347 protein-coding genes, 3 tRNA genes, 1 rRNA gene, 1 other RNA gene and 2 pseudogenes are annotated in these 388460 nt (G+C 55.2%); 123 read left to right on the forward strand and 231 right to left on the reverse strand.

Annotation, left to right across the window (positions count from 1 at the left end):
* The coding region (locus tag BW956_RS10020; RefSeq protein WP_139327096.1) for a transposase at positions 1-447 on the forward strand (447 nt) is incomplete at its 5' end.
* A gap of 22 nt (positions 448-469) precedes the next feature.
* On the opposite strand, the gene BW956_RS10025 is transcribed toward BW956_RS10020, so the two are convergent.
* From BW956_RS10025 to BW956_RS10045, 5 genes are all read right to left on the reverse strand, one after another.
* Positions 470-772, reverse strand: coding sequence for a hypothetical protein (locus BW956_RS10025; RefSeq protein WP_076462654.1), 303 nt, complete (start codon positions 770-772; stop codon positions 470-472).
* A 479-nt stretch (positions 773-1251) separates the two neighbouring features.
* Positions 1252-2433 carry a thiolase family protein gene (locus BW956_RS10030; RefSeq protein ID WP_010323947.1) on the reverse strand — a complete coding sequence of 394 codons (1182 nt, stop codon included), beginning with the start codon at positions 2431-2433 and terminating at the stop codon, positions 1252-1254.
* A 72-nt stretch (positions 2434-2505) separates the two neighbouring features.
* Complete coding sequence (locus BW956_RS10035) at positions 2506-3657, reverse strand: acyl-CoA dehydrogenase family protein (RefSeq protein WP_076462655.1); 1152 nt, start codon at positions 3655-3657, stop codon at positions 2506-2508.
* Positions 3658-3701: 44 nt separating this feature from the next.
* Positions 3702-4463 (reverse strand): SDR family NAD(P)-dependent oxidoreductase, encoded by a 762-nt coding sequence (locus BW956_RS10040; protein ID WP_010323945.1) that lies wholly within the window; start codon positions 4461-4463, stop codon positions 3702-3704.
* A gap of 133 nt (positions 4464-4596) precedes the next feature.
* On the reverse strand, positions 4597-5352 hold the full coding sequence (locus BW956_RS10045; RefSeq protein ID WP_010323944.1) for a FadR/GntR family transcriptional regulator: 756 nt from the start codon (positions 5350-5352) through the stop codon (positions 4597-4599).
* 169 nt (positions 5353-5521) lie between these two features.
* On the opposite strand from BW956_RS10045, the gene BW956_RS10050 reads away from it, so the two are divergent.
* From BW956_RS10050 to BW956_RS10070, 5 genes are read left to right on the forward strand one after another with little or no spacing between them, the layout of a single operon-like run.
* Entirely contained in the window at positions 5522-6478 is a 957-nt protein-coding gene (locus BW956_RS10050) for a TAXI family TRAP transporter solute-binding subunit (protein WP_010323943.1), read from the forward strand.
* Between the two features lie 45 nt (positions 6479-6523).
* Positions 6524-8584, forward strand: a complete 2061-nt coding sequence (locus BW956_RS10055) for a TRAP transporter permease (protein ID WP_010323942.1) — start codon at positions 6524-6526, stop codon at positions 8582-8584.
* Between the two features lies 1 nt (position 8585).
* Positions 8586-8999 (forward strand): DUF1850 domain-containing protein, encoded by a 414-nt coding sequence (locus BW956_RS10060; RefSeq protein WP_076462656.1) that lies wholly within the window; start codon positions 8586-8588, stop codon positions 8997-8999.
* Positions 9000-9018: 19 nt separating this feature from the next.
* Positions 9019-10206: an acyl-CoA dehydrogenase gene (locus tag BW956_RS10065; RefSeq protein WP_076462657.1), complete on the forward strand. Its 1188-nt coding sequence runs from the start codon at positions 9019-9021 to the stop codon at positions 10204-10206.
* A 43-nt stretch (positions 10207-10249) separates the two neighbouring features.
* Entirely contained in the window at positions 10250-11461 is a 1212-nt protein-coding gene (locus BW956_RS10070) for a CaiB/BaiF CoA transferase family protein (RefSeq protein WP_076462658.1), read from the forward strand.
* On the opposite strand, the gene BW956_RS10075 is transcribed toward BW956_RS10070, so the two are convergent.
* From BW956_RS10075 to BW956_RS10090, 4 genes are all read right to left on the reverse strand, one after another.
* Positions 11451-12101: a class I SAM-dependent methyltransferase gene (locus tag BW956_RS10075; RefSeq protein ID WP_076462659.1), complete on the reverse strand. Its 651-nt coding sequence runs from the start codon at positions 12099-12101 to the stop codon at positions 11451-11453. The two genes, BW956_RS10070 and BW956_RS10075, sit on opposite strands and share 11 nt — an antisense overlap.
* Positions 12098-13018: a bestrophin family protein gene (locus BW956_RS10080; protein ID WP_076462660.1), complete on the reverse strand. Its 921-nt coding sequence runs from the start codon at positions 13016-13018 to the stop codon at positions 12098-12100. The genes BW956_RS10075 and BW956_RS10080 overlap by 4 nt, the downstream gene beginning before the upstream one ends.
* Before the next feature lie 68 nt (positions 13019-13086).
* The gene (locus BW956_RS10085) at positions 13087-13365 is read right to left on the reverse strand and encodes a hypothetical protein (protein ID WP_076462661.1); all 279 of its coding nucleotides are present in this window, start codon (positions 13363-13365) and stop codon (positions 13087-13089) included.
* Positions 13366-13563: 198 nt separating this feature from the next.
* Complete coding sequence (locus BW956_RS10090) at positions 13564-15738, reverse strand: esterase-like activity of phytase family protein (protein ID WP_076462662.1); 2175 nt, start codon at positions 15736-15738, stop codon at positions 13564-13566.
* Between the two features lie 213 nt (positions 15739-15951).
* On the opposite strand from BW956_RS10090, the gene BW956_RS10095 reads away from it, so the two are divergent.
* Positions 15952-16614 carry a YccT family protein gene (locus BW956_RS10095; RefSeq protein ID WP_083703016.1) on the forward strand — a complete coding sequence of 221 codons (663 nt, stop codon included), beginning with the start codon at positions 15952-15954 and terminating at the stop codon, positions 16612-16614.
* A gap of 44 nt (positions 16615-16658) precedes the next feature.
* On the forward strand, positions 16659-17582 hold the full coding sequence (locus BW956_RS10100) for a porin (protein WP_076462663.1): 924 nt from the start codon (positions 16659-16661) through the stop codon (positions 17580-17582).
* A 107-nt stretch (positions 17583-17689) separates the two neighbouring features.
* Here BW956_RS10100 and BW956_RS10105 read toward each other — a convergent pair whose 3' ends face one another.
* Positions 17690-18598, reverse strand: a complete 909-nt coding sequence (locus BW956_RS10105) for a LysR family transcriptional regulator (protein WP_076462664.1) — start codon at positions 18596-18598, stop codon at positions 17690-17692.
* A gap of 95 nt (positions 18599-18693) precedes the next feature.
* On the opposite strand from BW956_RS10105, the gene BW956_RS10110 reads away from it, so the two are divergent.
* Complete coding sequence (locus BW956_RS10110) at positions 18694-18909, forward strand: DUF2798 domain-containing protein (RefSeq protein ID WP_010323930.1); 216 nt, start codon at positions 18694-18696, stop codon at positions 18907-18909.
* A 52-nt stretch (positions 18910-18961) separates the two neighbouring features.
* Positions 18962-19570 carry a glutathione S-transferase family protein gene (locus BW956_RS10115; protein ID WP_076462665.1) on the forward strand — a complete coding sequence of 203 codons (609 nt, stop codon included), beginning with the start codon at positions 18962-18964 and terminating at the stop codon, positions 19568-19570.
* Here the strand turns inward: BW956_RS10115 and phnP are convergent.
* Genes phnP through phnG form a run of 9 tightly spaced genes read right to left on the reverse strand, consistent with a single transcriptional unit; the run spans position 19564 to position 26719 of the window.
* Positions 19564-20316, reverse strand: a complete 753-nt coding sequence (gene phnP, locus BW956_RS10120; RefSeq protein ID WP_076462666.1) for a phosphonate metabolism protein PhnP — start codon at positions 20314-20316, stop codon at positions 19564-19566. The two genes, BW956_RS10115 and phnP, sit on opposite strands and share 7 nt — an antisense overlap.
* Positions 20313-20900: a phosphonate metabolism protein/1,5-bisphosphokinase (PRPP-forming) PhnN gene (gene phnN, locus BW956_RS10125; RefSeq protein ID WP_076462667.1), complete on the reverse strand. Its 588-nt coding sequence runs from the start codon at positions 20898-20900 to the stop codon at positions 20313-20315. Before phnN ends, phnP begins: the two co-directional genes overlap by 4 nt.
* A complete protein-coding gene (locus BW956_RS10130; RefSeq protein ID WP_076462668.1) occupies positions 20900-22051 on the reverse strand; it encodes an alpha-D-ribose 1-methylphosphonate 5-triphosphate diphosphatase in 1152 nt (383 codons plus the stop codon). The genes phnN and BW956_RS10130 overlap by 1 nt, the downstream gene beginning before the upstream one ends.
* 40 nt (positions 22052-22091) lie before the next feature.
* Positions 22092-22787 (reverse strand): phosphonate C-P lyase system protein PhnL, encoded by a 696-nt coding sequence (phnL, locus tag BW956_RS10135; protein WP_217695122.1) that lies wholly within the window; start codon positions 22785-22787, stop codon positions 22092-22094.
* Positions 22788-22796: 9 nt separating this feature from the next.
* The gene (gene phnK, locus BW956_RS10140) at positions 22797-23615 is read right to left on the reverse strand and encodes a phosphonate C-P lyase system protein PhnK (RefSeq protein WP_076462669.1); all 819 of its coding nucleotides are present in this window, start codon (positions 23613-23615) and stop codon (positions 22797-22799) included.
* Complete coding sequence (locus BW956_RS10145; protein WP_076462670.1) at positions 23615-24502, reverse strand: alpha-D-ribose 1-methylphosphonate 5-phosphate C-P-lyase PhnJ; 888 nt, start codon at positions 24500-24502, stop codon at positions 23615-23617. The genes phnK and BW956_RS10145 overlap by 1 nt, the downstream gene beginning before the upstream one ends.
* Positions 24499-25626: a carbon-phosphorus lyase complex subunit gene (locus BW956_RS10150; RefSeq protein WP_076462671.1), complete on the reverse strand. Its 1128-nt coding sequence runs from the start codon at positions 25624-25626 to the stop codon at positions 24499-24501. Before BW956_RS10150 ends, BW956_RS10145 begins: the two co-directional genes overlap by 4 nt.
* Complete coding sequence (phnH, locus tag BW956_RS10155; protein WP_076462672.1) at positions 25626-26249, reverse strand: phosphonate C-P lyase system protein PhnH; 624 nt, start codon at positions 26247-26249, stop codon at positions 25626-25628. Before phnH ends, BW956_RS10150 begins: the two co-directional genes overlap by 1 nt.
* The gene (phnG, locus tag BW956_RS10160) at positions 26249-26719 is read right to left on the reverse strand and encodes a phosphonate C-P lyase system protein PhnG (protein ID WP_076462673.1); all 471 of its coding nucleotides are present in this window, start codon (positions 26717-26719) and stop codon (positions 26249-26251) included. Before phnG ends, phnH begins: the two co-directional genes overlap by 1 nt.
* A 369-nt stretch (positions 26720-27088) precedes the next feature.
* Between phnG and BW956_RS10165 the strand changes: the two genes are divergently transcribed.
* The gene (locus tag BW956_RS10165) at positions 27089-27766 is read left to right on the forward strand and encodes an IclR family transcriptional regulator (protein WP_076462674.1); all 678 of its coding nucleotides are present in this window, start codon (positions 27089-27091) and stop codon (positions 27764-27766) included.
* 53 nt (positions 27767-27819) lie between these two features.
* On the opposite strand, the gene BW956_RS10170 is transcribed toward BW956_RS10165, so the two are convergent.
* Positions 27820-28857 (reverse strand): TRAP transporter substrate-binding protein, encoded by a 1038-nt coding sequence (locus BW956_RS10170; protein ID WP_076462675.1) that lies wholly within the window; start codon positions 28855-28857, stop codon positions 27820-27822.
* Positions 28858-28985: 128 nt separating this feature from the next.
* The gene (locus tag BW956_RS10175) at positions 28986-31349 is read right to left on the reverse strand and encodes a cytochrome P450/oxidoreductase (protein WP_175611998.1); all 2364 of its coding nucleotides are present in this window, start codon (positions 31347-31349) and stop codon (positions 28986-28988) included.
* A gap of 264 nt (positions 31350-31613) precedes the next feature.
* Here BW956_RS10175 and maiA point away from each other — a divergent pair, with 264 nt between their 5' ends.
* Positions 31614-32252 carry a maleylacetoacetate isomerase gene (gene maiA, locus BW956_RS10180; RefSeq protein ID WP_076462676.1) on the forward strand — a complete coding sequence of 213 codons (639 nt, stop codon included), beginning with the start codon at positions 31614-31616 and terminating at the stop codon, positions 32250-32252.
* A gap of 31 nt (positions 32253-32283) precedes the next feature.
* On the opposite strand, the gene BW956_RS10185 is transcribed toward maiA, so the two are convergent.
* Complete coding sequence (locus BW956_RS10185) at positions 32284-33084, reverse strand: IclR family transcriptional regulator (protein WP_076462677.1); 801 nt, start codon at positions 33082-33084, stop codon at positions 32284-32286.
* Positions 33085-33257: 173 nt separating this feature from the next.
* Here BW956_RS10185 and hmgA point away from each other — a divergent pair, with 173 nt between their 5' ends.
* Entirely contained in the window at positions 33258-34556 is a 1299-nt protein-coding gene (hmgA, locus tag BW956_RS10190; protein WP_076462678.1) for a homogentisate 1,2-dioxygenase, read from the forward strand.
* Positions 34557-34560: 4 nt separating this feature from the next.
* Positions 34561-35871: a fumarylacetoacetase gene (gene fahA, locus BW956_RS10195; RefSeq protein WP_076462679.1), complete on the forward strand. Its 1311-nt coding sequence runs from the start codon at positions 34561-34563 to the stop codon at positions 35869-35871.
* Positions 35872-35950: 79 nt separating this feature from the next.
* On the opposite strand, the gene BW956_RS10200 is transcribed toward fahA, so the two are convergent.
* Together BW956_RS10200 and BW956_RS10205 are read right to left on the reverse strand one after the other, a co-directional pair.
* Positions 35951-37678 (reverse strand): IlvD/Edd family dehydratase, encoded by a 1728-nt coding sequence (locus BW956_RS10200; protein WP_076462680.1) that lies wholly within the window; start codon positions 37676-37678, stop codon positions 35951-35953.
* A gap of 94 nt (positions 37679-37772) precedes the next feature.
* Positions 37773-38564 carry an HpcH/HpaI aldolase family protein gene (locus BW956_RS10205; protein WP_076462681.1) on the reverse strand — a complete coding sequence of 264 codons (792 nt, stop codon included), beginning with the start codon at positions 38562-38564 and terminating at the stop codon, positions 37773-37775.
* 168 nt (positions 38565-38732) lie between these two features.
* On the opposite strand from BW956_RS10205, the gene BW956_RS22245 reads away from it, so the two are divergent.
* The 5 genes from BW956_RS22245 (at position 38733) to BW956_RS10230 (ending at position 43851) form a co-directional block, all read left to right on the forward strand.
* The gene (locus BW956_RS22245; RefSeq protein ID WP_076462682.1) at positions 38733-39440 is read left to right on the forward strand and encodes a Crp/Fnr family transcriptional regulator; all 708 of its coding nucleotides are present in this window, start codon (positions 38733-38735) and stop codon (positions 39438-39440) included.
* A 134-nt stretch (positions 39441-39574) separates the two neighbouring features.
* Positions 39575-40489, forward strand: coding sequence for a LysR substrate-binding domain-containing protein (locus tag BW956_RS10215; protein ID WP_076462683.1), 915 nt, complete (start codon positions 39575-39577; stop codon positions 40487-40489).
* A gap of 526 nt (positions 40490-41015) precedes the next feature.
* Positions 41016-41651: a hypothetical protein gene (locus BW956_RS22250; RefSeq protein WP_139327163.1), complete on the forward strand. Its 636-nt coding sequence runs from the start codon at positions 41016-41018 to the stop codon at positions 41649-41651.
* Between the two features lie 525 nt (positions 41652-42176).
* Positions 42177-43226, forward strand: coding sequence for an RNA-dependent RNA polymerase family protein (locus BW956_RS10225; RefSeq protein ID WP_139327164.1), 1050 nt, complete (start codon positions 42177-42179; stop codon positions 43224-43226).
* Between the two features lie 112 nt (positions 43227-43338).
* Positions 43339-43851 (forward strand): hypothetical protein, encoded by a 513-nt coding sequence (locus BW956_RS10230; protein WP_139327165.1) that lies wholly within the window; start codon positions 43339-43341, stop codon positions 43849-43851.
* A gap of 80 nt (positions 43852-43931) precedes the next feature.
* Here BW956_RS10230 and BW956_RS10235 read toward each other — a convergent pair whose 3' ends face one another.
* The 6 genes from BW956_RS10235 to BW956_RS10260 form a co-directional block, all read right to left on the reverse strand.
* Entirely contained in the window at positions 43932-44591 is a 660-nt protein-coding gene (locus BW956_RS10235) for an HAD family hydrolase (protein WP_076462687.1), read from the reverse strand.
* Between the two features lie 88 nt (positions 44592-44679).
* Positions 44680-46740, reverse strand: coding sequence for a dipeptide ABC transporter ATP-binding protein (locus BW956_RS10240; RefSeq protein WP_083703020.1), 2061 nt, complete (start codon positions 46738-46740; stop codon positions 44680-44682).
* Entirely contained in the window at positions 46737-47630 is an 894-nt protein-coding gene (locus BW956_RS10245) for an ABC transporter permease (RefSeq protein ID WP_076462688.1), read from the reverse strand. Before BW956_RS10245 ends, BW956_RS10240 begins: the two co-directional genes overlap by 4 nt.
* 10 nt (positions 47631-47640) lie before the next feature.
* On the reverse strand, positions 47641-48588 hold the full coding sequence (locus BW956_RS10250) for an ABC transporter permease (protein WP_076462689.1): 948 nt from the start codon (positions 48586-48588) through the stop codon (positions 47641-47643).
* Positions 48589-48730: 142 nt separating this feature from the next.
* On the reverse strand, positions 48731-50206 hold the full coding sequence (locus tag BW956_RS10255; RefSeq protein ID WP_076462690.1) for an ABC transporter substrate-binding protein: 1476 nt from the start codon (positions 50204-50206) through the stop codon (positions 48731-48733).
* Positions 50207-50261: 55 nt separating this feature from the next.
* Positions 50262-51518: an alkaline phosphatase family protein gene (locus BW956_RS10260; RefSeq protein ID WP_076462691.1), complete on the reverse strand. Its 1257-nt coding sequence runs from the start codon at positions 51516-51518 to the stop codon at positions 50262-50264.
* A 564-nt stretch (positions 51519-52082) separates the two neighbouring features.
* On the opposite strand from BW956_RS10260, the gene BW956_RS10265 reads away from it, so the two are divergent.
* The 4 genes from BW956_RS10265 (at position 52083) to BW956_RS10280 (ending at position 55079) form a co-directional block, all read left to right on the forward strand.
* The gene (locus tag BW956_RS10265; RefSeq protein ID WP_076462692.1) at positions 52083-52994 is read left to right on the forward strand and encodes a porin; all 912 of its coding nucleotides are present in this window, start codon (positions 52083-52085) and stop codon (positions 52992-52994) included.
* A 105-nt stretch (positions 52995-53099) separates the two neighbouring features.
* Positions 53100-53432 carry a DMT family transporter gene (locus tag BW956_RS10270; protein ID WP_076462903.1) on the forward strand — a complete coding sequence of 111 codons (333 nt, stop codon included), beginning with the start codon at positions 53100-53102 and terminating at the stop codon, positions 53430-53432.
* Between the two features lie 262 nt (positions 53433-53694).
* Positions 53695-54600, forward strand: a complete 906-nt coding sequence (locus tag BW956_RS10275; protein ID WP_076462904.1) for an Ssp4 family T6SS effector — start codon at positions 53695-53697, stop codon at positions 54598-54600.
* Positions 54597-55079, forward strand: a complete 483-nt coding sequence (locus BW956_RS10280; RefSeq protein WP_076462693.1) for a hypothetical protein — start codon at positions 54597-54599, stop codon at positions 55077-55079. The genes BW956_RS10275 and BW956_RS10280 overlap by 4 nt, the downstream gene beginning before the upstream one ends.
* A 709-nt stretch (positions 55080-55788) precedes the next feature.
* On the opposite strand, the gene BW956_RS22255 is transcribed toward BW956_RS10280, so the two are convergent.
* The 13 genes from BW956_RS22255 to BW956_RS10345 form a co-directional block, all read right to left on the reverse strand.
* Positions 55789-56106 carry a hypothetical protein gene (locus tag BW956_RS22255; protein WP_139327166.1) on the reverse strand — a complete coding sequence of 106 codons (318 nt, stop codon included), beginning with the start codon at positions 56104-56106 and terminating at the stop codon, positions 55789-55791.
* 54 nt (positions 56107-56160) lie between these two features.
* A complete protein-coding gene (locus BW956_RS10290) occupies positions 56161-56604 on the reverse strand; it encodes a hypothetical protein (protein WP_076462695.1) in 444 nt (147 codons plus the stop codon).
* A gap of 9 nt (positions 56605-56613) precedes the next feature.
* Positions 56614-57522 carry a hypothetical protein gene (locus tag BW956_RS22065; RefSeq protein WP_083703023.1) on the reverse strand — a complete coding sequence of 303 codons (909 nt, stop codon included), beginning with the start codon at positions 57520-57522 and terminating at the stop codon, positions 56614-56616.
* 15 nt (positions 57523-57537) lie between these two features.
* Positions 57538-58278, reverse strand: a complete 741-nt coding sequence (locus BW956_RS10300; protein ID WP_076462696.1) for a hypothetical protein — start codon at positions 58276-58278, stop codon at positions 57538-57540.
* Positions 58279-58596: 318 nt separating this feature from the next.
* Entirely contained in the window at positions 58597-59481 is an 885-nt protein-coding gene (locus tag BW956_RS10305) for an EamA family transporter (protein WP_076462697.1), read from the reverse strand.
* A complete protein-coding gene (gene phnX, locus BW956_RS10310; protein ID WP_076462698.1) occupies positions 59478-60314 on the reverse strand; it encodes a phosphonoacetaldehyde hydrolase in 837 nt (278 codons plus the stop codon). Before phnX ends, BW956_RS10305 begins: the two co-directional genes overlap by 4 nt.
* 36 nt (positions 60315-60350) lie before the next feature.
* Positions 60351-61493 carry a 2-aminoethylphosphonate--pyruvate transaminase gene (locus tag BW956_RS10315; protein WP_076462699.1) on the reverse strand — a complete coding sequence of 381 codons (1143 nt, stop codon included), beginning with the start codon at positions 61491-61493 and terminating at the stop codon, positions 60351-60353.
* 90 nt (positions 61494-61583) lie between these two features.
* Positions 61584-63278: a putative 2-aminoethylphosphonate ABC transporter permease subunit gene (locus tag BW956_RS10320; RefSeq protein WP_076462700.1), complete on the reverse strand. Its 1695-nt coding sequence runs from the start codon at positions 63276-63278 to the stop codon at positions 61584-61586.
* A complete protein-coding gene (locus BW956_RS10325; protein ID WP_076462701.1) occupies positions 63278-64441 on the reverse strand; it encodes a putative 2-aminoethylphosphonate ABC transporter ATP-binding protein in 1164 nt (387 codons plus the stop codon). The genes BW956_RS10320 and BW956_RS10325 overlap by 1 nt, the downstream gene beginning before the upstream one ends.
* 69 nt (positions 64442-64510) lie before the next feature.
* A complete protein-coding gene (locus BW956_RS10330) occupies positions 64511-65527 on the reverse strand; it encodes a putative 2-aminoethylphosphonate ABC transporter substrate-binding protein (protein WP_076462702.1) in 1017 nt (338 codons plus the stop codon).
* Between the two features lie 114 nt (positions 65528-65641).
* Positions 65642-66874, reverse strand: a complete 1233-nt coding sequence (locus tag BW956_RS10335; protein WP_076462703.1) for an NAD(P)/FAD-dependent oxidoreductase — start codon at positions 66872-66874, stop codon at positions 65642-65644.
* 87 nt (positions 66875-66961) lie between these two features.
* The gene (locus BW956_RS10340; protein WP_040886285.1) at positions 66962-67699 is read right to left on the reverse strand and encodes a UTRA domain-containing protein; all 738 of its coding nucleotides are present in this window, start codon (positions 67697-67699) and stop codon (positions 66962-66964) included.
* 49 nt (positions 67700-67748) lie between these two features.
* A complete protein-coding gene (locus BW956_RS10345) occupies positions 67749-68144 on the reverse strand; it encodes a hypothetical protein (protein ID WP_076462704.1) in 396 nt (131 codons plus the stop codon).
* A gap of 167 nt (positions 68145-68311) precedes the next feature.
* Between BW956_RS10345 and BW956_RS10350 the strand changes: the two genes are divergently transcribed.
* Positions 68312-70567: an arginine/lysine/ornithine decarboxylase gene (locus BW956_RS10350; protein ID WP_076462705.1), complete on the forward strand. Its 2256-nt coding sequence runs from the start codon at positions 68312-68314 to the stop codon at positions 70565-70567.
* A 92-nt stretch (positions 70568-70659) separates the two neighbouring features.
* Here BW956_RS10350 and BW956_RS10355 read toward each other — a convergent pair whose 3' ends face one another.
* On the reverse strand, positions 70660-72651 hold the full coding sequence (locus tag BW956_RS10355; RefSeq protein WP_076462706.1) for a methyl-accepting chemotaxis protein: 1992 nt from the start codon (positions 72649-72651) through the stop codon (positions 70660-70662).
* A 229-nt stretch (positions 72652-72880) separates the two neighbouring features.
* On the opposite strand from BW956_RS10355, the gene BW956_RS10360 reads away from it, so the two are divergent.
* Positions 72881-74860, forward strand: coding sequence for a methyl-accepting chemotaxis protein (locus BW956_RS10360; protein WP_076462707.1), 1980 nt, complete (start codon positions 72881-72883; stop codon positions 74858-74860).
* A gap of 11 nt (positions 74861-74871) precedes the next feature.
* On the opposite strand, the gene BW956_RS10365 is transcribed toward BW956_RS10360, so the two are convergent.
* The 11 genes from BW956_RS10365 to recQ all read right to left on the reverse strand — a co-directional run bounded on the left by BW956_RS10365 (position 74872) and on the right by recQ (position 102916).
* Entirely contained in the window at positions 74872-75699 is an 828-nt protein-coding gene (locus tag BW956_RS10365; protein ID WP_083703024.1) for an efflux RND transporter periplasmic adaptor subunit, read from the reverse strand.
* A gap of 10 nt (positions 75700-75709) precedes the next feature.
* The gene (locus BW956_RS10370; protein WP_076462708.1) at positions 75710-77518 is read right to left on the reverse strand and encodes a hypothetical protein; all 1809 of its coding nucleotides are present in this window, start codon (positions 77516-77518) and stop codon (positions 75710-75712) included.
* 8 nt (positions 77519-77526) lie between these two features.
* A complete protein-coding gene (locus BW956_RS10375) occupies positions 77527-79674 on the reverse strand; it encodes a hypothetical protein (RefSeq protein ID WP_076462709.1) in 2148 nt (715 codons plus the stop codon).
* 17 nt (positions 79675-79691) lie between these two features.
* On the reverse strand, positions 79692-81533 hold the full coding sequence (locus BW956_RS10380; RefSeq protein ID WP_076462710.1) for a GAF domain-containing protein: 1842 nt from the start codon (positions 81531-81533) through the stop codon (positions 79692-79694).
* A 13-nt stretch (positions 81534-81546) separates the two neighbouring features.
* Positions 81547-81897 carry a DUF3467 domain-containing protein gene (locus BW956_RS10385; protein ID WP_076462711.1) on the reverse strand — a complete coding sequence of 117 codons (351 nt, stop codon included), beginning with the start codon at positions 81895-81897 and terminating at the stop codon, positions 81547-81549.
* Positions 81898-82142: 245 nt separating this feature from the next.
* Positions 82143-96479, reverse strand: coding sequence for an LEPR-XLL domain-containing protein (locus tag BW956_RS10390; RefSeq protein ID WP_076462712.1), 14337 nt, complete (start codon positions 96477-96479; stop codon positions 82143-82145).
* A 725-nt stretch (positions 96480-97204) separates the two neighbouring features.
* Entirely contained in the window at positions 97205-97786 is a 582-nt protein-coding gene (locus BW956_RS10395) for a PhnA domain-containing protein (RefSeq protein ID WP_010323884.1), read from the reverse strand.
* Positions 97787-97901: 115 nt separating this feature from the next.
* A complete protein-coding gene (locus tag BW956_RS10400; RefSeq protein WP_010323883.1) occupies positions 97902-99233 on the reverse strand; it encodes a KamA family radical SAM protein in 1332 nt (443 codons plus the stop codon).
* 308 nt (positions 99234-99541) lie between these two features.
* Complete coding sequence (locus tag BW956_RS10405) at positions 99542-100336, reverse strand: hypothetical protein (RefSeq protein ID WP_083703027.1); 795 nt, start codon at positions 100334-100336, stop codon at positions 99542-99544.
* Positions 100337-100358: 22 nt separating this feature from the next.
* Positions 100359-100784, reverse strand: a complete 426-nt coding sequence (locus BW956_RS10410) for a YqaA family protein (RefSeq protein ID WP_076462713.1) — start codon at positions 100782-100784, stop codon at positions 100359-100361.
* Positions 100781-102916, reverse strand: a complete 2136-nt coding sequence (gene recQ, locus BW956_RS10415; RefSeq protein WP_076462908.1) for a DNA helicase RecQ — start codon at positions 102914-102916, stop codon at positions 100781-100783. Before recQ ends, BW956_RS10410 begins: the two co-directional genes overlap by 4 nt.
* A 109-nt stretch (positions 102917-103025) precedes the next feature.
* Between recQ and BW956_RS10420 the strand changes: the two genes are divergently transcribed.
* A complete protein-coding gene (locus BW956_RS10420) occupies positions 103026-103604 on the forward strand; it encodes a YecA/YgfB family protein (protein WP_010323879.1) in 579 nt (192 codons plus the stop codon).
* Between the two features lie 44 nt (positions 103605-103648).
* Here BW956_RS10420 and BW956_RS10425 read toward each other — a convergent pair whose 3' ends face one another.
* The 4 genes from BW956_RS10425 to BW956_RS10440 form a co-directional block, all read right to left on the reverse strand.
* Positions 103649-104107, reverse strand: a complete 459-nt coding sequence (locus tag BW956_RS10425; RefSeq protein WP_244894354.1) for an outer membrane lipoprotein — start codon at positions 104105-104107, stop codon at positions 103649-103651.
* 25 nt (positions 104108-104132) lie between these two features.
* Entirely contained in the window at positions 104133-105248 is a 1116-nt protein-coding gene (locus BW956_RS10430) for a phospholipase D-like domain-containing protein (protein ID WP_076462715.1), read from the reverse strand.
* Between the two features lie 17 nt (positions 105249-105265).
* Positions 105266-107059 carry an ABC transporter ATP-binding protein gene (locus BW956_RS10435; RefSeq protein ID WP_083703028.1) on the reverse strand — a complete coding sequence of 598 codons (1794 nt, stop codon included), beginning with the start codon at positions 107057-107059 and terminating at the stop codon, positions 105266-105268.
* Between the two features lie 203 nt (positions 107060-107262).
* On the reverse strand, positions 107263-107502 hold the full coding sequence (locus BW956_RS10440) for an HP1242/YdcH family protein (RefSeq protein WP_010323875.1): 240 nt from the start codon (positions 107500-107502) through the stop codon (positions 107263-107265).
* Positions 107503-107607: 105 nt separating this feature from the next.
* On the opposite strand from BW956_RS10440, the gene BW956_RS10445 reads away from it, so the two are divergent.
* Together BW956_RS10445 and aroA are read left to right on the forward strand one after the other, a co-directional pair.
* Complete coding sequence (locus BW956_RS10445; protein WP_010323874.1) at positions 107608-108129, forward strand: methylated-DNA--[protein]-cysteine S-methyltransferase; 522 nt, start codon at positions 107608-107610, stop codon at positions 108127-108129.
* Between the two features lie 83 nt (positions 108130-108212).
* On the forward strand, positions 108213-109493 hold the full coding sequence (gene aroA, locus BW956_RS10450; RefSeq protein ID WP_076462717.1) for a 3-phosphoshikimate 1-carboxyvinyltransferase: 1281 nt from the start codon (positions 108213-108215) through the stop codon (positions 109491-109493).
* A 225-nt stretch (positions 109494-109718) separates the two neighbouring features.
* Here the strand turns inward: aroA and BW956_RS10455 are convergent, their stop codons facing one another.
* Positions 109719-110039, reverse strand: a complete 321-nt coding sequence (locus BW956_RS10455) for a BolA family protein (RefSeq protein ID WP_010323872.1) — start codon at positions 110037-110039, stop codon at positions 109719-109721.
* A 13-nt stretch (positions 110040-110052) separates the two neighbouring features.
* Entirely contained in the window at positions 110053-111363 is a 1311-nt protein-coding gene (locus BW956_RS10460) for a DUF3422 family protein (protein ID WP_076462718.1), read from the reverse strand.
* Between the two features lie 118 nt (positions 111364-111481).
* Between BW956_RS10460 and BW956_RS10465 the strand changes: the two genes are divergently transcribed.
* Positions 111482-112141: a hypothetical protein gene (locus BW956_RS10465; RefSeq protein ID WP_010323870.1), complete on the forward strand. Its 660-nt coding sequence runs from the start codon at positions 111482-111484 to the stop codon at positions 112139-112141.
* 161 nt (positions 112142-112302) lie between these two features.
* On the opposite strand, the gene BW956_RS10470 is transcribed toward BW956_RS10465, so the two are convergent.
* The 3 genes from BW956_RS10470 to BW956_RS10480 are packed head-to-tail and all read right to left on the reverse strand — an operon-like array spanning position 112303 to position 118174.
* Positions 112303-115719, reverse strand: a complete 3417-nt coding sequence (locus tag BW956_RS10470; protein ID WP_076462719.1) for an SbcC/MukB-like Walker B domain-containing protein — start codon at positions 115717-115719, stop codon at positions 112303-112305.
* Positions 115716-116855: a DUF4194 domain-containing protein gene (locus BW956_RS22635; protein WP_083703029.1), complete on the reverse strand. Its 1140-nt coding sequence runs from the start codon at positions 116853-116855 to the stop codon at positions 115716-115718. Before BW956_RS22635 ends, BW956_RS10470 begins: the two co-directional genes overlap by 4 nt.
* Entirely contained in the window at positions 116855-118174 is a 1320-nt protein-coding gene (locus BW956_RS10480) for a Wadjet anti-phage system protein JetA family protein (protein WP_237708655.1), read from the reverse strand. The genes BW956_RS22635 and BW956_RS10480 overlap by 1 nt, the downstream gene beginning before the upstream one ends.
* Positions 118175-118542: 368 nt before the next feature.
* Here BW956_RS10480 and BW956_RS10485 point away from each other — a divergent pair.
* From BW956_RS10485 to BW956_RS10495, 3 genes are all read left to right on the forward strand, one after another.
* Positions 118543-118618 (forward strand) — tRNA-Asn (locus BW956_RS10485).
* 29 nt (positions 118619-118647) lie between these two features.
* Positions 118648-118723: transfer RNA gene (locus tag BW956_RS10490), tRNA-Asn, on the forward strand.
* Between the two features lie 9 nt (positions 118724-118732).
* Positions 118733-118809 (forward strand) — tRNA-Pro (locus BW956_RS10495).
* Between the two features lie 84 nt (positions 118810-118893).
* On the opposite strand, the gene BW956_RS10500 is transcribed toward BW956_RS10495, so the two are convergent.
* Entirely contained in the window at positions 118894-119115 is a 222-nt protein-coding gene (locus tag BW956_RS10500; protein WP_083703030.1) for a DUF1127 domain-containing protein, read from the reverse strand.
* 148 nt (positions 119116-119263) lie between these two features.
* On the opposite strand from BW956_RS10500, the gene BW956_RS10505 reads away from it, so the two are divergent.
* Both BW956_RS10505 and BW956_RS10510 read left to right on the forward strand, forming a co-directional pair.
* Positions 119264-120181: a LysR family transcriptional regulator gene (locus tag BW956_RS10505; RefSeq protein WP_010323865.1), complete on the forward strand. Its 918-nt coding sequence runs from the start codon at positions 119264-119266 to the stop codon at positions 120179-120181.
* 207 nt (positions 120182-120388) lie between these two features.
* On the forward strand, positions 120389-120883 hold the full coding sequence (locus BW956_RS10510) for a hypothetical protein (protein ID WP_076462720.1): 495 nt from the start codon (positions 120389-120391) through the stop codon (positions 120881-120883).
* A 134-nt stretch (positions 120884-121017) separates the two neighbouring features.
* On the opposite strand, the gene BW956_RS10515 is transcribed toward BW956_RS10510, so the two are convergent.
* The gene (locus BW956_RS10515) at positions 121018-121227 is read right to left on the reverse strand and encodes a hypothetical protein (protein WP_076462721.1); all 210 of its coding nucleotides are present in this window, start codon (positions 121225-121227) and stop codon (positions 121018-121020) included.
* Positions 121228-121500: 273 nt separating this feature from the next.
* On the opposite strand from BW956_RS10515, the gene BW956_RS10520 reads away from it, so the two are divergent.
* The 3 genes from BW956_RS10520 (at position 121501) to BW956_RS10530 (ending at position 123996) form a co-directional block, all read left to right on the forward strand.
* Positions 121501-122760, forward strand: coding sequence for a glycosyltransferase (locus BW956_RS10520; RefSeq protein WP_076462722.1), 1260 nt, complete (start codon positions 121501-121503; stop codon positions 122758-122760).
* Positions 122753-123526 (forward strand): ABC transporter ATP-binding protein, encoded by a 774-nt coding sequence (locus BW956_RS10525; protein WP_076462723.1) that lies wholly within the window; start codon positions 122753-122755, stop codon positions 123524-123526. The genes BW956_RS10520 and BW956_RS10525 overlap by 8 nt, the downstream gene beginning before the upstream one ends.
* An 89-nt stretch (positions 123527-123615) precedes the next feature.
* A complete protein-coding gene (locus BW956_RS10530) occupies positions 123616-123996 on the forward strand; it encodes a rhodanese-like domain-containing protein (RefSeq protein ID WP_076462724.1) in 381 nt (126 codons plus the stop codon).
* Here the strand turns inward: BW956_RS10530 and BW956_RS10535 are convergent.
* Entirely contained in the window at positions 123968-124930 is a 963-nt protein-coding gene (locus tag BW956_RS10535) for a LysR family transcriptional regulator (protein ID WP_076462725.1), read from the reverse strand. The genes BW956_RS10530 and BW956_RS10535 overlap by 29 nt on opposite strands.
* Before the next feature lie 112 nt (positions 124931-125042).
* On the opposite strand from BW956_RS10535, the gene BW956_RS10540 reads away from it, so the two are divergent.
* The 6 genes from BW956_RS10540 (at position 125043) to BW956_RS22445 (ending at position 131932) form a co-directional block, all read left to right on the forward strand.
* Positions 125043-125984 carry a sodium-dependent bicarbonate transport family permease gene (locus BW956_RS10540; protein WP_010323392.1) on the forward strand — a complete coding sequence of 314 codons (942 nt, stop codon included), beginning with the start codon at positions 125043-125045 and terminating at the stop codon, positions 125982-125984.
* Positions 125985-126099: 115 nt separating this feature from the next.
* Positions 126100-127152 (forward strand): response regulator, encoded by a 1053-nt coding sequence (locus tag BW956_RS10545; protein WP_076462726.1) that lies wholly within the window; start codon positions 126100-126102, stop codon positions 127150-127152.
* Positions 127152-129776, forward strand: coding sequence for an ATP-binding protein (locus tag BW956_RS10550; protein ID WP_076462727.1), 2625 nt, complete (start codon positions 127152-127154; stop codon positions 129774-129776). Before BW956_RS10545 ends, BW956_RS10550 begins: the two co-directional genes overlap by 1 nt.
* A 70-nt stretch (positions 129777-129846) precedes the next feature.
* Positions 129847-131355 (forward strand): FAD-binding domain-containing protein, encoded by a 1509-nt coding sequence (locus BW956_RS10555; protein WP_076462728.1) that lies wholly within the window; start codon positions 129847-129849, stop codon positions 131353-131355.
* 29 nt (positions 131356-131384) lie between these two features.
* Positions 131385-131540: a DUF2256 domain-containing protein gene (locus tag BW956_RS10560; RefSeq protein ID WP_076462910.1), complete on the forward strand. Its 156-nt coding sequence runs from the start codon at positions 131385-131387 to the stop codon at positions 131538-131540.
* Positions 131537-131932, forward strand: a complete 396-nt coding sequence (locus BW956_RS22445; protein ID WP_076462729.1) for a DUF3429 domain-containing protein — start codon at positions 131537-131539, stop codon at positions 131930-131932. Before BW956_RS10560 ends, BW956_RS22445 begins: the two co-directional genes overlap by 4 nt.
* Here BW956_RS22445 and BW956_RS10570 read toward each other — a convergent pair.
* Entirely contained in the window at positions 131923-133227 is a 1305-nt protein-coding gene (locus BW956_RS10570; protein WP_010323386.1) for a M18 family aminopeptidase, read from the reverse strand. The genes BW956_RS22445 and BW956_RS10570 overlap by 10 nt on opposite strands.
* Positions 133227-133751: an FKBP-type peptidyl-prolyl cis-trans isomerase gene (locus tag BW956_RS10575; RefSeq protein WP_076462730.1), complete on the reverse strand. Its 525-nt coding sequence runs from the start codon at positions 133749-133751 to the stop codon at positions 133227-133229. The genes BW956_RS10570 and BW956_RS10575 overlap by 1 nt, the downstream gene beginning before the upstream one ends.
* Positions 133752-133935: 184 nt before the next feature.
* On the opposite strand from BW956_RS10575, the gene BW956_RS10580 reads away from it, so the two are divergent.
* The 3 genes from BW956_RS10580 to rpsA all read left to right on the forward strand — a co-directional run bounded on the left by BW956_RS10580 (position 133936) and on the right by rpsA (position 138693).
* Complete coding sequence (locus BW956_RS10580) at positions 133936-136023, forward strand: carboxy terminal-processing peptidase (RefSeq protein ID WP_076462731.1); 2088 nt, start codon at positions 133936-133938, stop codon at positions 136021-136023.
* A 3-nt stretch (positions 136024-136026) separates the two neighbouring features.
* On the forward strand, positions 136027-136821 hold the full coding sequence (locus BW956_RS10585; protein WP_076462732.1) for a hypothetical protein: 795 nt from the start codon (positions 136027-136029) through the stop codon (positions 136819-136821).
* Between the two features lie 189 nt (positions 136822-137010).
* A complete protein-coding gene (gene rpsA / locus BW956_RS10590) occupies positions 137011-138693 on the forward strand; it encodes a 30S ribosomal protein S1 (RefSeq protein ID WP_010323382.1) in 1683 nt (560 codons plus the stop codon).
* Positions 138694-139762: 1069 nt separating this feature from the next.
* Here rpsA and oadA read toward each other — a convergent pair.
* Together oadA and BW956_RS10600 are read right to left on the reverse strand one after the other, a co-directional pair.
* On the reverse strand, positions 139763-141559 hold the full coding sequence (gene oadA / locus BW956_RS10595; RefSeq protein ID WP_076462733.1) for a sodium-extruding oxaloacetate decarboxylase subunit alpha: 1797 nt from the start codon (positions 141557-141559) through the stop codon (positions 139763-139765).
* A 24-nt stretch (positions 141560-141583) separates the two neighbouring features.
* Positions 141584-142999, reverse strand: coding sequence for an acetyl-CoA carboxylase biotin carboxylase subunit (locus tag BW956_RS10600; RefSeq protein WP_076462734.1), 1416 nt, complete (start codon positions 142997-142999; stop codon positions 141584-141586).
* A 142-nt stretch (positions 143000-143141) separates the two neighbouring features.
* Here BW956_RS10600 and BW956_RS10605 point away from each other — a divergent pair, with 142 nt between their 5' ends.
* Complete coding sequence (locus tag BW956_RS10605) at positions 143142-144092, forward strand: LysR family transcriptional regulator (protein WP_076462735.1); 951 nt, start codon at positions 143142-143144, stop codon at positions 144090-144092.
* A gap of 37 nt (positions 144093-144129) precedes the next feature.
* Here BW956_RS10605 and BW956_RS10610 read toward each other — a convergent pair whose 3' ends face one another.
* Genes BW956_RS10610 through dnaX form a run of 6 tightly spaced genes read right to left on the reverse strand, consistent with a single transcriptional unit; the run spans position 144130 to position 148937 of the window.
* The gene (locus BW956_RS10610) at positions 144130-144573 is read right to left on the reverse strand and encodes a YcgN family cysteine cluster protein (RefSeq protein WP_076462736.1); all 444 of its coding nucleotides are present in this window, start codon (positions 144571-144573) and stop codon (positions 144130-144132) included.
* Between the two features lie 2 nt (positions 144574-144575).
* Positions 144576-144866, reverse strand: a complete 291-nt coding sequence (locus BW956_RS10615; RefSeq protein ID WP_076462737.1) for a YcgL domain-containing protein — start codon at positions 144864-144866, stop codon at positions 144576-144578.
* 3 nt (positions 144867-144869) lie between these two features.
* Positions 144870-146051 (reverse strand): ribonuclease D, encoded by a 1182-nt coding sequence (gene rnd, locus BW956_RS10620; protein ID WP_076462738.1) that lies wholly within the window; start codon positions 146049-146051, stop codon positions 144870-144872.
* Positions 146044-146658 (reverse strand): recombination mediator RecR, encoded by a 615-nt coding sequence (gene recR / locus BW956_RS10625; RefSeq protein ID WP_010323375.1) that lies wholly within the window; start codon positions 146656-146658, stop codon positions 146044-146046. Before recR ends, rnd begins: the two co-directional genes overlap by 8 nt.
* A gap of 2 nt (positions 146659-146660) precedes the next feature.
* Complete coding sequence (locus tag BW956_RS10630) at positions 146661-146987, reverse strand: YbaB/EbfC family nucleoid-associated protein (protein WP_010323374.1); 327 nt, start codon at positions 146985-146987, stop codon at positions 146661-146663.
* Positions 146988-147011: 24 nt separating this feature from the next.
* Positions 147012-148937 carry a DNA polymerase III subunit gamma/tau gene (gene dnaX, locus BW956_RS10635; protein WP_076462739.1) on the reverse strand — a complete coding sequence of 642 codons (1926 nt, stop codon included), beginning with the start codon at positions 148935-148937 and terminating at the stop codon, positions 147012-147014.
* A gap of 196 nt (positions 148938-149133) precedes the next feature.
* On the opposite strand from dnaX, the gene BW956_RS10640 reads away from it, so the two are divergent.
* On the forward strand, positions 149134-149625 hold the full coding sequence (locus BW956_RS10640; protein ID WP_010323372.1) for an Lrp/AsnC ligand binding domain-containing protein: 492 nt from the start codon (positions 149134-149136) through the stop codon (positions 149623-149625).
* 225 nt (positions 149626-149850) lie between these two features.
* Positions 149851-151200: pseudogene (locus BW956_RS10645) on the forward strand (alanine/glycine:cation symporter family protein).
* A gap of 79 nt (positions 151201-151279) precedes the next feature.
* Here BW956_RS10645 and BW956_RS10650 read toward each other — a convergent pair.
* Positions 151280-152080, reverse strand: coding sequence for a M48 family metallopeptidase (locus BW956_RS10650; RefSeq protein WP_175611999.1), 801 nt, complete (start codon positions 152078-152080; stop codon positions 151280-151282).
* 255 nt (positions 152081-152335) lie between these two features.
* Between BW956_RS10650 and BW956_RS10655 the strand changes: the two genes are divergently transcribed.
* Both BW956_RS10655 and BW956_RS10660 read left to right on the forward strand, forming a co-directional pair.
* A complete protein-coding gene (locus BW956_RS10655; protein WP_083703034.1) occupies positions 152336-153778 on the forward strand; it encodes a YcjX family GTP-binding protein in 1443 nt (480 codons plus the stop codon).
* Positions 153775-154800, forward strand: coding sequence for a TIGR01620 family protein (locus BW956_RS10660; RefSeq protein WP_076462740.1), 1026 nt, complete (start codon positions 153775-153777; stop codon positions 154798-154800). Before BW956_RS10655 ends, BW956_RS10660 begins: the two co-directional genes overlap by 4 nt.
* 38 nt (positions 154801-154838) lie before the next feature.
* Here the strand turns inward: BW956_RS10660 and BW956_RS10665 are convergent, their stop codons facing one another.
* The gene (locus BW956_RS10665; RefSeq protein WP_076462741.1) at positions 154839-155441 is read right to left on the reverse strand and encodes a cysteine hydrolase family protein; all 603 of its coding nucleotides are present in this window, start codon (positions 155439-155441) and stop codon (positions 154839-154841) included.
* Between the two features lie 135 nt (positions 155442-155576).
* On the opposite strand from BW956_RS10665, the gene BW956_RS10670 reads away from it, so the two are divergent.
* The gene (locus BW956_RS10670) at positions 155577-156530 is read left to right on the forward strand and encodes a GlxA family transcriptional regulator (RefSeq protein WP_076462742.1); all 954 of its coding nucleotides are present in this window, start codon (positions 155577-155579) and stop codon (positions 156528-156530) included.
* Positions 156531-156583: 53 nt separating this feature from the next.
* Here the strand turns inward: BW956_RS10670 and BW956_RS10675 are convergent, their stop codons facing one another.
* From BW956_RS10675 to BW956_RS10690, 4 genes are all read right to left on the reverse strand, one after another.
* Entirely contained in the window at positions 156584-157468 is an 885-nt protein-coding gene (locus tag BW956_RS10675; protein ID WP_076462743.1) for a leishmanolysin-related zinc metalloendopeptidase, read from the reverse strand.
* 137 nt (positions 157469-157605) lie between these two features.
* Positions 157606-159216, reverse strand: a complete 1611-nt coding sequence (locus BW956_RS10680; RefSeq protein WP_139327174.1) for a GMC family oxidoreductase — start codon at positions 159214-159216, stop codon at positions 157606-157608.
* 273 nt (positions 159217-159489) lie between these two features.
* Positions 159490-159586: signal recognition particle sRNA small type (gene ffs / locus BW956_RS10685), an RNA gene on the reverse strand.
* An 84-nt stretch (positions 159587-159670) separates the two neighbouring features.
* Positions 159671-160282, reverse strand: coding sequence for a LysE family translocator (locus BW956_RS10690; protein WP_076462745.1), 612 nt, complete (start codon positions 160280-160282; stop codon positions 159671-159673).
* A 102-nt stretch (positions 160283-160384) separates the two neighbouring features.
* Between BW956_RS10690 and BW956_RS10695 the strand changes: the two genes are divergently transcribed.
* Together BW956_RS10695 and BW956_RS10700 are read left to right on the forward strand one after the other, a co-directional pair.
* Positions 160385-160927 (forward strand): DUF2058 domain-containing protein, encoded by a 543-nt coding sequence (locus tag BW956_RS10695; RefSeq protein WP_076462746.1) that lies wholly within the window; start codon positions 160385-160387, stop codon positions 160925-160927.
* Between the two features lie 102 nt (positions 160928-161029).
* Entirely contained in the window at positions 161030-161830 is an 801-nt protein-coding gene (locus BW956_RS10700) for a response regulator (RefSeq protein ID WP_076462747.1), read from the forward strand.
* Here BW956_RS10700 and BW956_RS10705 read toward each other — a convergent pair.
* The 3 genes from BW956_RS10705 to BW956_RS10715 form a co-directional block, all read right to left on the reverse strand.
* A complete protein-coding gene (locus tag BW956_RS10705) occupies positions 161827-162216 on the reverse strand; it encodes a RidA family protein (RefSeq protein WP_076462748.1) in 390 nt (129 codons plus the stop codon). The two genes, BW956_RS10700 and BW956_RS10705, sit on opposite strands and share 4 nt — an antisense overlap.
* A 50-nt stretch (positions 162217-162266) precedes the next feature.
* Entirely contained in the window at positions 162267-163553 is a 1287-nt protein-coding gene (locus BW956_RS10710) for a D-amino acid dehydrogenase (RefSeq protein WP_076462749.1), read from the reverse strand.
* A gap of 473 nt (positions 163554-164026) precedes the next feature.
* On the reverse strand, positions 164027-164614 hold the full coding sequence (locus tag BW956_RS10715) for a response regulator (protein ID WP_010323359.1): 588 nt from the start codon (positions 164612-164614) through the stop codon (positions 164027-164029).
* Between the two features lie 139 nt (positions 164615-164753).
* Here BW956_RS10715 and folE2 point away from each other — a divergent pair, with 139 nt between their 5' ends.
* The 3 genes from folE2 (at position 164754) to BW956_RS10730 (ending at position 168133) form a co-directional block, all read left to right on the forward strand.
* Entirely contained in the window at positions 164754-165698 is a 945-nt protein-coding gene (gene folE2 / locus BW956_RS10720; protein ID WP_076462750.1) for a GTP cyclohydrolase FolE2, read from the forward strand.
* 58 nt (positions 165699-165756) lie between these two features.
* Positions 165757-166515, forward strand: coding sequence for a TlyA family RNA methyltransferase (locus BW956_RS10725; RefSeq protein WP_076462751.1), 759 nt, complete (start codon positions 165757-165759; stop codon positions 166513-166515).
* Positions 166516-166603: 88 nt separating this feature from the next.
* Positions 166604-168133, forward strand: coding sequence for a bifunctional GNAT family N-acetyltransferase/carbon-nitrogen hydrolase family protein (locus tag BW956_RS10730; protein ID WP_010323356.1), 1530 nt, complete (start codon positions 166604-166606; stop codon positions 168131-168133).
* 70 nt (positions 168134-168203) lie between these two features.
* Here BW956_RS10730 and ftsZ read toward each other — a convergent pair whose 3' ends face one another.
* Both ftsZ and ftsA read right to left on the reverse strand, forming a co-directional pair.
* The gene (gene ftsZ, locus BW956_RS10735) at positions 168204-169445 is read right to left on the reverse strand and encodes a cell division protein FtsZ (protein ID WP_076462752.1); all 1242 of its coding nucleotides are present in this window, start codon (positions 169443-169445) and stop codon (positions 168204-168206) included.
* A gap of 48 nt (positions 169446-169493) precedes the next feature.
* Positions 169494-170753 (reverse strand): cell division protein FtsA, encoded by a 1260-nt coding sequence (gene ftsA, locus BW956_RS10740; protein ID WP_010323354.1) that lies wholly within the window; start codon positions 170751-170753, stop codon positions 169494-169496.
* A 456-nt stretch (positions 170754-171209) separates the two neighbouring features.
* On the opposite strand from ftsA, the gene BW956_RS10745 reads away from it, so the two are divergent.
* A complete protein-coding gene (locus BW956_RS10745; RefSeq protein WP_076462753.1) occupies positions 171210-172919 on the forward strand; it encodes a phosphoethanolamine transferase in 1710 nt (569 codons plus the stop codon).
* On the opposite strand, the gene BW956_RS10750 is transcribed toward BW956_RS10745, so the two are convergent.
* The 5 genes from BW956_RS10750 to BW956_RS10770 all read right to left on the reverse strand — a co-directional run bounded on the left by BW956_RS10750 (position 172916) and on the right by BW956_RS10770 (position 177973).
* Positions 172916-174136: a histidine kinase dimerization/phospho-acceptor domain-containing protein gene (locus BW956_RS10750; protein ID WP_076462754.1), complete on the reverse strand. Its 1221-nt coding sequence runs from the start codon at positions 174134-174136 to the stop codon at positions 172916-172918. The genes BW956_RS10745 and BW956_RS10750 overlap by 4 nt on opposite strands.
* Complete coding sequence (locus BW956_RS10755) at positions 174133-174822, reverse strand: response regulator transcription factor (protein ID WP_083703037.1); 690 nt, start codon at positions 174820-174822, stop codon at positions 174133-174135. Before BW956_RS10755 ends, BW956_RS10750 begins: the two co-directional genes overlap by 4 nt.
* Before the next feature lie 30 nt (positions 174823-174852).
* Complete coding sequence (locus tag BW956_RS10760) at positions 174853-175566, reverse strand: phosphatase PAP2 family protein (RefSeq protein ID WP_076462755.1); 714 nt, start codon at positions 175564-175566, stop codon at positions 174853-174855.
* A 64-nt stretch (positions 175567-175630) separates the two neighbouring features.
* A complete protein-coding gene (locus BW956_RS10765; RefSeq protein ID WP_076462756.1) occupies positions 175631-177433 on the reverse strand; it encodes a methyl-accepting chemotaxis protein in 1803 nt (600 codons plus the stop codon).
* Between the two features lie 186 nt (positions 177434-177619).
* Complete coding sequence (locus BW956_RS10770; RefSeq protein WP_010323348.1) at positions 177620-177973, reverse strand: hypothetical protein; 354 nt, start codon at positions 177971-177973, stop codon at positions 177620-177622.
* Between the two features lie 122 nt (positions 177974-178095).
* Between BW956_RS10770 and BW956_RS10775 the strand changes: the two genes are divergently transcribed.
* The 10 genes from BW956_RS10775 to gcvP all read left to right on the forward strand — a co-directional run bounded on the left by BW956_RS10775 (position 178096) and on the right by gcvP (position 189211).
* Positions 178096-179151, forward strand: coding sequence for an ion channel (locus BW956_RS10775; RefSeq protein ID WP_076462757.1), 1056 nt, complete (start codon positions 178096-178098; stop codon positions 179149-179151).
* Between the two features lie 39 nt (positions 179152-179190).
* Positions 179191-179832, forward strand: a complete 642-nt coding sequence (locus BW956_RS10780) for an O-methyltransferase (protein ID WP_010323346.1) — start codon at positions 179191-179193, stop codon at positions 179830-179832.
* A gap of 20 nt (positions 179833-179852) precedes the next feature.
* Positions 179853-181913, forward strand: coding sequence for an intermembrane phospholipid transport YdbH family protein (locus tag BW956_RS10785; RefSeq protein ID WP_076462758.1), 2061 nt, complete (start codon positions 179853-179855; stop codon positions 181911-181913).
* An 83-nt stretch (positions 181914-181996) separates the two neighbouring features.
* Complete coding sequence (locus BW956_RS10790) at positions 181997-182191, forward strand: YnbE family lipoprotein (RefSeq protein ID WP_010323344.1); 195 nt, start codon at positions 181997-181999, stop codon at positions 182189-182191.
* Positions 182192-182201: 10 nt separating this feature from the next.
* On the forward strand, positions 182202-182540 hold the full coding sequence (locus tag BW956_RS10795) for a YdbL family probable chaperone protein (RefSeq protein ID WP_010323343.1): 339 nt from the start codon (positions 182202-182204) through the stop codon (positions 182538-182540).
* Entirely contained in the window at positions 182541-183581 is a 1041-nt protein-coding gene (locus tag BW956_RS10800) for a lipid A deacylase LpxR family protein (RefSeq protein ID WP_076462759.1), read from the forward strand.
* 72 nt (positions 183582-183653) lie between these two features.
* On the forward strand, positions 183654-184025 hold the full coding sequence (locus BW956_RS10805; protein ID WP_010323341.1) for a response regulator: 372 nt from the start codon (positions 183654-183656) through the stop codon (positions 184023-184025).
* Complete coding sequence (locus BW956_RS10810; RefSeq protein WP_010323340.1) at positions 184026-184649, forward strand: chemotaxis protein CheX; 624 nt, start codon at positions 184026-184028, stop codon at positions 184647-184649.
* Positions 184633-186111, forward strand: coding sequence for a sensor domain-containing protein (locus BW956_RS10815; protein ID WP_076462760.1), 1479 nt, complete (start codon positions 184633-184635; stop codon positions 186109-186111). The genes BW956_RS10810 and BW956_RS10815 overlap by 17 nt, the downstream gene beginning before the upstream one ends.
* A gap of 124 nt (positions 186112-186235) precedes the next feature.
* Complete coding sequence (gene gcvP, locus BW956_RS10820; protein ID WP_076462761.1) at positions 186236-189211, forward strand: aminomethyl-transferring glycine dehydrogenase; 2976 nt, start codon at positions 186236-186238, stop codon at positions 189209-189211.
* 385 nt (positions 189212-189596) lie between these two features.
* On the opposite strand, the gene BW956_RS10825 is transcribed toward gcvP, so the two are convergent.
* From BW956_RS10825 to BW956_RS10905, 17 genes are all read right to left on the reverse strand, one after another.
* On the reverse strand, positions 189597-190718 hold the full coding sequence (locus tag BW956_RS10825; RefSeq protein WP_076462762.1) for an SPOR domain-containing protein: 1122 nt from the start codon (positions 190716-190718) through the stop codon (positions 189597-189599).
* Positions 190719-190877: 159 nt separating this feature from the next.
* Positions 190878-192839, reverse strand: a complete 1962-nt coding sequence (locus BW956_RS10830) for a polysaccharide biosynthesis protein (protein WP_076462763.1) — start codon at positions 192837-192839, stop codon at positions 190878-190880.
* A gap of 62 nt (positions 192840-192901) precedes the next feature.
* Entirely contained in the window at positions 192902-193540 is a 639-nt protein-coding gene (locus BW956_RS10835; RefSeq protein WP_244894355.1) for an ElyC/SanA/YdcF family protein, read from the reverse strand.
* Between the two features lie 159 nt (positions 193541-193699).
* Complete coding sequence (locus BW956_RS10840; protein ID WP_076462764.1) at positions 193700-194251, reverse strand: sugar transferase; 552 nt, start codon at positions 194249-194251, stop codon at positions 193700-193702.
* Positions 194252-194376: 125 nt separating this feature from the next.
* Positions 194377-195303 carry a UDP-glucose 4-epimerase family protein gene (locus tag BW956_RS10845; protein WP_076462765.1) on the reverse strand — a complete coding sequence of 309 codons (927 nt, stop codon included), beginning with the start codon at positions 195301-195303 and terminating at the stop codon, positions 194377-194379.
* 14 nt (positions 195304-195317) lie between these two features.
* Positions 195318-196547, reverse strand: coding sequence for a glycosyltransferase family 4 protein (locus BW956_RS10850; RefSeq protein ID WP_076462766.1), 1230 nt, complete (start codon positions 196545-196547; stop codon positions 195318-195320).
* Positions 196548-196550: 3 nt separating this feature from the next.
* Positions 196551-197615: a non-hydrolyzing UDP-N-acetylglucosamine 2-epimerase gene (gene wecB / locus BW956_RS10855; protein WP_076462767.1), complete on the reverse strand. Its 1065-nt coding sequence runs from the start codon at positions 197613-197615 to the stop codon at positions 196551-196553.
* Positions 197616-197754: 139 nt separating this feature from the next.
* Positions 197755-199179, reverse strand: a complete 1425-nt coding sequence (locus BW956_RS10860) for an oligosaccharide flippase family protein (RefSeq protein ID WP_076462768.1) — start codon at positions 199177-199179, stop codon at positions 197755-197757.
* A gap of 12 nt (positions 199180-199191) precedes the next feature.
* A complete protein-coding gene (locus BW956_RS10865; protein WP_076462769.1) occupies positions 199192-200499 on the reverse strand; it encodes a glycosyltransferase in 1308 nt (435 codons plus the stop codon).
* Positions 200500-201039 (reverse strand): acyltransferase, encoded by a 540-nt coding sequence (locus BW956_RS10870; protein WP_076462770.1) that lies wholly within the window; start codon positions 201037-201039, stop codon positions 200500-200502. It abuts the gene before it with no gap.
* Between the two features lie 18 nt (positions 201040-201057).
* Positions 201058-202167, reverse strand: coding sequence for a DegT/DnrJ/EryC1/StrS family aminotransferase (locus BW956_RS10875; RefSeq protein ID WP_076462771.1), 1110 nt, complete (start codon positions 202165-202167; stop codon positions 201058-201060).
* Complete coding sequence (locus BW956_RS10880; protein WP_076462772.1) at positions 202167-203159, reverse strand: NAD-dependent epimerase/dehydratase family protein; 993 nt, start codon at positions 203157-203159, stop codon at positions 202167-202169. Before BW956_RS10880 ends, BW956_RS10875 begins: the two co-directional genes overlap by 1 nt.
* 1 nt (position 203160) lies before the next feature.
* Positions 203161-204273 (reverse strand): DegT/DnrJ/EryC1/StrS family aminotransferase, encoded by a 1113-nt coding sequence (locus tag BW956_RS10885; RefSeq protein WP_338066341.1) that lies wholly within the window; start codon positions 204271-204273, stop codon positions 203161-203163.
* 20 nt (positions 204274-204293) lie between these two features.
* Positions 204294-204878 (reverse strand): UDP-2-acetamido-3-amino-2,3-dideoxy-D-glucuronate N-acetyltransferase, encoded by a 585-nt coding sequence (wbpD, locus tag BW956_RS10890; protein WP_076462773.1) that lies wholly within the window; start codon positions 204876-204878, stop codon positions 204294-204296.
* A gap of 34 nt (positions 204879-204912) precedes the next feature.
* Positions 204913-205860 (reverse strand): Gfo/Idh/MocA family oxidoreductase, encoded by a 948-nt coding sequence (locus BW956_RS10895; protein ID WP_076462774.1) that lies wholly within the window; start codon positions 205858-205860, stop codon positions 204913-204915.
* A gap of 18 nt (positions 205861-205878) precedes the next feature.
* A complete protein-coding gene (gene wbpA, locus BW956_RS10900; RefSeq protein ID WP_076462916.1) occupies positions 205879-207189 on the reverse strand; it encodes a UDP-N-acetyl-D-glucosamine 6-dehydrogenase in 1311 nt (436 codons plus the stop codon).
* Between the two features lie 83 nt (positions 207190-207272).
* Complete coding sequence (locus tag BW956_RS10905; protein ID WP_076462775.1) at positions 207273-208898, reverse strand: MBL fold metallo-hydrolase RNA specificity domain-containing protein; 1626 nt, start codon at positions 208896-208898, stop codon at positions 207273-207275.
* Positions 208899-209134: 236 nt separating this feature from the next.
* Between BW956_RS10905 and rfaH the strand changes: the two genes are divergently transcribed.
* Together rfaH and BW956_RS10915 are read left to right on the forward strand one after the other, a co-directional pair.
* Complete coding sequence (gene rfaH / locus BW956_RS10910) at positions 209135-209626, forward strand: transcription/translation regulatory transformer protein RfaH (RefSeq protein WP_076462776.1); 492 nt, start codon at positions 209135-209137, stop codon at positions 209624-209626.
* Between the two features lie 18 nt (positions 209627-209644).
* Entirely contained in the window at positions 209645-210982 is a 1338-nt protein-coding gene (locus BW956_RS10915; protein ID WP_076462777.1) for a magnesium transporter, read from the forward strand.
* A 42-nt stretch (positions 210983-211024) separates the two neighbouring features.
* On the opposite strand, the gene BW956_RS10920 is transcribed toward BW956_RS10915, so the two are convergent.
* Entirely contained in the window at positions 211025-211585 is a 561-nt protein-coding gene (locus BW956_RS10920; protein ID WP_076462778.1) for a DUF1285 domain-containing protein, read from the reverse strand.
* 133 nt (positions 211586-211718) lie between these two features.
* Here BW956_RS10920 and BW956_RS10925 point away from each other — a divergent pair, with 133 nt between their 5' ends.
* Positions 211719-212681, forward strand: a complete 963-nt coding sequence (locus BW956_RS10925; RefSeq protein ID WP_029511117.1) for a methylenetetrahydrofolate reductase — start codon at positions 211719-211721, stop codon at positions 212679-212681.
* 78 nt (positions 212682-212759) lie between these two features.
* Here the strand turns inward: BW956_RS10925 and BW956_RS10930 are convergent, their stop codons facing one another.
* The 13 genes and pseudogenes from BW956_RS10930 to BW956_RS22910 form a co-directional block, all read right to left on the reverse strand.
* A complete protein-coding gene (locus tag BW956_RS10930; protein WP_076462779.1) occupies positions 212760-213518 on the reverse strand; it encodes an aspartyl protease family protein in 759 nt (252 codons plus the stop codon).
* A gap of 46 nt (positions 213519-213564) precedes the next feature.
* Positions 213565-213945: a translation initiation factor Sui1 gene (locus tag BW956_RS10935; RefSeq protein ID WP_076462780.1), complete on the reverse strand. Its 381-nt coding sequence runs from the start codon at positions 213943-213945 to the stop codon at positions 213565-213567.
* Between the two features lie 17 nt (positions 213946-213962).
* Entirely contained in the window at positions 213963-215303 is a 1341-nt protein-coding gene (locus BW956_RS10940; protein ID WP_076462781.1) for a deoxyguanosinetriphosphate triphosphohydrolase, read from the reverse strand.
* Positions 215290-215706 carry a type IV pilin protein gene (locus tag BW956_RS10945; RefSeq protein WP_076462782.1) on the reverse strand — a complete coding sequence of 139 codons (417 nt, stop codon included), beginning with the start codon at positions 215704-215706 and terminating at the stop codon, positions 215290-215292. The genes BW956_RS10940 and BW956_RS10945 overlap by 14 nt, the downstream gene beginning before the upstream one ends.
* Positions 215703-216056, reverse strand: a complete 354-nt coding sequence (locus tag BW956_RS10950) for a hypothetical protein (protein WP_076462783.1) — start codon at positions 216054-216056, stop codon at positions 215703-215705. Before BW956_RS10950 ends, BW956_RS10945 begins: the two co-directional genes overlap by 4 nt.
* A gap of 15 nt (positions 216057-216071) precedes the next feature.
* The gene (locus tag BW956_RS22075; protein ID WP_083703039.1) at positions 216072-219254 is read right to left on the reverse strand and encodes a pilus assembly protein; all 3183 of its coding nucleotides are present in this window, start codon (positions 219252-219254) and stop codon (positions 216072-216074) included.
* 12 nt (positions 219255-219266) lie between these two features.
* A complete protein-coding gene (locus tag BW956_RS10965) occupies positions 219267-219761 on the reverse strand; it encodes a pilus assembly PilX family protein (RefSeq protein WP_076462785.1) in 495 nt (164 codons plus the stop codon).
* Positions 219758-220795 (reverse strand): PilW family protein, encoded by a 1038-nt coding sequence (locus BW956_RS10970; protein ID WP_076462786.1) that lies wholly within the window; start codon positions 220793-220795, stop codon positions 219758-219760. The genes BW956_RS10965 and BW956_RS10970 overlap by 4 nt, the downstream gene beginning before the upstream one ends.
* Before the next feature lie 2 nt (positions 220796-220797).
* Complete coding sequence (gene pilV, locus BW956_RS10975; RefSeq protein ID WP_010323307.1) at positions 220798-221238, reverse strand: type IV pilus modification protein PilV; 441 nt, start codon at positions 221236-221238, stop codon at positions 220798-220800.
* Positions 221235-221726 (reverse strand): GspH/FimT family pseudopilin, encoded by a 492-nt coding sequence (locus BW956_RS10980; protein ID WP_175612000.1) that lies wholly within the window; start codon positions 221724-221726, stop codon positions 221235-221237. The genes pilV and BW956_RS10980 overlap by 4 nt, the downstream gene beginning before the upstream one ends.
* 314 nt (positions 221727-222040) lie before the next feature.
* A complete protein-coding gene (locus tag BW956_RS10985; protein WP_076462788.1) occupies positions 222041-223822 on the reverse strand; it encodes an O-antigen ligase family protein in 1782 nt (593 codons plus the stop codon).
* An 88-nt stretch (positions 223823-223910) separates the two neighbouring features.
* Positions 223911-224288 (reverse strand): pilin, encoded by a 378-nt coding sequence (locus BW956_RS22755; RefSeq protein ID WP_076462789.1) that lies wholly within the window; start codon positions 224286-224288, stop codon positions 223911-223913.
* 332 nt (positions 224289-224620) lie between these two features.
* Positions 224621-224744, reverse strand: a pseudogene (locus BW956_RS22910) (prepilin-type N-terminal cleavage/methylation domain-containing protein); the annotation flags it as partial.
* Positions 224745-225038: 294 nt separating this feature from the next.
* On the opposite strand from BW956_RS22910, the gene pilB reads away from it, so the two are divergent.
* Genes pilB through BW956_RS11020 form a run of 5 tightly spaced genes read left to right on the forward strand, consistent with a single transcriptional unit; the run spans position 225039 to position 229699 of the window.
* Positions 225039-226751: a type IV-A pilus assembly ATPase PilB gene (gene pilB / locus BW956_RS11000; protein WP_244894356.1), complete on the forward strand. Its 1713-nt coding sequence runs from the start codon at positions 225039-225041 to the stop codon at positions 226749-226751.
* A gap of 12 nt (positions 226752-226763) precedes the next feature.
* Entirely contained in the window at positions 226764-228008 is a 1245-nt protein-coding gene (locus tag BW956_RS11005; protein WP_010323301.1) for a type II secretion system F family protein, read from the forward strand.
* Entirely contained in the window at positions 228008-228865 is an 858-nt protein-coding gene (locus BW956_RS11010) for a prepilin peptidase (protein ID WP_076462791.1), read from the forward strand. Before BW956_RS11005 ends, BW956_RS11010 begins: the two co-directional genes overlap by 1 nt.
* The gene (gene coaE, locus BW956_RS11015) at positions 228865-229488 is read left to right on the forward strand and encodes a dephospho-CoA kinase (protein WP_076462792.1); all 624 of its coding nucleotides are present in this window, start codon (positions 228865-228867) and stop codon (positions 229486-229488) included. Before BW956_RS11010 ends, coaE begins: the two co-directional genes overlap by 1 nt.
* A 7-nt stretch (positions 229489-229495) precedes the next feature.
* Positions 229496-229699: a DNA gyrase inhibitor YacG gene (locus BW956_RS11020; RefSeq protein WP_076462918.1), complete on the forward strand. Its 204-nt coding sequence runs from the start codon at positions 229496-229498 to the stop codon at positions 229697-229699.
* Positions 229700-229986: 287 nt separating this feature from the next.
* On the opposite strand, the gene BW956_RS11025 is transcribed toward BW956_RS11020, so the two are convergent.
* Genes BW956_RS11025 through BW956_RS11040 form a run of 4 tightly spaced genes read right to left on the reverse strand, consistent with a single transcriptional unit; the run spans position 229987 to position 233669 of the window.
* A complete protein-coding gene (locus BW956_RS11025) occupies positions 229987-231423 on the reverse strand; it encodes a cryptochrome/photolyase family protein (protein ID WP_076462793.1) in 1437 nt (478 codons plus the stop codon).
* The gene (locus BW956_RS11030; protein WP_010323295.1) at positions 231424-232389 is read right to left on the reverse strand and encodes a YbgA family protein; all 966 of its coding nucleotides are present in this window, start codon (positions 232387-232389) and stop codon (positions 231424-231426) included. It lies immediately after the preceding gene.
* 9 nt (positions 232390-232398) lie between these two features.
* Positions 232399-233052 carry a ChrR family anti-sigma-E factor gene (locus BW956_RS11035; protein ID WP_076462794.1) on the reverse strand — a complete coding sequence of 218 codons (654 nt, stop codon included), beginning with the start codon at positions 233050-233052 and terminating at the stop codon, positions 232399-232401.
* A complete protein-coding gene (locus BW956_RS11040) occupies positions 233049-233669 on the reverse strand; it encodes a sigma-70 family RNA polymerase sigma factor (protein WP_010323293.1) in 621 nt (206 codons plus the stop codon). The genes BW956_RS11035 and BW956_RS11040 overlap by 4 nt, the downstream gene beginning before the upstream one ends.
* Positions 233670-233810: 141 nt before the next feature.
* Here BW956_RS11040 and BW956_RS11045 point away from each other — a divergent pair, with 141 nt between their 5' ends.
* Genes BW956_RS11045 through BW956_RS11065 form a run of 5 tightly spaced genes read left to right on the forward strand, consistent with a single transcriptional unit; the run spans position 233811 to position 239075 of the window.
* Entirely contained in the window at positions 233811-235184 is a 1374-nt protein-coding gene (locus tag BW956_RS11045; protein WP_076462795.1) for an NAD(P)/FAD-dependent oxidoreductase, read from the forward strand.
* Positions 235181-235978 carry a DUF1365 domain-containing protein gene (locus BW956_RS11050; RefSeq protein WP_076462796.1) on the forward strand — a complete coding sequence of 266 codons (798 nt, stop codon included), beginning with the start codon at positions 235181-235183 and terminating at the stop codon, positions 235976-235978. The genes BW956_RS11045 and BW956_RS11050 overlap by 4 nt, the downstream gene beginning before the upstream one ends.
* The gene (locus tag BW956_RS11055) at positions 235965-237215 is read left to right on the forward strand and encodes an SAM-dependent methyltransferase (RefSeq protein WP_076462797.1); all 1251 of its coding nucleotides are present in this window, start codon (positions 235965-235967) and stop codon (positions 237213-237215) included. The genes BW956_RS11050 and BW956_RS11055 overlap by 14 nt, the downstream gene beginning before the upstream one ends.
* Positions 237212-238525, forward strand: coding sequence for an MFS transporter (locus BW956_RS11060; RefSeq protein WP_076462798.1), 1314 nt, complete (start codon positions 237212-237214; stop codon positions 238523-238525). The genes BW956_RS11055 and BW956_RS11060 overlap by 4 nt, the downstream gene beginning before the upstream one ends.
* A 34-nt stretch (positions 238526-238559) precedes the next feature.
* Positions 238560-239075: a DUF3833 domain-containing protein gene (locus BW956_RS11065; RefSeq protein WP_076462919.1), complete on the forward strand. Its 516-nt coding sequence runs from the start codon at positions 238560-238562 to the stop codon at positions 239073-239075.
* A 26-nt stretch (positions 239076-239101) separates the two neighbouring features.
* Here the strand turns inward: BW956_RS11065 and BW956_RS22765 are convergent, their stop codons facing one another.
* From BW956_RS22765 to BW956_RS11105, 8 genes are all read right to left on the reverse strand, one after another.
* Positions 239102-240193 carry a methyl-accepting chemotaxis protein gene (locus BW956_RS22765; protein ID WP_076462799.1) on the reverse strand — a complete coding sequence of 364 codons (1092 nt, stop codon included), beginning with the start codon at positions 240191-240193 and terminating at the stop codon, positions 239102-239104.
* 138 nt (positions 240194-240331) lie between these two features.
* Positions 240332-240763, reverse strand: a complete 432-nt coding sequence (locus BW956_RS11075) for a nuclear transport factor 2 family protein (protein ID WP_076462800.1) — start codon at positions 240761-240763, stop codon at positions 240332-240334.
* Entirely contained in the window at positions 240760-241539 is a 780-nt protein-coding gene (locus BW956_RS11080) for an SDR family NAD(P)-dependent oxidoreductase (protein WP_076462801.1), read from the reverse strand. Before BW956_RS11080 ends, BW956_RS11075 begins: the two co-directional genes overlap by 4 nt.
* Complete coding sequence (locus BW956_RS11085) at positions 241536-242222, reverse strand: DUF6134 family protein (protein WP_076462802.1); 687 nt, start codon at positions 242220-242222, stop codon at positions 241536-241538. The genes BW956_RS11080 and BW956_RS11085 overlap by 4 nt, the downstream gene beginning before the upstream one ends.
* A 75-nt stretch (positions 242223-242297) precedes the next feature.
* On the reverse strand, positions 242298-243980 hold the full coding sequence (locus BW956_RS11090) for a methyl-accepting chemotaxis protein (RefSeq protein ID WP_076462803.1): 1683 nt from the start codon (positions 243978-243980) through the stop codon (positions 242298-242300).
* 216 nt (positions 243981-244196) lie between these two features.
* A complete protein-coding gene (locus BW956_RS11095) occupies positions 244197-245801 on the reverse strand; it encodes a methyl-accepting chemotaxis protein (RefSeq protein ID WP_244894358.1) in 1605 nt (534 codons plus the stop codon).
* 382 nt (positions 245802-246183) lie between these two features.
* The gene (gene phbB / locus BW956_RS11100; RefSeq protein ID WP_076462805.1) at positions 246184-246933 is read right to left on the reverse strand and encodes an acetoacetyl-CoA reductase; all 750 of its coding nucleotides are present in this window, start codon (positions 246931-246933) and stop codon (positions 246184-246186) included.
* A 174-nt stretch (positions 246934-247107) separates the two neighbouring features.
* Positions 247108-248466 carry an MATE family efflux transporter gene (locus BW956_RS11105; protein ID WP_076462806.1) on the reverse strand — a complete coding sequence of 453 codons (1359 nt, stop codon included), beginning with the start codon at positions 248464-248466 and terminating at the stop codon, positions 247108-247110.
* 177 nt (positions 248467-248643) lie between these two features.
* Here BW956_RS11105 and BW956_RS11110 point away from each other — a divergent pair, with 177 nt between their 5' ends.
* Positions 248644-249696, forward strand: coding sequence for an alkene reductase (locus BW956_RS11110; RefSeq protein WP_076462807.1), 1053 nt, complete (start codon positions 248644-248646; stop codon positions 249694-249696).
* Between the two features lie 72 nt (positions 249697-249768).
* On the opposite strand, the gene BW956_RS11115 is transcribed toward BW956_RS11110, so the two are convergent.
* From BW956_RS11115 to BW956_RS11190, 16 genes are all read right to left on the reverse strand, one after another.
* Positions 249769-251067, reverse strand: a complete 1299-nt coding sequence (locus BW956_RS11115; RefSeq protein WP_076462808.1) for an amidase — start codon at positions 251065-251067, stop codon at positions 249769-249771.
* 50 nt (positions 251068-251117) lie between these two features.
* Positions 251118-252452 (reverse strand): TRAP transporter large permease, encoded by a 1335-nt coding sequence (locus BW956_RS11120; RefSeq protein WP_076462809.1) that lies wholly within the window; start codon positions 252450-252452, stop codon positions 251118-251120.
* A gap of 10 nt (positions 252453-252462) precedes the next feature.
* Positions 252463-252972 carry a TRAP transporter small permease subunit gene (locus tag BW956_RS11125; RefSeq protein ID WP_010323276.1) on the reverse strand — a complete coding sequence of 170 codons (510 nt, stop codon included), beginning with the start codon at positions 252970-252972 and terminating at the stop codon, positions 252463-252465.
* A gap of 50 nt (positions 252973-253022) precedes the next feature.
* Positions 253023-254051 (reverse strand): TRAP transporter substrate-binding protein, encoded by a 1029-nt coding sequence (locus tag BW956_RS11130; protein WP_076462810.1) that lies wholly within the window; start codon positions 254049-254051, stop codon positions 253023-253025.
* 24 nt (positions 254052-254075) lie between these two features.
* A complete protein-coding gene (locus BW956_RS11135) occupies positions 254076-254996 on the reverse strand; it encodes a flavin reductase (protein ID WP_076462811.1) in 921 nt (306 codons plus the stop codon).
* A 14-nt stretch (positions 254997-255010) separates the two neighbouring features.
* Positions 255011-255934, reverse strand: a complete 924-nt coding sequence (locus BW956_RS11140; protein WP_010323273.1) for a catechol 2,3-dioxygenase — start codon at positions 255932-255934, stop codon at positions 255011-255013.
* A gap of 59 nt (positions 255935-255993) precedes the next feature.
* Positions 255994-257310 (reverse strand): TRAP transporter large permease, encoded by a 1317-nt coding sequence (locus BW956_RS11145; protein WP_076462812.1) that lies wholly within the window; start codon positions 257308-257310, stop codon positions 255994-255996.
* On the reverse strand, positions 257310-257831 hold the full coding sequence (locus tag BW956_RS11150; RefSeq protein WP_076462813.1) for a TRAP transporter small permease: 522 nt from the start codon (positions 257829-257831) through the stop codon (positions 257310-257312). Before BW956_RS11150 ends, BW956_RS11145 begins: the two co-directional genes overlap by 1 nt.
* Before the next feature lie 9 nt (positions 257832-257840).
* Positions 257841-258869 (reverse strand): TRAP transporter substrate-binding protein, encoded by a 1029-nt coding sequence (locus BW956_RS11155; protein ID WP_076462814.1) that lies wholly within the window; start codon positions 258867-258869, stop codon positions 257841-257843.
* Between the two features lie 87 nt (positions 258870-258956).
* A complete protein-coding gene (locus BW956_RS11160) occupies positions 258957-259919 on the reverse strand; it encodes a PDR/VanB family oxidoreductase (protein WP_076462815.1) in 963 nt (320 codons plus the stop codon).
* A gap of 10 nt (positions 259920-259929) precedes the next feature.
* Positions 259930-260685 (reverse strand): SDR family NAD(P)-dependent oxidoreductase, encoded by a 756-nt coding sequence (locus tag BW956_RS11165; protein ID WP_076462816.1) that lies wholly within the window; start codon positions 260683-260685, stop codon positions 259930-259932.
* An 11-nt stretch (positions 260686-260696) separates the two neighbouring features.
* Positions 260697-261182, reverse strand: coding sequence for an aromatic-ring-hydroxylating dioxygenase subunit beta (locus BW956_RS11170; protein WP_076462817.1), 486 nt, complete (start codon positions 261180-261182; stop codon positions 260697-260699).
* Between the two features lie 2 nt (positions 261183-261184).
* Positions 261185-262522 (reverse strand): aromatic ring-hydroxylating oxygenase subunit alpha, encoded by a 1338-nt coding sequence (locus tag BW956_RS11175; protein WP_244894359.1) that lies wholly within the window; start codon positions 262520-262522, stop codon positions 261185-261187.
* Between the two features lie 5 nt (positions 262523-262527).
* The gene (locus tag BW956_RS11180) at positions 262528-263049 is read right to left on the reverse strand and encodes a nuclear transport factor 2 family protein (RefSeq protein WP_076462818.1); all 522 of its coding nucleotides are present in this window, start codon (positions 263047-263049) and stop codon (positions 262528-262530) included.
* 10 nt (positions 263050-263059) lie between these two features.
* Entirely contained in the window at positions 263060-263422 is a 363-nt protein-coding gene (locus BW956_RS11185) for an IacB protein (protein ID WP_076462819.1), read from the reverse strand.
* Positions 263423-263447: 25 nt separating this feature from the next.
* Positions 263448-264596, reverse strand: a complete 1149-nt coding sequence (locus tag BW956_RS11190) for an acyl-CoA dehydrogenase family protein (protein WP_076462820.1) — start codon at positions 264594-264596, stop codon at positions 263448-263450.
* Between the two features lie 519 nt (positions 264597-265115).
* On the opposite strand from BW956_RS11190, the gene BW956_RS11195 reads away from it, so the two are divergent.
* Positions 265116-265595, forward strand: a complete 480-nt coding sequence (locus BW956_RS11195; RefSeq protein ID WP_010323262.1) for a MarR family winged helix-turn-helix transcriptional regulator — start codon at positions 265116-265118, stop codon at positions 265593-265595.
* Positions 265596-265659: 64 nt separating this feature from the next.
* Here the strand turns inward: BW956_RS11195 and BW956_RS11200 are convergent, their stop codons facing one another.
* The 4 genes from BW956_RS11200 to BW956_RS11215 are packed head-to-tail and all read right to left on the reverse strand — an operon-like array spanning position 265660 to position 272226.
* The gene (locus BW956_RS11200) at positions 265660-266976 is read right to left on the reverse strand and encodes a DUF1329 domain-containing protein (RefSeq protein WP_076462821.1); all 1317 of its coding nucleotides are present in this window, start codon (positions 266974-266976) and stop codon (positions 265660-265662) included.
* Between the two features lie 41 nt (positions 266977-267017).
* The gene (locus tag BW956_RS11205; protein ID WP_076462822.1) at positions 267018-268670 is read right to left on the reverse strand and encodes a DUF1302 family protein; all 1653 of its coding nucleotides are present in this window, start codon (positions 268668-268670) and stop codon (positions 267018-267020) included.
* Positions 268671-268689: 19 nt separating this feature from the next.
* On the reverse strand, positions 268690-271185 hold the full coding sequence (locus BW956_RS11210) for an efflux RND transporter permease subunit (RefSeq protein ID WP_076462823.1): 2496 nt from the start codon (positions 271183-271185) through the stop codon (positions 268690-268692).
* A 21-nt stretch (positions 271186-271206) separates the two neighbouring features.
* Entirely contained in the window at positions 271207-272226 is a 1020-nt protein-coding gene (locus BW956_RS11215; protein ID WP_244894360.1) for a WD40/YVTN/BNR-like repeat-containing protein, read from the reverse strand.
* Between the two features lie 187 nt (positions 272227-272413).
* On the opposite strand from BW956_RS11215, the gene BW956_RS11220 reads away from it, so the two are divergent.
* Positions 272414-273274 carry a hypothetical protein gene (locus BW956_RS11220; RefSeq protein ID WP_139327168.1) on the forward strand — a complete coding sequence of 287 codons (861 nt, stop codon included), beginning with the start codon at positions 272414-272416 and terminating at the stop codon, positions 273272-273274.
* A 559-nt stretch (positions 273275-273833) separates the two neighbouring features.
* Entirely contained in the window at positions 273834-275084 is a 1251-nt protein-coding gene (locus tag BW956_RS11230; RefSeq protein WP_076462826.1) for a YeeE/YedE family protein, read from the forward strand.
* Positions 275085-275292: 208 nt separating this feature from the next.
* Here the strand turns inward: BW956_RS11230 and BW956_RS11235 are convergent, their stop codons facing one another.
* From BW956_RS11235 to BW956_RS11270, 8 genes are all read right to left on the reverse strand, one after another.
* On the reverse strand, positions 275293-276216 hold the full coding sequence (locus BW956_RS11235) for a catechol 2,3-dioxygenase (protein WP_010322210.1): 924 nt from the start codon (positions 276214-276216) through the stop codon (positions 275293-275295).
* A gap of 20 nt (positions 276217-276236) precedes the next feature.
* Entirely contained in the window at positions 276237-276605 is a 369-nt protein-coding gene (locus BW956_RS11240) for a 2Fe-2S iron-sulfur cluster-binding protein (protein ID WP_010322209.1), read from the reverse strand.
* A gap of 168 nt (positions 276606-276773) precedes the next feature.
* Positions 276774-277835: an NADH:ubiquinone reductase (Na(+)-transporting) subunit F gene (locus BW956_RS11245; RefSeq protein WP_076462827.1), complete on the reverse strand. Its 1062-nt coding sequence runs from the start codon at positions 277833-277835 to the stop codon at positions 276774-276776.
* Between the two features lie 21 nt (positions 277836-277856).
* Positions 277857-278219, reverse strand: coding sequence for a phenol hydroxylase subunit P4 (locus BW956_RS11250; RefSeq protein WP_076462828.1), 363 nt, complete (start codon positions 278217-278219; stop codon positions 277857-277859).
* A gap of 85 nt (positions 278220-278304) precedes the next feature.
* Positions 278305-279807: an aromatic/alkene/methane monooxygenase hydroxylase/oxygenase subunit alpha gene (locus BW956_RS11255; RefSeq protein WP_076462829.1), complete on the reverse strand. Its 1503-nt coding sequence runs from the start codon at positions 279805-279807 to the stop codon at positions 278305-278307.
* Between the two features lie 16 nt (positions 279808-279823).
* The gene (locus BW956_RS11260) at positions 279824-280093 is read right to left on the reverse strand and encodes an MmoB/DmpM family protein (protein WP_010322205.1); all 270 of its coding nucleotides are present in this window, start codon (positions 280091-280093) and stop codon (positions 279824-279826) included.
* A gap of 31 nt (positions 280094-280124) precedes the next feature.
* A complete protein-coding gene (locus tag BW956_RS11265; RefSeq protein ID WP_076462830.1) occupies positions 280125-281108 on the reverse strand; it encodes an aromatic/alkene monooxygenase hydroxylase subunit beta in 984 nt (327 codons plus the stop codon).
* Between the two features lie 27 nt (positions 281109-281135).
* The gene (locus tag BW956_RS11270; protein WP_175612001.1) at positions 281136-281447 is read right to left on the reverse strand and encodes a phenol hydroxylase subunit; all 312 of its coding nucleotides are present in this window, start codon (positions 281445-281447) and stop codon (positions 281136-281138) included.
* Positions 281448-281859: 412 nt separating this feature from the next.
* Here BW956_RS11270 and BW956_RS11275 point away from each other — a divergent pair, with 412 nt between their 5' ends.
* A complete protein-coding gene (locus tag BW956_RS11275) occupies positions 281860-283575 on the forward strand; it encodes a sigma-54-dependent Fis family transcriptional regulator (RefSeq protein ID WP_076462831.1) in 1716 nt (571 codons plus the stop codon).
* Positions 283576-283635: 60 nt separating this feature from the next.
* Here BW956_RS11275 and BW956_RS11280 read toward each other — a convergent pair whose 3' ends face one another.
* Genes BW956_RS11280 through BW956_RS11300 form a run of 5 tightly spaced genes read right to left on the reverse strand, consistent with a single transcriptional unit; the run spans position 283636 to position 288469 of the window.
* Positions 283636-284535 carry a SphA family protein gene (locus BW956_RS11280; RefSeq protein ID WP_175612002.1) on the reverse strand — a complete coding sequence of 300 codons (900 nt, stop codon included), beginning with the start codon at positions 284533-284535 and terminating at the stop codon, positions 283636-283638.
* A 56-nt stretch (positions 284536-284591) separates the two neighbouring features.
* The gene (locus tag BW956_RS11285; RefSeq protein WP_083703041.1) at positions 284592-285131 is read right to left on the reverse strand and encodes a flavin reductase family protein; all 540 of its coding nucleotides are present in this window, start codon (positions 285129-285131) and stop codon (positions 284592-284594) included.
* A gap of 1 nt (position 285132) precedes the next feature.
* Positions 285133-286377 carry a styrene monooxygenase/indole monooxygenase family protein gene (locus BW956_RS11290; protein WP_076462832.1) on the reverse strand — a complete coding sequence of 415 codons (1245 nt, stop codon included), beginning with the start codon at positions 286375-286377 and terminating at the stop codon, positions 285133-285135.
* 56 nt (positions 286378-286433) lie between these two features.
* Positions 286434-287222: an SDR family oxidoreductase gene (locus BW956_RS11295; RefSeq protein ID WP_076462833.1), complete on the reverse strand. Its 789-nt coding sequence runs from the start codon at positions 287220-287222 to the stop codon at positions 286434-286436.
* An 11-nt stretch (positions 287223-287233) separates the two neighbouring features.
* Positions 287234-288469, reverse strand: coding sequence for a dienelactone hydrolase family protein (locus BW956_RS11300; protein WP_076462834.1), 1236 nt, complete (start codon positions 288467-288469; stop codon positions 287234-287236).
* 209 nt (positions 288470-288678) lie between these two features.
* On the opposite strand from BW956_RS11300, the gene BW956_RS11305 reads away from it, so the two are divergent.
* On the forward strand, positions 288679-289686 hold the full coding sequence (locus tag BW956_RS11305; protein WP_076462835.1) for an AraC family transcriptional regulator: 1008 nt from the start codon (positions 288679-288681) through the stop codon (positions 289684-289686).
* Between the two features lie 39 nt (positions 289687-289725).
* Here BW956_RS11305 and BW956_RS11310 read toward each other — a convergent pair whose 3' ends face one another.
* The 7 genes from BW956_RS11310 to antA form a co-directional block, all read right to left on the reverse strand.
* Positions 289726-290985 carry a TRAP transporter large permease gene (locus BW956_RS11310; RefSeq protein WP_076462836.1) on the reverse strand — a complete coding sequence of 420 codons (1260 nt, stop codon included), beginning with the start codon at positions 290983-290985 and terminating at the stop codon, positions 289726-289728.
* On the reverse strand, positions 290982-291530 hold the full coding sequence (locus tag BW956_RS11315) for a TRAP transporter small permease (protein ID WP_076462837.1): 549 nt from the start codon (positions 291528-291530) through the stop codon (positions 290982-290984). Before BW956_RS11315 ends, BW956_RS11310 begins: the two co-directional genes overlap by 4 nt.
* A 53-nt stretch (positions 291531-291583) precedes the next feature.
* Positions 291584-292570 carry a TRAP transporter substrate-binding protein gene (locus BW956_RS11320; protein WP_237708621.1) on the reverse strand — a complete coding sequence of 329 codons (987 nt, stop codon included), beginning with the start codon at positions 292568-292570 and terminating at the stop codon, positions 291584-291586.
* Positions 292571-292736: 166 nt separating this feature from the next.
* A complete protein-coding gene (locus BW956_RS11325) occupies positions 292737-293660 on the reverse strand; it encodes a catechol 2,3-dioxygenase (protein WP_010322192.1) in 924 nt (307 codons plus the stop codon).
* A 54-nt stretch (positions 293661-293714) separates the two neighbouring features.
* Entirely contained in the window at positions 293715-294734 is a 1020-nt protein-coding gene (gene antC / locus BW956_RS11330; protein ID WP_076462838.1) for an anthranilate 1,2-dioxygenase electron transfer component AntC, read from the reverse strand.
* A gap of 43 nt (positions 294735-294777) precedes the next feature.
* Positions 294778-295266: an anthranilate 1,2-dioxygenase small subunit gene (gene antB / locus BW956_RS11335; RefSeq protein ID WP_010322190.1), complete on the reverse strand. Its 489-nt coding sequence runs from the start codon at positions 295264-295266 to the stop codon at positions 294778-294780.
* Positions 295267-295269: 3 nt separating this feature from the next.
* Positions 295270-296655, reverse strand: coding sequence for an anthranilate 1,2-dioxygenase large subunit (antA, locus tag BW956_RS11340; RefSeq protein ID WP_076462839.1), 1386 nt, complete (start codon positions 296653-296655; stop codon positions 295270-295272).
* A gap of 255 nt (positions 296656-296910) precedes the next feature.
* Between antA and BW956_RS11345 the strand changes: the two genes are divergently transcribed.
* The gene (locus BW956_RS11345) at positions 296911-297921 is read left to right on the forward strand and encodes an AraC family transcriptional regulator (protein WP_010322188.1); all 1011 of its coding nucleotides are present in this window, start codon (positions 296911-296913) and stop codon (positions 297919-297921) included.
* 116 nt (positions 297922-298037) lie between these two features.
* Here the strand turns inward: BW956_RS11345 and BW956_RS11350 are convergent, their stop codons facing one another.
* The 14 genes from BW956_RS11350 to BW956_RS11415 form a co-directional block, all read right to left on the reverse strand.
* Positions 298038-298247: a 2-hydroxymuconate tautomerase gene (locus tag BW956_RS11350; protein WP_272941693.1), complete on the reverse strand. Its 210-nt coding sequence runs from the start codon at positions 298245-298247 to the stop codon at positions 298038-298040.
* 78 nt (positions 298248-298325) lie between these two features.
* The gene (dmpH, locus tag BW956_RS11355; protein WP_076462840.1) at positions 298326-299132 is read right to left on the reverse strand and encodes a 2-oxo-3-hexenedioate decarboxylase; all 807 of its coding nucleotides are present in this window, start codon (positions 299130-299132) and stop codon (positions 298326-298328) included.
* A complete protein-coding gene (dmpG, locus tag BW956_RS11360) occupies positions 299132-300160 on the reverse strand; it encodes a 4-hydroxy-2-oxovalerate aldolase (protein ID WP_076462841.1) in 1029 nt (342 codons plus the stop codon). The genes dmpH and dmpG overlap by 1 nt, the downstream gene beginning before the upstream one ends.
* Positions 300161-300174: 14 nt before the next feature.
* On the reverse strand, positions 300175-301086 hold the full coding sequence (locus tag BW956_RS11365; protein WP_010322184.1) for an acetaldehyde dehydrogenase (acetylating): 912 nt from the start codon (positions 301084-301086) through the stop codon (positions 300175-300177).
* A 269-nt stretch (positions 301087-301355) separates the two neighbouring features.
* A complete protein-coding gene (dmpE, locus tag BW956_RS11370) occupies positions 301356-302141 on the reverse strand; it encodes a 2-oxopent-4-enoate hydratase (protein ID WP_076462842.1) in 786 nt (261 codons plus the stop codon).
* A gap of 9 nt (positions 302142-302150) precedes the next feature.
* Positions 302151-303611 carry a 2-hydroxymuconic semialdehyde dehydrogenase gene (locus BW956_RS11375; protein ID WP_076462843.1) on the reverse strand — a complete coding sequence of 487 codons (1461 nt, stop codon included), beginning with the start codon at positions 303609-303611 and terminating at the stop codon, positions 302151-302153.
* A gap of 324 nt (positions 303612-303935) precedes the next feature.
* Positions 303936-305003, reverse strand: coding sequence for a hypothetical protein (locus BW956_RS11380; RefSeq protein ID WP_076462844.1), 1068 nt, complete (start codon positions 305001-305003; stop codon positions 303936-303938).
* A gap of 222 nt (positions 305004-305225) precedes the next feature.
* A complete protein-coding gene (locus BW956_RS11385; protein ID WP_076462845.1) occupies positions 305226-306449 on the reverse strand; it encodes a benzoate/H(+) symporter BenE family transporter in 1224 nt (407 codons plus the stop codon).
* Between the two features lie 9 nt (positions 306450-306458).
* Complete coding sequence (locus tag BW956_RS11390) at positions 306459-306851, reverse strand: RidA family protein (RefSeq protein ID WP_076462846.1); 393 nt, start codon at positions 306849-306851, stop codon at positions 306459-306461.
* A gap of 65 nt (positions 306852-306916) precedes the next feature.
* Complete coding sequence (locus BW956_RS11395) at positions 306917-307702, reverse strand: 1,6-dihydroxycyclohexa-2,4-diene-1-carboxylate dehydrogenase (protein ID WP_076462847.1); 786 nt, start codon at positions 307700-307702, stop codon at positions 306917-306919.
* Between the two features lie 9 nt (positions 307703-307711).
* Positions 307712-308725, reverse strand: coding sequence for a benzoate 1,2-dioxygenase electron transfer component BenC (gene benC / locus BW956_RS11400; RefSeq protein WP_076462848.1), 1014 nt, complete (start codon positions 308723-308725; stop codon positions 307712-307714).
* A gap of 74 nt (positions 308726-308799) precedes the next feature.
* Entirely contained in the window at positions 308800-309294 is a 495-nt protein-coding gene (locus tag BW956_RS11405; RefSeq protein ID WP_076462849.1) for an aromatic-ring-hydroxylating dioxygenase subunit beta, read from the reverse strand.
* Between the two features lie 3 nt (positions 309295-309297).
* Positions 309298-310647 (reverse strand): benzoate 1,2-dioxygenase large subunit, encoded by a 1350-nt coding sequence (gene benA / locus BW956_RS11410; protein WP_010322175.1) that lies wholly within the window; start codon positions 310645-310647, stop codon positions 309298-309300.
* Positions 310648-311097: 450 nt separating this feature from the next.
* Entirely contained in the window at positions 311098-312021 is a 924-nt protein-coding gene (locus BW956_RS11415) for a catechol 2,3-dioxygenase (protein ID WP_076462850.1), read from the reverse strand.
* A gap of 233 nt (positions 312022-312254) precedes the next feature.
* On the opposite strand from BW956_RS11415, the gene BW956_RS11420 reads away from it, so the two are divergent.
* From BW956_RS11420 to BW956_RS11445, 6 genes are all read left to right on the forward strand, one after another.
* Complete coding sequence (locus tag BW956_RS11420; protein ID WP_076462851.1) at positions 312255-313427, forward strand: ABC transporter substrate-binding protein; 1173 nt, start codon at positions 312255-312257, stop codon at positions 313425-313427.
* A 58-nt stretch (positions 313428-313485) separates the two neighbouring features.
* Complete coding sequence (locus BW956_RS11425; protein ID WP_010322172.1) at positions 313486-314349, forward strand: branched-chain amino acid ABC transporter permease; 864 nt, start codon at positions 313486-313488, stop codon at positions 314347-314349.
* Positions 314350-314364: 15 nt separating this feature from the next.
* Entirely contained in the window at positions 314365-315327 is a 963-nt protein-coding gene (locus BW956_RS11430) for a branched-chain amino acid ABC transporter permease (RefSeq protein ID WP_076462852.1), read from the forward strand.
* Complete coding sequence (locus BW956_RS11435) at positions 315324-316103, forward strand: ABC transporter ATP-binding protein (RefSeq protein ID WP_076462853.1); 780 nt, start codon at positions 315324-315326, stop codon at positions 316101-316103. The genes BW956_RS11430 and BW956_RS11435 overlap by 4 nt, the downstream gene beginning before the upstream one ends.
* Positions 316104-316105: 2 nt before the next feature.
* Entirely contained in the window at positions 316106-316816 is a 711-nt protein-coding gene (locus BW956_RS11440) for an ABC transporter ATP-binding protein (protein WP_010322169.1), read from the forward strand.
* A 102-nt stretch (positions 316817-316918) separates the two neighbouring features.
* Entirely contained in the window at positions 316919-317746 is an 828-nt protein-coding gene (locus BW956_RS11445; RefSeq protein WP_076462854.1) for an IclR family transcriptional regulator, read from the forward strand.
* 32 nt (positions 317747-317778) lie between these two features.
* Here the strand turns inward: BW956_RS11445 and BW956_RS11450 are convergent, their stop codons facing one another.
* The 6 genes from BW956_RS11450 to kynA all read right to left on the reverse strand — a co-directional run bounded on the left by BW956_RS11450 (position 317779) and on the right by kynA (position 324736).
* Positions 317779-318741 (reverse strand): AraC family transcriptional regulator, encoded by a 963-nt coding sequence (locus BW956_RS11450; RefSeq protein WP_076462855.1) that lies wholly within the window; start codon positions 318739-318741, stop codon positions 317779-317781.
* A 171-nt stretch (positions 318742-318912) separates the two neighbouring features.
* A complete protein-coding gene (locus tag BW956_RS11455) occupies positions 318913-320229 on the reverse strand; it encodes an OprD family outer membrane porin (RefSeq protein WP_076462856.1) in 1317 nt (438 codons plus the stop codon).
* A gap of 217 nt (positions 320230-320446) precedes the next feature.
* Positions 320447-321853 carry a sodium-dependent transporter gene (locus BW956_RS11460; RefSeq protein ID WP_076462857.1) on the reverse strand — a complete coding sequence of 469 codons (1407 nt, stop codon included), beginning with the start codon at positions 321851-321853 and terminating at the stop codon, positions 320447-320449.
* A 141-nt stretch (positions 321854-321994) separates the two neighbouring features.
* Positions 321995-323236: a kynureninase gene (gene kynU / locus BW956_RS11465; protein ID WP_076462858.1), complete on the reverse strand. Its 1242-nt coding sequence runs from the start codon at positions 323234-323236 to the stop codon at positions 321995-321997.
* Positions 323233-323865, reverse strand: coding sequence for an arylformamidase (gene kynB / locus BW956_RS11470; protein ID WP_076462859.1), 633 nt, complete (start codon positions 323863-323865; stop codon positions 323233-323235). Before kynB ends, kynU begins: the two co-directional genes overlap by 4 nt.
* Positions 323866-323875: 10 nt before the next feature.
* Positions 323876-324736 (reverse strand): tryptophan 2,3-dioxygenase, encoded by an 861-nt coding sequence (kynA, locus tag BW956_RS11475; RefSeq protein ID WP_076462860.1) that lies wholly within the window; start codon positions 324734-324736, stop codon positions 323876-323878.
* A gap of 104 nt (positions 324737-324840) precedes the next feature.
* Between kynA and BW956_RS11480 the strand changes: the two genes are divergently transcribed.
* On the forward strand, positions 324841-325740 hold the full coding sequence (locus BW956_RS11480; RefSeq protein WP_244894361.1) for a LysR family transcriptional regulator: 900 nt from the start codon (positions 324841-324843) through the stop codon (positions 325738-325740).
* 27 nt (positions 325741-325767) lie between these two features.
* On the opposite strand, the gene BW956_RS11485 is transcribed toward BW956_RS11480, so the two are convergent.
* Complete coding sequence (locus tag BW956_RS11485; protein WP_076462862.1) at positions 325768-326652, reverse strand: LysR family transcriptional regulator; 885 nt, start codon at positions 326650-326652, stop codon at positions 325768-325770.
* A gap of 159 nt (positions 326653-326811) precedes the next feature.
* Between BW956_RS11485 and BW956_RS11490 the strand changes: the two genes are divergently transcribed.
* The 5 genes from BW956_RS11490 to BW956_RS11510 all read left to right on the forward strand — a co-directional run bounded on the left by BW956_RS11490 (position 326812) and on the right by BW956_RS11510 (position 332151).
* A complete protein-coding gene (locus BW956_RS11490) occupies positions 326812-327402 on the forward strand; it encodes an antibiotic biosynthesis monooxygenase (protein ID WP_244894362.1) in 591 nt (196 codons plus the stop codon).
* 26 nt (positions 327403-327428) lie between these two features.
* Complete coding sequence (locus BW956_RS11495; RefSeq protein WP_076462864.1) at positions 327429-328439, forward strand: LLM class flavin-dependent oxidoreductase; 1011 nt, start codon at positions 327429-327431, stop codon at positions 328437-328439.
* A 30-nt stretch (positions 328440-328469) separates the two neighbouring features.
* Positions 328470-329183 carry a 16S rRNA (uracil(1498)-N(3))-methyltransferase gene (locus BW956_RS11500; protein WP_029510998.1) on the forward strand — a complete coding sequence of 238 codons (714 nt, stop codon included), beginning with the start codon at positions 328470-328472 and terminating at the stop codon, positions 329181-329183.
* 172 nt (positions 329184-329355) lie between these two features.
* Positions 329356-330381 (forward strand): Fe(3+) ABC transporter substrate-binding protein, encoded by a 1026-nt coding sequence (locus BW956_RS11505; RefSeq protein ID WP_076462865.1) that lies wholly within the window; start codon positions 329356-329358, stop codon positions 330379-330381.
* Positions 330382-330459: 78 nt separating this feature from the next.
* Positions 330460-332151 (forward strand): ABC transporter permease, encoded by a 1692-nt coding sequence (locus BW956_RS11510; RefSeq protein ID WP_076462866.1) that lies wholly within the window; start codon positions 330460-330462, stop codon positions 332149-332151.
* A 236-nt stretch (positions 332152-332387) separates the two neighbouring features.
* On the opposite strand, the gene BW956_RS11515 is transcribed toward BW956_RS11510, so the two are convergent.
* The 5 genes from BW956_RS11515 to BW956_RS11535 all read right to left on the reverse strand — a co-directional run bounded on the left by BW956_RS11515 (position 332388) and on the right by BW956_RS11535 (position 336159).
* Positions 332388-332837, reverse strand: coding sequence for a YiiD C-terminal domain-containing protein (locus tag BW956_RS11515; protein ID WP_076462867.1), 450 nt, complete (start codon positions 332835-332837; stop codon positions 332388-332390).
* Positions 332838-333057: 220 nt separating this feature from the next.
* A complete protein-coding gene (locus BW956_RS11520) occupies positions 333058-333615 on the reverse strand; it encodes an NAD(P)H nitroreductase (RefSeq protein WP_076462868.1) in 558 nt (185 codons plus the stop codon).
* A 17-nt stretch (positions 333616-333632) separates the two neighbouring features.
* Complete coding sequence (gene queF, locus BW956_RS11525; protein WP_076462869.1) at positions 333633-334457, reverse strand: NADPH-dependent 7-cyano-7-deazaguanine reductase QueF; 825 nt, start codon at positions 334455-334457, stop codon at positions 333633-333635.
* The gene (locus BW956_RS11530) at positions 334457-335230 is read right to left on the reverse strand and encodes an ABC transporter permease (RefSeq protein WP_010322338.1); all 774 of its coding nucleotides are present in this window, start codon (positions 335228-335230) and stop codon (positions 334457-334459) included. The genes queF and BW956_RS11530 overlap by 1 nt, the downstream gene beginning before the upstream one ends.
* On the reverse strand, positions 335227-336159 hold the full coding sequence (locus tag BW956_RS11535) for an ABC transporter ATP-binding protein (protein ID WP_010322339.1): 933 nt from the start codon (positions 336157-336159) through the stop codon (positions 335227-335229). Before BW956_RS11535 ends, BW956_RS11530 begins: the two co-directional genes overlap by 4 nt.
* Before the next feature lie 64 nt (positions 336160-336223).
* Here BW956_RS11535 and BW956_RS11540 point away from each other — a divergent pair, with 64 nt between their 5' ends.
* Complete coding sequence (locus BW956_RS11540; RefSeq protein ID WP_139327169.1) at positions 336224-336730, forward strand: PA2817 family protein; 507 nt, start codon at positions 336224-336226, stop codon at positions 336728-336730.
* Positions 336731-336782: 52 nt separating this feature from the next.
* Here the strand turns inward: BW956_RS11540 and BW956_RS11545 are convergent, their stop codons facing one another.
* Together BW956_RS11545 and BW956_RS11550 are read right to left on the reverse strand one after the other, a co-directional pair.
* Positions 336783-337556 carry a ParA family protein gene (locus tag BW956_RS11545; protein ID WP_076462870.1) on the reverse strand — a complete coding sequence of 258 codons (774 nt, stop codon included), beginning with the start codon at positions 337554-337556 and terminating at the stop codon, positions 336783-336785.
* A 23-nt stretch (positions 337557-337579) separates the two neighbouring features.
* The gene (locus tag BW956_RS11550) at positions 337580-338605 is read right to left on the reverse strand and encodes a DUF2333 family protein (protein ID WP_010322342.1); all 1026 of its coding nucleotides are present in this window, start codon (positions 338603-338605) and stop codon (positions 337580-337582) included.
* A gap of 276 nt (positions 338606-338881) precedes the next feature.
* Between BW956_RS11550 and aroQ the strand changes: the two genes are divergently transcribed.
* From aroQ to BW956_RS11655, 21 genes are all read left to right on the forward strand, one after another.
* Positions 338882-339331 (forward strand): type II 3-dehydroquinate dehydratase, encoded by a 450-nt coding sequence (gene aroQ, locus BW956_RS11555; RefSeq protein WP_076462871.1) that lies wholly within the window; start codon positions 338882-338884, stop codon positions 339329-339331.
* A gap of 48 nt (positions 339332-339379) precedes the next feature.
* Positions 339380-339838, forward strand: coding sequence for an acetyl-CoA carboxylase biotin carboxyl carrier protein (accB, locus tag BW956_RS11560; RefSeq protein ID WP_010322344.1), 459 nt, complete (start codon positions 339380-339382; stop codon positions 339836-339838).
* 22 nt (positions 339839-339860) lie between these two features.
* The gene (gene accC / locus BW956_RS11565) at positions 339861-341201 is read left to right on the forward strand and encodes an acetyl-CoA carboxylase biotin carboxylase subunit (protein WP_010322345.1); all 1341 of its coding nucleotides are present in this window, start codon (positions 339861-339863) and stop codon (positions 341199-341201) included.
* Between the two features lie 158 nt (positions 341202-341359).
* On the forward strand, positions 341360-342268 hold the full coding sequence (gene prmA / locus BW956_RS11570) for a 50S ribosomal protein L11 methyltransferase (protein ID WP_076462872.1): 909 nt from the start codon (positions 341360-341362) through the stop codon (positions 342266-342268).
* Between the two features lie 4 nt (positions 342269-342272).
* Positions 342273-343223: a DUF3426 domain-containing protein gene (locus tag BW956_RS11575; RefSeq protein WP_076462873.1), complete on the forward strand. Its 951-nt coding sequence runs from the start codon at positions 342273-342275 to the stop codon at positions 343221-343223.
* A gap of 147 nt (positions 343224-343370) precedes the next feature.
* Positions 343371-344348 (forward strand): tRNA dihydrouridine synthase DusB, encoded by a 978-nt coding sequence (gene dusB / locus BW956_RS11580; protein WP_076462874.1) that lies wholly within the window; start codon positions 343371-343373, stop codon positions 344346-344348.
* 25 nt (positions 344349-344373) lie between these two features.
* Positions 344374-344655 carry a DNA-binding transcriptional regulator Fis gene (fis, locus tag BW956_RS11585; protein ID WP_010322349.1) on the forward strand — a complete coding sequence of 94 codons (282 nt, stop codon included), beginning with the start codon at positions 344374-344376 and terminating at the stop codon, positions 344653-344655.
* A gap of 27 nt (positions 344656-344682) precedes the next feature.
* On the forward strand, positions 344683-346266 hold the full coding sequence (gene purH, locus BW956_RS11590) for a bifunctional phosphoribosylaminoimidazolecarboxamide formyltransferase/IMP cyclohydrolase (RefSeq protein ID WP_076462875.1): 1584 nt from the start codon (positions 344683-344685) through the stop codon (positions 346264-346266).
* Positions 346267-346294: 28 nt separating this feature from the next.
* A complete protein-coding gene (purD, locus tag BW956_RS11595; protein ID WP_076462876.1) occupies positions 346295-347581 on the forward strand; it encodes a phosphoribosylamine--glycine ligase in 1287 nt (428 codons plus the stop codon).
* A 62-nt stretch (positions 347582-347643) separates the two neighbouring features.
* On the forward strand, positions 347644-348258 hold the full coding sequence (locus BW956_RS11600) for a LysE family transporter (RefSeq protein WP_076462877.1): 615 nt from the start codon (positions 347644-347646) through the stop codon (positions 348256-348258).
* A 191-nt stretch (positions 348259-348449) separates the two neighbouring features.
* Positions 348450-348863 carry a hypothetical protein gene (locus tag BW956_RS11605; protein WP_076462878.1) on the forward strand — a complete coding sequence of 138 codons (414 nt, stop codon included), beginning with the start codon at positions 348450-348452 and terminating at the stop codon, positions 348861-348863.
* 210 nt (positions 348864-349073) lie between these two features.
* Positions 349074-350135: a Leu/Phe/Val dehydrogenase gene (locus tag BW956_RS11610; RefSeq protein WP_076462879.1), complete on the forward strand. Its 1062-nt coding sequence runs from the start codon at positions 349074-349076 to the stop codon at positions 350133-350135.
* Positions 350128-351228: a pyruvate dehydrogenase (acetyl-transferring) E1 component subunit alpha gene (pdhA, locus tag BW956_RS11615; protein ID WP_010322355.1), complete on the forward strand. Its 1101-nt coding sequence runs from the start codon at positions 350128-350130 to the stop codon at positions 351226-351228. The genes BW956_RS11610 and pdhA overlap by 8 nt, the downstream gene beginning before the upstream one ends.
* Positions 351221-352210 carry an alpha-ketoacid dehydrogenase subunit beta gene (locus BW956_RS11620; RefSeq protein ID WP_076462880.1) on the forward strand — a complete coding sequence of 330 codons (990 nt, stop codon included), beginning with the start codon at positions 351221-351223 and terminating at the stop codon, positions 352208-352210. Before pdhA ends, BW956_RS11620 begins: the two co-directional genes overlap by 8 nt.
* On the forward strand, positions 352207-353319 hold the full coding sequence (locus BW956_RS11625) for a dihydrolipoamide acetyltransferase family protein (RefSeq protein WP_076462881.1): 1113 nt from the start codon (positions 352207-352209) through the stop codon (positions 353317-353319). The genes BW956_RS11620 and BW956_RS11625 overlap by 4 nt, the downstream gene beginning before the upstream one ends.
* Positions 353320-353514: 195 nt before the next feature.
* Entirely contained in the window at positions 353515-355437 is a 1923-nt protein-coding gene (locus tag BW956_RS11630; protein WP_010322358.1) for a PrkA family serine protein kinase, read from the forward strand.
* Positions 355438-355515: 78 nt separating this feature from the next.
* Entirely contained in the window at positions 355516-356814 is a 1299-nt protein-coding gene (locus BW956_RS11635; protein ID WP_076462882.1) for a YeaH/YhbH family protein, read from the forward strand.
* Positions 356801-358330, forward strand: a complete 1530-nt coding sequence (locus tag BW956_RS11640; RefSeq protein ID WP_076462883.1) for a SpoVR family protein — start codon at positions 356801-356803, stop codon at positions 358328-358330. The genes BW956_RS11635 and BW956_RS11640 overlap by 14 nt, the downstream gene beginning before the upstream one ends.
* Before the next feature lie 48 nt (positions 358331-358378).
* Complete coding sequence (locus BW956_RS11645) at positions 358379-358744, forward strand: histidine triad nucleotide-binding protein (RefSeq protein ID WP_010322361.1); 366 nt, start codon at positions 358379-358381, stop codon at positions 358742-358744.
* A 158-nt stretch (positions 358745-358902) separates the two neighbouring features.
* Positions 358903-359877 carry a bifunctional enoyl-CoA hydratase/phosphate acetyltransferase gene (locus tag BW956_RS11650; RefSeq protein ID WP_076462884.1) on the forward strand — a complete coding sequence of 325 codons (975 nt, stop codon included), beginning with the start codon at positions 358903-358905 and terminating at the stop codon, positions 359875-359877.
* Positions 359877-361058, forward strand: a complete 1182-nt coding sequence (locus tag BW956_RS11655; RefSeq protein ID WP_076462885.1) for an acetate/propionate family kinase — start codon at positions 359877-359879, stop codon at positions 361056-361058. Before BW956_RS11650 ends, BW956_RS11655 begins: the two co-directional genes overlap by 1 nt.
* A gap of 50 nt (positions 361059-361108) precedes the next feature.
* Here BW956_RS11655 and rlmB read toward each other — a convergent pair whose 3' ends face one another.
* The 24 genes from rlmB to rpoE form a co-directional block, all read right to left on the reverse strand.
* Positions 361109-361864: a 23S rRNA (guanosine(2251)-2'-O)-methyltransferase RlmB gene (gene rlmB, locus BW956_RS11660; protein WP_076462886.1), complete on the reverse strand. Its 756-nt coding sequence runs from the start codon at positions 361862-361864 to the stop codon at positions 361109-361111.
* A 172-nt stretch (positions 361865-362036) separates the two neighbouring features.
* Complete coding sequence (gene cyoE, locus BW956_RS11665) at positions 362037-362924, reverse strand: heme o synthase (protein WP_076462887.1); 888 nt, start codon at positions 362922-362924, stop codon at positions 362037-362039.
* 15 nt (positions 362925-362939) lie between these two features.
* Complete coding sequence (gene cyoD / locus BW956_RS11670; RefSeq protein WP_076462888.1) at positions 362940-363260, reverse strand: cytochrome o ubiquinol oxidase subunit IV; 321 nt, start codon at positions 363258-363260, stop codon at positions 362940-362942.
* Entirely contained in the window at positions 363260-363910 is a 651-nt protein-coding gene (gene cyoC, locus BW956_RS11675; protein ID WP_076462889.1) for a cytochrome o ubiquinol oxidase subunit III, read from the reverse strand. Before cyoC ends, cyoD begins: the two co-directional genes overlap by 1 nt.
* A 2-nt stretch (positions 363911-363912) precedes the next feature.
* Positions 363913-365901, reverse strand: a complete 1989-nt coding sequence (gene cyoB, locus BW956_RS11680) for a cytochrome o ubiquinol oxidase subunit I (RefSeq protein WP_076462890.1) — start codon at positions 365899-365901, stop codon at positions 363913-363915.
* 3 nt (positions 365902-365904) lie between these two features.
* Positions 365905-366852: a ubiquinol oxidase subunit II gene (gene cyoA / locus BW956_RS11685; RefSeq protein ID WP_010322369.1), complete on the reverse strand. Its 948-nt coding sequence runs from the start codon at positions 366850-366852 to the stop codon at positions 365905-365907.
* Between the two features lie 213 nt (positions 366853-367065).
* Positions 367066-367314, reverse strand: coding sequence for a hypothetical protein (locus BW956_RS11690; RefSeq protein WP_139327170.1), 249 nt, complete (start codon positions 367312-367314; stop codon positions 367066-367068).
* Between the two features lie 374 nt (positions 367315-367688).
* Positions 367689-368345 (reverse strand): adenylate kinase, encoded by a 657-nt coding sequence (gene adk, locus BW956_RS11695; protein WP_010322371.1) that lies wholly within the window; start codon positions 368343-368345, stop codon positions 367689-367691.
* 374 nt (positions 368346-368719) lie between these two features.
* Positions 368720-371320: a phosphoenolpyruvate carboxylase gene (gene ppc, locus BW956_RS11700; RefSeq protein ID WP_010322372.1), complete on the reverse strand. Its 2601-nt coding sequence runs from the start codon at positions 371318-371320 to the stop codon at positions 368720-368722.
* 138 nt (positions 371321-371458) lie between these two features.
* Positions 371459-372259 carry a nucleoside triphosphate pyrophosphohydrolase gene (mazG, locus tag BW956_RS11705; protein ID WP_076462892.1) on the reverse strand — a complete coding sequence of 267 codons (801 nt, stop codon included), beginning with the start codon at positions 372257-372259 and terminating at the stop codon, positions 371459-371461.
* The gene (gene relA, locus BW956_RS11710; RefSeq protein WP_010322374.1) at positions 372259-374535 is read right to left on the reverse strand and encodes a GTP diphosphokinase; all 2277 of its coding nucleotides are present in this window, start codon (positions 374533-374535) and stop codon (positions 372259-372261) included. The genes mazG and relA overlap by 1 nt, the downstream gene beginning before the upstream one ends.
* A gap of 154 nt (positions 374536-374689) precedes the next feature.
* A complete protein-coding gene (gene cysM / locus BW956_RS11715; RefSeq protein WP_076462893.1) occupies positions 374690-375586 on the reverse strand; it encodes a cysteine synthase CysM in 897 nt (298 codons plus the stop codon).
* 96 nt (positions 375587-375682) lie between these two features.
* On the reverse strand, positions 375683-376060 hold the full coding sequence (locus BW956_RS11720) for a holo-ACP synthase (protein WP_076462894.1): 378 nt from the start codon (positions 376058-376060) through the stop codon (positions 375683-375685).
* Positions 376057-376830 carry a pyridoxine 5'-phosphate synthase gene (gene pdxJ, locus BW956_RS11725; protein WP_010322377.1) on the reverse strand — a complete coding sequence of 258 codons (774 nt, stop codon included), beginning with the start codon at positions 376828-376830 and terminating at the stop codon, positions 376057-376059. Before pdxJ ends, BW956_RS11720 begins: the two co-directional genes overlap by 4 nt.
* A complete protein-coding gene (recO, locus tag BW956_RS11730; RefSeq protein ID WP_076462895.1) occupies positions 376823-377518 on the reverse strand; it encodes a DNA repair protein RecO in 696 nt (231 codons plus the stop codon). Before recO ends, pdxJ begins: the two co-directional genes overlap by 8 nt.
* Positions 377518-378420 (reverse strand): GTPase Era, encoded by a 903-nt coding sequence (gene era / locus BW956_RS11735; protein ID WP_010322379.1) that lies wholly within the window; start codon positions 378418-378420, stop codon positions 377518-377520. The genes recO and era overlap by 1 nt, the downstream gene beginning before the upstream one ends.
* Positions 378417-379103 carry a ribonuclease III gene (rnc, locus tag BW956_RS11740; protein ID WP_010322380.1) on the reverse strand — a complete coding sequence of 229 codons (687 nt, stop codon included), beginning with the start codon at positions 379101-379103 and terminating at the stop codon, positions 378417-378419. The genes era and rnc overlap by 4 nt, the downstream gene beginning before the upstream one ends.
* Positions 379100-379480 carry a DUF4845 domain-containing protein gene (locus BW956_RS11745; protein ID WP_010322381.1) on the reverse strand — a complete coding sequence of 127 codons (381 nt, stop codon included), beginning with the start codon at positions 379478-379480 and terminating at the stop codon, positions 379100-379102. The genes rnc and BW956_RS11745 overlap by 4 nt, the downstream gene beginning before the upstream one ends.
* Positions 379481-379492: 12 nt before the next feature.
* Entirely contained in the window at positions 379493-380305 is an 813-nt protein-coding gene (gene lepB / locus BW956_RS11750) for a signal peptidase I (RefSeq protein ID WP_076462896.1), read from the reverse strand.
* A gap of 9 nt (positions 380306-380314) precedes the next feature.
* Entirely contained in the window at positions 380315-382117 is a 1803-nt protein-coding gene (gene lepA, locus BW956_RS11755) for a translation elongation factor 4 (RefSeq protein ID WP_076462897.1), read from the reverse strand.
* A 133-nt stretch (positions 382118-382250) separates the two neighbouring features.
* Positions 382251-383654: a DegQ family serine endoprotease gene (locus BW956_RS11760; protein ID WP_029511002.1), complete on the reverse strand. Its 1404-nt coding sequence runs from the start codon at positions 383652-383654 to the stop codon at positions 382251-382253.
* A gap of 12 nt (positions 383655-383666) precedes the next feature.
* Complete coding sequence (locus BW956_RS11765) at positions 383667-384107, reverse strand: SoxR reducing system RseC family protein (protein WP_076462898.1); 441 nt, start codon at positions 384105-384107, stop codon at positions 383667-383669.
* Positions 384104-384940 carry a MucB/RseB C-terminal domain-containing protein gene (locus tag BW956_RS11770; RefSeq protein ID WP_010322386.1) on the reverse strand — a complete coding sequence of 279 codons (837 nt, stop codon included), beginning with the start codon at positions 384938-384940 and terminating at the stop codon, positions 384104-384106. The genes BW956_RS11765 and BW956_RS11770 overlap by 4 nt, the downstream gene beginning before the upstream one ends.
* Before the next feature lie 36 nt (positions 384941-384976).
* Complete coding sequence (rpoE, locus tag BW956_RS11775; RefSeq protein ID WP_175612003.1) at positions 384977-385564, reverse strand: RNA polymerase sigma factor RpoE; 588 nt, start codon at positions 385562-385564, stop codon at positions 384977-384979.
* 221 nt (positions 385565-385785) lie between these two features.
* On the opposite strand from rpoE, the gene nadB reads away from it, so the two are divergent.
* Positions 385786-387420, forward strand: coding sequence for an L-aspartate oxidase (nadB, locus tag BW956_RS11780; RefSeq protein WP_010322388.1), 1635 nt, complete (start codon positions 385786-385788; stop codon positions 387418-387420).
* On the opposite strand, the gene BW956_RS22265 is transcribed toward nadB, so the two are convergent.
* The 3 genes from BW956_RS22265 to rrf all read right to left on the reverse strand — a co-directional run.
* Positions 387365-387841: a hypothetical protein gene (locus BW956_RS22265; RefSeq protein ID WP_139327171.1), complete on the reverse strand. Its 477-nt coding sequence runs from the start codon at positions 387839-387841 to the stop codon at positions 387365-387367. The genes nadB and BW956_RS22265 overlap by 56 nt on opposite strands.
* On the reverse strand, positions 387819-388073 hold the full coding sequence (locus tag BW956_RS11785) for an FAD assembly factor SdhE (protein WP_010322390.1): 255 nt from the start codon (positions 388071-388073) through the stop codon (positions 387819-387821). Before BW956_RS11785 ends, BW956_RS22265 begins: the two co-directional genes overlap by 23 nt.
* 293 nt (positions 388074-388366) lie before the next feature.
* Positions 388367-388460 (reverse strand): 5S ribosomal RNA (gene rrf / locus BW956_RS11790); the annotation flags it as partial.

The raw sequence follows: 388460 nt of genomic DNA on the forward strand, positions 1-388460 counted from the left end.
GAAACTCAGATAAAGACTATCACCAAACAGATCGATGAAGCCGTTATACAGGTCAAGCATTGGCGTACCAAAACCGAGATCCTGACCAGCGTGCCAGGTGTCGGTAAAGTCCTCGCGTACACCTTACTCAGCGAGCTGCCAGAACTTGGCAATCTCAACCGTAAAGAGATCGCCGCGCTTGTCGGTGTCGCACCCATGAACCGAGAAAGCGGCACCTGGAATGGTAAACGGCGTATCCGCGGAGGCCGTCACCGTATCCGTACGGTCATGTTCATGGCGATGCTGTCATCCATCCAATGTAACCCTATCTTCAAACGCTTCTACGAGCACCTGAAAGCCCAAGGTAAACTGCCCAAAGTGGCCATCATTGCCTGCATGCGCAAGCTCATTGTGGTGCTGAATACCATGCTCAAAAACGAAGAGCTTTGGCGTCATAGAACAGCCTGATTATTTATGCTGGACACCACAGTCACTTGTTAGGCCTTTCCTCGTTTGCCAGGAGCTTGTCCCGGCTCTCATAAATATGAAAAAGCTCATCTAATGTGTTGGACCAACTCAGAAGAGCCTGTGCAAGCTCTCTAACGAGTTCCTTTGGCGCCTCTAACTCGTGCAGCCAGACTCCAATCGTCTTCTCTTTCGCGGGAAGATCTTCGCAGGGAATGCTGAATCGGTTTTGGTCCTTCGACATCACCAAGTCGTGGGTATACATATGAACATTCCTATTCAGATGTATATTCCAGCCGTTGACTACCCCGACAACCTTGCGGTCCATGCGATGTTTTCCCTCTGCCTAACAGTCCGTTTATGAGGTCTTCGACCTCATAATAATTATTATCGGGTATACCTTTTAACCCTTAAATCAAAACATAACCTATTGATTCCCATAGAAGTTCAAAAGGCAAAAAGGTATATCCGCGCAACGCTCCCGACTCAGCGGGTATCGCCCAATACAACGCATGACAAAGAACAAGCCCAAAACGGCTCGAAAAGAAGAAGAGAAACAACAGAACTACAACTAACCATCCCTGCCATCGACCCATCCCCTTTTCCCTGTCATTGCGGACACCGACTTCCTGCTGGTGTACTTCAAACTTAGCGAAGCTGTACCTAAAGAGCAACGCCCAAAAAGACTAATGCTGCACTAGTACAGTGCGCCTTCAGTTTCGCTATCTGGGCGCTTCCCAAGCTCTACACGAAAAAAAGGCCACCAATCGGTGGCCTCAAAGGCAGAGATGTGCAAGTTAAGGCGTATCAGAGCAGCTCGACTGCGACGGCTGTCGCTTCACCACCACCGATACAGAGGGATGCAACCCCTTTCTTCAGGCCGCGCTGCTTCAGGGCATTAAGCAGCGTGACGAGAATACGTGAGCCGGAGGAGCCGATCGGGTGTCCCAGGGCGCAGGCGCCGCCGTAGACGTTGACCTTGTCGGCATCCAGGCCCAGTTCGTTGATCGCCAGCAGGGAGACCACGGCGAAGGCTTCGTTGATCTCGTACAGATCCACGTCGTCCTTGCTCCAGCCCGCCTTGTCCAGCACCTTCTGGATGGCGCCGATCGGGGCGATGGTGAATTCAGCCGGCAGCTGGGCATGGGTGGAGTGCGCCACAATGCGGGCAACCGGTTTAACACCGCGCTTGTCGGCTTCGGCCTGAGTGGCCAGTACCAGTGCAGAACCACCATCGCTGATGGAGCTGGAGTTGGCGGCGGTTACGGTGCCGTCTTTCTTGAATGCCGGTTTCAGCTGCGGGATCTTGTCCGGACGGGCGTTGCCCGGCTGTTCGTCGGTATCAACAACGGTGTCGCCCTTGCGGCCCTTGATGGTGACCGGTGCAATCTCGTCCTTAAACCAGCCGTTTTCGATGGCCGCCAGGGATTTGTTCAGGGAGCCGATGGCGAAATTGTCCATCGCTTCACGAGTGATGTTGAAATCATCAGCGGAGCGCTGGGCGAATACACCCATCAGGCCGCCTTCGTAGGCGTCTTCCAGGCCGTCGAAGAACATGGAGTCGATCACCTGGCCGTGGCCCATTCGCATGCCGGCACGGGCTTTGGGCAGCATGTAAGGCGCCTGGCTCATGTTTTCCATGCCGCCGGCGATCATGATGTCAGCGCTGCCGGCCTTGATCTGGTCGTGCGCCTGCATCACGGCTTTCATGCCGGAGCCACACATCTTGTTGATGGTGGTCGCGCCAGCCGCATCGGGGATGCCTGCTTTGCGAGAGGCCTGACGCGCCGGGGCCTGGCCCAGTGCGCCGGGCAGTACGCAGCCCATGATCACTTCGTCGATATCGTTCGGCTGCAGGCCGGCACGCTCGATGGCCGCTTCAATGGCCACGGCACCCAGGTCCGGTGAGCGCACGTCGCTCAGGGAGCCCATCATGCCGCCCATGGGAGTACGGGCCGCGCCCAGAATCACAATGCTGTTGTCTGACATCCTGTTGCTCCTGTTAAGTCTTTTTCTTGTAAAGCGTTATTCGTTTCAATCCGACTGTTTAGCGTCGCCCGGTTAGCGTCCGAGTACTGAACGCGCGATCACTTCCTTCATCACCTCAGAGGTGCCGCCGTAGATGCGCTGTACACGGGCGTCGATAAAGGCACGGGAGATCGGGTATTCGGTGGTGTAACCGTAGCCGCCGAACAGCTGCAGGCAACCATCGGCTACACGGCACTGCATTTCGGTGGCGGTATACTTGGCCATGGACGCACTCGCTGCATCCAGCTCGCCACGGGAGTACTCAGCGATGCACTGGTCGATAAAGGCCTTGTTGATGCGATAGTCGGTTTCCATCTCGGCGATACGGAAGCGGGTGTTCTGCAACTCCTTCAGCTTCTGGCCGAACAGGGTGCGTTCGTCGGCATACTGGATGGTCATATCCAGCGAGCCGCGGGCCGCGCCGACACCGATAGCACCAATCACCAGACGTTCGCGGGGCAGTTCTTTCATCAGGTACATGAAGCCCTTGCCCTCTTCGCCCAGCAGGGCCGACTTGGGCACGCGCATGTTCTCGAAGAACAGCTCGGAGGTATCGCCGGAGTGCTGGCCGATCTTCTCCAGGTTACGGCCCTTGCTGTAACCCGGCAGCGTGGTGTCGACCAGGAACAGGCTGACGCCCTTGGCACCGGCCGCCGGATCGGTCTTGGCGGCGACGATCACCATGTCGGCGTGCTGGCCGTTGGTGATGAAGGTCTTGGAGCCGTTGATTACGTACTCATCGCCATCCAGTACAGCGGTGGTACGCAGCGCTGCCAGGTCACTGCCGGCACCCGGCTCGGTCATGGCGATGGCGCCAACCACGTCACCGGACACCATGCCCGGCAGCCAGCGGTATTTCTGTTCGTCGTTGCCGATATGGGCGATATAGGGCGCCACGATATCGGAGTGCACCATTACGTTGGTGGCCAGGGCACCGTAGCCCAGACGCGCCATCTCGGTGACCAGCATCACGGAGTATTCAAAAGGCACACCGCAGCCGCCGTGGGCTTCAGGGGCGTCGACGCAAAGCAGGCCGGCTTCGCCCAGGGTGCGCCAGAGTTCACGCGGGGTGATCTCGTCCTTTTCCCACTGTTCGTAGTGAGGTTCCACTTCGCGCTCCAGTGCGCGCAGCACCATTTCGCGAAAGAGTTCCAGTTCTTCCTGGTCGATTACAGCTGCATTCATCTCGCTCACCTTCTTATACTCGTGCGTCTTGCTCGTCCGTCGGCTTACTTCGGTGCCATGCGCAGGGCACAGTCCAGACGGATAGTCTCGCCGTTGAGCAGCGGGTTCTTCACGATCTGTTCAACCAGCATGCCGTACTCGTCCGGATGACCCAGACGCTGCGGGAACGGCAGAGTGGCAGCCAGGCTGTCCTGCACTTCCTGCGGGAAGCCGGACATCATCGGGGTCAGGAAAAGGCCCGGTGCAATGGTGTTCACACGTACACCCTGACGCGCCAGTTCACGTGCGGCCTGCAGCGTCATGGACACCACGCCACCCTTGGACGCGCTGTAGGCGACCTGACCGATCTGACCTTCGTAGGCCGCGATGGAGGCAGTGGAAATCACTACACCACGCTCGCCATCGGCGTTCGGTTCGCGAGTTGCCATATCGGCAGCGGCCAGACGCAGAATATTGAAGCTGCCTACCAGATTGACCTGAATAACCTTGTCAAAGTTCTCCAGCGGCATGGGGCCTTCCTTGCCGACGATCTTGCCCGCCGGAGCGATACCGGCGCAGTTCACCGCAATACCGCAGGCACCATGCACTTCACGTGCAGTGGCAAATGCCGCTTCAGCACTCTCGGCAGAGGACACATCGCAACGTACGAAGATACCGCCCAGCTCTTCAGCGATCTCGCGGCCACGCTCTTCATTCAGATCGAAGATGGCAACCTTGGCACCGGCTGCCGCCAGCGCACGGGCAGCGCCCTCGCCCAGACCAGAAGCACCACCGGTTACGATTGCAGGTACGTTTTTGAAATCCATGACTCACACCTTTGTTATTCGTTTGGCTGCCGTTTACACGACAGCGCTTATAAGGGAATAACCTTAGTGTGAATCAGGACCGAGACTGCTGCCATGACAATATTCGGCAGCAAATTTGGCAAAAATCGACAGCTCAGGCGAGGAAGTGCTTTTGCAGCTGCCCTTCCAGTTCGCGGTTGAAATGTTCAGCAGACTGCATGTGCTCTCTCATCAATTCACGTGCGAGATCAGCATCGCGCTTGCGAAAAGCATCCATCAGCTGCTTGTGATAGTTCAGGTTGGCGCAGGAAAACTCCTGCTGCTCTGGTAGCTGTGCTTTTTTGAATATCACCAGGTCGCGAATCATGTCGTTCAGGAAACGGCCAATGAACGCAAGCATGGCATTGTCGCAGCACCCTGCCAGCACAACGTGAAATTCCAGTTCAGCTATACGCTGTTGCATTCGCTCATCAAAGTTGCTTGCAGGCGTCTCGCAACAGGCAACCAGTGACTCCAGTCGAGCAAAATCCTCATCCTGCAGTCGCGGCGTCGCCAAAGCCGCTATCTCCGGCTCTACCAGAGTTCGCAAGGCGTAAATTTCAGGCCCTGTCGGTTGGTCGAAGTGCAAAAAATTTCGCAACAACTGACTGGCTTTTTCATAGGGAACTCGCTCCAACACTGCTCCGCCGTTGGGTCCTGTCTTGATTCTGACCAACCCTTGCACTTCCAGCGACTTGAGAGCCTCGCGCACGGTTCCTTTGGAGCATTCAAACTGCTCCATCAACTCGCGCTCATTGGGTAAACGGTCACCGGGCTGCTTGCCGTTAACAACAACCCACTGCTTGACGGATTCAACTATCTGATCAGCGCGCTTGATACGTTGCGGGGCTTCAAAGTCTTGTTTTTGCATGTTTTCGAGTGCCTTTGGAGGGATGTCCATCCTGCCACAAACTTGATGATTTTTCGATCTTGGTTGTTTAATTATATTTATTAGTATAAATAGTATAGTTAAGACTTGGCCTGACAGCCGAGCTGCATGCTGGATCTGATATAAAAACAAACCAACAGAGACAACGACTATGCAAACCAAAGGATTGATACGAACTCTGGGCGCCGCAACTCTGACGGCAGCTCTTTCCATGTCTGCACAGGCATCCGACTACATCAACGTGCTTACCGGTGGTACGTCTGGCGTGTACTACCCAATGGGCGTTGCACTATCCAAGATCTACAACGATGAAATAGAGGGGGCAAAGGCCTCCGTACAGTCCACCAAAGCCAGCGTGGAAAACCTCAACCTTATTCAAATTGGCCGAGGCGAACTGGGATTTGCGCTGGGGGACTCTGTGAATTCAGCCTGGAATGGCGACAAGGAAGCCGGTTTTCCCAATAAACTGGATAAGCTGCGTGGCTTGACCGCCATATACCCCAACTACATTCAAATCGTGGCGAGCAAAGCCTCAGGGATTAAATCTCTGGCGGATTTGAAAGGTAAGCGCGTTTCGGTTGGCGCGCCCCGCTCTGGTACAGAACTGAATGCCCGCCGGGTATTTGGTGCAGCCGGCCTGAGCTACGACGACTTCAGCCGAGTGGAATACCTCCCCTTCGGCCAATCAGTGGAGTTGATCAAGAACCGTCAGATCGATGCAACGCTGCAGTCGGCTGGGCTTGGGGTAGCATCTATTCGCGACCTGAGTACTGCGCTGGATATCACGATCGTTCCGGTTGGCGCTGATGTTGCGAAAGCGCTCAACAACCCGGCCTATATTTCTACCACTATCCCTGCCGGAACCTACGATGGCCAGGACACCGATGTCTCCACCGTGGCGGTGGTTAACTTCCTGGTTACTTCCACAAATGTTGCAGATGACACTGCCTACAAGATGGCTCGCGAGCTGTTTGATAACCGCGATCGCCTTGAAGCCGCTCATGCAGCGGGACGCCAGATCAAGCTGGAAAATGCACTGAACGGCATGCCCATTCCTCTGCACCCCGGTGCCGAGCGGTATTACCGTGAAGTTGGTTTGATCAAGTAATAATGCCAGGGGCCTCTCGGGGCCCCATGATCTGCGGATATTAATATGACGGATGCAAGCACTCATCCGGTGCCGGATACGGCGCCGGAGGTCGAGACACGCGCAGCCATGCTCATTCGACCGCTTTACTGTATCGCCATTGCCTTCTCCCTGTTCCAGCTGTACACCGCCGTGTTCACACCGCTGTCGAGTCTGGTGGTGCGCTCTGTTCACGTAGGTTTCCTGATATTGCTGGCTCTAACGCTCTACCGGGCAAACGGGTCAGGTCAGAACAAGGTTCCCTGGTATGACTGGGCTCTGGGTTTAACCGGGTTTGCGCTCGGTTTCTATCACTGGATTTTTGAAGCGGACATCATGCTGCGCTTCTTGCCGGAAACCCAGGACCTGATCGTGGGCACGCTGATGGTTGCACTGGTGTTCGAGGGTGCTCGACGTTGTATGGGCATTGGTCTGGCTGTGGTCTGCGGTCTATTCCTGCTCTGGGGATTGTTCGGCCAGTACCTGCCCGAACCATTGGGGCATCGAGGTTATGCGCCTGACCAGGTATTGCAGCAACTTTTCCTTGGCACCGAGGGAATTTTCGGCATTCCCACCTTCGTGTCATCGACCTATCTGTTTCTGTTTATTCTGTTCGGCAGTTTTCTGCAGCAGGCCGGCATGGTTGGCCTGTTTAATGATTTGTCGTTAGGCACTGTCGGCCACACCAAAGGCGGCCCGGCCAAGGTTGCAGTGGTTTCCTCCGGCATCATGGGCACCATTTCCGGCTCAGGCATCGCCAATGTAGTAACGACCGGGTTGTTTACTATTCCGCTCATGAAGCGTTTTGGCTATCGTCCCGCGTTTGCCGGTGCTGTTGAAGCAACCGCTTCCATGGGGGGGCAGATCATGCCACCGGTGATGGGTGCCGTTGCCTTCATCATGGCAGAAACCATTGGCGCCCCCTATGTAGATGTGGTCAAGGCTGCCGCCATTCCAGCTGTGCTCTACTTTGCGACCGTCCTCTGGATGGTCCACCTGGAAGCCGGCCGCTGTAACCTGAAGGGCTTACCCAAAGCGGAATGTCCCCGGCCTTTGCTGGCACTGAAAGAGCGCTGGTATCTGCTACTGCCACTGATGACGCTGGTCTGGTTGCTGTTTGGCGGCTATACCCCTCTGTTTGCCGGTACTATTGGCCTGCTGCTTACGGTTGTGCTGATCCTCGGCAGTGCCTTATCCGGTCCATTGCGCCAAACCTATATGAAGGTAGCCTTCTGGATTATGGTCGGTCTGGCATGCTCGGCATTCTTTAAGTACGGCGCCGGCGCCATCTTCGCCCTGATTGGGGTGCTTATCCTGCCGCAACTTATTCTCAAGGGAGGCCGCGACACTCTTAAGCTCTGTCTCGACAGCCTTGCCCAAGGCGCCGTCAGTGCAACCGGTGTCGGTATTGCCTGTGCCGTGGTCGGTGTAATCATCGCGATTCTGACCCTGACAGGCCTGCCCATTACGATCGGCTCGGCTATCGTCGACATTGGTCAATCAAGCCTGTTTCTGAGCCTGGTGCTAACAATGCTGACCTGCATTGTATTGGGCATGGGTATTCCGTCGATTCCCAATTACATCATTACCAGCTCTATTGCCGGGCCGGTGCTGGTTCAGCTCGGTGTGCCGGTGATCGTCGCTCATATGTTCGTGTTCTATTTCGGCATCATGGCCAACCTTACACCGCCGGTTGCACTCGCCGCCTTTGCCGCTGCGCCCATCGCCAATGCCCCAGCCATGCGCATTTCGATGATCTGTCTGCGCATTGCCATTGCCGGTTTCCTGTTGCCATTCATGGCGGTATACGCCCCGGCGCTAATGCTCCAGGGCGACAGCCTCTTGATGAGCGCCTGGGTAACGTTCAAAGCAGTCTTTGCAATCGCACTCTGGGGCGCGGCAGCCATCGGTTATCTGTATGCGCCTCTAAACTGGCCGGAAAGACTCTGGGCCACTGCTGCAGCAGGTTGCATGGTTGTCGCCATGCCGATTACGGACGAGATCGGACTTGCACTTGGGGCAGCCTTCCTGGCCTGGCACTGGTTCCAGGTTCGACGCGGCAACAGCCTCTCTACGGAGCCCGTTTGATATGAACCTGCTGTGTATCGGATTACTAACCGCAGCAATGGAAGTTCGATGTATTGAGACCGATAGTTTCACCCTGCGGTGGCAGCACTCCGTAGAACATAGCGGTTGGTATGAACAATACCGCCTCAGGGGCAAGCAATTTTTGCTGGTGGAATCAGCAGTGCAGCAAAGTGGTGCGGGCATGGAGCCCGCACCTGATGCCCGCCTGGTCGATGGCTGGTGGATCAGCCGCCCTGCTGCCTCCTTAGGTATACCTGAGCTGATCCTGCCGGACTCAGCATTCACAAGCCCCATGCAACTTTGCCTGCAGAGCGACTGCCAGCCTCTGCGCAGCTGGTTAACGGGCAATAAAGACTCAACAACTCCGGTGCGGCTGTTCGCCGGAACACAAACACCAGTAGATAACGAGCATTAAATAAATCGGGAGTACACAGATGTCCAACTTTGCAAGCTTCAATTGGGACGACCCCTTGCTGCTGGAGCAGCAATTAACTGAAGAAGAGCGCCAGATCCGTGATGCGGCCCATGCTTACTGCCAGCAGTCGCTGCAGCCCCGAGTTCTCAGTGCTTACCGCGAGGAACGTTTTGACCGGGAGATCATGAGGGAGATGGGCGAAATGGGCCTTCTCGGACCAACCGTCGCTGAAGAATACGGCGGCGCCGGTATTGGCCATGTCGCTTATGGACTCATCGCCCGTGAGGTTGAGCGTGTCGACTCTGGTTATCGTTCAGCCATGAGCGTTCAGTCATCGCTGGTTATGTATCCCATAGAAACCTATGGTTCCGAAGAGCAGAAACGCAAATACCTGCCCAAGCTCGCCAGTGGCGAATGGGTCGGTTGTTTCGGCCTGACCGAGCCAGACCACGGTTCTGACCCGGGCTCCATGATCACGCGCGCCAAAAAAGTAGATGGCGGCTACCGCCTAACCGGCCAGAAAATGTGGATTACCAACAGTCCCATCGCAGACCTGGCCGTTGTGTGGGCCAAATCGGAAGCCCATGACGGCAAGATCAAAGGCTTCATCGTCGAGCGCGGCACCGAAGGATTCTCGACACCCAAAATTGAAGGCAAGCTAAGCCTGCGTGCCAGTATTACCGGTGAAATTGTGCTGGATGAAGCCTTCGTACCCGAAGAAAACCTTCTTCCCAATGCAAGCGGTCTGGCAGGCCCCTTTGGCTGCCTCAACAAGGCCCGCTTCGGTATTGCCTGGGGCGCCATGGGCGCCGCCGAGTTCTGCTGGCACGCAGCACGCCAGTACACACTTGACCGCAAGCAGTTCAACCGACCGCTGGCCGCTAACCAGCTGGTCCAGTTGAAACTGGCCAACATGCAGACCGAAATTTCACTGGGCTTGCAGGGTGCACTGCAGATCGGGCGTTTAATGGATAGTGGCAATTGGGCACCCGAGATGGTCTCGCTGATCAAACGCAACAACTGCGGTAAGGCACTTGATGTGGCACGTATGTCTCGTGACATGCACGGAGGCAACGGGATTTCCGACGAATTCGGCGTTATGCGCCATATGGTCAACCTGGAAACCGTCAACACCTACGAAGGTACCCACGATGTGCATGCACTGATTCTGGGTCGAGCCCAAACAGGTATTCAAGCATTCTTCTAACGCCTGGCGGCGGCTTCCGAGCCGCCTGCTTTGGAGGTGTATTATGGATAAACCCCTGGCAGGTGTCAGAGTGCTGGACTTGTCCCGTATTCTGGCAGGCCCCTGGTGCAGCCAACACTTGGCTGATCTGGGTGCTGAAGTGATCAAGGTGGAACACCCTAAGCGTGGCGACGATACCCGCAGCTGGGGTCCACCCTATTTGAAAAATACCCGAGAAGCGGCCTACTTTCTGAGTGCCAATCGTGGCAAGGAATCGGTTGCCATCGACATTGCTCACCCCGAGGGCCAACAACTGATCCGGGAACTGGCCTCTCAGGTAGACGTGGTTCTTGAAAACTTCAAAGTAGGAGGACTTGCCCGCTACGGGCTTGATTACGAGAGTCTTAAAGCCGTCAAACCCGACCTTATTTACTGCTCTATTACAGGGTTTGGCCAGGATGGCCCCTATGCAGAGCGAGCAGGCTATGACTTCCTGCTTCAAGGCATGGGTGGTTTGATGAGTTTGACCGGACAACCCGAAAGCGTCCCCGGCAGCGAACCGGTCAAGGTCGGCGTAGCCATTACCGATCTGTTTACAGGCATGTACGCGGCTACAGCCATACTGTCCGCGCTGCTGCAGCGTGACAGAACCGGCGACGGAGTCTGGATTGATCTATCGTTACTGGATGTACAGGTCGGCGTTCTTGCCAACCAGGCGATGAACTACCTGACAACCGGAAATTCCCCGGAGCGGATGGGAAATGCACACCCCAATATTGTGCCCTACCAGGTGTTTCCCAGCGCCGATGGACACATCATTCTGGCCGTGGGAAATGACACGCAATTCCAGCGTTTCTGTGAGGTTGCCGGCATACCCGAGCTGGCTGGTGATTCTGACTACGCTACCAATAATAGCCGTGTTGAAAACCGCGAGCAGCTCATTCCACAGCTGAGTGCCTGCATCGCAAAACACCCTTCTGCCTTCTGGCTGGATGAGCTGGAAAAAGTTGGCGTACCCTGCGGCCCTATCAACAACCTGGCTCAGGTGTTCGCAGACCCTCAAATATGTCACAGAGGCATGCGCATTGAGCGCCAACACCCTGAAGCAGGGTCAGTGCCATTGGTCAGTAACCCTATCCGTTTCAATGGACATGCTCTAAATGCCGAAACAGCCCCCCCGGCATTGGGCGAGCACACATTAGAGGTTCTGCAACGACTGCTGCCGAATCAAAACTCCAGGCTCGATCAGCTTAAAATTGAAGGTGTCATTCGCTAGGCGCTTTGACGAAGCAAACCACATCATTATGCGGATACTCGGGCACACAGCCCCAGCGCTCGCCCAGCCAGCTGAAACTCTCTTCGGCAAAGAAGGTGATGTGGGTGGGATCATTGCGGTAGTGCCAGCTGCGAAAGCGCTCATCGTCCAGCACCCGTTTGGTTTGCAGTACCAGCACGCCCTCAGGTGCGAGCAATGACCAAAGCTGGTCCAGTACGGGAAGCGGCTCGGCCAGGTGCTCCACCACCTCGGTGCTGGTAATGAAGTCATACGGCCCGGTCAGCACCGAGGTGTCGGGATGGAAGTACTTGTCGTACTGCGCCATGTCATAGCCGGCCTCCCGCGCCATGGCCACCAGTGCCGGGCCGGGGCCGCAGCCGAAATCCAGCCCTTTGGCCGGGACCGGTTTACGCGCCAGCACCTCATCAAAGGCACGAGACAGAAAACGGCGATAGCCCGGGTCATCGATGGCATTTTCATGGTCATCGTATACGGCTTTTTCATCCGCATCCGATAAGCGCTGTGACGGTTCCAGATGGACCATTTTGCAGGCTTCGCAGCGATGGTAGGTCTTCGCTTTGCAGGTAATGGCATAGAGCGTAGTCGAACTGCACAGCGGGCAGGAAAGGTCTGTGCTCATTGCAGTTGAAACTCCACCGGTTGCAGCAACTCTGGTGCCGGGTCACCCAGGGCTTCGGCGACGCTGATTTCATGAATGCGGCAGATCGCATCCAGCGGCAGGTCATTGGTGTGGCGTCCGAAGGGAAACTCCAGCTGCTCAGACAGGCGGTCCAGGCCAAAGAAGGTGTAGGCAACGATGCCGGTAAAGACAGGCGTAAACCAGCCAGCAGCTCCCACCAGCCCAAAGGGCAGCAGGTAGCAATAAAAGTAGGCTGTTCGATGCGCCAGCAGTGTATAGGCAAAGGGCAAAGGCGTTTGTGCAATGCGCTCGGAGGCGGCCTGGACACCGGCCAGACTGTGCAGGTGCTTATCCAGCGCAGCAGCGGCAACGCTATCGATCTCCCCTGCTTTGTACGCATTTGCTACCAAATCCCCGGCACACTGCAGCATCTGCGCAGCGGGGTTACGAGCGCTTAATATGGCGTCCAGTTCGTCCTGTGGCAGCACCTGATTCAAGCCCTCCGGCAGGTCCGCACGCACATCTTCTTCACGTAACTGGCCACGCAGCAGATGTGTATGGGCCAGTGCCAGCACTAACAGGCTGCGGCGACGCTCAGGATTCAGGTAGATGCCACTGGTGCGGGCCAGACTGCGCATCTCGACTACCATCTGGCCCCACTGCTTGCGCGCTTCCCACCAGCGGTCATAGGTCGCGGTGTTGCGCACACTGAGCAGGATCGACAGCGCAATCCCCATCAGGGTAAAGGGCAAGAGTGTGTATTCAACGATGCCATCAAGGTAGTGATGTCGGGTTACCCAGGTCACCACAATGGCGAAGAGTCCGGACAACAGAATATGGGGCAGAATATGCGGGAATACCGAGCCCTTCCAGGCCAGCATCAAACCGAGCGCACCGGGACGGTTGCGTACGATCATGTAGAATTCTCCAGGCGACCTTAGGGGCCATGGATGGTGTCACAGGCCGCCTGAAGAGGGAAGCCTTCTCACACGCTGGAGAAGAATCTAACTCGAGATAGAATGATCCGCCGACGACTCAACTGTGAAAGCCTGTACATCGATGCCAGATCGATAATACCGGCCCACATCAGCAATTCCATTGTGCTGCCGCGAGTTGAAAAAGCGGAATGGAGGTCTGTGCCTTGGCCTGTCATGAGAACAAAAAAAGCCAACACGACAATAGCAGAAGCAATCAGGGAAATGATTTTGTATTTGATCAGGCGCCGCCCAAGGATGGCAACTTGATCCGGTTCTTTGGTTTTCATGGCCTACCTCAACCTGTTCACTTTTTGAACAAATCAGCGGCTGAATTTTAAGTCTGAACACCTGAACCCACTAGTGTCTCAAAAACAAACACTAATTATATTTTAGCTGAAACAGCTGTTTATTTTCCGACCAGAACACATAAAAAAGGAGGTTTTTTCAAACCTCCTTTTGGAACAAAGCTAGCAAAGTGTAGCTTTTCAGCGAATTTGCCCCATTTTGACCCACAAAGTTTCGCCAGAACTGTCGTCAACTCCGTCATTGTCGGTGACAAAAAATCCATTTCCGTTCTGATCTATGGCAAAACCTTCCACTTTATCGGTCACATAGCCGTTCAGAGACGCCAGTTCGGGAATCAAATCACGTACCAGCGTCTTCTGCACCAGCGGCAGTGTTGAGCCCAGCTCAGCGGTTTGCAGGCCATTCAGCTCGACCGAGTAGAGGCGCTTGATGGCGGCATTGGCACCGATCTGGTTGTCGCGCTCCAGAATGTAGGCCTTGCCATTGTGGATTTCGATCTCGGACAGACCAACCCAGCCTTTTTCAGTTGCATCCAGCGGGTAATGCGCAGCCGTCCACTCCCCTGTCTTCAGATTATGCTTGAGCAGTTTTACCTGCTGTTCGCCATCGTCCTTCCAGGGACGCTGCATCACAATCCAGAGGTTGTCGCCATCCAGTGCAATGCCCTCGGCACCAAAGCGAATCTGGTGCTCCAGCAGCTCAGCCGGGAATGCCAGGGTCTCGTCGATTTCACCGGCAGCATTTACATGGTAAATGGCGTGAGGCACTTCCTTCTTGGCATTGCCTTCAGATGCCAGCCAGAAACCGCCTTTGCCATCAGCTGCCACACCTTCCAGATCCAGCTTCTTGGCTGGCTGGCCATCACGGGTGATGTTCAGGGCAGCCGTAATACGTGCCGGGTGAGCGCTGGCATCGATGGTGAAAATGCGGGGCTGGTTCTTATAGAAGCTGTCATTAACCGCGTAAAGCACATTCGGCTTGCTCGGATCAGCCGTCAGACCGGACAGCGCGCCCCAGCCAATGGGTGCGCCAGTGGCCGCTTCATTGCCGGAAACCAGCTGCGGATAAGCCGGTGCGTCCTTGGTAAGGCTGAACAGCATCACATGGGCACGCACGCCGCCATCTTCGATCAGGTCCTTCTCGTTGGCGCTGACCAGCAGGTTGCGCGACGGAATGGCAACAGCGGATTCCGGTGCAATACCGGACGGCAGCAGCTGCATGAACTCGGGGGCAGCACCGGTATCACGGTACACACCGATCACAGAGCCACGCTCGGACATGACGAAGATATAGGTGTCGTCACCGAAACGGCCAACTTCCAGACCTTCCGGCTCGGCACCTTTCTTGCCGGAACGCTTGTCCGGGTAATGGCCGGCACGTACGACTTCGTGCTCAAAGGCGGCACCGGATTCAAACAGCAGCTTGCCGTTTTTATGGAAGATGCTGAAGCCGCGTGAACCACCGTTATAGTCACCTTCGTTGGCGATGACAAAGCGGTTGTTATCCAGCCACTTAACAGCGTCCGGCTCGCGCAGCACGTTGTTCAGTTCGCCGGTGAAGTGCAAGGCACCGTCTTTCTTTACATCAATCTGCTTGAGATCGACCGTACCGGCGGAGAAGTGATTGCTCACCTTGCCGGTTTTGGCATCGACGATCACCAGGTGGTTGTTTTCCTGAAGCGTGACAACGACTTCACCCTTCTGGTTGAAATCGACAAATTCCGGCTCTGGGTCGGACGGTGCAATTTCGGCCAAACCGGTCAGATCCACACGCTTGAGGCCCGAGCAAACCAGTTGGCCCTGTTTCAGCGGCACCAGCACCAGATCACCGGCGGGCAGCTGCGGAATGACACCGTCGTTCAGGTCTTCATCGCGCTCGTTTTCAATTGCGACTGCAACCATATCGCCCTGCTTGGAAACAGCAACCGAGTCCGGCTGGCCGCCCAGGTCACACTGGCTCACCACTTTCTTCTGCGCTGAATTGACCAGCGCCAGGAAGCCTGAAGGCGCCGTGTAGCTCTCGGAGGTATTCACACCGACAACGGCATTCTCGCCAACCGCACTGACAGAGGTCGGCTCACCCTTGAGCGGCATAAAACCGGCGGGCTTGGGCTGCTGGGCATCACGGATATCGATAAAGCCGATACCCTCACGCGGGCTGTCACTGTAGATCAGGGTATTACCGCTGGCAGTAGCGGTAATGATCTCGGCAGAGGTTTCCTGCTCCATATTGGATGCAAGCAGGTTGTCTGCAGTCGAGAAGCTTTGAATACGGTTAAAGCTGTTGGCGTGAGCCGAAGTCGCAGCGGCGACCGCCATGGCCAGGCAGGATGCGCGCAGCAGGCGAGAATCCATACGGGTATACCTCCAGATGTATTTAGGTGAAGACAAAACTCTAGAGGCGTTTTATGACAGTCTGGTTATAAAACAACCCGCTAACAAACAGATGTTTAATTTATATTACCGGAAGAATACCAAACCTTAATATAACTTAAACCTCCATGTAACATTTGAAAAATAACATGCACCGGAATTTAAAAAACACAGACAAATTTCGGTACAAAAAACATGCAATCATTCTCCAAAAAAATAGCACTACTGACCTGTTTTATCCCTTCAGTGGTGTTTGGGGATGTAACCATCAAGCTGAACCAGGGCACCGATATTCTCGCGGTAAATGGCAAGGCAGTGGAACGTAGCAGCCTGTTTGACAGCACCGGTAGCCTGCGTCTGGAAAACGGAAAAAACCAGATCGTTGTTGAGTATACCGCTGAAATTGAAGAGTCTTCCGACGATTCAATCCTGGAAACAAGCGAATCCTATGTGCTTCTTTTTGAAGCAAAAGATACCGAAATCAAGCTTCAGACACCCAAGATCACCAACCATTATGATCTTAAGCAATTCAACCAATCACCGCAGTGGATGCTGGTTGATTCGCAAGGACGCACCCTTCCTTACCAGTCGGGCATTCTGAAAAAAGAAGGCTTTCAACTGGCCCGCGATTATACCGCGGAGCTGATGAAATTTAACCAGTCCGGAGCGGCAGCTGCCATGCCCGCACTGAGGGTTGAACGCCATCAGTTTAATGAACAGCCTGTGGTTAAAAAATCAGCAGAACCTGCAAGCAATGCTGATCAGAAAATGATCGGAGAAATGTTGCAGTACTGGTATCAGCAGGCTGATGAACCTACTCGTAATAAATTTAAGAGCTGGATTAAAACCAGCCTTTAAATAATCAATCACTGAAAAGACATTTGAATAACGGAGTCTCGCTCATGAAAAAGCTTCTTCTGGCTGTTGCAGTATCTGTAGCTGCTGGCTCTGCCAGTGCCGCCACTATCTATGAAGGCAATGGTTTCACTTACAAGCTGAACGGCGACCTGCAGGTTCAGCTGCGTCAGGACGTTGGCAATGACCAGAACGCTGAGATCGAATTCGACGATCTGGAGCTGAAAAACTACGTCAGCTACGACCTGGGCAACGACATGAAAGCGTTCGGTCGTGTCGATTTCGGTTTCAAGGATGCTGCTGAAGACAAGCAGGACGGCAGCAAGCTGGAAGAAGCGTACGTTGGTATGGCTTTCGGCAACACGTCCGTATCTTTCGGTAAGCAGAACTTCGCATCTGACGAATTCGGTGTTGAGAAAGCTTACGAGCTGGTCAGCGACGAAGACCGTTTCGACGCTATGGGCACTTCCGGCGACGACACTATCCGTGTTGACGTTGAAATGGACAGCGCTACTTTCATCGCTTCCTACGAAATGGACGCTGAAGGCGAAGCAAGCGAAAACGGCGAGTACTTCGACGTATTCGCATCTTTCGACATCGCTGCTCTGAACATCGGCGCTGCTTACCAGAACGCTACTCCGAGCATCGGTGCTGATGACATCGATACCTGGGGTCTGAGCGCTGAGTTCGACGCTGGTTTCGCTGAATTCGCAGCTGACTGGAGCTCCACCGACGACATCGCTGATCAGTACAACCTGGCTGCTGCTTTCAAAGCTGGCCAGACTACCAAGATCGCTGTTGGCGTTGTGAACACTGATCCGGAATCCGGTGACGACGTAACAGAATGGTACGCAAACGTAACCTACAAGTTCGCTACTCAGAAAAACGTTAGCCTGTTTGCTGAAATCGCAGACACTGACGAAGACGATTCTGACATGGGTTACCTGGCAGGTATGCGCGTCAAGTTCTAAGGGATTAGCTGGGGCCGTTCAGGCTTTACCCCCTTCAGTCTGAACGGTTGCAGAGTTTTCCAGCCGGCCCCTCGGGGTCGGCTTTTTTATGTCCGCTCTAACTGCGCTCAGCAGCGGCCCTGAAGCACCGGCTGACGGCCGATGTAGTCCTGCATGAAATCCCGCAAGCGGCGCGCTCGCACGTTGAGCAAACGCCCATCCGGCCAGACCGCGTAGATATCACGCTCTGGACCCGACCATTCCGGCAGCACAATTTTGAGCCGCCCTTCCTGCACCGGCCGCTGTATCTCGTTGGCAGGCAGTAGCGAGATCCCCAGGCCATCACAGACAAACTGCTTTACCAGTGTCAGATCATCGACGGTGGATGTCGCCGAGGGGTGCAACGTGACTTGCCGGCCACTGGACTGGTGCTGAAGACGCCAGCGACCCAGCTGCTTGAACACGGCCAGGCGATGCTGCTGTAACTGTTCCAGCTCCACCGGTTCCCCAGCCTCGGCCAGATACTCCGGCGACGCCACCAGGCGGGTGCGCACCCAGCCCAGTTTCTTTTGATACAGGCCAGAGTTGGTTTGCGGCCCTATACGCAGGGCGATATCGATCCGTTGCTGCAACATGTCTTCGGTGCGGTTGCTCAGCATCAGCTCCAGCCTGACTTCCGGGTGGGCCTTCATGAAGTCGGTCCACATGGGGCTTAACAGGCCGGTGGCCAGATTCGTGGGGGCCGAGACTCGCAGCGGCCCGCTCATCTCCTGCGCATCACGGCTTAACTGCGCCGACACCTGCTCCAGCTCGTCGAACAGGGCCGCATAGCTGGCGTAATACACCTCCCCTTCTCCGGTGAGGCTGAAGTGCCGGGCAGAACGGCGGACCAGCTGAAAACCGAGACTGGCCTCAAGGCGCTTCAGCCGGCGCGTCACGGTGGCAGCGGGCAGCCCAAGGTAGTCCGCTGCTGCTTGCAGGCTGCGGAGCCGTACAATCTGTACGAACAGGGCTAGATCATCGTAGCTTGATTTCATTTTTGAAATTATAGATTGAGAATTACATATCTATTTGACGTTTAGACAATTATATACACTTAGGCACATTCGATTCACTCAAGGAGAACACGGCCATGAAGCAACGCCTCTGGTTTACCGCACTGATGTCATTCGTTCTGGCGTTTCTGATGACCGGGTATGTCACCTGGCTTAACCTGGGCTTTAATGAGCAGTACCTGGCCCAGTGGATGCGTGCTTTCAGCCTGGCCTGGCCCGTTGCCGCCGTGATCTCCTTCCTGTTCGGACCGACGGTGCACAAGTTGTCACTTCGTTTGTCGGGCCAGTCGTAATACCCTGAAGACCGGCTTTTCTCACTCAATAACAACAAGCATGAGGCCCAACATGAAATTACTGGAAAATTCCGCAACTCCCAGCGCGCGACGCGTTGCCATTTTTCTCAACGAACTTGGCATCGAAGTGGAGCGTGAAGACGTGGACATTCGCGGCGCTGAAAACCGCAGCGAAGCCTTTCTGGACAAGGCCCCCAACGGCCTGATTCCGGTGCTGCAACTGGATGATGGCACTCACATCTGTGAGAGCGTGGCGATCTGCCGTTATTTTGATGCCAGCACACCCAACGACAAGGCGCTGTTTGGCGCGACCCCGCTGGAGCAGGCACAGGTTGAAATGTGGCAGCGTATCGTTGAGTTGCAGGGCGTAGTGCCGGCGTTTCAGGCCTTCCGTAACCTGTCCGGCTTTTTCAGTGACCGTGAAAACTGTGTCAAAGCCTGGGGTGAGGAGTCTCGCGAGCGCCTGGCGCAGTTCCTGCCGGTGGTCGACAAGCAGCTGGGTAAAACCGATTGGGTCGCCGGCGACCGCTTCAGCATCGTCGACATTACCCTTTGGGTGCTGTGCGGTTTTCTCGACCGCCTGGAGCTGGAAGTCAATGACAGCCTGCCCAACCTCAAACGCTGGCATGAGCAGATGAGCCAACGCCCTTCCGTTCAGTAAAGCATCAGCTCAAGATTATCCCGCGCAACACAGACTGCATCCGGCAAGCTGTGTTGCTGCAGCCAGACGTCCATCTCATGGCCCAGATGGGTCAACCAGGTGCGTCTGGGCTGCAGTCGCTGATGAATCCCCAGTACCAGGCTCAGGTCGTTGTGGTTACGCGGAGGCTCCGCACACGGGGGCTGGCTACAGTCGATCACCACTTCCAGATCTTCGTACTGTTTCAGAAACGCCTCGGTTTCAGGCGGCAAGCCCACCGTATCGGTCAGATAGGCAAGACGCCGTCCATGGCGTTCAAACAGATAGCCAAACGTGGGTTTGGAGTGGCGCAGTGGTAAGGGAGTGATCTGAACATCGCCCATAATCAGCGCCACAAAGGGCACCAGCGGTGCGCGAAAGTCCAGAATACCGGGGTGTTTGAGCAGGTCGGCACAGCCATCCCGATCATCCGGGCCGTACACCGGAATACTGTCATTCAGCCCCCAGCGCAGATGAAACAGTCCCTGCACATGATCGACGTGGTAGTGGGTCAGCAGAATGGCATTGAGATCACCCGGCGCAAAACGCTCGGCCAGATCGGTTAACCCGCCATCGATCAATACGCGTTTGTCATCCGACTCCAGCAAGGCACTGCAGGGACGACGGCGCAGGCGATCATCCTCACGCGCTGCATCACAAGCGCCACAGTGACAGCCGTAGACTGGCACCTGGCGTACATCACCGGTGCCAAGAAAGGTTAGTTTCATACCACATCCATGGATACATCAACGGATTGCAGGCTGTTCTGCCTGACCACATCGAGCAGTGCCGCCACGCCCTCCTCCAGCTTGCCATCATTGCTGACATGCAGGGTGCAGCCGGGCATGTGCGCCACCATCTCAGCATGGCGTGCCAGACGGCATTCGATCTCCTCTGCGGTTTCCCGCCCTCGCTTGATCAAGCGCTGCCGCAGCTTGTCCGGGTTCACATCGACCAGCACCGGCACCAGCTCGTCATACATGGCCATGGCATGGGGCAGGTATTCACGGGAGCCGTTGACCAACACATTCACGCCGGAATCCAGCCAGGTATCGATCTCATTGCCAATGGCGTAATGATAACCGTGTGAATACCAGTTCATGGCAAAGAGCCCCAGCTCCTCGCGCAGATGAAACTCCGCTTCGCTCAGATGAATATGGTTTTCACCGCCCACATCCGCTGCACGGGTGATATAACGGTGTGCCACACAGCAGCGCAGCTGCGCCGGCAATTGCCGGCGACAGCCTTCCAGCAATGAATCCTTGCCGGAGCCCGAGGCTCCGACAAGATAAAAAAGTGTGCCTCTGATCATCAGAACACCCGCTTGCCCTTACACCAGACCCGCTCCACCAAAGGCATCACCGAGTGGCTGTTCACCTGAACCAGGTCGGCTCGCAGGCCCACTTTCAGCTCACCACGATCATGCAGGTTGGCCGCCTGTGCCGGATTGGCTGTCACCAACCCGATGGCACGCGCCAGGTCGTATTCGTTGTCTTCCATGTTAGCCACCATAAAGGCTGCCTGCACCAGTGCCGAGGGATAATAGTCGGAACTGAGGATATCCAGTACACCGGCACTGGCCAGATCCTTGGCGGCTATGTTGCCGGAATGAGAACCACCACGGACGATATTGGGTGCGCCCATCAACACCTTCAGGCCCAGCTCATGGGAGGCCCTGGCCGCTTCCAGCGTGGTCGGGAACTCCGCCACCTGCATGCCCAGATGAGCCGACTCCTGCGCATGGGCCAGGGTGGCATCATCATGACTGGCGATGGCGATGCCTCGGTCATGGCACACCTCACAGATGCGGCGGCGGAAAGGATCAGCATACTGGGCACTGTTGGCCTGCTGCAGCTTGATGAAATCATCCATCTGATCATCGCTGAGGCCGTACTTGATCATGTAGTACTCGCGGTACTTGGGAATGTTCTCCGGCGGGAATTGGCGCTGGCCGGGCGCGTGGTCCATGACCGAGACCAGCTTGACCAGATCTTCGCCGATGTAACGCTCGAACAGCTCCATCAGGCCCGGATAGCTGACTTCACAGCGCAGGTGCAGCAGGTGGTTGGCGCGGTTGAGGCCGACGCGCTCGGACTCGATGATCGCCTTGATCATCGCATCCAGTTTCTCGACGCGGGTGCTCTCGCCGATGATATCGCCCAGCGCCACCGAATCGAAGGAGGTGGTGATACCGGCGGCGATCAGCTGGGCATCATGGGTCGCCATCGCCATGTGCGCCGGCCAATCCACCTTCGGGCGCGGGGTGAAGTACTTTTCCTGGTTGTCGGTGTGCAGCTCCACCAGGCCGGGCATCAGGTATTCACCATCCAGGTTATCGGCCTGGGGCAGCTGGCTGATCTCCTGATTGATTTCGGCGATCTCGCCGTCGCGAACAACCAGGGTGCCGGTGACCACTTCGTCACGCAGGATCAGGCGGGCGTTGGTCAGAATCTGTTCTTTCATCTTTATCTATCCAGTCTGTGTATCAGATCGCGCTAACTGTTCAAATCGCTTTGATGTCGACGAGGCGATCAGCGACCGCTTCACGTACGTCTTCGTCGTGGAAGATGCCAACGATGGCAGCCCCCCGATCCTTGGCTTCACGGATCAGCTCCACCACCACCTTGCGGTTGGCGGCATCCAGCGAGGCGGTAGGCTCGTCCAGCAGCAGGATCGGATAATCGACGATAAAGCCGCGGGCAATATTGACGCGCTGTTGTTCACCGCCGGAGAAGGTGCCCGGTGCCAGCGACCATAGCCGCTCCGGCACATTCAGGCGCTGCAGCAGGTGTTTCGCCTTTGCTTCACAGAGGGCGGCATCCACGCCCAGATCCAGCAGCGGCTGCATCACCACCTCAAGCGTGGAAACACGGGGAATCACGCGCAGAAACTGGGATACATAACCCAATGCCTGGCGACGCAGAGCGATAATACGGCGCGGCAACGCCGAGGTGATCTCCACCATCTGCTCACCGTCGCGCAGGCGAATCTCGCCGCCGTCCACGGAGTAGTTGGCGTACAGCGCCTTCAGAAAGGTACTTTTACCGGCACCGGACTGACCGTGCAGCACCACACATTCTCCGGCCTGCACCTGCAGACTGGCATTATCGAGCACGCCAAAACTGGCGCCGCCCTGATTGTGCAGGGTGAAGGCTTTTTCCACTCCTGACACATCGATCATCAGTTGGTTTGCAGTCATGACAGGCTCCTAGTTCTGCAGAATGGATGACACCAGCAACTGGGTGTACGGGTGCTGGGGATCGTCCAGAACCTGATCGGTCAGACCGGTTTCCACGACTTCACCGCGACGCATCACCATCAGCCGGTGCGCCAGCAAACGCGCCACCGCCAGGTCGTGGGTGACGATGATTACTGACAGCCCCAGACGCGACACCAGGTTGCGCAGCAGATCGAGCAACTTGGCCTGCACGGACACATCCAGCCCGCCGGTGGGCTCATCCATGAAGACCAGCTTGGGGTGGGTGACCAGATTGCGGGCGATCTGCAGACGCTGCTGCATGCCGCCGGAGAACTGGCTGGGGCGATCATCGATACGGCCGGTATCGATCTCCACTGCGGTCAGCCATTCTTCAGCCTTGGCGCGGATGTCGCCATAGTGACGCTCGCCCACTGCCATCAGCCGTTCGCCGATGTTGGCGCCGGCGCTGACGTTCATGCGCAGGCCATCGCGGGCGTGCTGGTGCACGATGCCCCACTCGGAGCGCATCAGTACCCGGCGCATCGACTCCTCACAGGCGTACAGGTCCATTTCGCCGAACTGTTCGCTGTTGTAGATAACGTTGCCGGAATCCGGCGTCAGGCGTGCCGACAGGCAGCTGAGCAGGGTCGACTTGCCGGAGCCGGACTCGCCGACGATGCCCAGCACTTCACCCGGATAGAGGTCGAAGTTGATGTCGCCACAGCCTTTACCCGGGGCGTAGAACTTGTTCAGTTCGCGCACGCTAAGCAGCGGCGCGATATCCTGCCATTCGCTGGCTGAAGTCAGCAGGTCTACTACGGTATTCATTAATTGGTCCCCACTTCAGCAATGGGCAAGTCAGCGGCCGTGCCAACAAATCCCTGCTCAACGCGCTCGCGGCAATAATCGGTATCGGAGCAGACAAACATCTTGCTGCCGTTGTCGTCGGTAATAACTTCATCGAGGAAGCTATGGTCAGAACCACAGATGGCGCAGGCTTCGTCCCAGCTCTGCACCTCGAACGGATGGTCATCGAAGTCCAGGCTTTCTACCTGGGTAAACGGCGGCACGGCGTAGATACGCTTCTCGAAACCGGCGCCGAACAGCTGCAGCGCCGGCATCATACTCATCTTCGGGTTGTCGAATTTCGGGATCGGTGACGGGTCCATCATGTAGCGGTTGTTCACCATCACCGGGTAGTCGTAGCTGGTGGCGATATGGCCGAAACGGGCCACGTCTTCGTACAGTTTCACCTGCATGGCGCCGTACTCGCTGAGCGCGTGCATCTTGCGCGTCTCACTCTCGCGCGGCTCGATAAAGCGCAGCGGCTCGGGAATCGGCACCTGATAGATCAGGATCTGATCCGCCTGCAGCGGGCGTTCCGGGATACGGTGACGGGTCTGGATCAGCGTCGCTTCGGCAGTCTGCTCGGTGGTCTCCACGCCTGCGGTGTGGGCGAAAAAACGGCGGATGCTGACCGCGTTGGTGGTGTCGTCGGCGCCCTGGTCGATCACCTTCAGCTTGTCGGCTTCGCCGATCACGCTGGCGGTGACCTGCATGCCGCCGGTACCCCAACCGTGGGGCAGCGGCATTTCACGGCCACCAAAAGGCACCTGATAGCCGGGAATCGCCACGCCCTTGAGGATGGCGCGTCGGATCATGCGCTTGGACTGTTCGTCCAGATAGGCAAAGTTGTAGCCGGTGGCAGTGCTCATGCGTCGGCCTCCTCTTTTGTAGTGCTTTCGGTACGCTGCACCTGCTCCTTGCGGAGACGGCGGATCATCTCCAGTTCGGACTGGAAGTCGACGTAGTGCGGCAGTTTCAGGTGTGAGACAAAACCGTTGGCGGAAACACAGTCGGTATGCGACAGCACAAACTCCTGATCCTGGGTCGGATAGAGCACCTCTTCACCCAGCTCTTCGGCCCGCAGGGCGCGCTCTACCAGCGCCACCGACATCGCCTTGCGTTCGGCCCGGCCAAAGGCGATGCCGTAGCCTCGGGTGAACTGCGGCGGCAGTTCCTTGGAGCCGTGGAACTGGTTGACCATCTCGCTCTCGGTCAGCAGCACTTCGCCCACCTCGATCGGGAAGCCCAGCTCTTCCGGCACCAGCTCCACACTGACGCGACCGGTGCGCATTTCGCCGGAAAACGGGTGGCTGTCGCCATAGCCGCGCATGGAGGCGTAGCTCAGTGACAGCAGGAAGCCCTCGTCGCCGCGGATCAGGTTCTGCAGGCGCACGGCGCGTTCGGCCGGGTAATTGACTGGTTCGCGGGTCAAGTCACGGGGAACCTCATCAGGCGTCCCGGCTTCCCGGCTCTGTTCGATCAGGCCTTCCTTGTTTAACAGTTCCAGCACGCGCGGGCAGCTGTTGCCGGCAGCCAGCGCTTCAGACAGGGCATTGGCTTCTTCCGGTGCCACTTCCGCCTCGCCGGCCGCCAGCAGGCTGAAGTCCAGCAGACGGTGGGTGTAGTCGTAGGTGGAGCCCAGAATCTGGCCGCCCGGCATGTCCTTGAAGGTGCCGGAGATGCGGCGTTCGATCTGCATCTGTTCGGTATCCAGCGGCTCGCTGTAACCGAAACGCGGCAGCGTGGTGCGGTAGGCGCGCAGCAGAAAGATCGCTTCTACCGCATCGCCGCTGGCCTGTTTCAGCGCCAACGCCGCCAGCTCAGGGTCGTAGACCGAGCCTTCATTCATCACCCGGTCCACCGCCAGCGGCAGCTGCTGACGGATCTGGTCAACACTCAGTTCGGCAATGGCGCTGTCGCCACGGCGCTGGGTGCGCATGAGGGCATGGGCGTTGTCGATCGCCTTTTCCCCGCCCTTTACGGCTACGTACATCAGCAGGCCTCCTGTGCTGTGTTAAGTGGCTCTATTGCCGTGGTGCGCGGCAGAGCAGTCAGCTGATTGCCGCAGCACCAGAAGGTGTCGATGCCCAGCGGGAAACGCTGGCGGCTTTTGATCAGCTCGGCGCGGAAGGCATCCGGCAGTCCGGCAATACGCAAAGAACGCGTGTGTTCGATACCGGGCCCGCTCAGGGTCCAGAACGGCTCAGCGCTTAAGGCTGGCACCTGCACCATCAGCGTGGTGGAACGGTCCGGATATTCCGCCGAGCCCCAGTTCAGCTCGGCCAGCAGCGGCAGTTCGCTGTGCAGGGCGATGGCAAAATCCGCCTCGCCGTGGTTCTCCACCAGCGGGCACTGGCAGTGGAAACGCAGGTTGCTGATCACGGCGTCATTGGCCGCCAATGTCGGGCTGAGCCAGACACGGGTATCGGGATCAAGCAGGCTCAGCGTCAATTGCCAGGTGGACTGGTCCAGCCCCTTGGGTGCTTCTTCCACGTAATCAACGTCGACCAGTGTGCCCGGCTCGCTCATCACCTTGAGTGCAGCGCGGAACACCTGCTGAGACGCCTGTACCGGATCAGTAAAACCGGCGATCAATTCATGACTGGAAACGGCCATCAGTCCTCTCCTCGTACCAGGGTGAAGAAATCAACGCGGGTGCTGTTGGCCTGGGCTGCACGCTGCTGACGCTCTGCCTCCAGATCGGCCTGCAGTGGCTCGATCAGCTCACGCTGCAGCAGGCTTTGAGTACTGCGCTCCTGCAACAAGGCATCAGCAAGTGCGGCGGTAATGGCATGCTGGCAATTGCGACCGGATACATAACTGACGCCAAGGGTGCCGCTGGCCAGACGTACAGCACAGCGCGTCAGCGTCATTTCGCCCATATTGAAGGGCTGGCCGCTGCCGCCGACACGGCCACGCAGCATGGTCAGACCGGTTTCCGGCTTGCGGATAAATTGATATTCAGGCTCCAGCGAAAGTGCCTGCCAGCGCTGCTGTAGCGCCTCGACACTGGACTTGGCCAGTACACCCATCCAGTGCTGGCGAGAACGGGTTCCCGGGGTTTCCTGCTGTTGTTCAACAGACATGTTGGCGATCCATTCAAATAGGTTTGGATGACTTGGATGGCGCTATTCTGCGGAGGGAGCTGGCGGATAAAAATGGAGGGTTTCTGTGCGAATGACCGAGAAATTCTAATGCATGGCTTAGACGCCTGATCAGGTGTGGCCTGGGGCTCTAAGGCAGGTGTTGGGAGCGCTCAAAAGTTTTTTTGCGGCGAATACTGACACATTTCTGCCATAACGATTTGCTACTGCATTGCACACTTGGAAATGCTCACTTGCGCCCCCGAATACTCATCCGCGAATAGCACATACTCAGCAGTGATTCATTGCATTACAACTCCGTACATCCGAGCTGTTATCATCCTTGCTACATTTTCCGAAAGACATCACACAATGAAGAACACACTCCAAACTCTGGACAGAGGCATCAATGCACTCGAGCTGATTTCCAAAGCCGAGCACGGGATAACAGTGGCTAAGCTCGCAGAGGAGTTGGAGATTAACCGGGCAATTGCATACCGCATCATTGCCACTCTGGAAGATCATGGCCTGGTTGTCAGATCAGAATCAGGACAAATCCATCTGGGTGCAGCAGCCCTGATGTATTCACACCGTTTTCTCCCGCAACTCAGATCCCGAGCCCAGCCGCTACTGGAAGTTCTGGCACGTAAAGCCGGCGCTACTGCTTTTGTCTGTGTAGCCCAGGGGAATAAAGGCTGTGTGATCATGGTAGAAGAGAGTGATGCGGGGATTCTACGAGTGGGGTATCGCGTGGGTAGCCAACACCCGCTCAGCCAGGGTGCTGCCGGAATCGCGATCCTTTCCAGTCGCGAGCCCAGTGCTGATGAGCCGGAAATGGTTACTCAGGCACGCAAGGATGGCTACAGTCTGACGCGGGGGCACTTGCAGGCAGGTGCTGTAGGCGTTGCCAGCCCGATTAAAACCCGCAACAGCGAATCCTTGCTGGAGTGCTCTATTGGTGTCGTGGCAATGGACAACCTTGATACAAAAAACGCAATTGAAGCCGTTCAACACACGGCCAGGCAGCTCGCCGAACAGCTAGGCATTTGAGGGTGCTGAACAGGCGGGAGGGACAACCTGCCCCTCCCCCTGCCAAGTTGGACTTAGGAGTTGTGCGCTTCGTAGTACTCTTTTGCGATAGCGCGCAATTCATCCAATGCCGCCCGGGCATCCACTCCCGAGTCTTTAACTGACTCAATCCACTCCTCATCCAGGCCTTTCACCTTGTCAGCAAAGTCTGTGGTAATGGCATCCGTTTTATTGAGCAGCGTTATATTGCCACCCTGTGCCTGAGCATATGCCAGCGCATCCGTGTCCGCCGCATCCCAGGCCTTACCGGCCATAGCGGACAGTTTTTCACCGGACACACTCATGATGGCTTCACGGTCCTGCTGGCTCAGCCCTTCCAGGAAGTCAGGGTTCATGAACATGACAAAGCTCCCCATATACATGCCGCCAGGAAGCACTGTGACGTTAGGGGCCACTTCAGCCAGACGCTGAGCTTTCTGCTCACTCAACGGCATGAATACACCATCAGTTACGCCCTGCTGGAGTAGTTCATACACCTTATTACCGGGCGCCGACACGGGAGTAATATCAAGACGCTCACCAATGTCTGACTGCACGCCGCCGCCAATACGGATCTTTTTACCTTCAAGATCCGCGAGAGAATTCACAGGGAAGTTTGTTTGAATGACACCCGGCCCATGAGAGAAGAAGGCTATGGGCACCAGGCCCTCATGTTCACCCGCCTGTTTCAGATACTTTTCATACACGCGCCAGTGTGCCACTGAAGCCGCTTCGGCATTTACCCCCAAACCCGGCAGTTCCACGATCTGCTGTAAGGGGAAGCGCCCTGGAACAAAGCCGTGAAACGTAAAGGCAGCATCCGCGACACCATCTTCAACCAGCTGAAACAACTGACCCGGATTATTCGACGTGCGCTCAATATTGACTTTCACACGCCCTTCAGTCGCGTCTTCAACCCATTTGGCCCATGTTGGCCAGACGACGGCATTTTGTGCATGTGTCGGCGGCAGCCAAGTAAACACATTCATTACCGTTTCTGCTGATGCAGCGGCGGACATGGCAAGGCCAAGACCCATTGCCGCGATATTTTTAGCCAGTTTCATTTTTATCATTATTATTGCTCCTGTTTTTCACACAAAATCTACAGCATAGGATGCTTACTGATCAGATACTGTTTAGCAGTCACACATCGAGTGCCTATTCAAAAACGATCCTTTTTATAAAAACCTCCTGAATAAACTCATAGTGCAATCTTTATTGATCGTGATTTAGCCCGTGAACAGCATGTCACCATGCGTTTGTTTTCAGCTTTTTCAGATCGGGCCAAAACGTTATCTCGATGATCAATTTCACCTTCAAGCACTTCAACTTCACAGTTGCCGCACAGCCCTTCTTCACAATCACTTTCAACATCCACTCCCGCAGCTTTGAGAGCACCAAGCGCGGTCTGACCGGGCTCAACCGTCACAACCATCCTGGAGTTGGCCAGCACAAGCTCAAAAGCCTTGTCATTGCTGGTATCGAAGGTTTCATGCTTGGCAGTAAAGTGCTCGAAGTGAAGAATGTTGTCGGGCAGCGGCTCACACAGCTGCTCCAACTCTTCTATCATGCGGTCCGGGCCACAGACATAAATTCGGGTGTTCGCATCAGCCGTTGCTACCAGAGACTGCAGATCAGCTCGCCTGGCTTCCGCTTTTGGATAGAGTTCAAACCGCCCCGCATGATCCTGTTCGATCCGGTTCAGAAATGCCATGGAGGCTCGGGCAGCACCCGCGTAGTGCAGGCAATAGTCCTTACCCAGTTCAGCCAACCGGTCTGCCATGGTTAAAACAGGCGTAATCCCTATACCGCCGGCAATCAGAATATAACGCTCGGCTTTCTCATCCAGCCTGAAATTGCTTTTCGGCCCTTTTATTTTAAGGGCGTCGCCCTTTTTGAGGCTATCATGAATATACTTGGAACCACCTCGACCATCCTCTTCTCGTAAAACAGCAATATCGAGGGTTTTACGGTCAGTGTTATAACCACATAATGAATACTTACGCGTATATTCACCCACCATCACATCAATATGTGCCCCGGGCGACCACCTTGGAAATTCACTACCGTCCTGATTCTTGAAGCTTATACCGATAACGTTGTCTGCTTCATGGCGGACCTGATCAACAAGGACTGAACGGTAAATATCATCCTTTGATGGCGACCCGATTTTGATCGCCTCATGCGTCGCCAGAATCTCGGGATTTGTTTTTTCAGGATTCAGGCTGACATCCCATTCTACAAACAGGTTCTCAGGGCCTCGGAAAGCGATGTTAGGCAGATACTTGAAGTCCTGATCAGGCACCAGTTGCATATGCGGCAGCCGTTTAGTCAGTTCTTCAAGAAAAATACACATCTCCATGCGTGCCAGGTTTTTGCCAAGGCATTGATGGCTGCCATAGCCGAAACTCAGGTGCTCTGATGCGTTGTCACGGAAGATATCGATGCTGTCAGGGTCTTCAAAATAACGCTCATCATGGTTTGCCGAAGAGTTCACGATCAGCAGTTTCCCGCCTTTGGGAATACTGACACCCCCGACTTCGGTATCTTCAAGCGCAACACGACGCCAGGCAACGATAGAGCCCGAGTGGCGTAGACACTCTTCAACCGCCTGCGGAATCAGCGATGCATCCTGACAGATGCGATCCCAGGTCATTTTATCTTCCAGCAACAGGCGCAGGGCATTGGCCGTGGCATGCGCAGTTGTCTCATGCGCCGCTACGATGCCCGCCATCATCATCGAATGCAGATAGGAGTCGGTTATAACTTCGGGCAATTCCTTTTGGCGCCGAATCGCATATTCCATCCACCCGTTGCCGGATGGGTCTTCCCGCATCTTTTCCAGCACCTTGCCCGCATAGTTCCAGAATTTGCCTACCGAATCGGCCACTTTCAGCTGCTGATCGGGTGTGGGGCGCCCCCAGGTATTCACGGTGTGGGCAATGGAGTACTCACGCAGCTTCCCCATATCTTCTTCAGGGACACCGAGAAAGTGCAGCGCCACCGTGAGCGGGATCTCCCAAAGCATCTCGTTGACGAGGTCCGCGCTCCCCTTGTTGACGAAGCGGTCCACATATTCTCGCGTCAAACGGCGCACCATGGGCTCATGGTGCAACAGTTCTTCAGGGCTGAACGAAAACATCAGCGCACGCCGGCGCTCCAGGTGCGCGGGTTCGTCTTCGTTTACCAGGGTACGTGCCATACCGTAGTTGTGTTGCTTCAAAATGGCATCGGCTTCGCTGGAGAAGGGCGTAATTTTTTCCAGTGCGTTGGCGGGCGAAAAGACCCTGTTATCCCGAAATACGGCCTTAACATCTTCGTAACGAGTTACCACCCAGTAGCCCAGTTTGGGGCTGAAAAAAACCGGCTCATCATCACGCGACCAGCGCAAAACTTCGGCCGGGTCTGCCTGATAGGAAGCCGCAAACGGATCAAAGGCCTCAGCATCAGACGAAACCGGGCAGCCTTTAGGGTCGGTGAACCGGGAGGACATTGCAGCTTTGGCGAACGGACAAACACCGGCAGGCGTTTCAGCTGCCTGAGTGTGATCAGTGTCTTTTTGCATGGGTACACCCTTATTATTTTACTTTTATCGATCACTTTATTCTTATTATCGAACACAAGGCATACTAAACCCGCCCGTTCCAGTGAGTCAACGCAGCTGAGAAAGCCTGATCGCCACTGTTTCACCTGATGAGATTGGAGCTGAGCTTCTATCGCAAGCGCCAGCATTCCAAGTCGACTTGACACTCATCAACAAAACAGGATATTCCACTATACGTAAATGAATTACAACATGTGATATTTATTCCGACAGGATCTGCCCCTTATGGACCTCTATACCTACTACCGTTCAACCTCTTCCTATCGAGTCAGAATTGCCCTGGCACTCAAAAAGCTGGATTACCGGCAGCTTCCCGTAAACCTGATTGGAAATGGCGGAGAGCACCTGCAGCCGGCATACCGTGCGCTGAACCCACAAGGCAGAGTGCCGGCTCTGGTGACCGACAGTGATGACATCATTACGCAATCGCCAGCCATTATTGAGTTTCTGGAAGAGCAGTACCCAAACCCGGCTTTACTGCCTGAAGACAAGGTCGAACGCGCCAAGCGCAGAGCAGTGGCAGCACTGATTGGCTGCGATATCCAGCCATTACACAACATGGCAGTTTTGAACCAGCTACGCGCACTGAATCTGTCCGAAGAACAGATTTCACAGTGGTTGGCGAAGTGGATTGGTGAGGGGCTGTTTGCAGTAGAACAGCTAATCGAGGACCAGGGGTTCTGTTTTGGTGAGCCTGGGTTTGCAGACGTATACCTGCTGCCGCAGTTGTACGCAGCACGCAGGTTCAATGTAGATCTGACCGCGCTGCCACGCATCTTACGTGTAGAGGCCTTGGCGCAGACGCACCCCGCTTTTGTGGCTGCGCACCCTGACGCTCAGGCGGACAAGCCTCAGCCGGTATAACTCCAAACAGATGTCATACGGCAGCCTGTGGCTAGGGGCTGCCGGGCATTTCTCCATTCATGCGTTGCGTAATGGCATTGGCGGCTGCCTGCAACTTTATTGCATGAGGCCCTGTCAGCTCGGCATTAAAGCTGGGCTCTGCCCCTACCATTGTGATTACACCTGCCAGAGTGTTACCTGCAGAAAAAATCGGCGCAGACAGTGCGTTAACCCCTGACATCAACAAGCCATGAACGGCATGCATGCCTTGCGAGCGGATGTGTGTTAACTGCTGCTCCAACTTATCTGCACTGGGCGCCATCGGTGTCTCCAGCTCCTGCTCCAGCAACGGCTGCGTATCAGCCTTGGGCAGGTATGCACTGAATACAAGCCCGGTGGAGGAACTGAGCAAGGGCAACACTGACCCTACTTGAGTAACAACGGTAATTGCACGTGCCGGTTTCTCGACATGAATTACCGACGGGCCCTGATTACCCCACAGCGCCAGGAAACAGGTTTCATTGAACTCATCACGCAGCTCAATGAGTTTAGGCAAGGCTTCTCTGGCCACATCCAGACTGCGCACGGCTGCCATCCCCACGAACAATGCCTCCCGCCCAAGGCAGTAATGCCCGGTCGCCGGATCCTGCTCTGCGAAATCACTGGCGATCAAGGCTTGCAGGTAACGATGCACCTTACTGGCGGGCATACCCAAATGCTGTGCCAGCTTTGACAGGGATGTTGATGGGCTCAGATCTGCCAGGCCTTTCAAAATATCGGTGGCAATCTGGGCTGACTGTACTTTCTGCCGGCGCGGAGCACCCCCGGACTTCTCTTCAACTTCTACTGCCAATGTGTGTCCTCTCTAACTGTCTACGAGTCTTCATCAACCGGTGGAATCGTCTGGCCGAGCAAACAAACCGCGCACCAATTCTAAAGCATTCCACGCCCCTTGACCCGAAGCCAGCATGTAATTACGCTTAACGTAATATGTTTACGCATTAATAAAAACAAAGCGAGACAACGATGGAACCCAGAACTTCAGAACTCAGCTACTTGAGTGGTTTCGGCAATCATTTCAGCAGTGAAGCCTTGCCTGGCGCCCTGCCCCTGGCACAGAACTCGCCCCAGAAGGCCCCTTATGGTCTTTATGCAGAACAACTGTCCGGTACTGCTTTCACTGTGCCTCGCGCCGAAATGCGACGTACCTGGATGTACCGAATCAAGCCTTCTGCCAGCCATGGCCAGTTCACCCGTCTTGCACAACAGATCGCAGGAAGCGCACCGGGCCCGGTAAATCCCAACCGATTACGTTGGAGCCCGCCTGAGATTCCTGCCGAGGGTAAGGATTTTCTGGAAGGCCTGTCCTGCCTGGCCGCTACGGCACATCCGGAGCAGGCATCGGGTATCAGCATCTATGTGTACGCCGCCAGTCGATCCATGCAGCGGGCGTTTTTCAATGCGGATGGTGAATGCCTGATCGTGCCGGAATCGGGCACCCTTCGAATCACGACGGAGATGGGTCTTCTTGAGGTCGGTCCGCTTCAAATCGCCGTGATTCCCAGAGGCATCAAGTTCCGCGTTGAGCTGACCGGCAGCTCGGCACGTGGCTATATGTGCGAAAACCACGGCACGCCCCTGCGTATCCCGGATTTGGGGCCGATTGGCAGTAATGGCCTGGCCAATCCGCGTGACTTTGAAGCCCCCGTTGCTGCCTATGAAGATAGCGAGAATGAGACTGAACTGGTGCAGAAGTTCTGTGGTGAACTCTGGTCAACACAGCTGGATCACTCGCCGTTTAACGTAGTCGCCTGGCACGGTAACCACGTGCCGTACCGCTATGACCTGCGCCATTTCAACACCATGAACACGGTCAGCTACGATCATCCGGACCCGTCCATCTTTACTGTACTGACCTCTCCAGGCGCTGTACCGGGGCAGGCCAATGTTGATTTCGTGATTTTCCCGCCACGCTGGATGGTGGCTGAAAACACCTTCCGCCCGCCCTGGTTCCACCGCAATTTGATGAACGAATTCATGGGGCTGATTGAAGGCGAGTACGATGCCAAGGCAGGCGGTTTCCTGCCCGGTGGCGCCTCCCTGCATAACTGTATGAGCGCACACGGCCCGGACAACGCCAGTACCAAGCAGGCGATCGAAGCCGAGCTCAAACCGCAACGCTACGAAAACACCATGGCTTTCATGTTTGAAAGCGGTCAGGTACTGCGTCCCACCGAATTTGCGCTGGACTCACCCTTGCTGCAACAGGGCTATGATCAGTGCTGGTCCGGTATGGCGAAAACCTTTGACCCGACAGGAGTCTGATTTAATGAGTAACCCAACGACTACAACTACAACCAGCTGGATCAATTCAGCAAACGGACACCCCGATTTTCCGCTTCAGAACCTGCCGCTGGGTATTTTCAGCCTCAACGGCGATACCGCACGTGGCGGCGTTGCCATCGGCGACCAGGTATTGGATATCAAGGCAGCTGTTGAGCTGGGGCTGTTTGAAGGAGAAGCGGCCACAGCCGCCAAGGCTGCCAGTGAAGCGAGCCTGAACCATTTCTTTTCGTTAAGCGCAGCAACTCGCAAGGCATTTAGAGCCGCACTGACTCACCTGCTGCAGGACGGCAGTACTGACAAAACCCGTATCGAGCAGTCGCAGGCAAGCCTGCTGCACCCGCAGGACAGATGCACCATGCACCTGCCCGCGTCCATTGGCGACTACACCGATTTTTACGTCGGGATTCATCACGCCAACAATGTAGGCAAGCTGTTCCGGCCCGATAATCCCCTGCTCCCTAACTACAAGCACGTGCCTATCGGTTACCACGGACGTGCCTCATCCATCGTCAATACTGGCACCGATATTACGCGCCCCAAGGGACAAACCTGCCCGCCAGGCGCCGACGCACCGCAATTTGGCCCCAGCAAGCGGCTGGACTTTGAACTGGAACTGGGGATCTGGATTGGTACGGGAAATGAGATGGGACAGCCTATCCCAATCAGCGATGCGCCTGAGCATTTTGCCGGCCTGTGCCTGCTGAATGACTGGTCAGCACGTGATATCCAGGCCTGGGAATATCAACCGCTGGGCCCGTTCCTGGCGAAAAACTTCGCCAGCACGGTGTCCCCCTGGGTTATTACGGCAGAGGCACTGGAGCCCTTCCGGACTGCACAACCGGCTCGCCCTGAAGGCGACCCTCAGCCTTTGCCCTATCTACTGGACCAGAAAGACCAGCAACTGGGCGCCTGCGACATTCAGCTTGAAGTACTGTTGTGTACCGAGAAAATGCGCAACGAAGGCATGGCGCCTGTGAGCATCTCAGTCAGCAACAGTTTGAACATGTACTGGAGCGTAGCCCAGATGATCGCTCACCACACCGTGGGTGGCTGCAACCTCAGGCCCGGAGACCTGTTGGGGTCTGGCACTATTTCCGGCCCGGAGCCCAGCCAGCTGGGCAGCATGCTGGAACTGACCGAAGGCGGAAAGTCATCCATTGAACTGCCTTCAGGCGAAACCCGCACTTTCCTGGAAGATGGGGACGAGGTCATCCTGACCGGACGCTGCTGCAAGGACGGTTATCCATCCATCGGTTTTGGTGAGTGCCGCGGCATTATCAAACCGACTGTTTGAGTTGGCCGCCCTGCAAGCTAATAGGAAGCATTGAGCAAGGAAATGCCTCCGTGGGCCAGCCCACAGAGGCATTTTCGCATCAGATCTTGCCGTGAATGGCCGGCTCAGGATTGGGCTCACGGCTGGACAGGACTTCAAAGTCACAGCCTTCGTGGGCCTGGCTGACGTTATCGTTGAACAACAGCCCCCAGCCACGTTTGAAGTGAGGTGCCGGTGGCGTCCAGGCCTCGCGACGTTGCTCCAGCTCAGCCTCATCAACACAGAGGTTGATGCTACGGGCAGGAATATCGATCTCGATCTCATCGCCGTTCTGCACCAGCGCCAGCGGTCCGCCGATGTAGGCCTCAGGGCTCACATGCAGCACACAGGTACCAAAGCTGGTGCCGCTCATACGCGCATCACTGATGCGGACCATGTCACGCACCCCCTGCTCTACCATCTTCTTCGGAATCGGCATCATGCCGTTCTCGGCCATGCCCGGCCCGCCTTTTGGCCCGACATTACGCAGAATCAGCACGCTGGAAGGCTCCACGTCCAGGTCGGGCGAATGAATCCGTGCGGCCAGATCATTGGCATTTTCAAACACCACCGCCTTGCCACGGTGTTTCTGCAACGCCGGGTCTGACGCGCTGGGCTTGATGACACAGCCATTGGGCGCCAGATTGCCTTTCAACACCGCCAGTGCTTCGGTCGCCACCGGGTTATCCAGCGAGCGAATAATGTCATCGTTTTCGACACGAGCGCCCTCGATGTTCTCGCCCAGAGTTCGGCCGGTGACGGTCAAGCAGTCCAGATCCAGCAGATCCTTCATATTACCGAGCATAGCTGGCAGGCCACCGGCATCGGCAAATTCCGGCATGATGTATTCACCGGACGGCTGCACATTGGCGAGCACGGGTACCTGCTTGCCAATGGCATCGAAATCCTCCAACGTGAAACTTGTACCGGCACGACGCGCCAGTGCAATCAGGTGGATACTGGCGTTGGTGGACCCTCCAAGCGCGACACAGGTTTTGGCCGCGTTATTGATCGCCTTGTCATTGAGGATATCACTGGGCTTGAGATCGTCCCATACCATCTCCACCACACGACGACCCGCCGCAGCCGCCAGCTGATGCCCCATGGAGTCCATGGCCGGTACCGAGGACGCGCCCGGCAGCGACATGCCCATTACTTCCGCCAGTGCGGTCATGGTGGAGGCTGTTCCCATGACATTACAGGTACCGGGCGAGCTCCAGATCTTCTGCTCGACCTTCTGCCATTCATCGATGGACATCTTGCCGGCAATCAGTTCCGGCGCCCAACGGAAAGCACCGGTGCCACTGCCAAAGCGCTCGCCACGGAAGGTGGCCCCCATCGTAAAGCCGGCCGGGCAGTAGATGGTGGGAATATCCATGCTGATGGCACCCAGCAACAGGCCCGGCGTAGTTTTGTCACAACCGCCCAACAGGATGGCGCCGTCGATGGGGTGACAGCGCAGCAGCTCTTCCGTCTCCATCGCCAGAAAGTTGCGATACAACATGGATGAGGGTTTTACATAGCCTTCGCCCAGCGACATGGCCGGCAGCTCAACAGGAAAGCCCCCGGCCTGCCAGACACCACGCTTGACCGCTTCGGCCCGATCCTTGAGATGGGCGTGACAGGGATTCATGTCACTCCAGGTATTGATAATGCCGATGACCGGTTTGCCTTCAAACTCTTCACGACCGTAGCCGGCCTGGAGTGCATGTCCGGTGTGCTCGGTGGACTGAGGCGTTCCGCCAAACCAACGACGGCTGCGCAGCTGCTCGATTGTTTTTTTTGTCATGAGTGCAGACTCTTTGAGGCGGCGCTGCCGGTGCCAGACACCGACAGCCCGAATTATTTACATGAGGATTTACATGAGGAAGTGCGCTATCAGCTCAGTAGCCGCCGCGTGCCTTGGGCGCATCAGAGGCGTCACCGCCGCTGGCCGTATTCAGTGCCTGCAGCGCACCGGCACGGATAAAGCTGATATCGGTACCGATAGAGGCAAAGGTGAAACCTTTCTGCATGGAATCCGCTGCCATCTCGGCGTTATAGCCGAAGATACCGCTGGCCAGACCATGGGTTTCACAGGCCTTGAGGATGTTGCCAATTGCTTCAGCAAAGGCAGGGTTGGCGAAATCACCCGGTGCCAGGCCCAGGCCGTAGCAGAGATCCATGGGGCCAACGAAGAGGCCATCCACACCTTCAACCGCTGCAATGGCATCCAGGTTGCGCAGGCCTTCTTCGGTCTCGATCATCACCAGACAGGCCACCTGCTCGTTAGCCGTTGCCAGATAGCCAGGACCTTCCAGCATGGCATCACGCATGGGGCCACAGGAACGGCTGCCCATTGGCGGATAACGGCAAGCCGCAACCGCACGCTCGGCATCTTCAGCGGTATTTACCATGGGTACGATTACGCCCTGCGCACCCGCATCCAGCGCCTTGCCGATCTGATCCGGCTGGTTGGCCGCCACCCGTACCAGCGGCGTGGTCGGTACACCGGTGATGGCCGGCAGCAGGCGAGTCAGATCACTGTAATCCATTAGGCCGTGCTGCAGGTCGAAGCAGATCCAGTCCACATCTATGCGCGATAGCATCTCGGCCATATGGATATCCGGCAGGTTGGACCACACGCCCAGGCTGGATTCTTTGGCGCGCCATTTTTTCAATGCGAGGTTAAGCATGGGTAATGTCTCTATTTTGTTGTTATTCCCGGCAACTGCTGGCACCCAAAACATGGGGAGCAGCCGCCTTTTGCTGTAACCTAGCCCAAGCGGGGCAAGAAAAATGTCAGCTTGCTGACAATTAGCCCCGGATGCCGCGCAGCCAACTGACACAACGACGCCCGAGCCATGAAAACGATCCCGAACCTGCACGACTTTATCCATATGTTGCCGGATACCATTCAGCAGGAGATTCGTGCGCTCAGCCAGGACCGAACCCTGTGCAAAGGTGAAACGCTGTACTGCAAAGGCGACCCTTCCACTGAGTTGTACCGATTAACCCGGGGTGCAATAAAGCTTTGCATCTATACCAAGGACGGCCGTGAGAATGTCGTTGGCGAAATGCTGCCCGGTGATTGCCTGGGCGAGATGGGACTGATGGATGGCTTGCCAAGGGGTACCCATGCGGTGGCGACTACCGACACCGGTGTCAGCGTGCTGAGCAAAGCCAATTTCGACCTGCTCTACCACAAGCATCCGATTATCAGTCAGCAGCTTAACGTGATGCTGTGCCGGCGCTTGCGCTACGCGTTTACGCTGACTGAAGACAACCTCGGCCTGAGACTGCATGAGCGGCTCGCTCGCGCCCTGCACCGGCTGGCCTACAGCCATGGGATTGCGGATGAGCAGGGGCAGACCGCCATCAAGATTTCACATGAAGCCCTGAGCAAAATGGTAGGGGCCTCCCGCCAGACAGTCAGCACCGAGCTCAAATCCTTTGAGCGTGAGGGCAGCATCCAGCTGCAGTACGGCCGTATTCTGATCTGCGACCTCAAAGCTTTTGGTGAGCAGTACGAAACTGCTGCCGGCATTGAGCAGGTTGCGCCGCTTTACTGAACCCGCTGCACTGAATACATCTAAGACGCCACGGGGCTGAAACGCCTTCGACACATACTGCTGCTATAAGTATTCGCTTACAGCCCGACCGTCTAACTTTCTACGGGCTGGCCGATCCGCTGTACGAGTACCCGATGAAACACAACCCAAGACCCTTGCCCCCACTCAAAGCCCTGAAGTGCTTTGAAGCCGCTGCCCGTCTGCGCAGCCTCACCCGCGCTGCCGAAGAGCTGTATGTCACCCAGGGTGCCATCAGCCAGCAGGTCAAACTGCTGGAGGAATATCTCGATACGCAGCTGTTTATCCGCAAACCGCGCAAACTGGAACTGACAGATGCCGCCCGCGCCTACCTGCCGGTGCTGGTGGAAGCGTTCAACATTCTCCAGTCCGGCACCAATGAGTTGTTTGGCTCAGACCACCGTGCTTTGCTGACAGTAAAATGTGGCAGCAGCTTTCTACAGCGCTGGCTGATGCCCCGCCTCACCAGCTTCTATGAACAGCACCCGGGGATTCGCCTGCGCCTGATGTCAGCGGTCTGGCCATCGCAAGATGAAGTGGAAGAAGCGGATATCGAAATCTCCAACGGCTACGGTAACTGGAGTGGCATGCAAGTGGAGCGGATGACGCGGGAGCATCTGGTGGTCGTGGGCAGCCCCGGCTTTCTGGAGCGCTTCCCGGTCGATGAAGATGCGATGAAGATTCTGCAGGTGCCGCTCATTACTATCATCGGCGAAAAGGAAAACTGGCAGCAGTGGTTCCGCCAGCAAGGCCTGGCCAACCTGATGCCCATGCCCGTACTGGAGTGCGATACCAGTACAGCCGCCTTTGACGCCGCCTGCAACGGCATTGGCCTGCTGCTGGCCCGCAGTTTTAATCTCAAACCCCTGATTGATGAAGGCAAGCTGGTTCAAGCGCACCCGTTCACCCTCAAGGCCTCGGGCGCACACTACCTGGTATTGCCCAACAAACCGCCCTCCCCCAAGGTGATCGCCTTCCGCGACTGGCTGCAGGCGACGCTGGAGCGGGAGGAGCAGTATATTCGGCGCTGATTTGCGTCTTTTTAGCTCGCTTTAAAAAGCTAATACCATAAAAGGGTCGGGCGTGAAGAAAACCAACAGCGCTTCTTCGACAAAAGGCTCAGTTGAATCTTCACTCTGCCCGTGGCATTGTTTGACGAAAATTTTCCGCATAGTGCAGGATGCACTACCGCATATTCAAGGACAGAAATTATGCATTCACACTTTTCGTCTTCTCCGTTCTATAAGCCGATCCGAACCCTAAAATACATGCTTTTGGGGTATGGGCTTTCAACTATATTTTGCTAACAGCCAATTCACCTAGAAAGCACTTTTATCTGCTGTAGACGAGCTTGCGAGCTCACAACGTAAAGTAACAATACGGCCCGTGCTCTTCTACGACTGATAAGATCTATTTTTTCGACCTTCTTCCAATTATTAATCCGGTGGCAATTTAGGCCTGCTAAAAACCTCTGAAAGCCGCATGCTTGCTGGCATCTTTCCGACAGAAACCACCGCCGGGTTAATAAAGTAAGCCTCCCACACATAGGAGATAGCCATGAAATTATATCGAATGACTGGCCCCGCCGTCGCTGTTGCAACCCTCTCCCTAGCAATGACCGGATGCGTGACCACTCAAGGTGACGACACGTATGTGAACGGAAAATGTGTGACCTGCTGGGAGAATCCGCTGACTGTAGAAACACCAAGCAACCAAGGTTCAGCCACAGGTTCTACCACTTCAGCCGACGGGGTTACACTTAGCTGCCGCAAAGCAACATCCAAGTACGATCAGACCTGGCACTACCGTGATAAGCGCTGGTGTGATAACACCACTCTGCCAGGAGCTAGCTTATCAGACAGCGTGACGTACTCGGAGACAGTCGCGCTACCTGTCGATATGGCATACATCAAAGCAAAACGCTTTTTACGCTTCGCTGATCCCGACGACAACCGTGGGGGCAGTTCCCCATATGCCGCTCGCCGCTGGGATGCCATTCCCGGCAGCTTCTACAATGTCGTCGGCATGTACGGTGGCCCTATGCGCCAGATGCTTTGGTACAGCGAATACGACCTGCAGCTGGAAAAAGTATCAAGTAGCCGTACCAAGGTTAGCCTACGCCATCGCGTCTACAGCCGCGGCATGGACCCCTCCGAGTTTCGCAAGCAACTGATGAGTGCGATCAGGAGATAACCAACACTTTTTTATTCGATAAAAAAGCTCGGTTGAATATTCACTCTGCCCGCGGCATTGTCTTACAACAATTTTCCGCATAGTGCAGGATGCACTACCGCCGGTGTCTCAAATACCGAAGCTGCGTGAACAGCGTGTTTAGTATTCACAGCTAGGTAGCGACTATGAGTTGGGATACTTGGAAGATGGTCAATACCACCGGTATGTATTCCCTGAGGAAGGCCCTGCTCAGTTTTCCTTTTTGAGTGTGGATGCATGTCCCGAAATGCTGCTTTCCTATGGGCCTGAGCAGGCTTTGCTGTTTGACGGAACCGAGTGGATTGAAGTTATCGGTCCACCGCTGGTTTGAGGCAAGACACATACTCTACTAGAGTCCAATATTTATTACTTTTCAGCCTTATAAAGCTACATATTTAAGCGATTTTCCAACTCCACATAAAGCTGTAGACGATAAAGTCAGCAGTTGATGAGAAAGCGAACAGCCGCTGATGTAAGTAAGGATGGAAATGATGGAGCAAATGATTAATGAACCGTTCAGATTATGATCACCACATAAAGGGATTCAGCTTACTTAATGCATGTATTGTTAGTGAGAATTTTTTCGCTTTTACTGCACAAGAGTTGCCAAGTAATGATCCTGGTGCTTCTGATAATGATTATGACTATCCGACAAGAGTTATTACCATAAAAAATGGAAATGTCGGCAATTTTAACTGGGATAGTGGTTTTAAGAACCCTAAACTCATTCATACAGGTGATAATGGATATTTGATTACCAGTGAAGAAGGCCGTGCAAAGGAAACCCGCGATACACCCAAAGTATTCCCGCAATATACCTTGGATCAGGATGAGTTTCGTGGTGGACAGTATACTGAAGTTTCTGTTTATTGTTTGCGTAATATTGCAGGCCATATCTATGCCTGTGGATCGCACCACAAACTTTTAAAGCGGATTGACAAGAAGTGCTGGGTTACCCTGACAGATGAACAGCAGCATCCCATACTGATGGAACAGATGTGGGCTCGACAGAAGGCCTATCGGGAGACAGGTGTCGATGACAGCTTGCCTACCATTGCTTTCCTCTCATTTGATGGTTTCAGCGAACAGGATATATATGCCTGTGGTGGGATGGGGGATCTCTGGCACTACAATGGCGAGCGTTGGCTGCAGCTGAATCCTCCGGTCAATAGCATATTGAATAACCTTGTCTGTGCTGATGATGGCTATGTTTACATCACCAGTACCTGGGGGGATTTAATCAAAGGCTATTACCGTGACGGCACTGAGCATTGGGAATTGATACCCCATTCAGTCGCAACAATGAGTGTTGGCTTTGAAGATGCGACCTGGTTCAAGGGGCGTCTGTATTTGAGTAATAGCTGGGGTTTGTTCGTATTAGAAAATAATGAGGTCACAAGGGTTGACTTCAGTGGTCTTGGGCATGATGCCCAGTTCAGTTTTCAGCACGTGACCTCAGGGCATGGGTTTTTGCTTTCCTATGGGCCTAATAATGCTGTGTTGTTTGATGGTGAAACGTGGAAAGCACTGATTAACCCCTATGATCTTGAGGATTAACCTGGGCACATAAAGATAAAAATTACAGAAGCTTTAGCTTCGATCAAATAGTGGTCTCTAGTGCAATATGGCTTTCACCCACAAAAATGGTACAAACCTGTCAGACTTTAACATGAACCAGTATAATAACTTACTTTCTTCAATATTAATTACAACTATCCTTTTCATAACCCCTGAACATGTTAGAGCACAAGAAAAGTCAAAAGACATTAATACTCTAGAACAAGTATTTATAGCTGAGAGCGATTTTATAAAAGCGTATCAATTTGAAGAAACCCCTGAAGACATTCAAAAATTCATCAGATATGGTTTTAGTGAAGACAAGATAGCGAACTATGGTGAATCTTATAATAGAACCTCTTTAATCAATCCCAAATTTCCACTATTGCAGCATCAATTCACCACTTTCACAAGCAAGATATCATCATCCCTGATAAAAAAGGGAGGATTTTTTCTATCAAGTCATATCATAATTTATGATAGAGAAAACGGAAATGGCTGCATATATAATGTTAATAATGGATTTGAATTTTATGACTTATTCCAGGAGCTAATCAGGCAAAAAGAAGTTTTTATATCAAATGGTACTATCATCAAAGATTGCACATTTATAAGACCGGAATAAAAAGGCGGAGAATATTTCTGATGTTCACCAATTTAACATGATGTATATTACCGCCTGCTGTTTTAAACGATTAATTTTTATTACTTAACACATTCCCAGTTAACTATTGCCCAACCACGCTGTTTACATACCTCGGCCAGACGTGGATCTGGGCTGACACCAACAGGATTATCGACCTGCTCCAGCAGCGGCAGGTCGTTCTGGGAATCGGAGTAGAACCAGCTGCCTTCGGTGTTTTCGCCCTGCTGCTCCAGCCAGCGATTCAGGTGCAACACCTTTCCTTCTTGATAGCAGATAGGCCCGTCAGCCCGACCGGTAATACGTTCTTTTTCCAGCTCAATGCGGACGCCAATGGCATCGTCGATACCCAGGTGGGCCGCAATCGGCTCGACCAGAAAATCGATCGAAGCCGAGATCACCAGACAACGGTCACCGCGCGCCTTGTGACGACGGATACTTTCCACGGCGGATGGCCGGATACGTGGCTGCACGTACTCGTTGATAAACCGATCCATTTCACGCGTGGCCTCGGTCAGGGTCTGACCCAAGTGTGGGCGCAGCTGCAGCGCCAGGTAATCATGCATATCGAGCTGGCCCTGATGGTAGAGGCGGTCCAGTTCCCTGGCATCGTCCATGATCACAGGGTCGGTCAGGCCAAGGTCGATCAAGAACTGCAACCAGAGCAGTGAGCAGTCAGCATTGATCAGAGTTTCATCAAGGTCATAGATTGCCAAAGGCATGGAGGTTTCCTTTACGTTTACAGGGGGCTTTGAATAGCGGGTTTGGCCCGGCAGCTGAGCTGGCCGGGCTTGTTCGGACAGTGAGGGATCAGGCATTAACGGCCTTGATCAGCTGCGGCCGGTCAATCAATGTGGCCAGCGCATCCAGCTCCAGATGGCAGCGAATGCGGTTACCCTGATGGGCCTGCCAGGGCGGTAGCTGCTCCTTGCAGCGGGGTTCCGCCAATGGACAACGACGCTGGTAGGCGCAGCCGCGCGCAGGCGGATGCTGTTCGGGGCTGTCATCACCCGCAATAACGGGCTGATGATCGGGGTCCGGTTCCAGCACCGCATTCATCAGCGTCCGCGTATAAGGGTGGTGATGACCGGTGAACACTTCACTCACCGGCCCAACCTGACAAAGCCGGCCTTGATAAAGCACCGCCACCTGATCAGCAATCGCCTTAACCACTGCCAGATCATGGGCGATGAACAGATAGGTCACGCCGCGCTGTTGCTGCAGCTCCTTGAGCAGTTTCAGTACAGCCGCCTGTACCGAGACATCCAGGGCCGAGGTCACCTCGTCGCAGAGAATCAGGTCTGGTTCGCCGGCGAAACAACGGGCAATTGCCACGCGCTGCTTTTCACCACCCGAGAGCTGGCCCGGCATGCGATCCAGGTAATGTGGTGCCAGGCGGACCAGCGACAACAGCTCAGCGGCCTTGTCGCGACAGGCATCATGGTTGAGACCGAAGTAGAGGCGAAGTGGCTGCTGCAGAATCTCGAACACCGTATGGCGCGGGTTCAAGGATGCGTCCGGGTTCTGGAAAATCATTTGCACCCGGCGTGTCAGCGCCTTGCTACGCTGCTCAACTGGTTGGTTCAGGTCATCCTGCTTGAGCCGGATCTGGCCACTTCGGGCCGGAAGAATGCCGCTGATGGCGCGCATAATAGTGGATTTCCCGCTGCCGGACTCACCCACCAGCGCCAGCGTTTCACCCCTGTTCAGCTGCAAGTCGACACCATCAACCGTGGCTACCGGTGCCGGTCGCTGCAGCCAGGCGTCAATCAACCCCGGACGGTGGTAACTGATCTGCACCTGCTCCAGCAGCAACAGGGGTTCATCCGTGCTCTGTACCGGCAATGACACCACATTAGACGCAGCCTCAGTCTGCTCAAGATGCCCCGACAGATGACAACGAACCTGATGGCCAGCAAGCGCCATCATGGGTGCATTCTGCTCACTGCAAATCGGCTGGGCATGAGAGCAGCGGCTGGCAAAGGCGCAGCCCTGAGTAATCGAACCCACTTTGGGCGGGTAGCCCGGCAGTGACGGCGGCAGGCCCTCGGCATCAAGACGTGGGATGGCATTAAGAAGCGCACGAGTGTAAGGGTGCGCGGGTTCAAGCAGGACATCACGGCTGCTGCCAAGCTCGATCACCTCACCGGCGTACATCACCGCGATACGATCGCTGATGCGGGCAACAGCGCCGAGATCGTGACTGACGAACACCATCGCCATGCCCAGCTCCTGACGCAGGGTGCGCAACAGCTCCAGAATATGCGCCTGGGTCGTCACGTCCAAGCCAGTGGTGGGCTCATCCAGAATCAGCAGCTCAGGCTCACCCGCCAGTGCCATGGCCACGGCCACGCGCTGCTGCTGGCCACCCGAGAGCTGGTGCGGGTAGCGCTCCAGCATGGCCTCGGGCGCGGGCAGTCGCACCTGCTGCAGCAGCTCGATGGCATGCTGGCGCCACTGGCTACTAGGCAACCCGGAATGCAGTTTCAGTGCCTCATAGAGCTGGGCATCAATCTTCAGCGTCGGTGTCAACGACTGACCGGCGTTCTGTGGAATCAAACCGATGCGGCCGCCGCGCAGCGACTGCAGTGACTGCGGCTTGAGTGCAAAGAGGTCCTGACCATGGAAACGGATAGCGCCATTCTGTACCTGAGAGCCGGAACGCAGGAATGCCATCATGGCCAGCGCCAGGGTACTTTTGCCACAGCCGGACTCACCGACGAGCCCCAGCGCCTCGCCGGGCGCGACCTGCAGGCTGACATTGCGCAGCACGCTGACAAGCCGCCCTTCTGCGTTGGTGTATCCGAGAGTGAAGTTATCTACTTCAATCATGGGTGTCATTTTCATGTTCATGGTCTGGGGTTCACTCATACGGGAGCCTTGGCGCGGTCGAGACCAATCGCCTTGGCCAGTGCATCGGCGGTCAGGTTGATGCTGATAATCAGCGTGGACAGGGCCAGGGCCGGGAAAATCACAGCCCAGGGAGCGATGGAGATCATGCCGCGGCTGTCGGCAATCATCAGGCCCCAGTCCGGCGTCGGCGGCACCACGCCGAAACCGAGGAAGGAGAGCGAGCTGAATGCCAGCAGCATCCAGGCCCAGCGCATGGCCGCTTCCACCAGTAGTGCATCGAGCACGTTGGGCAGCAGTTCACGTACCACGATGTTCAGGCGAGACTCGCCGCGGGTACGGGCGGCAATGACAAAGTCACGCGGAACGTATTCCAGCGTGGCGCCACGCACCACGCGCACCACGGCGATGCCGAAGAAGAAGCCAAGGGTCAGCACCAGGGTCCAGGTTTGCTGCCCCACTAATGCGATCACCAACAGCAGGAACAACAACCAGGGGATGGCCAACAGCGCATCGATAAAGCGCATCACCCAGGCATCCACACGACCGCCGACAAAGCCCAGTGTCATACCGACCAGACCACCCCAGCCCACGGCCAGCAAAGTACCCAGCAGGGTTACGGTAATGGCTTCGCGCCCACCCATCATCGTACGGCTGAGCAGATCTCGACCCATATGGTCGGTACCAAACCAGAACGCCTCACTGGGTGGCTGCAGAATTTGATAGCCATCCTGCAGGGTCCAGTCATAAGGGGCCAGCCAAGGAGCCAGCAGCGCCATCAACAGATGTAGAGTCAGCATACTCAGCCCGATCATGCCGGAGGGCGAGCGACGCAGGTTGCTCCAGACCTGACGCCAGCGGGACGCCGGTTTGGCAACCGGCGTGTTCATATCCATTGTGATTGCAGTCATCAGGTTTCTCCTAGCGGGCGGTTCTCAGACGCGGATTCAGCGCCAGTGACGACAGGTCGGCAAGCAGGTTGCACAGCACGTAGACCGTGGCCAGGATCAGCGCGATCGCCTGCACCAGCGGCAGGTCGCGGTCGTAGATGGCACGGATCATCAAAGTGCCGATGCCGGGGTAGTTGAATACCTGCTCGATGATCACCGCACCGCCCAGCAGCCAGGCCACGGTCAGTGCGATGATATTGATGGTCGGCAGCATCGCCGAGGGCAATGCATGCAGGCAGACGATGCGCCAGAAGGGCACCCCCTTGAGCCGGGCCATCTGCACGAAATCACTGGCCATCACATCGATCATCGCCGAGCGCACCATGCGCAGGATATGCGCCATCATCACCAGCGCCAGGGTGATCATCGGCAGCACGATATTGGGTAGCAGCTCGCTCACCGGTGCGTTATGGCGCACCGTTGTGACCGCCGGGAACCACTGCAGCTGGATCGAGAAGATCAACACCAGTACCGTGGCGGTGACGAATTCGGGGATGGTCATGGCGAAGATGGAGCCGCCGGAAATTAGTACATCGGCGGGACGATCCCGCCGCAACGCCGCGATGACACCCAGGAAAATGGCCAGCGGAATCCCGATCACGGCAGCACCCAGCGCCAGCACGGCGGTGTTGCGCATGCGGGTGGCGACCAGATCGTTGATCGGCTTGTCGCGCTTAAGCGAGGTACCAAGACTGCCCTGCAATACGCCCGTGCCCCAATCGGCAAAGCGCTGCAGCGCCGGTTGATCGAGGTTGCGAGCCTGACGGCAGTTTTCCAGTCGGGTACCTTGAGCATCACGCCCAAGGTAAGCGGTACAAACATCGCCGGGCAGCGCCTCGGTGATGGAGAAGACCAGTACGCAGACGGTCAACAGGGTGAACAGGGCCATGGCAAGCCGCTGCAGAATCAGTTTCAGCATAGGTCGTGTGTCGCTTGGTTGTGCGGTACGTCGGAAGCCCTCTGCAAAACGGCCAGGGTGTAAGCCGGTTTGCAGAGGGCCCGACAGAAAAACCTGCGGGCTGCTCGTGTCGAGCGGAGCCCGCAGCTGTGTCAGTGGCGGCTTATTCCACGTCCACCTTGTGCCAGCGGATAGAGAACTGCTCTACCGGATCCAGGCCAGTCACGTTGCTGCGCAATGCGCGGGTCTGGTTCAGGTGATAGGGAATCAGCTCTCCGCCCTCTTCCCACAGAATGGTCTGCAGCTTGGCGTACAACGCCTTGCGCTGTTCAAAGTCCAGCTCGGAACGGGCATCGTCGAGCGCCTGATCAAACGCAGGATTATCGAAGAAGGTTTCGTTCCAGGCGGAACCGGAACGGAAGGCTTCATTCAGAATCTGGTCAGCCGGGCGCTGTGACCAGCGGGAGGCGGAGGCCGGGTGCTTCATCCAGACATCGCTCCAGTACCCATCGGACGGCACCATGTTCAGGTTGACCTTGATGCCGGCCTTGGCGGCCTGCTGCTGGTACACCTCGATCATGTGGATCCATTCCGGCTCGTTGTCGGCGGCGCTGATCGTCACTTCGATGCCGTTCGGGAAACCGGCCTCGGCCAGCAGCTTTTTGGCGCCTTCGATATCCTGAGCGCAGTCGATTTCGGTGCGGTACTGGTCACCGGACCAGACGGGATGGTCGCAGGTGATGACGCCTGCTTCAGCGCCGGATACCAGTGTCATCATCTCCTGACGATCAACCACCATACGCAGCGCCTTGCGCACCCTGGGGTCATCCAGCGGTGCCATATCGGTGCGGAAAGCCAGTCCGCGCCATTCACCGGTGGCGATGGTCTGCAGCTTGAACTGTGGATTGTTCTGGAACAGACGCTTCTGCTGCGCCGTGATGCTCTGTTCCAGATCCACCTGACCGGCCATCAGCGCCTGCACTCGGGCCTGGGAATCAGGGATACCGATCAGCTCGGCGCCGTCGGCAGCGGGTGCGCCTTCCCAGTAATGGGGATTAGCCACCAGTACGGTAGTGCCTTCGGAGTCCAGCTCTTCCAGCATGAACGGGCCGGAGCCGATACCCGTCTTGGCGATGTTGTCACCACTGCCTTCCGGGATGATGCGCACGCGGTAGTCCATCAGCAGCAACGGCAGGTCAGCGTGGGGTGCGGACAGTTTGATCTCGAAACGCTGGTCATCCAGCACGTTGACCTCGCTGATAATGCCGAGCACCGCAGCCACCGGCGAATCGATCTCGGGATCATTGATACGCTCCAGGGTGTACTTGACGTCGGCGCTGGTCAGGTCTGAACCGTCATGGAATTTCACGCCCTTGCGCAGGGTCAGGGTCCAGGTCTTGGCATCGGCTGAAGCGGACCACTCGGTGGCCAGTTCAGGGCTCGGCTGGCCGTCCTGCCCCTGACGGATCAGGCGGGAGTACAGCATCTGGTTGGCTTCGAAGAAGCGGCTCGGCGAGATCGGATCCAGTGACTCGGCGCCGGCGTAGCCGACATCATGACCGAGACGGATGGTACCGGCGGTGGCGACAGTGCTGGCCAGAGCGGAGGCCATTACCAGAGAGGTCATCAGCTGTTTCATCAGGGTGTCCTGCTTGTGTGAATCGAATGAATTTCAGGGTTGATCGGAGCGCGGCTCAGGCCGCGCTGGTTTCAGCTGCACCGCTCAACAGCGAGCGTGCGGCCCAGGGTGTTTCAATGCCGAGGATGTCGGCCAGGGTTGGCGCGAAACGGATGCAATCCGCGACGCCCAGTGTCTGCTGCGGGATATCGGGGCCGCTGAAAATACAGAAGCGGTGGTCGGCCTCGGTTCCAGGACGCATGCCATGGTTGGAGACATATTTGGAGGGACCATAAAGCCCCTCAGTGCCGGGAACGGCAACCTCGAAGCTGATGTCGGAGCCTTCCGGCACGACAAAGGCGAGCAGCTGGTCGCGCAACTCGGCGGGCATGAAGTCGGTTGCCCAGGGTTCCATTCCTTCGCTGACCAAGACAGCTGTGACACGTTTGGCTTCGGTTTCATCCTTTGGATTAACCATCAGCACGCCGCCTTCGCTGGACCAAGCCACTCCGTCACCGAGCAGGCGGTCTACATACAGCCCCTTGGGCATAGGCGCGTGGCCGTGATCGCTGCAGATTGCGAAGTTGTAATGCTGCAGCACACCTGACTGTTCCAGTCGCGTCAGCAGAGTACCGATCTGGGCGTCGGCGGTGCGCAGTGACCAGCGGGTCAGGTCGTGATCGGCGCCGTACTTGTGCAGGAAATAGTCGGTGATGGCGATCTCCAGCAGGATGAAGTCCGGTGCCTGCTCGGACGTCGCCAGGCCGGCAGCCAGATCCAGCAGTTGCTGATCCGCCAGCATGCCCAGCTGCAGCTTGTGTTCTTCAGAATGGTTGGGCGCTACCACCGTTTCAGCATTAAGCGCCGCCAGGCGGCCTTCAGGGTCATGGGTACCGGCGGCGCGCAGCCAGCCTTCATCGGCCGGTTCCGGCGTCGCGTCCTTGCCGCGCATCAGCATCTCGTCCGCCCACCAGGGACCAACATAGAGGCTGCAGTCTTCGAGGCGCACCATGCCGTAACCCAGGTTGGCCACATCCAGTCCTTGCTGGCGGGCCAATGCCGGTAGAGTGTCGACCCGTACGTCATAGGGGCTGGCCCAGCGGAAGCCGTCTTCGCTCCAGATCTGGTTGCCGTAGATGCCGTGCTCGGCCGGGGCTACGCCGGCAATCATCGAGGTGCGTCCGGGGCAGGAGGTACCGCACATCTCGGGGCGCAACGCAGCCAGCTGGGTGCCCGTATTGGCCAAGCGGTCCAGGTTAGGCAGGTGCTTGCGATAGTGTTCAAAATGATCGGCGCTGATACCGTCGATCATGATCATAATAAGTTTGCCCATAATGCTGCTTCCGGGTGCTTGAAATTGGATGCGGCAAGGTTAGGAATGGGCTGTGTCAAAAAGATGATAAAAAACGGTAATATGCGGGAGTTTTTCAGGGCCTTGGATTAGAAAATCTAATACCACCTCTATTCAAACGATTCGGGCACTAATTAAGTCACTGAATAATCAGACGGTTATGTCTGCTGGTAATGCTTCTTCCCTGCCTTTTCAAATCCCTTTTATGCAGAGCACTTAGCGCTCAAACATTAAATTAATATTGCACAAAAATGTCGAAAATATTTATTTTTGTACCTCCGGTATTGTTTTAACGGCGGAACCTCATATTTCTCGGTGAATTCAGTAAAGGCCGAGTTTTTCTATTACATCATTTCGTTTTTCTCCGTTTTCAAACCTGCCTTCCCAGCTCAAGAATGCGCCCCGAGTCAGGCCTGAAGCGAGACCTCCTCTTCATTCTCAAGCGGCCCAACGGCCGCTTTTTTTCAACCTGACTCCCAACGGATACCTGACACAAGGTATCGCGGATTCCAAACGACATTTTGACCAACCGAGCGAATGACAACGATGAAACAACAACTGAGCAGCCTGGCAATCGCAAGCGCAGTATTGGCTCCAATGACAGCGCAGGCGGTCGAAATCGCCGATACCGGCGTCGACTTCTACGGCAGCCTGCGCATTATGCTGGAGCATGCCGAATACGCTGATGACACCGAATACAAGGATGCCTCCTCCCGTATCGGGCTTAAGGGCGAGCGCGACCTCGGTGATGGCCTCAAGGCATTTGCCAAATATGAGGTTGCGGTAAACCTGGACAACGAAGGCGATACCCTCGGCGATATGCGCTACGGCTACCTGGGCCTGAGCGGTGACTGGGGGGCCATCTCAGGTGGCAAGGTTGCTTCACCCTTTTATGATGCCGTGGCTTACTACGGCGACTACATGTGGTGGGATTCCGCGCCGGTGTACTACACCCTGGATGGCGGTTCTCGTATCGGCCAGTCAGCCCTGTATGAAAGCCCTGACCTGGCCGGTCTGAAGCTCAAAGCCCTGGTGCAAATTGATGACGACGATAATGGTGAAGAAGGTCAGCATCAGCTCGGCGCCAACTACAGCCTGGGCAACCTGACACTGGGCGCCGCTTACACCGACGCCGCCAACGACAAGGATATCTACGGCCTGTCAGCGGCCTGGTCCGGCAATGGCTACTACATCAACGGTGCCTGGATGGACCGCGAAGACACAGGCTCCGGTTTTGATGCTCTTATCGGTGTGCCTGCCGGCAAGAACCTGTTCACCCTCGGCCTCTCCAGCCTGGATGACGACGCCAACGCTGACTTCGATGCCATTATCCTGGCCTTCCAGCGCAACCTGCATAAAGATGTTCTGATCTGGGTTGAAGCCATGGCCTGGGATGGCAGCCTTTATGGCACTGAAGATTCCAATGTCATTAACCTGGGTATGAATTTTAATTTCTAACCCGGCCGGTTTTCACAAGGAGGCTAACGCCTCCTTTCTATGTCTACCGCCCAAGGTCTCAAGGTATAATTGCTTTGCCACACACCCAACTAGGCCCCTTTGAACATGAAGTACTGGCTATTTTTATCTATCGCCATCGTGTCTGAAGTCGTTGCGACCTCGGCACTCAAATCCAGCGAAGGTTTCTCTCGCCTCCTGCCCTCGGCAGTCGTCGTGGTCGGCTATCTGCTGGCGTTCTACTTCCTGTCACTGACGCTGAAAGCTATCCCGATCGGTATCGCCTATGCCATCTGGGCTGGTGTCGGAATCGTCCTGATCGCGCTGGTAGGCTGGTGGCTTTATGGCCAGAAACTGGATCTGGCAGCGATTATCGGCATGGGGTTGATTCTGGCCGGCGTGGCGGTGATCAATGTGTTTTCGACTTCGGGTGGGCACTGACCCACCTGTAAGTCATAAAACCAGCCACTAGGATATGAGTACATATTCTCTCCTGACTCATTTTAAGGACAAATACAGATAGCCAAATACTTCAGAATTATCGAATTAGTGACAGCTGTTTTCTTAGCCCATTTCCATCCAATGTTTAACAAAAACACCCTTGAACATCACAACCACCTCCTTTATAAAACCCCAACATTAAGTGCATAAAACCAGTTACGGATCTCTGGTTTTTGTAGTCATTATCAGTCAGAACGAGCATATGGATATCAATACCCTCACCGGACGACGTACCCTGTCCCAGCAACACCTTCACGCCCAATTGGCAGTCAACATTGATCAGGAAAAGTTGTTTGCTGCACTGGATGCTGACCCAAACCTGGCCGGTGCAGGCGTTGTATATGTTGATTCAAAACTGACGGCCGTAACACTGCGTGAATTCACACCGGTTTGCCGGCTCAAACCCATTCGATTGATCATTCGCGAGCCAATGGAGCCGGTATCGGAACGTGAGCATGCTGACTCTCTGAGCACATCTCCTCGCGAGTCCAAGCTCGTTCTGGAGTCTGTTTCAGCTGGGCTGGCCTGTGCAGGTATGGTGATTAGCTGGTTTGTGGTCGTTGGCAGCGTAGCTACTATTCCGTTAACAGGTGGCGCAAGTACCGCCGTAACTGTACTGGGATATACCGCTGCAACCGCAACCACTTTACAATGCGTTAATGGTGTTGCTCGAACCTCTCTGGAGCATAGTTCCCCCGAGACACTGGACGCGCTTGATTCCAACGAGTGGTATGCCAATGCGCAATCTGCTGTCGACTGGATATCCCTGGCCGGCGCAACAGCTTCCGGTTTGGCAACCATTCGAATGGTGAAAATGATGCAGCGAAGCGGCAGCACTACCCGCGAAGCCCTGCAAGGACTCAACCGAAGTCAACGTCGCAGATTGACCGAAGAAGTCATTCGAATGAACCGCCCAGGTATCTCTAATGGAATGCGCAAATCTCTGGTCCGCTCTGGAGCCTTTCCCAAGCGCTACAGCAACGTTCAGATACAGCAAGCGACCAAGGTGCAAATATCCGATGCAGTTGCCGCAGGTTTAGCCTTTACCGGAAGCAGCCTGGCAGGAGAGGTTCGCAACCTGGCCATCGGGGTTTACGAAGAACTATGAAACCCGATATAGCACAAGAAGACACATCCCTTCTGAGCTCGTTTCGGGCATTACTACCCAAAGGGGTAAGTCTGTTAATTGGCTCAGTCGTGTTTCAATGCATCTCAGTTGGGGTATTGGTTGCAATCGGCGTAAATCTAAGTAAATCACAGGGCTTCTCATCAGACGATTTCTTGCCACCTGTGATGCTGGGCGGTGCTTTTGCTGTTATTTTGCTAGTAACAGGCGTTTTTCTGGTTGTGATGCAAAAATCTATCGGCATATATCTATGCAGGTTTAATGCGTGGCTTTGGACATTACTGACGGCAGCTTCTTGGATATACGACTGGATTTTTGAGCAAGCTAGCTCCTTCTCACTTTATAGCACTGGACTATTGTCAGCAGTTAGTGTGCTGGCTCTTTACTCATCTCAGTTCTTGCATGGCTATATCGCGAGAGCAAAAGCTATCAGGCAAGAATTCTGGAATGATCGTGTATAAGCCATACTAAAAGTATCTTACCTAGATTCCAATAAATACCCGAGTACTATACCAGCTTTAGAATATAATTTTTTAAAATAATCTTAAAAGCAACCTCTGGACGGCGCCCTTCAAAGAGGTTGCGGTTATTTTTATTTAAAATAAAAAAAACAACGATGCTTAATATTCAAGAATCGCTTATTCTATTTTTTCTAAAGCCCTCAGTTATACTGTAGATAGATAACAACATAAAACCTGACGCTATCAAGCCAAGATCATATTTCCCATTTTCAAGATTAACCTGGCCTTTTGAAATAAATAAAAGAGCCACACCACCAAGGAAAAATGAAGAGCGAAATATATACCTGACAGGCATATACCGCCTATATATAAATAGAATGAAATATCCCAATGATGTAAAAATAATCACAAAATAGAAATAGTGCTCATATGGGATCATAACAGACCTCTATCGAATACTGGAGTAGACATAAGAACACCTCCCAAAACCCGACTATATTCAGAATGGTTTGTGTGACATTGATTTTTTCTGCTCTAATCCTATGTTTTTTATTTTCGGGTGCGTCTATTTTCATTTCTTTGCTTATATCACTTCGATAGCGACTTGTACCTTCACTTAGGCTAATACTGACCGAAACAAGGTCTTTGTACTTCGTCGTCTGACCTAAACTCGGTGTAATAGATACCTGAAGAGTCTTTGCTCCATTATTCAGTTCCGCTCTGCTATGATTTTTCTTATTATCATACCAAAAATAACGACGGCTTTTTCCGGCTCTAATTTTGGCTTCATCGTAAGGAGTAAAACCCCACTTTTTGGATGATTAATTTTATATTTAGTGCATAACCATTCTTTTATAACATTTGCTTCTTGTGCTGGAGCAGCGTAAGAAATCCAATACTTACCTAAAGTGCTATCAGCATAAAATTCAAAATTATGTTCTACAACATTAGTTGATTCATTCCCTTTTCCAGGGTCGACTTCAGCCCTAAAAGTAAAATTCTTCTTACCGGTACGTCTTTCATTCAAATCACGCAGGTCATTGGGGAGATCAACGTACCTAACCTTGTTTGGAACAACTTACTAGCCAAAGTATCCCACAAAGTTTTTTACTTTATCGGAATCATTTAGAAGATCATAAATGTAAAGCAAAAAGTCATTATCCTCTTCATCATCCATCCCAAATTCCATCGACCCGATAATTGTACGATCATAAGTAAGATTGAAAATTTCATTACCATTAACAATCAAAGTAAACTTTCGCTCATTCCTGCTAACAATAAAATTCAGACAACTATAGGTGTTTGGCTTCAGCTCTTCATATCCTTGCTGATATTTGAAGCCCAACACTCCATCAATTACTACTAACGCTATTGGAGAGTCACCGAGCACTGCAGCAATTCCATTTTTCTTAATTGACGAAAAATCCAAAGAATCAATTTCGACCACTCTGAAGGCCCCAGATTGAATGTCGATATACAACAAACTATCCACGTCATCATATCTTTGAAATACTAGTTCATTCATAAATCTATCCTAATATTTAGACTCAATTCCGAGCAGGGTATTCATCACAGGATCTTTTTGCATAGATTTCTTAATTACTAACTCCCAAACTTGATCATCAGTCATAAAGTTGCTGTTCTTTATCTGCTGAGCCTGATAATGGCGAAATGCTTGATCTGGAGAAGGGCCAACAGGATCTTTAAACCAACTGGATAAATTTCGTTTCTCTAATTCAACAACCCCATCTTGGGTCATTAGAGATCGAGACTCCATTTTCTGAGAGTTTCGTTGAATTACAACTCTTCGAGCTATATCCTCAGAACTTCGTCCTTCGGCCCTCATTACCTGAATAACATTATCAAGCTCCTTTGAACCCTCCAAATAATCCAGCCTGATCACGCGGCCACTTTCTACTTTTTCAACGTCTGTAAAATCAAGCTTTGCATACTTAGAGTCTGGTCGAGGAACGTAGCCATACACACCTCGGCTATCAGGCTGAATTTCTTTCAACACTTTAGGATCGAGGCGATCAACTGGTATTGGCGTCCTGTTTGGAACAACACTTCCAACCTGCATCCTACCAGCAGCCCTGCCGTCCGTAACAGCTCCAACATTCTTCGAGGCTGTTTTTATTCCGCCCCTTACTAGTCCTCCCGCTCCAGTCAGCGCAAGTGCTGTGTCTGCTGCCGTTTCACCTACTTTGGATGAAGCGAATAGACGTTCTACGTTGCTCTCGGTATTGGCTACAGAATCAACGTTATTAAGGACGTTATCCACGGCAGCGTCTGCGGCACCAATGCCCTTGCTCAGGCTTCCGGGGATATCTTGAGCAAAGGCTTTCACAGCCTCACCTGCGCTGGCCTTTATCTGCTCAATGTTTTCGTGATTACTTTGCAGGGAATCGATATGACTGCCTAAGCCCTGTTCGCCGCCTAGCAAATCGTAAGCTGTTTCCTATGCCGCCATTCCGGCTAACTGGGCACCTCCGATTAAGGTATCGCCAACAGTTTTGGCTGCGCCCAGGGTCGTACCGAGAACTGCAACAGCTTCCTCTTTTGCTCCTGAACTGCCGGGTTTCTCAAGGAGATCGGTGGCAGCACCAAATGCATTGTCAGCCACTTCGTCAAAACCAAGCCGGTCAGCTATACCTCCAGCCAGAATAAGTGCGCCAGCGCCCGCTGTATCACCAATATCATTTAAAAGTCCCCCTTGTTCTTCCTGGGTTTCAGGCAGTTTATTCTTAACCGGAAGAGGGCCCTGTGATGTATGGGTGGGAGAAGAAGAGGAAGAGGGAGTAATCGAAATGGGGTAGGGGTCTTTCATTAACTCCTGCACTTCCGCTAAAGCAGCATCGCTTTGGAACACTACTTCACTGCGTTGTTGCCCCAAGAGCTTTCGAGCCCTTATCTCCAGCTGGTGCGGCAATTCGGAACGGACTTTGCCATGACTATCAACAACGTAGTGTTGGGGATGAAACCCAAGTGCCACAACCTTTCCTGATTGAATGTCATGACTGCTGACAATTGGAATATCGAAAGTACCAGTTCTGAATCTTTCCTGGAACGGAGCAGGTGATGTCACGGTTCGTCTACAGCGGCCGTATTCCAGTTTAAGGGCGCGAATGGCGTTGGCAGGCGATAAAATATAAGGTAATTCACGCTCATGCAGCGTGTACGTCCGCTTGACTTTGGTCATCACTCATTCCTTGAGTTGATCGTGCTCTGTAAGCCGTTAACGCAGAGATCTTAGCAATATTAAAACCATGAAACTACCCAGGGTGAGTGCGTGACATTGTTTAAGGATATCAGCTTCTCCAAATAGCCGATGTTCATTGCAGCCCGCGATGACAGAGGTGACGATCAGAAAGAGCATATCAAACAGCGAGTTGGAGACCTTGGCAGCTCGACGCGTATCGCATCATGCCGAAAAGGTCCTGGGCGTATCTGTCAGCATATGATCTACACGGACAGCCAACTCTCAATCATTAACTCATGCATGTAAGTGATACCGGAATCACAGCGATACCAACACCAGCCCCAGCAACATAACACCCAGCCCCTGTAACCGAGGCAGGCTGATACTCTCACGCAGCCAGAACACGCCGATCAGTACGCCCAGCGGGATGCTCACCTGGCGCAGGGCTACCACATAACTGACTTCGCTCACCATGGACATGCTGACCAGAATCAGCAGGTAGGTTCCGATGATGAAACTGCCTGCCAGCAGGGTCCAGCCGAAGTCAGGCACGGCTCTCAGCGACTCGCCAAGGCCCCAACGGATCAGCGGCAACATCCACAGCAGACAGGCGGCGGCTTGCAGGACGACGAAACTGCTGCCGGCTGCAAAGGCACTCATGCCCTGCTGTTTCATGAGCTGAATGGCGGCGCTGTCCAACACCGAGTAACCAGCGGTCGCACAGGCGGCCAGCAAGACCCAGCGAATCGCGGGGGTAGAATAGTCCCGCCAGTGCCAGTCTCGCCAACGGCTCAGCGGCAGGGCCAGTGATCCCAGCATGATCAAGGCCATCCCGACCAGATCCTGGGTCATGAGCTGGCTCTGGCCATAACTCAGGAACACCACCAGCGGCACGATCAATACGGGCAAGGCTCGGGCAAGGGGGTACACAATGTTCAGGTTGCCACGCCCGTACGCTTTGGCCAGCCCCGTCATGTAGAGGGTCTGGCATAAACCTGAAGCCAACAGCAGGTACCAGAAGTCAGCCGGTAAACGGCTTATATCCGTCCAGGTCAGCAGCAGCAACGGGCTGAACACCAGCATGCCCAGCCCCATGGCCCAGGCATAAAAACGCACCGTCTGAGCGGTGCGTTTTCCGATCAGGTTCCAGCCTGCATGCAGCAGGGCTGAAACCAGAATCAAGCCAATGGCGGTGGGTGTCACGGCTTCTCGCCCATGGCCAGGCGCGCGGCAATATCTTCCAGGCAGGGGATCACATCAGCGATGCTGTCGATGACATAGTGGGCGCCGCTGCCGATCATGCGCTGGTAGGCAGCAGAGCGGCGAAGTTCCTGCTCCTCGGTGCTCAGCGCCTGCCAGTCTTCCAGACTCATGCCGACTTCATTACCACTGACAGCGACGCCAATGGTCCACATGCCGGCGTTCAGACCTTCCTCAATACCGGTCAGGGTATCGTCGATCTTGATGCAGGCGCAGAGGTGCTGCACGCCCAGGTCCATGGCATTTTTCAGGCTCATGTGCGGGTATGGGCGGCCCTTGGGCACTTCAGTGGCGCAGACATTGCTGTCCGGGGTGTACCCCTGCTCGGCGGCTCGCGCCAGCAGCCCTTCAATCATGGTCGAGGCATAACCGGTATTGCCACCAATGCGGATCTCGTTGGCACGCATCCACTCCAGTGCTTCGGTCAGCCCGGGAATCAGCTCCGCCGTCTGGGCGATGGCATCAATCTGCAGGGGTACGAAGTCGTCATACATGCGGTCAATATCCGCTTCGGTCGGGTACTCCCCTTTCACTTCCTTCCAGGCATCGCGGATGCGCGGATGGGCGCACAGCTGGCGGATATGTTCACGCTTCTCGGTTCCCATGGGACCACGGGCTTCCGCTTCGCTGATCGGCATGCCTTCCTCTGCGAAGAGACGCTGGAAAGCGCGGATGGGGGCCATGGAACCAAAGTCCACGGTGGTACCGGCCCAGTCCATGATCACGGCTTCGATGGGGCCGACATAGCGGCGTTCAAACTGATATTTAGGGGTCATCGGGTTGCTCCTGTTAGCTAAAAAGTCAGTCGTTGATCAGGCCGGCACGGCTTCCAGTGCGTGCGCCGGTGTGCCATCGGCAACCTTCATATCGGCGAGTACCGCTTCGACAGCGGCCAGCACGGCATCGATCTGTTCATCGTAAAGCTGGCCAATGCAGCCCAGACGGAAGCTTTCCGCTTCTGTCAGCTTGCCCGGGTAGATGATGAAGCCACGTGCTTTCATACGGTCGTAGAAAGCCTGGAAATCGAAGTTGTCATGGCCCGGCGAGAAGAAAGTAATGATGATTGGTGATAGCCATTCATCACTGAGCAGGGTCTCGAAACCGAGCTGACGCATACCCGCCACCAGACGCTGCTGGTTGCGCTGATAACGCGCATGACGCCCTGCAATACCGCCCTCTTCGGCGTGCTCTTTGAGTGCCTGCAGGAAAGCCGCCACCACGTGGGTCGGCGGGGTGTAACGCCACTGGCCGGTCTTGGCCAGGTACTGCCACTGGTCCAACAGATCCATGCTCAGCGAGTGGGCATTGCCCTTGGACGCTTCCAGCGCGCTCTGACGGATCAGACTGAAACCGAAACCGGGCACGCCTTCAAAGCACTTGTTGGCCGACGAAATCAGGGCATCAAACTGAACCCTTTTGGCGCTGATCGGTACCGCGCCGAAGGCACTCATTGAGTCGATAATCAGGCGGCGCCCCTGGCGCGCCACCACTTCGGCGATCTCTTCCACCGGGTTGAGGATGCCGGAGCTGGTTTCACAATGAACCACGGCCACATGGGTGATTGCAGGATCTGCCGCCAACATCGCTTCCACTTCGACTGCACGCGGGGGCTCATAGTCCCCCTTGTCCAGCGCCACGTATTCGCGGCCCAGGTAGTCCATGATCTTGCCCATGCGCTGACCATAGGCACCATTCATCAGGATCAGCAGCTTGCCGTCCTTCGGGACCAGCGTCGCTAGAGTCGCTTCCACAGCGAAGGTGCCCGATCCCTGCATGGGCACGCAGACGTGGCTGTCTTCGCCATCAATGAGTTCGACCAGACGCTGGCACAGCTGCGCCGTCATGGCACGGAAGTCTCCATCCCAGGACCCCCAATCCTGCAGCATCGCCTGTTTTACGCTCAGGGTGGTGGTGATCGGTCCGGGAGTCAGCAGATAGGGCTGTTCAGTTTTCATCTCGTTCTCTCTTTCTGGTATAGACCAGTATTTCAAAGCAAAATTTTTTCGTCTGTCAGATATACGGGCGCCGTGAAGCGCCCCTTCTGATCAGCGCTGACGCCAGCGCTGGGTGCGTTGCAAAATCTGGTGGCTGATCATCCAGTGCAGGCCTTTGGCAACCAGTGAAGTCAGCATCAGCAGCACCGCCATGGCGGCTGCCGGCGCGATATCCCCTGCCTCATCCATATGCATGACAGCAACCGACGCCAGGGTCGTATCCGATGAGTAGAGAAACACAACGGCTGATACCGTGGTCATGGCGTTCACAAACAGGTATACCGAAATATCCAGTACCGAAGGCAGTGCCAGCGGCAGGGTCACCCGGCGCAAGGTGGTGTAAAACGGCACTTTCAGGGACGCCGATACCGCCTCGAACTCGTTGTCGATCTGCTTCAGGCTGGTAGTCGCAGTCAGATGACACACGGTATAGAAATGCACCACCGTGTTGAGCACCAGAATCGCCATGGTGCCGTAGATGCCGTTCATCGGGTTATCGGGGTGGTTGAAGAAGAAGATATAGGCCAGACCCAGCACAATGCCCGGTACCGCCATTGGCAACATGGCCAACAACTGCAACAGACGACGTGCAAACGGCATCAGCTTGATCTTTTCGTTCATGTACGCCACCAGGAATACCACGGCAGTACCAATCACCGCTGTCCAGGCCGACATCTGCAGGGAGTTGAAGTAGGACGCCCAGCCACCGCCATCCATCATGTCGAAGCGGTAGTTATTGAGTGACAACTCCATGTTGTAGGGCCAGAAGGTGATGAAGGAGGCATAGACAGCCATACCGATCACCAGCAGCAGGAAGCCGCATACCAGAGCGCAGAACAGTGTCAGCAGCGCATCACGCAGCGGTGACTTCTGCGGCTGCAGTGGCACCGCACGGGAGGTCAGCAGTGCGGACTGGCGACGCTGCACACGGCGTTCCACGGCAAAGGAGATCAGTGCCGGCAACAACAGCACAACGCTTACGACCGCGCCCATCTGGAAGTTCTGCTGCCCCACCACCTGCTTGTAGATATCAGTGGCCAGCACGTTGTATTGCCCGCCAATCACCTTGGCGACACCGAAGTCGGTAATGGTCAGGGTGAAGATCACGAAGATGGTGTTGATCAGGCCATAACGCACCGACGGCAACGTCACGGTCAGGAATACACGCCAGGGCGGCGTTTTCATCGATTTGGCGGCTTCGTACAGGCGCGCATCGCTGTTGCTGAACGCCGTGATCAAGATCATCAGCGCATGCGGGAAGGCCCAAAAGCTCAAGCCGATCACAATACCGACTGGCCCGTAGATACTCTCTACCGGCAACCAGTCCTTGAGAATGCCCTGGTTACCGAACAGGTAGATCATACTCAGTGCCGGCAGCAGTGAGGGTGCAAACAGCGGCAGCATGGTAACCAGACGGAACGTCTTCTTGCCCGCCATACCACTGCGGGTCAGTGCGTAGGCAAAAACAAAGGCAATGGAGACCACGATAAAGGTGGTCCAGAGCGCGATGGTAATCGAGTTCAGAATCGACTGGGTCAGCGCCGGGTTATCAAAGTAGGCAATAAAATTGTGCAGGCCGATAAACTCGCCGGCACCGTTTTGCAGGCTTTTCACCAGCATGGTGAGCAGCGGCGCCAGCAGGGCAAGCAGCAGAAACAGTACGCCCAGACTGATCACAAGTCGCTGCAACCAGCTCTCGGAATCAAAACTGCGACGGGCTGCAATTGTCAGGGTGTTCGACATCATCAGGCTCCTGCCACCTGCATCGCAGCCAGGCCCATATCCGGTGCCGTACGGCTAACACCGGGCTTGCTCTGGTTCAGGTGCTGAGCCGGGTAGAACTTCAGGTCCTTTTCCGGAATGCTCAACCAGAGTGACTGGCCAATGCTGGCATTCAGCTGTGCATGCTGTTCAACCGCCACGTCGACATGAACGCAGGGCAGTTCTTCATCCAGACACATTTCCAGACGAACAAAGGGTCCCATGAACTGGATCTGATCCAGCCGCGCTTCAAACAGCAGGTTTTCATCACGGTTCACGCCCCAGGGGCCATCCAGCAGCTGGACACTCTCGGGGCGGAAGCCCAGCGTACCCTCATCACAGGCCGGCAGAACCATCGGTGTCTGCACCTCCTTACGGCCCAGCATCAGGCTGCGCGCGCCAAGCACACGTGCCGGCATCAGGTTCATGCTACCGACGAAACGAGCGACGAACTCGGTGGCCGGCTTTTGGTAGATCTCTTCAGGTGTACCGATCTGGGCGATGCGACCATGATCCATGACCACAATCCGGTCCGCCATGGTCAGGGCTTCATCCTGGTCGTGGGTCACCATAATGGTGGTGATGCCCAGTTTGCGTTGCAGGGCACAGATCTCCTGGCGCAAGTGCAGGCGCACACGTGCATCCAGTGCGGAGAGCGGTTCATCCAGCAACAGCAAACCCGGCTCGGTAGCCAATGCACGCGCCAGTGCAACACGCTGCTGCTGACCACCGGAGAGCTGACCGGGATACTTGTTGCCGATATCCGGCAGATCGATCTGCTCAAGCAGGGCTTTTACTCGCTGCTGACGCTCACCGCGCGGCATTTTCATATTGGCCAGACCGTAGGCGATGTTTTCGCTCACGGTCAGGTTGGGAAAGAGTGCATAAGACTGGAACACAATGCCGAAATCTCGCTGCTGCGGCGGCAATGTGGAAATATCACGATCGGATTGAACAATGCGCCCCTCTTCCTGCAACTCAAGGCCGGCAATGGCTCGCAACAAGGTGGTTTTGCCGCAACCGGACGGGCCCAGGAAGCAGACAAACTCGCCTTCCTTGATCGCCAGTGAAATATCATCCAGTGCGGTAAAGCTGCCAAAGGACTTGCGCAGATGCTCGATCTGCAGGTAGTGGGTTGAATGCGTCATGTTCAGTCTCCGTAAAAAAAGCGGGAGGGCTGCTGTCGCAACCCTCCGTGTGTAACGAACCGTGGCGGCTTAGTTTTTCGGTTCGCTCTTGCCGTCGTAACGCTGCTGCCATTCCTTAAGAATACGAGAGCGGTTTACGGCAGCCCATTCGAAATCGTTATCGATCATGCGATCGGCAATATCGCTCGGGTAGTTCGGTACCGGCTTGGCAACACCCGGCATGGCCACAACGGCGTAGCTACCGTTGTAGAGCGTATTGGCATCTTTGGTGACGGCCCAGTCCATCAGGGTCTTGGCGGCATCCATCTTGTCGCTGCCCTTGATGATGGCAGCCGCTTCCATATCCCAGCCCAGACCTTCAGACGGGAAGGCCAGATCGATCGGCGCGCCCTTGTTGATCAGCTTGGCGCCACGGTAGGCGAAGGAGATACCGATCGGAGTTTCACCGGCAGCGGCCATTTTGCAGGGCTTGGAACCGGAGTGGGTGTAACGGTCGATGTTCTGGTGCAGGTCGTCCATGAACTTCCAGCCGTCTTCTTCACCAAAGGTCTGCAGCCAGCTGGCCACGTCCAGGTAACCGGTACCGGAGGAGTTCGGGTTCGGCATCACCAGATGGCCCTGATATACCGGCTTGGTCAGGTCTTTCCAGCTGGTCGGCATCGGCAGGTCGTGCTTTTCGGCTTCGATGCGGTTGTAGCAAACGGATGCAACCCAGGCATCCATACCGATCCAGGACGGGGTTTCATCCTTGTCGACGAACTGAGTGCTCAGCTGCTCAACACCAGCCGGCTTGTAAGGCTGCAGCATGCCTTCGCCTTTCAGAACCAGCAGACTGGTGGCTGCCAGGCCCAGAACAGCGTCGGCCTGAGGGTTGTCTTTCTCGGCCAGCAGGCGCGCAGTGATGATGCCGGTGGAGTCACGTACCCAACGGATCTTCACATCCGGGTTGGCGCTTTCAAACGCCTTGGCGTAGGACTTGAGCTGATCCGCTTCCAGCGCAGTGTAAACAGTCAGTTCTGTTGCAGCCTGGGCACCGGTAGCGGTCAGAGCGACGGCAGCAGCCAGCAGAGTCTTTTTCAGGTTCATTGTGCGGTCCTTTTACTTGATAGATGCGTAGAGAGTGCGCGTTTCAACTGGTCTATACCAAACAATTCTTACAGCACTCTGTTGCAGAACAATGAATGAAATGTTGCATGTTTTTTAACCGGACTTTTTTTGGCTGCGTGCCAGGGCACAGCGCACGCGAAATTCTTCAGCAAAGGGGTCAACGGAACCGAACCGATCCAGCTTGAACGGTGCCACATCACAGAAGGTATCGCGTTCCAGCGCCAGCTCCGCCAGTAAACGACCGATACCGCCCGACAACGCAATGCCGCCACCGGAACAGCCGGTGCCGACCAACAGGCCGGGAATATGAGTGGTATCGATCAGGGGTTTGCCGTCCGGGGTGTAACTGGAAACGCCGGTCAGGTAATGCGCGACACCCAGATGCTCGATAGCCGGAAATACGGCGGCCAGATCCCCCCAACCCGCTTCCAGGCACTCCCAGCCATCCGGGTCACAGTTGAACAGATAGCCATGGATATCCTCGGGGAGGTTGGCAGGGTCTCCGTATACCGCCTGCTGGTCACGCAAACCAAACAGCAGCCCGCCCACTTCCGGGCGTGCATAGGCGTTGATGTCCGGCAGGATGACCATGGGAGAATCAGTGGGAAAAAGCTCTGTGTTGTCCTCGGTAATCCAGTAATGACTGCGCACCGGAGCCATGGCCAGGTGAACACCCTGTTCTGCCAAAAGCCTGGTCGCCCAGGGGCCTGAGCAACAGATCAGATTGTCAGCCGGCATGGACCCCTGGCTGGTGTGAGCCCCCACAACCCGTCCCTGCTCCATGATCAGTGAATCGACACGGCAGTTCTGCACCACCTCAACGCCGAGCTTGCGCGCCGCCGACACATAACCCTGTGCCAACTGTACCGGATCCATGTAGCCATCATCTGCCACAAACAGCGCTTCGCTGTGCTGATCAGGTGCCAGCCAGGGGGCACGTTGCTTGATCTGCTCGGGGCCGAGACGCTCAGATGAAAGACCCAAAGATGCGGCCGTTGTCTCGGTGTCCTGCAGGTAGGCTTTACCCGATTCTGCTGTCGCCAGATGCAGGCTGCCGACCTTACGCAGAGGCAAAGGCTGCTCCAGTACCTGATCAAGCTGCTCAATGGCCGTGAAGGTCTCGGCGACCAGTGCAGCCATGGCCGGGTCCGGACGCACCCGGGTCAGCAGCGCAGCCGCCTGGCTGGTGGTGGCGCTTGCCAGGAGTCCAGCCTCGACGAGGCGAATACGGCTACCTGCCGGGGCCTGCTGCGCCAATGACCAGGCGGTAGCGGCACCCAGGATGCCGCCACCGATAATTAGATAATCTGTGGATGGGAACTGCATTATCTCTGCTCCAATCTGGTATATACCAGATTATGGAGTGGTAAAATGACAGTGCAGTGACAGATTTATTGCCGGGAAAGTAAGCGATTAATGGCGGCTACCGACATGCACCGAAATTTTCAGGGCGTCATGCAGCCAGTATTCCCGGTCCAGCTCGAGAAACTCACCCTCTTGGTCAAAGCTTAAGCGGTGAATATACAAACCGGCCGTACCCTGATTCACGTTCAGGGACTCGGCTTCCAGCCCCTTGAGCGCCAGCGGATAGATCTCGATATCACGATGGTCCGGTACCAGGTCGTATTGCTCCTTGAGCATCTTCCAGATCGACAGATCCGTACTTTCGCTCAGGAGCCCCGGACATTTGGCAGGGTTGATAAAGTTATGTTCCACCAGCAAGCCACGCTCATTGACGTAACGGCGGCGAAACACGTGGTAGATAGGCGTCCCGACAGGTAGTCCAGTAATCTCACTGAGCCAGGGTGGCATTTCCGTGAGTTCCTTGAACAGCGTTTCTGTGCGAGGACTGAAGCCCTGCTCGGTCACATAGTGGTTGAAACCGATATCTCGGCTGGGGTCATAACGCAGACGCTCCGGCGTGATGTACCAGCCACGGCGGTTGGAACGGAAAATAAGCCCTTCGGCTTCCAGCTGTGACAGAGCCTGACGGATGGTAACGCGGGTCGTGCCGAAGCGTTCTGACAACTCGCGCTCGGATGGCAATTTCTGCTGGCTGCACAATTGCTCCTGCTCAATCCAGGTCCAGAGGCGATCACGAAGTTGCAGATAAACGGGGTATTCGGCGCGGGACATCAATGGGTCACTCATGCATCAAAGGTTCTGGCAACAGGCAGGGCCTATCATGACAGAAAAGGGATCAAAGGCTAAATGCGAGGGCTTGAGAGGATACCGCCAGCCAGACTTTCTGGCCGGTTCGAGCGCTGAGTATGGATTGGGCTTCCGGGCGGCGCTCCAAAACCAGCTCTGGCAAGCCTGCTCCCAACCAGAGGTGCAACAGGCCCTGAGGCTCCGCATGACTCACCCGAGCTGAAAGCAGCAAATTGGAGCGAGGGTCAGGCCCCCAAGGACCCAGCAGCAGTACCGCATGCTGTGGCTCGAACAGCAGAAATCCACGCTTGCCCAGCGGCAAATCAAGCGGGCAAGGCAGCTCTGAACCTCCACTCCAGACACACCCCGAAGCATCCACCTTCACGGGCAGAGCGTAGCGTTCCTCGGCTGTCTGGCATGGATCGGTTCTGCTGGGTAGCATCATCTTCTTTCATTCTTTACTGTGTAGTCAGGCTAGGCTTATTCCATGACAAGCGTGTGACATACAGTGCAGTGGCTACGCAGGGTTTGCTTTACACGCCCCCCGCCACTGCTACAATTGCGGCCATTCCAAGGTGCTTGGATCCCGCCCTAATTTGCAGGACTGTGTTAATGAAATTTCGTTTTCCAGTCGTCGTGATCGACGAAGATTACCGCTCCGAAAACATCTCTGGCTCTGGTATCCGTAACCTCGCTGAAGCGATCAGCAACGAGGGTATGGAAGTGATCGGTTTCACCAGCTACGGTGACCTGACCGCATTCGCGCAACAGGCCAGCCGTGCCTCCTGTTTCATTTTATCCATTGATGACGAGGAGTTCGGTTCCGGCTCTGATGATGACGTAAACAAGGCACTGGAATCGATCCGCCAGTTCATTGGCGAAGTGCGCAAGCGCAACGCCGATATCCCGGTATTCCTGTACGGTGAAACTCGCACCTCACGCCATATCTCCAACGATATCCTGCGCGAGCTGCACGGCTTCATTCACATGTTCGAGGATACCCCGGAGTTTGTGGCCCGCCATATTATCCGCGAGGCCACCAAGTATCTGGAAAGCCTGGCGCCGCCGTTCTTCAGCGCGTTGATGGACTACGCCAGTGACAGCTCCTACTCCTGGCACTGCCCCGGTCACTCCGGTGGCGTGGCATTTCTGAAAAGCCCGGTCGGGCAGATGTTTCACCAGTTCTTTGGTGAGAACATGCTGCGCGCCGATGTCTGCAATGCGGTAGAAGAGCTGGGCCAGCTGTTGGACCACACCGGTCCTGTTTCGGCCAGTGAGGCCAATGCAGCGCGCATCTTCAACGCCGATCACCTGTTCTTCGTCACCAATGGTACGTCCACCTCCAACAAGGTGGTCTGGCACTCTACGGTGGCACCGGGCGATATCGTGGTGGTGGACCGTAACTGCCACAAATCGATCCTGCACTCGATCATCATGACCGGCGCCATCCCCGTGTTCCTGATGCCGACACGCAACAACTACGGCATCATCGGGCCGATTCCCAAGAGCGAGTTCGATCCGGAAACCATCCGCAAGAAGATCGAAGCCAACCCCTTCGCCCGTGAAGCCAAGAACAAGAAGCCGCGTATTCTGACCATTACCCAGAGTACCTACGACGGCATCGTCTACAACGTGGAAACCATCAAGGAGATGCTGGGCAACACCATCGATACCCTGCATTTCGATGAAGCCTGGCTGCCGCATGCAAGCTTCCATGATTTCTACCACAACATGCACGCCATCGGTGAAGGCCGCCCGCGCTCCGATGAAACCCTGGTGTTTGCTACCCAGTCGACCCACAAGCTACTGGCGGGCCTGTCGCAGGCCTCCCAGATTCTGGTGCAGGACGGCAGCAACCGTAAACTGGATACGCATCGATTCAATGAATCCTATCTGATGCACTCCTCCACCAGTCCGCAGTACGCCATTATTGCGTCCTGTGATGTCGCCGCGGCGATGATGGAGCCGCCGGGGGGTAAGGCTCTGGTTGAGGAATCGCTGATGGAAGCGATCGACTTCCGCCGTGCCATGCACAAGGTTGATGAAGAGTTCGGTGCAGACGACTGGTGGTTCAAGGTCTGGGGCCCGGATGTGCAGGCCGAGGAAGGCCTGGGTGACCGCGATAACTGGATCATCCACGACGATGACGACTGGCACGGTTTCGGCAAAATCGACTCCGGCTTCAACATGCTGGATCCGATCAAGTCCACCATCATCACGCCGGGGATCAACCTTCAGGGTGAGTTTGATGAGGTCGGTATTCCAGCGGCTATCGTCAGCAAATACCTGGCCGAGCACGGCATTATCATCGAGAAGACCGGCCTGTACTCCTTCTTCATCATGTTCACCATCGGCATTACCAAGGGCCGCTGGAACTCTATGGTAACCGAGCTGCAGCAGTTCAAGGATGATTACGACCACAACCTGCCGGTGTGGCGTGTGATGCCGGAGTTCGCCAAACACTACCCGCAGTACGAGCGGGTTGGCCTGCGCGACCTCTGTACCGAGATCCATAACGTTTACAAGCAGTACGACGTTGCACGCATCACCACGGAGATGTACCTCTCCAACATCGAGCCTGCCATGACGCCGGCGGATGCCTGGGCCAAGATGGCGCACCGCGAAGTTGAGCGTGTCTCCATTGATGCGTTGGAAGGCCGCGTTACCGCCATGCTGGTAACGCCCTACCCGCCGGGCATCCCGCTGCTGGTGCCGGGTGAACGCTTCAACCGAACCATCGTCCGCTATCTGCAGTTTGCCCGTGATTTCAACTCACGTTTCCCCGGTTTCGAGACCGATGTGCACGGACTGGTGCGTGAGGATGTGAACGGCAAAGATGCCTACTTCGTGGATGTGGTTAAGGACTAAGCCTGTCCGCTGACAGGTAATGCTCAACGTAAAACGGGTGGCCAAGGCCACCCGTTTTTTTGTACGCGTTTCAGGTCAAGCTGCCTGTCGATCTAGCCAACTTGCTGCACACGGTCTTCCAGTTCGGTCAGCTTGTCGACGATATCACCGGAGATAGCGGCTACTTCATCATAACAACGCTCAGCCGCGGCATGGTCGTTGGCATTCTGGAACTGAATGGCCTCGCGCACCTTGGCATGCAAGCGTTCATGTGGCGCCTCAATCGCACGAAACTCGTTCATTTGACCGTACTTTTCCTTGCCTTCGCTGTAGTACCACTTGCCGAATTTGCAGTCCATGTGGGAGACCGCTTCGCTCTCTTTCAGCGTCGCCTTGCCATCCAGATAGCTGCGCAGACGGGTTTTCCAGGACAGGTGAGCTGACTTGGCCGCGCTCAGATCCACCCCCTGTACATTGGTTTCAAAGCGGTTCACCTCCTCCATCAGCGCATCCACATGATGATTGATGCTGTGTGTCACATGAACGCTCTGCTGCGAAAAGATGGATGTTCTGCGCGCCTGATCCGCAATGCCAGTGATATGGCGATCCATATCCTGGGCCACCTGGCTCTGCTCTTCTGCAGCCGTTGCGATCTGGGTGTTCATATCGTTGATCACGGACACCGCATCGACGATACGCAGAATCACACTACGTGCTTCTTCAGCGTTGGCCACACTCTCTTCGGCCATCTTCTGACTGGTCTCGATGGAGTGCACCGCTGAAGAGGAATGCTGCTGCAGGCGCTCAACAATACGGGCAATATTGCTGGTGGACTCCTGAGTACGCTGCGCCAGGGTACGAACCTCATCCGCCACCACCGCAAAGCCACGCCCCTGCTCGCCCGCACGCGCCGCTTCAATAGCCGCATTCAGGGCCAGCAGGTTGGTCTGCTCGGCGATGCCAGTGATGACGTCCAGGATCTGGCTGACTTCCTCGCTGCCCTGGGCCAGTTCGTGAATAACCTGACCGGACTGGCGCACCTGATCCGCCACACTGCCGATCTGGTCACTGACCGTCGCCACCAGCTGCTGTCCACCTTTCGCCGATTCATTGGCGGCTTCGGCAGACGTGGCCGCATTGGCGGCACTATGTGCCACTTCCTGCACGGTGGAGGCCATTTCTGTAATGGCGGCTGCAACCTGCTCGACCTGCGCCTGCTGATCGCTGACGCCACGGTCTGTATCCCCCAGCGCCGAGTTAATCTGGCTGACGCCCGTACTGATGCGGCCAGAGGTCTGACCTACCTTGTGCAGCAGTTCACCAATTTCGAGAATGATGCCGTTGTAAGCGCTGTAGTTCTGGCCCACCTCGTTATTGGGGTTATCCACCTCAATAGGCACCGAAAAGTTGCCTTCCGCCAGTACTCTGAGATGGTCACGCAGGTTTTTGATTTGACGGAACATCACGGTCAAACCAAACATGCGGCCCATCACAATCAGGATCAGCACCACCGCAGTCACGGCAAGAGCCAGGTTCTGCAACAGTGCCTGCTCGGCAATGGAGCGCTGCTCCATCATGCCCACGGCCTTGTTCATTTCGGTTAACACCGAGAGGGACTGTTTCTGCAGGCGCCCCAGGGCTTCCGTATTGCCATCGGAGCCGCTCACCAGCTGCTCCACAGTGGCACGGTAGTCACGCCACAACGTGCCCACATGTTCAAGCTGCTTGCGAATGTCGACCTCTGACGCCGCCTTGATCCCCAGACCGGCATTGCCGTTCAACAGCGCCCTATGGGCCGTTTCAAAGCTGCGAATGGTCGCCTGGGCCAGACCTGTATCCACTGCACCCTGCTGAATCAACAAGGTCTCTTTGGCCAGTCGTTGACTCAGCATGCGCTGTTTACCCGCCACATTGATGGCGGTGGCATCGTCGCTACCGGTCATCCACACCGATACACCAATCAGGGCTGTCAGTACGAAAATCAGGATGTAGGAAAACATGAACTGCGCATCAAGGGTGCGCATACCGATCATTTCGAGGCTTTTTTCCAGTGCCTTGCCGATGCGAAAGCGGATTGATCTCTTATCCGGAGTGTACTTGAACATCAGACCCGTCCCAGGTTAATTAAGTAACAGCTTAATCACGAAGAATAATCGCCATGTACAGCGATGACCAGCGTAAAACCGGCCTCGATGGGGAAAAATGCGTGATCATTGATCCACCCCATAAGTGATAGAAGCTTGCGACAGTCTTTTAGCTATTTACACCACCGGCGTAAGCAAATACCCTTAATCCAAAAGAACACCCTTTAATAACAATAACTGCAGGGTTGCCATGAAGCTGTATATTACCCAGCGAATCATGCTCGGATTCGCGCTCCTCGTGTTATTCATCATTCTGGTGGGTGCCGCCGGCCTGTATGCCAGCCGCACGCTTGGCGATGGACTCAGTCTGGTCACGGACCGGGTTTTGCCGCTCACCGAAAACAGCTACGAGCAAACCGAAGCACTGAAAACCGCTACGACCAATCTATATGGCACCCTGGCACAACGTGAGCAATCGTCTTTCGAGGCTTACCGCGCGGATTATCAGGACAGCTACAAAGTGCTGACCCAAAAGCTGGACAGCTTCGCAGCGCAGCTGCAATCACAGGGTGAAGAGCAAACTCTGCTGAAACAGATGCAGCAGCAGGCGGTTGAGCTGGATCAGCTGGCATCCACCCTGTTTAAGTTGCATGAAGAAGAGCGTCAGCTGAGCCAGCAGGTATCGCAGCAGTCCATCCAGTTCTTCACCCAGAACGATGCGCTTACCAGCTGGGCACGCAACTACCTATCGTCTTCAGAAAACAGTGACGGTATTCAGCGCATCCGCCAGGTTACACGCACGGCCAACAGCTACCGTTTCATGTTGTTTAACTTCCAGCGTCATGGTGAGCTGGAACGTCTGAACGCCGATGCCGCCAGCAATCAGGGCAGCCTGCCTGAAGTACTGGAAAAGTTTGCCCAGGTTTCGCCCCGTGCCAAACAGATTGCGCCTCTGGCAGAACGCCTGGAATCCATGCTCTTTGGCGATGAGGGTGTGATTGCCCTGCACAACCGCGTTTTCGACAGCCGCGCCCAATTGAGCGAAACACTTCAGGCGCTTTCAACCCTGGTAGATGAATTTACCCTGGCCTCTCAAGCACTGGTTTCCCAGGCAAAAACCAGCGCCAACGAAGCACGGGACAAGGGTCAGCAAACCCAGTCATTCAGTAACCTGATCATATTGGTGGTCACCGGCTCCGCCATCTTGCTGGCTTCGATTATCGCCCTGCTGACCATTCAGGCCCTGCGCAAGCCGTTGAGCGCCATTCGTCAGCAGCTCTCGGCGCTGCGTGACGGGGACCTCCGCGTCAGCTTTGACGATCAGCGCAAGGATGAATTTGGTGAGCTGGCCCAGTCACTCAACGATGTGGTGGCCGGACTGAGAGAAATGGTGACCACGATTACACGTGGCTCCGAGCACCTGGCCAGTGTTGCCAGCCAGAGCTCTGCCGTCAGCGAGCAGACTACTCAGGCCATGTCACACCAGAGCGACCAGCTGCAACTGACTGCTTCGGCAGCCACCGAAATTTCCAGCAGCGTGGCGGAAGTGGCCAGCCACAGCCAAACCACCCTCAGTGCCGTACACGAGTGTGAGGGCCTGAGTCACAGTCTGACCGATAACCTGCAAGCTACTTTGACCAGCATTAACACCCAGGCCGAAGGTATCCAGCAGGCCGTCAGTGTGAGTGATCAGCTGGCGAGCTACAGCACTGAAATCGACAGCATCCTGTCCACCATCCGTGATATCGCCGAACAAACCAATTTGCTGGCTCTCAACGCTGCGATCGAAGCAGCGCGTGCCGGTGAACACGGCCGCGGCTTTGCCGTGGTTGCAGATGAAGTGCGCGAACTGGCAAGCCGTACGCAAAACTCCACAGGCCAAATCCAGTCCATGGTGGAGAACATGCAAACCAGCATTTCGCGTGTGGTAACAGTGATGAAGTCCAGCTATGGCCAGACGCAGCAATGTGTAGAGCACGCCAACACATCGCAGCAATCGCTGGAATCACTGAACGGCGCCATTGCCCATATCGGCAGCCTGAGTACCCAAATCACCGAAGCGGCCCGACAGCAGACCGACGCAGTGGAAGAAGTCAGCCAGACTCTGAACGGGCTGAACGATACCGCTCAGGAAACCACCGAAGGGGCTCGCCAGGCGTCCAGCAGCAGCCGCGAACTGCTGGAATATGCACGCGAACAGCAGGCCTTGCTGCAGCGCTTCTCACTCTAATCCCATTCTGCTCAGTGGGCTGCCAGAGCAGCCCCTTGCGCAGATTCAAAACGCACCCGACAACCGATACCTGCCAGTGTCAGCTGATCCGGGTTCTCCAACCGAATACTGACCCCAAGAGTGCCACTGGCGGCATCCACCACGCGGTCGACCACATGCACCACGGCCGCATACTCTCCCCCTACCGGAGGCGATGGATAGATTGTCACGCTGCTGCCTTTGTGAACCTTACCGATCATGGAGAGTGGCAGATAAGCCTCAACCCGTAGCGGATTGATTTGCGCCAGCGCCACCACCTTTTCGCCTTCAGTGACATACTCACCCGGCACCAGTGTCCGATCGACCACCAGGCCATCAATGGGGCTACGAATTTCCCGCTGACGCACCAGGGCTTCGGCCCTTCCCAACTCCAGCTGCTGCAACTGGTGCTGCACCTCGGCATCCTGTGTTTGCAGCCGTGCCAAACGGGTCGTGATGCGGGCCTCATCCACCTCCTGGTCCGAAATCATCTGCTTGCCATGCAGCTCCTGCTTGCGGCCCAGTGAGACGGCCTCATAACGCGCACGGGCACGTCCAATTTCAATCGGCAGGCGATTTTCAGCCCTGGCTTTGGCCAGCGCCAGTGTCGCTTCCTGAACATCGGTCACCAGCCTTGCAACCAGTTGCCCCTTGGTGACCTGATCCCCCCTCTCAACCTCAACCTCTTGTAAAATGCCCTGGGTTTCAGCCCCCAGACGCACTTCCACCCAGGGCTCGATCAGGCACTCGAAACTCGGCTCCTGTGCCATTAACGACATGGAGCCCGTCAGCACCAACACCGTTGTGACTGTTCTCAGCATGACTCAGCTCCTATTCCTCGTTGCCGGTAAAGCTCAACAAGTGACGATAGTGTTCATCTGCGGCCATCATGGAGTGCCTTAATGCACGCTGCTCTTTTGCTTCACGACGAAAGGCAGACTGCAGCAGACGAAGCGACCACCCACTGACGGCCTTATGCCCCGACCGCGGATTCATCAGGCTTTTTTCCAGCGGTGACAGCAATGACATGGGGCGTGCATCCCAGGCCGCTACCCAGTAGCCGTCCTGAACAAACAGGGGCTGGAAGCTATAAACGGGCCAATCAGCCAAAACGCCCTGTTTGAGCTTGTCGAGGCAATCGTGACTGGCACTCAGCACCCCGATACCCGATGCCGGGGTGGCCGTGCTTGTTTCATTCATTTCATCGAAGGCCAAACCTGACTCATCCAGCGCAGCCAACACTGGCAGTGCCTCATCGGCCGTGCGACCGGCATAGATCACCACGCCCGATCTCTGCGCTTGCTGCTTCACCTGTTCCAGCAGATAGGTAATCGCCTCGGCAGAGGTATCACAAATCACTGAGGGCAGGGGTAGATCAGTTTTGGTGCCAGCCTTAACCCTGAGGTGATAGTGCTCCTGAATTTCAGCAGCAATATCGTCTGCCCGGTCAACCAGTGCATAGAGGTGGCGATAGCGCTGCAGGAAGCGCCTGTAATTCAGGCGTCCCGACAGAGACAGATTTTGTCCGGGTCGATATCCTTCCCGAACGGCCAGATAGGCTTTTAAAGCAGCGTGTTCTCCTCCGGGAAACAGTCCTTCTCGCAATATCAGCTGCCCGTCCTGAAACTGATAATCCTGCTCTGGCTGCAGACATTTGAATGCCGTAAGTGCCAGCACAACCTGCTGTTCCAAACCGATCTGCTGACGCAGGCCCTGAGGCAGGGTTTCGCTCAATAACAACAGGCGCTGCCGCCCTTCGGCTGTCAGCTCTACAGCCCCATTTTCCAGAGTGTAGTCCCGCGAATCGGCCAGCTGCCCAGCAATACCTGCCAGTGCATAGGTGAGCATCTCCTCTTCATTCAGCTCCATTCGATCACTGGCGACAACCGAGGTCATTGCCGACTCACACAACAGGCTACGGCCATCCACCAAAATGGCATGATTCAAGCCGGGTAGAATCAGTGACCGACTGATGCCCGAATGAGTGAGACAACGCTTGATGCGCCGGGTTTGCTCACCTTCGTATGCATCACTGAGACGACGATCACGAAGATAATCCAGCATGAGCTCACTGATCGATACATGTGTGATCCCGTCGGCATACAGAGCAGTGCGTTGGCTCGCGCTCATTCGCGGCTGGATCAACCCCGCCTGCACCTCCAGCTGACGATAGAATGACTCTGCCACTAACCAGGTTTCCTGAGCTCCGGCCTGAGTTGCATGCACCACCTGAACAGGCGTTCCAGAGAGTGTGAGCGCTGCAGCAGCCATGGTCGCCACCCGCCAACGGCTTTCTACACCTGGCCAGGCCAGACATTCTCCATTCAGCAGCTGCTCTGCCAGCGCCAGTTCAGGCGTGGTTACAGAGCTATCAGGGTCCAGCTGATTCAGTGCTGGCGAAAGCAGCTGCAATGCCAATTGCGCCCGCTGCCGGGGCGTATCGGCCTGCTCAAGTAACAGAGTTTGAAGCCCTTTTTGATCCGCGGATGCCTTGAGATGCTTTAAAACCGAAGCGTCAGCCCTATCGTTTGCGAGCTGCTTACTCCGTCCCTGCCAAAACGCTCCCAGCCTTTCCAACAGAGGGGAGTGAGGCTCAAATGCATGTCGCTCGGGATACAGAATGGCACTGCGCACCTTCATCACTCACCTCACAACTGGAACCGTGACAAAAACAGCTGACGGGCACGCCGCAGCAACTGGTAGCCCACCGGCTCATACCCCAGAAGAAACTTCACATGTACACGCTGTCCCACTTTGGGCCTGTCAGGCATTTGCTCGAAAGCCAGCTCGACATGAAACAGGGTGTTCATGGCGCGGGCATCCCCCTCGGTGGCATCCGGCCTCAATACCACTTGTCCCCCACCCTGAGTGGACAACACCGGTGATGGCAGCTGGTCCGTTGCAGCGGGGGTCTGACGCACCATACGCGCACCGTACTCCTGCTGCAGGTTATCCGAGATCAAAACGCGTACGCCCTGCAGCCGGTCCCGCAATAGCCCGGCATCTCCCTGCTCGACCAGCGTGCGGATACGCACACTCTGCTCGGAAACAACAAAACCCAGTACCTCCCCCTTGTGGATGAAGCTACCGGGCATATCCCGGGTATTGCCCACCAACAAGGTTCCGCTTTTCTGGCCATAGAGGGACAGGGTCTCCCACCTGCGTCTCAGATCATCAATTCGGGTCTGGTTGTGGCGCAGTTCAATGGCTGTCAACTGTGAGCGAACACGGTCATGGGCACGGTCTGCAGCATAGCGAGCCAGCAATGCTTTTTGCCGGGCCAGTGCCGCCATCAGCTCCATTTCCAGTTGCTGATTGGAGAGTTGCAACACCAGCTGACCTTGAGTGACGAAGCTGCCGGAGGGATGAGGTACGGCCTGAACAAAACCGCTTTCGGAAGTGGTAACCTCGGCATCTTCCGATACCCATACCACCCCGTCCGCGTAAGTCGTTAGCGGGAAGGGCAGCATGAAAATGCCGGCTGCAATGACAGTAAACGCCAGGCCGGCTCCAAGGTAAGCACGCGCCCCCCGTCGATGCATTCTGGAGCTGGTCAGCAGGAACCAGAACAGTTTGGTAAGCGGGACAACAACCATCATGGTCACCGCCAGCAATGCCAACAGGACACCGATGATAAAAAACTTGCCCGCCACAAAGAGCGCGATCAGGCTCACGACCACGGCGCGGTAGCAAAAAGACGCCACGGAAAAAAAGCAGAACCAGGCCGCTTCCCCTTTCGCAATCGCGGGTGAAACAGCATCCTCCAGCCCCAGCAAATACCGCTGGCACAGATACTGAAAATGCTTGTTGGCTCGGGTGCCCAGGTTCGGAATGTCGATGACGTCGGCAAGGATGTAGTAGCCATCGAATCGCAACAGTGGATTAAGGTTAAACAGCAAGGTGGTCACGCTGCCGATCAGGGCGATATTGAACAGAATGCTGCGCAGCATTCCCGGCTCCATCAATGACCAGCCGATCACGGCCAGTGCCGCCATAAACATTTCCACATACATCCCCGCCGCCGACACCCAGGCACGTTGCCAACGGCTTCTGAAAACCGAGGCGGCGGATGCATCCACATAGGGAATGGGCATGAATACCAGAAACATCACCCCCATCTCGTGCACTTCCCCACCCCAGCGTGATACGGCATAAGCATGCCCAAACTCATGCACCAGCTTCAGTAAGGGAAAGGCAATCAGGATGATCAGGATGTTGTCCGCCGCCAGCACCCGATCAGTAAGGTTGTCGGTAAGTGCATCAAACTCGGCAACCACTACCCAGCCGCCCGCCAGCAATACTGCAAGCCAGATCAACGCACCGGGCAGGGAAAACAGCAAACGCCCCAGCGGACGTGTTTTCTGCAGGAACCGCTCAGGGTCAAGCAGGGGAATACGCAGCGCCAACGGGGAAAGGTATTGCTGCAAGCGTTTGCGCTTGCGGGTCTTGTTGGCACGTGTGAATACTTCTTCCGGATCAGGCAGCTGGTAGCCATCCAGCAGATCCGAAGAGTGCAACTGTGACAACAGACGGATGATGTCTTCCTGCTCTGGCGCCTCCTCTCCCAGCACACGGCGGGAGTGCAACCAGGCGTCTTCAACACTGCGCCTGCCATCCAGCAGTCCCAGAAATTGATAGGCTTGCGGGGTAAAACGGAAATTGCGTCCGGAAGCGGTGTCCTGCAGCACATACCAGATAAGCCCTCGTTGCTTCTGGCGATGCAGATGTGCATGAGGTCTAAGCCGTGGCCTAAGGCTGGCAACACGATACCAATAGGGGTTCTGCTGCTCGGCCATGGTTCACCCCCATTTGCCTAAGGCATCCATTTCCAGAGCTGCAGCTGTATCCAGCCGACCAAACGCCGGGTCCAGATCCAGATCAGCTTGCGCTCACCCACTTCGATTTTGGCTACCCCCTCCATGCCGGGCCTGAGCCCTTCCCCCTGGTTCTCCAGTCGGGCTTCAACTCGGAAAAAGTTGCCTCCTTCTTCCGCCTGAGTCACCGGTGTTACGCGCTCCACTCGAAGGGGAAAACGGTCATCCGGAAGTGCCGACAGAATCAACTCGCCCGTTTGCCCGCTTTGCATTTCACTGATATCGCGTTCATCCACTTTCACAACGATGCGGTACCCTTCCTGCGGCGTTAACTGAAACAGGGTGTCGCCCTGGCGCACGGCACTGCCAAGGGACTGGCTGAGATCACCGGCAACGACCAGGGCATCAAAGGGCGCTACTACGCGGGTACGCTCAATACGCTGCTCAAGCAGACCAATTTGCGCGTCAGCTTCTTCAATCTGAGCACCCAGAACACCGATTGCAGCGCGATCACCTTCAGCGCGGGCCTGCTGCATCTCGGTTCTGTACTGAATACGTCGGCTTTGCCAGGCATGTAATTCCAGCTGCAGGTCCCGATCATCCAGCTGTGCCAGCACGTCGCCCTGCTGTACTTCATCCCCTGCCCGCACATTGGCTTGGGCGATAAAGCCATCAAAAGGTGCTGCCGAAATTCGTTGTACTTCCCCTTCCAGCACGGCATCACTGGTGACCCGAAACGGCACCACGGCAAACTGGAAAAACACCACAAGCAAAAGCAGGCCCAGCAGAAACAGCTTACGGCCCAGGTAGCCCGGCCCGAAAATACGCCCCAGCCCTTGTCTGGATGCCCCCAGCACCTTGGCCGGTAAAGGCCGATCATTCTGCCACTTGGCATCCAGTATGGCCCCCACCAGCCCGGATGCCGCGCTGCAGGTATCCAGGTCATATTCACTCAGTTCACGCCCTTCCGGGAATTCAAAGGTCATGGCACCGAAAATCCGGTCACCTGAGACCAGTGGAATACTGAGAATACTGCCACCGGTTCCATGCAGGCGTGCCAATTCAGCATGGGCGCGACACACCGCAGGCTCGGTATCTTTGTTTTGGGGATAGATGATTTCACGCGACTGATCGACCGCCTCTTCCATAGAGTATTCCAGCGCACGCACCAGGTTCATGCGCCGGGTGAAATTGGCCGTATGGGATATTCCCAGCATACGGATATGCTGGCCATGCAGGCGTCCCAGGGAAACACGGTCGCATTGAAAGCGGCTGCAAAGCTCCACCAGGACAAGATTACCCGCGACGCCGAACTGTTCGTGATCTGTCGCCAAGGCTGCCAATTCCAGCACATGGCCGGCTCGGTCAACGACTTGGCGCAGCTCTCCCACTTCATCCTGAAGCAGGTGCTTTTCCAGCCATGCAGACCCCCACTGCAGCTGTCTCAGTGCCGCCTGGAGATCCGCGTCGTCTTCCCTTCGGACCAGAAGTGCCACCACACCACACACACGATCTTCTCCCATAACCGGAAAAGCCAGGCTATGAGTGGCATCCGTACTTTGGTCAGCTTCCAGGCGCCGAACCAACCCCTGACGTCTGGCCAGTGCCTGTTCAGTCGCCTGCATGAGTGTTGGCAAGGGTGTGCGGCCCGCGGGCCAAACCGCCACCGGGCGAAAGCGCTCTTCACCCGGCGGGGCAAAAACGATAATACCGCTGACAACACCGCCCACCATTTCAATCTGCAGTGTCAGCCAGCCCGAGAAAAACTCGCTGTCTTCCACTGAGTGGGTGAGTTGGCGCCAGCTGACACTATCAAGCAAGCCTGCCCGCTGAGCGGTCATGGCCTCAGCTCCTTCAGCCGTTCATTGCAGTCGCGGCCGGTTTGGCTGCGGTGGGCTCGATATTGATTTCGCCGTATCGACGCTCATGTTCCTTCATTACCGCCGCCAGCAAGGTGAGCAGGCGCTTGGCAGCATGAGGGTTGAGCATGATGCGGTTGGTGAGATGAACAACCAGCTCTTTGTCGCTGGCGTTCCAGGTTTGGTTGGTGCCGAAAAACAGTGTGAACTCTTCACGGCTGCTGACGGCATTGACGACGTTGGCATAACTGCTGGCCATTTGAGAGTCATCCCAGCTGACCTTGGGTGTTGTGGGGCGTTTTTCGCTTTTAGCCTGATCGAACGATTGAGCGTCTGAAGTTGCCATGATCTCGTATCCTTCATCTGGTTTATGCTGCTTCCACCACTTGAGAATCACTGCTTGAGTGATCACTCAGACTGCTTATTCACTATAGACCACTGAGACCTGTGTAACCGCCGAAATACGTGGGTTTTAAGGCTGAATTCTGACCCCGTTTGAGGTCACTTAAGGACGTTTATTTCAGGCTGTCTACACAAATCTGGCCACCCCGAAAGGTGGCCAGTGGACACAGTGTTCAGATCACCCTCCTGTTATCGTTTCAGTGGATGGTTTGCGCTCTTGTCTGCCAACTGATCCAGTTCAAACAGGAACTCGGGGAAGGCAGACACTCTGGAACCACTTGCGGCCTTGGCAGGCACATGGCTGCTGCCAGAGGTATCGGCCGATGACCAATCCACCAGCCCATCAGCATGGGCATATGGACTGCCCTCTGAAGACTCTCCTGCCACATCCAGCACATACTCGAATACCTGACCATCGCTTGGCCCAGTTGCAGGATCATCATCGACCAGGCTGGTTTCAACCTCGCGCTCACCCTCAGACAGGCTGGCCGACATCAGGTCTTCGCCATCACCGGCGTGACCTTCAACACCAATGGCATGGCCCATCTCATGCATGACGGTGCTCAGCAGATCCATGCCATCCACTTCGGACGTACCATCAAACTCGGCATCGTCCATCGGGGTATCATCCACAAACCAGCCATAGCCTGCGGCTGTGCCATCGATCAGGATGCGCCCATCCGGCAGTGCCATACCCAGGGTTTGTCCGGGCAGATCAGTAATGACGAAGTTATCAATGGTCAGCCCTTCCATATCGACACGATCGCCTATCATCTCCGCCCAGCGCAGTTTCCCGGCATCGATCATCAAGGCCAACTGATCCTCGGTGAGCATCTGGTCAGCACCGACAGGATCAGCCGCCGGCTTGTCAGCCACCTGGTTTTCACCATTCAGGTAGGCCGGGTCATCGGTTGCCAGAGTCAGGCTATCGAAGCCAAGGCTACCGCTGCTGACCAGCACGCCCATGTCGCCATCGTTCACCAGGCTGTTGTACACATGGCCGGTGACTGCAGTGCCATCCACACTAACGCTTACACCGCCGCCAAGTGCATTCAGGCTCAGGGTATGATCTCCATTACCTGTGAGTTTGACATCAATGCTGGTGTCAATCTGAGTACCCTTGTCGGTGACATGGCCCATTTTCAGCTCGCCGCTATCCATATCCAGGATGACGAACTTGTACTGGGTATCGCTGTAGTAGTCGTAGACCAGACCACCTTCACCACTGCCGGAGAGCACCGTCTCCATAACCAGCTTGGCAAAGGACTGGATCTCGAAATCGGTGGTTGCCAGGTCACCGCTGCTGCCATTCAACAGGCCGGCACTGACATTGAAACCACCACTGCTCAAGCCAAGCGGGTTACTGGCATCATCGAAGCTGTCCACTTTCTCCAGCGTGATCACCGGGGGCAGTTTCTGGATCTGCCAGTCATCGAAGCTGGCGCGGCCGCCATCGGTGGCCACACCCAGGTAGCCATCATTGATCGGCTCGGCGAAGTTATGGCTCAGCGGGTTTGCTCCATCCACATAGAGTGTGGCGACAGTACCGTGCATCACCAACGTCAGGTCGTAACTTTGGCCATCACCCAATTTCAGATTGGACTGGGTATCAACGGCCCAGCCCCACTCGGTGCGATGACCAATCTGAACCTTGTCGGTACCGGCTTCCAGACCGGCAAACTTGAAGTTTTGCTCATCCAGATAGTCGAAGATGATGTAGGCGTTGGACTTCCAGCCGGCGCGGTCTTTCTCCATATTAACGCTGGCCAGAATTTCCATATACTCCGGCTGATCCGCATCCAGGTAGTACAGGGATATGGCTTCAGCACCCTGAGTCTCCGGGGTTACGCTATAAGCGCCTGAACCTGTTGCCCAGCTGCCGGACAGCTCGGCAAAGGCCAAGATATTGTTATTGCCCTGACCGCCACCGTTGCCGCCGCCATTACCGTTACCGGATTCATCGGTGAACAGCTCACGACGCATGATTTCACGCGGTCCCTGCAGGTTGCCTGGCTGAGGATCAGATGGCGCGCCAGTCTGATCATTCCAGTCGTAGTCGCTTTGCAGCACCATGCCCAGCTCACCGAAGGGCTCGTAATTACGGGCCGGGTCCGGATCGTCGGTACGTACATCGTCGTTTTTCTGTTCTACGAACAGGCCGCCATCCGGCAAGGTCTGGTCAGCACCATCGCTTTCAGACAGGTCGTACAGGTAATCCTGCAAGTGTGGCTGCAAGCTGCGGCTGATATGGAAAGCACCGAAGGGGCTGAAGGGAACAATGTAACTGTTGTACTCACCCACCCAGTCGATGGAGCGATCAGCACCGGTGTTAAGGATCATCACATCACGACCGGAGCCGGCGTAGACGATATCCGAATAAGCCTGGAAAGCATCCGGGTCGTCATTAGCGCCGCCGTTAGTGGAGTGATCATCATCCATGTTGATCAGATCCGAGCCGCGGCCACCATACATGTGGTCACGTCCGGTACCACCGACGATCCAGTCGTTACCCAGGTCACCGAAGATACGGTCATTACCGTCATTTTTGAGGCCTTGTTCGAAGTTAACTTCATCAGCGCCTTCTGTCGCATCAAAGTTGAGCAGGAACTGGAACTCATCGCCATTAAGATCGGCCAGCTCAACACGCTCGCCGCTGGTATCGATCCAGATCTGTTCGCGAGGGAAGTACTCGTCGTAGAGCGCAAACTCATCCGGCTTGGCATTGCCTTCGAAGCGCAGGATGTCACCCGGGTTGTATGGTGCAATCGCGTACCAGAACGGGTTGGCTTGAGTACTGCTGCCACCGACACTAGGCGCCTGTTGCTGTTCTTTCAGCAGATCGTTCACAGCCGTGAAGGTAGTATCTTTTGCTTCGTAGTAGAACGGCAGGGCCTCGGCACCGGACACGGCATCGTCGCCATCGCCGGAATGAATCCAGTCTGTACCCCAGCCACCAAAGATGATGTCATTGAACTGCTGGGCACTGGCATCAGCGGTGGTGCGGAACGCGATCAGGTCCGCGGTGCGTTTCAGCTCGCCATCCACATTGATCACCGCACGCTGCAGGTTCCCCGGAGTGGAGATTTCCAGATTGGTTTCATCCAGAGCAGCTACGCCGTAGAGGGATTCACCATAGTCGGTGCTGTTACGGCTGGTATAGAGCAGACCGTCATCACCCAGAATACCGTCGTTGCCGGTACCACCGGAGATCCAGTCATTACCGTGTTCGCCGTAGAGGTCATCGTTCCCGGCGTTGCCGAAGAGCACATCGTCGCCGTGCATACCGCGCAGGATGTCATCACCAGCCTCACCGAACATCAGGTCGCCCTTCCCGACACCCTGGTCGAAGCTCAGGGTAAAGGTGTTGGTATCTGCGTCGTAGCCCACTTCATACCCGTAATCGAGCAAGTCGATTGAGCGGACACGGATTTCAGGATCGGTTTCGTCGTAGTTGTCGTAGTTGAACTGGAGATAATTCCCCTCACCATCCACCATTCGGTAGATATTGCCGTTATCGCCCAGCATCACATCGGCATCCTGACGATGGCCTTCGCTCTCATCGTTTCGATCCAGGCGGTCTGCATCACCTGAGGCACCGTACATCAGGTCGGCGCCATCGGGGCGCAACTCTGGTCCACCATCCGGGTCTTCCGGGTTATACAAGCCAAAGAGGCTTGAGCTGCCACCGATCATGTCATCCTGGCCGAGACCACCATACATACGGTCGTTACCGCCGTTACCTTCCATGTAGTCATCGCCATCCGTAGCGGCGTTTTCGACCAGACGCAGTCCCAACTGACCGGTACTGAGAAGGCCGGTTGTCCAGGCACTGACGCCCAATGCAAATGAAGGATCGATACCCATGCCTGCGACATAAGGCCCCAATGCGGTACCCAGCTCGACGTAGCCATCACCTTGCATGATGTCATCGCCCAGCTGGCCGAACATTTCGTCATCGTCGGCACCACCGGTCATCACATCGTTACCAAAGGTGTGGGACGCACCCGGATCGCTCACGGCTGCGGCTTCAATGGTATCGCTGTGATCCAGCAAGCGGATGTCACGGCCTGCACCATGATCCGGGTTGGCCTGATCAACTTCAGCAATGTTGGCCGAGAAGGATTCGTCCACCAGAGTGCCCGCTACATCAACCCGATTAAGCTCATAGAGCAATCCACCCTCTCCCACCATCTGGAAGCGCGGACTGGTGCTGCCACCATCCTGGCGAATAATCACGGCGTTATCACCGGCAACGGAGTCGTTGCCACCACCGGCGTCGAGGATGTCGTTGATATTATCCAGGTCGGTCGGATCCCAATCCTTGAGGTCCTGACCAGCGGCAAAGTCATAGTCGGCAGCGGTCAGCGTATCCTGCTCATCAATACCGCCCTCGACGTTATGGCCACCGATGAGGTCATCGTTGCCCAGACCACCGAAGAGAATGTCATCCCCTTGCTGACCGAGCATGATGTCGTCATTGCCGTTACCGAACATCACATCATTGCCGCCCAGATCGGCTTCGGCGGTATCGATGGCAAAGAAGTCATTGTTGAGGAAGGTGCTGTTGCTTGCGCCGATACTAGGATAGACCTTGGCATGATCACCAAAGATCAGGTCCTTGCCATCGGCACCATCTGCTCCCGTACCACCACCAAAGTCGCCACCATCACCGCTGTCACCCCAGAGGCGATCACCTCCAGTGCCGCCCATCAGGGTATCGTGGCCGCCGTTACCGAAGATCACATCACTGCCGCCGTCGGTGGGCGCAATGGTCATGATGCGGTCGAGGGTCGCCTTATCGGGAGTCTCGCCATCCAGGTCAAAGGTACCTAGTTCACTGCGCCCTTCTACAGAGTCGCTGGCCATTACCCAGTCGACACGACCGTTATCCCCCAGCAGGCTGTCGTTGCCTGCGGCACCTGTCATCAGGTCCAGCTTATCCAGCTGGGTTTCGCCGTAGAGGGTATCGTCACCGATGCCACCCATGGCCAGATCATCACCGTCATCGCCATGGATAACATCGTTGCCGCCGGTATCGGTATCCGTAGACTCCAGTACCAACGGCATTTCATTTTCCATCAGCAGCTGGCCGTTATCCCCCAGCAGCCAGTCCTGGCTACCAGCAATGGTTGACTGCCAATTGCCGCTGTTGGCGAACACATCGCCATGAATTTCATCATTATCGGCGCCGCCAAAGACGATATCGGAACCGCTGTTACCGAAGATGGAATCCTCGCCGCCCAGGCTTGGGCTAATCGTACGCACCTCATCAATGGTGAGTGGGTCACCATCATCTTCGGTTGGGCCGTTGTAGTGGATAACGCCCAGGTCACCCAGGATGATGTCATCATAGTGACCCAGCCCGAACACACTGCCCTGAGTTTCGCCCTCACCGGAGAGGTGGTCATCGCCAACACCGCCGACGATGAAGTCACGGCCATCGTTACCTTCGATGGTGTCATCTCCACCATCGCCGTCCAGGGCATCCGTCGCGGTTATGCTATCGACAAGTCCCAACACATAATCGACACGTCCCTGGTCACCGAAGAGGATATCGCTGGCCGGAGCGGCAGCAACGGTGTTGTTCTCGTTATCCCCCTGAATCCAGTCATCACCGGCGCCACCAAGTACAAGGTCCTCGCCATCGTTGCCATGGATTTCATCATCGTGCCCCAGACTGAATTCGGTGGAGCGTACCAGCACCCGCACCGGGTTTTCCGGGTCGTCATAATCGGCGCTGTAGATGACCTCACCTTCGTCACCGATGAGGATGTCATCGCCCTCATCACCGAACAGCTGGTCCGGCTCGGGGTTACCGTTCACACCACCGATGATCACATCGTCGTGCTGGTTACCGCGGATGACGTCGTTATCGCCATCCAGGTTGTCTGTATCGGTGGAGCGCACCTCGCGAATCAGTCCCAGGGTCAACAACACCTCACCCTGGTCACCAATCAAAATATCGGCACCGGCATCGGCGTCATCAATGGATGCGAAGCCGGTCGGATCTCCGCCTTCATTCAGGGTGAAGATATCGTCACCGTAGAGATGGTCTTCGCCGCCACCGCCGATCACGATATCAGCAGCGGCACCACCGGAAATCCAGTCATCACCGGTCAGATCAAAGTTAAGTGTGCGCACGAAGTCGAGGGTATCGATATCGTCATCATCAACGAAGGAGAGTTCACCGTTGTCACCGACAATGACGTCCTGACCTTCGCTACCGGTAACCTGGTCATCGCCGGGACCGGCAAAGACGATATCGTCACCGCCACCACCGGCGATCAGGTCATTGCCATTGACCCCGGGACCGTCGATATCGACGGTATTCATGGTTGCGAGCACCGCACGCAGATTATCGACATCCAGCTGTCGATATACATCCGCATGGTCACCGGCAATGATGTCATTGCTCTGCAGCTCGCCATCGGCATCACCATTAATCACATCACCATCACTGCCGCCGATGATGATATCGGCGCCCAGGAAGCCTTCAATCTCGTCTCGGCCACCGTGGTCATGGTCCAGCGAATGCAACTCGGTGAACAGCGAAATGCCTATATCTTCGTGATATTCGAACAGGGCTTCACCGTTATCCCCGAATATCAGGTCTTCACCACCGGCACCGGTAATATCATCCAGCCCGCTGCCACCAAAGATGAAGTCATCATCGACACCACCGTCGATCTCGTCATTGCCGCTGGAGCTGGCTGCATTGATAGTTCGCAACGTTTTGGGGTCAAAGGTGCTGGCGGTATAAGTACCGCCGGGAAGAATCGGGTCGCCCGCTTCGAAGATTTCCACTTCGCCATCATCACCGAAGATGGCATCACGGCCTGCCGCCCCTTCGATTACATCGTCCCCGTCATTACCGAACAGGTAATCCCCTGCTGAACCGCCGTAGAGGTGATCGTTGCCATCGTTCCCGAACATGGCATCCGAGCCGCGTCCACCGTACAGCCAGTCATCACCGGTAGCACTGCCAGCGCCCATATCAAAGCGGTCTGGGTCGGTAATACTGCCATCCCGATCACCTCGAATTACATCGTTACCGTCTTCACCCCAGATGCGATCATTCCCGGCACCGCCGGAAATCACATCATGACCTGCCGTATTGAAAGCGGTCAGATCCAACGTCGGTCGTGTACCAAAACTGGCGGTTTCTGTGACAATGGTTTGACCGTCCTCTTCGGTCGCAAAGAAGGAGTCACCCCAGATAAGGTCATTGCCCTTGTCACCGGAGATCCAGTCGGAACCACCGCCGCCACTGATCCAGTCATCACCGGTATTGGAGCTATTGATCAAGGCCGGCACCAGGCCATTCATGGCAACGTTGAAGTCGCCATCGATATCGAAGTCAAAGTCACCCCAAATCAGGTCATCGCCCTGATCACCTTGCAGGGTATCGTTGTCCTCTCCGCCCGCGATCCAGTCGATATCCTGGCCACCCCAGACGCGGTCATCACCGCTGCCGGCGCTGATAATGTCCTCACCCTGCTCACCCGTGATGATGTCATTACCGCCATCACCCAGAATGATGTCGTCATCCAGGCGACCATGCAGGATATCGTTACCCAGACCACCGCTGATTTTGTCATCACCGGAGCCACCATCAATGAAGTCGTTATTACCTCCGCCCAACAGGGTATCGATGCCGGTTTCACCGTAGATCACATCTTCACCGCCGCCACCGATCAAGGTGTCATTACCGGTTCCACCGGTCAGATCCGAGGTCAGGTATGAGCTTCCTGTCATGCCGGAAAGATCGATGGTGTCATCGCCCAAGCCGGCATGGCCCATAATGTGGGTATACTTGCTCTGGCTGCCGTAGTTTTTGGTCCAGGACTCGCCACCGATAGTGGCTTCCACCATGACATTATCGCCAGATAGATAGACGCTAAAGTCTTCTGCCACGTCATCGGTTGGGCCATGAATACGCTCAGAGGCGTATTCACCCATGTTGAGTCGCAGGGTACCGTCACCAATATCGGTTGCCAGCAACGGATCGGGCTCACAGCTGTATTCCAGATCCAGCAGTGGCAGGGACGGGCCGAACTCCCAACTTTTTTCCCATAGCCCCCAAAGTGCTTCCACGTAGACGAACAGCTTGGCCTCGATCAGCACCGAGTAATCGAAGATGCAGATCACATTTTCCCAGGTGAATTCACCCGCCGCTTCGTCATAGAGGTAGGACCAGATTTCAGCAGGCCGCACCTTCATATCGTCATTGGGGTCATTGAGGTTTGCAGCTGCGGTGGCAAAGATACCGCCCCCGACACCTGCTTCAGCAATGCCGATATTGATCGCCAGTGCAGCCGTGATTTGGCCAGACAGGACGATTTCAGGCACATCAACACCCGGCAACTGCGGGGTATCATCGTAGATATAGAAACCGGCCATCAGGTCGAGCGGATTGCTGAAGCCGTTGTCAGCAAAAGTACGGATACCGTAGGTGTCATAACCGAAGGCAAAGTCGATGAGGGCGCTAATACCCCCACCAATGGTAACCCCGATCGGGCCCCAGATACTGAAGAACTGGCTATATTCAAAACCGAACTCCAAGGGTGCCAAATCGAAGGAGATGAGCGTCATATCACGGCCAAACAGCAGGCCTATTAATTGCGTCGGATCTTCCAGGAAGGGGAAGATGAGGCCATTATTGCTCATACCACCAAAGGCACCACCGCTGGTACCGGCCTGGCTCATAACACTGCCAGAGATACTGCCGGAGCCAAGTAGAGTGGTACCTAAACCACTCAACCCTCCGTCACCCAGACTGGTAAGAATGCTGCCAAAGCCTTCACCCTGATCCTGGAAGGTATTGGCCGTGTTGGCATCAGAGAGATCTACCGCACCGGCGACATCACCGCCGAATTCGATCGGACCTATGCCCAGAATATCGCCAATATCAACAATGAGATCCCCATTGTTCAGGTCAAGGCCGCTGACGGTGTCATAGAGGTCGGTTATGAAGGTCAGCGCATCCACCAACCCCTGGTTGAGGTAACCGAACTGGGCCGCTATATCCAGCAGGGAAATATCCTGACCGGCCAGGTCCGAAATCACCGGTATCGGGGAGGTCAGAATATCCAGCAGCGGATCGAAAGGTCCAACGATGGTCTGGATGATATCCACCACCGGCGAGAGCACATCCGACAGGAATGAGCCCACATTCAAGGTGATATTGTCGATCACAACCGCTGCGTTTTCAGGCAACGCTGTAGCAAAGTCGACAATGTCGCTGAATATATCCTGGGAGCCAAAGCCCCATTGCAGGCTCAGGTCTGTACCAATACTCGGGAAGAGTGAGCCAAGAGTATCCAGGCCAATATCGATTTCGTCACTGAAGCCAAGGGACAGGCCCAAATCCAGATCGACACGGGCACCAAAGCCCACATCCAGATCAGCGTTGGGAATTTCACTGAAGGTGAGCTTGCCATCGCCATTACCGTCATCCAGGTCTGCAGCGAAGCGGGCAAAGAAGTCCTTATAGTCACCGACGTTATAGTTGGTCGCGGTAGCGGTAAGGAAGCCCAGGTTGGCTTGTACTTCATCCGGGAGGGATACACTCAAATCCAGGGCGATCTCTTCACCATCGTCCGGCGCAAACTTGAAGTAGAAACCTTCATTGAGGTTAACGCCCATTCCCAGGAACAGTGACCAGGCAAAGGCGGCTGTTAGTTCATCATCGATCTCCAGCCCCAGCACTGGCAAGCCCAGGTCCACATCCCCGAAGCCCAGTTCGTATTCGCCTCCCAAGTCAAGGGCAAACTCGAACCCGTCAGCAGAGCTGATCCAGTCATTCAGCTGTTGCCAGGCATCATCTGGATCCGGCCAGTCATCTACATCAGTCCAGGTGCCCAGCGTATCGCCGGCATCATCAAGGAACTCAATGAGGATATCACCGGCGTCATTGATAGTGTTCGGTAGTGCACCTATGGCATCAAATGCATTGTATATAAGCTCCTGCAACTGCTCGAATACATCTGCCAGGAACTCCGGGGTGCCATCAATAAGGTCAAGCAGCGGCTGAACTACGGCACTGCGAATGTCTTCAACGAAATCATCAGCGGCATCGAGGATATCGCCAAGGAATGGAATATCATCGATACCACTGATACCAAAGAGCTCTCCCGAGAAAAGATCCCCGATGGTGCCCAACACCATATCGAACCCTTCGACAAACACCTGAATGGTATCCAGCAAGCCGAGATCATCAAAATCAATCAGGTCAAAGTTGGGCAGGTTATCAACGGTGAACTGCAAGCCATCCACAAGATTGTCAAGTTCGGCCAGGAAGTCCAGGTTTCCCAGGAAGACCGATGAGCCACCCAACTGGCCGAAGACCGGCAAGACCGCATCAAAGTCAAAGTCCAGGTTAAACAGGTCTCCGTCAGCTGTAATGGTATCGAGTAATCCCCCCACATCTGAGAGTAATGAGCCTACCTCCAGGTCTACAAGGTCAAGCTCCGGAATACCTATTCCCAAGGCCACATCAAGGTCAAGGGAGCCGCCTTCTATGGATGCCCCCAAAGGCCCTATGCTGGCCAGGAAACTGACTTCGGATGCGGAGCCTCCGCCACTGACATTGATTCCGGTCTCATCCGGAAAAATGTATATGAGGGGATCACCACTGGTAATGCTGCTTACATCAACACCGAAGGAGAGCCCCAAACCGGCCGCAAAGTCGGCACCGATATTGGCCGAGCCCGCGAGATTGGCAAAGTCTTCAAACCCTGCACCAAGCAGATCCGAGAGCGCGATATTGACCGGCAGGAATACATTGGCCGCGCGACTGAAATCGATATCGAAGCCAAGAATTCCCGGGCTGTTGACCTCATAGGTCATGCTGATCAGGCCATCGGTCACCTGCTCCAGTGCTGCATTAAGTGTACCGACCAGCTCCTGTACCGTAGCCGCGTCACTGTCGATCATATCGTCGATGATATCGACCATGCCGCCAACAAAGTCCAGTGCATCTGCCAGGTTAAGCCCAACCAGGGGCAGTTGTTCACCCAGGAAGTCGATATCCACCAATTGCTCAAGGAAGCTGCGCGCCTGCTGGAACACATCCAGCACATCGGCAAAGGCAAAGTCACCGAAGTGTTTCAGCTCCTCCAGACCTTTAAGGTTCACGATAAGATCTGGATCGGCATAGTCAGTGCCTACTGGAATGCTGTCAGCTTGAGCCTCAAGGGTAATGCCATCACTAAAGCCGGTAATATCGCCCACCAGAATATCGATGGCAGGAGACGCCAGTCCTCCGAGGTAGGTCTGGAGGTCATCGAGCACACCACCAGCACCGCTTATGGACAAGCCTTCAAGGGCCAGATCCACATCACCGCTCACATCCACATTGGCGACGGCATCCATATCACCTAAAGAGCCCAGCAAGGACTCTATATCCGTTATGTCACCTACCCCTGCCAATGCCCGAGTCTCGAAGCTGCCGCTAATCGAAGCTGACAAGCCGCCATCAACATTGCCAAAATCCAGACCCAGGAAGCCGGCGTTCAGTGAGCCCGTACCGCTGGCATCCAACTCTATGGTGGCACCAAAGCTGGCATCACTGACGAAGGCCAGGCTCTCCTCACGCTTGCTGGCCGCCATATCATTTTCCAGACCCAACTCGGTCTGGGCAGTACCCGATACATTGGTAATACGGATCGAACGAATAGTATCGGCATCCACAGCCGAGAAGACGAGACGACCACTTTCTAGACCTGCAACGACTCCGGCAGGCAGTTCAGCATTGATATCTTCAACCAGGTCATACAGGGAGGCATTATCACCGGTATCAGCAGACAAAATGGTGACTGCTGTTGCAGTGGTAATACCACCGGAGTCTGTGGCTTCAATGGTAAATCCGGCATCCCCCGTTAGCTGCCCGGTTTCAGCAACACCGCTACCCTCAAGTACATCTGAGTCAGCACCAACCGATACCTCGGCGGCGCTGCTGCCATTGGTCAGCCCCAACTCTTTCTGAGCTACGGCGTTAATGCCTTCAATACGAATGGAAGAACCATCACTGGCAAGAATCTTGAAACCCTGATCATCGGGCGTCGATACATTGTCAACAACGTTCAACGGCTCGACACTAACAACCGTAGCGCCAAAAGCGGTGTTAATTGCTCCTTCCATGTCGCCCAGAAGATCCGACACACTGGTATTGGTGCCATCATGAGCGACTGTGATCTGGTGGCTGGTGCCATCGATGATCACATCGAAGATGGCTTCACCACTGAGAATGCCGTTTGAGGGCAAGGGTGAGGTTGTCGCTGACTGGCCATCGTTGAAACCCAGCTTGGCGAATTCCAGCGCATCTCCTTCAAGCAGTTCGATGGTGACCGGTGAAGGCAATACCTGAACAAACTCGGTCGTATCGTCACCGGGATCTTCAGTGCCGTTGTTATCGGTCACGATTTCCGCTGTATAACTATCAACGGTGATCACCAGGCGGCCGGTATCCGGATCCACGACCACATTAATATCACCGTCGGCATAAACTGCATCGATAGCATCCTGAATGGCCGTTGCCAGTCCATCCAGATCGGTGTAATTGCCGGCAGCAAGCTCAACATCAACGGCTTCACGGCCAGCGACTTTAAGGCGGAATTTGATATCTGATGAGATACTGGGAGAGGCTGCATTTCCGCCACTATTGAAATTACTGTAAAGCGCAAATAGTGCCTGAGTGGATGTAATTGCAACTTCAGCCGGGTCGGACAAATCCATGCCCAGGGTAAAGTCCATACCGAGATTTGAGTCACCGGTGAAACCACCAGTGGCATTGACATCCCCCACCTGTCCCAGGTCGAAGCTGAAGTCGAACCCTCCATCAATGGAGACCGTTTGTGCCAATGCAAAGTCGAACGACAGCACCAGAGTATCGGCATTGTAACTGGGCACGAGGTCGGCAAGGCTTCCGGGCAGGAGGCTATTGAGGTCAGACGCCAACTCCTGTACGGAAATGAACGTCGGAACATCGGCAGTACCAGAGATACCACCGGAAATCGTTGGTACTTCATCATACAGGTCATCGATAAGTGCATGGATATCACTGGTAAAGTCCAACGCATCCAGCAGAGAAGTAGCACTCACAAAGGGAAGGTCAAAGCCGAAGAGGTCGAGGTTGTTCTCAAGAGAAGAACAGTAGGTTTCCAGCTGGCGGAGAATATTGAGGAACCCTTCGTCGGTCATATTCCGGAAAGGCGTGAGTGCATCAAAGTCCAGCAAAGAAATTATCGGAGCGGTTCGAGGGTCGTCACTACCGGGAGACTGAAGCGCGGCATCGAAGGGGTCGCCACTGAGCTGAATAACCGGGTCGAGCAGGTCGAAGGCGTCATCAAAGCTGGCAACATCTATTGTTTCTACATCGATATTCAGCAGGACATTCAGTGCCCCATCAGTACTGACGGACACATTATCGGTTACATAATCGACATCACCGAGTTCGGTGAAGGTGATACCGTCACCACCACCCGGATCAGCAAATTCGGCCACTGCTTCGGCTGTAAGCTCAAAGGTTGAGCCTGCACCATTGCTGATTTCCAGAAAGCCTATCTGGAAGTCAAAAGCACCTACTGTAGTTGAGGTATCCACCCCAGCTCGGACCTGTGTATCACTGCCCAGATAGAAGTCGGAATTATTTGCGTCGACAAAGACATGTTCTTCATATACCGGATCATCATTTTCATCCACTCCGACTTGTACATCTTGTAAATCAACCGTAACGCTGAGACCGGTCATCGTTTCAAAGCCGAAATGACTGTCAATTGTCACTTCAGGCATTCCGGCAACACCATCAGCATCACTGGGATAGATCAAACCCAGCAGGTCGGCACCCCTGCCCAGATCGAAATGGAAGGTATCGCTTCTGCTCAGATCAACACCGACATCAAAGGTCAGGTAATAGGTTCCTTCACCGGCATCTGCCGCCGGGTCCATGACAAGATTTCCAGCACTGACGTTCAGTTCAAAATCACCAAAGGCAATGCTTCCAACGTCCAGATGGCTAATCAAATCTGAAACCAGTGAAGTCGGCGATACCAGCGAGTTCAAGTCGCTGAATAAAGCATCAATACCGCTTCGAATCACATCCGATATTTCAAGGGTGTCATTCCCATTGAAGTCATAGAAAGCGAAAGCGGACATATCGATGTCGGCGACATCACCAACAAAATCATTCTCAGGGTCAAAGCCGGCGTCGATCAGCTGACCGGTAAAGTCCATCAGTGACGCAAGATCTACAGCACGGTGATCATTTAAGAAGTTGCCATCGTTATTACCGTCCTCTCCTGCACCATCGTATTCACGGTCCAGCAGGGCTGGCAGATCAATATCGAGGTTGGTCTCCAGGTCCAGCGTTCCCTCAACTTCTTCAAGCGTATCAAACAGGCGGTCAAAGCCAGCTTCAAACGCCGTAGCAAAATCACTGGTCAGGTCCGGGTTATCCAGAAAATCCTGAATAGCGATGGCACCCAAATCCGCATTCAATAACAGGCGAGGTTCAAGTGCCTCAAGCATGTATCGATGTCGCGGGATTTGGGCGGCGGCTCGTCGCTCAGTCGATCGCTGCCACAGGTTTTGCAGAGGAGAAACAGCTGGTGGGTGATACGCACGTTTTTCACGTGAACGAATGCGGTGTCGACCTTGATTACGGGCGCTAACTCTCATTGGGTGCCTCCAGATGAGATTAACCGATGCTCGGTTTACTTAGCTCGCCCCTGAACCCCTCGGGATTCAACTACGGATAGCGAAACGACTTCTTTTCGCAAAACGGGTCAATGACACCTTTTAACCGGGTATAACCCTGGTGATCTGGAGTCGGGCTTTAAGCCGTAATCACTTGTACCAACTCTTTAACCAGGGCTTCCCTGATGTGCATCCTGCGAAACAATAATCAAAAACTGTATTAATCCATATACAAAAGGTGCCAACACGCTTGCGAACCCTTTTGAAACAAAATCTTATATAAACCGGAGTGAATGGTTTCATTCACGTAAATAATAAGATTCGGGATAAAGCCTAGTGAAAAAGTTCGGAAATAACAGAATTAGAGCGGATTATTTACGTAAGGATTTGTAGACAGTTAAAGCGGGATATCTGTAAAGGTTTTGGAAATCAGGGAGTTAAACAGGCGTTTACCCCCCCTTATCCATGTTGTCAATAATTCAACCAAATTGCTGCATAGCGGACGTTCATTCATACACCTTCAGAATATATGGAATATGCATGCAGCGAGCGACAACTTATTTCTGTTTTTTAACAAACTTGGTCAGAATCACAATATGCTGACCGTCAACACGGCCTTCAATCTGTTCCGGGTTATCCGGCACCAGCGAGATATTACGAACAGCCGTACCACGTTTCGCAGTCAAGCTTGATCCTTTTACATTCAGGTCTTTGGTCAGGGTAACGGTATCACCGGCTTCCAACACGGCACCGTTGCTGTCCAGGTGACGTACCTGTTCGTCATCAGAAAGGTGATCACCCGTGGCTTCAGCCCAGCTCTGGCTTTCTTCGTCCAGGTACATCATGTCCAGCAGGTCCTGGGGCCAGCCTTCGGCACGCAGACGGTTAAGCATGCGCCAGGCCAGAACCTGTACTGCCGGCACCTGGCTCCACATGCTGTCATTCAGGCAGCGCCAGTGGTTGGCATCAACCTGATCCGGATTTTCAATCTGGGTACGGCAGGTGTCACACAGCAGGACAGACTGATCCACACTGTCATCGGAAGCAGGCGGGACCGGAAATACCGCCAGCGCGTCAGTCGCGCCACAGAGTTCACATTTGGATTCGCTGCGGGTATGCAGTGCCTGTTCGATGGACATGGTCAAGCCTCCTGTTAATGAAGCCGCGCATTATGCCAGAAACCACGCACTTTTTGGGGCCATAAACGCAAAAGGCTGCCAACTGGCAGCCTTGATTACGCGCTTTACACAAAAATCAGTCTTCGAAGAAGAACTTCTCTTCGCCAAAGGCCGGTTTGAGGTGGTTCAGCCAGGTCGCCTTTTCATCATAGGCGGCAAAGAACGGACGCTGGACCCAATCCGGGTTGCGCCCCTGGATAAAGCGCAGCACAAACACTTTCTCGCCATTGATCTCGGTAACACCCTGAATCTCAACCTTACCAGGTGTCGCCGACATGGACGGACCACGGGCAGTACGGGCAATACCGCTCACCTGCTTCATAGCGTCACGGTAGGTGTTCCAGGCCTGTGCCAGCGGCACTTCAAAGTAGTGCTGGGCACCGGTGTCACGCTCGACGAACATGTAGTACGGCTGGATACCCAGCTCCACCTGAGTCTGCCACATTTTGGCCCAGTCATCGGCTTCGGTGTTGATATGGTTCAATAGCGGGCCCTGGCTGCGGATGTGCGCGCCGGTTTCACGAATGCGGGCCACGGCTTGACGGTGGATATCGGTTCCCATCTCGCGCCAGTGATTATAGTGCGCCATGAATGCCAGATGCTTGCCGGCAGCGATGATATCGCGGAACAGATCCATCAGATCATCGCTGTCTTCATCGGTGACGAAGCGGTACGGCCAGAAGGTCAGTGCCTTGGAGCCAATACGGATGGTGCGGATATGATCGAACTCCGGCTCCAGCAGCGGTTCCAGGTAGGCACGCAAGTTCTTGGTTTTCATCACCATGGGGTCACCACCGGTGATGAGCACATCGGTGACTTCCGGGTGTTCGCGCAGGTAGTCACACAGCTGACCGGATTCCTTGGCGGCAATTTTCAGGGACTGGTCACCGACAAACTGAGCCCAGCGGAAGCAGAAGGTACAGTAGCTGTGACACACCTGACCGGAGCTGGGGAAGAACAGCACGGTTTCGTTGTACTTGTGCTGGATGCCGTTAACGGGCTCGCCGTTTACGCGCGGGATATTGTGTTCCATTTGACCGGCCGGATGCGGGTTCAGTGCCTGACGCACCTCGTTCACCACACGCTTGATCTCGGCCTTGTCTTCAGTAGCAAGGGCAGCTTCTACCGCATCGAAGTGTTCCGGCTTAAGCATGCCACGCTGCGGGAAGGTCAGCTGGAACATGGGATCATTGATGGCATCATCCCAGTTGATCAGCTGTTCGATCACGTAGTTGTTTACCCGAAACGGCAGTACGGAAGAGACCACTTCCATTTCATGCTTCAATTGTTCGGGCAGTTGCTGCAGCTGTTCGATCTGCTGCAGGTGACGAGCGGTATAAACCTTGAACGCTGGAGCCAGTTCGGCTTCAGCAATTTGGACGGCATCGATGGGCGTATGTGAGTTCATGAGCTCCCTTGAAAATTGCGGTTAATCTGAAACCAAAACAGCAGACAAGCCAGACTGACATGCCTGTGTTGAAAACAGATGAAACGGGGACACTCAGGAGGGGCCTTGACGGAAGGTGTCAAGCCAGTGAGAAAGGTCCAAGTGTAACGGGTGGTTGCACAATGGATCTGCACAGCAAAAAAAGCAGCAAACTGGCAGGATAAAACCTGCAAAAACCGCGATTACCCGCTAAAAGCCTCCAATCAGCCTGAGTGACAATGGCGCGCATTGTCCTACAGGGCACCGTCCGGGTCAAGGAAGCCTCAGCTTCAGCCCTCGGGCGGAACCGCTAACCAATTGATTTCAATAGCCGTGGCTGAACCAATGACCACATGGCTCAAGCCGGGGGGCAACATTGCCCAGCCTGGGCTGACCAGCACCCTTCCGCCCATGATTTCAGCTCGGGTTTGCGGGTATAACGGCGTCTTCGTGGGGTCGGCAAAGCCGTCTGGCCAGAGTGGTTGGTTGGTGGCAGGGTCATACTTGTCACTTGCGCCCAGGGTATGCAGGAACTCATGCGCAGCCACCAGGTTATTGCGTCCCAGGTGATCAATCCCCGCCAAACCGTTGACCAGTCCGATCTTGCCGCGCTGCAGCCCAAGGGAGTGGCGCGGCAGTGCATCAGGACTTCCGGGCAGATGAAAGTTCATGAATATGCGCGCGTCGACCTCGCCTGAATAGGTATCCTGGCGCCAGACCCAAAGCCGCATTTTCAATGACCACCAGATCGCATCCAGAATGCTGGCATCATCCGGGACCTGAGGCGGGCTTGCCCTGACCTGAGGCGCCAGCGTCACCTGCACCGGTTGCTGCAACGGCAGGCGGTATCGTTCGGCCTCCCGGCTGAAAAACTGTTCGATATCGGAGAAATGTTCGGAGCGCAGCTGGCCGATAAAGGCCTCGGTCAAAGCCGCTCCGTCAGCGTTGATCGGGTAGATCGCCACCTGAACCGGTCGCTGCCACCAGAACTCATTGATGCGGCTGAACCAGATATTGGCCAGCAACAGCAACAGAATCAGCAGCAACAGAAACTGGATAGCACGCAGCAGAAAAGTCCGGTTCATCCCTTTCAACCCGGCAGGCGCCTCACGAAAAAAGACCGACAATCAAAGCATAGCGCAGAGCCTTGCCCAGTGTAATCATGACGAGACTGAGCAGAAAGTTGAATCTTAGCCAGCCGGCCACCAGACAGAGCGGGTCACCCACCAACGGCAGCCAGGCCAGCAACAGGCTTGCAGGCCCATACTTCTGCAGCCAGTCTCTGGCGCGCTGGTGGCCGGGCTTATCCAGTGTTTTCAGCGGATAGCGCCTGGCAATCCAGTATCCCATTCCCCAGGTCAGCAGGCTGCCCAGCACATTGCCCGAGGTAGCGGCGAGCCACAGTGTCCAGGCTGAATGCTGGTTCTGGTTCAGTAACCAGGCCAGCAGCGCCTCGGAGCCCCCGGGCAGCAGGGTGGACGAGATAAGGGCACTGAAGAACAGCGTCAGCGGTGCCGGTAATGCCTCGATCACATCTCCATTCCCTGACGAATACACCGCAGCACGCCGTAGTCGTACCGGCCTTCCAGTGCTTCATGCACGGATTTGAGCGAATCACCGAATTGCTGCTGACAAAAACGGATGGTGCTTTCGATCTCACTGCGCTCCTTGGCAGGCAGCTCAACCACGTCATCCACCGGGATGAGCCCATCTCGAATGGCCTGAGCCAGGTGTCCGTAGATGACATTGGGCGAGAGTTTCTGCTGCCGCGCCACCTGCTCCACTGTCATGCCGGTGCGGTAGAGCATCAGCGACTGTTCGGCCTGGTCATTGTGGCCCGCATCGGCTTGCTGGTTATGCTCGGCAATCAATTCGAGGAAAGGATCACCGTAAAGAGCCAGCTTGCGTTCCCCTACCCCGCTGAGACGGCGCATCTGCTCCGATGTAAGGGGACGGTAAAGCACCATCTCCATCAACGTCGCATCGTGGAAAATCACATAGGGCGGCACATCCTGGTCACTGGCAATCTGCTTGCGCAGTGCACGCAACGCTTCCCAAAGCAGCTTCTCATCGGCATCCAGACGCTGCTGGGCGGCAGAGTTACGCGGTTTGCTGCCGGCGCCGCCACCGGAACGGGTGCGGATATCACGGCGCAGCTCCAGCGTCTCCTCCCCTCTCAGCAGTGGGCGGCAGCGCTCACTCAGGTGCAGTACGCCAAAGCCCTGAGGGTCTACATTGAGGTAGCCCCGCGCCACCAGCTGGCGAAACACCGAGCGCCACTCACGGGCATCCAGATCCTGGCCGATGCCCCAGGTTGACAGCTGCTCATGGCCACGCTGCCGCGTCTTGTCATTGGACTGGCCACGCAGAATATCGATAATGTAATTCACCCCATACTGCTGGCCGCTGCGATAGACCGCGGACAGTGCCTTACGTGCAGCTTCGGTTCCTTCCCAGACCGGCACGGGTTCGAGACAGGTGTCGCAGTTGCCACAGGGCTCATGATCGTTCTCGCCGAAATACTCCAGCAGGGCCTGTCGACGACAGCTGGTGATTTCACACAGGCCCAGCATCGCCTCCAGTTTCTGCCGTTCAATCTGCTTCTGCGCATCCTCTGCCCCCGAGCCTTCCAGCATCTGGCGCAGAAAGATCACATCCTGCAAACCATATACCATCCAGGCATTGGCGGGCTGACCATCACGACCGGCGCGACCGGTTTCCTGATAATAGGCTTCGATGGAGCGCGGCAGATCCAGGTGTGCAACAAAGCGCACATTGGGCTTGTCGATGCCCATGCCAAAGGCAATGGTCGCCACCATGATCACCGACTCTTCGGTAAGAAATCGGTGTTGATGGTGCTGACGCAGCCCGGCATCCAGGCCGGCATGGTAAGGCAAGGCGTTGAAGCCCCGTTCACACAGCCACTCAGCCGTTTCTTCCACCCGCTTGCGCGAAAGACAGTACACCACCCCCACATCCTGCGGGTGTTCTTCGCGGATAAAGCGCAGCAGCTGCTCCCGTGCCCGGTCTTTCTGACCAATGCGATAGCGAATGTTGGGACGGTCAAAACCGCAGATAAAACGCTGTGCATCGGTCAGTTCCAGGCGATCGATAATCTCCTGGCGGGTACGCGCATCGGCAGTCGCGGTCAGGGCGATTCGAGGCACACCCGGAAACAGCTGCTTGAGTTGGTTCAGCTGCATATATTCCGGACGGAAGTCATGCCCCCATTGGGACACGCAGTGCGCTTCGTCGATGGCAAAGAGTGACAGACGGCACTGGCTGAGCAGGTTCTGTGTACGCGGTGCCTGCAGCCGTTCAGGGGCCACATAGAGCAGATCCAGCTCGCCCGTGCGCAACTGATGCTCGGTTTCCTGCAAATCCTCCAGTGTCATGGAGGAGTTCAGGCAACCGGCACGGATGCCCAGCTGAGACAGGGCACTGACCTGGTCCTGCATCAGGGCGATCAGCGGCGATATAACCACGCCACAGCCCTCGCGCACCAGCGCCGGCAGTTGATAGCACAGGGATTTACCGCCACCGGTGGGCATCACCACCAAAGCGTCACGCCCCTCGATGAGCGTTTTGACCACCTCATCCTGAGGCGGGCGGAAGGATTCGAAGCCGAAGACATCGGCCAGTATGTGTTGGGCACGCTCAATCATGGGCGGCATTATCCGCAATCACTGCCATGAAGTCATCCTGCACCATATCCCTGACCGACGGTTCGGGGTAGAATCATCGTTGTTTCTTCTCTTAGCGGATAGCCTAGCCATGACTGCCAATATTGCCCTGATCACCGAAGATGAACTGGATCGACTGGAAGAGTTCCTGTTTTCACCGGCCGTTTCCGATGAAGCGCTGGATTTGATCGGCGCACACGGTTTTCTCTGCGCCCTGAACATCAGCCCTGAAGCCACCCCTGAAGCCGAATGGATGGAGCAGCTGTTTGACGGTGAACCCCAGTGGTCATCCGACAGCGAAAAGCAGGAAATCCAGGAGCTGCTGCGCAAGCTGTACCGTACCATCGGTAACGACCTCTACAACGACCAGGAAATCCTGCTGCCCTGCGACCTGACCCTGGAGCCGGAAGACGACGAAGAAGTCACCGAGCTGACCACTTGGGCTCAGGCATTCATGGAAGGGGTTTTCCAGCACGAAGAAAAATGGTTCGGCGATGACGAAGAAACCGTCGCTGGCCTGCTGCTGCCGGTAATGGTCGCATCCGACCTGTTTGAAGATGAAGATGTGGAAGAGATCAGTCGTGACCGCGCCCTGCGCGAAGAAATGGCCGCTCAGATTCCGGAAGTCCTGATCGACCTGTACCTGCTGTTCCACGCGCCCAGCAAGTAACCACAGGCCGGGCATCTGTACGGGCCAGCCTTGGCTGGCCCGGTTCAGTAAGTGACCTTCAGGCCGCGTCCCTGACCCAATACACGCACCCTATCCCCGGCGTAAAAAAAGCGTGCGTCTTCCACTTCCTGCACCACCGACACCAGCCGGCCTGAGTCCAGGCGAATGGTAATCTCCTGTCCCTGACGCTTGGTCGCCGCCTGCTCAATGCGCTGCCCGGCCAAACCACCCGCGACCGCACCCACGACCGTGGCCAGCGAACGGCCACTGCCGCCACCGATTTGGCTACCGGCAATACCACCGACAACCGCACCCGTACCACTGCCAACAACACCATCGGTTCGCCCTTCAATGGTTACGGGGGTGACCGACACGACATTACCGTATTCAACGCTTTGCGCGCGGCCCACCTGGTCACGACTGTAACTGGTGCCGTAAAGCCCCTGCTGCGCACAGCCGGTTATGGCAAGCGACAACATCAGGGTCACAGTCCATTTGTGCATGGCATTTATTTTCATGGCATCGCCCTCACTTGATCTTCAACACTATCTGACTGATTAGAGCCCACACCAGTTCCTTCAACTTGCGATGCCAGGGCCGACGAGCCCAACTCTCGGCTGTGACTTCACTGCACTGCTCAAAGTCACGCGTAATCAGCTGCTCAACCTGAGCGGTCAATTCAGGCTCCATTACCTCCAGGTTGGCCTCAAGGTTCCAGCGCAAATTCCAGTGGTCCAGGTTACAGGAGCCGAGGGACACCCAGTCATCCACCAGCCCGACCTTGGCATGCAGAAAGCGGGGCTGATACTCATAGATGCGCACACCGGCATTGAGGAGACGGCGATAATAGCGCTTGGATGCATGATAGACCCAAAACTGATCGGTGTAGGGACCGGCCACCAGCATGCGCACATCCACGCCGCGCCGAGCCGCCTTGCGCAGGGCCGAGCGTATGGAAAAAGAGGGCAAGAAATAGGCGGTTACCAGCCAAACCCGGTCATTGGCCTGGTTTACATGGTTGAGGAAGGCCACCTTGATGTCCTGCTGGTAGAGGCCCTGAACAGTGGTGACCTTGGCCATCGCCTGCCCCACTTCAGGCTGCGGCGACGGTGGTGATAGACGCTGCGAGGTGCAGCGAAACCAGAGCTGATTGAATACACTGACCAGATCCGCCACGACTGGTCCCTGCACCTTGCACATCACTTCGTGCCAGGGGCACCCCGGCCGTTCCGACAGCCAGTATTCATCGGCCAGACCGGTGCCCCCGATAAACGCGATACGCTCGTCTACCAGCATCAGCTTGCGGTGGTCACGGGCAAAGTTGCGCGTCAGTTTGTTCAGCTGCAGCGGATTGTAGACCACCAGCTCAGCCCCCACGGCCTGAAGCCGCTGCCGGTCCACGCGGGACAATAAACGGGCACCAAAACCATCCACGATCAGCCGGGTTTTCACGCCACGACGACAGGCATCACTCAGCGCTTCGATGAAGCGATCCACAATTTTGCCGGAGATCACAAAATAGAACTCCAACAGCAGAGACGAACGCGCCTCGGCGATGGCCTCCAGCATGACCGGGTAAAAGGCTTCGCCATCCACCATCAGTTCTACATGGTTACCGCCTTGCCAGTTAAAGTGCTGCCGCATTCTGTCGTCCGTCTTGTTTACATCTGCCGTTGTCCGTACAGGCGGGCATACAGCCCTTTTTGATCCAGCAGCTCGCTGTGGCTGCCCTGCTCAATCACCTGTCCATCTTCAAATACATAGACCCGATCGGCCTGCTTAACAGCGCTGAGGCGGTGCGCCACAATAACCGTGGTGCGCCCCTGCAGGAATTCGGTCATCGCCTTGTGCAGCGCATGCTCGGTCTGGGTATCCAGTGCCGAAGTCGCTTCATCCAGAATTACCACCGCCGGGTCAGACAGCACCATTCGTGCAATCGCCAGGCGCTGGCGTTGACCGCCGGAGAGCCGCACGCCTTGACGCCCCACCAGCGTATCCAGCTTGTGTTCCAGCTCCATGACGAAGCTTTTCAGCTGCGCGACTTCCAGAGCACGCCAAAGCCGCTCGTCATCGTCTGTGCGTCCCATGGTCAGGTTGTCCCGCACGGTGCCATTGAACAGGGCCGGCTGCTGCAGCACCGTGGCAACGTGCTCACGAACACACTCAAGACCGATCCGCTGAACCGGAATGCCGTCAAAGCAGACATCGCCCTGCTGCGGCGGATACAAGCCCAGCAAAACCTGCACCAGCGTTGATTTACCGCCCCCACTGGCCCCCACAAGTGCCACTTTCTCGCCTGCCGGAATATCCAGTGAAATGCCGCGCAGCACCTCCTGCCCGGGGTAATAACTGAAGTGAATATCCCTGAGGCTGATACCCACGGTTTCACCCTGTTTGAAAGGGTTCTGGAGAGAGGGGTAGCGTGGCTCCGGGTGCAGTTCCAGCAAACGGTTTACACGCTCAAGCGCGGCCCGGGCGCCAAACCAGGCGTACTGCATGCCCAACACTTCCTGCACCGGCCCCATCATGAACCAGAGGTAGCCAAACACCGCCATCATCTGACCAACAGAGAGATCAGAAAACACCACCATCAGCATGGCTACGGCTCTGAACAGATCGACTCCGACCATAAACAGCATGAAACTGAGTCGGCTGGCAGCATCGGAACGCCACTCAAAGTTGGTGGAGTGATCACGCACCTTAAGCGCATGGTCGACAAGACGTTGCAGATAGTGCTTTTCACGGTTGCTGGCACGTATCTGCTGGATGGCATCCAGCGTTTCCGTCAACGCCGCCTGGAACAGCTCATAGGCGGAATTCTCGCGCGCCTTGAGGTGCTTGACCCGCTTGCCCACCGACATGGTCAACCAGATTACAAAGGGGTTGAGGAACAGAATCAGCAAGGCCAGCTGCCAGTGCATCCACAGCAGGATGATGGCAGTGCCGAATATGGACAGTACCGCCACCAAAAAGCGGCTGACCGACGAGCCGACAAAGCGGTCCACAGTATCCAGGTCGGTGACAAAATGGGATGCCACGCTGCCACTGCCCAGCGTTTCATACTCGGCCATGGAGATCCGCTGCAGCCGTTCCAGCAGCCCGGCACGGATGCGGTAGATCACATCCTTGGAGATGATGGTGAACTGGCGCGCCTGAAAGACGTTGAGCGCCAGTGCACAGAGTCGCAACACTACCGTGAGCAGCAGTACAGCGCCTATGTATAACGGTGGCCCGTGCCAGGACTCGGGGAACCAGCCATTCACGGTTGCCACGACAACACCCGGTTGCCCCAGCAGCACCTCATCCACCAGCAGCGGCATTAACAGCGGCAGAGGCACACTCATCAGCGCCGCCATAATGGCAATCAGATTGGCCAGAACAAGCTCGCGGCGGTGTTCCAGTGCAATATGGAAAATATAACGCCAGGTATAACGGGAGGGTGCAGTCACAGACACCGGGTACTCCTTGTACAAAGCGCCTCGATATCCGACCCGGCAATGCAATGAATGTCTTGTCTGCTGTGCGGTTCGGGGCGCCCTTAAGCGATAACTGAAACCGGCCATCAAACCAGCCCCACTGATGCTTTCAATGTACGCCACTGCTACATATAAAAACACCCGCAAAAGCGGGTGTTATAAGTAAAGGAATGCTGTTTACCTTAGTTGTCGCGCAGCATGCTGTAGAGTTCGTCCTTTAGCTGGAGGCGCTTGCGCTTGTACATCTCTTCTGTCTTGGTGCACACAGGCTCAACTTCCGCTTCCATACGTTCGACGTCTTTGGTCAGCTGGTGATATTCGTCAAACAGCTTGGCGAAGTGATCATTTTCCATTTTCAGCTGGTGGATCTGGTCACGGAATTCCGGCAGTTCATGGACGAGATCGTGATGTTCAATGCTCATAGAGGCTGTTCCTTGGTTGTTGTCGCTTCTTGAGTTCACTATGCTTCAGTTAAGGGTCACTGGCATTGACCCCCATCAACCAAGCTTTAGAGCCGTGGAGCTGCCATGATTCATACCCATATCATGACCGACACACCTGTCGGCCCCCTCACCCTGCAAGCCGATAAACACGGTCTGTGCCGGTTGGATTTTGGTGTGCGCGCAACGCCCGGCGACAGTGCGCCCTCCACATCCGTACTGAGGGATTGTGTTGACCAGCTGAATGCCTACTTTGACGGCCAACTGGTCGAATTCGACCTGCCACTGAACCCGGTCGGCACCCCCTTTCAGGGCGAAGTCTGGACCGCACTGCAGCAAATCCCTCACGGTGAAGTGCGCAGCTATGGCGATATTGCCCGTGCCGTAGGCCGTCCCCAGGCGTTTCGTGCCGTGGGCCTGGCCAATAACCGCAACCCCATCTCCATCATCATTCCCTGCCACCGCGTTATTGGCAGCAGCGGTGAACTGACCGGTTATGGCGGTGGCCTCGATATCAAGATTCGTCTGTTGGAACTGGAGAATATCCAGCTGCAACCTGGTGCGAAACCGGAACTGTACCGCGTTCAGACGCAAGAAGCGGTCGGTTAAGCACCAAGTAGTCTCGACCTTGGCGCCGAATAACGGTAGCTTATGCAGCCCACGACCTGCGTATACAAGTGAAGCTGCCACAGATGGAAACCCTGACCCTGCAGCCGTTGAGCCACGCCAGCGGTGAAGTCCAGATCCCGGGCTCCAAGAGCCTGTCCAACCGTATTCTGCTTCTTGCGGCCCTGGCCCAAGGCACAACCCGCATCACCAACCTGCTCGACAGTGATGATGTTCGGCATATGCTCAACGCATTGAGGGCGCTGGGCGTAGACTACGAACTGGCACAAGACCGCCGCAGCTGCTCGCTGTCCGGGCTGGGTCAGGCATTTGACGCCAGTGCTGCACTGGAGCTGTTTCTAGGTAATGCAGGCACGGCCATGCGCCCACTCTGTGCCGCACTCTGTGCCAGCAAAGGCGAATTCACCCTGACCGGTGAACCGCGCATGTACGAACGCCCCATTGGCGATCTGATTGACGCCCTGCGTCCCCTGGGCGCTCAGGTGGAATACCTGGGTGAAGCAGGTTACCCGCCGCTGAAGATTCAGGCCGCAGGCCTCAAAGGCGGTGAAGTCAGTATTCGTGGCAATATTTCCAGCCAGTTCCTCACAGCCCTGTTGATGGCTGCGCCTCTGGCAGAGGGAGACCTGGTGATCAATGTCGATGGTGAACTGGTTTCCAAGCCTTACATAGACATCACCCTGCACACCATGAAGCTGTTTGGTGTTGAGGTGGACAACCAGAACTACCAGCGTTTTGTCATCAAGGCGGGTCAAACCTACCGCTCACCGGGTGAGGTGATGGTGGAAGGCGATGCCTCCTCCGCATCCTACTTCCTGGCTGCAGCGGCCATTGCCGGCGGTACCGTGCGTGTATACGGCGTGGGTGCCGACAGCGTTCAGGGCGACAAGGCCTTTGCCGAAGTACTGGGCAAAATGGGCGCCGAGGTCAGCTACGGCCCGACCTGGATTGAAGTCAGCAAGGGTGCGCTCAAAGGGGTGGATCTGGATTTGAATGCGATCCCTGATGCCGCCATGACCATCGCCACAACAGCCCTGTTTGCAGACGGCCCCACGGCTATTCGCAACGTGTACAACTGGCGCGTAAAGGAAACCGACCGCCTGAGCGCCATGGCAACCGAACTGCGCAAGGTCGGTGCGGACGTGGTTGAGGGAGAAGATTTCATTGAGATCACGCCGCCGGCACAGCTGCAAAGCGCCGCCATCGATACCTATGATGATCACCGCATGGCCATGTGCTTCTCACTGGCCGCCTTTGGTGATGCTCCCATCACCATCAATGACCCGGGCTGCACCCGCAAGACCTTCCCCGAGTACTTTGATCTGTTTGCGCAGGTGACGCGCTGAGAGCCATTCGTTCGCGGAGCGAACTCCCACAGGTAGCTTCCAGATATTCAGGGATGTGACTGTGGGCCGGGAATGAATTGTGGGAGCTCACTCTGTGAGCGAAGGATCATGCCAATTTTCTTTCGCGCGCGGAGCGCGCTCCCACAGTTTGCTTCCTGAGGGCTGGAAGTGAGTTTGTAGGAGCTCACTCCGTGAGCGAATGAAAGCCCCTCCAAACAGGATCAATCAGCCCTGATCTGCCTTGGAGCCACCCTTGCAGGTTGGAGACAACGGCACTTCCCCATTTCTAGCCACCCACTCTTCAGGGGTATGCAGATGCAAAGCCAGTGCATGAATGGGGTTCTGCATCAGCTCGGCCACCAGTCCATAAACCTGCTGATGGCGCTGCACCGGGCGCTTGCCAGCGAAGTCAGGGCTTACCAATACCAGTTTGTAATGGCTTTCAGTGGCTGGCCCTGAATGCATGTGGCTTTCGTTTTCCAGCTGAAACTCTTCAACCTGAAGGCCTGCACGCAGCAGGTCTTCGATCTGTTGGGCTACGCTCATTCTCAACTCCGAATCAGGTCTCGTCCGCGCCGATACGGTCCTTGCGGGCGAGTTTTATAAAGTGGTGGTGAATCCGCCGGGTCATCAGCCATACAATCAGCAGGACCACGGGCACCGATATACCGGTTGCCAGCGTCTTGTCGATGGGCAACCCTGCATCATACATCGCAATAAACAGGAACTTGAGCAGGCCGACCAGATAGTAACTGATCGCGACCACCGACAGGCCTTCCACGGTGTGCTGCATCATCAACTGAATACGCGAACGCCGGTCCATGGAGCTCAATAACTGCTGGTTTTGCTCATGGATGCCCAGCTCCACTCGAGTACGCATCATATCAGAGACACGGTCGACACGCCGCGACAGGTCTTCCAGCCGCTTGTTGCTGGCCTCACAGGTGCGCACGGCTGGGGTCAGGCGACGGGTCATGAACTCGGTGATGGTCAGGTGGCCTGATACCTCGTCTTCACGCAACTCCTCCAGACGGGTCAGCACCAGTGCGTGATAGGCCTGGGTGGCACCAAAACGGAAGGTGGAACGGGCACGCCAGGACTCGATGCTGGACGCCATGTCCACCAGATCTGACAGCAACGCCTTCTCATTGACGCTATCTTCCTCCGACAGCTGCTGGGTCAGGTCCGCCAGGCGCGCATCCATACGCACCAGCTCTGGCGACAGGGAGTGCGCCAACGGCAGCGACAACAGCGCCATGAGCCGATAGACCTCAATCTCCATCAGGCGCTGGGTAAGTCGACCCAGCTGGCTGTCACTCATCTGCTTGTTCACTACCATCAGGCGGCCAAAACCATCGGAGTGCAGCTGAAAGCTGGTCCAGACGCGGGCATCCCCGTCCTGCGGGCTGCTGCCCACCAGACGCATATCTTCGAATGCCTCCTTCACCTCCGGCAAGGCCGGCTCCGGTGACTGGCGTGCATCTTCGATGCTGACATGAAAGGCAGCCACCACCTCACCCGGCAGGGTATCCACCCAGCCATCCGGCAAAGGTGTCAGGCCCGTGACCTCAAAGGGATCAGAGTCTTCCGGCACATCCAGGTTGATAAAGGTGTAGGTGGTAAACTCGGTATGCTTTTCGCGGCGCAGGCGAAAGTCACCACAGTCATACTCGAAACAGCTGCGATCCGTATGCCCCACCGGGCAGCCCAGCAGGTTTTGCAGCTCTTTCAGGTGTTCAAGCTGAGCCCGCTTTTCGGCTTCGGTGCACTGCAGTGCTATCTGGGTGACCCGTGCCGGGCTGGGAATGACCTGAAAGGGGCGCGAGTGCAACTCGTCGTACAGCTGGGATCGTAACGGGTGGATGTTCATTGCGGACTCTGTGCAAAATGCTAACCATAAAGAATCCACCGGGGGATGAACAGACCTGACACATCGTCAATACGGGCCGGTTTGCTTTATACTTGCGGCCCCGGGAGAGTGAGCCTTTATGATTATCCGAGTACTGCCACAGCTGGAAACCCGTGCCGAGTGGCTGGCCTTTTGCCGCCGCGAAAGCCCCTACTGTATGGTGGATGCTCCCCCCTGTCTGGTCGATTTCCAGACCCATTTTCTGCAGCTGACGCTGTTCACGGATAAAGACCCCGTACGTTATACGCTGGGCTCACGCCGCTCCATCGACCCGGCCTGGCAGCTGATTAAGCGCTGTAACTGGAGCCTAAAGGCGATGCTGGAGGGGCTGGAGACTCTGGATTTCGGCAGCAATGTGCGTGATAACGAGCTGCTGGGCGTGCATACGGACCTGAGTGCGCGTCGCTCTTTCCCGCGCGATCCGCACTTGAACGCGCCGGACTGCAGTCACCTGCTGACACCTCTGCCCCACTTCCCTGCCCATTGGGACGAGCATACTTTGCAGCGCTTGCTGATCAGCGGGCAGTTTCGCGACTGGCGGCTGGAGCAGGACACCATCGAACTGAGCCCGCGTTCACTGCTGGTTGAACTGGTGGAGCACCCCAGAATCTGGTCGGCACAGCTGACCGGGCCACGCTTGCAGGTCCTCTACAAACACCGCGCCCTGATCGCCAGCTGTATTCCCGATCTGAGCATGAGCAGCGAGGAGCCACCAAAGGGGCTTCCCCGCCTGCTCTAGCCCTAGCAGGCTATCGAAAATCTATCAGCGTTGCCGAATGCTGCGTTAAAAACAGGCTCAAAATGCTCATTTAGTCCACTAAACTGCGCTTTCTCGCCTGCTTTTGCCCGGGCGGCGTTCCGCTTGCTTCGACTGCCTCGATAACGTTTTTCAACAACCTGCTAGACGGTTTCGAGGTCTTCCTGCTCCGCCATCACCTTGTAGGGATGGTCAGAGGCAAGCAGCTCCTTGCCCAGCTCCGTCGGGAATTCCACATCCAGATCCACTACGCGGCCATCACGGCAGACGTTGATGATGGTATCCATGCAGGACGACAGCAACGAGTACTTCTCATCCGGTGCTGCAATGATGGTCTGCAGACCCAGATCAGACATGAAGCCCAGTGAGGTGACGGTGTTTTCGGAGTCCAGCTTGTTGAACGCCTCATCGAACACGGACAGGCTGAAACCGCCTACCGGCTGGCCATCACCACCTTCTTTCAGGCGGTAGGTAGCACCCAGTGCTGCCGCCATCGCAACATAGAACGGCACCTGGTGCTCACCACCGGAACCGGTCTTGATACGCTGGGTCAGGGTGGTTTTGCGATTCCCTTCCAGGTCTTTCACCACCAGTTCGAAGTTGTAGAAGTTACGGTAATCCTGCAACAGGCTGCTTTCGCCTTCATCACTGAGCACGTCATGAATCTTGTTCAGTGCTTCGCGGTGGGCATTTTCACCCTGGTGCTGGATATCGAACAGCGTGCCCACATTGGCCTGGTCCAGACGGGTATAGGCTTCAACCAGCTCAAGAATGTCCTTCAACTCGGGGTTGGGCATCATCTCGAAGCTGTACATCTCCTGATGGAACGGGCGGTTCTTCAGGTGGCTGTTCAGCTCGCGGATCAGATCCTTGATCTTGTTGATCTGGTCGTTCAGGTGCGCCACAAAGTCGGAACGGAAGGTTGTTTCCGCTTCCAGACGTGCACGCTCGGCCTTCTTGGCGTATTCGGCCAGCTCGGAGTCACGCAGCGCCTGCACGGTCTTGTTGACGTAGAACTCCAGGTCTTCGTGGCTGGAATCCGGGCTGATGTTATCCAGCTCCTGATGGCTCATGCCACCACCGTGATAACGTGCCTTGTACTGGGCAACGGAATCACGCACGGCGTTTTTCTTCTTCTCATGCAGCTGCAGCTCGGACTGCGCCTTTTTGGCTGCCTCGAAGATGATACGCTCCAGTTCGCCCGCACAGCTCTCGTCCAGGTAATCGCGCTTTTCCTGCGCAGACTGGGCATCGAAGTGCTGTTTTTCTTCGCAACGCGTACGTGCCTGAGCATGCTCGACCAGCTCCTGCTCCAGCACTTCCAGCGCGGCATTGTCCTTGATCATGCCGGTACGCACCTTCTGCAGCTTGTCCATCAGCTTTTTCTGCTGCTCTTCAATCTGCTTCTGGGCTTCGGCACAGTCGGCAATGCGTTTCTGGATACCGCTGTCATCGTGGTTGCGCAGGTCGACAACCGCCTGCTCGTAACCGCTGATTTCAGACGCCAGCTGTTCGCGCTGGTTCACCAGGTCGAACACGCTTTCGGTGATCTGTGACAGGCCAGTGGTCATACTGATCAGGGAGTCGCGCAGTTTTTCCAGTGCTGCATGACGTTTGCCCAGACTGGTAAATTCAGCGACCAGCTCATCCACCTGGCGCCCCTGCACTTCCAGCTGATCCTGACGACGGCGAATACCCATGATCGGGCTGAGCTCGTTAATGGAAGTCGTGGAGCCTTCGGTCTGCAGCATGCAGTCATAGGTCAGCGCACGCTCCTGACGCAGCAGCTCTTGCTCCGTTTCCACCGCCATAACGCCGCCAAGCGCTCGATTCATGTAAGCACGAGCGTGTTCGTTGTCGGTATCGACGAACTCGGCCAGAGAGCCACGCTTGCTGCGATGCAACCAGTCCTGGCTCTTGGTGGTGTTGATGATACGGCAGCCTTTCAGGTGACGACCTTTGCGACGGTAAAGCGTGATCGCTTCCTTCACCCGATCCGGCGCTACGACCAGGGCCTCACGGCGAGCACCCAGGAAAGATTCGATGGCGATTCGCCACTTGTCATCGTTGATATCTGCCAGCTCACAGATCGGCGTGGAATCGATGCCGTATTCGCTGAGCAGCTCGATCAGCTCGCGGGTGTTGTGGCGAATAGGCGCACGACCCTGCTGCAACTGTTCCACCGCACTTTTCTGATTCTGGATCAGGCTGCGGATATCGTTGATGCGGATGACCGATTCTTCATAACGTCGACCGATCGCCTTACGTACTTCATCCACCTGCGCCTTGAGGCCATCGATCACCTTGTCCACACGGACAGGCTCGGCAGGCCAGGCATCGCCCTGCAGGTCTTCACCGGAGCGCCAAAGCTCTACAGAGTCCTGCACCAGCGGGCGGAAATCATCCGGCAGCAGGTCCAGCTGGTCAGCAAACCCGACCGTCGTGCGCAGCAGGCCATAGACCTGCTGAATTTTGTCTTTGACGACGTTCTGTTCGTGCTGGCGGGCCTTAACAGTAGACTCCAGCGCATTGATCTTGTGCGCAGAATCGCTGCTGTTCAGTTCGGCACGGGCATCGGCCAGGTCCTGCATCGCCTGGTTCAGCTTGGCGCTGTTCTCTTCCAGCTGCGCCTGCAGAGTCTCTTCCTGCTCGGCATAGTCTTCCAGACGCTCGGCGGCATCTTCCTTGCGCAGGTCGGCATTCTCGAAGCGGGACTCATGCACCACCCACTCGTATTCCACCGCATTCTTCACGTTGCGGCTGATACCGCCACAGAGCTCCTGCACCTTGACCAGTTCGTCAATTCGCTTGGAGACCTCCTGGGTCTTCTGCTCCATGGCGCGGTATTCATCCAGCGACTTGCGGAAGGCACCAACGTGGACAATGTTCTCATCCAGCACAAACTCACGCACAAAGCGGGTTGGACTGTCGATGGGGACAAACTTGAGCGCGTTCTTGAAGTTCTTGATGAACTTGTCATCGTCGTTCGGCATCTGCGCATCCAAACTCAGATGCGTCACCATGTCGCGAATAAAGCGGTTGGCCCGCTTCTCCAGAATCATGTCCGGGCACTGCTTGAGCAGGCTCTCGCGCACATCATTCCAGGCACGCGGCATACGCCCCTTGCCTTCCTTCACCGAGAAGTCGTCCAGCGTGACGGAAAAGTCCGGCAGGATAAAACGCCCCAGCACATCTTCTTCGGCACTGGCCGTGGATGCACTGATGGCGATGCCGACACAGGTTTCCTTGGCGGTTTCGGTGTCAAAGAAACTGAGCGCCATATAGGTCAGGGAGTCTTCACGTGCCGTTGCTTTCTTGCCCTGGTCATCCATAAAACCGAGGCAGTAGGTACGCAGGGAGCGTTCACTCTTCTCACCCGCCGAAGCGTTGAAACTCAGGTGTCGCTTGTGGCCACCCATGAGGACGGTCTGGATTGCATCCAGCAATGAGGATTTACCGGAGCCGTTAGGGCCGACAATTGCTACATTCCCCTTAATGGGGATTTCGACAGCACCCAGGACATACCAGTTAACCAGTACGATACGGTTCAGCTGTTTCATGACTGGCTCTCCTCTTCTTCGCGCGCAGAGCGCGCTCCCACATCAGTCGTATCCGTTTCGGAACCCTCATCGTCACCAACACTAGCGGCACCCGGCTGGTGGGAGTCCGCTCCGCGGACGACGGGTTCGGCACTATTCTCGGTATTTTCTTGTTCGCGCACAGAGTGCGCTCCCACATCACTCCCATCCGCTTCGGAACTCTCATCACCACTGGCACTATCTGCATTCGGGCTGTGGGAGTCCGCTCCGCGGACGATAGGTTCGGCACTACTCTCGGTATCTTCTTGTTCGCGCGCGGAGCGCGCTCCCACAGCGGCCATAGCTGTTTCAGAATCTGCATCAGTGCTGGTGCCATCTGCGCTCAGGCTGTGGGAGTCCGCTCCGCGGACGATTGATTCGGTACTATCGTCGGTATTTTCTTGTTCGCGCACGGAGTGCGCTCCCACAGGCGCTCCCACAGGCGCTTCCAGAGGCTCATCCCCAGCATCTGCAATGGCATTAGCCTCGGCTTCAGCGCCGTCAGAGTCTTCGTCTTCATCCAGCTGATCGCGGATATCAACATCACAGAGCGCTTCCAGCTGACCGATGTAGTCTTCAACTACCACCTGGCGGATGGTCGGATTGATGCGCAGCGGCACATTCTTCGGATCCGTTTCATCCAGCTTGCCACGCTCAATCAAGCCATGACGGCTGAACAGGGAGAGGATTTCCTTGAGGCGGGTTTCGTTGGGAATGTCCTTGCCGGTCAGGTTGCTGTACAGACGTAACAGCTCATCGGTACTGGTATAGGCCTTGCCACTTTCGACTTCGAAGTTTTCCAGTTTCTGCTCGTACTGTTGACGCAGGCACAGCATCAGCAGTGATTCGTCCAGCTTCAGTCGCAGAACACGCTCTTCACCCTGGGGCAAAATACCCAGAAACGCCTCATCAGGCTGATAGATCAGGCTCCAGCCAATGGCTTCAAACAGGTTGCGGAAGTAGTCCAGGTTACCGGCCACAAGAAAGTAACTGTCGCGATGGCCCGAGCGGTCCGCATAGAGAAACTGGCAGCTCAGCAGCTGGCTGGCCGCACGCACGAAATCATCGGCATCGTGCTGATCATTGCGGGAAACGGTTTTCTGCAGATCACCTAACATTAGTTGTTCCTGTGGATGGTAAAACCACGACACTCCACCATATCGGAGACGTTGACGTAGTTGTCTTCAAATTGAATTCGGTAACGGTTGCGCATGCCACGCGCCTTTTTGCCCAGCGAGTTCATATGGCGCACATAACTGAAGCAGATATAGTCTTCGATGCATCCGATACGGAAATCGGTTGCTCTCATATGCTCACGCCCGGCTAGCTGGCTTTCCAGGTAGGTTTCAATGCGGTCGACATTGACTTCACGGCGCTCTTTCCACTCTTTGAACAGCTGGCGCAGCTCCAGCGCCTTGGGATCAATCTCCTGCTGCACAATGACACGCGGCTTGGCTTCAACGCGGCGACGAATGGGCGAGCGCACGCTGGACGCAGAGATAAAGCCCACTTCATCCAGGGTATCCAGCGCCGGTATACAGTGCTCTTCAACCTTGGCCAGCCCGGAAATAACACGTGACAGGCGTGCGGCCATACCTGGTGTCGTCTTATCCATGTAGCGCACGGTGTCAGCTACACGCTTCTCCAGCTGGTAGCGGAAGTCATCAATCGATGCCAGGCGCTGATCCACTGAATCGAAGATGCGGATAATTCGATTGATGTGCTGATGTACCTGAGCTTCCGCCACGTCGTAGGACAGGTCGAGCTGCTGCTGATAATGCTCAGCCAACTGCTGCAGACGCAGGGGGTCAAACTGCAAATCACGCAGCATGGCCAGGATTTGACGCCGGAAACGGAAGGGGTTGTTACGCGTCTTCAATGTTTTGTAGTCAGAAACAAGTATCTGTTCTACAAAGCGATCGAAGAAGCCCCGCACAATCTCCTGAGGGTTATTACTGGCCGTCAAATTGATCTTAAGCTCACGCAGGCCAAGCATCATGTCAGTCAGGTGTGCACTAAAGTCTGCTGCCGTCTGGGCCGCCTCTGCCAGCGTAATACCACGCCCGACAGGATCATTAACTGCAGATTCCAGAGAGCTGAGTACGTTAAGGACAGCACCGCCGTAACTGCGTTTCTCCAGCCGCGCAATGCTGACCAGTGAGCGCAACAGGTGACTGACTGAAGGCGACAGCAATATATAGGTACGGTAGACCTTCTGCTCTTCTTCCAGCCAGCCGGTCTGCACCAAACGGCGATAGATGCGGTTAGTGTACTCGGCGGTGGAACGAGGCAGTTCCTGGCCGTCGTCCCCCTCCTCCGCTTCCCAGCGGCGGACACCCAGCTTCACCACCGCACTTTCGATGGTGGAGCGAACCAGGTCACGCGGGATAAAAGGGTCGATCAGGTCTTCATCAAAGAAAAGGTCCGCAAGCTCCAACAGTACTGATTGGTAAACTTGTCGGTTCTGACCCGATAAAGGTAGAAAAATGTCGTCAGGAAGCTTGTTAAACAGCACTGAGTCATCCGGTTGTAGTCGCTTGGCATAAGCGGGCTATGTTAGCGAAAAACGGCTGGGGAGATAAGGGGAACAGACCGCTGCGGGCATGATGGAGATCAGAATGACCGAAAGCCGCCGCGTCAGGTTAAAAAACCGGCAAAATTACCCGTCTGCCCGGTCGTTTGTACATAAAACAACCTGCCCGAAGCTGTGAAGCTAGATCTTTGATACAACAGGAAAACTTTTTTCACTTTTCGCTTGACGACCTGCGACCTCATCACTAATATACGCCCCCACAGTTCAGGTGTTCCTCGATAGCTCAGTTGGTAGAGCAGTAGACTGTTAATCTATTGGTCGCTGGTTCGAGTCCAGCTCGAGGAGCCAACTGATTGAACTGTGAGAAAATTCGGTTTTCCTCGATAGCTCAGTTGGTAGAGCAGTAGACTGTTAATCTATTGGTCGCTGGTTCGAGTCCAGCTCGAGGAGCCAACCGAAAGTCGGAGCATAGCGCAGCCTGGTAGCGCATCTGGTTTGGGACCAGAGGGTCGGGGGTTCGAATCCCTCTGCTCCGACCATTTTCTCACCCTCCCTTTTCTTGTACTTCCCTGATTCAAACTCCAAGTTTTAGCTGTTGAATATTGCCATCCCTGGCGTTGTGCCTATTCACGCCAAAACGGTTTGTCGTACTCCCGCAAGGCTTCACTTCTACTCAGTCCAATATCTTTCAGCACCGAGTCTGACAGACTTGCCAGCTCATGACGCTGACGATCCCGCTGATACCAAAGCCTTACAAGCCTGCATAGCCGTGCCCACTGCACTTTAAAACCTGGAAATACCCTTTGCTGTTTCGGCGCCTGCGCCATCACCACTGATTTCATCATGTTACCCTCCAAAAGATGTGATATCAGGCTAAGGCGGCGCCCCCGTTGCATCCAATCGTATTTTCGAAAGGTAGTCTTCAGAGATTCCGATGACCCCATAAGGAGAAGCTGTGGTTTAATAAACCCAGCCTGCGAACCTGGAGAAACGATGGAACTCTATCAGCTGAAGACCTTTGTCAAAGTCGCGGATGAGGGAAACCTGACCCGAGCATCCGAGGCCCTCTTCACCAGCCAACCAGCCATTAGTGGCCAGATCAAAGCGCTCGAAGAGGGGCTCGGCATCCAACTGTTTATTCGCAGCTCCAAAGGCATGCTGCTGACACCCGCGGGTCGCAAGCTCTACCAACAGGCACGGGTGACGCTGGATGCCGCCGAACAGATGAAACGCCAGGCTCAATCTCTGCAAAACGAGCTGGTTGGGGAGTTGCGCATTGGTATGCATACCGATTATGACTTTCTGCGTCTCGGCGAGCTGTATCACTCAATATCACGGCAGTATCCGGCTTTGGTATCTCATTTTCTGCAGAGCAGCAGCGCGACGGTTATTCGTGAATTGCGTAACGACCAACTGGATGCCGGCTTCATGTTTGGCCCCTGCCGTGCGGATGACATGGTGCATTACCCACTGGCCAACGTGGAAATGCGTGTCATCGGCCCCAGTGACTGGGCAGATCGCATACATGGCAAAAGCCTGTCAGAGCTGGCGCGATTACCCTGGGTCTACACCACCCCAAACTGTCCATTCTTCCTGCTGTTTGAACAGCTTTTCGATACCGGCGAACAGCCACCGTCAGAAATCGTATGGTGTGATAATGAAGATGCAATCAGAGCATTGATTCGCGCCAACGCAGGCCTGTCACTGGTTAAGGCTGCCGATGCCGAGCGCGCCAGCAATGAAGGTTATGGAGTGATCTGGGAAGGCCAGGTGCCCGAAATTTCGATGAATCTTGTGCTGCATAAACAACGTCAGTACGAACCGGCCCTGGCCGCCCTTATCGAAACCACTCGGAAACTCTGGCAGCAGGAGCAGGTTACTGAAGCGGCGGGAGATGCTCTCATCACATAAACACACCACTATTGAATCACGCTTTATTGAGACTTTAGCCGGTACCCCACCAGCTTCCCACCGTACACAAAACAAACAACTTTCAAACAAACGTTAGCCTGATTGTGCTAGATTAACTTTGTTAGTGGCTGCGCAGGTGCGCCTGATCTCGGATGACCGATCACACACTCGCGCTTTTTTTCAACTCTCAGTTTGAGCGTGATTCGCATGGCCCCTGTCAAATATCTGATCGCAGCCATTGCCTCCATGTACCTGTTGGTGATGGGCACAAGTACACTTATCGACCTCATCAGTGACTCCTCTTCAGTGGAACCACAGGCCGAGTTCGCCTCAGAGAGCTCAGAGTCAGAAGAAGAGCTGCTTAAACAGCTTCTGGCGGGTGCAGACCCCACAGACCTGTTTGAACCCACCGCAGCCGGCAGGCCCGTTGCTCCAGCCTGTTTTAGCGGTGAACTGGAAATAGACGATAGCAACCTGACCAGCCTCAACGGTGCGCGTTTTGTCAGCCAGGACTTTCAGGGCGACACCTATATCACTCTGCTGACATTGCCACCGGTGTATCTGCATCAGACAGAACATCAGGCGGTATCGGCCACGCGAGTCGAAGAGTTACCGGACGGTTTGTACCTACAGGTGGGGCAGGTATTGAATCAAAAGGAAACCTGCGCTGAACGCAGTTTGTACCTGTCACGTATCGATTGATACTAACGTTTAAGTACACCGTTTAAGTACAGATATAAAGCCAGAAAAGGCGGCGAGGATAATAGCAGGCGGGATAGTAGGACGCGTTTGCTTGAAGGATCGTTCTTTACCCGGTCGACAACAGCCTCGACCCGTCAGTGTGCGTGACGGGTAAAGACGTTGTGTACAGCGTGGCTTACACTGCCTGCAGCAGAAACAACAACCTGCTTGACCCAGCTACCTGCGGCATTCAGCATCTCAGCAACATGCTCGGCACGTTCGATTTTGGCGAGGGCGACAGCATCATCTACACCGCTCAGACGCGCCAGTTCAACAGTGCTCAGGCTTTCGTTAGAATTACTCATTTCAACACCTCATTTCGTCCACTTTATCGATTTGTTTCCTGCAGCCCAATCGGGTCTTCGTCAGGAACGGTGTTAGATTAAAGTCCTATTGCCTGTGCATCAAACGATCAATCTTTAACTGATAGATCAGAAAAACTAAACTCTAATTCAACAGACTCACCCCACCCTCACCCCTCTCAAGCCACCTCAAGGCGTACTGACTCGCTGTCGCGCAAAAGCGGATCGGGTTACCATTCAGGCCCCTAACACACTGCTCAGGAACACCGCCTCTCGATGTTGACCGTCCTTGTTATCGGTTATGTGTGGCCAGAACCGGCCTCCAGCGCAGCCGGATACCGCATGCTGTCTCTGCTGGACACCTTTCGCCAGCAGGACTGGCGCGTTATCTATGCCAGCCCAGCAGAGAAAAGTATTCACCGTACGGATTTGCCAGCACGCGGCATCGAAGAGGTTACGATCAGACTGAACTGCGCCAGTTTTGATGACTATATTCGTCAGCTTCAGCCAGATATCGTCATGTTTGACCGTTTCATGATGGAAGAGCAGTTTGCCTGGCGCGTGGAAAAGCATTGCCCTGAAGCTCTCCGTGTTCTGGATACCGAAGACCTCTCCTGCCTGCGCCATGCCCGTCATCAGCAGTTCAAGCAGACCGGCCTTGTCGCCCTGGAGGCAAGCGACAAGCTGCTATTCAGTGAACATGCCAAACGTGAAGTTGCCGCCATCCTGCGCAGCGACCTCAGTTTGATGATATCGCCAGCCGAGATAGAACTATTGCAACGGCGGTTCAACGTCGCGCCTCAGTTGCTGCACGACTGTCCGTTCATGTTGCCAGAGCTGACAGATGCTCAGATATCGCTCTTGCCCCAGCGGGAGCAGCGCCACCACTTTGTGATCATTGGCAACTTCCGCCATGCCCCCAACTGGGATGCCGTACTCTGGCTGAAGCAACAGTTGTGGCCCCTGCTGCACAAGCGACTGCCGGAAGCCGAACTGCATGTCTATGGGGCCTACCCGCCCCCCAAGGCAACACAGCTACACAACCCGGCACAGGGTTTTCTGGTAAAAGGCTGGGCGGAAGATGCCCAAGAGGTGATACGAAGCGCGAGGGTTAACCTGGCCCCCCTGAGGTTTGGTGCAGGGCTGAAAGGCAAACTGGTCGACGCCCTGGCCGCAGGCACGCCTTCAGTCACAACAAGCGTGGGCGCTGAGGGCATGGCCGGCGAAAGCTCCTGGCCACAGCCGGTTGCAGACATCCCCGAACACTTTGTTGAGCAAGCCGTTCAGTTGTACCAGGACGCCTCAACCTGGGCAGACTGCCAACAGCAGGGCTTTAACCTCTACCGACAGCGTTTCAGTTTTGAACAGCATGCAGAAGCTCTGATCCAGCGGTTAACGGCCATTAAAGCCAACCTGCACGCCCAACGTCTCAGCAACTTCACTGGTGCCATGCTGCGTCATCACAGCATGAAGAGCAGCCAGTACATGGCCCAGTGGATCGAAGCCAAAAACCGACGAGAGCCCCCGAATGATTGAGATCCAGGATGTCACCGTTTTTCGCCAGCAAACCAGAGTGCTGGAAAACTTTTCTCTGCAGATCAAAGCCGGTGAAAAAGTTGCCTTGCTCGGCCCCAATGGCGCCGGTAAAAGTACTCTGCTCAAACTGATCTGCCGCGAACTTTACCCGGTTGTTAAACCCGATAGCTTCGTGCGCCTGTACGGCAGCGAACGCGCGCCCATTTGGGAGCTGCGGAGCCAGCTCGGACTGGTATCAGCCGATCTGCAGGACGACTACACCCCCTATACACGGGCCCTGGATGTCGTGGTGTCCGGGTTCTTTGGCAGCATTGGTCGCCATGACCACCTTCAACCGGAGCCTCAGCAGATCGAGACCGCTCAACGCCTGCTGGAAACCGTCGGTATGGCTGAGCAGGCAGAACAGATGTACCAACGCCTCTCAACGGGTCAGAAGCGACGCCTGCTGCTGGCACGTGCACTGGTACATGAGCCCGATGCTCTGATTCTGGACGAACCGGCCAGTGGTCTGGATATGGGCGCCAGTTTTCAGATGCTGCAATTGATGCGCTCTTTTTGCCAGGCCGGCGGCTCCATGCTGATCGCGACCCACCACATTGACGAAATCATTCCTGAGATCGAACGTGTCGTCCTGCTGCAGAATGGAAAAATCCTGGCTGACGGCCCCAAGGCTGAGGTATTGACCGGTGCCAATCTCTCCTCACTTTACAATACAGAGCTTGCCGTTACCGAGCGCAATGGCTGGTACCGCGTATGGCATGAATAAAGAGATCAACCTCTTTGGCTTTATATGTTGAATTTCTAATATAAAACCTTTTACGATGGTGTTTTTATTCTTCAAGCAGGACACTCAGAATGAAAACCGCCCACGATCTGGTTGCCGCCGCCAAACAAGGCATCACCGAAGTCAGTGTTGATAATGCCGATTCCGCCATTCAAAACGCCGACCTGGTGGTCGATGTACGGGAACCGGAGGAATACCATAACGGCCATATTACCGGCGCTATCAATATCCCTCGCGGCCTTCTGGAGTTCAAATTCAGCAACGACGAAGCACTGACATCTCGCGATCTCAATATTGTTCTGTACTGCAAGAACAGCGGGCGTGCTGCTCTAAGCGCCAAGAGCCTGGCCGAGATGGGCTACCTGCACGTGGTCTCGATCACCGGCGGTATTGAAGCCTGGCAGGAAGCGAATAAGCCCGTGGTTAAGCCTTCACTGCCTGATTTTGACTAAGTAGCCCGGCCACTTCATTGCAGATATATTCGGCCGGCAGGCACTGCTCCAGTGCCTCGGCCGCAAACCCCAGAAAGCCCTCCCCGGCATGCGGCAGCCGCCTGTCACGGCGAATGATGAAATGCCAATGACTTTCGATAGGGAAACCGGAAACGGGCAGCACACAAATACCCGGGTGAGCTGTCGGCAACACATGAGCCGACACCACGGCCACCCCCATCCCAGAAGCTACGCCCACTCGAATCGCCTCGTTACTCGCCATCTGCAGCCCTTTTGACCACTGTAATCCACGCCCCTGCAACCAGCTTTCAAACAGCATACGTGTTGCCGACCCTGGCTCACGCTGTAACAGACGCTCATTCAGCAAGGCATCAATGGGAATACTGCTTTCCTGTGCAAGCGGGTGAGTCTCGGGCGCAATCATGACCAGCGGGTTGCGCAAAAACCGCGCTGCCATCACCTGCGCTGAAGACGGGGGATGACTGAAGACATAGATATCATCCATCTGGCGCTCAAACCGTTCCAGCAGCTGCTGACGGTTGCCAATATGCACCGTCATGTCCACGTCTGGAAATGCCTGACTGTACGGCCCCAGCAATCTGGGCAGCACATATTGCGCAGTGTTCACCAGCGCAATGCTGAAACGCCCGCGATGACCGCCTTGAAGCTCGGCCAGATAATCCTGAAAGTCCTCAAAACGCCCGGTCACGTCCAGGGCGGTGCGGTACAGCTCCCGACCGGCATCCGTCAGCTCGGTCGTGCCTGATACTGATGAAAACAGCGGCTCGCCGACGGTCTCAGCCAGGCGTTTTAGCTGCTGTGACACTGTTGGCTGCGTCAAGTGCAGCTGCCGTGCCGCAGCGGTCACGGAGCCTGTTCTGACCACCGTGACATAGACCTCCAGAAGACGAAACGTGAGATGTCGCAAGTTCACAGGCACTCTCCATGGATAATTATCTATGAATAATGCATCAATAATTAATTAGCAACAATGCCTCATCACAAGCACAATCCGTGCCGCTTAAATCAATCAGAGAGGACATTTCATGCCGGATATCGTGGTGATGTTTTTCTTGCTGGGCGTGGTCGCAGGCCTGGTCAAGTCAGACCTTAATATTCCCAAAGCCGCTTACGACACGCTCAGCCTGTTGCTGATGCTGACCATCGGCCTCAAGGGAGGTATGGGGCTCCACGGCAACCTGACTCCGGCGCTGGTTCCTGAACTGCTGCTGGTGATGTCACTGGGTGCCATAATTCCCCTGTTGCTGTTTCCGCTCCTGCGCAAGCTGGTTAACCTGTCACTTGCCGACAGCGCCAGTATCAGTGCCCACTATGGCTCGGTCAGTGCCGGCACCTTCGCTGTTGCTCTGGCCTACGCAGAAAGCCACCAACTGATCACCGGCCCCGAAGTCACCCTCTACCTGGTACTGCTGGAGCTGCCCGCCATCATGGTCGGCCTCGCCCTGTTCCGCCATTTCAATCCGGACAAGGAAATCGCACACTCACGCTTGAGCCTGCTGCATGAAACGCTAACCAACCGTGGCGTTATTCTACTGGCTGGGGGCGTACTCATCGGTTACCTGTATGGCCCCATGAACGGTGCCCCGGTCACAGACCTGTTTACCGGTGCCTTCAAAGCGGTTCTGGCACTCTTCCTGCTGGAGATGGGCCTGGTGGCCGCCGAAACCCTGCGTCCCATTCCCTGGCAGCACTGGCGTCTGCTGGCTTTTGCCACGGTCGCGCCAAGCCTGCTGGCCTGTTTCGGCATTGCTGCCGGCCTGCTGCTTGAGCTGCCGGTCGGAACAACTCTGGTACTGGCCAGCCTTACTGCGAGTGCATCCTATATTGCTGCACCAGCCGCCATCAGGGCCGCCATCCCGCAGGCCAATATCGGACTGGCCATGCTGGCATCACTCGGGTTCACCTTCCCGTTCAATGTCATTGTCGGTATCCCGCTGTATCACCAGTTGATCCAGGCACTTTCCTGAGCACTGGTGAGACGGAGTTAAACCACCATCGACCCACACCACCAGGATCAATATACAAGCGGGATTCCTTATGCAATGCTTGAGGAATACCCGCTTGGACTCCCGGAAGGTGACGATGGAACACATCTCCGAGTTGGCTGTACTGGTCGTCGACGACCAGCCCATCATTAACGAGTTTTACCGCAAGATCCTGGAGCAGCTTGGCTGCAAGTGGATTTTCTCTGCCCTGTCCGGCCAGGATGCGATGAAGCGCCTGGCTGAACGGGGCGATATTAACCTGGTGCTGACCGATATCGATATGCAGCCAGGTAACGGGCTGGAACTGCTACAGGCCATTCGCTGTGGTGATATCGACAACACCCCACGAGACCTCTGCGTGCTGGTCGTCAGCGACTATAACTATCGACACAATGTAATGAAGGCAGTCGGGCTGGACTGTCAGGGCTTTCTCAGCAAGCCTCTCAATGCCGCCGTACTTGCGGAAAAGATCCAGGCCGCACTGCACCGCGCTATCCAGTTGGCAGACCCTGATACCTATCGCGGTATTTCCACCGAGATACGAGTCAATACTGCCACATCTAAAGCCAGTCAAAATCAGCCTTTGCAAGAGTCTGCTGCTGGCACGGCGCCAACCGATACAGAGACTGACGCCGAGCCTCAAACCAGGCAGTCTACAGAGACTAAACCGTTAACCCCGTGTAAGAATGACGCCCCCCCGGATCTGAGCCAGCAAGCCGTGCTGGAGGCGGCGGCCGATAAGCTTCTGCCTGCCGGCATGAAAGACAGCTTCCTGCACTACAAACATGACAGCATCCACGAGATTCTGCAGATGCTGTACAAGATTGGTGATGTGCTTGGCACGGAAGAGCCAGAGACGCTGCAGACACAGATCAAGCAACTGGAACAGCTCAGCTCGGACCTGTTCCAGCAGGAGTACCTGCACCAGCGCGAACATGGCTATCAACCCCTTTCCGCTCATCAGGCAGAACACGGTTTGATTTTGCAACGCACACAGATGCTGACAGGCAAGGTGTTCAGCCAGCTGCCTAACCGCGTCGAGCATCTGCAGAAGGCGCACCAGCAATTACTGGAGGCCTGGCACCGCCACATCAATGGTAAGGACCGCCAGTATGTCGATTACCTGCAAAACCAGATAGGGGTCAGCTGATGTTTGACTGGCAACCCTGGGAAACTCTGGTCGTGCTTGCAACCAGCGTTGTCGCCGCCGCATCGACCGGGTTTGCCCTGTTGAGAACACGCCAGCACCTGAAACAAACCCAACGCCAACAGCAGGTCCTGTCTGCCGTCTCTCGGGTGAACAGTAACTTCCTTCTGCACAAGGACCCCAAGCGACGCTTTGGCGAGCTGCTGGAAACACTGAAGACCCTTACCGGGTCACCTATTGGCCTCATTGGCGAGCGAATGGAAGATGCCGAAGGCAAACCATTCATGCGCTGCTACGCCATCAGCAACCTGAGCTGGGACAGGGACTCAAGAGCCCTCTACGACAACAATATCGAGCAGGGCATCGACTTTCATCAGCTCGACAACCTGTTTGGCCAGACCCTCACCTCCGGTGAAGTGGTGATTAATAATCATTGTGAGTTACGCCCACGGATCACACCGAAGGGGCACCCGGAAATTCTCAGTTTCATCGGCATCCCGCTAACCTTCCATGGAGAAACACTGGGCATGTTCGGGCTTGCCAACGGTCCGACACCCTATACCGATGAATTTGTGGACTGGCTGGAACCACTGACGAACACGATAACGGCCATCATGCATGCCTTTCGCATCGAACGCGCCCAACAAAGTGCCAGTCACCGCATGCTGGCAGCACTGCAAGACGCTGAAGAAGCCAACCAGATCAAAAGCGACTTCCTGGCCACCATGAGCCATGAAATTCGCACCCCTTTGAACGCCGTGGTTGGCATGCTCGACTCACTGGGCAGCACCGAGTCCCTGTCGGCCGTTCAGCGTGACTACCTGCTGACCGCAGAAAATGCCGCTGACACCCTGCTTAGCCTGATCAATGACGTACTCGATTTTTCCAAAATAGAAGCAGGCAAACTGCACCTGGAGAGCAAGCCGGTCAACCTTTGCCAGCAGCTGCACAGCGTTGTTCACCTGGCACATGCCACGCCGGGCGCCAAGGGCATACACCTGTATTTTACGCCCGCTCCCGAAACGCCCCTGGAGGTGCTGGGAGATCCAAACCGCTTGCGCCAGATCATGCACAACCTGGTCAGCAATGCGGTCAAGTTCACCCACGAGGGTCATGTCACCGTCAGCATTCACCCCTGGTTGAATGATGCTGAACACTATCAGGGCCTGCAGCTCGTTGTAGAAGATACGGGTATCGGTATCGCCGAGAGCAACCTGCCCATCATTTTTAACGCGTTCAGACAGGTCGACCATTCATCTACCCGTGAATATCAGGGTACAGGATTAGGCCTGGCCATCAGTCAGCATCTGGCGAAGGCGATGCGCGGCTCCATCGATGTCGTCAGTCGTTATGGTGAGGGGTCAAGGTTTACCCTGTCGTTACCTCTGCAGCACCACGGCAACGCAACGCTCGCCAGCCAACTAGAGCTGCTGCCACTGCACAATTGCCGGGTGCTCTGCGTCACCAACTCACATCAACTTTTTCACTATCTGGCCACACTCCTGTCACCCCATGTGTCCAGTATCGACTGCCACTTCAAGCCACTACTGGAGGATGAAACGGCGGGTGAATACAACCTGTTGCTGGTCGATGATGAACGCTTCCCGATTGATAATGACAGTCTGCGCAGCTGGATTCAGCAGCAATCGGAACAGGGAGAAATTATCGTCTTCAGTAATCGCGACCTGGCCGAGCTGTTTATACCGGTCAGCGCACAACTGCCCCACCCTCTTTCACCACTGGCACTGATCAACACCCTGACGGCCATCTATCGACCTGACTTGCTTCCTGCCCCCTCACCTGACGCGTACGAGCCAACAGATGATGACGCCACATCGATTACAGAGGGCCTCAACATTCTGATTGCAGAAGATAATCCGGTTAACCGCAAGATGATGGAAGTGCTAATGGAACGCGCGGGCGCCGAGTATCACCTTTGCGAGGATGGCCTTGAGGTACTTGAAGCACTGAATTCAGGCCAATCATTTGACCTGGTGTTGATGGATGTCCACATGCCCAACCTGGATGGTCTGGATACGACACGGGCCATTCGCCAGCTGTCAGGCCCCCAGGCAGAGATTCCCATTATCGCCGTTACGGCCGATGCCCTGGCCGGTGACCGCGAAAAATGCCTGGCCGCCGGTATGGATAACTACCTGACGAAACCTGTGCGACTGAGCAAGCTGCAACAGGTGATTGGCCGTACACTGGCCGCCGCTTTCCTCCCGACCGAGGATCGGTTTACGCCCGATGATGGAGCAGACGAAAACCTGGATTTTGACCCTGACACCCTGATTTCGGACCTTGGCAGCGTCGACAATGCCATTCTGCTGATTCACGAGTTTGCCCAAAGCCTGCACAAGGAGCTTGATCTGGTTGAACAGGCACTGCAGCAGGAAAACTTCGACAAGGCTGCGGCTGCGGCCCATCGCCTCAAAGGCAGTGCGCGCTCCCTGCAATGCCAGCAACTGGCCCACCAGCTGGAGAATATTGAACACCACGCCCGCTCACGCCAACCGCACAAGGCCCGGGACCAGTTTGCGGAGCTGGTAACTGAACTGCCAGCACTGGAATTGAAGCTGCTGCACTTCTGCTCCCAGAACCTGCACCGCAATTATCGTGATTAGGTGCTCACCAAGTGCCTGATAAGGCATTTCGAAGTGAACTGCCTTTAGCACTCCATGCGTATTCTGATGCATGAAATCTCAGGTAAATATTGTCTGGTTCAAGCGCGACCTTCGCCTGCATGACCATCCGGCACTGACGGAGGCTGCCCAGCATGGCCCGGTGTTGCCGCTGTTCATTGTTGAACCCGGTTACTGGCAACAACCCGACCATTCCGTTCGCCACTGGCAATTCTGTCACGACAGCCTGCTTGACCTGCAACAGGCACTGGCCCAACAGGGGCTGGCACTGCTGATCCGTGTCGGCGATATCGACCAGGCGCTGGCCGAGCTGAAAAACGTCTTCGGCCACTTCCACCTCTGGTCTCATGAAGAAACCGGCAATGACTGGACCTATCAGCGTGACCGAAATGTGGCGCGCTGGTGCCGTGAGAACGGCATTACCTGGACCGAGCGGCCCCAGAACGGTGTCGTCAGGCGCTTGCGCAACCGTGACCACTGGGCAGACCAGTGGGACCAGCGCATGCAAGCAGCAGCCTTGCCGGTGCCAGCACTACGGGCCGTTGAACCTTTCCCTACCAATGAACACCTGCCCTCAATACCGCCCGGAACCGGTTTTCAGCCGTGTAAGCAGCAACCGGGCGGTCGTGAAGCAGGGCTTCGTTGCCTGAACAGTTTTTTGAGCAGCCGCGGACGTGATTACCGCTTTGCCATGTCCAGCCCCAACACTGCTTATGCAGCCTGCTCCCGCCTGTCGCCACACCTGTGCTGGGGCAGTCTATCAGTGCGGGAAGTTTACCAGGCCGCCCTGCAGGCTCTGGAGCATGCCCTGACAGCGGCCTGGAAGCGATCGTTGCGCAGTTTTATAAGCCGGCTGTACTGGCACTGCCATTTTATGCAAAAGCTGGAAGACCGACCCGACCTGGAGTGGGCGCCGATCCATCCGCTATTTGCCGAGCTCGATAGGCAGCATGATACGGAGCGACTTGAGCGTTGGGCGAGCGGCATGACCGGCTGGCCTTTTGTGGATGCCTGTATGCGGGCCCTCAACAGCCGTGGCTGGATCAATTTCCGCATGCGCGCCATGCTCACGTCGGTGGCCAGCTACCAGCTTTGGCTGCCCTGGCAGGAAAGTGGCCAGATACTGGCACGTACCTTTATCGATTATGAGCCCGGTATTCACTGGTCACAGATTCAGATGCAATCCGGTACTACCGGCATCAACGCGCTTCGGGTCTACAACCCGCTCAAGCAGGGGTTGGACCTTGACCCCGAAGGACAGTTTATTCGCCGCTGGGTACCGGAACTGGCCGATGCTCCCTTATCAGCGCTGCACGAGCCCCGTCTGCTCAAGCACAGCCAATACCCCACCCCACTGGTGGACCTGAGCCTTTCAGCACGCAGCGCCAAACAGAAAATCGCCAGCATTCACCACCACCCTCGATTCAAGGAGCTCAGCCGGGATGTTTATGTTCAACTTGGAAGCCGCAAACGCAGCAAAGGCACCAAAGGGCGCACCGCCAAACGCAGGCAAATGGCCCCAGCAAAGGCTCCAGGCCCGCAAATGAATCTCTGGGATTGAACACACATCTGGAGCCAGCAATGCCCCGTATGAAACGCAAAGGCGATCTCCCCGAAAAAATATGCCCGGCGTGCCAGCGCCCGTTCAGCTGGCGGCGCAAATGGGCTCAATGCTGGGAGGAAGTTCGCTATTGTTCGCAGCGCTGTCGCAGTATGCGGCAGCCCAAAGGAGATTCGGCATCATGATTCGTACCGCACACTGGCTGGGATACGCCGGTTTGATCCCCTTTATTGGCCTGACACTTGGCAAGGAGCTCTCACCCCTGACGGCCGTTGCCTTCAGCACCTACAGTGCCATCATTCTGTCGTTTCTGGGCGGGATACACTGGGGCGTGGCACTCAGCAAACCGCAGTGGAGCACTCCCACACGTTTGTGCCTGTGCATGCTACCCAGCTTGCTGGGCTGGATGGCGCTGCTGCTGCCAATGAGCGGAGCACTGACCCTGCTGATCGGGAGCTATCTGATCTGGTGGCTGTGGGACCGTACCCAGCTGGATCAACCAGACTACCGCCGCCTGCGATTGCAACTGACGGCGGTAGTGGTGATCTGTCATCTGATCTGGCTGATTCAGACCTGATCAGTCAGCATGAAGCCTTGGAGTACCTTATACAGGCCGTGGGCGTCCTGGCTGCCGGCCAGTTCTCGAATGGAGTGCATGCCAAACTGAGGCACACCAATATCCAGGGTCTTTACACCCAATTCGGCAGCAGTGATCGGTCCGATGGTGCTGCCGCAAGCCATATCAGTGCGCACGACAAAACTCTGCACCGGCACCTCAGCCGCTTCTGCCAGATGACGGAACAGAGCACTGGTCTCGCTATTGCTGGCATAGCGCTGGTTGGCGTTAATCTTGATGACCGGGCCGGCGTTGAGCAAGGGTCCGTGGTTGCCATCGTGTTTATCACTGAAGTTGGGGTGCACGCCATGGGCGTTATCTGCCGAGATCAGCATGGAGCGCGCCAGTGAACGGTTGCGCTGGTCTGAATCCGGCATTACCCGCTCCAGCCACTGACTCAGCATGGGGCCCTGAGCACCGCAGGCACTCATGCTGCCCACTTCTTCGTGGTCGTTACATACCAGCACCTGCCCCGCAGAGACTTCTTCGGTATCGATCAGCGCCTGCAGGCCGATGTAACAACTGAGCAAATTATCCAGACGCGCAGACGCCAAAAACTCCTCGTTCAAGCCGACCGTTGCAGCCCCCTGGGTATCGTAGAAGCAGAGCTCGTAATCCAGCACTGTATCCACATCCACGACGCCCTGTGCGGCCAGTCGCTCCTTGAGCAGGAGACGAAAATCCGGTTTTTCATCCGTTTGCCCCATCACCACCGGCAGGTAGGTCTGGGCATTGATACTGCGGCTGGAGTTCGCTTCACGGTCCAGATGTATCGCCAGGCTGGGCAATACAGCCACGGGCTGGGCAAAGTCGATCAGCTCACTGCAGATACGGCCAGTGTTATCGCGGTAACTGATGCGACCAGCCAGAGACAAATCACGGTCAAACCAGGGGTTCAGCAACACCCCGCCGTAGACTTCAACGCCCAACTGAAAATAGCCCTGACGGTGCAGCTCCGGGCTGGGCTTGACCTTCAGGCAGGGTGAGTCGGTATGTGCACCGACCAGACGCCAGCCCTGTTCCAGAGCGGCTTCGGCAGCGGGTTGACGCCAGGCAATGATCGAAGAGCCATTGCGGCAGGTGTAGTAGCCCTTGCCCGCTTCCAGCGCCCAGTCATCGGCCTCGTTCAGCTCGGTAAAACCGGCCATTCGCAGCCGCTCGGACATGGCTTCAACCGCATGAAACGGCGTTGGCGCGCTATCCAGAAAGGATTTCAGCCCGGCATTGAAGGCATCCATTGAGATCAGCGTATTCATTATTCAGTCTCCTCATTGGCCAGGACTTCAATCAGTTCAACCTTGAAAATCAACGATGAGTTGGCCGGAATATCCGGTGACGGACTGGTTGCACCGTAAGCCAGCTCGGGGGGCATATACAGCATGGCAGTGCCGCCCTCATGCATTTTGATCAGCCCCTGACGAAATCCGCGTACGACCTGCTTAAGCGGGAAACGCGCGGGCTTGTCACGCTCATAGGAACTGTCGAAAACATGCCCATCAACAAGGCGCCCTTCATAGTGCACCAGCACCGTATCCGCTGCAGTGGGGCTCTCGCCCTCCCCTTTCACCAGAAGTTCAATCTGCAAACCGCTATCCAGTACGCTCACTTCGGCACGCTTGGCATTTTCCGCCAGATAGGCGTCACCGGCCTTGCGGGTATCATCGTTCAACGCCTGCTCCAGCAGTTCACGCTGACGCTTTTCCTGTTCCGGGTCCGGGCCACATCCGGCCAGCACACTGACACTGGTCAGAACAACCAGGATTGTTTTGCAGATCTGCATCCGTGATAACTCCGTAATCGCTGTAAGTGGGTGATTTTACATTACCTTGTGCGATGACTACACTCAGATGGCTGTAGCTGACGGAACTCAACGCGTGGAGCTCTGTCCCAATACTTACCGATGACGACACAGGGAGCCTGACGTATCGGTTTGCTCCAGCCACACGATCGGAGATCTGCGCCCCATGTCCAAGCTTTTTCATTCAGCCGCCGCCCTGTCACTGGTTGTTTCATTACAGGCGAATGCGGCCCTTGCCACGCTGTCGCCGGAGCCGGTGCACAGTCAAACCCTGATGGATGTTGTCAGTGCACTGCAGGAAGGTCACTACAGTGAGGTCGACTTCAACGACCAGCTGTCCAGTGCCGTTCTTGATCAGTATCTGGCCTCGCTGGACCCGGAACGAAGCTTCTTCCTGGCCAGTGATATTGAAGAGTTTGAACAGTATCGCAATGAACTGGATGACCAGATTCTGGACGGTCAGACCCAGGCTGCCTTCACCATTTTCAATCGCTACCAGCAGCGCCGCAGCGAGCGACTGGACTACATCCTGAGTCAGCTGGACACTCGTGAGTGGGACTTCAGCCGCGAAGAACACCTCAACACCAATCGCGAAGAAGCGCCCTGGGCAACCAGCACGGAAGACCTGGATGAGCTCTGGCGCAAACGCCTCAAAAGCGCCGTACTCAGCCTGAAGCTCGCTGACAAAACGGTCGATGAGGCACGGGAAATTCTGCGCAAGCGCTACACCAATCAGCTCAAGCGTATGGAGCAGGCCAAGAACGACGATGTCTTTGAAAGCTTCGTCAATGCACTGACCCATGAATTCGATCCCCACACCCAGTACTACTCGCCCCGCGGCTCCGAAAACTTCCAGATCAATATGAGCCTGTCACTGGAAGGCATTGGCGCTGTCCTACAGGCGGAAAATGACCAGACCAAGGTCGTGCGTCTGGTTCCGGCCGGCCCTGCCGACAAGGCAGGTCAGCTGCAACCGGCCGACGTGATTGTCGGGGTTGGCCAGGGCAAAGAAGGCGAGATTGAAGACGTAGTCGGCATGCGTCTGGATGACGTGGTCAGCAAAATACGCGGCCCTAAAGACAGCGTGGTACGACTGGAAATCATCCCCGCCGATGCCGTTGACCGCCAGACCCGCAAGGTGATCGAGATCACCCGCAACAAGGTCAAGCTGGAAGAGCAGGCTGCCCGCAAGCGTATTCTTGAAGTGGAACGTGACGGCAAGCCCTACAAGTTGGGCGTGATTGAGGTGCCGACCTTCTACATCGACTTTGCAGCCCTGCAGAACGGTGATCCGAACTACAAAAGCACCACCCGTGATGTGGAAAAGCTGATCCACGAACTGCGTGAAGAAGACATTGACGGCCTGATCGTCGACCTGCGTAATAACGGTGGCGGCTCCCTGCGTGAAGCCAACGAGCTGATCGGCCTGTTTATTCAGCGCGGCCCCACAGTCCAGATCCGCGACGCCTCCGGTCGCGTCGACATTCTGGGCGACTTCGATCCCAAAGTGGTCTGGAACGGCCCCATGGCGGTAATGGTGAACCGCTTGAGCGCATCGGCGTCGGAAATCTTTGCCGGTGCCATCCAGGATTACAACCGCGGCATCATTGTCGGCAACCGTACCTTCGGCAAGGGTACGGTGCAGACCCTGCAGCCGATTGACCACGGCCAGGTCAAGCTGACTCATGCCAAGTTCTATCGTATCTCGGGCGACAGCACCCAGCATCGCGGTGTCGAGCCGGACATCACCTTCCCGTCGCTGTTTTCCGTGGAAGATATTGGCGAAAGCTCGCTGGACAAGGCCCTGCCCTGGGACAAGGTGCGCCCGGTACGCCATGGCCGTTTCCCAAGCCTGAGTCCGTTCATGAAAGCCCTGCTGCAACGCCATGAAGCCCGCACTGCCGATGCGCCCGACTTTGTCTTCATGCGCAAGCAGGTAGAGCACTTCCGTGACCGCAAGGCTGACGATCTGGTCACTCTGAGCGAGCAAATGCTGCGCAGCGAGAAGGAAGAAAACGAAGCCTGGATGCTCAGTGTCGAGAACGAACGCCGCAAAGGCCTGGGCCTGCCGGTTGTCAGCGACCTGAACCAGGCCGACGATGACCTGCCCAAGGATGAACAGGGTCGACCGATCAATCCGGAAGCCGAAGCCATTCTGGCGGAAAGCGGTGAAATTCTGGTCGACCTGATCGACCTGACGCTGAGCCACACGGCGGCCAACGAAGCGCAAACACAGACATCTGACAGGGACTAACGGATGAAACTGGGCAAGGTCAGCCTGCTGTTACTGATCCTGATTCCGCTGGCACTGGCCATTGGCAGTGTTGCAACCTTTTTCGTGTACGAGCGGATGCAGGATCAGCATCAGGTCAACCTGGCTGACCTTGAAAAGTTCGGTTACGAGATGGTGCCCAGCCAAACCTATACCGAAAGCACCGGTGAGCTGGGCGCCCAGCAGCTGCCTGCCACCTTCGCCGAGAAAAAACTGACGCCCACCGAACGTGTCATTCGTGGCCTGATGCAGGACAAGGAAAACCTGCTGGCCGAACAGCAGGCGCTCAAGGACCAGATCAGCGCCTTGCATGATCAAATTGACGAACTCAAGCAGTACAAGGAGCTCAATCAGCACTTTGCCCCGGAAACCTTTGAGCAGGAGCTCAAGCGTACCAAGGCTCAGTTGAAAGCGACCCTCCTGCGCCTGCCTGAAACCGAGCGCTACTCCAACATCCAGGTGGAGATCATGGCCGCAGCCGGCATGCAGGAATATCAGCGCTTCGTGCGCGCCAACCGCCTGATGCTGGACCAGGAACAGCGCGGCGAAATCATCAAGGACCACCTGCCGGGCTACGCCTTCTGTATCGGCAATGCCGTGGAACTGGCCGCCAACAACCTGGATGAGTTGCGCCTGCTGATAAACTGGTTCAACGACCCCGACGCTGTCCGCTTGCCCGGCATGCTGGCCGCCGATCTGGACAAACTGCTGCCCGCCTGCCAGCAACCCCTTCGCCAGGCTCTGGATACAACCCTTCCTGCGCTTGACACTGCCGGATAAATTTATCCATCTACTGGCGTGACTGGCCATACACCTGTATAATTTTGCAACTTTACATTTCCCGCGCCGGGTGCACATAGCCAGCCCAGTGCTCCACAGTGCGGATATCGACAACCGACCCTGTATAGCTGGCATACAGGCTGGAAGCTGCCTCATTGTCTACGGGCAGCGACAATATAGGATACTTTCATGAGCGAAAGCTTTGCTGATCTGTTTGAAGAATCCCTACAAGACATTGCCATGACTCCGGGCACCCTGGTAATGGGTGAAGTTGTCGACATCGACAGCGACTGGGTTACTGTCAATGCTGGCCTGAAATCTGAAGCGGTTATCCCCCGCGCTCAGTTCCTGAACGACAACAACGAACTGGAAATCCAGGTCGGTGATTCTGTCAAGGTCGCACTGGAAGCAGTTGAAGACGGTTTCGGTGAAACTCGTCTGTCCCGTGAAAAAGCCAAGCGTGCTGAAGCCTGGGAAGTTCTGCAGGCGAAATTCGACGCAGAAGAAACCGTTAAAGGTTACATTTCTGGCAAGGTCAAAGGCGGTTTCACCGTCAGCATCAACAACATTCAGGGCTTCCTGCCGGGCTCCCTGGTTGATGTTCGTCCGGTACGTGACGTTGATCACCTGGAAGGCAAAGAGCTTGAATTCAAACTGATCAAGCTGGATCCGAAGCGCAACAACATCGTTGTGTCTCGTCGTGCCGTTCTGCAAGAAGCTAACAGCGCTCAGCGTGAAGAGCTGCTGGCTACTCTGGAAGAAGGTCAGATCGTTAAGGGTTACGTTAAGAACCTGACCAACTACGGTGCGTTCATCGATCTGGGTGGCGTTGACGGCCTGCTGCACATCACCGACATGGCGTGGAAGCGTATCTCTCACCCGAGCGAAATGCTGAACCCGGGCGATGAGATCTCCGTCAAGATCATCAAGTTCGACAAAGAGACCAACCGTATCTCCCTCGGCCTGAAACAGCTGAGCGAAGATCCGTGGGACGACATCAAAGATCGTTACCCGGCCGGTACCAAGGTTGCTGCTCGCGTCACTAACCTGACTGACTACGGCTGCTTCGCATCTATCGAAGACGGCGTTGAAGGTCTGGTACACGTGTCCGAAATGTCCTGGACCAACAAGAACATCCACCCGTCCAAGATTGTAAACATCGGCGACGAAGTGGAAGTGATGATCCTGGACGTCGACGAAGAGCGTCGTCGTATCTCCCTGGGTATCAAGCAGTGCACTGCTAACCCGTGGGTATCCTTCTCCGAGCAGAATGCTGCCAACGACAAAGTCAGCGGTACTATCAAGACCATCACTGACTTCGGTATCTTCGTTGGTCTGGACAACGACCTCGACGGTCTGGTTCACATGTCCGACATCTCTTGGGAAGCCGATCCGGAAACTGCTCTGCGTCAGTTCAAGAAAGGTGACGAAGTTGAAGCCGTCATCCTGTCTATCGACGCCGAGAAAGAGCGTATCTCCCTGGGCATCAAGCAGCTGGAAAGCGATCCGTTCGCAGAATACCTGGCCGCTAACGACAAGGGCAGCATCGTAACCGGTACTGTTAAGAGCGTTGAGCCGAAAGCCGCTATCGTTGAGCTGGCTGAAGGCATCGAAGCGACTCTGAAAGCTTCCGAGATCGCAGCTGAGCGCGTTGACGACGCTACCACCGTTCTGAACGTTGGTGACTCTGTCGAAGCCAAGATCACTGGCGCTGACCGTCGCAACCGCGTTATCAACCTGTCTATCCGTGCGAAAGACCAGGCTGACGAAAAAGCTGCCATTAGCGCTGTTCGCAACCAGGAAGTTGACGTTCCGGGTCCGACCACTATCGGTGATCTGATCAAGCAGCAGATGGCCAACCAGAACAACTGATTTTCCTCTTCAGTTGATCTTCCAGGGGATGCCTAAGGGCATCCCCTTTTTTGTGCCTGAAACAGCGCACCTCGGCACCACTGCCTGGCATTGCATGCTAGCCCGAGTATTCGCTCGCGGAGCGAGCTCCCACAATACTTAGCAGCTCTGCAACCAACGCCCCACCACCTGTGGGACCGCGCTCCGCACGGGAAGCGCCTCCCTGCCAGAACATCCCTATTCCACCACCGACAACCACTCTGCCCATTCACCAACAGAGTGAGCCCACACAAGCCTCAGAAACTCTGCAGCCAACGCCCCACCACCTGTGGGACCGCGCTCCGCGCGGGAAAGCCTCACTGCCAGAAAATTCCTACTCTGCCACAGACTAGCACTCTGCCCATCCACCAACAGAGTGAGCCCACACAAGCCTCAGAAACTCTGTAGCCAACGCCCCACCACCTGTGGGACCGCGCTCCGCGCGGGAAGACCTCCCTGCCAGAACATCCCTATTCCACCACCGACAACCACTCTGCCCATTCGCACACAGAGTAAGCTCCCACAATACCTAGCAGCCTGCAGCCAACGCCCCACCACCTGTGGGACCGCGCTCCGCGCGGGAAAGCCTCACTGCCAGAAAATTCCTACTCTGCCACAGACTACCACTCTCACCATTCGCTCACAGAGTGAGCTCCTACAAGCCCTAACAGCCTGTAGCTAACGCCTACACCACCTGTGGGACCGCGCTCCGCGCGGGAAACTTTCACTGCCAGAGCATTCCTATACAGCCGCCCAAAACGCAAAGAGGCCGCTCATTTGCATGAGCGGCCTCAACCGTCTTTGCTTACAAACTCTGTTAAAAACACTGCCGTCTCGAGACACCTCCCGCGCAGAACGCCTGTATCAAACCTGCCTTAGTACCCCGCTACTGGTATTCGGGCAGCTACAAAATTGCTTAACACGTTAAATTTAAACCAGACACTGAAAAATCAAAAATTGATATTTTTTCTATCTGGCATAAGTAATTACTTATAGTTAATCTCGCTCAGCCAGACCGTTTAAAACTGTCCGACTGAGCAGCACACTCCAGTTAATCAGAGATCTCAATCAGCACTTCACCCGGCGTCACACGATCGCCTTTCGCGACATATACCGCAGTTACCCGACCACCCACAGGGGCTTGTACCTCGGTTTCCATTTTCATCGCCTCGGTAATCATCACGGGCTGCCCCGCTTTCACCTGATCACCTTCAGCAACAAGCACTTCCACGATATTGCCGGGCATGCTGGTGGTAACATGACCCGGTGCGCTCGCCTGACGGCGACCACTGGCACCGGCCTCCACATAGGCATTCAGCGGTTCAAACAGGACCTCTTCCGGCATGCCGTCCAGCGTCAGGTAGACATGACGCTTACCCGCATCCTGTCCACCTACACCGGTTATGGCGACCTGATAGGTTTCTCCGTGGACATCGATTTTGAACTCGGTGGCAACGCCTTCATCCGTCTGACGGCCTGCCGACTCAATCGGCAGCAGCGGCTCGGGCGACAGGGTTCCGTCAGCACGCTCCTGCAGGAATTGGCGCCCCACATCCTGGAACATGGCATAGGTCAGCACATCTTCATCACTGGTCGCCAGCTCGCCAATATCCTTGCGCAGACGCGCCATCTCGGGAGAAAGCAGATCAGCTGGACGCCCTTCAATAACAGCCTCATGACCGATTGCCTGCGTCCGCAGTGCCTCGTTGATTTCTGCCGGCGGATGGCCATATCCGCCCTGCAAATAACGCTTCACCTCGTTAGTGATCGACTTGTAACGCTCACCGGTCAACACATTCAACACCGCCTGAGTACCCACAATTTGTGAGGTAGGTGTCACCAGCGGAGGGTAACCCAAATCCTTGCGAACACGAGGAATTTCGGCAAACACCTCCCGAATACGACTCAGCGCATTCTGCTCCTTGAGCTGGTTCGCCAGGTTGGACATCATGCCACCCGGCACCTGATTGATCTGAACCGACACATCCTCGCGCGTGAACTCGGACTCGAACTGGTGATACTTCTTGCGCACTTCACGGAAGTAGTCAGAGATCTCGTTGAGCAGCTCCAGATCCAGCTCAGTGTCCCACTCGGTACCCTTCAGTGCTGCCACCTGAGACTCGGTTGCGGGGTGGCTGGTGCCCCAGGCAAAAGCGGAAATAGCGGTATCAATATGCTCGGCACCCGCTTCGATAGCCTTGAGCTGACACTGGGCAGCAAGCCCCGCAGTAGCGTGTGTATGGATAAACACCGGCAGCACCACCGCTTCCTTGATCGCCTTGACCAGATCATAGGTGGCATAAGGTGTAAGCAGACCCGCCATATCCTTGATCGCAATAGAGTCAGCGCCCATGCGGTGCAGCGCTCGCGCCTGCTCGACGAAGGTTTCCACGGTATGTACCGGGCTGGTGGTATAGCAGATGGTACCCTGGGCATGCTTGCCTGCATTCTTCACTGCCCTGATTGCGGTCTCAAGGTTGCGCAGGTCATTCAAGGCATCAAAGCAGCGGAACACATCGATGCCGTTCTCGGCCGCCTTGGCCACAAAGGCCTCCACCACATCATCCGCGTAATGGCGGTAGCCCAGCAGGTTCTGACCGCGCAGCAGCATCTGCAGACGCGTATTGGGCAGGGCCTTTTTCAGCGCACGCAGACGCTCCCAGGGATCTTCCTTAAGGAAGCGTACACAGGCATCAAAGGTGGCGCCGCCCCAGCACTCGAGTGACCAGAAACCAACCTGGTCCAGCTTGTCACAGATCGGCAGCATGTCTTCTGTGCGCATGCGCGTAGCGATCAGCGACTGGTGGGCATCACGCAAAATGACATCGGTAACTTGAATCTTGCTCATCAAATTTCTCCTCGTTGCCGCCGATCAAAGGCCGGCATAAGCTGCAATCGCGGTCGCAATCGCCAGCGCGACTTCACTGGGATCCCTTTTCTCCGAATAGTTCAACAGCTCGGGGTGGCTGGGCACGAAGCTGGTGTTGAACTGGCCACTGCGGAAATCAGGATTCTGCAGAATTTCCTGGTAGTAGGCGGCGGTGGTCTTCACACCCTGAAGACGCATATCTGACAGAGCACGGGCGCCACGATCCAGAGCGTCTTCCCAGTTCAGCGCCCAGACCACCAGCTTCAGGCACATGGAATCGAAATAGGGCGGAATGGTGTACCCGGTATAGATTGCGGTATCCGTCCTCACACCCGGGCCACCCGGCGCGTAATAACGGGTAATACGACCAAAGCTGGGCAGGAAATTGTTTTTGGGATCTTCCGCATTGATACGAAACTGCAAGGCATAACCGCGGTAGCTGATATCTTCCTGGCGATAGCTTAGCGGCAGACCTGAAGCGATACGGATCTGCTCACGGACAATATCCACCCCGGTGATCTGCTCGGTAATGGTGTGCTCGACCTGAACCCGGGTATTCATCTCCATGAAGTAGACCTCATGCCCGGTCACCAGAAATTCCACCGTACCGGCATTTTCATAGCCCACCGCCTTGGCCGCACGCACCGCCAGTTCACCGACATAGTTGCGCTGCTCCGGGGTCAACTGGGGGCTGGGGGCAATCTCGATCAATTTCTGATTTCGGCGCTGGATGGAGCAATCCCGCTCATAGAGATGAATCGCTTCGCCCCGGGAGTCAGCCAACACCTGCACTTCGATATGCCTGGGGTCGACGATGCACTTCTCCAGAAACACTTCAGCAGAACCGAACGCCTTGGTGGCTTCGGAAATTACACGCGGGTACTGGGCACGCAGCTCATCGGCCGAGTCACAGCGGCGAATACCGCGGCCACCACCACCTGAGGTTGCCTTTAGCATCACCGGGTAACCGATCTCGCCTGCCACTTTCAGCGCCTCATCCAGGTCTGACAAATTGCCGTCAGACCCTGGCGTCACCGGTACGCCCGCGGCAATCATGCTGGCACGCGCCTGGGTTTTGTCCCCCATCCCGGCGATGACGTCAGCCTTGGGGCCAATGAAGGTAATGCCACGCTCGGCACATATACTGGCGAACTCACTGTTCTCTGACAGAAAGCCATAGCCCGGATGAATGGCATCACACCCTGCCTGCACAGCCAGGTTGACCAGACGGCGCGGGTCCAGATAGCCGGACAGCGGGTCCTCACCCAATGAGTAGGCCTCATCGGCACGCTTCACATGCAATGCATGGCGATCAGGTTCGGTATACACCGCCACCGAGCGGATATTCATTTCCGCACAGGCCCGCACAATGCGGACGGCGATCTCGCCACGGTTGGCTATCAGAATTTTTTTGAGCATGGATCGTCTCCCTGCTGAATGCTTCAATGCATCCGAAGTTAGTACAGGGAAAACAAAAGAAAAAATTGATATTTTTTCTATAGAGCATAACCTATTACTTATAGATAACGCTTTTCACATCAAAATTAGACACTTATCACCTATGCCTTACTCACTTTCGCGTCTGCTGCCACGCCTTTCCTTTCGCCAGTTACAGGTGTTCAGAAGTGTCTATCAGCACCTGAGCTATAGCCGTGCCGCCGAACAACTGGGCCTGACCCAGCCTGCCGTGAGCTCCCAGATTCGTCAGCTGGAACAGGCGCTGGGGCAACCGGTATTTGAATATGTCGGCAAGCAGCTCTACATCACCGCTGCCGGTGAACGACTGGAAGGAGTAACACGCACGATCTTCGCCGATCTTGAACGGTTACAGATGGAACTGGCCGAGATGGAGGGTCAGGTACGCGGAGAGTTGCGTCTGGCAGCGGTCAGCACTGCCCAGTATGTAGTGCCCTATTTGCTCAAGGGTTTCCTGCAGCAATATCCCCATATTGATGTGCGCCTGGAGATCGTTAACCGCGCCCGCGCAACGCAACGCCTGACCGAAAACCGGGATGATCTGGTCATCATGGGGATGCCACCCGAGTCCGGCGCCCTGCACAGTATTCCGTTTCTGGATAACCTGCTGGTGCCGGTGGTGCGGACCGATACTCCTCTGCTCAACCTGGACTCGGTTGAGCCGCAAACCTTTCTCGATGCCAACCTGCTGATTCGTGAGCCCGGCTCCGGCACACGCAAGGCACTGGAGCAGCTGTGTCACCAGAAACGTTTGACGCTCAAGCCACACATGGAGCTGGGCTCGAATGCGGCGATTAAACACGGGGTACTGGCGGGACTGGGGGTTGCGGTGCTGCCCAGGCTCAGCATCCAGGCGGAGCTGAAGCTGGGCCAGCTGGCCTGTCTTGATATTGAGGGCTTTCCGTTGCGCCGATCCTGGTGCACGGTACACCCGGCAGCCAAGCACCCGACACCGGTTATGCGGGCCTTTCTGGAGTATGTACAGACCGCCATGTGCGGCCTGGAAGAGCAGGTCTACGGGGAGCCTCTAACCTAGAGAGAAGCACAGGCGTGACCAGCGCCTGCAGCATGGATCAGTCTTCGTCGAAAACGAAGTCGATCAGCTGATCTTCACTGATCTCGTTGTCCATGACTTCATAAACGCTGAGTACCGAGGCGTTGGCCTCGATCACGGAGCTGCGCTTGCCGGTCAACAGCGGATGCCACTCGGGCAGGTCCTTGCCTTCGTGAATCAAACGGTAGCTGCAGGTCACCGGCAACCAGTCGAAGTTTTCCACATCCTCAGGCTGCAGGCGGATGCAGGTGGGCACCAGCTCACAGCGATTTTCATACTCGGTACACTGGCAGTTGTCAGTGTCCAGCAGATGACAGACCACCGTGGTGTAAAACACCTCCTGAGTGTCTTCATCTTCCACCTTGTGCAGGCAGCAAAGCGCGCAGCCATCACAGAGTGATTCCCACTCGGTTCGCGTCATTTCGCGCAGCGTTTTACGCCGCCAGAATACTTCCTGAGCCATGCTTAACGCACTCCGGTTTCAGGACGATTCCTGAACAGATCCAGCATGTACTCTTCCTTCTGTGGCGGCATCTGCAGGTAATAGCCCTTTTCTTCCACCTCATCAAGCAGCTTCTGGGTATCCTTGACCCGCGCCAGCTTTCGGTCCGCTTTCAGCGGCATATCCATGACATGCTCTGCCTGACCGAACATCTCCAACAGAGCTTCGGGCACCCGCTCCAGCTGCTCACGCTTGTCCACGTAGAGATACATTTCGTCTTTGCGGGAACTTCTGAAAACACTGATAATTTTCATCTTTCAACTCTTTTCAAACTGTTCAATCTGCTGCAACAGGTCATCACCGACCAGCGGCTTGCGCCAGCCGGAAAGGCTTGGCGGCAGATGGTAATGCCCCTGGTCATCGCAGGAGCGAATCAGCGCATCCAGATCACGCTTGCGTAGCAGAACTTCCGGCAGCACCTGGTGCTTTTCAGCCGCCTTGCGACCCGTAGCCCGCATCTGCTTGAGGCGCTTGTTCCAGACATAGTGCAAGGGACGGTCGATTTGCGCCGGCGGACGCTGACTGGCTGACTCGGGTGCCGCTTTGACCAGCGCCAGAATCTCTTCGCCATACTCACGTATGACGCGTCCGCGCTGCACAATCTTGTCCAGCTGATTGATGGTTTGCGGCAGACGCTCTGCCACTTCCAGCAATACCTGATTGCGCAGCAGTCGATTACGCGACAGATCCCGCTTGCGACAGGTTCGCTCACGCCAGGCCGAAAGATCACGCAAGGCAGCGCGGCGGACATCATCAAAATGCCAGGCCTGACTGAAGCGCTGGAAATAGGTTTCCGGATCGGCTTCATCCAGTTCGGCTACATTCTGGCCCACTTCGGCACAGGCCTCTTCCGCCCAGGACAAACGGCCCTTCTGCTCAAGCTCATGACGCTGCATCAGCGCCAATGTCGGCAGATACGCCACATCCAGGGCAGCATAGCGCTCCTGCTCGGGCGTGAGCGGGCGTTGCAGCCAGTCGGAAGTGGTCTCTTCCTTGTCCAGCTCAACGTCAAGAGCATGGGCAACCAGGCGACGCAGCCCCATGCTGAAGCCCCAGCCGGCAAACGCGGCACCAACCTGGGTGTCATACAGCGGACTGGGCAATACACCATAGCTGTGGCGGAAGAGTTCCATATCTTCACTGCCGGCGTGAACAACCTTGAGCACATCCGGATGGGAGAGCACCTGCGCCAGAGGCGCAAAATCATCCACTTCCAGCGGGTCCACCAGGTAGCAGGCTTCGTCGTCGGCGACCTGGATCAAACCGGGAATCGGATAGAAGGTTTCGGTGCGCATGAACTCCGTGTCCAATGCCAGTACCGGCTGTGTCAGCCAACGCTCGGCACAGGCCTTGAGCTGGGCATTGTCTCGGATATGCACTGGGCCGGATGCCGCCTGCTCCAGGCGTTTCCAGTCGTAGCGTTGCAACAGATCAGTCATCGCGCCCCCGACGCAAGGATCGACGACCGGCAAAGGCATGCGCCAGGGTACCACCGTCGACAAATTCGAGTTCTCCCCCCACCGGTACGCCATGGGCGATACGGGTGATGTTGACCGCACTTTCGTCCAGCTGCTCGGCAATGTAATGCGCCGTGGCTTCACCTTCCACCGTTGGGTTGGTGGCCAGGATCAGTTCGGTCACATCACCGGCTTCGACCAGTGCAAACAACCGGTCCAGCCCCAGTTCATCAGGGCCAACACCGTCGATTGGCGACAGGTGGCCCTTGAGCACGAAGTAGAGTCCGTTAAAGCCACCGGTCTGCTCCACTGCCATCAGGTCAACGGGCGATTCCAGCACACAGACCACGTGACGGTCCCGACTACTGTCTTCACAAATCCCGCAGACGGGCTGCTCGGACAGGTTACGACAGCGCTCACACTCACCAATATGCTCGACAGCCGCCTCCAGCGCACTGGCCAGATTGACAGCCCCCTGACGGTCACGCTCAAGCAGGTGCAAGGCCATGCGCTGGGCCGACTTCGGCCCCACGCCCGGCAGTACACGGAGGCTGGTAATCAGTTCCTGCAGTAGAGGACTCAAGCTCATGATTAGAACGGCATCTTGAAGCCCGGCGGCATACCCATGCCACTGGTGATTTTGGACATTTTTTCCTGAGTATTCTGTTCAACCTTGCGCACGGCATCGTTAACCGCAGCCGCAATCAGGTCTTCCAGGATCTCTTTCTCTTCTTCCATCAGGCTGGCATCAATTTCCACAGCCTTGACGTCATGACGGCCATTCATGGTGATTTTCACCAGACCGGCACCGGATTCACCCTCGACTTCAGCGCGCTGAACTTCTTCCTGCGCCTTCTGCATGTCTTCCTGCATTTTCTGGGCCTGCTTCATCAGGTTCCCCATGCCACCTTTCATCATGGTGATAATCTCCAACTAGATAGATTAATCAATCGGTCGAACCGACTCATATTCAATACGCGCGCCAAACTGCTGCGCCAATTCTTTAACCTTGTCATCGTTCTCAATGGAGCGAACCGCCTCGGCCTGGCGCGCAATACGTCGACGCTGCGCCAGCTGTGCCGGAGTTTCTTTGCTCTGCTCACCCTGCTGAAACTCAATACTGGGCTGCTCTCCCAGACATTGGACAATGGCAGCGCTGATCCGCTCCCGACGCTCGCTACTGAGCATCGCTTCCTGTTCCCGAGTGTAATGAAAGCAGAGGCGCTCGGGTGTATCCACTTCCAGCGACAGGTTACGGGCGATACTCTCGACCATGCCGCTTAAACCAAGTTTCGGCAAAATGGCTGCCCAGCGATCACCGGTCAGATCTTCATCCGATTCGGGCAGAGAAACCGGCCGGGACAACGTCGCCGGTGCGGGAGCTGATGGCTTGGCAGCAGCATCCGCGGTAACAGGTGCCGAAACCGACTCGGGTGCACCAGTCGCTGTCCGGGTGTTGCCCGCCACCGGCTGCACATTGGAAACGCCAGCCGGGTCAGGCTTTTTTGCCGTGCCCTCATCCAGGTCCGGCGGCAGATCCTCCCAGGGCGGTGGCTCATCCATCGGTGGCGGCGAAGGCTGCGAGGGAGCGGGTGCCGGCTGTACGGGTGCCGCCGGCTGAGGAGGTGCCGTACGCGGCTCAGGTGCTGGCGGCGGTGCCACAGGTGACGGTGTCGTCGGTGCGGCAGGCTGTGGCTGTGCTGCAGGGGCAGCAGGAGGTGCCGCAGGAGACGGGCTTGCCGTCGTCTCTGCAGCCGCTGGCTCATTGGCCAATGGCGCTGAGTCTGCCGGGCGGAATGCCAGCATGCGCAGTAGCGCCATTTCCAGGCCTTCACGCGGCTCGGGCACCATGGGCAGGTCTTTGCGCCCCATCAGGGCAACCTGATAATACAGCTGGACTTCTTCCGGCCGCATCTGTTGCGCCAGCGCCATCACCTGATCGCGATCACCCAGGCTGTTATCGACCGCTGCCGGGTGCACCTGCGCCAAGGCCACACGGTGCAACAGGCTGAGAATGTCACCGAGCACGCTGTGATAATCCGGTGCAAATTCGGACAGAGACTGAACCGCTGCCAATACCTGCGCCGGGTCACGAGCAGCCAACTGCTGCATGATCGTGTAGACCAGGTGCTGATCAATGGTACCCAGCATGGAGCGCACTTCCGCTTCGCGCACGGCACCGGCACCAAATGCAATGGCCTGGTCAGTGAGGCTGAGCGCATCGCGCATGGAGCCGTCAGCAGCGCGAGCCAGCAACCAGAGTGCCGCGTCTTCGGCCTCAACCTGCTCCTCACCCAGCACAAAGCTCAGGTGGCGCTGGATGCGCTCGGCGGTCATGTTCTTCAGGTTGAACTGCAGACAGCGCGACAGCACGGTCATGGGCAGTTTTTGCGGGTCTGTGGTAGCCAGCAGGAATTTAACGTGGGGAGGCGGCTCTTCCAGCGTCTTCAACAGGGCGTTGAAAGAGCTGGTCGACAGCATGTGCACCTCGTCTATGAGGTATACCTTGAAACGACCGTGGGTGGGCGCGTACTGCACGTTTTCCAGCAGCTCGCGGGTGTCTTCCACCTTGGTTCTGGACGCCGCGTCCACCTCGATCAGGTCAACAAAACGACCTTCCGCGATTTCCACACAGGCGCTGCACTGGCCACAGGGTTCGGAGGAGACGCCCTGCTCACAGTTGAGTGATTTGGCAAACAGACGTGCGATAGAGGTCTTGCCCACCCCGCGCGTACCGGTGAAGAGATAGGCATGATGCAAGCGGTCATCGTCCAGTGCATTCACCAGCGCCTTGAGCACGTGCTCCTGCCCGACCATTTCAGAGAAGCGTTTTGGCCGCCATTTGCGGGCCAGAACCTGATAGCTCATGCTGCCTCGTTCAACTGTACCGATAGGTTTTGCCGAAATTATTTGCCGACATTTTGCCGATAAATCCGGTCGCAGATAGTAACATGCTTTGCCCGACGGTGCCCCTGTGTCCGTTGGCCAAAGGCAATCCAACTTTGCTTTATCGGGCAAAAGGATTAAAACTTGTTGCAGGTACAGTAGAAAGGCAGGCTTTTCCGTGGCCAAATCACCCAGACAACGTAAGCTCGATCGTATTGATCGCAATATTCTGACCATCCTGCAGCAGGAAGGGCGTATTTCCTACACCGACCTGGCCGAGCGTGTCGGGTTGTCCACAACGCCCTGCATGGAAAGGGTCAAGCGCCTGGAGCGTGATGGCGTCATTACCGGCTATCGCGCTACCGTGGATCCTGAAATGCTCGATTACCATATGCTGGTATTCGTCGAGATTGCACTGTCCTATCAGTCGCCCGATGCGTTCGAGCGCTTCAACCGTGCGGTCAGTACCCTCCCCTATATCCTTGAGTGCCACCTTGTCTCCGGCGATGCCGATTATCTGCTCAAGGCGCGCCTCCACGATATGTCCCAGTACCGTGAACTGCTGGGCGACATGCTGCTGACGCTTCCTGGCGTCAAAAACTCCAAGTCCTATATTGTGATGGAAGAGGTTAAAGAGCGGCACATGCTGCCGGTCGAAATGGACTACTGATCCGCTCCATCAGGCCCCTACTCCCTGTCCTGTTGCTTATTCCCTGTGCTCAAGATCAGCTCAGCGTGATTTTGGCTTGCGCCGGGTCGCAATCAGTGATTCCCTTTGCAGGCCTTTTAGAGGGATGCCGACGGGACAGGACTCCATAAGAGCCTTGCCCCGTCGTAATAAGAAGAACGTTCCATGAGGGGAGATCCCCCTGGTCACTGACGGAGACATACTAAAATGGAAGCCTTAGAGTCCATTATTTCCGCGATTAACGGGGTCGTGTGGGGCCCTTTGATGCTGGTGCTGATTCTCGGCGTTGGCCTGTTCCTTTCCATCGGGCTGAAACTCCTGCCCATCCTCAAGCTCGGCACGGGCTTCAAACTGATGTGGGGCGGGCGCACCACGGAAACGGGTGACGAGAAAGAAGGTGAAATTCCGCCTTTCCAGGCTCTGATGACCGCCATGTCCGCAACGGTAGGTACCGGTAATATTGCCGGCGTTGCTACCGCCATTTTCCTGGGCGGTCCTGGCGCACTGTTCTGGATGTGGATTACGGCCCTGATCGGCATGGCCACCAAATACTCGGAAGCGGTGCTGGCGGTGCGTTACCGTGAGACTGACGAAAACGGTCAGCACGTCGGCGGTCCCATGTACTACATCAAGAATGGCCTGGGCAAGAAATGGACCTGGCTGGGCGTACTCTTTGCCATCTTCGGTGCCTGCGCCGGCTTTGGTATCGGCAACACCGTCCAGTCCAACTCCGTAGCAGACGTGCTGCACGCCAACTTCAGCGTCCCCACCTGGGTCAGCGGTGTCGTTATGGCAGTTCTGGTCGGTGCGGTACTGATTGGCGGTATCAAACGTATCGGTCACGTGGCTGGCGCGCTGGTACCGCTGATGGCGATTTCCTACCTGATTGCAGGCCTGGTGGTGTTGGCGATCAACTCTCACCTGCTGCCGCAGGCGCTTGACCTGATCATCACCCACGCATTTTCACCCATCGCTGCTCAGGGCGGTTTCGCCGGTGCTGCTGTTTGGGCGGCCCTGCGCTTTGGTGTGGCACGTGGCGTGTTCTCCAACGAAGCGGGTCTGGGTTCAGCCCCGATCGCACACGCAGCTGCGCAGACACACAGCCCGGTTCGCCAGGGTCTGGTCGCCATGCTGGGTACCTTCCTGGATACGCTGGTGATCTGCACCATTACCGGCCTGGTCATTGTCAGCTCCGGTGCCTGGACCGGCGGTGAGTCCGGCGCAGCCCTGACCAGTCAGGCTTTTGCCACTGCACTGCCGTCGTTCGGTAACTACCTGGTCGCAATCTCTCTGGCTGTATTCGCCTTCACCACCATCATTGGCTGATCCTTCTATGGCGAGCGCTGCATCGAGTTCCTGTTCGGCCTCAAGGCAGTAACGCCTTACCGTATCGCCTGGATCATTGCGATTCCGCTGGGCGCCACGCTGAGCCTGGACTTCGTATGGCTGGTGGCTGATACCCTCAATGCCATGATGGCGATACCCAACCTGATCGCACTGGCCCTGTTGAGCCCGGTGGTGTTCAAGCTGACACGCGAGTACTTCGAGAAACACTGATAGAGCCTGCGCTCCTCAGTACCAAAAAGCCCCGGCAGATCACTCTGCCGGGGCTTTTTTATGGTACCTGTCCCCTGGCTTAAGCAGCCTGAGCAGCCACCGGCTGCACGGTACGACTATCGTAGAAAGCCTCAATCGCCAGAATGCGCTTGGTCATACGCGGATGGGAAGACAGAATCTCCTGCAGAAAACCGAAACCGGACGGAATCTTCTGTTCCTGTCGTTTGAACGCTTCCACACTGGTATGCGGTGTCAGCACCTGGCTGCCTGACGCCAGCGTGATCATGGCGGTGACTGCCGCTTCACGATTAGCCGGAATGCAAGCAGCCGCAACCCGGTCGGCCGTCAGCTCACAGGCACGGCTATAGGCGGACCCCAGGAAAGGAACGAACATGGCCGGCTTCATCAGCAGATCAATCCAGAAGTTCACATGCCCGGCGGCGTGATGTGCCAATTCGTGGGCAACAATCATGCGGACACGGTCATGGTTTTTTTCTTCCCACAGCAGGTCTACCAGACTGGAAAACAACAGCACATAGCTGGTAGACAGGAACTTGATTGCGAGGGCGTTGGTCATACCACCCGAGTTCACAACGAAGGTTTCAGGCACGCGGCTCATGCCTAGCTGCTGGCCAACAGCCTTAACCATGGCGTTCAGACCTGCATACTGTTGCTCATCAACCAGTACAGAGTTACCAAATAGGGCCGCTCTGAAAAAACGCCCCGCAAGCCACAACGCCAGCGCCAATGGCAACAACACAACCAGAATCGAGAACATGGTGCCCAACAGCAAACTGGCCCAAATCAGGCCGCCTATCACCATGCAGATCAAACGATAGAGCTTTTCTTTCGGATGACGCAGTTCATTTACGGAAATCATCACTATTCCTTTATCAGATGGGTAAACGAAGCAGCAGAGGAGACAGGACCCCACAGCGACAGGCACGCAGGGGTTTACAGGCAATAGATGCCCGCCGGTATGGAAGTCCTTTTCCATTGCAGGCGCGACTATATACAGCTTTGGCAATAAGTGGAATATGACCTTCACACTATCGATTAAAATCCCGACGGCCTGATTTCAGCTCCATTTCAGCAAAATCCTGTCACACTGTAGGGAAGCCTCAAGGAGTAATGGATGAACCTGACCAAACGACTGCAGACACTGGCACACAAAAGCGGGCTGAAAGAACTTCCCGAGCAGGTTCGCTCCCGCGTCGAACGCGGCCTGGAACAGAGGATCAAGCTGGCCATTACGGGCCTGAGCCGCAGCGGTAAAACCGTTTTCATCAGCACTCTGGCCCATCATCTGCTCCATGCGGACCAGGGTACATCCCTGCCGTTTTTCACGCCCTCGGCGGAAGGACGCATCCTCAGCGTACGCGACCTGAGCACCGAAGCAGAGACACCTTTCCCACTGCAATCAACACTGGCAGGGCTCCAGGCTACGCCACCCCACTGGCCCGTTTCCACCGAACAGCTTTCAGAGGTGCGGCTGGCGGTCAAATATCGCCGCCCACCGGGGCTTGGCCGCGCATTGGGTGAACACTCCACACTGTATATCGATCTGATCGACTACCCGGGTGAATGGCTGCTGGACCTTCCGCTTCTCAATTTAAGCTTTGAGCAGTGGTGTCAGCAGCAACAAACACTGTTTGCAGATGCCCCTCGCGTACAGGTGGCCGAGGAATTTCTGGAGCTACAGCGCTCGATCGACTGGATAACCCCAAGCAGTGATGAGGAGCAGGCTCGGCTTAGTCGGCTGTTTCGCGACCTGCTGCAACAGTTGCGAGAACCGCCCCACAGCCTCAGCCTGATGCAGCCTGGGCGCCTGCTGATGCCGGGCGACCTGGATGGAAGCCCTCTGCTGTATCTGTTCCCGATGCTTGTGCCTTTGCCTGAGAATGCTGAACAAGCGGCTCCGGACAGTCTCTACGCTCGCCTCAAGGATGCCTTTGAGCGCTACAAGGACGAGGTTATTCGCCCCTTTTACGAGAACCACTTCCGTCACTTTGATCGACAGATCGTACTCGTCGACTGCCTGAAAACCCTGAATCAGGGCGAGGCCTGCTTCAACGATATGCAACAGGCCCTGAACGGGCTGCTGCACAGCTTCCAATACGGTCGTAACAGCCTGCTGAGGCGCCTGTTCCGCCCGCGTATCAATCGTGTGCTTTTTGCCGCAACCAAGGCGGACCACGTGACGGCCAACCAGCACCACAACCTGGACAGGTTTCTGGAACTGATGATTCAGGATGCCCGACGCGAGATGCGCTTTGACGGTGTATCCACCAGTTGCATGGCGCTGGCATCCGTTCGTTCTACCGAGGCAGTGCAGGCAAAGCTGGATGGCCAGGTACTGTCCTGTCTGCGCGGCTACCGTAAAGAAAGTGACGAAGAAGTCGCCCTGTTTCCAGGCGAAATCCCGACGGAGCTGCCAAGGCCCGAGGACTGGAATGATGCACGTTTTCGCTTTATCGACTTTGCTCCCCGCGCCTTACCTCGGACAGGGCTGAAACCGGAGCACCATATTCGACTGGACCAGGCACTGGAGTATCTGACAGGAGATTTGTTGAAATGAAGCCCACTGAACAGGAGTGGACGGCCCCACGCTTTATTACACCGGAGCAATTGGATCAGCCAACATCAGCCGACGAACCCTATACCCCGCCACAGGAGTTTGCGCCTGAAGAAACGGAGCCAGAGCCCCTCGCGGAACCGCTGGTTTCGGCCCCTGCTCGTCCGCCCAGGCGGCGCTGGGGCCGTAAGCTGCTTGGTGTCAGTCTGGCACTGCTCCTGGCCACCGTCGTGGGTAGTGAACTCTACCGTTTACTGGAGTGGAGTTTTGCCCTTCACCCCTTGGCAGGCGGCCTGGTATCCGCACTCTTGGCTATTGCAGGTGGCGGCCTGGCACTACAAATCAGACGCAGCTTCAAGGGGCTGAAACAACTCAAGGCCAGTGCTGATCTGAAGCAGGAAGCGGAGCAACTGGCCACCAGTACCGGTCAGGGACAAGCAGCCCGTTTCCTCAGCCGGTTACAGCAGCATTACCGCACCCACCCGGACGCTGAACAGATTTTGCAACAAACCCACGAGGTGGATTCCAGTTACAGCGATGCCGAAGTGGTGCACTTCCTGTCCAGACACGCACTGGGCAAGCAGGACGCCCAGGCCAGGCGCTGCATTCAGCGCCACAGCGTCGAAGCCGGTATGCTGGTTGCGGTAAGCCCCTGGGCCAGTTTCGATATGCTGCTGGCCGGTTGGCGCAACCTGCGCATGCTCAACGAGATCATGTCGATATATGGCATTGCCCCCGGCGCCAGCGCACAAATCAAACTGGTTCGCAGTGTCCTGCACAATATCGCCTTTGCCGGTTTGAGCGATCTGGCCATGGATGCAGGCTCAACCCTGCTGGGCACCAGCCTGACCTCCGGGCTTTCCGCCCGAGCCGGCCAAGGCCTTGGGGCTGGGCTGTTTACCGCCCGTACCGGCTTGATGGCAATGGAGCTGTGCCGCCCGCTGCCTGCTGCAGGCAAGAAACAGACACTCATGAAGCAGATCTCCGGGGACCTGCTCAAGAACCTGGGTAAATCAGGTTCTTGAATTTAACAAGGTCGAATGACAACAGCTTCGGCCTCTGATCAGTCCGGCACATCCGCCACCGATGCAACAACCGCTGACGGCAGATCACAGAGCGCGGCCAGGGCCGCGTCGTGTACCTGAGCGGCCGCGATAGGCTCTCCCGTTACCGGTGAAGGCAAAGACCGGGTTGCGGTGCAGGACGCCACCACAGTTGGCGTGTAGCCAAGAGAGAAAGCCCCGCGCGCAGTGGCATTCACGCACATGTGGCTCATGAAGCCGGTCAGAATCAGGTCCGTGATACCCGCTTCTTTCAACATTTCATCCAGGTTGGTCTGTACAAAGGAGTTGGGGAAGTTCTTGACCACCACCGCCTCACCTTCAACCGGCGCAACCGGCTCAGCAATCTGGCCAATTGGCTCGCTCACATCATAGGGTGACCCCGGCCCTGCATCGTGTTGAATATGAATCACCGGGCGCCCGGCCGCCCGGAATCGCTGCAGCAGTTTCTGGCACTCCACCAGTGCGGGCTCAACGCCCTCCAGTTGCATGATGCCCTCACGGTAGGTGTTTTGGGCATCAATAATGATCAGCGCCGATGTGCTGATTGCAGTGGATTGATTGCCAAGTCCTACCAGTTCTCGCAACGTCGTTGGGTTACTCATGATTCCCTCGCTTTACTCTATGATCTGCCAGCCTGCCTGGAGCATGACAAGCAGAAATGGTTATGTCCTGAGGGCTATTATTGATCGAATGGGCGACCTATACTGATGTCAAAAAAGGCATAAAAGAAGTTAAAAATGACAGAATCCGCCATTCAGATTGGCATCGTGCACTACCCCGGCGCCATGCTCTCTGCCGTTCAGGGGCTGGCAGAACAGTTCCACCTTGCCAACAAGATCAGTGTCCAGAACAACATGGGCGACGTCTTCAAAATCAACTTCTGCGACAGCCAGCAACTGAACGAAGAGCAACTTCATGAAGTCTCACCACTGCATGTAGTGATTCTCCCGCCCTGCCTGGATGACGAGTATTACAGCGCTCCCCAGAGCCTACTGCTGCAATGGCTGCAACGGCATCATCAACAGGGTGCAATTATCTGCTCCATTTGTGCCGGTGCATTTGTACTGGCTCAAACCGGTCTGCTCGATGGACGCCAGGTCACCACTCACTGGGCACTGGCCGATGAATTTTCACGCCGCTTCCCTGCTGTTCAGGTGGATACCGACAAGCTGCTTATCAATGACGCGGATATCATTACCGCGGGGGGACTGATGAGCTGGGTCGACCTGGGGCTTGAGCTGGTGGCGCAATTCACCAATACACAGATCATGCGTCAGCTGGGCAAGTATCTTATTGTCGATACGGGTCATCGTGAGCAGCGGTACTACCAGAGCTTTAACCCGCCCCTGAACCATGGCGACAAGGCGATTCTGCAGATACAACACCACCTTCAGCGCCATTACAGTGAGCCCATCATGATCAAGGAACTGGCCAACCAGGCCCACCTGACAGAAAGAACCTTTCTCAGGCGGTTCGTGAGCGCCACCGGATTCAAGCCGGCTCAATATCTGCAACGGCTACGTATACACAAGGCCTGCGAACTGATCGAAACCAGCTGCCTGACTGTTGAAGGGGTTGCCATTGAGGTGGGCTATGAAGACCTGAGCGCCTTTCGCAAGACTTTCATCAAGATTATGGGCGAAACACCCAAGGAATTTAAAAAGCGGTTTGTGCGTAACCAGGCCAGCTGAACTGGCAGCCATCCCCCCTCCCAGACATTCCCTGGGAGGGGGTACAGATTTGCTCAACCAAGTAAAAAATCAGGGGTCACCGTATAATCGATTTGATAGCCCAGATCCTCCAGGGCACCGTAGCTCATCTCGGATAACTCATTCAGACTGTTTATGTAACCAGTCATAAGCTCATTAAAGTAGGTGTCTTCATCCCAATGTCCGCCAGCCGTACCTGAGCCACCCTCATCTTCAATGACCGCAACAGGTTCGTTGTATAAAAGACCTGAGTAGTAGTTGGCCTGGGCGCCGTTATAAACATAGCTAATCGTGTCATCAACCGGCTTCTTGGTTCCATTGTCGTCTACCTGAGTTGTCAGCAACCCTTGGTATTCCCATAGCGTTCCCAGTCCCAGGCTGTGGATCATTTCGTGTAGCACTATGTCGTTCCACAGCCCATAACCGTCAAATACCTCAGCATCAGCCACATCAAACTCCATGATGGCCGTGGCAGAGAGGTCGCTTTCGTTCCAAGCAGTTGTCGGCCCCGCCCTGCCTAAAACACCGCCAGGTCCATCGATATCAATGAGAGAGGCATCAATGGTGATGTCATCGTCCCCATCGGGAGCAATATCCGCCGTAATCAAGTCACTGAGGAAATCCGCAGCAGCAATAAAGTCTTCCTTCAAAGCATCGGTCCAAAGGTCACCATAAAAATCGAGGTGAATATTGAACTCTTCACTGTCATCCACACCGGGATCACCACTGATATAGACATCCGTCACCTCAGGGTTAGTGGTACCGGGGTCTATATTATTATCGGACGGCCTTCCTTTCTCTCCCCCCTTGGCATCCAGAAAAGAGTCAAACAGCCAGGTTTGATCATCAAGTTGCTGGCTCAAGCCTCCCCCCTGGTGGGAAAGGCCAAATTCAGAGTTGAGTAACTTTTTGGAGTTCATGTCAGCGCCTATACATCAAGTACAACAGCGATGGCCCGCTTAAGGTTACCTCCTGTAGCTATCAAGCATGACCGCCTGAAAACCAGTTTAGCGGAAAAATCGGAAACAGGTTGCGAGGCGCCGTGCGTCCTTCCTGCCTAACCCATTCGAGACCGAAGGATCATATCCGCCCCCTTTTCACCGATCATGATTGAAGGGGCATTAGTATTACCGCTGACAAGGAAAGGCATAATAGAGGCATCAATCACCCTCAGGCCGCTGACACCTTTAACTCTCAGGCTGGCATCCACCACCGCCATCGGATCAGAATCAGGCCCCATTTTGCAGGTGCCCACGGGGTGATATTCAGTATCGGCCTTATCACGGCAGTACTCTTTCAGCTGCTGGATGTTATTGCGATCAATCGGGTACAGCATCTTGCCCCGTACCGAATCAAAGGCCTCAGCCTCCATCACATCCAGCGCCAGCTGCAGGCCCTTGGCCAGGCGCTCCAGGTCATCTTCATTCCCGAAGAAATTGGGATCGATTAAAGGCTGTTCCAGAGGGTTGGCTGATGCGCAGTGAACACTGCCAATACTTTTGGGCCGTAATAGGGTGGCATGCACACAGTAGCCGTGGCCGAGGTGAAGTTTACGGCTGTGGTCATCGACAATACCCGGCAGGAACTCCAGCTCAATATCGGCACAAGGCTCAGCCGGATCCATCTGCACAAAGGCAACGGATTCGGCAAAGTTGCTGCTGATGACCCCGGTACGCTTGCGCTTCCATTCGAGCACCCCGGTCGTCATATCCCAGCCGCCCTGCACGGATATACCGAACGAGCCTGATTTCTGTGTGGCCCGATAAACGGGAACCGCGGTGATGTGGTCCTGCAGATTTTCCCCAACACCGGGCAGTTCATGCTGAACAGCTATCCCTAAGCGCTCAAGGTGGGCTTTGCTGCCGATACCGCTCAGCTCCAGAATCTGTGGCGAGCCGAAGGCACCCGCGCTGAGCACTACTTCATTACGCGCCTTAATCTCGACGGACTGGCCCTTTTGTAGAAAACGAACCCCCGTTGCGATCTTGCCCTGCAACAGAATGCGCTCAACATGAGCCTGGGTAATCACCCTCAGGTTGGGACGATTCAGGTTGGGTGTTATATACGCCTTGGCAGCACTGAAGCGCTCACCGTTTTTCTGCGTGACCTGATTCAAACGACAACCAATCTGGCTCTCACCATTGATATCCTGGTTGTACGGAATGCCATTTTGCTGGCACGCATCAAGAAACAGCTTGCTTAAAGGGCTTGGGCTTCTCAGCTCAGCCACATTCAAGGGCCCACCAACACCATGGTAGGGATCATCTCGGAAGGTTTCGTTATTTTCGGCCTTGATGAAATAGGGAAGCACGTCTTCGTAGCTCCACCCTTCATTGCCAAGCGCAGCCCAGTTGTCGTAATCCCACTTGTTGGCACGAATATACATCATCGCGTTGATAGAGCTGGAGCCACCCAGGGTTTTACCTCGTGGCTGGAACCCGACACGCTCGCTCATATTCTTCTGCGGCACCGTATCATAGTGCCAGCTGTTAATGCCGTTCGGCACCATAGCCGCCACACCCGCCGGAGCATGAATTAAAACACTCTTGTCCGCTTTACCCGCTTCCAACAGGCAAACACTGATATTGGGATCTTCACTTAAACGGCTGGCGACAACACACCCGGCACTGCCACCGCCAATGACAATATAATCAAACTCTGCAGTCATGATTTCCAAGGCCTTTTTTCTTTATAGTGCCTTGCGACGAGCTGAGGACTCTTGTCAATTTGCGACAGTCACTAGACAGAAAAACCAGACCAAAAGCTGACTACAACCGGACAATCAGACGAGTCCAGTGAAGCCGGTTTTGAAAGCTGCAGACACAAGCAGTGAGGACCTACCAACAGCGTGTAAATCGCGGAGGAATAAGCACAAGAACACAAACGGGAAATGAAACTGGAAACTGATAAACGGGAAGAGTAAGAGATATTGGGTGGCAGCACCTGCCAGCCACATCCCGGCACACGAATCCACCGCTGTGGCTGCTCCCTTCCGGGCCTGACCAGGTTCACGGTTTATCGTTGCGGGAGGACCAACAGGGCTACCATAACGGGCGGAACGCCCTGCCTCTCTCAAGACAGGGGCGCAGTATAAGCACCCTATTGGGTAAATGCAAACAGAATCAGGGGATTGCGACGCGTACAGCCAAACCGATCAACACCACACCGGTGAGCTGTTCGACGCGCTTGAGGTGGCGACGCAGCCAGGCCAATAGACGCGGCTGAGAAAACAGCACAGCGACCAGACTGTACCAGGCGCCATCCACAATGGTCGCGGTCAGGACCATCAGCACCTGATCCTGCCAGACCTGGTCCGCACTGACGAACTGAGAAAACAGCGCAGTAAAAAATACCGCCAGTTTGGGGTTCAGCAATGAAATCAGCAGTCCGGAGCGCGCTGCCGACAGCAGGGATTCATGCCCCGCCTTTTGCGCCTGAATGTCAGGTGTCGCCGCGTGGCGTAAGGCACCAATTCCCAGCCACACCAGATACGCCGCGCCAGCCCAGGTGATCAGCTGATATGCCAGCTCGTGCCGACTCACCAGCAGCGCCAGCCCCCAAACCGTCATGGCCGCCCATAGCCCGACCCCCAGTGCATGAGCACAGCCTGCTGCAATGCCGTGGCCACGGCTGTTACTGACTGTCTGACGCAATACTACAGCCAGGCTGGGTCCCGGGGACATGGCGCCCAGAACGCAGATCAGCAAGAGTGACAACCAGAGCATGAATGACATCGTTTTCTCCTTTTCCCCAGCGCCGCTGACGCTGCCAGATCCATGACAATATGCTATAGTCCGCGCCCTGCATCCAACCGTCAAGCAATGAGGTCGACGACCATGGCAGGCTCCCTGCAGGACCAGTTATTGAATGCCGGCCTGGCCTCCAAACAGCAGGCCAAACAGGCAAAACAGCAGAAGCGCAAAAAGGCCAAGCAGAAAAAGGCGGGCCAGGCTGTTGATGAACAGCAGCAACAACGCGAACAGCTGGAAGCCGCACGTAAGGAAAAAGCGGCGCGTGATCGTGAGCTGAACCTCAAGCGTCAGCAGGAACAGGCGGAAAAAGCCTCCCATGCAGAAGCCCTGCAGCTGATAGAGGCACATAAGGTTCAACTGCCGGACGAGAGCGACCTGCGCTATAACTTCGCCCACGGCACTACCATCCGCTACCTGTTTGTCGATGCACGTCAGCTGGAGCAGCTGGCACGAGGACAACTGCGTATCGCCTGTCACGAGGAAACCTATACCGTGATTCCGGCCGAGATCGCCGAGCGTGTAGAGCAACGCCAGCCGGATATTATTCTCCCCCGTCCCAAGGACGACACCCCGGAAGAAGACGATCCCTATGCGGATTATGTCATTCCGGACGATCTGATGTGGTAAGCCCTTGCCGGAGGTCAACACCTCCGGCATCCCAAAGACTGTCATCAAATGGCCACTATGCTATTCTGAGCTGATACAAGGCCCGGGGCAGGTAAGGAACCCATGAGCAGTCTATGCGTCAGTGAGCTTGATATTCTTCTGGTTGAGCCCTCGGCCATGCAGCGCAAGATAATGATCCAGCAGCTGCAGGACGAGAAAGTGATGGCCATCGACACGGCCGCCAGCGTGCATGAAGCCCTGGAAAAAATCATTCGTCGCCCGCCCGACCTGGTGATCAGTGCACTTCACTTTGAAGATGGTTCCGCTGCAGCCCTGCTGGGCGCCATCCGCCGCATCCCCGCCCTGTCTGAACTGCCCTTCATGCTGGTATCAAGCGAAACGCGCAAGGAGCAGCTGGAAGTATTCAAACAGTCCGGCGTTGTTGCCATTCTGCCCAAGCCGTTCACCCGCCAGCACCTGGGCTCAGCCCTCAACGCTACCCTGGATATTCTAGGTCACGATGAAGTGGATCTGGAATTCTATGATGTGGAAAGCCTGCGCGTACTGGTCGTCGACGACAGCCGCATGGCACGCAAGCTGATTCGTCGGGTCCTGAGCAATCTGGGCATCGAGAATTTCTTCGAAGCCTGTGATGGCAGCGAAGCCATTGATCTGCTGAAACGGGAAACCGTTGATCTGGTCGTGACCGACTACAACATGCCTGAAGTGAACGGGGTTGAGCTGACCGAGCACATTCGTCACTCGGAGTTGCTGGCACACCTGCCGGTGATGATGGTGACGTCGGAAGCCAATGAGGCTCATCTAAGCCAGGTCGCCCACTCCGGCGTGAACGCCCTGACCGACAAGCCGTTTGAGCCTGAAACAGTCAAACGGCTTCTGGTACAGCTACTGAATCAGGATTAGTCCTGAACCACCATTACTGCATCTACCTCAATGTCAGCCGCTTTCGGCAGCGCTTTGACAGCGAAGGCTGCACGCGCCGGATAGGGCTCCTGGAAGTAGCGGGACATGACTTCATTCACCTGAGCAAAGAAGTCCATATCTGACAGCAGGATGGTCAGTTTGACGCACTCATTCAGGGAACCACCGGCTTCTTCAGCAATTGCCTTGAGGTTCTCAAATACACGCACGGCCTGAGCTTCGAAAGATTCGGTGACCATTTCCATGGTGGCCGGATTCAGCGGAATCTGACCCGAAATGTACACGGTGTTGCCAGCCTTGACGGCCTGTGAGTAGGTTCCGATCGCGGCGGGTGCCTGGTCCGTATTGATGATACTGCGATTAGACATTTTTTCTTCCTGTTAACGACTTTGTAGAAAATTATTCGGCTGACCCGGCATCAGGCCCGAGCCACCTGCCCACTGGGTTGGGCACGATTATAGCGCGTAACCGACAAACCTTCGGTACTGATCGCAGGCTTGCGATTATTAATCAAGTCACTGACGTAGCGTGCCGAGCCCAATGACATGGTCCAGCCCAGTGTGCCATGCCCGGTATTCAGGAACAGCCCGCGGTACTGGGTTTCACCCAAAATGGGGGTGCCATCCGGTGTCATGGGGCGCAGTCCGGTCCAGAGCTCTGCACCAGAAGGGTCACCGCTGCCGCCAAACAGGTCGTTCACTACAAACTCCACATTGGCACGACGGCTTTCCGGTGTGGACAGGTCAAACCCGGTCAGCTCTGCAGTACCACCGACACGAATTCGATCGCCAAGGCGGCTGACGGCAACCTTGTAGGTTTCATCCATAACGGTAGATTCGGGCGCACGCTCAGGGTCCGTAATCGGGATTGTCAGCGAGAACCCCTTCACCGGATAGATTGGCAGTTTGATCCCCAGAGGCGCCAGCAGTGACGGGCTGTAGCTGCCAAGCGCCACCAAATAGGCATCGCCCTTGATATCGCCCTGCGCCGTTTTAACGCCAACAATCTCGCCTGCCTCTGCCTGCAGGGATTCAATTTCGGTATTAAAACGAAACTCGACGCCCAGCTCCCGGCAGCGCTGGGCCAATGTTTGCGTGAACTTGAAACAGTCACCGGTTTCATCACCCGGCAAACGCAAGCCGCCAACCAGCTTATCGGCCACATGCTTCAGTGCCGGCTCATACTGGAACAGCTGGTCCCGCTCCAGTGGCTCATAGGCAACACCGCAGGACTCCAGAATACGGATGTCATTCACGGAACCGGCCTGTTGCTTCTCGCTGCGGAACAGCTGTATCAGCCCCTGAGCCCGGTTGTCGTACTCGATACCGATTTCATTGCGCAGCTCAACCAGGCAATCCCGACTGTACTCGGCAACACGAAGCATTCTTGCCTTGTTGCGGGCGTAGGCAGATTGGGTGCAGTTAGCCAACATTTTGCTCAGCCAGCCCAGCATCACCGGATCCAGACGTGGCGCTATACGGAGCGGCGCGAGGTCCTGTACCAGCCACTTCATGGCCTTCAAGGGCACCCCTGGCGCCGCCCAGGGGGCAGAATAGCCAGGGGAAATCTGTCCGGCATTGGCAAAACTGGTTTCCAGCGCCGGCTCCGGCTGACGGTCGACAACGACGACACTATGGCCCGCCTGCGCCAGATACCAGGCCGACGTAACCCCGATCACACCACTACCAAGAACAACCACCCGCATGGGACACCTCGCTATTATTATATTCAACAAGAGATGCCACCATTCTTGATCAAATTTACCGATTTTTTTTCATTATTTTTTATATTTAATCGGAGTATTTTTTTACAAAGATGGTCTTTTATAGATTTTTATAATTATCGCAATGCCGCAATCAAGGCTTAACTAAAACGGCTCAGGCAAAAGTACACGACAGCATAGGCTCGGACATCAGGCCCAAGAATGCACGAATACAAGGTCAACAATGGTTTAAGGACAGGAAACAGGAAACAGGAAACAGGAAACAGGAAACAGGAAACAGGAAACAGGAAACACGGGAGGGAAGTAGGGAGGCCCTAGTCAGCTGCATCAGATGGCCCCCACCTTACTGATACAACCTTTCAGGCCATATTTGCACAAGCTGGAAATCAGAGTTTCCGAATTCGCTTCTGCTTTTTCCGAATATAGGCAAGTCCCCTTTCGAGATCAAGCCTTTTCTAATTTTTTTCTAACAATTGTTCGGCGGCTTGCTGAATACGATCAAATGGAATCGGCTTGGGCAGCACCTCAACGCCGGGCACGATCGCATCAATGCGGGCCTGAACAGGCTGAACATCCAGTGCCGTCACAACCAGCAGCTGCAGCTGGTCCAGCATCCCCTGGCTCTGAATCGCCTCTATAACCTCAAAGCCATCGATATTAGGCAGGTTCAAATCCAGCACCAGCAAATCAGGCTCAAAACGCCCCAGCTCCAATAGCCCCCGGTAACCATCCAGTGACTGGCGCAGCTCAATCGGTAACTGCCAGCTGCCAATGGCACGGGCGTACAAACGCTGCAGTGATTGCTCATCTTCTATGACCTGGATACGCAAGGGTCGCTGGGCCTCTGCCTTGGTCGGCAGCGCCAGTTCCTTTTGCACCTCTTCAGCCAACAGCTGTACATCCCTTAGGTTATAGCGACGGTGCCCACCCGGGGTTTTCCAGCTCGGAATAATGCCCGAATCGGCCCAGAGTTGAACGGTCCTCGGGGTTACCCCCAGCAACTTCGCTGCCGTACTGCTTGTACATATATCCTGGTCGGTCACGGAAAACACTCTACGATCAGTTGGATCAACTACTAATGGTAATCCTTCGCAACAAATTTTGCCAAAGGATCAATCATGCATGACAGCAGAAGTCCAAGATGCTTATAATTATGTTATAAAGTAACACAAGGACATCTCCATGCCCCTTACTTCTCAACACATGCCTGACATCGCCAACGACAGCACACCGGAGCGGCTTCGCCCCCTGAGCTGGGTCGGCATGAGTGGCATCGATCTGCCCTGCACCCTGCTACTGCCCGGCGCACTGCCGCAACAGGTTTTATGTAAAGCCAGCCTGCATGTGGATATCGCCAAAGAAGACCAGCGCGGCATTCATATGTCGCGCCTGTATCTGGAGCTACAGCATGCGTTCAAGGAACGACTGCTCTGCGTGGAAAGCCTCAACAAGCTGCTGGATGCCTGCCTGGGCCACCACGCAGGCATCAGTCAGAATGCGTCTCTGGAACTGGCATTTGACCTGCCCCTGAAACGTTCGGCACTGCTCAGCGCCAACAGCGGCTGGCACGCCTACCCTGTCCGAATTCACGCCCAGCTCTCACCTGAGGGCACTCGACTTGAACTGAGCGCGGCAGTGAAGTATTCCTCCACCTGCCCCTGCTCATCCGCTCTTTCCCGCCAGCTGCTGGAACAAGCCTTTCAGTCAACATTTGCAGGACAAACCACTGTTGATCCCGAAGCCGTAGGTCAGTGGCTGCAGGAGAATGGCAGCCTGGCCACGCCGCACAGCCAACGCAGCACGGCACAGGTACGCGTCCTGCTGGCTGACAACAGCCAAAGCCTGCCCCTGGAAACACTGATCGACCAGATTGAAGGCGCTGTCCAAACAGCCGTCCAGACGGCGGTGAAACGTGAAGACGAGCAGGCTTTTGCCGAGCTTAACGGTCGCAATCAGATGTTTTGTGAAGATGCCGCGCGACGCACGGCACATGCGCTGGACCAGGAGTCTCAATGGCAGGATTTCTGGGTCCGCATTGAGCATCACGAAAGCCTGCACGCCCATGACGCGACTGCCGTAGCGGTCAAGGGCATCCCCAATGGCTATTCCCCCCTGCTGCAACGCTAAGCCCCCTTGACCCGGCTCCTCTGAGGTATACTCTTCACCTCTCAAATTGAGGTGGATTATGCAACGTCTGGATATACTTCTGGTGGAGCGCGGGCTTACCGATAGCCGCAGCCGGGCTCAGCGCCTGATCAAGCAAGGCCGCGTCAGTGCCGAACTCGGTCGCTGGCAGGTCGTGACCAAGCCCGGGCTCAAACTCGAACCTGATACACCGTTGCAGGTCGAAGCCGATATCGAGGACCGCTACGTGTCACGTGGCGCCCTCAAACTGCTGCACATTATGGAAGCGCTCCAGCTAGACCCGGCCGGCCTTACCGCCATTGATGTGGGCCAATCCACCGGTGGCTTTACCGACTGCCTGCTGCAGGCTGGCACCGCAAAGGTGATCGGCATCGAAGTTGGCCACGACCAGTTGCACCCTCGCTTGCGTGAGGATGAACGCATAACCTGCCTGGAAGGTTACAACGCCCGCGCCCTTGGCGAAGACTTGCGCGAATACACACCTGAGCACCAGGGGTTCGACCTGGCCGTCATGGATGTCTCCTTTATCTCCCAGACCCTGATTCTACCGGGCCTGGCCAAACTGCTCCGGCCCGGCGGCTGGCTGCTGACGCTTGTTAAGCCCCAGTTTGAAGTCGGTCCACAGCATATCGGCAAAGGCGGATTGGTGAAGGATGAAGCCCTGTATCGCTCGGTACGAGACCGCATTGAACACTGCTGCCTGGAACAGGGACTGCAACCGCTTTACTGGGACGAAAGCCCGATCAAGGGCGGTGATGGCAATCGTGAATTCCTGCTGGGTGCCCAGCTTAGCAACTGAGCCCAACATCAGCTTTCGCCATGCTTGCGCGCTCTCGCGGCCTGCCGCACACTGAGGGCTCTGGGTGACCTTCACGAGAGGAGTGAGCATGCGTATCGAAGAGATGCACCTGATAACCCGCAACCTGGAAGACAATGACTACCCCAGGTTGCAGGCCCTTATGGACCGGGTCTATGACGACATCGGCGGGGCCTGGCCCGAACACACAATCAGCAAACTCAGTAACGACTTCCCCGAAGGCCAGATCTGTGTTTTCGACGGCGACGAACTGATCGGCATCGCCCTGACGGTTCAGGTCCGTTATGACCGTTTCAGTAACCCCCATTCCTATGACGACCTGATCGGCAAGCGCATGACCATCCTCAATGACCCCGAGGGTGATGCGCTATACGGCCTGGATGTGCTGATCCATCCTGACTACCGCGGCTTTCGTCTGGGCCGCCGTCTCTATGATGCACGCAAGGAACTGTGCCGCCAGTACAATCTCAAAGCCATCCTGGCCGGGGGACGTATCCCCAACTACTACAAGCACGCCAAGGAGATGACGGCCAGCGAGTACATCGGCAAGGTACGCCAGCGCGAGCTGTACGACCCGATTCTCAGCTTCCAGCTGTCCAACAACTTCCAGGTGAAGCGTCTGCTGGGCAGCTACCTGCCCGAGGACACCAAATCACAGGGCTACGCCACGCTGCTGGAATGGAACAACATTCTGTTTGAACCCGAAGATACGGTGATTAGCAGCCGCCCTTCCCGCGTGCGAATCGGTGCCATTCAATGGCAGATGCGTGCGGTCGAGTCGGTTGAAGAATTGCTGCAGCAGGTCGAGTACTTCGTCGACACCCTGTCCGAATATCAGAGCGACTTCGCCCTCTTCCCCGAGTTTTTCAACGCACCGCTGATGGGGCTGACCGACCAGACCAGCCAAACCAAGGCGATCCGCTTCCTGGCCGGCTTTACCGAACGTTTTCGTAACGAGATGTCGCACCTGGCGGTTAGTTACAACATCAACGTAATCACCGGCTCCATGCCCCTGCTGGAAGGCGACCATCTCTACAACGTCAGCTATCTCTGCCGCCGCGACGGTACCGTTGAAGAGCAGCGCAAACTGCACATTACACCGCATGAGCGCAACGACTGGGTCATACGCGGCGGCAATGAGCTGAGGGTGTTTGAGACCGATGCCGGTCGCGTGGGTATACTCATCTGCTATGACGTGGAGTTCCCGGAACTGGCGCGCCTGCTGTCCGATCAGGATATGGATATTCTCTTTATCCCCTTCTGGACCGACACCAAGAACGGCTACCTGAGGGTGCGCCACTGCGCCCAGGCACGAGCCATCGAGAATGAGTGCTACACCGTTATCTGCGGCAGTGTCGGCAACCTGCCATCGGTCGAGAGCCTGGATGTGCAATACGCCCAGTCAGCGGTCTTTTCACCGTCGGACTTTGCCTTCCCCCATGACGCCGTCATGTCGGAAACAACGCCCAACACCGAGATGATCATGTTCTCGGACCTGGACCTGGACCAGATTCGCGTTATTCGCAATGAGGGTTCGGTCACCAACCTCAAGGACCGACGCAAGGATCTCTATCGCCTGAAATGGCGACACGAGATGTAAACAGAAAACCCGCCGGGCCATACGGCCGGGCGGGTCAATCTGGAGGGGTGCCCCTTAAGGGCTGAGCAACTCAGTCCGCCTGACGGCGCAGGAAAGCCGGGATATCCAGGAAATCCATATCGTCAGTGCCGGTCTTTTTCATCGGCTGACTTTCTGCCGCTGTTTCAGCCGCTTTTTCAGCCATGTTGCGCGGAGTGACTGCCGCTTCATCACTCTGGCGGTTACGCAGAACCGTCGGCAGTTCCAGCTGACTGTAGTCAGACGTACCCGAAGTCGGAGCCTGCTTCTGAGCACTGGAAGAAGACACCGCACTGGCAGTTGTGCTGCCGTTGACCACACGGTTTTCCATGGCGTGGGCACGTTCCAGACCGGTAGCAACAACAGTTACTTTCAGCTCATCGCTCAGTTCAGGATCGATAACGGTACCGACCACAACCGTGGCATCTTCATGGGCGTAATCTTCAACCAGATCACCCACTTCGGAGAACTCGCCCAGGCTCAGGTCGAGACCGGCGGTGATGTTAACCAGAACGCCGCTCGCCCCTTTCAGGTCGATATCTTCCAGCAGCGGGCTGTTGATCGCCGCTTCTGCCGCTTCACGGGCACGGTTTTCACCCTTGGCCACGCCTGTCCCCATCATCGCCATGCCCATTTCAGACATAACGGTGCGCACATCGGCAAAGTCCACGTTGATCATGCCCGGACGGATGATCAGGTCGGCAATACCCTGTACCGCACCCTTGAGGACATCGTTGGCGGTACCGAAAGCACTTACCAGGGTGCAGTTCTTACCCAGCACCGGCAGCAGTTTTTCGTTCGGGATGATGATCAGTGAGTCCACATGTTCCTGCAGCTCACGGATACCGGCTTCCGCAACCTTCTTGCGACGACGACCTTCAAACGGGAAGGGCTTGGTCACGACGGCAACGGTCAGGATGCCCAGCTCACGTGCCACCTCGGCAACGATAGGCGCAGCACCGGTACCGGTACCACCGCCCATGCCGGCAGTGATAAACACCATATCGGCGCCAGACAGCGCACTGGCGATACGTTCGCGGTCTTCCATCGCGGCCTGACGACCAATCTCAGGATTCGCACCCGCACCCAGGCCCTTGGTCAGCTCACCGCCAATGTGCAGCGCGGTTTTGGCCGACATGTTATTCAGCGCCTGAGCATCCGTGTTGGCACAGATAAACTCGACGCCTTCCAGGTCGGTTGTCACCATGTGGTTCACGGCATTACCGCCGCCACCGCCGACACCGACTACCTTGATTACAGCGTTTTCCGGGACGCTATCCACCAGTTCAAACATTGTTATACCCTCCAGTCGGCTTCGTTCTTGCGTCGAAGTCCTTATTAATCAGAAATTCCCCTGCAGCCAGTCTTTCAATCTGACAAACAGGCCACCCGTATTACCGGCTTGCTCATGGCCGGTATCGATGAAATCTTCCAGTTCGGTCAGGGGCTTGACCGGCCCCAAATCCAGTTTGGCGTAATGCAGCAAGCCGATCCCCGTGGCGTAGACCGGATTGCCCAACTGTTCTTCCATGCCGCGAATGCCCTGAGGCTTGGCCAGACGCACCGGCATGTGAAATATCTCTTCTGCCAGCTCGACGGCCCCTTCCATCTTGGCGGTACCGCCCGTCATGACAATGCCGGCGGCGGCCAGGTCTTCATAACCGCTGCGGCGCAGTTCAGCCTGAATCAGGGTAAAGAGTTCGTCGTAACGCGGCTCAACCACTTCGGCCAGCGCCTGGCGAGACAAGTCCCGCGGCGGACGGTCACCGACGCTGGCCACCTTGATCATCTCATCAGCTGCCGCCAACTGCGCCAGGGCGCAGGCATATTTAACCTTTACTTTCTCGGCCTGCTTGGTCGGCGTACGCAACGCCATGGCAATATCGCTGGTGACCTGGTCACCGGCAATCGGAATGACCGCCGTATGGCGAATGGAACCGCCGGTAAAGACCGCAATATCGGCAGTACCGGCACCGATATCGACCATGCATACACCCAGGGCCTTCTCATCGTCAGTCAGTACCGCATAGCTGGAGGCCAGTTGTTCAAGCACAACGGCATCTACTTCCAGGCCACAGCGACGCACGCATTTTTCCACGTTCTGGATCGCATTGGTGGCACCGGTGACAAGGTGAACCTTGGCTTCCAGACGCACACCGGACATGCCCAGGGGCTCTTTAATGCCTTCCTGGTTATCGATGAGGTATTCCTGAGGCAGGATATGCAGAATCTGTTGATCGGCCGGGATCGCCACCGCACGGGCCGCATCAATAACCCTTTCCAGATCCTGGTCGGTCACTTCACGGTCGCGTACCGCGACGATGCCGTGCGAGTTGTGGCTACTGATATGACTGCCGGCAATGCCGACGGTGACACCGCGTATCTTGCAGCCGGCCATGAGTTCAGCTTCTTCTATGGCGCGCTGGATAGAATTGACGGTGGCTTCGATATTCACGACAACGCCGCGCTTCAAACCCGATGAAGGCTGAGCACCTACGCCAACAATTTCGATCGTACCCTCAGGGGTAACCTCGCCTACCAGGCACACTACTTTGGAGGTGCCTATATCGAGGGCTACAACCATGTTGTCTGTTGTCATCATATGCCTGTTTCTGTACCGGGTATCCAGCGGAGTCACTTGCTGATATTTAACGCAAAAACCGAGCCAACTTTTTTAGAGTATGTCTACAGCCCTGCTATGGGTTAAGTATCGCCGCATAGTGTTCAAAAAAGCAACAACCTAATTGGCTTCTATATCGGCAACCTTTTGCCGTTATTTAGCATTTTCTCAAGGATTTCAGTGAGATAAATATTGCCGAGGTGAAAAATATTGCCGCCCCCGCAACCTGTTTTATTTTCATGGGTTATTTTTTAAGCACAAGAATCAATGCTGAATAACGGTGATTAATCATTTTTTTATTTTGACGATACAGAAACAAATCAAAATTTAATCTTGATTTTACCAGCCTGTTCACAACCACAAGGCATTTCACTTTCACGCCACTCTCACGCAGCACAGGAAAGAATCTGATAACCATCAGCATTCAGGACCTCGAACATGCGCTCCACCTTTTCCATACTCTCGCGACTTCAGCCAGGCAAAGCTTTGCACCCGGTTGTCTTCAGCCTGCTGCTTACCCTCTTGCTGTGCCTGGTATACAACGGCCCTCTGTGGCGCCTTATTCTGGACCAGCCCTACAGCAATGAACTTAATCGCTGGTTATTCAGCGCAGCCTTTCTGAGCTTTATGGCGGCCGTTATCCAGCTGTTTATAGGGCTGCTGGCCTGGCCATGGCTCATCAAGCCGGTCGCTGTTGCCCTGCTGCTCAGCGCCGCCGCAATTAATTACTTCATGGAAAGCTACGGGATTCTGATCGACAAGACCATGGTGCAGAACCTGTTCGAAACCGATGTTGCGGAAGCGTCCGACCTGATCAATACCGACCTGCTGCTGCACCTGTTTTTCAAGGGTGTAATACCAGCGGCTCTGGTATTGCTGATTCCGCTGCAGCGCGTCAGTGTAAAGTCCCAACTGGTCGCACAGTGTTTGAACCTGCTGGTGGCCGGCATGTTGATAGGGCTGAACCTGTCTGCCCTGAATAAAGAATATGCCTCGCTATTTCGTAACCATCGCGAGATTCGCAACCTGGCAGTTCCGTCGAACTATCTCTACTACACCAGCCGCTACCTCGCAGGCGCCTATGAGCCTGAACAGAAAACCTTCACATCACTGGGTACCGATGCAATCAAGCAGCCTGCTCCAAACGGCAAGCCAGACCTGCTGGTGGTGGTGCTGGGCGAAACCGCCCGCAGCCAGAATTTTGCCCTCAACGGCTACGCTGCAGACACCAACCCCACGCTGTCAAAACGACCGGTGGTAAGCTTCAGCAATGTCAGTGCCTGTGGCACCAGCACAGCGGTTTCGGTGCCCTGCATGTTTTCGCTGATGACCCAATCCGGTTACAAGGAGGGTAAAGCCCGCTATCAAAGTAATGTTCTGGACATACTGCAGCAGGCCGGTATTCGTGTGCTCTGGCGCGACAATAACTCCGGCTGCAAGGGGGTCTGTGATCGTGTCCCCAACCAGACACCGCGCCAGTTTAACGCAGACGCTGATTGTGACGGCAGCGAGTGCTATGACCCGCAAATGCTCAACGGACTGCAGAACTGGTTGAAGCAAAGCCCGCAATCAACCGTTATTGTCCTGCACCAGAAAGGCAGTCATGGTCCTGCCTATTACAAACGGGTGCCTGGCGAGTTTCAGCATTTTGCTCCCACCTGTACCAGCAACCAGTTACAGGACTGTTCACAACAGGCCATCACCAATGCCTACGACAACACCATCCGCTACACGGACTATTTTCTGGACCGCGTGATCGCGTTTCTGCAGCAGCAGGATGCAGAGTACAACACCGCCATGCTGTATATATCCGATCACGGTGAATCACTGGGGGAAAACAACCTGTACCTGCACGGCATGCCCTGGCTGCTGGCACCGGAGGAACAGAAAAAAGTACCGATGATTACCTGGTTGTCCACTACCTACCAGCAGTCGCACGGCCTGAATACCGAGTGCCTGGCCACACAAAAAGACAGAGCCCTGAGCCATGACTATCTGACGCACTCACTGCTGGGGCTGGTAAAGGTAAGCACCCAAGTATATGACCCCAGACTCGACCTGTTCGACACCTGCCGCAGCAGTGCAGCAACCTCGGAAAGACTGGCACACAACCCGGCAAGCGCTTCGGAATCTGCACAGGGCAGCTAAGGTGCAGCCGTAAAGATAACCTCCGCCAGGAACCACCCGTTTTCTCTGGTCGTGTGAAAGCGGGCATTGGCCTTGTCACATAATTGCTCAACGATCTGCAGCCCGTAGCCATAGTGTTCCGGGCTGGCTAACGCGGCCTCAGGCACTGTTTGCTCTTGAAACTCGGCACAGGGGTTTAGCACCCGAAGAACAGTGGCAGTAGCCTCGATTCGCACGCCTTCATCACCGTACTCCAACGCATTGCGCAGCAGGTTATCCAAAATAACGGAGAGAACAAACGGGTGGATGTGCCAACTCCAGTCTCCGTCGGACAGTTCCAGCTGCACCGCCGACATGGCCGGTGTTAATGCTTGCAGCTGCTCCAACAGCGACTGCATCAGCGCAGCATTGACGCTGACATCTGCATCCTTGTGTTCTCGAGACAGCCAAAGGAAGGAGTCCGTGAGTTTCTCCATGCGGGTCAGCGCAAACCGCATGCGCGCCAGCGCTTTTTTCTGCATGGGTTGATCACTCACCTCCTCCAGCAGCGCCAGGGAGCTACCCAGTGTCATTAACGGGGTTCTCAGTTCATGGCTGGCAAAGCGAGTGAAGTTCTGTTCGCGCTCAATGAAGGACTGGGTTCGAGACAGCAAGCGTGAAAACTGGCGACTTAATTCACCCAGCTCATCGGTTCGCTCCAGCGGCTCAAGCCTGGGCGCCGCAGGGCTGACATCGGCAATCGCCTGAGTCAGCCTGCGCACGGGTATGGTTTGCTTCCAAAGTAGCCACAGCGTAAGCGCCATCGCCCCCAGGGTGAACAACAACACACCACCGACGGCAACCACGGCTTCGAGCGCCTCCGACTCTTCCTGTTCAAACAGCTGCTGTAGTTCCGGCAGGTAAAGGGCATACAGCGCCCGGGTACCCGGCACCTCACGCGCCAATAAAAGAGTGTCGGCACCAAGCGCATACACACCCGGCTCTGAGATCTCCGGCCAGGAAGAAGGCCAGGTCATATCCGGGGTATACAGTCGGAGCTGCGGCAGAAACTGGAGGGCCTCCGGCGGCAACTCACCGGCCATCACCAGGTCGGCACGCTCACCAATAAATGCCTGCAGGTGCTCGGCTTGCTGCCCTTCCAGCTGTTCAATATGGTGCCAGCCAACCAGCCAATACAGGCTGGTTAACACCAGAGTGGACAAGCCAACGATCAGGATAATACGAGTGGAGAATCTCACTGCACCTCCTCCGGCAGAGCCAGACACACCCCGCGACCACGCAGTGTATGCAGCAGCGGATAGGCAAAGGGCTTATCAAGCCGGCCACGCAATTGATACAGCAGCGAGCGCAACGCATCGCTGTCAGGCGGTTCGCCCTGCCAAATAGCCTGCTCCAATTCACTGCGGCTCACCACCCTGGGAGCACGAGCCAAAAGATAACGCAGCAGCTGAAAGGCCTGTGGCATCAACTGCAGGCGCTGACCATCACGCCATACCTGCTGCAGCTCCACATCCAGCTCCAGGGGGCCATAGCGCAACACGCGCACCCGCTGACGCGACACCCTTTGACTTAATGCCTGAACCCGGCACACCAGCTCATCCATGGCAAAGGGCTTAACCAGGTAGTCATCCGTGCCGGCCTGAAAACCGCGCACTTTGTCATCCAGCGTATCCAGTGCCGTTAACATCAGGGTCGGAGTGGTGATGCCCTCGGCACGCAAGCGTTCACAGAGGTCGAGCCCGTTCAGGCGCGGCATCCGAATATCAAGAATCAGTACATCGTAACGATTCTGCTGACACAGGCTCAGTGCCTGCACACCGTCGCGCGCGCAATCCACTTCAATACCGCGCCATTGCAGAAAATCGGCGATGCTTTCCTGTATCCCCGGATCATCTTCTGCCAGCAGAACGGTTATTGCTGTCATGGTCTATGCCTCCCCTCAACACCGCCATGATCATAACGCGGGGGCGGGTTTGAGCACAGCAGTACGATTCAACATCAAGGGTGCCAACAACGCACAGACCGCCCAGCACAGCACCAGGCTCCAGAGGTCGTGGGAGAGGAAGTGCGCCCCGCGCAGTTGCTGAGTCACACGAAACACCAGCCCCAGCAGCAGCACCGCGACCAACACCCCTGTACGTGCTCTGGGCCAGAGCATTGGTGCCGCAAAGTAGAGAGCAAACCAGGCATAACCGGCGCTGGCGTGTCCGGCGGGGAAACAGCGCCCGGCCCCGGGAGCAAGCAGCTGCTGAATGAGCGGCAGGTAGGGCTGATCTCCGCCCAGTGGCAGCAGGCTCCAGGGACAGTCAATGCCTGTCAGTTGTTTGCCCACTGACACGGACATACTGGCCAGCAAAGGCGCACAGGCGAGATAAGCCAGCACCCGGCGCTGTCGACGCAAACGACGGGAGCGCCAACTGAGCAGAAACAGACCTATAACCCCCAGTGCCATAAGCACACTCAGCTGGCGGCCTCCGTCATGCAGCAGGTCCGACAGCAACCAGTAATCTTTCAGCGCCCACTGGCCGCCTTGCAACGTGAAAAGCCAACGGGACCAGGCCAAATCAAGATCGAGCAGGCTGATCAGTAACTGCAGCAGACAGGCTACTGCGAACACAGGTAAAACGGCGCGAACGCCGCCCTGGGATAGATGGGCGGTTGCTGACATGGAGGGACTCCGGGACACAAATCCCCATTCTGGTTTGCGTCCCGTGAGTCCTGCGTGAAAACGGCTAGTTTTTATTCACATCCAGCAGGTGATCGGGCGTAAAGGCGACGGCAAAGCTGCCCCAACGACGTCCGTTCACATACATGGGGATGGAGAGGGAGTTGAGAATTTCACCCGTATCGCGGATAAACGTCTGCAGCAGGAAGGGTGCATCATGGTTGGCACGGCGAAGCTCTGCACGGGTGCCATCGTACATACGACGGTGACGGCTCAGCGCATTATCGGTGGCAAAGTCACCGGTCAGCGGCTGGGACACCTTGGTGATATGCGCCGGGCAATAACTGTTCAAGTCAAAACCGGATGCAATCATAAAGGCTGGAATCTCACTGACGCACTGGTCATACAGCGGCTGCACACGGCGGGTGAAGGTATCAACATATTTGGTATCAAACTTGGCCGGTTCCTGGCCTGCGTTGGTACGCACATAGCGGGTATCAAACAGATCCACACCTTCAGCGGCCATGGCTTCCATTTCCTTCTCGACACGGTGCGCCCATTTTTCCGCGCCCTTGAGCATGGTTTCAAAACCGCCATAGCCGATGGTGAAGCGAGACAGCAGAGCCTGCATCTCTTCGGTCGCCGAGTCGAGGTCGCGGGAGTGTCCGCCAGAGACTTCCATCTCGCTGCGAATCTCGTCCGCCAGCTGGGTGATTTCGGATACCTGTTCGTGGCTGTGTTTGTTGGTATACGACAGCTCTTCAATGGCGGCACTGATTTCGCCCAGCTGACCATTCAACGCCTCAAAGTCCTGCACCATCTGGCCAAAGCGCTCGCTCGTCTGCGCCATGAAGGTATCGGTTTCCGACACGCCCTGCATGATCACTTCAGCGCCACTGCGGGTGTTGTCCACCAGCGAAACCATCTCGTTAACCTTGGCATCAATCTCCACCGTCGCCGCATTGACCTTCTGCGACAGCGTGCGCACCTCATCGGCAACCACGGCGAAACCTCGCCCGGCTTCACCGGCCCGCGCCGCTTCAATGGAGGCATTCAGCGCCAGCAGGTTGGTTTGTTCGGAAAAACCCTGCACCAGTGACAGGATGTCGATAATACTGGCGGAGTTGGTGGCCAGTTGCTCCACCACCTGCTGGAAGGACTGCACCTGGGACTCGATGCGATTGACCTGCTCACTGACGCGGCTCAGCTCGGTACTGGCGTCTCTTACTTCAGTGAGGTTGTGGCTGTTGCGCTCGGAAATACTCAGAGTGTTGGCGGCAATGCCATCGATCGCTTCGGTGGATTCCTGGCTGGCCTGAAAAACTGCCTGCGCCTTATCAACCTGGGTCGCGGCTGATTTTTCCGCCGCCATGACCACCTGCTGTAGCTGAGCAGCACTGAGCGAAACCTTGACGCTGCGCTCACGGGTATCGGCGATCATCTGTTTGAGGGTGGATGAGAAATCATTATAGCTGTGCGCCATCTGCGAGATTTCATCATGGGTATGGGCTGGCAGCGTGGCCGATATATCACCATCACGATTACGCACGGCGCCCAGCACTTCGGTCATGCTGGCGATAGGATGAAGAAACAGATGACGCATGAACAGCAAGGCAAAGACAGCGCCCCCCAGCGTCAGCACCAGCATGATGGCGGCCAGGGTGACCGTCACGTCTGCCAGCTCCATCAACCGTGTGCCGGCTTCGGTCACCTCCGGCAGCAGCTCGTGGAATTCCAGCAACGAACGGTAAATCCAGACGCTGACACCAACCATAATCAGGCTGGGCAGAATCAGAAACACAACGTTACCGAGAATCTTTCGGGTCAGGGTATGAAAGAAGGTTTTCTCGATTGTGCGATAAAGACTCATCGGGCTGTCTCTTATTATTCAGTTGGCATGACCATGGTCTAACGACCAAAGTGACATAACAACCGCAAAGAGTAATGCCGATTACGTCTCCAAACAACAACTAGCGATACAGGATTCGCTTAAAAATGTCGCAGAATGTAACAGGATGTTAACGCGCGAGCAGCCTTCAGCTCGCGCGTTTTGTGCTCACCAGTAGAAATACAGAGCAAAGATAGCCGCAATCACCAACGGCATGGTCAGTACCAGCGTTTTAACATCCCCCAGCAGGCGCTGCAGCAGTACCTGGTGAACCAACGGGAATGTCAGCAACAGACAGCTCAATGGAATCCACCAGTCCAACTGACGAAAACCATAGGCCATGGCCCCCACCAGAGTCAGTGCGCCCAGATTACCGGCCATGATCACCGCAACCTGGCCATTACGGCTCTGCATAAACGCGGGACGCTTCTCTTCGGGCAGTTTATTCAGGGCACCGGCGCTCAGCGCGGCGGCCATTGAGACCACACCCGTGGCCAGAAACAAATACAGGGCTTCGTACATCATCATCTCCTCAGGTTGCCGCCGATTGTAAAAGATCGCTCCGCTTTGGGGTATCCCGTGGAAGGGGTTCTGCAACTTTTTGATAAACCTTGCTAATCTGGGCCAGTCTTACAGGAGGCAAGATGAATCTTTTTACCCGCATTCGCATCAAGCTCTACCGCCACTTCAAGGAACTGAGCTGGCAGGGCCTGCTGGTGTTTGTCCTTGCTTATATGCTGCTCAGCTGGCTGCTACTGTTCCTGGCCGGCGAACAGGCACTGACCGGGCAGGACTTTTTCTATTGGCTGGTGGTAACCGCATCCACCGTCGGTTATGGCGACCTTTCGCCCGCCACCCAAAGCGGCCGCTGGTTGACCACCCTGTTTATTATTCCGGTGGGCCTCAGCCTGTTTGCCATCACCATCGGCCGCGTGGCGGCTTTCAGCGCCCAACAATGGAGGAAAGGCATCATGGGGCTTAAACAACTGCAACTGGACCAACACATTCTGGTGATCGGCTGGGACGGTAAACGCACGCCGCAACTGCTTAAGCTGCTGCTTTTGGAGGCAGCTCAACACCGTGGCAGAGAACTCTGCCTCTGTGTCAGCGACGAGATGGAAAACCCTATGCCGGGCGAGATCCGCTTTGTACATACCAGAGGCTACAGCGATGATGGTGATATGGACCGCGCCTGTATTGCCAAAGCATCCAGCATCGTGATCGATACCCCCCAGGATGACCAGACGCTCACCTGCGCCCTCTATGCCTGGAAGCGTAACCCCGAGGCCCAGATCATCGCCTACTTCCGTGATGAAAGCATTGGCGAACTGCTGAGAGAGCACTGCCCGTCCATCGAGTGCACCCCCTCCGTGTCTGTCGAAATGATGGCCAAGGCTACCATGGACCCGGGCTCAACCCACCTGCATCAACAGCTGCTGAACGCCACCGAGGGCATGACCCAGTACTCGGTCACCTACCCCGACAATCAGGAAACCGTTGCTGTCGCCGACCTCTACGGCCCACTAAAGTCCGTCTATCAGGCAACGTTGCTGGGTATCCAGCCACCGGGAGAGGAGAAGATACAGCTCAATCCGGGACTGGACAGCCTCCTGGAACCGGGCAGTCGCATCTTTTATATGGCCGAAACACGTATCCGCAACCTCGATTGGTCACAACTGCGTCAGCATAATGCCGGTTAAGTGTTAAAATGTGCCTTTTGGCTGTACCGAGACAACACCATGCCCGATTTTCTCGTTGACGAAGCGATTGAAGACTACGCCTTTATCCATACCAGCGCCGAGCCCGAGCTGCTGCAGGAGCTGATTGACCAGACCAACCTCAACATGGGCTGGCCGCAGAAACTGTCCGGCCGCCTGGTCGGGCGTTCGTTGAAAATGCTGGCCGCTCTGACCCAGCCCAAGGTGGCGCTGGAGATCGGCATGTTCACGGGTTACTCGGCCCTGTCCATCGCCGAAGGCATGCCGGACGACGGTCGCCTGATCTGCTGTGAGACCAACCCCCGCGCCATCGACTTTGCCAAGGGCTTTTTCGATCGCAGTGAGCACGGCCACAAAATCGAGGTCATCTTCGGCCGCGCCCTGGATACCATCGAGTCGCTGGACCTGGAGCTGGACTTCACCTTCATCGATGCCGACAAGCGCAACTATCTGAACTACTACGAGCGCGTGAAAGAGATGACCCGCCCCGGCGGCCTGATCATCCTCGATAATGTGCTCTGGTCCGGCAAAATCCTTCAGCCCGAGTCCGAGATTGACGATATTCTGGTGGAAACCAACCGCCGTATCGCTCAGGACCCGGACGTAGAAAATGTGTTCTTCACCGTCCGTGACGGGCTCAACGTGGTTCGCAAACTCCCCTGACCCGCACCGGAGGCCGCAGGATGCGCAAATGGTTATTTGGACTCCTCCTGATCACCACCCTGCTGCCTCTGCTGGCCTGGCTCAGCCTGCCCTGGACCGGTCAGTACCTGTTGCGTGAATGGCTGCTGGAACAGGGATTTTCCGCTCCGGCACTGACCTTCGGCCACCCGTCCTGGCAGGCGTTCGACATCGATCATATTGCCGTCTCACGTCAGCAGGATGGACAGACCCTGAGCCTGGAAGCTCAGAATATCCAGCTCAGCTTTGACCCTGTGGCGCTTTTACGCGGACAGCTGAAAGAGCTTCGGGTGGACAAGGTCCACCTTGCGCTTGAAGGAACCGCCACCAGCCAGACAACCGAAACAACAGACAGCCATTTTGATCTCAGCACCTTGCAGTTGGACCAACTGTTCCGTTTCGCCCCCTCTAACCGCCTGGTAGTCGCCCAGCTGCAGCTGGACGTGCGCCTCGATGAGCAACAGCACTGGTCCGCACGCGGCAACATCGACTTGGAACCAGAGCTGTTGCAAACCCGCCTTGCCCTTCAGTACCAACAACAGCCGCTTGGCTACCTGGACGCGACCCTGGACCCTGAGTTCAACCTGAGCCTGGGGTTGAGTCACAATCAGGCGGTCATCACTCAGGGGCAATACCGGCTGAAGCCAGGCGCCAAACAATGGCTGGTCGAGGCTCATCAGTCTCTCAACCTGAATGCCGCCAAAGCCTGGGCACCGCTGACAGGCCTAACCCTGCCTGCCGACATCCAGCCGCTCAGCGGCGAACTGGGTATAGATACCCGTGTACGACTGCCGGCCCAGCTGCCACTGCAACCCGATTCTCTGCTTCAAGCCGTCGAGCTGGATTACCGCCTCAAGGGCCAGCTGCACCATGCTGAACACGAAAGTTTCACAGCTGCAACGCTGCTACTGGACACTCAAGGAACACTGAGCCAGCTGCAGCTGAAAAGCAGGTTCAATGACACCCGTTTACAGATACAGCAGCCGCTGGCCCAGCCCCTGAGCCCAGAGCTACAACTGAACGGCTCGCTGGATCTGAACTTGAGCAACCTGAGCTCGAGCTTCGACGGTGTAATTGCATCGGCTCAACTGCCAGCTCCCTTGAATCTGAAGGCCAATGTGGACCTATCCAAACCGCACGGCCGCATCAATTTCAACCTGCCCGCATTTTCCCTGCAGCAGGCAATGTCGCTCTACGCCCCCTTACTGCCTGCCAGCCTCAAGCCATTACAGATTCAGAGTGGCAGTACCGAGATGAACGGCTGGCTGGCCATCAACTATCAGGACTGGCACCTTAAAGCCAGCCCGCGCCTGTCTGACCTGAGCCTCAGCTGGGATGAAACCACCCAGGTACAGGGAGTCAGCCTCACAACTGATCTGGAGCTCAATCAAAGCTTTAACCTCACCGGGCAGGGCTCACTGGATGTGCAACAGACCGATTCCGGCATCCGCATTTACGGCCCGCGCGTCGATTTCAAGTTGAATGGACAGCTGCCGGAAGAGATCCAGCTGTCACTGTCACCGTTCAGCCTGTCGGTACTGGATGGCATCATTGCCTTGCCGGCCCTGACATTTAACCCTCTGCACCCGACTATCGATACGCGCGTGGCGGTAGCGGCACTGGATCTGCAGGATATTCTCGCGCTGTATCCTCAGGAGGGGCTGTATGGCAGCGGCATGCTGGGTGGCGAGTTGCCCATTCGGATTGATGGTGATCGTGTTGAAATCAACAACGGTCAGCTGCTGAGTTCAGCCGAAGGCGGCGTGATCCGCTATCAGCCCACACCGGAAATTGCCCTGATGGGCCAGCAGAACCCGGGCGTCAAAATGGCCTTGAATGCACTGACCGATCTGAGATTTGAGTTGCTGGACCTTGGCTTCGATTATCAGCCCGACGGCGACGCCTTTTTCCGTGCACGCCTCAAGGGCTATAACCCTGACTGGCAACAGGGACGCCCGATCGACCTGAACCTGAATATTGAAGAGAACCTGCTGGACCTCTGGCGCACACTGCAATTGAGTAACCAGGTGACTGACACTATCGACAGGCGCTTTCAGCGGTAACCGTTCGTGAATTATTCAGGTATTCTTGTGTCCAATGGACTTAATAAGCATTTGCAACCAACACTGACACTGGAAGGTACCCCATGCCACGTTCCCTGTTGCCACTGACACTACCGGCGCTGCTCCTGGTACTTGCCGGTTGTACCCCCACCGTACAGGTTGCGGCACCGGCAGAGCCGATCACCATCAACCTGAACGTCAAAATCAAGCATGAGATTCTGGTCAAGGTTGACCGTGAAATCGATGACATGCTCGACGAAAACAGTGAACTTTTCTGAGGTGGCTATCATGAAACTTCGCACACCGCGCATTCTGGCCAGCGCATTTTTGGCTCTGGTCTTCAGCCTGCCGGCGCACGCCCTTTCCCTGGATGATGCCAAACAACAGGGCCTGGTAGGTGAACGTGCAACCGGTTACCTCGGTATTGTCACCGGCTCACCCAATGCCGAATTGAAACGCATGGTCGACGAGATCAACCGCAAGCGCCAGGCGCTCTATCAGGACAAGGCCAGCAAGGCCGGTGTTGCCATTGATATCATGGAACTGCGCACCGGTCAGCGTCTGCAGGAACGCGCCCCGGCCGGGGAATATATTCAGGATCAAAACGGACAATGGCAGCGTAAATAAATGCCGACACGGAAATTGCTGGGCATCAGTGCGCTGATGCTCATCCCTGGGCTGGCTCAAGCCCAGGCAGAGGACCACTGGACCACCAACCTCTACTTTGAAAATGATCTGTTCCGTGAGACCGACCAGCAGTACACCAACGGTGTGCGTCTGTCCTGGGTTTCGCCGGCTATCGACAACTTCATTGATGACCCCAACCTGCCGGACTGGATGCGTGGCGCCAATCGCTGGTTGAGCCCACTGGACCCGGAACCGGTCAAGCTGGGCGAGGATGTAAGCCGGCGCATGATCTTCACCCTGGGCCAACAGATCTACACGCCCAAGGACCGAGACCGCACCACGCTGGATCCGGATGATCGCCCCTATGCCGGCTGGCTTTACGCGGGGTTTGGCTTTCACACGCAAACACGTGACCGAATGAATTCCTTTGAAGCCAATCTTGGCGTGGTTGGCCCCGCCTCACTGGCGCAGGAAGCACAGGACTTTATCCACGACCTGCGCGACTTCGAGAAATTCAAAGGCTGGGATAACCAACTGGAAAATGAGCCGGGGATTCAGCTGATCTACGAACATAAATACCGCTGGATTCGCCATGCCATCACCCCGGACTGGGAGCAGGAAGTGATCCTGCACGCCGGTGGCAGCCTGGGTAATGTCGCCACCTACCTCAATGGTGGCTTCGAGTACCGTCTGGGCTATCATCTGCCTCATGACTTCGGCACCTCGGCCCTTCGCCCCGGCGGGGATAACAGTGTGCCGCGCCAGGGGGACCCACGCCTGAAAATCCAGCAATGGGGCATTCATGCGTTCGCGTCCGTAGATGCGCGCTACATGGCCCATGATATTTTTCTGGATGGCAACACCTGGCGCGACAGTCACAGCGTAGAGCGCAAGCCCTGGGTCGCGGACGCTGCCTTCGGTGTTGCCGCAACCTACGAGCGTTGGAAGCTTTCCTACTCACGCGTCTACCGAACGCGACAGTTTGAGAAGCAACCCGGCAGCCACAACTTTGGTTCGTTGGCCCTGAGCTACACATTTTAGCGGCCGCCGCTTACGTAGCTTACGGGTCTTTGCTATATTGAGCCCCCATAAACCCTTACAAAAAAAGTGATCATGACCGATAGTACGCCGCTTAATATTCTATTGGTGGACGACAGCCGTATCGCTCGCCTCACCATGAAACACATGCTCCAGTCCCTGGAAATGTCATTGAACCTGCTGGAAGCAGGCTCCGCGGATGAGGCCGAGACGGTCCTGAGTACCGAGCACGCCGATATTGCGCTGATCGACTTCAATATGCCGGGACGTGATGGTCTGGAGCTGGCGGCCGTGATCACCGAGCGCTATCCTCATATTCGTATGGCCCTGGTAACTGCCAACATTCAGGACGCCCTGGCACAGCGTGCCCGCGACCTGGGTATGGAGTTTCTACCCAAACCTGCCTCAGTCGAACAACTTGGGGCCTTTATTCGACAGGATACCTGAATGGATCTCTTCAGCCCGGATGAACATGATCTGATTGTCGAGTTGATGAACCTGGGGGTGGGCCGCGCCGCCCATGCCCTGTCCCAGCTGGTCAACGACGAAGTCCTACTGTCGGTTCCCAGGCTGGAGTTCATCTCGGTTCCCGAAGCCCAGGAAGCCTTCCGCAAGGATTTGCCTCCGTTTCTGGCAGGGGTGCTGCAGGATTTTGAAGGCTTTATCAGTGGCCGGGCAGCCCTGCTGTTCCCGGAAGCTCGCAGCCTTGAGCTGGTTAACGCCATGATCGGCGAAGAACTGAGCGCTGACGAAATCACCGAGCTGGAACAGGAAACCCTGGCCGAGCTGGGTAATATCCTGCTGAACCACTGCCTGGCTACCCTGGCCAACCAGCTTAAACAGCAGGTTAAAACGGATATCCCGCGCGCTTTCAACAGCAGTGTCAGCGAGCTGCCCTGTAACCTGAACCTTTCGGCAAACGACCCCAACAACACCCTGGTGATGCTGGTCCAGATCGATTTCAGCCTCAGGCACAGCGCCTTGCGTGGCTATCTTGCATTTGTGATCGACCTGCAATCTGCCGACAGCTTCCTGCTTGCATTGAGGGAATACCTTGCTGAACTCCTCTGACGCCATCGCCACCAGTCTGGATGATATTCTGGACAATATCGACTGCACCGAACTGCTGCATAGTCTGGATGGTGGCGTGCTCTTGCTGGACCGTCAGTGTCGCATTGTTTTCTGTAACCGCTGGATCGCCCAGCACATTGGCCTGCCAGAGAAAGATCTTCTCGGCCGGACCCTGGCCCAGCTATTCCCTGGCATGCTGACGCCGGCACTGCAAAGCGCTATTGAAGATGCCTGCCTTAACCGTATGGGCCGGCTGCTCTCCTACCAGCTGCACAAACGCTTGTTGCCGCTCAAGCAGCGCACGGCCAAAGGTGAGCTGGGTGCCTTGCATCAGTCCATCCTGCTGAGACCGCTGACCCAAAGCGAGCTGACCCTGGTTCAGGTCCAGGACATCACCAACGCCGTTAAGCGTGAGCAGCACCTGCGTGCTAGCGAGCGAGTGCTACGTCTGGAACGGAAGGTACTGGAGTCCATCGCCACAGGCGATAACATGGAAGATGTGCTGGCCGAGATCTGCTACACCATCGAACGCCTCATTCCTAACTCCAACAGTGCCATCCTGCTGCTGAACGAGGATGGCAAGTCGCTGTCAGTGCGCTCTGCGCCTAGCCTGCCCGCGCAGTTTTTACACCGTCAAAGAGGCCTTTCCATGGGCCCTGGTGGCACCACCTGTATCCAGTCAATCCAGCACCGCGCTCTGGTGGTCAGCCCCAACCTGATGGAAGACGAAGCCTGGCAGCCCCTGATCGAAGAAATTAAACGCACCAACATCAGTGCCTGCTGGGCACAGCCGATTATCGCGGCCTATGAAGAACCTCTGGGAGTACTGGCCTGCTACCCACAGCAGCCGGCGCAGCCCAACGAAACCGACAAACTGCTGCTGCAGCGTATGTCCAACCTGGCCGCCATTACTCTGGAGCGTCACAAGCGTATCGAGCGCATCCGCTTCCTCGCCATGCACGACCCGCTGACCGGTTTGCCTAACCGCAGCCTGCTGAACGAGTTACTGGGACGCAACCTGCGCCGGGCATGCCGCGAGGGCAACAAGTTCGCGCTCATGTTCATTGACCTGGACGGATTCAAGGAAATTAACGACCAGCATGGCCATGATGCCGGTGACGACCTGCTCTCGATTCTGTCAGGCCGCATGACCGACCAGCTCCGAGGCACCGACACCTGCGCCCGTATCGGTGGCGATGAGTTTGTGGTGATGCTGGAAACCGTCCAGTCCGTGCAGGCCATTGAATCGGTGGCCCAGAAAATCCTCACCGCCATGAGCACCCCCGTACAACGTGGCCAGATGCAGCTACAGGTCTCCGCATCCATCGGCGTCGCCATTTATCCCGAGGATGGCATGAGTGCAGATGCCCTGCTGACACAGGCAGATGATGCCATGTACAAGGCCAAATCGGCGGGCAAGAACTGCTGGCAGAGTGCCAGCGATCTCGGCTCAGAACAGTAGCAGCGGCCCCTCGCGGCCAGTCCCGGTACTCACTGCTGACGCAACCACAGGTTCCGCTCCAACCCGAACCCTATCCCTGCTAAAATAGCGCCCATTTGATGAACAACTTGGGATTCCAATCAAGATGAGTGAACAGAGCCTGTCGCCGCTGCATACCCTGGAACAGCAGGATGCCTTCATCAGCCGCCATATCGGCCCATCTGCTGAAGAAACCGCTGCCATGCTGGAAACACTGGGCGTTGATAGCCTGGATACGCTGATCAACGAAACCGTGCCCGGCAGCATCATGGTGGAACAGCCAATTCCCCTGCCCGGTCCGAAAACCGAGCATCAGGCTCTGACCGAACTCAAAACGATTGCCCAGCAGAACCAGATCAAGCGCTCCCTGATCGGCATGGGCTATGCCGATACGCTGGTGCCCAATGTTATCCTGCGTAATGTGCTGGAAAACCCGGGTTGGTATACCGCTTACACGCCTTATCAGCCGGAAGTTTCCCAGGGCCGCCTGGAAGCAATTTTGAACTTCCAGCAGGCCATTCTGGACCTGACCGGTCTGGACCTGGCCAACGCCTCACTGCTGGACGAAGCAACCGCTGCCGCAGAAGCCATGACGCTGTGTAAGCGCATGAGCAAGGCCAAGAAAGCCAACGCCTTTCTGGTAGACGACCAGCTGCATCCGCAAACCATCAACGTGATCCAGACCCGCGCCGAGCCGCTGGGCTACGATATAATCGTGGGTGATGTGGAAAGCCTGATCGACGAGCACGAAGCCTTTGGCGTGGTAGTTCAATATCCGGGCACCCAGGGCAACATCCGCAATTTCGAACCTCTGATCGAGAAAGCACACGGCAAAAAAGCGCTGGTTTGCGCTGCTGCCGATCTGATGAGCCTGGTGCTGCTGAAATCACCGGGTGAAATGGGCGCCGATGTCGTCTTCGGCTCCGCCCAGCGCTTTGGCGTCCCCATGGGCTACGGCGGCCCGCACGCGGCATTCTTTGCCACCCGTGATGCATACAAGCGCTCCGTGCCCGGCCGTATCATCGGTGTGTCTGTTGATACCCGTGGCAACCCGGCCCTGCGCATGGCAATGCAGACGCGCGAACAGCACATTCGCCGTGAGAAGGCGACCTCCAACATCTGTACCGCACAGGTGCTGCTGGCCAACATGGCCTCTTTCTACACCGTGTATCATGGCCCCGAAGGCCTTAAAACCATCGCCAGCCGCATCCACCGCCTCACTGACCTGCTCGCCGCTGGCCTGCAGCAGAAAGGCATGGAACTGGCTCATGACACCTGGTTTGACACGATCACCCTGAATGCAGGTGCCGTCCGTGACCAGCTGCTGCAGGCAGCACTGGAAGCCGGCTTCAACCTGCGCAAGCTGGGCGATGACCAGATCGGCATTACCCTGGATGAGCGCAGTGACCGTGCTGAAATCGAAGCCCTGTGGACTGCCCTGTTGGGAGCTGGTCATGGCCTTGATATCGAGGCTTTGGATGCAGAACTGATCGCTCGCGGAGCGAGCTCCCAGAATACTGAGCAGCCTGCCGAAACATCTGAGGACTCCCCTGTGGGAGCGCACTCTGTGCGCGAAAGCATCCCGACAGAACTCAAACGCACCTCAGCTTTCCTGACCCACCCGGTATTCAACGAATACCACAGCGAAACCGAGATGCTGCGCTACCTCAAGCGCCTGGAAAACAAGGACCTGTCGCTGGCCCATAGCATGATCGCGCTGGGCTCCTGCACCATGAAGCTCAACGCCACTGCCGAGATGATCCCGGTAACCTGGCCCGAGTTTGGCGCACTGCACCCCTTCGCTCCGGTCGATCAGGCGCAGGGCTACAAAACGATGATCGATTCCCTGGAAGAGATGCTCAAGGCCATTACCGGCTTTGATGCCATCTGCATGCAGCCCAACTCCGGCGCTCAGGGCGAATACGCTGGCCTGCTGGCCATTCGCCACTACCACCAGTCGCAGGATCAGGGACATCGCAACATCTGCCTGATTCCGACCTCCGCGCACGGCACTAATCCGGCCTCCGCCGCCCTCGCCGGCATGAAAGTGGTACTGGTTGGCTGTGATGATCAGGGCAACGTAGACATCAACGATCTGCGCAGCAAGGCCGAGCAGCATGCAGATGATCTGTCCTGCCTGATGATCACCTATCCGTCGACCCATGGAGTATATGAAGAAGGCATTCGAGAAATCTGTGACATCGTCCACCAGCATGGTGGCCAGGTGTACATGGATGGCGCCAACCTGAATGCTCAGGTGGCGATCACCCGTCCGGCCGATATCGGTGCCGACGTGTCGCACATGAACCTGCACAAGACCTTCTGCATCCCGCACGGCGGTGGCGGCCCAGGTATGGGCCCGATCGGCATCAAGGCACACCTGGCGCCCTTCGTTGCCAACCACCCGGTAGTGGGCATCGATGGCCCTAATCCGAATAACGGTGCCGTTTCCGCAGCGCCCTGGGGCAGTGCCAGCATCCTGCCGATCAGCTGGGTGTATATCGCCCTCATGGGCGGCGAAGGCCTGCGCAAGGCGACCGAAGTGGCCATCCTGAACGCCAACTACCTGGCCAAGAAACTGGGCGCACACTACCCGGTGCTTTACTCGGGTCGTAACGGACGTGTGGCGCATGAGTGCATCATCGACATTCGCCCGCTGAAGGAAGCCTCCGGCATCACCGAGGAAGATGTGGCCAAGCGTCTGATGGACTTCGGCTTCCACGCACCGACCATGTCCTTCCCGGTACCGGGTACACTGATGATCGAACCGACCGAGTCCGAATCCAAGGCCGAACTGGATCGCTTCATTGAGGCGATGGTTCGTATTCGTGAGGAGATTGCACTGGTCGAGGCAGGTGAACTGGATGCGGACAATAACCCGCTGAAGAACGCACCGCACACCCAGGCTGATATCATCGATGCGGAGTGGGATCGCCCCTACAGCCGTGAACAGGCCGCCTTCCCCACCGCCTGGATGAAACAGTCCAAGCTGTGGCCGATGGTAAACCGTATCGACAATGTCTATGGCGACCGCAACCTGTACTGCAGCTGTGTACCCGTTGAGGCCTACGCAGAAGACTGATCAGTCTTCCGCAGGCTCGCTCTGCGGGGGCTTACCCTGCAGAGCTTAATCTGATGGCTTGCCTTGTGGCACTTGCTTTGTGGGAGCACTTTGTGGGACCGCGCTCCGCGCGGGAACGGTCTTTGCGTTTGCCCACAAATGTAAGCCCAAAGAAGTAGACAGATCTATTCGCCCACAGAGTGGGCTCCCACAAATAGCAATTACTCGCAACTCTAATGCAGAGCATAACAGTGTAGGAGCTAACTCTGTGAGCGAACAAGCGGAGCTAAGCCATTCTCCCAAGGAGCGGGCCCTCACAAACTCAGGCCCACTTCCTCACTGAATGAGCTCTAGCAGCATCAAACACGCCCTGTGGGAGCGCACTCCGTGCGCGAACTGACCAGCCCTAACGCTTCACCACAAAGCAATCCTGCTTATGAGCCTGCAGGGCTTCACACAGCACACTCGCATCACCACGAACACTGAAAGCCCCTACCCAAATCTTGTAACTGCTCTGCTCTGCCAGGTATTTCACCCGTGGTTCCCAGTTACCCAGCACGCTGCTTTGCTTCTGGGCTACTTTAGCCGCCAGTGACTCAGCCCCTTCTGCATCCTTCACAGAGGCCAGCTGAACATAGAAGCCTTCAGGGAATACCGGCTCACTTGCACTCTCGACAGGGGGCTCAACGACAGCCGTTGAAGGAGTGGAAGGTTCATCTTTGGCTGGCTCAGGTTCTAACTGCGCTTCAGCCTGATCTTCAATTTCACCCTCTACAGCAGGGGCAGGCTCCTCGATCACAGTCCGCGCAGCCTGATCGGATGATGATTCGGCAGCGACGGCAGTTTCAGCCACCTCTGTTTGCATTTCTGTTGAGACAACCTGAGTAACTGAAACGGCCTGATCTTCAGCTTGAGAATCAGTCTCTTGTTGCCCAGAAGCGATGTCTGCGTCAGTAGGCTCTTCGGACTGAACACTGCTGGGGGCTGCTTCCAGCACCGACCCCAAGCCTGCAAGCAATACAGGCGCCCCCGCTGTTCCAAGCCCCGTTTCTGATTGCAGCTCATTCACACGCGCTACCAGCTTCGCGGAATCCACTTCGAACTGCTCCTGCATCTTTGGCCAAACCTGTTCGGCTCGTGGCTCGCCACTGGCCTTTGCCATATGCATCCAGGCCATGGCTTCCAAAGGATCAGCATCACCTCGTTTGAGATACAGAATTGCCAGCTGGTACTGCGCGCGGGGATGCCCTTGCCTGGCAGCTTCCAGCCACCAGTAACGAGTTTTCTCCAGGTCCACTTCACCCGGCATGTAGTAGTGCAATCGCCCGAGCAACACCTGGGCTTCTGTATGCCCCTGCTCAGCCGCCTTCTGCAACAGCTGCTTTGCTTTGCCGAGATTTTGTTCGACGCCGATACCGTTCATCAGGGCTTCGCCCTTTTGAAAATCGGACTGGGCCTGCGCAGATACACTTCTGTCACTGCTTAAAGCACTGACAGCAGCCGGCGTAATGACCAAAGAAGAAAGCAATACTAGACTCAGGCAAGCAGCCTTCGAACGGACTGCTTTCAAGCGGATCATGGGTACAACCACTCCAAATATTCAGGGTCCAGTAAGGCTAACAGAACAGATATAACCAGGTGAATTAAAACCCTAAAAAACCGATTGAATTTAAACGCTTAGCTCAAATCACTGATTAATTTTGGATTGTACAAGCGACAGTTTTTCTTCATTTGCAACAGCACTGGAAACCAGTAAATCAACCACCTCACCACGGGGTTGGTAACCACTCACAAGGCGTTGCAGCAGCTCCCGAATGGGCAGGGCCTCTCCGCTCTCGCAGTAACTGCTAATCTCAGCCAATACGGGCTCTAACTGACCCCATGCAAGCGACTCTTCCTCTGCCCGCATAATCATGGGGTGTTCAGTCTTGCTTACATTTTCCCCTATCAGCAATTCTTCATACAGTTTCTCACCGGGCCTCAACCCTGTGTACAGGACTTCAATGTCACCCTCCGGGTGAAGTTCATCACGCACGCTCAAGCCGGCCAACACAATCATTTCACGTGCCAGGTCGGCAATGCGAACAGGGCTGCCCATATCCAGAACAAATACATCGCCTCCCTCACCCATTGAACCGGCCTGAAGGACCAGCGCAGCTGCTTCAGGGATTGTCATGAAATAGCGGGTAATCTCGGGGTGCGTCACCGTCACTGGGCCGCCTTGCTCAATCTGGCGACGAAACAGGGGAATGACTGAGCCGGATGAGCCCAATACATTACCAAAGCGCACCATCACAAAGCGTGTTTTCTTGCCCGCGTCGGACTGGCTTAGCGCCTGCAGTACCAGCTCAGCTACACGCTTGGTCGCACCCATCACATTGGTGGGACGAACCGCCTTGTCCGTTGAAATCAGTACAAAATGCTCAATACCCGCATTAAGTGCAGCAGTAGCCGTTGCCCAAGTACCCACAACATTGTTGCGAACCCCAGCGGCCATGTTGTACTCGACCATGGGCACATGCTTATACGCGGCCGCATGGTAAACCGTGTTCACACTGAAGCATTGCATCACCTGTGTAAGATGGCCCCTGTCGGTCACACTGCCCAAAATGGGGACCAGGTTCAGCGCCAGACCCTGATGTTCAATCAGCTGCTTTAGCTCAGCCTCAATACTGTAAAGTGCATACTCTGAAAGCTCGAACAAAACCAATGTCGCGGGTTGCTGCTGAACAATCTGACGACAGAGTTCAGAGCCAATAGACCCCCCCGCTCCTGTGACCATAACCGTCTTCCCGGTTATGCAGGCCCCCATAAGCTCGGGCACAGGCTCGACAGCATCACGACCCAACAGGTCTATCACGTCCACCTCACGGATATCATTAACACTGATATCCCCACTGGCTAATTCGGAAACACCGGGCAATACCTTCACCGTCACCGGGTAAAAACTGATCCTATCCACCAGGCGTCGTCTTTCCGCACGGGTCAGCGCCGAAATCGCGAGCAGTACAGAGTCCACCCCGAAGCGCTCAATCAGGTCAGCCAGCTCCTCAGGCGAATGCACGCGCAAACCGGCAATTTCAGTGCCCTGCTTTTGAGGATCGTCATCCACAAAGGCAACCGGCTGCAGGTCACGCGCAGCAATCAGCGCGGAGGCAAGCTGCGCCCCTGCCTCTCCGGCACCATAGAGAATCACGGCTTCGTGTCGTACCTGGCGCTGCCGCCCCTGAGAGAATCGATGAATCAACCAGCGCGCATAAAGCCGGCTGCCCGCGATCAGCGTCAAGGCGATAAACCCATAAATGAAGAACACCGAGCGAGGAGCTGGAACATCCAACAACGTGAGTACCGCAACCCAAATAAGTACCGACAGCACCACGGCCTTGAATGACAGCCAGAGTGTCATGTGCCCCATATAACGAATAACTGCACGGTAAAGGCCCAGTTTCGCCATAACCGGCACCGATACCAACGGAACCAGCAAACAGGGCAGCCAGTACTTTTGCATAGGCTCCACGATATCGCCCAAGCGCAGCGACAGCGCCATCCAGCAAGCCATAAAAAGCATTACATAGTCAGACAGCACCACAATGAACTGCTTGGTACGTCTGGGCGCCTGAAGAAAACGGCGCAGCAATGGATAGAGCATTAAACGCATATCCTTAAGTTCAAGTGGCAGTCAAGCAAAAAAAACGAGCACTGAATCTGGATTCATTCCCAGCGTGCAGCCAGCAGCCCCAGTGTTTCGTAGAAAGCTCGTTCGCTCTTTCGCAAATGACGCGCTGAAGGTATCCAGTATCCAAGCGTATCGCGATCATCCCTGAGCGCAAGGTAATGGGTAGGAGCCGGTATAGGCTGCAGACCGGCAGCACGGAAGTGTTTTACAGCTCGGGGCATATGCGAGGCTGAGGTAACCAGTATCAATGAAGCCCCCTGCCCCAGCAAACGTGCAGCGGCCTGAGCTTCTTCGCCCGTATCTCTGGGCTCGGTTAATGCCAGGATATGCGGCTCAGGTACGCCCAACTGATGCGCCAAAGCAGCATACCCCAACGCCATAGCAGGAATATCAGGGCGCCGGTCAGTACCGCTCACGATAAGCGGAAGATCAGGTGCCTGTTGCCATAAACGCAGCCCTTCGGCCAAGCGGTTTATCGCTGCACCGGACAGCTGACCCGTTAGTGTCCACGGCTGATTGGGCTGATAATCTGCTCCAAGCACCATCACTGCTTTGGGCTGCTGATCGTGGGGAAAGGCAACAAGAGAGGGGTAGTCCGACTCAAAAGGCTGTAACAGGCGATCAGCCACTGGCGCCCAGCTCAACAGGGCCAGACTAATGACTGAAACACACATACAAATACGCCCAGCCCCACGCCGAACACCCAAAATCATGCCGATCAAGAACAGGCCAAAGCATATCGGCAAAGGCATCAGCAAGTAGGCAGCCAGCACCTTTACCAGCGTATATAAGTCAAAACCCATCATCATCGTGTAACCAGCTACAGCATCAGATCACTGTCGAATACGGTCGCCCGTCCCTTTGCCCAGTACAGTCAGTACGATAAAGCGAAAATAACTGGCGAGACTCAAACCACGAATCATCTCTGCATCAACTTCTGCCAAATGCTCGGGAGTCGACATATCAACACCGTTCACTTGAGCAAGACCCGTAATCCCCGGGCGAACATTAAAAACGCCCTTACTGCTTCTTGCTTCAGTCAGCTCAGCTTGATTAAACAAGCCAGGTCGCGGCCCTACCAGGCTCATCTCTCCCTTGAGCACATTCCACAACTGCGGCAGCTCATCAAGTTTGGTGCGACGCAAAAAGCGACCAAAAGGCGTAACACTGGAGGCACTGGCAAGATGAGTTGCTACGGATGCCGTATCGACCGACATGGTCCTGAATTTGACCAGTGTAAACGGCTTCAGGTGCCGCCCTACGCGTTCCTGGCGAAACAAGGGTGAACCTGTATCAAAAAAACCGATAACGAGCAGTAGCAATAACACCGGTGCCCCAAGCACCAGCCCCAACAGCGAGAAAACGATATCCAGACAACGAATCAAATCAGACTACTCAGCAAAAAATTTTAAAGGCTGGCCGCATGCTAGCATGCCAATAGGTCAAAATACCTGTGAGAGCGCACTCTGTGGGAGCGCACTCCGTGCGCGAAACTCTCCTGGCAAAAACCTCACTCAAAACACCTTTTCATACCCTCGGCGAACGAATACGGCGGCTCCCAATCCAGCAACCTTTTAGTCTCACTGATATCCACCTGCAACGACCCCAGCACTTTCTCAGCCATTGCCTTCTTACCCAACACACTTGCCCCTGCCCACAACAGGGGCTCAGGTACAGGGATCAACCTGGATGACTTACCCATCCCCTCAGCAATTCCCCGCAGAATCTGAGTGGTAGACACATCTTCATCATCGCCAGCAAATATAACCTGGTTTGCTGCAGCCGGATGATCAATGCACACACGAATCAAATCTACCAAATTATCCAGCCCTACCAGGGTGCGTTGATTATGCACAGCGCCCAAAGGCAAAGGAATGCCTTTCTCAACCCAGCGCACCAAACGGCCAAAGTTTCCAGGCGCATTAGCCCCATACACCAAGGGCGGACGGATGATAACCACTTCCATATCGGTCTGTTCAGCAATGTGCACCAACCCCTGCTCTGCTTCCCATTTGGACTGAGCGTAAGGTTCAGAGGGGTTAGGGCGATCGTTTACTGTAAACGGTGCTTTATTGCTGACGCCATTGACACCAATGGAGCTCAGGAAGATGAAGCGTTTGACGCCAGCTTTAGCGGCTTGTCGGGCGAGGTTTAGGGTGCCGTCGACGTTTACGGTGCGGAAGGTAGCTAGAGGATCTAAGCTATTATGGGTGGTGATGTGGGCGCGGGCAGCTGTGTGAATCACAACATGCTGACCAGACAGGGCTTCAAAAAAGTCAGTATCAGAACCAATACTTGGCATTACAATCAAGTCGTCCACAAGCAGTTGAACAGGACGGCGAACAGTCGCAAAAACCCTAAAAAACGGCTTGGACGACAACTCTATTGCAGCGTTACAACCGATAAAACCGTTTGCGCCAGTAAGTAGTATGTTCATGATAGGACTATATATTAATGACTGAAAATAATACTTGAATACTTTTTGGCTAGCATTCCATACTCATATTGTTCTAAAGCCGATTTGCGCCCGTTTTGTCCCATTTTTTCTCTTTCCGAAACTGGCATTTGATACAATTTCAATACTGCACTAGCAAGCTTTTCTGAGTTCTCTGCCGGAATTTGAAATCCTGCACCATTCTCAGAAACCGGTTCATAATCACCAGACTCTATACCATAAATTACAGGTTTTGCCGCGTAAAAATAATCAAATAGTTTATTAGGTGACACTCCATAAAGGAACAATGGGTCTTTCTTAAGACCAATATAGCAAACATCAAACCTGCTAAGCATTGCTTGAATTTCAGCCTTATGGATAGCATTGATAAAGATAACATTGTTGAGTTTTTTCGAGCTAACTAGAGACTGTAAATGAAATCTTTCTTTACCATCACCAACAAGGACAAAACAAATTTCAGAATAGTTTTTTAACTTTTCAGCTGCTTCAATCAAAGTATCCAACGCATTAGTGACCCCCATTGTTCCAGTATATCCAATGATAAATTTATCACTTGGTACTTGGCTTGCTACATTTTTATTCAAAAGTATATTTTTCTGTACTTCTTCTAGTGAAAAACCGTTTGGAATCCATGTAAATTTTTCATGTGGCAGGCCATGATTTTTCATATGACGGAAAGAGTTTTTCAAATTTGATATTACCAGATCAGATTTCTTGTACGCCCTTTCTTCAATCAACTGCATCATCCAAATAAATGGATTATTCCTACGGTATCCACCTATATCGACAAGAGTTAAAGGCCATATATCCCTCACTTCAAAGACCAGCTTTGAGCAATATTTTTTAGCGATATATTCAGCACCCAAAAAAGATAATAAGGAAGGCGAAGAGCAAACAACTACATCAGGCTTATCCGTAATGAGTTTGGGAAGCTTACAAATAGCCCAGGAGAAAAAAAACCAACCTAAAACTCTTTTTTTACTATGTGCTTCCTTATAGGAAGGCACATCACACCAAACCATGCTAAATTTATTTGTTACTGTCTCAACTTTAAAACTTTTATTAATATCAGGCCTACTCCTTAAAAGATGATGGTTTGCAGATGAAATTAAATAGACTTTATATCCAAGTTTGGCCAACTCCTTACCCAAATAATAATGTCGACCGGCAAATCCATAATCCGGTGTGGAAGCATATTGGTTAACAATCCAAATAGTTTTACTCATCTATCAGCCTTTGCAAAGTTGCTTAACTATTCTTTCTGCAGCCATCCCCCCACCATAAAGCTGAATAGTGTCTTTCACATTGCGGCCTATATTGCGTATAGTTCCATCAATTATCTTATTTTTATCAGCACCCACTAGCTCATTGGCACCAAAATCAATAAGTTCTACCCATTCAGTTTGATCTCGCATTGTTACGCAAGCTTTCCCGAAAAAGAAGGCTTCCTTCTGAACCCCTCCGCTGTCAGTCAATACCAGCTCGCAGTGATCCAGCAGCCAGATCATCTCGAAATAACCTACAGGACTGATCATGTGAACTCTCAGTTCCAGCCCTTGTAGAGCGATCATCTGACGGGTGCGCGGATGAAGCGGAAGGACTACAGGTGCGAACGATGTGTTGATCTCGTTCAATGCTGCCACGATTGCAGCCAGGCGCTCAGGATTATCGGTATTTTCGGCACGGTGCAAGGTGGCCAAGATGAAGCCCTCAGGCAAACCACCCGTTGGGGCGCGAGCTTTTTTAGCAAACAACAGCGCCGAGTCCTGCATTACATCGCCTACCTGCAGTACGTGCACTTGCCTGTGGGCAAAGCCTTCGTTATTAAGGTTATTCACGGCGGTATTGGTGGGGCAGAACAACAAGTCACTGATCTGATCGGTGAGGATACGGTTTATCTCTTCCGGCATCTGCATGTTAAAGCTGCGCAGCCCCGCCTCTACATGAGCAACGGGGATATGTAGTTTGGCTGCAGCAAGAGCACCGGCCAAGGTAGAGTTGGTATCGCCGTATACTAGTACACGGTCAGGCTTGTGCTTGAGCAACGCCTGTTCAATTTCTGCCAGCATGCGACCGGTCATTTGACCATGGCTGCCACCATGGATATCAAGTTGGATATCCGGTCGCGGGATACTGAGCTGGTTAAAGAAGATTTCTGACATATTAGAATCAAAATGCTGGCCAGTATGTAGAATAACTTCTTCAATGCTTCCCGATAATTTAGCCATACGTGAAACAACAGATGCCTTTATAAACTGAGGGCGTGCACCTATAACTGTTAGTATTTTTTTCATCAATTATATTTCACTAAAATAATTATATCTAATATCATTGATTCGTTAGAATACGAGTCTGGCCAAAGACGGCTGAAAGACTCATGCTAACGGATCTCCACCCGTAGGCAACCGACACTAATTTAGCATTATTATAGGACTATATTTTAAAGTATCTCTTTATTAGAAGAAGCTCTTTATCACTAAAAAATTTAAAGTAAAAAACTGATGAAACAAATAATAAAATTAATAGTAATTTATAGACAATATACGAACCATAAGAAGCCATAAAAAACTTACCAATAAGAACAATTAAAAGGCTTAAAGAAAAAGACTTTAACAACAATATCCAGTCGTGAGGAACATAATATAGATTTTGACTATTGTAAATAAAATAAACAGAAATAACTACCGATGAGATTAAAGTAGAAAAAGCAGCCCCTTGCAACCCCCAATATGGAATCATAGTGTAATTTAAAACAAAGCAAATTAAAGCACCGATAAAGTTGCCTTTTAGAAAAATATCAGTTTTTTTATAAATTACCATTCCAGGCATAAAAATATAAACATTTATAAGAAAAATAGTCGGCATTAATAAAGGAATAAGTCCTGATGATTCCTTATAATCATCAGTAGAAAAAAAACCAACTATTAAGTCTGAAAACAGGGAAATGACAATAAAGAAAAAGGATGCAAAAATAAAAAAACATCTAAAAACAACTTCTATATTTTTAGGTGTTGTTGTTAGCTTATGATAATTATAAATAAGAGGGCTAAATGCAGCTTGAAACCCAGTCATTAATAAGCCAAATATTGACGATATTTTATAAGCTAGTGAGTATATTGCAACATCTGAAGAGCTCAAATATAAGCCAATCATAACTCTATCAATATACAAAATAGACCAAACAAACACCCCAGAAAAAACCAAAGGAATAGAGAATCTTAGCATTTTCCTCAAAAAAGTTAAGTCTATAAAAAGAAAAATTTTAAAACGAGCAGAAAGAAGACTAATAATAAACCCGGACATAGATCCAATCAGAAGCCCCAATAGAATGCCTGCTAAACCGAAATCATAATAAATCGTAAATAAATAAGAAGTGATTAAAGTAATTATAGAACATAGTATGTTTGAAATGGCATAGTATTTTGGCTTAAAGGAGAATCTCATGTAAGTTTGCATGAAATAAAACATTCCTTGAATCCAAATATACCCAACACCAATCAAAAATAGAAATTTAAAATCTTCCGTGAGATTAATAAAATTAATTATATAATCTGAAAAAAATACAGCGATAAGAGAAGCAAGTGTATATAGAAACAGTGAAAACCAAAAAGCTGTTGAAAAAATTAAACTTTTATCTCTGATACTTTTTTCACTATAATAGCGCGCAAAACCTTGATGAATTTCAAGAGTCAAAGTTAACTTTACAAAGTGCGAAAAAATCAAAAAAAGATCAAGATTCCCGTACTCATTAACGGTAAGAACCCGAGTATAGAGAGGTATTAATAGGAAACCAATACCTCTTGATAGAAAAATTGGTATTGTGTATAAAAAACTATCTTTCAATAATTTATGAATCATCTTAAATACCTTTTAGGGTTCTTTGATGAACTCTAAAAAAGCATTTTCAACCTCAGGCCTATGTGAAAGACCAAGTGAATCCACTCCTTTATTTTTTATGATTTTATTTACTGAACATTTTATTTCTTCCCTAGATAAGCCAACACCTTCAACATAAATAACGGTATCAGGATGATAGTACCAATCAGCAGGAATGTCATTTTTTATTAGCTTCAAATATCGCTTAGCCACACACCTTGCATCCCATTTATCCTTAACAAAACCTTCAGATAAATCTCCTATTTTTTTTCTTAATGAATCATCGTCAATCATTTTTTTAATCGCACACTTCATTTTTTCGGGATGGCAAGTCATTGTAGGTGGCCACATATCACTGTGAGTAACTTCCTTTAATTTACCTAATCCATAACCTGCAACTACTGATGGTTTAGAAAACCAAGCGGCTTCTTTAGAGAGGCCGGCCATAGGAGTATCACTGTAAAGCTGATCTACTATGAAGTCACACTTCATAATCTCTAAAAGTATTTGAGAAAATGGAACACCCTCTATCTCAACATAATCAATTAAATAACCTTCTCTTTTTAACTCACTAATAATATTAAAAATTTTTTCAGTACCTTTTACATATCTGTGGCTTGGACAATGCAATATTCGTATAGGTTTATTTTTAGAAATATTATTTCTATTAGCATTATACTCACTGGTAGTATAATACGATGGAAAACCTATATCGAACCAATTTATGAATGGTTTCTTTGAGAAATACGATGTTGATAAAGGTGCTCCAATAATATGAGTGGCATATTTCTGATGCCATTCAATCATTCTTTTACTATATCTAACACGCCGCAATATTTCAGTTTCATCTGGCGCAGTACCATCTTTAGAATATAAAGCACCATTAATATATGCCGGTCGAGATTCAGACCCTAATCCAATATTCGAAATCACAACCTTACCCATCCATTTTAGAATAGGCAAGTCTAGATTAAATGGAAAAAGAGACCTTCCAAAAGAAAACACAAAAACATCATATTTCAATATTGCTAGAAATGCCCAAATCGCTATCAATATTAATTCAACTATTAACATTGGGTAAAAAAATGGATTTATTTTTCTAATCTTATTCCTTTTATTTCCAATTTTTTTACTGAGCAGTATTAGAAAAGGGTCATTATTTTTTTCGGAATATTTAAAATGATGATCTTTATAAGTAACATAGTCACAATCAACTCCCAATAACTCAAAGCCTTTATGGAGCTGATTGTTATAATTTGCTATTTCAACAGGGGCAATCAGTATTTTTTTTTTAGTTAGCATTTATTCTATGTCAGAATCATTTTTTATGGTTGACATTGGACGGCAAGGCGTTCCAAAAGCTTTAGTATCATTTGGTATGTCATTTATTACAAAACTATTAGCTCCGATAATAGAACCTTGACCTATTGTTACTCCCTTTGATATCACCACATTTGGGCCAATATAACACCTATCCCCAATGTAAGTTTCACTATATTCAATTGATTTTAATCCCCCTGAAATAGTTTTCTCCACTGTATCATGTGAATAAATTTGAACACCTGCAGATATGGTACAATTAGACCCTATTCTAAGCCCACCACTGCCATCTAATATGGTATATGGCCCAATCCATGTATCTTTTCCTACAGATACATCACCTAGAACTAAGCAGCTATCATAGACGGATGTTCCACTGCCAAAACCTAGAGTTTTGGATTTTTCCCACCTGTCAACAATATAGTCACCAAACGGGAGTGTTCTACAAAACTTATTATTAATTTCAACCTGTTTACCTAACCAGAATCTCTTTAAAAAATAAAAAAATATTTTTTTAATCATATTATCAATATTGTATAGCTATCCATACATGATTTTATTTAATTTTTCAAATACAAACTCAGTATCTTCGAAGGTCATTTTTTCATAAAGTGGTAAAGCAAGCCCTTGGTTATGTAAATTTTCTGAATTATTTTTTACTTCACACTCTACTCCCCATATATTTATAAAAGACATACTTTGCGCCCCAACACCAGCTTCAACGCCTGATTCATGTAATTTTTTTATGATATTATTTCTATTATGAGAGGGAGCAAGGACAATCATGAAGGTTTGCCAGCTATGACCATCTAAATATTCAGGTGTATTTATTAAGTTAGCATTAGCAAGAGGTTTTAATAATTTTAAATATTTATTAACTAAGGCACGCCGTTTATTAATCCAGCTTTCCAAATATGGCAACTGCTTACGTCCCATTGCAGCCTGAAAATTTGTTAATCGGTAGTTTGTACTCGGTACTATAAAATCCATACCCCTTTCATTTTTTACCATTCCATGATTTCTTAGCATTCTAAGTTTCGCGGCCATTCTGGAACAGTTGGTCGCTACAGCTCCGCCTTCACCAGTTGTCAATGTTTTCCTTGGGTGAAAAGAGAAACAGCCTAGGTCGCCAAATGTACCAGCATATCTTTTATTAATATTCGAGCCTAAAGCACATGCTGCATCTTCAATTATTTTCAGATCATATTTTGATGCTATTTTTTTAATAGTCTCCATATCAGCAATACAACCAAATTCATGTACAGGCATTATTGCCTTTAATTTTTCTTCTCCATTCCAATTTTTAACAACATCCTCAAGTAAGTTTGTATCTATCGTATAATTTAAAGGATTAACATCAACGAATACTGGTTGAGCACCACACATTGCAACTGCATTTGCGGAAGCCGGAAATGTAAAATCAGGAACTATTACTGCATCACCTTTCCCGATACCTAACGCAATAAGTGAAATATGCAATGCGGCAGTTCCTGATGAAACAAGTACTACATGTTCACACCCTAAAAAGCTTGCCAACTCTTTTTCGAAAGCTTCAGACTCGGCGCCATGAACTAACTGGCCGCTTTTAATTACATCTACTACCGATTGAATAGCTTCATCAGGTATATTGGGAGATGCTAATCTCAGCATTACTTTTCCTTAAATATTTTTGATAAATCTGGCAGAGAGTTTTCGTTTTTTGAAATCCAATCCGCAGTTAACTCAATACCTTCATTCAAATCAATTCTTGCCTCAAATCCCATTATACTTTTAGCTTTTTCACACTTTGGAATTCTTAATTCAATATCTGCTGACAGAGAATCTTTGAATACAATTTTAGATTTGCTTTTTAGTATTCTGCACACTGATTCTGCCAGCCCGTAAATAGTTGTCACTGCACGCGCATTACCAATATTAAAAGATTCTCCAACTGCATCTTCATGCTCCAAGCATTTCAGAACTCCGCTTACCATATCATCAACATAACACCAAGCTCTTATTTGGCTACCATCTCCAAATATAAATAAGTCCTCCCCTTTAAGAGCTTTCCTTATAAAAATCGATAATGCTCCTTCACCTGTTTGACCAGGGCCGTACACATTGAAAGGCCTTACTGTCACAGTAGGGAGTCCATACTGCTTATAGTACGCATGAGCCATATGCTCACCAGCAAGCTTGCTTACTGCGTAAGTCCATCTTGCTTCACCTACTGCACCCGTTACGGCATGATTAAGCTCATCAACCTTATAAGCATTTGAGCCAAATACTTCAGAAGTAGAAAAATCGACAAATCTTTCAATAGTGCCTATTTCTTGCGCAACCTGTAAGACATTTGCGGTGCCAATCATGTTGACCCGCATTGTTGAGACCGGATTTTTTACTGTAGATTCGATACCTGCTATTGCTGCTGCATGAATGACAATATCTGAACCTTGCATGTGCTGTCTTAGCACTTCCAAGTCAAGAATATCACCTTTTATCTTAGTTATATTATGATGTTCCGAAAAATCTGTATAATCTAGTGAGTTTCGAGTGTAGTTATCGAAGGAAATTATTTTGTTGTTACCAGCAAGCTGAGAGATTAAACGACTAGCAATAAAGCCAGCACCACCAGTAATGAAAATTTTCTTATCTTTAATCACTTCAGCTTCCTAGTTCTACTTGACTAATAATATCAACCATAATTTCAATATCTCTCTCTTTAATATATGCATGCATTGGTAAACTGATAACAGTCTTAGCCATTAAGTCGCCAACACATAAGTAATTATTGTCTGCTTTAACAGCAGATTGCTTGTTTAAAGGTATAGGATAATGCACCGCCGTAGGAATACCTACTTTCTTCAACTCTTGCTGTACACGCCTGCGCTTTTTCACACGGATTGTGTATTGCGCCCATGCAGAAACATTGTGTTTTTCCACATGAGGATTAGTATAGATCCCCGCCTTGTTTAAATAGTAAGTGTATTTATTTGCAACTTGATTTCGCAATTTTATCTCTTCAGATAACAATTCAAATTTAGCTAGTAAAATAGCCGCCTGCAATGTATCTAACCGACTATTAACACCCACTCGAACATGGTGATAACGTTTATCCTGACCATGACGTGCGATCTGGCGGATTACTTTGGCCAAGTCTTCATCGCTGGTAAATATTGCTCCCCCATCTCCATAACAGCCAAGCGGTTTACTTGGGAAAAAACTGGTACAGGCAATCGTAGTCAGGTTGCAGGACTTTTTCCCCTTGTAACTGGCCCCAAAGCTTTGTGCAGCATCTTCGATCACGGGTATACCGTGTTTTGCCGCAATAGCGTTGATTGCATCAAAGTCAGCGCACTGACCATACAGACTCACCGGAATTATTGCTTTAGTATTGGGGGTTATGGCTGCTTCAAGCAGGTTCGGATCCAGGTTGTAGGTTTTTGGATCGATATCTATGTATACCGGCTTAGCGCCCAGCAAGGCAACGGTTTCGGCTGTCGCGATATAGCTGAAGCCAGGTACAATCACCTCATCACCCGCCCCAACCCCAAGTGCCATTTGGGCTATTTGCAGGGCATCGGTGCCATTACCACATGTGATGCAGTATTTGGACCCCGTGTAAGCGACAAGCTTTTCTTCAAGCTCAGTCACTTCTGGGCCAAGGATGTATTGGCCGTGGGCAAGTACTTTTTGGATACCGGCGTCAATTTTGTCTTTGATGCGGCTCTGTTGGGCGGCCAGGTCTATAAATTGCATAGTCATTTTATCGCGCACGGAGTGCGCTCCCACAATGGTTACACAGTTTGCTGCTTGATGAGCTTTGTGCCACTTAGCGTGTAGTTTTCACCCGTATGTTCACAGACGGCAGAGGTTTCTCCGCTGAGTGGTAGATCCAGCTGCTCACCAAACTCGCTCATCCAGCCGATCTGCTTTGCCGGCACCCCTACCATCAGCGCATAGGCGGGTACATCCTTATTGATAACAGCACCAGCACCAATAAAGGCATACTCGCCAATGGTCACACCACACACGATGGTGCAGTTAGCGCCTAAAGTGGCGCCTTTTTTGACAAGGGTATCGCGGTATTCATTTTTGCGCTCGATCAGAGAGCGGGGGTTATATACATTGGTAAACACCATGCTGGGACCGCAGAAAACGCCTTCTTCCAAGTGTACATTGTCATATACCGAGACGTTATTCTGGATTTTACATTGATCACCAATGGTGACCTTGTTGCCAACAAAAACGTTTTGGCCAAGGGATACACCTTTGCCGATTTTGGCCCCGCTGCAGACATGGACGAAGTGCCAAACACGTGACCCTTCGCCGATCTGAGCTCCATCGTCTACGATGGCAGATTCATGAACTTGGTAATTCATACACATTCACTTCCGAGGCAAGCGCCAACAAGAATTAGACAATGTTCTTCAGGAACGGATGTCCTTCGCCTTTTGCGGGCTGTTCCGGCTGAGCGGTTCGAATCTGGTTTACGGTTTCAATGCAGTGACGCGCATCTTCAATGCCATAGCCACGGCCTACCAGTATTTCCTCATAGCTGATAGTGTGCAGGTCGGTAAAACCGGCAGAAAACTCGATCTGTTCTCCATCACAGCTGATATTGCGGAAGGTGGTCTGCTTGCCCTTTACTTCTTCCGGCAGGTCGTTGGCGTCAATAGACAGGAACCAAGGAACTCGGGCCTTCTCATATTCCAGGTAGCCAGCAGCCTTATAGTCGTTGGCATAGTGCAACACGCTCTTTTCCAATTTTCCGAAGATGAAATGAAGCATATCGAAAAAATGCACACCGATATTGGTAGCAACGCCGAATGACTTACGCGGATTGCCTTTCCAGCTCTCCATGTACCACTTGCCACGGGACGTAATGTAGGTGAGGTCAAACTGATACTTGTCGCTACGATGCTCGTTGGCAACCTTCTCTTTCAGTTTGAGAATGGCATCATGGTGGCGCAACTGCAGGATGTTGTAGACGCGTTGCCCGGTTTCTTTTTCTACCAGTGCCAGCTCATCCAGCATCTCGGGGGTCGGTACCAGGGGTTTTTCACAAATTACATCGCACCCCAAGCGCAAGCCTGCTGCAATATGTGAGTGGTGAAGGTAGTTGGGCGAGCAAACGGCTACGTAATCTAGTGCTGTGTCAGGATTACGCTTGAGTTGCCATGCAAACTCCTGAAAGCGCTCGAATTCGGTGAAGAACTCGCTTGCAGGTGAGATGCTGTCAATGATACCGACAGAGTCGTTGATATCATAACCAACGCTCAGGTGGTTCCCGGTATCCTTGATCGCTTTCATATGGCGCGGCGCGATATAACCAGAGGCGCCAATCAGTGCAAAGTTTTTCATTACCACAAGTCTCTTGCTTCAGGCCTTTACGATATGCGCGGCGGGTTCACGAAATTTACCGCGGCTGTCGACGATCAAGTTCGCATGCTGCTTGATCAGTTCATAGTCAAAACGATCATGATCAGTTGCTATGACAACGGCATCGAAGCTGGAAAGATTTTCGGGTGTAAGCGGCTCACTGGACAATTCAAAGAAATGTTCACGCATTTTAGGGAATACTGGGACATGGGGGTCTGCATATGCAACCTTGCCACCTTTCGCCTCTATCAGCTCCATAATTTCGACTGAAGGCGACTCTCGCATGTCATCTACATTCTTTTTATAAGCAATTCCCAGCACCAATATTTTACTGTTCTTAAGTGCTTTGCCGGCCTCGTTCAGTCCATCCATCAACTTGCTGACCACATACTCCGGCATGGCACGATTCACTTCACCTGACAGCTCAATGAAACGGGTGTGTACACCATACTCTCGGGCCTTCCATGTCAGATAGAAAGGGTCAACTGGAATACAATGCCCTCCTAAACCGGGGCCGGGGTAGTAAGCAGTAAACCCGAACGGTTTGGTTTTGGCAGCATCAACCACTTCAAAGATATCAATACCCATGCGGTCAGCAACAATCTTCATTTCGTTGACCAGACCTATATTCACAGCACGATGAATATTTTCCAGTAGCTTGGTCATTTCAGCAGCCTTGGTTGAGCTAACCGGCACGACCTGATCGATGGCTTGTTCATACAAGGCTTTTCCTGCTTCCAGGCATGATGAAGTGTGCCCACCAACAACTTTGGGAATAGTACGTGTTTCGAAATCCTGATTTCCCGGATCTTCGCGTTCAGGGGAGTAAACCAGAAAAATATTAGCACCGACCTGGAGCCCTGCAGACTGAACACGGGGCAATAATTCTTCTTCAGTTGTTCCCGGATAGGTCGTACTTTCCAGTGATATCACCTGCCCGGCACGCAAAAATGGCTGCAACGCATCAACAGTCTTGATCACGAAGCTGATATCTGGCTCACGAAACTTGTTCAGTGGTGTAGGAACACAAAGAATCAATGCATCACATTCCCCTGCACGCCTGAAATCAGTTGTCGCTTCAAACCCTGCCGTTATAGCCCCACGAATACTATCAACTGAAATGTGCTCTATGTAGCTTTTGCCAGCGTTAAGCTGATCTACTTTTTCAGCATCAATATCAATACCAATAACTCTGAAGCCAGAGTCCATGTACCGCAGCATCAACGGTAATCCAACATACCCAAGCCCAACGATGCCAATGAAGGCTTCTTTATTTCTAAACTTGGCAATTGTTGTTTCAAGCGTTGGCATAATATTGGTTATATCCATTTTGATGTTGATGATGTAAACAAAACTTCGATATATTGTGCTCTACAAATAATTTGCAGTAACAGCTATCTAACGGCCAGTTCTTCATTCACTAGTAGCAATCTTTTCTTCAATCCTTGTATAGCCTTCTTATCGCCATGAACTAGTCTGATTTCTTCAGGCGCTACCTCTATTCCTTCAAAAAAACTAACCAAATCATCCTGATCCGCATGCGCTGAATACCCTCCAATCGTCTCCACACCAGCTCGTATGTCTATCTTTTCATCGTCCAGCCAAACATACCCGCTTGTAGGTCCGTAACGCTGTATATCCCGACCGGGCGTACCCTCTGCCTGATAGCCAACAAACAGAACGTCGTGACGGGGGTCTGGCAACATGGCCTTGAGATAGTTAACAATCCGCCCCGCATTACACATGCCGCTGCCGGCGATGACGATAGCCGGGCGACCTGAAGTGGACAGGTGTTTAACCATTTTCAGGTGGTCGTGATGGCTGTCTATTGTGAGCAGTTGGTCAAAGGCCAAAGGGCGGCGACCCTGGTCAAGGCGCTCTTGTGCTTCTTCGTCCCAGAAAGGTTTCATATCTCGGTAGGCCTTGGTGAAGCGGCTGGCGAGTGGGGAGTCGAGGATGACAGGGATTTGGGTGGGGAGTGAGTCTTTGAGGTTGGGGCTTTTACTTATTCGCGCGCGGAGCGCGCTCCCACATGCATCACTCCCACATGCACTGTCCTCACAACTACAGCACTCACATACATTAATCCCGCATGTATTGTCCTCATCTGAGTTGGTCCCACAGAGTTCATTTCCAGAGGACTCACCTCTTCGATCCTCAGTCTCACAAATGCCACACCCAGCGTCATCGTTTATTGAACGCTTTTCGCCTCCGTTGCCACTATGATCAGGGGCTGCGCTCCACCCCATTTCCAGTAACTCTTCCAGTTCATAGAGAAGTTCTTGGGTACGGCCGATGCTGAAAGCGGGTATTAAAACAGTTCCTTTGTTCTGCAATGCACGGTCAATCGCTGATTTCAGGCGCTCTATGCGTGTTTCTCGGTTCTCATGAACACGGTCACCATAAGTGCTTTCAAGTACCAGTATGTCCGCTTTTTCCGGTGATACCGGTGGCGGCAATAAGGGTGTGTTACTTGAGCCCAAGTCACCCGAGAATACGATGCGTTTGTTCTTGCCTTTATGCGTCAGGTCTAGCTCCACATAGGCAGAGCCAAGGATATGGCCTGCGCGCTGGAGTCTAAGCTTAAGGTCACAGTCAGGTTGGTTGATTAGACTAAACCACTGCTTGTACGGCACTGCTATTATGAGGTCATTCACCATGGCGAGGTAGGGCTCCACATGGCGGCTGTCTCGGCTGATACCCAGCTTGAATGCATCCTCCAACACAAGCGGCAGAAGGTGGGCGGATGGCTGGCTGCAAATAATCGGGCCACGGAAGCCGGCCGCGAGCAGGCCAGGAATGCGGCCTACATGATCGATGTGAACGTGTGTCACAATTAATGCCAACACGCCTTCGACCGAAAATCCCAAATGTTGCGGGTGCAGACTTGGGTCGGTTTCATCACCTTGAAACAACCCACAGTCCACCAGAACACTCAGGTTCTCATCGATTCTGAGCTGATGACAGGAACCTGTAACACCGTCTTCTGCGCCATGGTGCTCAATCGAGAGATAAGGCACTTTACAACTCCTTTTGCTTCCCTGCTGACACGCTACCGCCCGGAGGTTGCTCGGGCGATCCTCAATACCCTGTAATTCCAGTATATTTATGCTCATCCTGAGCAATGCCTAGCCGCCAGTTTGTTAAAGCAGCCGTTGCTGATGATACTGATGCAGAGGCCTTTTGTAAGCTGTCGCCAGAGCATAACAGGCTTGTATCAACATAATTGTAGATAATAGGTTAACAAGGAGCCCAAGTGTCGGACTTAAAGTGGTATTTAATTCAGTCCAAACCGGGCCAGGCGCAACGGGCCGCACAGGAGCTCACAAACCAGGGCTACGAAGTATTTCTGCCCACTCTTACTACAGAGAAACTGAAGACGGGCAAGCGTGTTGAGCAAATCGAGCCTCTGTTTCCTGGCTATGTATTTATTGAGCTTTCCGAACTCAACAGCAACTGGCGTCCGATCCGTTCAACTCGTGGGGTCGCACGCTTGGTCAGCTTTGGTAATGCTCCTGCAGTGGTCCCCTACGATGTGGTCGAGCTGTTACGCGAAAAGGCGCGAAACCAGACCGTGCAGGTATCACTGGAAGCCAATAAACCTGTCAACATTACTGAAGGCCCTTTCAAACACCTCAACGCGATTTTTGTTGAGTATGATGGTGAGCAACGTGCCTTTCTCTTACTCGAGCTGCTGGGCAAATGGCAGCGGCTATCCTTACCTTTGACCCATATTAAAAGCGTCTGACATTGCCCGGGAGCCCTTATGACCGACGAAATCAGCCAGCATATTGATCAGCTTATTCGTCAGGAGGACACTCCTGATGATACTTCACTACCTGAGGGATTGGATGACCTGGAGCCAGATCAGATCGCTCTGTTACTGGAGTCGCTGCCACTTGATGCACGTCAGCACGCCTGGCTACAGGTGCCACACGAGGTCCAGGCGGATGTGCTGGTGGCCATGCGGTCCGAGGCGCGAGAGAGCCTTTTACGTCTGTTCGACAGTGAAGCACTGGACCAGCTAACGGCCGACCTGGACGCTGAAAACCTTATTGAGCTGGCCGAGTCCTTACCGGAAGAAGTTGTCGATATCGCATTGGCGCGGATGGACCAGCGCCAGCGTCATTACTATGAACAAACCGCCAGCTACGAAGAGAACCAGATTGGCCGTTACGTTGATCATGATCTGTTGATTTTGCCCAATAACAGCCGTGTGCGCGATGCACTGCGTTTATTGAAACGCCAAGTACCGGAATACACTGAGCATCTATGGCTGATTGATCGAGATGGTCGCCTGACGGGCGTTGTTGCAATTGCAACTTTGTTCAAGTCACGCGAGCAGCAAATGCTTGTTGAACTGTGCTCTGATGAGTTTGACGTACTGGAAGCCACTCTGGAACTCAAAGACGCGACAGACCGCTTTGAGCTGGCATCCGTAGCTGCCTTACCCGTAGTTTCAGACGATGGCATTCTGCTTGGCCGAATGACACAGCGCCTGGCGATGGAAATATTGCATGAAACCTACGAGTCGCAGTTAATGGCAACTGCAGGTCTTGATGAAGAAGAAGACCTCTTTGCCCCTGTAATGCGAAGCTCCCGACGCCGCGCAACCTGGCTGGGTATAAACCTGCTTACCGCGTTTCTGGCCTCATGGGCAATTGGCCTGTTTGAAGGCACGCTGCAGGAAGTCGTCGCGCTGGCCGTGTTGATGCCTGTCGTTGCCTCTATGGGCGGTATAGCTGGGAGCCAGACTCTTACATTGATCATTCGAGGCTTGGCCTTGGGTCAAATCACTACCGCCAACGTGATGCCACTGTTGAAGAAGGAGCTGAGCGTCGGTGGGCTGAACGGTGTGCTCTGGGCAGTGGTGATCGGTATCGTTGCTTCAATATGGTTCGACAGCGCCGCTATCGGCTTGGTTATCGGGATGGCCATTGTGATCAATATTGCTGCGGCGGCGCTCTCGGGCGTGCTGATACCGGTGCTGCTTGAGAAGCTGAAGATTGATCCGGCACTTTCCGGCTCAGTGATCCTGACAACTGTTACCGATGTCGTTGGCTTTGTCGCTTTCCTGGGGTTGGGGACGCTGATACTTGTTTAACCCGAGCGACTGCTGCTGCGCCCTCTGCAGCAGCAGCTGAATTCACAATAATGATCCCAAACTGAAAACCTCTCCTGCACTATCAACCACCAACTCCGTCGAGTGAGGGTGCTGCACCATGCGAGCCAGCTCTACCAGCTGATAGTAGGCATTGCGGCCTATCCGCCCTTCCATACCAAAGCGAATCATCAAGTAAGGGCGCGGCTCTTTGGTAACAGGGTCAACCTCCACACGCAACGGGTGCTCGGCATCTGCTCTGACACGATCTCCCGTCGACGTGGTGAACATCAATTCTGGTCCCTTGTCCCCAACCTCGTGCTCAACCTGAATAACCTGAAAAGGCACATCATCCACCTGGATACCGACTTTTTCGACAGGTGTTTTGAGAAAGTACTGGTCCCCCTCCTTCCAGAGTACGCGCGAGAACATTTTGACCATCGCCTCGCGTCCAATCTGCGACCCTTGGTAGAACCAGCGTCCGTCCGATGCAATACGCATGTCAATATCGCCACAGAAATCCGGATGCCATGTCTCCAGTGGTGGAATATCAGAACCGGCACCCACCTCTTTTACAATATCCGCCGGGTTGAAGCTTTTGCTCATGGCGCTCCCCTAATCAAAAAATTCTCCACATGAGCAACCCTCAGCTGAGCTCTAGAAAGTTTCATCATGTAGCCTCAGAAAATGAATATAATTCAATCACATCAGAATACTAAACACAGGACACGGAATTACCATGAGCAATCCCCTGCAACAAAAATTTGCCGACCCTCACCGCAGTGTTTGTTTTGTCGGAACGACTCCGCCAAAAGCCAGCACCGAGGACATGCAAATGCAGGAGATTGCCGAGCGTCTGCTCTCGCGCCTGCAGACTCTGGAATACGACGGCCTGATTGTCTATGACATTCAGGATGAAAGCAGCCGTATTGACACACCGCGTCCTTTCCCATACATGGAAACACGTGACCCACGTGAATACTCCAAACTGCTGGGGAACCTGAGTCAGCGCCCGATCATTACCTATAAGAGTGTGGCACAAAAAGATAAGGCTGATTTTGATTCCTGGCTGGAAGATGCCTGGAATGAATTCGGTATCCGTAACCTGGTACTGGTTGGCAGCCCCTCATCCGAAGGGGAGATCAAGCTGTCACTCAATGACGCTTATGCTGCACTCAAAGAACATGAAAAACCGTTTCATTTAGGCGGTGTGACGATTGCAGAGCGCCACGCAGTCAAGGGAAACGAGCACCAACGCCTGCTTGCCAAGTCAGGCAACGGCTGCGAGTTTTTCATTTCACAAGCGGTTTACAACACCCAGGCCACTATTGACCTGCTGACGTCTTACGCGCGCAGCTGTCGAGAGCAAGGCGAAACACCAAAGCGCATCATTCTTACATTTACGCCTTGCGGTAGTGCAAAAACTCTGGAATTCATGAAGTGGCTGGGTATATCCGTACCCGAAGCAACGGGCTACCGCATCCTTGATGCAGAAAACCCCTTGGCCGAATCCATCCGCATTTGCCAAAATAACCTTGAGCAGATTCTGGAAGCTTGCCTCCCGTTGGGTTTGCCAATCGGGCTGAACATCGAAAGCTTAACCAACCGCAAGGCCGAAATTGACGCCTCTATTCATCTCTACCAACTTCTGAAAGCAACGCTTGATCTGAAACTTGCACAAAGGAAGCTGGATAGCCAGTAACGACATTATCGGGGCGCAGCATCCTGAATACATAGACACAAGATGCCTGCGTTCCCTTCGTCGAAAACCTCGGCCTGGTTATTGAGATGTCTCGGGCTGCGCTGAATCAGCACTTTGCGCAGCAGCCTCCTTTTCTTCAGCCATACGTCTCTCAACTTCTGCCAGCTGCTCCTGGGCCTTGCGATAGTCATCCCGTTGCCAAACGATTAACTCACGGTCAAAGTCAATGTCATATTTGGCAGATCGAAGGAAGTCCATACCCAGCAAGCCGTCGTAACCAACTTGCGCCTTGTGGTCGATAACACTGACAGAAACCGATCTGGATGTGTAAGGCCCAATTTTAACCTCATCAAACATCAGGTTTCGCGTTTCAATAACCGCGCCGTCTGCGATACGGGCGTTACCTGCAGGTGTTGTAAACACATTCACATGACTGAGCTTGTCAGCATGCACGACCGTTTTACTGGCGCCGGTATCAAGTACAAGGTCAAGGTTGAACCGTGCATTACCATAGAGCACATTTACCGGGACAATCACACTATTCCCTCTGATGGTCACCGGCATTTCAAGGGATTCCATGAAACTTTCAAGCTTGGCCTTGTGTGTTGCCAAAGAGTCATCTGCGGCCACTGCAGGGCCAGTCACAGCCCTGGATCGTCGTGTCGATTGCTCCCGCACTTCGAGCTGGTCACGGTATTCATCAGGTATCTGGCTTTTTCGGTCAACAAATACCTTTTTGCCATTTTTATCAACATAATGATAAACCTGAGCATGGCTCGGTGTTGATACACAAACAAGCATCACTAGAGCAGTTGAAAAGATCGCTTTACGTTTCATACCCCTATCCCTGTACCTGACCCATGTTTCAAACTAGCCGGAGCAGTCATCCTCCAGCTTTTTTGACCTTGTACCCTTTTTCTTCCAGTAGATTGCAGAGCAAATCTCTGTGATCCCCTTGAATTTCGACCACACCTGCTTTTAATGCACCACCGGTACCACAGCGCTTTTTAAATTCTTTCAGCATCGGCTTCAGTGACGCCTCTGGCAGCGGAATTCCTTCAAGAAGAGTGACACCCTTTCCCTTGCGCCCTTTGACTTCTCGCCTGACTCTGACAATGCCGTCAAGGGTTGATAAACGCTCGGCTTCGAGCAACTCTGTACACCGGCATTGATCGACTGGCTCACGACAATCAGGGCACAATTTTCCAGATTCAGTTGAATACACCAACCCACCCAGCTGGTCTGCAAGACTCTTATTACCCATAAACACTCACACAAACATTAAAAGGCATTGCCCGAAATCTGCCGGGCAAGGTATGACGCATAGTTATCGGTCATACCCGAGATAAAATCCAGCACCCTGCGATAGCAGCTGTAGAGCTCAATATCAGAGGACGGCGCATGAATGCCCATCAAACGTAGTATTTTTCGGGACTTATAGCTCATTTTCTGATCACTGTGGCAATGACTTTCGAACACTGCTCCAAGGAAGGCATCGAGAAGAATGCCAATAGATGCATAGGCCCCGACTTCCAGCTCTGCCTTGCGCGTATCCGGAAAGACTCTATCACGGGCAATCTGCTTAGCTGTTTTGATACCTTCACATACCATCTTATCGCCACGCAGCAGCAACTCTCCATCAAAGCTACCTGACATAATGGCATCATAATTAAGCCTGAAGGTATCCACCACAGAGCTCACCATGTTTTCCATGGCTTTGCCTCTCAGCGCAGATATCTTCCTTCTGGCCGAAGCTTCTGTCATAAAAATGGCATCATCAAAATCAAGATCACCGCATAGCATTAACAGAATACTTTTTACATCCTCGAAGCTTAGCAGGTTGAGCTCAACTGCATCTTCCAGGTCCAGGATGGCGTAACAGATATCATCAGCGGCCTCGACAAGAAATGCCAAGGGATGGCGACACCAACGACCAGACTCACCTCTCACCAAGCCCAGGTCTCGACCCAGCGCATCCAGGATTTCAATTTCAGACTGGAACGCACTGAACTTGCTTGCCGTACTAATATTATCAATACCCCAAGGATATTTAAGCAAAGCGCCCAGCGTTGGGTAAGTAAGCCTTAACCCACCTTGAAAAAGGTGATTTTCGATGCGCGTTACAACCCTGAACCCTTGAGCATTACCTTCAAACGTGGCCAGGTCCTGAAATTCCAGTGATGTTAAGGCGGACAGCAAAGGGGCTTCTTGCCGGCTTTCGAACCAATCACGTATGGCATATTCGCCTGCATGCCCAAAAGGAGGATTGCCAATGTCATGAGCGAGACAAGCCGATTGCACAATCATGCCCAGATCATGGGGAGTAACCCAGTCAGGTAAACCGGAAAAGAGCATATCGCCCACACGAATACCCAAACTGCGGCCAACACTACCGACTTCGATTGAGTGAGTCAGACGGGTATGGATGTGATCATTTAACGCGAAGGGGTGAACCTGAGTTTTTCGGCCCAGGCGCCTGAACGCGCTGGAAAAAATGATGCGATCATGGTCTTTGTGAAAATGACTGCGCCCGGCTTCACCGGGCGTCAAGTCTTCATGTCCATAACGCTGCGTCGTAAGCAGCCGGGACCAATTCATGGATGTGCCGTCACCAGCACTCATCAATATTGCCACCGGCTCCTCTAACACCCGCCTGGTTCAATGTCAGGGTGCCACAGGCATCACCTGCCAAGGCGTTTTTGGGCGTAGCGGTGAGCGTATAGGTTTGAGCAGTAATAACCCCCAAAGCAAGATCATAAAACTTGTCAGCGCCATCGCGCGGCGCCTCTATGAATGGCAAGGCTGGTGCGTTACCTGCTGCATCCACATACCGACCATTAGCTGTGTAATACCGCTCCATGAATTGGGCCAACTGAAGCAAGTTAGCCCTGCCATCGGAGCGCCGTGCGTCAGTCACATACTGAAAATAAGCCGGGAGTGCTATTGCCGCCATAATACCGACAATTGCAACCGCAACCATGATCTCGACGAGGGTAAAGCCTTTGCTTCTATGCAGGATATTCATTCCATAACCCTGTATATGAACTCCAAGTGTTTAATATCAGTATCAACAGGCCTTTCTGAGATACTGAAGAAGACAATATCACCTTCGTCATAGTCTTTTAAAGTTGCATCGGCTACAACCTCATCAGGCCCTCTTACGACTTGCCCTAACTTAGTCCCAAATTTGTCAATCCTGTACTGCTCTGTACCAATCTTAACAATGCCGCGGAGCTCGGAATACTCACTGATAGTACCGTACTTATAAGGTAAGCCATTGTCAGCACCTACCACGACATCCTCAACAACCTCAGCGCGTATAGGCGAGGAGATAATAAGTGCCAGAAATACAGCACTGTTGAATAAACGCTTCATCGTTTGCACTCCCCGTTAGTTTGCTTCAAGCCAGCTTTGTCGACCTTCCCTGCCCGGCCCTGGGTTTTCAGCAAGACGCACCGTACGTGTCAAAACCTTTTCTTCAGACGTTTCATCATCAGCAAGAATCGTTGGCGCTGGGAGCTCTTGGCTGAATTTGATACCAGAAACAACACCTCCACTATCACCCGCGACCTCGTCACTTACATTGAATTTGCCGTCCTCGTTTAGGTCAAATGCCGAGTAGTCCAACGCTCCGCCTGTAATTGCATCCAGATCCATCAACCAACTTTCGGAGTCACTGCGACAAGGATCGCTCTGAATAAGAGGAATTGTGGTCGGGAAAATCACCTTGCCATTCCGCAATGTTGGTGTGGTTACAATTCTCTCACGCGCCGAAGTAAGCTTGTTAAAGTCCATATACCAACCTTTGTGTGAAGACCAGTTGGGCTCATTTGAACTAACAAGGCGAACAAGAGAGTTGGCACCATCGAAGGACTGCTCCCCCTCGTAGGCAATTGTCTGCTTCAGCAATTGACTACGACCGCTTACAGGTGTTTGGTTGCCGCCTTCGTTTTTATCCCAAATAGCATAAAACGTTTGGATATCATCACTACCAGCCGTTTTGTCTTCCGTTTCAATGTACTTGCCGGTACCAAAATACACCAGGAAACCACCTTTAGGGTGCCTGCCAACTGTTGGCGCTGCATTGGGGGCAACCATGATTGGCTGACGCGTACAACTATTACCGCTGCCATAGCACGCTGTGAACAGGGGATTACCTCCAAAGGCAACTTCCATGTTCATGGAATTCTGGCCACCACCGTTGTTTTTGCCTTTGCCTTTGCCGCTGCCATTGCTGTCACCCGACAGGTCAAACTTCCAAACATTACCAAACAGGTCACCGGCGTACACATAATCAACTACCGAATCCAAATCATGGTCTACGGGTGCTAAAGTACCCAATCCATTCGGTCGCTGGCCGCCTGTCGGATCATCATCAGAACCTATTCCAGTATCAATTTTGCCAATTAAGCTGCCATCTGAAAGATCAACAATATACAACACAGCATTACCAGTACTGGATACCTGCGTATCACTGGCGGAAGTCGGTACCGTGTTGTTGTAGCCATTCCCGAAAATTGCAGCCCAGGTGCCGTTATGAAGCTTCACGATCGCCGGACGGCTGTAGGTATAGCCAAGATCGGCATCCGTGAACTCCCACATAAATATGTCACTGGCATTGCCTTCATTAAACTTGGAAGGGTCGGTTACATCGAGCGCATATACAGACTGCCCCCCCTTATTTAATCCCCCTACAAGGATGCTTTTCCACTGATTATCAATAAATGCGTCAACAATTGTTGGCGTTCCATCCACAAAATATTTGTGATCATATGTCTGACTGGCAAGGCTGGGTAAATTTTCTAGCGCGGCATCCGGAATGAAAGCCAGTTTCTCTTCGCCAGTATCAGCATCAAAAGCGTGTAGCATGCCATCGTTAGCACCTACATAGACCATTTCATCACGATTAGCCCAAGTCGAGCTAAATGAGGAATAAGAAGCTGACTCTAAATCAGCCGGGTAACGAAAAGAGGGAGCACCTACAAAGCGTGGACTGGAGTAGATAATATCGCCCAAACGTTTAGACCGGATACGATATTCCCCACCAGCATTGCCCTCATTTTCCTGGTTACCACGAATATATTGCAACACGGACTGACCACCCAGATGGTCACGTAAACTCTGGCTCAATTGTCCCCAACGAAATTTTGTCCCGGTTCCATTTTTGTTATATATGATACTTCTGCTATTCCAGCTTGGCATTTCAGCGGAGGCAACCCAAACTTCAGAGCCACTTGAGTCCTCTTTAATAAGGTCCCCTGTCCAATTGAGGCTATTATATTGAGGAAAGAAAAGCTCAGCATCAATCAAAGTACCGCTAGACGCGGCAGCTGATGAGGAACTAAGCACTTTATCGCCAATGTCCGAAAGTGCCTGGGTCAAACGGTCTTTTAGTTCATCCGCTGTGCTTGCAGTGTAGTATTGACCGTTACCTGCAGTAGCCGTATCGCTCAGGAGGCTATGGTCAAGTGCAAAACCTACTGTGTAGGTATAAAGATTTTGCTTCTCAAAATTTGGATCATTGTAGCTGACACCGGCCTTGTCTTTCTCATTACCATTTGGCTTAAGATCAAGTTCCCAGGCAAATTCAGCTATATCATCCAAGTAATAATCTCCACTGTCATTATTCCAATCAGGGAGAGTTTTGTTAATTCCACTAATTTTATCATTTGTTACTGTATTCCATACTCCTTCAAAGCCATCCTGAGTAGGCTCACCATCGGTAATAAGAATACTGAAGTTCTTCTGGCATCGATATTGAATTGGGGACGTAAACTGGGGAGTTCCAGACCAGACCCCTTCCAGGCCCCTGAAATAACGGGTTACCTCGTAGTAAGCTTCGCTTACAGGGGTGTTTGTGCTTGCATCCAGGTCTGAAATTTCGTCAATCAGATCATCTTTATGCGATGCCCATTGCGCACTGCTGGGAGTAATCTGCGAAGGACCACAGCCTTGAATAATCTTACCGCCAGCACTGCTGTAGAACCTGGCCGCGCCAAAACGCACACCCTCAACCTCACGGACTATCTCGGATGAAACATCTCGAGCAACTTTCATTCGGGTTTCATTTGGAAAGCCCGGGTAGGTTGTCAAATCAGTGTTGTGAGGAAAAGTGGCAAAAATGTAATTCAAATAATTACCAGTGAAACGCGTACTATTACCTTCTGGACGAGGAAGCTTAATGCACTTCCTTTCTCTCCAATCATTTATTCTGACCGCTTCAGTATAACCGGAACTGCAGTTATCTGTGGTCAATGAGCTTAGGTGAATGTTCTGACCGTTAACATCCCATTCACTACCTTCATAATTATAGTTACCCCCCACCCATATTCTGTTATCCCAACGCTGGTAACTGGTATTGGGATCATATCCATCATATGTATTGTCTCCCTCAAACCAGATGACATTATTCATACTTCCCGAGTTATCAATTACCAACATGACGTTTGGGTCAACACGGGATGACAAAACAGTCAAGGGTTCATTAGGAATATTCAGTTTCCCAGCAGCAAGAGCTGGAGAGATTGATAATGCCGCTACAGCCAGGCATATGAACGAGTTTTGACTTTTCATAGCGAAAAAACCTCAATTGAAACGCTTGGCAAAAGTACTTTCCAAAGTAGTAATTGAGTTAGGGCTTTGACCAGTACCTTGCGACATTACTCTATAAATATCTCGCCCTTTACGAATGTCATATCCAGTAACCAAGTCGTCCGGAATAAACTCCATTTCCTCAATTACCATTTGAGGCTGAGCATTGACATTTGTTAAGTCATCGGTGTCATTGTCCGTGCCATAAATGAAAGGGGCATCCCAATCGATGTCATCATCAAAAATCCAGTCATCATTAGGTGCTGGAGGCGATAATTGTGCCTGCAACCATGCCTCACGGTTTCGCAAACCGGCTTCAGCAGCTTGAAAGGAAATGTTCTTGTCACGCGTGTTGCCTGACATTTTCTCTTCCATCGTGGTGGTTTGCATGGAGCCCACTCCAATGATACCTATCAGGACCAACATTATCATGGCCACAACAAGTGCCGACCCCTGGTGTTTCTGACAGCGTATACTTCGATTATTCATGGCAGGCGGTTCCTGATCCCTACGGTTGAACTGAATACTCTTCGCAGACGCCCATCCCCTGGGTCAGCCAGACCAGCCCAGGGGGCCGGGAATGCCTGAGCCTCATCAACAACACCTGCAGCCAAACTTGATGCAAGCAAATTTACCTGTATGGCAACAACATCCTCCCAATCAGTGACAGCACCGGCAGCAACGTAACTGTCTACAGACTGATCGCCATCCGTGTCTTCACCATAAAGAAGCTGCATATCATCGATACCATTAACAAGCTCTTCGGGGGTTCCAGCGGTACCTGTACTGAAGCTGACACGCTTCAAGGCCGGCTGACCATCCAGGCCTGCACCGATGTAATAAATGGTGCTGTCAAAAAGGAAAATTTGCATGGATTCATCATAGGCTTTACTGAATGTGTTACTGCCCGGGTTTTTGTTACCTGGGTCGTTCCCTCCGGCACCAACACCACGCCCCAAACCATTAGCGTTTGCATTATTACCTTTCTGGAAAATATCGCAGGACTCGGAGTCGCCCACAAACATGATCGTGCCGGCATCAATGCCGCTTTTCTGCGGATTAGTGTTGATAACAGCTGCATTAGCAGGCGTATTACCAGAGGCAGCTACGCCTGAGACCCGAGAAGCTGTTTTGATCAGAAGTACATCCCCCCTGACGTAATCGGCTATATTGGCAGCAAATGTGCCCGCCGAATCGTTCCAACCAAGTAAAGCATCGTCGAGGCTAAACAAATCTTCACTATATGCAGCGTTACCCTCGTCAAGCAGAATATTAACTTCATTCTGGCAGGCCCGTTTAAAGCCTGCGTTGCGAATGTCACGGGCAAGAAAATGCATGCCAAAACGGCCACTTTCCTGAACCCGCGAAAGTGCTTCTGTGGTTGCCGCAGTACGAGATCCACTCAAGTAGACCATGACGACACCCATCAGGATCAGCAGTCCAATGATAGAACCAATCATCACCTCGACAAGACTGAACCCTGATTGACGGTGTATGCGAGGATAGGATTTGTGCGTGTGCATGGTTAAATATCCGTTACAAAAGTCATGCTGCCGGTACTGGCGTCACCACTAAGGTTGCCCTGATCATCTACAACTGCACCACGGTCATCAGTCCAGGTTACGGTAATACTGACGTTATTATCGTCCCGTACCAATGTACCTGCCGCCCCTGCGCCCAAAATGGTTACCAGGCGCGCATCCCAGTTGGCACGAAACCCCGCTTCGCCATCGTCAAAATCCCCTTCTCTTGCCTGGATGCGTTCTGCACGCATGGCATCCACAAGCTCACCGGCAAGGATGGTCGCTTGAGAACGCAGATAAGCACTCTGGTTCCCCTTGACCGAATATACCTGCATTCCCAAAAGCCCTAACAACCCAACTGTAACAACGATAAGTGCAATAATGACTTCAACAATGGTAGAGCCCCGCTCCTGATTGAGCGGCTTGTAACGAGTAATAATCATGGTGGGCAAGCTCCCTGAAACACGGAACCAGTCAAACGCATGCAGTAATCGGTTGTATCACTACCAACAGACACCACAAAGCCGGCAGCCGTGTCTACTGTGCCATCGCTGGCAAAGTTGAAGGCTGCCGCACCGGACGTAACTGTTGCGTTCTGGATGGCATCCCAGACTCTAACAACTTGCACGGTGTTACCAGCAGCATTTACTTCGAGCACAATCAGCCCATCTCCCCAGCTTTGATCGCCACTGCAGCCATTATCTGCAGCATTTCTTTCACATAGACGAATACGCCCATTGGCCGGCAATTCCCGGGTAATGGCTTCGGAGCGGGCAAGCTGAACGGCTGCAGCAAAAGCATCATTAGCCCTGTTAACACGGCTATTCTCGAACATGCTTTGAAAACCGGGGATTCCAATCCCCAGAACAATAGCCAGGATCGCGACAGCGACCATGACCTCTACCAGCGAGAAGCCTGTATTCTTAGACACGTTTATACGCTTAGACTGGAACGTCACTTCAATTCTCCGTGAATGTATCCACAGGCTAATTATGGCAGCAATTCCGTGGGCCTGCACAAGCGCTGAGTAGAGAAAGAAGGGAGTGGTGAGACTCGCCTTGGACTACTCCTTTAGCCCACGGGGAATGCCAATAGCGCCCTTAAGGCCAGACGCTCATTAATGCTCTTTACTTAATCACTTACTTCATCAGGAAGCAACAGAGCTTTATCAATAGAGCAAAAAAGTCTTGACATGGCGCAGGAAAGGAGAGCAAGCGTCACCAGCAGGCAACACTCACACCTTGTTTACTGATATACAGGATCAGGCAGTGAGGCAGCCGATCCCCCCAGAGCGTTACTATCGGTAGCACGAGGGAAAACGCCGTCATTTTCAAGCAGGATTTCAACCCTCTCTCTCGCTTTAAGAATGACAGGGTGCTCAGGATAAAGATAAAGTCCAGTCTTAATAACGTGTTCAGCCTTATCAGCATTCCCTTTTGCCGCGTACGCAAGCGCCAGGTCATGAAAAGTTGTATTCTCAGGCACCTTTTTCAGATAAGGCTCAGCATGTTTGATAAAAACATCTACCCATCTGCTATCAGCTTCACCAGTCAGTGCTTGATGCAATACAAGCTTCATCAGCATTGCTGTACCAAACTCATGAAAATACGGATTTTCACTGGCTTCAGCCACCTCATTAATATCCGGACTATTATAATAAAGGAACTGAGAAAGCTGGCGACTGGCCTTGAAGGTTGATGTAAAAAACATCAATCCGCCAATAAACACTACGCAGCCAACCATAGGCACGGCAATTAGCACCTTGTCATTCCGAATTATTTTCTTGCGACACCAGGGTCGGTAAGCCAGATGAACTATAAACACAAATACAATAAAATGATAAACAGAAATATAAAACGGCATTTCTACCATCATATGCAAGGACATAGGCATTAGCATCGCCAGTATTGCACCACCCCGCTGCCAGCCATTGTGATATACCTTCCACAAAACAGCACCCGCCAAAACGAATAACCCCAACAAGGCAATAGCACCACCCTCAACAGCCCACATTAAAATCTCATTATGCGGATGTGTGAACCCTGTTCGAAAGCGAATATCTGCCTCAGGATGGCTGGCAACATAATCTGCCGCTTCATATTGAAACGCACCCGGGAAGCTCCCCACCCCCTGGCCCGCCACCGGGTTTTCAAAAAACAGGTCAGCGGCGATACGATACATGTGCGGACGCATATCGGATGAGCTTTCAACGAGGCGTTCCAGCTTGGAGTAAGACTTATCCAGACCGTCACTGAAATAAGCCCCTGCAAACACACCTATTGCCACAAGAGCCGCTACCGTTAGCGGCCTGTATTTCTCTCTCGATAGCAGTTTGTATCGGCAAATAAATACTATAGGTATCGCAACAACAAGGGCCAGTAACCCAAGGCGAGAACCCGTCGATAACACAGTATAGGCACCAAAAATGACAACAGCATAAGTCAAAGCCTTGATCACTTTTGAGCGAGACTTAAAGCCGGGGGAACTTAGCTGATATATAGCCAGCACCATACCTGTTACAACCGAGGAAGCCAGCAGATTGGGCTGCATGAAAAAGCCCAATGGACGAGGAACAGGAGGATGTGAAATCATGCCGTATAATAATCGTCCCGGGACTGCCTGAAGCAGTGCCTGAATCATATTCAGCAGCATCCCCACCAACAGTATATAAATGGCGGTATCAATAGAGCGGCGAGTTGGCTGGAACTGGAAAAACGAAAAGAAGAGCAACAAGGCCGCACAAATAGTGATTAAACGTATGGCTAGATCACGGGGAAAGTCAAATCCGGAAATCGTGTTAGCAACCAATATTGCCAGAGGAAAAGAGCACAACCAAATCCACCCTTCAGGCACAATCCAACTACGGCCTTTATGCACATTCAAAGCAGATAGAAATATGGCAACGACGACCACTTCACACAAAAAAATATTAAATGGCTGAATAAGAACATCATGCCCGGTAGAAGGAATAAAAACAAAGGGGACAAAGGCAATTAATATAAAAACCGGGTAGTAAGTTATATTCACACAAATCCTTTTAAAGAAAAATCCAGAAAAATATAAAATACAGTCATAATTTCAGGTAAAACAATTCAGTAGCCGAAAGCCAAATAACCTAAGGCACAGGCATAACAGCAGGAACCAGCGGACTCAAGGCACAAGCTGAAGAAAAGTTCAATACACATACAGAGCCCTCGTCACCTGGCGCAGCAGGATATGCCACAATAGGCTGTGAATACGAAACAAATGCGCTCGCATCTGTAATCCAATCACAAGCAGACGCGGTTGGAGCTGGTATAGACTCTGCCTCACCCATAGCCACCATAACTACGTTTGTGTAACCTTTTGCTTCACCCAAACAAGCCTTGTTTGCACTTTGTCTCGCATATTGCAAATAAGACGGTAAAGCTATAGAAGCCAAAACACCTATGATAGCTAGAACAGTCATCAACTCAATTAAAGAGAACCCTTCGGCTTGCTGTATTTTTTTCATCACCGATTCCTCTATTAAATAAAAAGGGGTTGCGCTATACACGCCCCCCCTCTTTAAGATGACCAAACAATTCTATTAAGAATATTTAGTTATGACTTATGGCAGACTACAGGTGGCTGAGTTCTGACACGTTACAGTTTCATCACCCGGGGATACTGCATCGATTGTGAAAGACGGAGCACCAGCCGGGATACCACCAAAGTTTGGTGCACCAGCAATTGTGGCAGTATCACAAGCAGCCCACGTAAATGCCGGCAATGTTTCGTTCTCAGAGAATGCAATCAAAGTCGCGTTCGCAACGCCCTTAGCCTCAGCCAAACAAGCATTGTTGGCAGACTTACGAGTGTAGTCCTGGTACGCAGGCAGTGCGATTGCTGCCAGGATACCGATGATCGCAACTACGATCATCAATTCAATCAGGGTAAAACCTTTCTGGCCGCGCTTGGCCTGGATCATTTCGGGTTTCATAAGATTCTCTCCAGCGAGAAGTTAATAAAATGGTAGAGCAGCTTGGAACAGTGCCGTAACGTCCGTTTCACAGCTACATTCTAATGTTAGCCATTAGCTGACTGAGATGTCCAGCCTGAACACAAACTTAACAGCCAAGTAATCTGAGCTTAGTCAACGAATATGACATTACAAGTATCTTGAGCAGTTGCCCTGCCGTGACAAGAGCGTATATTCTCTTGCAGCAGGAGATAATAGAGTAACAGGCGCATGGAAGCACGCCTTCCGGCCAGAGGAGTCAAGGTGTCTCAAGGTTCTCAACCCCTTACAGGGTTACCCAAACGGCTGGTACACGAGGGTATTTTTTCAGAAGAAGTCGCTCTAAGCGCCATGCACCAGGCCGCTGAGGCGAAACTGCCCTTCATCCGGTACATTATTTCGCACAGGCTTGTAAGTGCTCAACGCGCTGCGCAGGCGGCGGCGGATGAGTTCGGTTTGCCACTATTTGACCTTGACGCCATAAATCCCGAGTACATCCCCAAGGGTCTCATATCCGAAGCCCTCATGACCAAACATGGCGCCTTGCCTCTCTCTCAGCGTGACAACCGAATTTATATTGCGTTATCAGACCCTACCAATATTCAGGCGCTGGATGAGATCCGTTTTCACACAGGTACCGCAACTGAAGCTGTACTGGTTGAAGATGACAAGCTTCATCAACTACTCGATTCACAACTTGACGCCTCCGACGCTGCAATGGAGGAACTCAGCGACGAGTCCTTGCAGGATATGGACCTGGGAGAGGAGCCGGCTCAAGAAGAGGATGACAGCGAAGCGGATGCCGCAAATGAAACTCCGATTGTACGCTTCATCAACAAGGTATTGCTGGATGCCATACGCAAAGGTGCATCGGATATCCACTTCGAGCCATATGAAAAAGCATACCGCGTGCGCTGCCGTATTGATGGCATGCTCCAGGAGGTGCACCGCCCACCACTCAACCTTGCATCACGCCTGTCGGCTCGCCTGAAAGTCATGTCGCGCATGGATATTTCCGAGAAGCGCGTCCCCCAGGATGGTCGTATCAAGCTTAAAGTATCCAGGAAGCGGGCCATCGATTTTCGTGTTAACACCCTGCCCACGCTCTGGGGGGAAAAGATTGTACTGCGTATATTGGATCCGGGCAGTGCAAAAATGGGCGTTGAGGCACTCGGTTTTGAGCCTAACCAGAAAAAGGCCTACCTGAAGACACTGGAGCAGCCTCAGGGCATGGTACTGGTAACGGGCCCTACTGGCTCCGGTAAGACCGTTACCCTGTATACCGGCCTGAATATTCTTAATACAGAAGAGCGCAACATCTCCACGGCGGAAGACCCGGTCGAGATCAATTTGGAAGGTATCAACCAGGTACAGGTAAGTTCTAAAATTGGCCTCACCTTCGCCGAAGCGCTGCGAGCCTTCCTTCGTCAGGACCCCGACGTCGTAATGGTGGGTGAGATTCGTGACCTTGAAACTGCCGAGATCGCTATCAAGGCTGCTCAAACAGGCCATATGGTCCTGTCAACACTGCACACCAATAGCGCCCCTGAAACACTGACACGTTTACGCAATATGGGTGTCCCTTCATTCAATATTGCAACCTCTGTCAGCTTGATCATTGCACAACGCTTGGGCCGACGCCTGTGCGAGCATTGCAAACAACCTGCTCATGTTCCCGAAGCCTCGCTACTTGAAGAAGGTTTCAAGCCAGAAACCCTTAACTCCCTTGAGCTCTACGAAGCCAACCCTGAAGGCTGCAAGCATTGCAACCGGGGCTACAAAGGCCGTGTGGGTATCTATGAAATGCTTGAAATGTCGCCGGCTATTGCCGAGTGCATTATGGAAAACGGAACATCCATAGATATACTTAAAGTCGCACGCGAGGAGGGATTCATCACACTTCGTGAATCAGGCCTCCTCAAAGTCGCAGCCGGTGTTACCAGTCTTGAAGAGATGAACAGGGTTATAAAAGTCTGACAAGGATAGAATATGGCAATTTCTGCAGCCAGCAAAAAGCACAAAGAACCCGTGAAGTACGGCTTCAACTGGCAGGGCCGCGATAAAAGTGGCAACACCAGTAAAGGGCATATCGAAGCCGAAAACATTGCTGCAGCAAAAACGCTGTTGCGTCGGCAAGGCATCAACCCGCACCGTATCGCCAAGGAAAGGCAATCGGCTTTCAGTAGCAAAAACAAGCCGATCAAAACAGCGGATATTGCATACTTTATTCGACAGCTCGCAACCATGACCAAAGCCGGTGTTCCTTTGCTGCAAGGCTTGGAAATCGTAGGTAACGGGGTGGAAAAGCTGAAGCTCAAGAACATGATCAAGGAGATCCGCTCTGAAGTTAACAGCGGTAATACCTTTGCTTCAGCCCTGGCACATCATCCTGAGCACTTTGACATGCTGGTGTGCTCATTGGTCAATGCAGGTGAGCAGTCCGGTTCCCTGGAAAACATGTTGGATCGTATTGCTACCTACAAAGAGAAGATGGAGTCTCTGAAGAAAAAGATCAAAAAGGCGATGACTTACCCCATAGCAGTACTCGTTGTGGGCGTGATTGTATCAGCTATTCTGCTGGTTAAAGTTGTCCCCCAGTTCGAGTCCATTTTTACAGGGTTTGGCGCCGATCTACCTGCTTTCACCCAGATGGTGGTGGGTATGTCCGAATTTGCTCAGGAGTATTGGTTCTTTGGCCTGATTGGGGCAGTTGCGGCAATTTTTGCATTCAAGAAAGCCATCCAACATTCAGAACGGTTTTCAAATTTCGTTGATCGTGCAGTATTGAGAATTCCTGTATTTGGCCCCATTTTGCACAAAGCGGCTATAGCCCGTTTCTCACGCACACTGGCAACGACTTTTGCTGCAGGTGTCCCTTTGGTTGAGGCTCTCGACTCCGCTGCCACTTCATCCGGCAATATTGTGTATGAAACAGCCATTCGGCAGATAAAAAACGGCGTCTCTACTGGCCAGTCTCTGCAGAATGCCGTGGTAATGACCGGTGTTTTCCCGGTGATGGCTTCACAGATGATTGCCATTGGTGAAGAATCCGGTGCACTGGACCATATGCTGGATAAGGTTGCCACTTTTTACGAAGAAGACGTAGACAATGCTGTCGATAACCTTTCCAGCCTGCTGGAGCCCATGATCATGGTTATTTTGGGTGTGCTTGTGGGTGGACTGGTTATCGCCATGTACCTGCCAATCTTCCAGCTGGGTCAGGTTGTCGGTTAATGCTTGCACTTCTTCAATCCTCACCGCTTGCAGCGGTGGGGACTGCTTTCCTGTTTTCGATGCTCGTTGGCAGCTTTTTAAATGTTGTCATTCTACGCGTGCCAATTATGATGCAGCGCGAATGGGATGCCTGTATTCAAGCCGAGAGAGGAGAACAGCCTGATAACAGTCAGGAGCCATTTAACCTGATGACCCCTGCATCCAGATGCGGAGAATGCGGTCATCAGATTCGCTGGTATGAAAATATCCCCGTTATCAGCTGGCTCTTTCTACGTGGTCGCTGCAGTAGCTGTGGTACAGGTATTTCTTTCCGTTACCCCTTTGTGGAGCTGCTGACGGGTGTCAGTTCTGCCTGGCTGGTCTGGCATTTTGGCTTCACGCTGGAAGCAGGCCTGTTGGTAATGCTGACTTGGGCACTGATTACGCTAACCTTCATTGACCTGGACCATCAGCTGCTGCCGGACTCGATCACCCTCCCGCTAGTGTGGATGGGCCTTCTGATCAACACTCAGGGCATTTTCACATCCCTTGAAAGTGCGGTGATTGGTGCTGCAGCCGGTTATTTGGTGCTGTGGAGCGTATATTGGCTGTTCAAGCTGCTCACCGGCAAGGAAGGAATGGGCTATGGCGACTTCAAACTGCTGGCTGCTATTGGTGCCTGGGGGGGCTTTCAGATACTCCCGCTGGTGATTCTGCTCTCATCCGTGGTAGGGGTTGTGCTGGCCTTTGCACTCATTGCTTTTCGTCGTCATCAGGCGCAGAATCCTCTTCCGTTTGGCCCCTATCTTGCCATTGCCGGTTGGATTGCAATGGTGTGGGGTGACTCGATTATTTCCGCGTATCTGGGGAGTTTTTGATGCTGGTAGCAGGTCTCACTGGTGGTATTGGTTGCGGTAAAAGCACCGCATCAGAGTGTTTCATTGCGCTGGGTGTGCCAGTGATCGATGCCGATCAGGTCGCCCGCCAGGTGGTTGAGCCCGGTAGTGAAGCCCTCGGCAAGATTGCTGCTCACTTTGGTGACCAACTGATTCAGGCTAATGGTACATTGGACCGCCCCGCCCTGCGCCGCATCGTGTTCGATAACGAACGCGAACGTAACTGGCTCGAAACCCTGCTGCATCCGCTGATTCGCGACCGTATCCTGGATACGCTTGAGCAACTTGACCAGGATGGACATTCCTATGCCATTCTGGCATCCCCCCTGTTGTTAGAAACCGATCAGCACTTGCTTATCAGCCGCGTGATTGTAGTGGATGTGCCCGAGTCAACGCAGGTTGAACGCACCATGCAACGCGATGGCATGGAAGAAGCGCAGGTTCGGCAGATTCTGGCGGCTCAAATGGACCGGGACGAACGCCTCAAACACGCTGATTTCGTGTTGGATAACAATGGTTCTCCCGAGCAGCTCAAGCAGGCCGTTGCCGAACTGCACCCCAAACTGAAGCAACTGGCTGATGAAGAGGATGCTGCCGATGACTAAGCCACGCATGGTAAATTGCCCTCAGTGCAATAACCCTTCTCCCTATTCTGAGGCAAACAAATGGCGCCCTTTTTGCTCGGAGCGCTGCCGTTTGATTGATTTGGGTGAGTGGGCCAGCGAAGGTTATCAGATTGCAGCAGAGCCGAGTCTGGATGATTTCAGTTCAGGCATGATGGCTGAAGAGCAGGGGTTTACGCCTACTCGGCATTGATAGGCCTTTGTTCCTGCCCTTGATTCGCTCACAGAGTGAGCTCCCACACTAGGCTTATGCAGTAAGAAGCTACAGTTGCTCGCTTCGCGCACGGAGTGCGCTCCCACAACAGTGCCACACCCCGCAACTATGAAGTAGTACTCTGCCATAAGCGTTTGAATATACATTGCGGAAGTGCGCTGCCGGAGTGCTTTGTGGGGGTGCCCTGTGGGATTGCTTTGTGGGAGTGCGCTCCGCGCACGAGTGATCAATCTGACAGAACCAGCCCTTTCCCAACCAAAGCCACTTTACCCCCGATTATAATCATCCAAAGCAGCCTTTCTTGCCGCCTTGTAATCAATAATTGGCGCGGGCCGCCCATACCTTTGCCCTGCTCCCGGCTTATGACGCTCTTTCGGCTCCAGCTGACGCAGTTCAGGCAACCATTCGGCGATAAATTCCCCGTTCGGGTCGAACTTTTCACTCTGCAGTTGCGGATTGAAGATACGGAAGTAAGGGGCTGCATCGGCTCCAACTGAGGCACTCCAGGCCCAACCGCCAAGGTTGGAAGCAAAGTCGCCATCAATGAGTTTGGACATGAAATAGGCTTCCCCTTCACGCCAGTCAATGCGCAGCAGTTTGGTGAGGAAGCTGGCTACAATCATACGCAGTCGGTTGTGCATCCAGCCGGTTTCATTCAGCTGCTTCATGGCTGCATCGACGATAGGAAAGCCGGTTTCGCCTGTTTTCCAGGCCTCCAGGTGATGCTGGTTATCCAGCCAGCTGATGCGCTCTGCCACTTCCGGCCGGAAAGGCTCGTAACGGCTTTGCCCCGGAAAGCTGACCAGCAGGTGGCGGTAGAACTCACGCCAAACAAGTTCATTCAACCAGGTGCTGCTCTGCCAGGATTCATCCTGATATGTCGCTTTCAGTGCTGCCAGGCACTGGCGTGCTGACAGGGAACCGATGGTGAGCGCAGGCGAAAGGCCAGATGTACCGTGCCGTGAGGGGAAGTCTCTCAGGCGCTGGTAGTCTGGCTCCTGTTCATGGATAAACCTGTTCAGGTGCTCCAGAAGGCTGGTGTCATCGACTGGGTAGGTGAAGTGCTTGTTGGCTGATCCTAGTTGCAGGCTCAGGGATTTTTCGCGCGCGGAGCGCGCTCCCACAAACTCTCCCACAACTTCTTCTTGCGGGAGGCCAGTCTCTGGCCGAACAGCTTTATCTGCAAACGGAGATGGCAAAGGCTCATGATCCATCTGCAACAGGCGCTTCATCCATGCCTTGCTGAAGGGGGTAAATACCTTGAACGGCGTACCGCCACCGGTTAAGACTTGGCCGGGCGATACGACCAGGTCACCGTGATACCCCAGAGCCTCGATACCCACGGCATTCAGTGCCTGACAGACTGCACGATCACGTTTTTGCTCGTTGAGTGGGTACTCATAGTTAAAGCGCAGCGCACTGACACTCAGCTCTCGTGCAAGCTCCAATAGCGCATTCGGGCAGTCAGAAAAGCGATCAAGATCCAGTCGCTTAAGTTCGACGCCATCCTGGTTAAGCTGGGTTTCCAGCCAGTCCAGGCGTGCATGCCAGTGTGCGATACGTGCTTCGGATTCGTTATGCTCAGCCCACTGGCCCGGTGTCATACACACTACAGCGGTAACAGGTTCTCCAGTGGCACAGGCGTGATAAAGCGCCGGATTATCAATCAGGCGCAGGTCGTTGCGAAACCAGACCAGTTGCATTCAGATGTAGTTCCTCAGGCCCAATTCATACGGGTGCGGGTTCAGGTAGGTCTGTGAGCGGATGTAGTCAGACCCATGTCGTTTCACGTAGTGCTTGAGCAGTGTCAGGGGTACAACGAGGTGTACCTGCTCCAGACGATACTGTTCGATAGCGTCGATCATTTCCTGCTTGATATCGCTATCGATCTCTTTTTTCAGGTAGCCGAGCATGTGCAGCAGCACATTGGTGTGGGTTTTACGGGTCGCCTTGTGCGCCATATGGTGCATGAAGCGCTCAATGTAGTGCTGTTTGACTTCATCGAGTGGCTTGTCATGAGCATCAGCCAGATAACGCCCCAGCTCACGGTAGCCCTCATAATGGTGTGCCATCAGCAGGTATTTCTGTCGGCTATGGAACTGCAAAATATCGTGGTAGCTGGCATCCTGCTCGACCGATGTTTTCCAGTCATCGTAGGCAAACACCCTGGCGATGAAGTTTTCGCGCAGGACAGCATCGTTCATGCGCGCTTCTTCTTCCAGCGGCAGCACCGGGTTAGCTTCTCGCAAGGCGCGTACAAACACACCCTGATCTGCATGGTGCGGAATGCCATTAGGATGGTAAACCTTGACCCGCTCCATACCGCAGCTGGGTGATCCTTTCATCAGGATGAACCCGCGAAGATGTTCATGCTTGCGTGCGAAGTCAGTGCCCACTCGCAGCAGATCGTCTGTCACATCAAGCTCAGGCGTTTTGGTTCCCCGGGCTTCCGGATGTTCACCTTCAAGGCCAACCAGCCGAATCGGATCGCGTGGAATGCCCAGGCCAATCGCCACTTCAGGGCAGAAGGTCTCGAAACTGAAGCAGTCATCCAACACGCCCAGGCAGTAGCGGGAGCGTTTGTGACCACCGTTGTAACGCACCTGTTGACCAGTCAGGCAGGCACTGATGCCAACCGGGATTTTCTGTGCGGGCAAGGTCGATTCCATACGATATCCTTACAAACCGATAAACGGCTGAACCAGACGACCAAAGAGGCCGGTGAATTTGAGCGGCGCATCGGTAGCGATGAGGCAGATACAGTCTTCGTCTGTATCGACCAGAGGCTGATGTTCCATCTCGCCATCCAGATCGGCTACATCACCACGGCAAAAGCGCCCGACTTCATCATTATAGGAGCCACTCAGAATAAGGGTGAGTTCATTGCCTGTATGGGTATGGTGAGGAACAGAGACCCCGGGCGAGATGCGCAACAACCGGGTTGCTCCCGGCCCATCAAGATCAAGGTCTACCTGACGCACACCGTAACCGATACGTTTCCAGGGCAACTCATCGATATCACAACCGACCAGCTCCGCCAGCGGTGCCGGCAACTGACCTGCTGACGCAGATGGTCTGGATACGGGCTTTGCCAGCTCCTGTTCAGGCTCATCGAGGCGTGCCAGCAAATCATTCAATGCACCCTCACCAAGCGATACCGGCTCAATATCGTCGAGCAGGACACCACCTACGGCATTGGTTGCATCTACACGTTCACGACAATGCTCGCACCAGTGCAAATGGCAGGCAACCAGCAGTGCCATGCCCTGTGGCAGGCTGCCGGCTGAGTAGGCCATCAGGGTTGCGTCGTCAAAGTGATGGCTTATATTCACGCGTCTTCTCCCCAGTGAGCTTTAAGCTTACTGAATGCCAATCTGAGTCTTGATTTAACACTGCCAAGCGGAATGCCAAGTTGTTCGGCAATCTCGGAATGGCTTTTGCCTTCGTAGTAGGACAGATGCAGAACCTGTGCCTGGCCTTCTGGAAGGGTCGCAATCGCCTCCTGCATACGGTCTTCTATCACCGAATGCTCACCCATATCGCGATGATCCGGATCGGGTTCCTCTTCCGGCAGCTCATAGAACTGCACCTTGTCACGGCGCATACGGTCAATGCTCTGGTTACGCGCCAGGGTGAAAATCCAGGTACTGGCGCTCGCCTTACTGCGGTTGAACAGGTGTGCCTTACGCCACACCAGTAGCATGGCCTCCTGCATCACCTCTTCAGCGGTGGCATCTACCATGCCCAGCCTCAACAGGTACGCTTTTACGCGAGGTGCGAAATAACCAAACAGCCTGGCGAACTCGGTTTTATCCCGTGTCTCAGCAAGACGGGTCAGACAGGCGCTCCATTCGTCACGCACCTGTTTTCTCCTCTCTTCTGATGTCATGCTTTGCGGGGTGATAGCGGCAGCATTCACATCGCCTCCTCCGGCATCGTCTTTCTGCATCTACCCTCCATACGCATCATTGTTGGCCACTGGATCATTCAGATTACATTTATCCTGACCGTATTGGATACACTCTGTCGATGATCTGTATTCGCCTTTCCCTGCGTAAGGCTCGCAAAAGGACATGACGAGCGACCCAGCATGAATGTACACGCCCTCAAACCACTGAAGATTGCCGTGATCGGCTCAGGCATTGCCGGATTGTCGGCGGCCTGGCTGCTCAACAAACAGCACAATGTCACCCTGTTTGAAAAAGATGATCGCCCTGGAGGTCATGCCAATACGGTAGACGTACCCGGCACCGACGGCCCCATCGCAGTTGATACCGGCTTTATAGTCTATAACCCGGTGAACTATCCTAACCTGGTCAAATTCTTTGACGAGCTGGGTATCAGCAGTCATGACACTGATATGTCCTTCGGCGTCTCAATTAATCAGGGTCAGCTGGAATACAGCGGTTGTGGCCTGCAGGGGCTGTTTGCCCAGAAGCGCAACCTGCTCCGTCCAGGTTACTGGAAAATGCTGGCTGACCTGTTGCGCTTTTATCGCGAAGCGCCTGATATGATGCAGGACCCGGCCACGCAGTCCATGACTCTGGGGCAGTTACTGGAAAAGGGTGGCTACGGCAAAGCCTTCATTCATCAGCACCTGATTCCCATGGGTGCCGCTATCTGGTCAACGCCTGCCGACCAGATGCTTGATTACCCGGCGCTGACCTTCCTGCGCTTTTGCCAGAACCATGGCCTGGTTCAACTCAAGGATCGTCCTCAGTGGCGCACCGTGACCGGTGGTAGCCGTGAATACGTTCAGACGATCTGTAAGGAGTTGGGAGCAGGTGTACGCCTGAACAGCCGTATTCACAAGATTCACCGGGTAAACGGCAAGCCGGTGGTTGAATTCCTGCATGGCGCCAGCGAAACCTTCGACCATGTGGTACTGGCATGCCATGCCGACCAGGCGCTGGAGTTGTTGAGCAGCCCCACCGCTGAAGAACAGCGACTGCTTAGCTGTTTCCCTTATCAGCGCAACCGTGCCCTGCTTCACACGGATGAGCGCCTGATGCCGGCACGCCGTGCAGCCTGGGCCAGCTGGAATTACCTGACGGACAGCCGTCAGGCCTCGGGCTCACCTGAAGATATTTCCGTCACCTACTGGATGAACCGCTTACAGGACCTGCCGGAACAGCATCCGCTGTTCGTGACATTGAACCCGACCACGGAGCCCCGTGAAGGCAAGATTCTGCGCAGCTTCCTGTATGACCACCCGGTATTCAATCTGGATTCCATTGCCGCACAGGAACAGCTCTGGTCACTGCAGGGCCGCCAGAACACCTGGTTCTGCGGCGCCTATTTCGGCTATGGCTTCCACGAAGACGGCCTGCAATCCGGACTGGCCGTTGCCGAGCAACTTGGCGGTAAGCTGCGCCCCTGGACGCTGGAGAACCCCAACAATCGCATCCATGTCAGCATGCCCGGCAAGCCGCGCGACCTCTGGATACCGGAGGCCGTGGCATGATCAGCTCATGTCTCTATGCCGGCCAGGTAATGCACCACCGCTTTAAGCCGGCGCGACACCGCTTTATTTACCAGGTGTTTTCCATGCTGCTCGATCTGGAGGAGCTGGACACCCTCAATAAGCGGCTCAAGCTGTTCTCTTTGAACCGCTTCAATCTGTTTTCCTTCCATGAACGTGATCACGGTGATGGCAGCTCGCGCCCGCTGGTGAATCAGGTTCGAGACGCACTGCGTAGCCAGGGGATGAATCTGGGGCAGGGTAAAGTAAAACTGCTGTGTTACCCACGCCTGCTGGGGTATGTGTTTAACCCCCTGAGTGTCTTTTATTGCTATGACGAACAGGGTCAGCTCGGTGCTATCCTTTATGAGGTCAGTAATACCTTCAACCAGAAGCACCGTTACCTCATCCCGGTTAACCAGCCTGATGACAGCATCATTCGTCAAAGCTGCCCCAAGGCCTTCTATGTTTCACCTTTCATCGGCATGGAAGCGCGTTACCACTTCCGCATGCAGCAGCCCGGTAAACAGGTTGCTGTCTGCATCCGCGAAACCGATAAAGAAGGCGCACTCCTGCACGCCAGCTTCACCGGCAAGCAGCGCCCACTGAGCGACAGCAGCCTGCTGGAAACCTTTGCCCGTTATCCATTGATGACACTGAAAGTGATTGCCGGCATCCACTGGGAAGCATTGCACATCTGGCGCAAGAAGATCCCCCTGCAGCCACGCCCTGCACCACCTGCCAGCAGTATCACCTTGGTCACCAACCAGAGGGAAGAGTCCCATGAAACCATCTGAGTACCGCAGTCTGAATCAGGCCGACCTGTTACCCAACGCTGGCTGGCTCAACCGCTGGTGTCTGGACACCCTGCTCAAGCACCTGCCCAAACTGAATTACGGCCAGTTGAATCTGCAGTTGCCATCAGGTCAGCAGTTACAGTTTGGCCAACAACGTGAGGGAGAGCCTCGCGTCGAGATTCGCATCAATCGTTATCGCGCCCTGCGGCGTGTATTGCGCGGTGGGGCCATCGGCTGGTCTGAAAGTTACATGGATGGTGACTGGGACTGCCCTGACCTGGTATCTCTGATGCGCTGGGGCCTTGGCAATGAAGAGCAACTCAGCAACTTGAGTAAGGGTCACTGGTGGCTGCGTGCACTCAACCGGCTGCGTCACCTGCGCCGCGCCAACACCCGACAGGGCTCCAGGCGCAATATTGCCTATCACTACGACCTGGGCAATGACTTCTACTCGCTCTGGCTCGACTCCAGTATGACCTATTCGGCTGCCCTCTACCCGGACGACTCTCCACGCCAGGGCGTTCAGGCCTTACACCGGGCTCAGCTCAACAAATATCGACGCATCTGCGAAATGCTGCAGCTACAACCCGGCCAACAGGTTCTGGAGATCGGCTGTGGCTGGGGCGGCTTTGCACTGGTTGCCGCCAGTGAATTCGGTGCCCATGTACACGGTGTCACCCTGTCGACTGAGCAGCTGCAGTTCGCCCGCGAACGCATACATCGCGCCGGGCTGAACGAGCAGTGCCGTTTCACACTCACCGATTACCGAGACCTGAGCGAAGAGTACGATCACATCGTCTCCATCGAGATGTTTGAAGCGGTCGGTGAAGAGCATTGGCCGGTCTACTTCGAGCAAGTGAAACACTGCCTGAAGCCCGGCGGCAAGGCTGTGCTCCAGGTGATCAGTATCGAGGAGGCACGCTTCGAGAGCTACCGCAACAGTGCCGACTTTATCCAGACCTACATCTTTCCGGGCGGTATGCTGCCAAGCCCCGAACGCCTGCGTGAGCAAGTAAGCAACGCCGGCCTTGAGCTGGAGCATGAACAGACCTTTGGTCTCGATTACGCCGATACCCTGCGCGAGTGGCGACACAGCTTTATCGAACAGTGGCCCCGCATTCAGGCACAGGGCTTTGATGAGCGCTTCCGACGCATGTGGCTTTACTATCTGGCCTATTGCGAAGGCGGTTTCCGTCAGGGCAGTATCGATGTAGGTCTGTACCAGCTGACCCGATGAGCGCCCTGACACGGCAACAACTACTCAGCTATGCCCTGCCGGCGCTGCCGCTGGCGATTCCTACCGTAGGTCTCTATATACTGCTCCCCACCTGGTATGTGGAGCAGTGGGGCCTATCACTTGGGCTGGTGGCAGTGCTGTTGATGCTGGCCCGCCTGAGTGACCTGGTCAGTGACCCGTTTATTGGTCATTGGCTGGATAGAGGGTCTCCATGCCGATACCGCCGCTTTATTCTGTTGGGCGGCATCCTGTGCATCCCCGGCCTCTGGCTACTGGTATTGCCGTTGCAGGGCCTGGCAGCAATCAGTCTGCTACTGGGCTCTGTTGTCCTCTATTTGGGCTGGACACTGGTTCAGGTGCCTTATCTGAGCTGGCTGGCCGCACTCAGTGGCGACTCTCACCAGCGCGCAAGAGCCGCCAGCTGGCGAGAAGGGCTCACCCTGGCCGGCCTGCTGATATCAGCTGTGATGCCTGCGCTTGGACTGATGACTGGCCTTGAGACCGGCAACGTATTGCTGGTCATGGCCCTGCTAACGCTGGTCCTTGGAGGCCTGGCACTGGCCTGGTTACTGCGCTCAACACCCTTGCCCGCGGTTGATGACGCTCAGCCTGTGGCCATTCGTCTTTCCAGCCTGATGCGCAACCGCCCTGCACGGATATTACTGGGCAGCTGGTTCTTCAACGGCATCGGCAACGGCATCCCGGCCGTGCTGTTTCCACTTTTCATCACCACCACACTGGCTGGCACCGAGTCGGATAGAGGCCTCTTGATTCTGATCTACTTTGGCGCGGCAGTACTGTCTTTGCCGGCCTGGCTGGCATTAAGCCGCCACTTCGACAAAGTGGATCTATGGCGTACGGCCATGACCCTTTCCATTCTGGCCTTTCTGCCTGCCACCCTGCTCGGTGCTGGCGACCTGCTGCTGTTTATCCCGATCTGTATTTTGACCGGGCTGATGCTGGGCGCAGATCTGGCGCTGCCACATGCCATGCAGGCCGAGGTCTGTGACTGGGACCGCTTCCGCTTCCGGCGCCAGCAACGCGGGCTCCTGTTTGCCTGCTGGAATGCGGCCAACAAACTGGCGCTGGCACTGGCCGCTCTGCTGGGCTTTGGCTTGCTGCAACTGACGCAATGGCTGCTGACAGACGATCAGTCGGCGCAGTCTCTGGCGCTGATCTACGCAGGCCTCCCGTGCGTATTCAAGGCCATAGCGGTAGTGCGCCTGCGTAACTACCCCTTGCGTCAGGCTCGCTCTGCCATGCTGCACAGGCGCCTGCAACAGATTGACGGAGTTCCCCATGTGGATTAAACGCCTGCTTTTTACCCTAACTCTCTTTTCACTGATGACAGGGTGCTCACCCATGAACAATACCCCCACCACCCAGCTTGGTCCCTCACTGAAAATTGAGGAGTATTTCGATGGCAAGGTGTACGCCTGGGGTATTTTCGAAGACCGCTTCGGTACCCTGAGACGCCAATTTCGTGTCGAGATAGATGGAAACTGGGACGGTCAAAAGCTGGTACTGGATGAGAAGTTTCTGTACGCCGATGGCGAGGAAAATCGCCGCGTCTGGACCATTACCCCCGACGGCAATGGCCGCTACATCGGTGAAGCCGGTGATATTATCGGTCAGGCCGAGGGTGTCAGCTCAGGCAACAGCTTGAACTGGCGTTACCAGATGGAGCTCAAGGTGGGGGATGGCAGCTGGAAAGTCAGCTTCAACGACTGGATGTACCTGCAGCCCGGCGACGTGATGGTCAACCGAGCCAAGGTCAGCAAATGGGGCTTCACACTGGGGACTGTCACCCTGTTCTTCATTGGTGAAGAGCCGTTCAAACAACCGCCCTTCACCCTCTGAGAGGCTGCTTAAACAACACAACCGGCTTACAGACTGCTGGTCACCTCAGCCAGCAGACGATCAAGGCCTCTCACTACATCCATACTGGCACTTTCCATGTGGCCCAGATGTTTCAACATCTGGGCATAGTCGCCCGATTGCCCTGCCGCCAGCGCCGCTTTACCGGCATCATGCACCTGGCGGTGTGGTGCTTCAAGCGCCCTGAAGCTGCTCAAGTGACTGTATTTTTCAGCACCATAGCCCTGGTAGTACCAGCTACCCAAACGACATTCGGTGTGGCCGTTTGCGCCCTGGGCAAAATCATTCTGTTCAATCAGGCTATAGACGCGGTTCTTCCACACGGCGTGGTCAAGCTTCACCGTATCCAGAAAGGATGACGTCGTCGCCATGTTGATTACACGCTGCATGTGGTTGGAACGCTCAATGACATCCCCCACTACGGAGTCGATCTGCGTGGACGACGCCGACACCTCCACCGCACTTTCATGGTTGGCATTCACAATGCCCTTGATCGCGCCGGTCTGCTCCAGCACCTTGGTGATGAGAGCTTCAATTTCATCACTGGCTTCGTGGGCCTTGCTGGCCAGGTTGCGAACTTCATCGGCCACAACAGCAAAACCACGTCCGGCTTCACCTGCACGTGCCGCTTCAATCGCCGCATTTAATGCCAGCAGGTTGGTCTGGTCCGAGATCTCCTTGATACCCACCACCAGATGACTGATCGATGCCGCCGTCTGATCCAGAACCTCCGTGGCCTCCATACTGGACTGGGCATGGTGGTTGATCTGTTCGGCGCGATGACTCAAACGGGATACGGCTGCACGTGTATCATCAAACACCGAATCCAGTTGTGATAACGACTTGCGCTCGTCTATCAGCTGTTCGGCATTGCCGGCCAGACCTTCACGAATCGAGTTGAGCATATCATTGCCACTGAGCTGATAGGCCAGTACCCGCGCCTCATTGTCACCCTTGTACTGTAACGACTGCAGCTGGGCATCTTTTTCTGCCACCAGCTCTTTCAAGCCTGAAATCTGCTGCTGATAGTCTTCGTGTACGGCGGCCAGTTGCTGGCGCAGCTGTTCCACTTCCTGATTGGCTTGCTTGCTGAAAAACATCCTGAATTCCACTTCCGGCCGCGGTGAAGATATTCACCGAGATAAACACCTGTTTGGTACAGAATACTATGCCGCCTGAAAGACTGTCACCAAGTGGTAGCAGAAATTGACCAAAAGTGTGACTTCGATCTGGGCGAGTCAGGACTGACTGGAAATACGGTTACGAATACGCCGGAGCAAGCGCCCGATAAAAGGCAGCTGCAGGTAAATGGGGGCACTGTCCCAATAGTCCAGATGCTCCTTCACATGCCCTTCATTATCGAAAGCAATACGGGAACAACCTTCTACCTGTAAAAGGCCAATAACGGGCAGGTCTGTGCTGAAGTACCAGCCCAGCCACCCCGTACCGCTGTGCTCATGCCAGACAATATCCTTTACTTCAAAGCGCGGGCGCCCGGCACGGGCAAACATGTCCTGAAGCAGGTGCCTCAAGGCATCGGGGCCATGAATATCATTGAAGGGATCACGAAAGTGCACCTGCTCACTGACCAAGGTGCAGAGCTGATCAACTGTCTCTGGCGTCAGCTCGGCAAAGGTATGGGCATAGGTTTCAAGCAAGGCCTGACTCAAAAGCCTGTCCCCCGTTTCACCAAACGGAAATACAGCCTGTCTGGCAGATGCGCCAGCAAGGACATGAAAGCGGCAAACAACCGTGGAAAACGGATCTCAAAGCGACTGGACTTGAGCCCTTTGATCAGTGCATGGGCGGCCTCGTCCGGCTCTATTAACTGAGGCATTGCAAAAGGGTTCCTGTCGGTCAGCGGCGTTTTGACAAAGCCGGGGTTGATCACTTGTAAGCGGACGCCCGACCCGGCCAGTTCTACCTGCAGGGCTTCACAAGCGTTAATCAGCGCGGCCTTGCTGCCACCGTAGGCCGCTGCTGTTGGCAGGCCGCGATAGCCTGCCAGCGAGGCGGTACAGGCAATCTGGCCTGAACCTCGCTCACGCATGCGCGGCAATATCGTTTCCAGGCCCGCCATCACGGCAAAATAATTAATCTCCATCAGAGCACGGCAGTTGTCCAGATTCAATTCATCCAATGACATGGGAATATGGTTACCGGCATTGAGAATCACCAGATCGGGCAGTGTCCACTCTTGCTGTATCTCGTCAAGTGCACGCTGATAAGCTCCAGGCTCTGTCACATCCATGGCCAGCGGCCAGATGCGTCCATCATGGCCCCGTGCACGCGCCTGCTCGGCAACCTCATCAAGCAGCTTTTGCCGGCGCCCGCTGATGACAACGTCACATCCAAAGGATGACAACAGCAACGCCGTTGAACGGCCAATGCCGGTACCCGCACCGGTTATCCAGGCCAGGCGCCAGGGTAAGGTTTCGCGGCTCATAAGTCCTCTCCAGCATGCGCGTACAACTCAGGCTCCATCCAGATACGCACCCGGCTGCCATCACGGGCACTGAACTCCATGCCCAGCCAGCGCCCTCGCTGATCATACCAGCTCAGTGTATCGCCCAGCTCACCTCCCAAACGGTAGCGGCTGGCCTGCACGCGGTGTGAACCAATTGTGACTGATTCATCGGCTTCCAGGGTCACATCCAGATTGCTCACCGAACCGGTCAGCGTATTGATTAACGCATCTTGTTGCACCACTTTCGGATGCCAGTGATTGGAAGTCAGGAGCTGATCACCCAAATATTCGTCGCCCTGTTCCGCGTTGTCGCGGTAGAGGCCATCTTCCTTGCGTGAAAACCGATACTCTGTTTGCTCACCATCATCATCGATCTGCACCTGCATACGCTCAAGTCGCTTGTTACCTTGCCAGTACTCCCGGGCCCGGTAGTTAAACTCGTACTCGAACAAGGCCAGATATCTGAAGCCCAGCTGCATTTCAACATCGACCTGCAGGCCTTCCTGCTGCCAGGGCGCAAAACGTATCTGGTAGGTGCCAATCGGCTTGCCCTTGCGCTCAACAGTGTACACAGCCTCCTGACCGTAGAGGCTGAGCGGCTCTATGGCATTTACCGGCAGCGCCAGGACCGACAACATCACGGCCAAAAACAGATTACGCATAAAAAAACCCTCCAGATCCACTACGCAACCAAGGGCGCACTGGTTCAGGAGGGTTTCAGTTACCCTAACTTTTGATCAGGTTTTGAAACGTGACACCAGATTGCTCAGATGGCGCTCCAGCTCAGTCATGTTGCTGGCAGTACCGGAGAGCTCTTCAGCATTGCGGGTGGCCTTGTCGGCAATATCAGCGATCTGCTGCACGCTCTTGCTGATCTCGTCTGCCACCGCGGTCTGCTCCTCGGCTGCACTGGCGATCTGCGTGTTCATCTCGGTTATGGTGCTCACCGAGTGGGTGATCTGCTGCAGAGAGCCGCGCGCGTCGTCGGCACGGTCGATGGTTTCGCTGCTCTGTGTCTGAGACGTTTCCATCTCCCGCACGGCCTGTTGTGCACCTGACTGCAGCCCTTCAATCATGCGCTGAATTTCATCCGTGCTTTGCTGGGTACGCGTTGCCAGCGTGCGCACCTCATCCGCCACAACAGAGAAACCGCGCCCCTGCTCACCGGCACGAGCCGCCTCGATCGCCGCATTCAGCGCCAGCAGGTTGGTTTGCTCGGCAATATCACGAATCACATTTGCCACAGAACCAATCTGATTCACATCGGCATCCAGTGATCCGATCACACCGGCAGAACGGTTCACGTTTTCAGCCAGACGGTTGATGGAATCGATGGTCTGCTCCACGACCCCCTGGCCGTTGAGCGACTCATTGTCCGCCTCCCGTGCCGCTTCTGCCGCCTGGGCTGCGCTACCGGCCACCTGCTGTACGGCTGCCGCCATTTCATGCACGGCGGCTGCCGCCTGGGAGGTTTCCTCTTTCTGTACGTGGGCATCCTGGTGCGTCAGCATGACGACCGAGCGCATGGACTCGGTGGACTGCCCCAGGGACTCGATTCCCTGCTTCACTTCCTGCACCAGTTGCTGGATTTTCTCCACAAACTCGTTGAAGCCGCTGGCCACATCGCCCACTTCATCTCGGGTTTCAACCGGCAGGCGGTGGGTCAGATTACCCTCACCCTGGGAAATATCCTTCAGCGCAGCGGCGGTTTGCTGCAGCGGGCGTACCATGCGCTGCGCCAGCCAGGAACTCAAGGCCGCCACACCCCCTAACAGCACCAGAGCCGACAGGCCTATCAGACTCAGGGTGGCGTTGATGGCTTCGCCGATTTCGACTTCGGCCTCGGCCACTGCTGCTTCAATATCATCAATGTAGAAGCCGGTACCGATGATCCAGTTCCAGCTACCCGGCATGGTGGCGGTATAGCTCAATTTGGGTGATGCCTCGCGGGCACCCGGCTTGGCCCAGGCATATTCCACATAGCCGCTGCCATCACGGGCCGCTTTGATCATTTCACGGATAAACGCAAAACCATTGGCATCTTTAACATCCAGCGTGGTTTTGCCGATTTGCGCAGCGCTGGCGCCATGCACAATGGTGACGCCTTCAGCGTTGTAACCAAAGAAATAGCCATCAGAGCCATATTCCATGGCATTCAACAGCGTCACGGCCTGGGCCTGGCGTGCAGCCAGATCGCCGGAGCCCTGCTGCAAAGGTTTCACCGCACTCATTGCCTGCTGCACGTAGTTTCTCAACTCATCGCGCTTGGCCTGCATCATATCGGTACGAATGCGATCGATCTCGACATCGCCCATCGCCTGCATTTCGCTGCGCACGACCAGCATGATGGTTGCCACCACCAACACCAAAGGAACCAACGACAGCAACAGCAGCTTGGTTCTGAGTTTAAATCCGAACATGGGAGCCTTTTACCTTGAAACTGTTTTTTGACTTGGATCAACACATTGTATCTAAAAAGCAACATGCTTAACACGCTAACGATTAATAGATTAAGTAATACAAGCCGCTCTTAGTACTGTTTTTAACTACCGGCTAGCCATACGCATAAAAAACCCTCCTGCCCCTCTGCCACGCATGGCAAAGAGGTCGGAGGGTCCATATCCAGTCTGAAACGATCAGGTTTTGAAGCGTGACACCAACTGGTTCAAATGTTGTTCCAGTTCGCTCATGCTGGTCGCTGTGCCCGCCAGCTCTTCCGCATTCTGCGTAGCCTGGTCCGCAATATCGGCAATTTGCTGAACGCTCTTGCTGATCTCATCCGCCACGGCTGTCTGCTCCTCAGCAGCACTGGCGATCTGGGTATTCATTTCGGTGATGGTACTGACCGAGTGCGTAATCTGCTGCAAAGACCCACGTGCATCATCGGCACGTTCAATGGTCTCACGGCTCTGGCTTTGTGAGCTCTCCATCTCACGAACCGCCTTCTGGGCACCCGACTGAAGCCCTTCAATCATGCGCTGAATTTCATCCGTGCTCTGCTGAGTACGGTTGGCCAGCGTACGCACCTCATCGGCCACCACCGAGAAACCGCGGCCCTGTTCACCGGCACGAGCCGCTTCGATCGCCGCATTGAGTGCCAGCAGGTTTGTCTGCTCGGCAATCTCACGAATCACATTCACCACCGTGCCGATCTGGTCCACATCGGTATCCAGGGAACCAACCACTTCGGCAGAACGGTTGACGTCATCCACCAGGCGGTTGATGGAATCGATGGTCTGTTCAACTACACCCTGACCGTTTACGGATTCACTATCGGCTTCACGGGCCGCTTCAGCCGCCTGGGCCGCGCTGCCGGCCACCTGCTGTACTGCAGCCGCCATTTCATGAATTGCGGCCGCAGCCTGGGATGTTTCACCTTTCTGGGTATGGGCATCCTGATGGGCACGGGTCACAACACTGCGCATGGACTCCGTCGATTGCCCCAGCGACTGAATACCCCGCTGAACTTCCACGATCAGCTGCTGGATCTTTTCCACAAACTGGTTGAAGTTGGCTGCCACATCACCCACTTCATCGCGTGTTTCCACCGGCAGGCGCTGGGTCAGGTCACCATCACCCTCGGAGATATCCTTGAGTGCGTCAGCGGTCTGTTTGAGTGGGCGCACAATACGCTGCGAGAGCCAGACACATACCAGTGCAACAACCACAATCAAGCCCAGGGAAGAAATCGCAATCAGCACCAGTGTGCTGTTCATGCTGGCCCTTAGTTCGACTTCCTTCTCCGCCACCTTGGCATCGATATCATCGATATAAAAACCGGTACCCACCATCCAGTCGAACTCAGGCAACATCATGGCGTAGCTCAGCTTGGGTGCTTCACCACCACCAGGCTTGGCCCAAACATATTCGACATAGCCATCACCGCTTCTGGCAGCACTCACCAGTGCTGTTACCACACGCACGCCGTTGGGGTCGGTCACACCACTCATGTCAGTGCCATTAAGTTTAGGGTTGGCACCATGGGCCATATTTATGCCCTGAGGGTTGTACGCAAAGATGTAGCCATCAGGGCCAAATTTCATCGCATTCAAAATCGCGGCAGCACGTGCCTTGCGTTCATCCTCGGATAGACCCGGCGCCTTCAGTGCCGGTGTCAGGGCGGTGATGGATTGCTCCACGTAGTTTTTCAGCTCGAGCTGTTTGGCGGCCATCATGTCCTGACGGATTTTTTGGACTTCCTCGTCCCCCATTGCCAGCATCTCGGAACGAACTATCAGCATGACTGCCGTCACCACTATGAGCAGAGGCACAAGTGACAACAGCAGCAGCTTGGGGGTTAGTCTAAGTCCGGACATCTGAGTACCTTTCTTACAGTAAGGAGAGTGTTTCGATTATAGCCAACACTTGTGGGGTTTTTAATATTAGCAGCCGCTTTAATACACTTGTTTCAATCGATTGGGCGCAGTTGGCAAGAACCGCTCTCATTACCGTGAAAACCGGGTACGGCATCGCCCTTTGAGTGAGGGAAAATCAGTGAGGCTGGGGGGGAGCGAGTGAAAGAGACAGTAATTAAAAGACGGACAGCTGCAGTGTCGTAGATTCGCTCGCGGAGCGAGCTCCCACAATATCCAGGCGGGAGCACACTCAGCGACGGGGGGATGGTTAGAACATGTGCAGGCCGCCGTTGATGGAGAAGTCGGCGCCGGTGATATAGGAGGATTCTTCTTCCGCCAGGAAGGTTACGATACGGCCGATTTCATCCGGCTCGCCCAAACGTCCAACCGGAATCGACTTGGCGATTTTCTCCAGAACCGAGTCATCGATCTTGGCAACCATCGGGGTCAGAACATAGCCCGGTGATACGGTATTAACGGTAACACCCTTGGCTGCGACTTCCTGCGCCAGTGCTTTGGTGAAACCATGGATACCGGCTTTGGCAGCCGAATAGTTGGTCTGGCCGAACTGGCCTTTCTGAGCATTAACAGAGGAGATGTTAATGATGCGACCGAAACCGCCTTCGATCATCGGATTGATGACCATACGGGTCATGTGGAACATGGAATCCAGGTTAGCGGTGAGGACTTCGTCCCACTGCTCCCAACTCATCTTCTTGAACTGACCGTCACGGGTAATACCCGCGTTATTTACCAGTACATCAATATTCTGGCCCGTCAGCTCCTTGACGGTGGCGATGCAGGCTTCACAGGATTCAGCGTTGGTTACATCACCATAGGCTACGTCAATTTCGTACCCTGCTTCACGCTGTTTTTCCTGCCAGGCCTTGGCCTTGTCATGATTGCCACCGCTGTTATAGCCGGCAACTACATGAAAACCGGCATCAACCAGTTTGCGACAGATAGCTTCACCCAGGCCACCGGTACCACCGGTCACCAATGCGACTCGTTTGCTCATATCTTGCATCCCTTTACACGTTCTAATTGTCAGCCCCACTCAGATGAGTGCAGCCGTCTAGCGATGTACAAAGTGCTTATTATGATGTCGTTACCAATGTAACTTCTTCGAGCATAGCCCATTAAGGATTTCAGTAGTATTACTTAGATATACCTGAGATAGCCATACCCTTTATCAGGATATTTTGACTTTTTTCTGCGACAGCTTATTTAGATACCCACGAATCCAGACGCTTGCCATCAGTGCGGTCAGTGCGTTGGCGATCACGAGCGCGATAAACATGCCTTTAAGGTCGTACAAATAGTTGCCCAGCCAAGCCAGGGGGACATAGAGAATGAACAGCCGGAACAGGCTGATACGCATCGCCCGCATGGGCTGATGCAGGGCATTGAAGGAAGACGCACTTAGGAAGGTTGTGGCCTGAAAACCAAAGCCCGCAGGCACGATGACCAGCCACAGCTGCAACCAGTGCGCCACGTTTTCATCATCACTGAAAAGGCGTGATACCGGCCCCGAGATCGCCACCAGCAGTGCAAAAATAACCAGCTGCCACACCAGTGCAAAACGCACCGCACCACGATAGGCAGCCCCCACCCGCGCCAGCTTTTGCGCTCCGAGGTTCTGACTGATAAAGGGTGGCAGTGTCATGGACAGTGCCAGACACACCAGCAGCGACAGTGATTCTATCCGCGCACCGGCGCCAAACGCGGCCACCGCTTCAGCGCCGTGTACCGCGACCATCGCCGTCAAAATGCCGTTCGCCAGCGGCGTCATCATATTGGAGAGAGCCGCCGGCAGACTGATCGACAGAACCTTGCGCCAGTTATCCAGCAATCGCCCCAATTGAGGCCGCTGCAGCATCAACATGCCCTTGCGGTGGTACAGCAGATGCAAAGCGATCAAGGTGGTGGTCGCCCAGGCGATCACACTGGCAATCGCCGCGCCCTGAATACCCAGAGCCGGCACCGGCCCCCAACCGAAAATCAGCAGGGGGTCCAGCAGGATATTGAGTAGAGAAGAGATCAGCATAATGGTCGCCGACAGGCGCGTATCCCCTGATGCCCGGAAGGTGCTGTTACACACCATATTCAGCACCAGAAAGACGGACCCGGCGAACCAGATCTGCATATAAGCATCTATCAGGGGCATTAACTCGGGGGCCGCGCCCATTAAGCGAAACACCGGATCTGTCAGGAACTGCCCGGCAACCCCGACCACTGCCATCAATAGCACCGTCAACAGCAGGTTATCCGTTGCCAGTCGTGCCGCCCCTTCGGTACTGCCACTGCCGATCAGGCGCGCCAGCGTGGCCGAAGTACCAATCCCCAGTCCGATCGCCAGGCTCACCACCGAGAAAGACACCGGAAAGGTAAACGCCAGCGCCGCCATGGGCTCAGTGCCCAGCTGTGCCACAAACCAGATATCCGCCAGGTTGAACAGCATCAGGCTGACAATTCCCAACATCATCGGGATTGTCATACGCACCAGAGTCGGGCGGATGGGGGAATTAAGCAGGTCAGGCCGACGGGACATGAAGCTCCTAAAAGGCGATTATATAGACTGACAGAAAGGCACAAGAGTGTAACAGAAAAGTACCAACCGAAACGGGCCGGACGCTGTATTCCTGTCGAACGCAAAGTTGCGACTTGAAATACCGCACCGGCACCCACATGATGTGTAATACACATTACAATTACTATGGAGCGTCCGATGCCAACCCTGTTCGATTCCCTGCAGGCCGGTGCCCTGCAACTGCGTAACCGTATCGTTATGGCCCCGCTGACCCGCTGCCGTGCCGAGGCCGACCGAGTGCCGGGGGACCTGATGGTGGAGTACTATCGCCAGCGCGCCAACGCCGGCCTGATCATCTCCGAAGCCACATCCATCATGCCCATGGCGGTGGGTTATCCGGATACACCAGGAATCTGGTCAGACGCTCAAGTTGAAGGCTGGAAGAAGGTGACCGATGCGGTCCATGCAGAAGGGGGTCTGATCGTGCTGCAGCTCTGGCATGTGGGCCGTATCTCCCATCCCAGCTACCTGGATGGCGAAACACCGGTCGCACCCAGCGCTATCAAGCCGGATGGCCATGTCAGCCTGATCCGTCCGAAAACACCCTATGTCACCCCGCGTGCATTGGAAACCGACGAGATTCCCGCCATTGTCGAGGCCTACCGCCAAGGTGCCGAGAATGCCAAGGCCGCAGGCTTTGATGGTGTCGAAATCCACGGTGCCAACGGCTACCTGCTGGAGCAGTTCTTGCTGGATGGCACTAATACACGTACAGACCAGTACGGCGGCTCACTGGAAAACCGTGCCCGCCTGATGCTGGATGTGACCGATGCTGTGGTCTCTGTCTGGGGGGCTGATCGCGTAGGTATGCACCTGTCGCCCCGTGCCGATGCCCACTCCGTCAGCTGCAGCAACCGTCAGGAAACCTATGGTTACGTTGCCGAAGAGCTGGGCAAACGCGGACTGGCCTTCATCTGCACCCGCGAGCATGTTGCCGACGACAGCATCAGCCCGATGCTGAAAGAGAAATTTGGTGGCGCCTATATCGCCAACGAGGCTTTCACGGCCGAGTCTTCACAGGCCTATGTGGAAGAAGGCAAGGCCGACGCCGTAGCCTTTGGCAAACCCTACATCGCCAACCCGGACTTGGCATTGCGCATTGAGAAAGGTGCGGACTGGAACGAACAGGACCCAAGCACCTTCTATGCCTCCTCACCGGAAGGCTACACCGACTATCCGACCATGGATTAACCTGAAAAGCCCCCGCCTTCAGTCATGAAGACGGGGGCCTGACATTCTGCAGTCAATTAGTAACAGTCGCCCTCAGGCCGCAGAACCCATTAACTTTTCCAGCCAGCCGGCATAGCCCAACAGGGTGTCGTCGCTCTGACGCCGGCCGATCAACTGAACGCCCAGCGGCAAGCCCTGCTCGTCCTCCAGCCCCGGCACATTCACCACCGGCAAGCCCATCGCCTGCCAGGGTCGACTCATATGCGGCGCTCCTGTCTTGCCATGGCCCTCGGGTGCAACTCCCGGTGCGGCAGGAGCCAGAATCACATCCGCATCCTGGTGAGGCTGCCACAGAGACTCGGCTGTCGCATCGGCAATTGCCAGCGAGCGCAGGTAGGCCTCACGACTCAGGTTCAGCCCGTTTTCAATCAGTTCACTCAGCGGTTCGCTCAGTAGCTCAGGATTAGCTGATTCGATAGCCAGGTTACGCGCCACTTCATAGGACATGATCGACTGATGATGAGCCACCATTTCGTCCAGACGAACGCCCTGACCCAGCTCAACGACTTCAACACCTTGCTCTTGCATGCGTTGCACAAGGCCTGCGAGCGCTTCCTGCATGGCGGAATCCGTCTCGCCAATCCGTTCACCCAACGCCAGCAAAACCCGCTTGGGCCGTGTCATCTGTGCCGCTTCCAGTGGATTACTGTCACGCAGCAGCAAAGCACGCATCAGCGCCACATCTTCCACCCTGCGCGCCATCAACCCCAGCGAATCCAGTGACTGCGCCAGCGGCTGTACCCCTCGCAGAGAGAAGGTGCCACGGGTGCCGACATAGCCCACGGCGCCACAATAGGCAGCCGGCCGTATCACCGAGGCTGCCGTCTGCGAGCCCAGGGATACCGGCACCATGGCATCCGCCACTGCCGCAGCAGAGCCACTGGACGAACCGCCCGGCGTCCGGGACAGATCACGGGGGTTGGCTGTCTTGCCCGGCTTGAAATAGGCAAACTCGGTGGTGACGGTTTTGCCCAATACAATGCCGCCGGCCTGACGGATCAGCGCCACACAGCTGGCATCATCCACCGGCTGACGCCCCTCATGGATCGGCGAGCCCATTTCCGTGGGCATATCCGCGGTATCAATGATGTCCTTGATCCCCACCGGCAGCCCCTTGAGCGGGCTCTGTTCATAAAACGCCTGGTTGCTGCAATAGAGCTGCAGATACTGCTCCCGTGTCAGGTTGTACTGCCAGGCACCAACCTCAGGCTCACGGGCTTCGATCCGGTCATAACAGGCAGCAATGATCTCCGGCGCTGTACACTCATGGTTTTCAATTGCTTGCAGAGCCTGTTTGAGGCCCAGCGTATTCAACGGATTAAGCTGTGTCATATGTAGTGTGTCTCTCAAGCAAAGTATTCAATTCGTTAACCCGCTCTGCGTTAATCCAGCATCCAAAGCGCCAATGATGGAAACAGCGCGACCAGTACGAGCGTCAGCAGCTGCAAAGCGACAAAAGGCATAGCGCCCTTGTAGATTTCGGCCATGCTGATTTCTTGCGTGGCATTACGCAGATAAAACAGCGCCATCCCCACGGGAGGCGTCAGGAAGGAGGTTTGCAGACAAAGCGCCATCAGGATCGCAACCCACACAGGCTCAAAACCGAATCCGGTTAGAATCGGCATCACCAGAGGTGCAACGATGAGTACAATTTCCATCCAGTCCAGGAAAAAGCCCAGTAAAAACACCACCAGAATGACCAGTGCCAGCACACCTTCAGGACTGAACGGCAATGCATAAAGCGCGTTTTCAATGACTTCATCACCACCGTATCCCCGCAGAACGACAGAGAAGCAGGCTGCACCAAAAATCAGCGCATACAAAAAGGCCACCGTGCGTCCTGTGTGATAGCAGACCTGTCTCAGGTCCGCCCAACTCAGGCGCCTGGAAACCCAGGCCAACAGGGTCGCCCCCGCTGCCCCTATACCGGATGCTTCAGTCGGGGAAGCAACCCCCGCCAGAATAGAACCCAATACCGCAACAACCAGTAGCAAGGGCGCCAGCAAAGCACCTGCCATATCACGCAGCTGTGCCCAGATATTTCCAGACTGTTCGGTTCTATCCAGAGCTGGCATTTCACTTGGGCGCAACAACGCATAGCCCAGTAGAAAGGCCACAAAGCAGCAGGCCAAAAGCAATCCGGGCAAAATGGCGCCCATGAACAGGTCACCAACGGGAATACGTAGCTGATCCCCCATCACGACCAGCATGATGGAGGGAGGCACGAGAATGCCCAGGCAGCCAGTCGCACCGACTGTTCCGGCACTGAGCCAGCGCGCGTAACCGGACTGCACCATGGTCGGCAACGCAATGGTCGCCAGTAGAACAACCGACGCCCCGATAATGCCGGTGGAGGCCGCGAGCACCACCCCGATCAGCACCACGGCAATCGCCAGCCCGCCAGGAGCTGGCCCCAACACCCGGCGCATGGCCAGGATCAATCGCTCAGCGATACCAGAGCGATCCAGCATGTAGCCCATGAAGATAAACATGGACATGGGAATCAGTGAATAACTCGACAGGGTGTTGAAGATACGGTTGGAAACAAATCCAATCATGCGCAGGTCCCCGACTTCAGCTATTTCCAGGGGCTCAATCAGCGTTCCCAGTGCGGCAAAAAGCACACCGACACCACCGAGCACAAAGGCAACCGGAAAACCTGAAAACAGGACCAACATGAAAGCGCCGAACAACAGAAAAACAAAAAGTGCATCCATGACGGTGATCCTATTGAGGGCGGCCGAAACGGCGCGACAGGCAGTTGAGCAGCAGGGCCACACCCTGCAACATCAGCAACGTCATCCCCGCTGCCATAATGCCTTTGATGACATAACGCCCCGGTAGCCCGGAAGGCATGGGTGAACCTTCCTTCAGCTCCCATGAGTAGGCCGCAAGCTTCCAGGCATGCCAGGTCACCAGCCCGGTAAACGGCAAGAACAGGCACAGAATGCCCAGCAGATTGACCCAGTCCTTTCCAGCTGGTCGCATGCGGTTGTACAACAGGTCCACACGGACATGCTCATCGGTCTGCAGAGCATATGCGAGGCAGCACATCACCACTGTCGCATTGAGGTGCCATTGCAGCTCCTCCAGCTCAATAAGACCAATATCAAATACATAGCGTAGAATGACATTGACCAGAATGGTCAGCACCAGCAGCGGCAGTATGAGCGACCCGGTTTTCCCCACCAGAATGGACAGGCGCTCAATCTGCGCGGCAACAAGATGCATGGACATGGCGAACCTCCACCTGACCAGCGGGACAGGCTCACCTGCCCCGCTGTGTTTTAATCCGCTTTATGAGTGCTCCAGAGGGCTGTCTTGTCACGGTAAGCCTGCAGCGAATCCCAGACTCGTTTGAAATCGGCATCTTCCTCCGCCTGCTCCGCCATCACCTCGTCGGTCGCCTTGCGGAACACCTTCATGACCTCATCGGGGAAACTGCGAATTTCGGTTCCCGCTGCCTTGAACTTGGCGATCGCCTCGGCGTTCGGCACCGTGGTGGATGTGATTGACCAGATATGAGTTTCACGGCAGGTATCTTCAATCAATCCGCGCTGGGCATCATCCATGGCATCCCATTTGCGTTTATTGATGATCAGCTCGTTGATTGCCGCAGGCTGATGCCACCCCGGCAGGTAGTAGTATTTGGCAGCCTTCTCGAACCCCATGGCTGCATCAATCGCCGGCATGGAGAACTCGGTGCCATCAATCACGCCACGCTCCAGATTGGGGTAGATATCTCCACCACTGAGTAACACAACTGAGGCACCGGCCTTCTTCATGACTTCACCGGCCAGACCGGCAAAACGGATTTTCTTGCCTTTAAGGTCTGCAGGCGTATTGATTTCAAAGGTGTACCAGCCACCCGCTTCTGAATCCATTAACCCACAAGGCACGGGAACGACGCCCTGTTTAGCGTAAATTTCACGCCAGATTTCCAGGCCACCACCGTTATAAAGCCAGCCCAGATAGTCCATCGCATCCGGACCAAAGGGGACGCCACCAAACAGCTGTACTGCCGGGAAACGACCCGCCACATACAGCGGTGAGGTATACCCCGCATCCAGGCTGCCCTGCTGTACGGCATCGAAGATTTGCAGGGGCGGCACCAGCTTGCCCGCCGAGTAGAGTTTCACCTTGAGACTGCCGGCGCCGGTCTCGTTAATGCGTTCAGCAAAATGCGCCGCATTCTGGCCACTGGCCGGCAGTGTCAGCGGCCAGGCACTCTGTACATCCATGGATACTTTCGCTGCCTGAACACCGGCAGCCCAGATCGCGGTGGTTACCGCCACACTCAGTACTCGCATCTTCATGATCGTTCTCCCCTTCCCTGTTTTTTAACCGGCAAAGCTCTGCTGCAGCAGTTTAAGGCCTTCTTTCAACGCCTGCTGCTGTTCACTGCTGAGGCAGGCCACCGTTTTCTGCTCATGCTCAACCGCCTTGTCCAGCAGTTGTGCGGCCAGCTGCTGGCCCTTGTCGGTCAAACGGAATCCTTGGTCATTCACCTGCAGCAGGCCTTTTTCCTGCAGCCACTCACTGGTGTCAGCCAACTCTTTCAACGGCTGGGAAACGAAGGGACTGATCTGCTCGGGCGTCATCGCCTCACCATCGGCCAGCAGCGTCAGTACCCGCCACTCCTCGGCAGTCACGCCGAAGTGACTCAGCTGCGGGTAGAAATCGGCTGCGTAGGCGTTCAGGGTCTGACGCAGCTGGTAGAGCAGGTAGTCACCGAGCAGGCCACGGGCCTGCAGTGACTCGGCCGGGGCCTGAGTGGCCGGGTGGGATTCCGGCACGGCATAGCGGCCGTTGTGGAAAACCAGCGAGCCCACGTTGTCTTCGTAGTGGTACTCCGTCACCTGCCCCACGATGATGAAGTGGTCGCCGCCCTCGTAGACTTCCCAGGTGTTGCAGGCAAACCAGGCTGCAGTATCCGGCAACAAAGGCGCGCCATTGGTGCAGTCTCGGGTGTCCACACCGGCAAATTTGTCCTCACCACGGCGAGCGAAGTTGTTGGACAGCTCCACCTGGTCGTTGCGCAGCACGTTGATGGCAAAGCCCTTGCCCTTGGTGAAGGCGTCCAGGCTGTAAGCGCCCTTGTCGATGCTCCAGAGCACCAGCGCCGGGTCAATCGACAAGGTGTTGAAGCTGCTGGCCGTCATGCCGATGGGGTTGCCGTCGGCATCGCGGGTGGTGATAACAGTTACGCCGGTGGGGAACTTGCCCAAGGCACGGCGGAAATCTTTGGGATCAAATGACATGGGTACCTCCGGCATCAGGTCAGGGCAGTCAGGAAACGCTCGTTGAGCTGGCGGTCGTGGTAGAAGATCGCCTTGCCCAGCTTGTCCGCATCCCAGGTGATGGGCTCATGGTCCGGGTAGAAGTAATCACCGCCGCAGAACACTTCATTGCGGTTACCGGACGGGTCAAAAAAGTAGATCGTCTGGCCGTGGGTGATACCGTGACGAGTGGGGCCGATATCGATGGAGGTATCGGTCATGGAGATAAGGTCACCGGCACGCAGCACGTCTTCCCAGGTTTCCAGGAAGAAAGAGGCGTGGTGGAATTTGCCCGGCTCGGGGTGATCGATGAAAGCGATATCGTGGGCCTTCATGCTGGTGGTGAGGAACTGGGCCACGCGCTTGCCGTCCGGCGTCATCACCTGTTCGCACAGATCAAAGCCCAGTACATCGCGGAACAGCGCGTAGGTCTGATCCAGGTTGGGGCCGTACAGCAGACAGTGGTCGAAGCGCTGGGCTTTCATGCCCTTGAGGTCACGCGGCCAGGCTTCCGGGTTGTGGTTACCCACACCGTAACGGCCGGTCTGTTCCTTGGTGGCAAACAGCTCGAAGTTGTGGCCGGTGGGGGCCTGGAAACGGATGCGACGGCCACAGCCTTTCAGTTCGCCGGCTGCTACCTCTTCCACTTCGACACCATAATCCACCAGTTCATGCTGCAGCAGGTCCAGCACCTCTTCACTGAGGCATTTGAAGCTCATGAAATCCATGCCCGGCTGATCCGCTTCACGCAGCACCACCGAGAACTTGTCCACTTCGGTCCAGGCCTTGAGGTAGACGCGACCCTGATCATCACGGTCGGTTTCAATCAGGCCCATCAGCTCCACGTAATGGTTAATGGCTTCCTCCAGATCCAGCACGCGAATCTGAACATGTCCGGGACGCATTACACCTTTTTTCATTGGGTTACCTCATCATTATTCTTATAGGTTGTTTGCACGTTGTATTCGCCGCTGCTGCCCTAGCCCACGGCGTTAGGCAGCATCAGTGACAGGGACGGAATGGTGATGATCAGTACCAGACGCACGATATCCGCCAGCCAGAACGGCGTGACGCCGCGGAAAATAGTGGACAGTTTCACATCGGGGATCACACCGCGCAGGACAAACACATTCATGCCCACCGGCGGTGTAATCAGGCTGATCTCGGTGACCACCACTACCAGAATACCGAACCAGATCAGGTCAAAGCCCATGGCTTCCACCATTGGGTAGAACACCGGTACCGTGAGCAGAATCATCGACATGCTTTCCAGCACACAGCCCAGCAGCAGGTAAACCGCCACCAGAATCAGGATCACCATGAGCGGACTGAAACCGGATTCAAGCACCCAGTCTTTCAGCAGCATGGGCATGCCGGTCAGGTTGATGAAGTTGGAGAAGATCACCGCACCGATCACCAGGAAAAACAGCATGGCCGTGGTGCGTGCTGCACCGGTCAGCGAGCGCTTGAACATCTTCACGCTCAACTTGCCGCTGAACAGGGCGATCAGGAAGGCACCCGAGGCACCGATGCCGGCGGCTTCGGTCGGGGTAAAGATACCGGCATAGATACCGCCCATGACAATGATGAAGATCAGGTTGATACCCCAGACCCCTTTCATCGACAGCAGGCGCTCTTTCCAGGTGGAACGCTTGCCCGCCGGGCCGATCTCCGGCTTCAGGCGCACGGCGAAGACCACCGCCAGCATGTACAGAATCACACCGATCAGCCCCGGCAGCAGACCGGCAATGAACAACTTGCCGATATCGCTTTCGGTCATCAGACCATAGATCACCAGAATCACGCTGGGGGGAATCAGAATGCCCAGGGTACCGCCGGCAGCAATGGCGCCGGTGGCCAGACTATCGGAGTACTTGTACTCACGCATGGAGGGCATGGCGACACGGGACATGGTGGCTGCCGTGGCCATGGAGCTGCCGCACACGGCAGAGAAAGCACCGCAGGACACCACTGTCGCCAGCGCCAGGCCGCCCTTGAAGTGCCCCAGAAAGGCATTGGCAGCACGGTAGAGCTCCTTGGACATGCCCGACTCGGTGATCAGGTTGCCCATCAACAGGAACAGGGGTACTACCGACAGGCCGTAAGCCAGGCCGGTATCAAACGCGGTCGATGCGATCATGTTCAGCGCCGTATCCCAGCCACGCGGGTTACCGTAGGTTACCTGCTGCACCAGCGCGAAGCCGACCACGCCCACAATCCCCATGGCAACACCCAGTGGCACACGGGCCAGAATCAACAGCATCAGTGCTGCGAAGCCGATCAGACTTGCCTCCATTACTGCACTCCTTCCGAGGTCTTGCCGTTACGCTCACACAACAGCTTGATAAACAGAATCAAGGCGGACACCGATACGGTGAGCGCCATCAAAAAGGCGAGCCAGGCATAGGGGATCTGCAGCACCGCCGTCGTATCCTGGTAGCGCAGTACCTTGAAGGCATGCTCCCAAAGCACCCAGGCGAAGATGCCGAACGCCAGTACGTTGATGAAGCCAATCACCCAGTACTGCACCGCACGTGCCCGACGCCCCAGCGCCGGGTCGAGGATATCCACGGCAATGTGGCCACCCTCGGCGGTGATCAGCGGCAATCCCAGAAAGATCACCGCTGCCAGCATCAACTCCGTCACTTCAAAGGCACCGGTTACCGGCGCCGAGAACAGGTAACGCCCCATCACGTCGACCAGCGTCAACGCCATCATCAGGAACATGACCAGTGCTGCCGACGCGCTGAGTACCGTTTTCAGCAGTGACTCACCGCGTCCCAGCCAACCCTGTTTCTCTGTGCGAGTTGAGTTCATTGTTCAACCTCAGCGAGTCTGCGCCACATCCTGGCCGTGGCTCATTGTGCGGAAGGCTTCCAGTGCCGCCTTACCATCAACACCCAGCTGTTCGGCAGTTTCCAGCCATTCAGCTTCCATCGGTGCGCTGGCGTCACGGATCTCGGTCAGGAAGGCCTCGTGCGCCGTGACAATGTCATTGCCATTGGCCTGGATAGCTTCCAGCCCCTTGGCATCCTGGGTATCCCACATTTCACCCGCCAGACGGGCAAAGGCTTCACCGGACACGGACTCGATCGCCTTCCGGTCTTCTTCAGACAGGTCGGCAAAGCGATCACGGTTCATCACCAGGAAGAAACTGAAGTTGTACAGGCCGCCCGGCACCAGGGTGGTGTGAGTGGTTTTGTCCTGAATCTTGAATGCCGGTACGGATTCCAGCGGGAACAGGGTGCCATCGGCCACGCCGCTGGAAACCAGCTCATAGGTGCTGGAAGACGGCTTCTGCAGGGTCACAGCGCCCAGCTCGGTAGCAATATCGTTCATGATGCCGCCACCGACGCGCAGCTTCAGCCCTTCCAGATCACTGGCGGCATTCACGGTGCGCTTGCTGTTGTGGATATGACCGGGACCGTGGGTAAACAGGCCCAGCAGTTTCACATCCTTATGCTCGCCGGCCGGCTTCAGGTAGTCGTTGTAGACATTCCAGTAGGCCACGGAGGTGCCCACGGCACTGTCGCCGCCAAAGGGAAATTCAACCATTTTGTAGAGTTTGAAACGGCCCGGGGTATAGCCGTGTGCGCTGTAGGTGATGTCGGCCTGACCCTCACGGGCGATATCGTAATGCACCTTGGGATGGCCCAGCGCCGAGGGCAGCATGATGATTTTCACACGGCCATCGGTGGCTTCTTCAACGTTCTTGATCCAGGGCTTCATCACATCCTTGACCAGCGGATGTCCGGTCGGCAACCAGGACGACATGGTCAGGCGCGTTTCAGCGCTGGCGGTAGTGGCTAGAAGTGCAACTGTTGCAGTGGCTGCAACACGGAGAATCGTTTTCATTTTTATGGTCTCCCGATTGGGTTTTTATTCCGGTCTAAAGCCGGTTTTACACCCTGACCAAAAGCGTCAGGGCGTCAGGTCTTCACATCAAATATCCACAACCAGACGGCTGCTCTTGGCACGCGAGCAACAGAGTGCAATCTGGTCGTTATCCTCTTTCTCCTCGTCGGTCAGGAAATGGTCACGATGGTCCGGAGTACCCTCGCTCACATCACAAATGCAGGTGCCGCACACGCCCTCTTCACAGGACATCTGGACCCTCACACCCGCAGCCTTAAGGGCTGCAGCAATGCTTTCATTGGGGCCAACCTGCACGGTGACATCACTGGTTTCGGCATAGACTTCAAACGCCTCGCCGCTGATATCCACCTCGGCATTGAAGTACTCGAAATGAATCTGCGAATCCGGCAGGCCTGCGGCCTTGCCCTGCTCGATCACCCAGTCCATGAAACCGCTGGGACCACAGACATAGAGGTGCGTGCCCGGGCGTGCTGCTGCCAGCGCTTTCGGATCAATGCGACTGGCTTCACCGGCATCGTCAAAGTGCAGTGTCAGGCTGTCACCAAACTCGCGTTCCAGTTCTTCCAGAAATGCGGCCTTGCTCTGGCTACGGCTGCAGTAGTGCAGCTCGAACGACTTGCCGGCAGCCTTGAGGGCATAGGCCATGGCGATCATCGGCGTAATACCGATACCGCCGCCGATCAGCAGGCTATGTTCGGCATCCATGGCCAGCGGAAAGTGGTTGCGCGGCGCGCTGATCTGAACCTCGGCACCCGCTTTCAGTTCGGCGTGGATCTGGCGCGAACCACCACGTGAATCTGGATCGTTGAGGATGCCCAGACGGTAGGACGTTGCGCCCGGCGCATTGCTCAGCGAGTACTGGCGAATCAGCTCGGGGCCAACCACCACGTCAATGTGAGCACCGGCCTCAAATACCGGCAGCGCACTGCCATCGGCAGCCGCCAGCTCAAACACCGCAATGTCATCGGTGTGATCATCACGACGGGTCACCGTCGCCTGGATAAGTGTGTTATCGATGTTCGTGGTCATAGTCTTTGCCTCAGCGCATGAACAAGCCGCCGTTGATGTCCCAGGTGGTGCCCGTTGCAAACGCCGCTTCCGGCTTCGCCAGTTGCACCACCATGTCGCCGATAAAATCGGCATCGCCCAGCTGGCCCACGGGGATGGCACCCAGCAGAGTGGGCAGGCGCTCTTCCGGCACCAGCGCTTTCACCATGGGGGAGTCGATTGGGCCCGGCGCGATTGCATTGACGGTAACGCCCTGTGCAGCAAGCTCCTTGGCAAACACTTTGGTCAGCGTCAGGATGCCGCCCTTGGATGCGGCATAGTGCGCACCGGTAGAGGTACCGCCGTTCTGGCCAGCCAAAGAGGACATGTTGATAATGCGGCCATACCCCTGGTCGGCCATGTAGCGGCCCATCACCTGACAGCCCAAAAAGGTGCCGCCCAGGTTGATATTGACGATGTCGTTGAACTCATCGGCCGAGATCTCCATCACCGGGGTCGCTCGGGTCACGGCAGCATTGTTCACCAGCACGTGCAGGGCACCCCAGCGTTCCAGCACCTGCGTCAGCGCGGCTTCAAAGTCGGCCTGTTCGGCCACATTCAAGCGCACCGCCATAGCGGTTTCGCCGCTTCCATCCAGCGCTGTTGCCGCCTGCTGCGCGGCATCCAGATTGATATCACTGAGCACCACACGGTAGCCGGCGTCATGCAGACGCGCGGCAATGTGGTGGCCCAGGCCCTGAGCGGCACCGGTGACCAGCGCCACCTGAGACTGTGCAGATGTGGACATGGGCGACCTCCTCAGAAGATGAAGCTGACAGTGCGCAGGAAGCTGTCGGCGTGCATCAGCCGCACCACCTTACGGGCCAGACGGAAGCCATCTGCTGAAGGCTGCAACTGGTACTCCACATCCGCCGGATAGGTCACCAGCTTGCCGTGGCGCATTTCGTTCAGCGTCATGGCACAACGGGCAATGACCAGATCCTCACCGGCTTCCAGCACGCGTACCCGGGAGATCATGCGTACGGTGTTGCCGGTGGCGTTGGCGGACACGGACTCACCGTCTTCCAGACGGGCCACACGCATGCGGCGCATGTCAGCATCGTCCAGCGCCAGGTTGAGGGTGTCTTCGTAGTTGTCATCCGCGGCGAACTCGGCCGGCACGATATACAGGCCATCGTCGCTCCACAGCTGCAGCCACTCCTGGTAGCCCTTGTGATCGAGAAGATCGGCTTCCTGCCAGATGAAGGCGGTGACGTCATTCAGCACTTGGGTATTAACAGTCATGATTACTTCTCCTCGCCCGCGGCCATCATTTTCTGGTACTGACGGTAGGCACCGCGCATGCCTGTTTCGGAACAAACCGCGCCAGCCACATTGCCGTCTTTGGATTCGTGCAGGTTGTTCAGGCCACGGTTGACCAGAATCCAGCCGTCCTGACCGGACTGGGCACCCTTGTGCACACGCTCCCAGGCTTCGCCGTCATCCGGCGTACCGAAGCCCATCGGGCCCTGGAAATGTTCATGCAGACGCATGCGCTTGCGGTTGAACGGCGCCGGAGCACCTTCACCGCCCAGTGCCACGTGCTGGATCTCGGTTTCGCCAACGCTGACCGGTCGCAGGACACGAAAGAACGCCATGGAGCAGGACACGTTCGGGAACAGGTTGAGGTTGAAGCCGGTGCCATGTGCCGCGCGGACCAGTTTCTTCACTTCGTCTTCGGGTTTGCCTTCGGCACGCAGCTCTTCGGCCAGCTTTTCGAAACGCGCCGGAATCGGCTGATCCAGGTCTGCTTCCAGATCCACCAGCTCGGGGATCATGACCATCACGCTGTGACCGTTACCCAGGTCTTCAACAAAACCATCGCCGTGCAGGAAGTCGAAAATATCTGCCGTGGCATCATCCAGAGAGGTCACGAAGGACTTGTGGATAATCGGGAAGTGGTAGGCGTCGGTGGTGTTTTCCAGCTGGATTTTCCAGTTACCCGGGAAGTTGAAACGGTGCTCACCCAGCACTTTCAGCGGATAGCCACCGCCCTGCTTCATGAACAGATCGATCCACTTTTTGGCGCCGCCCAGAAAGTCTTCCAGTGATTCGATATCGTCACGGTAGGTCGCGAAAACCAGGCCCTGATAGGTTTCCACGCGCAGGCTTTCCAGCGGGAAGTCCTTCTTGTCGAAGACGCCTTCGTACTCTTCCGGCTTGGGCAGTGCACGCAGGGCACCGTCCAGGCCATAGCCCCAGCCATGATAGGGGCAGGTAAAGCTCTTGGTTTTACCCTTTCGGCCTTCACATACAGTGGCACCACGGTGACGGCAGCGATTCTGCAGTACATGCAGGTTCATCTTGCGGTCACGGCTCAGAATGACCGGCTGACGACCGATCCAGGCAGTCTTGTAACAGCCGGCCTCAGGTACTTCACTTTCATGACCCACATAAACCCAGGTGTTGTTGAACACCTTATCCAGCTCTTCTTCAAAGATTTCCGGATCGGAGTAGAGGGACTTGTGTACACGCCCCTCTTCTACCATTTCAGCCGCTTTCAGGCTGACGTTCTGCATTTCGATCAGTTCACTCATGGTCTTGCTCTCTTTATTCATGACCGGCTGGCTCTGGTTGGCCGCCATGTCTCTTATTCTTCTTCGGGTACCGGCAGCGGCTGCGGGTTGTCCCAGGGAGTCTGTACCGGACGGTTGAAACGGCTGGTGGTACAGAAATGGGCGATCTTCCAGCGCCCGCCTTCCCGGCGAAATTGCACATTCAGCAGCGCACTGCTTAGCTGGGAGCGGCCATCGGCAAAGGTGGCGGTCTGCAGCAATACCCAGGTACCTTCGGCTTCTGATTCGCTGCGCACCTCAACCTTTTCCGAGGTGAGAAAGTGCACGTTCAGGGCGAAATGCGCCGGCGGCTGGGTGTACTTGTCGAACATGGCGCGGATGGCTTCACGCCCCTCGCGACGTCCAAAAGTGGCGGCGTAGCGCTTGCCCTTGCCTTCCCAGATGGCGTCTTCGGTGAACAGCGCCATCAGCGGGTCAAGGTCGAAGCCTTCATTGAGGTAGTCACACAGCTGCATGTACTCATGCAGGCAGGCGCTCACCTCTTTGGCAGCCTCAAGGGCATTCACTCGCTGACGCAGCTGTTCCAGTTCGCTCATCACTTGACCCTCAGGCACGCTGAACGATCAGTTCACGGCCGATACGCGCTTCTACCTTGGCGTAGCGCCACAGTTTGTAGGGGCCGGCACCGACTTCAGTGGAGCGGAACAGGTTGCAGCAGGCGCAAACGGTGTCGTAATCCTTCACATCCGCCAGCAGGTAAGTCGTCCAGGGGTAGCCGTTGGACGGACCGACCATGCTCTGGTCGTCATCCATATTGCCGATCACTTCAACCCCTTCCATATCGTGGATACCGTTCCACATCTCGCCGAATGCAGCCCAGACATCGAGTTGCTCATCACGGGGGGCATCCATGAAGTTCTGGTTGATGCCCATGCAGAAAAGGACGCGCAAAGGTTTGTTATCACTCATGGTGTGTCTCCTGGATCTGAATCAGTTAGAGGTAGCCCGGCAGCGGGTCATGACCAAAGAACATGGCGCCGGCATTTTTCAGGGTGATCGCCCCCATGAAGGCGTGCTGAGTCGCCATCATGGAGTCACGCAAAATGCGCGACAGCGGATGATCGTTGTAGGTGCTGGTCATACCCGCGACCTGATAAGCGGTGCGGATCGCATCGGCACATTCGTGTGCCAGATTGGTCGTGGCCAGGCGCACCAGGTTGATCTGGTCGCGGCTGGGCTTGCCGCCGTCCTGAATGCTGTTCCAGGCATCTTCGGTGGCTTCGTAGAAGAAGGCGCGGGAGGCGCGGACCTTGGCTTCGGCCTTGGCGATCTCGATCTGGACGTATTCACGCTCACCCAGATTGGGGGCACCGGTCACGGATTTTCGGCCAGCTGCCATACCCTGAACGACATCCAGTGCTTCGCGGGCCAGGCCTGCGGTGGTCACGGACAGCACCTGTGCTGCAAAGGCCAGGGAGGGGTAGCGGAAAAAGTCGGACTCGATACTGGGTTTGCCGCCGCGGACGAAGGTCCACTCTTCCGGCACAAACACCTCTTCCACAACCAGATCGTGGGAGCCGGTACCGACCATGCCGATCACATCCCAGTTCGGCTTAATACTCACCTGGTCGGCGGGCATTACCGCCATGCGCGGCAGGGGCTCATCACCGTCGGGCATGATGCCGACACCAATCAGGGAGGCCCCCATGCAACCACTGCCGAATTTCCAGGTGCCGTTGACGATAAAACCGCCATCGACCTTGCGGGCAGGCTGAGTCGGGAAGATACCGCCGGCAAAGACCACATTGGGTGTCTCGGACCAGACCTTATCGACGGTTGCCGCCGGCAGGGCTGACAGGTAGGCGGGGTTCATGCCGAAGCTGGCAACCCAACCTGCGGAGCCATCCGCCGCTGCCATCGCCTCGACCATCTGCAGGAATTCCACCGGGCTGCGCTCGTCACCGCCCAGCGCCTTGGGGACCATCGCCCGGTACACACCGATGTCCTTGAAGGATTCGATGATGTCCTGGGAGATATATTTCTGGTCTTCAAACTCCTGTCGGCGCGTACGCACCTCGTCCAGCAGGGCGTCGAATACGGTCTCTCCGCCCCAGAGAGATTTGTCGATCTGATAACCAGGCATGTCGCTCGGCTCCATCTTGTTGTCTTTATTGTTTTGGGCGCTGAGTGGAAGCGCCTCTGACCTGCTGCACAACTTTTTCCGTGCTTCAAAGGTCCGTTACGGCTATGAATCTTGCCTCAAACGCTGGGAAAAGAATTTCACTTATCACTTGAATCGTCAACTAAATATTCAGCGCTTTTTCCATGACCCATATCAGATGGAGCCGATCTTTATGACCCGGTCATGAAAATATCAAAAAACGCAAAAACCAATGAAAAACCGAAAAAATGCGCTTAAAATCAGATAAAATAGAGAAAAAATAAATAAACACAAAAACCTGAAGTGCACAATAGAACAGATGTAAAGCCCATTTTTGATATTCAAACATCCCATTTTCGTATGGAAAAACAGCATCCAAAACGGTGCAAAAAACCATAAAACGCACCAAAAAATTCCACCGAAAGCCGTTTGGATATATACTTTCCAGATCAACTATATTGTTAGAACCTGCCAGCACCTTCGCCGGAGTGCCTTGTTGCAATGAGCCAGAAACGTAAAGCCGACATGTACGACCCCTTGAGCGATGACTTCAAACGCCAGGAGTTCCCGTTCTATTGGGTAGCCCAATTGAATGCCCTCTACAGCCAGGAGATGGAACGGCTGCTGAAGAAGGTCGACATGGATATTCCGCGCTGGCGTATCACCATGATTCTGCTAGAGCATTCGGAGCTGAGCATTTCCGAGATCGCCGATCACGCCGTGGCCAAGCTGCCGACCACCACCAAGATTCTCTATCGCATGCGGGATGACGGGCTGGTGCTGCTCAAAACCTCCCCTGAAGACGGACGAGTGACGCTGGTGTCCCTGACGGACAAGGGGCTGGAACAGCTGGAAGAAGTACGTGAATCGGTCAGTCTGCTGTTTCGCAAAAGCTTCAAGGGTCTGACATCCGCCCAGATTCACCGAACCAATGTGCTGCTGGCCAAGCTGTACGACAACCTTTCCCAGATATCTGACTAACCCCCCGAACGAAAAAGCCCCGGTCAAAACCGGGGCAAAGAGGGGGGGATGAAAAAGCGCCGGATCAGCGGCCGGACGCACGCATGTTCTGCACGCTGAACTTGTCCACCGGGCTACGCTCTGGATCTACAATACCCTTGAACTGACCGGTGGTGCAGTGATTGGCCTGGATGTCGATCATGGTGAAGGAGTCATCGATGGAAACACCGGTGCCCTTGTTTACCGGCAGGTGGTGGTCCGGGTGAGACTGGCCGATGGTCCAGCTCTTCCACATGTCACCCTTGCGGTCATAGGTGATATTGCGCGGAATGATGAAGGTCTGCGCATCCATATAGTGCTGACGCTTGCTGATTGGATGGTTCGGGTCTACCGGCTCGGATTCAACCACATACACCTTACGCAGCTGCCAGGTGATCTCCGGGAAACAGCCACCCTGGCCACCAAAAGCAACCACCTGATAGCCATCATCATCCTGATGCGTTTCCGTATCCAGCACCATATCGTTGTGGTTATACATCGGCATCAGCAGATGTTTGGTGCCCTTGTAGGTCCACTTCATATCCGAGATTCGACCGTTGTAGCCCTCGAAATCCTCGATCATGACATCGGTGCCCAGGAAGGCGTCGGTGGTCTGGCCGGATGAAAGACGACGCACTCGGCGCTGGAAGCCCAGGTAGAGGTAGGCGTTATCCACCTTGGTGTCATCCTCGAAGCGGTGGATCAGCAGCTGGGTGTTCTTCACGTCAAACGGCTCCAGCACCTGAACATAGATGCCACGGAACAGTTCGGAGGGGTTGGGCGTAATCGCCGGGTAAGGCTCCTGAGACGTACGGTGGGTGAAGTTCAGGAAGTGGAAGTTCATCTTGATGGTCCGTTCCTTATTGCCGGACTCCATATCGCGCATGGTCCAGTAGAACGGCATGATGGCGGCCGAGTCACCCCAGTTGTAGCCATACTTGTAGTTCCAGGCCAGCTTCTCCCCTGCCCGTGGATCATCCATGGAGGGTTCAGCCGGGAAAGGACGACCGGCAATAGTGTCGGAGATTTCCCCATGCTCGGCGCCCAATTGCACATCAGCGGAATACTTGCGGGTGGCTTCGATATAGCTCGGGTGCAGTGCGAAGTCGGTAGTTTCGCCCACCTTGATCTCGGTATCGCCGTTCTTGACGAACATGTACATGGCGGGATCCAGCACATCCTTGAACTGCTCCACATTGCCCTGGTTGATCACCATGCCGGCTTTCAGCCCGGTAAACTCAGGTGTGCCCTTAGCATATGGAAAGAAGGATTCCTGAATGATCTCTTCTGATACCTCGGCCGCCTGAGCACCGGTCGCCAGCGTGAGCGCAATGGCAGCGGACAGCAGTGTTTTCTTCAACATGATAGTTTTCCTTATTATTTCTCTTATTCGAAACGGGATTATCAGAAGCTGTATCGAACGGTGAACTGGAGCTCGTCTTCATCATTGGCCACACCGATGGGGCCATTGGTGAAGCGGGCCAGCGGCTCGTACTGAGGTGACGAATCGCCAAAGGCACCGGCCACACCCCAGGGGAAGCGCTCGTTGCCGCCGGTCTTGAAGTTCAGACCCAGGTTGAACATCCAGTGGTTATCCGGCGTCCAGGAGATGCTGGGCGCATAGACGGTGGACTCAGCTGCAAAGTCGTGCGCCACAATCAGCTGCGGACTCAGGCGATTGTTCTTGTAGAAGCCCTTGAACAGCACAGTGGCGATCCAGTTGTCTTCGTCGTTGGGCATATCCACTTCATGCTCGAGGATGTGTTCACCGAACAGCTGGGTGGAGAGCAGGAAAGCACTGCGTGTGCCCAGTTCAGGGATGATGATGTTCTTGTCGAAACCGATCACGTAACGCAGCATGTCGGTTTCCTTGTGACCGTTGAGGTCACGCGGCATCTCTTCCCCCTCGGTATAGGCCATCTCCAGACGCCAGACCGCATCCATGTTCATGGAGTAGTAATCGATGGAGCCGCCCAGCAGGTTCACCCGCGGGAATTTGATATCAAACACACCATCCACCGCCGGCACACCGGCACCCGGAGCCAGTTCGCGGAAGTGCAGTGAAGGCAGCTGTTGGCGATAGGTCAGCGCGTTCAAAGAGAAAGTCGCATCACCATAAACCCCTTCCCATTTAACCCCCAGCTGGGTGTTGGCCAGGCTCCAGTCCGGGTCTTCCACATCATGAATAATCGGTACCGGCTGGCTGTAGGGTCCATTGGGAATCAGCTGCAGGTTGGCTGACGAGGAGAAGAAACAGCCCGCATCCAGAATGCGGTAGGACTGACCACAGGTGCCCAGGTTGTTGGGACGGAACTTGTCGAAGTTCCACACCAGCGACAGGTTGGAGTCGTCAAACACCATGTTCGGCCCCATGCGCCACTCGGCCGTCAGCATCCATTGGGGGATACGGATATCTTCCAGCTCGTCGTAGATGTTGTGACGGGAGTAATCCACCGGGTTGATTACATCCAGTACGCGGAACAGGTCGGTCTTGCCCCAGACCACCTGCTGTTTACCCAGACGGAAGCTGAGCACATCGCCATTGTCCAGCTGCTTGTCAGCACTCAGGTAAAGCTCACGGATAAAATCGAGGCGGTCATTGAACTCCGGAAAACGAGCATCGTTTTCATCATGATCCATGTACCCGTCCAGGTTGTTACACAGGGTCGGGTCATTATCACAGGGGAAGGACACACCGGGTGTCAGCACCGCCGTGGAGGTGTCCTGGCCATGCCAGTTCTGCCCCAGATAATCGTGCCCGGCATCCTTGCCAAACTCGTCATCATTCAGATCGTAGACGCCATCATAGGTGCCACGCAGTACGCCGTTGAGCTGCAGCGTACGGAAGGTATCGGATTTGAACTTGGTCTCGAACTCCGCCTGCCCGGTGTTACGGAACTTGGAAATCCCCACTCCATCGCGGTAGTAGGTGGCGTTCTCGACATAGCCCGCCCAGGTGGTGTCGGCAGCCGCTGCCGGCATGGCTATGCCGGTGCCCAATGCAGCAGCAATGCCCAGCGCGAGATGATTGAATGTCGTTGTTATTGTTTTCGACATGGGTCTGGCCTCTTGTGGTTTAAGCCTTGGTTGTCATGACAAGGGAAGACTCGGCTTCCGGTTCTTTTTCGGGTTCGTTATCCACAGCGCCCTTGCCTCTCGGCTGGCCAGTCGAGGTTTCAGCATCGGCGTGGATCACACCGTCCTCGTCGGCGTAGGCCGCGCAGATGAATTTGGGTTTGAACACCAGCACCCAGCTGGGCACCAGCAACATGGCAGCGGCGCCGTTGAGCACCACCATGACAATGAGTAGCAACGCCGCTTCCGCCTGGAAGCGCAGGTCGGACAACACCACCCACATGACGATGCCGGCGATCAGGGTGATGGCGGTAAAGCTGACCGCCAGACCGGTGGTACGGATGGCACGGCGCACCGACGCGAGCAGATCTCCCAGCGCCACCATTTCGGAGCGGATGCGGTCCATCATGTAGATCGAGTAGTCGATACCGATCCCCACGCCCACGGCGATGATTGGCACGGTATTGGAGTTGATGCCCATGCCGCTCAGGCCCATGTAGGCGTAGGTCAGCGTGGTGGCGAACAGCATGGCGCCGAACATCATGGTTCCGGCCATGAGGGAGGTGTAGAAGAAGGTGACCATGAAGAAGATCAGCAGGAACACCAGCGGCAGCACCCAAAGGTTGGTCTCGAACGCTGCTTCGTTCTGTGAGGCGATAACACCGATGGTGCCGCCGGCCAGACGGATGGTCAGCCCTTCCACCTTGCCCTCGTTCTCGGCGATCCACTGCTTGGCGGTATGAATGGCGCGGCGGATGGTCTCGCCCTGATGATCCTTGTAATAGAACACCAGGTTAGCCACACGCTCATCGCTGTCGATGAACTCCTTCAGCGCGCCCGGAATCGGGTTGGACATCATGTAGGTGAACATCAGACCACCGGCATAGAGCGGATCATCCGGAATCTGCGCCCAACGTGGGTCGTTGTTGTGCAGCAGACGGTTCACCTGCTTCACCAGATCGGGAATGCCCTTGGCACCGCCGACACCCGGATCAAGCAGCATGTGACGTTCCAGATCCGCCAGCGCCTTGAGGACTTCCGGTCGTTTGATACCGCCCTTCTCGTCTGTTTCGGCGACGATGTACATTTCCTCGGAGCCCGGGAAGCTGTCGTTGATCGCCTTGGAGGACAGGTTGTAATCGTGGTCCTGATAGAGGATGGGTGACCCCGGTTCAGACTCGCCGATCACCACATGGGAGGAGAAATAGAAACCGCCGCAGAGCAACAGCGCCGCAATGCCCAGCGCCCTCTTCGCCGCCTTCTCGCCACTGATCAGGTCGGCACAGACGTAGCCCACGTTGCGGAACAGGTTGTGCTTGATGCTGGTGTTCTTCGGCTTGGGCAGCACCGACAGCAGCAGCGGTACGGCCAGCAACACGGTGATGATGATGCTCAGCGCCCAGATGGAGGCGTAGTGCGCCAGCTTGGTATTAAGTGGGATGGAGCCGATGGCGATCAACAGCAGGCCGATGGCATCGGACACCACACCCAGACTGCCGGGGCGGAACAGGCTTTCGAACGTCAGCCGCGCCGCCTGATGATGGTCATCATGGGTGTTCAACTCCAGATAGTAGCGCTCTACCAGCTGGATGCCATGGGACATGGCACGGGCCGAGATCAGGAATGGGATCACCAGGCTCAGCGGATCCAGGTTATAGCCGAACATGGAGATGATGCCGATACCCCAGATCGAGGAGACGATTACACCGGCCAGCGGAATGAATATGCCGTAGGCCTTGCGGAAGTAGAACACCAGCAGGGACAGCATGATGAGTGCCGTGAACAGGAAGATCTCTATGATCTGATCCAGATACTGGTAGGCCCACCCCACCAGCATCGGCTGGCCGGTCACATGGATTTTCACGCCATCAGCCGCTTCCAGCTCACGCATCTGCTGGATGTGCTCATAGGTGGCGGCGTAATCCAGCTTGCCTTCAATCAGCTGTGCCTTGACCAGCGCCATGTGCAGATCAGGACTGACCAGAGGCCCCAGCACTCGTGGATCTGCGCCCACATCCTTGCGCAGCTGATCCAGCTGAGAATTGCTGAGATCGGTGTGCTCAGGGTTGTAGTAAGGCTCGGAGTTGACGTTGCCTTCAGGTGTCAGCCACACCTTGCGCGAGTTGCGGTGAGTCACACTGGTGACCAGGTTATGGTCCACCCCCGGCAAAGAGTCCACCGACTGGGTGATGCGGTGAATCCGCGCCAGCGCCTCGTTGTCGAAGATGTCGTGCTCGGTGAACTCGACCCCGACAATGATCACGTTGGCACCGCCGAACGACTCCTTGATGTCGTTATGCAGCTCGATGTATGGATGCGTCTGCGGCAACAGGTCGGCAAAGTCCGAGTACATCTTCACGCCGGGAATCTGGGCCGCAAACCAGATCGTCGCCAGCAAGATCAGGGACAGGATGATTTTGGGATAGTTGAACAGCTTCTGGTCGAGGCTGTGCAACCAGTGCGTGGCCTTATGGGCACTGGCAGATCGTTTATCCATGATAGAACCGTCGTGTTGTTATTATTGGATCGGCAGCGACATCAGCGTGCCGTTGCCACCGGCAATCAGCAGCTCGCCACTGGCCTGCTCGGCTGCAGAGCGCAGCCAGACCGGCAAGGCCGGCGCGTCCACTTGCTCCCAGCGCTCTGCACCGCGGGACAGCACCGTACCGTTCTCGCCCAATGCAAACAGCCCGGCCGAGGTATCGGCAATGCCATACAGCGGCGCGGCCACCGGCGTGCGCTCGGTCTGCCAGCTTTGTCCTCCGTCGCGGGTCTGCAGAATCATGCCGTCCAGCCCGACCACCCAACCCTGCTCACGGGAACGGAAATGGGCCGCCTGGGGATAAAAATCATTGGGGATATAATCGAGGGGCTGCCAGTTTTGACCGCCGTCGTCTGTGCGTACCACCAGCCCAAACTCGCCGGTGGCGTAGGCTGTCTGCTGATCCAGAAACTGGATCGAGGTCAGCATGGCGTCTTCGTTGAGGCTGGTTTCGCTCCAGTTGGCACCACCATCACGACTGACCATCAGGGTGGAAAAGCTGCCCACTGCCCAGTAGCTGCCATCGGGTGCGCAGGTGGCATCAAGCAGATTTTCCGGGGTCGGCAAATCGGACTTGCGCCACTGGCGGACATCCTCATCGCTGACCCACAACTGGCGTTCAAAACTCAGGGCGATCAGCGAGCCATCCGGGCAGGCATCCACATCAATCAAATTGGGAGCACCATCTAACGTATGTCGCTGCCACTTGCTTCCGGCATCAGGGCGCGTCAGAACCAGTCCGGCGTTGCCCACGGCAACCTGCACCTGGTCGGTTACAACCAGCGACTGAATCTGGTCGGTTCGGCGTATGGGTTTTTCCAGCTCCTGCTCGACACCTGACAGGTTTAGCGGGGCTTCGCAGGCGCTGAGGAGAAAAGCACATCCGCCCAGCGCCAGTGCCCGTGACAGGCGTCGAGGCAGATGAGCGGCATTCGTTCGGGACAGGCACGCATGCGTGCGGCTGCCGTTGAGGTCTACTGCTTGTGGTTTCATCATTTGTTGTTCTTCTGGATGAATGGGCACGTATGTTCGGCTTCATGCAGATAGAGCAACGGTTGTGCCAGAATTGATCTGGCGCGTTTTGCAGACTATTTAAATCTTATTAAACAAACAGTTAGCGTAAAAAACAGAAAATCCGGCGATCGATAGATAGCGATGCACCTGCGCAGATCATTAAACCGGATTGATCAAATCATCAAAGTCTTTATGGGTATTTGCGCAAATCATGAAGGCAGATCCAAAGGTCGCCTTGCCTGAGCTTTGCCTAAGCAGCAAGATGACGGCCACTGGTTATCTCAAACAAGGAGGTCTTGTGATACCCGCCCTCAAATTTACCCTGAAACGCTGGATCATCTATTCAGCCATAACCTCGCTGCTTCTCGTCATTCTGAGCTATGCCCGTTCAAGCGGTGAAGATTACTCGGCCTTGTATACAGTGTTGGTTTCCTTTGGGCTCTGGGCTCTATATACACCACGCTGGTTTTTCCCTTATTACCTGGCCTACAGGCAACAGCAGCATCAAAACCGTCATACGGTAAGACTGGAGGGACTTTCGACCCATGATACCGCTCGGTTCCTTTATCGCCCGTCTCTGACGATGCGCATCACCCCACTCGTATGCGGTCTGGTCTCGGCCATTCTGTGCATGCAAATTTGGTCTGTGCTGGGGGACTATCAACAGGCAGGTGATCATGACAACACTTGGCTCATGCTGGCTCTGGCCGTTTCAGCGCTGGTCAGCCTTGCAATGGCAGTCCTCTTCATCCGCCTTTGGCATGTTGCCCTGTCAGGGCCCGGCGCCATTGTGGTCGGTCCTGACACAATCACCGCCCCACCCGGCTTTATGTCCGTGCATACCGAACAGCTCCGCATCCAGTCGATTCAGCAGGTGGAGTGCAGCAAGCGGACCCTCAGGATAAGCGGTCGAGGCCTCGTACTGACGATCAGAAAGGATGGAATGTTGAACGCAGCGGAATTCGAGAAACTGGCTAACCTGCTGCGTATCCGCAAGTTTCAGCTGAGTGGGTCTACACCAGGCTGGTAGCCCCTCAGAACCTGATCAGAATTGTGGGAGCCTTCTATGCAGGAAATGCTATTCGCGCGCGGAGCGCGCTCCCACATTATGCGATGAGACATAATGCCTAGAATGGAGTCTAGATTAAAAATGTGGGAGCTCTCTCTGAGAGCGAAGGTTTTTCGTCCGCAGGAGCGGACCCCACAACACAGGGTGAGGGGTCATATCTGGTGGATTGTCATGCTGGAGATGTGGGAGCCCTTTCTGAGGGAGAAGATCTTTCGCGCGCGGAGCGCGCTCCCACAACAATACAGGGTTGAAGATGATATCTGGTGAGTTGTCATTATAAAGGTGTGGGAGCCCTCTCTGAGGGCGAATAACTTGCAGGCCCTCTGGAGATACACACAGCCCATGCCCCTCCACAGGGTGCGACTGTAGCACCCCAAAACCCAGCATCAGTTATTTGCTTATTACATATTAGTCTTTACAGAACATTGATCCATAGCGGAAAAGAATTAGGATTGCCATCCTTCATTGGGCGCGTTCTGTTCCAGACCTCCGCCCGTCGTAGTACCCAAGAGAACACCTCATGAACAAAGTTGAAAACCTGAGCGGGTTTCTGCTGCTCGTTTTGATTTTAAGTGCCGGCAGTCTGGCACTGGAAGCTGATATCTTTTTCCGTCTTTTGATTGGACTTGGCCTGGGCTATGCCCTGACCCGTGCCGCGCTGGGTTTTGCCGGCAGCGTGAACCGTGCCTATCGTGCCGGTTCCACCAAGCTGATGCGTGGCTTGATGCTGATGTTTACCGCCACAGCTATCGCAACCACGGCCTTTCTCTACAACCAGAATCCGAAAGACCTGAACCTTTGGGTCAACCCCATTAATGCCGGCCTGGTTGTGGGCGGTTTGCTTTTCGGCTTTGGCATGTCCTTCGCCAGCTGCTGTGCATCCGGGGTACTGACCTATTTCTCCAGTAACCTGACCCGCCCGGCGTTGATCCTGACCTGTTTCGGTGCCGGCGTATTCCTGGGCTTTCCGCTGCAGGCAACCCAGCCCTGGATCACCGATACACTGGTATCCACCCAAACCTATGCCAATCAGGGCGTCTACCTGCCGGACCTGTTCCCCAAGGACCCGATGAAAGGCTATTTCGGTGCGATTGTACTGACAGCCTTTTTTGCCGCTGTGGTCAGCTGGCTGGCCCATCGCTATGAACAGCGCCGCCGTCGCAACGACACCTATATCGGCGTGGCCGCCGAGCAGGCACAGGAAGAACAGCCGGCCGCGAACCTGGGACAGCACCCCTTTTTAAGCCGTGAAACCTATGAAGCACTGTTCGTTTCACGCTGGTCCATGACCACCGGTATCGCAGTGATCGTCGTTCTGTTCACCCTGCTGATGGGCGTCACCGGTGCCGGCTGGGGCGCATCATCCCCGTTCGGTTTCTGGTTCGGCCGCTTGCTGATCGCCTTTGGTGCTGATCCGGCAGCTATTGCCGAATTTACCCATCGCCCGGTTGAGGTGTTCACCATGCCCTTCTTCAGCCATCCGGTGAACGTGCAGAATATCGGCATCATGCTGGGCGCCGTGGTATCACTGCTGCTGGCGGGTCGCTTCTTCAGTGGCATGTCGAAGATGCGCCTGGGCCTGAAGGAAGCGGTACTGCTGATTATTGCAGGTCTGGCCATGGGCCTGGGTACCCGCTTCGCCAATGGCTGTAATGTGGGAGCGCTGTTTACTCCTATCGCCAACTTCTCTTTGTCCGGCTGGATCTTTCTTGTGTTTATGGTTGCTGGTGGTGTCATTGGCAATGTGACAGGTAAGCGTTTGCAGTCCTGAGGTGTGAATGAATGTGGGATGGGTCTCTGAGAAGGAGGCTTTTCGTCCGCGGAGCGGACTCCCACATTACAACATGTTGAGGAGTTAAGTCCGGCGAGGAGTTGGGCTGAGGCTGTGGGAGCTTTCTCTGAGAGCGAAGGCTTTTCGCGCGCGGAGCGTGCTCCCACAACATTACAACCTCTTATGGCACCTTGAGGCCTGACCTGGCTCAGGTAAGTGCGGTGAGGAAACGCTCATTCAACTGGCGGTCATGGTAGAAGATCGCCTTGCCCAGCTTGTCGGCATCCCAGGTGACCGGTTCATGGTCCGGATAATGGTAGTCACCGCCGCAGAACACTTCGGTGCGGTTGCCTGAAGGGTCGAAGAAGTAGATGGTCTTGCCGTGGGTCAGACCATGGCGGGTCGGGCCGATGTCGATGGAGGTATCGGTCATGGAGATCAGGTCCGCGGCGCGCAGTACGTCTTCCCAGGTTTCCAGGAAGAAGGAGGCGTGGTGGAACTTGCCCGGCTCGGGGTGATCGATGAACGCCACGTCATGCGCTTTCATGCTGGCCGTCAGGAACTGTGCCACACGTTTTCCATCCGGGGTAACCACCTGCTCGGCCAGATCGAAACCCAGCACATCGCGGAACAGGTCCAGCGTTTTATCCAGGTCGGTACCATAAAGCAGGCAGTGGTCGAAACGGGTCGCCTTGATGCCTTGCAGGCCACGCGGCCAGGCTTCCGGGTTGTGGTTGCCCACGCCCCACTTGCCGGTCTGTTGTTTGGTGGCATAGAGTTCAAAATCATGGCCGCTGGGCGCGGTAAAACGCAGACGACGGCCGCAATCCTTAAGCTCGCCTTCCGGGATTTCATCAACAGCACAGCCAAAGGCTTTCAGGCCTTCGTGCAGGTTATCCAGCACACTTTCGTCCAGACACTTGAAGCCCATGAAGTCCATACCGGCCTCATCAGCCTCGCGCAGCACTACCGAGAACTTGTCCACCTCGGTCCAGCCTTTCAGATACACACGCCCCTGGTCGTCACGATCAACTTCGATCAGACCCAGCAGCTCGACGTAGTGTTTCAGGGCTTCATCCATATCCAGCACACGAATCTGGACATGGCCGGGACGCATTACACCTTTTTTCATGCTCTTCACCTTTTATTGTTCTAATCGCAGTCAGGCTGATCCTGGGGTTGGCAGTGGGTGCCAATCTCGGGCGGATCAGGCTCAATTACCAGGTCACTGCGGGCAAATACCCGACAGGCCAGTACCGTGCCTTCGTCTTCCTGTTGTGGCGAAATCCAGGCACGGCTCATGCGTTTACTGAAATACTCACCCTGTACAATGCGAATGCGGCATTTACCGCAACCGCCACCGCGACAACCAACGGAAATCAGCTGCTGTCCGGCTCGCTCCATCGCCACCAGTACACTGAGATCCGAACTGGCCGGGAACCCTTGGGGCTGGTCGTTAACGGCGATGTGATGAACTGTCGGCACCTCCGTATCGGGGTGCGCTTGATTATTGTTATTCATGACGCGACCTCTGTTACGGCCCGAATCACGGGCCTCGGCTCTGTCACGATCATCGGATGTTCCGACACCGCTCGCCAGCGGTTGGGGTGGGAACATGTAATCCCGAAAGCGGGTGTTGCCACCGGGCCTATCCGCACCCCACCACTCGATCCTGCTTCCTGTTTGAACCTAGATTCGCTTGAACAGTGCAGAACGGGTCTGCTCTTCGGCGCCGTCGGCAGCGGTCAGGAAGCGCTCCATGTGAATGTCTCGCTCAAACAACCGTCCCTGCATCAGCGCGGTGATAGCCGCATCAATCATCGGAGGCGGCCCGCACAGATAAGCTTTGTGGCCACTGAAGTGGTTGTCGAAGTACTTGATCGCTGCCTCATGCACGAACCCTTTAAAGCCCGTCCAGTTTTCATCTTCCTGCGGCTCATTCAGGGCCGGGATGTAGTGGAAGTTGGCATGTTGCTGATCCAGCGCTTCAAACAGCTCGCGGTTGTAGAGCTCGGCCACATTGCGCGCCCCCTGGAACAGGTAGATCTCACGCTTGTCGCCCTCTTCCAGCATATCGAGGATCATCGACTGGGGACTGGACAGGCCCGAGCCACCGGCAATGAAGATCGCGCCCTGTTCGTCGGATTTGCGTACGAAGAATTGACCGTAGGGACCGGACACATCGAGGGTGTCGCCCACCTGCAGGCTCTCATGCAGCCAGGTGGTGCCAGCGCCATTGGCCACCAACCGCACATGCAGCTCAAGCGCACGGCTATCGGACGGCTTATTGGCGATGGAGAAGGCACGCGTGCCCTCGACACCGGGAATGCGCAGGTTGACGTACTGCCCGGCCTGGAACTCCATGTCATCATCCAGCGCAAAGGTTATGCCCTTGATGGTCGGCGACAGATCGACGATATCGGTCACGGTCCCGACGAAGTCGCGCACCGGATAACCGGCAAAGTCCGGGTCCACATCGATATCGGCTTCGATCACCAGATCGGATTCCGGCATGGCACAGCACGCCAGTACCTTGCCTTCGTCACGCTCCATATCCATGAGCGCAAAGGGCGAGGCATTGCCCAGGTCCACATCACCTTCGACCACCTGGCATTTGCAGGTGGCGCAAGTGCCATGGCCACAGGCAAACGGCAGCCAGACGCCCTGACGCAGGGCCGCATCCAGAATGGTTTGCCCCTCTTCCACCTCGATCACATCACCAGTGGGTTCTACGGTCACTTCGTAACTCATAACGGCTCTCCTCAACTCACCTCAGACGCCGGCGTCCTGATACCCCTTCAGGTTCGGGGTCTGGAAACGCAACAGGGATTTGTGGCCGACGCCCTGGTCTTTCAGGGCGACATCCAGCTGCGGCGTGAACGGCTCACCGTCCAGCAGCCAGGTGGCCTGATCCCAATCGATACGGTCCCATTCGGGGTGCAGTGAGAACCCTTCCGGCATTACCTCTTCCAGCAGAGTGCGGAAGGGCGTTTCCGGCGGCAGCGGGTAGGCAAAGGCGGCGCAGAACATCAGGTGATGGTCCCAGCCCACATAGACGATCTGGTTGCCGTGGAAATTCTCGACACGGTCTTTAATGTCGCCGGCGTAGTCCGGCGTAATGGCTTGTACTGGCATTATTCTTATCCTCAGATCCGGGGCCAACCCACAAAGTCAGCCCCTCTCTTGAATTGTTCAGAGTGTCAGGTGAAAACCGCGAGGCTTACGCCACACCCTTCCACTTCTTCCACCGCTCTTCGTCCGGGGAACCCTTGATATCCATGTTGTCCACGCCAACATTCATCTGGTAGTAATCGCGCAGGATGTCCTCGACATCCGGGCCACCACAATTGCCCTGGAAGATCTGATGCACCGGCAGCCAGGACTGGACGAACTTCTCCGGCTCATCGTCGAAGATGTCCTTACAGCCGTCGGAGCAGAAGTGATAGCGGTCGCCCTTGTAGATGGAATCGCGGTAGCTGATCTGGGTCGGGTCATCCATCTCGGTGAACAGCATCGGAATCTGGCAGGTGGTACACAGCTGCGGCAGCGCCTTGGTATAGAAACGCTCGCCCTTGGCTTCCATCTCCTTGGCCAGTTCCCAGCGCGGACGGTAGTACTTGTCGAAGGTGTCCGGGTACTTCTCGCTCAGCCAGTCCAGCTCTTCATCGGTCGGAATCCAGGTGTGGAAGCCGGCAGCATGGCCGTGGGTGTAGAAAGTCCACCAGGCCTGATGCGACACGTGCTCTTTTTCCTTCTCGATGATGTCGGCGTATTTCGGCATGCGAATGCCGTAACGCGCCAGGTCCTTGAACAGGGCACCGCCGGCCTCCTCGAAGTAGACTTCCCAGGCCTCCTTCCAGCTCATCACCTTGTTGGGCAGCATGTAGTCCATCATCATCGACACGATGGTGAGCAGACGGGTGCCGCGCCAGAACCACTTGTCGATCCACCTCTGCACGATCGGCACGTTGTCTTCATGCTGCTCGAGCAGGAACTTGATCACTTCAAGACCCAACGTCATGTGACGGGCTTCATCGGACTGGGCAGAGAAGCCGAAGGTCACCGTGGCCATGTCACCGTTGTAGGCCGCGCCGGACATGAACGGCACGAACAGCAGGTTGGTCAGCACGTATTCGAAGCTGAAGCCGATCGCTACCATGAACTCGAAAGGACCGGCGGCGCGGGCATCGTTGAAGAAGGACTTGGGTACAGACAGGTACCAGACGCGGTCGTGCATGTGCGACCAGTCCTGCAGACCGTCGAAGAACTTGTTGTAGTGGCTCATGGCGTGAACCTGCGTCTGCACGTGACGCAGTTCATCAATCGACTGCATCTGGCAGGCGACGCGGGCACCAACACCGCCGAACTGACGACCGGTGTGGGCAAAGCCCTGGAACGCCTGGTATTCCAGCGGCGACACGCCGGTCAGGAAGATCTTCAGTGCGTTCACGTAGCGCGGATCAGAGATGTTCAGCTGGCCGTTGTTCTGGGCGAACGCATCAAAGATCGCATACAGCTTGCGCTCTTTCTCGGCCTGATATTTCCAGTAGGCGTCCATGGTCAGACGGAAAGGATCTTCCCACTTCGACCAGTCGGTGATTTTGATTCCTTCGAACTCTTCGAACGGGAATGCCTTGTTGCGATCCTGATAGGAGAACTCCCAGTCCAGGTCACGGGTCAACAGGCGGTATTTGTCTTTAATGTTGAGTTTCTTGGCTGCCATCGGGTTCACCTTATTGTTATTCGTTCCAGGTCAGCGTCAGCTGATCGTCGTCTTCGTCCACGTTGCCACCGAGGGTGATCAGGTTGACGTGCAGCTCCTGCACGTCCCAGTCGCGGCCCATTTTTTCTTCAACGGTTTCGCGTTTTACGGCGAGGAAATTTTCCGCTTCGATACGGATCATCGCGGGCATGTGGATAACGGTCGCTTCACTGTTGTCTTCTTCGATCGCTTCAACGATGTAGCGGGACTCGTCGTTATCCTGTAAGGCGATATACACTTTGGACATGAGGCTGATTCCTTGTTGTTGGCTGCGCTGATTACTTGATACCGGCTTTGGCGACACGCTTGTCCAGCAGGGCCAGTGCTTCGCCGAGGGCATCAGCACCCAGCATCGCGTCGGCCAGAGGTGCCAAGGCTTCGGCGGCCTTGCCACGCCACTTCTCGATCCACTGCGCCAGCAGCGCCTCGTTTTCTTCCGATTCGGCCACGGCGGTTTTCAACACCGCATCAATCCAGCGCGTCGCATCCTTGTTCCACAGCTGCATGAACTCGGTCAGCATGCCGATATCCTGAGCGCCGGCATCGCAGAGCTTCTGATCGAACTGGCGGTAAACCAGATCCGTCACCAGAGCATCCATCACCAGGTTCTGCGCCAGCATCACCTCGAACCAGTCTTCGGTAACCAGTGTTTCCTCGCACAAGGCACGAAGCCCCTGCCAGATATCCGCTTCCAGCCACTGTTGCTTGGCCTCGGCAAGGGCATCACCGCTGTTACCGTCCAGAATCAAACCGATGCGGGACAGGTACTGCGCCATACCCAGTCGATCCATGCCGTTGAACAGCAGCGCCTGGGTGATCGCGGTACCGAAGCCGTAGGCTGCGCCGTACATGTTGTTCAGGTTGGCGGTGTGTTCCAGATGGCGCAGCGGCACCAGGAAGCGAATCACCTCGGCACGAGCGTCATCGCTGAGGAATCGTGCCAGATCGCGCTTTTCGAAGAAGGCGTAATTGCTCTCGGCCACTTCCTGCATCTTGGCGCGCTGCTGCACGTAGGCACCGTAGTAGAACTGACGCGGATCCTTGAACGCGTACCAGTCGCTCATCACGATGGCGGTCCTGCGCGGGTCGTTCAGCTCCAGCTCTGGCTGCCACAGTGGGCGGTAGTGGAAGTTGGTCTCGGACTGGAGGTCGTAGGTCGCCTCCTGATAGCGGGTCGCCGGCTTGTCACCGAAACGACGCTCCACGTTGGCGTAGGTATTGCGGACCGGTTCCATCGTGGCGGTTTTGATTTCAATACTCATCGATCTATTCCCAGGCTGCGATTGTTGTTATTTGGAAGCGCGGCTGTGGTTGTGCGACATCAGCGTCTCTTCGCCGTAACGCCACTTTTCCATCTCGGCATCAACGGCTTGGATCTGCGCGTCGGTCATGGGCACCACATCGTTACTGGCGCAGAAAGCCTCGAAGGCTCCTTGAGGCATCACCAGCTCGACAAACAGGGAGGGGTCACCAATGGCAAAATCGAATTCGACAAAGCGGGCGTCCGGTTCACTGCGGACACGGATGTATTTGGTCAAACGATCAAAACTCTGCCGTTTGGGCAGGTCATCGTTGCTGTTGTGCAGTTTGAGTTTTGTCATTGTTATCCTCTGCTCATCAACGCATGTTCGCTATGCACTGGAGCAACGGGCGTGCCAAAGCGGAATTCAAACGGCAAGAATCCTCAACAAATTAACCATAAGCCATTGATTTTTAATCATAAAAAATAATGCTTTTGCATCTGACACCCCGCATTCAGGGAGTAAACCCGACACAGCGAGGTTCTGCCGAAGCTGATCAAATGGTGAAAAATCTGCGGGATTTGTTGATCAAATGATGAGAATGTTGATTTTTTGACCAGCACCAGATCATTAGACTTTAGTCTTATATATTAGACTTTCACTTCCAAACTGAAGCCAAATGCTCCAACAATAAAAAAGAAACACTGTGCAAAAAACGATCAAAAATTGATCGACATAACAACTCACAAAAACGGCCGGTATAAAAACAACTATGGCTAACACGCAGACACTCGAGTTCCCGGGCAGCAGCGACCTGTTGTCCCAGATACGCTTTGAGAGCGACCAGGGGAAGGTCTGGCTCAATGAACAACGCATGCTGCTGATCCACTCCAGCGTCATGGGACTGCTGCGCAAGGAACTGATCGAAACCCTCGGCATCGAGCGCGCCAAGGGTTTTCTGATGCGCTTTGGTTATCATTCGGGATGGAAGGATGCCGAACTGGTGGACAAGATCCGACCGGACATGTCGAAGGAGGATGCCTTCTTCGTCGGACCTCAGTTGCACTGCATCAAAGGGATGGTAAACGTAAAACCCGTTTCTCTGGACTTGGACGTTAATAGCGGCAAATTCGATGCAGAATTCAACTGGTTCGACTCATATGAAGCCGATGTGCACATGCAGGATTTTGGCCCTGCCGACGAGCCTATCTGCTGGACGCTGATCGGCTATGCCAGCGGCTATACCACCTACTTTATGGGTCGTAATATCATCTTCAAGGAGACCGAATGTGCCGGCATGGGTCACGACCATTGCCACATTCATGGACGCCCTGCCGATGAATGGGAAGACCAGGCCGAGCTGGAGCGTTACCTGTTGCCCGACCCCATCGCGGATGAACTCTTTGGCCTGCAGAGCGAACTCAGTGAGCTGCGCGACAACTTCCGCAGCAGCGACCAGAGTGACGACCTGCTGTTCAATTCCGTAGGGCAATCCGGCGCGTTCAAGAACGTCTGCCAGATGATTCGCCGTGCCTCCACCAGTCGCGTCACTGTTTTGCTGCAAGGCGAAACCGGCGTCGGTAAAGAGGTGGTTGCCAAAGGGCTGCACCAAAGCTCAGATCGCGCCGACAAGCCCTTTGTGGCGGTCAACTGTGCCTGCATCCCGCCCGACCTGATCGAAGCCGAGCTTTTTGGTGTGGAAAAAGGTGCCTTTACCGGCGCCACCCAATCCCGCGAGGGCAAGTTTGAACGCGCCCACGGTGGCACGATTTTCCTGGATGAAGTCGTCGAGCTGTCGCCGCGGGCCCAGGCCAGCCTGCTGCGCGTGCTGCAGGAAAGCGAAATGGAACGTGTGGGTGATACACGCACCCGCCGTATCGATGTGCGGGTTGTAGCGGCGGCAAACGAGGATCTGGAACAGGCCGTGAGTGATGGCAAGTTCCGCGCCGACCTCTTCTTCCGGCTTAACGTCTACCCGGTCCATATCCCGCCACTGCGCGAGCGAACCGAAGACATTCCCCTGCTGGTCAATCACTTCCTGAAGAAGTACCACACGCTCTACAACAAGCAAACCTTGAGCGTGTCCGACAAGGCGATGCAGGCGCTGATGCACTACAAGTGGCCCGGTAATATCCGCGAACTGGAGAACATGATCGAGCGGGGTGTCATCCTCACGGACAACAACCACACCATCGATCTGGATGCGTTTTTCCCGTCATTGTCGGAACCGACCCACCCGCTCAACAGTATCAACCGTCAGGGGGTACTGGCGCAGGAAATTGCCAATCGCTACCCCGACGCCAGCCTGTCCCAGGCTGACCTCTGTGAGCAGCTGCTCAATGACGAGTTCAACCTTGAGGAAATGGAGGAACAGTTGATTCGCAGCGCCATGGATCGTGCCGAGGGTAACGTATCCCAGGCAGCACGCATGCTGGGCATGACACGGCCACAGCTAGCCTATCGACTGAAGAAGCTGGAGACCGCCTGAAACAAAAAACGTCAGCCCTGTTCCCGGGGCTGACGAACGTCGAACGGAGGAAGGTGAAGATCAGAAAGGAATGATGGTCTTGATCCAGAAGGCATCACCTTCAGGGCGGTTCTCCACCGCCATCTCTTTCTGGTATTTCAGTGACAGGAAGAAGCCTTTGCCGTTGTCGTACTTGATGGACGGGCCGATGGCGAACGCCTTCCCCTCATTACCGATATCGACACCATTCACCTCATCCCCGGTGGTCTGCTTGTAGGCATAACCGCCCACACCCACGACCCAGTTAGGGCTGACGCCATAGCCGACGGAATAGTCAAAGTGCAGTTCCTGACCGGACTGATAATCCGTATCGCTGTTCTCGAAGTTGTAGTCGTACATCAGCTTGATGTCGGCATTCCAGCCGGTCGGGTTGACCCAGGATGCCGCATAGGCCGCCTGCACACCCCAGTAGTTGCGGCCGATATTGGCCATATCCTTGGCGTCATACTCCCCCACCGGCACAAACACATCCATTCCCACTACCGAGTGAAAGTTGGGGCTGTGGTGGTAGGCCAGTGCGAAGGCGGTCAGGTCCAGATCACCAATACCCCGGTTGCTGTCACTCATGCCGTTAACCGACACATCCATATCTACTAACGGCAGGAGTGCAGCGTGGAACAGCTGGCCACCCAGCAGGGTCGTATCCGTTACCCATACCAGACGCGGGGCCACTACATTGGCACGCAGGCGGAAATCGATCGGCAGGCTGTCACCGGCATCATCCATCAGATCATCGGCCGCATAGCGATTGGCATAGATCAGCGGATACACACCGGGAGGCGGCAGCGCACCCATCAGGTAGTTTTCGGCGCCCATGGCATAGTTGGAGCCGCCCCCTTCGGTTGCCTGAGCCTCGGTCGTCAGGGTTAACGCCAGTGCCATGGCCAGTGCCAGGCTGGATTTGTTCATTGTTTTCATCATGCACAGAGTCCTGTGTAGGTCTTGTTCGCAATCATGTTCCGGACGCAGTGACCGGTTCAGCTTTCCAGGCGGGCAAAAGCGCCCCGGTAAAACAGCAGAGGTTCGCCGGGTGCTGTATTCAGTGCATCAACCCGTCCGACAATCAGCAGGTGGTCACCCAGTACACGGGTAAACTCGGCCGTACATTCCAGCTGTGCCTGAGCACCGTCCAGCAGGGGCACCTGTCGACTGTTCAGGCTGTACTCCACGCCCTCATACTTGTCGTCCAGCGGGCGTGCAAACTGCATGGCCAGGGCTTCCTGCTCACGCTGCAATACGTTGATGGCAAAGGGCTTGCCCTCTTCAAACGCATCCAGACTCGGCGACTTGAGCGCCAGGCTCCAGAGCACCAGGGGCGGCTCCAAAGACAAGGATGAAAAGGAGTTCACGGTGATGCCAACAGCGTCCTTGCCGGTACCCGGCGCGGTCACAACGGTGACGCCCGTGGCGAACAAGCCCAGCGCATCACGCAATTCACGCGGGTCAATTGCGGGGGCCAGATTGGCTGCGGCCGTACTGCTGTCGGTAGCAACATTGGCGGTGGTTACACTGGTCATATCAGGCCGCTCCCTGTTGCATGTGCAATTTGATCAGATCCTGGCAGGCCGCCTCGTCCAGCCACCAGGGCATGTAATCCGGCGGGTTATCAAAGCCGTTGGCAATTTGTGCCGCCAGTGACGGAGACTGCTGAGCAGCGCCCAGCAATTCCAGGATGTGCGCCGGCGGTGGCAGCAGCATGCTGTTGGTCCAGTCCACAACCTGAGAGGCATAGTCCCAGTAGGTTTCAAAGGTCTGCTGCATCCACTCTTCGGTGAACGGCTGATCGCCACGGGCAATGATTTCCTGCAGGTAGATGCGGCTGCACTTGGCACCATTATTGGAACCCTGGCCGGTAATCGGATCGTTCACCACCAGTGCATCGGCAATGCCCATCACCTTGCGGCCTGACGGCAGGGTTGCCACCGGCTTGCGCACCGTCGGCGGGAAACGACCGGCCAGTACACCGCCTTCATCGGTCAGCTCAACGTTCTTGCAACGCTCCGCTTCCCAGGGGGCGTAGGTGTTAATGATTTCCAGGCTACGCTGCAGATGTTCTTGCGGTGTGGTGACATCGCCCCAGCAGTCCATGGGGCCACCCGGAATACCTTCAAACACCATGATTTCACAGGGGCCACTCAGCGTCAGCGCCGGGAAGACAAAGTACTCGCCCACGCCCGGAATCAGGTTAAAGGCCACCCGTGAATAGGGCTCTTTCGGCGTCATGCCGTGTACATAGGTCAGCGCCAGGGCACGCTGCGGCTTGTCGAAACGGGAACGTTCATCATCACGCTCGAACATGCGCACGATCTCGCCCTTTCCTGCGGCTACGAGTACAAGCTCATAGGACGCAGCCAGCTCTTCCAGCTCGGCAATACCCACATCACAGATTTTCAGCTCACCGCCCAGACGCTCGAACTCATCCATCCAGACCGGCATTTTGACGCGCTGATCCACCGACTGTGCCTTGTTATCCAGAGGGGCTGCCCAGTCGATCAGTTTCTCGCCCACTTTCTCGGGATTGGGGACAGTGACGCCGATGCCTTCCACCGGCGGGCACTCATGTTCCCAGAAATTCAGCCCCAGATCCCGTTCTGACTGCAGTGCCTGATCAAACATGCACTGGCTGGACATCACCTTGCCCGCACGGATCTGCTCACCGGTACGGTTGGACAGAATGGTGACATCATAACCGGCCTTGAGCAGGCCGATGCCGGTTTGCAGACCTGACTGGCCCGCGCCTACGATTGCGATTTTACGAGTCATTGAGATACACCTTTATTGTTCTTGAAGTGACCGGGACAGGTCCCGGTCATGTCGGGTTACTCGGCCAGCTTGGGAATTGCCGGCTCTTGCTGCTCGGGGCCAAGCGCTGAATAGCCGCCATCGACGGCATAGTCGGCACCGGTGACAAAACTGGCGCGGGGCGAACAGAGGAAGAGCACCACTTCGGCAACTTCTTCAGGCCCACCCAGCCGGCCCAGCATGTGGAAAGGCGCGGCGACATGGTCGGCCTTGGCACGATCACCACCGCTGACCTCATCGATGACACGGGACCAGGTCCAGCCCGGTGAAACCGAATTGACGCGGATACCTTCATCGGCAAAATCCAGTGCCATGCTGCGTGTCAGGTGCTTCAGAGCCGCCTTGCTGGCGGGGTAGATCCAGCGACCGGTCTGGGCAGCCTGTGCAGAGATGCTGGTGAAGTTGACGATGGCTGCACCCTCTTCCTGCGCCAGCAAAGGGCGTACCGTCCGGGCGGCCATCACGGCACTGACCACGTTGATATCCAGCGCCTTGAGCCAGTCACTGCGGTCGGAGTCGGCACCTTCATCCAGGTAACTGCACGCCAGGTTGATCAGGTAATGCAGGCCACCGAAATGCTCGGCGGTTTTGGCCACCGCGGCCTCGAGCTGGCTGTCATTGGTGATGTCGGTCTCGATGAACAGCGCTGATGCACCCAACTTATCCGCCAGACTGGCACCCGCCTCCACATCGATATCGAGAATGGCAACCTTGGCACCATTGCTGACAAAGGCCTGGGCAACGGCTGCGCCGATCAGGGTTGCACCACCGGTAATCAAAGCCACGCGATTGTTGAATTCGCTCATGATCCCGTTCCTCAGTCCTTGTTTGCGCTGCTGGGCCAGGTCGGCATCAGCTTGTTGGAGGGCAGGGTTTCATCAAGCAGCTTGGCCGCAGTTTCGCGCCCGGCTACCGGCAGACCGGTGGGATCAAGGATACCCAGCTGAACCAGTACAGACGCCTGATCCCAGTAGATGTGTTCGTGATACAGCTTATCGCCGCGGAATTTGACGACAGCAACCAGAGGAATCTCGACATACTTGCCGGTCGGCTCGATACCCGGCACCAGCCAGTCGATCTCGCGATCATGGGTGAAGCAGAACAGCAGTTCGTCAACGATCTGGGTATCGCCGATGGTGCGCGAAATCGGTACCAGGGAAGTGTCAGCAGGATTGGAATCGACAAAGTGATGCTTGTAGAAACGGTACAGGTCCTTGTAACCGACACCACCGGTCAGGGTGGGAATGTGGTTAACGTAGGGTTCTGCCACCATGGTGGCCATGGTGTCGTCCACATTACGGGTATCGAATTCGTATTCGCAATGTTTGTCCCACAGGTGGGACAGGTTGTAGTGCGGTCCAATCGCCTTGCGCAGAACGGCAACGGAGCGCTCATGGGCGATCAGGGCTGAAGGTTTGTGGTAATGCTCTGAGCCCGGACGGGCAAAGGCGTGGTCGACACCCGGGTAGGTGTAGAGCTCCACGTTGTCACGGGATTCCAGCGCGGCATAAATATCGTTACGCGCTGCCGCCGGACAGTACTCATCCTGCTCGGCAAAATGCAGAACAAGACGACCACCAATGTTGTCAGCCTCATCCAGATGATTCTCCATGCCCATGCCGTAGTAGCCGATGGCGGCATCCACATCACAACGGCAGGCAGCCAGGTAGGCCATGCGGGCGCCGAGGCAGAAGCCCAGTACGCCAGTACCACCGGTGCACTCCTTAAGGCCTTTCAGAGCCGACAGGGCTGCATCGATATCTTCCACACCCTTGTCCTGGTCAAAGCCCTGAAAGAAGCCGAAGGCCTTCTGCCAGGAGGCTTCGTCATAGCCCAGCTCAACACCGGGTTCCTGACGCCAGAACAGATCGGGTACAACCACGACATACCCTTCTTCAGCGTAGTAATCCGCGATTTGGCGTATGGTGTCATTTACACCAAAAATCTCCTGCAAAAGCACCAGACCGGGCCCCTCTCCCGCTGCAGGTAATGCCAAATAGCCGGAAAAAACTCCGTTTCCATCTTTTGCGTTTATCTGAATCTGCGTTCCCATTATCTGACTCCGCTCTATTTATTATCAACACAACTTCATCCTATTTAAATGTGTTGAATTAGAGCGATCCATTTTTGGCAGCCAATATCCACAGAGCGCAAAAATGTTATTTTTTTATCCACCAAGTGAAAAATCGTGTTTATACTGTCATCACCCTTAAATAAAGCTCAACGCAATAAAGAGCACTAAAACTAAAAGGGAAGTAGCCAATGCCAACTAAACTTTTTATTCCTCCGGTGCTGGGGAATGCAATGCTGGATCAGCCGGATAAGGAAGTGTTCAACTCGTCCGATCCGGATGAGGTCTGCAGCAAGGTCGGTCAGGCCTTCAAACCTCACCGTTTCACACCGGTTCAGCACAGTGCACAGACCTGTTCGCGCCTGCACCAGTTCTCCATGGGGGAGGTATCCATGCATCGCCTGAAGTATGGCGGACGTGCGGATGTGGACCCGGAATGTCTGGAAGACTTTTACTTGATCCAGATGCCCATGGACGGCTCTGCCGAGATTCTGTGCGGCGAAAAGCAAGTGATTACTCACCGGCAAAAGGGCGTAATACTGAGCCCGAACCAGCAATTGAAGATGCGCTATGAAGACTGTGATCAGCTGATGCTGAGAATAGACCGGCAGGAACTGGAGCAGATATGCAGTCGCCATCTGGGCCACAGGCTGCGGCAACCACTCGAATTCGCCCCCGAGTTCGACTGGCAACGCTCCTCAAGCTGGTTACACACGCTCGAATACCTGACTCAACTGCAACGCAACTCGCCGGAAAGCCTCAATCAACGTCTCATATCCCACCAATTGGTCGAGCTTGTGATCAATACCCTGCTAACCCAACAACCCAGCAATTACTCCACTGAACTCAACGCCCCCCAGGCACGCCTCGCCCCCCGCCATGTACGCCGTGTTGAGGAATATATCGAAGCCCATGCCGAAGAGACCTTATCGCCTGCCAGGCTCGCTGAAATAGCGGGCGTCAGCGTGCGCACCCTGCATGCCGGATTCAAGGATTTCAGACAGATGAGCCCCATGGAGTTCCTGCGTAGCGTACGCATGCAGCGCGTTCATAACGCCTTGATGCAACAGGAGAATATGCACTCGGTCACCGAAACCGCCATGCAATGGGGGTTCAGTCACATGGGCCGATTCAGCCAGGAATACCAGAGAATCTTTGGCGAAAAACCAAGCGAAACCCGACGCAGGGCACAGACCTGAAAGCCTGCCTCCTGCGCCGGGCCCCCTCTTGAATACCCGCTAGAGTAGCACCAGCACCAGTTCAGGCACCCCACTCAGTAGCACCAGCGTCGCCAGTGTTGCCAGCAGGAAAGGCAGCAGTGAGCGGAAGATTTGCATAGGCGGAATCCCGGTCATGGATGAGCCGATAAACAGCCCTGCACCCACCGGCGGTGTCAGCAACCCTGTCACCAGCGTCAAACACACCACGACCCCGAACTGATACGCCGATATATCGAATTGCTGCTGCGCAATGGGCAGCAGGATGGGCACCACCAGAATCAGCGCGGCGATGCCATCAATCACCATACCAACCAGAATCAGTACCCCGACCACCATCAGCATGAATACGAAAGGATCCGAGGTCTGCTGGGCAATCCAGGCTGCTGCCGCCTGCGGAATCTGCTCATATACCACCACCCAGCCGAACACGCCGGCCGCAGAGATCAGCATGATCACCATGCCCGCATTCAGGGCCGTACGGCGCAGGATCTCCGGCAGATGAGAAAATTTCAGGTCCTTGTAGACGTACTTGCCGATCAGCAATGCCGCCAGAGATGCCAGGGCTGCAGACTCGGTTGGCGTCGCCAGACCGGTCAGAATACCGCCGATAATCACTATCGGAATCAAGCCGGCCGGCATCCCCATCAGCAGGTACTCACGGCGCTTGGCGCGGTCCGGCCACTCCCCTTTCGGGTACTCCTGCACCAGGCCAATCAACGCAATCACGATGAAAAACAGCAGAGACATGAGCAGGCCGGGCACAATACCGGCGATGAACATCTCGGCAATGGGTACCTGCGCCAACACCCCGAAGAGCACGAACAACATGGACGGTGGAATGATGGGTGACAGCAGACCACCGGCTGAGGTGATAGCGGCCGCGTATGAGGCCGAGTAGCCCTCTTTCTCCATGGCAGGCACCATGGCACGGGACATGATCGCGATCTGTGAAGCCGCCGAACCCATGATCGCCGCCATCATCATATTGGCGACCAGGTTGATATACGCCAGCCCTCCGCGAAAGCCGCCCACCAGAATTCGTGCCAGGTTGATCAGGCGACTGGTAAGTCCCCCTTCGTTCATCAACTCACCGGCCAACATAAACAGCGGAATAGCCAGCAGGCCATAGCTTTCAATCGCGCCAAACAGCTGCTGGGGGTAGGATTCAAATAGTACGGAATTGCCGGAAGTCGCAATATACCAGAGCGCAGTCAGGGCCAGCACCAGGGCAATTGGCACACCTAAAAACAGAAGAATGAAAAATACGGCAAACGTCATTCCACAGCCCCCTTATAAAATACTGCTTTCTTAAGACTGCCCAGCATATTATTGAGGGCATGCAGGCTGAGCGAAATGGAAAATATAGGCAGTATTAACCAGGGCCATATTTTCTTAATACCGATCGTATTGGTTTTTTCCGAATACAGGAAATTGAATGTTTCGCCCTGAAACTCTTTTATATCAAAACCAACACCGGCAAAGGTCACCGGGTCCAGCCAGCGCCAGCACAATACCAGCACAGCAGCCGCAAAGGTCAGAATCATCAGGTCGGATAACAGCTGCATCCAGGCCTGGGTGCGCTTGCCCAGAAGGTCGACCAGCAACGTCACCGCTACAACCTGACGGCGCTTGAGCGCGACCGATGTTGCCAGGAATGTAGTCCAGACCATGGCGTAGATGGCCAGCTCATCCACCCAGTAAATTGCCATGCCCAGGGAACGGCTGACAATGTTCAGCAAGATCAGCAAGGTGACTGCAGCCGCCATAACGGCCGCCAGTCCCATCTCAATGCGGACCAGCCGATCAGATATGAAATTCAACATCAGGTGTCCTCGCCCCACAGGCACAAGGGCCTGCGGGGTAATGGCTCAGAGGATCAGCTGCCCTTGATCTCGGCAACCGCTTTTCTCAGTTTGGGCAGAGACGGTGCCTTTTCGGACCAGATTCCTTCCCACTCTGCGATAGCGTCAGCAAAGTCTTCCCTGGTTGCTTCATGAATAGTGATATCCAGACCACGCAGCTCCTGCTCCTGTTTCTTCTCCAGGGCCTGGAAGTGGTCGATGACCGCATCCAGTTGAGCACGCATGCTGGTCTGCAGCAGTTTGCGGTCTTCCTTGCTCAGGTCTTTCCAGACGCGACCGGATACCACACCCACCATCGGGAACATCATATGGTTGGAGATCAGCATCTTGTCGGAGCGATCGTAGAATTTGAAGATCAGGATGGAGTCGAAGTCCATGTCGATGGCATCGATCTGACCGTTGGCCAGGGCATCGTATACGGCCGGCAGTGGCATCGGAGTCGGAGCAGCACCGGTTGCCTTGTAGAAATCACGGATCGGCTCGAACGGCGTAATGCGCAGTTTCTTGCCTTCCAGGTCAGACGGGCCTTCCAGTGTATCGCGGCTCATCACCTGACGCAGGCCGGCCATGCCGTAACCCACACCAACCAGACCGGCTTCAGACGGCAGCTGATTCAGCAGGTCAGTCGCGGCTTCAGACTTCAGCAGAGCGGCCGCCTGGTCAATGTTATCGACCAGGTAAGGCGCGTAAAGCGCACCAAAATCGGGCACACGGTTGGATATTTCAGCAACGGTCAGGAACGCCATATCCAGCGCACCGGTCTGCAGCTGCTGCACCATCTGCGCTTCATTACCCAGCTGCTGAGACGGGAAGACAGCAATGCTGTGCTCACCACCGGACTTCTGCTTCACATCTTCGGCAAAGGCTTCGGCAGCCTGGGTCCAGCGATGCGGCGGTGGTGTAATCAGGCCAAGGCGGAAATCCCGTGCCTGAGCCGGTACGGTCATCATCAGGGCCAGGCCGCCCGCCATTACGGACGTCATTAAGCGTTTCATCGACATGTCTAACTCCATTCTCTCTATTGTAATTTTTTAGCCACCGCCCCGGGCAAACGACAGGTGCTCACCGGGACGCTGGGATATGGACCCTGGGTTACCGATCAGATGCTGTACCGTCAGCGGTACTCAGCAAAGACCATGCCACCCAAGCCCATATTCGTAAACGAAATCAGGTCAAGGCGGTCAGAAAGCGCTCGTTGAGCTGGCGATCATGGTAAAAGATGGCCTTGCCCAATTTGTCGGCATCCCAGGTGATTGGCTCATGATCCGGGTAGAAGTAGTCACCACCACAGAAAACTTCGTTGCGGTTCCCTGACGGATCAAAGAAATATATCGTTTGACCGTGCGTAATACCATGCCGCGTAGGACCTATATCGATGGACGTATCGGTCATGGAGATAAGGTCACCGGCACGTAGCACGTCTTCCCAGGTTTCCAGGAAGAATGAAGCGTGGTGAAATTTGCCCGGCTCGGGGTGATCAATGAAGGCGATATCGTGCGCCTTCATGCTGGTGGTCAGGAACTGCGCCACACGTTTGCCATCCGGCGTCATCACCTGTTCGCAGATATCGAAGCCCAGTACGTCACGGAACAGATCCAGCGTTTTGTCCAGATCAGGTCCGTACAGCAGGCAGTGATCAAAGCGCTGTGCCTTCATGCCCTTGAGGTCACGGGGCCAGGCTTCCGGGTTGTGATTACCGATGCCGTAGCGACCGGTCTGCTCTTTATCGGCATAAAGCTCAAAAGCATGCCCGGTGGGTGCCTGAAAGCGGATACGGCGACCACAGCCTTCAAGCTCCCCGGCTGCAACCTGCTCCACTTCACAGCCATGCTCGACCAGCTCACCGTGGAGCTGTTCCAGCGTCGCTTCGTTGAGTACCTTGAACCCCATGAAGTCCATACCGGGCTGGTCAGCTTCGCGCAGGACGACCGAGAAGCGGTCGACTTCCGTCCAGCCCTTGAGGTAGACGCGGCCTTGAGCGTCGCGGCCGACCTCAATCAGACCCATCAGGTCACGGTAGTGAAGCAGTGCTTCGTCGATATCCAGAACACGAATCTGAACGTGTCCCGGGCGCATTACACCTTTTTTCATTGTGCTGATCTCTTTGTTGTTATTGTGTTGGGTTACTGCTCAGCTGTTGTTGGCTCAGCTGGCAGAGAACTTTTCAAAGTAGATACTGGCGTTTTCCATCTGGCGCTGATCGAGCCAGTTTTTCACCGCCTCAACCATCGGCGGCGGGCCGCAAAGATAGGCATCCACCCCGCCGGCGTTGAAATGCTGCTCTTCAAACAGGTCGGTCACCACACCTTCCGGACCCTGCCAGCTCTCATCAGGCTGCATCACGATGCTGTGGTAAGTGAAACCGGGAATCGCCTGCTGATAGCGGTCCAGACGTTCCAGCTCGCAGAGGTCTTCCGGTTTGGTGACGCCGTAGAACAGGTTGACCGGCTGATCGATACGGCTCGGATCGGATTCCATCTGGTCCAGCATGCCAAGAAATGCAGCCAGGCCGGTGCCGCCAGCGACCAGAATCAGCGGACGTTTAACCTGCTGCAGATAAAAGGCCCCCAGAGGTGCCTTGAGACGAATGCTGTCACCAGACTGGGCACGATCACGCAGGTAATTGCTCATCACCCCATCCGGCAATAAACGAATCAGCAGCTGCAGCTGATTGTTTTCGTTGGGCTGACAGGCAAAGGAATAGGAGCGCCACTCATCGGTACCGGGCACCTGCACATGGGCATACTGGCCCGGCAGGAAGTCCAGCTGCCCTTCACGACCACTGGCATCCAGGTGCAGGGTTGCGGTGGAGTCGGACAGGACTTCGACCCGGGTTACCACGGCCTCGACCTCTTCAGGTCCGGCACTGGTACAGAGGGAAGAATCAAAGTCGAAACGAACAGCACAGTCACTTTCGACACGCATCTGGCAGGCCAGAATACCGCCCTTCTCCAGATCGTCTTCGCTCAGCGCATCTTCGTCGACATACTCAAGATCATACTGGCCGGACTGGCAGGTGCCTTTACAGGAGGCACAAACACCTTCGCGACAGTCAACCGGCAGCGTGAGGCCGTGGCGCAGAGCCGCGTCCATCAGGACTTCACCCGGATTAATGCCGATGAAGTGGGTGCGTCCATCGCTGAAGTTCAGTGCTACCTTATGCATACTACTCACCATTGCTCACTCATAAACGAGCACCCGAAGGTGCTCAGACGTGGTAGAAATCCAGCACATGGCGGATCTTGTCGTTCAGCACGATGGCGCGCTTGCTCATGATCTTCCAGCTGTCACCCTCTTCCCGCAGCAGGTACTCGGCCCAGCCGAAAAAGCATTCAGCTTCACCAAAACGGAAGAAGTGCGTAGCCCAGTTGGCTTTCACCTGCCACAGACCGTCATCCTGCTGCTCCGCCTGAACGTTATCGATCAGGTGCATGGTGCGCGGCATGGGTGTACAGGCAGCACTCTTGCCGGTGCGGATGCGGAATACACGGTCTTCAAGGCCGGCACGGGTCGGGTAATAGATCAGCGACATCTCGCGCTTGGGGTTGGTGGTGTACACATGCTCGCTGTCCCATTGCGGAATATGAAACATGGACTCAGGGTCAAACATGTCGAGATATTCATCCCACTGCTGACGGTCGCAGTACTCGGACGCACGGTACAGAAACTGTTCGATGCTCTGGATAGTGTTGCTCATGGTTTAACCCTCCTTCTTCGCTTTGGCTGCCAGACCTTCCAGCAGGTAGCGCTGCCAGGTGGAGTGCTGGTTTACATACAGGCCTTCCTGGGTAAATTCGGTACCGGTTATCACCGGCTCGATATCCAGCGCCCGGGTGTTGGCGGTGGGGCCGTACGACCAGTTTTCGCAGCCGCGGGAGATGTCATTCCAGCGCTCGGCACGTCCTTCAAAGCCTTTCTGGGCTTCACGGAATTCCACCAGATCATCCGGGGTCCCCATGCCGGATACGTTGAAGAAGTCTTCAAACTGGCGGATACGGTTTTCACGGTCGGCGTCAGATTCGCCCTTCACGCCCAGGCAGAAGCTGTGCACTTCGGTCTTGTTCCAGGCCACCGGTCGCACTACACGCAACTGGGAGCTGATCTGGTCCATGAAGAACAGGCTGGGATAGATATTCAGATTGCGCAGACGGTGCATCATCCACTCGGCACGCTCCTGGCCATACTCTTCAATCAGACGCGGCATAACGGAGGCATAGCCCGGACGCACTTCAGGGTTCGGCATGTCACTGAACAGGATGGTGTGGCCGTTCTTGAAGGCAAACCAGCCATCATCGGTTTCCTTGTCACCGGCACCGAGCTTGCTGTAGTCCAGGGTCTTGCTGGCACCACCAGCCTTGGCTGCATCCTGCTGCTGACGATGCTGCACGGTGGCTACGTAGTTATAGTGGACGGTGCTGACGTGATAGCCATCGAGGCCATTTTCGTTCTGCAGCTTCCAGTTGCCGTCGAAGGTATAGGAGGAGGAGCCCGGCAGGACTTCCAGCTCGCCTGTGGGTGACTGGGCTGCCATCATGTCAAACGCGATTTTGGCGTCGCCAAGAAACTCTTCCAGTGACTGGGTGCACTCGGTGTTCAGGTTGATGAACACAAAGCCCTTATAGCTGCTGACCAGCGCCTTGCGCAGGCCACGAGTCGATTTGTCGAAGTCAGCCGGATATTCATCAGGTGCCTTCACCTTCACCAGCTTGCCATCGGTCTTGTAGCACCAGGCATGGAACGGGCAGGTAAAGGTAGACTGGTTACCCTTGCACACACGGGTCAGGGTTGCGCCACGGTGCTGGCAGGCATTCAGCAGTGCATTGATCTCACCCTTGGCATCGCGGGTGATGATCATCGGCTGGCGACCCGCCTGCATGGTGAAGAAATCATGCTTGTTGGCGATCTGGCTTTCGTGACAGGCATAGATCCAGGTGTTCTCGAAAATCAGTTCCATTTCGAGATCGAACAATTCAGGGTCGGTAAAGACTTCACGGGCAACCTTGAACGTCTTCTCTTCTGGGCGGAAGTTGAGGGCGCCCTCAACTTGCTGACGCCAGGCTTCGAGGGGCTTATTATTCAGGCTCATTTCAGGTCTCCATTAGGTGGCATCCAGGCCGTTCGACCGGCTGCTCTCTTGGTTACCCCCATAAAACCAAAGCTTGATCCCCATCAGCTATCCGCTTTTTTTTGATTTGCTATCCGCTTTTTCACTGATCGAAATCATTTCAGCTGCATGACAACAAGTAATTGACATATGACGTCAGTCAGGCTAATTTCGAGAAGCCCCCTTGACCGATAACTGGCTAATCATGAATAAAACCAATAATTAAAAAGTGATCTCATGATGATACACACCGATATCCAGAACGAAGGGTCACCCCCTAACAAATTAATGGCAGATACTCACAATACACGCGATGCCATATCCTGGATGTCCAATATATGTGGGCCACATGACCTGACGGTTGAAGATGCAAAAAAAATGCATTTCAGACATGTAGGCAATATTCTTAACTCAACGTCTACCGCTATCGGTTATATTGAATATGGCACTGATGTAACCGTAAATGTCGAGGATTTGAGTAACAGCTACAGTATCAGCTTACCCCTGAGCGGCTACCAGGAACTGAGCTATAAGGACGGCAACGTACAGTCCAATATCACCAGCGGTGTCATCATCTCCCCGGCCGAACCCTACGAACTGAATATCAGCGGTAACTGTCGTAAAACCCTGGTTCGTATTTCCCGCCAGGCCATGGAAGTTGGCCTCGAATCCCTGACTGGCAAAAAAACTGATAAGCCACTGATATTTCAGGCAAATATGGATGCATCTGTGGGCTCATCCAGCGCCTGGTGGCGCACCGTCAGGTATATCGAAAGCGAGCTTTCAAACACCGATAGCCTGTACAACAGCCCCGCGTTCATACGGGATATAGAACAAGCACTTATCAAAGGCCTGCTGACATCCCAGCCTCACAACTACTCTGAGGATGTAAAGCGAGCACTTAATAACAACCTGCCCTCCTACCTTGTCAAAACAATCGACTATCTGCGCGAAAATGCCAAAAATGAAATTCACATGGATGATGTTGAATGGATTTCAGGCGTTTCCAAAAACAAGCTCTACTCCGACTTTAAACGCTATATTGGCGTCCCGCCCACTGCCTATTTAAAGCGCATCCGTATGGAGGGTGTTCGAGGGGATATCATTAAATCTCAGGGTGCGGAAAGTATTTCCACTCTGGCTTTTAACTGGGGCTTTACTCATTTAGGCCGTTTCTCCACCGAATACAAAAAGATATTCGGTGAAACACCTTCAGATACATTGAATAAAGCCAAGTTAAATATTTAACCGCCCGTTTTAAACCGCTTTATATGCACTTGTTCAGTGCATAATAAAAAGCCCCGCTTCATAGCGGGGCAAAGAGACTACAACAATGGGTAGAAACACAACTTAAGGGAGTAAGGCTAACGCCCTAATTTCTTGGCGGACTGGCCGCCGATGCCAAAGTGTTGCTTGGGCATCTCATCAATCAGTACGCGCACACTCTCCTCAGGCGCATCCAGTGAACGCGCAATAGCCTGAGTCACTTCCTTGATCAGGGTTTCCTTCTGCTCGTCCGAGCGCCCTTCCATGATGTGCAGTTGTGCAATCGGCATGGCATGCCTCCTTCGCAGACGGTTAAAAACGGATTGAAGCCGCTGAGCCGGTTATATCGCAGTGCTCAGCGGCATAGCCAGGTTTTCGACTGTCTGTCAGACGAACTTGCCGCTCAGTGTGCCCAGGCCCTGGTAACGCACAGTGAAGGCGTCGCCCTTGTTCACTTGTACCGCAGCGGTGATAGCACCGATCATGATGAAGGAGCCTGCCGGCAGGCTTTCGCCGCGCTCGCCCATCATATTCGCCAGCATGGCCACAGAGGCCGCCGGGTGACCCAGCACAGCTGCGCCGGCACCGGTCTGTACCACTTCGCCATTGATCTCCATGACCACACCCAGGTTCTTCAGGTCCAGATCAGCAACATCAGCCATCTGACCGCCTGTCATGAAGCGGGTTGAAGAGGAGTTATCCGCGATCACGCTCTTGAGATCGAACTTGAAGTCCTTGTAGCGGGAGTCGATCACTTCCACTGCCGGCATGACGAAATCTGTGGCACGTAGAACATCACCAATGTGCACGCCCGGGCCTTTCAGTTCGTCTTTAAGTACGAACGCCAGCTCGGCTTCAATCTTCGGGTGGATCAGCTCGTCGAACTCGAACTCGCCGCCCTCAGGTACACTGAAGTAATCAGCCAGAAAGCCGTAGCAGGGCTGCTCAACCCCCATCTGCGCCATCTTGGCCCAGGAGGTCAGGCCCATCTTCATGCCAACGATTTTGTGACCACGCTCTTCCTTGCGGCGTCGGATCTCCCACTGGATATCAAAGGCATCCTTGTAGGTCATCTGCGGGAAGTCGTCGGTGATTTTGGTGATCTCGTAGGCTTCCAGTTCGGCGTTTTCGCAGTGGATCGCCAGCTCTTCAATCTGCGATTGGGTCAGCTTGTTTTCGTATGCTTCAGCCATTAGATCAGCCCCTTTTCTTTCGCCATGGTCAGTGCCAGGTCTTCAATCATGTCTTCCTGACCACCCACGGTACCGCGGCGACCAAGCTCTACCAGAATGTCACGGGCCTGAATGCCGTACTTCTTCTCCGCGCGCTGGGCAAACAGCAGGAAGGAGGAGTAAACACCGGCATAGCCCAGCGTCAGTGCATCACGGTCAACGCGGATCGGCTGATCCATCATCGGCACGACGCGGTCTTCGGCCACATCCATGATCTTGTACAGATCGACACCGCTCTCGACACCCATGCGGTCCAGCACGGCGCAGAAAACTTCCAGCGGCGTGTTGCCGGCACCGGCGCCCAGGCCTGCAACCGAGCCATCGATGCGTGAAGCACCCGCTTCAATCGCAGCGAGAGAGTTGGCAATGGCCATACCCATGTTGTGGTGACCATGGAAACCGATCTCGACGCTGCTCGGCAGCTCAGCACGCAGCAGGCCGATTTTGGCAGTCACCTCGTCCGGCAGCATGTATCCGGCAGAGTCGGTGGCGTAGATGCAGTTGGCACCGTAGTTCACCATCAGCTTCGCCTGCTCCAGGATCTTCTCCGGGCTGACCATGTGCGCCATCATCAGGAAGCCGACAGTGTCCATTTCCATCTTGGCGGCCATGCCGATGTGCTGCTCGGATACATCAGCCTCGGTGCAGTGAGTAGCCACACGGATAGTAGAAACACCACAATCACGGGCCATTTTCAGGTGATCGACGGTACCAATACCCGGCAACAGCAGTGCGGAGACCTTGGCGTTTTTCATTTTCGGCACAACCGCGTTGAGGTATTCCTCATCGGTGTGCGCCGGGAAACCGTAGTTCACGGATGCACCGCCCAGACCGTCACCGTGGGTGACTTCGATCAGCGGCATACCCGCTTCGTCCATACCGGTCGCGATGTTAACCATCTCGTCCAGGCTGATCTGGTGACGCTTGGCATGCATGCCGTCACGCAGAGACATATCGTGCAGCGTGACTTTCTTACCGTTCAGGTTCATATCGTAATCCTCCGTTAGCCACGCTCAGGCAGGGTGATGGCGCCGTTGGCCGCTTCTTCAGCGAACATTTCGGCCGTACGCAGACCGGCTGCAGTCATGATGTCCAGGTTGCCGGCATACTTGGGCAGGAAGTCGCCCAGGCCTTCTACTTCCATGAAGCAGGAGACGCGGTTGCCGTCGAACACAGGGCCGTTCACCAAGCGGTAACCCGGTACGTATTTCTGCACTTCCTTCACCATGGCATGCACGGATTCGGTGATGGCGGCCTGGTCCGGCTCGCCTTCGGTCAGGCAGTGGATGGTGTCACGCATGATCAACGGCGGCTCGGCCGGGTTGATGATGATGATCGCCTTGCCTTTCTTGGCGCCTCCCACTTTTTCCACAGCGCCAGCCGTGGTGCGGGTGAATTCGTCGATGTTCTGACGCGTGCCCGGACCGACAGAGCGGGAAGACACAGTCGCGATGATCTCACCGTACTCAACCGGCTGTACGCGGGAAACAGCAGCAACCATCGGGATCGTCGCCTGGCCACCACAGGTCACCATGTTGACGTTCATTTCCAGGTTCTTGGCATGATCAGCCAGGTTCACCGGCGGTACGCAGTAAGGACCGACAGCCGCAGGCGTCAGGTCGATCATGATCACGCCCAGCTCGTTCAGCTTGCGGCTGTTCTCGGCGTGAACGTAGGCGGAGGTAGCATCGAAGGCCACGCGGATATCGTCTTCGATGACGTGGGGCAGCAGACCGTCTACACCGGTGGCGCAGGTTTTGATACCCATCTCTTCGGCACGCTTGAGGCCTTCGGAGGTCGGGTCGATACCCACCATCCAGACCGGCTCGATCCATTCGGAGCGCTTCATCTTCATCAGCAGGTCGGTGCCGATGTTACCCGGGCCGATAATGGCCGCTTTCAGTTTCTTGGACATAGTGTGTTCCACTTATTCTTGTTTGTAGCCTTCGCTCGCGGAGCGAGCTCCCACAGGGTTTATCCCGAACAGCAGCGCTGATTGTGCGAGCGCACTCTGTGCGCGAACTCTGATGTTTGTTCTTCGCCCGCGGAGCGGGCTCCCACAACTGCGCGAAGCCTGTTGCTTCTTCATCGCCCACTGAGTGGGCTCCCACAGCTCCAACCAAACACTGATGCTATTTGTGGGAGTGCGCTCCGCGCACGAAGGCTCAACTCAATTCCAATTAATCAGACAAAACGGACAGACGCGCTGCCGATGCCACCGATGTTGACGCTCATGAAGTCACCAGCCTGAACCGGTTCCAGCGGCACCAGAGAACCGGACAGAATCACTTCACCGGCTTTCAGCGGGATACCGAACTCACCCAGGGTATTGGCCAGCCAGGTGACACAGTTCACCGGGCTGCCCAGCGCTGCAGCGCCAGCGCCGGTACTGATGATGGAACCGTTCTTTTCAACCACCATGCCGCAGGTCGCCAGGTCTACCTTGCGCGGATCAACGGCTCGGTCACCCAGCACGAACAGACCACAGGAGGCGTTGTCTGCCACGGTGTCCTGGATCTTGATCTGCCAGTTCTCGACGCGGGAATCGACCACTTCGAAACACGGCAGCACGCAATCGGTGGCGGCCAGTACATCAGCAGCAGTGATGCCAGGACCCATCAGATCCTTTTTCAGGATGAAGGCGATTTCACCTTCGGCTTTCGGCTGCATCAGGCGGTCAGAGATCGGCATCTCTTCGCCCTGGCTGAACGCCATCTTATCGGTGAGGTAACCGAAGTCCGGCTGACCCACGCCGAGCATGTTCTGCACCGCCTTGGAGGTCAGGCCGATCTTCTTGCCGATGATCTTTTCACCGGCTTCAATGCGACGCTCCAGCATGCGCAGGGAGATGTTGTAGGCATCTTCAATGGTGATATCGCTGAATCGCTCGGTCAGCGGACGTACCGGCGTGCGTTCCAGCATCGCCGTGTACAGCTCATCACCACATTGTTGAATCAGTTGCTTGTCCATCGTCTGTCCTCAGAGCTTGATGCAGATATTCTTGGTTTCGGTGTAGAACTCGAGGCCGTGTACCCCGCCCTCGCGGCCAATACCGGACTGCTTGGCACCACCGAAGGAGGTGCGCAGGTCACGCAGGAACCAGGAGTTCACCCAGGCCAGGCCGACCTCCATCTGCTCGGCTACGCGTACGGCACGGGCAGAGTTTTCGGTCCAGATGGCACACGCCAGGCCGTAGTCGGTGTCGTTGGCCAGCTCGATCACTTCTTCTTCAGTGTCGAACGGACGGATGTGGCAGCAAGGGCCAAAGATCTCTTCGCGGATAACGCGCGCATCGTCGGACAGACCGGTCCAGATAGTCGGCTCGATCCAGGCACCATCATTCAGCTCAGCGCCCATATCCGGGATACCACCACCGATCTCAACGGTTGCGCCCTCTTCACGGGCCAGGTCGTAGTAGTACTTGACCTTCTCGCGGTGCTCGAGACTCACCAGCGGACCGAAGTTGGCGTCCTTGTCTTCAGGACGCCCCAGCTTCAGCTTGGCCACTTCTTCCTTCATGCGGGACAGGAACTTCTCGAAGATCGGACGCTCGACGTAAACGCGTTCGGTGCCCAGGCAGACCTGACCACAGTTCACAAACGCGGAACGCATGGTGCCCTCAACCGCTTTCTCGATATCGCAGTCAGCGAAGACTAGCCCTGGGTTCTTGCCGCCACACTCCATGGAAATGTTGCGCAGGCCTACGGACGCAGCACGCATGATCGCTTCGCCAGTACGGGTTTCACCGGTGAAGGTAATGGCAGCCACATCCTTGTGAGTAGTCAAGAACTCACCGGCGGAATTAGGACCGAAGCCGTGTACTACGTTGAACACACCGGCCGGTACGCCACATTCGTTCATCACTTCACCCAGCAACGTTGTGGTTGCCGGCGTTTCTTCAGACGGCTTGACCACTACGGTGTTACCGCAGGCAAGTGCCGGCCCCACCTTGAAGGTCATCAGCAGCAGCGGCAGGTTCCACGGGGAGATAACGGCGATCACGCCCTTGGGCGTACGGTGGCCCACGTTCAGCGCACCCTTGCCGTCCGGCGTATCCATGCGGAAGCCTTCGGTCGGGTGGTTGGCCAGCGTCTCGGAGAATGCCTTGAAGTTGGCAGCGCCACGGGGAATATCGATATGGCTGGCAATGGAGCGCGGCTTGCCGGTATCGAGGCACTCGGCTTCCAGGAACTCGTCGAAGCGTTCGTTGATGCGGTCTGCGACCTTGTTCAGCAGCTCGGTACGCTGGGCCTGGGTCAGCTTGCCCCAAGGACCTTTCAGCGCCGCCTTGGCCGCGCGCACGGCAGCGTCCACTTCTGCTTCGCCGGCTTCGTGCACAGGACCGATCAGGCTGTTATCGACCGGGCAACGGTTTTCGAAGGTCTTGCCGCTGGCAGAGGCCACATACTCGCCGTTGATAAAATGCTTGAACTCTTTCATGGCTCACCTTATCAATTTCGGCCAATCGCAATTTCGGGCCGATATTTATTGTTGGGTCACACTGCAACAGTCCCTGTCATGAGGGCTGCCAGCCAGGTTGAAATCCAGTATAGCGTTGCAAAAACGGGATAGAACCCGCAAAAACGGGGGCTGGAGATTCCATTTACGGGAATGATGGCAGATTACCGAGCTTATTAATGGTCAACGCATGTAATGTCGGGTTTTATGCCCTCACATCTGCCGCCCTACTCGAATTTCAAAGCCCTGAAACGAAAAAACCCGGGGAAGGGGACCCGGGTTCTCTCGTTTACGTTGATGCAGTCGTTAGAACTTGTACATCGCCATCAGTTCCAACTGCTGACCCGCCGGACGCGTGCCATGCGTCGCCAGGTTCTGATCACGCCACTCGATACCGAAATCCAGTCCCGGCAGGTAGGAGTAGATCAGGTTTACGTGGCTCACTTTCAGAGTATCTTCAGCGCCAGCAGAGGTTTCATCGGCTTCAACCTGGGAATAACGAATACCCCCGGTCAGTTTGTCGTTGAAGCGATGGGAAATACCCGCCACCAGACCGGTAGTCTTGATCAGTTCACCCTCTGCGTTGGCATCCACTGCCGGACGCAGGCTCGGGTGCCAGGCACCACCGTAACCAAAGCCGGAATAGACGCCCTGCCCTTCACCGACATAGCCGTTCAGGTGCAGCGCCGTTGCGCCCAGGGAGTATTTGCCGGCATAAATAATTGCAGCACCGAATTCCGAGTCTTCACTGCTGTTGGTCACATTGCTTTTCGCCACGTCACGACCGGCAAGGGCAATGCTGGCACCATGACCGCCTTCAAAGCGCTTGGCATAGTTAATGACGAAATCGGGGTAATCGGCATCTTCGTTCACAGGGTCCTGCAGTGTCAGGCGCACATTGCCCATCTGGTAGTGCATCACCAGATCCGGGCGTACCACACCACCATTACCGGCCGCGTTGCCTTTACCCGCGTTAAAGAAGTCCAGATAAGGTACATCAAAGGGCGCGTACGCCAGGAACTGACCGTTCCAGGTTTGACCCAGTGTCAGGTTATCAACCTTCAAGTAGGCATGACGCAGACGCCAGTCATAGGTTGAATCCGTGGCGTTGCCACCATAGAAGTCACCTTCCACAAGACCCATGATTTTGTGGCCATTCACGTCACGCTTGGCACTGAAATTAATACGAGACTGACGGGCAGTACCATCAAAATCACCGTCGCCATTATCAGGGTTGGTAAAGCGGCCCTCGGCTTTAATGTAACCACCGACACTGAACTGAGTGCCGTTGAACTCGCCAAGGTCCAGAGCTTGCGCAGTAGAAGAGATTCCCGCCGCCATGACAGCAAGGGCCAAACCGTTCTTAAGTGACATACAGTCAATCCTTATTTTTATAATGTGGATAGCAGTACAGCTGCTACGGGTTGTTGGGCCGTGTATGCAACGCCCTGAAAACTCAAAGCATCTTGCGTAACACAGCCGTAATCTAAACATGAAAAATGGTTGAAATGTCATCTATTAATGGCGGTTTGAGTTTCCATTATTGGTACCAAAAACCAACATTTTTATTGGCTCAACCCGCCATTATTGGAAGCGTCAGCGTTCGCCAGAATTAACCGACAAGCCTCTATCTGCGGTTTCTCCAGCCTTTGCGCACTGGTAGCGAATTAATCCAACGCGCAGGGCGTAGACCGCTGTTCCCAGTACGACACCCCAGAAGGCAGCTCCAATGCCCCAAAGGCTGACACCCGATGCCGTTGCCATGAAGGTAATCAGCGATGCATCCAGGTGCTCTTTGTCATTCAGAGCGGCACTCAGGCTATTGCTGATCGCCCCCAGCAGCGCCAGCCCGGCAATAATTGCGATCATCTCGGAGGGAAAACTGGTGAAAAAAAGCACGATGCTGCCAGCGAAAATACCGCCAATGAGATAAAAAACGCCGTTAGCCACACCGGCCATATAACGCTTTCCCGGGTCGGCATGCGCATCTGAGCTGGTGCAGATTGACGCGGTAATCGCGGCAATCACTGTGGTAATACCACCAAAGAAAGCGGTCGGAATGGACACCAGCGACAACAGGCTGATGATGGGTCTGGAAGAAAAGGCATAACCCGATGCCTTGAGGATGGCAAAGCCCGGCAGGAACTGACCGGTCAAACTGACAATCACCAGAGGCAGTGCCAGCCCCAGTGTCGAACTCCATGTCCAATCCGGCACGATCCATTGAGGCGATGCCAGTTGCCACTCCAGCTGCTCCAGATGGGTATCCATAAGGGTTAACGACAACACCAGACCAAGCAGGACCATCAAAACCAGGAAGTAGGCTCGGCTCACAAACTTGAACAGCACCAGCCCCAGGATCATCAGAGTTGTTACCAGAGGCGCTGATTCCAGTGAACGGAAAGCGCCGAGCCCGAAATCAAACAGAATGCCCGCCATCATGGCCGAGGCAACTCCACCTGGAATCAGATGCACTACCCGGTCGAACAGGCCGGTAATGCCGATCAGAAAAATAATCACGGCCGCAGTGATATAAGCCGATACCGCTTCATTGATCGACAGCCCGGGAAACAGTGTCACCAGCAATACCGTCCCCGGTGCCGACCAGGCTGTAATGACCGGAATACGGAACCAGACACTGAGCACAATGCCAGTAACGGCAGCGCCAATGGAGATCGCCCAGACCCAGGAGGTCATCATTTCCGTCGAAATACCGGCACTCTGTGCAGCCTGAAAGAAAATGGCCAAGGGGCCCGAGTAGGACACCAGTACCGCCATCAGGCCGGCGATGACTGTCGAGATGGAAATATCCTTCAGCATGCCAACCTCCTACACCCGTTCCGCAATCCCTTTGACTTCAAGGAAGTAACCCGGTGCGCCACAGAGAGAGGCGGCGCCAATGGCCGTCCAGGCTGGATAACAACCATTCATGTATCGATTGCGCACTTCCATGTACAACGGCAAGTCACGCATATCGGTGTGATAACTGGTGATCTCAACCAGATCCTCGAAACCGCTGCCCGCAGTCTCCAGAATGCGTTTCAGGTTCTCAAACACCTGCACAAACTGGGCTTCCTTTTCGGCCACCAGTTCACGCTGATCGTTACGCCCTATCTGTCCTGCGATATAAAGCCGTGTGTCTACCTGTACCGCCGGAGCGTAACCAAGCTCATCACGGATAAATTCCATTCCTTCAGGCACGATTATTGTTTTTGTCGCCATGATTCTGTCCTTATCAAAGAGGGAGCCCCGGCGTCATAAGACACCGGGAGGATGTCCGGCAGGGGTTAGCCCAGATCGCCTCCGCCAACGGGGAGCACGGTACCGGTGATGTAAGAAGCTTCGTCCGAGGCCAGGAACAGGATTGCATTCGCCTGTTCTTCGGGCTGGCTGTAGCGTTTCATAAACGTGGAATCGATGGTTTGATCGACAATGGTCTGGTACCAGACCTTCTCGCGCTCACTCATGCTTTCGGTGTTACGCGGAATACGACGCTCGCCCACATCGGTGCCGCCTGGAGCCACAGCGTTCACGCGGATACCCTGCTGAGCATTTTCAAATGCCATGCAGACCGTCATCGCATTCACGCCCCCCTTGGCTGCGGCATAGGGCACACGGTTCAGGCCTCTCGTTGCGATGGACGACACATTGACGATCACGCCACTTTGCTGTGCCTGCATGGGTTTTAGCACCGCATGGCAGCACCAGAGGGTCGGGAACAATGAACGACGTACTTCGGCTTCGATCTGATCTTCTTCATAGGCCTCATAGGGCTTCGCCCAAATCGTGCCGCCCACGTTGTTGACCAGAATATCGATGCGACCAAAGTGCTCGATACAGGCATCCGCTACCCGGCAGCATTCGGGATACTTCTCCAGATCAGCCGTGACTATTTCCACCCTATTCGCTCCGGCCGCCTCAGCTTCCTGAGCAACTTCGTAGACGATATCGGAGCGATCAACCAGCAACAGTGAAGCTTTCTCGGCCGCCATCTGCAGCGCTACCGCACGACCAATCCCCTGCGCAGCACCGGTCACGATCGCGACCTTGTGTTCAAAACGTTCGATTCTCATAGCGCGTCCTTACTTGCTGGCAGCAAATTTTTCGTAGTGGAAACTGGCGGGCTGGATGTTCTTGTCCTGCATATAGCCATTCACCGCTTCCACCATGGGAGGGGGACCACAGAGGTAGATATCGACATCGCCATCATTCAGATGCGCAGGTTCGATATGGTGGGTGACATAGCCCTTTTGCGGCCAGCTGCTCTCTTCAGACGCCACACAGGCACTGAAGGTGAAGTTGTCGATGGCGCTGGCAAAGGCTTCAAGCTTGCCAAGCTCTACCAGGTCGACATCATGAGTCACGCCATAAATCAGGTGGATCGGGTAGTCGCAGCCCTCGCGCTGGATTTTTTCCAGCATCGCCATGAACGGTGCCAGCCCTGTACCGCCCGCCAGCATCAGTACGGGGCGCTTCACATCACGCAGATAAAAGCTGCCAAAGGGACCACGCAACATCAGCTGATCGCCCACCTGAGCCTGATCGGCCATGTAGGTGCTCATCAAGCCGTCCGGCACCACTCGGATCAGGAAAGAGACCGACTCATCGGTTTCATTGACCATGGAGCTGAACGAGTAGGCACGCGATTGATCGGTGCCGGGCACCTGAACATTCACGTACTGGCCTGGCAGGAAGTGCATGGCACGCACCTGATCGCTGGCCACCGTGAAGGAAAGCGTGGATTCGGACAGTCGATTAATCTCGGTCAGCTGGGCGTGCACATCCGCCTGCTGGCTGCGTACGCAGACTTCGGAAGACGCCGGTACGGTCACCACACAATCCGACTCCGGCACCATGCAGCAGGTCAGGACAAACTGCTGCTCGGCTTCCTGGTCTGAGAGTGCATCATCGATGTACCCATCCATCTCGTACTGGCCAGACTCGCAATGGCATTTGCAGGTACCGCAGGCACCATCGCGGCAATCCAGAGGGATGTTCAGGCCCGAGCGATAGGCGGCATCGGCGACTGTTTCCATCGGCAGTGTAGAAATGAAGCGCGTGACTCCATCTTCAAAATTCAGGGCTACTTTATACATGGCGTGCTACCTCGGCCCCTTGCTGGGGTATCTGCGCGATACCCCGGGGACACTTGTTATTGGCTGTGGGTCGATCAGAGGTGGTAGATATCCACCACGTGATGGATGTAATCGTTCTTCAGGATGATTTTCTTGCGCTTGATCTTGAGACTGCCGTCATCCGCGCGGACCAGCGTTACAAAGGCGGTACCGAAATAGGTATCCACGTTGTTGTAACGCACGCTGTTGGTAAGCCAGCTGTAACGGACGTCTGCATCACCGGTAGACGCAGTCAGCACTTCAAGATTGCTCAGCATGTGCTGGGTGCGCGGCTCAGGCAGTGAACTGGCGCTGGAGCGGTCCGTTTTAATGCGGAACACGCGGTCTTCCAGACCATCACGACGACCGTAGTAGATCAGTGAAATCTCTGAATGGGGGTCAACGGTCAGTTCACCGTCCACATCCCAGCTCGGTACCCAGTACTCGGCATCCTTGTCGTAATGCTCCAGCCAGGTGTCGTAGTCCTTGTCATCCAGGCAACGCTGTTCAGAGTGCAGAAAATTACGGATTTCTTCATAGCTGATGGTCATGGCTTACTCTCCTTTCTCTGCCTGCTGTTTGCGTGCCACGTCGGACAGCACTTTCTGCCAGTAGTGGTGCTGCACAATGTAGAGGCCTTCGTCTTCCACTTTCTCGCCGCTCATTACCGGGAACAGGTTGAGCTTTTTGGCATCCTCGTCCTGGCCTTCAATCCAGTGCTCGGCCCCGCGGCACATGTCATTCCAGGGCAGCTTGATCCCCTTGAACCCTTCCTGGCAGGCGCGGAATTCTTCCAGGTCATCGGGCGTCGCCATGCCGGAGGCGTTGAAGAAGTCCTCGTACTGGCGGATACGGTGGGCTCGCGCTTCGGCACTTTCACCCTTGGGGGCAATGCAGTAGATGGTGACTTCGGTTTTATCCACAGCAATGGGACGGAAGTGACGAATCTGCGAGCTGAACTGGTCCATCAGGAACACGTTCGGGTACAGGCAGAGGTTACGCAGGTTGCCGATCATCCAGTCGGCACGGTCTTCACCGTACTCGGCTACCAGTTCATCACGGCGTTCAAACAAGGGACGGTCTTCCGGGTTAGGCCAGCGCATCCACAGCAGAATGTGACCATGTTCGAAGGCGTAGAAACCGCCCTTCTGCTTGTTCCAGGTGGAGGCATCCATCGCCTTCACATCATCCATCGACATACCGGCCTTACGGCGAGCCGTGGTGGCAACGTAGTTCCAGTGCGTGGCCGACACGTGGTAGCCGTCGGCACCGTTTTCGGCCTGCAGTTTCCAGTTGGCGTCGTACACATAGGTAGAGGAGCCGCGCACCACTTCGAGACCTTCCGGTGACTGATCCACGATCATGTCGATAATCTTGGCCGCTTCACCCAGATGTTCGGTCAGCGGTTTCACATCATCGTTCAGGGAACCGAACAGGAAGCCGCGGTAGTTCTCCATGCGTACCTTTTTCAGGTTATGGGAACCATCACAGTTGAAGGAGTCCGGATAACCGGCATCGTTGGGGTCCTTGACCTTCACCAGCTTGCCGGAGTTGTTGAAGCTCCAGCCGTGGAAGGGACAGGTGAAGACGGCTTTGTTGTCTTTCTTCTTACGGCAGAGAACAGCACCGCGATGGCTGCAGGCGTTGATGAAGCAGTTCAGCTCATCCTCTTTATTGCGGGTAATAACCACCGGCTGGCGACCGATGTAGGTCGTGAAGTAGTCATTCTTGTTCGCAACCTGGCTTTCGTGTGCCAGATAGATCCAGTTACCTTCGAAGATGTGCTCCATCTCCAGCTCGAACAGCTCAGGATCGGTAAACATGTCACGACGGCCGCGATAAAGACCTTGCTCTTTATCCACCTCCATCATGCCGCCCACTTTGGCGATCAGATTATCTTGCATTGCGATGCCCTCCTTATTGTTTGATCCCAGAGTAGAGGGCAAGGACAGGGCTCACTATCCAGCTTTTGCCATTCTTTATCCCATATGTGCAGAGGGTGTATTTGCAGTGGCAGATGAGTTTTTCGCGCACAGAGTGCGCTCCTACAGAGGAATGTTTTGCTGGCACAAAGTAGCCCAGCTGACAAAGAGTCATGGGAGCTCGCTCTGCTAGCGGTGGGTTTTCAGGCATCAACTTAAGCAGCAAGAACACCTCTTCGCGCACAGAGTGCGCTCCCACATGAAAGCTCTGCTGGCAAAAGGTTGTGGGAGCCCGCTCCGCGGGCGAAGGGGTTCAGACACCTGCTGCAATACCCAGCGCGCACCTGCTGCTAAACAAAAAACGCCGTCATATGACGGCGCAAAAGTTTCGACCACGGACAAGGCAGTCGAGTGCAGCACAATGATGTGAAATCAGGTCAGTGCGGTCAGGAAGCGCTCGTTGAGCTGGCGATCATGGTAGAAAATTGCCTTGCCCAGCTTGTCCGCATCCCAGGTGATGGGCTCGTGGTCGGGGTAGAAGTAATCGCCACCACAGAAGACTTCGTTACGGTTACCGGACGGGTCAAAAAAGTAGATCGTCTGGCCGTGAGTAATACCGTGACGGGTAGGACCGATATCGATAGAGGTATCGGTCATGGAGATCAGGTCACCGGCGCGCAGCACGTCTTCCCAGGTTTCCAGGAAGAAGGAGGCGTGGTGGAATTTGCCCGGTTCGGGATGATCGATAAAGGCAATGTCGTGAGCTTTCATGCTGGTGGTGAGGAACTGCGCCACACGCTTGCCATCCGGCGTCATCACCTGCTCGCACAGATCAAAGCCCAACACATCACGGAAGAGTGCGTAGGTCTCATCCAGATTGGGGCCGTACAGCAGGCAGTGGTCAAAACGCTGCGCCTTCATACCCTTGAGGTCACGAGGCCAGGCTTCAGGGTTGTGGTTACCGACGCCGTAGCGACCGGTCTGCACCTTGTCAGCAAAGAGTTCAAAGAAGTGCCCGGTCGGGGCCTGGAAGCGGATACGGCGACCGCAGTCCTTGAGTTCACCGGCTGCGATCTGCTCCACCTCACAACCATAACCGACCAGCTCACCCTGCAACTGTTCCAGCACGGCATCGTTGAGCACCTTGAAGCTCATGAAATCCATGCCCGGCTCATCGGCCTCACGCAGCACCACCGAGAACTTGTCTACCTCGGTCCAGGCCTTCAGATAAACACGCCCCTGATCATCGCGATCAGTTTCGATCAGCCCCATCAGCTCAATGTAATGATTAAGCGCTTCATCCATATCCAGCACACGAATCTGTACATGTCCGGGACGCATAACACCCTTTTTCATAGCCACCTCTTCTTGTTTTGGATGCCGGTAACGGTCCGTCTTCCGGCTATAGACCGACTATTGCAGTGCCTGAGGCCAAGTTAAATCCAGTGGGTGCAAGCTTTATCCATTCCGTGCATCGCACAGGGTTGCAGTTTTTGGACACAGGTCTGCACACGCTGGCTATTGATGGAGGGCCGGGTTCTTTCTAATCAACAGACCATAAAAATAACGAACCCGATGAGAGGTCCAACATGTTCAACTCCAACAAGATGCGCAATGCCCTGGTTGCAGCAATGGCGACGCTGACGCTCAGCTCCCCTGTTCTTGCCAACGAACAACCGATAAAAGTTGGCATGATGCTGCCGTTCAGTGGTGTCTACGGGGCTCTGGGTGATGCCACCCGCAATGGTCTGAAAATGGCATTGCGAGAGCAAGCCGCACAGTTGCATGGGCGTAAACTGGAATTCATCGAAATTGATACCGAAGCACGCCCGGAACGCGCCCCTGAAATCGCTTCTTCACTGCTCAACAACAGCGAAGCCGACTTCATCATTGGCCCGGTACATTCCGGCGTCGCCATGGGCATGTTGAAAGTGCTGCGTGGAAAAGAGACAGTCATGATCGTCCCCAATGCCGGCGCAGGCCCCGTGACAGGCCCGCTGTGCTCTCCCAACGTATTCCGTACGTCTTTCTCCTCCTGGCAGCCTTCGTATCCAATGGGCAAGGTCGCTCTGGACAAGGGCTACAAGAAGGTTGTCACCATGAGCTGGAACTATGGCATGGGCAAGGAAAGCCTGGACGCCTTTGAAGAGTCCTTCACCGCTGGTGGTGGTGAAGTGGTTAAAAAGATTCTGGTCCCCTTCCCGAAAACCGAGTTCCAGGCTTACCTGTCCGAAATCGCATCGATCAACCCTGACGCCGTATTCGTTTTCTTCGCGGGCGGCGGTGCGGTCAAGTTCGTCAAGGATTACGACGCGCTGGGCCTGAAGGGCAAGATTCCGCTGCTCGGCTCCGGCTTCCTGACTGAAGGTACACTGGAAGCCCAGGGCCCGGCTGCCGAAGGCGTTATGACCACCCTGCACTACGCCGATACACTGGACAATGAACTCAACAAAGCCTTCCGCACGTCTTACAAGGCCGAGTTTGGCAAGGCATCCGACATCTATGCCGTTCAGGGCTATGACACCGGCTTGATGATTGCTTCAGCCGTTAATCAGCTTGGTGGCGACATCTCCGATCAACAGGCTTTGATCAAGGCGCTGGGCGAAACCACCGTCAAGAGCCCCCGAGGCGACTTCACCTTCTCCGCAGCTCACAACCCGGTTCAGAACATTTACCTGCGCACCGTTGAGAACGGCGAAAACAAGGTCATCGAAGTGGCTGCACCGGCGCTGGCCGACCCGGCCCGAGGCTGCAAGCTCTGATAGTTGGCCGGGCAGCCCCTGCCCGGCAGATTTCAAACACTGATTTCCGGGCTCTGTCATGACTACTTCTCTGTTCCTTGTACAGCTGATCAACGGACTGCAGTATGGACTGCTGCTGTTTTTGATCGCTTCGGGCCTGACGCTGGTATTCGGCGTTATGGGCATCCTCAATCTGGCACACGGCTCCATGTATATGGTCGGTGCCTATCTGGTCTGGTATTTCGTCGAACATACCGGCAGCTTTGGGCTCAGCGCCCTTATCTCTGCGGTCATTGCGCTGCTGATCGGTATCCTGATGGAGCGCACGCTGATCCGGCAGCTTTACCGTCGTAACCACCTGGACCAGGTGTTGCTGACCATTGGCATGATCTTCGTGTTCAACGCGCTGCAGGGTCTGCTATGGGGCAACGATCCGCTGGGCGTGGCCGTGCCTTCAGCCCTCTCCAGCGCCATCCCCGTCACCGATGTGCTTGAGTACCCTGTCTATCGCATTTTCGTCGCACTGTTCTGTGTGGGTATAGCCGCTCTGATGTATTTCATGATCAACAAGACCCGTCTGGGCATGTTGATCCGCGCAGGTGAATCCAACCGCGAGATGGTGGAATGCCTGGGCATCGATATTCGCAAGCTGTACACCATCGTGTTCGCCATCGGCGTGATGCTGGCAGCCATCGCAGGTGTCGCAGCGGCGCCCATGTCTTCGATTGTACCCGGCATGGGTGAACACATTCTAATCACCTGCTTCGTCGTAGTGGTGATCGGCGGCATGGGGTCAATCAAGGGCGCCTTTATCGCCGCACTGCTGGTTGGACTGGTTGATACCTTCGCCTCAATTCTGGTGCCCCAGCTGTCGAGCATGATGATCTACATCCTCATGGCCTTCATCCTGCTGATCAAGCCTCAGGGTTTGTTCTCATCCTGATTCGGAGTTAATGCCATGCTTTTCAACAAACGCACCGAACGTATCTTTTTCTGGGTATTCTTCCCTCTGGCGCTGCTGATGCCGCTGTTTCTTGCCGAGAACACCTTCTTCGTCAGCAAGCTCACGAGCATCATGATCTTTGCACTGTTTGTGATGTCGCTGGATTATCTGGTCGGCCGTTGCGGCCTGATCACGCTTGGGCACGCCATGTTCTATGGTCTGGGTGGTTATCTATTCTGGATGATTGCCCCCGAGTACGAAGCGGTGAACTTCTGGGTCTACACCTTTTACATCTGCATGATCGCCGCAGCCGTGGCACTGATAATTGGCTTCCTGGTCCTGCGTACCAGCGGTATCTACATGATCATGATCACACTGGCCTTTGCCCAGATGGCGTTCTATTTCTTCTCCGATTCCATCGAGTTTGGCGGTACGGATGGTCTATTCATTTACGTCAAACCGGAGACCAGTATTTTCGGGCTCAGCTTCTTTGACCTGGATAACCCTACCCACTTTTACTACCTGTGCCTGCTGTCACTGTTCAACACTCTGATCTTCTTCCGGATTCTGATCCGCTCACGTTTTGGCCGCGTTGTGGATGCCATCCATGAGAATCCGGGCCGCACCACGGCGCTGGGCTACAACATCTTCGTGTTCCGCCTGATGAGTTATGTAATCGCCTCGGCGCTGGGCGCCTACGCCGGTTACCTGTTCACCCTGCAGTACGGTTTCGTCAATCCATCAATGCTGGCCTGGACCACATCCGGCTCTGCACTGGTGATGTCGATTCTCGGCGGCATGGGTTCCATTTATGGCGCCATTCTCGGCACCTTCGTGTATGAAGGACTGCACTATGTGCTGGAACACCTGACCGAACACTGGATGCTGTTTATGGGTGCGCTGATCATTGCCATGGTGATGGTGTTCAAAAACGGCATCGCCGGCTCCATGGAAAAACTGTTGGAGAAACGCACATGAATACCCAAGTATCACTGGACCTAAAGGTCATGCTGGAAACTCAGGGACTGTGCAAGTACTGGGGCGGTCTCAAGGCACTGGACGATATATCCCTGCAGTTTTTCGACAAGCAATTGCATGGCATTGTCGGCCCCAACGGCGCGGGCAAAAGTACCCTGCTGAACCTGCTCTGTGGCCACTATAAGCCCACACGCGGCAGTATTCTGCACAAGGAAGAAGCGATCGAAGCCATCAAGCCCTACGCCTTTGCCCGCCGCGGCATCGGTCGCAGCTTTCAGAAAACCAATATCTATCCTGGTGCGACCTGCCTGGAAAACTGCTGCGTGGCGGTCCAGCGCCGTATGGGCGGCAGCTTCAATATCCTGCGCTCACGTTATACCCAGAAAGTGCTGGATGAAATCGCAAGCGAAGCACTGGAGAAAGTCGGGCTGGGAGCACGCCGGGACGTGGTCGCGTCCCAGATCAGCTATGGCGAGCAGCGCCAGCTGGAGATCGCCATGGTCCTGGCCACCTCGCCAGAGGTGCTTCTGCTGGATGAGCCTATGGCCGGGATGGGCCACGAAGAATCCCAACTGATAATTGAACTGCTCAAGACGCTGAGACGGGAGTACTGCATCGTGCTGGTTGAGCACGACATGGATGCGGTGTTTGAGCTGTCCGACCAGCTAACCGTGATGGTCGACGGCCAGCACCTGACCACCGGGAGTGTCGATCAGGTGCGCGATGACCCGCGTGTGAAAGAGGCCTACTTGGGTCAGGGCGACGAGGTATTCTGACAATGACAAAGTTACTGGACGTAAAAGGGCTGCACACCTACTACGGTGAGAGCCACATCCTGCATGGCGTAAATTTTGACATCCAGCCGGGCCAGGCCGTGAGCCTGATGGGGCGCAACGGTATGGGCAAAACCACCACGCTGAAATCGATCCTGGGCCTGGTACCTCCGCGTAGCGGACATGTACTGTTCCAGGGTGAGGAAATCACCGGACTGCCGACCTGGCAGCGGATGCGCAAGGATATAGCCTACGTGCCCGAAGGCCGTGGCATGTTTCACAACCTCACCGTCAAAGAACATCTCGAAATGGCCGCCCGCGCCAATCAAAAGGGAGAACAGCACTGGACCTGTGAGCGCGTGTTGGAAACCTTTCCGCGCCTGCAGGAACGCTTGACCAATCTGGGTACTCAGCTGTCCGGTGGCGAGCAGCAGATGCTTGCCATAGGCCGGGCCCTGGTGACCAATCCGGAGCTGCTGATTCTGGACGAGGCCACCGAAGGCCTGGCACCGCTGATCCGCAAGGAGATCTGGGATGTAATTCGCACCATTAAATCGAGTGGAATATCCACCCTGATTGTGGATAAAAACATTCAGGTACTGAAGGAGCTATGCGACCAACACATCGTTCTGGTGAAAGGCCAGGTGGTGTTCAGCGCCGGTTCCAGTCAGCTGATGGAAAGCCTGGACGAAGTCGAGTCCTACCTGGGCGTCTAGGCAAAGGCCTGTATTTTGCGGGCCCTGCTCTACGTGGTTGGGGGTTATGCCAACTCATTGGTAGAATCCCTGACTGATTGAGTTGTAAATGGATGCCAACAGATGCCCGACCAGACAGACAAAACAGTGGAGGCGCAACGCCAGGGAATCGGGTCTTTGGAGATCGGGTTGCGAATTCTGGACACACTGGCCGAATCCACCCGCCCCATGACTCTGAAGCAACTGCCTGATGTGATGGAGCTATCCTCCAGCCGACTGCACAAGTACATGGTCAGCTTGATCCGCACGGGCTACATTGCGCAGGAAAATGGCAGCGGGTATATCCTCGGCAAGTCCAGCCTGACACTGGGCGTTGCAGCATTAAGCCGAATAGATCCCATACAGTCAGCCTTTTCAGCGGTAGAAGCACTCAATCGCAGCAGTGACAAGACAGTTTCCATTACTGTCTGGAACGGCCAGGCCCCTCTGGTCATCAAATGGCTGGACGCAAGCCAACCCGTGGCGGTCAACGTACGTCTTGGCATGGAGCTGTCACCTTTCTATTCGGTTTCGGGCCGGATTTTTCTCGCCCACCTCCCCAGTGCGAGGCGTAACCAGATCGTGGATGCCTTTTATAACAACCCGCCTGCACTACCACGCTATAACGGCCAAACATTGGACAAGCCTGCGTTCCTGTCCCACCTGGAACAGGTCAAACAGGATAACCTCTGCTGTTTCTACGGCGACTTTTTGCCTGATATCAATGTGGTTGGCAGCGCCATACATGATATCAACGGCAACATTTCATCCGTTGTCAGCCTGATGGGCATCAACGGCGACACCGATGTGCGCCCTGGCAGCCGCTACAGTGAAATGGTTAAGGAATGTGCGCGAAATGTGACTGAAGAGATCTGTGGTCGACACAACCGGCCGGAACCGGACGTCAACTGACGACCGATACCGACCCGTACCTCATGACAGAATCAACGCTGACGCAGTGTTTCTGAGGGAAGTTCACCAAACAGTTTGCGGTAATCAGATGAGAAGCGCCCCAGGTGGGTAAAGCCATAGTCCAGAGCGATTTCCGTTACGTTGCGAATAGCCGGATTATTCTTTAGCTCGTCGCGCAAGCTTTTCAGCTTGGACTGTTTGATGAAGAGCTTCGGAGTAAGATTGAAGTATTTTGCAAACAGGTTGTAGACAGTGCGCACGCTGACACTGCCGGCCTGAGCAAGGGTTTCCACACTCAGATCATCACGAATATGTGCCTCGACGTAGGCCAGCAGCAGGGAAAAGCTGCGATCGTGTATGTTCAGCTCTGCACCCTCTCCTGCATTGCTATCAAACTGCTGCAGCAGCTTGCGAATCAGAATGTCGCGGTAAGGTAATTGCAGGTGACTCAGGTCCAGCTCGGTTTCATTGGCTTCCAATAACAGTGCATCCAACAGGCGCATAAAACCCAGGGATTGCTGCAACTCGATCACTCGACGCTCAAAGCGCACACCCGCTCTGGGGACTCGGCCCGACTGCTCAAGACACGCCTCTCGTACCAACTCTTCCGGCACCTTCACAATGACCTTTTCACAGTCACTCGAGTAGGTCAGATCCATCTTTTCACCCGGGTTCATCATCAGAGCCTGGCCGCGGGTCAGCTGCAGGCGCTGGTCGGAGAAATGCCAGCGGCACTCTCCCTGAGTCACAACCTGAAAATGATAAACACTCTGAAGATCGGGGCACCGAACCTGCACATCATCGCCATAGCTGATGGATGACAGTCCAATACCGGCAAAATCACGATAGCGCAGTTGGGAAGCCGGTCGACGGCTCTGATGAAGGTTATTGAACTCCAACCGATGATGTCCCACGTGGAGATTAACGTAGTCGGACACTTCAAGCGGATGCGCCTGGTCGAAAACCACGGCGTTGCTGAGCACATTGGTAAACATAGCCGTACCGTTTTATTTTTTGTAATTATTGTTAACGGATTCATTATAGATAAACCTAACTTGAGTGCAATGGTTGTTTCATGATCACATATCCATCCGCACATTCCCCCAGAGGTATGAAACTCTGTACAGAGCTGGGGATTCCATACAGAGCTTCATCCTTCAGCGCTTTTAGAACTCTTTGCTATAGCTCAGGTAGAAACGGTTAACGTCCTTTCGCTCCAGCCCCGCAGGCCCAACGACTGATTCAGTTCGCTTAACACCATCAACTTCACCCTCTGCACGGTGAATATCAGCATACCAACTGACATTGAGTCCCTTCAGTGCACCCTGGAAGTCATAGCTGACATAACTCACCAGCTCTTTACGACTGAAGTCATCGTATCCTGCTGCGTCATAGGAACCGATGCCCTGCACGACCCAGAAGAGCCCCGGAACACCCATCTGACTGAAATCTGTCGCAACGCCAATCCGGATCATCTTTTCATTCTCAAGGCCATTGAACGACCAATTGTTACCACTGGTGTTCCAGGTGCCATGATCACTGGAGAAGAGTACTCGGTTGAAGTCACCACCTTTCACGGTGAGATAGTTTAGAGACAGAGTGTATGGGCCATGCTGATAGTCAATGCCAGCATCATAGAAATCAACATCAAGGTCTCCTGCCGGGGCATAGCCTCCCAAACCACTGCGCTCGAACAGCTGTCCGGCGTCCTGCTGATTACCATAGATGAAGCTCATCTGGAGACTGCTTTCCTGAGACAGCGGCATGCTGTATTGGGCCTTGAGTAAACGCTCGCGCAGGTAGTCTTTAGCCTCCAACTTCATGGCATCGACTGAAAGCCCATTATCGAAACGATACTGAGCACCGAAGTAGCTGACATACTCGATCTCTTCGCCCAGGAAGTTCTCCAGTGAATCGCCCCAGTTATCGTTATTTCGCGGGCTATGCTTATCGAATTGCGTGAAATACAGAGTCAGCTTTTCGGTATCCGCAGAAAGGTCAAAGCCAACCGTTGTAGACGGCAAAATTCGTGAGTTGGAATCGTCATACAACAAGGAGGAGCGGCGTTTCTTGCCTGCTCCAGCTGTCAATGCAAAGGTATCACCCGGATAGCGCAACGAGAGGTACGCGGTTTGTGTCGATACCATCGAATCAGGGTTTGTAATGTCAGCGGAGTTTGACGGCAAGTTGGAAACATCTGTCACGTCTGAACCGATGGAAAGCTGATCAGCAACTGCGAAACCATAATCAAGCTTAATCCAGTCATTGATATAACCCGTGCTGTAATCCAACAGAGCCGCGTGAACCCATTCATTACGTGTTGACCCGCCATCAATACTGCCGTAGCTGTTCGGGTCTTCATTCCAGTAATAGTTTTTATACGTCAGTCTTAACACATCATTTTCGAGCAATACCGACGCATTAGCGTTGAATGAAGCACCAAGCCCAACTGCCATAACCAGCGGGATTATTTTATTATTCATGTATTCTTATTCTCTTTAAATTTTTCTTGCTAAAAAAATGGAAAACCAATTTATTGGTCTGAAAAGTTATTTTATGGCGGGGTCCATCCCGCAATTTCAGGCAGCAACAAGCCTTTACCGCTGCCCGCAGGCAGCAGATTTTTTTCAAGTGGTGTTTTCTGATTTAAGCCGTGCTCAGTTACTCAGAGCACCTAACTGTGGGGACTCAGAAAGTCTATTAATCGAGAGCACCTATGGCGTGAAGAAAGACGGCCAGGATGCCCACAGGTACGATATAGCGGATCAGGAAACGCCAGATGCGATAGCCCCAGCCATCCCCTACTTCTTCATGTGTCGCAGCTCGCGTCATAATCCAGCCGGTGAAAATGGCCATGGCCAAACCGCTCAGTGGCATGATCCAGCCGCTGGTCAGGTAATCCAGCGTATCGAAGAAGGTTTTGCCGAACAGGGTATAGTTCTGCCAGATGTTGAAAGAGAAAACGGAGCCCAGGCTCAGAACCCAAATGCCTGCAGACGTTAATACACCCGCTTTGAGGCGACTCATTCCACGCTTCTCAGTCATCCAGGATACAGCCGGTTCCAACAGCGAGATTGCTGATGTCAGTGCAGCAAAGGAGAGCATCACAAAAAAAAGTACGCCAACTATCTGGCCAAACGGCATTTGACCAAAGGCCAGCGGCAACGTTACAAAGATCAGTCCAGGACCCGCACCCGGCTCCAGGCCGTTGGCGAACACAATCGGAAAGATGGCCAAACCGGCAATCAGTGCGACCACTGTATCCAGTACACCCACGGTCATGACGGTTTTGCTCAGAGAGACATCTTTGGACAGATAGGAGCCATAGGTCATCATGCCGCCACCCGCCAGACTCAGCGAGAAGAATGCATGGCCAAGCGCTATCAGAACACTGGTTCCGGTAAGTTTGCTGAAGTCAGAGTTGAACATGAACTCAACACCCTGTCCGAAATAGCCGGTGGAGACCGAATAACCGACAAGAAGCAGCAGGATAACGAACAATCCCGGCATCATGATACTGAACGCTTTTTCCAGCCCCTGTTTAACGCCTTTGATGATGATGGTCGCAGTAATGGCAAGCACGATTGTGCCCCATGCCGTCGACGCAACGGGATCACTGACGAGCCCGCCAAAAAGGCCTCCAATGTCGTCGCTGGTAGCACCATTAAATGCACCTGATCCCGCAGTGAAGATATAGGAAACGGCCCAGCCCGCCACTACAAGGTAGAAGCTCAACAGAACAAAACCGGTGATAACACCCGCCCACCCTAATAGCTTCCATCGCGAGCTGACACCGGCTTCCTGAGCCAGGACCTCCATCGAGCCTGCAGGGTTGCGTCCCCCTCTGCGACCAATCAGTATCTCCGCCATTAAAAGGGGAATGCCGATTATCGCTATGCAACCAAGGTACAGCAGGACGAAAGCCCCACCACCATTCTCGCCGGTGATATAGGGAAACTTCCAGATGTTGCCTAGACCTACAGCTGAACCTGTCGCCGCAAGGATAAACATGAGTCGACTAGACCAAAGACCGCGCTTCCCCGTAGCCGCTGCAGATGTGCCCCCCTCAAAACAGGCAGCATCAGCCGATAAGCTTTTATTGCTCATGATTAAACACTCCAATTTATAATTATTTTCTAGACGTTCATTTGTGTTTTATTTTCTTAGCGAGAAATAGCCGAACTCTATTTAATCGCTCATCCATAAGCATTTTTCAAAAATACAGAAGACTATCTTAAATAATCAGAATCAAGTAACCGCTGTCAGCTTCTTGAATTCCGGACGATTCCATTCCTCCTGTTCCATTATTTCAACAAGGGCATCAACGCAATCCCATAGATCCACATATCGCAGATAAAGCGGAGTAAAACCAAAGCGAAGAATATTAGGCGCCCGGAAGTCACCGATCACATTACGTGCAATCAGTGCCTGCATGATGGCGAACCCCTGCTCATGAATGAGTGAGACCTGGCTACCGCGAATGGACGCGTCTTTTGAAGATGCGATTTCGAAGCCAAAGCCGCTCAGTCGCTGCTCGACCAGTTTTATAAACAGATCGCCCATCTGCAGCGACTTTTCCCGGATTCGGCTCATGCTGGCGGACAGCATGATATCGACGCCCACTTCCAGCAGGCTGGCACCGATTACCGGAGTGGTACCGCAAAGAGTGCGTTTGATCCCCGGTGCAGGCTCATAGTCATCTCGCATGGCAAAGGAGTTGGCATGTCCAAACCATCCACTTAATGGCTGCTCAAGCTGTTCCTGATGTCGTTTGGCAACGAACAGAAAACCTGGCGCACCAGGTCCACCATTCAGGTATTTGTAGCCACAACCAATAGCCAGATCGACACCGGCTTCGTTCAACTGAACCGGAACAGCGCCGACACTGTGACTCAGATCCCAGAGTACAAGCGCCCCTTTTTCATGGGCGCGCTGAGTGATGGCAGCCATATCGAACATGTCACCACTCTTGTAGTGAACATGCGTCAACACCACCAGCGCTGTGTCTTCATCGATGGCATCGAGAATGTCGTTTCGATTAACCGTATTCAGGCGAACCTGTCCCTGCTGAAACTTCTCCAGTCCCTGCAAAATATACAAATCTGTCGGGAAATTGCCGGGCTCAGACAATATCTTGCTCCGCCCTTGACGCATCCTTACCGCAGCAGCCGCAAGCTTGAACAGGTTTACGGAGGTGGAATCGGCTACCACTACTTCACCTTCGCCTGCTCCTATAAGGCCCGCGATCTTGTCGCCAACACGATTCGGCAGATTGATCCAGTCAGCTGTATTCCAGCTTCGAATCAAACCTCGGCCCCATTCTTCATGAACAACCTCTTGCACCCGATCTTTGGCAGCCTTGGGCAATACCCCAAGGGAGTTGCCATTCATGTAGATGAGACCTTCTTCTAGGTCGAATTGCTGTCGATATTCAGCAAGTTCATCCAGACGGTCAAAGTCAGCGCATTGCTCGCGAGTGAATGAATTCATGGGTGGATACTCCTCAATAATGCACGCACAGGCGATGCATCCATGTTGTACAGTTTTAAAGGGGGGGCGATGAGTTCGTATGGCCCGGCAGGAACAGCATCCAGCACCAGGCCTTCCAGGATGGCCATGCCATGGCGCTTAACCGCTTGATGTGCGCTCATGGCCTTGGAGGTTTCAGGGTCTAATGAAGGGCTGTCGACCCCAATCAGCCGAGCACCCCGCGATGCCAGCAGATCGATGGTTGCTGCATCAATAGCGGTGAAGTCACTGACCCAACAGTCATGCGGAAAAGACGTCATGGTCCGCAGCAGCACACGCTCGGCACGCTGAGGTAGCTGGTCGATTACATGTTCCGGGCGCACCAGCCCCTTGGCGTCTGTAACATCAATCAGGAAACAGAGGCCGATGTATGTTTCCAGATCCACTTCAGAGATGGATTTCCCGGCAGCATCGTAATGCAGAGGGGCATCAGCATGAGTGCCGGTATGTGTGGATAACTCAAGCGCACCTACATTAACCGGGCAATTCTCGTTCAGTTCCCAATGTTGCTCTGAACGGTATTCCGTATCACCTGGCCAGACCGGTATGCCCTTACGCAGGGTTTGAGAAATGTCCCAAATTCGACTCATGACAGGGTCCTCAAATCGAACTTCTCACTGACCACAGCTCAGGGAAGAACTGTAGATCGAGTGCTTTGACCAGATACTTCACACCGGCAGTGCCACCGGTACCTTTCCTGTAACCGATGATGCGCTCAACCGTTTTCATGTGGCTGAAACGCCAGCGCTGGAAGTTGAACTCCATATCAACCAGCTTCTCAGCCAGTTCATACAGATCCCAATGTTCAGCGGTGTTGTGATAAATATCAGACCATACTGCTTCGACCTGAGAGCTGGCCGTGTAAGCCTGGCGCCAGTCGCGTTCAAGGTGACTGCTCGGAATATCAAAGCCGCGACGACTCAGCAGCTGCAACGTCAGGTCATAAAGACTGGGGGCGCCAAGTACAGACTGAAGATGCTCGTAATGATGAGTGTGAGCACGGTGTGCCTCGACCATGCCGGCGTGTTTATTGCCCAGCAGGAACTCGAGTTCACGGTATTGATAGGATTGAAAGCCGGAACTCTGCCCAAGGCTGTCACGAAAGCTTGAGTAGTCCGCCGGAGTCATGGTGACCAGCACATCCCAGGCCTGAACCAGCTGTTCCTGAATACGTGCGGCACGGGTGAGCATTTTGAAAGCCGGTCGCAGATTGTCGTCCTTGATATGACGCGCTGCTCCGTAGGCCTCGTGAAGGCAGAGCTTCATCCACAGCTCCGACACTTGATGAATAACGATGAAGAGCATCTCGTCATGCTCTTTCGAAGCCGGTTTCTGACACTTAAGCAGAGCCTCAAGGTCCAGGTACTGGCCATAGCTCATGTCCTGGTCCCAGTGGATGTTTTCATCATCAAGACTGACCTGCTTCTTCTCAGCCTCCAAAAATGGGCAACCGCTACTCATAACTGCATTCCTGTTTCTATTTATTAGACAAATACAGTTTACAAACATGATTTCTCATGTAAATTTCATAAAATCACCACAAACTATTAATTTTTTGCATAATTATGAGCGCTCGTATCAGTACACGGCACCTGCAGATGATCCTGTCGATTGCATCGACAGGCAGCGTTTCCGAAGCAGCCAACCAGATAGGGCTGAGCCAGTCAGCCCTGAGTCATCGCATCCGTGAAGCAGAGCGCCTGCTCAATACAGAAATTTTCTACCGCAAGAACAAACGCCTGATACCAACCAGCGCAGGCAAACGCCTGCTGCAATCGGCGAAGGTCATTTTGGGTGAGCTTGAGCGAGCTGAAATCGACATCAATAAGCTGTCGATGGGCATAAAACATGTGGTGAGAATCGGTAACGAAGCTTATGGCAATTATCAGTGGCTGCCCCGCTTCCTGAGTGGCTTCCTATTAGAGCACCCCAGCATGAGCGTGGAAATTATCCCGGATGTATCTCTGGACCCCTACACCGCCTTGCGTAACGGTACTATCGACCTTTCGATCGTCTCCGGCATTCTGACCCACAGCGGCTTTCGAGCCTTGCCGTTGCTTCATGATGAGATGGTTGTGGTGATGCCGCAGAGTCATGCGATGGCAGACAGGGAATGGTTAAGTCCAGACGAGATTGCCGAAAGTCCTTACATCACGTATCACACCAACCCAGGCCCGGGACGAGAGTACGAGCAGCTTTTCAGTCGCTACCAGATACTACCGCCAAGCGTAATACGTGCGGGTGTTACTGAGGCCGTCGTTGAATTTGTCAGAGCTGGTGCAGGCATTTCAATTATGCCCACCTGGGCGGTACGGCCTTATTTACAGCAAGGCGGGTTGAGTACCGCCAAAGCAACTCAGGAAGGACTTTTCATCGACTGGAATGTTCTTGTTCGCAATGACGAACCCGAAGATTCACCAGCGTCCCTGCTCGCTGAAGCCATCACAAGCACAGATTTAGACTGAGCTTTACAGCCAAACTAAACCGAATCCTCAGACCTTCGCCTGTGCCACCTTATCCATCACAAACTCAATCAACGCGCGGGTTTTCACCGGCAGGTTTTCACGATGAGGATAGAGCATATGCATGGTGCGGCCCTCCATGGACCAGTCCGGCAGCAGCTGTATCAGCTCACCGCTTTCCAGCTCTTCTGACACCACATAACGCGGCATACAGCAGGCGCCCAGATTCTGTTTCACGGCATCGACAGCGAAGCGGATTTCATCGGTACGCAGGTGGGCATGGGGCGTAAAGGTAACGGCGTGCCCATCCGGGTCCTGAAAACGCCAGAAGGCAGAGCGCTTGAGCACCACCAGTGGCAGCTCGGCCAGTTCTTCCGGCCGCTGCGGTTGCGGGTGTCGCTGCATCAATTCCGGTGTCGCCACCACCACCATTTCAGTTTCCATCAATGGGCGCGATATCCAGTCATTCAGGGTCACCTTGCCCAAACGGAAAGCGATATCGATGCTGTTTTTGACCAGATCCACATTCTGGTTGCTGAGAAACATCTCCACACTGACCCGCGGATTTATCTCCATGAATTCAAACACCCAGGGTTTGACATAGTGGTGCCCCAGCGTGAGCGGCGCCGTAATCTTGATATCGCCGGACAGAGACGACAGCTCCGAGTTTACATCCTCGGAGCGCATTTCCAGTTCGGTCATCACCGGAGACAGGCTGTTGAAAAACCGCTGGCCGGACTCGGTCAGGCCAAATTTTTTGGAGCTTCGATGTACCAGCTTGTAGCCCAGCTGTTGCTCAAACGCCTGCAGACGACGTGACAGCGTCGAAGTAGGTATATCCAGATAACGGGCTGCAGAGACCAGACTGCCCTTTTCAACCACTTTGATGAAATAGTAAAGATCCTGATAGTTCATATTATTATTCTCAAAAATGAAATCTTGCCTTCCCGCATATCCAGTAGATAAATATCCACACCGGCCTATATTGAACAACCATAACACAGCAAATATCGGGCGCTATCCAGTTTTTACTCCGATTTATGCATTTCAGCCTGCTTAAGCTTCAGGTCCTTCATGATGCCAGAAACAGAATCTACAGCGTCAAACCCGTCCAGTGTCACGGTGGTTATTTCACGCCGCGTCATCAAAGGTCAGGAAGATCATTTCGAGCAACTGAGCAGTGAAATGACCCATCGAGCATCGCGCTACCCGGGTTACCTGGGCGCTGACCTGTTTCGCCCGGCCAGTGCCAACGATCCTGAATATCGCATCATCTTCAAGTTTTCAGATCAGGAGTCGCTGGCTGCCTGGCAAGCTTCCAGCGAGCGTGCGGAGATACTGGAACAGATAGAGCCTCTGCTGGTCAGCCCCAGCGAAGTCGAAACCCTGTCCGGGATCGTCAACTGGTTTACCTTGCCCGGCCATAACCCGGTCAAACCACCTGCAAAGGCCAAAATGACATTTGTCAGCTGGCTGGCTCTCTACCCGACCGTGACGCTGATCTTTTTCCTGTTCGGCGATCTGTTGGCACAGGTACCTCTGTTACTGCGCACGCTGCTGGTCACGGCTGTGGTCATGGTCGTCATGTCCTATGTACTGATGCCTCGATTTACACGCTGGTTTGCCTTCTGGCTTTTTCCAAAACATGAACAGAACGAACGCTGAGACAGCGCTCCCATTCAGGACCCCCAATGACTTTGAAATTGACCGTTGTCGACCAATCTCCCGTTCAGGGCTTGCCCGCCAACACTTCACCGGTGGCCATCAGTGTCGACCTGGCGAAGGCCTGTGACCGCCTTGGCTATCACCGTTACTGGCTGGCAGAGCATCACAACAGCGTAAACTTTGCAGGCCCCTGCCCCGAGATTCTGATCGGGCACATTGCCGGTCAGACACAACGTATTCGTGTTGGCAGCGGCGGTGTCATGCTCACCCATTACAGCCCTTACAAGGTGGCCGAGCAGTTCAGCATGCTGGAAACCTTATATCCCGGGCGGATCGATCTGGGCATCGGCCGAGCTCCAGGTGGTGATGCGCTGGCCTCCAACGCCCTGGCTTACCCGGCTCAGCCGGGACTGGAGGACTATGCCGAGCAGTCCTGGTTATTGCAGCAACTGCTCCATGGTCGCTTGCCAGAGGATCACCCCTATAAAAATCTGCAGGTCATGCCCGGTGAGCCGGCAACTCCACAGACCTGGATGCTTGGCTCCAGCGGTGGCAGTGCAGGCCTCGCCGGCCAGGTGGGCATGAAAATGTGCCTGGCACTGTTTATCAGTCCGGACCCGGCTCCGCCCAGCGTCATTAGCGAGTACAAGCGAGCCTGGGCAGAAGCAGGACATGAGGGCCAACCCGAAGCCAGTATCGCGGTCGCGGCCCTCTGTGCCGACAGCCGTGAGGAAGCAGAGTACCTGGCTGCACCCGCGGTCTACTGGAAGGTCAAAGCCTTCCGTCAAGGCGTCCGTGAAGTGGTGAAACATCCGGATGAAGCCTGGCGTCTCAGGGATCAGCTGCCCCCTTCGGATCAGGGCTTTTTTAATGCCGTGCTCAATTCCATGGTACTGGGCTCGGCAGATGAGTGCGCCGAACAGATCAGTCAGGTAGCAGACCAATATCGTAGTGATGAAGTAGGTATCGTCACCGTCACACACGATTACAAGGACCGGCTGGGCAGTTATGAAAGGCTGGCAAAAAGGATGCTATGATCGGCGCTTTTGCACGACGCGGTATCTCCAGTGAACCTGATCCTGCTCTACACTTCTGACTTTATCAGCCCTCACCTTGTGCGCCTGACTGACCGCCGCTTTCATCACATGCGCAGCGTTCACCAGGCGCAGGTCGGAGAAGCGTTCAAGGTCGGGGTGCTTGATGGCCTGGTCGGCCAAGGCAAAGTCTCTGCACTGAGCGATGACTATATAGAGTTGCAGGTTCAGCTGGATCAAGCGCCGCCCAAACCCTTGCCCCTGCACCTGATCATGGCGCTGCCGCGCCCGAAAATGCTTAAGCGCACGCTGGAAACAGCCGCCACTCTCGGCGTGAAAGACCTTTGGCTGATCAACTCGTACCGTGTCGACAAGAGCTACTGGTCCACGCCGATTCTGAAAGCGGACAAGACCCGTGAGCACCTGCTGCTGGGACTGGAACAAGCCGGCGATACCCGTTTGCCTCGGGTGCACCTGCGCAAGCGCTTCAAGCCCTTTGTCGAAGACGAGCTGCCGGCACTCGCACGCAACACCCGGGCACTGGTTGCTCACCCCTATGACGCCGCGCCCTGCCCTGACCCCGAAGCCAGTCCGACCACACTCGCCATTGGCCCTGAAGGCGGCTTTATTGCCTACGAGGTTGAAAAGCTGCAAGAAGCTGGCCTGGAGAGCATTCACCTGGGCCGTCGCATCCTGCGCGTTGAAACCGCCGTACCCGTGTTGCTGTCTCGGCTCTTCCCGCTCTAAGCCTGACCCAGCGCAAGGTATATCTGGAACACTGGTCTATATAATTCATTGCCATAATTCGAAAACAAGAATCAAACGCAATAGCATTGACATAAGAACCAAAACTAATAACAATTCGCATTAAGTTTTTAAGATCATTTTCCGGGGGACAGCCCGGCATATGGAGACAACGATGACCGCAAAAAAAGCATTACTGGCAGGCTTGGCTCTTTCAACTTTTGGCAGTGTTGCTCAGGCTGCTGACGAAGTGAACATTTACTCCTATCGTCAGGAGTTCCTGATCAAACCGCTGCTGGAAGCTTTCACCGCTGAAACCGGCATCAAGGCCAACGTTATCTTCTCCAAAAAAGGACTTCTGGAGCGTTTGGAACATGAAGGCGCCAACTCACCGGCAGACGTTCTGCTGACTTCTGATGTAGGCCCCCTGTACGACGCCGTTCAGCGCGACCTGGTCGCCCCCATCGATAGCGACATTGTCGATGCCAATGTGCCGTCTCAGTACCGCTCCAAGGACGACAAGTGGGTCGGCCTGACAGCACGCTCACGTATCATCTACGCATCCAAAGATCGTGTTGAAGACGGCGAGATCCAGACTTATGAAGATCTGGCTGACCCGAAGTGGAAAGGTCGTATCTGTACCCGAAGCGGCAAGCATTCCTACAACCTTTCTCTGATCGGCTCAATCATTGAACATAATGGTGAAGAACAGGCCGAACAGTGGCTGAGCGCTGTAAAAGACAACCTGGCTCGCCGCCCTCAGGGTAACGACCGTGCCCAGGTGAAAGCCGTCAAGGAAGGCCAGTGCGACCTGGCACTGGGTAACACCTACTACTACGGCAAAATGCTGACCAACACCAAAGAGCCGGAACAGGTCGAGTGGGCCAAGTCCGTCAACCTGGTATTCCCGAACCAGAATGACCGTGGTGCGCACATGAGCATCTCCGGTGCTGCCCTGGCCAAGAATGCACCGCATCCGGATGCTGCCATCAAGCTGATCGAGTTCCTGACCAGCGAAAAAGCACAGAAGATGTACGCCGAAGTAAACTACGAGTTCCCGGTTCGTGCTGGCATCGAGTGGTCCGACCTGCTGAAAGAGCACATGGGCGAATTCAAGGCTGACGAAGTAAACCTGGGCGATGTGGTTAAACACCGCGCAGATGCATCTCGCCTGGTCGACAAGGTCGGCTTCGACAACTGATTTGTTGTTGAATAATCGACAGTTGCACACTGAAACGGTAGTCTTCCCGGCTACCGTTTTTGTGCGTATTACCAAACCATGAACGACATTACCGCCACTGCTGCACCACCGCTGATTGATACCCGCAAGCCCCGTCGCCTGATGCCGGGCTGGTATTCCATCGCCTGGGGCAGTGCGATTCTGGTAATGTTGCCGGTGCTGGCCGTGTTCTGGCTGGCGCTGTTTCCGACCGAAAACATCTGGCCACACCTGGTCGACACCATTCTTCCAGTCTATATCAAGACTACCCTGCTCCTGCTGGCCGGTGTCGGCAGCCTGTCTGTGATAATCGGCGTGGGTACCGCCTGGCTGGTCACCATGTGTAACTTTCCCGGCAGGCGTATTTTCGAGTGGGCTCTGTTACTGCCCTTTGCCATGCCGGCCTACCTGATCGCGTACCTGTATACCGATCTGCTGGAATATGCCGGACCACTGCAAACCCTGCTGCGAGACCTGTTTGGCTGGCAAACCGCTCGCGAATACTGGTTCCCCGAAATTCGCAGCCTGGGGGGCGCCATTCTGATGCTGACCTTGGTGCTCTACCCCTATGTTTACCTGCTGTCTCGCGCCAGCTTTCTGGAACAGTCCATGAGTATCCGCGATGCCAGCCGTATTTTTGGCTGCTCGCCACTGCAAAGCTTCTACCGCGTGTCCCTGCCCATTGCGCGCCCGGCCATCGCTGTAGGCCTGTCACTGGTCTCCATGGAGACTTTGAATGACTTTGGTACCGTGGATTACTTTGCCGTCAAAAGCCTCTCTGCCGGCATCTATGATGCCTGGCTGAACATGGGCAACCTGGGGGCTGCCGCTCAAATCGCGACCCTGATGATGGTGTTCGTAATTCTGCTGATCTCGCTTGAGCGCATCGCTCGCGCCCGCCAGAGACAGTTCACCAACGCCGACCGTTTCGGCAGTATCGACCGCTACAGCCTGTCACCCGGCAAATCGGCACTGGCCACCCTGGCCTGCGCCCTCCCGGTGGTACTCGGCTTTCTGGTGCCTTTCCTGGTACTGGGCAGTTACGCCGTTCGCCGCCTGGATCAGCTGGGTGAGGCTGACTTTCTGGCCCATGCCAGCCACAGCTTTACCCTTTCCGCGACGGCTGCCCTGCTGACCGTTGCCGTGGCGATTGTGTTGGCCTACAGCAAACGCCTCTACCCCAGCCACCGCTCCTTGACGCTGGCCTCCCGCTTCAGCAGCCTGGGCTACGCCCTGCCCGGTGCGGTACTGGCTATTGGCGTGATCATCCCGCTGGCGGCTTTCGATAACAGCGTGGATGCGTTCATGCGCGAGCATTTCGGCTTTGGCACAGGCCTGCTGCTCAGCGGAACACCTTTTGCCATTGTCTTTGCCTACTGCGTTCGCTTCCTTGCGGTCTCCACCGGCAGTGTCGACTCGTCACTGGCCAAGGTAACTCCCAGCATGGATATGGCCTCCCGTTCGCTGGGCCTCAACCCGCTGCAAACACTGCGCCGTGTTCACCTGCCCCTGATCCGGGGTGGACTCTTGACCGCCGTGCTGGTGGTCTTTGTGGATGCCATGAAAGAACTGCCGGCCACACTGATCCTGCGCCCGTTCAACTACGATACCCTGGCTACTTACGTGTACCAGTATGCGTCTGACGAGATGCTGGAAACCAGTGCTTTGGCAGCCATGCTGATTGTGCTGGTGGGGATTGTTCCGGTGATACTGCTGAGCCGTTCTATTACTTCGACTCGACAGGGTCGGTAGGGTTTAGAGCCGGGTTCGTTTGGGCTGGGTATTCGCGCGCGGAGCGCGCTCCCACATTTTGCAGGCTTTCCCAAATAGGAAGCAGGTGTGCTGGATTAAGCCTTCGCGTGCGGAGCACGCTCCCACAACCAGTTCCCAATACCACAGCAGCAAAATGCCCACCTTATAATGGTAACTGTGGAATTTGTCGGAGGCCGCCGCTCCGCGGCCGAACGATTCAAGCGCCTGACAACACCTCAACGCTTAATAGCAACGTAGACACCCTCCAGACGCATACACACCTGCTCCTGACAAAGCACCTCAACTACCAATTCCAGTTTACCCTTGCCTCGCTCCTCAACCCGCTCGGCCAACGCATCAGCGGCTGAAAGGTCAGGCAAGGTAACGCGGGTCTCGAAATCAGTGGTCACCGGCTTGAGGTACTGCAGATGGCTATCAGCAATCACCACGTCGCATTCCAGCCCACGCTCTTTCAGGCAGAGTGTGGTCAGGCACCAGCCGGCCACTGTGGCAATGGCCGCTTGAGAGCCGCCAAAACCGGTCCCCTTGTCATTCACATTGGGCGCCAGCGGCGTCGGCACTGTCAGCGTTTGCCCGTCCCAGCCCAGCTGTTCAATGCCAAGATGCTCCAGCAGAGGGATTTGGGTTTTGAGCCATTTCAGAAAGTCCTGGGTATTGGTTTGCATGACTGTCCTTATGGTTGGTGTGCCGAGACTCGACTGGATACAGAAACATTTCGCACGCGGAGCGCGCCCCCACAACCTTTCATCCACATCTATTATGCCGGGCCATGCTATCAATGTGGGACTGTTCGCGCACGGAGTGCGCTCCCACGACGGTATCACAGCCCTGCAAAGAACAAGTGTGGGAGCGCACTCTGTGCGCGAATAATGAGCTAATTACAGCTCAATCACCCCAGCGGCTGACAAACTGATCCACATCCAGCTTAGGCGCGTCCTTGTCGCGACCCGGCTGCCCCAGGTAGATATAACCGACAATGCTTTCGCCTTCGCTCAACCCCAGGCCCTTTTCCACATGCGCGTTGTAGGCCATATCGCCGGTTCGCCACATGGCACCCAAACCCTGGGCATAGGCTGCTTGAGTAATCGCATGTGCTGCACAGCCAGCAGAGATCAGCTGCTCGCTGTGAGGTACCTTGGGATGCTCACGGGTGACCGCAATCACGGTGATGATCATCGGGGCTCTGAGCGGCATGTTCTGACACTTTTCCAGACGCGCGGCTGAGGCTTCAGGGTCATCCGCACGTGCGGCATCCGCATACAGCTGCCCCATGCGTTTAAGCCCTTCACCTTCAGTGACCAGGAAGCGCCAGGGGCGCAGGGCACCGTGATCCGGTGAGCGCAGCGCCGCTTTGAACAGGTTGTCCAGCTGCTCCCGTGTCGGGGCCGGTCCTTCCAGTTTGGGGCATGAAACGCGGTTGATCAGGGCATCGAGTGCCTGCATGTGACTCTCCTGTAGGCTTACTGGCGTGAAAGGCGCAGATTCTGGGGCGTGTCATTGATGCTGGAGCGGTACGGGTTGATATCCAAACCGCCGCGGCGCACATAACGTGCATAGACACTGAGCTTTTGTGGTCGGCAACGCTGCCAGATATCCATGAAGATGTTCTCCACACACTGTTCGTGGAAATCACCATGCTCACGGTAGGAGATCAAATACGCCAACAGCCCCTTGTGATCGATCTGAGGCCCCTTGTAGCGAATCTGCACACTGGCCCAATCCGGCTGCCCCGTTACCGGACAGTTGGACTTGAGCAGGTGACTGACCAGCGTCTCATCCTGCACCTGACCACCTGAGGTCAGCAACTGCGGCGCCGGGGTATAGTGTTCAACCTGCAGCGGCAATTCATCCAGGCACAGCCCCTTGAGCTGCTGCACTTCTACCGGCGCATTGAGGGACGTCAGAATCACATCCACCGGCGCGCCAGCCGCCGCACTCAAGTCTTCTTGCATGCGTGTGCGCACCTCAGCTTCATTGCAGAAACGGCTCAGGTTGTAGGAGTTCAAATACAGCTTGAATGACTTGGACTCGATAATATTCGGCGAGCTGGCAGGAATACGAAACTCGGCCAGACGCACTACCGGTTTGCCGCCCTGATCAAGCCAGGACACCTCATAGGCGTTCCAGATATCCAGGCCACGGAACGGCAGCGACGAACGTGTGACGCCCTTGGCCTGCCAGTTCAGGTCACGCGCAATGGGATACAGCAGCTTGGGGTCGTATTCGTTGACATAGGCGGTCTCCTGCCCCAGCGGCGATGCCTTGACTTGATGATGTTCGCTCATTATTCACGAATCCCCTTGCCGGTATTGAGCAGATGCATGGCATAGCCCCCCAGCAATACGATAAAACCGATAATCATGGCAAAAGCGAAACCGATATTGATATCGCTGACACCCAGGATACCGTAACGGAAACTGTTCACCATGTAGAGTATAGGATTGAGCTGAGATACGCCCTGCCAGAACCCGGGCAGCAACTGAATGCTGTAGAAGACACCGCCCAGATAGGTCAGCGGGGTCAAAATAAAGGTCGGCACGATGGCAATATCATCGAAGGTTTTGGCATATACCGCGTTGATAAAACCGCCCAGCGCAAACAGAATCGCCGTCAGCAACACGACCGCAATGGTCACAAACAGGTGATGGATCTGCAGGTCGGTGAAGAACAGGGACAACAGGGTCACAATAAAGCCGACGCCCAGGCCACGCGAAGCACCACCGATGACATACCCCGCCAGGATCACCCAGTTGGGTACCGGCGAGACCAGCAACTCTTCGATGTTGCGCTGGAACTTGGTTCCGAAGAAGGATGACACCACATTGCCGTAGGAGTTGGTGATCACGGACATCATGATCAGACCCGGCACGATATATTCCATGTAATCAAACCCGCCCATATCACCGATACGCGAGCCGATCAGGTTGCCGAAGATAATAAAGTAGAGCGTCATGGTGATCGCTGGCGGCAGCAAGGTCTGCACCCAGATGCGCGTAAAGCGGCGGATTTCCTTGACGACGATGGTGACGAAAGCGGTCCAGAGCAACCGGGTGTTCATGCGCGCTCCTGTTTCAGGTTCTTGTCGACCAGGGATACAAACAACTCTTCCAGACGGTTGGCCTTGTTACGCATGCTGGTCACTTCCATGCCCTGCTCCGCCAGAAATTTGAACAGCTCGTTCAGGCCCTGTGACTTGGGTACATCCACTTCCAGAGTATGCGCATCGCGCGGGCGAATGACGTAGCCGTTCAACTCGGGCAGCTCGGTAAAGTCGTCTTTCAAATCCAGAATGAAGGTTTCGGTATCCAGCTTCTGCAACAGTGCCTTCATGCTGGTGTCCTGGATAATGCTGCCGTGGTCAATGATGGCGATATTGCGGCACAGGCTTTCAGCTTCTTCCAGGTAATGGGTGGTCAAAATAATGGTGGTGCCCGCCGCATTGATCTCGGTAAGAAAATCCCACATGGACCGACGCAGTTCGATATCCACCCCGGCTGTCGGCTCATCGAGAATCAGCAGCTTGGGTTCATGTACCAGCGCGCGGGCAATCATCAGGCGCCGCTTCATGCCACCGGACAGCATGCGGGCACGCTCATTGCGCTTGTCCCAAAGCCCCAGCTTGCGCAGGTAGGTTTCAGCGCGCTCGGTCGCCTGCTTGCGCGGAATTCCGTAGTACCCTGCCTGGGTAACGACGATATCCAACACCTTTTCAAACGGGTTGAAGTTGAACTCCTGAGGCACCACACCCAGGCACTGTTTCGCCTGAGCCAACTGGGTATCCAGGTCATACCCGAACACCTTTACCTTGCCCGAGGTTTTATTCACCAACGATGAGACAATGCCCAGCGTAGTGGATTTGCCCGCCCCGTTTGGCCCCAGCAACGCGAAGAAATCGCCCTGCTGAACATCCAGAGTGATGCCTTTTAGGGCCTCGAAACTGTTGCCATAAACCTTGCGCAGGTCCTGTATCGATAGCGCTGTCGTCATGTCCTGCCTATGCGTTTGTCTGCGTTTCTATATATTAGGAGAAGCTTGTTGATGAGGTCGGAACTTGAAAATTCAACCCAAGCCCTCCATTGTACCCCTTCCAGCGCCTCGCTTCCTGCCCCGGCGCACCCGAACCAAGCTGTTACCACTGGAGCCCTGCGTGACCAATTCCCATGCCTTTCACCTCAATCTGCTGAAAATTGCCTACAACAACCTCACGCAACAGGCCGATTTCAAGGATGACCAGGTTGAGAGCGTCAATATTGAGTTTCTGAATCAATTTGCCAGCCTGGTTGAGGCCTATGAGCAGCACCAGCCCGGCGCTTACGACCAGGGACAGGATGTGCTGGTGCGCATGGTGCGCAGCTACCCCCAGTACGTTCACCTGGTGGCACGCGATCTGTTTTGGCTATTCGGCGGTGAGTGCTTGCACTTTATGAGCGATGAAGAGATTGGCCAGTTCCAGCAGCTGGATGAAGCCCTGTCAGAAGCAGAAGCCCAGCAGCATGAAGTGGATTACCTGCAGCTACGACAGGCGGTACTGGACCCCGGCTCTGATACCAGACACTAACCGGTTTGCGGATGTAGCGAGCAGCTTTTCACATCTGCTCGCTGCACGTGAATCAGCTGCGCGCGCTCAACTCTTCATACAACGCCACAAACGCCTGGGTCAGCTTGTGCTGAGGTGCCATGTACACAAGCGGCTTGGCTTCGTTGTGAGATTCTTTCATTTTCACCGACGCCGGCAAGCGTGTTGCCAACACTGGCAGATCTTCGGCTTCAAGGCCCGCAACGATCTTCTGCGGCAGTGACGCACGCGGCTGGAACTGATTCACCACGATGCCTTCGATCTGCAAGTCCGCGTTATGATCTTCCCGCGTTTCCCCCACATTGTTGAGCAGGCTGTAGAGTGCCTGACGCGCAAACTCGTCACAGTCGAACGGGATCAGACAGCGCTCGGCCGCAACCAGTGCCGATAGAGTGAAGAAGTTGAACGCCGGCGGCGTATCGATGTAGATCACATCGAAATCCTCCTTGAGCTCAACCACGGCATCACGCAGCTTGTAGATCTTGTGCTTGCTTTCCAGCTTGGACTGGAGATCACCCAGGTCGGGATGCGACGGCAGAATCGACAGGTTATCGAACGGTGTCGCATGCACAAAGGAGTGCGGCGGTAGAGGCTTGAGCTGGAAGCTCAGGGCCTGCTCAAAAAAGCCGTATACATCAGACTCGGGGTTGTTGGCATCATCCCCCAGCAGGTAATGGGTCGAGTTGCACTGGGGATCAAGATCGATCACCAGTGTCCGCGCCCCCCGGCTGGCCTCAATGGCCGCCAGGTTAACGGCGATGCTCGATTTACCCACACCGCCTTTCTGATTGAATACCACTCTGCGCATGATACAGAACTCCGCAAATATCCTTATCCCTGGGACAGAAGGTCGCGCAGGTCAATAATGGCCGCGTTGGCGCGTGAAATGTAGGACGCCATCACCAGTGAATGGTTGGCCAGGAAACCGAACTCGGTACCGTTCAGAATCATCGGGCTCCACACGGTGGACTGGGTCGCTTCCAGCTCACGAATAATCTGACGCAGGCTGGCACGGGCATTTTTCTTGTCCAGTGCTTCGCCAAAATCCTGCTCAACCGCTTCCAGCAAGTGGATCAGCGCCCAGGAAGTTCCGCGTGCCTCATAGAAAACATTATCAATTTCCAGCCAGGGCGTTTTCACTTCCATTTCGCCATCGGCCGCAGTTGACTGACGTCCGGCGCTGTCACCAGCCAAGTCCGTATTGATGCGGCGCTGGCCAACACTGGCGCTCAAACGCTGGGACAGGCTGCCCAAACGGGTGGACACATCGCCCAGCCAGTCGCGCAGGTTATCGGCACGGGCATAGAACTGTGCATTCGGCTGGCTGGTATCACCCAGCCGATCACGATAGTCACGCAGCAGTTTCAGAGCCTTGCGGTATTCGCGCTCGGAAGACGGCAGAATCCAGTTGCGATGGTCAAAGTGCAACAGCGGCTCGGCCTTGGCCAGTGCCGGATCTTCAGTTGATTGTGACTGGGAGCGACTGAAGCTCTTGCGCATGGCACGGCTCATGTCACGGACCTGAACCAGCACACCGAATTCCCAGGCAGGCATATTGTCCAGCCAGAGCCCCGGCGGGAACATGTCGTTGCTGAGGTAACCGCCCGGCTTGTCCAGCAACGTCTCGGTCATGTGAATCAGTGTACCTGCGGTGTGTGTACCAATGACCGGTTTGCCATCGGTCTGGAGTTCCGCCTGATTACGGACATCGAAGCCATCCGGGGTGCTGCTCCAGAACATCCCCAAGACCAGTGCCACCAGCAGCCATGCCAGAATTGCACCCAGCCCCCACTGCAAAAATCGGGCTGAACAGCAGCGGTCCCAAATACTGAGCCAGATACGTTCCAAACGCTCCACACTTAACTCCTTGCTTTATGTAGCCTGACCGTCGCTAAAACTGCGGTCTGAATGTTGCATTGCACTATGGCGAAATTCCGCATTCCGGTCAATCAACCGTTTGAGTCGAGAGACACGAATAACGACCGGTATCCACTGATATAAGCCTAACTTCGGCAAACTCGCTGCTATCAGGCGTTTTTTAATCTGGCGCCATAGACAGCCTTTCCACTTTGATGCACACTACCGACCTTAGTTTATAACCCCTGGCTGTCACGATTTTCGCGGAGTACCGGCATGGCCCATATTCTGGTTTTGAACGGTCCCAACCTGAACCTGCTCGGCACGCGCGAGCCCGGTATCTACGGGACTCTGACCCTGCGTCAGATAGAAACCATGATTCAGGATCAGGCTGCTGCACTGGGACACTCCGTCGAGTGTTTTCAAAGTAACGCCGAATTTGAATTGATTGAACGCATCCACCAGGCTCCATCTCTGGACACCGCGTTCATCATCATCAACCCGGCGGCCTTCACACATACCAGTGTGGCCATCCGCGACGCTTTGCTGGGGGTAGGTATACCCTTTATTGAAGTTCACCTGTCCAATGTGCATGCCCGTGAACCCTTCCGTCAGCATTCCTATCTGTCCGACAAGGCCGAGGGTGTGATCCGTGGTCTGGGTCCGGCCGGGTACCGCTTTGCGCTGGAAGCCGTTCATGAGCGACTCAGTGCCGCGGCAACATAATGTGACAGTTTTAATCCTAAACACCTGAATCAGAGAAGCCGTCTTAGTATGGATATTCGCAAAGTCAAAAAGCTGATCGAGCTGCTGGAAGAATCCAACATCAACGAAATCGAGATCAAGGAAGGCGAAGAGTCTGTCCGCATCAGCCGCGGTGGTAGCGTGGTAGCAGCGGCGCCCGCTCCGGCTCAGATGATGGCTCCGGCAGCGGCACCTGCTCCGGCTGCAGCACCGGCTCCGGCCGCAGCTGAAGCACCGGCTGAAGCGGCTCCGACAGGTCATGCCGTTTGCTCTCCGATGGTCGGCACCTTTTACCGTGCACCCTCTCCCACCTCTGCCGCGTTTGTTGAAGTGGGCCAGAGCGTCAAGGCTGGAGACGTGATCTGCATCGTTGAAGCGATGAAGATGATGAACCAGATCGAAGCCGATAAATCCGGTGTTATCGAGAGCATCCTGGTCGAAGATGGCCAGCCGGTCGAGTTCGACCAGCCGCTGATCACCATCGCCTGATAGCAGACCAAGGATACTCACTATGCTGGACAAAGTGCTGATTGCAAACCGGGGCGAGATCGCATTGCGAATCCTCCGTGCGTGCAAGGAGCTGGGCATCAAGACCGTGGCCGTGCACTCCGCTGCCGACCGCGATCTGATGCATGTCCGCCTGGCTGATCAGGCGGTCTGCATCGGACCTGCTCCTTCTCCGCAAAGCTACCTCAACATCCCGGCGCTGATCAGTGCCGCGGAAGTAACCGACTCTGTCGGTATCCATCCGGGTTATGGTTTTCTGGCAGAAAATGCGGACTTTGCTGAACAGGTTGAGCGTTCCGGCTTTACCTTTATCGGCCCGCGCGCCGACACCATCCGACTGATGGGTGACAAGGTTTCAGCCATCGACGCCATGAAAAAAGCCGGCGTACCCACAGTGCCCGGTTCTGACGGCCCGCTGCCGGATGACAATGAAACCATCTACAAGGTTGCCCGTCGCATCGGTTACCCGGTGATCATCAAGGCGGCTGCCGGTGGTGGTGGTCGTGGCATGCGTGTGGTTCACACCGAGGCACACCTGTCCAACGCGGTTCAGGTGACCAAATCCGAAGCCAAGGCGGCGTTCGGTGATGCCACCGTGTACATGGAAAAATTCCTCGAGAAGCCACGCCACGTCGAAGTACAGGTACTGGCTGACGGCCAGGGCAACGCCATCCATCTGTACGACCGCGACTGCTCCATGCAGCGTCGTCACCAGAAGGTGGTGGAAGAAGCACCGGCCCCGATGATCGACGAAGACGCCCGTGCGCGCGTACTCAAGTCCTGTGTCGATGCCTGCATCGAGATCGGCTACCGCGGTGCCGGCACCTTCGAATTCCTGTACGAGAACGGCGAGTTCTTCTTTATCGAGATGAACACCCGTGTCCAGGTTGAGCACCCTGTCACCGAAATGGTGACCGGTGTGGATATCGTTAAAGAACAGCTGCGCATAGCCTCCGGCCTGCCGCTGTCCTACAAGCAGGACGATATCAAGCTGCGTGGTCACTCAATCGAGTGCCGCCTGAACGCGGAAGACCCGAAAACCTTCATGCCAAGCCCGGGTAAGGTTACCCATTTCCACGCGGCTGGCGGCAACGGCGTTCGTGTCGACTCGCACCTCTACAGTGGCTACAGCGTACCGCCGCACTACGATTCCCTGATCGCCAAGCTGATCACCTTCGCCGATGATCGTGAAACAGCCCTGGCCCGCATGCAGAGTGCACTGGACGAGACCCTGATCGAAGGGATCAAGACCAACATCCCGCTGCATCAGGATATCGTGCGCGATACCAACTTTGCCCAGGGTGGCGTGAATATCCACTACCTGGAAAAGAAACTGGGTCTCTGACCTGCCATGGCAGCCCGAGTCCGGGCTGCCATTCTTCCCTCTCTCCCTGAATACCGCTTTGACGACTCCCGCCTTGCCTTGCCCTGCATCAGTATCCTGGGGTTTACCCGTCGCGGATTTAGGACATAATGACAGCACTCATAGACCGGAGTAACAGCATGCCCTGGCTGCAGATCAAAGTTTCCATCCATCCCGAGCAGGCCGAGACCTATGAAGACCTGCTTCTCGCTGCCGGATGTGGCGCCGTCACCTATCAGGACGCGGCCGACCAGCCTATTTTCGAACCCGACCTTGGGACCACCCCACTGTGGAATACCACCGTTGTCACAGGCCTGTTTGATGCCGAGCATGACCTGCAGGAAACCCTGCAACTGCTGCAACAGGCCCAGCAACAGATGGACACACCGGAGGGTGCTTCTCAGCCCGAGTTCAAGGCCGAGATTCTGGAAGACAAGGACTGGGAACGTGAGTGGATGGATCACTACCATCCCATGCAGTTTGGCAAGCGCCTCTGGGTATGCCCAAGCTGGCGTGAAGTACCGGACCCTGAAGCAGTTAATCTAATGCTGGACCCGGGACTTGCCTTCGGCACCGGTACCCATCCCACCACCGCCCTATGCCTGGAATGGCTGGACGGTGAATCCCTGGATGGCCAACAGATTGTCGACTACGGCTGTGGCAGTGGCATCCTGGGGATTGCGGCTCTGCTGCTTGGCGCCGATCATGTACAGGCAGTGGATATCGATACCCAGGCCCTGACGGCAACGCTGGATAACCTGAAGCGTAACGGACTGGAAGCATCCCGGCTGGATACCTATCTGCCACCGGATGCCCCCCTGATCAAGGCCGATACTCTGGTCGCCAATATCCTGGCCGGCCCGCTGGCTGAGCTGGCCCCCACTCTGGCCGAGCGTGTCCGTCCGGGTGGTAAAGTATTGCTCTCGGGCCTGTTGTCCCAGCAGGCAGATGAGCTAACATCTGTATATTCACGCTGGTTTGAAATGGACCCGCCCGCGGAACGTGAAGGCTGGATTCGCCTGAGCGGTACCCGTCGACAGGAGGACTGACGTCTTGGTCGTCACACGCTGCCCCAACTGCCATGCCCGTTTTCGCGTTAGCGACGGTCAGCTCAAGCTGGCCGCCGGGCAGGTTCGTTGTGGCGCCTGCCTGCTGGTGTTCGATGCCCAGCAGCACCGTGTACGACCCGCGCCGACTCGCAAAGCCGAGGCAGCAACACCAGCCTCGGCAGCACCTGAACCGGCACAAATTTCCAACGCCGGCACCGAAACAGCAAAGCCCCGGCCCGAAGCCGCCACTCCTCAAGCGCCTGTGGCTGAGAGCAAAGTACCGCAGCAGCCTGCCATTGAGGCAAGCGTCACCCGCAAGGCTGAAACTGAAACGGCAAAACAGGCTGAGCTTTTTCAGGCAGTGCCCGAAACAGCCCAGGAGGCCACACACAACGACACCGCAAACCGCCCGGACACACTCGATGGCTTTCGCACCGAAGCACTCCATCTGGGACATCCGGCCGATAATGACCCCAACCCTGTTCGCACAACCGGCTGGCTGCTGCTCTGCCTGCTGGCCATATTGGGGCTGGGTGCTCAGCTGATCTGGTTTGAGCGCGCCCAGCTGGCACGCTACTCGGAACTAGGCAGTGTCTATGCACTCCTGTGTGATCAGGTCGACTGCTCGCTGGAGCGCCCCGCACTCGCCTTCATCAAAAATCATGGCCTGATCCTGCAGCCACACCCGCAATACCGCGATGCACTCAATGCCACCATCCTGCTGGAAAACCGGGCGCCCTTTGAGCAGCCCTGGCCAGCCTTGAACCTTCGCTTTACCGATCTTAAAGGTCGTGTGGTAGCACAACGCACTTTCCAGCCTGACGAATACCTGGATGCCGAAACCCTGGACCCGAAGCAGATGCCACCGGGCCAGTCCATGCAGATCAATCTCGAACTGGCCGCCCCTGGACGCCGCGGCACCAGCTATGAGCTGGAGCTTGTCGCTCCCCTCTGACGCTTTTACAGGTCAATTTTTCATCAGAAACGGTTGGCCACCGAGGTCCGAAAGAGTATCATTGCCCACCTTCCGAAAGTTAAACCCTGGTTTGCTGCAGCAATGCGGCAGACACGTGTTTCTTTTACCTTTTTGACGGGATGCGGCATGTTCAGAATCGGCCCATACAACATAAGCAGTCGGGTGATTCTGGCCCCAATGGCCGGTGTAACCGACCGCCCTTTCCGGCAGCTTTGCCGTGAAATGGGAGCTGGGCTGGTGGTGTCCGAAATGGTCACGGCCGACAAGCGCCTCTGGCATACCCGCAAATCCAGTTTCCGTCTTGATCACCGTGGTGAAGCCGAACCCCGCTCCATCCAGATCGCCGGTGGCGATCCGGAGATGCTGGCAGAAGCCGCACGGCTCAACGTGGAAAATGGCGCCCAGATTATCGACATCAATATGGGTTGCCCTGCCAAAAAGGTCTGCAATAAAGCGGCCGGATCCGCCCTGCTGCGTGATGAAACTCTGGTTGAAGAGATTCTGCACGCAGTCGTGGGTGCTGTAGAGGTTCCGGTCACGCTTAAAATCCGCACCGGCTGGTGTCCGGATTCACGCAATGGCGTGCGTATTGCCAAAATGGCTCAGTCTGCGGGGATCGCTGCTTTGGCGGTTCATGGACGCACCCGCGCTGACAAATACCAGGGACAGGCCGAATACGACACCATCGCACGCATCCGTGACGCCATCAGCATTCCTCTGTTTGCCAACGGCGATATCGACTCGCCCGAGAAGGCTTCTCAGGTATTGGCACATACCGGCGCTGACGCCGTGATGATCGGCCGCGCGGCCCAGGGACGCCCCTGGCTGCTCGGACAGATTGACCAGTACCTGCGCAACGGTGAACTGCGCCCTGACCCGACACCCGACGAACAGCATCGCATTTTGCGTCAGCACCTTGACGCCTTGCATCAGTTCTACGGTGAATACCTGGGCGTACGTATCGCACGTAAACATCTGGGCTGGTATCTGCAAAGCTGCGGCAACGACCAGGACTTTCGGCAACGCTTTAATCAACTTGAAACAGCATCAGATCAGCTCGCCGCCGTCGATCAGTATTTTGTTCAACGGCGAAACGCAGCCTGATCCCTGGATTGGGTACAGAAGTACAGTGGAAACCAAAGACGTGAAAGAGACAAACAACAGCGCAAACGCACAGATTCCGCAGCAGACTCTGCGTGACACCGTGCACCAGTCACTGACCAGCTACTTCAAGCAGCTGGACGGTCAGCCTGTTACCGATGTCTATCAGATGGTGCTGTCCGAAATTGAGGCCCCGCTGTTTGAAAGCGTAATGGCCTACACCAAGGACAACCAGACCAAGGCGTCTGAAGTCCTGGGCCTGAACCGCGGCACTCTGCGCAAGAAACTCAAGCAGTACGGCCTGCTGTAAGCATTCATTTGTAACGGGAACCTAAGCATGTCTGAACAGAACAGCACCCCTGTCCGTCGCGCCCTCATCAGCGTATCGGACAAAACCGGCATCGTCGAATTCGCTCAGGCGCTGAGTGCAGAAGGCGTCGAAATCCTGTCCACCGGCGGCACCTACAAGCTGCTGTGCGACAACAACATCCCGGCGGTTGAAGTCTCCGACTACACCGGCTTCCCGGAGATGATGGATGGTCGCGTCAAAACACTGCACCCGAAAGTACACGGCGGCATCCTGGGCCGTCGCGGCACCGACGACGCCATCATGGGTGAGCACTGCATCCAGCCGATCGACATGGTTGTCGTGAACCTTTACCCGTTCGCGGCGACTATCGCCCGCCCGGATTGCGACCTGCCGATGGCGATCGAGAACATCGACATCGGTGGTCCGACCATGGTGCGTTCTGCGGCCAAAAACCATAAAGATGTTGCTATCGTCGTTAATGCTTCCGACTACGACAACATCATCGCCGAGCTGAAAAGCACCGGCGGCCTGGTTCACAAAACCCGCTTTGACCTGGCGGTTAAAGCATTCGAGCACACGGCTGCATACGATGGCATGATCGCCAACTACCTGGGCGCGATTGTTGAAGGCGATGAAGAGGTTCCGGCCGACTTCCCGCGCACGTTCAACACCCAGTTCGTCAAGGCGCAGGACATGCGTTACGGTGAAAACCCGCACCAGCGTGCTGCCTTCTACGTAGAAGCCAACCCGGGCGAAGCCAGTGTATCTACTGCTCGCCAGCTGCAGGGTAAGGCGCTGTCCTACAACAACGTAGCCGACACCGACGCTGCACTGGAGTGTGTCAAGCCGTTCCAGGAACCGGCCTGTGTTATCGTCAAGCATGCCAACCCCTGTGGCGTTGCCGTAGGCAGCGATATTCTGGAAGCCTACAACCGTGCTTTCCAGACTGACCCGACCTCTGCGTTTGGCGGCATCATCGCCTTCAACCGCGAACTGGATGCCAAGACTGCCCAGGCAATCGTTGAGCGTCAGTTCGTTGAAGTGATCATCGCCCCGACCGTGTCTCAGGAAGCCTCTGACATCGTGGCGGCCAAGCCGAACGTACGTCTGCTGGAATGTGGCCAGTGGGATAAAGAGCGCAAGCACAGCTTCGACTACAAGCGTGTTAACGGCGGTCTGCTGGTGCAGGACCAGGACCTGGGCATGATCGACGCGTCCCAGCTGAAGATCGTGACTCAGCGTCAGCCTACTGAACAGGAAATCCGCGATCTGCTGTTCTGCTGGGAAGTGGCCAAGTACGTTAAATCCAACGCTATCGTTTACGCCAAAGATGGTCAGACCATCGGTATCGGCGCTGGCCAGATGAGCCGTGTTTACTCCGCCAAAATCGCCGGCATCAAGGCCGCTGACGAAGGTCTGGAAGTACCGGGATCCGTTATGGCATCCGATGCTTTCTTCCCGTTCCGTGACGGTATCGACGCTGCCGCTGAAGCCGGCATCACTGCCGTAATCCAGCCGGGCGGCTCCATGCGTGATCAGGAAGTGATCGACGCTGCTGACGAGCACGGTCTGGCAATGGTCTTCACCGGCATGCGCCATTTCCGCCACTAAGCGCGTCACTAACAGAAGGATACTGCACATGAATATTCTGGTTATCGGTTCCGGCGGTCGTGAGCACGCTCTGGCCTGGGCTGCCGCTCAGGACGAAGCTGTTGCGCGTGTATTCGTGGCGCCGGGCAATGCAGGTACTGCTACTGAGCCCAAGCTGGAAAACGTCGCTATCGATGTCATGGACATCGATGCACTGGTCGCTTTCGCCCGTGACAACAGCGTTGCTCTGACCATCGTTGGTCCTGAAGCACCGCTGGTTGCCGGCGTAGTCGATCGCTTCCGTGAAGCGGGTCTGGCCATCTTCGGCCCGACTGCGGGTGCGGCTCAGCTGGAAGGCTCCAAAGCCTTCACCAAGGATTTCCTGGCACGCCAGCAGATCCCGACCGCTGAGTATCAGAACTTCACCGAGATCGAGCCGGCTCTTGCGTATGTACGTGAGAAAGGTGCGCCGATCGTGGTCAAGGCCGACGGCCTGGCCGCCGGTAAGGGCGTGATCGTTGCGATGACGCAGGAAGAAGCTGAAGACGCCATCCGTGACATGCTAGCCGGCAACGCCTTTGGTGATGCAGGCAGCCGCGTGGTGATCGAGGAGTTCCTCGACGGTGAAGAAGCCTCCTACATCGTGATGGTTGACGGCGACAATGTGCTGCCGATGGCGACCAGCCAGGACCACAAGCGTGTTGGTAATGGCGATACCGGCCTCAACACCGGCGGCATGGGTGCCTACTCGCCCGCTCCGGTTGTGACTGCCGAGATCGACCAGCGCGTGATGGACGAAGTGATCATGCCGACCGTTAACGGCATGAAAGCCGAAGGCAACGAGTACACCGGCTTCCTGTATGCCGGCCTGATGATCATGGCTGACGGCACACCGAAAGTGATCGAGTACAACTGCCGCTTCGGTGATCCGGAAACTCAGCCGATCATGCTGCGTCTGAAATCCTCTCTGGTTGCTCTTTGCCAGGCCGCTCTGGACAAGAAACTGGACCAGACCAGTGCCGAGTGGGATGAGCGCAAGTCTGTCGGTGTTGTCATGGCTGCTGGCGGCTACCCGGGTGATTACGCCAAGGGTGACGTGATCAGCCTGCCTGCAACCTGCCCGGAAGGCACCAAGGTCTTCCACGCCGGTACCAAACTGGATGACCAGGGACAGGTCGTTACTGCAGGTGGTCGAGTGCTTTGCGTGACCGCACTGGGCAACAACGTGACCGAAGCTCAGCAGCGCGCTTACGAGCTGCTGAAAGAGGTTAGCTGGAAAGACGCCTACTTCCGTACTGACATCGCTTATCGCGCTATTGCACGCGAAAACGCCTAAGCCCTGTCGAGTGTTAAAACAGCCGCCTGCGGGCGGCTGTTTGCGTTCTTGAGGTTTTGAACATGTTGCTAGAAGTCTGGATCGCCCTTCTGGGCACTGCCGTACTGATCAGCCTTTCCCCCGGTGCTGGAGCCGCTACCGCCATGAGCGCCGGTTTAACCTATGGTATCCGGGGCGCCAGCTGGACAACGCTGGGATTGATGGCCGGATACGGTATTCAGATTATTGTGGTCTCCATTGGCCTGGGCAGCCTGATTGCCACCTCACCGGAGCTGTTTCAGGTGATCAAATGGGTGGGGGTTGGCTATCTTCTGTGGCTGGGTATCCAATTCTGGCGTCAGCGCCACAATGCCGATATTGAGTCCCACGTTTCCGCTCCCGGCCCTACCCGCTTCTGGCAGGCAACGCTGATCAACATCACCAACCCCAAGGGTCTGGTTTTTCTGGTGGCTCTGATTCCCCAGTTCATCGATCCGGAGCTGCCACAACAGCCTCAGTTACTGCTCATCAGTGCTACACTCCTGATCATCGACCTTAGTGTCATGACCGGCTACAGTGGTCTGGCTGCAACCCTCAGGCACCGTTTTGCCGACCCGGCAGCCATGCAGGTACAGCAACGCGTAGCAGGCACCGCCCTGATCGCGGCAGCACTGGTATTGTCGGTGGCCACGCTTTAACGTCTGTCTGTTAAGAGACTTAACAGGTTGTTGAAAACGTTATCGAGGCCGCCGAGGCAAGCGGGACGCCGCCCGGGCCAAAGCAGGCGAAAAAGCGCAGTTTAGTGGACTAAATGAGCATTTTGAGACTGCTTTTAACGCAGCATTCGGCAACGCAGATAGATTTTCGAGCCTGTTAAACAAGGAGCGTTATGCATCTCTGGCGGTACATACAGATCGGTTTGCTGTTGCTGCTGGTCGGCTGCAGCCGCCAGCCCAGCATCCCCGAGTCTTCAGCAGAGCAAGCTTACTGTTTGCGCTCTGGTGAAGGTCAGCTGTATGACTGCAACGCCCCGGCGCTGACCCTGGCCGAAGTACGTGACCCTTTGGCGCCCGGCGAAACCATCTCCGATGAGGAGTTGATGACGCTTTTGGCAGAGGTTCGCCGCTGGCTGGCCCGACGTCGACTCCAGCTGCAAGGCGAACCGATTCCGCCCGAGCTCCAGCTCCGTGAACAAAACCGTCCCCCTGCTTTGCCACCCACCCTGGCAGCACCCGACCAGCCACTCTGGCCACGCGTCATGGAAAGCATTTCCCGTCCTTCCTTGCAGCGCAACATTCCCTGATACCCTCCGACAGTTTTCCCAGCTCACCGACTGATGACCAGCCTTTTGTGCACCTGCACGAAGAGCGTTTTTGCTCGATAAATCTTTGATCTTGAAACTGTACTTTGGTCAGCCCTGTGCTATCCAGAATGTATGGCATGAGGTCCAAAAGACCTGTCGATGCCCCTCACAATTCGTTTCCCATTTCGCTCAAGCACGGAGGACCCCGTCATGTTGAAGCAGATGGAAAACGCCGGCCTGACCGACCTGCATTTCGGCCTGGACCCGGCTAGCGGTTTAAAAGCGATCATCGCTATTCACTCCACCGCACGCGGTGCCGCCATCGGCGGTTGTCGATTTATCCACTACGCCCGAGAACAGGATGCCGTAACCGATGCCCTGCGCCTGGCCCGCGGCATGAGCTACAAGGCAGCGCTGGCTGGACTTCCGCATGGTGGTGGCAAAACCGTGATCATCAAACCCGAGGGTGACTTTGATCGCAGGGCTCTGATGCAGGCCTTCGGCCGCTTCGTTGACCAGCTGGGCGGGCGCTATATCACCGCCATGGACAGCGGCACCGAAGTCAGCGATATGGATACCATTGCCACCACCACCGACTTTGTCAGCTGCACCAGCGCCAGCGGCGACCCTGCACCCCACACGGCGTTGGGGATTTTCGCCGGTATTCAGGCAGCTGTACGCCACAAGCTTCAACGTGATTCTATTGCCGGCCTTAGCGTCGCCATACAGGGTCTGGGCCATGTCGGCCATGCTATCGCTCAACACCTGTATAAAGCGGGTGCGCACCTGCTGGTGGCGGATATCGACCCGGCACGGGTACGCCAGTGTGTGGAAGAGTTCGGAGCCGAAGCCGTCAGCCCGGACTCCATCTACGGCGTACAAGCCGATATTTTCAGCCCCTGTGGGCTGGGCGCCGTTCTGAGCCAGGACAGCATCGCAAAGCTGCAATGCAGTATCGTGGCCGGCAGCGCCAACAACCAGCTGGCCAATGACGAGGACGGCAATCGCCTGCATCAGCGGGGCATTCTGTACGTGCCGGACTATGTCATTAATGCCGGCGGTCTGATTCATGTCGCCATGCACAGAACCGGTGCCAGTGCAGCGGAACGCGATGCCAAGATTCTCGAAATAGGCGCCACACTTGAGCACCTGTTTACCGAGGCCGAGCGTCGTGACATGCCCGTACATCACGTTGCCGATCTGCATGCCGAACAGATGCTGGCAGATGCCGGCCATACGCAACCTGCTGACAAGGAGCGCCACCATGCATGACATCAGCTATCAGGGCGAGATCCGCTTTACCCGCTACCTGGATGCCGAGGGCAAGCCAGTCGGCGACATGCCGGACTGGGGATGCGGTGACAGCCCTTGGGTCGATTACTATCAGCAGATGGTGCTGGCACGCCAGTTCGACACCAAGGCCATCAGCCTGCAACGCACCGGCCAGCTGGGCACCTATGCATCCCTGCTTGGCGCCGAGGCACTTGATGTGGTCAGCGCCAAATTGATGCAGGCAGAGGATGTGCTGGTGCCCTATTACCGCAACCATGCCATGCAGATGATCCGAGGCATGCCCATTTCGCAGCTGTTTCTGTACTGGGGCGGTGATGAACGCGGCAGTGCCGCGGCGGAAATGCGCCGGGACCTGCCCAACGCCGTGCCTATCGCCACCCAGTGCCTGCACGCCTGTGGTGTGGCCACCGCTCTGAAGTTACGTGGCCAGCATCAGGCGGTACTCACCATGATTGGTGATGGTGGCACCTCCAAGGGTGATTTTCTGGAAGCGATTAACGTGGCCGGTGCCTGGCAGCTGCCGGTCGTATTCATCATCAATAACAACCAGTGGGCCATTTCGGTTCCTCGCAGCAAGCAATGTATCGCCCCGACCCTGGCGCAGAAAGCTCTGGGAGCCGGTATTCGCGGTGAGCAGGTCGATGGTAATGACGCTGTCGCCTTGCACGAAGTGATTGGCCAGGCACTGGAGCGTGCCCGTGCCGGCAAGGGTCCGACACTGGTGGAAGCCCTGAGCTATCGCCTGTCCGACCATACCACCGCCGATGATGCCACCCGCTACCGCCCTTCCGAGGAGCTGAAGGAAGCCTGGAAGCGAGAACCCGTTGCCCGCTTGCGCAACTGGCTGCATCAACAGGGACTCTGGGATGAAGCCCGCGAACAGGCCTGGCAGGCGGAGACCAAGCAGCTGATCGAGACAGCCGTGGAAGCCTATCAGGCCATGCCGCCGCAAAGCGTGGATGAACTGTACAACCACCTCTATGCCGAGTGCCCACCGGGGCTGGCTGAGCAGCGCGAGCAAACCCGCCTGAAACAGGCACGCATGCAACAGGGAGGGCAGGACCATGAGTAACGATGCCATCACCTTGCTGGAAGCCATAAACCTGGCAATGGCCCGCGCCATGGAAGATGATCCGGACGTGGTACTGCTGGGGGAAGATATCGGTACCAATGGGGGTGTATTCCGTGCCACCGCCGGTCTCAAGGATCGCTTTGGCGAACGGCGCGTGATCGATACCCCTCTGGCCGAAACCATGATTGCCGGTCTGGCTGTGGGTATGGCCACTCAGGGCATACGGCCCGTGGCTGAGATCCAGTTCATGGGGTTCATCTTCCCCGCGTTTGAACATCTGGTCGCCCACGCTGCACGCATGCGACACCGCACCCGCAGTCGTCTCAGCTGCCCTATGGTACTGCGTGCCCCCTTCGGTGGCGGTATCCACGCACCCGAACATCACTCGGAAAGCACCGAGGCACTGCTCGCTCATATCCCCGGGTTGCGAGTAGTGGTGCCCTCATCACCGGCGCGGGCCTACGGCCTGCTGCTGGCCGCCATCCGCAGTGATGATCCGGTTATTTTCCTGGAACCCAAGCGGATTTACCGCGCCAGCAAAACGCTGATTGAGGATAACGGTGAAGCCCTGCCGCTGGACAGCTGCTTCACCCTGCGCGAAGGCACGGATATAACCCTGATCAGCTGGGGCGCCATGGTCAGTGAAACCCTGGCTGCAGCCGATGCGCTGGCAGAAGAGGGCATCAGCTGTGAAGTGATTGATGTGGCCTGCCTGAACCCCATGGATCATGCCACGCTGCTGGCGTCCGTGAGTAAAACCGGTCGCTGTGTCATTGTGCACGAAGCACCTCATCATGGCGGCCTCGGCGCTGAAATCGCCGCCACCCTCAGCGAGCAGATCCTGACCCGACTTCAGGCACCACCGCGTCGCGTCACCGGTCATGACACCGTGATGCCCTACTACCGCAACGAAATGCTTTATCTGCCGGACACCGATGACATCATCATCGCGGTCCGCGAGACAATGGAGTATGCCGGATGAAATATTTCAAATTGCCCGATCTGGGCGAAGGCCTGCCCGAGGCTGAAATTGTCGAATGGCATGTACAGGAAGGCGACAGCGTCGAAGTGGACCAGTTGCTGGTCTCCATGGAAACCGCCAAGGCTATTGTTGAAGTGCCCTCGCCACAGGCGGGTGTCATCGCCCACCTGTTCGGTGCACCCGGCGATACCATTCATACCGGGGAGCCTCTGGTCGAATTCGACAGTGACGAAGACGGTGATACCGGCACGGTGGTGGGCGAACTGAAACAGCAGCGTGACAGCAGTAGCCAGAGGGAGGAGTTTATTGTCGGCGCCGCCGCCAGCAGCCGGGAAGCACTGGCTGTGCAGGGAACACCCGCCATGCGTGCGCTGGCACAACGCCTGGGTGTCAATCTGGACAGCCTGAGCGGGTCTGGCCCCGGTGGTCGGGTGACCACCGACGATGTAGAGCGCGCTGCCAGCCTGGACCGCTCCTTTGGCGCTGCGGAACCGCTCAAGGGGGTGCGCAAGCAGATGGCTCGCACCATGGCGCAGTCACACGCCGAAGTGGTCCCGGTAACCCTGTGCGAGGATGCTGATATCAATCACTGGCCCAAGGGTACGGATATCACCATGCGGCTGGTTGAGGCAATTGCTGCGGCCTGCAAGGCCGTGCCGGACCTGAACGCCTGGTTCGACGGTCAGGGACTGTCGCGGCGCCTGCATGATCGCATTGACCTCGGTGTTGCCGTCGATACCGAGCAGGGTCTGTTTGTCCCGGTATTGAGGAATATCGGTGAGCGCAGCAGCGAGGATCTGCGCGACGGCCTTGACCGCTTGCGTGCGGACGTAAAAGCGCGCTCAATCCCGCCCGCAGAGATGCAGGGGGCCACTTTGACCCTGTCCAACTTCGGCACGCTGGCAGGTCGTTATGCCAGCCCCGTTGTGGTTCCGCCCCAGGTTGCCATCGTCGGCGCCGGTGTTATCCGCTCACAACCGATGGTAATTGGAGACAAAATAGAACCCCGCAAAGTGATGCCTTTGTCGCTCACCTTCGACCATCGTGCCGCTACCGGTGGTGAGGCCGCGCGGTTTATGCGCGCCTTGATGGATGCCTTATCGAGCTGAACTCAATCCTGTAATTGAACGTATTCTGTTACAGCGGTCATATTTATTAGAGCATGGTAATTATACTTTTTTACTGTGCTCTATTTCCTTGACTATCGCCAATCTGGACTACACTGAATTTAACCGTTAACGCCAACCACTGGTCTATAAGCGGTTGAAATTTCAGTGGCTAGCGCAATGAGCAGGAAGGTGAGCATGAGTATCTTTGATCACTACAAGGCACGTTATTCAGCGACGCAGCATGAAGAAATGAGCCTGCAGGAGTATCTAAGCCTGTGCAAGGAGGACCCCAAAGTATACGCCAGTGCGGCTGAACGCATGCTCGACGCCATCGGTGAACCCGAGGTGGTTGACACGGCTCTGGACCCGCGTCTGAGTCGTATTTTTTCCAACAAGGTCATCAAACGTTATCCGGCCTTCAGTGAATTCTACGGCATGGAAGAGGCGATCGAGAATATTGTCTCCTACTTTCGTCATGCCGCTCAGGGCCTGGAAGAGAAGAAACAGATTTTGTATCTGCTGGGTCCGGTCGGGGGTGGTAAATCCTCTCTGGCTGAACGACTCAAGCACCTGATGGAGCATATCCCCTTTTATGCCATCAAAGGATCTCCCGTATTTGAATCCCCGCTCGGGCTGTTCAACCCGGAAGAAGACGCCGAGATTCTGGAGCAGGAATATGGCATCCCGCGTCGCAACCTGCGTGGCATCATGTCGCCTTGGGCGGTTAAGCGCCTGCATGAGTACGGCGGTGACATTACCCAGTTCCGCGTGGTGAAACTCTACCCCTCCATTCTTGACCAGGTGGGTATCGCCAAAACCGAGCCGGGTGATGAGAACAACCAGGATATCTCCAGCCTGGTGGGTAAGGTGGATATCCGTAAGCTGGAAGAATATCCACAGCACGATCCCGACGCCTACAGCTTCTCCGGCGCACTTTGCCGCGCCAACCAGGGCCTGATGGAATTCGTGGAGATGTTCAAGGCGCCCATCAAGGTATTGCACCCTCTGTTGACGGCAACTCAGGAAGGCAACTACAACAGTACCGAGGGCATGGGCGCCATTCCGTATGACGGCATTCTGCTGGCGCACTCCAACGAATCCGAGTGGCAGAGCTTCAAGAACAACAAGACCAACGAAGCCTTCATTGACCGTGTCTATATCGTCAAAGTGCCCTACTGCACCCGCGTCACCGAAGAGGTGCACATCTACGAAAAACTGCTGGAAAACAGCTCCCTGAGCGAGTCCCCCTGTGCACCGGACACACTGCTGATGCTGGCCCAGTTTACGGTGCTGTCCCGCATGCAGGACCCGGAAAACTCCAGCATCTACTCGAAAATGCGGATCTACGATGGCGAGAACCTGAAAGATACCGACCCGCGCGCCAAATCGCTGCAGGAGTACAAGGACTCAGCTGGCGTCAATGAAGGTATGGATGGCCTGTCCACCCGTTTCGCCTTCAAGATTCTGTCCAAGGTGTTCAACTTTGACCCCACCGAGGTCGCGGCAAACCCGGTACACCTGATGTATGTACTGGAACGTGAAATCAGTCAGCAGCAGTTCCAGACCGAGATCCAGGAACGCTACCTGGGTCACCTGAAAGAGTACATTGCACCCAAATACATCGACTTCCTCGGCAAGGAAATTCAGACAGCCTATCTGGAATCCTACTCCGAGTACGGCCAAAACATTTTCGACCGTTACGTCACCTATGCCGACTTCTGGATTCAGGATCAGGAGTATCGCGATCCGGAAACCGGGGACATCCTGGACCGTCAGTCCATCAACGAGGAGCTGGAAAAAATCGAAAAACCGGCCGGCATCAGCAACCCGAAGGATTTCCGCCACGAAATCGTCAACTTCGTCCTGCGTGCCCGTGCCAGCAATAACGGCAAAAACCCGGCCTGGAACAGCTACGAGAAGATGCGTTCCGTGATCGAGAAGAAAATGTTCGCCAACACCGAAGATCTGTTGCCGGTTATTTCCTTCAACCCGAAAGCGTCCTCCGACGATCAGAAGAAACATGGCGAGTTTGTTAAGCGGATGATCGAACGTGGCTACACCGAGAAGCAGGTACGCCTGCTGTCCGAATGGTATATCCGCGTGCGCAAATCGCAGTAACCCCGTCGTCAGGGAGCCGTAACCTGAAGGACCTGAATCGCGGTGACCCACACCGGTCACCGCTGTGGGAGCCGATACATGAGTTATATTATCGACCGCCGGGAAAACGCGAAAAAGAAAAGCACGGTCAACCGCCAGCGTTTCCTGCGCCGCTACAAGCAGCACATCAAACGCGCCGTGGAAGATGCCATCCATGACCGCTCGATCACCGACGTGGACCAGGGTGGTCAGGTCACCATTCCCAAACGCGATATCTCCGAGCCGATCTTCCACCATGGTGAAGGCGGCATCCGGCACAAGATCTTCCCGGGTAACAAGGAGTTCGTGGAAGGGGATGAGTTTCGTCGCCCGGAAGGCGGCGGTGGAGGTGGCAGCGGCCAGGGCAAGGCCAGCAACCAGGGTGAAGGCGAGGATGAGTTCACCTTCAACATCAGTCAGGATGAATTTCTGGACTTCATGTTCGAAGATCTGGAATTGCCCTGGATGGTGCGCAAACAGCTCAAGGATGCGACCTCATTTGAAACCCGCCGAGCCGGCTTCACCAGCAGCGGCTCGCCGGAAAAGCTACACATTGTTCGCTCTCTGCGCGCGGCACATGCCCGCCGCATCGCCCTGACCGACAAGGAGACCCGTCAGCAGATTCGAGCTTTGCGCAAGGAACTCTGGGCACTGGAAGAAGCCACGCCCTCTCCCGAGCGTAACGAAAAGATCACGGCCCTGCGTGAGCAGATCAAAAAGATGGAAAAAGGCTCCAGCAAGCTGCCTTTCCTGGATGACTTTGACCTGCGCTACACCAACCTGGTCCGTGTCCCTATTCCGTCCAGCAAGGCGGTAATGTTCTGTGTCATGGACGTATCCGGCTCCATGACCCAAAGCATCAAGGATATGGCGAAACGTTTCTTCATTCTGCTGTATCTGTTTCTGAACCGTAACTACAAACAGATCGAAGTGGTATTCGTCCGCCACCATACCCATGCCAAGGAAGTGGACGAGCAGGAGTTTTTCTACTCCCGTGAGACCGGCGGCACCATCGTGTCCAGCGCCCTGGCGCTGACGGCCGATATCATCGATGCGCGCTATCCACCGCAAGACTGGAATATTTATATTGCCCAGGCCTCGGATGGCGATAACTGGGATGGCGACTCGGCCACCTGCAGCAAGATTCTGACTGAGCGAGTACTGCCCAAAACCCAGTACTACGCCTATGTAGAGATCACCAACGGTCCTCACCAGAACCTCTGGCACGAGTATGAGCAGGTCCGCGAAGCCTTCCATGAACGCTTCGCCATGCAACAGATCACCGATGCGAACGAGATCTACCCGGTCTTCCGCCGCCTGTTTGAAAAACGTACGGAGGGTGCCCATGAGTCCGCGTAAAAAGAAACGTGAACCCATCTCCACCGGTTCCGACTGGACCTTTCCGCTGATTGAGGCCTACGACCGGGAAATTGCCCGCGTGGCTGCCGAATACGGACTGGATACCTACCCCAACCAGATTGAGGTGATCACCTCAGAACAGATGATGGATGCCTACTCGTCAGTGGGCATGCCGCTCAACTACAACCACTGGTCGTTTGGCAAACAGTTCGTCGAGACCGAGCAGAACTATTCCCGTGGCCGCATGGGTCTGGCCTACGAGATCGTCATCAACTCCAACCCCTGTATCGCCTATTTGATGGAAGAGAACACCATCACCATGCAGGCCCTGGTCATCGCCCATGCCTGTTACGGACACAACTCATTCTTCAAGGGCAACTACCTGTTCCGTACCTGGACCGATGCCAGCGCCATTATTGACTACCTGCTGTTTGCCAAAAATTACATCCGCGAATGTGAAGAAAAACATGGTGTAGAGGAGGTCGAAAAACTACTCGACTCCTGTCACACCCTGATGAATTACGGCGTAAACCGTTACAAGCGTCCACGCCCGTTAACCGCCGCCGAGGAACGCGAACGCCAGCGTTCCCGCGAGGAGTATATCCAGCGTCATCTCAATGATCTCTGGAACACCACCATTCCGAAAAAGAGCGATGATGATGCGGGACAGGAGCCCCACTTCCCGCCCGACCCGGAAGAAAACATCCTCTATTTCATCGAAAAGAATGCGCCGCTACTTGAACCCTGGCAGCGTGAGGTAATCCGTATTGTGCGCAAGGTCGCCCAGTACTTTTATCCACAGAAACAGACCCAGGTAATGAACGAGGGCTGGGCCTGTTTCTGGCACTACACCCTGCTGCATAAACTCTATGAAGAAGGCCTGGTCACCGATGGCTTCATGATGGAGTTTCTCCATTCCCACTCAAGCGTCGTGTACCAGCCGCCGTTTGATAGTCCCTACTTCAGCGGTATCAACCCCTACACACTGGGCTATAACATGATGCAGGATATTCGCCGCATCTGTGAAAACCCGGAGCCGGAAGACCGTGAGTGGTTCCCGGATATTGCCGGCAGTGACTGGCTGGAAACCCTGGATCACGCCATGCGCAATTACAAGGATGAAAGCTTCATCCTGCAATTCCTGTCGCCCCGGCTCATGCGTGAACTCAAACTGTTCTCGATCATGGATGACAGCAGCCGCCCCACCCTCAAGGTGGATGCCATCCACAATGAAACCGGTTACCGCAAGCTGCGCGAGTCGCTGTCTGCCCAATATAATCTGGGTAATCGCGAACCCAATATCCAGGTCTATAACGTCAATGTGCGGGGTGACCGTGCCCTGACGCTGCGACATTACATGCATAACGGACAGCCGCTGGGCGAGAGTACCAATGAGGTACTCAAGCACCTGCACCGGCTCTGGGGCTTTGATGTCTACCTTGAGTCCGTAACACCTGATGGTGAAGTCACCAACCGCTTTGCCTGCCCGCCCAAGGAGGTGGTTGAGGTGGCCTGAATCAGGCCGCTATACTGACGCCATCACTTCTGGAGACGAGTACAGGTTATGGATTGTTTGTTCTGCAAGATCATTAACAAGGAAATTCCGGCTGAGGTTGTGTACGAGGACGACCAGGTACTGGCGTTCAAGGACATCAACCCTCAGGCGCCCTTTCACTGCCTGATCATCCCGCGCAAGCATATCGCCACCCTGAACGATATTGCCGATGATGAGCGTGAACTGGTCGGCCACATGATCCAGGCCGCCGGCGTTATCGCCAAGCAGCAAGGCTTCGAAGAAGACGGCTACCGCACCGTATTCAACTGCAATACACACGGCGGACAGACCGTTTACCACATTCACCTGCACCTGCTCGGCGGCAAACCCATGGGCTGGCCGCCCTATCAGGAAACCCTGAAAACTCCCGTCTAACCCTCATAGCCAGCGGCTTCCCGGAGGAGCCGCTGGTTTGGGCAACCTTGTCGCCCGTCAACATCTACACCACTCCCGACGAATTTATGTTGCACTGCGTCATAATGCGTTCATTATGGAAAGGTAGCCTTGCCTAAAGATTCATGGAGGGACCGTTCATGCCCAGCATCACAGACCTGCCCAAAAACCCGGTGACCACCGAAAACCCGCCCATGCATGACCAGCTCGAATTTTTCATCGAGCAGGCCAGACAAGCCGGCCCTATCCGCACCGCGGTAGTGCATCCCGTTGATCACAACAGCCTGCTTGGCGCCATTGAAGCCGCCGAACAGGGACTGATTGAGCCCCTCCTGGTAGGCCCGGAAAGCAAGATTCGCGCGGCCGCAGAAGTGGAAGGCGTTGACCTGACGCCATACCAGATCATCGCCACCGAGCACAGCCACATGGCTGCCGAACGGGCCTGTGACCTGGTGCGCAAGGCTGAAGCCGATGCCTTGATGAAGGGCAGCCTGGGCACCTCCGAACTACTGAGTGCTGTGGTGCACAAAACCAAGGGTATCCGCACCGAACGTCGCCTGAGCCATGTCTTCGTATTCGACGTGCCCAACTATCACAAGCCCCTGGTGATTACCGATGCCGCCATCAACGTGATACCTGACTTGATGGTAAAACGCGATATCGTGCAGAACGCCATCGACTTCTGCCAGTCGCTGGGCAACAGCCAGCCCAAAGTCGCCATTCTCGCGGCAGTGGAAAAGGTAAAGCCCAATATGCAGAGCACCATCGATGCGGCGGCACTGTGCAAGATGGCAGACCGCGAGCAGATCAAGGGCGGTATTCTCGACGGCCCGCTCGCCTTCGATAACGCCATCTCCCTGCAGGCGGCCATCGACAAACATATCAAGTCGCCGGTTTCCGGTGATGCGGACATTCTGCTGGCCCCTGACCTTGAAGCGGCCAACATGATTGCCAAGCAGCTGATCTATCTGGCCGATGCCAAGTCTGCAGGCCTCGCCGTAGGTGCTCGGGTACCGATTATCCTGACCAGCCGTGCCGAGGGTACTCTGGGCCGCCTTGCATCCTGTGCTCTGGCCTCGCACATGGTTCAGCACAGCAAGGGAGTGAGCAGCTGATGGATACCATTTTGACCGTCAACGGCGGCTCCTCCAGCCTGAAGTGCGGCCTCTATGCGGTTACCAACACGGACCTCCAGTGCCTCTTTCACCTCAAGGTGGAAAACCTGCTGGGCGATACCACCCTGTTCAAGGTACGTGACGAACAGAACCGCGTGCTGGATTCCCATCAGCTGGCCTGTCAGGACGTTGCGCTGGACGAACGTCACCAGCGTGCGCTGCAGGAAGTCTTGCAATGGGTGGATGAACACCTGCCGGAATCTCACCTGATCGCGACCGGCCACCGTGTTGTACATGGCGGCGACCTGTTCAGCGCGCCGGTGCTGCTGGATGATGACAAACTGAGCCAACTGCATCAGTTCATTCCCCTGGCGCCCCTGCACCAGCCCTACAACCTGAAGCTGGTGGAGGCCTGCCGCTCATTGGCACCCGAGCTGCCGATCGTGGCCTGCTTCGACACCATGTTTCATTCCCGGCAACCCCGCATTGAGCGTCTCTACGCCCTGCCGCGCAACCTCGTGGACAAGGGTGTTCATCGCTACGGCTTTCATGGCCTGTCATACGAATACCTGCAGCGCCAGCTGAGCCTGGCCGGTGCCGGTAACCTCAAGACCGTCGCCTGCCACCTGGGTGCCGGCGCCAGCATGTGCGCCATCGCCGAGGGCCAGTCCATCGCCTCCAGCATGGGCTTCACCGCTGTGGAAGGCCTGCCCATGGGCAGCCGAACCGGCAATCTGGACCCCGGGGTGCTGCTGTACCTGATGCGTGAAGAAAACATGGATGTGGATGCGCTGGAAAAGCTGATCTACAAGGAGAGTGGCTGGCTGGGGATTTCCACCATCAGCTCGGATATGAAAACCCTGCACCAAGCAGATGACCCCAGGGCAGAAGAAGCGATCGACATGTTCTGCTACCGGGTGGCACTGGAGATGGGTCGACTGACCGCCGCGCTGGAAGGTGTAGAACAGGTCGTGTTCTCGGGAGGTGTCGGGGAGAATGACGCCGATGTCCGTGCCCGTGTATTGAAACGCTGCGGCTGGCTGGGCATCAAGCTGGATGAGGAAGCCAACCAGCGCAACAGCGGTATTATCAGCGCGGCCGACTCAGCGGTAACCGTTCGTGTAATGCCTACCAACGAAGAGCTGATGATCGCCACCCATGTGGATGAACTGCTGCACTGATTCCCGACGGTGGAAACTGACAGGCCGGCACTGCCCGGCCTGTTCTGTTTTCAGCCCTGAGCAGCCTTGAGCTGACGCTGACGCACCATCTCGAACAGGCATACCCCTGTCGCCACGGAAACATTCAGGCTACTGACCTCTCCCGCCATGGGGATACTGATCAGCTGATCACAGTTTTCCCGCGTCAGACGGCGCATGCCCTTGCCTTCAGCCCCCATCACCAGCGCCTGTGGCCCCGCCAGATCAACTTCATACAGACTGCCATCCGCTTCACCAGCCGTACCGGTAATCCAGATACCGCGCTCCTGCAGTGATTGCAGTGTGCGCGCCAGGTTGGTCACCTGTACATAGGGCACCACTTCAGCCGCGCCACAGGCCACTTTGGCCACGGTCGCATTCAGCGGAGCCGACTTGTCCTTGGGTGCAATCACGACGGTCGCGCCAGCAGCATCGGCTGTACGCAGGCACGCGCCCAGATTGTGTGGGTCGGTAACGCCATCCAGCACCAGAATCAGGGGGGCGTCACCGGCAAAGTCCAGCAGTGGCCCCAGCGCCTTTTCATTCAATGCTTTGAGCGGCTCGCACTCGGCAATCACGCCCTGATGACGGCCACCACCAGCGCGCTGATCCAGTTGCTGACGCGGCTCTTCAATCACCTTGATTCCCTGAGCCTCGGCCTTGTCCAGCACGGACTGCAGGCGCTCGTCACCACGCCCCTGCTGTACCAGCAGACGACGGACACGGCCGGGGTTACGGTTAAGCAGGCTGGTCACGGCGTGCAGACCAAAGATGTCGGTTTGGCTCATGGGGCTCCAGTGGGTTCAGGTATAAGGTCAGGTACGAAAATTGATGCCGACTATTATGCGGCAAAACCCGGTAAATTTCTGCCCACGGGTACCGGCTGACCATCCTGCAGTCATAAAAAAGCACGGCGCGGTGGTAGCCGCCGTGCTTGAGGCAAAAACCTGCTCTTCAACGTCAGGACAACAACTGAACCAACTGCAGCCCCGGCTTCTCGAAATCAGCCGCCATGGCAATGCTTAACGCGGTGATGGTAACAATGGAGAACATGAACACCTGGCGCGCCCAGCCATCGTCATCCACCTCCAGCGCCCAGCCGCGCAGTGCCATCCCCAGCCACCAGAGACTGGTAGCACAGGCCACGGCGAGGAAGCCATAACCGGCATAACCCAGTACCGTGAGCAGTACCGTGGCCATGCCGAAGGCCAGGATATAGAGCACGATATGCATCTTGGCCGTGGTGACGCCCTCGACCACCGGCAACACCGGAATATTGGCGGCGGCATAGTCCTGATAGCGGAAGATGGCGATGGCATAGGAGTGCGGCATCTGCCATAGGCTGAACATCAGCAGCAACACCGCTGCGCCACTGTCGAAGTGACCACTGACAGCACAGTAGCCCACCACCGGTGGTACCGCCCCGGACAGGCTGCCAACGAGGGTGCCGTATACCGAATGGCGTTTCATCCACAGACTGTAGATGCCCACATAAACCAGGTAGCCCAGCGCCGCAAAGAGCACGGCCACTGCATTGGTCAAGGCCAGGGTTGCAAACCCCAGCCCTCCCAGCAGCACACCATGCGCCAGCGCCGCTTTCAGAGACAGCTCCCCGGTCACTGTGACACGGTTGCGAGTACGCTGCATGCGACTGTCGATATCACGGTCGATACAGTTATTGAGCACACAGCCGGAAGCCACCACCAGTGACAAACCGATCAGGGTAGTCAGCAGCAGGCCGTAGTCCACACTGCCACGGGAGGCCAACAGGAAGCCTCCCGCCACCGAGATCAGGTTGCCCATGATAATGCCGGGCTTGGTAACCAGCAGATAGCGTTTAAAGTTCACAATGCCACCTGCCCGCTAGTGCATCATCATGGCGTTGGAGGCGTAGATGATCCAGATCGACAGCCCCACCACCAGCACGATAATCAACGCCGAAAACAGGAACGTCAGCGTATTCAGCCGCCCCTCTTCGTTGGTCAGCGTCAGGTGCAGAAAATATTTCAGGTGCACCGCGATTTGAACCACCGCAAATACCAGAATGGTGATGACCGTCGTCCACTTGTCGAAGCCACCTGACATGACCAGCCAGAACGGCACAACGGTGAGTACGACCGACAGCAGGAAACCCACAGCGTAGGACTTCACACTGCCGTGTGCGGCATCATTTTGGCTGCTCATTAGACGCTCCCCATCAGATAGACAACGGTAAACACACAAATCCAGACCACATCCAGAAAGTGCCAGAACAGGCTCAGGCAGCCCAGGCGCGTGCGGGTGCGATTGCCCAGCCCGCGCTTGCTGACTTCCAGCATCATCACCAGCATCCAGATCAGGCCTGCTGTCACGTGCAAGCCGTGCATGCCCACCAACGAGAAAAACGCTGTCAGGAAGGCACTGGTTTGGGGACCATGCCCATGGCTGATGAGATGATTGAACTCATACACCTCCATGCCGATAAAAACCGCACCCAGGCAGAAGGTTACCGCCAGCCACATCAGCGTGGCGGAACGATTCTGCTTGTGCGCCGCCAGCATGGCAAAGCCGTAGGTGATACTGGAGAACAACAGGGCAAAGGTTTCCACCAGCACAAAGTCCAGCTCGAAGATATCCTTTCCGGATACTCCACCCGCCGTATTCATGAAGAGCACGGCATAGGTGGCAAAGGCCGATGCAAACAGCAGGCAATCGGTCATCAGGTAGAGCCAGAAGCCGAACAGCGTATTGCTGCCGCTATCATGGTGCTCATGATCCTGTTCATGTGAAAGATCATGCGCCTGTTCAGGCGCCAGCCGCACGGGGGCTTCAGGTATCAAAACAGAAGTCGACATAATCAGGCCTTCAATGTGTTATCCAGTTGCACGGCGGTCAGATGCGCATCTTCGATCCGCTCGATCTCGTCCGGCTGCACGTAGTAGTCCACATCGTTGTCGTAGCAACGCACCAGGAATGCGGCCAGGGTGCCCAGCAGCGCGGCAATCACCAGCCACCAGATATGCCAGACGGCACCGAAACCGGCCGCTGTCAGCAGCATGCCCATGACAAACCCCACACCGGTATTTTTCGGCATGTGAATCGGTGCATAAGAGTCGGGACGATGGTAGGCATGCCCTCTTTCCTTCATTTCGGTAAAGGCATCGATATCATCTACTTTGGGCTCAACGGCAAAGTTGTAAAACTGGGGCGGTGAGGCACTGGCCCACTCCAGGGTATGACCGTTCCAGGGATCACCGGTCAGATCCCGGTTCTGCTCGCGGTTGCGGTAGCTGACATAAAGCTGAATCAGCTGGCAGGCGATGCCAAGGGCGATGATGAAAGCTCCGACACAGGCAATATAGAGCCAGATATTCCAGTCCGGGTTATCACTGTGGTTGAGACGACGGGTCATGCCCAGGAAGCCCAGCACGTACAGCGGCATGAAGGCGCAGTAGAAGCCGATCTGCCAGCACCAGAAGGCACGCTTGCCCCATTTCTCATCCAGGGTGTAGCCCATGGCTTTGGGGAACCAGTAGGCAAAGCCCGCCAGATAACCGAACACGGCACCACCAATGATGGTGTTATGGAAATGCGCAATCAGGAACAGGCTGTTATGCAGCACATAATCCGCGCCAGGTACTGACAGCAGTACGCCGGTCATGCCGCCGATGGTGAAGGTCACCATAAAGCCCAGCGTCCAGAGCACCGGCGTGGTAAATCTCAGGCGACCGCGGTACATGGTGAACAGCCAGTTGAATAGCTTCACCCCGGTGGGCACGGCAATAATCATGGTGGTGACGCCAAAGAAGGCGTTCACATTGGCGCTGGAGCCCATGGTGAAGAAGTGGTGCAACCAGACGATAAAGCCCAGTACGGAAATGGCACCACTGGCCAGAACCATGGACTTATAGCCGAACAGGCGCTTGCCGGTGAAGGTGGAGATGACTTCGGAGAAGATACCGAATGCCGGCAGTACCAGGATATACACTTCCGGGTGACCCCAGGCCCAGAACAGGTTGATGTACATCATCGAGTTCCCGCCAAGATCGTTGGTGAAGAAGTGGAAGTCCAGATAACGGTCCAGCGTCAGCATCGCCAGTGCGCCGGTCAGGATCGGGAAGGATGCCACGATCAGAATGTTGGCCCAGGTGCAGGTCCAGGTGAAGATCGGCATGTGCATCAGTTTCATGCCCGGCGTGCGCATCTTGATTACGGTGGCGAGGAAGTTCACCCCGGTCAGCGTGGTCCCTATCCCCGATATCTGCAGCGCCCAGATGTAATAATCCACGCCAACACCGGGACTGTAGTTAAGCCCTGACAAAGGTGGATAGGCCACCCAACCGGTCTTGGCGAACTCCCCCACACCCAGTGAGATATTCACCAGAAGAGCACCTGAAACCGCCAGCCAAAAGCTGAGGTTGTTCAGGAACGGAAAGGCCACGTCACGAGTACCGATCTGCATCGGCACCACAATATTCATCAGACCGATCATGAAGGGCATCGCCATGAAGATGATCATGATGACACCGTGGGCGGTGAAGATCTGGTCATAATGTTCCGGTGGCAGATAGCCCTCGGCACCACCGGTGGCCACCGCGAGCTGGGTGCGCATCATGATGGCATCGGCAAAACCGCGCAGCAGCATCACCAGCGCCAGAATGATATACATGATGCCCAGGCGTTTGTGGTCCACCGAGGTGATCCATTCACGCCAGAGGTAGCCCCATTTTTTGTATTTGGTCAGTGCGACAGCCAGTAGCAGTCCCACTACACCGACGACGGCCAGCGTTACCACGATAATGGGCTCGTGATAGGGGATGGCGTCGAGCGTCAATTTTCCCAGCATCAGTTACTCCTCGACAGCTGCATGTGCAGCAGCCTCTGTGTGTTTCGCCTGATGCGCGCTATGCCCCATGGCATCGTCCGGCATTGCCAGCGGTGTACGGCCATGGTGTTGCATGAACTTCATCAGGATGTCATCGAACAGACCGCTTTTGACGGTGCTGTAATAGGTCACGGGGTGGTATTCACTGGGCGCCGTCAGCGCTTCATAGGTCTCCGTGTTCAGCGCCTGTCCCGAGGCCTTCACCTCATCAACCCAGGCGTTGAAATCCGCCTCGGATGCGGTCGCAACCGTATCGAACTTCATGCCGGTAAAGCCGGCGCCACTGTAGTTGGCCGAGATGCCCTGATAGGTTCCGGGCTCATCCGCAATCAGATTCAACCGCGTCGCCATGGCCGCCATGGTGTAGATCTGGCTGCCCAGCTGAGGGATAAAGAAGGAGTTCATGGTCGACTCAGAGGTAAGACGGAAAGACACCGGACGGCCAGTCGGAATCACCAGCTTGTTGACGGTGGCAATGCCCTGCTCCGGATAGATGAACAGCCATTTCCAGTTCAATGACACCACTTCAACGTCCAGCGCTTCCTGCTCATGCTCCAGCGGTTGATAGGGGTCCAGCCGATGCGTCGAGATCCAGGTAATGGTGCCCAGAATCACGATGATGACGCAGGGTATCAACCAGACCACCAGCTCGATTTTGGTCGAATGCGCCCATTTGGGCGTATAGGGTGCATCCTTGTTGCCGGCGCGGTATTTCCAGGCGAAATACAACGTCAGAAAGATAACGGGAATCACCACGATCAGCATGAGCACTGTGGCGATGATAATCAGGTTTTTCTCGTCGATACCGACCTGCCCCTTGGGATCGAGGACACCGCCCTCACACCCCGTCAGCAACAGCGCAGCACCGAGCGAGAGTCCTCCCGTGAGCCGGGAGACCTTGCTCTGTTTCATTTCGCAGCCTTACAGCAGTTATGGAAAAGCAGGCAGGCCGACTAAACGGCACGCCAATTCAGGGATTGCTCCCGAGTGCTTGCATCAGGCACGGCAAAGGCCTGGCCGGAATACAAGACTGAAGATGAAACGAGACAGCACCGCAGACGCAGGCATGCCTTATACAGGCAGCATCAGCCGACTACAGTTAGCGCTCGTTTCAGCAGAGGTTTTTCAGCAGGAATGGGGTGGTGCGCGGCTGCCGTGGTCAAAGAGGATCTCCTTGTTCGGCAGGGCAATGTCACGGGGTACAACAGGCAGGGTGACCGCACGCAGCAGGTCACCAATCAAGCGGATCAGAAGACAGGTCAGCAGGATAAAGACCAGCGCATCGAGCGCGGTCAAGGCAGCATTGTCTTCCAGCAGAGGCAGTTCAATCAGGCTCAGCCATTCCGGGTTCAACTCACTGGTGGAGACAGCCACACCCAATACCGATGCAAGAATGCACAGTAAAAAGCAGACCGATGTAAACCAGCGAAGGAAAGGCGTATAACTCAAGCGTGGAACCATTCAGGAAAATTATGGTGCTCTCCGTCTGTCACCTGCTTAGAGGGACGCGTAGATGCACACTTATATGCAAACATCTGGATATACATCAATGTTTGCACTGGACTTTAGTGGTAGTGGATTCTACCACAGCTACGGAGCATGGCTGCCCCTGAAGAAGCTCTGGAGTGTATTGATGCTGCAACGCAGTGTTGTATTAAACAGCAACCAATAGGCATAAAAAAACCGGGGTGCCTTGCAACACCTCGGTTCTCGTTATGTCCGCAGCAGGTCAGGCCTGCAACCGGATATCAGCCTGCCAGACCGGCAAACACCTTGTCGCGGATGTCGTCAACGCTGCCCACACCTTCAACGTATACGTACGCCGGCGCCTTGGCTTCGCCGCGCTCGTTCCAGCCACGGTAGTAGGTGATCAGCGGTGCAGTCTGGTCGTGATAAACCTTCAGACGCTGGCGTACGGTATCTTCCTGGTCGTCTTCACGCTGAACCAGCTCATCACCGGTCACATCATCCTTGCCTTCTTCTTTCGGCGGATTGAACACGACGTGGTAGGTACGACCAGACGCCGGATGTACGCGACGACCGCTCATGCGCTTGATGATCTCTTCGTCGGCAACATCGATTTCGACAACAGCGTCGATATCCACACCCGCGTCCTTCAGTGCATCAGCCTGAGGGATGGTGCGCGGGAAACCGTCGAACAGGAAGCCGTTGGCGCAATCCGCTTCAGCGATACGCTCTTTTACCAGGCCGATGATGATGTCATCAGACACCAGACCACCTGCATCCATCACTTCCTTGGCCTGTTTGCCCAGCGGAGTGCCCGCTTTCACAGCCGCACGCAGCATGTCACCGGTAGAAATCTGGGGAATGCCATACTTCTCGGTAATGTACTGAGCCTGAGTGCCCTTACCCGCGCCGGGTGCTCCAAGCAGAATAATGCGCATCTGGTTGTCTCCTGAAAGTTATAGTAATCGGTAAAACGCAGCCGGGCAGACGCTCATCTACCCAACGAAATTCTTCAATTCGGGATGCCTCAGGCTACTGGCCTGGCCCCTTGGTCGACAATTCGACATTAGACCTAGCAACCCCGTTTTCAGCGGCTGCCCTGCGGGTCTTACAACTAAACGACTGAACCAAAGCGTTTCCGACGCGCCCTCTCAGGGTAACTGGAAGGCCGCTTTTCGTGCCTTCTCGTCAGCTATTACAGCGTTGACGACGCCCTGGAAACGTCTTGGCTGAGTGGTCAGACTGTCGACAAAGGCACCGAGGTTACGCAAACCCCGATGCCTATTCAACCCCCTTCTAAACGATGCTTGTCCTAGCCGGTATTTCGCATGCCTGCGGATACACCGGCCATGGTCACCATCAGGGCCTGTTCCAGGCGCTGATCAGGCTGATTGCGGTCCCGGAACAACAGTTCAGCCTGGAGTACATGCAGCGGATCAATATAGGGATTTCGCACTTCGATGGACTGTCGAATCACCGGGTTATTGGCCAGCAGGCGCTGCTCCTGCTTGAGATGGCAGACCTGCTCAACCGCTTCTTTCAGCCGTGCTCTGAGGCTGGAGCCCAGTGCGTGCAGCTCCGGTGAGACAAGGCGCTGTTCATAATAGGCGGAAATGTTCACATCGCTTTTCGCCAGTACCATTTCCAGCATATCGATCCAGGACTGGAAAAACGGCCATTCTGTATACATCTGGCGCAACGACTCAAGCTTGCCATCATCGATAGCTGTCTTGAGCGCCATGCCCGAGCCCAGCCAGGCTGGCAGCATCAGTCGGGTCTGCGTCCAGGCAAAGATCCAGGGAATCGCCCTCAGGCTTTCTACGCCGCCATCTACCTTACGCTTGGCCGGACGTGAACCCAGCGGCAACTTGGCCAGTTCCTGCTCCGGTGTAAGTGCACGGAAGTAAGGAACAAATTGAGGCTCTTCACGCACCAGTGAGCGATACACGGTCATGCCGCAATCGGCCATGGAGTCCATCACCTGACGCCACTCCGGTTCGGGCGCAGGGCCCGGGCTCAGCGTGGCCTTGAGGACAGCAGCCGTGTATAGCGTGAGGTTACGCACGGCGATTTCGGGGATACCGAACTTGAAGCGGATCATCTCGCCCTGCTCCGTCACCCTCAGGCTGCCGGCCACCGAGCCTGGCGGCTGGGCCAGAATCGCGGTATGGCTGGGGCCACCACCGCGGCCTACAGTACCGCCACGGCCGTGGAACAGGGTCAGGCGAATGTTCTCACGCTGACACAACTCAGTCAGCGCTTCCTGTGCACGGTACTGTCCCCAGGCTGCGGCCAGCTGGCCCGCGTCCTTGGAGGAGTCGGAATAGCCGATCATCACTTCCTGATGGCCATCGATATAGTCTCGATACCAGTCGATCGCCAGCAGATCAGCAATACAGCCCGGCCCGTTATCCAGATCTTCCAGGGTCTCGAACAGGGGTGCAACGCGCATATTATGCTCGACACCCACCTCCTGCAGTAGCAGGTTGACGGCCAGCACATCCGAAGGCTTCCCAGCCATGGAGATCACATAGGAGCCCAGGCTGTGCTCAGGGTTGGCCGCAATCACGCGGCAGGTGTTGATTACCTCTTTCACATCGTCTGACGGCTGCCAGTTATGCGGCAACAGCGGGCGGCGCGAGCGCAGCTCCTTGAGCAGGAAGGCCTGTTTGTCCGACTCACTCCAGTCGGAGTAACAGCCCAGCTGATAGAAGTCGGTCAGGGCATCAAAGACTTCGGCATGGCGCTCGGCATTCTGGCGTACATCCAGCTTGACCAGTGTCAGGCCAAAGCAGGCCAGGCGGCGCAGCAGATCTTCCAGACCACCGGCAGCAATACAGCCCATGCCGCACTCCACCAGCGAACGGTGGCACAGCTGCAACGGTCGGCGAATCTCGTCCAGATCGGTAATCCATTCATCCGGGTCGGCACTCTCTCCCTTGAGGTAGCGCTCAATCCCCCGACGGGTGGTCAGTAAGCGCTCACGCAACCAGCCCAGCACTTCACGATAGGGTTCGGGATGATTGTCGGTCAGCTGGCGCAGCTCGCTGTTCGCCTCATGCATCGACAGCTCCGCCCTCAGCTGGTCCACATCACGGGCATAGAGATCGGCGGCCATCCAGCGCGCCAGCAGCAGCACTTCCGATGTCACTTCCGCGGTCACATTGGGGTTGCCATCCCGGTCGCCCCCCATCCAGGAGGAAAAACGGATGGGGCTGACGTCAAGCGGCAGCGCCACCCCCAGCGTTTGCTGCAGGCGCTCATCCAGCAGGTGCAGGAAACGGGGAATGGCGCTCCAGAGGGAGTTTTCAATCACCGCAAAGCCCCACTTGGCCTCTTCAATGGGAGTGGGGCGGTGTTGACGAATTTCGTTGGTATGCCAGATCTGGCTGATCAGCTGATCCAGCCGCTCCTGTACGGATTCACCGCGGTCCTGCTGCTTGAGGGCTTCGGCAACGGCGTCATATTTCTGAATCAGGGTACGGCGGTTAACTTCGGTGGGGTGGGCGGTCAGTACCAGGTCGATATTCATCTGGCGCAGACATTCCAGCACCTGGTCGGCAGAGGCTTCACCCTGCGCCAGCTCCGAAAACACCTGCTCGATCAGGCATTCATCCTCGTCGCCTTCCAGATAACGGCGGACCCGGTGATGCTCCTCGGCGATATTGGCCAGATTGAGGAACTGGCTGAAGGCACGTGCCATGGGCAGGACTTCATCTTCTCCAAGGCCATCCAGCGCCTGGCGCAACTGGTCCTGACTGGTATTTTCCGTCAGCCGGGCAGCCTTGGCGCAGTGACGAATCGACTCGACCCGCTCCAGAAAGTCCGGGCCAAGATGGGCTTCCATGGTCCGTCCCAGGCTTTCGCCCAGCATACGAACATCATCACGCAGTGCTTCATGCAGGTCGCTCATGCCACCTCCTCCGTTCAGGTTCATACCCTGATGCTACCCCATTCGGGCAGAACACATACATAGTCAAAGGTATGATTCTGCAGGGCTGGAGTGACAGAGAAACGACAGTATTACGACCCGCAAGGGTGGATTGGGGAGCTAGAGCCCCTTTGCCTTGGCTTCATCCCACCAGTGATCGAGGGTATCCAGGCTGAGCTGTTCCCAGTCCTGATCGCCGGCCTGAACCTGCTGTTCAACATAATTGAAGCGTCGTTCGAATTTTGCGTTGGTGTTGCGCAGGGCCTGTTCAGGATCGGCCTTGAGGTGGCGCGCCAGGTTCACCTGTGCAAACAGCAGATCACCCAGCTCTTCGCGGGCATGGGCTTCATCGCCCTGCTCCAGTGCTTCTCGCAGCTCGCCAATTTCCTCTTCAATCTTGTCCAGCACACCGGAGATATCCGGCCAGTCAAAACCGACACGGGCTGCACGCTTCTGCAACTTGGCCGCCCGGCTCAGCCCCGGCAGACTGACCGGCACATCAGCCAGTACGCCTTGCTGTGCCTTGGCATCACGCTCCTGCTGCTTGATCGCTTCCCAGTTGGCATTCACGGTTTCAACCGCCACCGTCTGGCTATCACTGCCATCCAGCTGACCGTTGGGAAACACGTGAGGATGGCGGCGGACCAGCTTGCTTACCAGCTGATCGATGATCTGTGGCAGGTCAAACCAGCCCTGCTCATCGGCCAGACGGGCATAGAACACCACCTGGAACAGCAGATCACCCAGCTCATCCTTCAGGTGCTGCCAGTCTTCTCGCTCGATACAATCCGCCACTTCGTAGGCTTCTTCCAGCGTGTGCGGCACGATACTGGCAAATGCCTGCTGCAGATCCCAGGGGCAGCCAGACTCCGGATCTCGCAGCGCATTCATCAGGCGGATCAGGTCATCCAGGCTGTGCATTACTGCCCTCCACTGCGTTCACGGTGAACATCCAGCACATTCGGCACCTGGTTGATCTTGTCCATCAGACGGCCCAGACGCTCAAGGCGCGGGATCTCAACCGTTAGTGTCAGGCGCGCCATATTGTTCTTGCGGTCGGTGAGGGTGTTGGCAGCAAGGATGTTCATCTTCTCGTTGCTCAGTACCAGCATGACGTCACGCAGCAGACCCGGACGGTCGAACGCTTCGATGATCATATCCACCGGATAGGTCTGCTCGTCCTCTTCGCCCCAGTCCACGGTAATGACGCGGTCAGGCTCGTTTTCACGCAGGTTCATCAGGTTGAGGCAGTCTTCATGGTGAATAGAGATGCCCCGCCCCTGGGTGATATAGCCCATGATCGGATCGCCCGGCACCGGCTTGCAGCAGGTTGCCAGCGTCGTCATCAGGTTACCGATGCCCTGGATATTGATGCCGCTGCCGCCACTGCGGGGCTCCTTGCCAGCACTGGGTTGCTGCGCAGGCAGGCCCAGATCCAGCTGGGAGTCCGGTCGCTGCGGTTCCACCTGGTCCTGTGCCGCATGAATGATCTGGGACAGGCGTACATCACCCGCCCCCAATGCCGCGCAGACATCTTCTGCGGTTTTGTAATTGATCGCTTCGGCGATGCGGTCGAGACTGATCGCCTGAGGGTCCAGCGCCAGACGGCGGAATTCGCGCATGATGATGTCACGACCGGCTTCGGCATTCTGTTCCTTGGCCTGCTGCTTGAACCAGTGTGCCACCTTGGCGCGGGCGCGGGAGGTGGTCACGAAGCCGAAGTTGGCGTTGAGCCAGTCACGGCGCGGGGACTCTTCCTTGGAGGTGAGAATCTCGACCTGATCACCGGTCTGCAGCGGTTTGTTCAGCGGAATGATACGGCCGTTGATCTTGGCACCACGGCAGCGGTGCCCCACTTCGGTATGCACACGGTAGGCAAAGTCCACCGCCGTCGCGCCCTGGGGCAGATCGATAACATGCCCATCCGGCGTGAACACATAGAGGCGGTCCTGAACCACGTCGCCACGCAGCATGTCACCCAGCGCTTCGGTATCGCCCAGATCATCATGCCACTCCAGTACCTGACGCAACCAGGCGATTTTCTCTTCATAACCGTCGGCGCGTGACTGGGTATCCGTGCCCTTGTACAGGTGGTGCGCACATACACCCAGTTCGGCTTCTTCATGCATGGAGAAGGTACGAATCTGGATCTCCAGCACCTTGCCTTCAGGACCAAATACGGCGGTGTGCAGGGAACGGTAACCGTTGGGTTTGGGCGATGCGATGTAATCATCGAACTCGTGCGGAATATTGCGCCAGAGCCCGTGCACAATACCCAGTACGGTGTAGCAGTCACGGATTTCCGGTACCAGAATGCGCACGGCGCGCACATCGTAGACCTGGTTGAAGTCGATGCTCTTGCGCTGCATTTTGCGCCAGATGCTGTAGATATGCTTGGCACGCCCCATCACTTCGCCATCGATATGGGCGTCGTCCAGACGCTCGCGCAGCAATTCAACGACCTGGTTGATAAACAGCTGACGGTCCAGACGCTTTTCGTCCAGCAAACGGGCAATATGCTTGTAATCGTTGGGCTTGAGGTAACGGAAAGAAAGGTCTTCCAGCTCCCACTTGATGTGACCAATGCCCAGACGATGCGCCAACGGCGCGTAGATATCGAACACCTCGCGCGCGACCAGGTAGCGTTTCTTGCGATCGCTGTTCTTGACGCCTCGAATGGCACAGGTGCGCTCGGCGATCTTGATCAGGGCCACACGGACATCATCAATCATCGCCACCAGCATCTTGCGCACATTATCAATTTGCGCGGTGCTGGCACCGAGAACACTGTCTTCACTGCGGGGATTTTTGCGGCTGCCGATGGCGGCCATTTGCAGGACACCATCGATCAAACCGGCGATGGTGGCACCGAAGCGCTCCTGCACCTGTTGCAGGCTGAGCTTGCGCTCACGTACGGAACGGTAAAGAACGGCGGCAACCAGCGTTTCCTGGTCCTGTTGCAGCTCGGCCAGTATCTGGGCCATCTCAAGCCCGGTACGGAAGCTGCCTACGGTATTCTGTGCCCAGTCGTCATCACACTCAGCGACTGCAGCCCTAGCTTCCTTGGCCAGTACACACGCTTCACGCAGCTGGTTGATATCGGTGACCTCGACCTGCTGCTGCAAACGCAGCAGCCAGAGATCCAGATCCACTGTGCCATCTTCACGAATAGGATGGTCTTCTCGAACCTTCACCATGGCGTCAAGCCACTCCTGTCTTGTCTCCGGCAACGATGTGCGTCACTGCAAGACCGTGAAACCACCGGCAAGTCACGGTCATCGGTTTCGGGATGGGCACACATTCTAGTCGCTTGAGCCTTCAAGTGCGAGCAAAAGCCCGCTAACTCAGGGTTCAGCTGTTGAAGACACCGGTCGACAGGTAACGATCACCACGGTCACAAATGATGCAGACAATGGTCGCATTCTCGACCTGCTGTGCCAGTTCCAGGGCGCCGGCGACGGCACCACCGGAGGAAACGCCACAGAAGATGCCCTCTTTGCGCGCCAGATCACGCATGCAGTTTTCTGCCGCAGTCTGGTCGATATCAATGACCTGATCCACACGGCTGCGCTCGAAGATTTTCGGCAAATAGGCTTCCGGCCAACGCCGAATACCCGGGATTTGAGACCCTTCGCGGGGCTGCAGACCGACAATCTGGACGTCCGCATTCTGCTCCTTGAGGTAACGGGAAGTCCCCATGATGGTACCGGTCGTCCCCATGGAGCTGACAAAGTGGGTGATAGTCCCCTGTGTCTGCTGCCAGATTTCAGGGCCGGTACCGGTGTAATGGGCTTCAGGGTTATCCAGATTGGAGAACTGGTCCAGCACCTTGCCTTCACCGGCAGCTTGCATTTCCAGCGCCAAATCACGCGCCCGCTCCATCCCCTCGGCCTGAGTGACTTCAATCAGCTCGGCACCATAGGCGGTCATGGCGGCCTTGCGCTCGGCACTCATGTTATCCGGCATGATCAATTTCATGCGGTAGCCCTTGATCGCTGCAGCCATGGCCAGCGCAATACCGGTATTACCGGAAGTTGCTTCAATCAGGCAGTCACCCGGCTCGATATCACCACGGGCTTCCGCCAGGTTGATCATGCTCAGTGCCGGACGGTCCTTGACGGAGCCTGCCGGGTTATTGCCCTCCAGCTTACACAGAATGGTATTGCCATTCGGTACCTCGATACGCTGCAGGCGCACCAGGGGGGTATGACCGACATAATCTGCGATAGTGGGATAGTCTATGGACATGACAGCTCCGGGAGAGGATAAAGCTATAAAAAAAGGAATATTTATTCCTGATAAATATAGTCGGAATAATACCAGCCTGCCTGGCGGCAGACAATCTCAGCGCTGTTCTGCAATCACAAAGGCGCTGACGTAATCACGCTCATCCGTGTAACTCAAATGCCAGTGGGAAATGCCCTGACGCTCGGCAATCACCTGGGCGCCGGCCGTCACTCGCAGCACAGGGCGGCCGTTTTCATCATGACCGACTTCCAGATGCTGCCAGCTGACTCCACGGCCGATGCCTGTACCCAGCGCCTTGGCTGCCGCTTCCTTGGCGGCAAAGCGCTTGGCCAGAAAACGGGCCGGATCAGCAGAAGTAGCGAAGCGCTCCCTTTCGGCTGGCGTGAGTATGCGCTCACTCAACCGAGGGGTACGCTTCAGTGCCGCCTGCATGCGCTCGATCTGCAGCAGGTCGGTGCCGATCCCTATGATCACGAACGCAGCTCATCCCGCTTGCCCTGCACGCGCTGCTGAACAGCAAACAACAGGTCTCGCATCTCGCGTACCGCTTCTTTCAGGCCAACCAGTACGGCACGGGCAATCACGCCATGACCGATATTCAGCTCGTTGATCTCGGGGATCTCGGCGACAGGCTCGACATTATGGTAGTGCAGACCATGGCCCGCATTCACGACCAAGCCTTGCTGCCAGGCATGTCGAGACGCCAGTTTCAGACGCTCCAGCTCTTCGTCACGGGCCACCAGGGTTTCTGCATCGGCATAATTGCCGGTGTGCAGTTCAATCACCGGAGCGCCACAACGAACCGCGGCATCGATCTGGGCAGGCTCTGGATCAATAAACAGCGATACTTCACAGCCGGCATTGGCCAGACGCTCGCAGGCGCGGTGAATAGCGGCTTCCTGGCCAACCACATCCAGGCCACCTTCGGTGGTGAGCTCTTCACGCTTCTCGGGTACCAGGCACACATGCGCAGGACGAATACGCTCAGCCAGCTGCAACATCTCTTCGGTCACGGCCATCTCAAGGTTCATGCGTGTCTGCAGTGTCTGCGCCAGCACTTCAATGTCACGGTCCTGGATATGACGGCGGTCTTCACGCAGGTGCACAGTGATACCGTCAGCGCCGGCCTCTTCCGCCAGCGATGCCGCCTGTACAGGATCTGGATAACGCGTGCCCCGCGCCTGACGCAGGGTCGCAATATGGTCAATGTTGATGCCCAACAGCAGGCGATCCGGATCAGTCATCCCTAGTTCCTTTACGTTTCATAAACAGTTCTCGACTACGCAGTGGCTTTTCACCCAAAAGGGGCGCCAGACGAAGCCGCATCAATTGTTTGGCAGTGCGTCGCACATCCGGGTCATCATACTGGTCCCGCTCAATGGCCAAAAGATGCTCTCCCGGCCAGCCAGCGACCGTCGGCGCCAGCCCAACCAGCCCTTGCTCTTCGGACCAGCAGTAATGCTCCTGTGGCAGCAGAGTGCTGCAGTCCAGCGCAAACCCCAGCTGCTCCAGCAACTGGCGCTCGAAGGTACGCAAAGCGCCTTCAATATCCTGCGCCAGTTTCAGTTCATTCAAAGCGTAGCGGAAATAGACAAACAGACGGGGATGCGGGTCATGTGGACGTAACAGACGCTGCAGTAATTCGTTCAGATAGAGGCCGCAAAGCAGTGACCGCCCCTGCAGCATGCAGCTGGTTTCACTGGCCTCGGCAGAACGCAGGTTTTTCAACTCAGCGCGCCCTTGCCAGCCTACCTGGAGCGACTGAAAAGGCTGTAGCAGCGCCCGCAAGCGTGAACCGGGCTTGCGAGCACCTCGGGCAACGACGCTGACCAGCCCATGTTCAAGCGTGAACAGGTCGACCAGCAGGCTGGTTTCACGATAGGGACGCGTGTGCAGCACATAGGCGGCTGCCGCATCGACCCGTTGCTCCATTATTCATGCCTGTAGCCAAGGCTCTGCAATGCGCGTTCATTATCGGACCAGCCACGCTTCACCTTGACCCAAAGATTGAGCATCACCTTGGTATCAAACATGCGCTCCATATCAAGGCGAGCATCGCGACCAATGGTTTTCAAGACCTCACCCTTATCCCCGATCACGATACGCTTCTGGCCTTCACGCTCCACCAGAATCAATGCACTGATATTGAGGATACGGCCATCATGATTGAACTGTTCGATCTCAACGGTGGTGCCATAGGGCACTTCATCACCGAGGTTACGCATCAGTTTTTCACGAATGAGTTCTGCGGCTACAAAGCGCGAACTGCGGTCCGTGATCTGGTCCTCCGGGAACAGGTGTACGCCTTCAGGGATGCGCGATTCCACTTCACTCTGCAGACGCTCAACGTTGTGCCCTTTCTCTGCCGAGATGGGCAAGATGGCATCAAAGTGGCGCTTGCTGGCCAGCAGGTCCAGCTGCGGCAACAAGGCATCCTTGTCTTTCAGCTGATCAACCTTGTTGACGGCCAACAGCACCGGACAGCGAACATGCTGCAGCTTATCCAGTACAATCTGGTCTTCATCGGTCCAGGCGGTGCGGTCCACTATGAAGACGACCAGATCCACATGACGCAGTGCCTCAGAGGCCGTCTGGTTCATGAACCGGTTAAGCGCCTTGCCCTTGTCGTCCTTATGCAGGCCCGGGGTATCCACGTACACAACCTGCAGATCATCTTCAGTGTAAATACCGAGGATCTGATGGCGCGTCGTCTGCGGCTTGCGCGAGGTAATACTCAGCTTCTGCCCCAGAATTCGATTGAGCAAGGTTGATTTGCCCACATTGGGTCGGCCAACAATGGCGACATAGCCGCAACGCATACCGTTCTCGCTCATGCTCCGCTCTCCTGACCCAAGTGTTTCAATGCCTGAGACGCTGCCTGCTGCTCAGCCTGTCGACGACTGCTGCCCTTGCCCTCAGTTGCCTGATCCAGCAGAGCAACCTGACAGCGGATATGGAAAGTCTGGTCATGGGGCTCACCTTCAACAGAGATGAGCTCGTACTGCGGCAGACTGCTGCGACGTGACTGCAGGAACTCCTGCAGGCGTGTTTTCGAGTCTTTCAGTGAAACCTTGAGATCAAGCTGCTGCAGATGCTTGTCAAACCACTGCAGGATAAAGGCACGTGCGGCCTCAACCCCCTGATCCAGGTAGACCGCACCGATGATGGCTTCCACACTGTCAGCCAGGATGGAATCACGGCGATAGCCGCCGCTCTTGAGTTCGCCACTGCCAAGGCGCAAATAATCGCCCAACTGCATTTCACGCGCGATTTTGGCCAGGGTTTCACCCTTGACCACGCGCGAACGCAGACGGCTCATCTGCCCCTCACGGGCATCGGGGAAGCGCTCATAGAGCGCATCGGCCACAACAAAACTCAGGATGGCATCGCCGAGGAACTCCAGTCGCTCGTTGTTGCGCTTGCCACAACTGCGGTGGGTAAGCGCCAACTCGAACAGGGCTTCATCGGAACAGGGGTTGCCCAGCTTACGGGCCAGTTCAGCAGCAGGTTTAATCAAGGTTTTACAGCTTCGTAGTGTTCTTCAAATTTAACTACCGCGTCCACGTTGTAAAACATAGGTACGCGCACTTCATAATTCAGATCCAGATAAACCGTTCCCTCTTCCTGGCGGATTTCAAGGGCCTCACGGCTAGGTAATTTGACCTGATTGATCACAAATCGTTTTTCTATATTACTGCGAATAGTGCTATTGGGAAGATCAACTTGTTTGGGATCTTCAGTCAATGAAGTAAGTACAGAATCAATCGTGGCGTGATCTTTATAAGGGGTGAAGAGTTTAAACGCCACAGAAAAGAAAAAACCCGCTATGATTAACCCAATGATAATAGATAAAAACGAAGCTCCGCGCTGGTATTGAGCCACACCTGTGTTCATTGCAATCATCCTCTAGTTGATTTGACGTACTTCACTGAAGTCCGGGAAGGAGAAGAAGCCTTCCCAGTGCATCCATACCGCAGAAGCCTTGCCGACCAGCAGCGCCTCAGGGACAAAGCCCCAATAACGACTATCCTTGCTGTTATCCCGGTTATCTCCCAGTACAAAGTAATGCCCCTCAGGCACTTCCCAGGTACCGTCAATCACCGGCCGGTAAACGTCGCGGAAAATCCTGTGTTTTTTACCATCCAGCCGCTCATTCAGCAGCAGCTTGGTCGGGCGTGCCGGCGGCAACTTGGCCAACAGCTCCTGCTGCTGGGGTTCACCATTCACATAGAGCACCTTGTCTTTATAGGTGATCACATCACCCGGTACACCGACAACACGCTTAATGTAGTTGATACTGGTGTCTTCAGGATAGCGAAACACGATGACATCGCCACGCTCGGGGTCATTGTTTGACACGATTTTGGTATTTAGTACCGGTAGTCGCAGGCCATAGTGATACTTGTTGACGACAATGAAGTCACCGACCTTCAAAGTCGGCAGCATGGACTCCGATGGAATCTGAAAAGGCTCATACAGAAACGAGCGCAGAATCAGGACCACAAAGAGCACCGGGAACATGGAGCGGGCGGTATCAGCCCATCCAGGCTGTTGCAGCAGCGCATCACGCTCCTTGCCTTCCAGCGCCCGCCCGGCAGTAGCTTCCGCCTGGCTGAGCGCCTGAGACCGCTTGGGCGCAAACACAAGCTTGTCGATCAGCCAAAGTACACCTGCCAGTGCGGTGACCAGCACCAGTACCAAAGAAAAATCGAAGTTCATCTATCCGCCTTAGCTGTCTACCTTGAGAACCGCCAGGAAGGCATCCTGCGGAATTTCAACGCGGCCGACCTGCTTCATTCGTTTCTTGCCTTCTTTCTGCTTGGCCAGCAGTTTTTTCTTACGGCTGACGTCACCACCGTAACACTTGGCGGTTACGTTTTTGCGCAGCGCCTTGACGGTGGTACGCGCAATCACCTTGCCACCCAGTGCAGCCTGGATCGCCACGTCAAACATCTGGCGCGGAATCAGCTCTTTCATCTTTTCACACAGCTGACGGCCACGGTATTCGGCATTGTCACGGTGCAGGATGACGGCCAGCGCATCCACGCGCTCACCGTTGATCAGAATATCCATGCGCACCAATTTGGCGGCTTCAAAGCGCTGGAAGTTGTATTCCAGTGATGCATAGCCGCGGCTCACTGATTTTAGACGGTCGAAGAAGTCCAGCACCACCTCTGCCATGGGCAGTTCATAGATGACCTGTACCTGCTTGCCGACAAAGTGCATATTCTTCTGTACGCCGCGTTTTTCGACACACAAACCGATAACCTGACCCAGATACTCTTCCGGTACCAGAATATTGGCCAGCACGATAGGCTCGCGCATCTCGCGGATAGAGCCGGGATCCGGCAGTTTCGACGGGCTGTCGATGTAGATCACATCGCCGTTGTTCTGCTCGATTTCGTATACCACCGTCGGCGCGGTGGTGACCAGGTCCATGTCGTATTCACGCTCGAGACGTTCCTGGATGATCTCCATGTGCAGCATGCCGAGGAAGCCACAGCGGAAACCGAAGCCCAGTGCATCGGAGCTTTCCGGCTCGTAAAACAGGGAGGCATCGTTCAGCGTCAGTTTTTCCAGCGCATCACGGAAGTCTTCGTAGTCATCGGCACTGACCGGGAACAGACCGGCATAGACCTGCGGCTGCACCTTCTGGAAACCGGGCAGGCTTTCGACCTCTTCCGGATTCTTGGCTGGCACCAGGGTGTCACCCACCGGAGCACCGTGGATATCCTTGATACCCGCCACAACAAAACCAACCTCGCCCGCCTTGAGCACGCCGGTTTCCTTGCGTTTGGGGGTAAAGATACCCACAGAATCCACCTGATGCGACTGACCAGTGGACTTGATGACGATCTTGTCTTTCTTGTTGAGCGTGCCCTGCTTAACACGTACCAGGGAGACGACGCCCAGATAGTTATCGAACCAGGAGTCGATGATCAGGGCCTGCAGCGGGGCATCCACGTCACCTTCCGGCGGCGGAATCACACGCACTAGTGCTTCCAGTACATCATCAATCCCCAGGCCGGTCTTGGCCGAACAGGCGATGGCGTCGGTCGCATCGATGCCGATCACTTCTTCAATTTCCTGACGCACACGGTCAGGGTCGGCCTGCGGCAGATCCATCTTGTTGAGGATTGGCAGCACTTCCAGGTTCTGTTCAATCGCGGTATAGCAGTTGGCAACAGACTGAGCTTCCACACCCTGGGCCGCGTCTACGACCAGCAGCGCGCCTTCACAGGCGTAAAGGGAACGTGATACCTCATAGGAAAAGTCCACGTGCCCCGGGGTATCGATGAAGTTCAGCTGATACACCTTGCCGTCTTTGGCGTGGTAATCGAGGGTAACGCTCTGCGCCTTGATCGTGATGCCACGCTCACGCTCAAGTTCCATGGAGTCGAGTACCTGAGCCGCCATCTCACGGTCACTGAGCCCGCCGCAGGTCTGTATGAGGCGGTCGGACAATGTGGATTTGCCATGGTCAATATGGGCGATGATCGAGAAATTGCGAATATGATCCAGGTTACTCACGATAGGCTTACCCGACTCCAGGTCAATTAGGGTTGCAGAAAAGAGCGCAGTGTACCCTAAGACCCCTTGCAGGTCATCAGAGCACAACTGGCCGCAATGAAATGAGGGGGCCAATGCCCCCTCAGTCAGCACATCACTTCAATTTGAGTGCGATAAACAGCGGACTTCCGCGACGCACGATGCGCATGGGGACCGAGCGCCCCTCCGGCAAGTCAGCCACCAGGCGACTGAACTGCTCAATCGTCTCGACCTGCTGACCGTTGAGCATGGTGATGACATCGCCACGGACCAGGCCGGCACGCGCGCCTGCGCCTTCACGAACCTGTTCAACAATCACGCCGGAACGCAGGTTCCATTTGTCGCTCAGCTCTTTGGGCAGAGGTGCCACGGTCAGCCCCAGGCGGTTACTGTCTGCTGGCTGCTGAGTATGCGTTTCAGCCAGGCTATCTTCATCCGGCAAGCGACCGATGGTGACATCCAGAGTTTCGCGACGGCCATTACGCATGATCTCGACTTCCGCACTTTCTCCCGGCTTGATGCGACCTACCAGCGGCGGCAGGTCGGAGGAAAGCTCTACGTCCTGACCATTGAACGACAGAATAACGTCACCTTCGCGTAGACCGGAGGCGCCAGCCGGGCTGTCAGCCATCACCTTGGCCACCAATGCCCCGGCAGGCTTGGGCAGGCCAAAGGACTCGGCCAGATCACGATTAACTTCCTGAATGATGACACCCAGCCAGCCGCGCTCTACAAAGCCACGCCCTTTCAGCTGTTCCGCCACATTCATGGCCACGTCGATGGGGATGGCAAAGGAAAGACCCATAAAGCCACCAGAGCGGGTATAGATCTGCGAGTTGATGCCGACCACTTCACCATCAAGGTTGAACAGCGGGCCACCGGAGTTACCGGGGTTGATCGCGACATCCGTCTGAATAAAGGGCACATAGGTTTCGTTGGCCAGCGCACGCTCAGTGGCACTGACAATACCCGCGGTTACGCTGTGGTCAAAACCGAACGGAGAACCGATAGCCAGAACCCATTCGCCTACCTTGAGATCGGCAGAGCGACCCAGTTCAAGCACCGGCAGATCATCGGCCTCAATCTTCAGCAGTGCCACATCGGTACGCTCGTCGGAACCGATAACTTCAGCTTCCAGCTCGCGGCGGTCATTGAGACGCACCATCACCTGGTCCGCATCCTTGATCACATGGTGATTGGTCAGGATGTAGCCGTCATCGGAAATAATAAAGCCGGAGCCCAACGACTGAGGAGCTTCACGCCGACGTTCACGAAACTGGGGCAATTCACGAAAGAAGTGACGAAAGATTTCGGGAATCTGCTCACCGTTGGGGCCCTGAAACTGCCCAAACGGGGAAGCCTGCTCCACTTCGTCCCTGTTTTGTACCGTACTGATATTCACAACGCCGGGAGAGGCCTTCTCAACCAGGCGGGTAAAGTCAGGCAAAGCTGCCGCATTCACCAGCGGCGACAAAAGCACAACGAGCATGACACTCAAACAGATCTTGATACTTCTCATCGGTTTTGACCCTCAAGTTTCAAGGATTTTAAGCAACACAGGTTGATAATCAGATTTGACACTTTTGCTGTTGGCGTAGCGCCTGACGGCCCAGAAACCGGCCAGCATGGCACCCAGTGCAGCCACAACCTGAGCCGGTTCACTCCAGCCAAGGGTACTGGCTGCAATGGCGGCCAGAATCAGACAAAGCAACGGAATGCAGTAGAGCAGAAAGGAGGCTTTCATCAGGCTGCCTTCTTGCAGCCCGATAACCACCTGAGCGCCGACAGGAACACTGAGACCCTCAGGGTTCATCACGGCGACTTCGACCATCTTGTCCTTGCGCCACTGTGAGAGCACACCCTGAGAGCAGTTTGAACGGCTTGAGCATTGCGCACAGGCACTGTTACGCTCTGCTGCAACGCGCACCCCATCAGGGCCCGCTGCCGTCACAGTGACAATTTCTTCAATCACCGGTTACGCTCGGGCTGAACAGCGCTGGCAATACGGTCGGCAATCATCAACGGTACATCACCAACGACCGTCACAAAATGGTCTCCGCGGCGCTTACCGACTGCGATATAGCCGTTTTCCTGGGCAACACCTTCCGGCATGCTCTGATGGCCCAGCTCTTCAACACTGACGGAGAAGGCATCGCGACCGTTGGCAAACACCATCACCTCACCATGGGGCAGCAGTTCGTGACGCACGATGGAGTAGCCTTTGGGTAGCCAGCGAGTGGTCCACTGGGGCGTTTTCTGGCTGCTCAGCAAGTGCTGGTGTTGATCGATGTATTTGGTTAGGCCATCGGACAGACGAATGACATCGGCTGACTCATAGGACTGAGACGGCACGGCACTGCCCAAACGGGTGCGCATCAGGTCAGATGTTGTATTTTGTCCCGGCAGGTAAAACTGTGGCGACTCGGATGCGCCATCATCAAAGTTGCCCGCCCCCAGTATTACGGCTGCAGTGACGGAAGCCGCAACAGCCATGCTGGTGACCGAACGCCACCATTGAGGCGCGCGCCGCTTGCGCTCAGGCGCTCGAGCAGGTTCAGCCTGTTGCGTGGGCTTCTCGGCCTCGTAAGCGGGCTCCGACTCCAGCGCAGCCATCACGCGTGTGCTCAGGTCCAGCTCGAGGCCGCCCTGCTGCTCGCCCTTGAGGCAGGTTCGAGCCATATGATACCGGCGCCACTGCTGTTGCAGCTCCGGCGACTCACTGGTTGTGTCCACCAGCCGTCTCAGTTCAAAGTCACTGACTTCACCGTCCAGCAGTGCCGAAAGCGATTCTTTGGCCTTATGCATAACTCATCCCCAAGTCTCTGCTTATGCAGTCTTAATCTAACGTTCGAGCAAGGGTGCGATCTCTTTGTCGATCGCCTCACGTGCTCGGAAGATCCTGGATCGCACCGTACCCACGGGGCAGTCCATAACATTGGCTATATCTTCGTAGCTCATGCCTTCGAACTCACGCAGCGTCAGGGCTACGCGCAGGTCCTCCGGCAAACGATTGAGTGTGTCACGCACAACACGTTCCATCTCTTCCCGATACAGGCTGTTTTCGGGCGTATCCAGATCGCGCAGCTGCGAATCAGCCCCCAGATACTGGGCATCATCCACATCCACGTCGACATCAGGAGGGCGACGCCCTCGCGACACCAGATGGTTCTTGGCCGTATTGATCGCAATGCGGTACAACCACGTATAAAAGGCACTGTCACCACGAAAACCCGGCAGCGCTCGGTAGGCTTTGATAAAAGCTTCCTGAGCAATATCCATGGCCTCATGCGAGTCGTAGACATAGCGTCCAATCAAACCGATGATCTTGTGCTGATACTGTTTTACCAGCAGATCAAATGCCCTTTTGTCGCCTGCCTGTACCCTTTCCACTAATCGTTTATCAATAGCTGCCTGACTTTCGTTAGACACTCGGTATCCTTAATAAGTCGCTGCGACCTGCAACCGATGACATATCGGCTGCTCTTCAATTCGATGCAGTATGTAATGCCAACCTAACGCATTTCAACCTCGTGTCCAAAGCAGGCGTGCACTGCGTATGAACCTGAATACAGAATGAAGTTCCCGTTTTTTGGTTTTATTGACCGAATTCAGCACGCATAATACTCATACCCAGAGCATGGAACCTGAACATGAACACACAAGGCACATCCTCAGACTTCGACGTACTGGTCATTGGCAGCGGTGCCGCTGGCCTGAGTCTGGCATTGAACCTCCCCCAGCACCTGGATATCGCCGTCCTCAGCAAGGCGGACTACTCCAGTGGTTCAACCTGGATGGCCCAAGGCGGGATTGCCGCAGTGCTGGACGAAACAGACAAGGCTGAAGACCATATCCGTGACACTCTGGTGGCCGGTGCCGACCTCAGCCGCCCGGAAGCGGTGCAGCAGATTGTTGAGGCGGGGCCCGAGAGCATTCGCTGGCTGATTGATATGGGTGTGCCCTTTACCCGTGAAGGTGATGATTACCATCTGACCAAGGAAGGTGGCCACTCTCACCGCCGCATTATACATGCGGCCGATGCTACTGGACGCGCGGTGCATGAAACCCTGCTGCAGCGAGCGCAGGAGCGCAGCAATATCCACCTGTACGACCAGCACATTGCCATTGACCTGATTACACGCCGCAAGCTGAAACTGCCTCACAACCGCTGCGTGGGTGCCTATGTACTGAACAACCACACCGGTCACGTAGAAGCCTTCCGTGCCCGCAGCGTCGTACTGGCTACCGGTGGCGCTGCCAAGGCCTATCTTTACACCAGTAACAGCGATGGTTCCACCGGCGACGGCATTGCCATGGCCTGGCGTGCGGGCTGTCGAGTCGCCAATATGGAATTCAATCAATTCCACCCCACCTGTCTATACCATCCTCAGGCGAAGTCGTTTCTGATCAGTGAAGCGGTACGGGGTGAAGGCGGACGTCTCCTGTTGCCCGATGGCAGCCGTTTCATGTCACGCTTTGATGAGCGAGCCGAGTTGGCACCCCGCGATATTGTTGCCCGCGCCATCGACCATGAAATGAAACGCCTGGGCTGCGACTCCGTATATCTGGATATCTCGCACCGGGATGCCGATTTTATCAAATCCCATTTCCCGACCATCTACCAGCGCTGTCTGGAGTTGGGTATCGACATGACACGTGATCCCATCCCGGTTGTACCAGCGGCACACTATACCTGCGGCGGGGTCATGACCGACAAAAACGGCCTGACCGACCTGGAAGGCCTCTATGCGATCGGCGAAACGGGCTTTACCGGCCTGCACGGGGCTAACCGGCTGGCATCCAATTCGCTGCTGGAGTGCATAGTACTGGGCTGCAACGCCTCAAGTCGTATTACCAAGGAACTGGAAAGCACCGACTACCCGCTTCCGCCGATACCACACTGGGATGAGTCTCTGGTAACCGACTCCGATGAAGACGTCATTATTTCGCATAACTGGGACGAGCTGCGCCGTTTCATGTGGGACTACGTCGGCATCGTTCGCACAACCAAACGACTCCAGCGTGCCCAGCACCGTATTGAGCTGCTGCTGCAGGAAATTGCCGAGTACTACAGTAACTACCGTGTCAGCTCGGATCTGATCGAGCTGCGTAACCTCGCCACGGTGGCAGAACTCATCATCCGCAGTGCCATCTGTCGCAAGGAGAGCCGTGGCCTGCACTATACGCTGGACTACCCGAAACTGGCACAGGAGCGTATGGACACCATTCTTACACCGTCGAACTATCTTTGGCAGGATGCGGTTCGAGAGGAGCGGCCCAGGTAATGGCCACATGCAAGCGCCTGCGGTCGTCATCACTCAAGCGATCAGGTGTTATCACCAGCCGCGTGGGGGCGTAACGGTCACTGCGCTGTATTGACAGAATCTGCACCACGCCCGGCAAGGAACAGCTCTGGTGCAGATGCTCTACCTCAACCCACTCCCCTTCTGTCGTTTTCACACTCAGCCGTCGATGCTCTACATCCCAGTACAGTGTTTCGATACGTTCAGAGGCCGGAATGAAGATATCACGCCATAGCATAAAACCCAGTAGCAAGCTGTAGGCGACCCAGGCAAGCCATATGGCCTCTGTGCCTATATTCAGCTGGAACAAACCGATAGAGCCGAAAGCATAGGTAAACAGATACAAAAACAGCAGCCTGGGGCTGCTGTTCAGTTTAATTCTAATCGGGCTGAACGCGTTCAAGAATCAAATCCACCATCCGCTGTAGATCGGGATCTTCTGACTTGCCTCTCTGCATGAACCAGACAAACAAATCCTGGTCTTCACAGTCCAGCAAGCGTACAAAGCGATCCTGATCATCCTCTGCCAGATCCCTGAATGCCTGCTCCATAAAAGGAACCAGCAACACATCCAGCTCCAGCATGCCGCGACGGCATTGCCAGGTCAGTCGACGCACATCATCTTCTGTATACATCTATTCATCCCAATGCGTTAACAACAGAGGCGAATAGTACCGGTTGTATCTGGTATCCACCATCCCCAGACACTCAGACTTTGATACAAGCCCTTAACGCAAAAACCCCGATCTCAACGAGACCGGGGTTTTCACTTAATTCAATGCCTGGCATGGCGATGAGCGGCTCTCACAGGGGGCGGTCCGACGTTCGGAGCCCCACACGCCTATAGCGGACTTGCTCATGTAAGCGTCTTTAAATCGCACATAGCAAAACGCCCTGACCATTACTGATCAGGGCGTCTTAAATAAGTGCTTGGCGATGACCTACTCTCACATGGGGAAGCCCCACACTACCATCGGCGATGACGCGTTTCACTGCTGAGTTCGGTATGGGATCAGGTGGTT

It is taken from the genome of Marinobacterium stanieri (assembly GCF_900155945.1).
Taxonomy (GTDB): domain Bacteria; phylum Pseudomonadota; class Gammaproteobacteria; order Pseudomonadales; family Balneatricaceae; genus Marinobacterium; species Marinobacterium stanieri.

Coding starts and splice junctions, on each gene's coding strand:
- BW956_RS11115 (WP_076462808.1), bottom strand. CDS start 251,067: ATGACACAGCTTAATCCGTTGAATACGCTGGGCCTCAAACAGGCTCTG.
- BW956_RS10585 (WP_076462732.1), top strand. CDS start 136,027: ATGAAACTGGGCAAGGTCAGCCTGCTGTTACTGATCCTGATTCCGCTG.
- BW956_RS10390 (WP_076462712.1), bottom strand. CDS start 96,479: ATGCTTGAGGCACTTGAACCTCGCCTGTTATTGAATGCGGATTTGGGT.
- ppc (WP_010322372.1), bottom strand. CDS start 371,320: ATGAGCGACCTGCATGAAGCACTGCGTGATGATGTTCGTATGCTGGGC.
- BW956_RS10445 (WP_010323874.1), top strand. CDS start 107,608: ATGATTCATACCCATATCATGACCGACACACCTGTCGGCCCCCTCACC.
- BW956_RS11770 (WP_010322386.1), bottom strand. CDS start 384,940: ATGCATAAGGCCAAAGAATCGCTTTCGGCACTGCTGGACGGTGAAGTC.
- BW956_RS11290 (WP_076462832.1), bottom strand. CDS start 286,377: ATGACTCGTAAAATCGCAATCGTAGGCGCGGGCCAGTCAGGTCTGCAA.
- BW956_RS10575 (WP_076462730.1), bottom strand. CDS start 133,751: ATGCAGATCTGCAAAACAATCCTGGTTGTTCTGACCAGTGTCAGTGTG.
- BW956_RS10795 (WP_010323343.1), top strand. CDS start 182,202: ATGAAACTTCGCACACCGCGCATTCTGGCCAGCGCATTTTTGGCTCTG.
- BW956_RS10270 (WP_076462903.1), top strand. CDS start 53,100: ATGAAGTACTGGCTATTTTTATCTATCGCCATCGTGTCTGAAGTCGTT.
- BW956_RS10340 (WP_040886285.1), bottom strand. CDS start 67,699: ATGAGTGACCCATTGATGTCCCGCGCCGAATACCCCGTTTATCTGCAA.
- BW956_RS10345 (WP_076462704.1), bottom strand. CDS start 68,144: ATGATGCTACCCAGCAGAACCGATCCATGCCAGACAGCCGAGGAACGC.
- BW956_RS10950 (WP_076462783.1), bottom strand. CDS start 216,056: ATGAAGCGTTTATTCAACAGTGCTGTATTTCTGGCACTTATTATCTCC.
- BW956_RS10965 (WP_076462785.1), bottom strand. CDS start 219,761: ATGAATAATCGAAGTATACGCTGTCAGAAACACCAGGGGTCGGCACTT.
- BW956_RS11205 (WP_076462822.1), bottom strand. CDS start 268,670: ATGTCGAAAACAATAACAACGACATTCAATCATCTCGCGCTGGGCATT.
- BW956_RS11640 (WP_076462883.1), top strand. CDS start 356,801: ATGAGTCCGCGTAAAAAGAAACGTGAACCCATCTCCACCGGTTCCGAC.
- BW956_RS11050 (WP_076462796.1), top strand. CDS start 235,181: ATGATCAGCTCATGTCTCTATGCCGGCCAGGTAATGCACCACCGCTTT.
- BW956_RS10550 (WP_076462727.1), top strand. CDS start 127,152: ATGTTTGACTGGCAACCCTGGGAAACTCTGGTCGTGCTTGCAACCAGC.
- kynA (WP_076462860.1), bottom strand. CDS start 324,736: ATGAGTAGCGGTTGCCCATTTTTGGAGGCTGAGAAGAAGCAGGTCAGT.
- BW956_RS10040 (WP_010323945.1), bottom strand. CDS start 4,463: ATGGATTTCAAAAACGTACCTGCAATCGTAACCGGTGGTGCTTCTGGT.
- antA (WP_076462839.1), bottom strand. CDS start 296,655: ATGAGCCTGAATAATAAGCCCCTCGAAGCCTGGCGTCAGCAAGTTGAG.
- BW956_RS11165 (WP_076462816.1), bottom strand. CDS start 260,685: ATGTCCACATCTGCACAGTCTCAGGTGGCGCTGGTCACCGGTGCCGCT.
- BW956_RS11520 (WP_076462868.1), bottom strand. CDS start 333,615: ATGCAGGCACTCGATGCCCTGATCAACCGCGTTTCATGCCCCAAACTG.
- BW956_RS10240 (WP_083703020.1), bottom strand. CDS start 46,740: ATGAGTGAACCCCAGACCATGAACATGAAAATGACACCCATGATTGAA.
- BW956_RS10600 (WP_076462734.1), bottom strand. CDS start 142,999: ATGCTCAAAAAAATTCTGATAGCCAACCGTGGCGAGATCGCCGTCCGC.
- phnH (WP_076462672.1), bottom strand. CDS start 26,249: ATGGCCGTTTCCAGTCATGAATTGATCGCCGGTTTTACTGATCCGGTA.
- BW956_RS11185 (WP_076462819.1), bottom strand. CDS start 263,422: ATGAGTGATAACAAACCTTTGCGCGTCCTTTTCTGCATGGGCATCAAC.
- BW956_RS10545 (WP_076462726.1), top strand. CDS start 126,100: ATGGAACACATCTCCGAGTTGGCTGTACTGGTCGTCGACGACCAGCCC.
- BW956_RS11620 (WP_076462880.1), top strand. CDS start 351,221: ATGAGTAACGATGCCATCACCTTGCTGGAAGCCATAAACCTGGCAATG.
- BW956_RS11135 (WP_076462811.1), bottom strand. CDS start 254,996: ATGTCATTTGATCCCAAAGATTTCCGCCGTGCCTTGGGCAAGTTCCCC.
- BW956_RS11495 (WP_076462864.1), top strand. CDS start 327,429: ATGACTTTGAAATTGACCGTTGTCGACCAATCTCCCGTTCAGGGCTTG.
- BW956_RS10510 (WP_076462720.1), top strand. CDS start 120,389: ATGGCCCCTGTCAAATATCTGATCGCAGCCATTGCCTCCATGTACCTG.
- BW956_RS11155 (WP_076462814.1), bottom strand. CDS start 258,869: ATGAAAACGATTCTCCGTGTTGCAGCCACTGCAACAGTTGCACTTCTA.
- BW956_RS10050 (WP_010323943.1), top strand. CDS start 5,522: ATGCAAACCAAAGGATTGATACGAACTCTGGGCGCCGCAACTCTGACG.
- BW956_RS11375 (WP_076462843.1), bottom strand. CDS start 303,611: ATGAAAGAGTTCAAGCATTTTATCAACGGCGAGTATGTGGCCTCTGCC.
- BW956_RS10805 (WP_010323341.1), top strand. CDS start 183,654: ATGACCGATAGTACGCCGCTTAATATTCTATTGGTGGACGACAGCCGT.
- BW956_RS11385 (WP_076462845.1), bottom strand. CDS start 306,449: ATGCTGAAGGATATTTCCATCTCGACAGTCATCGCCGGCCTGATGGCG.
- BW956_RS10065 (WP_076462657.1), top strand. CDS start 9,019: ATGTCCAACTTTGCAAGCTTCAATTGGGACGACCCCTTGCTGCTGGAG.
- BW956_RS10560 (WP_076462910.1), top strand. CDS start 131,385: ATGAAACGCAAAGGCGATCTCCCCGAAAAAATATGCCCGGCGTGCCAG.
- antC (WP_076462838.1), bottom strand. CDS start 294,734: ATGCATAAGGTAGCACTGAACTTCAGCGATGGACGCACCCACTTCATC.
- BW956_RS11605 (WP_076462878.1), top strand. CDS start 348,450: ATGCATCTCTGGCGGTACATACAGATCGGTTTGCTGTTGCTGCTGGTC.
- BW956_RS11210 (WP_076462823.1), bottom strand. CDS start 271,185: ATGGATAAACGATCTGCCAGTGCCCATAAGGCCACGCACTGGTTGCAC.
- kynB (WP_076462859.1), bottom strand. CDS start 323,865: ATGAGTCGAATTTGGGACATTTCTCAAACCCTGCGTAAGGGCATACCG.
- BW956_RS10370 (WP_076462708.1), bottom strand. CDS start 77,518: ATGAAGGTGCGCAGTGCCATTCTGTATCCCGAGCGACATGCATTTGAG.
- BW956_RS10655 (WP_083703034.1), top strand. CDS start 152,336: ATGAACCTGACCAAACGACTGCAGACACTGGCACACAAAAGCGGGCTG.
- BW956_RS11515 (WP_076462867.1), bottom strand. CDS start 332,837: ATGCAAACCAATACCCAGGACTTTCTGAAATGGCTCAAAACCCAAATC.
- BW956_RS10605 (WP_076462735.1), top strand. CDS start 143,142: ATGCCTTACTCACTTTCGCGTCTGCTGCCACGCCTTTCCTTTCGCCAG.
- BW956_RS11230 (WP_076462826.1), top strand. CDS start 273,834: ATGAACAAAGTTGAAAACCTGAGCGGGTTTCTGCTGCTCGTTTTGATT.
- BW956_RS11270 (WP_175612001.1), bottom strand. CDS start 281,447: ATGACAAAACTCAAACTGCACAACAGCAACGATGACCTGCCCAAACGG.
- BW956_RS10235 (WP_076462687.1), bottom strand. CDS start 44,591: ATGCCTTTGGCAATCTATGACCTTGATGAAACTCTGATCAATGCTGAC.
- accB (WP_010322344.1), top strand. CDS start 339,380: ATGGATATTCGCAAAGTCAAAAAGCTGATCGAGCTGCTGGAAGAATCC.
- BW956_RS10860 (WP_076462768.1), bottom strand. CDS start 199,179: ATGATTCATAAATTATTGAAAGATAGTTTTTTATACACAATACCAATT.
- BW956_RS10670 (WP_076462742.1), top strand. CDS start 155,577: ATGACAGAATCCGCCATTCAGATTGGCATCGTGCACTACCCCGGCGCC.
- BW956_RS11125 (WP_010323276.1), bottom strand. CDS start 252,972: ATGTCCATGCATCTTGTTGCCGCGCAGATTGAGCGCCTGTCCATTCTG.
- BW956_RS10755 (WP_083703037.1), bottom strand. CDS start 174,822: ATGACAGCAATAACCGTTCTGCTGGCAGAAGATGATCCGGGGATACAG.
- rpsA (WP_010323382.1), top strand. CDS start 137,011: ATGAGCGAAAGCTTTGCTGATCTGTTTGAAGAATCCCTACAAGACATT.
- BW956_RS11490 (WP_244894362.1), top strand. CDS start 326,812: ATGATGCCAGAAACAGAATCTACAGCGTCAAACCCGTCCAGTGTCACG.
- BW956_RS10425 (WP_244894354.1), bottom strand. CDS start 104,107: ATGCACAAATGGACTGTGACCCTGATGTTGTCGCTTGCCATAACCGGC.
- BW956_RS10665 (WP_076462741.1), bottom strand. CDS start 155,441: ATGAGTAACCCAACGACGTTGCGAGAACTGGTAGGACTTGGCAATCAA.
- BW956_RS11395 (WP_076462847.1), bottom strand. CDS start 307,702: ATGAGAATCGAACGTTTTGAACACAAGGTCGCGATCGTGACCGGTGCT.
- BW956_RS10580 (WP_076462731.1), top strand. CDS start 133,936: ATGTCCAAGCTTTTTCATTCAGCCGCCGCCCTGTCACTGGTTGTTTCA.
- BW956_RS11005 (WP_010323301.1), top strand. CDS start 226,764: ATGGCAATTTCTGCAGCCAGCAAAAAGCACAAAGAACCCGTGAAGTAC.
- cysM (WP_076462893.1), bottom strand. CDS start 375,586: ATGTCCATAGACTATCCCACTATCGCAGATTATGTCGGTCATACCCCC.
- BW956_RS10035 (WP_076462655.1), bottom strand. CDS start 3,657: ATGAATGCAGCTGTAATCGACCAGGAAGAACTGGAACTCTTTCGCGAA.
- BW956_RS11320 (WP_237708621.1), bottom strand. CDS start 292,570: ATGTCGATGAAACGCTTAATGACGTCCGTAATGGCGGGCGGCCTGGCC.
- BW956_RS10770 (WP_010323348.1), bottom strand. CDS start 177,973: ATGTACGAAGCCCTGTATTTGTTTCTGGCCACGGGTGTGGTCTCAATG.
- BW956_RS11055 (WP_076462797.1), top strand. CDS start 235,965: ATGAAACCATCTGAGTACCGCAGTCTGAATCAGGCCGACCTGTTACCC.
- BW956_RS10405 (WP_083703027.1), bottom strand. CDS start 100,336: ATGAACCGGACTTTTCTGCTGCGTGCTATCCAGTTTCTGTTGCTGCTG.
- BW956_RS10315 (WP_076462699.1), bottom strand. CDS start 61,493: ATGAAAACTGAACAGCCCTATCTGCTGACTCCCGGACCGATCACCACC.
- ftsZ (WP_076462752.1), bottom strand. CDS start 169,445: ATGTTTGAACTGGTGGATAGCGTCCCGGAAAACGCTGTAATCAAGGTA.
- BW956_RS11080 (WP_076462801.1), bottom strand. CDS start 241,539: ATGAGCCGCGAAACCTTACCCTGGCGCCTGGCCTGGATAACCGGTGCG.
- benC (WP_076462848.1), bottom strand. CDS start 308,725: ATGTATAAAGTAGCCCTGAATTTTGAAGATGGAGTCACGCGCTTCATT.
- BW956_RS10080 (WP_076462660.1), bottom strand. CDS start 13,018: ATGATCGTACGCAACCGTCCCGGTGCGCTCGGTTTGATGCTGGCCTGG.
- BW956_RS11065 (WP_076462919.1), top strand. CDS start 238,560: ATGACAGGGTGCTCACCCATGAACAATACCCCCACCACCCAGCTTGGT.
- BW956_RS10025 (WP_076462654.1), bottom strand. CDS start 772: ATGGACCGCAAGGTTGTCGGGGTAGTCAACGGCTGGAATATACATCTG.
- BW956_RS11535 (WP_010322339.1), bottom strand. CDS start 336,159: ATGACGACAGCGCTATCGATACAGGACCTGCGCAAGGTTTATGGCAAC.
- BW956_RS10130 (WP_076462668.1), bottom strand. CDS start 22,051: ATGAAAGAACAGATTCTGACCAACGCCCGCCTGATCCTGCGTGACGAA.
- fahA (WP_076462679.1), top strand. CDS start 34,561: ATGAGTAACCCAACGACTACAACTACAACCAGCTGGATCAATTCAGCA.
- BW956_RS10290 (WP_076462695.1), bottom strand. CDS start 56,604: ATGAATGAACTAGTATTTCAAAGATATGATGACGTGGATAGTTTGTTG.
- cyoC (WP_076462889.1), bottom strand. CDS start 363,910: ATGTCGACTTCTGTTTTGATACCTGAAGCCCCCGTGCGGCTGGCGCCT.
- lepB (WP_076462896.1), bottom strand. CDS start 380,305: ATGAACTTCGATTTTTCTTTGGTACTGGTGCTGGTCACCGCACTGGCA.
- queF (WP_076462869.1), bottom strand. CDS start 334,457: ATGAGCGAACATCATCAAGTCAAGGCATCGCCGCTGGGGCAGGAGACC.
- BW956_RS11510 (WP_076462866.1), top strand. CDS start 330,460: ATGAACGACATTACCGCCACTGCTGCACCACCGCTGATTGATACCCGC.
- phnP (WP_076462666.1), bottom strand. CDS start 20,316: ATGAAACTAACCTTTCTTGGCACCGGTGATGTACGCCAGGTGCCAGTC.
- wbpD (WP_076462773.1), bottom strand. CDS start 204,878: ATGAATTACCAAGTTCATGAATCTGCCATCGTAGACGATGGAGCTCAG.
- BW956_RS11180 (WP_076462818.1), bottom strand. CDS start 263,049: ATGAGCGAACTGGAACAGCTGCGTCAGCGAGTGAATGCCCTTGAGGCT.
- BW956_RS11280 (WP_175612002.1), bottom strand. CDS start 284,535: ATGATGAAAACAATGAACAAATCCAGCCTGGCACTGGCCATGGCACTG.
- BW956_RS10440 (WP_010323875.1), bottom strand. CDS start 107,502: ATGAGCATTGAACATCACGATCTCGTCCATGAACTGCCGGAATTCCGT.
- BW956_RS10275 (WP_076462904.1), top strand. CDS start 53,695: ATGGATATCAATACCCTCACCGGACGACGTACCCTGTCCCAGCAACAC.
- BW956_RS10225 (WP_139327164.1), top strand. CDS start 42,177: ATGAACCGTTCAGATTATGATCACCACATAAAGGGATTCAGCTTACTT.
- BW956_RS10695 (WP_076462746.1), top strand. CDS start 160,385: ATGGCAGGCTCCCTGCAGGACCAGTTATTGAATGCCGGCCTGGCCTCC.
- BW956_RS11260 (WP_010322205.1), bottom strand. CDS start 280,093: ATGTCCAAAGTGTATATCGCCTTACAGGATAACGACGAGTCCCGCTAC.
- BW956_RS10875 (WP_076462771.1), bottom strand. CDS start 202,167: ATGCTGAGATTAGCATCTCCCAATATACCTGATGAAGCTATTCAATCG.
- BW956_RS11505 (WP_076462865.1), top strand. CDS start 329,356: ATGACCGCAAAAAAAGCATTACTGGCAGGCTTGGCTCTTTCAACTTTT.
- BW956_RS11785 (WP_010322390.1), bottom strand. CDS start 388,073: ATGTATACAGAAGATGATGTGCGTCGACTGACCTGGCAATGCCGTCGC.
- BW956_RS10570 (WP_010323386.1), bottom strand. CDS start 133,227: ATGAATACGCTGATCTCAATGGATGCCTTCAATGCCGGGCTGAAATCC.
- BW956_RS10810 (WP_010323340.1), top strand. CDS start 184,026: ATGGATCTCTTCAGCCCGGATGAACATGATCTGATTGTCGAGTTGATG.
- BW956_RS11325 (WP_010322192.1), bottom strand. CDS start 293,660: ATGAAAAAAGGTGTAATGCGCCCGGGACACGTTCAGATTCGTGTTCTG.
- BW956_RS10105 (WP_076462664.1), bottom strand. CDS start 18,598: ATGAAATCAAGCTACGATGATCTAGCCCTGTTCGTACAGATTGTACGG.
- BW956_RS10360 (WP_076462707.1), top strand. CDS start 72,881: ATGAAGCTGTATATTACCCAGCGAATCATGCTCGGATTCGCGCTCCTC.
- prmA (WP_076462872.1), top strand. CDS start 341,360: ATGCCCTGGCTGCAGATCAAAGTTTCCATCCATCCCGAGCAGGCCGAG.
- relA (WP_010322374.1), bottom strand. CDS start 374,535: ATGGTGAAGGTTCGAGAAGACCATCCTATTCGTGAAGATGGCACAGTG.
- BW956_RS10530 (WP_076462724.1), top strand. CDS start 123,616: ATGAAAACCGCCCACGATCTGGTTGCCGCCGCCAAACAAGGCATCACC.
- oadA (WP_076462733.1), bottom strand. CDS start 141,559: ATGAGCAAGATTCAAGTTACCGATGTCATTTTGCGTGATGCCCACCAG.
- BW956_RS10470 (WP_076462719.1), bottom strand. CDS start 115,719: ATGAAACAGCTGAACCGTATCGTACTGGTTAACTGGTATGTCCTGGGT.
- phnK (WP_076462669.1), bottom strand. CDS start 23,615: ATGAATACCGTAGTAGACCTGCTGACTTCAGCCAGCGAATGGCAGGAT.
- rnd (WP_076462738.1), bottom strand. CDS start 146,051: ATGACTGATCTGTTGCAACGCTACGACTGGAAACGCCTGGAGCAGGCG.
- BW956_RS11150 (WP_076462813.1), bottom strand. CDS start 257,831: ATGAACTCAACTCGCACAGAGAAACAGGGTTGGCTGGGACGCGGTGAG.
- BW956_RS11265 (WP_076462830.1), bottom strand. CDS start 281,108: ATGAGTATTGAAATCAAAACCGCCACGATGGAACCGGTCCGCAATACC.
- BW956_RS11175 (WP_244894359.1), bottom strand. CDS start 262,522: ATGGCGGCCAACCAGAGCCAGCCGGTCATGAATAAAGAGAGCAAGACC.
- BW956_RS11745 (WP_010322381.1), bottom strand. CDS start 379,480: ATGAACACAGGTGTGGCTCAATACCAGCGCGGAGCTTCGTTTTTATCT.
- dusB (WP_076462874.1), top strand. CDS start 343,371: ATGTTCAGAATCGGCCCATACAACATAAGCAGTCGGGTGATTCTGGCC.
- BW956_RS11275 (WP_076462831.1), top strand. CDS start 281,860: ATGGCTAACACGCAGACACTCGAGTTCCCGGGCAGCAGCGACCTGTTG.
- BW956_RS11190 (WP_076462820.1), bottom strand. CDS start 264,596: ATGCCTGGTTATCAGATCGACAAATCTCTCTGGGGCGGAGAGACCGTA.
- BW956_RS11110 (WP_076462807.1), top strand. CDS start 248,644: ATGCCAACCCTGTTCGATTCCCTGCAGGCCGGTGCCCTGCAACTGCGT.
- BW956_RS11160 (WP_076462815.1), bottom strand. CDS start 259,919: ATGACCACGAACATCGATAACACACTTATCCAGGCGACGGTGACCCGT.
- BW956_RS10375 (WP_076462709.1), bottom strand. CDS start 79,674: ATGGCCGAGCAGCAGAACCCCTATTGGTATCGTGTTGCCAGCCTTAGG.
- BW956_RS10650 (WP_175611999.1), bottom strand. CDS start 152,080: ATGATTTCCGTAAATGAACTGCGTCATCCGAAAGAAAAGCTCTATCGT.
- BW956_RS22765 (WP_076462799.1), bottom strand. CDS start 240,193: ATGTTTTTCAGCAAGCAAGCCAATCAGGAAGTGGAACAGCTGCGCCAG.
- BW956_RS11020 (WP_076462918.1), top strand. CDS start 229,496: ATGGTAAATTGCCCTCAGTGCAATAACCCTTCTCCCTATTCTGAGGCA.
- BW956_RS10245 (WP_076462688.1), bottom strand. CDS start 47,630: ATGACTGCAATCACAATGGATATGAACACGCCGGTTGCCAAACCGGCG.
- BW956_RS10835 (WP_244894355.1), bottom strand. CDS start 193,540: ATGTGTGTTTCAGTCATTAGTCTGGCCCTGTTGAGCTGGGCGCCAGTG.
- BW956_RS11130 (WP_076462810.1), bottom strand. CDS start 254,051: ATGAAGATGCGAGTACTGAGTGTGGCGGTAACCACCGCGATCTGGGCT.
- BW956_RS22075 (WP_083703039.1), bottom strand. CDS start 219,254: ATGAAAAGTCAAAACTCGTTCATATGCCTGGCTGTAGCGGCATTATCA.
- antB (WP_010322190.1), bottom strand. CDS start 295,266: ATGAGCAACACTATCCAGAGCATCGAACAGTTTCTGTACCGTGCGTCC.
- BW956_RS11485 (WP_076462862.1), bottom strand. CDS start 326,652: ATGAACTATCAGGATCTTTACTATTTCATCAAAGTGGTTGAAAAGGGC.
- gcvP (WP_076462761.1), top strand. CDS start 186,236: ATGAGTGAACAGAGCCTGTCGCCGCTGCATACCCTGGAACAGCAGGAT.
- BW956_RS11625 (WP_076462881.1), top strand. CDS start 352,207: ATGAAATATTTCAAATTGCCCGATCTGGGCGAAGGCCTGCCCGAGGCT.
- BW956_RS10465 (WP_010323870.1), top strand. CDS start 111,482: ATGATTATCCGAGTACTGCCACAGCTGGAAACCCGTGCCGAGTGGCTG.
- ftsA (WP_010323354.1), bottom strand. CDS start 170,753: ATGATGACAACAGACAACATGGTTGTAGCCCTCGATATAGGCACCTCC.
- BW956_RS11430 (WP_076462852.1), top strand. CDS start 314,365: ATGCTTTTCAACAAACGCACCGAACGTATCTTTTTCTGGGTATTCTTC.
- BW956_RS11630 (WP_010322358.1), top strand. CDS start 353,515: ATGAGTATCTTTGATCACTACAAGGCACGTTATTCAGCGACGCAGCAT.
- BW956_RS10385 (WP_076462711.1), bottom strand. CDS start 81,897: ATGGCAACTTCAGACGCTCAATCGTTCGATCAGGCTAAAAGCGAAAAA.
- BW956_RS10045 (WP_010323944.1), bottom strand. CDS start 5,352: ATGCAAAAACAAGACTTTGAAGCCCCGCAACGTATCAAGCGCGCTGAT.
- folE2 (WP_076462750.1), top strand. CDS start 164,754: ATGCCCCTTACTTCTCAACACATGCCTGACATCGCCAACGACAGCACA.
- recO (WP_076462895.1), bottom strand. CDS start 377,518: ATGGAGCAACGGGTCGATGCGGCAGCCGCCTATGTGCTGCACACGCGT.
- BW956_RS10790 (WP_010323344.1), top strand. CDS start 181,997: ATGCCACGTTCCCTGTTGCCACTGACACTACCGGCGCTGCTCCTGGTA.
- BW956_RS10420 (WP_010323879.1), top strand. CDS start 103,026: ATGACTGCCAATATTGCCCTGATCACCGAAGATGAACTGGATCGACTG.
- BW956_RS10100 (WP_076462663.1), top strand. CDS start 16,659: ATGAAAAAGCTTCTTCTGGCTGTTGCAGTATCTGTAGCTGCTGGCTCT.
- BW956_RS10830 (WP_076462763.1), bottom strand. CDS start 192,839: ATGCTCTATCCATTGCTGCGCCGTTTTCTTCAGGCGCCCAGACGTACC.
- BW956_RS10870 (WP_076462770.1), bottom strand. CDS start 201,039: ATGATTAAAAAAATATTTTTTTATTTTTTAAAGAGATTCTGGTTAGGT.
- BW956_RS10865 (WP_076462769.1), bottom strand. CDS start 200,499: ATGCTAACTAAAAAAAAAATACTGATTGCCCCTGTTGAAATAGCAAAT.
- BW956_RS10945 (WP_076462782.1), bottom strand. CDS start 215,706: ATGAATATCCTGCATAGAAGCAAAGGCTTTACCCTCGTCGAGATCATG.
- BW956_RS11140 (WP_010323273.1), bottom strand. CDS start 255,934: ATGAAAAAAGGTGTAATGCGTCCCGGACATGTTCAGATTCGCGTGCTG.
- BW956_RS11545 (WP_076462870.1), bottom strand. CDS start 337,556: ATGCGCAGAGTGGTATTCAATCAGAAAGGCGGTGTGGGTAAATCGAGC.
- BW956_RS10230 (WP_139327165.1), top strand. CDS start 43,339: ATGAACCAGTATAATAACTTACTTTCTTCAATATTAATTACAACTATC.
- wecB (WP_076462767.1), bottom strand. CDS start 197,615: ATGAAAAAAATACTAACAGTTATAGGTGCACGCCCTCAGTTTATAAAG.
- BW956_RS11425 (WP_010322172.1), top strand. CDS start 313,486: ATGACTACTTCTCTGTTCCTTGTACAGCTGATCAACGGACTGCAGTAT.
- dmpG (WP_076462841.1), bottom strand. CDS start 300,160: ATGAACCTGAACGGTAAGAAAGTCACGCTGCACGATATGTCTCTGCGT.
- BW956_RS11760 (WP_029511002.1), bottom strand. CDS start 383,654: ATGAGAAGTATCAAGATCTGTTTGAGTGTCATGCTCGTTGTGCTTTTG.
- BW956_RS10610 (WP_076462736.1), bottom strand. CDS start 144,573: ATGGCTCAGGAAGTATTCTGGCGGCGTAAAACGCTGCGCGAAATGACG.
- BW956_RS10250 (WP_076462689.1), bottom strand. CDS start 48,588: ATGCTGAAACTGATTCTGCAGCGGCTTGCCATGGCCCTGTTCACCCTG.
- BW956_RS10060 (WP_076462656.1), top strand. CDS start 8,586: ATGAACCTGCTGTGTATCGGATTACTAACCGCAGCAATGGAAGTTCGA.
- phnX (WP_076462698.1), bottom strand. CDS start 60,314: ATGACCCCTAAATATCAGTTTGAACGCCGCTATGTCGGCCCCATCGAA.
- phnL (WP_217695122.1), bottom strand. CDS start 22,787: ATGACTGCAAACCAACTGATGATCGATGTGTCAGGAGTGGAAAAAGCC.
- recR (WP_010323375.1), bottom strand. CDS start 146,658: ATGAGCTTGAGTCCTCTACTGCAGGAACTGATTACCAGCCTCCGTGTA.
- BW956_RS10200 (WP_076462680.1), bottom strand. CDS start 37,678: ATGACAAAAAAAACAATCGAGCAGCTGCGCAGCCGTCGTTGGTTTGGC.
- cyoD (WP_076462888.1), bottom strand. CDS start 363,260: ATGAGCAGCCAAAATGATGCCGCACACGGCAGTGTGAAGTCCTACGCT.
- BW956_RS10785 (WP_076462758.1), top strand. CDS start 179,853: ATGCGCAAATGGTTATTTGGACTCCTCCTGATCACCACCCTGCTGCCT.
- BW956_RS11250 (WP_076462828.1), bottom strand. CDS start 278,219: ATGCCAGTACAAGCCATTACGCCGGACTACGCCGGCGACATTAAAGAC.
- BW956_RS10095 (WP_083703016.1), top strand. CDS start 15,952: ATGCAATCATTCTCCAAAAAAATAGCACTACTGACCTGTTTTATCCCT.
- BW956_RS11105 (WP_076462806.1), bottom strand. CDS start 248,466: ATGTCCCGTCGGCCTGACCTGCTTAATTCCCCCATCCGCCCGACTCTG.
- BW956_RS11610 (WP_076462879.1), top strand. CDS start 349,074: ATGTTGAAGCAGATGGAAAACGCCGGCCTGACCGACCTGCATTTCGGC.
- BW956_RS11480 (WP_244894361.1), top strand. CDS start 324,841: ATGAGCGCTCGTATCAGTACACGGCACCTGCAGATGATCCTGTCGATT.
- BW956_RS11600 (WP_076462877.1), top strand. CDS start 347,644: ATGTTGCTAGAAGTCTGGATCGCCCTTCTGGGCACTGCCGTACTGATC.
- BW956_RS10970 (WP_076462786.1), bottom strand. CDS start 220,795: ATGCACACGCACAAATCCTATCCTCGCATACACCGTCAATCAGGGTTC.
- BW956_RS10300 (WP_076462696.1), bottom strand. CDS start 58,278: ATGACCAAAGTCAAGCGGACGTACACGCTGCATGAGCGTGAATTACCT.
- BW956_RS10725 (WP_076462751.1), top strand. CDS start 165,757: ATGCAACGTCTGGATATACTTCTGGTGGAGCGCGGGCTTACCGATAGC.
- BW956_RS11315 (WP_076462837.1), bottom strand. CDS start 291,530: ATGTTGAATTTCATATCTGATCGGCTGGTCCGCATTGAGATGGGACTG.
- adk (WP_010322371.1), bottom strand. CDS start 368,345: ATGCGCATTATTCTGCTTGGAGCACCCGGCGCGGGTAAGGGCACTCAG.
- BW956_RS11245 (WP_076462827.1), bottom strand. CDS start 277,835: ATGAGTTACGAAGTGACCGTAGAACCCACTGGTGATGTGATCGAGGTG.
- BW956_RS11420 (WP_076462851.1), top strand. CDS start 312,255: ATGTTCAACTCCAACAAGATGCGCAATGCCCTGGTTGCAGCAATGGCG.
- BW956_RS10150 (WP_076462671.1), bottom strand. CDS start 25,626: ATGTACGTAGCCGTAAAGGGCGGGGAAAAGGCGATCGACAACGCCCAT.
- BW956_RS22755 (WP_076462789.1), bottom strand. CDS start 224,288: ATGAAAAAAATACAGCAAGCCGAAGGGTTCTCTTTAATTGAGTTGATG.
- BW956_RS11010 (WP_076462791.1), top strand. CDS start 228,008: ATGCTTGCACTTCTTCAATCCTCACCGCTTGCAGCGGTGGGGACTGCT.
- BW956_RS10260 (WP_076462691.1), bottom strand. CDS start 51,518: ATGGGCAAACTTATTATGATCATGATCGACGGTATCAGCGCCGATCAT.
- BW956_RS10165 (WP_076462674.1), top strand. CDS start 27,089: ATGAAGAACACACTCCAAACTCTGGACAGAGGCATCAATGCACTCGAG.
- purD (WP_076462876.1), top strand. CDS start 346,295: ATGAATATTCTGGTTATCGGTTCCGGCGGTCGTGAGCACGCTCTGGCC.
- BW956_RS10365 (WP_083703024.1), bottom strand. CDS start 75,699: ATGCTGAGAACAGTCACAACGGTGTTGGTGCTGACGGGCTCCATGTCG.
- BW956_RS10170 (WP_076462675.1), bottom strand. CDS start 28,857: ATGATAAAAATGAAACTGGCTAAAAATATCGCGGCAATGGGTCTTGGC.
- BW956_RS10330 (WP_076462702.1), bottom strand. CDS start 65,527: ATGAACCTGAAAAAGACTCTGCTGGCTGCTGCCGTCGCTCTGACCGCT.
- BW956_RS10505 (WP_010323865.1), top strand. CDS start 119,264: ATGGAACTCTATCAGCTGAAGACCTTTGTCAAAGTCGCGGATGAGGGA.
- BW956_RS10075 (WP_076462659.1), bottom strand. CDS start 12,101: ATGAGCACAGACCTTTCCTGCCCGCTGTGCAGTTCGACTACGCTCTAT.
- BW956_RS10925 (WP_029511117.1), top strand. CDS start 211,719: ATGAGCAATCCCCTGCAACAAAAATTTGCCGACCCTCACCGCAGTGTT.
- BW956_RS11240 (WP_010322209.1), bottom strand. CDS start 276,605: ATGAATAACAATAATCAAGCGCACCCCGATACGGAGGTGCCGACAGTT.
- BW956_RS10780 (WP_010323346.1), top strand. CDS start 179,191: ATGCCCGATTTTCTCGTTGACGAAGCGATTGAAGACTACGCCTTTATC.
- cyoB (WP_076462890.1), bottom strand. CDS start 365,901: ATGCTGGGAAAATTGACGCTCGACGCCATCCCCTATCACGAGCCCATT.
- BW956_RS10630 (WP_010323374.1), bottom strand. CDS start 146,987: ATGATGAAAGGTGGCATGGGGAACCTGATGAAGCAGGCCCAGAAAATG.
- BW956_RS11170 (WP_076462817.1), bottom strand. CDS start 261,182: ATGACTGTTAATACCCAAGTGCTGAATGACGTCACCGCCTTCATCTGG.
- BW956_RS11085 (WP_076462802.1), bottom strand. CDS start 242,222: ATGCGTAATCTGTTTTTGGCCGTGATGTTGTCGGTCCTGGCGCTGCCG.
- dnaX (WP_076462739.1), bottom strand. CDS start 148,937: ATGAGCTATCAGGTTCTGGCCCGCAAATGGCGGCCAAAACGCTTCTCT.
- BW956_RS10400 (WP_010323883.1), bottom strand. CDS start 99,233: ATGAACTCACATACGCCCATCGATGCCGTCCAAATTGCTGAAGCCGAA.
- BW956_RS11390 (WP_076462846.1), bottom strand. CDS start 306,851: ATGGCGACAAAAACAATAATCGTGCCTGAAGGAATGGAATTTATCCGT.
- BW956_RS11530 (WP_010322338.1), bottom strand. CDS start 335,230: ATGAACACCCGGTTGCTCTGGACCGCTTTCGTCACCATCGTCGTCAAG.
- BW956_RS10320 (WP_076462700.1), bottom strand. CDS start 63,278: ATGATGTCGAACACCCTGACAATTGCAGCCCGTCGCAGTTTTGATTCC.
- accC (WP_010322345.1), top strand. CDS start 339,861: ATGCTGGACAAAGTGCTGATTGCAAACCGGGGCGAGATCGCATTGCGA.
- kynU (WP_076462858.1), bottom strand. CDS start 323,236: ATGAATTCATTCACTCGCGAGCAATGCGCTGACTTTGACCGTCTGGAT.
- BW956_RS10850 (WP_076462766.1), bottom strand. CDS start 196,547: ATGAGTAAAACTATTTGGATTGTTAACCAATATGCTTCCACACCGGAT.
- BW956_RS11025 (WP_076462793.1), bottom strand. CDS start 231,423: ATGCAACTGGTCTGGTTTCGCAACGACCTGCGCCTGATTGATAATCCG.
- BW956_RS11440 (WP_010322169.1), top strand. CDS start 316,106: ATGACAAAGTTACTGGACGTAAAAGGGCTGCACACCTACTACGGTGAG.
- BW956_RS11120 (WP_076462809.1), bottom strand. CDS start 252,452: ATGGATGCACTTTTTGTTTTTCTGTTGTTCGGCGCTTTCATGTTGGTC.
- pdxJ (WP_010322377.1), bottom strand. CDS start 376,830: ATGACTGATCCGGATCGCCTGCTGTTGGGCATCAACATTGACCATATT.
- BW956_RS10690 (WP_076462745.1), bottom strand. CDS start 160,282: ATGTCATTCATGCTCTGGTTGTCACTCTTGCTGATCTGCGTTCTGGGC.
- BW956_RS11090 (WP_076462803.1), bottom strand. CDS start 243,980: ATGTTCGGATTTAAACTCAGAACCAAGCTGCTGTTGCTGTCGTTGGTT.
- era (WP_010322379.1), bottom strand. CDS start 378,420: ATGAGCGAGAACGGTATGCGTTGCGGCTATGTCGCCATTGTTGGCCGA.
- BW956_RS10115 (WP_076462665.1), top strand. CDS start 18,962: ATGAAATTACTGGAAAATTCCGCAACTCCCAGCGCGCGACGCGTTGCC.
- BW956_RS10710 (WP_076462749.1), bottom strand. CDS start 163,553: ATGCGGGTGGTTGTTCTTGGTAGTGGTGTGATCGGGGTTACGTCGGCC.
- BW956_RS10520 (WP_076462722.1), top strand. CDS start 121,501: ATGTTGACCGTCCTTGTTATCGGTTATGTGTGGCCAGAACCGGCCTCC.
- aroA (WP_076462717.1), top strand. CDS start 108,213: ATGGAAACCCTGACCCTGCAGCCGTTGAGCCACGCCAGCGGTGAAGTC.
- BW956_RS10175 (WP_175611998.1), bottom strand. CDS start 31,349: ATGCAAAAAGACACTGATCACACTCAGGCAGCTGAAACGCCTGCCGGT.
- BW956_RS10920 (WP_076462778.1), bottom strand. CDS start 211,585: ATGAGCAAAAGCTTCAACCCGGCGGATATTGTAAAAGAGGTGGGTGCC.
- BW956_RS11435 (WP_076462853.1), top strand. CDS start 315,324: ATGAATACCCAAGTATCACTGGACCTAAAGGTCATGCTGGAAACTCAG.
- BW956_RS10930 (WP_076462779.1), bottom strand. CDS start 213,518: ATGAAACGTAAAGCGATCTTTTCAACTGCTCTAGTGATGCTTGTTTGT.
- BW956_RS10085 (WP_076462661.1), bottom strand. CDS start 13,365: ATGAAAACCAAAGAACCGGATCAAGTTGCCATCCTTGGGCGGCGCCTG.
- BW956_RS10540 (WP_010323392.1), top strand. CDS start 125,043: ATGCCGGATATCGTGGTGATGTTTTTCTTGCTGGGCGTGGTCGCAGGC.
- BW956_RS10325 (WP_076462701.1), bottom strand. CDS start 64,441: ATGACGCATTCAACCCACTACCTGCAGATCGAGCATCTGCGCAAGTCC.
- BW956_RS10730 (WP_010323356.1), top strand. CDS start 166,604: ATGCGTATCGAAGAGATGCACCTGATAACCCGCAACCTGGAAGACAAT.
- BW956_RS11095 (WP_244894358.1), bottom strand. CDS start 245,801: ATGCTGATAGTTCGTTCCGAGATGCTGGCAATGGGGGACGAGGAAGTC.
- maiA (WP_076462676.1), top strand. CDS start 31,614: ATGGACCTCTATACCTACTACCGTTCAACCTCTTCCTATCGAGTCAGA.
- BW956_RS10460 (WP_076462718.1), bottom strand. CDS start 111,363: ATGAACATCCACCCGTTACGATCCCAGCTGTACGACGAGTTGCACTCG.
- BW956_RS10110 (WP_010323930.1), top strand. CDS start 18,694: ATGAAGCAACGCCTCTGGTTTACCGCACTGATGTCATTCGTTCTGGCG.
- pdhA (WP_010322355.1), top strand. CDS start 350,128: ATGCATGACATCAGCTATCAGGGCGAGATCCGCTTTACCCGCTACCTG.
- purH (WP_076462875.1), top strand. CDS start 344,683: ATGTCTGAACAGAACAGCACCCCTGTCCGTCGCGCCCTCATCAGCGTA.
- BW956_RS11305 (WP_076462835.1), top strand. CDS start 288,679: ATGCCAACTAAACTTTTTATTCCTCCGGTGCTGGGGAATGCAATGCTG.
- BW956_RS10090 (WP_076462662.1), bottom strand. CDS start 15,738: ATGGATTCTCGCCTGCTGCGCGCATCCTGCCTGGCCATGGCGGTCGCC.
- dmpH (WP_076462840.1), bottom strand. CDS start 299,132: ATGGCTGAAGCATACGAAAACAAGCTGACCCAATCGCAGATTGAAGAG.
- BW956_RS10515 (WP_076462721.1), bottom strand. CDS start 121,227: ATGAGTAATTCTAACGAAAGCCTGAGCACTGTTGAACTGGCGCGTCTG.
- dmpE (WP_076462842.1), bottom strand. CDS start 302,141: ATGGACAAGCAACTGATTCAACAATGTGGTGATGAGCTGTACACGGCG.
- BW956_RS10380 (WP_076462710.1), bottom strand. CDS start 81,533: ATGACCGCTCAGCGGGCAGGCTTGCTTGATAGTGTCAGCTGGCGCCAA.
- BW956_RS10070 (WP_076462658.1), top strand. CDS start 10,250: ATGGATAAACCCCTGGCAGGTGTCAGAGTGCTGGACTTGTCCCGTATT.
- BW956_RS11040 (WP_010323293.1), bottom strand. CDS start 233,669: ATGCAGAAAGACGATGCCGGAGGAGGCGATGTGAATGCTGCCGCTATC.
- phnN (WP_076462667.1), bottom strand. CDS start 20,900: ATGATCAGAGGCACACTTTTTTATCTTGTCGGAGCCTCGGGCTCCGGC.
- BW956_RS11645 (WP_010322361.1), top strand. CDS start 358,379: ATGGATTGTTTGTTCTGCAAGATCATTAACAAGGAAATTCCGGCTGAG.
- BW956_RS11235 (WP_010322210.1), bottom strand. CDS start 276,216: ATGAAAAAAGGTGTAATGCGTCCCGGCCATGTCCAGATTCGTGTGCTG.
- BW956_RS11215 (WP_244894360.1), bottom strand. CDS start 272,226: ATGATGAAACCACAAGCAGTAGACCTCAACGGCAGCCGCACGCATGCG.
- BW956_RS11300 (WP_076462834.1), bottom strand. CDS start 288,469: ATGGGAACGCAGATTCAGATAAACGCAAAAGATGGAAACGGAGTTTTT.
- BW956_RS10525 (WP_076462723.1), top strand. CDS start 122,753: ATGATTGAGATCCAGGATGTCACCGTTTTTCGCCAGCAAACCAGAGTG.
- BW956_RS11285 (WP_083703041.1), bottom strand. CDS start 285,131: ATGACCAGTGTAACCACCGCCAATGTTGCTACCGACAGCAGTACGGCC.
- BW956_RS11345 (WP_010322188.1), top strand. CDS start 296,911: ATGATGATACACACCGATATCCAGAACGAAGGGTCACCCCCTAACAAA.
- BW956_RS11365 (WP_010322184.1), bottom strand. CDS start 301,086: ATGTCCAAGAAACTGAAAGCGGCCATTATCGGCCCGGGTAACATCGGC.
- BW956_RS10940 (WP_076462781.1), bottom strand. CDS start 215,303: ATGAGTGCTGGTGACGGCACATCCATGAATTGGTCCCGGCTGCTTACG.
- BW956_RS11415 (WP_076462850.1), bottom strand. CDS start 312,021: ATGAAAAAGGGTGTTATGCGTCCCGGACATGTACAGATTCGTGTGCTG.
- BW956_RS10145 (WP_076462670.1), bottom strand. CDS start 24,502: ATGAGCACTGCCACCGGCTACAACTTTGCCTATCTGGACGAACAGTCC.
- BW956_RS11455 (WP_076462856.1), bottom strand. CDS start 320,229: ATGAATAATAAAATAATCCCGCTGGTTATGGCAGTTGGGCTTGGTGCT.
- BW956_RS11445 (WP_076462854.1), top strand. CDS start 316,919: ATGCCCGACCAGACAGACAAAACAGTGGAGGCGCAACGCCAGGGAATC.
- BW956_RS10350 (WP_076462705.1), top strand. CDS start 68,312: ATGAAATTTCGTTTTCCAGTCGTCGTGATCGACGAAGATTACCGCTCC.
- BW956_RS11310 (WP_076462836.1), bottom strand. CDS start 290,985: ATGACGTTTGCCGTATTTTTCATTCTTCTGTTTTTAGGTGTGCCAATT.
- BW956_RS10680 (WP_139327174.1), bottom strand. CDS start 159,216: ATGACTGCAGAGTTTGATTATATTGTCATTGGCGGTGGCAGTGCCGGG.
- BW956_RS10915 (WP_076462777.1), top strand. CDS start 209,645: ATGACCGACGAAATCAGCCAGCATATTGATCAGCTTATTCGTCAGGAG.
- BW956_RS11295 (WP_076462833.1), bottom strand. CDS start 287,222: ATGAGCGAATTCAACAATCGCGTGGCTTTGATTACCGGTGGTGCAACC.
- cyoA (WP_010322369.1), bottom strand. CDS start 366,852: ATGAAACAGAGCAAGGTCTCCCGGCTCACGGGAGGACTCTCGCTCGGT.
- BW956_RS11650 (WP_076462884.1), top strand. CDS start 358,903: ATGCCCAGCATCACAGACCTGCCCAAAAACCCGGTGACCACCGAAAAC.
- coaE (WP_076462792.1), top strand. CDS start 228,865: ATGCTGGTAGCAGGTCTCACTGGTGGTATTGGTTGCGGTAAAAGCACC.
- hmgA (WP_076462678.1), top strand. CDS start 33,258: ATGGAACCCAGAACTTCAGAACTCAGCTACTTGAGTGGTTTCGGCAAT.
- aroQ (WP_076462871.1), top strand. CDS start 338,882: ATGGCCCATATTCTGGTTTTGAACGGTCCCAACCTGAACCTGCTCGGC.
- BW956_RS10280 (WP_076462693.1), top strand. CDS start 54,597: ATGAAACCCGATATAGCACAAGAAGACACATCCCTTCTGAGCTCGTTT.
- BW956_RS10355 (WP_076462706.1), bottom strand. CDS start 72,651: ATGTTCAAGTACACTCCGGATAAGAGATCAATCCGCTTTCGCATCGGC.
- BW956_RS11380 (WP_076462844.1), bottom strand. CDS start 305,003: ATGTCACTTAAGAACGGTTTGGCCCTTGCTGTCATGGCGGCGGGAATC.
- BW956_RS10935 (WP_076462780.1), bottom strand. CDS start 213,945: ATGGGTAATAAGAGTCTTGCAGACCAGCTGGGTGGGTTGGTGTATTCA.
- BW956_RS10775 (WP_076462757.1), top strand. CDS start 178,096: ATGAATCTTTTTACCCGCATTCGCATCAAGCTCTACCGCCACTTCAAG.
- nadB (WP_010322388.1), top strand. CDS start 385,786: ATGAACACACAAGGCACATCCTCAGACTTCGACGTACTGGTCATTGGC.
- BW956_RS11635 (WP_076462882.1), top strand. CDS start 355,516: ATGAGTTATATTATCGACCGCCGGGAAAACGCGAAAAAGAAAAGCACG.
- BW956_RS10455 (WP_010323872.1), bottom strand. CDS start 110,039: ATGAGCGTAGCCCAACAGATCGAAGACCTGCTGCGTGCAGGCCTTCAG.
- BW956_RS10430 (WP_076462715.1), bottom strand. CDS start 105,248: ATGCGGCAGCACTTTAACTGGCAAGGCGGTAACCATGTAGAACTGATG.
- BW956_RS10395 (WP_010323884.1), bottom strand. CDS start 97,786: ATGTCCATCGAACAGGCACTGCATACCCGCAGCGAATCCAAATGTGAA.
- pilV (WP_010323307.1), bottom strand. CDS start 221,238: ATGATTATTACTCGTTACAAGCCGCTCAATCAGGAGCGGGGCTCTACC.
- BW956_RS11655 (WP_076462885.1), top strand. CDS start 359,877: ATGGATACCATTTTGACCGTCAACGGCGGCTCCTCCAGCCTGAAGTGC.
- benA (WP_010322175.1), bottom strand. CDS start 310,647: ATGCAAGATAATCTGATCGCCAAAGTGGGCGGCATGATGGAGGTGGAT.
- BW956_RS10675 (WP_076462743.1), bottom strand. CDS start 157,468: ATGAACTCCAAAAAGTTACTCAACTCTGAATTTGGCCTTTCCCACCAG.
- BW956_RS11460 (WP_076462857.1), bottom strand. CDS start 321,853: ATGAGCAATAAAAGCTTATCGGCTGATGCTGCCTGTTTTGAGGGGGGC.
- BW956_RS10760 (WP_076462755.1), bottom strand. CDS start 175,566: ATGTCAGCAACCGCCCATCTATCCCAGGGCGGCGTTCGCGCCGTTTTA.
- BW956_RS11255 (WP_076462829.1), bottom strand. CDS start 279,807: ATGGCAGCCAAGAAACTCAACATTAAAGACAAATACCGCCTGTTGACC.
- rlmB (WP_076462886.1), bottom strand. CDS start 361,864: ATGAGCCAAACCGACATCTTTGGTCTGCACGCCGTGACCAGCCTGCTT.
- BW956_RS10660 (WP_076462740.1), top strand. CDS start 153,775: ATGAAGCCCACTGAACAGGAGTGGACGGCCCCACGCTTTATTACACCG.
- BW956_RS10705 (WP_076462748.1), bottom strand. CDS start 162,216: ATGTCTAATCGCAGTATCATCAATACGGACCAGGCACCCGCCGCGATC.
- BW956_RS10030 (WP_010323947.1), bottom strand. CDS start 2,433: ATGTCAGACAACAGCATTGTGATTCTGGGCGCGGCCCGTACTCCCATG.
- BW956_RS11060 (WP_076462798.1), top strand. CDS start 237,212: ATGAGCGCCCTGACACGGCAACAACTACTCAGCTATGCCCTGCCGGCG.
- BW956_RS10800 (WP_076462759.1), top strand. CDS start 182,541: ATGCCGACACGGAAATTGCTGGGCATCAGTGCGCTGATGCTCATCCCT.
- mazG (WP_076462892.1), bottom strand. CDS start 372,259: ATGCACAGCCTGGATGACCTGATCCGCCTGATGAATGCGCTGCGAGAT.
- BW956_RS11195 (WP_010323262.1), top strand. CDS start 265,116: ATGAGCCAGAAACGTAAAGCCGACATGTACGACCCCTTGAGCGATGAC.
- phbB (WP_076462805.1), bottom strand. CDS start 246,933: ATGAGCAAACGAGTCGCATTGGTGACCGGTGGTACCGGTGGCCTGGGT.
- BW956_RS22445 (WP_076462729.1), top strand. CDS start 131,537: ATGATTCGTACCGCACACTGGCTGGGATACGCCGGTTTGATCCCCTTT.
- BW956_RS10205 (WP_076462681.1), bottom strand. CDS start 38,564: ATGCTTAACCTCGCATTGAAAAAATGGCGCGCCAAAGAATCCAGCCTG.
- BW956_RS10765 (WP_076462756.1), bottom strand. CDS start 177,433: ATGAGTCTTTATCGCACAATCGAGAAAACCTTCTTTCATACCCTGACC.
- BW956_RS10500 (WP_083703030.1), bottom strand. CDS start 119,115: ATGATGAAATCAGTGGTGATGGCGCAGGCGCCGAAACAGCAAAGGGTA.
- BW956_RS10265 (WP_076462692.1), top strand. CDS start 52,083: ATGAAACAACAACTGAGCAGCCTGGCAATCGCAAGCGCAGTATTGGCT.
- BW956_RS11200 (WP_076462821.1), bottom strand. CDS start 266,976: ATGTTGAAGAAAACACTGCTGTCCGCTGCCATTGCGCTCACGCTGGCG.
- BW956_RS10895 (WP_076462774.1), bottom strand. CDS start 205,860: ATGAAAAACTTTGCACTGATTGGCGCCTCTGGTTATATCGCGCCGCGC.
- BW956_RS22245 (WP_076462682.1), top strand. CDS start 38,733: ATGAAAACGATCCCGAACCTGCACGACTTTATCCATATGTTGCCGGAT.
- phnG (WP_076462673.1), bottom strand. CDS start 26,719: ATGTCTGTTGAACAACAGCAGGAAACCCCGGGAACCCGTTCTCGCCAG.
- BW956_RS11145 (WP_076462812.1), bottom strand. CDS start 257,310: ATGGAGGCAAGTCTGATCGGCTTCGCAGCACTGATGCTGTTGATTCTG.
- recQ (WP_076462908.1), bottom strand. CDS start 102,916: ATGATTGAGCGTGCCCAACACATACTGGCCGATGTCTTCGGCTTCGAA.
- BW956_RS10700 (WP_076462747.1), top strand. CDS start 161,030: ATGAGCAGTCTATGCGTCAGTGAGCTTGATATTCTTCTGGTTGAGCCC.
- BW956_RS10555 (WP_076462728.1), top strand. CDS start 129,847: ATGAAATCTCAGGTAAATATTGTCTGGTTCAAGCGCGACCTTCGCCTG.
- BW956_RS10335 (WP_076462703.1), bottom strand. CDS start 66,874: ATGCAGTTCCCATCCACAGATTATCTAATTATCGGTGGCGGCATCCTG.
- BW956_RS11045 (WP_076462795.1), top strand. CDS start 233,811: ATGAATGTACACGCCCTCAAACCACTGAAGATTGCCGTGATCGGCTCA.
- BW956_RS10215 (WP_076462683.1), top strand. CDS start 39,575: ATGAAACACAACCCAAGACCCTTGCCCCCACTCAAAGCCCTGAAGTGC.
- BW956_RS11030 (WP_010323295.1), bottom strand. CDS start 232,389: ATGGAATCGACCTTGCCCGCACAGAAAATCCCGGTTGGCATCAGTGCC.
- wbpA (WP_076462916.1), bottom strand. CDS start 207,189: ATGCCAACGCTTGAAACAACAATTGCCAAGTTTAGAAATAAAGAAGCC.
- BW956_RS22250 (WP_139327163.1), top strand. CDS start 41,016: ATGAAATTATATCGAATGACTGGCCCCGCCGTCGCTGTTGCAACCCTC.
- BW956_RS11405 (WP_076462849.1), bottom strand. CDS start 309,294: ATGACCATCAGCTATGAAGAAATCCGTAATTTTCTGCACTCTGAACAG.
- BW956_RS10845 (WP_076462765.1), bottom strand. CDS start 195,303: ATGAACATACTACTTACTGGCGCAAACGGTTTTATCGGTTGTAACGCT.
- BW956_RS10255 (WP_076462690.1), bottom strand. CDS start 50,206: ATGAAACAGCTGATGACCTCTCTGGTAATGGCCTCCGCTCTGGCCAGC.
- BW956_RS10055 (WP_010323942.1), top strand. CDS start 6,524: ATGACGGATGCAAGCACTCATCCGGTGCCGGATACGGCGCCGGAGGTC.
- BW956_RS22635 (WP_083703029.1), bottom strand. CDS start 116,855: ATGTTAGGTGATCTGCAGAAAACCGTTTCCCGCAATGATCAGCACGAT.
- BW956_RS10745 (WP_076462753.1), top strand. CDS start 171,210: ATGCGCTCCACCTTTTCCATACTCTCGCGACTTCAGCCAGGCAAAGCT.
- BW956_RS10615 (WP_076462737.1), bottom strand. CDS start 144,866: ATGAAAATTATCAGTGTTTTCAGAAGTTCCCGCAAAGACGAAATGTAT.
- BW956_RS11450 (WP_076462855.1), bottom strand. CDS start 318,741: ATGTTTACCAATGTGCTCAGCAACGCCGTGGTTTTCGACCAGGCGCAT.